Source organism: Dermatophilus congolensis (assembly GCF_900447215.1).
In the GTDB taxonomy this organism is placed as follows: domain Bacteria; phylum Actinomycetota; class Actinomycetes; order Actinomycetales; family Dermatophilaceae; genus Dermatophilus; species Dermatophilus congolensis_A.
On the sequence record NZ_UFYA01000001.1, the window covers coordinates 806,122 to 1,267,494 of the forward strand.

General features: G+C 59.6%; 373 protein-coding genes, 14 tRNA genes, 1 other RNA gene, 4 pseudogenes and 2 riboswitches (3 of these 394 running past the window's edge). Of the genes and pseudogenes, 230 read left to right on the forward strand and 162 right to left on the reverse strand.

The genetic code is table 11. The annotated features are described in order from the left end of the window. A protein-coding gene (locus DXZ77_RS12355; protein ID WP_258553304.1) for an iron chelate uptake ABC transporter family permease subunit crosses the window boundary here: on the forward strand, positions 1-10 show its 3' portion. Its footprint begins 251 nt before the window's first position; the window shows 10 of its 261 coding nt (coding positions 252-261); the start codon falls outside the window, past its left edge; its stop codon occupies positions 8-10. Then, positions 1-662, forward strand: partial view of a FecCD family ABC transporter permease gene (locus DXZ77_RS03495; protein ID WP_258553102.1) — the 3' portion only. The gene continues 46 nt to the left of window position 1, outside the view; the window shows 662 of its 708 coding nt (coding positions 47-708); its start codon lies off the left edge, out of view; it ends in the stop codon at positions 660-662. The genes DXZ77_RS12355 and DXZ77_RS03495 overlap by 56 nt, the downstream gene beginning before the upstream one ends. Continuing rightward, positions 659-1,444, forward strand: coding sequence for an ABC transporter ATP-binding protein (locus DXZ77_RS03500; protein ID WP_115029994.1), 786 nt, complete (start codon positions 659-661; stop codon positions 1,442-1,444). The genes DXZ77_RS03495 and DXZ77_RS03500 overlap by 4 nt, the downstream gene beginning before the upstream one ends. 214 nt (positions 1,445-1,658) lie before the next feature. Here the strand turns inward: DXZ77_RS03500 and DXZ77_RS12360 are convergent. Both DXZ77_RS12360 and DXZ77_RS03510 read right to left on the reverse strand, forming a co-directional pair. Beyond that, positions 1,659-2,867: pseudogene (locus tag DXZ77_RS12360) on the reverse strand (MFS transporter); the annotation flags it as partial. After that, positions 2,864-4,909, reverse strand: a complete 2,046-nt coding sequence (locus DXZ77_RS03510) for an alpha-amylase family glycosyl hydrolase (protein ID WP_181816014.1) — start codon at positions 4,907-4,909, stop codon at positions 2,864-2,866. The pseudogene DXZ77_RS12360 and the gene DXZ77_RS03510, both read right to left, overlap by 4 nt. A 130-nt stretch (positions 4,910-5,039) precedes the next feature. Between DXZ77_RS03510 and DXZ77_RS03515 the strand changes: the two genes are divergently transcribed. Then, positions 5,040-6,713: a threonine/serine exporter family protein gene (locus DXZ77_RS03515; RefSeq protein WP_147279184.1), complete on the forward strand. Its 1,674-nt coding sequence runs from the start codon at positions 5,040-5,042 to the stop codon at positions 6,711-6,713. A gap of 63 nt (positions 6,714-6,776) precedes the next feature. Here DXZ77_RS03515 and DXZ77_RS03520 read toward each other — a convergent pair whose 3' ends face one another. Beyond that, entirely contained in the window at positions 6,777-7,919 is a 1,143-nt protein-coding gene (locus DXZ77_RS03520) for a mechanosensitive ion channel family protein (RefSeq protein WP_243888658.1), read from the reverse strand. Positions 7,920-8,147: 228 nt separating this feature from the next. Between DXZ77_RS03520 and malQ the strand changes: the two genes are divergently transcribed. Continuing rightward, positions 8,148-10,343 (forward strand): 4-alpha-glucanotransferase, encoded by a 2,196-nt coding sequence (gene malQ / locus DXZ77_RS03525; RefSeq protein ID WP_115030000.1) that lies wholly within the window; start codon positions 8,148-8,150, stop codon positions 10,341-10,343. 89 nt (positions 10,344-10,432) lie between these two features. Here the strand turns inward: malQ and pepN are convergent, their stop codons facing one another. Continuing rightward, positions 10,433-13,000, reverse strand: coding sequence for an aminopeptidase N (pepN, locus tag DXZ77_RS03530; RefSeq protein ID WP_115030002.1), 2,568 nt, complete (start codon positions 12,998-13,000; stop codon positions 10,433-10,435). A gap of 289 nt (positions 13,001-13,289) precedes the next feature. Here pepN and DXZ77_RS03535 point away from each other — a divergent pair, with 289 nt between their 5' ends. Beyond that, positions 13,290-13,754 (forward strand): ribose-5-phosphate isomerase, encoded by a 465-nt coding sequence (locus tag DXZ77_RS03535; protein WP_115030004.1) that lies wholly within the window; start codon positions 13,290-13,292, stop codon positions 13,752-13,754. 63 nt (positions 13,755-13,817) lie between these two features. On the opposite strand, the gene DXZ77_RS03540 is transcribed toward DXZ77_RS03535, so the two are convergent. The 3 genes from DXZ77_RS03540 to DXZ77_RS03550 form a co-directional block, all read right to left on the reverse strand. Next, positions 13,818-13,891, reverse strand: a tRNA-Gly gene (locus DXZ77_RS03540). 188 nt (positions 13,892-14,079) lie between these two features. Then, positions 14,080-15,114 carry a methyl-accepting chemotaxis protein gene (locus DXZ77_RS03545; RefSeq protein ID WP_181816015.1) on the reverse strand — a complete coding sequence of 345 codons (1,035 nt, stop codon included), beginning with the start codon at positions 15,112-15,114 and terminating at the stop codon, positions 14,080-14,082. Between the two features lie 151 nt (positions 15,115-15,265). Next, positions 15,266-15,342, reverse strand: a tRNA-Pro gene (locus DXZ77_RS03550). 595 nt (positions 15,343-15,937) lie between these two features. Between DXZ77_RS03550 and tig the strand changes: the two genes are divergently transcribed. The 6 genes from tig (at position 15,938) to DXZ77_RS11710 (ending at position 21,405) form a co-directional block, all read left to right on the forward strand. After that, on the forward strand, positions 15,938-17,263 hold the full coding sequence (tig, locus tag DXZ77_RS03555; protein ID WP_115032497.1) for a trigger factor: 1,326 nt from the start codon (positions 15,938-15,940) through the stop codon (positions 17,261-17,263). A 48-nt stretch (positions 17,264-17,311) separates the two neighbouring features. Next, entirely contained in the window at positions 17,312-17,464 is a 153-nt protein-coding gene (locus DXZ77_RS12020) for a hypothetical protein (protein ID WP_181816016.1), read from the forward strand. Positions 17,465-17,667: 203 nt separating this feature from the next. Next, the gene (locus tag DXZ77_RS03560; protein WP_051277776.1) at positions 17,668-18,246 is read left to right on the forward strand and encodes an ATP-dependent Clp protease proteolytic subunit; all 579 of its coding nucleotides are present in this window, start codon (positions 17,668-17,670) and stop codon (positions 18,244-18,246) included. Positions 18,247-18,296: 50 nt separating this feature from the next. Then, positions 18,297-18,947, forward strand: a complete 651-nt coding sequence (locus tag DXZ77_RS03565; RefSeq protein ID WP_051277775.1) for an ATP-dependent Clp protease proteolytic subunit — start codon at positions 18,297-18,299, stop codon at positions 18,945-18,947. A gap of 418 nt (positions 18,948-19,365) precedes the next feature. After that, complete coding sequence (clpX, locus tag DXZ77_RS03570) at positions 19,366-20,646, forward strand: ATP-dependent Clp protease ATP-binding subunit ClpX (RefSeq protein WP_115030008.1); 1,281 nt, start codon at positions 19,366-19,368, stop codon at positions 20,644-20,646. Between the two features lie 15 nt (positions 20,647-20,661). Further along, a complete protein-coding gene (locus DXZ77_RS11710) occupies positions 20,662-21,405 on the forward strand; it encodes a hypothetical protein (RefSeq protein ID WP_147279185.1) in 744 nt (247 codons plus the stop codon). An 80-nt stretch (positions 21,406-21,485) separates the two neighbouring features. Here the strand turns inward: DXZ77_RS11710 and valS are convergent, their stop codons facing one another. Further along, positions 21,486-24,194: a valine--tRNA ligase gene (gene valS, locus DXZ77_RS03575; protein ID WP_115030010.1), complete on the reverse strand. Its 2,709-nt coding sequence runs from the start codon at positions 24,192-24,194 to the stop codon at positions 21,486-21,488. An 87-nt stretch (positions 24,195-24,281) separates the two neighbouring features. After that, entirely contained in the window at positions 24,282-25,934 is a 1,653-nt protein-coding gene (locus DXZ77_RS03580; RefSeq protein ID WP_115032499.1) for an aspartate:alanine exchanger family transporter, read from the reverse strand. A gap of 302 nt (positions 25,935-26,236) precedes the next feature. Here DXZ77_RS03580 and ileS point away from each other — a divergent pair, with 302 nt between their 5' ends. From ileS to DXZ77_RS03595, 3 genes are all read left to right on the forward strand, one after another. Beyond that, complete coding sequence (gene ileS / locus DXZ77_RS03585) at positions 26,237-29,509, forward strand: isoleucine--tRNA ligase (RefSeq protein ID WP_115030012.1); 3,273 nt, start codon at positions 26,237-26,239, stop codon at positions 29,507-29,509. Positions 29,510-29,608: 99 nt separating this feature from the next. After that, complete coding sequence (locus DXZ77_RS03590) at positions 29,609-31,180, forward strand: bifunctional folylpolyglutamate synthase/dihydrofolate synthase (protein WP_306746557.1); 1,572 nt, start codon at positions 29,609-29,611, stop codon at positions 31,178-31,180. Beyond that, positions 31,173-31,586 carry a DUF4233 domain-containing protein gene (locus DXZ77_RS03595; RefSeq protein WP_220181586.1) on the forward strand — a complete coding sequence of 138 codons (414 nt, stop codon included), beginning with the start codon at positions 31,173-31,175 and terminating at the stop codon, positions 31,584-31,586. Before DXZ77_RS03590 ends, DXZ77_RS03595 begins: the two co-directional genes overlap by 8 nt. Positions 31,587-31,600: 14 nt before the next feature. Here DXZ77_RS03595 and DXZ77_RS03600 read toward each other — a convergent pair whose 3' ends face one another. The 4 genes from DXZ77_RS03600 to DXZ77_RS12180 all read right to left on the reverse strand — a co-directional run bounded on the left by DXZ77_RS03600 (position 31,601) and on the right by DXZ77_RS12180 (position 33,825). Next, positions 31,601-32,095 (reverse strand): roadblock/LC7 domain-containing protein, encoded by a 495-nt coding sequence (locus DXZ77_RS03600; protein WP_115030016.1) that lies wholly within the window; start codon positions 32,093-32,095, stop codon positions 31,601-31,603. Beyond that, positions 32,092-32,667, reverse strand: a complete 576-nt coding sequence (locus DXZ77_RS03605; RefSeq protein ID WP_028327844.1) for a GTP-binding protein — start codon at positions 32,665-32,667, stop codon at positions 32,092-32,094. The genes DXZ77_RS03600 and DXZ77_RS03605 overlap by 4 nt, the downstream gene beginning before the upstream one ends. Before the next feature lie 41 nt (positions 32,668-32,708). After that, the gene (locus tag DXZ77_RS03610; protein WP_115030018.1) at positions 32,709-33,284 is read right to left on the reverse strand and encodes a hypothetical protein; all 576 of its coding nucleotides are present in this window, start codon (positions 33,282-33,284) and stop codon (positions 32,709-32,711) included. A gap of 175 nt (positions 33,285-33,459) precedes the next feature. Next, the gene (locus tag DXZ77_RS12180; protein ID WP_028327842.1) at positions 33,460-33,825 is read right to left on the reverse strand and encodes a roadblock/LC7 domain-containing protein; all 366 of its coding nucleotides are present in this window, start codon (positions 33,823-33,825) and stop codon (positions 33,460-33,462) included. A 323-nt stretch (positions 33,826-34,148) separates the two neighbouring features. Here DXZ77_RS12180 and ndk point away from each other — a divergent pair, with 323 nt between their 5' ends. After that, complete coding sequence (gene ndk, locus DXZ77_RS03620) at positions 34,149-34,568, forward strand: nucleoside-diphosphate kinase (RefSeq protein ID WP_115030022.1); 420 nt, start codon at positions 34,149-34,151, stop codon at positions 34,566-34,568. 29 nt (positions 34,569-34,597) lie between these two features. Here ndk and DXZ77_RS03625 read toward each other — a convergent pair whose 3' ends face one another. Continuing rightward, positions 34,598-35,551, reverse strand: a complete 954-nt coding sequence (locus DXZ77_RS03625) for a sugar-binding transcriptional regulator (RefSeq protein WP_181816018.1) — start codon at positions 35,549-35,551, stop codon at positions 34,598-34,600. A gap of 120 nt (positions 35,552-35,671) precedes the next feature. Here DXZ77_RS03625 and DXZ77_RS03630 point away from each other — a divergent pair, with 120 nt between their 5' ends. From DXZ77_RS03630 to ulaG, 5 genes are all read left to right on the forward strand, one after another. Next, the gene (locus DXZ77_RS03630) at positions 35,672-36,484 is read left to right on the forward strand and encodes an orotidine 5'-phosphate decarboxylase / HUMPS family protein (protein WP_258553103.1); all 813 of its coding nucleotides are present in this window, start codon (positions 35,672-35,674) and stop codon (positions 36,482-36,484) included. Further along, positions 36,481-38,067, forward strand: a complete 1,587-nt coding sequence (locus tag DXZ77_RS12365) for an L-ribulose-5-phosphate 3-epimerase (RefSeq protein ID WP_258553104.1) — start codon at positions 36,481-36,483, stop codon at positions 38,065-38,067. The genes DXZ77_RS03630 and DXZ77_RS12365 overlap by 4 nt, the downstream gene beginning before the upstream one ends. Beyond that, on the forward strand, positions 38,064-39,017 hold the full coding sequence (locus DXZ77_RS03640; protein WP_115030026.1) for a sugar kinase: 954 nt from the start codon (positions 38,064-38,066) through the stop codon (positions 39,015-39,017). The genes DXZ77_RS12365 and DXZ77_RS03640 overlap by 4 nt, the downstream gene beginning before the upstream one ends. A 63-nt stretch (positions 39,018-39,080) precedes the next feature. Beyond that, positions 39,081-40,445, forward strand: coding sequence for an MFS transporter (locus tag DXZ77_RS03645; protein WP_115030028.1), 1,365 nt, complete (start codon positions 39,081-39,083; stop codon positions 40,443-40,445). A 42-nt stretch (positions 40,446-40,487) separates the two neighbouring features. Continuing rightward, a complete protein-coding gene (ulaG, locus tag DXZ77_RS03650; RefSeq protein WP_115030030.1) occupies positions 40,488-41,543 on the forward strand; it encodes an L-ascorbate 6-phosphate lactonase in 1,056 nt (351 codons plus the stop codon). A gap of 77 nt (positions 41,544-41,620) precedes the next feature. On the opposite strand, the gene DXZ77_RS03655 is transcribed toward ulaG, so the two are convergent. Next, on the reverse strand, positions 41,621-43,969 hold the full coding sequence (locus DXZ77_RS03655; RefSeq protein WP_115030031.1) for a molybdopterin-dependent oxidoreductase: 2,349 nt from the start codon (positions 43,967-43,969) through the stop codon (positions 41,621-41,623). A gap of 208 nt (positions 43,970-44,177) precedes the next feature. Here DXZ77_RS03655 and rpsO point away from each other — a divergent pair, with 208 nt between their 5' ends. The 3 genes from rpsO (at position 44,178) to DXZ77_RS03670 (ending at position 49,018) form a co-directional block, all read left to right on the forward strand. Continuing rightward, positions 44,178-44,447, forward strand: coding sequence for a 30S ribosomal protein S15 (gene rpsO, locus DXZ77_RS03660; RefSeq protein WP_028327834.1), 270 nt, complete (start codon positions 44,178-44,180; stop codon positions 44,445-44,447). Between the two features lie 370 nt (positions 44,448-44,817). Next, positions 44,818-47,331, forward strand: a complete 2,514-nt coding sequence (locus DXZ77_RS03665) for a polyribonucleotide nucleotidyltransferase (protein WP_115030033.1) — start codon at positions 44,818-44,820, stop codon at positions 47,329-47,331. Positions 47,332-47,506: 175 nt separating this feature from the next. Beyond that, positions 47,507-49,018 (forward strand): APC family permease, encoded by a 1,512-nt coding sequence (locus tag DXZ77_RS03670; RefSeq protein ID WP_115030035.1) that lies wholly within the window; start codon positions 47,507-47,509, stop codon positions 49,016-49,018. A 172-nt stretch (positions 49,019-49,190) separates the two neighbouring features. Here DXZ77_RS03670 and DXZ77_RS03675 read toward each other — a convergent pair whose 3' ends face one another. The 4 genes from DXZ77_RS03675 to DXZ77_RS03690 form a co-directional block, all read right to left on the reverse strand. Next, positions 49,191-50,240, reverse strand: a complete 1,050-nt coding sequence (locus tag DXZ77_RS03675) for a homocysteine S-methyltransferase family protein (RefSeq protein ID WP_115030037.1) — start codon at positions 50,238-50,240, stop codon at positions 49,191-49,193. Between the two features lie 132 nt (positions 50,241-50,372). Beyond that, positions 50,373-50,561, reverse strand: a riboswitch (cobalamin riboswitch). 52 nt (positions 50,562-50,613) lie between these two features. Beyond that, on the reverse strand, positions 50,614-51,624 hold the full coding sequence (locus DXZ77_RS03680; protein WP_115030039.1) for a magnesium chelatase ATPase subunit I: 1,011 nt from the start codon (positions 51,622-51,624) through the stop codon (positions 50,614-50,616). A 22-nt stretch (positions 51,625-51,646) separates the two neighbouring features. After that, entirely contained in the window at positions 51,647-53,605 is a 1,959-nt protein-coding gene (locus tag DXZ77_RS03685) for a VWA domain-containing protein (RefSeq protein ID WP_115030041.1), read from the reverse strand. A gap of 22 nt (positions 53,606-53,627) precedes the next feature. Next, positions 53,628-54,887: an ABC transporter substrate-binding protein gene (locus DXZ77_RS03690; protein WP_115030043.1), complete on the reverse strand. Its 1,260-nt coding sequence runs from the start codon at positions 54,885-54,887 to the stop codon at positions 53,628-53,630. A 515-nt stretch (positions 54,888-55,402) separates the two neighbouring features. Between DXZ77_RS03690 and DXZ77_RS03695 the strand changes: the two genes are divergently transcribed. The 3 genes from DXZ77_RS03695 to DXZ77_RS03705 are packed head-to-tail and all read left to right on the forward strand — an operon-like array spanning position 55,403 to position 58,070. After that, the gene (locus DXZ77_RS03695) at positions 55,403-56,359 is read left to right on the forward strand and encodes a metal ABC transporter substrate-binding protein (protein WP_115030045.1); all 957 of its coding nucleotides are present in this window, start codon (positions 55,403-55,405) and stop codon (positions 56,357-56,359) included. Then, the gene (locus tag DXZ77_RS03700; RefSeq protein ID WP_115030047.1) at positions 56,356-57,090 is read left to right on the forward strand and encodes a metal ABC transporter ATP-binding protein; all 735 of its coding nucleotides are present in this window, start codon (positions 56,356-56,358) and stop codon (positions 57,088-57,090) included. Before DXZ77_RS03695 ends, DXZ77_RS03700 begins: the two co-directional genes overlap by 4 nt. Further along, positions 57,087-58,070 carry a metal ABC transporter permease gene (locus DXZ77_RS03705; protein WP_115030049.1) on the forward strand — a complete coding sequence of 328 codons (984 nt, stop codon included), beginning with the start codon at positions 57,087-57,089 and terminating at the stop codon, positions 58,068-58,070. Before DXZ77_RS03700 ends, DXZ77_RS03705 begins: the two co-directional genes overlap by 4 nt. Here the strand turns inward: DXZ77_RS03705 and DXZ77_RS03710 are convergent. Next, a pseudogene (locus DXZ77_RS03710) lies at positions 58,028-58,630 on the reverse strand (metal-dependent transcriptional regulator); the annotation flags it as partial. The gene DXZ77_RS03705 and the pseudogene DXZ77_RS03710 sit on opposite strands and share 43 nt — an antisense overlap. Positions 58,631-58,954: 324 nt before the next feature. On the opposite strand from DXZ77_RS03710, the gene DXZ77_RS12370 reads away from it, so the two are divergent. The 4 genes from DXZ77_RS12370 (at position 58,955) to rocD (ending at position 62,588) form a co-directional block, all read left to right on the forward strand. Further along, positions 58,955-59,101, forward strand: a complete 147-nt coding sequence (locus DXZ77_RS12370; protein ID WP_258553305.1) for an ATP-binding cassette domain-containing protein — start codon at positions 58,955-58,957, stop codon at positions 59,099-59,101. A 20-nt stretch (positions 59,102-59,121) separates the two neighbouring features. After that, the gene (locus DXZ77_RS03715; RefSeq protein WP_258553106.1) at positions 59,122-59,655 is read left to right on the forward strand and encodes an ABC transporter ATP-binding protein; all 534 of its coding nucleotides are present in this window, start codon (positions 59,122-59,124) and stop codon (positions 59,653-59,655) included. A 59-nt stretch (positions 59,656-59,714) separates the two neighbouring features. Continuing rightward, positions 59,715-61,043: an ABC transporter permease gene (locus tag DXZ77_RS03720; protein WP_258553107.1), complete on the forward strand. Its 1,329-nt coding sequence runs from the start codon at positions 59,715-59,717 to the stop codon at positions 61,041-61,043. 282 nt (positions 61,044-61,325) lie between these two features. Further along, entirely contained in the window at positions 61,326-62,588 is a 1,263-nt protein-coding gene (gene rocD, locus DXZ77_RS03730) for an ornithine--oxo-acid transaminase (protein ID WP_115030055.1), read from the forward strand. A gap of 20 nt (positions 62,589-62,608) precedes the next feature. Here rocD and DXZ77_RS03735 read toward each other — a convergent pair whose 3' ends face one another. Beyond that, the gene (locus tag DXZ77_RS03735; protein ID WP_181816019.1) at positions 62,609-63,895 is read right to left on the reverse strand and encodes a threonine/serine exporter family protein; all 1,287 of its coding nucleotides are present in this window, start codon (positions 63,893-63,895) and stop codon (positions 62,609-62,611) included. A 187-nt stretch (positions 63,896-64,082) separates the two neighbouring features. Beyond that, the gene (locus tag DXZ77_RS03740) at positions 64,083-65,651 is read right to left on the reverse strand and encodes a YfcC family protein (RefSeq protein ID WP_115030059.1); all 1,569 of its coding nucleotides are present in this window, start codon (positions 65,649-65,651) and stop codon (positions 64,083-64,085) included. An 84-nt stretch (positions 65,652-65,735) separates the two neighbouring features. Between DXZ77_RS03740 and DXZ77_RS12025 the strand changes: the two genes are divergently transcribed. Further along, positions 65,736-65,900 (forward strand): hypothetical protein, encoded by a 165-nt coding sequence (locus DXZ77_RS12025; protein WP_181816020.1) that lies wholly within the window; start codon positions 65,736-65,738, stop codon positions 65,898-65,900. A 463-nt stretch (positions 65,901-66,363) separates the two neighbouring features. Here DXZ77_RS12025 and DXZ77_RS03745 read toward each other — a convergent pair whose 3' ends face one another. Beyond that, positions 66,364-67,242 carry a CPBP family intramembrane glutamic endopeptidase gene (locus DXZ77_RS03745; protein ID WP_147279186.1) on the reverse strand — a complete coding sequence of 293 codons (879 nt, stop codon included), beginning with the start codon at positions 67,240-67,242 and terminating at the stop codon, positions 66,364-66,366. 463 nt (positions 67,243-67,705) lie between these two features. Continuing rightward, a riboswitch (cobalamin riboswitch) is annotated at positions 67,706-67,837 on the forward strand. A gap of 33 nt (positions 67,838-67,870) precedes the next feature. Here DXZ77_RS03745 and DXZ77_RS03750 point away from each other — a divergent pair. Next, positions 67,871-68,662 (forward strand): hypothetical protein, encoded by a 792-nt coding sequence (locus tag DXZ77_RS03750; RefSeq protein WP_147279187.1) that lies wholly within the window; start codon positions 67,871-67,873, stop codon positions 68,660-68,662. Positions 68,663-68,717: 55 nt separating this feature from the next. Here the strand turns inward: DXZ77_RS03750 and DXZ77_RS03755 are convergent, their stop codons facing one another. Next, entirely contained in the window at positions 68,718-69,398 is a 681-nt protein-coding gene (locus DXZ77_RS03755; protein ID WP_115030065.1) for an ABC transporter ATP-binding protein, read from the reverse strand. Positions 69,399-69,611: 213 nt separating this feature from the next. Between DXZ77_RS03755 and DXZ77_RS03760 the strand changes: the two genes are divergently transcribed. Beyond that, positions 69,612-70,994, forward strand: a complete 1,383-nt coding sequence (locus tag DXZ77_RS03760) for an amino acid permease (protein ID WP_258553108.1) — start codon at positions 69,612-69,614, stop codon at positions 70,992-70,994. 160 nt (positions 70,995-71,154) lie between these two features. After that, positions 71,155-72,561, forward strand: coding sequence for a DUF2252 domain-containing protein (locus DXZ77_RS03765; protein WP_115030069.1), 1,407 nt, complete (start codon positions 71,155-71,157; stop codon positions 72,559-72,561). A gap of 21 nt (positions 72,562-72,582) precedes the next feature. Here the strand turns inward: DXZ77_RS03765 and DXZ77_RS03770 are convergent, their stop codons facing one another. The 3 genes from DXZ77_RS03770 to DXZ77_RS12185 form a co-directional block, all read right to left on the reverse strand. After that, the gene (locus DXZ77_RS03770) at positions 72,583-73,470 is read right to left on the reverse strand and encodes a hypothetical protein (protein ID WP_147279188.1); all 888 of its coding nucleotides are present in this window, start codon (positions 73,468-73,470) and stop codon (positions 72,583-72,585) included. Positions 73,471-73,532: 62 nt separating this feature from the next. After that, positions 73,533-74,666, reverse strand: coding sequence for an ATP-binding cassette domain-containing protein (locus DXZ77_RS03775; RefSeq protein WP_220181587.1), 1,134 nt, complete (start codon positions 74,664-74,666; stop codon positions 73,533-73,535). Further along, positions 74,632-75,213 carry an ATP-binding cassette domain-containing protein gene (locus DXZ77_RS12185; RefSeq protein ID WP_115030075.1) on the reverse strand — a complete coding sequence of 194 codons (582 nt, stop codon included), beginning with the start codon at positions 75,211-75,213 and terminating at the stop codon, positions 74,632-74,634. Before DXZ77_RS12185 ends, DXZ77_RS03775 begins: the two co-directional genes overlap by 35 nt. Before the next feature lie 263 nt (positions 75,214-75,476). Here DXZ77_RS12185 and dapB point away from each other — a divergent pair, with 263 nt between their 5' ends. Then, positions 75,477-76,226 (forward strand): 4-hydroxy-tetrahydrodipicolinate reductase, encoded by a 750-nt coding sequence (gene dapB, locus DXZ77_RS03785; RefSeq protein ID WP_258553109.1) that lies wholly within the window; start codon positions 75,477-75,479, stop codon positions 76,224-76,226. Between the two features lie 65 nt (positions 76,227-76,291). On the opposite strand, the gene DXZ77_RS03790 is transcribed toward dapB, so the two are convergent. Together DXZ77_RS03790 and DXZ77_RS03795 are read right to left on the reverse strand one after the other, a co-directional pair. Beyond that, a complete protein-coding gene (locus tag DXZ77_RS03790; RefSeq protein WP_258553110.1) occupies positions 76,292-76,810 on the reverse strand; it encodes a dihydrofolate reductase in 519 nt (172 codons plus the stop codon). Between the two features lie 53 nt (positions 76,811-76,863). Beyond that, a complete protein-coding gene (locus DXZ77_RS03795) occupies positions 76,864-77,676 on the reverse strand; it encodes a thymidylate synthase (RefSeq protein WP_115030077.1) in 813 nt (270 codons plus the stop codon). 389 nt (positions 77,677-78,065) lie between these two features. Here DXZ77_RS03795 and dapA point away from each other — a divergent pair, with 389 nt between their 5' ends. The 8 genes from dapA (at position 78,066) to DXZ77_RS03835 (ending at position 87,685) form a co-directional block, all read left to right on the forward strand. After that, positions 78,066-78,959: a 4-hydroxy-tetrahydrodipicolinate synthase gene (gene dapA, locus DXZ77_RS03800; RefSeq protein WP_115030079.1), complete on the forward strand. Its 894-nt coding sequence runs from the start codon at positions 78,066-78,068 to the stop codon at positions 78,957-78,959. Then, entirely contained in the window at positions 78,956-80,638 is a 1,683-nt protein-coding gene (locus DXZ77_RS03805) for a ribonuclease J (RefSeq protein ID WP_115030081.1), read from the forward strand. The genes dapA and DXZ77_RS03805 overlap by 4 nt, the downstream gene beginning before the upstream one ends. Before the next feature lie 204 nt (positions 80,639-80,842). Beyond that, positions 80,843-83,554 (forward strand): FtsK/SpoIIIE family DNA translocase, encoded by a 2,712-nt coding sequence (locus DXZ77_RS03810; RefSeq protein WP_115030083.1) that lies wholly within the window; start codon positions 80,843-80,845, stop codon positions 83,552-83,554. A 140-nt stretch (positions 83,555-83,694) separates the two neighbouring features. Next, positions 83,695-84,531, forward strand: a complete 837-nt coding sequence (locus DXZ77_RS03815; protein ID WP_147279189.1) for a serine hydrolase — start codon at positions 83,695-83,697, stop codon at positions 84,529-84,531. A gap of 36 nt (positions 84,532-84,567) precedes the next feature. Next, positions 84,568-86,094, forward strand: coding sequence for a 30S ribosomal protein S12 methylthiotransferase RimO (rimO, locus tag DXZ77_RS03820; RefSeq protein ID WP_115032508.1), 1,527 nt, complete (start codon positions 84,568-84,570; stop codon positions 86,092-86,094). Continuing rightward, the gene (gene pgsA, locus DXZ77_RS03825; protein WP_115030088.1) at positions 86,091-86,681 is read left to right on the forward strand and encodes a CDP-diacylglycerol--glycerol-3-phosphate 3-phosphatidyltransferase; all 591 of its coding nucleotides are present in this window, start codon (positions 86,091-86,093) and stop codon (positions 86,679-86,681) included. Before rimO ends, pgsA (DXZ77_RS03825) begins: the two co-directional genes overlap by 4 nt. Beyond that, on the forward strand, positions 86,678-87,166 hold the full coding sequence (locus tag DXZ77_RS03830) for a CinA family protein (protein WP_258553111.1): 489 nt from the start codon (positions 86,678-86,680) through the stop codon (positions 87,164-87,166). The genes pgsA (DXZ77_RS03825) and DXZ77_RS03830 overlap by 4 nt, the downstream gene beginning before the upstream one ends. A 213-nt stretch (positions 87,167-87,379) precedes the next feature. After that, on the forward strand, positions 87,380-87,685 hold the full coding sequence (locus tag DXZ77_RS03835; RefSeq protein WP_028327681.1) for a helix-turn-helix domain-containing protein: 306 nt from the start codon (positions 87,380-87,382) through the stop codon (positions 87,683-87,685). A gap of 16 nt (positions 87,686-87,701) precedes the next feature. Here DXZ77_RS03835 and arfB read toward each other — a convergent pair whose 3' ends face one another. The 6 genes from arfB to DXZ77_RS03865 all read right to left on the reverse strand — a co-directional run bounded on the left by arfB (position 87,702) and on the right by DXZ77_RS03865 (position 96,575). Beyond that, positions 87,702-88,136 (reverse strand): alternative ribosome rescue aminoacyl-tRNA hydrolase ArfB, encoded by a 435-nt coding sequence (arfB, locus tag DXZ77_RS03840; RefSeq protein ID WP_220181589.1) that lies wholly within the window; start codon positions 88,134-88,136, stop codon positions 87,702-87,704. A gap of 1 nt (position 88,137) precedes the next feature. Then, positions 88,138-89,013: a DNA-formamidopyrimidine glycosylase family protein gene (locus tag DXZ77_RS03845; protein WP_115030090.1), complete on the reverse strand. Its 876-nt coding sequence runs from the start codon at positions 89,011-89,013 to the stop codon at positions 88,138-88,140. Continuing rightward, a complete protein-coding gene (locus DXZ77_RS03850) occupies positions 89,000-93,682 on the reverse strand; it encodes an ATP-dependent helicase (RefSeq protein WP_115030092.1) in 4,683 nt (1,560 codons plus the stop codon). Before DXZ77_RS03850 ends, DXZ77_RS03845 begins: the two co-directional genes overlap by 14 nt. Before the next feature lie 166 nt (positions 93,683-93,848). Further along, entirely contained in the window at positions 93,849-94,430 is a 582-nt protein-coding gene (locus DXZ77_RS03855) for a rhodanese-like domain-containing protein (RefSeq protein ID WP_115030094.1), read from the reverse strand. Between the two features lie 11 nt (positions 94,431-94,441). Beyond that, positions 94,442-95,203 carry a sulfite exporter TauE/SafE family protein gene (locus DXZ77_RS03860; RefSeq protein WP_115030096.1) on the reverse strand — a complete coding sequence of 254 codons (762 nt, stop codon included), beginning with the start codon at positions 95,201-95,203 and terminating at the stop codon, positions 94,442-94,444. A 1-nt stretch (position 95,204) separates the two neighbouring features. Continuing rightward, positions 95,205-96,575: an MBL fold metallo-hydrolase gene (locus DXZ77_RS03865; protein ID WP_115030098.1), complete on the reverse strand. Its 1,371-nt coding sequence runs from the start codon at positions 96,573-96,575 to the stop codon at positions 95,205-95,207. Between the two features lie 192 nt (positions 96,576-96,767). Between DXZ77_RS03865 and DXZ77_RS03875 the strand changes: the two genes are divergently transcribed. From DXZ77_RS03875 to dapF, 6 genes are all read left to right on the forward strand, one after another. Further along, the gene (locus DXZ77_RS03875) at positions 96,768-97,004 is read left to right on the forward strand and encodes a DUF3046 domain-containing protein (protein ID WP_115030102.1); all 237 of its coding nucleotides are present in this window, start codon (positions 96,768-96,770) and stop codon (positions 97,002-97,004) included. Positions 97,005-97,267: 263 nt separating this feature from the next. Then, positions 97,268-98,368 (forward strand): recombinase RecA, encoded by a 1,101-nt coding sequence (gene recA / locus DXZ77_RS03880; RefSeq protein ID WP_115030104.1) that lies wholly within the window; start codon positions 97,268-97,270, stop codon positions 98,366-98,368. After that, on the forward strand, positions 98,368-98,955 hold the full coding sequence (locus DXZ77_RS03885) for a regulatory protein RecX (protein WP_115030106.1): 588 nt from the start codon (positions 98,368-98,370) through the stop codon (positions 98,953-98,955). The genes recA and DXZ77_RS03885 overlap by 1 nt, the downstream gene beginning before the upstream one ends. Positions 98,956-99,115: 160 nt before the next feature. Then, on the forward strand, positions 99,116-100,645 hold the full coding sequence (miaB, locus tag DXZ77_RS03890) for a tRNA (N6-isopentenyl adenosine(37)-C2)-methylthiotransferase MiaB (protein WP_115030108.1): 1,530 nt from the start codon (positions 99,116-99,118) through the stop codon (positions 100,643-100,645). A gap of 94 nt (positions 100,646-100,739) precedes the next feature. Next, positions 100,740-101,678, forward strand: a complete 939-nt coding sequence (gene miaA, locus DXZ77_RS03895) for a tRNA (adenosine(37)-N6)-dimethylallyltransferase MiaA (protein ID WP_258553112.1) — start codon at positions 100,740-100,742, stop codon at positions 101,676-101,678. Positions 101,679-101,733: 55 nt separating this feature from the next. Continuing rightward, positions 101,734-102,612 (forward strand): diaminopimelate epimerase, encoded by an 879-nt coding sequence (gene dapF / locus DXZ77_RS03900; protein ID WP_258553113.1) that lies wholly within the window; start codon positions 101,734-101,736, stop codon positions 102,610-102,612. A 35-nt stretch (positions 102,613-102,647) separates the two neighbouring features. Here the strand turns inward: dapF and DXZ77_RS03905 are convergent, their stop codons facing one another. Continuing rightward, positions 102,648-103,286 carry a class I SAM-dependent methyltransferase gene (locus DXZ77_RS03905; RefSeq protein WP_115032514.1) on the reverse strand — a complete coding sequence of 213 codons (639 nt, stop codon included), beginning with the start codon at positions 103,284-103,286 and terminating at the stop codon, positions 102,648-102,650. A 162-nt stretch (positions 103,287-103,448) separates the two neighbouring features. Here DXZ77_RS03905 and hflX point away from each other — a divergent pair, with 162 nt between their 5' ends. The 8 genes from hflX (at position 103,449) to DXZ77_RS03945 (ending at position 116,446) form a co-directional block, all read left to right on the forward strand. Next, positions 103,449-104,978 carry a GTPase HflX gene (gene hflX, locus DXZ77_RS03910; RefSeq protein WP_115030114.1) on the forward strand — a complete coding sequence of 510 codons (1,530 nt, stop codon included), beginning with the start codon at positions 103,449-103,451 and terminating at the stop codon, positions 104,976-104,978. Between the two features lie 107 nt (positions 104,979-105,085). After that, positions 105,086-107,320 (forward strand): ATP-dependent DNA helicase, encoded by a 2,235-nt coding sequence (locus tag DXZ77_RS03915; protein WP_258553306.1) that lies wholly within the window; start codon positions 105,086-105,088, stop codon positions 107,318-107,320. Next, the gene (gene holA, locus DXZ77_RS03920) at positions 107,317-108,390 is read left to right on the forward strand and encodes a DNA polymerase III subunit delta (RefSeq protein ID WP_115030116.1); all 1,074 of its coding nucleotides are present in this window, start codon (positions 107,317-107,319) and stop codon (positions 108,388-108,390) included. Before DXZ77_RS03915 ends, holA begins: the two co-directional genes overlap by 4 nt. 210 nt (positions 108,391-108,600) lie before the next feature. Beyond that, the gene (rpsT, locus tag DXZ77_RS03925; protein WP_028327693.1) at positions 108,601-108,861 is read left to right on the forward strand and encodes a 30S ribosomal protein S20; all 261 of its coding nucleotides are present in this window, start codon (positions 108,601-108,603) and stop codon (positions 108,859-108,861) included. Between the two features lie 205 nt (positions 108,862-109,066). After that, entirely contained in the window at positions 109,067-111,973 is a 2,907-nt protein-coding gene (gene leuS / locus DXZ77_RS03930; RefSeq protein ID WP_115032518.1) for a leucine--tRNA ligase, read from the forward strand. Further along, positions 111,970-112,881, forward strand: a complete 912-nt coding sequence (locus DXZ77_RS03935; RefSeq protein WP_115030118.1) for a DegV family protein — start codon at positions 111,970-111,972, stop codon at positions 112,879-112,881. Before leuS ends, DXZ77_RS03935 begins: the two co-directional genes overlap by 4 nt. An 851-nt stretch (positions 112,882-113,732) precedes the next feature. Continuing rightward, entirely contained in the window at positions 113,733-114,158 is a 426-nt protein-coding gene (locus tag DXZ77_RS03940; protein WP_115032519.1) for a ComEA family DNA-binding protein, read from the forward strand. Next, on the forward strand, positions 114,155-116,446 hold the full coding sequence (locus tag DXZ77_RS03945) for a DNA internalization-related competence protein ComEC/Rec2 (RefSeq protein WP_115030120.1): 2,292 nt from the start codon (positions 114,155-114,157) through the stop codon (positions 116,444-116,446). Before DXZ77_RS03940 ends, DXZ77_RS03945 begins: the two co-directional genes overlap by 4 nt. Before the next feature lie 129 nt (positions 116,447-116,575). Here the strand turns inward: DXZ77_RS03945 and DXZ77_RS03950 are convergent, their stop codons facing one another. Beyond that, a complete protein-coding gene (locus DXZ77_RS03950) occupies positions 116,576-117,520 on the reverse strand; it encodes a LysR family transcriptional regulator (RefSeq protein ID WP_115032521.1) in 945 nt (314 codons plus the stop codon). A gap of 40 nt (positions 117,521-117,560) precedes the next feature. Beyond that, positions 117,561-118,274, reverse strand: a complete 714-nt coding sequence (gene lexA / locus DXZ77_RS03955; RefSeq protein WP_115032523.1) for a transcriptional repressor LexA — start codon at positions 118,272-118,274, stop codon at positions 117,561-117,563. A gap of 429 nt (positions 118,275-118,703) precedes the next feature. Here lexA and DXZ77_RS03960 point away from each other — a divergent pair, with 429 nt between their 5' ends. The 3 genes from DXZ77_RS03960 to DXZ77_RS03970 all read left to right on the forward strand — a co-directional run bounded on the left by DXZ77_RS03960 (position 118,704) and on the right by DXZ77_RS03970 (position 123,043). Next, a complete protein-coding gene (locus DXZ77_RS03960; RefSeq protein ID WP_147279190.1) occupies positions 118,704-119,141 on the forward strand; it encodes a LysM peptidoglycan-binding domain-containing protein in 438 nt (145 codons plus the stop codon). A 361-nt stretch (positions 119,142-119,502) separates the two neighbouring features. Further along, the gene (nrdR, locus tag DXZ77_RS03965; RefSeq protein WP_051277688.1) at positions 119,503-119,997 is read left to right on the forward strand and encodes a transcriptional regulator NrdR; all 495 of its coding nucleotides are present in this window, start codon (positions 119,503-119,505) and stop codon (positions 119,995-119,997) included. 202 nt (positions 119,998-120,199) lie between these two features. Beyond that, positions 120,200-123,043 (forward strand): vitamin B12-dependent ribonucleotide reductase, encoded by a 2,844-nt coding sequence (locus tag DXZ77_RS03970; protein WP_115030124.1) that lies wholly within the window; start codon positions 120,200-120,202, stop codon positions 123,041-123,043. 64 nt (positions 123,044-123,107) lie between these two features. On the opposite strand, the gene DXZ77_RS03975 is transcribed toward DXZ77_RS03970, so the two are convergent. After that, complete coding sequence (locus DXZ77_RS03975; RefSeq protein ID WP_258553117.1) at positions 123,108-124,634, reverse strand: sugar transferase; 1,527 nt, start codon at positions 124,632-124,634, stop codon at positions 123,108-123,110. Between the two features lie 582 nt (positions 124,635-125,216). Here DXZ77_RS03975 and DXZ77_RS03980 point away from each other — a divergent pair. From DXZ77_RS03980 to mnhG, 14 genes are all read left to right on the forward strand, one after another. Further along, positions 125,217-127,388, forward strand: a complete 2,172-nt coding sequence (locus DXZ77_RS03980) for a glycosyltransferase (protein WP_115030126.1) — start codon at positions 125,217-125,219, stop codon at positions 127,386-127,388. Positions 127,389-127,561: 173 nt separating this feature from the next. Then, positions 127,562-129,535 carry a malectin domain-containing carbohydrate-binding protein gene (locus DXZ77_RS03985; RefSeq protein ID WP_115030127.1) on the forward strand — a complete coding sequence of 658 codons (1,974 nt, stop codon included), beginning with the start codon at positions 127,562-127,564 and terminating at the stop codon, positions 129,533-129,535. Between the two features lie 26 nt (positions 129,536-129,561). Next, positions 129,562-130,836 carry a DUF445 domain-containing protein gene (locus DXZ77_RS03990; RefSeq protein ID WP_115030129.1) on the forward strand — a complete coding sequence of 425 codons (1,275 nt, stop codon included), beginning with the start codon at positions 129,562-129,564 and terminating at the stop codon, positions 130,834-130,836. Between the two features lie 143 nt (positions 130,837-130,979). After that, positions 130,980-132,476, forward strand: coding sequence for an ABC transporter substrate-binding protein (locus DXZ77_RS03995; protein WP_115030131.1), 1,497 nt, complete (start codon positions 130,980-130,982; stop codon positions 132,474-132,476). A gap of 27 nt (positions 132,477-132,503) precedes the next feature. Continuing rightward, complete coding sequence (locus DXZ77_RS04000) at positions 132,504-133,499, forward strand: ABC transporter permease (protein WP_115030133.1); 996 nt, start codon at positions 132,504-132,506, stop codon at positions 133,497-133,499. Further along, positions 133,496-134,326, forward strand: coding sequence for an ABC transporter permease (locus tag DXZ77_RS04005; RefSeq protein ID WP_115030135.1), 831 nt, complete (start codon positions 133,496-133,498; stop codon positions 134,324-134,326). Before DXZ77_RS04000 ends, DXZ77_RS04005 begins: the two co-directional genes overlap by 4 nt. Further along, on the forward strand, positions 134,323-135,966 hold the full coding sequence (locus tag DXZ77_RS04010; protein WP_115030137.1) for a dipeptide ABC transporter ATP-binding protein: 1,644 nt from the start codon (positions 134,323-134,325) through the stop codon (positions 135,964-135,966). Before DXZ77_RS04005 ends, DXZ77_RS04010 begins: the two co-directional genes overlap by 4 nt. Further along, a complete protein-coding gene (locus tag DXZ77_RS04015) occupies positions 135,963-136,610 on the forward strand; it encodes an IMPACT family protein (protein WP_115030139.1) in 648 nt (215 codons plus the stop codon). The genes DXZ77_RS04010 and DXZ77_RS04015 overlap by 4 nt, the downstream gene beginning before the upstream one ends. Positions 136,611-136,777: 167 nt before the next feature. Beyond that, positions 136,778-139,735 carry a Na+/H+ antiporter subunit A gene (locus DXZ77_RS04020; protein WP_115030141.1) on the forward strand — a complete coding sequence of 986 codons (2,958 nt, stop codon included), beginning with the start codon at positions 136,778-136,780 and terminating at the stop codon, positions 139,733-139,735. Continuing rightward, on the forward strand, positions 139,732-140,247 hold the full coding sequence (locus tag DXZ77_RS04025) for a Na(+)/H(+) antiporter subunit C (RefSeq protein WP_115030143.1): 516 nt from the start codon (positions 139,732-139,734) through the stop codon (positions 140,245-140,247). Before DXZ77_RS04020 ends, DXZ77_RS04025 begins: the two co-directional genes overlap by 4 nt. 5 nt (positions 140,248-140,252) lie before the next feature. Next, complete coding sequence (locus tag DXZ77_RS04030) at positions 140,253-141,944, forward strand: Na+/H+ antiporter subunit D (RefSeq protein WP_115032527.1); 1,692 nt, start codon at positions 140,253-140,255, stop codon at positions 141,942-141,944. Further along, the gene (locus DXZ77_RS04035; protein ID WP_181816021.1) at positions 141,928-142,542 is read left to right on the forward strand and encodes a Na+/H+ antiporter subunit E; all 615 of its coding nucleotides are present in this window, start codon (positions 141,928-141,930) and stop codon (positions 142,540-142,542) included. The genes DXZ77_RS04030 and DXZ77_RS04035 overlap by 17 nt, the downstream gene beginning before the upstream one ends. Next, a complete protein-coding gene (locus DXZ77_RS04040; RefSeq protein ID WP_258553118.1) occupies positions 142,539-142,919 on the forward strand; it encodes an MrpF/PhaF family protein in 381 nt (126 codons plus the stop codon). Before DXZ77_RS04035 ends, DXZ77_RS04040 begins: the two co-directional genes overlap by 4 nt. Next, positions 142,916-143,254, forward strand: coding sequence for a monovalent cation/H(+) antiporter subunit G (gene mnhG, locus DXZ77_RS04045; RefSeq protein WP_028327710.1), 339 nt, complete (start codon positions 142,916-142,918; stop codon positions 143,252-143,254). Before DXZ77_RS04040 ends, mnhG begins: the two co-directional genes overlap by 4 nt. 81 nt (positions 143,255-143,335) lie before the next feature. Here the strand turns inward: mnhG and DXZ77_RS04050 are convergent, their stop codons facing one another. Together DXZ77_RS04050 and DXZ77_RS04055 are read right to left on the reverse strand one after the other, a co-directional pair. Further along, the gene (locus DXZ77_RS04050; protein ID WP_115030147.1) at positions 143,336-143,656 is read right to left on the reverse strand and encodes a putative quinol monooxygenase; all 321 of its coding nucleotides are present in this window, start codon (positions 143,654-143,656) and stop codon (positions 143,336-143,338) included. 62 nt (positions 143,657-143,718) lie between these two features. Continuing rightward, the gene (locus DXZ77_RS04055) at positions 143,719-145,113 is read right to left on the reverse strand and encodes a uracil-xanthine permease family protein (protein WP_115032531.1); all 1,395 of its coding nucleotides are present in this window, start codon (positions 145,111-145,113) and stop codon (positions 143,719-143,721) included. A 337-nt stretch (positions 145,114-145,450) separates the two neighbouring features. Here DXZ77_RS04055 and hrpA point away from each other — a divergent pair, with 337 nt between their 5' ends. From hrpA to DXZ77_RS04065, 3 genes are all read left to right on the forward strand, one after another. Further along, complete coding sequence (hrpA, locus tag DXZ77_RS04060) at positions 145,451-149,335, forward strand: ATP-dependent RNA helicase HrpA (protein ID WP_371667488.1); 3,885 nt, start codon at positions 145,451-145,453, stop codon at positions 149,333-149,335. Positions 149,336-149,562: 227 nt separating this feature from the next. Next, positions 149,563-149,697 carry a hypothetical protein gene (locus DXZ77_RS12375; RefSeq protein WP_258553120.1) on the forward strand — a complete coding sequence of 45 codons (135 nt, stop codon included), beginning with the start codon at positions 149,563-149,565 and terminating at the stop codon, positions 149,695-149,697. A 9-nt stretch (positions 149,698-149,706) separates the two neighbouring features. After that, positions 149,707-151,371, forward strand: a complete 1,665-nt coding sequence (locus tag DXZ77_RS04065; RefSeq protein WP_115030151.1) for an RNA polymerase sigma factor — start codon at positions 149,707-149,709, stop codon at positions 151,369-151,371. Between the two features lie 72 nt (positions 151,372-151,443). On the opposite strand, the gene DXZ77_RS04070 is transcribed toward DXZ77_RS04065, so the two are convergent. After that, positions 151,444-151,815, reverse strand: a complete 372-nt coding sequence (locus DXZ77_RS04070; protein WP_306747283.1) for a type II toxin-antitoxin system PemK/MazF family toxin — start codon at positions 151,813-151,815, stop codon at positions 151,444-151,446. Next, positions 151,701-152,027: a hypothetical protein gene (locus tag DXZ77_RS12380; protein ID WP_258553121.1), complete on the reverse strand. Its 327-nt coding sequence runs from the start codon at positions 152,025-152,027 to the stop codon at positions 151,701-151,703. The genes DXZ77_RS04070 and DXZ77_RS12380 overlap by 115 nt, the downstream gene beginning before the upstream one ends. 177 nt (positions 152,028-152,204) lie before the next feature. Between DXZ77_RS12380 and lepA the strand changes: the two genes are divergently transcribed. The 3 genes from lepA to hemW are packed head-to-tail and all read left to right on the forward strand — an operon-like array spanning position 152,205 to position 156,165. Beyond that, positions 152,205-154,076, forward strand: coding sequence for a translation elongation factor 4 (gene lepA / locus DXZ77_RS04075; RefSeq protein WP_115030155.1), 1,872 nt, complete (start codon positions 152,205-152,207; stop codon positions 154,074-154,076). After that, the gene (gene trmB, locus DXZ77_RS04080) at positions 154,073-154,915 is read left to right on the forward strand and encodes a tRNA (guanosine(46)-N7)-methyltransferase TrmB (RefSeq protein ID WP_115030157.1); all 843 of its coding nucleotides are present in this window, start codon (positions 154,073-154,075) and stop codon (positions 154,913-154,915) included. The genes lepA and trmB overlap by 4 nt, the downstream gene beginning before the upstream one ends. Positions 154,916-154,917: 2 nt before the next feature. Continuing rightward, positions 154,918-156,165, forward strand: a complete 1,248-nt coding sequence (gene hemW / locus DXZ77_RS04085) for a radical SAM family heme chaperone HemW (protein ID WP_115030159.1) — start codon at positions 154,918-154,920, stop codon at positions 156,163-156,165. Between the two features lie 73 nt (positions 156,166-156,238). Here hemW and DXZ77_RS04090 read toward each other — a convergent pair whose 3' ends face one another. Continuing rightward, the gene (locus DXZ77_RS04090; RefSeq protein ID WP_115030161.1) at positions 156,239-157,936 is read right to left on the reverse strand and encodes an AMP-binding protein; all 1,698 of its coding nucleotides are present in this window, start codon (positions 157,934-157,936) and stop codon (positions 156,239-156,241) included. Between the two features lie 109 nt (positions 157,937-158,045). Beyond that, positions 158,046-158,885, reverse strand: coding sequence for a DUF3097 family protein (locus DXZ77_RS04095; RefSeq protein ID WP_115032533.1), 840 nt, complete (start codon positions 158,883-158,885; stop codon positions 158,046-158,048). 208 nt (positions 158,886-159,093) lie between these two features. Here DXZ77_RS04095 and hrcA point away from each other — a divergent pair, with 208 nt between their 5' ends. From hrcA to DXZ77_RS04115, 4 genes are all read left to right on the forward strand, one after another. Beyond that, positions 159,094-160,131, forward strand: coding sequence for a heat-inducible transcriptional repressor HrcA (gene hrcA, locus DXZ77_RS04100; RefSeq protein WP_115030163.1), 1,038 nt, complete (start codon positions 159,094-159,096; stop codon positions 160,129-160,131). 121 nt (positions 160,132-160,252) lie between these two features. Further along, complete coding sequence (gene dnaJ, locus DXZ77_RS04105) at positions 160,253-161,380, forward strand: molecular chaperone DnaJ (protein ID WP_115030165.1); 1,128 nt, start codon at positions 160,253-160,255, stop codon at positions 161,378-161,380. A gap of 67 nt (positions 161,381-161,447) precedes the next feature. Continuing rightward, entirely contained in the window at positions 161,448-162,212 is a 765-nt protein-coding gene (locus tag DXZ77_RS04110) for a 16S rRNA (uracil(1498)-N(3))-methyltransferase (protein ID WP_115030168.1), read from the forward strand. Positions 162,213-162,252: 40 nt separating this feature from the next. Beyond that, complete coding sequence (locus tag DXZ77_RS04115) at positions 162,253-163,260, forward strand: LLM class flavin-dependent oxidoreductase (RefSeq protein ID WP_258553123.1); 1,008 nt, start codon at positions 162,253-162,255, stop codon at positions 163,258-163,260. Here the strand turns inward: DXZ77_RS04115 and DXZ77_RS04120 are convergent. Next, complete coding sequence (locus DXZ77_RS04120) at positions 163,257-164,225, reverse strand: zinc-binding dehydrogenase (RefSeq protein WP_115030172.1); 969 nt, start codon at positions 164,223-164,225, stop codon at positions 163,257-163,259. The genes DXZ77_RS04115 and DXZ77_RS04120 overlap by 4 nt on opposite strands. A gap of 98 nt (positions 164,226-164,323) precedes the next feature. Here DXZ77_RS04120 and DXZ77_RS04125 point away from each other — a divergent pair, with 98 nt between their 5' ends. From DXZ77_RS04125 to argG, 10 genes are all read left to right on the forward strand, one after another. Next, entirely contained in the window at positions 164,324-165,472 is a 1,149-nt protein-coding gene (locus DXZ77_RS04125; RefSeq protein ID WP_115030174.1) for a PhoH family protein, read from the forward strand. Continuing rightward, positions 165,469-165,936, forward strand: a complete 468-nt coding sequence (gene ybeY / locus DXZ77_RS04130) for an rRNA maturation RNase YbeY (RefSeq protein ID WP_028327722.1) — start codon at positions 165,469-165,471, stop codon at positions 165,934-165,936. The genes DXZ77_RS04125 and ybeY overlap by 4 nt, the downstream gene beginning before the upstream one ends. 5 nt (positions 165,937-165,941) lie before the next feature. Further along, positions 165,942-167,276: a hemolysin family protein gene (locus DXZ77_RS04135; protein ID WP_243888679.1), complete on the forward strand. Its 1,335-nt coding sequence runs from the start codon at positions 165,942-165,944 to the stop codon at positions 167,274-167,276. After that, positions 167,276-168,208, forward strand: coding sequence for a GTPase Era (gene era, locus DXZ77_RS04140; protein ID WP_115030178.1), 933 nt, complete (start codon positions 167,276-167,278; stop codon positions 168,206-168,208). Before DXZ77_RS04135 ends, era begins: the two co-directional genes overlap by 1 nt. Before the next feature lie 95 nt (positions 168,209-168,303). Continuing rightward, a complete protein-coding gene (leuA, locus tag DXZ77_RS04145) occupies positions 168,304-170,025 on the forward strand; it encodes a 2-isopropylmalate synthase (protein WP_371667490.1) in 1,722 nt (573 codons plus the stop codon). A 40-nt stretch (positions 170,026-170,065) separates the two neighbouring features. Next, positions 170,066-171,409 carry a D-serine ammonia-lyase gene (gene dsdA, locus DXZ77_RS04150; RefSeq protein ID WP_115030180.1) on the forward strand — a complete coding sequence of 448 codons (1,344 nt, stop codon included), beginning with the start codon at positions 170,066-170,068 and terminating at the stop codon, positions 171,407-171,409. Between the two features lie 59 nt (positions 171,410-171,468). Beyond that, on the forward strand, positions 171,469-172,119 hold the full coding sequence (locus DXZ77_RS04155) for an LmeA family phospholipid-binding protein (RefSeq protein WP_115030182.1): 651 nt from the start codon (positions 171,469-171,471) through the stop codon (positions 172,117-172,119). A 79-nt stretch (positions 172,120-172,198) separates the two neighbouring features. Then, positions 172,199-172,930 carry a DNA repair protein RecO gene (gene recO, locus DXZ77_RS04160; protein WP_115030184.1) on the forward strand — a complete coding sequence of 244 codons (732 nt, stop codon included), beginning with the start codon at positions 172,199-172,201 and terminating at the stop codon, positions 172,928-172,930. 64 nt (positions 172,931-172,994) lie between these two features. Continuing rightward, complete coding sequence (locus tag DXZ77_RS04165; protein ID WP_258553124.1) at positions 172,995-173,777, forward strand: isoprenyl transferase; 783 nt, start codon at positions 172,995-172,997, stop codon at positions 173,775-173,777. A gap of 63 nt (positions 173,778-173,840) precedes the next feature. Beyond that, positions 173,841-175,220 carry an argininosuccinate synthase gene (argG, locus tag DXZ77_RS04170; RefSeq protein ID WP_115030188.1) on the forward strand — a complete coding sequence of 460 codons (1,380 nt, stop codon included), beginning with the start codon at positions 173,841-173,843 and terminating at the stop codon, positions 175,218-175,220. On the opposite strand, the gene DXZ77_RS11715 is transcribed toward argG, so the two are convergent. The 3 genes from DXZ77_RS11715 to DXZ77_RS04185 all read right to left on the reverse strand — a co-directional run bounded on the left by DXZ77_RS11715 (position 175,217) and on the right by DXZ77_RS04185 (position 179,149). Beyond that, the gene (locus DXZ77_RS11715; RefSeq protein WP_147279191.1) at positions 175,217-175,699 is read right to left on the reverse strand and encodes a hypothetical protein; all 483 of its coding nucleotides are present in this window, start codon (positions 175,697-175,699) and stop codon (positions 175,217-175,219) included. The two genes, argG and DXZ77_RS11715, sit on opposite strands and share 4 nt — an antisense overlap. 99 nt (positions 175,700-175,798) lie before the next feature. Beyond that, positions 175,799-177,865 (reverse strand): phosphate acetyltransferase, encoded by a 2,067-nt coding sequence (pta, locus tag DXZ77_RS04180; RefSeq protein ID WP_115030192.1) that lies wholly within the window; start codon positions 177,863-177,865, stop codon positions 175,799-175,801. Between the two features lie 93 nt (positions 177,866-177,958). Beyond that, positions 177,959-179,149, reverse strand: coding sequence for an acetate/propionate family kinase (locus tag DXZ77_RS04185; protein WP_115030194.1), 1,191 nt, complete (start codon positions 179,147-179,149; stop codon positions 177,959-177,961). A gap of 257 nt (positions 179,150-179,406) precedes the next feature. Between DXZ77_RS04185 and dusB the strand changes: the two genes are divergently transcribed. After that, on the forward strand, positions 179,407-180,588 hold the full coding sequence (dusB, locus tag DXZ77_RS04190; RefSeq protein ID WP_115030196.1) for a tRNA dihydrouridine synthase DusB: 1,182 nt from the start codon (positions 179,407-179,409) through the stop codon (positions 180,586-180,588). A gap of 9 nt (positions 180,589-180,597) precedes the next feature. On the opposite strand, the gene DXZ77_RS04195 is transcribed toward dusB, so the two are convergent. After that, entirely contained in the window at positions 180,598-181,497 is a 900-nt protein-coding gene (locus DXZ77_RS04195) for a sulfurtransferase (protein ID WP_115030198.1), read from the reverse strand. Between the two features lie 140 nt (positions 181,498-181,637). On the opposite strand from DXZ77_RS04195, the gene DXZ77_RS04200 reads away from it, so the two are divergent. The 6 genes from DXZ77_RS04200 to DXZ77_RS04225 all read left to right on the forward strand — a co-directional run bounded on the left by DXZ77_RS04200 (position 181,638) and on the right by DXZ77_RS04225 (position 187,721). After that, a complete protein-coding gene (locus DXZ77_RS04200; protein WP_306746611.1) occupies positions 181,638-182,945 on the forward strand; it encodes a deoxyguanosinetriphosphate triphosphohydrolase in 1,308 nt (435 codons plus the stop codon). 74 nt (positions 182,946-183,019) lie between these two features. After that, the gene (gene dnaG, locus DXZ77_RS04205) at positions 183,020-184,960 is read left to right on the forward strand and encodes a DNA primase (protein WP_115030200.1); all 1,941 of its coding nucleotides are present in this window, start codon (positions 183,020-183,022) and stop codon (positions 184,958-184,960) included. A 36-nt stretch (positions 184,961-184,996) separates the two neighbouring features. Next, positions 184,997-185,560, forward strand: a complete 564-nt coding sequence (locus DXZ77_RS04210) for a hypothetical protein (RefSeq protein ID WP_147279192.1) — start codon at positions 184,997-184,999, stop codon at positions 185,558-185,560. Between the two features lie 65 nt (positions 185,561-185,625). After that, positions 185,626-185,698 (forward strand) — tRNA-Asn (locus DXZ77_RS04215). 71 nt (positions 185,699-185,769) lie between these two features. Next, positions 185,770-185,843 (forward strand) — tRNA-Ile (locus tag DXZ77_RS04220). 174 nt (positions 185,844-186,017) lie between these two features. Beyond that, complete coding sequence (locus tag DXZ77_RS04225) at positions 186,018-187,721, forward strand: cellulase family glycosylhydrolase (RefSeq protein ID WP_115030235.1); 1,704 nt, start codon at positions 186,018-186,020, stop codon at positions 187,719-187,721. Between the two features lie 98 nt (positions 187,722-187,819). On the opposite strand, the gene DXZ77_RS04230 is transcribed toward DXZ77_RS04225, so the two are convergent. Next, on the reverse strand, positions 187,820-188,086 hold the full coding sequence (locus tag DXZ77_RS04230) for a hypothetical protein (protein WP_115030237.1): 267 nt from the start codon (positions 188,084-188,086) through the stop codon (positions 187,820-187,822). Positions 188,087-188,575: 489 nt separating this feature from the next. On the opposite strand from DXZ77_RS04230, the gene DXZ77_RS04235 reads away from it, so the two are divergent. Beyond that, positions 188,576-189,085: a DUF3145 domain-containing protein gene (locus tag DXZ77_RS04235; protein ID WP_115030238.1), complete on the forward strand. Its 510-nt coding sequence runs from the start codon at positions 188,576-188,578 to the stop codon at positions 189,083-189,085. 127 nt (positions 189,086-189,212) lie between these two features. Here DXZ77_RS04235 and DXZ77_RS04240 read toward each other — a convergent pair whose 3' ends face one another. From DXZ77_RS04240 to DXZ77_RS04265, 6 genes are all read right to left on the reverse strand, one after another. Continuing rightward, positions 189,213-190,676: an acyl-CoA carboxylase subunit beta gene (locus tag DXZ77_RS04240; RefSeq protein WP_258553125.1), complete on the reverse strand. Its 1,464-nt coding sequence runs from the start codon at positions 190,674-190,676 to the stop codon at positions 189,213-189,215. Beyond that, positions 190,673-191,923, reverse strand: coding sequence for a beta-ketoacyl-ACP synthase II (gene fabF, locus DXZ77_RS04245; RefSeq protein ID WP_115030239.1), 1,251 nt, complete (start codon positions 191,921-191,923; stop codon positions 190,673-190,675). The genes DXZ77_RS04240 and fabF overlap by 4 nt, the downstream gene beginning before the upstream one ends. Before the next feature lie 114 nt (positions 191,924-192,037). Then, entirely contained in the window at positions 192,038-192,289 is a 252-nt protein-coding gene (locus DXZ77_RS04250) for an acyl carrier protein (RefSeq protein ID WP_028327744.1), read from the reverse strand. A gap of 114 nt (positions 192,290-192,403) precedes the next feature. Then, positions 192,404-193,438, reverse strand: a complete 1,035-nt coding sequence (locus tag DXZ77_RS04255; RefSeq protein ID WP_115030240.1) for a beta-ketoacyl-ACP synthase III — start codon at positions 193,436-193,438, stop codon at positions 192,404-192,406. Positions 193,439-193,504: 66 nt separating this feature from the next. Continuing rightward, entirely contained in the window at positions 193,505-194,695 is a 1,191-nt protein-coding gene (locus DXZ77_RS04260; protein ID WP_115030241.1) for an acyltransferase domain-containing protein, read from the reverse strand. A 114-nt stretch (positions 194,696-194,809) separates the two neighbouring features. Then, the gene (locus DXZ77_RS04265) at positions 194,810-196,015 is read right to left on the reverse strand and encodes a PucR family transcriptional regulator (protein WP_115030242.1); all 1,206 of its coding nucleotides are present in this window, start codon (positions 196,013-196,015) and stop codon (positions 194,810-194,812) included. Between the two features lie 121 nt (positions 196,016-196,136). Between DXZ77_RS04265 and DXZ77_RS04270 the strand changes: the two genes are divergently transcribed. Continuing rightward, positions 196,137-197,273 (forward strand): glycerophosphodiester phosphodiesterase, encoded by a 1,137-nt coding sequence (locus tag DXZ77_RS04270; RefSeq protein ID WP_115030243.1) that lies wholly within the window; start codon positions 196,137-196,139, stop codon positions 197,271-197,273. 89 nt (positions 197,274-197,362) lie between these two features. Here the strand turns inward: DXZ77_RS04270 and aceE are convergent, their stop codons facing one another. After that, positions 197,363-200,134: a pyruvate dehydrogenase (acetyl-transferring), homodimeric type gene (gene aceE, locus DXZ77_RS04275; RefSeq protein ID WP_258553126.1), complete on the reverse strand. Its 2,772-nt coding sequence runs from the start codon at positions 200,132-200,134 to the stop codon at positions 197,363-197,365. 518 nt (positions 200,135-200,652) lie between these two features. Here aceE and DXZ77_RS04280 point away from each other — a divergent pair. From DXZ77_RS04280 to DXZ77_RS04305, 6 genes are all read left to right on the forward strand, one after another. Continuing rightward, entirely contained in the window at positions 200,653-201,072 is a 420-nt protein-coding gene (locus DXZ77_RS04280; protein ID WP_258553127.1) for a DUF3052 domain-containing protein, read from the forward strand. Positions 201,073-201,111: 39 nt separating this feature from the next. Beyond that, on the forward strand, positions 201,112-201,594 hold the full coding sequence (locus DXZ77_RS04285; protein ID WP_115030248.1) for a peroxiredoxin: 483 nt from the start codon (positions 201,112-201,114) through the stop codon (positions 201,592-201,594). A gap of 98 nt (positions 201,595-201,692) precedes the next feature. After that, a tRNA-Val gene (locus tag DXZ77_RS04290) sits at positions 201,693-201,765 on the forward strand. A gap of 1 nt (position 201,766) precedes the next feature. Beyond that, positions 201,767-202,627 (forward strand): Nif3-like dinuclear metal center hexameric protein, encoded by an 861-nt coding sequence (locus tag DXZ77_RS04295; protein ID WP_115030250.1) that lies wholly within the window; start codon positions 201,767-201,769, stop codon positions 202,625-202,627. A gap of 96 nt (positions 202,628-202,723) precedes the next feature. Next, positions 202,724-203,482: a zinc ribbon domain-containing protein gene (locus DXZ77_RS04300; RefSeq protein ID WP_258553128.1), complete on the forward strand. Its 759-nt coding sequence runs from the start codon at positions 202,724-202,726 to the stop codon at positions 203,480-203,482. A gap of 14 nt (positions 203,483-203,496) precedes the next feature. Then, entirely contained in the window at positions 203,497-204,141 is a 645-nt protein-coding gene (locus DXZ77_RS04305; protein WP_115030254.1) for a histidine phosphatase family protein, read from the forward strand. Between the two features lie 95 nt (positions 204,142-204,236). Here the strand turns inward: DXZ77_RS04305 and ptsP are convergent, their stop codons facing one another. The 7 genes from ptsP to DXZ77_RS04340 all read right to left on the reverse strand — a co-directional run bounded on the left by ptsP (position 204,237) and on the right by DXZ77_RS04340 (position 210,865). Continuing rightward, positions 204,237-205,922 carry a phosphoenolpyruvate--protein phosphotransferase gene (gene ptsP, locus DXZ77_RS04310; RefSeq protein WP_115030256.1) on the reverse strand — a complete coding sequence of 562 codons (1,686 nt, stop codon included), beginning with the start codon at positions 205,920-205,922 and terminating at the stop codon, positions 204,237-204,239. Between the two features lie 4 nt (positions 205,923-205,926). Next, entirely contained in the window at positions 205,927-206,196 is a 270-nt protein-coding gene (locus DXZ77_RS04315) for an HPr family phosphocarrier protein (protein ID WP_028327754.1), read from the reverse strand. Positions 206,197-206,259: 63 nt separating this feature from the next. Next, positions 206,260-207,786: a PTS fructose transporter subunit IIC gene (locus DXZ77_RS04320; protein ID WP_115030258.1), complete on the reverse strand. Its 1,527-nt coding sequence runs from the start codon at positions 207,784-207,786 to the stop codon at positions 206,260-206,262. Then, entirely contained in the window at positions 207,783-208,229 is a 447-nt protein-coding gene (locus DXZ77_RS04325; RefSeq protein ID WP_115030260.1) for a PTS sugar transporter subunit IIA, read from the reverse strand. Before DXZ77_RS04325 ends, DXZ77_RS04320 begins: the two co-directional genes overlap by 4 nt. A gap of 50 nt (positions 208,230-208,279) precedes the next feature. After that, positions 208,280-209,230, reverse strand: a complete 951-nt coding sequence (gene pfkB, locus DXZ77_RS04330) for a 1-phosphofructokinase (RefSeq protein WP_115030262.1) — start codon at positions 209,228-209,230, stop codon at positions 208,280-208,282. Then, positions 209,227-209,988: a DeoR/GlpR family DNA-binding transcription regulator gene (locus tag DXZ77_RS04335; protein WP_115030263.1), complete on the reverse strand. Its 762-nt coding sequence runs from the start codon at positions 209,986-209,988 to the stop codon at positions 209,227-209,229. Before DXZ77_RS04335 ends, pfkB begins: the two co-directional genes overlap by 4 nt. A gap of 226 nt (positions 209,989-210,214) precedes the next feature. Further along, on the reverse strand, positions 210,215-210,865 hold the full coding sequence (locus tag DXZ77_RS04340) for a TetR/AcrR family transcriptional regulator (protein WP_181816022.1): 651 nt from the start codon (positions 210,863-210,865) through the stop codon (positions 210,215-210,217). Between the two features lie 232 nt (positions 210,866-211,097). Between DXZ77_RS04340 and DXZ77_RS04345 the strand changes: the two genes are divergently transcribed. Then, entirely contained in the window at positions 211,098-214,103 is a 3,006-nt protein-coding gene (locus tag DXZ77_RS04345; RefSeq protein WP_115030265.1) for an MMPL family transporter, read from the forward strand. Continuing rightward, positions 214,103-216,628: a YhgE/Pip domain-containing protein gene (locus DXZ77_RS04350; protein ID WP_115030266.1), complete on the forward strand. Its 2,526-nt coding sequence runs from the start codon at positions 214,103-214,105 to the stop codon at positions 216,626-216,628. Before DXZ77_RS04345 ends, DXZ77_RS04350 begins: the two co-directional genes overlap by 1 nt. 23 nt (positions 216,629-216,651) lie before the next feature. Here DXZ77_RS04350 and DXZ77_RS04355 read toward each other — a convergent pair whose 3' ends face one another. From DXZ77_RS04355 to DXZ77_RS04365, 3 genes are all read right to left on the reverse strand, one after another. Next, positions 216,652-217,470 carry an SGNH/GDSL hydrolase family protein gene (locus DXZ77_RS04355; RefSeq protein ID WP_115030267.1) on the reverse strand — a complete coding sequence of 273 codons (819 nt, stop codon included), beginning with the start codon at positions 217,468-217,470 and terminating at the stop codon, positions 216,652-216,654. A gap of 563 nt (positions 217,471-218,033) precedes the next feature. Next, positions 218,034-219,812 carry an ABC transporter ATP-binding protein gene (locus tag DXZ77_RS04360; protein WP_181816023.1) on the reverse strand — a complete coding sequence of 593 codons (1,779 nt, stop codon included), beginning with the start codon at positions 219,810-219,812 and terminating at the stop codon, positions 218,034-218,036. Continuing rightward, positions 219,805-221,523 carry an ABC transporter ATP-binding protein gene (locus DXZ77_RS04365; RefSeq protein WP_220181590.1) on the reverse strand — a complete coding sequence of 573 codons (1,719 nt, stop codon included), beginning with the start codon at positions 221,521-221,523 and terminating at the stop codon, positions 219,805-219,807. Before DXZ77_RS04365 ends, DXZ77_RS04360 begins: the two co-directional genes overlap by 8 nt. Before the next feature lie 215 nt (positions 221,524-221,738). Between DXZ77_RS04365 and DXZ77_RS04370 the strand changes: the two genes are divergently transcribed. The 9 genes from DXZ77_RS04370 to DXZ77_RS04410 are packed head-to-tail and all read left to right on the forward strand — an operon-like array spanning position 221,739 to position 239,248. Next, the gene (locus tag DXZ77_RS04370; RefSeq protein ID WP_181816024.1) at positions 221,739-226,256 is read left to right on the forward strand and encodes an amino acid adenylation domain-containing protein; all 4,518 of its coding nucleotides are present in this window, start codon (positions 221,739-221,741) and stop codon (positions 226,254-226,256) included. Beyond that, positions 226,253-227,029 (forward strand): thioesterase II family protein, encoded by a 777-nt coding sequence (locus DXZ77_RS04375; RefSeq protein WP_181816025.1) that lies wholly within the window; start codon positions 226,253-226,255, stop codon positions 227,027-227,029. The genes DXZ77_RS04370 and DXZ77_RS04375 overlap by 4 nt, the downstream gene beginning before the upstream one ends. Then, positions 227,022-228,668, forward strand: a complete 1,647-nt coding sequence (locus tag DXZ77_RS04380) for a phosphopantetheine-binding protein (RefSeq protein WP_115030270.1) — start codon at positions 227,022-227,024, stop codon at positions 228,666-228,668. Before DXZ77_RS04375 ends, DXZ77_RS04380 begins: the two co-directional genes overlap by 8 nt. Next, a complete protein-coding gene (locus DXZ77_RS04385) occupies positions 228,665-229,768 on the forward strand; it encodes a saccharopine dehydrogenase NADP-binding domain-containing protein (RefSeq protein ID WP_181816026.1) in 1,104 nt (367 codons plus the stop codon). Before DXZ77_RS04380 ends, DXZ77_RS04385 begins: the two co-directional genes overlap by 4 nt. Then, positions 229,765-230,877 (forward strand): Gfo/Idh/MocA family oxidoreductase, encoded by a 1,113-nt coding sequence (locus DXZ77_RS04390; protein ID WP_147279193.1) that lies wholly within the window; start codon positions 229,765-229,767, stop codon positions 230,875-230,877. The genes DXZ77_RS04385 and DXZ77_RS04390 overlap by 4 nt, the downstream gene beginning before the upstream one ends. Continuing rightward, positions 230,874-236,312: an amino acid adenylation domain-containing protein gene (locus DXZ77_RS04395; protein ID WP_115030273.1), complete on the forward strand. Its 5,439-nt coding sequence runs from the start codon at positions 230,874-230,876 to the stop codon at positions 236,310-236,312. Before DXZ77_RS04390 ends, DXZ77_RS04395 begins: the two co-directional genes overlap by 4 nt. Positions 236,313-236,370: 58 nt before the next feature. Next, a complete protein-coding gene (locus tag DXZ77_RS04400) occupies positions 236,371-237,045 on the forward strand; it encodes an MptD family putative ECF transporter S component (RefSeq protein WP_181816027.1) in 675 nt (224 codons plus the stop codon). Continuing rightward, the gene (locus DXZ77_RS04405; protein WP_115030275.1) at positions 237,042-237,758 is read left to right on the forward strand and encodes an energy-coupling factor transporter transmembrane component T family protein; all 717 of its coding nucleotides are present in this window, start codon (positions 237,042-237,044) and stop codon (positions 237,756-237,758) included. The genes DXZ77_RS04400 and DXZ77_RS04405 overlap by 4 nt, the downstream gene beginning before the upstream one ends. Beyond that, positions 237,755-239,248 carry an ABC transporter ATP-binding protein gene (locus tag DXZ77_RS04410; RefSeq protein ID WP_115030276.1) on the forward strand — a complete coding sequence of 498 codons (1,494 nt, stop codon included), beginning with the start codon at positions 237,755-237,757 and terminating at the stop codon, positions 239,246-239,248. Before DXZ77_RS04405 ends, DXZ77_RS04410 begins: the two co-directional genes overlap by 4 nt. Positions 239,249-239,275: 27 nt before the next feature. Here DXZ77_RS04410 and DXZ77_RS04415 read toward each other — a convergent pair whose 3' ends face one another. Further along, positions 239,276-239,968: a TetR/AcrR family transcriptional regulator gene (locus tag DXZ77_RS04415; RefSeq protein WP_115030277.1), complete on the reverse strand. Its 693-nt coding sequence runs from the start codon at positions 239,966-239,968 to the stop codon at positions 239,276-239,278. A gap of 135 nt (positions 239,969-240,103) precedes the next feature. On the opposite strand from DXZ77_RS04415, the gene DXZ77_RS04420 reads away from it, so the two are divergent. From DXZ77_RS04420 to rnpB, 3 genes are all read left to right on the forward strand, one after another. Then, positions 240,104-241,345, forward strand: a complete 1,242-nt coding sequence (locus tag DXZ77_RS04420; RefSeq protein ID WP_115032545.1) for an MFS transporter — start codon at positions 240,104-240,106, stop codon at positions 241,343-241,345. A 270-nt stretch (positions 241,346-241,615) separates the two neighbouring features. Continuing rightward, entirely contained in the window at positions 241,616-242,071 is a 456-nt protein-coding gene (locus DXZ77_RS04425) for a PepSY domain-containing protein (RefSeq protein ID WP_115030278.1), read from the forward strand. 169 nt (positions 242,072-242,240) lie between these two features. Further along, an RNA gene (gene rnpB, locus DXZ77_RS04430) (RNase P RNA component class A) lies at positions 242,241-242,617 on the forward strand. A 28-nt stretch (positions 242,618-242,645) separates the two neighbouring features. On the opposite strand, the gene DXZ77_RS12385 is transcribed toward rnpB, so the two are convergent. From DXZ77_RS12385 to DXZ77_RS04440, 3 genes and pseudogenes are all read right to left on the reverse strand, one after another. Then, a complete protein-coding gene (locus tag DXZ77_RS12385) occupies positions 242,646-243,266 on the reverse strand; it encodes a site-specific integrase (RefSeq protein WP_258553308.1) in 621 nt (206 codons plus the stop codon). Positions 243,267-243,308: 42 nt separating this feature from the next. Continuing rightward, positions 243,309-243,770: pseudogene (locus DXZ77_RS12590) on the reverse strand (phage integrase central domain-containing protein); the annotation flags it as partial. Between the two features lie 274 nt (positions 243,771-244,044). After that, positions 244,045-245,502, reverse strand: coding sequence for a GuaB1 family IMP dehydrogenase-related protein (locus DXZ77_RS04440; protein ID WP_115030280.1), 1,458 nt, complete (start codon positions 245,500-245,502; stop codon positions 244,045-244,047). Between the two features lie 79 nt (positions 245,503-245,581). Between DXZ77_RS04440 and DXZ77_RS04445 the strand changes: the two genes are divergently transcribed. Next, positions 245,582-246,247 (forward strand): MBL fold metallo-hydrolase, encoded by a 666-nt coding sequence (locus DXZ77_RS04445; protein WP_181816028.1) that lies wholly within the window; start codon positions 245,582-245,584, stop codon positions 246,245-246,247. A gap of 77 nt (positions 246,248-246,324) precedes the next feature. Here the strand turns inward: DXZ77_RS04445 and ppgK are convergent, their stop codons facing one another. After that, on the reverse strand, positions 246,325-247,119 hold the full coding sequence (gene ppgK / locus DXZ77_RS04450) for a polyphosphate--glucose phosphotransferase (protein ID WP_115030282.1): 795 nt from the start codon (positions 247,117-247,119) through the stop codon (positions 246,325-246,327). Positions 247,120-247,255: 136 nt separating this feature from the next. Beyond that, the gene (gene map / locus DXZ77_RS04455; protein ID WP_115030283.1) at positions 247,256-248,119 is read right to left on the reverse strand and encodes a type I methionyl aminopeptidase; all 864 of its coding nucleotides are present in this window, start codon (positions 248,117-248,119) and stop codon (positions 247,256-247,258) included. Between the two features lie 163 nt (positions 248,120-248,282). On the opposite strand from map, the gene DXZ77_RS04460 reads away from it, so the two are divergent. Both DXZ77_RS04460 and dxs read left to right on the forward strand, forming a co-directional pair. After that, positions 248,283-248,882, forward strand: a complete 600-nt coding sequence (locus DXZ77_RS04460) for an isochorismatase family protein (RefSeq protein ID WP_115030284.1) — start codon at positions 248,283-248,285, stop codon at positions 248,880-248,882. A 114-nt stretch (positions 248,883-248,996) separates the two neighbouring features. Then, entirely contained in the window at positions 248,997-250,904 is a 1,908-nt protein-coding gene (gene dxs, locus DXZ77_RS04465; RefSeq protein WP_115030285.1) for a 1-deoxy-D-xylulose-5-phosphate synthase, read from the forward strand. Positions 250,905-250,982: 78 nt separating this feature from the next. On the opposite strand, the gene DXZ77_RS04470 is transcribed toward dxs, so the two are convergent. The 3 genes from DXZ77_RS04470 to DXZ77_RS04480 all read right to left on the reverse strand — a co-directional run bounded on the left by DXZ77_RS04470 (position 250,983) and on the right by DXZ77_RS04480 (position 254,702). Continuing rightward, a complete protein-coding gene (locus DXZ77_RS04470; protein WP_115030286.1) occupies positions 250,983-252,509 on the reverse strand; it encodes a UDP-N-acetylglucosamine 1-carboxyvinyltransferase in 1,527 nt (508 codons plus the stop codon). 199 nt (positions 252,510-252,708) lie between these two features. Continuing rightward, a complete protein-coding gene (locus DXZ77_RS04475; RefSeq protein WP_115030287.1) occupies positions 252,709-254,091 on the reverse strand; it encodes an HRDC domain-containing protein in 1,383 nt (460 codons plus the stop codon). 29 nt (positions 254,092-254,120) lie between these two features. After that, positions 254,121-254,702 carry a DUF3000 domain-containing protein gene (locus DXZ77_RS04480; protein WP_181816029.1) on the reverse strand — a complete coding sequence of 194 codons (582 nt, stop codon included), beginning with the start codon at positions 254,700-254,702 and terminating at the stop codon, positions 254,121-254,123. 125 nt (positions 254,703-254,827) lie between these two features. Here DXZ77_RS04480 and hemE point away from each other — a divergent pair, with 125 nt between their 5' ends. Together hemE and hemQ are read left to right on the forward strand one after the other, a co-directional pair. Beyond that, on the forward strand, positions 254,828-255,901 hold the full coding sequence (hemE, locus tag DXZ77_RS04485; RefSeq protein WP_115032547.1) for a uroporphyrinogen decarboxylase: 1,074 nt from the start codon (positions 254,828-254,830) through the stop codon (positions 255,899-255,901). Positions 255,902-255,991: 90 nt separating this feature from the next. Next, positions 255,992-256,705: a hydrogen peroxide-dependent heme synthase gene (hemQ, locus tag DXZ77_RS04490; RefSeq protein ID WP_115030289.1), complete on the forward strand. Its 714-nt coding sequence runs from the start codon at positions 255,992-255,994 to the stop codon at positions 256,703-256,705. Positions 256,706-256,781: 76 nt separating this feature from the next. Here the strand turns inward: hemQ and msrB are convergent, their stop codons facing one another. After that, positions 256,782-257,213: a peptide-methionine (R)-S-oxide reductase MsrB gene (gene msrB, locus DXZ77_RS04495; protein WP_115030290.1), complete on the reverse strand. Its 432-nt coding sequence runs from the start codon at positions 257,211-257,213 to the stop codon at positions 256,782-256,784. A 269-nt stretch (positions 257,214-257,482) separates the two neighbouring features. Here msrB and DXZ77_RS04500 point away from each other — a divergent pair, with 269 nt between their 5' ends. The 3 genes from DXZ77_RS04500 (at position 257,483) to DXZ77_RS04510 (ending at position 259,655) form a co-directional block, all read left to right on the forward strand. Then, on the forward strand, positions 257,483-257,827 hold the full coding sequence (locus DXZ77_RS04500) for a hypothetical protein (protein WP_115030291.1): 345 nt from the start codon (positions 257,483-257,485) through the stop codon (positions 257,825-257,827). Between the two features lie 2 nt (positions 257,828-257,829). Further along, positions 257,830-258,324 carry a hypothetical protein gene (locus DXZ77_RS04505; RefSeq protein ID WP_115030292.1) on the forward strand — a complete coding sequence of 165 codons (495 nt, stop codon included), beginning with the start codon at positions 257,830-257,832 and terminating at the stop codon, positions 258,322-258,324. A gap of 125 nt (positions 258,325-258,449) precedes the next feature. Next, the gene (locus tag DXZ77_RS04510) at positions 258,450-259,655 is read left to right on the forward strand and encodes an alpha/beta hydrolase family protein (protein ID WP_258553130.1); all 1,206 of its coding nucleotides are present in this window, start codon (positions 258,450-258,452) and stop codon (positions 259,653-259,655) included. 39 nt (positions 259,656-259,694) lie between these two features. On the opposite strand, the gene glgX is transcribed toward DXZ77_RS04510, so the two are convergent. Then, entirely contained in the window at positions 259,695-262,124 is a 2,430-nt protein-coding gene (glgX, locus tag DXZ77_RS04515; protein WP_115030294.1) for a glycogen debranching protein GlgX, read from the reverse strand. A gap of 225 nt (positions 262,125-262,349) precedes the next feature. Here glgX and DXZ77_RS04520 point away from each other — a divergent pair, with 225 nt between their 5' ends. The 10 genes from DXZ77_RS04520 (at position 262,350) to DXZ77_RS04560 (ending at position 267,470) form a co-directional block, all read left to right on the forward strand. After that, a complete protein-coding gene (locus tag DXZ77_RS04520; protein ID WP_115030295.1) occupies positions 262,350-263,084 on the forward strand; it encodes a recombinase family protein in 735 nt (244 codons plus the stop codon). A 137-nt stretch (positions 263,085-263,221) separates the two neighbouring features. Then, positions 263,222-263,294 (forward strand) — tRNA-Gly (locus DXZ77_RS04525). Between the two features lie 37 nt (positions 263,295-263,331). After that, positions 263,332-263,402, forward strand: a tRNA-Cys gene (locus DXZ77_RS04530). Between the two features lie 25 nt (positions 263,403-263,427). After that, positions 263,428-263,504 (forward strand) — tRNA-Val (locus DXZ77_RS04535). A gap of 141 nt (positions 263,505-263,645) precedes the next feature. Beyond that, positions 263,646-263,718, forward strand: a tRNA-Gly gene (locus DXZ77_RS04540). 37 nt (positions 263,719-263,755) lie between these two features. After that, positions 263,756-263,826 (forward strand) — tRNA-Cys (locus DXZ77_RS04545). Between the two features lie 25 nt (positions 263,827-263,851). Beyond that, a tRNA-Val gene (locus tag DXZ77_RS04550) sits at positions 263,852-263,928 on the forward strand. A gap of 267 nt (positions 263,929-264,195) precedes the next feature. After that, positions 264,196-266,475 (forward strand): Rossmann-fold NAD(P)-binding domain-containing protein, encoded by a 2,280-nt coding sequence (locus DXZ77_RS04555; protein WP_115030296.1) that lies wholly within the window; start codon positions 264,196-264,198, stop codon positions 266,473-266,475. Positions 266,476-266,704: 229 nt separating this feature from the next. Beyond that, positions 266,705-266,968, forward strand: a complete 264-nt coding sequence (locus DXZ77_RS11720) for a hypothetical protein (RefSeq protein ID WP_147279194.1) — start codon at positions 266,705-266,707, stop codon at positions 266,966-266,968. Positions 266,969-267,044: 76 nt separating this feature from the next. Continuing rightward, positions 267,045-267,470: a TIGR02611 family protein gene (locus tag DXZ77_RS04560; protein WP_115030297.1), complete on the forward strand. Its 426-nt coding sequence runs from the start codon at positions 267,045-267,047 to the stop codon at positions 267,468-267,470. Between the two features lie 23 nt (positions 267,471-267,493). Here the strand turns inward: DXZ77_RS04560 and DXZ77_RS04565 are convergent, their stop codons facing one another. Further along, positions 267,494-268,207, reverse strand: a complete 714-nt coding sequence (locus DXZ77_RS04565) for a metal-dependent hydrolase (protein WP_181816030.1) — start codon at positions 268,205-268,207, stop codon at positions 267,494-267,496. Between the two features lie 294 nt (positions 268,208-268,501). On the opposite strand from DXZ77_RS04565, the gene DXZ77_RS04570 reads away from it, so the two are divergent. From DXZ77_RS04570 to DXZ77_RS04590, 4 genes are all read left to right on the forward strand, one after another. Then, positions 268,502-268,578: transfer RNA gene (locus DXZ77_RS04570), tRNA-Val, on the forward strand. A gap of 763 nt (positions 268,579-269,341) precedes the next feature. After that, on the forward strand, positions 269,342-270,157 hold the full coding sequence (locus DXZ77_RS04580; RefSeq protein ID WP_115030300.1) for a CAMP factor family pore-forming toxin: 816 nt from the start codon (positions 269,342-269,344) through the stop codon (positions 270,155-270,157). Between the two features lie 135 nt (positions 270,158-270,292). Beyond that, the gene (locus DXZ77_RS04585; protein WP_115030301.1) at positions 270,293-271,558 is read left to right on the forward strand and encodes a CAP domain-containing protein; all 1,266 of its coding nucleotides are present in this window, start codon (positions 270,293-270,295) and stop codon (positions 271,556-271,558) included. A 214-nt stretch (positions 271,559-271,772) separates the two neighbouring features. Further along, entirely contained in the window at positions 271,773-272,450 is a 678-nt protein-coding gene (locus DXZ77_RS04590) for a GNAT family N-acetyltransferase (RefSeq protein ID WP_115030302.1), read from the forward strand. Here DXZ77_RS04590 and DXZ77_RS04595 read toward each other — a convergent pair. Next, positions 272,426-273,298, reverse strand: coding sequence for a putative RNA methyltransferase (locus tag DXZ77_RS04595; protein ID WP_220181591.1), 873 nt, complete (start codon positions 273,296-273,298; stop codon positions 272,426-272,428). The two genes, DXZ77_RS04590 and DXZ77_RS04595, sit on opposite strands and share 25 nt — an antisense overlap. Before the next feature lie 182 nt (positions 273,299-273,480). Between DXZ77_RS04595 and thrS the strand changes: the two genes are divergently transcribed. The 17 genes from thrS to DXZ77_RS04680 all read left to right on the forward strand — a co-directional run bounded on the left by thrS (position 273,481) and on the right by DXZ77_RS04680 (position 293,336). Next, a complete protein-coding gene (gene thrS / locus DXZ77_RS04600; protein WP_115030303.1) occupies positions 273,481-275,562 on the forward strand; it encodes a threonine--tRNA ligase in 2,082 nt (693 codons plus the stop codon). Between the two features lie 90 nt (positions 275,563-275,652). Further along, positions 275,653-276,231 (forward strand): HIT family protein, encoded by a 579-nt coding sequence (locus tag DXZ77_RS04605; protein ID WP_115030305.1) that lies wholly within the window; start codon positions 275,653-275,655, stop codon positions 276,229-276,231. 167 nt (positions 276,232-276,398) lie between these two features. Beyond that, on the forward strand, positions 276,399-277,040 hold the full coding sequence (gene pgsA, locus DXZ77_RS04610) for a phosphatidylinositol phosphate synthase (RefSeq protein ID WP_115032551.1): 642 nt from the start codon (positions 276,399-276,401) through the stop codon (positions 277,038-277,040). After that, positions 277,037-277,978: a phosphatidylinositol mannoside acyltransferase gene (locus DXZ77_RS04615; protein WP_181816031.1), complete on the forward strand. Its 942-nt coding sequence runs from the start codon at positions 277,037-277,039 to the stop codon at positions 277,976-277,978. The genes pgsA (DXZ77_RS04610) and DXZ77_RS04615 overlap by 4 nt, the downstream gene beginning before the upstream one ends. 1 nt (position 277,979) lies before the next feature. Next, on the forward strand, positions 277,980-279,152 hold the full coding sequence (locus DXZ77_RS04620) for a glycosyltransferase family 4 protein (RefSeq protein WP_115030309.1): 1,173 nt from the start codon (positions 277,980-277,982) through the stop codon (positions 279,150-279,152). Then, on the forward strand, positions 279,149-279,709 hold the full coding sequence (locus DXZ77_RS04625) for a hypothetical protein (protein WP_115030311.1): 561 nt from the start codon (positions 279,149-279,151) through the stop codon (positions 279,707-279,709). The genes DXZ77_RS04620 and DXZ77_RS04625 overlap by 4 nt, the downstream gene beginning before the upstream one ends. An 84-nt stretch (positions 279,710-279,793) precedes the next feature. Beyond that, positions 279,794-280,699, forward strand: a complete 906-nt coding sequence (gene pdxS, locus DXZ77_RS04630; protein WP_115030313.1) for a pyridoxal 5'-phosphate synthase lyase subunit PdxS — start codon at positions 279,794-279,796, stop codon at positions 280,697-280,699. 303 nt (positions 280,700-281,002) lie between these two features. Next, positions 281,003-282,502 carry an amino acid permease gene (locus DXZ77_RS04635; RefSeq protein ID WP_115030315.1) on the forward strand — a complete coding sequence of 500 codons (1,500 nt, stop codon included), beginning with the start codon at positions 281,003-281,005 and terminating at the stop codon, positions 282,500-282,502. Positions 282,503-282,602: 100 nt separating this feature from the next. After that, positions 282,603-283,223, forward strand: a complete 621-nt coding sequence (gene pdxT / locus DXZ77_RS04640) for a pyridoxal 5'-phosphate synthase glutaminase subunit PdxT (protein WP_115030317.1) — start codon at positions 282,603-282,605, stop codon at positions 283,221-283,223. A gap of 125 nt (positions 283,224-283,348) precedes the next feature. Next, on the forward strand, positions 283,349-284,119 hold the full coding sequence (locus DXZ77_RS04645) for a YebC/PmpR family DNA-binding transcriptional regulator (RefSeq protein WP_028326216.1): 771 nt from the start codon (positions 283,349-283,351) through the stop codon (positions 284,117-284,119). Between the two features lie 104 nt (positions 284,120-284,223). Further along, a complete protein-coding gene (gene ruvC / locus DXZ77_RS04650; protein ID WP_115030319.1) occupies positions 284,224-284,742 on the forward strand; it encodes a crossover junction endodeoxyribonuclease RuvC in 519 nt (172 codons plus the stop codon). A gap of 124 nt (positions 284,743-284,866) precedes the next feature. Beyond that, the gene (gene ruvA / locus DXZ77_RS04655; protein WP_115030320.1) at positions 284,867-285,478 is read left to right on the forward strand and encodes a Holliday junction branch migration protein RuvA; all 612 of its coding nucleotides are present in this window, start codon (positions 284,867-284,869) and stop codon (positions 285,476-285,478) included. After that, positions 285,475-286,632: a Holliday junction branch migration DNA helicase RuvB gene (ruvB, locus tag DXZ77_RS04660; protein ID WP_115030322.1), complete on the forward strand. Its 1,158-nt coding sequence runs from the start codon at positions 285,475-285,477 to the stop codon at positions 286,630-286,632. Before ruvA ends, ruvB begins: the two co-directional genes overlap by 4 nt. A 442-nt stretch (positions 286,633-287,074) precedes the next feature. After that, positions 287,075-289,021, forward strand: coding sequence for a protein translocase subunit SecD (secD, locus tag DXZ77_RS04665; protein WP_258553132.1), 1,947 nt, complete (start codon positions 287,075-287,077; stop codon positions 289,019-289,021). Then, positions 289,018-290,250, forward strand: a complete 1,233-nt coding sequence (gene secF / locus DXZ77_RS04670) for a protein translocase subunit SecF (protein WP_115030324.1) — start codon at positions 289,018-289,020, stop codon at positions 290,248-290,250. The genes secD and secF overlap by 4 nt, the downstream gene beginning before the upstream one ends. A 125-nt stretch (positions 290,251-290,375) precedes the next feature. Then, on the forward strand, positions 290,376-290,909 hold the full coding sequence (locus DXZ77_RS04675; protein ID WP_115030326.1) for an adenine phosphoribosyltransferase: 534 nt from the start codon (positions 290,376-290,378) through the stop codon (positions 290,907-290,909). A 153-nt stretch (positions 290,910-291,062) separates the two neighbouring features. Then, positions 291,063-293,336 (forward strand): RelA/SpoT family protein, encoded by a 2,274-nt coding sequence (locus tag DXZ77_RS04680; protein ID WP_115030328.1) that lies wholly within the window; start codon positions 291,063-291,065, stop codon positions 293,334-293,336. An 82-nt stretch (positions 293,337-293,418) separates the two neighbouring features. Here DXZ77_RS04680 and DXZ77_RS04685 read toward each other — a convergent pair whose 3' ends face one another. After that, entirely contained in the window at positions 293,419-294,921 is a 1,503-nt protein-coding gene (locus DXZ77_RS04685; RefSeq protein ID WP_258553134.1) for a DUF349 domain-containing protein, read from the reverse strand. Positions 294,922-295,084: 163 nt separating this feature from the next. Here DXZ77_RS04685 and DXZ77_RS04690 point away from each other — a divergent pair, with 163 nt between their 5' ends. The 7 genes from DXZ77_RS04690 to DXZ77_RS04720 all read left to right on the forward strand — a co-directional run bounded on the left by DXZ77_RS04690 (position 295,085) and on the right by DXZ77_RS04720 (position 301,884). Then, positions 295,085-295,789, forward strand: coding sequence for an MBL fold metallo-hydrolase (locus DXZ77_RS04690; RefSeq protein ID WP_115030330.1), 705 nt, complete (start codon positions 295,085-295,087; stop codon positions 295,787-295,789). Continuing rightward, the gene (gene hisS, locus DXZ77_RS04695) at positions 295,786-297,177 is read left to right on the forward strand and encodes a histidine--tRNA ligase (RefSeq protein ID WP_115030332.1); all 1,392 of its coding nucleotides are present in this window, start codon (positions 295,786-295,788) and stop codon (positions 297,175-297,177) included. The genes DXZ77_RS04690 and hisS overlap by 4 nt, the downstream gene beginning before the upstream one ends. Next, on the forward strand, positions 297,164-298,198 hold the full coding sequence (locus tag DXZ77_RS04700) for a site-specific tyrosine recombinase XerD (RefSeq protein ID WP_371667141.1): 1,035 nt from the start codon (positions 297,164-297,166) through the stop codon (positions 298,196-298,198). Before hisS ends, DXZ77_RS04700 begins: the two co-directional genes overlap by 14 nt. Positions 298,199-298,412: 214 nt before the next feature. Then, on the forward strand, positions 298,413-299,294 hold the full coding sequence (locus tag DXZ77_RS04705; RefSeq protein ID WP_243889099.1) for a ParA family protein: 882 nt from the start codon (positions 298,413-298,415) through the stop codon (positions 299,292-299,294). A 14-nt stretch (positions 299,295-299,308) separates the two neighbouring features. Further along, positions 299,309-300,199, forward strand: coding sequence for a segregation and condensation protein A (locus DXZ77_RS04710; protein WP_115030336.1), 891 nt, complete (start codon positions 299,309-299,311; stop codon positions 300,197-300,199). Then, on the forward strand, positions 300,196-300,840 hold the full coding sequence (gene scpB / locus DXZ77_RS04715; protein WP_258553135.1) for an SMC-Scp complex subunit ScpB: 645 nt from the start codon (positions 300,196-300,198) through the stop codon (positions 300,838-300,840). Before DXZ77_RS04710 ends, scpB begins: the two co-directional genes overlap by 4 nt. A 99-nt stretch (positions 300,841-300,939) precedes the next feature. Then, a complete protein-coding gene (locus tag DXZ77_RS04720; protein WP_115030338.1) occupies positions 300,940-301,884 on the forward strand; it encodes a pseudouridine synthase in 945 nt (314 codons plus the stop codon). A 62-nt stretch (positions 301,885-301,946) separates the two neighbouring features. Here the strand turns inward: DXZ77_RS04720 and DXZ77_RS04725 are convergent, their stop codons facing one another. Beyond that, on the reverse strand, positions 301,947-302,576 hold the full coding sequence (locus DXZ77_RS04725) for a DsbA family protein (protein WP_115030339.1): 630 nt from the start codon (positions 302,574-302,576) through the stop codon (positions 301,947-301,949). 140 nt (positions 302,577-302,716) lie between these two features. Between DXZ77_RS04725 and der the strand changes: the two genes are divergently transcribed. Further along, positions 302,717-305,005, forward strand: a complete 2,289-nt coding sequence (gene der / locus DXZ77_RS04730) for a bifunctional cytidylate kinase/GTPase Der (protein ID WP_115030341.1) — start codon at positions 302,717-302,719, stop codon at positions 305,003-305,005. A gap of 97 nt (positions 305,006-305,102) precedes the next feature. Beyond that, a tRNA-Pro gene (locus DXZ77_RS04735) sits at positions 305,103-305,176 on the forward strand. A 56-nt stretch (positions 305,177-305,232) separates the two neighbouring features. Here DXZ77_RS04735 and DXZ77_RS04740 read toward each other — a convergent pair. From DXZ77_RS04740 to DXZ77_RS04750, 3 genes are all read right to left on the reverse strand, one after another. Then, a complete protein-coding gene (locus DXZ77_RS04740; RefSeq protein WP_258553136.1) occupies positions 305,233-306,864 on the reverse strand; it encodes a methyl-accepting chemotaxis protein in 1,632 nt (543 codons plus the stop codon). A gap of 189 nt (positions 306,865-307,053) precedes the next feature. Further along, positions 307,054-307,911, reverse strand: coding sequence for a polyphosphate kinase 2 (gene ppk2 / locus DXZ77_RS04745; RefSeq protein ID WP_115030343.1), 858 nt, complete (start codon positions 307,909-307,911; stop codon positions 307,054-307,056). Between the two features lie 394 nt (positions 307,912-308,305). Further along, the gene (locus tag DXZ77_RS04750) at positions 308,306-308,965 is read right to left on the reverse strand and encodes a DNA-3-methyladenine glycosylase I (RefSeq protein ID WP_371667493.1); all 660 of its coding nucleotides are present in this window, start codon (positions 308,963-308,965) and stop codon (positions 308,306-308,308) included. 221 nt (positions 308,966-309,186) lie between these two features. Between DXZ77_RS04750 and gcvH the strand changes: the two genes are divergently transcribed. From gcvH to DXZ77_RS04800, 10 genes are all read left to right on the forward strand, one after another. After that, entirely contained in the window at positions 309,187-309,573 is a 387-nt protein-coding gene (gene gcvH / locus DXZ77_RS04755) for a glycine cleavage system protein GcvH (RefSeq protein WP_028326232.1), read from the forward strand. Positions 309,574-309,829: 256 nt separating this feature from the next. Further along, positions 309,830-310,276 carry an FHA domain-containing protein gene (locus tag DXZ77_RS04760; protein ID WP_371667145.1) on the forward strand — a complete coding sequence of 149 codons (447 nt, stop codon included), beginning with the start codon at positions 309,830-309,832 and terminating at the stop codon, positions 310,274-310,276. Between the two features lie 2 nt (positions 310,277-310,278). Continuing rightward, the gene (ftsR, locus tag DXZ77_RS04765) at positions 310,279-311,001 is read left to right on the forward strand and encodes a transcriptional regulator FtsR (RefSeq protein ID WP_115030347.1); all 723 of its coding nucleotides are present in this window, start codon (positions 310,279-310,281) and stop codon (positions 310,999-311,001) included. 79 nt (positions 311,002-311,080) lie between these two features. Continuing rightward, on the forward strand, positions 311,081-311,590 hold the full coding sequence (locus DXZ77_RS04770) for a bifunctional nuclease family protein (RefSeq protein ID WP_115030348.1): 510 nt from the start codon (positions 311,081-311,083) through the stop codon (positions 311,588-311,590). Positions 311,591-311,747: 157 nt separating this feature from the next. Next, positions 311,748-312,344 carry a MerR family transcriptional regulator gene (locus DXZ77_RS04775; RefSeq protein WP_115030350.1) on the forward strand — a complete coding sequence of 199 codons (597 nt, stop codon included), beginning with the start codon at positions 311,748-311,750 and terminating at the stop codon, positions 312,342-312,344. 252 nt (positions 312,345-312,596) lie between these two features. Next, a complete protein-coding gene (gcvP, locus tag DXZ77_RS04780; RefSeq protein WP_181816032.1) occupies positions 312,597-315,530 on the forward strand; it encodes an aminomethyl-transferring glycine dehydrogenase in 2,934 nt (977 codons plus the stop codon). A 403-nt stretch (positions 315,531-315,933) separates the two neighbouring features. Continuing rightward, a complete protein-coding gene (locus tag DXZ77_RS04785) occupies positions 315,934-317,421 on the forward strand; it encodes a glutamate-cysteine ligase family protein (protein WP_220181593.1) in 1,488 nt (495 codons plus the stop codon). A 56-nt stretch (positions 317,422-317,477) separates the two neighbouring features. Then, on the forward strand, positions 317,478-318,695 hold the full coding sequence (locus DXZ77_RS04790; protein WP_115030352.1) for a pyrophosphate--fructose-6-phosphate 1-phosphotransferase: 1,218 nt from the start codon (positions 317,478-317,480) through the stop codon (positions 318,693-318,695). 334 nt (positions 318,696-319,029) lie between these two features. Further along, positions 319,030-320,919, forward strand: a complete 1,890-nt coding sequence (locus DXZ77_RS04795; protein WP_181816033.1) for an FG-GAP-like repeat-containing protein — start codon at positions 319,030-319,032, stop codon at positions 320,917-320,919. 69 nt (positions 320,920-320,988) lie between these two features. After that, entirely contained in the window at positions 320,989-321,948 is a 960-nt protein-coding gene (locus tag DXZ77_RS04800; protein WP_115032568.1) for a cation diffusion facilitator family transporter, read from the forward strand. A gap of 31 nt (positions 321,949-321,979) precedes the next feature. Here the strand turns inward: DXZ77_RS04800 and DXZ77_RS04805 are convergent, their stop codons facing one another. Further along, positions 321,980-323,530 (reverse strand): Hsp70 family protein, encoded by a 1,551-nt coding sequence (locus DXZ77_RS04805; RefSeq protein WP_115030356.1) that lies wholly within the window; start codon positions 323,528-323,530, stop codon positions 321,980-321,982. Positions 323,531-323,618: 88 nt separating this feature from the next. On the opposite strand from DXZ77_RS04805, the gene DXZ77_RS04810 reads away from it, so the two are divergent. Continuing rightward, a complete protein-coding gene (locus tag DXZ77_RS04810) occupies positions 323,619-324,506 on the forward strand; it encodes an alpha/beta fold hydrolase (protein ID WP_115030358.1) in 888 nt (295 codons plus the stop codon). Positions 324,507-324,523: 17 nt separating this feature from the next. After that, entirely contained in the window at positions 324,524-326,293 is a 1,770-nt protein-coding gene (sppA, locus tag DXZ77_RS04815; protein WP_115030359.1) for a signal peptide peptidase SppA, read from the forward strand. A gap of 39 nt (positions 326,294-326,332) precedes the next feature. Here sppA and rlmD read toward each other — a convergent pair whose 3' ends face one another. Beyond that, on the reverse strand, positions 326,333-327,538 hold the full coding sequence (rlmD, locus tag DXZ77_RS04820) for a 23S rRNA (uracil(1939)-C(5))-methyltransferase RlmD (RefSeq protein WP_258553137.1): 1,206 nt from the start codon (positions 327,536-327,538) through the stop codon (positions 326,333-326,335). Positions 327,539-327,664: 126 nt separating this feature from the next. Here rlmD and DXZ77_RS04825 point away from each other — a divergent pair, with 126 nt between their 5' ends. Beyond that, complete coding sequence (locus DXZ77_RS04825; protein ID WP_115030361.1) at positions 327,665-328,276, forward strand: SRPBCC family protein; 612 nt, start codon at positions 327,665-327,667, stop codon at positions 328,274-328,276. 34 nt (positions 328,277-328,310) lie between these two features. On the opposite strand, the gene DXZ77_RS04830 is transcribed toward DXZ77_RS04825, so the two are convergent. Both DXZ77_RS04830 and DXZ77_RS04835 read right to left on the reverse strand, forming a co-directional pair. Beyond that, complete coding sequence (locus DXZ77_RS04830; protein WP_115030363.1) at positions 328,311-329,372, reverse strand: DUF2207 domain-containing protein; 1,062 nt, start codon at positions 329,370-329,372, stop codon at positions 328,311-328,313. A gap of 117 nt (positions 329,373-329,489) precedes the next feature. Then, the gene (locus DXZ77_RS04835; RefSeq protein WP_181816034.1) at positions 329,490-330,362 is read right to left on the reverse strand and encodes an ABC transporter ATP-binding protein; all 873 of its coding nucleotides are present in this window, start codon (positions 330,360-330,362) and stop codon (positions 329,490-329,492) included. Positions 330,363-330,482: 120 nt separating this feature from the next. Between DXZ77_RS04835 and DXZ77_RS04840 the strand changes: the two genes are divergently transcribed. The 4 genes from DXZ77_RS04840 to DXZ77_RS04855 all read left to right on the forward strand — a co-directional run bounded on the left by DXZ77_RS04840 (position 330,483) and on the right by DXZ77_RS04855 (position 333,170). After that, positions 330,483-330,869, forward strand: coding sequence for an MGMT family protein (locus DXZ77_RS04840; RefSeq protein ID WP_115030367.1), 387 nt, complete (start codon positions 330,483-330,485; stop codon positions 330,867-330,869). Positions 330,870-330,942: 73 nt separating this feature from the next. After that, the gene (locus DXZ77_RS04845; protein ID WP_147279196.1) at positions 330,943-331,131 is read left to right on the forward strand and encodes a hypothetical protein; all 189 of its coding nucleotides are present in this window, start codon (positions 330,943-330,945) and stop codon (positions 331,129-331,131) included. A 149-nt stretch (positions 331,132-331,280) separates the two neighbouring features. Beyond that, positions 331,281-331,922, forward strand: coding sequence for a recombinase family protein (locus tag DXZ77_RS04850; RefSeq protein ID WP_115030371.1), 642 nt, complete (start codon positions 331,281-331,283; stop codon positions 331,920-331,922). A 486-nt stretch (positions 331,923-332,408) separates the two neighbouring features. After that, on the forward strand, positions 332,409-333,170 hold the full coding sequence (locus DXZ77_RS04855) for a GTP pyrophosphokinase (RefSeq protein ID WP_243888697.1): 762 nt from the start codon (positions 332,409-332,411) through the stop codon (positions 333,168-333,170). Here DXZ77_RS04855 and DXZ77_RS04860 read toward each other — a convergent pair. After that, on the reverse strand, positions 333,167-335,548 hold the full coding sequence (locus tag DXZ77_RS04860; RefSeq protein ID WP_115030373.1) for an ATP-binding cassette domain-containing protein: 2,382 nt from the start codon (positions 335,546-335,548) through the stop codon (positions 333,167-333,169). The two genes, DXZ77_RS04855 and DXZ77_RS04860, sit on opposite strands and share 4 nt — an antisense overlap. A 458-nt stretch (positions 335,549-336,006) precedes the next feature. Continuing rightward, positions 336,007-336,180 (reverse strand): CsbD family protein, encoded by a 174-nt coding sequence (locus DXZ77_RS04865; protein ID WP_115030375.1) that lies wholly within the window; start codon positions 336,178-336,180, stop codon positions 336,007-336,009. 246 nt (positions 336,181-336,426) lie between these two features. Between DXZ77_RS04865 and trpS the strand changes: the two genes are divergently transcribed. The 3 genes from trpS to DXZ77_RS04880 all read left to right on the forward strand — a co-directional run bounded on the left by trpS (position 336,427) and on the right by DXZ77_RS04880 (position 339,558). Then, a complete protein-coding gene (trpS, locus tag DXZ77_RS04870) occupies positions 336,427-337,569 on the forward strand; it encodes a tryptophan--tRNA ligase (protein WP_442778414.1) in 1,143 nt (380 codons plus the stop codon). 193 nt (positions 337,570-337,762) lie between these two features. After that, positions 337,763-339,046: a M15 family metallopeptidase gene (locus tag DXZ77_RS04875; RefSeq protein ID WP_115030376.1), complete on the forward strand. Its 1,284-nt coding sequence runs from the start codon at positions 337,763-337,765 to the stop codon at positions 339,044-339,046. 155 nt (positions 339,047-339,201) lie between these two features. Next, entirely contained in the window at positions 339,202-339,558 is a 357-nt protein-coding gene (locus DXZ77_RS04880) for an RNA polymerase-binding protein RbpA (protein WP_028326251.1), read from the forward strand. Positions 339,559-339,644: 86 nt separating this feature from the next. Here DXZ77_RS04880 and DXZ77_RS04885 read toward each other — a convergent pair whose 3' ends face one another. Both DXZ77_RS04885 and lnt read right to left on the reverse strand, forming a co-directional pair. Further along, positions 339,645-340,454: a polyprenol monophosphomannose synthase gene (locus DXZ77_RS04885; RefSeq protein ID WP_115032576.1), complete on the reverse strand. Its 810-nt coding sequence runs from the start codon at positions 340,452-340,454 to the stop codon at positions 339,645-339,647. After that, positions 340,454-342,064, reverse strand: coding sequence for an apolipoprotein N-acyltransferase (gene lnt / locus DXZ77_RS04890; RefSeq protein WP_115030378.1), 1,611 nt, complete (start codon positions 342,062-342,064; stop codon positions 340,454-340,456). The genes DXZ77_RS04885 and lnt overlap by 1 nt, the downstream gene beginning before the upstream one ends. Before the next feature lie 366 nt (positions 342,065-342,430). Between lnt and DXZ77_RS04895 the strand changes: the two genes are divergently transcribed. Next, positions 342,431-343,414, forward strand: a complete 984-nt coding sequence (locus DXZ77_RS04895; RefSeq protein ID WP_115032578.1) for a 5'-3' exonuclease — start codon at positions 342,431-342,433, stop codon at positions 343,412-343,414. 10 nt (positions 343,415-343,424) lie between these two features. Here the strand turns inward: DXZ77_RS04895 and DXZ77_RS04900 are convergent, their stop codons facing one another. The 10 genes from DXZ77_RS04900 to dop form a co-directional block, all read right to left on the reverse strand. Then, on the reverse strand, positions 343,425-346,274 hold the full coding sequence (locus tag DXZ77_RS04900; protein ID WP_115030380.1) for a DEAD/DEAH box helicase: 2,850 nt from the start codon (positions 346,272-346,274) through the stop codon (positions 343,425-343,427). Positions 346,275-346,326: 52 nt separating this feature from the next. Continuing rightward, complete coding sequence (tatC, locus tag DXZ77_RS04905) at positions 346,327-347,199, reverse strand: twin-arginine translocase subunit TatC (RefSeq protein WP_258553138.1); 873 nt, start codon at positions 347,197-347,199, stop codon at positions 346,327-346,329. Next, positions 347,196-347,561, reverse strand: coding sequence for a Sec-independent protein translocase subunit TatA (tatA, locus tag DXZ77_RS04910; RefSeq protein WP_258553139.1), 366 nt, complete (start codon positions 347,559-347,561; stop codon positions 347,196-347,198). The genes tatC and tatA overlap by 4 nt, the downstream gene beginning before the upstream one ends. A 123-nt stretch (positions 347,562-347,684) precedes the next feature. After that, the gene (locus DXZ77_RS04915) at positions 347,685-348,677 is read right to left on the reverse strand and encodes a helix-turn-helix transcriptional regulator (protein WP_115030383.1); all 993 of its coding nucleotides are present in this window, start codon (positions 348,675-348,677) and stop codon (positions 347,685-347,687) included. Beyond that, complete coding sequence (locus DXZ77_RS04920; protein WP_115030385.1) at positions 348,674-349,726, reverse strand: helix-turn-helix transcriptional regulator; 1,053 nt, start codon at positions 349,724-349,726, stop codon at positions 348,674-348,676. Before DXZ77_RS04920 ends, DXZ77_RS04915 begins: the two co-directional genes overlap by 4 nt. Before the next feature lie 29 nt (positions 349,727-349,755). Next, positions 349,756-351,150 (reverse strand): Pup--protein ligase, encoded by a 1,395-nt coding sequence (gene pafA / locus DXZ77_RS04925; protein WP_115030387.1) that lies wholly within the window; start codon positions 351,148-351,150, stop codon positions 349,756-349,758. Beyond that, positions 351,147-351,875 (reverse strand): proteasome subunit alpha, encoded by a 729-nt coding sequence (gene prcA / locus DXZ77_RS04930; RefSeq protein ID WP_115030389.1) that lies wholly within the window; start codon positions 351,873-351,875, stop codon positions 351,147-351,149. Before prcA ends, pafA begins: the two co-directional genes overlap by 4 nt. Continuing rightward, positions 351,872-352,705 carry a proteasome subunit beta gene (prcB, locus tag DXZ77_RS04935; RefSeq protein ID WP_115030391.1) on the reverse strand — a complete coding sequence of 278 codons (834 nt, stop codon included), beginning with the start codon at positions 352,703-352,705 and terminating at the stop codon, positions 351,872-351,874. Before prcB ends, prcA begins: the two co-directional genes overlap by 4 nt. Then, the gene (locus DXZ77_RS04940) at positions 352,702-352,890 is read right to left on the reverse strand and encodes a ubiquitin-like protein Pup (RefSeq protein WP_115030393.1); all 189 of its coding nucleotides are present in this window, start codon (positions 352,888-352,890) and stop codon (positions 352,702-352,704) included. The genes prcB and DXZ77_RS04940 overlap by 4 nt, the downstream gene beginning before the upstream one ends. 33 nt (positions 352,891-352,923) lie before the next feature. Further along, entirely contained in the window at positions 352,924-354,516 is a 1,593-nt protein-coding gene (gene dop, locus DXZ77_RS04945; RefSeq protein ID WP_115030395.1) for a depupylase/deamidase Dop, read from the reverse strand. Between the two features lie 151 nt (positions 354,517-354,667). On the opposite strand from dop, the pseudogene DXZ77_RS04950 reads away from it, so the two are divergent. Together DXZ77_RS04950 and DXZ77_RS04955 are read left to right on the forward strand one after the other, a co-directional pair. Next, positions 354,668-355,667, forward strand: a pseudogene (locus tag DXZ77_RS04950) (ribose-phosphate diphosphokinase). Then, complete coding sequence (locus DXZ77_RS04955; RefSeq protein WP_115030397.1) at positions 355,668-356,063, forward strand: DUF3054 domain-containing protein; 396 nt, start codon at positions 355,668-355,670, stop codon at positions 356,061-356,063. A gap of 14 nt (positions 356,064-356,077) precedes the next feature. On the opposite strand, the gene DXZ77_RS04960 is transcribed toward DXZ77_RS04955, so the two are convergent. Genes DXZ77_RS04960 through DXZ77_RS04975 form a run of 4 tightly spaced genes read right to left on the reverse strand, consistent with a single transcriptional unit; the run spans position 356,078 to position 360,501 of the window. Continuing rightward, on the reverse strand, positions 356,078-356,509 hold the full coding sequence (locus DXZ77_RS04960; RefSeq protein ID WP_115030399.1) for an OsmC family protein: 432 nt from the start codon (positions 356,507-356,509) through the stop codon (positions 356,078-356,080). A 43-nt stretch (positions 356,510-356,552) separates the two neighbouring features. Next, on the reverse strand, positions 356,553-358,196 hold the full coding sequence (gene arc / locus DXZ77_RS04965; protein WP_115030401.1) for a proteasome ATPase: 1,644 nt from the start codon (positions 358,194-358,196) through the stop codon (positions 356,553-356,555). Further along, positions 358,177-359,271 carry a tRNA (adenine-N1)-methyltransferase gene (locus tag DXZ77_RS04970; RefSeq protein ID WP_258553140.1) on the reverse strand — a complete coding sequence of 365 codons (1,095 nt, stop codon included), beginning with the start codon at positions 359,269-359,271 and terminating at the stop codon, positions 358,177-358,179. The genes arc and DXZ77_RS04970 overlap by 20 nt, the downstream gene beginning before the upstream one ends. Before the next feature lie 27 nt (positions 359,272-359,298). Beyond that, positions 359,299-360,501: a site-2 protease family protein gene (locus tag DXZ77_RS04975; protein WP_147279197.1), complete on the reverse strand. Its 1,203-nt coding sequence runs from the start codon at positions 360,499-360,501 to the stop codon at positions 359,299-359,301. A gap of 158 nt (positions 360,502-360,659) precedes the next feature. Here DXZ77_RS04975 and DXZ77_RS04980 point away from each other — a divergent pair, with 158 nt between their 5' ends. Then, positions 360,660-361,532, forward strand: coding sequence for a RecB family exonuclease (locus DXZ77_RS04980; protein WP_115032583.1), 873 nt, complete (start codon positions 360,660-360,662; stop codon positions 361,530-361,532). 4 nt (positions 361,533-361,536) lie between these two features. Here DXZ77_RS04980 and DXZ77_RS04985 read toward each other — a convergent pair whose 3' ends face one another. Further along, a complete protein-coding gene (locus DXZ77_RS04985; RefSeq protein WP_115030404.1) occupies positions 361,537-362,103 on the reverse strand; it encodes a TetR family transcriptional regulator in 567 nt (188 codons plus the stop codon). A 122-nt stretch (positions 362,104-362,225) separates the two neighbouring features. Here DXZ77_RS04985 and bioB point away from each other — a divergent pair, with 122 nt between their 5' ends. The 5 genes from bioB to bioD are packed head-to-tail and all read left to right on the forward strand — an operon-like array spanning position 362,226 to position 367,841. Then, positions 362,226-363,347, forward strand: coding sequence for a biotin synthase BioB (gene bioB / locus DXZ77_RS04990; protein WP_115030406.1), 1,122 nt, complete (start codon positions 362,226-362,228; stop codon positions 363,345-363,347). Positions 363,348-363,356: 9 nt separating this feature from the next. After that, positions 363,357-364,775, forward strand: coding sequence for an adenosylmethionine--8-amino-7-oxononanoate transaminase (gene bioA, locus DXZ77_RS04995; RefSeq protein ID WP_258553141.1), 1,419 nt, complete (start codon positions 363,357-363,359; stop codon positions 364,773-364,775). 5 nt (positions 364,776-364,780) lie between these two features. Then, the gene (locus DXZ77_RS05000) at positions 364,781-365,938 is read left to right on the forward strand and encodes an 8-amino-7-oxononanoate synthase (protein WP_115030408.1); all 1,158 of its coding nucleotides are present in this window, start codon (positions 364,781-364,783) and stop codon (positions 365,936-365,938) included. Further along, entirely contained in the window at positions 365,935-367,134 is a 1,200-nt protein-coding gene (locus DXZ77_RS05005; protein ID WP_258553142.1) for a cytochrome P450, read from the forward strand. Before DXZ77_RS05000 ends, DXZ77_RS05005 begins: the two co-directional genes overlap by 4 nt. After that, entirely contained in the window at positions 367,131-367,841 is a 711-nt protein-coding gene (gene bioD / locus DXZ77_RS05010; RefSeq protein WP_181816035.1) for a dethiobiotin synthase, read from the forward strand. Before DXZ77_RS05005 ends, bioD begins: the two co-directional genes overlap by 4 nt. A gap of 91 nt (positions 367,842-367,932) precedes the next feature. On the opposite strand, the gene metH is transcribed toward bioD, so the two are convergent. Beyond that, positions 367,933-371,619, reverse strand: a complete 3,687-nt coding sequence (gene metH / locus DXZ77_RS05015) for a methionine synthase (RefSeq protein ID WP_371667496.1) — start codon at positions 371,617-371,619, stop codon at positions 367,933-367,935. A gap of 208 nt (positions 371,620-371,827) precedes the next feature. On the opposite strand from metH, the gene DXZ77_RS05020 reads away from it, so the two are divergent. Continuing rightward, the gene (locus DXZ77_RS05020; protein ID WP_115032590.1) at positions 371,828-372,679 is read left to right on the forward strand and encodes a PAC2 family protein; all 852 of its coding nucleotides are present in this window, start codon (positions 371,828-371,830) and stop codon (positions 372,677-372,679) included. Positions 372,680-372,756: 77 nt separating this feature from the next. Here the strand turns inward: DXZ77_RS05020 and mshC are convergent, their stop codons facing one another. The 5 genes from mshC to DXZ77_RS05045 all read right to left on the reverse strand — a co-directional run bounded on the left by mshC (position 372,757) and on the right by DXZ77_RS05045 (position 376,706). Continuing rightward, positions 372,757-374,016, reverse strand: coding sequence for a cysteine--1-D-myo-inosityl 2-amino-2-deoxy-alpha-D-glucopyranoside ligase (mshC, locus tag DXZ77_RS05025; RefSeq protein ID WP_115030412.1), 1,260 nt, complete (start codon positions 374,014-374,016; stop codon positions 372,757-372,759). 64 nt (positions 374,017-374,080) lie between these two features. After that, the gene (locus tag DXZ77_RS05030) at positions 374,081-374,899 is read right to left on the reverse strand and encodes an SCO1664 family protein (RefSeq protein WP_115030414.1); all 819 of its coding nucleotides are present in this window, start codon (positions 374,897-374,899) and stop codon (positions 374,081-374,083) included. Positions 374,900-374,905: 6 nt separating this feature from the next. Beyond that, positions 374,906-375,469, reverse strand: coding sequence for a DUF3090 domain-containing protein (locus DXZ77_RS05035; RefSeq protein WP_115032592.1), 564 nt, complete (start codon positions 375,467-375,469; stop codon positions 374,906-374,908). A gap of 91 nt (positions 375,470-375,560) precedes the next feature. Next, a complete protein-coding gene (locus DXZ77_RS05040) occupies positions 375,561-376,274 on the reverse strand; it encodes an MSMEG_4193 family putative phosphomutase (RefSeq protein ID WP_115030416.1) in 714 nt (237 codons plus the stop codon). Between the two features lie 75 nt (positions 376,275-376,349). Then, positions 376,350-376,706, reverse strand: coding sequence for a hypothetical protein (locus DXZ77_RS05045; protein ID WP_115030418.1), 357 nt, complete (start codon positions 376,704-376,706; stop codon positions 376,350-376,352). A 346-nt stretch (positions 376,707-377,052) separates the two neighbouring features. Between DXZ77_RS05045 and DXZ77_RS05050 the strand changes: the two genes are divergently transcribed. The 4 genes from DXZ77_RS05050 (at position 377,053) to DXZ77_RS05065 (ending at position 381,779) form a co-directional block, all read left to right on the forward strand. Continuing rightward, positions 377,053-377,137, forward strand: a tRNA-Leu gene (locus DXZ77_RS05050). 254 nt (positions 377,138-377,391) lie between these two features. Continuing rightward, positions 377,392-378,111 carry an ABC transporter ATP-binding protein gene (locus DXZ77_RS05055; protein WP_181816036.1) on the forward strand — a complete coding sequence of 240 codons (720 nt, stop codon included), beginning with the start codon at positions 377,392-377,394 and terminating at the stop codon, positions 378,109-378,111. Then, positions 378,108-380,006, forward strand: coding sequence for a permease-like cell division protein FtsX (locus DXZ77_RS05060; RefSeq protein ID WP_115030461.1), 1,899 nt, complete (start codon positions 378,108-378,110; stop codon positions 380,004-380,006). The genes DXZ77_RS05055 and DXZ77_RS05060 overlap by 4 nt, the downstream gene beginning before the upstream one ends. A 276-nt stretch (positions 380,007-380,282) precedes the next feature. Beyond that, complete coding sequence (locus tag DXZ77_RS05065) at positions 380,283-381,779, forward strand: peptide MFS transporter (protein ID WP_258553144.1); 1,497 nt, start codon at positions 380,283-380,285, stop codon at positions 381,777-381,779. A 92-nt stretch (positions 381,780-381,871) separates the two neighbouring features. On the opposite strand, the gene DXZ77_RS05070 is transcribed toward DXZ77_RS05065, so the two are convergent. Continuing rightward, entirely contained in the window at positions 381,872-382,108 is a 237-nt protein-coding gene (locus DXZ77_RS05070) for a hypothetical protein (RefSeq protein ID WP_115030465.1), read from the reverse strand. A gap of 36 nt (positions 382,109-382,144) precedes the next feature. After that, the gene (locus tag DXZ77_RS05075; protein ID WP_115030467.1) at positions 382,145-382,465 is read right to left on the reverse strand and encodes a DUF3263 domain-containing protein; all 321 of its coding nucleotides are present in this window, start codon (positions 382,463-382,465) and stop codon (positions 382,145-382,147) included. A 203-nt stretch (positions 382,466-382,668) separates the two neighbouring features. Here DXZ77_RS05075 and galE point away from each other — a divergent pair, with 203 nt between their 5' ends. Next, a complete protein-coding gene (galE, locus tag DXZ77_RS05080; RefSeq protein ID WP_115030469.1) occupies positions 382,669-383,622 on the forward strand; it encodes a UDP-glucose 4-epimerase GalE in 954 nt (317 codons plus the stop codon). Positions 383,623-383,646: 24 nt separating this feature from the next. On the opposite strand, the gene DXZ77_RS05085 is transcribed toward galE, so the two are convergent. Then, a complete protein-coding gene (locus DXZ77_RS05085; protein ID WP_115030471.1) occupies positions 383,647-385,776 on the reverse strand; it encodes a RecQ family ATP-dependent DNA helicase in 2,130 nt (709 codons plus the stop codon). Continuing rightward, the gene (locus DXZ77_RS05090; protein WP_115032594.1) at positions 385,773-386,552 is read right to left on the reverse strand and encodes a lysophospholipid acyltransferase family protein; all 780 of its coding nucleotides are present in this window, start codon (positions 386,550-386,552) and stop codon (positions 385,773-385,775) included. The genes DXZ77_RS05085 and DXZ77_RS05090 overlap by 4 nt, the downstream gene beginning before the upstream one ends. A 114-nt stretch (positions 386,553-386,666) precedes the next feature. Here DXZ77_RS05090 and DXZ77_RS05095 point away from each other — a divergent pair, with 114 nt between their 5' ends. After that, positions 386,667-387,209 (forward strand): YbhB/YbcL family Raf kinase inhibitor-like protein, encoded by a 543-nt coding sequence (locus DXZ77_RS05095; RefSeq protein WP_115030473.1) that lies wholly within the window; start codon positions 386,667-386,669, stop codon positions 387,207-387,209. A 131-nt stretch (positions 387,210-387,340) separates the two neighbouring features. On the opposite strand, the gene DXZ77_RS05100 is transcribed toward DXZ77_RS05095, so the two are convergent. From DXZ77_RS05100 to DXZ77_RS05115, 4 genes are all read right to left on the reverse strand, one after another. Continuing rightward, entirely contained in the window at positions 387,341-388,150 is an 810-nt protein-coding gene (locus DXZ77_RS05100; RefSeq protein WP_115030475.1) for a TrmH family RNA methyltransferase, read from the reverse strand. Between the two features lie 55 nt (positions 388,151-388,205). Further along, positions 388,206-389,264, reverse strand: coding sequence for an SPFH domain-containing protein (locus DXZ77_RS05105; protein WP_258553145.1), 1,059 nt, complete (start codon positions 389,262-389,264; stop codon positions 388,206-388,208). Positions 389,265-389,362: 98 nt separating this feature from the next. Continuing rightward, on the reverse strand, positions 389,363-389,860 hold the full coding sequence (locus tag DXZ77_RS05110; protein WP_115030478.1) for an NfeD family protein: 498 nt from the start codon (positions 389,858-389,860) through the stop codon (positions 389,363-389,365). A gap of 34 nt (positions 389,861-389,894) precedes the next feature. After that, complete coding sequence (locus tag DXZ77_RS05115; RefSeq protein ID WP_115030480.1) at positions 389,895-390,680, reverse strand: ABC transporter ATP-binding protein; 786 nt, start codon at positions 390,678-390,680, stop codon at positions 389,895-389,897. Positions 390,681-390,756: 76 nt separating this feature from the next. Here DXZ77_RS05115 and DXZ77_RS05120 point away from each other — a divergent pair, with 76 nt between their 5' ends. Continuing rightward, complete coding sequence (locus DXZ77_RS05120; protein WP_147279198.1) at positions 390,757-391,554, forward strand: Rv1486c family protein; 798 nt, start codon at positions 390,757-390,759, stop codon at positions 391,552-391,554. A 74-nt stretch (positions 391,555-391,628) separates the two neighbouring features. On the opposite strand, the gene glgA is transcribed toward DXZ77_RS05120, so the two are convergent. Continuing rightward, the gene (glgA, locus tag DXZ77_RS05125; RefSeq protein ID WP_115030484.1) at positions 391,629-392,828 is read right to left on the reverse strand and encodes a glycogen synthase; all 1,200 of its coding nucleotides are present in this window, start codon (positions 392,826-392,828) and stop codon (positions 391,629-391,631) included. Positions 392,829-393,014: 186 nt separating this feature from the next. Here glgA and glgC point away from each other — a divergent pair, with 186 nt between their 5' ends. Further along, positions 393,015-394,280 (forward strand): glucose-1-phosphate adenylyltransferase, encoded by a 1,266-nt coding sequence (glgC, locus tag DXZ77_RS05130; RefSeq protein ID WP_115030486.1) that lies wholly within the window; start codon positions 393,015-393,017, stop codon positions 394,278-394,280. 64 nt (positions 394,281-394,344) lie between these two features. On the opposite strand, the gene DXZ77_RS05135 is transcribed toward glgC, so the two are convergent. The 3 genes from DXZ77_RS05135 to fabG all read right to left on the reverse strand — a co-directional run bounded on the left by DXZ77_RS05135 (position 394,345) and on the right by fabG (position 396,761). After that, positions 394,345-395,064 (reverse strand): N-acetyltransferase, encoded by a 720-nt coding sequence (locus tag DXZ77_RS05135; protein WP_115030488.1) that lies wholly within the window; start codon positions 395,062-395,064, stop codon positions 394,345-394,347. Between the two features lie 177 nt (positions 395,065-395,241). After that, complete coding sequence (fabI, locus tag DXZ77_RS05140; protein ID WP_115030490.1) at positions 395,242-396,000, reverse strand: enoyl-ACP reductase FabI; 759 nt, start codon at positions 395,998-396,000, stop codon at positions 395,242-395,244. 47 nt (positions 396,001-396,047) lie between these two features. Beyond that, on the reverse strand, positions 396,048-396,761 hold the full coding sequence (gene fabG, locus DXZ77_RS05145) for a 3-oxoacyl-ACP reductase FabG (protein ID WP_115030491.1): 714 nt from the start codon (positions 396,759-396,761) through the stop codon (positions 396,048-396,050). 168 nt (positions 396,762-396,929) lie between these two features. On the opposite strand from fabG, the gene DXZ77_RS05150 reads away from it, so the two are divergent. Then, a complete protein-coding gene (locus tag DXZ77_RS05150; protein WP_181816038.1) occupies positions 396,930-397,334 on the forward strand; it encodes a DUF3099 domain-containing protein in 405 nt (134 codons plus the stop codon). A 20-nt stretch (positions 397,335-397,354) separates the two neighbouring features. On the opposite strand, the gene moaA is transcribed toward DXZ77_RS05150, so the two are convergent. Continuing rightward, positions 397,355-398,380 carry a GTP 3',8-cyclase MoaA gene (moaA, locus tag DXZ77_RS05155; protein WP_115030495.1) on the reverse strand — a complete coding sequence of 342 codons (1,026 nt, stop codon included), beginning with the start codon at positions 398,378-398,380 and terminating at the stop codon, positions 397,355-397,357. Between the two features lie 188 nt (positions 398,381-398,568). Here moaA and DXZ77_RS05160 point away from each other — a divergent pair, with 188 nt between their 5' ends. Beyond that, on the forward strand, positions 398,569-399,381 hold the full coding sequence (locus DXZ77_RS05160; RefSeq protein WP_115032596.1) for an SURF1 family cytochrome oxidase biogenesis protein: 813 nt from the start codon (positions 398,569-398,571) through the stop codon (positions 399,379-399,381). 63 nt (positions 399,382-399,444) lie between these two features. Here the strand turns inward: DXZ77_RS05160 and DXZ77_RS05165 are convergent, their stop codons facing one another. The 3 genes from DXZ77_RS05165 to fumC all read right to left on the reverse strand — a co-directional run bounded on the left by DXZ77_RS05165 (position 399,445) and on the right by fumC (position 402,897). Beyond that, the gene (locus tag DXZ77_RS05165) at positions 399,445-401,043 is read right to left on the reverse strand and encodes an ABC-F family ATP-binding cassette domain-containing protein (protein WP_115030497.1); all 1,599 of its coding nucleotides are present in this window, start codon (positions 401,041-401,043) and stop codon (positions 399,445-399,447) included. 179 nt (positions 401,044-401,222) lie between these two features. Next, entirely contained in the window at positions 401,223-401,477 is a 255-nt protein-coding gene (locus DXZ77_RS05170; RefSeq protein ID WP_115030499.1) for a DUF7218 family protein, read from the reverse strand. 1 nt (position 401,478) lies between these two features. Next, entirely contained in the window at positions 401,479-402,897 is a 1,419-nt protein-coding gene (gene fumC, locus DXZ77_RS05175; protein ID WP_115030502.1) for a class II fumarate hydratase, read from the reverse strand. 215 nt (positions 402,898-403,112) lie between these two features. Between fumC and DXZ77_RS12395 the strand changes: the two genes are divergently transcribed. The 4 genes from DXZ77_RS12395 to DXZ77_RS05200 all read left to right on the forward strand — a co-directional run bounded on the left by DXZ77_RS12395 (position 403,113) and on the right by DXZ77_RS05200 (position 408,451). Further along, the gene (locus DXZ77_RS12395; protein ID WP_258553311.1) at positions 403,113-403,652 is read left to right on the forward strand and encodes an ATP-dependent DNA ligase; all 540 of its coding nucleotides are present in this window, start codon (positions 403,113-403,115) and stop codon (positions 403,650-403,652) included. 46 nt (positions 403,653-403,698) lie between these two features. Next, the gene (ligD, locus tag DXZ77_RS05185) at positions 403,699-405,060 is read left to right on the forward strand and encodes a non-homologous end-joining DNA ligase (protein ID WP_306746664.1); all 1,362 of its coding nucleotides are present in this window, start codon (positions 403,699-403,701) and stop codon (positions 405,058-405,060) included. Between the two features lie 59 nt (positions 405,061-405,119). Next, positions 405,120-406,160 (forward strand): PHP domain-containing protein, encoded by a 1,041-nt coding sequence (locus tag DXZ77_RS05190; protein ID WP_115030504.1) that lies wholly within the window; start codon positions 405,120-405,122, stop codon positions 406,158-406,160. Positions 406,161-406,945: 785 nt separating this feature from the next. Next, the gene (locus DXZ77_RS05200) at positions 406,946-408,451 is read left to right on the forward strand and encodes an MFS transporter (RefSeq protein ID WP_115030505.1); all 1,506 of its coding nucleotides are present in this window, start codon (positions 406,946-406,948) and stop codon (positions 408,449-408,451) included. Positions 408,452-408,535: 84 nt separating this feature from the next. On the opposite strand, the gene DXZ77_RS05205 is transcribed toward DXZ77_RS05200, so the two are convergent. Together DXZ77_RS05205 and DXZ77_RS05210 are read right to left on the reverse strand one after the other, a co-directional pair. Continuing rightward, positions 408,536-410,242: an alpha-keto acid decarboxylase family protein gene (locus tag DXZ77_RS05205; RefSeq protein WP_258553146.1), complete on the reverse strand. Its 1,707-nt coding sequence runs from the start codon at positions 410,240-410,242 to the stop codon at positions 408,536-408,538. Between the two features lie 18 nt (positions 410,243-410,260). Then, the gene (locus DXZ77_RS05210) at positions 410,261-411,280 is read right to left on the reverse strand and encodes a DUF418 domain-containing protein (protein ID WP_115030506.1); all 1,020 of its coding nucleotides are present in this window, start codon (positions 411,278-411,280) and stop codon (positions 410,261-410,263) included. Positions 411,281-411,350: 70 nt separating this feature from the next. On the opposite strand from DXZ77_RS05210, the gene DXZ77_RS05215 reads away from it, so the two are divergent. Genes DXZ77_RS05215 through DXZ77_RS11725 form a run of 3 tightly spaced genes read left to right on the forward strand, consistent with a single transcriptional unit; the run spans position 411,351 to position 412,750 of the window. Continuing rightward, on the forward strand, positions 411,351-412,163 hold the full coding sequence (locus DXZ77_RS05215) for a potassium channel family protein (protein WP_115032602.1): 813 nt from the start codon (positions 411,351-411,353) through the stop codon (positions 412,161-412,163). A gap of 49 nt (positions 412,164-412,212) precedes the next feature. Further along, complete coding sequence (locus DXZ77_RS05220) at positions 412,213-412,452, forward strand: hypothetical protein (protein ID WP_115030507.1); 240 nt, start codon at positions 412,213-412,215, stop codon at positions 412,450-412,452. Next, positions 412,445-412,750, forward strand: coding sequence for a hypothetical protein (locus tag DXZ77_RS11725; RefSeq protein ID WP_147279199.1), 306 nt, complete (start codon positions 412,445-412,447; stop codon positions 412,748-412,750). Before DXZ77_RS05220 ends, DXZ77_RS11725 begins: the two co-directional genes overlap by 8 nt. A gap of 44 nt (positions 412,751-412,794) precedes the next feature. On the opposite strand, the gene ulaA is transcribed toward DXZ77_RS11725, so the two are convergent. From ulaA to DXZ77_RS05235, 3 genes are all read right to left on the reverse strand, one after another. Beyond that, positions 412,795-414,339 (reverse strand): PTS ascorbate transporter subunit IIC, encoded by a 1,545-nt coding sequence (ulaA, locus tag DXZ77_RS05225; RefSeq protein WP_115030508.1) that lies wholly within the window; start codon positions 414,337-414,339, stop codon positions 412,795-412,797. 12 nt (positions 414,340-414,351) lie between these two features. Then, a complete protein-coding gene (locus tag DXZ77_RS05230; protein ID WP_115030509.1) occupies positions 414,352-415,173 on the reverse strand; it encodes a PTS sugar transporter subunit IIAB in 822 nt (273 codons plus the stop codon). A 127-nt stretch (positions 415,174-415,300) separates the two neighbouring features. Beyond that, the gene (locus tag DXZ77_RS05235; protein ID WP_115030510.1) at positions 415,301-416,053 is read right to left on the reverse strand and encodes a DUF4184 family protein; all 753 of its coding nucleotides are present in this window, start codon (positions 416,051-416,053) and stop codon (positions 415,301-415,303) included. A gap of 1,009 nt (positions 416,054-417,062) precedes the next feature. Here DXZ77_RS05235 and DXZ77_RS05240 point away from each other — a divergent pair. Then, positions 417,063-417,557, forward strand: a complete 495-nt coding sequence (locus DXZ77_RS05240) for a C40 family peptidase (protein ID WP_258553147.1) — start codon at positions 417,063-417,065, stop codon at positions 417,555-417,557. A 93-nt stretch (positions 417,558-417,650) separates the two neighbouring features. Here DXZ77_RS05240 and alr read toward each other — a convergent pair whose 3' ends face one another. The 9 genes from alr to DXZ77_RS05285 form a co-directional block, all read right to left on the reverse strand. Beyond that, positions 417,651-418,874 carry an alanine racemase gene (gene alr, locus DXZ77_RS05245; protein WP_220181594.1) on the reverse strand — a complete coding sequence of 408 codons (1,224 nt, stop codon included), beginning with the start codon at positions 418,872-418,874 and terminating at the stop codon, positions 417,651-417,653. Positions 418,875-418,884: 10 nt separating this feature from the next. After that, the gene (locus tag DXZ77_RS05250) at positions 418,885-419,268 is read right to left on the reverse strand and encodes a metal-sulfur cluster assembly factor (RefSeq protein ID WP_084440804.1); all 384 of its coding nucleotides are present in this window, start codon (positions 419,266-419,268) and stop codon (positions 418,885-418,887) included. A 73-nt stretch (positions 419,269-419,341) separates the two neighbouring features. Further along, positions 419,342-419,797: a Fe-S cluster assembly sulfur transfer protein SufU gene (gene sufU, locus DXZ77_RS05255; protein ID WP_115030512.1), complete on the reverse strand. Its 456-nt coding sequence runs from the start codon at positions 419,795-419,797 to the stop codon at positions 419,342-419,344. Then, positions 419,797-421,098 (reverse strand): aminotransferase class V-fold PLP-dependent enzyme, encoded by a 1,302-nt coding sequence (locus DXZ77_RS05260; RefSeq protein ID WP_115030513.1) that lies wholly within the window; start codon positions 421,096-421,098, stop codon positions 419,797-419,799. Before DXZ77_RS05260 ends, sufU begins: the two co-directional genes overlap by 1 nt. A gap of 59 nt (positions 421,099-421,157) precedes the next feature. Then, positions 421,158-421,916: a Fe-S cluster assembly ATPase SufC gene (gene sufC, locus DXZ77_RS05265; protein ID WP_028326314.1), complete on the reverse strand. Its 759-nt coding sequence runs from the start codon at positions 421,914-421,916 to the stop codon at positions 421,158-421,160. 77 nt (positions 421,917-421,993) lie between these two features. Then, entirely contained in the window at positions 421,994-422,326 is a 333-nt protein-coding gene (locus DXZ77_RS05270; RefSeq protein ID WP_115030514.1) for a non-heme iron oxygenase ferredoxin subunit, read from the reverse strand. After that, positions 422,323-423,513 carry a Fe-S cluster assembly protein SufD gene (gene sufD / locus DXZ77_RS05275; RefSeq protein WP_115030515.1) on the reverse strand — a complete coding sequence of 397 codons (1,191 nt, stop codon included), beginning with the start codon at positions 423,511-423,513 and terminating at the stop codon, positions 422,323-422,325. Before sufD ends, DXZ77_RS05270 begins: the two co-directional genes overlap by 4 nt. After that, positions 423,513-424,934, reverse strand: a complete 1,422-nt coding sequence (gene sufB / locus DXZ77_RS05280; protein ID WP_028326316.1) for a Fe-S cluster assembly protein SufB — start codon at positions 424,932-424,934, stop codon at positions 423,513-423,515. The genes sufD and sufB overlap by 1 nt, the downstream gene beginning before the upstream one ends. After that, complete coding sequence (locus DXZ77_RS05285) at positions 424,931-425,776, reverse strand: helix-turn-helix transcriptional regulator (RefSeq protein ID WP_115032606.1); 846 nt, start codon at positions 425,774-425,776, stop codon at positions 424,931-424,933. Before DXZ77_RS05285 ends, sufB begins: the two co-directional genes overlap by 4 nt. A 163-nt stretch (positions 425,777-425,939) precedes the next feature. On the opposite strand from DXZ77_RS05285, the gene DXZ77_RS05290 reads away from it, so the two are divergent. The 3 genes from DXZ77_RS05290 (at position 425,940) to DXZ77_RS05300 (ending at position 428,929) form a co-directional block, all read left to right on the forward strand. After that, positions 425,940-426,707 (forward strand): ABC transporter ATP-binding protein, encoded by a 768-nt coding sequence (locus DXZ77_RS05290; protein ID WP_258553148.1) that lies wholly within the window; start codon positions 425,940-425,942, stop codon positions 426,705-426,707. Further along, positions 426,704-427,477: an ABC transporter permease gene (locus DXZ77_RS05295; RefSeq protein WP_115030516.1), complete on the forward strand. Its 774-nt coding sequence runs from the start codon at positions 426,704-426,706 to the stop codon at positions 427,475-427,477. Before DXZ77_RS05290 ends, DXZ77_RS05295 begins: the two co-directional genes overlap by 4 nt. A 489-nt stretch (positions 427,478-427,966) precedes the next feature. Then, complete coding sequence (locus DXZ77_RS05300) at positions 427,967-428,929, forward strand: COX15/CtaA family protein (RefSeq protein ID WP_258553149.1); 963 nt, start codon at positions 427,967-427,969, stop codon at positions 428,927-428,929. An 18-nt stretch (positions 428,930-428,947) separates the two neighbouring features. Here the strand turns inward: DXZ77_RS05300 and DXZ77_RS05305 are convergent, their stop codons facing one another. Then, complete coding sequence (locus tag DXZ77_RS05305; RefSeq protein ID WP_258553150.1) at positions 428,948-429,907, reverse strand: heme o synthase; 960 nt, start codon at positions 429,905-429,907, stop codon at positions 428,948-428,950. Between the two features lie 417 nt (positions 429,908-430,324). On the opposite strand from DXZ77_RS05305, the gene tkt reads away from it, so the two are divergent. Genes tkt through DXZ77_RS05325 form a run of 4 tightly spaced genes read left to right on the forward strand, consistent with a single transcriptional unit; the run spans position 430,325 to position 436,072 of the window. Then, positions 430,325-432,469 (forward strand): transketolase, encoded by a 2,145-nt coding sequence (tkt, locus tag DXZ77_RS05310; RefSeq protein WP_115030518.1) that lies wholly within the window; start codon positions 430,325-430,327, stop codon positions 432,467-432,469. Between the two features lie 5 nt (positions 432,470-432,474). Further along, on the forward strand, positions 432,475-433,590 hold the full coding sequence (tal, locus tag DXZ77_RS05315; RefSeq protein ID WP_115030519.1) for a transaldolase: 1,116 nt from the start codon (positions 432,475-432,477) through the stop codon (positions 433,588-433,590). Next, the gene (gene zwf / locus DXZ77_RS05320) at positions 433,587-435,128 is read left to right on the forward strand and encodes a glucose-6-phosphate dehydrogenase (RefSeq protein ID WP_115030520.1); all 1,542 of its coding nucleotides are present in this window, start codon (positions 433,587-433,589) and stop codon (positions 435,126-435,128) included. The genes tal and zwf overlap by 4 nt, the downstream gene beginning before the upstream one ends. Continuing rightward, positions 435,125-436,072, forward strand: a complete 948-nt coding sequence (locus DXZ77_RS05325; RefSeq protein WP_115030521.1) for a glucose-6-phosphate dehydrogenase assembly protein OpcA — start codon at positions 435,125-435,127, stop codon at positions 436,070-436,072. The genes zwf and DXZ77_RS05325 overlap by 4 nt, the downstream gene beginning before the upstream one ends. Positions 436,073-436,147: 75 nt before the next feature. Here the strand turns inward: DXZ77_RS05325 and secG are convergent, their stop codons facing one another. The 10 genes from secG to uvrA form a co-directional block, all read right to left on the reverse strand. Continuing rightward, positions 436,148-436,393: a preprotein translocase subunit SecG gene (gene secG / locus DXZ77_RS05330; protein WP_028326324.1), complete on the reverse strand. Its 246-nt coding sequence runs from the start codon at positions 436,391-436,393 to the stop codon at positions 436,148-436,150. Positions 436,394-436,549: 156 nt separating this feature from the next. Beyond that, entirely contained in the window at positions 436,550-437,338 is a 789-nt protein-coding gene (gene tpiA, locus DXZ77_RS05335) for a triose-phosphate isomerase (RefSeq protein WP_115030522.1), read from the reverse strand. 117 nt (positions 437,339-437,455) lie between these two features. Then, positions 437,456-438,664: a phosphoglycerate kinase gene (locus DXZ77_RS05340; protein WP_115030523.1), complete on the reverse strand. Its 1,209-nt coding sequence runs from the start codon at positions 438,662-438,664 to the stop codon at positions 437,456-437,458. Between the two features lie 230 nt (positions 438,665-438,894). Beyond that, positions 438,895-439,899 carry a type I glyceraldehyde-3-phosphate dehydrogenase gene (gap, locus tag DXZ77_RS05345; protein WP_115030524.1) on the reverse strand — a complete coding sequence of 335 codons (1,005 nt, stop codon included), beginning with the start codon at positions 439,897-439,899 and terminating at the stop codon, positions 438,895-438,897. 364 nt (positions 439,900-440,263) lie between these two features. Beyond that, positions 440,264-441,244 (reverse strand): DNA-binding protein WhiA, encoded by a 981-nt coding sequence (whiA, locus tag DXZ77_RS05350; protein ID WP_115032612.1) that lies wholly within the window; start codon positions 441,242-441,244, stop codon positions 440,264-440,266. Positions 441,245-441,326: 82 nt separating this feature from the next. Continuing rightward, positions 441,327-442,265, reverse strand: a complete 939-nt coding sequence (locus DXZ77_RS05355; protein WP_115032613.1) for a gluconeogenesis factor YvcK family protein — start codon at positions 442,263-442,265, stop codon at positions 441,327-441,329. Between the two features lie 2 nt (positions 442,266-442,267). Continuing rightward, on the reverse strand, positions 442,268-443,167 hold the full coding sequence (gene rapZ / locus DXZ77_RS05360) for an RNase adapter RapZ (protein WP_115032615.1): 900 nt from the start codon (positions 443,165-443,167) through the stop codon (positions 442,268-442,270). A 184-nt stretch (positions 443,168-443,351) separates the two neighbouring features. Then, positions 443,352-445,457, reverse strand: coding sequence for an excinuclease ABC subunit UvrC (uvrC, locus tag DXZ77_RS05365; protein WP_115030525.1), 2,106 nt, complete (start codon positions 445,455-445,457; stop codon positions 443,352-443,354). Then, positions 445,454-445,894, reverse strand: coding sequence for a Rieske (2Fe-2S) protein (locus tag DXZ77_RS05370; protein ID WP_181816039.1), 441 nt, complete (start codon positions 445,892-445,894; stop codon positions 445,454-445,456). Before DXZ77_RS05370 ends, uvrC begins: the two co-directional genes overlap by 4 nt. A gap of 58 nt (positions 445,895-445,952) precedes the next feature. Next, positions 445,953-449,102 (reverse strand): excinuclease ABC subunit UvrA, encoded by a 3,150-nt coding sequence (uvrA, locus tag DXZ77_RS05375; RefSeq protein WP_115030527.1) that lies wholly within the window; start codon positions 449,100-449,102, stop codon positions 445,953-445,955. A gap of 104 nt (positions 449,103-449,206) precedes the next feature. Here uvrA and DXZ77_RS05380 point away from each other — a divergent pair, with 104 nt between their 5' ends. After that, on the forward strand, positions 449,207-449,881 hold the full coding sequence (locus DXZ77_RS05380; RefSeq protein WP_115030529.1) for an MBL fold metallo-hydrolase: 675 nt from the start codon (positions 449,207-449,209) through the stop codon (positions 449,879-449,881). A gap of 281 nt (positions 449,882-450,162) precedes the next feature. Here DXZ77_RS05380 and DXZ77_RS05385 read toward each other — a convergent pair whose 3' ends face one another. Next, positions 450,163-450,441 (reverse strand): hypothetical protein, encoded by a 279-nt coding sequence (locus DXZ77_RS05385; protein WP_147279200.1) that lies wholly within the window; start codon positions 450,439-450,441, stop codon positions 450,163-450,165. Positions 450,442-450,687: 246 nt separating this feature from the next. Here DXZ77_RS05385 and scpC point away from each other — a divergent pair, with 246 nt between their 5' ends. Beyond that, a complete protein-coding gene (gene scpC, locus DXZ77_RS05390) occupies positions 450,688-452,205 on the forward strand; it encodes a succinyl-CoA:acetate CoA-transferase ScpC (protein WP_115030533.1) in 1,518 nt (505 codons plus the stop codon). 60 nt (positions 452,206-452,265) lie between these two features. On the opposite strand, the gene uvrB is transcribed toward scpC, so the two are convergent. From uvrB to rpsA, 3 genes are all read right to left on the reverse strand, one after another. Then, positions 452,266-454,371 carry an excinuclease ABC subunit UvrB gene (uvrB, locus tag DXZ77_RS05395; protein WP_115030535.1) on the reverse strand — a complete coding sequence of 702 codons (2,106 nt, stop codon included), beginning with the start codon at positions 454,369-454,371 and terminating at the stop codon, positions 452,266-452,268. 48 nt (positions 454,372-454,419) lie between these two features. Next, positions 454,420-455,613, reverse strand: coding sequence for a dephospho-CoA kinase (gene coaE, locus DXZ77_RS05400; RefSeq protein ID WP_115030537.1), 1,194 nt, complete (start codon positions 455,611-455,613; stop codon positions 454,420-454,422). A gap of 151 nt (positions 455,614-455,764) precedes the next feature. After that, positions 455,765-457,219 carry a 30S ribosomal protein S1 gene (rpsA, locus tag DXZ77_RS05405; protein ID WP_115030539.1) on the reverse strand — a complete coding sequence of 485 codons (1,455 nt, stop codon included), beginning with the start codon at positions 457,217-457,219 and terminating at the stop codon, positions 455,765-455,767. 360 nt (positions 457,220-457,579) lie between these two features. On the opposite strand from rpsA, the gene DXZ77_RS05415 reads away from it, so the two are divergent. Then, positions 457,580-458,386, forward strand: a complete 807-nt coding sequence (locus DXZ77_RS05415) for a class I SAM-dependent methyltransferase (RefSeq protein WP_115030542.1) — start codon at positions 457,580-457,582, stop codon at positions 458,384-458,386. 28 nt (positions 458,387-458,414) lie between these two features. Here the strand turns inward: DXZ77_RS05415 and polA are convergent, their stop codons facing one another. Together polA and DXZ77_RS05425 are read right to left on the reverse strand one after the other, a co-directional pair. Next, on the reverse strand, positions 458,415-461,114 hold the full coding sequence (gene polA / locus DXZ77_RS05420) for a DNA polymerase I (protein ID WP_115030544.1): 2,700 nt from the start codon (positions 461,112-461,114) through the stop codon (positions 458,415-458,417). A 111-nt stretch (positions 461,115-461,225) separates the two neighbouring features. After that, positions 461,226-461,373, reverse strand: partial view of an ANTAR domain-containing response regulator gene (locus DXZ77_RS05425; protein WP_115030546.1) — the final stretch only. 497 nt of this gene lie beyond the right edge of the window; the window shows 148 of its 645 coding nt (coding positions 498-645); its start codon lies beyond the right edge, outside the window — the gene reads right to left on this strand; the stop codon is at positions 461,226-461,228.

Genomic DNA, 461,373 nt, shown 5'->3' on the forward strand with positions numbered 1-461,373 from the left:
GGCCTTTTGAGGCGGTTCCAATGGCTGCTTTTGTGGGGGCGTTACTTGCGGTGGCGGGGTCGGTGGTGGTGGCGCGGGGGTCGTTTTTTGATCCTTCGACGTTGCTGTTGGCGGGGGTGGCGGTTTCCTCGTTGTGTTCGGCTACTCAGGCGTATCTTTTGCAGCAGCTTGATCAGACTCGGTCTCGTGAAGTGTTGAGTTGGATTTTTGGTCGGCTTGCTGGTGATGGGTGGACGCCGGTGGTGACGTTCTTGCCGTATTTCGTGGTGTCGGTGGTTGTTTTGTTGCCGCAGGCGCGGTGGCTAGATGTGTTGCGTCTTGGTGATGAGCAGGCTCGTTCTTTGGGGGTGAATGCGGCTCGGGTGCGGTGTGTTGTTATCGCTGCTGCGACTTTTTTGACGGCTGCGGCGGTGGCGGTCAGTGGGCTTATCGGGTTTGTTGGCCTGGTTGTTCCGCATGTGGTGCGTCTTGTCGCGAGTCATTCGTATCGGGCGATTTTGCCGTTGTCGGGTTTGTTTGGTGCGGGGTTTCTTCTTTTGGTTGATGTGGGGGCCCGGACTGTGTCTGCTCCGGCTGAGTTGCCTATTGGGGTGATTACGGCGTTTGTGGGGGCACCGTTTTTCGCTTTTATTCTTTGGCGCCGTAAGCGGGTGAGTGTATGAGTGGGTTTTCGTCGTCGCAGGTGGGGCTTGCGTTGCGGGTGGTGGATGTCGCGGTTGATGTGGGGCGGGCTGGTGGGCGTCGCCGGGTTTTGCATGACGTTTCGGTGGATTTTTTTGTGGGGGAGTTTGTCGCTGTTATTGGGCCTAATGGGTCGGGTAAGTCCACGTTGTTGCGGGCGTTGGCGGGGTTGGTGCCGCATGAGGGAGTGGTGCACACGGGGGTCGGTGGGTGTCCGGGGCCGTGCGATATCGCTTTGATGCCGCAGTCTGCGCAGTTACCGGAGGGGATGAGTGTTGCTGAGTATGTGTTGCTGGGCAGGACTCCGTATGTGCGCTTTTTTGAGCGTCATTCGTTTCGTGATCATGCCGTTGTTGCTGATGTGGTGGAGCGGTTGGGTCTTGGTGGTTTGGCGGGTAGGTCGGTGAGGGAGCTTTCTGGTGGTGAGGCGCAGCGGGTGATGTTGGCGCGGGTGTTGGCGCAGCAGGCGCCGGTGATTGTTTTGGATGAGCCGACGAGTTCTTTGGATATCGGTACGGCCCGGGATGTGCTCGATTTTGTTGATGAGCATCGGCGGGGGGAGGGGGTGACGGTTGTTGCTGCTATTCACGATTTGACGGTTGCTGCGCGTTACGCGGATCGGATTGTGTTGCTTGATCAGGGGCGGGTGCGTGCTGTGGGGGTTCCTGGGGAAGTGTTGTGTGCGGATGTGCTTTCGCAGGTGTATCGCTCACCGTTGGTGGTGCATCGTATTGGTGAGCAGTTTGTGGTGTTGCCGGCGTAGGGCCGGCAACAGTGGGTGGGGGGTATTGGGGCGTGGTGCGGTTTGCGGCGATAACTGCTCCGATGGCGGTGATGATGGCCATGGCCCAGATGAGCATGTAGGCGCCGGCGCCGAAGGTGGCGTTGCCGGTGTGGGGGCCGGTGGTGGGGGCGCCGAATTGGGTGGCTGTTGCGGTGGCGTAGATGGCGTTGGCGGTGGTTAGGCCGAGGGTGGCGCCGAGGACGTCGCTGAGTTGCAGTGAGGAGGAGATGGAGGCGTGTCGTTCTAGGGGGGTTAGGTGCAGGGCGAGGACGGACAGGGATGCGGTGGATAGGCCCATGCCGATTCCCGTGAGGGCGAGGGTGGGGATGAACCACCAGGTGTGCAGGTTGTGGTGGTAGGTCAGGACGGTGAAGAGTGCGTAGGAGCATAGGCAGGTGAGTGCGCCGATGCGTACGAGGCGGTGTTGTTGTCCGTGCATGAGGGGGTGGCCTTGGGTGGTGGATCCGAGGAACCAGCCGACGGAGGCGCAGGCCAGGATGGTTCCGGCGGTGGTGAGTGTCATGTTGCCGCGGTTGACGAGGTAGAGCGGCAGGTAGGCCATGGTGGCGTTGAAGGCGGCGGTGAGGAAGAACCGTGAGGAGATGACGCTGGGGATGCCGTGGTGAAGTCGGAGTGTGCCGGTGGGGAAGGTGTAGTGCAGTGCGGCGCCGAGGGTGAGGGCGCTCAGGATGATGGCGCTGATGGTCAGGGTGGTTGGTGGGATGAGGTGGGTGCCGCTGGCTTGGAGTGCTGCGGCGCTGGCCGCGATGGCTGCGCCGCAGGTGAGGAGGGCGAGGCGGGTGCGGTTGGTGGTGTGGGGGTCGATTCCGGCGGGGGAGATGGTGTGGTGGTGGCGGATGAGGAGGGGCAGGGCGATGACTACGGCGGGGATGACGATCCAGAAGGCCAGTCGCCAGGTGAAGGTTTGGGCTAGGAGTCCGGCCAGGAGGGGGCCGATGATGGAGGGCAGGACCCAGGCTGCGGAGATCCAGGCGAAGAGTCGGGGGCGTTGGGTGGGGTGGTAGAGGGCGCCGACGAGGACGTAGACGGTGACGGTGACTAGGCCTGACCCTAGTCCGGTGAGTGCGCGGCCGATGATGAATGGTGTTGCGGTGGTTGCGGCGCCGCAGGTTGCGGCGCCGAGGGCGAAGAGAAGTTGTCCAGTGATGAGGGGGGCTAGGGCGCCGCGGGTGGCGATCCAGGCTCCTGCGATGACGATGCCGAATAGTTCGGCGGTGTAGAGGGCCGAGAAGGTGAGTCCGTAGCCGCTGTGCAGGTTGAGTTCGTTGGCGGCGTTGGGCATGACTGTGCTGATCGCCATTGCTTCGAAGGCGACGATGGAGATGAGGGTGATGATGGTGGCGGCGGTGGTGCGTTGGTGGGGTTGTAGTTGTGTGTTCATGCGGTGGTGGTGTTTCGGGGGAGTCGGATCCAGGCGGCGCTGTTGCCGGGCAGTTGGTTGTTGTGGCAGGGGATGCTGGAGATGAGGAGTTCGCCGTGGGGTAGTGGGGTGGGGGTGCTGCTGGTGTTGAGCATGAGGACGATGCGTTCGACGGGGCCGTCGGCGTGGAAGACGACGAGGTGGTTGTTTTCGGGGCCCATGTCGACGTGGGCGAGGTCGGTTTCGCCGAGGCGGTATTGGCGGCGCAGGGATAGGAGGTTTCGGTAGAGCTGGAGGGTGGAGTTGGGGGTGTTTTCTTGGTGGTCGCGGGCGTATTGGCGGTAGGTGTCGGGTTGGGGTAGCCAGGTTTTGCCGGTGGTGTTGAAGCCGTAGGCGGGGGCGTCGGCGTTCCAGGGGAGGGGTACGCGGCATCCATCGCGGCCGATGATGGTGCCGTTGGAGCGGGTCCAGGTGGGGTCTTGCCGGTGGTGTGGGGGGATGGTGGTGGCTTCGGGTAGTCCGAGTTCTTCGCCTTGGTAGAGGTAGGCGGCGCCGGGGAGGCCGAGCATGAGGGTGGTGGCGGCGCGGGCGCGGGTGAGGCCGAGTTGGGTGTCGGGTTGGGGGTCGTTGGGGCCGATGCCTAGGCGGCTTGCGGTGAGGGTGGTGTCGTGGTGGCCGAGGCGGGAGGCGTGGCGGACGATGTCGTGGTTGGACAGGACCCAGGTGGAGATGGCGTTGACTGCGTTGTTGGCGGTGATGGTGTGGGTGATGGCTTGGGCGTCCCAGGCAGTGGTGAGGTATTCGAATCCGAAGCCGTGGTGCATTTCGTCGGGGCGTACGTATCGGGCGGCGCGTTCGAGGGGGGTGACCCAGGCTTCGGCGATGAGGATGCGGTCGTTGGTGGGGTTGTTGGTGGGGTTGTATTCGTTGAGGATGCGGCGCCAGCGGCGGTAGATGTCGTGGACGCCGTCTTGGTCGTACATGGGTTGGTGGTGGGTGGGGTCGTTGGGGGTGAGGGTGGGGTCGGTGTCGGGTAGGCCGTCGGCTTTGATGAGGCCGTGGGCGACGTCGATGCGGAAGCCGTCGATGCCGCGGTCGCACCAGTAGCGGAGGATGGATTCGAATTCGGCGTGGACGTGGGGGTTGTTCCAGTTGAGGTCTGGTTGGGCTGAGTCGAAGAGGTGGAGGTACCAGCTGCCGTCGTCGGTGCGGGTCCATGCTGGGCCGGAGAAGTTGGATTCCCAGTTGTTGGGTGGCAGTTCGCCGTTGGGGCCGCGGCCTTGGCGGAAGATGTAGCGGTCGCGTTCGGGGGAGTTGGGGGCGGCGTTGAGGGCTTGTTGGAACCAGGGGGGGCTGCTGGAGGTGTGGTTGGGGACGATGTCGATGATGATTTTGAGGCCGAGTTGGTGGGCACGGTTGATGAGGTTGTCGAGGTCCTCGAGGGTGCCGTAGGTGGGGTCGATGTTGCGGTAGTCGGCGACGTCGTATCCGGCGTCGGCCATGGGTGAGGGGTAGAAGGGGCTTATCCAGATGGCGTCGACGCCGAGTTCGGCGATGTGGTGGAGGTTGTTGGTGATTCCGGGGAGGTCGCCGATGCCGTCGCCGTTGGCGTCGGCGAAGCTGCGGGGGTAGATCTGGTAGACGACGGCGTTTTTCCACCAGGGGAGTGGTTGTGGTTCTGGGGTGTTGATGAGGGAGTCGGCTGCGCGTAGGAGGTAGGCGCGTAGGGCCGTGTCTTCGGGTTGGGGCAGGCCCATGGCGTCGACGCCTTTCATCATGTGGGTTACCCAGCGGTCGCGTTGGGTGGGTGTGATGGCGAAGGGCATGTGGCGCATGCGTAGGCGGGGGTGGCCGCGTTTTTCGGAGTAGGTGGTGGGGCCGCCCCAGTATTGCTCTATGAATTGCAGGAGTCGTTCTTCGGCGGGGCCGAGGTCTTCTTCGGGGTAGAGGGCGCGTAGTTCGGGGTCGTTGCGGACGCCGTCGTAGAAGGTGGAGATGAGTGTGGTGAAGGCTGCGTGGCCGCCCATGCGTTCGTAGGGGCTGGGGCTGGTTGGGTTAGCCATGGTTCCATGCTCGCTTATGTGTCGTGTGAGTTCGAGTGGGGGTGTTGTGATCTGGCTGTTGGTGGGGCGTGTTTTTGGTAGGCACAACGTCGCTTTGCGTGTGGGGTGAAGGTATTCCACAGTTGGTGTCGTGGCTGACAAGAGTGGCGGTTCTGTTTCTGGTGTTGGTGATGAGGGGCGTTCGGGTGTGCCTGAGGGGGATGAGCGTTCGTGGTTTGTGCCGGCGACGCGTGATGTGTCTTCGGTTGAGGGTGATGCTGGGGTGGAGGCTGTCGCGGCGGTGAGTAAGCCGGAGATGTATCCGGCGTTGGATGAGAACAGCGTGATCGCTGAAGACCCGGTGACCGGGACGTTGAAGGTTATTCCGCGGGATCAGTTGAAGCAGAGTGGGCTGTTCCGGGTTCGGAATGCGTTGCGGGGTTCTGCGCCGACGTGGGGGATGGATCTTCGGGAGATCAATGATGGGGTGGAGCATGCGCATTCGCGGTCGGTGATTGATTTGGCGATGCGGATGGCTGAGGTGTCGTTGGCGACGGGGGCTTCGGCGGCGGATGTGACTGCGGGCGTGTTGGCGGTCACGCGTGCCTATGGGTTGCGGTCGGTGCATGTGGATGTGACGTTTACGTCGATCGCGGTGACGCATCACCGGGGGTCGTTTCAGGATCCGGTGACGATGGTGCGCACGGTGAGTGTGCGGGTGCCTGATTATGAGCGGTTGTCGCGGTTGGAGGCGTTGAGCGCGGAGATTTCTGAGGGTGATTTGCCTTTGGATGAGGCCAGGGCGCGGTTTTTGGAGATCAATGAGAGTCCGCATGCGTATGCGCGGTGGGTGGTGACTGTTGCTTCGGGTGTGACGGGTTTGGGCGTGGGGATCCTGTTGGGTGGTACGCCGGCTGAGTTGGTGTTGGTGACGTTGGTGGTGATGTTGGTGGATCGCTCCTCGTTGTGGTCGGCGCGGCGTAAGTTGGCGGCGTTTTTCGCCCAAATTGTGGGTGGTGCGATTCCCACGGTGGTGATGTTGGGGTTGGTTGCTGGTGGCGCGTATGTGTCGGATTCGTTTTTGGCAGTGCGGCCTTCGTTGATTGTGACGTGTGGGATTGTTGTGGCGTTGGCTGGGTTGTCTGTGGTGGGGGCGGCGCAGGATGCGATTGACGCGTATTACGTCACGGCGGCGGCGCGTTCGTTTGAGGTGTTCATGATGACGTTGGGCATTTTGGTGGGGGTGATGGGTGTGTTGAGTATTGGTCAGCGGTTGGGGGTGCCGTCGTATTTGATTCCTCCACGAACGTTCGCTCCGATGTTGGGGTGGCAGATCACGGGGGTGGTGTTGGCTGCCTTTGGTGCGGCGTTGTCGTCGTATTCGGGGCCGGTGACGGTGGTGGTTGCTGCGGTGACAGGTGCGTTGAGTTGGTTGGTGTACACGTTGGTGGGGGTTGTCGGGTTTGATCCGATCGCGGCGACAGCGGCTGCGTGTTTGTGTGCGGGGTTGATGAGTCAGTTGATGGCTGGTTGGTTGAATGTTCCGCCGTTGGGTGTGGTTACGGGTGGGATTGTGGCGTTTTTGCCGGGTGGTTTGGTGTTTAGAGGGTTGTATTACTTGGTTGAGCCGGTGCCGGATCCGTCTGCGGCGATGGATGGTGGGACGTTGTTGTGGTCGGCGGCTGCGACGGGGTTGGCGATTGCTGGTGGTGTGTCGATGGGGACGTATTTGGGTCGTTTCTTGAGGCCGCGCTCGCGGATTGCGGGGAAGGCTGTTTCGCGTGCGTTGCGTCGTTCGTCGGTGAGTTCGGGGGCGGCGAGCTGAGTGTTGTGGGTGTGAAGAAGGCCCCGTGCGTTGGTGCGCAGGGGGCCTTCTTGTGGGGGGGGGTTATGACTTGGGTGGGGTGTTGTTGTCGGTGCCTTCTTTGGGTTTGGCGGCGTGGGGTGCCCAGGGCAGGTTGCTGGGCATGAGGAGGGGGCCGGCGATGCCGCGTGCGGAGAGGGCTTTTTTGCTGTGTTCGCGGATTTCTCGCATGACGCCCCATTGTTGGTCGGCGACGCATTTGGCGAAGATGCGGATGGTCATGGTGCCGCCTTCGAGGGATTCGACACCGGCGACGGTTGGTTCTTCGAGGAGGGATTTGCGCCAGCGGGGGTCGATGTAGACGTCGGCGACGACGCGTTTGAGGATGGAGATGACGCGGCCTGGGTCTTCTTCGATGGAGACGGGGATGTCGACGGCGCCGGTTTGGAAGCCTTGGGTGCGGTTGGCGATGCGGGTGATTTGGCCGTTGCGGACGTACCAGACGACGCCGGTGGCGTCGCGTAGTCGGGTGACGCGCAGGGTGACTTCTTCGACGGTGCCGATGGCTTCGCCGGTGTCGACGAGGTCACCGACGCCGTATTGGTCTTCGAACATCATGAACAGGCCGCTGATGAAGTCTTTGACGATGCTTTGTGCACCGAAGGCGATGGCGACACCACCGACTCCGGCGGAGGCGATGATCGGCGCCATGTTGATGCCGATTTCGGTACCGATCATGAGGGCGGCGGTGACCCAGACGAGGACGGAGACGATGCTTCGTAGGAGTGATCCGAGGGTGTCTAGGCGTTGGCCTTGACGGTCGGTGTTGACCAGTCCTGCTTGTTTGACGGCTCGGGCGGCTTTGCGGGCTCCGCGGCGCATGACGGGCAGTTGGGCGGTGGGCATGGGGTCGACCACGCCGATGCTGCCGGTGTCGCCGGTGGATCTGCGCCATTGGATGGTGCGGATGAGGGTGTTGATGCCGCGGTGTAGTAGCCAGCGGGCGAGGTAGGCGACGACGAGGATGAAGAGGATTTTTAGGGGGCGGTCTAGGAGCCAGTCGCCTAGGTCGCTCCATGTGAGGTCGCTGAGTTTGGATAGTGAGAAGGAGGTATTTCCGGTAGGTTCTTTGTCTGCGCCTGTCCCTGTTCGTCCGCTGGTGCCGGTGTGGATGGGATTACGGATGTCGAGCTTTGCCGTCATCATCATGAGGGTCGTGCCGATCATGTGATTGATTCTTACTGAGGTGGATCGGTACCAGCTGAAAGAGTGGGTTGGGATAAGGCGTTTTTGGTGGGTTTTGTGTGTCTTGTGTGAGCGGATAGGACTGTGCTGGTAGGCAGCCCATAGGATGCTCGTGGTTGTCGACGTTGTGCTTGTGGACGCACGCGTTGTTTTTCTTAATTTTTCTTTCCCATTTTCTTTTGTGAAGAAAGGCTTGAATCCTTGACTCAGATGGAGCACCCTTCGCAGGTCCTGGCGGACCTGGCTCGCGCTTATGGTGTCGCGACCGAGTACGACAACTGGAAGGGTGAACACGTCATTGTTAGCGCCGAGACGATTCGGGCGGTGTTGGGCGCGTTCGATGTGGATGCTTCGGATGATGCGGCGGCGTCGCGGGCGTTACGTGAGCGGGAGGATGAGCCGTGGTTACGAACTTTGCCGGCGTTTTCGTTAGTGCGGGCGGGGGAGGGCGGCCGTGTTGCGGTGCATGTTCCTCATGGTGAGCCGGTGCGGGTGTGGGTGGAGTTGGAGGATCGGGCAGGTGTGCGTGATCTGAGGCAGTTGGATGTGTGGGTGGATCCGCGCATGGTTAATGGTGCGTTGGTGGGTGAGGCGACGTTTGAGTTGCCGGGTGATTTGCCGTTGGGGTGGCATTCGTTGCATGCCGAGGTGTCGGGTTCTGTTGAGGGGGTTGGGCAGGGCACGCTTGTGGTGGTTCCGGCGGTGTTGGATGTGCCTGAGCCGGTAGCTTCTTCGGGTGCTCGTGGGGTGGCGACGCAGATTTATCAGGTGCGTACCCGTCGTTCTTGGGGGATGGGTGATTTCGCGGATCTGGGTGATACGTGTGTGTGGGCGGGGCGTGATTTGGGTGCCGATTTTGTGTTGGTGAACCCGGTGCATGCGTCTGCTCCTGTTCCTCCGATTGAGCCGTCGCCGTATTTGCCGACGTCGCGTCGGTTTGTGGATACGAGTTATATCCGGCCTGAGGATGTGCCTGAGTTGGCGTATGCCGATGAGGGGGTGCAGGCGTTGGTGGCTCGGTGTGCTGGTCAGGGTCGGGCGTTGAATGAGCGGGACAGTATTGAGCGCAATGTGTTGGTTCCGCTCAAGCGTGAGGCTTTGCGTGCGTTGTATGAGGTGCCGCGGTCGGTGCGTCGTCAGTTGGAGTTTGAGCAGTTCTGTCAGGAGCAGGGGCAGCCGCTGATTGATTTCGCGACGTGGTGTGCGTTGATCGCTGATGGTTCGGTTAGTGATGTGCAGTGGCGGGAGTTGTTTTTCTCGCCGCAGGCTCCTGCGGTGGAGCAGTTCCGGGATGAGCACGTCGAGGATGTCGGGTTCGAGATGTGGCTGCAGTGGGTTGCTGATGCGCAGTTGGCGCAGGTGCAGCGTTCAGCTGTGGATGCGGGCATGAGTGTTGGTGTTTTGAAGGATATGGCGGTGGGGGTGCACCCGGCGGGCGCGGATGCGTGGTCGTTGGGGTCGGTGTTGGCTCGTGGGGTGACGGTGGGGGCTCCGCCGGATGCGTACAGCCAGTTGGGTCAGGATTGGAGTCAGCCGCCGTGGCGTCCGGATCGTCTTGTGGAGACGGGGTATCGCCCGTTCCGGGACATGATTCGGGCGGCGTTGCGTCATTCGGGTGGGATGCGTATTGATCACATCATTGGGTTTTTCCGGTTGTGGTGGGTCCCTGCTGGGAAGAAACCGCTGGATGGGACGTATGTGCGTCTGGATCATGAGGCGATGATCGGCATTCTCGTGCTGGAGGCTCAGCGTGCTGGTGCTGTGATTGTTGGTGAGGATTTGGGCACGGTGGAGCCGTGGGTGCGTGACTACTTGAGTGGTCGAGGCATCTTGGGTACTTCGATTTTCTGGTTTGAGCAGGATGCCGATGGTTTCCGGCAGCCGGAGACGTATCGCCGGTTGTGTTTGTCGTCGGTGACGACGCATGATTTGCCGCCTACGGCTGGGTATTTGGAGGGTGAGCACGTCAAGGTTCGTGACCGGTTGGGCATGTTTACTCAGCAGGTTGAGAAGGAGTGGGAGGCCTTCCATGATGAGCGGCACCGGGTGCTGTGCCGTCTTTCGGAGCGGGGTCTTGTTGATGCGCCCAGTGGTGATGGTGTTGATGCTCGCACGATCGCGGCTGAGGATGATCTTGTTGCTCACCGAGCTGGGTCGGTGGTGGAGGCGCTGCATCGGTATGTGTCGTGGACGCCGTCGTTGTTGGTGTCGGTGGCGATGGCTGATTTGGCTGGGGATCGCCGGGGTGTGAACCAGCCTGGAACTAATGATGAGTACCCGAACTGGCGGGTTCCGTTGGCTGGCCCTGATGGTGTTCCCATGTTTTTGGAGGAGCTGGTGCAGTCTCGGCGGGCTAAAGCGTTGGCTGCGTGTATTGAGCGTGGTGTTCCACGTTGTGAAGCCTGATGCGTTAGCGCGGCTGTAAGTAAAACCTGTGGTGGCCTTGCCCCTCTTTCTTAGAAGGGGGCAAGGCCACCACAGGTTTTGGTGTGTCTTTAGCTTTGTGCGTCGCGTTCCTGGGCGGCTAGGGCGCGGGCGGCTACGTCGCGGCGTTCGTTCACTAGGCGTAGTAGCGCGTCGGGGGCATCGGTGTTGGCCTCTAGCCATGTTTGGGTGGCTTCGAGGAGTTCGCGTGAGGCTAGCACTGCGGGGTAGAACGATTCGATGATCGATTCGGTGATCGCGTGGGTGCGGGTGCGTTCGATGTCACGCAGCATCGCGTGGTAGCGCGGGATGTATGGCGTCAGTAGCGATAGGTCATTGACGCGCACGAAGCCTTGTGCGGTGGCTTCGATCATGGAGTTGGGCAGGCTGTCTTCTTCGATTGCTCGGGCCCAGGCTTGTTCTTTGGCTTCGGCGGTGGGTATGGATGCGCGGGCGCGGGCTCCGCGTTCGCGGCCGGTTGCGGTGCGGTCTTTTTCTTCTTCGGCGGCGATTTCTTCGACTGTGGCGCGTCCTCCTGCTGCTAGGGATGTGAGGAGTGTCCAGCGCATTTCTGTGTCGATGTCCAGGCCAGGCAGGGTTTGGGTGCCGTCTAGGAGTGCGCGGATGCGCTCTAGTTGGGTGTCGGTGGTGGCCCAGGTGGCTGCGGCGGTGACGAGTTGGAGTTGTGCGTCGGAGCCTGGTTGGGCGTTGTTGGCTAGTTCTGCGAGCTTGTCGCCTAGCTCGATGGTGGTGGTGTCGCGGGTCTGGGGTGCGACGTACATCTTGGCGGTGGTGGTGATTTGGGAGATGAGGCTGCGTCGCAGGGTTGAGTCGAGGTCGTCGGCGAGGAATTGCAGCCCGATGTTGATGAAGGTGCGAGCTGGTAGTGCGGCGTCGCGGGTCATGTCCCATAGGGAGCCCAGGACGACGGCGCGGGCGAGGCTGTCGACGATGGCGTGTGGATGGGCCATGACGGTGGCCAGGGATGTGTCGTCGAGTCGGACTTTGGCGTAGCCGAGGTCGTCGTCGTTGAGGAGGAGTAGGTCGGGGCGGCGTAGGCCAGCTAGTGCGGGGATTTCGGTGCTTTCTCCGTCGATTTCTGCGTGGATGAGGTCGCGTCGGGTCAGGACGGGGGTGGCGCCGGTTGTGTCGAGGTCGTAGAGCCCGATGCGGATGGTGTGGGGTCGCAGGGTGGGGTGGGTGGTGGTGGCGGTTTGGATGATCCGTACCGATTCCATGAGGGTGGTGTCGGTGTCTGCGGTGTTGATTTCGGCGTGGAGGGTGTTGGCGCCTGCGGTTTCGAGCCAGAGGCTGGACCATTGGCTGAGTTGGCGGCCGGAGGCTGCTTCGAGTTCGGCGAGCAGGTCGGTCAGGGTGGTGTTTCCGTAGGCGTAGGCGTTGAAGTAGTTGCGTAGCGCGGTGGTGAACGCTTCACGGCCGACGTAGGCGACGAGTTGTTTGAGGACGGAGGCGCCTTTGGCGTAGGTGATGCCGTCGAAGTTGACGACGACGTCTTCGAGGTCGCGGATGGGGGCGACGATGGGGTGGGTGGTGGAGCGTTGGTCTTGGTCGTAGGCCCATGCTTTTTCGCTGGCGGCGAAGGTGGTCCAAGCTTCTGTCCAGCGGGTGGCTTCTGCTTGGGCGGCGGTGCTTGCCCATTCGGCGAAGGATTCGTTGAGCCATAGATCGTTCCACCAGCGCATGGTGACGAGGTTTCCGAACCACATGTGGGCGAGTTCGTGGAGGATGGTGAGGGCGCGGCGTTCGATGATTGCTTCGGTGACGCGGCCGCGGAATACGTACATTTCGTTGAAGGTGACGGCGCCGACGTTTTCCATGGCGCCGAAGTTGTATTCGGGTGTGAAGATCTGGTCGTACTTATCGAACGGGTAGGCGAGATCGAATTCTTTCTCGTAGTAGTCGAATCCGCGTTTGGTGATGTCGAAGACGTTGTCGGTGTCTAGGTGGGGCATCAGGGAGCGGCGGGCTAGCAGGCGCAAGGGGATGGTGCGCCCGTCGCCGGTGGTGACGCTGTCGCTGACGGATGCATAGGGTCCGGCGATGACTGCGGTGACGTAGGGGGGAAGGATCGCAGTGGGCGGGAATGTCCAGGTGGTGTCGTCGCCATTTTCTTCGGTGGTGTCGACGTTTTGGGTGGAGATGACTTCCCATTCCCGTGGTGCGGTGACGGTGAATTGGAAGGTGGCTTTGAGGTCGGGTTGTTCGAATACGGGGAAGACACGGCGGGTGTCTGCGACTTCGAATTGGGTGTAGAGGTAGACCTGGTCGTCGGCGGGGTCGACGAAGCGGTGGAGGCCTTCACCACTGTTCATGTAGGCGCCTGTGGCGGTGATGTCGAGTTCGTTGTGTTCGGCCAGGTCGGTGAGCCGGATGCGTGAGTCGGCGAAGTGTTCTGCTGGATTGAGGGTGCGTCCGTTGAGGGTGACGGATTCGACGCTGGGGCCGATGAAGTCGATGAAGGTCTCGGCGCCGGGGGTGACGGCGTCGAAGCGGACGCGCGTGCGGGTGGAGAAGGTGGTGGGGCCGCCGTTGAGTGCGAGGGTGATGTTGTACTCGTGGACCTTCAGGAGTTCGGCTCGTTCGGCGGCTTCCTGACGTGTCAGGTTCTCGGCAGGCACGGGGTTCCTCCTGTGTTTTCTCGTGGCGGGGTGGGGCCGGTGGGGCTCATTGTCGTCACGATGTAGGCGTGTTTGGGGATCAGCATGGCATGGACGGCGCTGCGTCGGGGGGCTCTGAGGTCTCTAGGTAGGGGATTGGTGAGCGGGTTTCTCTTATGGCTGCTGTGAATGGGGCCTGGGGCGGGGGTTGTGCTGTGCGGGTGGCACACTGGGCGTGTGGTCGGCGTGTGGAGTCGGCTGGTTTTGTTCTCGGGCTGCGCGTGTGGCCGTTGTGTATGAGGAGTGTGTGATGCGGGTTCATTTTGGTTCGGACCATGCTGCGTTCGAGCTCAAGGGCGTGCTGATGGAGCATGTGCGTTCGCTGGGTCATGAGGTGGTGGATCATGGGCCGCTGGAGTATGACGCTTTGGATGACTACCCGGTGTTTGTTGTGCCCGCTGCTGAGGCGGTGCGTGAGGATGCTGGCTCCTTCGGTGTTGTTTTGGGTGGTTCTGGCAACGGTGAACAGATCGCGGCGAACAAGGTCAAGGGGGTGCGGTGCGCGTTGGGTCACAGTGTCCAGACGGCGCAGTTGGCGCGTGAGCACAACAACGCGCAGTGTTTGGCTATTGGGGCGCGTACGTCGTCGGTGGAGTTGGCCAAAGAGATGGTGACGGTGTTTTTGCAGACGCCGTTCTCTGGTGATGAGCGGCATGAGCGTCGGTTGGCGATGCTGGAGTCGTATGAGTCCACTGGTGAGAAGCCGCAGGCGTGATTGCTGCGTAGGTGCGAAAAAGGTGAAGCGGCGAGGTGTTTACCTCGCCGCTTCACTTGTGTGTGGAGCGGGTGACGAGAATCGAACTCGCGTAATCAGTTTGGAAGACTGAGGCTCTACCATTGAGCTACACCCGCACGTGAACGGCGTTAACGCCGATCACCCGGTGGTCCCGCCCAGGAGTACATCGTTCTTCATAAATGAAGATCTTTGTTCTCGCGGGTGACCTTCCGCTTGAGAAAAGTGTGCCACAGGGTGGCCCCGGTCGAAAAATGTAATGGTGAAAGCGGGAAAGAAGCGGTTTTTGTGTGGGTGACAGCGGCGCTCAGCGGCGGGTGGCGACGTGTCGTTGCTCCTCGACGACTTCACTAATGGCGCGTTGGTAGCTGTCCAGGTCGGTCATGATTGTGCTGATTTCTTCGATTCCTTGGACGGCGCTTTGGGCGTCGTTGCGGATTGTGTCGACTTGGGTGGCGATGTCGTGGGTGGCTTGTGAGGTTTCGTTAGCGAGTTCCTTGACCTCGTTGGCCACCACGGCGAAGCCTTTACCTGCTTCTCCGGCGCGGGCGGCTTCGATGGTGGCGTTGAGGGCCAGCAGGTTGGTTTGGGCGGCAATGCTGGTGATCAGCTCGACTACTTGACCGATCTTTGTGCTGCTCTCGTCGAGTTTTGCCATGCGGCTTGAAGAGGAGGTCACTGCCGAGACGGCTCGGTTTGCTGCGTCGGCTAGTTGCTCGCTGACTTTGGCGAGTTGCGCCGAGGAGTCGCGCAGTCGTTCGGCGGTTTCTTCGGCTTCGGCGATGAGCTGTTTGGTTTGGTGGATGTCATGCAGGGCCCCGGCTACGCGGATAGGTACGCCGTTTGATCCGCGCAGGGTTGCTCCTGAGGCACGGAACCATTTGTAGTCGCCGTTTTTGAGCTGTAGGCGGTATTCGATGTCGAAGGGTGTGCGGCCGGTGCGGTCGTTGAGGTGATCAGAGAATTTTTGAAGAGCCTGTTCCTTGTCTTCGGGGTGAAGGCGTGAGGCCCAGCTGTCGAGGACGTTGGGGAAGTCGCGCTCGTCGTTGAAGCCGAGCATGTGGCGGAATTCAGGGCTCCACCAGAAGGCATTGTTGGGGTTGATGGGGTCGCCTGCTTCGACGGTCATGTCCCATAGGCCGATGTCTGAGGCTTTAGTCATGAGGTCGAACCGCATTTTGACGAAGTCTGCTTCTTCTTTTGCGGCGGCGATTTTTCGGCGCAGTTCGTCGTTTTCTGCTTGGAGGGTTGCGTCTTCATCTGTGTATATGAAGGGCTGGTGGTTGTCGCCGAAGGGGGATGGGGTGGCGTTCGGCGCGGTGCCGCGTCGGAAAAGGGGCATATTCGACCTCCGTGAGTGCGTGGTCTTCTGATCGGCACCGGTGGAGGCAATGTGAGGTGCAGTTGGATGGGCCTGAGGGGCCATCAGTGTTTTTGGGGAGTTGTTTACAGAAGCAAAAAATCCCCTTCCGTGTGGAAGGGGATTTTTTAGGTGGTCGGGCTGACAGGATTCGAACCTGCGACATCGTGCTCCCAAAGCACGCGCGCTACCAAGCTGCGCCACAGCCCGCCTGCGGACCAATACTCCGCGGGTATCAGTGTAGGGCACAAATGGGGGTGTGGATGCCACGGGAGGGGGCGCTGTATCTGCGCCCCCTCCCGTGAATGAGGAGCCAGCTGCTCCTCGGTGGCCGCTCCTGGGTCGACTCATTCCCCCTGAGTCGTGAGCTGGCCTGCCCTCCCGCCCGGTCTTGAGGATCCGCTGAGCGGATTTGTTGGCGTCATCGGTTGGGTGCGATGGGGTGTTACATAAACCTGCAAGCATCTTGCAATGTGAGATGTAGGTGAGGTGCTGGAGGGGGGAGGTGAGAAGAGGGCCCCTCTTTTCTGTGGAGGATTTTTGCTCCTGGGGCCCTGCCTGGTTAGGCCTCTGGGGGCAACCCTGCCCCTTAATTGCCTGTTCGGTTACGGGGATGTGGGCGTGAGCGGTTAGCATGGCTGGAACGGGGCTTTTGTGTGCACTCATCATCCGTTTTGGCTCTTGCCGAGTCGGTCCGGCGGTCGCATGCAACCGATCACCGCGACGCACCTGAATAGTCAGGTCGCGCCAGTCGTGCACCTCCCCGATCTGTCCTTATTCCCCATGTGATTCTGGAGTGCCAGAAGTGAAGAGCTCCGTCGAGACCCTCAGCCAGACCCGGGTCAAGCTGACCGTCGAGGTCCCCTATGACGAGCTGAAGCCTCGACTGGATGCCGCAGTCAAGGCCATCAGCTCCCAGATCTCCGTCCCCGGTTTCCGTCCGGGCCACGTCCCCGCCCGCCTCGTTGAGCAGCGCGTCGGCAAGGGTGCGATCGTGCAGGAAGCCGTCAATGAGGCCCTGCCGGAGTTGTACACGCAGGCCATGGTCGAGAACGAGCTGCGCCCCCTGGGTCAGCCCGAGGTTGACATCACCTCCGTGCCGCTCGAGGACGAGTCTGACTTCGTGTTCACCGCCGAGGTTGACATCCGTCCGGCCATCGAGCTGCCCGAGTTCGAGAAGCTGTCGGTGTCCGTCGCGGATGTGACCGATTCCGCCATTGATGAGCAGACCGACAAGAATGTCGAGCAGCTCCGTGAGCGTTTCGGTTCCCTCGTTCCCGTTGACCGCGCGGCGGCTGAAGGTGACTTCGTCGTCATCGATCTCAAGGGCACCATCGGTGAGGAAGAGATCGACGCAGTCTCCGGTGTTTCCTACGAGGTTGGTTCCAAGACCATGCTTGAGGGCCTCGACGAGGCACTCATCGGCATGAAGGCCGAAGAGACCAAGACCTTCAAGGCTCCGCTGGCCGGTGGCGACCACGAAGGCGAAGATGCTGACATTGAGGTCACCCTCTCGGGCGTCAAGGTGCGCGAACTACCCGAGCTTGACGACGAGTTCGCTCAGATGGCTTCCGAGTTCGACACCTTCGAAGAGCTCAAGGCTGACTCCCGTAAGCAGGCCGAGCGTGAGCTCGTGCTCCAGCAGGGCATCGAAGCCCGCGACCAGCTTTTGGATCACCTTCTCGAAACCCTGGAAATCCCCGTCCCGGACAGCCTTGTCCAGGCCGAGGTTGACAGCCACTTGGCACGTGAAGGCCGCGAAAGCGACGACGAGCACCGCCAGGAGCTTGTTGAATCCACCGAAAAGAGCCTGCGTACCCAGCTTCTCCTCGACGAGATCGCTGAAAGCCGCGAGGTTCAGGTCAGCCAGGGTGAGCTCATCGAATACCTGATCATGACTGCTCAGCAGGCAGGCATTGATCCCGGTCAGCTCGCCCAGGTGATGGAAGACCAGAACCAGGTCGCCGCTATGGCTGGCGAGGTCGCCCGCCGTAAGGCATTGGCTTCTGTGCTTGAGCTCATCAAGGTCACCGACGCCTCCGGCAACGAGGTTGACCTCAGCGCCGATGTCGACGCCGAAGAAGGCGAAGAAGAGGCCGCTGCTGAGGCTGAGGAATCCGACAAGAAGTGACACAAACGCGCCCACAAGGCGTCGTGATGTGAGGGAGGTGTCCTGCCGATGCGTTCGGCAGGACACCTCCCTCACGCATCCACCCGCTTCGCGTGCAGCTTGTGCACGTCGGTGTCGTTCTCGGTGGATGCATCCGGTGATGATGGAAAAGAACAAATAAAACGACGAGTGCGCAACACCCCACAACTACGCATTAGCTGACACCAAGCATCACCAGCCCAATGCGGTTCAGGGGTCCAGAGACGGAATTACCTCGTGAGGTGGAGCGTTACTCTCGTGAAAGTGCCGGATCGTCAGCGGGGTTTACCCCCACGTACGCCGCTAGACGTCACATCCGGTGATCAAGCGAGTGAGGAGACCACGTGAGCCACAGCAGCGACATCGTTGCCGCAGGGCCGGGACCGATGGGTGGCCTGGACGATCACATCTACAACCGTCTGCTCAAAGAGCGGATTATCTTCCTGTCTTCTGAGGTGCGTGACGAGAACGCCAACGCTATCTGCGCGCAGCTGCTTCTCCTGGCCGCCGAAGACCCCGACAAAGACATTTGGCTGTACATCAACAGCCCCGGCGGGTCCATCTCGGCAGGTATGGCGATCTACGACACGATGAACTGGATCCCCAACGACGTAGCCACCGTGGCATTGGGCATGGCGGCCTCTATGGGACAGTTCCTGCTCACCGCAGGCGCGCCAGGTAAGCGATACGCCACCCCGCACAGCCGCATCCTCATGCACCAGCCTCTGGGTGGTATCGGCGGTAAAGCCACGGACATCAAAATCCAGGCTGAGCAGATGCTCTTCATCAAACGCCAGATGGCCGAACTTATTGCTCACCACACCGGACAGACCGTGGAGAAGATCACCGAAGACTCTGACCACGACCGCTGGTTCAGCGCCCAAGAGGCCAAAGAGTACGGCTTCGTTGACCACGTGTACGAGCACGCCAACCAAACCCCCGGTAAGGGAGGCACGAGCGACTGATGCACTTCCAGTACCCCATCGCATCGAGCCAGCCCGAGAACGGAACGTCCATGATGAACGAACAGCGCCGCCCCGCAGTGGCAATGCCGAGCAACCGCTACATCCTTCCGCAGTTCGAGGAGCGCACCTCCTACGGGATGAAGCGCACCGACCCGTACACGAAGATGTTCGAGGACCGCATCATTTTCCTCGGTGCGCAAGTCGATGATGCTTCTGCTGACGATGTCATCGCGCAGCTGATCGTGCTGGAGTCCCAAGACCCAGAACGCGACATCATCATGTACATCAACAGCCCTGGCGGCTCTTTCACCGCCATGACAGCCATCTACGACACGATGCAGTTCATCCGCCCCGACGTGCAGACGTTCGTCGTGGGACAGGCCGCTTCGGCCGCTGCGGTACTTCTCGCTGCTGGTGCCCCCGGTAAGCGTTTCGCCTTGCCTAACGCTCGCGTGCTCATTCACCAGCCCGCGTTGGCTGGGAGCGATTACGGCCAGGCCAGCGACATCGAAATCCAGGCCAACGAGGTCTTCCGGATGCGCACCTGGCTGGAAGAGACGCTGGCGCACCACTCGGGCCGCACGCCTGAGCAGGTCAACGCTGACATTGAACGCGACAAGATCCTCTCCGCTGAGGAAGCGCGCGAATACGGTCTCATCGACCAGGTTTTGGCAAGCCGTAAGGCATCGCGTCAGCGCTGATTGCTGAGGCATCGTCCGCAAGGACATATCTTGACAACGGAGTAGGTCGGGGCGATCACATGATCACCCCGACCTACTCCGTCTCCTCAGGAAAGCTTGTGTTTACGCCGAAAGGGTGAACACTGGGAAACCTCGTCACAATGCCGATGAGAGAATGAGATTCTGTCTTTGCGTGTGCTGTGTCATCAGCGAATTGAAGCTCCCCCGTGGGCGACACACGGATTCAATAACTGTGAGAACGTGTGTCTGCCGATAGGTTCGAGATCGGGTTTGAGGATGCAGCATCGAGGGATAGCCAGCCAAGGCCACAAGCCCCACGGCACAGGCCGCCGCTGTTGTTCGGCGGAGCTGGCTAGTCGGTTTTGTTCGTGTCGGATTCCCGTAATGGTCCGCCGAGGCGGGCGGGAAGGATGATTTCGTGGCACGTGTTGGTGATGGCGGAGATCTGCTGAAGTGTAACTTCTGCGGGAAGAGTCAGAAGCAGGTCAAAAAGCTCATCGCGGGCCCCGGCGTGTACATCTGTGACGAGTGCATCGATCTGTGTAACGAGATCATCGAGGAAGAACTCACTGACAGCAGCGACTTTGGCCCAGGTGAACTGCCAAAGCCGCGAGACATTTTCGCTTTCCTCGAGCAGTACGTCATTGGTCAGGACTCGGCCAAGCGGGCACTAGCGGTCGCGGTGTACAACCACTACAAGCGCATCCAAGCTGCGCCCCGCAAAGGTGATGAGCAGGTCGACATCGCCAAATCAAACATTTTGCTTATCGGTCCCACTGGGTGCGGAAAAACATATCTCGCGCAGTCTTTGGCGCGCATGCTCAACGTGCCGTTCGCTATCGCTGATGCAACCGCACTCACCGAGGCAGGGTATGTCGGTGAAGATGTCGAGAATATCCTGCTCAAACTCATCCAGGCTGCAGACTTCGATGTGAAGAAGGCCGAGACGGGCATCATCTACATCGACGAGGTCGACAAAATCGCTCGTAAATCAGAGAACCCCTCCATCACGCGGGATGTCTCCGGTGAAGGCGTACAGCAAGCTCTGTTGAAGATCCTCGAAGGCACGACTGCATCCGTTCCTCCGCAGGGCGGCCGTAAGCACCCGCATCAAGAATTCATCCAAATCGATACGACAAACGTGTTGTTCATCGTCGGTGGCGCATTCGCTGGACTAGACAAAATCATTGAGTCGCGTGCCGGTAAAAGCGGCCTAGGGTTTGGTGCGGACCTGCACCAGGCCAGCACCGAGCCAGAAGGCTACGGCGATGTTATGCCAGAAGACCTGATGAAGTTTGGTCTCATCCCCGAATTCATTGGGCGTCTTCCCGTGATCACGACTGTCTCTCCGCTGGGCCGGGACGCCCTGGTGCGGATTCTGCAGGAGCCACGCAACGCCCTGGTGAAGCAGTACAAGCGCATGTTCGAGATTGATGGTGTGGACTTGGAGTTCACCGAGGATGCGCTAGAAGCAATCGCTGACCAAGCACTCCTGCGTGGCACGGGAGCCCGTGGGCTGCGTGCCATCCTCGAAGAAGTCCTCTTGCCCGTCATGTTCGATGTGCCCAGTGATGACGAAATCGCTCAAGTTGTCATCAGCCGCGAGGTAGTGCTCGAAAACGTGCTGCCCACCATCGTGCGTCACAACCCCGATGAACTACGTTCACGCAAGAGGCTTGACCGTAAGGAATCCGCTTAGGTCACACTCGTTCTTATGCTCCGAGAACTCGAATCGGTGGGGCGTAAGGGGCCGGTTCAGGCAACCCCCACCAGTTGTGGCGCGGCAGCACTTGTGATGGCTCGTGCCTTAATCGACCCCCCATTTGCGGCGTGGCTGTCCGCTGATGACGTCTCTGGAGAAAAACCGCGCGTCGGTGCAGTGGGTGTTGAGACCCCTCAGGCAGCGCGCATGCGGGCCCAGACGGCCGCGAAACGGTGGGCTACCGCTGAATGCGAGGTACTCACCCGCACGAATGCAGTTACGCCGCGGCGAGGCACTCTGCAAGTGCCGTGGCCGACGTCCTTAGGTACTCCGCCCTGGGGTGCCAGGGCCGAGATCGAACGTTCTGGTTCTGTGCCAGGGGTGTCTTATGAAATCCGTCTTGTGAGGTTCGCTGATAAACGTCGGCGCGCTTCTCTTTTTGATGAAACGGTCGCACGGATCGGGGTAGGGCGCCCCGTTCTTGTCTACGTAGGCGGGACACACATGCCTCGGCATGTAGTGCTGTGGGCGCGTACCGAACCGGGAAAACCAGTACTGCAATACGACCCTGGCACAGGCGATGTGGACGCCCCACGGCGGGAAGGATTCCTCACTGACCGGTGTGCCTTATCTGGGTGGAATGTTCCGTGGCTGCTCGTACGCCCAGACCCAGTAACGATCGCGCGCGAGACCGGACGGCTGGCGCTATGGATGCCCCGGCCAAGCGCGCAGTCAAGCATTGCTATGCGTTCTTGAAACACAAAGTCGGGGTGCTCATCTTCGAGTTCGAAGGTGAGCACCCCGATCTATGTCACGGCTGCCTCAGCAGGGGTGTGTCACTTTTTCTTTTCGCGCGGGGGCGGAGGAATAAGCACTGCGTCACGAATGACAACTGGGTTCTCGGTGGTTTCTTCCTCGACGTAGGTGTGCGCGAGCACCCTACCGGTTGCCAGCAAGTCCGCCTCGACCTGTTTGAGCAGCGACAGCGTGGCAGCAGAGCCAGCAATCACGACTGTCTCGACCTCAGCACGCATACCGACCTTGGCATCGGACTTCGCCCGGCGGATACCAGCCAGCGCTTCACTGACAACACGCAGGACAGCCGGGTCTCCGGAGGTCGCGAGGGTGACGTCTTCGGGAACTGGCCACGCCTGGCGGTGAACAGAACCTGTCTCGGCGCGCCACCAGCTCCACACCTCTTCGGTGGCGTAGGGCAGGAACGGCGCAAACATGCGCAGCAGTGTCTCCAGGGCTAGCCGCAGCGCAGCCTGTGCCGAGGCAGCTCCTTCACCTTCGCTGTAGGCGCGATCTTTGACGAGCTCGAGGTAATCGTCACAGAACTCCCAGAAGAAGGTTTCCGTCACTTCGAGGGCACGGGTGTGGTCGTAAGCCTCGAAACCTGCGGTGGCCTTGCTGATCACCTCAGCCAAGGAGGCAAGCATGGAGGCATCCAGCGGGTGAGTCACCTGGGAGAGCAGGTGAGCGCGGTCAAACGACACTGGCGTGTCTGCGGCACCGAAGCCCAGAACAAACTTGCTCGCGTTGAGTACCTTGATTGCCAGGCGGCGCCCAACCTTCATCTGGCCGGTGTCGAAGGCGGCGTCGGTGCCTAGACGGGCCGATGCAGCCCAGTAACGGACCGCGTCCGAGCCGTGCTGCTGCAGTAGCCCCTCAGGGGTTTCGGCGTTGCCTTTGGACTTGCTCATCTTCTTGCGGTCCGGGTCAAGGATCCACCCGGAGATCGCTGCGTCAGTCCACGGCAGGGAGTTTTGTGCGTGGTGGGCACGCACAACGGTGCTGAACAGCCAGGTGCGGATGATGTCTTGGCCCTGGGGGCGTAGGTTCATCGGGAACAGTTTGGCGAACAGCTCGGGGTCGCCTTCACCCTCGGCCCATGGCCAACCAGTGGTGATCTGCGGGGTGAGGCTAGATGTTGCCCAGGTGTCGAGGATGTCGGTGTCGCCGATAAATCCGCCGGCTTGCCCGCGCTGTTCTTCGGTGTAGCCGCTGGGAACATCGGTGTAGGGGTCGATGGGTAGCTGCTCGGGTGCTGGGACGATGGGGGAGTCATAGTCGGGCTCGCCGTTTTCGCTGATGGGGTACCACAGCGGAATCGGCACACCAAAGAACCGCTGGCGGCTGACTAGCCAGTCGGTGTTCAAACCACGAACCCAGTTTTCGTAACGGACACGCATGAACTCGGGGTGGAAGGTGAGCTCTTCGCCGCGCTTAAGTAGCTCTTCGCGCAACTCTTCGCCGCGGCCACCGTTACGGATGTACCACTGGCGGCTAGTGACGATTTCGAGGGGCTTGTCGCCTTTCTCGAAGAAGTTGGTCATGCGCTGGGTTGGTTTGGGGTCGCCATCCATTTCCCCGGATGCGGCGAGGGCCTCGACGATGTTCTTGCGCGCGGTGAAGGGGGTCTTCGTGGCGACGTGTTCGGCGTAGAACTGGGCACCGGATCCGCATAGCCATTCGGGGGTGTCACCGGAAAGGCGGCCGTTGCGGGTGATGAGTGAACGGGTGGGCAGGTTGAGTTCGCGCCACCACACAACGTCGGTGAGGTCACCGAAGGTACAGCACATGGCGATACCTGCACCCTTGTCCATTTCGGCGGCGGGGTGGGCCAGCACGGGGATCTCGACCCCAAATAGGGGCGAAGCCACCTTGGTGCCGAATAGGTTTTGGTAGCGCTCGTCATCGGGGTGGGCGATGAGTGCCACACAGGCCGGGAGCAGCTCGGGGCGAGTGGTTTCGATGTAGACGTCTTGGCCTTCGATGCGGTTGCCCTGCTCGTCGAGGCGGTGGAAAGCGATCCGGTGGTAGGCGCCAGGGTATTCGCGGGCTTCGAGTTCAGCCTGGGCCACAGCGGTTTGGAAGGTGACGTCCCACAGGCCGGGGGCTTCGGCCTGGTAAGCCTGGCCTGCTTCGAGGTGGTCCAGGAAGGCCCGCTGGGACACTGCGCGGGAGTGATCGTCAATGGTTTGGTAGGTCTGGGCCCAGTCAACTGAGACACCGAGTCGGCGCCAAAGCGATTCGTAGGCTTTTTCGTCTTCGCGGGTGAGTTCGTAGCAAAGCTCGATGAAGTTAGCGCGGCTGATGGGCTGTTGGTCAGCCATCTTCACGGCTTTGCCGGACTTGTCGGCCATGCCGCGCTGTGGGGGTTCGTAGCTGTCGATGTAGGGCAGGGAGGCGTCTCCGCGCACACCGTAGTAGTTCTGGACGCGTCGCTCGGTGGGGAGGCCGTTGTCGTCCCAGCCCATGGGGTAGAACACCTCGAGGCCCTGCATGCGCTTGTATCGGGCGACAAGGTCAGTGTGGGTGTAGCTGAACACGTGCCCCACGTGCAGGGATCCGCTGGCAGTGGGCGGGGGAGTGTCGATGGAGTAGATCTGCTCGCGAGGAAGCTCCAAAGCGCGCTGGCGGTCGAAGTGGTAGGTGCCCTTTTCTTCCCATACTGGGCCCCACTTCTCTTCCAGGCCATCTACTGACGGTTTGTCCGGGATGTGGGCGTGATTGTGGTGGCCGGATATGGGGTTCGTCATGGGTCGATCTTCCCATCACCGCGCAAGTGGGGGCCAATCCAGAAGGCGGTCTTCAGCGTGGCGAAAGGCGATGGTGTTTCAAGCAGGTCACCAGGCAGATGCGATCAGGTAGGCGATGATGGTTTTCGCGACCATCCCGACCGCGAAGATTGTGCTGTACCCGGCTTCTACGCGCTCGTCAGCGACCCGGCTTTGCGCGTATGCCAGGAGTGCTGGTTGGCCAATGCTGCCGGCCACCAACCCGGCTGCTCGCCCAGTGGATAGACCAAGCAGAATCGCCGCGGCCCACATGAGTAACGCGATTGTGCCTGCGATCACCGCGGCCAGAGCGCCGACGGCGATACCGGTCAGGGAAAACGCGGTGCCGGCAAAGGCAGGGCCACTGGCCAGACCGACACAGGTCAGGAACATGGTCAGTCCCAGTTGTCGCAGGGTGAGGTTGGCGCTGTGGGGCAGTTCCCACACGAGGTTGCCGGTGCGGCGCACACGCCCTAGCAGCATGCCCATGACTAGGGGCCCGCCTGCTGCGCCCAGAGACAGCGACGCCGACCCCAGCGGCATAGCGATAGTGCCCAATCCGATCCCTAGAGCCATACCAATTCCCAATGAGAGCGGATCGATTTCAGAAATGCGGCGTTCGGAGTCACCGAAGATGCCAGCGGCGTGGTTGAGCCTGCCCGCAGGTAATACAACGAGGACGCGGTCACCCAGGGCCAGGCTGAGGTCGTCGTGGGCCAGGATTTGGGTGTCACCGCGGAACACGCGAGTGACGCGGCCACCAAACCGCCCTGGTAGGTCGATCTCAGCGAGGGTGCGGCCTGCTATCTCTGGGTTGGAGACGGTGACGCGGCGGTGATCGACATCTTGCCGGTTGTCAGTGAGTTCTACATCGGATTCGTGGCCTAGGAAGTCGATGGCAGGTTCCAAAGTGGCGGGGGTTCCGATGAGGAGGATGCGGTCACCAGGCATGAGGGTCGCGCCATCAGAGATGACACATCCGGCGCCATCACGGACGAAATATGATCCTTGGATCAGCTGCGCCTTCCAGCCAGGGACGTCCTCTAATGAGGTATGACGGGTTACTTCGACGCTGCGTGCGCATAGAGTGCCGCTGGTAACTGGTTCGGGGTCGCGGCGCGATGGCAGGGGCACGGCAGTGACGATGACGAGGGTGAGCATTGTGACGATGACGCCCACGGGGTAGCTGAGCGCATTGCCGACAGAGGGGATGGTGTTCCCGGCGGCCTGGGTTGCTGCGGCTAAGGCGGGGGAGGTGGTGGTGGCGCCAGCGTAGGCGCCAGCGACCATAGGCGCAGAAAGTCCCAGCAGGCGCCCGACCCCGACGCTGACGCCCACGGAAATTGCTAAAACGCCTGCACTGGCTAGCAGGATCCAGGCTTGTCGTTTCAGGGTTGTGAAAAATGTGTACCCCACAGCTAGGCCTACCGTGTACACGAACAGGGCCAGCCCGAACGTTTGTAGCTGATGTACGTTTTCGCTCAGGCGGGCATCCAGTGCCCCTACCGCCAGTCCCACGAACAGGCCGCCGGCCGAGCCGAGGCGTAGTGGGCCGAACGGGATTGCACCTACGAGTGTGCCGCACGCCACCACCCCGAAAACTGTCAACAGCGGGTTGGCGGCAAGGAAATCCAGGATGGCATTCACCTCATAACGGTATGACGAGGTAAACCAAGGGCTGTCATCGCAGGTCTGGCTAGGGCGACGTACCACCTCAGACATGGCTAGAATTGCATGCATAGGCGCAGACCCGGCCATCACCGGTGAGCCTTCGGAAGAACAGCCACGTATCCAGTGATGCGTGGCCTAGTAGAACCGAACGGGCGGGCCCGTCACAGCCCAGCAGAGAGGTTCCCGCCCCGGTGCATGTGCCCGGTGACGGTGAGCAAGCGAGGTGGTACCGCGGTTGACCGGTCGGAACCGGTGAGCCGTCCTCGTCGGGCGAGCCTTCGCCGTCCCACGCTCACCGCTAGGGAGGCAGAGGTCTGGACGCCCACCAACTCTCAACATCGAAGGCGACCAGCATGAGCTATCCCAAAGCACACACTTCCCACGCCGGTGAAGCACTCGGCGTTCCTTCCGCCCCGGATTTCCCTGCCCTTGAAGAACGCGTCCTGGCCTACTGGAAAGAAGACGACACCTTCCGGGCTTCTGTTCAAGCTCGCCCTGCCGGGCAAGACGGCGAGAACGAGTTCGTTTTCTACGACGGTCCGCCCTTCGCGAACGGTCTTCCCCACTACGGGCACCTGTTGACCGGATACGTTAAAGACGTCATCCCGCGTTACCAAACGATGCGCGGCAAGCACGTGGAACGCCGCTTCGGATGGGACACACACGGCCTGCCTGCCGAACTTGAAGCCCAACGCCTCCTGGGGATTTCTACGAAAAAAGAAATCGAGGAGATGGGTATCGGTGCGTTCAACGCCGAATGCCGCAGCTCGGTGCTCCGATACACCGACGAGTGGCGTAACTACGTCACCCGCCAAGCCCGTTGGGTCGATTTCGACAATGACTACAAAACGCTTAACCCCCAGTACATGGAGTCGGTGATCTGGGCGTTTAAGTCTCTCTACGACAAAGGCCTCGTCTACAAAGGACACAAAGTCCTCCCGTACTGCTGGAACGACGAAACCCCTTTGTCTAACCACGAACTACGCATGGATGACGAGGTGTACCAGCAACGGCAGGACCCTTCCGTTGCTGTCTGGGTTGCGCTGCCCAACGGTGACCGCCTCGTCGCCTGGACCACCACCCCGTGGACCCTTCCCACCAACCTGGCCATGGCAGTGGGTAACGATGTTGAATACGTTGCCGTGCGTGCCGCCGACGGCGAACGATACGTCGTCGCCCAAGCACGCTTGGGGCACTATGCCAAAGAATTCGTCGGCCCCGACGGTGACCCGAAAAACGTTGACGACTTGGTTGAAGAGACCTTCCTAGGTTCAGCCCTGGTCGGGCAGCGCTACACCCCGATCTTTGACTACTTCACCGACGTGGAGCGTTGGGGCACCCACAACGCCTTCCAAGTGATCCACTCCGACTCCGTCACCACTGAGGACGGTACCGGTGTCGTGCATATGGCCAGCGCCTACGGTGAAGTTGACCAGGCAGACACAGCCGCCCACGGCATTCCCACCATCCTTTCAGTCGATGATCGAGCCGAATTCACCTCTGTTGTGCCTGACTTCCAAGGCCTGCAGGTATTCGAAGCGAACCGCCCCATCATCAACAAGCTCAAAGAAAACGGGCAGCTGGTGCGCGAAGAAAGCTACGTGCACTCTTACCCGCACTGCTGGCGATGCCGTAAGCCCCTCATCTACAAGGCTGTTGGTAGCTGGTTCGTTGAAGTAACAAAAATCCGCGACCGCATGGTCGAAACCAACGAAGACATCACCTGGGTACCTGAACACGTCAAACACGGCCAGTTCGGTAAATGGCTTGAAGGCGCACGCGACTGGTCCATCTCACGTAACCGCTACTGGGGAAGCCCAATCCCGGTATGGGTCAGTGACGACCCCGAATATCCACGCACCGATGTCTACGGCAGCCTCGAAGAGATCGAAAAAGACTTCGGCCGCCTACCTCGCAACGCCGACGGTGAAGTCGACCTACACCGCCCCTTCATCGACGAACTCACCCGCCCCAACCCAGATGACCCCACCGGGCAGGCCACCATGCGCCGCGTACCGGAAGTTCTTGACTGCTGGTTTGACTCCGGCTCCATGCCTTACGCCCAGGTGCATTACCCATTCGAAAACGCCGACTGGTTCGAAAACCACTACCCGGGTGACTTCATCGTCGAATACATCGGGCAAACCCGCGGCTGGTTCTACACCATGCACATCCTGGCCACCGCCCTCTTTGACCGTCCCGCCTTCACCAGCGTGCTCAGCCACGGCATCGTTTTGGGCAACGACGGCCAAAAGATGAGCAAGTCACTGCGAAACTACCCCGACGTCAATGAAGTGTTCGCCCGTGACGGCGCCGACGCGATGCGCTGGTTCCTCATGTCCAGCCCAATCCTGCGCGGGGGAAACCTCATCGTCACTGAACAAGGCATCCGCGAAGGTGTCCGCGCCGGGCTGCTGCCCCTATGGAACGTCTGGTACTTCTTCAGCTTGTACGCCAACGCCGTCACCCGCGACGACGGCACCCAAGGCTATGAAGCCACCTGGCGCACCGACTCCACCGACGTACTCGACAAATACCTGCTCGCCAAGCTGCACGACCTCGTTACTGACGTCACCGCAGCACTAGAGGTTTACGACATCGCTGCCGCCTGCGAATCCGTCCGCGTGTTCTGCGACGTACTGACCAACTGGTACGTCCGTCGAAGCCGAGACCGTTTCTGGGACACCAGCGGCGCCGACGCCACCGTGGCTCGCGACGCCTTCGACACCCTGTACACCACGCTCGAAGTACTCACGCGCCTGACTGCTCCGCTGCTACCAATGGCAAGCGAAGAGATCTGGCGTGGCCTGACTGGTGAACGCTCCGTGCACCTGGCAGATTGGCCCAACAGTGACGACCTGCCCGCCAACCCAGCTCTCGTGCAAGCCATGGACCGCGCCCGCGAGGTCTGCTCTACCACCTCTAGCCTGCGCAAATCCAAAGGACTGCGTAACCGGCTCCCGCTAGCCGAACTCACCGTCGTCACCGACGACCCCGCAGCCCTAGAGCAATTCACCGCACTCATCAGCGACGAAGTCAACGTCAAGAAGGTCACCTTGCTGGCCACAGACCAGGCTTCGGCAGCCGACTTCGGAATTACTCAGCGGCTTACCGTGAATGCCCGCGCTGCCGGTCCCCGTCTGGGCAAACAGGTACAAGCCGTGATCAAGGGCTCCAAGACCGGAGACTGGACAGTCGAAGACAACACAGTGGTCTGCGCGGGTATCGAACTCGAAGAATCCGAATACACTCTCGAGACCGTTGTTGCGCAGACCGAAGGCAGCGCCAGTGCCTCAGCAATGCTTCCCCGTGGTGGATTCGTTGTGCTCGACACCACCATCACCGCAGAACTGGCCGCCGAAGGTGTCGCTCGTGACATCATTCGCGCAGTCCAGCAGGCACGTAAAGACGCTGGATTTGATGTCACTGACCGCATCAGCCTCACCATCACCGGTGAAGGCGACGTGTGGGAAGCAGTCAAGAGCTTCGGTGATCTCATCACCTCAGAGACACTGGCAACCCAGTTCGGCTCTGCGCCCACGCTCGAAGCACTTCCCGAAGAAGGCTCCGTCACCACCACAGTGGGCGACGGGCAACCAATCCGACTCCTTCTCAAAAAACTGTAAAAACGGGTAGCCACGAACTGGCAGCGCGGTGGAGCTTATGAGCCCCACCGCGCTGCGGCCCGCCTAACAACCACCACCTGAACACCGAGAAAGGGCACCGTGACCCGACGCAGCGACGACAACGAACCCAGCAATGACCCCACTAAAGCTTCCAACGCTGGCACCCCACTAGACCCCGCCTACCTCGATGACTTCGGTGATGAAACCAGCAGCGAAGCCCTCGAACTAGGCGCACTCACAAAAACCATCACATCCAGTGAAGCTCCCACGTCTAACGCAATGGGAGAGCGCACCGGATCTCGTGCACGCCGCCCGGCACCAGAAGACCCCGCTCTAAAGGAACGAGCGCGTGAAGTCGAGAAAAACATCATCGCGCGCAACCCCGAGCACATCATCGAGCCAACTCTGGATCGAATCCGCCACGTCATGAACCTGCTCGGTGACCCCCAACAGGCGATGCCGACCATTCACATCACCGGCACGAACGGCAAAACCACCACAGCACGCATGATCGAGCGGTTGCTGCGTGAACTAGGGCTACGCACCGGCCGTTTCACCTCACCACACCTACACGACATCCGCGAACGCATCGTTCTCTCCGGCGAACCCATCAGCACCCAACGGTTCCTCGACGCCTATGAAGACATCGTGCCGTTTGTTGAAATGGCCGACGCGGCAAGCCAAGAACAAGGCGGTCCACGCCTATCGTTCTTCGAGGTGCTCGTAGCGATGGCCTACGCCGCTTTCGCTGACGCCCCCGTCGAGGCAGGTGTCATCGAGGTCGGCATGGGCGGCACCTGGGACGCAACCAACGTCATTGACGCCACCGTCGCTGTTTTCGGCCCAATCTCGATGGATCACGAACGCTACCTCGGTAACGACATCGTCGAAATTGCACGCGAGAAAGCCGGCATTATCAAAGCTGGCTCCATCGTCATCTCGGCTGAACAAGACCCAGCGGTCAAAGAAATACTGACCGAAGCTGCTAACGCCGTAGACGCTCCCATCATCTTTATGGAAGAGAACATTGGCGTTGTTGCCCGCGAAGTTGCTGTCGGTGGGCAAATGGTCACTTTGCAGGGACTAGCTGGGGTCTACCCAGATATCTTCATCCCTCTGTTTGGAATGCACCAGGCGCACAACGCAGCCATCGCTCTAGCAGCAGTAGAAGCTTTCATCGGTGGCGGTCAGGAACAACTAGCACTCGAAGTTGTACAAGCAGCATTCGCTGACGTTACCTCCCCAGGCAGGGCCGAACTGGTACGTCGTTCACCAGCAGTCCTGGTAGACGGCGCCCATAACCCAGCAGCCATAGCATCACTGGTCGCCACGCTGGAGGACTCCTTCATGTTCACCCACACGGTGGGCCTGCTGGCGGTACTGGCAGATAAAGACGCTGAAGCCATGCTTGAACAGCTTCAGCCCATTTTCGATGAGATCGTCATCTCCCAAACCACCTCACCACGTCGCCGCAGCGCCGAAGAGCTCGGTGCGCTCGCGGTGGAGATTTTCGGTGAGAACAGAGTACGTATCGAGCCGAACCTGCCAACTGCTCTCGACACGGCAGTTGAGTTGGCTGATGCTGCTGGCATGGGTGCTGGAGTTGTTGCGACCGGTTCGGTATTCACCGCTGGTGAAGTTCGTTTGCTGCTTGGGGCCACAGATGCCTGAGCATGACACTCAGTCGGCAGATATGCCACAGTCGTCGCGTCGAGTGACGCGACGACTGTGCAGCATGGTGCTGTGGTCTCAGATGCTCGTGATGGGATTCGCTGCAGTGGTGGGGCGAGCCCTCACCGTCGCCTCGATGCCTCAGAACGCGGATGTGGTTCTCTGGATTGGTCTAGCAATCAGTGCAGCGTGCGTAGTTGCTGCGATTGCTGTGCGATTCCGCCGAGGTGAACTGGTCGGTTGGGCGGTTCAGGTAGCCACGTTCGCTTATGCCTTTGCGGTGCCCATGATGGTTCTTGTCGGGGCGATATTCACAGGCCTGTGGCTGGTAGCCGTCCGCAAGGGCGCCCAGATGGACGCCCTCACAGACAAATGGATCAAAAACAACGCCTCACCGCAGGCGTAGCTAGCTCACGCGCCTCAGAGATCTTCTATTTGCACGAGGCGCGTGAGCTCGCGGGCACTGATCTTTGCCTCCATGAGGAACTCACCCAGCGTGATCTCCTGCGCCCACATGCTCATGAGCAGGTACCCCAGCTGATCATGCTGGATGGGGTAAATCATGTATTGGCTGTCCCCGCTCTTGAGCGTTACTTGCTCCAGCGGGGTTGCTTCTTTGTCATCACTGGTGATGGCATCGATAGCGCCGTTACTCACGGAAAACATGGTGCTCGTCATCGCTGCGAGACGACCAACTTGGTAAGACTCCAGTCCGAGCGCGCACAGGTTGTATCCATCGGCCGTGCAAAGCATCGCGCCTTCCAGAGTGGGGAGCCGCTCTGCCAAGCTTTCGAGAATCGGCAGTGTTGCGGTGCCGATTTCTTCAAGCTTGGACACCGTTTCGGTGTCGGTCTCCATATCCCATTCGGAGGTCTCGGCCGCGGGTACGTTACCCGTGTGCATCAGGCTGGTCATGATCGAGCTTTCTTCTTCTTAGTCGAGGCCAGCGCGGTTTCGACCACACGGATCACCGAGTCGCGATCACGTGGATCTCCCGCAAGAAGGCGGATATCGGGACTGAATGAATCAAGCACGGGTCGGTAGTCTTCCAGCGCCGGGTGGTTCTCTCCCTCATCTAGGCGTGTGACAGCCACAGTGAGGCGAGACCAGGTCTGCTCGTTACCGAGAACCTTGATCCATTCTGCTGTTTCCTCGAGAGCGTATTCGTTTTGGCCGTACATCCACAGAACGACGGCTGAAGCTCGTCCGCGAGCGTGGTCACGGGTGGACTGAAAACGTGCTTGCCCGGGAGTACCAACGACAGCAACGGCACCATAGTTACTGCCCCACTCGCCATAATCGAGACCGACTGTAGTCATCCGGCGAGCTGCGCGGCCGCCGGGGCGGGCCATCGTGCTCATTACTTCGGTGTTGACAACGGGGATATCACTGAGGGAACGCACGGCGGTGGATTTGCCAACTCCATAGGGGCCGACGAATGTCACCTCACGGCGAGTGGTGTGTCCGATGACGGCTTTCTTCACCACAAGGGTCTCCTTGGTGGAAGGTGTGCGGGGGGAGTTCGCCGCTACTTTTCGCGACGAAGCTTGACGAGTTCCGCATCGAGCTCAAGGATTCGCGAGTCCCGCTCAGCGATCGCATTTTTCAAGCTGCCGATACGTTGTTCGCCAACCTGCAATTTGCGCTCCTGGGTACGTGACTTCTTTTTGATTTCCTCAAGAGACGTAGTCAGCTGCTTAATGCGAGCCTGATCTGCCTCGATGATCTCGTCGAGGGAACGCAACGCTGCTGCTTCCAGACGGCCGTACTCGACGGCGTCCTTACTGGAGCGGGCGTTGAGTTCCTCAGTGAGAGCTTCGATTCGTGCATTCGCCGCAGCGAGTGCAGTGGCGGTGTCTTCGGCGTACCGGTCGGGGATTACCGGCTCGATAACCTTCTCCTCGGAAGGCTCGGCTCCTGGGGGGGCAGTCGAGGCTTCCGAAGCGAGGTCGACACCGTCGAGGCTCTCATCGGTTGCGGGGGAGGGGTTAACCCGGCCGAGAGCTTTTGAACGCTCCGCCCAAAACCCAACAAAGAGTCCAATTAGAGCTGCTGGAAACATCCAGCCTAGGGATTGCAGGAACACGATCACCCAGTCGCTCATTGGGGTCTCCTTGAATGCTCACGGACGTGCCGCTCGGCCGGTGGGGCGAGTCGCCCGTTTACGGGCATTCTTCGAGTGTGTCAAAGGTACCCACACTGAAGCACATCGAGATATCCAGGTAGGGCCGTGCTCCGCCGACGCGAGCCCTCGACTGAACATCACAAAAGGGCGCTGATCAGTCGAGTAGAGCACCGATCTTAGCGCTGGCTGCGCGAGCTTCGATACGCATGAGACCAAGGTTGCTGTCCGAAGGACCAGCAAGGGCCAGCACAGCGTTCTCACCGGCGGGGTAAACGATGATGTACCCGTTGCGGCCACGGATAACCCCCTCAGCGAGCTCACCAAGAGTGGAGCGCTCCGAAATACGCTCACCAAGACCCAGGGCGGTGGCAGCCATGGCAGCCATGCGCTCAGCCTCGTTCTCGGGAAGGTCATGGGCGATGGCAAGGCCGTCGACCGAAGCGACCATGACGCTCTGCAGTTCGGGGATCGAAGCCCGGACATTGGCGATGATCAGGGAGAGTTCTTCTTGACGGCTCACTGTGGCTCCTGTTGGAAAAGAATGGATTCCGATGATGTTGACCTTATGCCGTACGCGCGGTTCTTTGCATCGCCGATATTGACTAAGGCACTGGTCACGTACGGTTTGATCAGCGTATGCAGGCTGTGGGGCCCACAACAACACACTCGTCCGGAACACTCGTCCGGTAGTGCTACCAATTACGTTGTGCCTGCAGGTAATGGGCCTTTCCGGAGCTGTATGTATGTGTTGCATACGTCAAGGGTGAACAGGCTATAACGAGGCTTTTTGGCCACATATAGCTATTCCATGATGAATGTAAACAGGGCCGATATTGTTCAGCTATGACTCAACGTTCTCTCGTTCTTGTGAAACCCGATGGCTATGCACGTGGACTCACAGGTGAGATATTGCGACGAATTGAAGCCAAGGGATACCGCCTCATTGCGCTGAAAGTAGCCGAACCACACCGCGAATTGCTCACCCGGCACTACGCCGAGCATATGGGCAAAGCATTCTTCGAGCCCCTCGTGGAATTCATGTCCTCCGGGCCACTGGTTGCCGCAGTGATCGAAGGAGAACGGTGCATCGAAGGATTCCGCACCCTCGCCGGAACCACCGACCCCACCGTGGCAGCAGCAGGAACCATCCGCGGAGACCTCGCCAGAGACTGGGGCACACCAGTGCAACAGAACATCGTTCACGGATCAGACAGCCCCGCCTCCGCAGAACGAGAAATCAGCATCTGGTTCCCCGAACTCTGACAGTCACCCGTGAGGGGCCGCATCGCCACTCACACCTGCCTCAACACCCGATGCGCAGTAGCAGCATCAGTCACAAAAACATTGATATATCCCCCCAACAGGGCACCACGGATCGCAGCAGTCTTCCCCTCACCAGCGGCCACACCAATAACCGTACGAACAGAACGCAACCGCTCCAACGGAACAGACAACACTCGCTCATATAGATCAGTCACCACCGGATGCCCCTGGGCATCAAAGTGATGCCCAGAAACATGCCCCACCGCACCCATCGCTAAAAGACGCCGCGACTCCGCATGCGAAATCCATCCATTAAAAATCGGCCCCGACGAGCCAGTCTCATCCATGGCCCCAATCCCCACCAACGCCACATCCGCATGCGAAGCCAACGCCAAAGCGTTCGCCACAGACTCCTCTTTCTTCAACTCCCGCGCCAACCGCGGCGTACCCACAATGAGTGGAGATGGCATCTGCCGATAATCCCCACCTAAACGCTCCGCTATCCGCCGCGTCACATCAGGTGAATCAACAAGCGGATTCGCTCGGCTCAACGCCCCAATCATCTGCACCACATGCAAATCCCGCAGCGACATTGCAGGCAACTCATATGCCACCTCACTGACCGTTGTCCCCGCAGAAACCGCTAACACCGTTGCCCGCTGCACTGCCTCCACCACCACCTCCGCACCCGCCCGAGCTGGACCCGGATCACCCTCAGCAGCACTGTCAGTCACCCGCGCCGAGCGCAACCCAAACCGCTCCACCAACGCCGACTCCAAGGCCATATGCCGCTCAACCGGATGCGATATATCGAACCGGACGATTCCCCGCTGCCGCGCCTGCGTCAACAACCTCGACACCGACGAACGTGAATACCCAATCCGCGAGGCAATCGTGCTCTGACTCAACTGATCCTCGTAATACCAACGCGAAACAGACAACAGCAGCTGGATGTGCTCACGGTGTTCGGCGATGGACTCCACCCATTTATTTTGCGCACTTGTGTGCAAATGTGGAGCGTTAGGTAAAGCTAACGCGTTCAAAAAAACACAGGTCAAAACATACATACACCTCGAATGTGACGTAGTCGTGCACACCTGTGCATGTGGTCGCTCGCCGTGGTCCACGCCAGAGATCTACGTTCTCCGCATCCCGGTAACGACGCCGGGAAGCAGGGCCGCCGCCTCGACGGCAGCCTCGACGAAGGAGACGACATGAGTCAGACCCGCGCTGAAGACACGTCGCACGACTGCAGCCCCCACCCCAGGCCCCGACTGCAAGTCGCACTCGACGTCCGCGACCTCCCCAGTGCCCTCGCACCTCTGCCGCGCGTCATCGCCCACATCGACATCATCGAATGCGGAACCGTCCTCATCCTGGCTGAAGGACTGCGCGCCGTCCGAGAAATACGAGCCCTCTTCCCCAACACAACAATCCTCGCCGACATCCGCATCGCAGAAGCCGGCTCCATCCTCTCCCGCATGGCCTTCGAAGCCGGAGCCAACCTCGTCTCCGTCGTCGCTGGCGCATCCATGACAACCGTCCGCCAGGTCTGTGCCGTCGCCGCAGAATTCAACGGAGAAGTCCAAGTCGAACTGGCCGACGAATGGTTCGACCCCGACCGCGCCCGCCAATGGCGCGACGCCGGCGTCCAACACATCATCGTCAAACGTTCCCGCGACCGCGAAGCCAGCGGCGACCTCTCCTGGAAACCCACCGACCTCGAACGCATCGACCAGCTCGCCGCCATGGGATTCACCGTCACCGTCACCGGCGGCATCACCGCCACCGACCTGACAACCTTCGCCGGACACCCCGTCGGCATCATCATCGCCGGACGCTCAATCACCACCGCCACCGACCCCGCAGCAGCCGCCGCCGAACTCAACCACGCAATCGGGCAGGTCTGGAAATGAACGCCACCCCCACCATCGAACACACCCGCACCACCACCGCCACCATCGGACTAGGCATCTACGAAAAAGCACTCAAATGGACTGGCACCTGGCCCAGCTTCTTCACCCAAGCAGCAACCGCAGGATTCTCCTTCGTTGACATATCCATCGACGAAACCCCAGAACGCCAAGCACGCCTGCATTGGAACAAAAAACAACGCGACGAAGTACGCCACGCCGCCCACAACGCCGGCATCAAACTCGGCGGACTGTGCCTATCCCTCCACCGCCGCGTCGCCCCCGGATCCAGCGACCCACACACCCGCGCCCAAGCCATCCAAGTCCTTATCGACGGCATCGACCTCGCCGCCGACCTTCACATCCCCGTCCTCCAACTCGCCGGATACTTCGCCTACTACGAAACACCCCACCCCCAAAACCGCCAGTGGTACGTCGAATGCCTACGCACCGGCGCAGCCCACGCAGCAACCCGCGGCATCCTCCTAGGCATCGAAAACGTCGACGGCACCGACATCACCTCCATCTCCACCGCAATGCACATCGTCAACGAAATCGATTCACCCTGGCTCCAGCTCTACCCCGACATCGGCAACATCGCCGAACAAGGCCTCAACATCACTAGCGAACTACGCCGCGGCCGCGGCCACATGCTCGCCCTCCACGCCAAAGACGTCCGCCCCGGCGAACCCCGACGCGTCCCCATGGGCACAGGCATCGTCAACTGGGACGAAGCCTTCACCGAACTCGCCGCCCAAAACTGGACCGGCCGCATGATGATCGAAATGTGGAACGACGAAGCAGACAACTCTGCCCAACTCGCCGCCACAGCACGCCAATACATCCACGACAAACTCACCCACGCAGGCATTACCGTCACCACCCCGCCCCCAACACCCACCACCGACCTACCCCACAGCCTCACCGAACTACGCAAAGAAGTCTGCCGCGGAAACCTCGCCCTCCCCGAAGCCGGACTCGTCGCCTGGACCGGCGGAAACCTCTCTGCCCGCGACCCCGAAACCGGCCACATCATCATCAAACCCTCCGGAATGCCCTACAACGTCATGACCCCCGAAGACATGGTCATCGTTGACATCAACGGCACAATCATCGCCGGAGAACACGGACCAAGCTCCGACACCGCATCTCACCTAGCCGTCTACCGCGCCCGCCCCGACGTGATGTCCATCATCCACACACACTCCCGCTACGCCACCGCCTTCGCCGCCGCAGGCCGACCCATCCCATGCGTCCTGACCGCCATCGCCGACGAATTCGGAGGCGAAGTACCCCTAGGGGACTATGCGCCCATCGGCGGTAACGCCATCGGCGAAGAAATAGTCCGATCCATCGGCACCTCACCAGCAATCCTGATGAAACAGCACGGCGTATTCACCATCGGCCCAACAATCGACAAAGCCCTCCAAGCCGCCATCATGGTCGAAGACATCGCCCACACGGTCCTCGTCGCAGAATCCCTCGGCACCCTCACCGAACTACCCCAAGAAGAAATCAACGCCAACTTCGACCGCTACCAAAACCGTTACGGCACCGACGCCGCAAGTGAAGGGCTACGCCGATGAGCACCTACGAACTAACCACCTTCGGCGAAGCCCAAATCCGACTCACCGTCCACCGCGGCGAACGCCTAGCAACCTGCAGCGACCTCCGGCTCACCCCAGCAGGCTCCGAAGCCAACGTCGCCGGCCTACTAGCCCAACTCGCCCGCAGAACCACCTACGCCACAGTACTACCCGGAGGAGACCTCGCCTGCCGATTCCTCTCCGAATACCGCGGCGCAGGCGTCGACCTTTCCCACGTCGTCCGTGTCCCAGAAGGCCGCATGGCCCTCTACTTCCTCGAACCAGGCGATCCACCCATGCCCGCCCGCGTCACCTACGACCGCCACCACACCGCCTTCCGCGACATCACCCCCAACACCTTCAACTGGGACGCACTGCTAGACACCGACGTCCTCTTCGTCACCGGCATCACCGCCGCACTCACCCCATCCACCGCCGCCACCGTCACCTACGCCGTCACCCAAGCCCACCGACGCGGCGTCCGCGTCGCCCTCGACGTCAACTACCGCAGCCTCCTGTGGACCCCAGCCCAAGCACGAGCAGTCCTCGAACCCCTCTTCGACAAAGTCGACATCCTCTTCTGCTCACGCTCAGACGCCCACAAACTCTTCGGCCTCGACGGAGACGGGCCCGCCATCAACGCCCAACTCCACGCCATGTACAACACCATCAACCACGTCATCTCCACAGACGGCATCAACGGCGTCTACTACAGCGGCATCGAAGGAAAATCCATCCACGCCGTCGAAACTGTCCCCATCACCGACCGCCCAGGAGCAGGCGACTCCTTCGTCGCCGCCACCCTCCACGGCTACCTCGGCAACAGCGTCAAAGACGGAATCATCTGGGGACTACGCACCTCAAAACTTGCCCTCACCCACCACGGCGACCTCACCCACGTCACCCCCGAAGAACTCGCCATACCCACCACAGCAGACATCCTGCGCTGAAAACCCACCCCACCACCTACCTACCCTCTAGCCGTTCAGCCGGCCCACCACCTAGGACTCGTCATGAGTGACATCGCTGTACCCTCAGCGCACCCAACAGCGCTACAACAAATCGACTCACGCCCACTCACCCGAAACCAAAAAAGCCTCATCGGCCTAGCCATCACCGGAAACATCTCCGAATTCTTCGACATGTTCCTCATCGGCTTCGCCGTAAACAGCCTGCTCAAAGACCCCAACTGGAACCTCAACGGCAACGAAATCGGCATCATCCTTGCCATGTCCGGCCTTGGCACCGTCATCGGCGCCATCCTCTGGGGACACCTCGCCGACCGCATCGGACGCAAAGTCAGCTTCTTCTGGTGCGTCCTGCTCTTCACCCTCTTCACCTTCATATCCGTCTTCACCCCCGACAACGCCTGGATCATGCTGGCCGCCCTGCGCGTCCTCGTCGGCGTCGGCGTCGGCGGACTCAACATCGTCTCCATCCCCTACATCCAAGAATTCGTCCCCGCTAAACAACGCGGCCTACTATCCGGACTCGCCTCCGTATTCATCCCCCTAGGCCTATTCCTCGGCAGCCTCGCCTCCAAAATGGTCGGCGACAACTGGAGACTGCTCATCGCCCTGGGAGCTGCGCCAATCTTCCTCCTCCTATGGCTACGAGCCGTGCCCGAATCACCCCGCTACCTACAAACCCAAGGCCGTACCGACGAGGCCCGAAAAGCCCTCGCCTGGGCACTAGAAATCCCTGTCAACAAACTCGGTGAACTACCTGCCCCCACCCACACCGAAGCAGCCTCATACTCCATTATCTTCAGCAACTACCTACGGCCACTAGTCATCATCACCCTCGGATCCTTCAGCTTCATCCTCGGATCCTCCGTCATCCAATCCTGGGGCCAAACCATCCTTGGCTCCGGCTACGCATTCGACACCGGCATGGTCGCCAACCTCTTCATGCTCGTCTCACTCGGTGACCTCCTCGGCCGCCTCACCTCCGCCTGGCTCGCCGACAAAATCGGCCGCAGATGGACCATGTTCAGTTTCGGACTCATCGGCGCCTGCGGACTACTCATCGCAGCTATCTCCACAACCACCGGTGATAGCGCCCACGCCGGATGGATCTTCTTCACCGGAATCCTCATCGCCATGACCTTCGGCGACGGAGCCTTCGGCATCCTCAATGCCTTCGGAGCTGAACAATTCCCCAACGAAGCCCGATCCACCGGACTCGGCCTCGGATACGGCATCGGAGCCACCGCCAAAATCTTCGGACCCGCACTCCTGGGCGCAATGTTCGGAGCAAAAGTCACCCTCGACTCCATCGCCCCAGCCTTCACCTTCTTCGCCGCACTCCTACTCCTCGGCGGTATCACCTACCTCTTCGCCACCGAAACCAAAGGCAAATCACTCGACACCATCTAACCCACCACCAACCACACAACACCAACCAACCGGAGACCAGACATGAGCAAAATCGACGAAATCACCCGCGAAAAATGGATCCTCGGAGCATTCCCCGAATGGGGAACCTGGCTCAACGAAGAAATCGACAACACTCACGTCGAACCAGGCACCGTCAGCATGTGGTGGATCGGCTGCACCGGTATCTGGCTCAAAACCGAAAACGGCACCAACATCGCCACCGACCTATGGTTCGGCAACGGCAAACGCACCCAAAAAGTCACCGAAATGAAGCCTTACCACCAGATGCGCAACATGACCGGTGGACGAGCACTCCAACCCAACCTGCGCGCAGCACCCATCGTCTACGACCCCTTCGCCGTAACCCAGGTCGACGCTGTCCTGGCCACCCACATCCACCAAGACCACATCGACCCCTTCTTCGCCGCAGCAGTCCTGAAAAACTGTTCGCCAGACGTCCCCTTCATCGGCCCACAAGGCTGCGCCGACCTCTGGATCTCATGGGGTGTCCCAGAAGAACGCATCACCGTCGTCAAACCCGGTGACACCGTACAAATCAAAGACGTCGAGATCGTCATGCTCGACTCCTTCGACCGCACCGTCCTGGTCACCTCCTCCGAAGACCTCGAAGGCACCGTCCCCACCATGGACGACAAAGCAGTCAACTACCTATTCAAAACCCCCGCCGGGAACATCTACCACAGCGGCGACTCGCACTACTCCATCCGCTACGCCAAACACGGAAAAGACCACCACATCGACGTCGCCCTAGGCTCCTACGGCGAAAACCCCATCGGCAACCAAGACAAGATGACCTCCGTGGACATCCTGCGCATGGCCGAAGCCCTCGGCACCAAAGTGGTCATTCCGTTCCACCACGACGTATGGACCAACTTCAAAGCCGACCCCATGGAAATCCTCATGCTGTGGCGCTACAAGAAAGACGTCCTGCAGTACCAGTTCAAACCATTCCTCTGGGAAGTCGGCGGCAAATTCACCTACCCCACTGACAAAGACAAAATCCAATACCACTACCGCCGCGGCTTTGAAGACTGCTTCACCGAAGAACAAAACGTCCCATTTCCCTCCATCCTCTAAGCGCCACGCCTATCACATGCGGGTGGCCCGCACACCATCACGGTGCGCGGGCCACCCGCATGCCCCAAAAAACTCAATCAACACGGAGCCTCATGCACACTCACCTCCGGAACCGGGCCATCCCAACGCACAACCTCCACCAAAACATGCTGACCAGTACACCCCTGCGACAAACCAGAGGTAGCAACATCAGCAGTCAACACATTCGGATTACCGTGCACACACGTCCCCACACGTAGCCCAGCCTGGCCAGCCTCTGGCCCATGCACCTGCGGGTCATACGGGTCAAACCATGCCCCCGTCGACAACTGCACAACGTTCTGGCGCACAGCATCACTCAAAATCGCCCCCGCCAGACAAGCCCCGCGATCATTGCTCACCAAAACGACATCTCCGGTATCAATACCCCGCGCCGCAGCATCCGCAGGATTCAAACGAATCGGCTCCCGACCAGCCACCTTCGAAGCCATCGATGTAGCACCGTCATCAAGCTGAGAATGCAGCCGCGAAGCAGGCTGATTAGCCAACAACAACAACGGGAATGTATTGGCATAGTTCGCACCCAAATACTCTGTAGGAGCCAGCCACGTTGGGTGCCCCGGGCAATCAGGCAACTCAAGCGCAGCAATCGTCTCGCTCGTCAGCTCAATGCGACCCGACGGAGTAGGCAACGGATTCTCATCAGGATCCGCCCGGAAATCCTCAAACGCCACAATGGAACCCAGCCGAGGCAGATCAATCCCCTCGCTATCCCAAAACTCCTCAAACGATGGCAGCTCCGGCACCTCCATCCCCGGCGGCGTGATACGGCCCTGAGCGACATCCTCCTCAAAAACTCCGTACAAGTGACGCAGCCACTCCTGCGCATCACGGTTCTCAGTGAAAACCTCACCCACCTCAAGCCGCTCGGCCAAAGCTGCGTAAATGTCGTAGTCATCACGAGCCTCGCAGTACCGAGAAACCAGCGCTCGCATCGGAGTTAGCCGCGCCCCCGAACGCGCCCCACCAATATCATCACGCTCAAAAGTAGTGGTGGAGGGAAGAACGATGTCTGCGTGACGTGCTGTAGACGTCCAGTAAGGATCAGAAACGATGATCGTGTCTGGACGGGTAAAAGCATTCGTCAGACGCCCCAGATCTTGATGGTGATGGAAGGGATTTCCTCCGGCCCACCACACCAGACGAATATCGGGATACGTGTAAGTGCCACCGTCATACGTGAACTCCTCACCCGGATGAAGAAGCAAATCACTGATCTTGGCAACCGGGATGAACTCACTAACTGGATTCTGCCCTTGAGGCAAAGCTGGGAACCGTAGCGGCGTAGAGGAACAGCCTGGCTTATTCATCGACCCATACCCGCTGGCAAACCCACCACCAGGAAGACCGATCTGCCCCAAATGAGCCGCAAGCGCCAACGCAGCCCACATGGGTTGTTCACCATGGCGAGCTCGCTGCAATGACCACGAAACAGTGACGAGTGTGCGCGTTTCAGCGGCCAAGCGCGCTAAGGCTTGAATCTCTTCAGCCTTAATCCCCGTAATCTCCTCCGCCCAGCGCGCGGATTTCGGCTCACCATCACTGCGGCCAAGGATGTAATCGGCATACGTGTCAGCACCCGAGCAGTACTTCTCCAGAAATTCGCTATCAGCGAGATTCTCTTCGAGCAGAACATGGGTCATCGCGAGCATGAGCGCCGTGTCCGTTCCAGGAGAAACAGGTACCCAGCGCGCTCCAGGTAGGTCATCGCGCAGCGGTGAAACAACCACAAGGTTCGCGCCACGGGAATGTAAAGCATCAAGCGCTCGCCCGGTGGGGTGATCACCTGCGCCTCCTGCATCAATTCCAGTGTTTTTTAAAGGAACTCCACCAAAAGCGATGAGCGTTTCTGTGTGCTCAGCGATGACGTCCCACGTGGTCGCGAACTGAGTCAGGGCGGACTCGTCCGTAAGGATGTGCGGGAAAAGAACTTCCGACGCTCCCGTTGAATATGTATTAACGCCCTGCGTATATCCGCCCAATGTGTTGAGAAAGCGGTGAAGTTGACTCTGCGCGTGATGAAAACGCCCTGCGCTTGCCCAGCCGTAGGAGCCCCCGAAAACTGCCTGCGCGCCATGGTCGTGGTAAACGCGACCTAGCTCATCGGCGAGACGGTCAAGCACCTCATCCCACCCTGGGGTGATCCAGTCTTGATTAGAGCCAGCGCGCCCGCGCTCGCGGTCAGGTCCTGGGCCGTGTTCCCACCAGCGGCGTCGTACAGCAGGGCGTTGTACACGTGAGGGGCGCGTGACCGCGCCTGGCACGTTATCCAGTAGGGCAGATGGTGCAGTGTCATCGGACCAGGGGGTGACAGATTCGATGTCGGTTCCATCGGGGGAACGGTGGGCGTCGTACACACCCCAGTGGGAGACATGGCGGGAACTCATGTACTCCAGGGTGCCCCACGCGTGGAGCTTGAACGTTCACGGAAGCGAAAAGTGAGAGAATATTTAAAGGCAGTGTCGCCACCGTGATTAGGGGAGTGGTGGGAAGCGCTGGTAAAGTGGCTTCTTGCCGTCAGAACGGCCGCGGATAAAGAGCGCCGGGTGGATAAGCCCCCGAGCACCGCGCAACGACAGATCGAGGAGTTGCCCAGTGTCGCTGGACGCCGAAACCAAGAAGCAGATCATGGAAGAGTACGCCACGCACGAGGGTGACACCGGTTCGCCTGAGGTGCAGATCGCGCTCTTGACCAAGCGCATCAATGACCTCACCCAGCACAGCCGTGAGCACAAGCACGACCACCACAGCCGTCGTGGCCTGCTCCTTCTGGTTGGTCGCCGTAAGCGCATGCTGCGTTACCTCGCAGACATCGACATCGAGCGCTACCGCTCACTCATCAAACGTCTTGGTCTGCGTCACTGAGTCTTCGCGTCAAGGGCGGTTCCTTTAGGAGCCGCCCTTGACGCGTATCCCGTATCACGCAGAGGACGACGTCTCTAGATACGGGTGCGCTTTTCTGAAAGCACATACACGTCCGGAAAAGTGCAACACGCCCCCCTAACGGGCCTCACGTCGTGAAAACTGTCCCAAAACAGGACAGCATGGAAGGAAATCTCGGCTGGGCTGCAATGCGCCCCTGAGAAACGAGCGCACGAACGCTCGTAACGTGCCCGGCCCCGAGGTCCACGGACACAGTGTCAAACACAGCCTGGACGCTGCCGCGCACGAGTTGGAACACCCGATGCACAACGACGATGCATTTGGTGAGTAGATGAAGAAAAGGAGGGCCCACATGGAGGGTCCAGAAATCACGTTCGCCGAAACCGTCATCGACAACGGAAAGTTCGGCAAGCGCACCATTCGGTTCGAAACCGGACGTCTCGCAAAGCAGGCCGCAGGCTCGGTCACTGCTTACATCTTTGAAGATGAGATGGACACCGGCACCGCTCTGCTGTCCACCACCACCGCGGGCAAGACACCCAAGGACCAGTTCGACTTCTTCCCGCTGACCGTTGACGTTGAAGAACGCCAGTACGCTGCGGGCAAAATTCCCGGTTCGTTCTTCCGCCGTGAAGGCCGCCCCGGCACCGACGCGATCCTGACCTGCCGCCTCATCGACCGCCCGTTGCGTCCCTCCTTTGTGAAGGGCCTGCGCAACGAGGTTCAGGTTGTCATCACCGTTCTCGCTAGCCACCCGGACTACCAGTACGACGTGCTGGCGATCAACGCAGCATCGGCATCCACGCAAATTTCCGGTCTGCCGTTCTCTGGCCCGGTCGGTGGCGTCCGTGTTTCTTTGATCGACGGACAGTGGGTTGCTTTCCCTGACTTCTCACACGCCGAGAAATCCACCTTCGACATGGTTGTTGCAGGCCGCATCGTTGGCCAGAACGCTGACGGCAGTGACGATGTTGCCATCATGATGGTGGAAGCTGAATCCACGGAATCCACGTGGCAGCTGGTGAAAAACGAAGGCAAGACCGCCCCGACCGAAGAGGTCGTTGCCGAGGGGCTCGAAGCCGCCAAGGTGTTCATCGCGCAGCTGTGTAAAGCCCAGTCCGAGCTGGCCGCTACCGCTGCCAAAGAGGTCCGCGAATTCCCGCTGTTCCTTGACTACCAGGACGATGTTTACGCCGCTGTTGAGGCAGCTTCTGGTGAGAAACTCCGCGAACTGCTCTCAGTAGCAGACAAGCAGGAACGCGAAGACGGCATCGATGATCTGAAAGAAGAACTCAAGTCTTCGCTCGCCGGAACTGAAGAAGAACCAGGCGAATTTGCTGGGCGGGAAAAAGAAATTTCCGCCGCCTACAAAGCCGTCCAAAAGAACCTGGTCCGCGAGCGCATTCTGCGTGAGCAGGTCCGCATCGATGGCCGTGGCTTGGCCGATATTCGGGCACTCTCGGCCGAAGTTGAGGTGCTTCCACGAGTTCACGGTTCGGCGATCTTCGAACGCGGTGAAACCCAGATTATGGGCGTGACCACCCTGAACATGCTCCGCATGGAGCAGCAAGTGGACTCGCTGAGCCCGCATACGCGCAAGCGGTACATGCACAACTACAACTTCCCGCCGTTCTCCACTGGCGAGACCGGGCGCGTTGGTTCGCCTAAGCGTCGCGAGATCGGTCACGGCATGCTGGCCGAACGCGCGCTCGTGCCTGTTCTTCCCAGCCGTGAAGAATTCCCATACGCAATCCGTCAGGTCTCTGAAGCCCTCGGATCTAACGGGTCGACCTCGATGGGGTCGGTCTGTGCATCGACGCTGTCACTGCTCAACGCCGGTGTGCCGTTGCGCGCCCCAGTTGCTGGTATCGCGATGGGTCTGGTCTCGGCCGAAATCGACGGCGAAATGAAGTACGCGGCGCTGACCGACATCCTTGGCGCCGAAGATGCCTTCGGTGACATGGACTTCAAGGTTGCCGGTACGCGCGAATTCGTTACCGCTATTCAGTTGGACACCAAGCTCGACGGCATCCCTGCCTCCGTGCTTGGCGGGGCTTTGAAGCAGGCCCGCGAAGCTCGCTTCCACATCCTCGACGTCATGCTCGAGGCCATCGACACCCCCGACGAGATGAGCCCCTTCGCGCCTCGCGTGATCTCGGTTCAGGTTCCCGTCGACAAGATCGGTGAAGTCATCGGCCCGAAGGGCAAGATGATCAACCAGATCCAGGAAGACACTGGTGCAGACATCTCGATCGAAGATGACGGCACCGTCTTCATTGGTGCTACTGACGGCCCCTCGGCCGAAGCAGCACGTGCCGCTGTCAACGCGATCGCTAACCCACAGATGCCAGAGGTTGGCGAACGCTTCCTTGGCACAGTGGTCAAGACCACCACGTTCGGTGCGTTTATCTCCCTGCTTCCGGGCAAAGACGGCCTCTTGCACATCTCTGAAGTGCGCAAACTGGTCGGTGGCAAGCGCATTGACGTGGTCGATGATGTTCTGGCAGTGGGTCAGAAAGTGCAGGTTGAGCTTAAAGAAATCGACCCGCGCGGAAAGCTGTCCCTTGCCGTTGTGCTGACCGAAGAGCAGCAGGCAGCAGCCGAGGCTGCAGCTTCCGAAGGAGCTAGCTCCAGCTCCAGTTCCGAAGGTGAAAGCGACTCCCGTCCGCGTCGCCGCGGCGGACGAGGTGACAACGGTGGGCGCCGCCCGCGTCGCGACGACGATGACGCCCCGCGTCCCCGCCGTCGCCGCCGGACGCACCACGATGACAATGTCGAATCCGGCACGAACACTCGCGAGGCCAAAGAGCTCGTCGACTCCGCTAAAGCTTCCGAGGGCGCAAGTAACTCCTCCGAAGAAGCCTGAGTGAGTCGCTAGCTCGCATCGTCAGAGCAAGCTGCCTGTGGGGCTCTTCCCGTCATCGGGAAGAGCCCCACAGAAGCATCCGGGGGTTCCTGGCCGCGCCGAATAGGAAACAATCCACAGCGGGCGTTGTCCCCAGAGCGCATGCGGCAGCAGAACACGCTTTACGCTGGCGAGCATGACTCAATCAACCCCAGAAGACCGAAAGCATCTCGGCATGCTCCGGTTAAAACCGGTGGAAGACATCCTCCATCAGCAGGACGATGAGTCCGCTGTCGCCGGTGAAACTGGCCAATTCGTCAAACGCCTCGGGTTGAAAGACCTCATCGGTTTCGGCGTAGGCATGATCATCGGCACCGGGATTTTCACCCTCACCGGGATCGAGGCCAAGAACCACGCAGGCCCAGCCGTGGTCTCGGCCTTTCTTATTGCCGGAGCAGTGAGCGGGTTGGCTGCGCTGTGCTACGCCGAGCTCGCTGCCGCTGTCCCGACTGCGGGATCGGCATACACCTACACATACGCCACCATTGGTGAGATCTTCGCGTGGATCATCGGGTGGGACCTGGTTCTGGAATTCGCGCTCGGTGCTGCCGTGGTATCGCGAGGATGGTCGGGATACATGCTGCACCTGTTCCCCTGGTTACCGAGTTCATTATTCGGTGAAGGATCAGTCATCAATCTCGGGGCTATCGGGATCGCCATCATTCTTGGGGTGGTTGCCACGATAGGGGTCCGTGAGAGCGCCTGGGTCACCAACCTGCTTGTGGCAGTCAAAGTTTCCATTTGTGTGTTCATCATTGCGCTCGGTGCCTTCTTCGTGAAAGCGCAGAACTGGCAGCCATTCATTCCACCGTCGCAGCCCAGTGCTGCCGACACCGCATCAGGATTGAAGCAGCCTCTTTCGCAGTGGGTGTTCGGTTTTGAGCCCGCAGCATTCGGGATTGGTGGAGTGCTTACCGCAACGGCAGTGGTTTTCTTCGCCTATTCCGGGTTCGAATCAGTAGCGAACATGGCTGAAGAATCCACGAACCCCGCCAAAGACATGCCTCGAGGACTGATCGGCGCGTTGGTACTGTGCATGATTTTGTACATGGGCGTCTCCGCTGTGATCACCGGAATGGTTCCCTACAACCGCATTGATGAAGGGGCTCCTTTGGCTGCAGCGTTCACCTCTGTCGGGTTGGGGTGGGCTGGAGTTCTGATCTCTATCGCTGCGATTTGTGGCCTGACTTCGGTGATTTTGGTGGACATCGTAGGGATGGGGCGGATCGGTTTCGCGATGGGCCGAGACAAACTTCTACCAGCGTGGATTGGTCGGTTGCATCCCAAGTACGGCACCCCCTCGAGGATGACGCTTTTGACGACGGCTTTTGTTGTCCTTCTTGGCGGCTTCGTTCCGTTGGCGGAACTGGCTGACATGGTCGCCATCGGAACACTGTTTGCGTTTGTCGTTGTCAGCGTGGCTGTGCCGGTGCTACGGCGAACTTGCCCAGACCTGAAACGGCCTTTCCGGGTCCCGTTCTCACCCGTTGTGCCAATAATTTCGGTGTTGGCATGCCTGTTTTTGATGACCAACTTGTCTTTGGAGACGTGGATTCGGTTCCTGGTGTGGTTTGGGATCGGTGTGGTTATTTACGTGACGTACAGCTACCGGCATGCCCGCGTTGGTAGTGAGAGCACGGCTGGTTGATAACTGATTTGTCTGCACTGTGCAGGTAAGCGGCGGTATCCGGCAGGGTGTCGGTTACCGCCGCTTACCTGTGTGCCTGGCGGTGATGTTCTGCTTTCGTGGATGCAGGAATTGGCCAGGATTACTGCAGGTGAGCCGTCGGTTGCAGTGGCTCGTTCAGCCCGTCACAGGGTCAGGCGTGCGACCCCAGTGCGACGATGTGCTCAGGTAGCCGGTCGTTGTTGCCGTACATGAAGTGGTTGCTCATGTTCTCTGAGAATCGGCTGGCCTCGGTGTATTTGCCAACGGCTTCAGCTACCTGACGTACCAGCATCGGGCTCGCGCCGCAGCACACGCCGAGGTAGTGGGCGCCGAGATCGAATGCTTCTTTGGCGAACGCCTCGATCTCGTACCGGTTGGTGTAGAGCGGGTCGAGGGCGGTGGGGAAAGCACGTCCGTGTGGCGAGGGAACGCTGGCAGAGACGTCGGAGAGGTTGAAGAAGGTGGGTTCTTCTTGGGAGGTGCGGTAGGGGATAGGTAGTGCCCCTACGTGGCAGGTCACTGCCTTTCGGATGGCGCGTAGCCAGGGCATCATCGTTTCTGGTCCGCGGAAGCAGTTCAGTCCTACTACGTCTGCGCCGCCTTGTTCTAAGCGGCAGGCTGTTTCGACAATGTCGACGCCGTCGGTCATTTCATTGGCGGCCATCGGTGCGATGGTGAGTACGACGGGCAGGCCGCTGCTTTTTGCTACTTCGAGGGCGGTGAGTGCTTCGCCTGCGTAGTAGAACGTTTCACCGATGATGAGGTCGGCGCCTTCGTCGACAGCCCAGCCCACCATTTCGGTGAACATGGCGCGTACTTCGGCTTGGGATGCGGGGTCTGCGGGGTCCCAGATATTGCTGTTGCTGATGTTGCCGGCCATGAGGTTGCCGGGGACGGCATCGGCGACGTTGCGGGCGATTTGCAGTGCGGCGCGGTTCAATGGTTCGAGTAGGTCTTCTTTACCGATGACGCGCATTTTTTCGCGGTGGCCGTTGTAGGTGAAGGCCTCGACGATGTCAGAGCCAGCGCGTTGGAAGTCCACGTGCAGGGCTCGTAGTGCGTCTGGATGTTCTAGGGCTACCTCAGGTACGAATTCGCCTGCGGTGAGGTATCCACGGCGTTCCAGTTCGAACAGGAATCCTTCTGCGCAGATCACGGGGCCTGCGTCGAGGCGTTCGACCAGGGTGGGCTGTTCACTCATTATTGCTCTCCTCGGCAATTTTGGAGCTTCACCACGAGGGAGCGGATGAGCCGCAGGTGTCGATGCGCGGGCGTGCCTGTTTGTGGGCATGCCTAAAGATGACGCCGCGGCCGTCCATCACTCGTGGATCGGCATATTGGTGACGGCGCAGGCGGTCTCCTGACTTTCAGGTCGAACGCTCTTCCTCAGCCTTCCCGGAGGGACTCCAGTGGCATGTGTGAGGTGGAGCTTCCTGATCACAGTGGCGAGGACCGTGCCGGTTTTTCACCGGCTTCCCGTTTCTGCGTCGTGTGCCCGGGAGTCTAAGCGTGACGCGGTTTTTCGTCTCATGCCCGACCGGATAACGGACAGGTGTGTACCGCGGCGAGAGGGGTTAGGAGTGTCTGGTGGTGGTCATGGGGACCTCGCCGATCGCTTCCAGTGGGCGGCGGCGCATGCGGTGGGGGAGGACGAGGTGGGCTGCTTCGTCGAGGTCGTTTTCGGTGATGGTTCCGCGTCCGTGCCAGGCTGCGAGTGCTTTGGCTGCGCGGAGCATCATGATGTCGGCGCGGTGTCCGTCAACACCTGCTTCCATGCAGGTTCGAGCTACGGTGTAGAGGTGTTCGCGGGGGACGGTGACGTCTTTGACGCGGTGCATTGCTCCGGCGATGCGGCGGGAGAGGCGGCGGGATTCTTCTTCCCAGCGGCAGACGAAGCCTGCGGGGTCGTCTTCGTAGGCTAGGCGGCGTTCGACGATTTGGATACGTTCGGCGATAGATGTTGACCCGTTGATGGTGACGCATAGGCCGAAGCGGTCGAGGAATTGTGGACGTAGTTCTCCTTCTTCGGGGTTCATGGTGCCGATGAGGGTGAACCGGGCGGGGTGGGAGAGGCTTACGCCTTCGCGTTCGACGGTGTTGACGCCCATTGCGGCTGAGTCCAGGAGTAGGTCGACGAGGTGGTCGTCGAGGAGGTTGACTTCGTCGACGTAGAGGATGCCGCGGTGTGCGGCGGCGAGCAGGCCTGGGTCGAGGCGGCGGGTTCCGTCTTTGAGGGCGTGTTCGAGGTTGAGGGTGCCGGTGATGCGGTCTTCGGTGGCGCCGATGGGTAGTTCGATGACGGGTACGCGGACGTTTTTGATGGGGGGTGTATCACCGAGGTTGGGTTCGAGATGTTCGCGTAGGTCGTGGTACTCCTCGGGGGAGAGGTGGAAGGGGGATCCGTCGATTTCGGGGTGGGTGGGGAGCAGTTCGGCTAGGGCGCGTACGGCAGTGGATTTGGCGGTGCCTTTTTCGCCGCGGATGAGTACGCCGGATAGTGCGGGGGAGATGACGGCTAGGAGGAGGGCTAGGCGCATTTCGTCTTGTCCGACGATGGCGGCGAAGGGGTATGGGGGGCGGTGCATGGGGTCTCCTGCGGGGGTGTGGTTAGTGGGGGATTTGGGTGCGGACGAGGTGGATGAGGTCGTCTGCGTGGAGTTCGTCGATGGTGTGGCAGGGGGCGTTGAGGGCGTGTGCGAGGGCGGCGGCGTGGCCGAGTCGGGCAGTGGTGGGGTTTTCGGTGTCGACGACTATCCAGCTGGTTCGGGGGTCTTTGCCGAGGTTGGTGGCGAGGCGGTGGGCTTGGTTGATTGCGCTGGGTGTGGGGTCGCCGTCGAGGTCGATGTTGGCGCAGCCGTCGCTGACGAGGATGAGTAGGGGGCGTAGTTCGGGGGTTTTGTGTAGGAGGTTGTGTAGGAGGCGGCTGGTGGTGGTTAGGGCGGTGGGTAGTGGGGTGGGGCCGCCGATGGGTAGGTCGGTCAGGAGGCGTCCGGCTAGTTCGATGGAGGAGGTGGGGGGTAGGAGGATGTGGGCGTTGCGGTGGTGGAAGGTGATGAGGGCGACGCGGTTGCGTTTTTGGTAGGCGTCGAGGAGGAGGGAGAGGATGGCGCCTTTGGCTGCGGTCATGCGGTTTTGGGCGCCCATGGAGCCGCTGGCGTCGACGATGAAGATGGTGCAGTTTCCGGGGTGGTGTTGGCGGATTTTTTCTTGCCAGTCGCTGCGTTTGATTTGGATGCGGCCGTGGGGGTTGTTGCGGGTGTGCTGGTGGGGTGCTGCGGCGCGGATGGTGGCGTCGAGGGCGAGTTCGCCGGTGGTGTTGGGGCGTGCTGGGCGGGAGCGGATGTAGCGGCCGCGGTGGGCGGTGGTGGGGGTGTTTTTGCGGCCGGGGGTGTGGGGGTTGGTGGTGTTGGTGGCCAGGGGGATGACGGGGAATGTGGTGCCGGGGAGGGGGATGAGGGAGCAGGTTGCGGGGGTATCGGTGTCGTTGTCGCTGGGGGTTGGGTCTGTGGTTGTGGGGGTGGGTTGGGGTGTGAGGGAGGTTCCTGTGGTGTTGTCGGGGTTGGTGGTGTGATTTTGTTTGTGGTTGGTGGTCGGTGGTGGGGATTGGTGGCTGGTGGGGTGGGTTTTGGGTGGGGTGTGGTGGGGGAGGTTGGGCAGTGAGGGTGAGGTGTGTGGGGTGGGTTGGGGTGTGTCGGTGGGGGTGGTGGGGTTAGGGGTGGTGTGGCTGCGGTGGGTGAGGACGAGGGAGGTGACGGCGTGGACGTCTTCGGTGGTGGCGTGGCGCCGTCCGTGCCAGGCGGCGTGGGCGCGAGTGGCTTGGGTGAGGACGATGTCGGCGCGGTGTCCGGCGACATGGTTGGTGGTGGTGATTGTGGTGATGAGGTTGTGGAGTTCGGGACAGAGGTTGATGTGGGGGAGTAGGTTGCGGGCGGCTTGTAGGTGGGTGGCGTGGTGGTGTTCGTGGGGTGCCCAGGTGTGGGCGAATGCGTGGGGGTTGTTTTCGTAGGCGAGGGTGCGTTCGAGTAGGAGGACGCGGGTGTCGAGGTCGGTGATGGAGGTGATGTCGACGCATAGCCCGAATCGGTCGAGGGTGTGATCGGGGAGGGGTCCTTCTTCGGGGTTCATGGTGCCGATGAGGGCGAATTGGGCGGGGTGGGTGCAGGAGATGCCTTCGCGTTCGATGCGGGCGGTGCCAGAGGCGGCGGCTTCGAGGACGAGGTTGAGAAGGTGTTCGTCTAGGAGGTTGATCTCGTCGATGTAGAGAGCGCCTTCGTGTACTTCGCTGAGGATGCCTGGTAGGGGGATAGGTGTTGCATGGGTGAGGGTGGCTTGGATATCGAGGGTTCCGGTGATGCGGTCTTCGGTGGCGCCTAGGGGAAGAGTGCGCATGATGCCGGTGGGTAGGTGGGCGGCGAAGGCGCGTGCGGCGGTGGATTTGGCGGTGCCTTTTTCGCCGCGGATGAGTACGCCGCCGATGTGGGGGTCGATGGCGAGGAGGGTGAGTGCGAGTTGGAGGTGTGGTTGTCCAACGATGGCGGTGAAGGGGTATGGGGGTGGGGGTTTCATGGGGTGGTTTGGGTGGTGGGGGTTATTGGGCGGGGACTTGGGTGTAGTAGGTGAATTGGTGGGATGGCATGAGGTCGGGGTGCAGGATGGCGATGAGGTCGGCTAGGACGAGGTCGGGGCGGACTGCTCCGCTTTGCCAGTAGTCGTTTCCGCCACCTTCGTTGATTCGTTTGGTGAATGTCCATACGTTGGCTTTTTTGACGGGGGGTAGGTTGGCGATGCGGGCGTCTTTGGAGATGGGGTCGTTGAGGGATTTCCATGGTGTGGTTGGTTCGGGGGCTAGCCAGGCTTCGGTTCCGGCTCCTCGGGTGAGGACCATTTCGAAGTCCATGGGGCGTGGTTCGGTGCCGTCGAGGTGTTCGAGGACGTATGTGCCGCCGGCGTCGAGGATTTCGTTAGCGACGTAGTTCTCGCGTCCGGGGGCTTGCCATTTTCCGTCGGTCATGGCGCCTAGCAGCACGGCGGGGCGATGTGGGACGTGGAGGGCTTTGGCGACGAGGGTGCGGTAGTCGGAGGCGATGCGTTCGAAGCGTGTGTTGGCTTCGGCTTCGGCATCGAGGAATAGGGCAGTGAATTTGGTCCATTCGGCTCGTCCGAGGGGGGTGCGTTCGAACCAGTCGGCGTAGGAGACGACGGGGATTTTTTCTTTGCGGAGTTTGGGGTTGGCGGGGTCGGTGGGTGTGGAGGAGATGAAGAGGTCGGGTTTGAGGGCGGTGATTTGGGCTGGGTCTGCGCCGGTGGCTGTTGGGGTGAGTTTGGTGATTTTTCCGGCTTTGATGGCGTCTTTGACTTTGCCGCCGCTGATTTTGTCGGCGTCGGTGACGCCGGCGAGGGCTTGGGATTGGTTGAGTAGTTGGAAGGGGGGCACGTGGCCGGTGGAGCCGGTGGCGGCTTTTTTGACTGGGATTGTCACTTTTTGGGCGGTGGCGAGGTCGCCGGTCAGTTTTGGTTCGGGGGCGCCGCATTGGGTGAGTACGTATTTTTGTGAGGGGCCGCCGGGTTTGGTGTGTCGTACGGTGACGACTTTGTAGGAGTTGAAGTATTCGACGTTGACGTTTTCTGCGTCGGAGAACTTCACCTTGTCGGGGAAGTAGTCCTTTGTGGGGTCGAATTTGTCGATGCAGGCTGCTTGGGCTGGTGGTGCCGATGGGGGGTCAGCTGGTGGTGTGGCGTTTTCTTGCGGTGTCGCGGCTGTGCCGTCCGGGCTGCTGCATCCGGTGAGTGCTCCTGTGAGGGCGAGGGTGAGTGCGAGCAGCGGGATTGAGGCGCGTAGACGTGACATCGCGTGCCTTCCTTGAAAGACCGTGGGGGCCGAGGAGGTACGTCGAGTTCCTAAGCGCGTCTGGGGCGCTGGTCGTGCGATGCACCAATCGTCCCTTCCATCGAGGGCGGATGCGAGAACTCGACGTGCCCCGAGATGGCCGGTGGTTTTCCCCGTAAAAATTAAGGGGGTCACCGTCGCGAGATGGTGCCGGTGGTACCTGGTAGCTCGAGGGTGTCGTGTTTTCGCGGCGGACGCCCCATGGTGGCATGAGGGGCTCAATGGAGTGGTGTTTCTAAAGGATCTGGAGACCGAGGTCTCAGGACGCTCTGCGCGAAAGTTCACTGCGTGTCTTCGTGACCTGCATGTTTGTGGAGTGTTGCGTCTGTTTAAAGTGTTTAGGTGCGTCGTAAAGTGGGACTACGGCATGGCGTACATAGCGGCGGGGTCGCCCCTAAACATCCCGGCCTCGCCGCCACGAAACACACAACCGCCGTAACGCACACATCAAAGAGGCGATAACGAAGGGAACACACATGCGGCGGCACCACAGCAGGAGACCCACGAGAAAAGCACCCCGATGGGTTATCGCCGCCGCTGCCGCGACCAGTGCCGCAGTGTTCCTGACTGCCTGCGCCCCCGGCTCATCCACCAATGGCAGCTCCACTAAAAAACCCGTGGTCTTGACTACGTTCACCGTGTTAGCTGACATCGCCAGCAATATCGCCGGGAACCACCTCGACGTACGCTCTATCACCAAACCTGGCGCTGAAATTCACGGCTATGAACCCACTCCCGGCGACATCGCTAAAGCATCTGAGGCTGACCTCATCCTTGATAACGGTCTCAACCTCGAACAGTGGTTCACCAAATTCGTTTCCACTGTGAAAACTCCCCACACCGTGGTCTCTGCAGGCGTCACCCCGATCAACATCACCGAAGACGCCTATGCCGGAAAACCCAACCCGCACGCGTGGATGAGCCCCAGCGCTGTCGAAACCTACGTGGACAATATGGTCACTGCCTTCAGCAAACTCGACCCCGCTCACGCCAACGATTACCGCGCAAACGGCGCCACCTACAAAAACGAACTCCGTAAAGTCCGCACCGATTTGACCACTACTTTGCACACTCTTCCCGAGAACCAACGCGCCCTGGTCACCTGCGAAGGAGCGTTCTCCTACCTCGCTAAAGACGCCGGGCTGACCGAAAAATACATTTGGCCCGTCAACGCTGAACAGCAAGCCACGCCCCAACAAATCACCTCGGTCATCGATTTCGTCCGCAGCAACAAGATTCCCGCCGTGTTCTGCGAATCCACCGTTTCAGACAAGCCCATGAAACAAGTCGTTGACGCAACGGAGACCACCTTCGGTGGCACTCTCTACGTCGACTCTCTTTCCGCCGCCGACGGGCCCGTCCCCACCTACCTCGACCTCATCCGCCACGATGCTAAAACCATCGCTGGCGCTCTTACGGGAAAAACACAATGACCCTTGCCGTTGACGTAACCAACGTTCACGTCCGCTACGGCGATATCACCGCTTTATCGGGCGCGACTTTGCACGTCATGCCCGGACGGATCTGCGGACTCATCGGAATGAACGGCTCGGGAAAATCCACACTTTTTAAAACCATCATGGGGATCACTTCCCACCATGAGGGCAGCATCAGTATCAACGGCTCCGACACCGCCACCGCCCGCCGTAATGGCTTGATCGGATATGTGCCCCAAAACGAAGACGTTGACTGGGCCTTCCCTATCAGTGTTCGCGACGTTGTCATGATGGGACGGTACGGGCATCAAGGATTCACCCGACGGCCACGCCCCACTGACCACGCCGCTGTTGATGAGGCTCTCGCCCGCGTCGACCTGACTGACCTCGCCCACCGCCAGATCGGTAACCTCTCCGGCGGTCAACGTAAACGAGCATTCGTTGCTCGTGGAATCGCGCAAGGAGCACGCATTCTCCTGTTGGATGAACCTTTCGCTGGCGTCGATAAACGTTCCGAAAAAACAATCGTGGACCTCCTCAAAAACCTTGCTGCCAGCGGCGTTACCGTCATCGTCTCTACCCACGACTTGCATGCCTTGCCTGATCTGGCTGATGAAGCCGCTCTCTTGCTGCGACGTACCCTCTTCCATGGTCCCGTCGCTGAGGCGTTACGGCCAGAAAACCTCACCCGCGCTTTTGGTCTCGACACCCTTCAAGAACAGTGGTGAACCTTGTGCTCAATTTCCTTCTTGAACCCCTTCACTACGAATTCCTTCTGCGTGCACTCGCTGCCACCACGATCGCTGCAGCGGTGAGTGGGTTTCTTTCTTGCTGGCTAGTTCTCATTGGCTGGTCCCTCATGGGGGATGCGGTCTCGCACGCTGTGCTACCTGGGGTGGTGTTGGCCTACATCCTGGGGATCCCGTTTGCGGTGGGAGCATTGGTGTTCGGGGTGTTAGCAGTAGCGCTGATCGGGGCGGTGCGTACCGGCAGCAGAGTGAAAGAAGACGCTGCTATCGGGATCGTGTTCACCACGTTGTTCGCTGCTGGGCTGGTATTGATCTCAGTCACCCCTAGCCACATGGACTTGCAGCATGTGGTTTTCGGGAACATCCTCGGCGTCGGTGACACAGACCTTATCCAGATTGGGTTACTGGCGGCGGTGGCTTTCGCTGTCTTGGTGCTTAAACGCCGTGACCTGATGCTGTTCGCGTTCGACCCGGTGCATGCTCAAGCAATCGGTCTGCGTCCTCGTGTCCTGTCCGGGATTTTGCTCACTTTGCTCGCATTCACTGCCGTGGTGGCGTTGCAAGTGGTGGGGGTGATCCTTGTGGTGGCGATGCTCGTGATTCCTGGGGCGACTGCTTATCTGCTCACAGACAGGTTTGAGCGGATGCTGCTACTTGCCCCGGCCACATCAGTGGCGTGCTCGGTGGTGGGGATTTACGTCAGTTTCTGGCTGGATGTTTCCTCTGGCGGCATCATCGTTGTGCTGCAAGGCTGCCTGTTTGGTGTGGTGATGCTGTTTGCGCCGCGGCACGGCGTGATATCGCGGTGGCTCATGAGAGGTAGAGCTGCTCACTCAGGTGCTGATGCCGCCTGTACTACCCAGACCGCGTCAGTTGCGGCGGCGCCCAGCACTAACGGGGCCTCATCATCATCGACGAAAACATTCACTGACCCCGAAAACGCAGCGCCCGGCACGTAGCGCACAACGGTTCCCACCCCGATACCGTGCCCGGCGAAAAATTGCAGCAGTTCTGGGTTTCTGTCACAGATCCGTACGACACGCAGATCCGTGGCTGCTGGAGCCTGGGTCAAAACAGTAGCGTCGGGGTGGGTGACGGCACCATCAGAACTCGGGATGGGGTCGCCGTGCGGATCATGGGTGGGGTTTCCCAGGTGTGCTGCTAGGCGCTCTACCAAAAGATCCGACACCGCATGCTCAAGGGATTCGGCTTCGGCATGTACTTCATCCCATTGGTACCCCAACGTCTGGACCAAAAACGTTTCGAGTAAGCGGTGGCGCCGCACCATCGCGACCGCATATGCACGCCCTGTGGGGGTGAGCGTCACCGCACCGTAGGGGGCATGTTCAACAAGCCCTTGGGCAGTGAGCTTACGCACTGCGTCAGAAGCGCTGGAGAGTTTCACGCCCACGCGCGAGGCTAACGCTGAAGCGGTGACAGGAGTGTTTGACCATTCCTGCAGACCCCAGATGGCTTTGAGGTAATTCTGTGAACTCGTCGACAGGGCGGAGACCGACATGTTGGCAGATTATCGGAACAGCAACAGTCGAAGTTAGAGCGCAGCGAGGTAGTCACTGACCCATCGGGGCTGATGCGACCGGTTGAGGTGTCCGTAAAAAATATGGGTATGCGAATACATCACTGTGATCAGCGTCACATTAAGGTATTTATATACCCGTATAGGAGTGACATGTAATACGTTGCTACGAAAGAAAAGTCTCCAGTGTAAAACTTACTAATTACTTATTTTTATCAGAATGAATTATTCAGCAACTAAAAACTGATGTGACCGAGAGAGATAGGTGGAGTGAGTACTCATCCTTGGATTCGCGCTGAAGGTGTCGTGAAGTTTTCCGATAGATGCACAGAGGGAAAACAGGCGCCGATTCTGGAAAATTGTTCCCTGGAAATAAAAGAGGGCGGATTAACGGCTATCGTTGGCCCAAGTGGCGCAGGTAAGACATCTCTCTTGTATTGCCTTGGGGGTTAGATAAGCCAAATAAGGGTACAGTGGTAATTAACGGCACTGATATATATGGCCTTAATGACGAGAAACGCACGCGCTTCCTGCGCGAAAATGTTAGTTTCGTCTTTCAAGATTATAATTTAATCGACTATTTAAGTGTTGAAGATAATATATGCCTCCCTCGTGAATTAGCAAAGAAGCACATCGACCCCGCCAGTGTGGATGATATCTTGCACCGTTTCGGCCTCCATGAAAGAAAAAACGCAAAAGTCAAGACTCTCTCCGGCGGTGAACAGCAGCGCGCGGCTCTATGTCACGCTATTCTCATGCGCCCATCTATTATTTTTGCTGACGAGCCAACGGGGGCACTTGATACTGCCAATACGAACACTGTTTTACATGTTCTCCAAGACATGGCAACGAAACACTGCTCGGTTGTCATGGTTACGCATGACATGGAATCCGCAGCATTGGCCGACAAAGTCGTTTTTATGCGTGACGGTTCCATTGAAAACATTACTGGCCCTACCAATGCTGGTGAAATAATGCGCGCTATGGTAAGACTTGAGGATAAATAAGAATGTACAAATATGCGCGCCGAGTACTAATGGCCAACTTTGGGGCTTGGGTGCCTGCTATGGCCACTATTGCAATAGTTACAGCGCTGGTCACCATGTGTTCGACACAGTTCTTTTGGACGCGAGACCCAAAATTCATCGACGCGGTAAATCAACAAAGATATTCATTATCTGAGTTTACAATTGTCGCCCAAACAATCTATATAGTTGTTCTTTTACTCGCATTTTTTTCTTTAACGGTTGTCGGAAAGTCAACAGTTGACTCGACTCGTCGAATATTCGCTCAGTGGCGCCTCATTGGAGCCACACCCCGCGATGTCCGTTTCGGCACCTACTCGATAATCGCCTTATGTTCACTTCTCGGGGCCGCCCCAGGGACTGTCCTGGGTACCGCACTTAGCTATGTCGTCGTTCCAGCTTTCAATCAACTCGCCGCATCGGGTTTTGATACACCTATCCTCCCGCCCTCATTGCTAGCAGTCGCAGCCTCATTCACTTTAAGTGTTTTTACGTGTTTTTTCGGAGCAATAGGGTCGGTGCGGATAGCTTCACGGGCAAGACCGATTGAGGTTTTCCGGAGCTCAGTCACTACTCAGAAAAGTAAGCAATGGTGGAAAATTCCTACTTTAGCTATATTGTTGCTGATAATCCTATCTATTTTGATCCTAGTTGGGGTTACCGATGGCATGAAGGTAGGCTTATCGTTCGTAGTGAACACTTCTCTGCATAATGGAATGATGGCTGTTATGTTTATTTTCCTTATGGGTAACAGTTCAGTCATATTCGTCTTGAAACTGTTAGGGAATCTCGCAGGGAAATCTGGCAGCGTTACGGGTCGACTAGCGGCACAAGCTGCATCTGAGCGCGCGGCATTCAGCGCGAATACAGTAGCGCCCCTGGCTGCCGGACTAGGAAGTATTGGGGTAATACTGGTTTCTATAGAATCTGCTGCCTCGATAATCAAAACTCTTGACAGCTCAAAAGCAGCAAACATGGTGGATACGCTAGTAATCGTGGCACTCATTGCTGTAGTGCTTCTCACTACTTCCGCAGCTGTTATTTCGCTCTCTTCAAGGCAAATGAGCCATGAGAGATCTTTGCTGAGAATCGCTGGGATGCCAAGAAAACAAATAACTATATGGTACCTCTGGCAAGGATTTTTGCTTTCTCTTACCGCAACGCTACGAGCGGCTTCCCCAATTTTAGTAGCCATGGTAACTGCAGCAATAAGTTCCGTTAGTTACGTTGGGCACCCAATCATCGTCTTCCCGTGGTTAGCAATAATCTTTGGTGTCGTTTCATGCTGGATAGTGCTCTTCCTTGTTCAATGGCTCCCCGCTCGCCGCTCACTATCCGAAGACATCGCCGTCGGCCTCCGATCAGAATAAAATCAACACAAGCCCCCGGAGATCTTGAAGGTTAAAGTCAACCAAAAGTTCTACTTTCTGTATTTTTTCCTTCCACAAAAGGGTTTCGTCGGGTACTTTCACCTGGTCACCTTCTTGGTGACACCGCACGTACAACACGGCCACACCCGCCCCACCGCAAGGAACACTCCGCGGGTGCGCCGACCACGCGCGGTCCACGATCCCCATAGGCGAGGGTCGGTGGCATCAGACCTGGTGCAGCCCGTACTCCGCCTCTGGGCAGAGCACGCGGAGGTACCCCGTATGACCCAGTCCATCGACATCTCAACGAGCCACGTAGGTGAACGCACCAACGTGCACCTCGCAGCGGCAGAAGCCGCCATCACACCGAATTACGCCCCTTTGCCGGTTGTGCTTGCCAGCGGAGAAGGCGCCTGGGTGACAGATGTGGATGGACGCCGCTACCTCGACGCGTTGGCAGGATACTCAGCCCTGAACTTCGGACACCGACACCCAGGACTCACCGCAGTCGCGCACGAACAGCTGGACACATTGACACTGACCAGCCGTGCCTTCCACTCCGACCGCCTCGCAGACTTCTGCACCGAACTAGCAGCACTGTGCGGTAAAGAAATGGTCCTGCCAATGAACACCGGCGCCGAAGCAGTCGAAAGCGGCATCAAAGTGGTCCGCCGCTGGGGATCACTGCGTAAAGGCGTCACACCCGAACACTCAAAAATCATCGTCATGGACGGCAACTTCCACGGCCGCACCACCACCATCGTCGGCTTCTCCACAGACCCCGACGCACGCGAGCACTTCGGCCCCTTTACCCCCGGATTCCAGGTAGTCCCTTACGGCGACGCCACCGCACTCGAAGCCGCGATCGATGAGCACACCGTGGCCGTACTAGTAGAACCAATCCAAGGCGAGGGCGGCGTGATCATCCCACCAGCCGACTTCCTCCCCACCGTGCGGCGCCTATGCACCGAACACCAAGTCTTGATGATCGCCGACGAAATCCAGTCAGGCCTAGGCCGCACCGGGCGCCTATTCGCATGCGACCACGTAGACGTAGTGCCCGACATGTACCTGCTGGGTAAAGCACTCGGTGGTGGAATCCTGCCCGTTTCAGCAGTCGTGGCCGACCGAGACGTGCTAGGTGTACTCACCCCCGGTTCGCACGGGTCAACCTTCGGCGGAAACCCATTCTCGGCAGCAGTGGGCCTAGCAGTGGTGCGCCTACTAGCAACCGGCGAATTCCAGAACCGCGCCAGCGAACTAGAACCAGTGATGCGAGAAGGACTCGACAAGCTCGTTGGACACGGCGTGGAAAACTACCGACTCGTGGGCTTGTGGGCCGGAGTCGACATCGACCCAGCCCTCATGACCGGTAAACAAGCCGCCAAACGTATGGCTCAAGAAGGCGTACTCGTCAAAGAAACCCACGGATCCACAATCAGGTTGGCTCCGCCGCTAGTTGTCACCGCCGAGGAAGTACGACTCATCACGGACACCCTGAAAAAGGTCCTCACCGACGCAGCAGTCACCTCCGAACAAAACTGACCCCCAGCAAGGCGGCCACCTCACTTCGCGGTGGCCGCCTGCGCTGGCCGGTGATCAAAAGTCCACGCCGGATCCGTACACAAACGCGCCAACCCCAACCCCGCACCAATAGAAATCAACAACAGCGCCACATGCGCTGTCTCACTGACACACTCGCTCATCGCACCCGCATTCAGGTGGTAAAGAGCCCGGTACATCAACGTCCCCGGCACCATAATGATCGCCGCCGGCACTGAAACCGTAATCCGCGGAACCTGCCCCAACTGGGCAGCCACCGCCGCCAACAACCCAATCACCAACCCAGCGGTGAAACACGCCGTCTGCGCAGGCACCGCGAAAAACACCAACACCATCCGAGTCAAGTTCGCTGCCGCACCAATCGCCCCAGCAAGAAACACGATACGTAACCGCGCATCGAACAACATCGCAAACGCAGCCACTCCAACAAAACCACCCACACCCCACAACAACACACTGGCCACTACCCCCAGTTCGTGCGGAGTCGGCACCGCTGGGGCCACACCCGTGATGGAAGCCAGAAACCACACCACACCCCCTGAAGTGACCACCACCGTCCCGGCATACAACAATCGTCCTGCCCCAGCCAGAAGATCCTGGTGAGCAAGATCAAGCAACCCCGTGTACAGCGGAAAACCAGGAACCAGATAAAGCACAGCAGTCACTAACCCAGCCCCCGGCGTAATCCCCTCCGCCCCCGTCAACGCAGCTAACCCGGTCGCCACCGCAAGGAACACCAGACACGACACAGCTGAACACGCCCCCACCACCCCCAACGGCGCCACATGACGACGCGTCAACGCCATCCGAACAGCTTGCCCCACCCCTGCCGACCCGATCACAGCCACCGCATCCCACACCCCAAAACCGTTCAGTAACGCGAACGCGGCGCACCCCACCCCTGCAGCCGCAGAGCGGGGAAACATTCCCCACCGGCGCACACCGCGCTGCACAGCCGTGATCCGTGCATCCACCTCCGCGGCCGTGACCCCTGGCCGTACTTGCGCCGCTACGCGCTCCAGCCCAGCGATCCGCCCCGCATCCACCCCCACGCTCGAAATCTCGCGCACCACGGTACGGAATTCCTCACCTCGCCGCGCTGTCAACGCAATAAACGTTGTTGTGATGCTGGCGTCCAGATGCTCAATACCTAAAACCGCCGCCACTTGCCGCATCGCTTGCCGCACGCGGTATGACCCTGTTCCTGCCGCAGCTAAATGACTGCCCAACCGCAACACGACCCGGACATCCTCACCGAGGGCATGCGCCGCATTAACCGGTTCACCCACCGAAAAACCTCTCGCCGAAACTTTTCGCCACGGCTTGCACGACGCCCGCCGCTCTCGTGGCAGACCGCGACCTCTCAGACTGTGCACCCCCAACCTACGACGCGAAGTTGAGAGCTACCCAGACCAGCCCACCCCAACCACACGAGTCATTCCTCACCCAATGGGCGAATAGAGAAGCTGATTGCGTTTACGTGGTGAGGAGTACCTGGGTGATGAGCAGCAGCCCACCAAAACTGAGCACGAAAACAACCATTGGCCACACGAACCGCACCCAGTGTGAGAACGAAATGTCAAGCATCTGCAAGGTGGCCATCACCAGCCCCGTTGGGGTGAGGAAAAGCATCGCGTACTGCCCCCACTGGTAGGCGCACACAATGATCCACCGGTCGATACCGACGGTGTCTCCCAGCGGCGCCATGATCGGCATCGCCAGCACTGCCAGCCCCGACGAAGAAGGCACCACAAACCCGAGAAAGAAAAACACGAACAGCATCGCCACGATAAAAAGTGGCCCATTCATGCCATGCACCAAATTCGATGCGGCATCGAGCATCGTGTCAGAGATGAGCCCGTTGTTCATGACGAGGTTGATACCCCGGGCCAGCCCAATAATGAGTGACACCCCCACCAGGCTGGAAGCCCCCGCAGTAAAGCTGTCAACGAGTTGTTTTTCAGTGAGTCGGTGCGGGCCGGTAGCAGCCAGAAACATGATGCCGATCGTGATGGCTAAGAAAGACGCCGCCATCTCTGGGAACCACCAGCCGCCCACCATCACGCCCCACACCATGAGCGGGAAAGGAACCACAAACAATACGAGAATGATTTTGCGGCGCCACTCAAAAACCACATGGCTACCGTCACCGGTTTCTAACTGCCAACGCGCCGCGAATTTTTCTCGGTCTGCGTACGTGTATGACGAGGTCGGGTCGGTTTTAATTTTGCGGGCGTACCACCATAGATAAGAAATCACAGCTACCGCACCAGCTGCGCATCCGAAAGCCCGCCACCAGATCCCCTCCGTGAATTGAGTTCCAGCGGCATTAGAGGCAATAACAACAGAGAACGGATTAATGGTAGAGAAAGTAGTTCCCATTGATCCAGCGAGAAAGATCGCGCCGACGCAGATGATGGCGTCATAGCCCATAGCGATAAAAATAGGTACGAGAATCGGGTAAAACGCGACAGCTTCTTCCTCAAGACCACACGACGTCCCACCCAACACCATCAAAACCGAAACTGTTGATACGAGAAGAAACTCACGCCCTTTGGTGCGTTGTGTGAGGGCGATCAGGCCAGCATCGAACGCTCCGGTTGCTTTCACTACGCCAATGAGACCACCGAGAATAAGGATGAACACGATGATGTCAGCTGCTTCGACGGTGCCATTAACCATGCTGGTTGTGATATCGGCGAGACTGGCTGGTTTTTGTTCTAGCCGTTCATAGGTGTGAGGGATGGAAACAGGTTTAGTGATCTCGCCGTCGGTGAATTTACTGACGTCAATTTTCACACCGAGCTTGTCAAGAGAGTTTTGGGTAGCAGGCAGGGATGTTTTTTGCCCTTGGGGTGAAGTGACAGCCAATGATTGGGATGGCTGATCGTATGTGAGCTTGGCGTAGGAGCCGGCGGGAACGATCCAGGTAGCAGCGACAGCCAAAAGCGTGAGCAGGAAAAGAATTGTGAAGGCAGATGGGAAAGACCATCGGCGCCCAGGCTTTGTGGTGGTCTGCGTGTCGTCTACTGCTGGGCTTGTCATCCTCGATCTCCCTACGTCGCACCCAAAGTTGCTACAGCCAGACTCAGCTTAGAGTGATCAAGAAGACCATGACAGGGAAATGTTGTGAGCGACATAGAATTCCAAGCTGTGTGTCGTTCTGGATGCGTTTTGTTGTTAGGGGTTCCGTGCGGGGTTGCTGGGCTTTTGTGTAGTGAAGTGGCGTATTACCTGACGGATTGGTTGAGCGGCATGGCTAGCCAGTTTGAGGTGTGGGGAGCGAAAGATTGAGTTACCCCTGTGGTGGTGCTGTATATGCTGGCAAGTCCTTTGGAATCTCTTGTGGCACAAGATGATTAGCTTCTAGTAATATTACTTTTAGGGAAAAAATTACCAACAAGGAAAAGTTGTGTGGAAATATTATTAGTTAATGTAGGTCTTCTATCTGCGCTTTTTATTCAATATTGCATCGGCAGGTTTTTGCCTGCCTTGCTTATATGGATTCTTCCTGCAACTTGTTTTGCCTGGGTTCTGTGGGCTCTTACACAGATTGCAGAGCCAACTTTATTCAACTACCTGGCACTAGTAGGCGGACCTCTTCTAGCTAGTTCTACAGGGCTTAAAGGCGTAAAGGCACGGAAAAAACAACCGACCTGCAGCGTCGCGGCTATCGAGAACTGAAAAGTGCGGCTCTCCTTCCCAGGGTAAGGGTAGGGGAGAGCCGCACTCGTGATAACTAATACACCTACCTAAATCAGGGGATAGCAGGGGTGGCATATGGCTCATGCGCCCGGTTGGCCACATCAGTGCTACGAGTTAAACGCAGCAAAATAACAACAGCCAACACGTTCATGGCGACAGAAACCAACGTGCCAACAAAAGACCCCGTTGTCGATTCAGTAACAACGCTCGCGCTGGCCGTTCCAGCTAAACCAGAGCCGATACCAACAATCATGTTGTTCACCGTGTGTAGTGCCACCGCCGCTTCCAAACCACCCGTACGCCACGTGAGATAAACGCAAGCAATCGCTGTTCCCCCAAGATCAACCAAAATCCAGAAATCTGTTGCTCCATGAGCTACGGCGAAAGTAACCGTGCTCACTGCTCCTGCAATAAACAAAGCCACCCGCGGATCCTTGAACCAAGAACCAACATTTTGCATCATCCACCCACGGAAGAAATACTCCTCGCCAGCTGCCTGAAGAGGCGTGATAAAAATCGCGATAAAAATAATTCCCAACAAATTCGGTTCAGGGTGGCTGCCCTCAGGGGCAGTTAAAAACTGCTCTACACCGATATAGACAACCCAAACCGGGAGGAGGGTAACAACGCAACGCAATGCCCACCTCCAACGGAACCGCCCGGCAACTGAATGAACCAAAGCAGCGCATCCCTTGTTTCCAAACCGTACGGAAATCAGAACACAAGGAATAAGTGCCGCAAGGACCAGATCAAATGAAATCATAGAGAAAAATGTGATCTCATTTGACCCGGGTTCCCATGTCTTCAGCTGTCTTTGAAGGCCCTCTGGTCCACCAGAAATCAACGCCAAAAGAAGAGAAAAAAGATAAGAGCGACAAAGCTTATAGTGATGGTTACTGTGATGATTGAAAAAGATACTAACGGTCGCCACCACTTATGGTTAGAGATATTCAATAAATGTTGATACTCCGCCCCAACGGGCGGGAGACGGTGAAGATCACCCTGCGGGACGCGGCCAGCGTTGACAGGTGAAGAAACACACGCACTGGACTGTGACGCAGAAGGCGTCGATGACTGCTTTCCATCTCTTAAGAATGCCTACCCACCAGACTGTTCTACGCTGGTCAAACCCAGTTTTTCACTCTCCGCTGATCATGAGATCCACCACGTGTCAAAACCATCTCCAGCCAGCCATGGCACTTACCCCACACAAACGAATCAGCAAGCAAGTTCCACAGTCACTCCCCAGAAAAAATGCCCACAGAATTCCACGAAAGAAAAGTTTTACCCAACGAAGCAAAACACGAACAGCCCGTGAAAACGTGCACGCATTTTTCACACACTTCTCCGACCAACCCGGGGGAGTAGCAGCAATATGAGAAATACAGCAGTCCCCTATGATGATCCGGATCGGTGACCACCCCAAGGCGGTCTGCAGGAACCCGGTGCGAACCCGGGGCTGACGCGCAACGGTATGGCGGACCACCCCGACCGAGCCCGATACTGTCCGATCTGTTTGTAGTTCCGCGCGATACAACGGACAACGAAGAGGACAAAGAGTGCCGCACACTCCCGTGAAAACCGCACCCAACACAGCCGAGACCACCCTCACCCATCTCCTGCAAAAAGCTGGGCACACTAACCCCGCCTGGACCTGGGGAGAATCCGTGAACGTCGCCTGCACACCCTCGCCAGAAACAGAGGCCCGCTCAGCAACCAGCATGACCGATCCGGATGTGGCACGAACCGTTATCGAAGAACACGCAGCTTCACGCGGTATTCCCCCCAACCGTCATGCCGCCTCTCTTGTTTTCCAGCGTTACTGCCACCGCTGGTGCGCAATCACTTCGTGGGCATGGGCACTAACCGGCTGCGTCCTAGACGTATCCGCAGAACGCTGCGCAACAACATTCGACAACGGCTCACCCGTAGCAATCTGGATTGGCCACCTACAAGGCGCAGAAACAGACAGCACAACGCTAGTCGATGTTGTTTTCGAACAGCACCTCATGCCCATCGCCTACACGTTCCGCGATGTCGCCCGGTTCTCGATAGCAAACGCCCGCGGAAACGCTGCCGCCTCACTCGCTGCCGGATTCCGGTTCGCCTCAACAACCCTTCCCGCTGAAAAAGTGCTCGACCTAGCCGAATCGGTGTTCACCCACCCCGCACTCCAACGCTCCGGGACCTTCCGGGTAATCAACGACAGCCTTAACAGTCGGGTGTTCTTCGACCGGAACACGTGCTGCCACTGGGACACCGTCCCCGACGGACAGCTGTGTTCATGGTGCTCCAAACGAACGCACGAAGACCGGACCGCGCAATTCACTGAAGCTCTCGCTGCGCAATAGCGCCCCCATAGCCTCTGCAGATCACCAGCGCTGCGCAATGCGCGCAATCAACACCTCAGGCACAAAGAGCGGCGAAGATGTCGGGAGCTGACCCCTCTGCAACTACCCGACCATGCGAGAGCACAACACCTCGGTCGGCGAACGCTTCAGCTTCAGAGAAGTCCGCTGCGGACGTGACGATCGCGGCGCCACAATCACGCAGCTCACAGAAAAACTGCCACATGTCACTGCAATCCTCGGAAGCTAAGCCACTGGTGGGCTCATCAAAAATAAGCAGGCTAGGGCGGCCGATACACGCCAGCGCTACGGCAAGGCGTCGCCGCCATTGCCCCGCAAGTTCCTCCACTGGGCAGTTTCGGTAGGGGCTTAGCCCCAACCGGTCGACGATCGTGGCTACCGATCCTGGGTCGCGGTAGAGAGCTTCAGCTGAGCGGATAACCTCTCGTACTTTCAGCCCTGTAGGTAGGCGTGATTTTTGTTGCTGTATTCCTACGTGGAGCCGAGCTTTGAAAGAAGTAGCGGGGATGTTGCCGTGGACGAGTGCTTGGCCGCAGTCTGGGCTGCGTAGTCCGGCCAGGATTTCCATAGTGGTTGTTTTGCCGGCACCGTTGGGGCCTACGAGCGTCAGGATTTCCCCTGGTGTCACATGCAGAGACAGATCATCGACTGCGATGACAGAGCCGTAAGTTTTGCGGATCGAGCGAAGCTCGCCGGCAGCTGTGGTGTTCGCTCTCATTTGCTCAGATTGACAGCAGTGTTGTTGAGCAGCAACTTCCCACGTCGTCTCGTGGTGGAGGCGCCTGTTAATGGTTGGTCACATTAGGGGGTGTCTGTGCGTGTTTGTGCAGCAGGAACCCACACCGTGTCCCGTTTGGTTTGCGTGTCCACCGTGCTGCGAGGCGTCTACGCTGCCCTTTAACGCATTCTCTTGCAGCAAAGGATTTCGCACATGTCTAGCGAACACCCCTCCACTGCGGCTTCACCGTCTGCTTCGGCTGGGACGATGAATAGCCGCCACCTCGTGATGATGAGTTTGGGGTCAGCTATCGGCGCAGGCCTTTTTGTTGGGTCGGGCGCCGGGATCACTGCGGCAGGCCCAGCGGTTCTTGTTTCTTATCTCGCGGCTGGGATTGTCGTCATGCTCATCATGCGGATGCTTGGCGAGATGGTGGCGGAGAACCCATCCAGTGGGGCGTTTTCTGTGTATGCCGAGCGGGCTTTAGGGCCAGCGGTGGGTTTCGCGATGGGGTGGCTGTGGTGGCTGCAGTTGGTTGTTGTGATCGCTGCGGAAGCGACAGCGGCAGCGCAGATCCTTGTCGGTATCTGGGGTGGGGTTCCGCAGTGGGCGTTGGCGTTGATTTTCATGGTGTTGTTCACGCTGATCAACCTGACCGGGGCGAAGAATTTCGGTGAGTTCGAGTTCTGGTTTGCTCTGGTGAAGGTGGGCGCTGTGATCGCCTTCTTGTTGATCGGGGTGGCATTGCTGGTGGGGTTGCTGCCGGTTCCTTCGCCCGGGCTGACTAATTTGACCGCGCATGGCGGGTTCGCTCCGCAAGGCTTGGGCGGTATCACTGCTGGTTTGTTGGTGGTGATTTTCGCGTTCGGTGGTATCGAGATCGTCGCGGTTGCTGCTGCGGACTCGGATGACCCTTCTGCCAACATTGCTCGCGCTATGCACACGATTTTGTGGCGGATCCTCGCGTTCTACATGGGGTCTGTGGCGATCATGGTGTTGGTGCTGCCGTGGAATAGCCCTGATTTGGCGGGCACACCGTTCGTAGCTGTTCTTGATCACGCTGGGCTTCCCGCGGCGGCTTTGATCATGGGTTTGATTGTTGTCATTGCACTGTTGAGTGCGTTGAACGCCAACCTTTATGGCGCTTCACGCATGATCCATTCGTTGGCTGAGCGCGGGTATGCCCCGAAGCGGTTGACACGGATTAACAACCGTGGCGTTCCGGTGGCTGCTGTGTTTGTGTCGGTGGCGTTCGGGTTCGTGGCCGTGTTCTTGAACTACGTGTGGGCAGAGAAGATCTTGTTGATTCTTCTCAACATCGTTGGTGCCACCATCATCGTCACGTGGGCCGTGACGATCTGCAGCCACATCGTGCTGCGCCGCCAACTGGAAAAAGAAGGCAAACGGCCACGGTTGCCGATGTGGTGTTTCCCGTGGCTGTCGTATGCGGCGTTGGTTGCATTGGCTGGGGTTGTGGTGTTGGGGATGTCGGCACCAGATGTGCGGGTGCAGTTCCTCGGCACTGCTGCGGCGATGGCCGTGCTGGTTGGGGTTGGGGTGGTGTTCACCCGCAACCGTGCCCGAGAAAACGCGTGAATCGCTGTCTCCTCTAGGGGTGGGGCAGTAAAAGCCCCGGGGGAGAGGTAAACGATGTGGCGGTGCCCAGTTGGGTGCCGCCACACCGCTATTACCTAGCTCAGGGGTACTCGGGTGCGGCAGGCACGGCGATGGCGCTGGGAGCACGTAATCTTTCCCCATGCAGGTGCAGCGTTTCCTCACTCCCGGATCTGACACCGAAACAGCCCTCGAGGCTGGGCGTGACATCCGTACTGTTCTTCGACGCGGGGAGCACGGCGAACTCGCTCTCCCGCCGCACCGGGACCCCATTGCCGTTATCGAAAAAACCCACTCCACTCGCATCGCTGACCTTATTGGCGTGCGTGTGGCGCGGATGACCCAATCTGTTTACGCATATTTCCGCGGCACAGTTGATGTCATGACCGGGGACCTTGCCGCAGGTCCACGCACTGGCGTGCACATCGTCATCGACGCCGACGCTCACCTGGGAAACTTCGGCCTCTACGCTTCCCCGGAGCGCCGAATTGTTTTCGACCTCAATGATTTCGACGAAGCAGGCGTAGGTCCGTGGGAATGGGACATTAAACGTCTAGCCACATCCCTGGCGCTGGTGCAGCGCTCCAAAGGCGTCCCTACCGAAATCATCAACGACGACATTGTGGCCCTTGTCACCACCTACGCAACCTACCTGCGCACCCTGGTCGAAGCTCGCGCCACCGATCGCTACTTCGCCTCCGTTGATGCCGGATGGTTCAGCTCCGGCGGTACACGCGTACTTAACAAAACCGTCGAGAAAGCCCGCCAACGCACCTCCGAGCAAGCCCTAGACCGCATCGGCATGCGGCACGAAGAATCGGGCCGCCTCGTCCTTAAAGCAGACCCGCCCCTGCTCATCCCGCGCAGCGAGAAAGGACTAGCCAACGCTGCCCGCCGTTTCGAGGACTACCGCTACACCCTGCTCACCGACCGGGCACTACTGCTTTCCCAATACCGCGTCAATGACGCCGCCCGCCGCGTAGTCGGTGTCTCCAGCGTGGGCACGCACTGCTCGATCGTGCTCCTGCAAGGCCCCAACGGCGAGCCGCTGATCCTCCAATCAAAAGAAGCACTGCCATCAGTGCTCGAAACCCAGGCAGGCATCACCCAAGCAGACATGCCAGGCGTGATCACCTGCGGTGCAGACACCGACCAGCGAGACCGCTACTGCCGCCGAGTCACCGAAGGGCAGCGGGTACTGCAAGCCACATCCGACCCGTTCCTTGGCCGTACCGTTGACCCAGATGGCCGTAACCATTACTGGCGGCAATTCCGTGACCACAAAGGCAGCGTCGATCTAGGAAAAGCAACACCGCACGAAGTGCGCATGTACAGCGCACTGTGTGCCCAGCTGCTAGCCCGCGCCCACGCGCAAAGCCCAGACGCAGCAGCCGCCTCAGGATATTTGGGTGGCTCGGGCGGCGGATTCACGCACGCAATAGCCGCGTGGGCTGCCGCCTACGCAGACGTCATCGAGGGTGACTTCCGCGTGTTCACTGAAGCGGTCAACGATGGCCAGTTCCCCCTCACGGAAGAAAACCCCGCCTAGGGTGTGTGCTCGCTGGCCGCGTCAGGCGTTCAAAGCCGCGCGGCGAGCGAACAACGCATCCATCGCCGTGCTCACAGCTTTCTCCGCGCGGCGGATGTCATCTGTTGCTTCGTTAACGGACTGATGCACAGACAAATCAGTAAAGATGTTGTCGAACCAGATATCCACCGCCCGATCAAACTGGGAAACCACGGCCCCATCCACCTCAGGAAGCCCCGCATCATCCAGATCCCGAGAGAAACGCTCACACGCCGAAGCCGCAACCCGCAGATGTGCCACAGTTTTATCGAGGGCATCGTGTTTAACCAGCGAAGAAACCATCCCGCCACCAGCGAAGGTGTCCCATGTAGACCAGTCCTGCGCCGCACTCAAAGAATCCCGAGCCCGCGCCAACGCCTCCTGCGCAACCTCCCCGGACTCCAATGCCTCATCAATTCCGCGGCACTCCCGCAACCGCACAAGTTCACGGGTCGCGCTCTCTGCCCGCGCAGCCACAGCCGAATCATTACGCCCAGCCTCCACCACCGCGGCAAGTGCTTTCTCATATGCAGCTTCAGAGTCACCAAGAGCTTCCAACTGACTCTTCACGGACTGCTCCTCACGCAACAACCGCCCCAACTCTTCCCGAGCAGCGTTGATGCGGTATCGGGCACGCTCAGCCTCAGCCTTTTCCTTACTCAGATCCGAAGCATGCGTACCCCGCAACGAAGAAATCACATGCGCAAACGAAACACGCTCTAACCGCTTCACAGCACGTTCCTCATCCTGCAGCTGCAGCCGCGCCGCGACAACATTCCCTTCCGCTTCGGTGATGCGCTCAGCTAACGCGCTACGCCGACGACGGAGCAGATCGCTCTCAGCCTTGGCAGCCACGGCCGCGTCCAACGATGCGAGGACGTCTGAGGTCATACACCCAGCATGCCTTCTCAAAGGCAGGCAGAAAAGGACAAACATGTACAGATACGCATCATTTACAACTCCAAACGCCGCCCACTCCACGAACGAGTAAGCCAACGGTCGTGACTAGCGATCACCACCGCGCCCGGATAGTCAGGAAGATGCCTCTCAATAGCGCTGGCCAACGCCAACGACAAAGGATTAGTCGGCTCATCCAGGACAAGCAGATCAGGCCGAGAAGCTAACACCACCGCTAAAGCCAAACGACGACGCTGCCCCACACTCAACGACCCCACCGGTCGTGAAAAGTCCCGCGGCTCCACAAGCCCGAAAGCACTCAACGGCGTAGCCTCAGCCCGCTCAACACCCACCATGGAGACGTAAAGCAACTCCACAGCACACCCCGGGTCAAGATCGACCTCCTGCGCCAAAACCCCAATCGTCACCGACCACGCAATCGTCACAGTTCCGCTATCTGGCTGCAGCTTGCCAGAAAGCAAACCCAACAACGTCGACTTACCAGCACCATTAGGGCCAGTAACCAACAAACGATCACTACGCCCCACACTGACAGACACCGGCCCCACCCGGTCACTAACCGCAGCCTCAGACAACGCCACCAACACCGAGGGAACAGGGTGCCCATCATGAGCCCCCACACTCAACCCCTGAAACTCAAGATCTACCGGAGGTTTACGCACCTGAGAGCGCTGCAACTGCTCAAACCGGCGAGAAAAATCATTAACCCGGCGAGAAACCACACTCGCATTACGGTCGGCATAAAACTTCTTCGCCGACCGCGCCTCAGTACGCGGACCAGCCCCAGCATGCCCAACCGTGCGATTGTCACGAACACTACGTTCCAGCTCTTTCAACTGAGCCTGTTCAGTCTCGTACTGTTTCTGCCACCGCTGGCGCTCATCCTGCCTGGCCTGAAGATAATCAGTGAACGTACCGCCATAACGCCTCACACCAATCCCGCTAGTCGGCCCATCCGCAGCGATCGAACTGACCAAAGCACTCGGCTGCGGGGCAGGATCCACATCAACAATCCCGGTAGCGACGGCATCCATAAAAGCCCGGTCATGGCTAGCGAAAAGCACCGGCCCAGGCCAATCAACCAACGACGAGACAAGAAACCCAATACCGCTTTCATCCAAATGATTCGTCGGCTCATCCAACAGCAAAATGTCCGGGCGGCTCAGCAACAGCCACGCCAACGAAAGCCGGGCACGCTGACCCCCCAGAAAGCTCACCGGCGCGGCGCCGCCAACTCACCCCCGCAAGCCCCACCCCATCAAGAACAACCTGGGCGCGATGATCCAGATTCCACACATCATGACCAGTGGCTGCCTCTAACGCCCGGTCATACCGTTCACTAGCGCCGTGCGGGTCGTGTTCAAGAGCAACCGTGGCCTCTTCGAACTCGCGCAAAATAGCCAAAGGAACAACACACGCCTGCTCAACCACCTGAGCCACAGTGTCACTCAAAGCGTAGGCAGGCTGCTGCCACAACAGCCCTACACGGCCCGGGGCCTGCACGGAGCCACAATCAGCAGGCTCAACCCCTGCAGCGATACGCAGCAGCGTCGACTTACCGGTGCCGTTCTCACCGATCAGCGCTAAACGTTCACCCTGACTAACCGTCAAAGTGATGTCAGTCAGAACACGACGATCGGGGTAAGACTTACTGACCCCATCAAGACGCAGATGTGCGCCGCGGGACAAAAACGCAGAGGGAGTAACAGATGGCATGCAGAAACCTCGAAGTCACAAAAGATGGATAGGACAACGGGTTTCACTGCTTCATGCCCCCAAACTAACAACACAGCACGGCCCTTGTCTGGGCATCAACAAAAATGACAAGAAAATAGTCACCGACCCCCACACCTCAAGCATCAGCCTCATCGCACACCAAACCTCAAAGCTAGGGTGGTGCCCAAACACGGCGCCACCAAGCACCCCTCAGTGCCCCAACCAACGCCACCACCCAACCCAACAAAGAAGGACACCACCACGTGAGCACCAACCCCATCAAAGTCGCCGTCGCTGGCGCCTCCGGACGCATGGGATCGACCGTCTGCGACGCAGTCACCGCTGCAACCGACATGGAACTCATCGCCCGCTACGACGCAGGCGACAGCCTCGACACCCTCCACAACGCCGACGTCCTCGTCGACTTCACCATCCCCGACGCATCCCCCAGCATCGTCCGCGCCGCCATCGACGCAGACGTCCACGTCGTTGTCGGCACCACCGGCTGGAGCGAAGAACGCCTCGACGCTGTCCGCACCCAACTCGCCGACCACCCCAACCTCGGCGTCCTCATCGCACCCAACTTCGCCATCGGCGCCGTACTCATGATGTCATTCGCCCAACAAGCCGCCCGCTTCTACGAATCCGTAGAGATCATCGAACTCCACCACCCCAACAAAGTTGACGCCCCCTCCGGCACCGCAGCCCGCACCGCCTCCCTCATCGGCGCAGCCCGCACTGACGCTGGACTCGGCCCCACCCCCGACGCCACTACACAAGACCCCGACGGCGCTCGCGGTGCCCTTGTTGACGGTGTGCGGGTGCACGCCGTGCGTCAACGTGGCCTCGTCGCCCACCAGGAGGTGCTTTTCGGAGGCGAAGGTGAAGGCCTAACGATCCGCCACGACTCCTATGACCGCATTAGCTTCATGCCCGGGGTTCTTGAAGGTGTACGCGGCGCGGTGAAAACTCCTGGCCTCACCGTCGGCCTGGAGAACTACCTCGGTCTGTAACCCTGCTTAAGAAAGCGTCCTGTCGGCGCCGACAACGCGCAACATGTCGGCGCCGACAGGACGCTTCACATCCGCCTGTAGGAAATGAACGTGCACCCTTGGCCCTCAGCACAGGCGATCTGACGCCACTGGGCTTCATCGATGGGTGGAAACCACGTGTCGCCCTGCGGGCGAGCATGCACCTGCGTCAGGTGCACAGTGTCCACAACGACAGGGGAGTCTGGCCCTAACGCTTGCGCATACACCTGCCCACCGCCGACCACCGTCACCCGATCTGAACCAGCAAGCTTTACCGCCTCAACCAGTGAACAGGCAGCTTCAGCGCCAGGGGCTGACCAAGAACTGTCCCGTGTGACCACAATGGAACGCCGGCCCGGCAACGCCCGCCCGATGCTTTCGAAAGTGCGCCGACCCATGACCATCGCGCTTCCGGTAGTGATGCGTTTGAAATGGGCCAAGTCCTCAGGCAGATGCCACGGCATAGCACCGTGTGCGCCGATCACCCAGTTTTCGGCGGCCGCGACCACCACACAGATACGCGAATCCGGGGCGATCGGGTCAGGTGCGGGCACAAATGAGGTCACGTAGTCACTCCTCAACAAAGAACAGCGGGGGCAGGAGGCTGGAGCGGCTAGGGCTAGACAGCGATAGGGGCTTTGATACCGGGGTGGGGGTCATAACCAATAAGTTCGATATCGCTGATCTGAAAAGCATCGATCTGGCGAACCTGTGGGTTCAGACGCAGGGTCGGTAGAGGCCGCGGCGTGCGGGAAAGCTGTTCACGGGTTTGTTGCATGTGGTTGCGGTACAGGTGCGCATCCCCAAGAGTGTGCACGAACTCGGCCGCCTTCAAACCAGTGACCTGCGCAACCATGTGTGTCAACAGCGCGTACGAGGCAATGTTGAACGGCACACCCAAAAACACGTCGGCGCTGCGCTGATACAACTGGCAAGACAAGTATTTCGGCTCACCGTCCTCGCCAGCAGAGACATAAAACTGGAACATGGTGTGACACGGAGGTAGCGCCATATCCTCAACCTCAGCGACATTCCACGCCGAAACAATGTGCCGACGGGACCACGGGTTCTGTTGAATCGAAGTGATCACGTTAGCGATCTGGTCGATCGGGCCCCCATCCAGAGAAGGCCAACTACGCCACTGATGCCCGTACACAGGCCCCAAATCACCGTTCTCATCGGCCCATTCATCCCAGATCGTGATGCCATTCTCATGCAGCCAGGTGATATTCGTATCGCCGCGCAGGAACCAGATCAGTTCACCGAAGATGGAACGCAAATGCAGCTTCTTGGTAGTTAATGCCGGAAACCCAGCACGAAGATCGAACCGCATCTGGTGACCGAAAACCGACAATGTTCCGGTTCCGGTGCGGTCACCCCGCTCATTCCCCTCAGCGAGAATCCGTTCCATGAGCTCCCTGTACTGCTGCATCCGGCTAGTCTCGCAGGCCCGCAGCGCCCCCACAGGTAACAGGTGGTTTCACGGGGTTGATGTGTCCACACCGTAAGCGAATTCACTAACGATTCGAAGCTGCCAGGCTCAGGGGCCATGCATGAAGTTCCCGTCTTGCACAAAAAATGTGTACACAAAGCTGTAACGCTGTCACTGCCGCTGCGATGAACCCCGAGAACGTTGCTTTACCCGGACCCCCGAGCGGGTAAAGCAACGTTCTTCCATGTATCCAGCCAAAGACAGCCGCACCCCACCTGCCCCCAAGACTCCTCGATCTGGCCGCCGCCCTGAAGAACCACGCCACCGCGTGAACACCAACCCCATGGGTCGAGCCGGCGCGCCCCCCTCGAAACCGATAACCTGCCCCTATGTCGTCTGCCATTGCACCCTTTGGTCGTGTTCTGACCGCGATCGTCACTCCGTTCACCGCCGACGGAGCCCTCGACCTCGAATCACTCCGGTCCCTGGCTATATATCTGGCTGACCGCCGCCACGACGGGCTCGTCGTCAACGGCACCACCGGAGAATCCGCAACCACCAGCGACGATGAAAAACGACTCATCCTGCAAACAGTCAAAGACGCCGTCGGAGACCGCATCAAAATCGTCGCCGGCGTAGGCACCAACGACACCGCCCACACCATCAGCCTCGCCCGACAAGCCGCCGAGATCGGTGTCGACGGCGCACTTGTTGTCACGCCCTACTACAACAAGCCACCCCAGGCAGGCATCCTCGCCCATTTCCGTGCCGTCGCCGAAGCCACCGACCTACCCATCATGGTGTACGACATCCCTGGTCGTGCCGGCGTCCCCATCACCACCGAAACCCACATCGCCCTGGCTGCCCACCCCAACATCGTCGCTGTCAAAGACGCCAAAGGCGACCTATGGGCCGCAAGCCACGTACAACGCGCCACCGACCTGGCCTGGTACTCCGGCGACGATGGCGCTAACCTGGCACACTTCGCCCAAGGTGCTCACGGTATTGTGGGAGTCACCAGCCACTTCGCGTCAATCGAATACGCCAACATGATCGACGCCCTCGACAACGGCAACCTCTCCCAAGCCATCGACATCCACCGCAAACTCATCCCCGCCGTCGACGCAATCATGGGCACCAGCCAAGGAGCCATCACCGTCAAAGCCGCACTGGCCGAAGCCGGCGTCATCGCCACCGACCACGTGCGCCTACCACTTGCACAACTGACCGATACCCAACGCGACATCGTGCGCCAAGGCCTAAAGGAGGCCCACCTCTCGTGAAATTTCCTATTGACCTGACAGAGCCACCAGCACTGCCCGAGGGAGGACTACGCATCGTCCCCCTCGGCGGGCTCGGCGACATCGGGCGCAACATGACCGTCCTCGAACACGCAGGACGTCTCCTCATCATCGACTGCGGAGTACTTTTCCCCGAAGACGCCCACCCCGGCGTCGACCTCATCCTGCCGGACTTCTCCTACATCGAAGACCGCCTCGACGACGTCGAAGCCATCATCCTCACCCACGGGCACGAGGACCACATCGGCGCAGTCCCATACCTGCTCCGCCTCAAAGAAGACATCCCCCTCATCGGATCCAACCTGACGCTGGCCCTCATCGAAGCCAAACTCAAAGAACACCGGATCACGCCCTACACGATGGACGTCACCGAAGGAGACATCGAAGACCTCGGACCCTTCGAATGCGAATTCATCGCCGTCAACCACTCCATCCCTGACGCCCTAGCCGTTGCAATACGCACCGACGCAGGCACACTCCTGCACACCGGCGACTTCAAGATGGACCAACTACCCCTCGACGGGCGCATCACCGACCTGCGCGCCATGGCCCGCATCGGCGAAGAAGGCATCGACATCGCCCTCGTCGACTCCACCAACGCAGAAGTGCCCGGATTCACGATGCCTGAAAAAGACATTTACCCCGCACTGGAAAACGTGTTCAGCAAAGCCCAACGCCGCATCATCGTCGCCTCCTTTGCCAGCCACGTCCACCGCGTGCAACAAGTCCTCGACGCCGCCGCCGAACACAACCGCAAGGTCGCCCTCATCGGACGGTCCATGGTCCGAAACATGGGCATCGCCGCCGAACTGGGCTACCTCAACGTGCCCGACGGTGTGATCGTCGACATGAAAAAAATCGAGGACTACCCCGAACACCAACAACTCCTCATGTGCACCGGTTCGCAGGGAGAACCGATGGCAGCGCTGTCCCGCATGGCCAACGACGAACACCGCATCAAAATCGGCGAAGGCGACACAGTCGTTCTCGCTAGCTCCCTCATCCCCGGCAACGAGAACGCCGTATTCCGGGTAGTTAACGGACTCATCAAACTCGGCGCCGAAGTAGTTCACAAAGGCAACGCCAAAGTGCACACCTCCGGCCACGCCAGCGCCGGAGAACTTCTCTACCTCTACAACATCCTGCGCCCCAAAAACGCCATGCCCGTCCATGGCGAATGGCGGCACCTCCTGGCCAATGGGCGCCTCGCCGCCGCGACCGGTGTCCCCGAAGAACGCGTCGTCCTCGCCGGCGATGGAATCATCGTCGACCTCATAGACGGCAAAGCTAGCGTTACCGGGAAAGTTGACTGCAACTACGTGTACGTCGACGGCTCCTCCGTCGGCGCCACCGACGAAGCACTCCTCAAAGACCGCCAAATCCTGCGCGACGAAGGTTTCATCTCCGCGATCGTCGTCATCGACTCGGCCACCGGGAAAGTCAGCACCGGCCCCGAAGTCATCACCCGAGGATTCGCCGAAGACAACGACGTCTTCAACAAAATCGTCCCCGAAATTTCTGAAGCGGTTGAAAGCGCCTGGGACCGCGGCACCAACGATGCCCACCAACTCCAGCAGGTGGTGCGCCGCACCATCGGCGGATTCGTGGGCGGAAAACTACGCCGCCGCCCAATGATCGTGCCGGTAGTAGTCATCGCCTAACCAGCACCGACCACACCACAGCACCTGTTGGGGCCCGCCCGTCCACACGACGAGCGGGCCCCAACACGCCACGCAACCGCCCCACACCGCCCACACCTCACCCCCGCCGCCACCAGCACAGCCCCACCACCGCGACGTATCGCTATGCGGCACGTCGCAACTGGCCGACCAGACCACCTCGGATCAATCGCCTAGTCTGCTTGGGTGGCAACTCGTAACACCCCAAACAAGCGGCGCACCGCCGCCAAAGGAAAACCTGTCCCCCGTAAAACTCCCCGGACCAAAAACGGTGCCGCCACACGCCGTACCCCCGCGGCCAAAACCCCCCGCGCGGGTAGTGGCACTCCCGGCCGCGGCGCCGGCTCTGCGTGGCGTGGAATCACTGGCCTGACCGGCGGCATGGCACGCCGCGTCAGCCGCACCGCAACAGGACTACCCGAAGAGCACCGACGCGACGGCCTGGGCCTATTCATCATCATCATCGCCGTGATCATTGCCGCCCGCGAATGGTGGGGACTACCCGGCCCACTCGGCGAATTCATCCACATCGTCGCCGCGGGAACCATCGGCTGGGGAGCACTGTTCCTGCCCCTAGCATTCGTCTGGTTCGGGCTACGCATCATGCGTAACCCCGTCGAAGATGCCGCCACCTCACGCATCGCCATCGGCGTCATCACCCTCACCGTCAGCCTCGCCGGTATCATCCACATCGCTCGAGGCAACCCCCGCATCTCCGGCGGCACCGAAGCGTTCCGTTCAGCTGGCGGAATGATCGGCTACCTCGTTGGCGCACCATTAGACGCCATGCTCACCGACTGGGGCGCCTATGTCGTACTCGCTATCGTCGCGTTCTTCGGTGTCCTAGTGATCACCGCAACCCCCTTCGTGGAAATCCCCGATCGACTCGCCGAACTTCACGACCGCCTCTTCGGCCTCGACGAATATGTCGACACCATCCCCATCCCCACAACCTCACGCCGCAAATCCCGCCGCAACCTCGAACTCGACCACCGCGACGGAGACGAAGCATTCGAACAAGCAGCAGAAGTTCACAAAGGCCGCAGCCGCAGACTCGCAGACCTCCCCAAGATCGCTGCCGAAGAAGCCGCGAACGCCCAACGCGACACAACCACCGCAGCCGACCGCGCAGCCACCCAAGCACTCGACCGCGTCAACACCCCCGGCGCATCCACAAACACCTCACCCAAACCTGGCCCCGTGCCAGCCACCACCCAAACCGAACTGGTCCCCCCACCCACCCAAGCCATCCCACAACGCACCGAACAACTCGCCCTCGCCGGCGACGTCACCTACACCCTTCCCCCCTCAGACCTGCTCGAACAAGGAGCCCCCCACAAAACCCGCTCCGAAGTTAACGACCACGTCGTTCAAGCTCTCACCGGCGTACTAGAACAGTTCAACATCAACGCCCAAGTCACAGGGTTCTCCCGAGGCCCCACAGTTACCCGCTACGAAGTTGAACTTGGCGCTGGCACCAAGGTCGAACGCGTCACCGCACTGAGCAAAAACATCGCCTACGCGGTAGCCAGCGCAGACGTACGCATCCTCTCGCCTATCCCCGGCAAATCAGCCATCGGGATCGAAATCCCCAACACAGACCGCGAAAAAGTCAGCCTCGGTGACGTGCTGCGCAGCCAAGTCGCCACCCGCAACCCCCACCCCATGGTGATGGGCGTCGGTAAAGACGTCGAAGGCGGATTCGTCATCGCCAACCTGGCGAAAATGCCACACCTCCTCGTGGCAGGTGCCACTGGATCGGGTAAATCCAGCTTCGTCAACTCGATGATCACCTCGATCCTCGTACGCTCAACCCCCGACGAAGTACGCCTGATTCTCGTAGACCCCAAACGAGTCGAGCTCACCGCCTACGAAGGCATCCCACACCTCATCACCCCCATCATCACCAACCCCAAAAAAGCCGCTGAAGCGCTGCAATGGGTGGTCAAAGAGATGGATGCCCGCTACGATGACCTCGCCGCATTCGGGTACAAACACATCGACGACTTCAACAAAGCCGTCCGCGCCGGAGACATCAAACTCCCGCCTGGATCACAACGTGTCGTCGAGCCCTACCCATACCTACTCGTTGTGGTCGACGAGCTCGCCGATCTGATGATGGTCGCTCCACGCGATGTGGAAGAGTCCATTGTTCGTATCACCCAGCTGGCTCGCGCCGCCGGTATCCACCTCGTTCTCGCTACGCAGCGTCCCAGCGTCGACGTAGTCACCGGCCTGATCAAAGCCAACGTGCCCAGCCGGATGGCATTCGCGACAAGCTCCCTAGCCGACTCCAGGGTCGTGCTGGACCAGCCAGGCGCTGAAAAGCTCATCGGTCAAGGTGATGCCCTCTTCCTGCCTATGGGGGCGAGTAAACCGATGCGTGTGCAAGGCGCCTGGGTACCGGAGTCAGAGGTCGCTGCGGTCGTCAAATTTGTCACTGACCAGCTCAAACCGAGCTACCGGGAAGACGTTGTTCCCGCCACCGAAAAGAAACAGATCGACGCCGACATCGGCGATGACTTGGATCTGCTCCTCGAAGCGACCAAACAGGTCGTTACCACTCAGTTCGGTTCGACTTCGATGTTGCAGCGCAAACTACGCGTTGGTTTCGCTAAAGCCGGACGACTCATGGACCTCATGGAATCTCGCGGCGTTGTCGGCCCTTCTGAAGGAAGTAAAGCGCGAGACGTGTTGATCCGCCCAGAAGATCTGCCTACCGTTCTGGCGCAGATGCAAGGACAAACCCCTCCGCCACCAGCGGAGGGTCAACAAGGCACGGCAGGGGGACAAGACCGATATGCCGACGTTGAAGTGCATGGCGAAGAAGTCGTGCACGAGGGGGACCTGGAGGATGAAGACGCGTGGCAACTGACACAACAGGGGCGCGGCAGGTAGTTGTCACTCGGCGGCGGCGGTTGAGCACTGCGTTCGTGTGCGCAGTGCTCTGTGCCGCCATGGCCGCATGTGGCAGCTCTGCATCATCACCAAAGGAGGAAGACTCACAAACCAGTACCGCAGCACCCACTGTGGCACCGATGCTGCCTTCGCGACCGCCAGCAGTGATCAGCACCCCGGCTCCACCTCCGCCTCCGGTGAAACCTGTACAAATCACCGACGCCAGTAAACTTGTTCAGGGGTTCAAGAAACTGCCCGGGCGGGATCAGCAGCTCACTATTGCGTGGGCGCCGGTTGGGCATCCGGAGCAAGTTCAGCAGTTGGGCACTACGGACACGATAGACGCGTGGTCGACGATCAAGGTCCCACTGGCTTTGGCAGCTATTCAGCAGCGCGGCGGTGATCTGCCTAAAGCTGTGGCTAACGACATTGAGATGTCGGTGCGCATCTCTGATAATGACGCCGCCCGGCGCTTGTGGGAGGGGCTGGAAAACTTCGGGATGAAGGCAGAGCTGGTCAACGAAGTTCTAGGCGACACAGGTGATAAACGCACCCGGGCTGCGCGTAATTCGGCGGGGGTGCGGGTGCCGTTCGGTTTGACTGCTTGGCGAGTTGGTGATGCGGCTAAGTTCGCTGCGACGCTGCCTTGTGTTCCGTACGGTGCCCAGATCATGCGGGACATGCGCTTCATTGACCACAGTCAGTCGTGGGGGATTGGGGCAGTCGCACGTGGAACCAACAAACGTGGTCTGAACGTCGATGATGTTGCATTCAAAGGCGGTTGGGGTCCCAGTACGAGTGGTTACCTGATGCGGCAGGTGGGAGTTTTGATCTTGCCGGGTGGCGGCGGTGTAGGAGTTGCGCTTCTTGTTCAACCGCATGGCGGTAACCACGAGGCAGGTGCCAAAATTTTGTCGCAAGCAGCTAGTTGGCTACGTGATTCGCTTGGTGCAACAGATGCGGGCAAGTGTGCGTGAGTTGGCACAGCCCGCATCAGCCCTAAAGTGGTTGTCATGACTTCGCCCACCGCTGCCGCAAGTGCGCCCGCACGTAACGATGCCACTCACGGCACGATTCACCTCACCAGTCTCGGTTGTTCACGCAATGACGTGGATTCTGAGGAGCTCGCAGGTCGCTTGGCTGCTGCGGGGTGGACTCTTGTTGATGACCCTTCTGGCGCTGACGTGAATGTTGTGAATACGTGTGGTTTTGTCGCAGAGGCTAAGAAAGATTCGATCGACACGATTCTTGATCTGGCTGACCTGAAAGAAAGTGGCGAGACTCGCGCAGTGGTTGCCGTGGGGTGTCTGGCGGAGCGCTATGGGCGTGAGCTGGCTGAGCAGATGCCTGAAGCTGATGGTGTTTTCGGGTTTGACTCCTACAAGGACATGTCCGACCACTTGAGTCGCATCTTGGCCGGGGAGCAGGTGCAGTCGCACGTCCCGCGGGATCGTCGTTCTCTGTTGCCGATTTCTCCGATTGCTCGTCAAGAAACGGCGCCGGGAATCGTGCTTCCAGGGCACGGGGATTTGGGGCCGGATGCCACTGCTGGTGAAACGTTCGTGCGGGCACGTTTGGATGGGGCGCCGTGGGCTCCTTTGAAGATCGCTTCGGGGTGTGACCGTCGTTGCGCTTTCTGTGCTATCCCCTCGTTTCGTGGTGCTTTTGTCTCTCGCCGTCCTAGTGATGTTCTTGCTGAGGCTCGTTGGCTGGGCAGTAATGGGGTGAAGGAAGCTTTCCTGGTTTCTGAGAACTCGACCTCGTATGGCAAGGATTTGGGCGATATCCGTCTGCTGGACACGTTGTTGCCTGATCTTGCTGAGGTGGAGGGGCTGGAACGTATCCGGGTTTCGTATTTGCAGCCGGCAGAGTTGCGTGATGATTTGGTGCGGGCGATTGTCGAGACGGAGAAGGTCGTGCCGTATTTCGATCTTTCGTTCCAGCATGTGTCTGCGAAGATTCTGCGTCGTATGCGTCGGTTTGGTGATCCGGAGTCGTTCTTGAGCTTGATCGAGAAGATTCGGTCTTTGGCGCCGGAGGCAGGGATCCGCTCTAACGTGATTGTTGGGTTCCCTGGCGAGACGGAGGAGGACTTCCAGATGCTCGTTGATTTCGTCACGGCTGCGCGTTTGGATGTGTGTGGCGTTTTTGGGTACTCCGATGAGGATGGCACTGAGGCCCAGGGGTATGAGGACAAGGTTGAGCAGGAAGTCATTGACGAACGCCTGGATATTCTTTCGACGATTACTGAGTCGGCGGGTGCTGAGCGTGCAGCTGAGCGGATTGGTTCGCAGGTGAGCGTCCTTGTTGAGTCCAATGCGCAGGCTCAGCCGTGGGATGAGGATCTGGGTGAGGGGTCGTTCTTCGAGGGGGACCGGATTGTGTTCGGTCGGGCTGAGCATCAAGGTCCGGAGGTTGATGGGTTGACGCGTCTTGTGCAAAGCAGTGACGGTGCGGTGCAGCTTCCTGAGGTTGGTCAGCTCATTTCGGCGCGGGTGGTTAGTTCTGAGGGTGCTGATTTGGTTGCGGTGATCTCATGATCAGTAGTGCGCCGCAGACGCAGCCGAGTTCGTGGAATGTGCCTAATGCGTTGACGGTGTTGCGGATTTTCATGGTCCCGGTCTTCGGGTGGATGTTGCTGGCTGGGGGTGGGCATGAGGTGTCCATGCGGTGGTGGGCGTTGCTGGTGTTTTTGCTGGCTATGGCGACAGATTCGCTGGATGGGTATATCGCTCGGTCGCGTAATTTGGTGACAAATTTCGGGAAGATAGCTGATCCGATTGCGGATAAAGCGCTTACCGGAATGGCGTTTATCGGGTTGAGTGTGATTGGTGACCTGTGGTGGTGGGTGACGATTCTCATTCTGCTGCGTGAGTGGGGGATCACGGTGTTGCGGTTGGTGGTGATTCGTTATGGCGTGATGCCTGCTTCTCGTGGCGGCAAGATTAAGACGGTGTTGCAGACGGTGGCGTTGGCGTTGCTGGTTGCTCCGGTGACGGGTGTGTTGTGGTGGATTGGTGTTGTTGCGGTGGCCGGTGCCTTGGTGGTGACTGTGGTGACGGGTGTTGAGTATGTTTTCCAGGCTGTGAGGTTGGTGCGTTCGTCGTCGCGGCAGGTGTCGGCGTGAGTGGTGAGGTGTTGGTTCCTGCTGCTGATGTTGTTGCTGCCTTGTTGGATGCGGGGCAGACGGTAGCGACGGCCGAGTCGTTGACGGGTGGTCTTGTTGTTGCTGGGTTGACTGCGGTGCCGGGGTCTTCTGCTGTGGTGCGTGGTGGGGTGTGTGCGTATAGCAGTGAGGTGAAGGCTCGTGTGGTGGGGGTTCCTCAGAGTGCTTTGGCTTCGGGGGCGGTGAACGCTGAGGTTGCTGGTGAGTTGGCTGTGGGGGCGGTGAGGTTGTTTGGTGCGCAGTGGGGGGTGGGGACCACGGGGGCTGCTGGGCCGGATCCTTCTGAGGATGCGCAGGTGGGTACGGTGTTTGTTGCCGTGCATGGGCCGCAGGGTGAAGTGGGGTGCCAGACGGTGGTGGAGCGACTCTCGTTAACGGGGGATCGTGGTGCGATTCGGTTCGCCACGGTGGAGGCAGCATTTAGACTGCTGCGACAACGGCTTTGAGGTTGTTCTTGGACCGGGGGCACGGGTCTGTTTTGGGTCTGTGTGCGTCTTGGATCAGCTTTTTCGGTGAGTACCGCATTATTCCTCGCGTTGAGGGCATGAATTGGGGGGCTCGTCCGTTGCATATAACAAGCCGGAGAGAGGTCCCCCTTATTTGGGGAGGGGACTGTCCACGGCGGTCGATCGCCAGGGGAATTGCGAGGAGAGGACAACATGGTGCTGCTGCGCAAGGAGATCGGTACGGTACTTCGTTCTCGACGTAAGTCGTTGGGACGTACTTTGCGTGATGTGTCGGCGCGTTCTGCGGTCTCGTTGGGGTATTTGTCGGAGATTGAGAGGGGGGAGAAGGAGGCGAGTTCGGAGTTGTTGGCTTCGATTTGTGGGGCTTTGGATTTGCCGGTGAGTCAGATGTTGCGTGATGTCGCTGATCAGGTTGCGTTGGGGGAAGCCGCTGGGGTTGTTCTGACGATGGGGTCTGGTGAGCGGGGCCGTTTGGCTGTGCCGCGTCCTGCTGCGTGAGCGTGGGTTTTGGGGGTTAGTCGAAGGGGCGTGATCTGTTTCGTTTGATTGCCGCGCGGTGTTTTTTGCTGGTGAGGCGGCGTTGAACGGAGTTGCGTGTGGGGCGAGTTTTCTTGCGTTGGGGCGTAGGGGGCGCAGCGGCTTCGCGTAGGAGTTGCGCGAGTCGTTGCCGGGCGATTTTTCGGTTTGCGAGTTGGCTGCGTTCGTCGGCTGCGGTGATGGTGAGTGTTCCGTTGCTGAGTCGGTGGGCGAGGCGATCGTGGAGTCGTTGTTTGAGGTGTTCGGGGATGGAGGGGCTGTTGGCGAGGTTGAAGGATAGTTCGACGCGGGTGTCGCTGGTGTTGACGTGCTGTCCACCGGGGCCGGTTGCGCGGTTGAAGCGTTCGTGGAGTTCTTTGGGTGGGATGGTCAGGGTTCGGGTGATGGGGAGGGGTTGATCGATGTGGGGCATGTCATCTTCCGTACCTGTTTTTTCGGGGGCTGTGGGGGCGTGGGTGTTGGGTGTAGCCCAGGGGTTTGATGGGGGTGCCTTTGTCGCCTGGTGCTAGGCCGTTTTGGCATGTTGGACAGTAGAACATGACGCGTTCGCGGGTGGGTGGGCCGATGGGGTGTACGCGGATGGTGGTGCCGCATCGGCGGCAGGGGTGTCCTGAGCGTGCGTGTACGTAGGTGTTGTGTCCGGGGCGGTGTGATCCGGTGCTTGATTGGACGGCGTGGTTGAGGGCGGCGGTCATGAGTTGGTGGGCTTTGGTAAGGATTTTGGTGATTTGTTGTGGGGTGAGGGTGGTGGTTGGTGTCCAGGGGTTGATGTGTTGGGTGAAGAGGGTTTCGCTGGCCCAGAGGGTTCCGATGCCGGCGAGGTTGCGTTGGTCGAGTAGGGCTGCGCCGATGGTGGTGGGGTTGGTCAGGAGGTTGGTGGTTGCTAGGTCGGTGTTCCAGTCGGGGCCGAGGATGTCGGGGCCGAGGTGTCCGGTGAGGGTGTGTTCGTCGCGGGTGGGGATGAGGTTGAGCATGCCGAGGGATAGGCCGAGGGCGGTCCATTCGTTGGTGCTCAGTAGGGCGCGGACGCGGTGTGAGTGGCGTTGGGGTTCGTTGGGGTGGATGATGCGCCAGCTGCCTTCCATGCGTAGGTGTGAGTGGAGAGTCCAGCCGTTGGAGAAGCGGTGGAGGATGTGTTTACCGTGGGGGATGACTTCAATGGTGGTGTGTCCGATGAGTCCGTTTCCTTCGCGGTTTCCCCATCTGAGTTCGGCTTCTTGGGTGGTGTGGCCTGCGAAGACGTGGTGGAGGCGTTGGCAGGTGCGTGCGACGGTGTCACCTTCTGGCATGGCGTTTTCTTAGTCCGTTGGGGGTGAGGTGGAATCCGTTGTTGAGTAGGTGGGTGTGGAGTGGGTGGTTTTGTGCTTGGAGGGCGGGGGTGCCGTCGATGGTGGTGATGGTGAGGTGGGGGAGGTGTCCGGTGTCGATGATGGTGCTTAGTGCGGTGGCGGTGGTGGGGGCGTGGGTGGTGGTGTCGCCGAAGGTGAGGAGGGTGCGTCCGCCTCGTTCGATGTAGGCGCAGAGGTTTCCGGCGTGGAGGATGACGAGGGCGCCTGCTTTGCGGCCGGGTCGGTGGGTGGTGTTTTTGTTGTTGTTGGTGGTGGGCCAGGGGAGGGCTGCGCCGTAGGGGTTGGCGGGGTCGGTGGCTGCGAGGATGAGTGCGGGGGGTTGTGGTGGGGTTGTGTCGATTCTGTTGTGTTCGTTGTGGGTGCGGAGTTGGTCGAGGGCGGCGTTGGTGGCGAATTGGGAGGCGCCAAGTCCTTCGATGAAGTAGCCGCGGCGGATGTTTCCTGTTTCTTCGGCGTGGGTGAGGATGCGGTAGATGGGGGTGAAGCCGCCGTCGGTGTTTTCGCTGGTGGCGGCTGCGCGGGTGAGGATGCCGTGGCGTTCGAGGAGTATGTCGGCGGTGATGAAGGTGCGGGTGGTGGGGTCTGTTTCGGTTGGTGGTAGGAGGGACCAGCGTCCTTGGAGTCGTGGTGGTGTTGGGTCGGGGGTGGTGGTGCGGGTGGGGGTGCGTAGGTTGCGTCGGGTCAGTCGTGTGGGGCGTGGTGGGCGGGGGCGTTGTTTGTGGGTGGTGCGGGTGCTGTTGAGTAGGGCGCGCATGGGGGTGAAGGTGTCGTTGACGATGTGTCCGTCCCAGACGAGGTCCCAGAGGGCGTCGCTGATGGTGTTGTTGTTTGGTGGTGGGGTGGTGGGGTTGGTGGTGGTGATGTGCTCGCGGACGGTGTTGGCCAGGGTGGGGAAGAAGAATCCGCCTCCGGTGGCGAGGATGGTCAGGATGGTGGCGTGGATGCTTTCTGGTGGTGGGGTTGTGGTGGGGGTGTGGAGGGTGTTTGGTGCGTCGTCGGTGAGGTGTAGGGAGATCCATCCGTCGTCGCCTGCGGTGGAGCCGTTTCCTTGCCAGGTGATTTCGCCGCGGGTGAGGAGGTCGTCGAGGAGCGTTGGGGTGTAGTTGGTGATGCGGGTGGGCAGGATGAGGGTTTCGAGGGCGCTGGCTGGTATGCGGTATCCGGCGAGTTGTTCGATGACGTGGAGGAGTCCTTCGGTTCCGTGTTCTTGGGGTTGGGGTGTGCCGGTTTCGGTGGTGATGCCGTGCCAGGTGGTGAGGTATTGGGCGTAGGTGGTGGGGGTGACGGGTTCGACTTGGGCGCGTAGTGCTGCGAGGCTGCGGCGGCGTAGGAGGCGCAGGATTTCGGGGTCGCAGTGGTCTTGTCCGGTGTTTCCGGGGCGTAGTTCGCCGGTGATGATGTTGCCGGTGTTTTCGAGGTGGTGGAGGTGGGTGCGGATGATGTGTTCGCCTAGTCCTAGTCGGGTGGCTAGGTCGGTGGTGGTGAAGGGTGCGTGGCAGCGGGCGTAGCGGATGATGAGGTCGGTGAGGGGGTTTTGGGGTGGGGTGAGGTGGGCGGAGGGGACCCATGATGGTGGGGTGATGCCGAGGGCGTCGAGGAGTCTTCCGGCGTCTTCGACGGGGGCCCAGCGTTGTTCGCCGGCCATGGTGATGGGCATGATGCGGCGGCGGTTGTGTAGTTCGTGGATCCAGGTGGTGGTGGTTGTGGCGTTTGTGTGGGGGTAGGTGCGGGTGGTGATTTCGGTGGTGGTGAGGGGGCCGATGCGGCGGATGAGGTCGAATGTTTCTTCGATGTTGCGTGGGCTGCGTTCGGGGTCGAGTGCTTGGAGTTGGGCTTCGGTGTGTTCGACGATGGTGGGGTCGAGCAGTTCGCGCATGCTGGTGGTGTGGGTGCCCAGGATGTCGGCGAGGAGTTCGGGGTCGACAGATAGGGCTGCTGCGCGGCGTTCGGCGAGGGGGGAGTCGCCTTCGTAGAGGAATTGGGCGATGTATCCGAATAGGAGGGTGCGTGCCATGGGTGAGGGGGTAGGGGTGTTGATGGCGTGGATGCGTGTTCGCCGGTTGGTGAGGTTGGTCATGAGGGTTTTGAGGGCGGGGACGTCGAAGATGTCTTGCATGCATTCGCGCAGTGTTTCGAGGACGATGGGGAATTCTTGGTAGCGGCTGGCGACTTCGAGCAGTTGGGCGGATCGGCGTCGTTGTTGCCAGAGGGCTTGGCGTGCGGCGGGGTTGCGTCGGGGTAGGAGGAGGGCGCGGGATGCGCATTCGCGGAATCGGGATGCGAAGAGGGCTGATCCACCGACTTCGTTGGTGATGATGTCGGTGATTTCGTCGGGGTCGATGGTGATGAGTTCGGCGATTTCGGTGAGGAGTTGGCTGGTGGTGGGGGTGTTGTCGTTGGTGGGTGTGGTTTCGGGTAGGCGCAGGATGATGCCGTCGTCGGCGTGCATGGGGTGGGGGTCGATGCCGAATTGTTGGCGTAGGCGGGCGGCGATGGCTAGGGACCAGGGTGCGTTGACGCGGGAGCCCCAGGGGGAGTGGATGACGATCTGGGTGTCGCCGAGTTCGTCGGGGAAGATTTCGAGGATGATGGTGTTTTGGCTGGGTACGGCGCCGGTGGCGGTTTTTTGTTCGTGGATGTAGGTGACGAGGTTGGTGGCGGCCCAGGTGTCTAGGCCTGCGGTGGTGGCGCGGTTGATGGCGGTGTCGTGGGGGAGTGTGGCGATTTCGTGCATGAAGGCGCCGATGGCGGCGCCGAGTTCGGCTTCGCGTCCTTCGGTGTCGCCGCGCCAGAAGGGGAGGCGTCCGGGGATGCCGGGGGCTGGGGTGACGAGTACTTGGTCGTGGGTGATTTCTTCGATTCGCCAGGATGAGGTGCCGAGGGTGAAGACGTCGCCGACGCGGGATTCGTAGACCATTTCTTCTTCGAGTTCGCCGACGCGGCGGCCGGGGCCTTCGCCGATGAGGAAGACGCCGAATTGGCCGCGGTCGGGGATTGTTCCGCCGCTGGTGACGGCGATGCGTTGGGAGCCGGGGCGGCCGGTGAGGGTGTCGGTGCTGCGGTCCCAGATGATGCGGGGGCGTAGTCCGGCGAAGTTTTCGTCGGGATAGCGCCCGGCGAGCATGTCGAGGACGGAGGTGAGGAGGGTGGTGGGGATGGTGGCGTAGGAGGCGGTGCGTTTGATGAGGTTGGTGAGTTCGGGGAGGGTCCAGTCGTCCATGGCGCACATGGCGACGATGTGTTGGGCGAGGACGTCTAGTGGGTTGGTGGGGATGTGGAGTGTTTCGATGAGTCCGGCGCGCATGCGTTCGCAGACGACGGTGGTGCGGATGAGGTCGGAGCGGTGGGTAGGTAGGAAGATGCCGTGGGATCGGGCTCCGACGTGGTGGCCGGCGCGGCCGACGCGTTGGAGCCCGGAGGCGACGCTGGGGGGCGCGTCGATGTGGGCGACGAGGTCGATTTCACCCATGTCGATGCCTAGTTCGAGGCTGCTAGTGGCGATGACTGCGGGGAGTTGGCCGCTTTTGAGGGATTCTTCGATGTGGGTTCGTTGTTCGCTGCTGACGGATCCGTGGTGGGCTCGGGCGAGGATGGGTGGTTCGGGTGGGGATGTGGTGGAGGTTTCGTTTGCGGGGGTATCGGCGGTGGTTTCGTTGGGGGTGTTGCGGGCGTCCCATTCTTCGTTGATGCGGGCGGTGAGGCGTTCGGCGACGCGGCGGGAGTTGACGAAGATGAGGGTGCTGCGGTGGGTGGTGATGAGGTCGAGGAGTCTGTTTTCGATGTGGGGCCAGATGGAGTGGCGTTCTTCGTTGCCGGATGCGGCTCCGGTGGGGTTTCCGGTGGGTTGTCCTGGTAGGGACATGTCTTCGATGGGGACGACGATGTCGAGGTCCCATTTTTTGTGTGCGGGGGGTTGGACGAGGGTGTAGGGCAGGCCTCCGGTGAGGTATTTGCCGACTTCGTCGAGGGGGCGGGCGGTGGCGGATAGGCCGATGCGTTGGGCGCGGTGTCCGGCGTATGCGTCGAGGCGTTCGAGGCTGAGGGCTAGGTGTGCTCCGCGTTTGGTGGGGGTGAGGGAGTGGATTTCGTCGATGATGACCATGTCGACGTTGCGCAGGATGGTGCGTGCTGCGGAGGTGAGGAGGAGGTAGAGGGACTCGGGGGTGGTGATGAGGATGTCGGGGGGCGTGGTTGCCATGGCTCGGCGGTCTTTGGCGCTGGTGTCACCGGTGCGGATGCCGACGGTGACGGTGTTTTGGGGTGTGTTGGTGCGGCGTGCGACGGCGGCGATGCCGCGTAGGGGGCGGGCGAGGTTGCGGTCGACGTCGGCGGCGAGGGCTTTGAGTGGGGAGATGTAGAGGACGCGTACGCCGGGGGGTGTTTCGGGGGTGGGGGTGGCGTGGGCGAGGCGGTCGATGGCGGTGAGGAAGGCGGCGAGGGTTTTTCCTGATCCGGTGGGTGCGACGACGAGGGTGTCGTTGCCGGTGTTGATGGCGTTCCAGGCGTGGTGTTGTGCGGGGGTGGGGGTGGGGAAGGTTTCGGTGAACCAGGTGCGGGTGGCTGGGTGGAAGGCGGCTAGGGGGTTGGTGTCGTCGCTGGGGGTGTTCATGTCACCTCGTTTCGTGGCTTGGGGTGTGCGTCATCCTGCCATTGGGATGGTGTTGCGGCGGTGAGCGGCGCTGGCGGGTTTTGGTGGGGTGGTTTTTGGTTGTTAAGCCCGTGGCCAGGTCGCTGGCCACGGGCTTGGTGTTGTGTTGTGGGTTTTGTGGCAGGGGTTAGTTTTTCTTTTGGGTCAGGGTGGTGATGATGGTTTCGGTGGTGGGGGTGTTGTTGACCTGGTTCCAGGGCATTTTGTCTAGGAGTTTTGCCATGGCGCAGGTGTCGGATAAGCCTGCGTAGAGCAACCCTGCGCCGATGCCTCCGGCGAGCCATTTGGCTTTGGGGGCGATGGTGCTTGCGGCGATGCTGCTTAGGGCGAGTGCGCCTGCGACGGTGCGGACTTGGCGGTCCATGGCCCAGGGGCCGCCTTTTCCGTTTTCTACGGGTCGGTGTTCTTTTTCCCATTGGGTCATGCCACCGACGAGGACGTGGATTTTCCCGCCCATGGTGGGGGCTAGGGCTTTGGCTGCGGCGTGGGCGCGGTTGTCGGTGCGGCAGATGAGGAGGACGTCGTTGGGGATGGCTGCGCCGATGCGGGCGGCGTCTTTTTCGATGAGGTCGATTGGTGCGTTGATGGATCTGGCGATGTGGGTGCTGGCGAATTCGGCTGGTGTGCGGACGTCGAGGAGGGTGGGGGCGTCGGGGCTGTGGATCCAGGCGTGTGCCTGTGCGGCGGTGATGTGTTCGGAGCGGGTCATGGAGGGTTTCCTTACTGGTTGATGAGTTCGGGCAGGTTTTGTGCAGCTAAGCCCAGGGCTAGGAGGATGAGTAGGGCGATGAATGCGAGGTTGAGGGCGCGTTGATTGATACGGGTGGTTAATCGTCCTCCTAGGAGAGTTCCGAAGGCTGTGAGTGCAGCGAATGGAAGAAGGGTGGCCCAGTCCAGGGGGAGTTCTTGGGTGGCGCGGGATGCTAGTGATGTAGATGAGTTGATCGCGATGACGAGCAGGGATGTGGCTACGGCGGCGGGCATTTCTAGGCCCATGATGAGGGTCAGGGCGGGGACGATGACGAATCCTCCTCCGACGCCGAAGAACCCAGTGAGTAGGCCAACGCCGGTTGCTGCGCCGATGCGGGCGATCCAGCCGCGGCGTGTTGTGCCAGTGATGGTGGTGCGGATCTGTTTGCGGATCATCGCTGCTGCGACAAGAAGCAGGAGTGCACAAAAAGCGACCATGAGCACCGGGCCGCGCACCGTGGCTGATAGGTGGGAGCCGATAAACGCGCCTGCTGATCCCAAGACACCGAAGGTGAGACCGTCGGCAATTTTGGCTCGCCCGGTTTTCAGGTGCGGGATGACGCCGATGAGAGCGGACAGACCCACGATGATGAGTGAGCCGGTGGTTGCTGCGCGCGGTGTTTGCCCTATCAGGGTGGTGAGGATAGGGACCGTGAGGATGGCCCCGCCTCCGCCGAGGGTGCCCATGAGGACACCGACGGCTAGGGCTATTGGGGGGATCCACCAGTCCATGTCAGTGCGCCGTTGAGTGTGCGTCGGCCCAGGCGTTGTAGCCGCCGATGAGGTCTGCGACGTGGGTGAATCCTTGGTGGCGTAGGTAGCTCGCGGCGACGTTGGATCGCCACCCTCCGGCGCAGGAGACGATCACTGGGCGGTTTTTGTCTAGTTCGTTGAGTCGTTGGGTTAGCTGCGGCAGGGGGATGTTGATGGTGTCGGGAATGGCGCCTTCTGCTGCTTCGCCGGGGCCACGTACGTCGAGTAGCTGTGTGTGTGGCGCAGCGTTGTCGAGTTCGTGAACTTCGAGACGGGTGGCCTGTTCGGCTTCCTCGGGGTGTTCGCTGAGGTGGCTGTCGAGGTGGGGGAAGTATCCGAGGACGTGGTCGTATCCGATGCGGCCAAGGCGCATGGTTGTTTCTTGTTCGAGTCCTTCGGGGGTGATGAGGATGATGCGTTGTTCGGGTTTGAGGAGCATGCCGACAGTTTCGGCGGTTCGCCCGTCGAAGGGAACGTTGATGGATCCGCGTAGATGCGCTGTGGTGAATTCTTCGGTTGTGCGTGTGTCGAGGATGATGGCGCCGTTGTTGAGGGCGTGTGCGAGTTCGGTGTTGTTCAGGGCTGGTGTGGTTGTGTTGCTCAGGGTGGGTCGGTGTTTTTTGTTGAGTGTGGCGTCGTAGGCGAAGTAGGCGGGAGGGGCTGGTTGGCCTGCGGTGACGATATCGACGAATTCTTGTTCGCTCATGGGGGTGCAGGCGTAGTTGGTGCGGCGTTGTTCACCGATTGTTGATTGTTTTTCGGTGGAGAGGTTTTTGCCGCAGGCTGATCCGGCGCCGTGCCCGGGGAAGACGCGGACTTCATCGGGTAGGGACATCAGCGTGTGCTGGATGGAGTGGTAGAGGTTGCGACCGAGTTCTTCGGCGGTGGTGCCGCTGGATGCTAGGAGGTCTGGTCGTCCGACGTCACCGATGAAGAGGGCGTCGCCGGTGAGTACGCCGTAGGGCACGTTGTCGTCTGTGTGTTCGTAGACGAGGACGCTGATTGATTCGGGAGTGTGGCCGGGGGTGGCCAGGATTTCGTGGGTGACTTCTCCGAGGCTGATGCGCTCGCCGTGTGTGAGTGGTCGGTAGGTGAAGTCGGGGGTGGCTTTTTCGCCGTATCCGATCCAGGCTCCGGTTTTTTCTGCCAGTTCGAGGTGTCCGGAGACGAAGTCGGCGCGGAAGTGGGTGTTGATGACTCCGATGATGTTCATGCCGTTTTCGGTGGCTTCGTTGAGGTAGTCGTCGGTGTCGCGTCGGGGGTCGATGATGAGGGCTTTCTTTGTTGTTTCGTCACCGATGACGTATGAGGCTTGTGAGAGGCAGTCGAGGTAGTGCTGGGTGAAGAGCATGGGGGTCCTCCCAGGAGTGTGTCGGGTGGTGGCAAACCCAGTTGAATATACCCCCGGGGGTATATTCAAGGGGTCGAGTATGTTCAACGTGTTCGATCGACCGCTTGTCTGGTTGCTGTCTTTGCTACGCATGATTTGCAGCAAGGAGGGAGTGCTGCCTGAGGGGATGGTGCGGGGTGGTTGACTTGAGGTATGCGTCTTAGTGAGTTTTGGCGGTTGATGGATGAGGAGTTCGGGACTGCGCGTGCACAGGTTCTGGCGTCACATCAGAGCGTGACGGCATTAGGTGGGGGCACTCCTGATGAGCTACTGGAGTCCGGTGTTGAGCCGCGGCGAGTATGGGAGGCGCTGGTGGAGCAGATGGGAGTACCGCCGGAGCGGCGACTGGGGCAAGTGGTCCCATTGCAGGAAAATCGCGATAAGTACTGAGTGGATGGCGTGTGTTGAGGTGGCTTATCGAACATTTGTTCGGTAGCTTGTGGGTGATGGGACTTTCTGCCGGTACTCGACCGGCGGGTCCGACTGCTCCACAACCTGGTTGGTTAGGGGGTGTGGTCCACAGTTGCCGTTGCGGTGGCGGGACCTTGTCGGTGGTTCCTTTTAACGTCTGACCCGAGTTGTTGGCCTGGTGGTCGCGCTTGAGGTCGCAGGTAGACGGCCGTTTCGAGTATTCGCAGAAAGCAAGGTGTGTCATGGCACGTTCTTCCAAGGCCTCGTCGGGGTCTCGTTCTTCTTCGTTGGATCCCAAGGCTGCTTCTCTGGACACAGTGATGGCCCAGATTGAAAAGGCTTACGGCAAGGGTGCTGTGATGCGTTTGGGTGATCAGGTGCGTCCGGCGTTGGGTGTTATTCCGACGGGGTCGATTGCGTTGGATGTGGCGTTGGGTGTGGGTGGCCTTCCTCGTGGTCGGGTGATTGAGATCTATGGCCCGGAGTCTTCGGGTAAGACGACTGTGGCGTTGCATGCGGTGGCGAGTGCGCAGAAAGCCGGGGGGATCGCGGCGTTCATCGATGCTGAGCACGCTTTGGATCCGGAGTATGCCCGGGCTTTGGGTGTGGATACTGATGCGCTGTTGGTTAGTCAGCCGGACACTGGCGAGCAGGCTCTTGAGATCACCGATATGTTGATCCGATCGGGGGCGATCGACATCATCGTCGTTGACTCAGTAGCGGCTTTGGTTCCGCGCGCTGAGATCGAAGGCGAGATGGGTGATTCGCATGTGGGGTTGCAGGCGCGGTTGATGAGCCAGGCGCTTCGTAAGATCACGGGTGCGTTGAACAGCACGGGCACGACGGCGATTTTCATTAACCAGCTTCGCGAGAAGATCGGCGTGATGTTCGGCAATCCGGAGACCACCACGGGTGGTAAGGCGTTGAAGTTCTATGCCTCGGTGCGTCTGGATATTCGCCGTATTGAGACGTTGAAGGACGGTAGCGAGCCGGTGGGTAACCGTACGCGCGCCAAAGTGGTGAAGAACAAGGTGTCTCCGCCGTTCAAGCAGGCCGAGTTCGACATTCTGTACGGACAGGGCATTTCGCGTGAGGGCAGCCTCATCGACATGGGTGTGGAGCACGGGATTATCCGTAAAGCCGGGGCGTGGTACACCTACGAGGGTGACCAGCTCGGTCAAGGCAAGGAGAACGTCCGTAACTTCCTCAAAGACAACCCAGAGTTGGCACAAGAGGTTGAGCGGCGCATCAAGGAGAAACTGGGCATCATTCCGGGTGCTGAGGCGCCTGCGGAAGCCGTAGAAGGTGGCGCGGGGGGCGATGAAGCGCCTGTGGCGTTCTGATGAGTGATGATGCGCGGTTGGCGCGCGCTCGTGAGGCGATGGCGCAGGCTGTAGTGCAGGCGAGTAGGTCTTCACAGTCTGCTGGGTCGGGTGCCTTGTCAGTGTCCGCTGAGTATGCGGAGGCTAAACGGATTGCGCTGCGTAAGTTAGCTGCAGCGCCACGGTCGCGGGCACAGCTTGCTGAGGCGATCGTGGCCAAAGACATTCCACGGGACACAGCTGATGAGGTCCTGGATCGTTTGGAAGATGTTGGCCTGGTTGATGATGCAGCTTACGCACAGATGTTGGTGCGCAGTTTGCGGGAGTCCAAGGGGCTGTCGAAACGGTCGCTGGAGATGGAGCTGACGAAACGGGGCGTGGAGGCCACGGTCGTTGAGGATGCTGTTGACCATCTTGACGTGGAGCGCGACAAAGAGGCTGCTCGTGCAGTTGTTGCTAAAAAGCTGCGGGCGATGAGTGGCCTGAACATTGAAACGAAGAAACGTCGTTTGCTGGGCTTACTTGGCAGACGAGGGTATTCGTCGAATATTGCATTTCCGGTAGTCGCTGAGGCTCTGGATGCTTTGCCTGAGCATGCTCGGGACTGACCTACAGCTGGTTAAATTGAGCAGCTTGGCGGGTAGCCGCTGGAGCTGTGATCGTCCGGTAGGGCGCAGGCCACCTCACCTGAGGTGGCCTGCGCTTGTCGCGTCGCGGGATCGGTGTCGGTTTCGTGGGAGCAGGGGTGAGGTTGGAGAATAGTTTGTGATGACGACTTATCAGGTGCGCACTCACGGGTGCCAGATGAATGTGCATGATTCCGAGCGGCTCGCGGGGCTCTTGGAAGCCGCGGGGTACGTGGATTACGAATCGGTTCCACCGACTGAACGTTCGGAAGAGCCAGACATTGTCGTGTTCAACACGTGCGCGGTGCGTGAGAACGCGGACAACAAGCTCTACGGCAACTTGGGGCAGTTGCGTCCAGCCAAGACGAAAAACCCCGACATGCAGATCGCTGTTGGTGGATGCATGGCGCAGAAAGATAAAGACCTCATCGTCGCCAAGGCGCCGTGGGTCGATGTCGTTTTCGGTACACACAACATCGGTTCATTGCCGGTGCTGTTGGAGCGGGCACGTCACAACAAGAAGGCCGAGGTGGAGATCCTCGAGTCTTTGGAAACGTTCCCCTCGACGTTGCCGACAAGGCGTGACTCGGCTTACGCCGGGTGGGTGTCGATTTCGGTGGGCTGTAACAACACCTGCACGTACTGCATCGTTCCGGCGCTGCGCGGTAAAGAACAGGACCGCCGACCGGGCGACATCCTCGCTGAGGTCAAAGCACTCGTGGCCGAGGGCGTCCTTGAAGTGACACTGCTTGGGCAGAACGTGAACACCTATGGGGTGGAGTTCGGGGACCGTGGCGCGTTCGCTAAGTTGCTGCGCGCCTGCGGTGACATCGACGGTCTGGAGCGTGTGCGTTTTACCAGCCCGCACCCGGCGGCGTTCACTGATGACGTCATCTCTGCTATGGCGGAGACACCGAACGTGATGCCCAGCCTGCACATGCCGTTGCAGTCTGGTTCGGATTCGGTGCTGCGCGCGATGCGCCGCTCGTACCGTAGCGAGAAATTCCTCGGCATCATTGAGCGAGTTCGGGAGCAGATCCCACACGCCGCGATTACCACGGACATCATTGTGGGATTCCCAGGCGAAACGGACCAGGATTTCGAAGACACCCTTGAAGTCGTTCGGGCCTCGCGGTTCTCCAGTGCATTCACGTTCCAGTACTCGATCCGCCCTGGCACCCCGGCAGCGACGATGGATAACCAGATCCCTAAAGAGGTTGTCCAGGAGCGCTTCAACCGGTTGGTCGCGTTGCAGGACGAGATCAGCTGGGAACAGAACCGTGCCCTTGAAGGCCAGACGGTTGAGGTGCTTGTCGCTCCGTTTGAGGGTCGTAAAGATGTAGAGACTGCGCGGATGTCTGGCCGGGCACGCGATAACCGCCTCGTGCACTTCTCATTGCCTGAAGAGCTACCTGAATCTGAACGTCCCCGACCAGGAGATCTTGTCAATGTGGCAGTCACCTATGGGGCCCCGCACCACTTGGTCGCTGACTCGGCAGTGGCCCAGAACCCAGACGAGCGGGTTTTCTCAGTGCGCCGCACCATCGGTGGTGACGCGTGGGAACGTCTAGAAGGTAACCCGGTTCCGCACAAACCAACGGTCAGCTTGGGGCTACCGACTATAGGTGCGCGGCCACAAACCGCATCGACCGGAGCCTGCGGAAGCTGCTGAGGCGCTCCCGGGCATCACCCGCATGCAGAGGCATCGTGATGCCCGGGAAAGCAGAAACTTTTCATCACTGGAAACGAAGACGGCGGGTGGGTTCGTGACCGAACAAGTGCCAGAAGTGGTTGCAGTTGTGGGCCCAACAGCGATAGGAAAAACCGCGCTAGCGGTGCGCCTGGCCGAGCAGTTGGGCGGAGAAATCGTTAACGCTGACGCGTTCGCGCTGTACACGGGCATGGATATCGGCACTGCTAAGCCAAGCATTGCCGAGCGGGGAAATATCCCCCACCACCAGATCGACGTTCTCGACATCACCGACGATGCGAGCGTGGCCGCCTACCAGCGGCACGTACGCACCGATATTGATGGAATCATCGCCCGCGGAAACCTCCCTGTCTTGGTAGGAGGATCCGGGCTGTACGTACGCGCAGCTATCGATGTGCTAGAAATCCCACCAACCGACCCCCGCGTCCGTGCACGGTGGGAGGCACACGCCGCAACAGAAGGCACTCCTGCCCTATACCAAAAGCTCACCGAACTAGACCCGCAGGCTGCTGCAGCTATCGAACCGCGCAACACTCGCCGTATCGTTCGCGCTTTAGAAGTCATCGAGCTTACTGGCCGCCCGTTCTCAGCAACCATGCCGCGCCGTGAATTCGTCCGCCCCACCGCGATGCTGGGCCTACATCTAGATCGAGACTTACTTGACACCCGTATCGAAACCCGGGTGCGGGGTATGTGGCGCGCTGGGCTGCTTGAGGAAGTCGCAGCGCTGGAACAGCGTGGACTGTCCCAGACCAGGACAGCTTCTCGCGCTGTGGGGTACCGCGAAGCCCTGGCACAGCTCAATGGAACCATAAGCGAAGAAGAAGCCATCGAGGCCACCACCATCGCCACTCGACGCCTGGCACGCAGGCAAATCAGCTGGTTCACCCCTGATCCACGCATCACGTGGATTGATGCCCACGATCCCAGCAGCGTCCTGCACGCCGCCCTGAGCACACTCCAGCAGCACGGTCTCAGCAGTCCTGCGCTGTGATAAACACCCAAACAAACACATAATCCACTCAGCACACCGCGGGAGAATGAATCACGTGAACGTAACAACCCCCGCCCCTGTCGCATACTCCTTCACCAAAGGCCACGGCACCCAGAACGACTTCGTGCTCATCCCTGACCTCGATGGCACGCGCGGCCTAGCCCCTGATCAGGTCCGTCGACTCGCGGACCGTCGCGCAGGCATAGGCGGCGACGGCGTAATCCGGGTTGTCCCCACCGCCTTATGTGGCGAACCTGAAATCGAGGCGCTCGCTGGTGATGCTGAATGGTTCATGGATTACCGCAACGCTGATGGCACCCCTGCAGAAATGTGCGGGAATGGGACACGGGTTTTCGCTGCCTATTTGCGGCGGGAGCGGTTGGTGACTGAGGACAGTTACACGATCGCTACCCGCGCGGGAATTAAACACATTGGTGTTCAAGGTGCGGTGTATTCGACGGGTCTGGGGCAGTACACCCTGACTATGGAGAGCGAGTTCAAGGCCCACGGCTTTGATGCGCGGGTATCGGTGCCCGGGTTTGAGGGGTTAGCGGGCGTGAGCGTCGATATGGGAAATCCACACACGGTGGTGATGCTTCCTGGTGAGGTTGATCTGCCTGCCGTGGATTTGAGCGCAGCCCCGGTGGTCAACCCGCTGCCTGAGCATGGAACCAATGTGGAGCTCGTGCAGGTTATTGGCCCAGGACATCTGCAGATGCGGGTATTTGAGCGCGGTGTGGGTGAAACGCGTTCGTGTGGCACGGGTGCTGCAGCTGCGGCGGTGGCGGCGATGCTGTGCATTGGTGAGGATGGGGCTAACCAGTGGCGGGTTGATGTGCCCGGGGGAAGCCTTCACGTCACTGTGGGTACGGACCGTCAGGTGACTCTTTCTGGCCCTGCTGACTTGGTCGCTGATGGTGTGACGCGGCTGTGAGGCAGCCTGCAGCTGACTGCCTGTAGCTGGTTCAGTTAGCTGTAGGCAGTGTCAGTTTCACTGTCGCGGTGCACGTGAAGAATCCGGAAACCTTTTGCTGTGGCTGCCCGGCGCACCGTGAAAGCATCGGGAAGGGTTGCTGTGAGCCAGGTCTGTAGTGAGTCGGCGCCGAGGTTTTTACTAACCACGAGGTAGGCGTCTGCGCCGGGGGAGAGCCGGGGAAGCCAGGTTAAGAGCAGGGCGTGTAACGCCGGTTTGCCGATCCGGATTGGCGGGTTGGACCAGATGAGGTCGAAGCGTGCTTCTTCAGGGACTTCTTCGGGGGCGAGGGCCTGTACGCGTGTGCAGCCCAACGCGGCTGCATTTGTTGCGGTGAGTTCTCGGGATCGTCGGTTGACGTCAACGGCGATGACGTCAGCTTCGGGGGAGAGCATCCCGAGGGTGCAGGCGATGGGACCCCAGCCACATCCGATATCGAGGAAGGTCCCGCCTGTGGGGGGGTGGGGTACTCCGCGCAGGAGGACGGATGTTCCTGGGTCGAGCCGATCACCAGAGAACACACCGTCAGCCGAGGTGATTTCGATGTCGCGGCCAGCGAGGTTGACGCGCAGGGTGCGAGTGTGGGCGGGGCCTGTGGGGTCGGAGTCGAAGTAGTGGCTGGTCGGGCTCGGCATGGGCATAGGTTACCGCCGGTGCGTGATGGTTGGATTGTCTGCCAAGGGCTTGGGCACTCATGGAGTATGGGGAACAGGAAGGTTGGCTGTTGCGTTGTTGCGGATACCGGTTCTTGAGCATTCCTGTTTCGAACCGGATGATCATGCGACCATGAGAGGGATATGACGAACAACGATCACGCAACTCACGCCTCCGACATCGAACAGACCGGTCACGGTGCGGCATTCGGTGGACTCCGTGACTCTGCCGAGTATGAAGATGTTTTCGCGCGTCGAGCTGCTGCCTTGTCTAACACCAGCGACACCGACGCCCATGCCACCTGGGATGGTGATCAGTTCGAGCGTGAGGAACGCGCGGCGATGCGCCGTGTTGACGGCCTCTCGACTGAGCTGGAAGACGTCACCGAAGTTGAATATCGCCAGCTACGTTTGGAGAACGTAGTGCTGGTAGGGGTGTGGAATTCTGGCTCGGTTGAGGATGCCGAGAACTCTCTGCGCGAATTGGCGGCGTTGGCTGAGACTGCTGGTTCGCGGGTGTTGGCGGGGGTGCTGCAGCGCCGCGCTAAACCAGATCCGGCTACCTATTTAGGGTCGGGCAAAGCCGCTGAGCTGGCCGAGGTCGTCGCCGCTGAGGGCGCTGACACAGTTATTGCTGACTGTGAGCTTGCCCCCAGTCAGCGGCGTGCCTTGGAAGATGTGGTGAAGGTGAAGGTCATTGACCGCACCGCGTTGATCCTCGACATTTTCGCTCAGCACGCTAAGTCTAAAGAGGGTAAGGCTCAGGTTGAGCTGGCGCAGCTGGAGTATTTGCTGCCGCGTCTGCGTGGCTGGGGTGAGTCGATGTCTCGGCAGGCTGGTGGGCAGGTTTCTGGTGGTGCGGGTATGGGGTCGCGTGGCCCTGGTGAGACAAAGATCGAGCTTGATCGTCGTCGTATCAATACACGGATGGCCAAGCTGCGTCGCGAGATCCGTGATATGAAGAAAATTCGGGTCACGAAGCGTTCGGGGCGCGCTGCTCACAGCGTTCCCAGTGTGGTCATTGTCGGGTACACCAACGCCGGTAAATCCAGCTTGTTGAACCGACTCACCGGAGCTGGGGTGATGGTGGAGAACGCTTTGTTCGCCACATTGGACACCACGGTTCGTCGTACGAACACCCCTGATGGCCGTGAGTACACCATCGCGGACACGGTCGGTTTTGTGCGTTCGTTGCCGCACCAGCTGGTGGAGGCTTTCCGGTCCACGTTGGAGGAGGCCGGGGATGCTGATTTGCTCTTGCATGTGGTTGATGGTTCGCACCCGGATCCAATTGGGCAGATTAAGGCAGTACGTGAAGTGCTTGCCGAGGTGCGTCCTGATGAGCTTCGTGAAGTAGTGGTGGTGAACAAAACCGATCTAGCTGAGGAAGAGACACTGGATCTTTTGCGTCGCTCTGAGGCTGACGCGGTGTTCGTTTCAGCACGCACGGGTGAGGGGATAGAACAGTTGCGTCAGCTCGTCGCTGATCATCTGCCGGTCCCGGATGTTCACCTGCGTGTTCTGATTCCTTATCAGCGTGGCGATTTGGTGTCGCTGTTGCATGGGCAGGGCGATATCCGTAGTGAGGAGCACACCCCTGAGGGCACGTTGATTGAAGGTTTTGTGCGGCACGAAAAAGCTAGTGAGTTCGCACCGTTCTTTGTGGAGTCGTGAGTTTTCTTCGCCACGTTCTTCCTCAACCCTCTGGGCGTTTTGGAAACTGCTTCCTTAGCAGTGGACAAGCAGTCCAGAGGGGTGGGTGAGGGGCATTAGGGTGGTGGATTGTGTCGTCGCCTTCTGTGAAAACCCTGCTTGAGGCCGCTGTTGCTGGAATTGGTGGTTCCCCGCGTGCCGGCCAGGTGTCGATGGCTGAGGCGATTAGCGCCGCTGTCGATTCTGGTGAGCATTTGCTGGTTCAGGCTGGCACCGGTACGGGTAAGTCGTTGGCGTATTTGGTGCCAGCTGCAGCACATGCGCAGGCGACGGGAACCCCGGTTGTGGTGGCTACGGCAACACTGGCGTTGCAGGGACAGATCGTTGACCGCGATCTTCCACGATTGGCTGAATCGCTGCGTGGGTATTTGCCTCAGCCGTTGACGTACGGGCTGGTCAAGGGGCGTCGTAACTACATATGTGTGCACAAAATTTCCGGTGGTATGCCTGAGGACGATGACGATGCTTTGTTCGGTGTCGGCCAGGTAGATGAGCAGGTCGGGCGCCTGGGGCAAGAGGTTTTGCGGCTACGGCAGTGGGCTCAGGAAACTGAATCTGGTGACCGTGATGATCTGGTTCCGGGGGTTTCTGAGCGCGCTTGGCGTCAGGTGTCGGTGTCGGCGCGGGAGTGCCTGGGGTCACGGTGCCCGATGCGTGAGGAGTGTTTTGTTGAGCAGGCGCGGGCAGCGGCTGCTGATGTTGACATCGTGGTTACGAACCATTCGTTTGCTTCCATTGATGCTTTTGAGGGGCGGCGTCTGCTGCCTGAGCATGATCTTCTTGTGGTCGATGAGGCCCATGAGCTTGTTGATCGGGTGACAGCGACGGTCACTGATGAGCTGGGCTCTAAATCGGTTGGTAGTGCTGCACGTAAAGCTGCCTCGCATGCTGATACCAATGAGTTCGCTTTGGCTGGTGATGGGTTGGCTGTCGCTTTGGAAGCAGTTCCTGAGGGCAGGGTGCAGACTGCTCCGGAAATGCTGGTTCAGGCTCTGGGGCGTGTGCATGAGGCTGCGCGTCTACTGTTGGGGTCATTGAAGGGCGAAGGCGGTGAATCTGTCGAAGGAGCAAAGAAAGTCGCTCGTGCCGCAGTTGAAGAGATTCACGCTTTCACTGAACGGGCTCTGGAAAACAGAGAACTCGATGTGCTCTGGGTGACTAAAGACGACCGTAGGGGAGCGGTGTTACGTATCGCTCCGATGAGTGTGGCGATGCAGCTGCGGGAAGCCATGTTCACCGAACGGACGGTTGTGTTGACCTCAGCCACCCTGGAATTGGGGGGATCTTTCGATCCTGTAGCTGGGCAGATGGGGTTGCGGGGGCAGGGGGCCCCAGCGTGGCGTTGCGTGGATGTGGGTAGCCCGTTCGACTATGCGCGGCAAGGGATCGCGTACGTGGCTGACTGGCTACCTACGCCTGGACGTGACGGTGCCGCGACGGAGGTTTTCGACGAGATCGAAGCGCTCATTCGTGCCGCTGGTGGCAGGGCACTGGGGTTGTTCAGTTCGATGCGTGCAGCTAAGACTGCTGCGGAGCAGATGCGGGAACGCTTCGGCGATGACCTGGACATTCTGTGCCAGGGAGATGATCAACTATCGACGTTGGTGAGGCAGTTCGCTTCGGATGCCAGTACTTGCCTGTTTGGGACGCTTTCGTTGTGGCAGGGCGTTGATGTGCCTGGCTCGGCGTGTCAGCTGGTCATTATTGACCGGATCCCGTTTCCCCGCCCGGATGACCCTCTTACTGAGGCGCGCACTCGCGCCATTGGCTCTATGGGGGGTAATGGGTTTATGGCGGTTTCGGCTACTGCTGCGGCTCTCAAACTTGCGCAGGGAGCTGGGCGTTTGATTCGCCGTGCTGATGACCGTGGAGTTGTTGCTTTTCTCGATCCGCGAATGAAGAAAGCCCGTTATGCTGGGTTTTTGCAGGCTTCGTTGCCTGATATGTGGCCCACTACTGACCGTGATGTTGTGTTGGGGGCTCTTCAGCGTCTTGATGCTGCGGCTGCGCCAGTGCTGCCGGTCGCGGCGCGCGGGGAGCGCGCGGTGATGAAACCTACGCCCGCTGCCAGTGCTCCACCGATGGAACCTGGAGAAACCGAGCATCCACCGCCGCGCGTAGAGCACACTGGCGCCGTGCGCTTGAGTCCGGCAGTGGCTGCGGGGCATAAGTGGGATGCCACTCTTGATGAAGAACTCCGCGATGGTCTCGATCTGGGGCTTGATATCTCTGAGCTTGCTGAACATCTTGAAATGCCACCTGAGTCGATCATTGCCCGGATGAAAGCACTGAAACTGTCATGACTGCACAACGGGCTGGACGTCGCCGCGCCCCGGAACCGAGCTCTGGATTCGGGGGCTTTGATGATGACGCCACCATCGCAGACACTCCCTCCGGGGGAGTGCCGCCTTTGGTTCTCGTGACTGGGCCAGAACGTGTCTTGGCTCAGCGCGCTTTGGATGCCACTGCTATCGCGCTGCGGGCTACTGACCCGCAGGTCGATATTGTCCGTTTTGACGCCGAAGGGTATGAGACTGGCTCCATCGCCATGGCTGCTAGTCCGTCTCTTTTTGGGGGCAGTACAGGCATTTTTGTGCGTGGCTTGGAGGCCGCTAATGACGCTTTGATTGAGGACCTTGTTCGCTACCTCAGTGCGCCTGAGGAGACGGTGACTCTTACCGTCTGGCATCGCAGTGGTAATCGTGGCAAAAAAGTCCTCGACATGATGAAAAAAGCTGGTGCGCGGGTTCTGGCTGCTCCAGCCATTAAGAGCGACCGGGACAAGTCTGAGTTTGTCAGCAGTGAGTTCCGTCGCGCTGGGCGCCGTATCGCTCCTGATGCTGTGAAGACTCTTGTCGAAGCAGTAGGTAAAAGTGTCGATGAGTTAGCTTCTGCGTGTAGTCAGCTCATCGCAGACACCACAGGGACGATCAACACCGGAACGGTCGAGACGTACTACGGCGGCCGTGTCGAAGCGAATGGGTTCAAAGTCGCCGATGCTGCTTTGGCGGGGAATACCGCTGAAGCGTTGGCGTTGGTGCGGCATGCGTTGGCTGTGGGGACTGATCCTGTGCCGATTGTGGCCGCGTTGGCGGTACAGGTTCGCCAGCTCATTAAGGTCACAGGGGTGCCCTCTGGGCCGGCGGGGCAGGTTGCTGGGGCGTTGGGAATGGCGCCCTGGCAGGTTGATCGGGCTCGTCGCACTGCGCGAGGGTGGAGTGAGGATGGGCTTGCTGTTGCGGTGGAGGCAATCGCGGCTGCTGATTTCGCGGTCAAAGGTGGGGGCCGGGATCCGCAGTTCGCGGTGGAGCGGTGTGTGTTGCAGGTGGCTCGGGCTCGGCATGCGCACACAGGTCGAGGCCGGGGTCGATAGCGGGGGGTGAGGTGCAGGGCTGCTTCGGTCGTGTTTGGCGCGCCTGTTAAGCTGGATATTCGCGTGCGCGCCCAGGTCGTGCGCAAGTCACGCGAAATTAGCCCTTCCTTGGCCGGGCCGACCACGACGACTTCAGTTGCGGTTCGGATGCGAGGGGGGCCTGCTTCATGCGTGTGTGTGGAGTAGTCCTTCGACCAGAAAGTCAGATTCGTGGCAAACATTAAGCAGCAGATCAAGCGCGTTAAGACCAACAACAAGCGGACCGAACGCAACAAGGCTTACAAGTCTGAGCTGCGTACTTTCATCCGTAAGTTCCGTGTTGCGGTCGAGGCTGGCAACAAGGACGAGGCAGCGGTGGCGCTGCGCGACGCGTCCCGCAAGCTGGACGTGGCCGTAAGCAAGGGCGTCATTCACAAGAACCAGGCCGCTAACAAGAAGTCGGCTATGGCGACGCGTTTCAACGCTCTCTGATCCAGTCCGTGACGCCGGGAGACCGGTGATCGGTGAGGCGGGGGTCGTCGGAGTTTCCAGGCGGCCCTCGCTTCGTATTTCTCAGGTTGCTGGTGGGACTGGTTCCTTTGGAGAGGTTCTGCTGCCCTGCGGTAGATTGGCGACGGCCCGGCGTGTCCAGTCGTGGCCCGTGACGTGGTGTATGACGAGACGAAGGACGATGTCGATGAGTGAATCAGCTTCCGGAGCCGGCTACCGATACACGGCCGAGGTAGCCGATCGCATCGAGCGCCATTGGCAAGATGTGTGGGAGGCCGAAGGCGCATATGCCGCCGCGAACCCAGCCGGCCCGTGGGCTGATTCGCAGGCCGCCAAGCGTGAGCCTCTTTACGTTCTGGACATGTTCCCTTACCCCTCTGGGGCGGGGCTGCATGTCGGGCACCCGCTGGGCTATATCGCCACGGATGCTTTCGCACGTTTCCAGCGCATGACAGGTAAGAACGTTCTGCACACCCTGGGGTATGACGCGTTTGGTTTGCCAGCTGAGCAGTACGCGATCCAGACTGGGCAACACCCGCGCGTCACCACCGAGAACAACATCGCGAACATGCGTCGCCAGCTGCGTCGCTTGGGGTTGGGTCATGACACGCGTCGTTCTGTGGCCACCACCGACGTTGAGTTCTACCGCTGGACGCAGTGGATTTTCTTGCAGCTGTTCAACGCCTGGTTTGATCCACAGGCCCCCAATACCAGCAACGGCAAAGGTAAAGCCCGCCCGATCTCGGAGCTGGAGGCAGAGTTCGCGGACGGAACTCGCCCCACGCCAGATGGCCGCCCGTGGGGTGAGTTAGCGCGGAACGAGCAGCGGGAAATTCTTGACCAGTACCGGTTGGCGTATGTCTCTTCTGCGCCGGTGAACTGGTGTCCTGGGTTGGGAACTGTTTTGGCGAATGAGGAAGTCACCGCTGAAGGCCGTTCCGATATCGGCAATTACCCGGTGTTTAAGCGCAACATGCGGCAGTGGATGATGCGCATCACCACATACGCCGATCGCCTTTTGGAAGATCTGGACCGGGTTGACTGGCCAGAGCCGGTCAAGTTGATGCAGCGTAACTGGATTGGTCGCTCTACTGGAGCGACGGTGCGCTTTGACGTCCCTGCAACAGAAGGGTCCACCGAACAGGTCGAGGTGTTCACTACCCGCCCAGACACGTTGTTTGGTGCCACATTCATGGTGCTTGCTCCGGAGCACCCGCTCGTCGAGAAGATTGTGCCCGCCACGTGGCCTGAAGACACTAAGCAGGCGTGGAAAGCTGGAGCGGCCACTCCTTCTGAGGGAGTTTCTGCCTATATCGCTGCGGCGGCGAGCAAAACCGAGATGGAGCGTCAGGCCGAAGGCAAAGAAAAAACGGGGGTCTTCACTGGGGCGTTCGCGATCAACCCGGTTGATGGGCGCGCTCTTCCTGTTTTCATCGCCGACTACGTTCTGATGGGCTACGGCACGGGAGCCATCATGGCCGTCCCTGCCGAAGATGAGCGTGATTTCGCATTCGCTTCTGCCTTTGACATCGACGTGATCCGCACCATCGAACCACCCGCAGGGCACCCTGAAGATCAGCCCTACACCGGTGATGGAGTGAAGATCAACAGCACCGGGGAGGGCATCGATCTCAACGGCATGTCGGTGCCGCAGGCTAAAGCCGCGATGATCACTCACCTGGAGGCACAGGGCATCGGTGAAGGGACCACCACCTACAAGCTGCGTGACTGGCTCTTCAGCCGCCAGCGGTACTGGGGTGAACCGTTCCCCATCGTGTACGACGAGTTCGACCAGCCGGTTGCAGTACCGGAGTCGATGCTTCCAGTGCAGCTGCCTGAGGTAGACGACTACTCGCCACAGAAGCTCGATCCCGAAGATGAAACTAGTCAGCCGGTGCCGCCGCTGGCTCGCGCCCAGGAATGGGCGAATGTACAGCTCGATCTTGGTGATGGCCCGAAGATGTACCGCCGTGAGCTCAACGTGATGCCCCAATGGGCTGGCTCATGCTGGTACGAGATGCGTTACCTCGACCCAGCCAACACAGAACGTTTTGTTGACCCGCAGGTCGAGCGGTACTGGATGGGCCCCCGCGCCACTCCTGTGGAGGGCGCACCGGCAGGTCTACCGGATGTTGGTGGTGTGGACCTGTACGTCGGTGGTGTGGAGCATGCCGTGCTGCACCTGCTGTATGCCCGGTTCTGGCACAAAGTGCTGTTCGATCTGGGGCACACCAGCAGTGCTGAGCCGTTCCGCCGGCTGTACAACCAGGGCTATATCCAGGCGTATGCGTTCCGTGACCAGCGCGGCCAGATCGTCCCTGCCGCCGAGATCACCGAGTCCGTGCAGCAGGACGGCACCACCGCCTACCTGTGGAACGGGCAGGAAGTCGTGCGTGAGTACGGCAAGATGGGCAAGTCGTTGAAGAACGTTGTCAGCCCTGACGAGATGTACGACCAGTACGGGGCCGACACATTCCGGGTGTACGAGATGAGCATGGGCCCGCTGGAGGCCTCCAAACCGTGGGAGACCCGCGCGGTCGTTGGTTCGCAGCGTTTCTTGCAGCGAGTGTGGCGCAATGTCATCGATGAAGAAACCGGCGAGGTCGTTGTTGTCGATGAGGCGATGGATGAGGACATAGCACGGGCGATGGCGCGTGCAGTGCAAGGTGTGCGCGCAGACTACGCCGGTTTGCGGTTCAACACAGCGATCGCCAAGTTGATCGAGTTCAACAACGTTCTCACCAAGCTGTCACATACTCCGCGTGAGGCTGCTGAAACGCTTGTAGTGATGTTGGCGCCAGTGGCTCCGCACATCGCTGAAGAGTTGTGGCATCGCCTGGGGCACAGTGATTCAGTGGTGCACGCGCAGTTCCCTGAAGCTGACGAGGCACTCCTGGCTGCGGCCTCGGTGACTGCGGTGATTCAGGTGCTGGGTAAGGTCCGTGCACGCATCGAGGTCGACCCCTCGATCTGTGAAGCTGACCTGGAGAAAGCAGCATTCGCCGAGCCTCGCATCGCTGAACTGATTGAGGGAAAAATAGTCCGCAAGGTCATTGTGCGTGCCCCGAACCTGGTCAACATCGTCGCTCAGTGACAGTTCGCAGCACTGACAGCCCAGTGGCCGGCGGCCGCAGCATTGCTGTGGTGACAGATTCCACTGCTGGGCTGTCTGCTGCTGAGCAGAGGCAGTTGGGTGTCGCAGTGGTCGGACTGCACGTCTTGGAAAACGGGCGTGAGATCACCGCAGACAGTGAAGGATCTTTCCCGGTGGTTGTGGCTGCAGCTAAAACCACCGGGACTTCACGTCCTTCACCGGGAGAGTTCCTCACTTGCTACGAGAATTTGGCTTCTCGTGGTGTGCAGGGCATCGTTTCGGTGCATTTGTCGGCCCAGCTATCTGGCACGCGTGACGCAGCGTTGTTGGCCGCGCGGTCGGCATCGGTGCCTGTGCACGTCATTGATAGCGCAATGGCTGGTGCCGGGTTGGGGAACGCGGTACGTCGTACAGCGCCGATTGTCGCTGGGCTATCGCCGCAGGAGGCTGGTGAGGTTGCTCGCGGTATTGTTCGCGCGGTCGCCGATACGACGTCCACATTTTTCTATGTGCATTCTTTGGAGAATCTGCGTAAGGGCGGGCGGATTGGTGCTGCTGCGGCGTTCCTTGGGACAGCGTTGTCAGTGAAACCGATTCTCCAGCTCGCAGACGGACACATCGAGCCCGTGGAGAAACTCAGAACTACTGGACGTGCTGTTTCGCGCCTGGTTGAGTTAGCGGTTTCGCGCGCCAGGCAGCTTCTAGACCCGGTCACGGTGACGGTGCAGCATGTTGATGCCACCGAGCGTGCCGACCTGTTGGCAGAAAAACTCACGCAAGCGTTGATAACGCAGAACATCCCTGTGACTTCGGTGTCGGTAGCGCCTGTGGATGAGGTGTTGGCGGTGCATGTTGGACCTGGGGCGGTTGGGGTATTTGTCACAGGAACGCCCGCAGAGCCCACCTAGGAGCGTCCACAACCTGTTGAGAGGGGGTTTGTTCTCCACATCAGCAGGTGCTGTCTGCATCTGAGTGTTCTGGTTCGGCATAGCTTCACCGCATGCCTCCTGCTGATCCGCTGCCCACCACACAAGCTGCCCACGCGGCCAGTCGCCGGCGTGGAGTCAATGCGCCGTGGCCGATCCGCCCTTCTCGCCCTCCTGCTCACCATGTTGTCGCTGCTTGCGAGCCCCGCTATGCCCCCGACTCTAGTGCCGGGTTCGTCTCCGATGTTGATGAGGAATTGGAGCTGGAGTGGGCACCAGGACATGAGCAGTGGAATTCACAAATCGACGACTGGGATCTAGCAGAGAAAGCTTCCGGTGCTGCAGCGACGTCGAGCAGCGGTGGCAGCAACTCGTCGCGAAAGCAGAATCAGAGAGCACTCGCAGCTACAACGAGCGCACACACCCAACACCAGGGATGGGTGACGTACAACCATACGCGCCACAGGTCAACAAAACTCCTCGACCAAATGTGCGCGCTCTGCTCGCCTCCCCAGCTGCGGAAAGTCACAACCAGCAACGGCGTTTGCCACCCCTAGAAGAGGAAGAACACACACACCACGGACACTCGTGCTCTGCTCGCTGTTCCGCAACGTCTCCAAACAGCCAGGAGCGTTCCCCCTACTCGCGCGATTATCGGAGCCTTGATCATTGGCGTGCTGGCATGTGCGGTGGTGTTCGCACGTTGGTGGTTTACCGAACGTCAAGCAGCAGAGCACACCGTTCCCGCTGCATCCACCCATGCCGCCGGGAAACCGTCCCCTTCAGGAACCGCTGGGACGGCTGATAAACACTCACAGACGACCCCAGCCGCCATCACGGTCCATGTCGCTGGGAAAGTGACCAAACCGGGGGTCGTCACCGTGCCTGCGGGATCCCGTGCAAGCCAAGCGATTGCGGCTGCAGGTGGTTTCGCACGTGGAAGCGATGCCCGCAGCATCAATATGGCCAAGCCACTCAGCGATGGTGAACAGATCATCGTCGCTGCCCTGGGTGAGGCAGCCCCCGCGGCCGCTGTAAGCAGCCCAGGTGCTTCTACTACCGCTGCAGGCAAAGTGAACCTCAACAGCGCTGACCAAACCACTTTGGAAACCTTGCCTGGTGTTGGCCCTGTGATGGCTGGAAAAATCATTAAATGGCGCACCGATAACGGGCGCTTCACGCGTGTGGAAGACCTTAACGAGGTCTCTGGCGTCGGTGAAAAAACCTTCGCTAAACTTGCCCAACTCGTCACGGTATGAGGGCGGTTGCCAGCCTGCTTCTTAACGCACTGCGTGATAAGCGCGAAAAAACCTCCTCGGCCACTGAACTTCCTGCTGACCTGCGCCTTTTTATCCCCGCAGTGATCGCGTGGAGCGTACTAGCTGCGGCTGGGCCGCATTGGAGTTTCACCATTGGGGCAGCACTGATCAGTGCGCTGCTCGCTTTGCCCGCTGCTGTATTTCTCTGCCGGCGCCCCACCCCCATCGCGCGCATCGGCACTTTGGCTCTCATTGCCACGTTTGTTCTGTGCGCCACCGCCACCGCGCATGATCTGCGTAGGCAAGCTGGCCCCATCCCCGATCTTGCAGTAACACACGCCACTGCCGCCCTGACTGGACGTATCACCGAAGAACCACGACAAGTCCCCTCCGCGAACGGCTCGGGAGCACTGTATGTCGCCTTAATGAACGTCGAAACAATCGAACATCATGCGCTGAGCACTCCGGTAGCTACACCGGTGCGGATTTTCGCTGATCACCGCCTCACTCACGCAAACTGGGGTGACACCATTACGGTGCGTGGAGCGCTACGGGCAGTCCCTGCGCCAGATAAAGCCGTCGCCACCGTGAGCCGCCCCAACGCACTACAGGTACACCCATCACCGAACCCGATCTTGGCCGTGGCCACGCACGTCCGAACTGGGCTCAGTCAGGCCACTCACGCTCTGCCTGACGATGCTCGCGGATTGGTTCCGGCGATGGTTCTAGGTGATCGTTCACAACAGTCTTCTTCTCTGGTCGAGGCGATGCGCGACACCGGCTTGACCCACTTGAGTGCAGTGTCGGGCACGAACGTGACGTATGTACTCCTTGGTGCTGCTTTCTTGATGCGGCTGATCGGAATGCCGCGGCGGGTCCGGCCTTTTCTTGGCGTGGCCGCAGTCGCTCTTTTCGTGGTTGTGGCTCGCCCAGATGCAAGTGTGCTGCGCGCGGCAACGATGGGGACTATTGGTCTGGTTGGTGTTAGCGCTTCACGTCGCGGTGCTGCGTTGCCTGCTTTGGCCGCCGCCATTCTGGTGCTTCTGGGTTTCGATCCGTGGTTGGCCCGTAGCTATGGGTTTGCGCTTTCGGTGTTGGCCACGGCGGGAATTGTCCTGTTTGCGCGCTCGTGGTCTGACGAGATCGCAGATGAGCTCCCGAGATTTTTGCGTTGGCTGGCTCCCCTTGTGGCTGTTCCGTTGGCTGCACAGGTGATGTGTGCTCCGGTGTTGCTTCTCCTGAGCCCAGGGATTCAGCTGATTTCTATCCCGGCCAACGTACTCACCGCTCCTTTGGTTGCCCCGGTCACTCTGGGTGGGATTTTCACGGCTGCTGCCTCGTTGGTGTTTCCGTCGCTGGCGGCATTGTGTGCGTGGTTCCCGGGGGTGTGCGCGTTGGCGATTGCGTTTGTGGCGCATGGGTTGGCGGTCGTTCCTGGTGGAACAGTGCCGTGGCCGGCAGGGGGGTGGGGAGCTGGTGTGTTTGCGGTGCTCACTGTGGTGGCGTTGTTCACGGCTCCGGCGTGGCGGCGACTTTTGGAGGTTGTGTGTCGTCATGGCGTTTTTGCTGGTGCAAGCTTGTTTGTTGCTTTGTTCGCGGTGTGTGTTCCGTTGCCTGGTGGGCAGGGGGCTCAAGGGTGGAAATTCGCTGCCTGTGATGTGGGGCAGGGGGATGCGTTGGTTGTGCGTGGTGATGATCATGCGTCAACTGTTTTGGTTGATACCGGTCGTGATCCGTGGTTGATTGATGCCTGTCTTGATGCGTTGGGTGTGCAGCATTTGGCGGCGGTGGTGTTGACCCATTACGACTCGGATCACGTTGCGGGGCTTTCGGGTGTGGTTGCTGGCCGGAAGGTGGAGCGGCTGGTTGTTTCTGCTGCGGCTGAGGCGCGGGGGCGTCCTGCTCAGATCACTCGGATCGCGCAAAGTGCGCAGATCCCGGTGGAGAAGTGGGTGATGGGTAGTGAGGGTGTGTGGGGTGGGCTTCGTTTGCGGACTGTGTGGCCGCGTAGTGAGCACAGCGCTAGTTCTAATGACGGCTCTTTGGTTCTTACTGCTGAAGCTGGTGGGATGCGGGTGTTGTTGTTGGGGGATGCTGAAGAGTTAGCTACTGCTGCTGTGCGTCGTGCTCTTGAGGGTAGTGGGCAGTTAGGCAGTTTTGATGTGGTGAAGGTGTCGCATCATGGGTCGGCGCATGTTGCTGCAGGGTTGTATAGCGATCTGCGGGCGGTAGTTGCGGTTATTAGTGTGGGGCGCAGAACACTTATGGGCATCCAGCTCCGTCGGTGATGATGGATTTGCAGCGTTCGGGGGCGAGTGTGTGGCGCACCGATGAGGCGGGGACGGTCTTGATGCATGTTTCGGGTGCTGGTGGTGGCCGGGGTGTTGTGGTTCGGGGATTGCGAACCAGGTGAGGTTTTAGATCATGAGAGTGGCGGGGATTTCTGGTGATGTGTGTGCGTGTTCTGCGCTGTCGGTGAGGGCGTGGAGGGTGGTGGCGACGGCGGGGACGCGGAAGAGATCGGGTGTGGTGACGGCGTAGACGGTGCGGTGACTTTGGGGGGTGATGTCGCGGATGGCTACGTCGGGGTGGATGGCTTTGGAGAGGTTCAGAGCGGGAATGAGGGCGGCGCCGAGCCCGGCGCCGACGAACCCGAGTACGGCCATGTAGTCCTCGGTTTCGTAGGTGACGCGGGGACGGAATCCGGCCAGGTTGCAAGAGTCCAGGAGGTGGCCGCGGCAGCGGGGGCAGCCGGCGATCCAGTCTTCATTGGTGAGGTCGGCGAGATTGACTACGGGATTGCTGGTGAGGGGGTGTTGGCGGGGGAGTGCGACGTGTACGGGGTCGTCGAATAGCTCGATGGCGTGGAGTGTTTCGAGGTTGTCCTCGGCTGCGGGTAGCCCGGCTCCGTCGTAGGCGAAGACTAAAGCGATGTCGCATTCACCGGCACGCAGGGCGGCTAATGCTTGCGGGGGTTCGCCTTCGGTGAAGGTGACTGTGATGCCGGGGTAGGTTTCGCGTAGTTGCGCTAGGGCGGCCGGGACAATGGCGGCCGATGCCGACGGGAAGGCCATGAGGCGTACTCGTCCTGATTCGAGTCCGGCGATGGCTGATATTTCGTCTTCGGCTTGTTCGAGTGCGGTGAGTATGGCTGTGGCGTGGCGGGCCAGGACTTCGCCTGCTTCGGTGAGTCGTACGGTGCGGCCTACACGTTCAACGAGGGTGGTTCCGGTGCGTTGTTCGAGTCGGCGCACCATTTGTGAGATCGCAGGTTGGGAGTAGCCCAGGGAGGCAGCGGCGGAGGTGAAGCTTCCGGCGTCGGCGATGGCGCGCATGACTCGGAAACCGGCGATATCGATCATGTTGCTGATCATAACGTCGCGTTACTGGTATCGCGGGTGGTCACAGGCGTCGGATGACTGCGGTGACTTTCCCGAGGATGGTGGCGCCGGTGGCGTCGATGGGGTTGTAAGCGGGGTTGTGCGGCATGAGCCAGCGGGAGCCGTCGGGGTTGATTTTTAGGGTTTTGACTGTTGCTTCGGAGTCGAGCATGGCTGCGATGATTTCGCCGTTGCTAGCGGTGGGTTGGCGGCGGACGACGACCCAGTCTTTGTCGCAGATGGCGGCGTCGACCATGGAGTCACCGAAGACTTGTAGGAGGAAAAGTTCTCCTTCACCGACGAGTTGGCGCGGTAGAGGAAAGACGTCTTCGAGTGCTTCTTCTGCGGGTATGGGGGTGCCAGCTGCGATACGGCCAAGGATGGGCACGTAGGTGGCTTCGGGGTGCAGATCGGTGCCACTTATTTCTGGCGTGGGGGGTTCTGTGGAGTCGGGACGGGACTCTTTGCGGTCGGGGAGGTCTAGGTCGGTGTCGATGAGTATTTCGATGGCGCGGGGGCGGTGGGGGTCGCGGCGTAGGTAGCCCTTGCGTTCGAGGGCGGAGAGCTGGTGGGAGACGCTGCTGGGTGAGGTCAGTCCTGCGGCATCGCCGATTTCGCGCAGGCTGGGCGGATATCCGCGGGATTCAACGCAGACGCGTATGACCTGGAGAACTTTACGTTGCCGTGCAGTGAGTCCGGGGCGTTGTTGAGCGGCGATTTCATGGATCTCGGACATGGGGATCCCTTTCTCTAGCATCGCCTGCCGACAAGGTGAGATCTCGCAGGGGGCGTGTGAACGGTGTCGGAGGGTGAGAGCAAGGTGGGTCTCACCTTGGGCTGGCTGGTTCCCGCTCATTTCGAGGCTCTGGATTGGGTGTGCACGTGAGCCCGATGAGAGTTGCGGGATGGGGCTGTTGTTCGAATTCTAGGCGGCGATGGGGGGTTTCCTCAAACAGATGTTCGGATTCTGTGTTGCGCAGCCCAGAAGGAGGAGGCTATTTGCAGGGTCACGTTGGTCAAGTTGAATTAGTTAAATCGAATATGTGTGCGAAATATCCTTGCTTTTTCTATCGAACTTTTGTTCGATAGAACATGTATTCGAATCATTGGCTCGCGTGCAGCAGGTACAGGTTTGATGTCTGGGTATGAAAAGAGGGAGTTCGTCATGACTGGTCGCAATATGTTGCATGCGGTATCACCTGGCGGGGATCAAGCTGACCTGCGGGGGCATGGTGAAGCCAGCGGTAGGGCCACAGTTGTAGGTGAGGGGTTGGCGACGGTCATTTCTTTCCCAGAATCGAGGCGGGGAGAAGTAAGCCCGGTGTGGTCGATATCTACAGGCCGTTTAATGGTGGCTTTGGGGGTGGTGTTTGTGGTGTCGCTTGTCGTCTTTATGGTGTGCGCCGGCCCTGATCAGGTGGGGATTGTGATGGATCGCATGGTGACCGTTACGGAGAACCAGTCGACGCTGGCAGATATTGCCCGGGAGCATCTGCCGCAGCTTCCCTCTGGTGATGCGGTGATGATCCTGCAGCAGATCAATGATTTGGCTGATGTGCATGTGAGTGTGGGGCAGCGTTTGTGGATTCCGCGCATGCTGTGAGATTCATTGGGGAACTAGCTTCGACACGCCGGTGGGGGAGTTGGGGTGCTGGGTTGAGGGGCGCGTGAGTGGGGGTGGCCTGTGTGTTTGCGAGCCTGGGGTAGGGAAAGTGACGTATCAAACGGTCTTCCAGCTTTTGTTTGGAGAAGCGGCACCCATAGGATCACTACATCTAGTGACGCCAGATGAAGCATTGTCCATATCTTGTGGATGGGTAAAAGGTTTTATATCGCTATTATTTCAGTGGGCCTTTGTCTACTGAAAGAACGTGAACCTGCGTTCCTAGACGTGCGGGGATCCACGCGATGTGGCCGTTCCTCACGGCAGCAACGACACTCAACACGCAAGGAAGGAAAGCGACGTGCACTGCCCATTTTGTCGTCACGACGACAGTCGAGTCATCGACAGTCGCGCGATTGACGACGGATCGGGCATCCGGCGCAGAAGAGAGTGCCCTTCCTGCGGCAGACGTTTCACAACCCTGGAAACCTCCGCACTAGCAGTACGGAAACGTTCCGGTGCAAGTGAGCCCTTCAGCCGCGGAAAAATTGTCACTGGGGTGCGCAAAGCATGCCAAGGTAGACCCGTCTCGGACGACGACCTGGCATTACTTGCCCAACACGTAGAAGAAAACATCAGGATGCGCGGCGCCGCTGAGGTCGACGCGCACGCCATCGGACTGGCAATCCTTGAACCACTACAAGCCCTCGACGTTGTCGCCTACCTAAGGTTCGCCAGCGTCTATCAAGATTTCGAGCGTCTCGAAGATTTCGAGGCTGCGATCGCCCGTCTGCGCCAACCTCAGGACGAGAACGGCGTCATTACCGACGACGGAGACCCACCCGGCAGCGGGTAAGCATCACCACGCTTTCATAGCGCGTTTTTCACATTTCTCACCATCAGCGGGCCAACAACTGGTGCCGCTATCACCCATGCCCGCATTCAGCGGGCGTCCGAGGCCCTACGCCACTGTGCCTGCGTCGTCGACATAGTCAAGCGTTCGGGGCGAGCAAACAGTAAAGCGGCTTCGCAAGAGCCGAGTCTGGGAGGAACGACGTATGAGCGAAACCACCGACACAATGGCTGAATCAGACAACGCAGGCAGGCAAGGAATCACCGTCGCGCGTATCTTCACCACCCCCGGCGTGCACCCCTACGAAGAGGTGACATGGGAAAAACGCGACGTTGTCCAAACAAACTGGAAAACCGGCGAAACAATCTTCGAACAACACGGAGTTGAATTCCCCGACTTCTGGTCAATGAACGCCAGCACCATCGTCACCACAAAATACTTCCGCGGCGCAGTAGGAACACCAACACGTGAATCCTCACTCAAAACACTGATTGACCGAGTCGTCATGACATACGTCACCGCAGGAAAAAAGCACGGCTACTTCGCCACGGATGAAGACGCCACAATCTTCGAACACGAACTCACCTACGCCCTGGTGCACCAAATCTTCAGCTTCAACTCACCAGTCTGGTTCAACGTCGGCACCGCCAGCCCCCAGCAGGTCAGCGCATGCTTCATCCTCTCCGTTGAAGACTCCATGGAATCAATCCTGAACTGGTATCGCGAAGAAGGATTCATTTTCAAAGGCGGCTCCGGCGCAGGACTGAACCTGTCCCGCATCCGCTCCAGCAAAGAACTTCTCTCCTCTGGAGGCACCGCATCAGGGCCAGTGAGCTTCATGCGTGGCGCCGACGCCTCGGCAGGAACTATCAAATCTGGCGGCGCTACCCGACGCGCAGCAAAAATGGTGGTCCTAGATGTCGACCACCCCGACATTGAAGAATTCATCCTCACCAAGGCACGCGAAGAAGATAAAGTCCGCGCCCTGCGCGACGCCGGATTCGACATGGATCTGGGCGGCAAAGACATCGTGTCCGTGCAGTACCAGAACGCCAATAACTCAGTACGCGTCGACGATGCCTTCATGGAAGCAGTCAAAAACCGCACCACCTACGGCCTCAAAGCCCGCATGAGCGGTGAAGTCATCGAAGAAGTTGACGCCAAATCCCTGTTCGACACCATCGCAAAAGCTGCCTGGGAATGCGCCGACCCCGGACTGCAATACGACACCACCATCAACCACTGGCACACCACCCCCGAATCTGGCCGCATCACTGCCTCAAACCCCTGCTCGGAGTACATGTCGCTAGACAACAGCTCCTGCAACCTGGCCTCACTGAACCTGCTGAAATTCCTCCGCGAGGACAACACCTTCGATGTAGAGAAATTCACTCACATCGTCGAACTCGTATTCACCGCGATGGACATCTCCATCTGCTTCGCAGACTTTCCCACCTTGGCTATCGCTGAAACCACACGCGACTTCCGTCAACTAGGCATCGGATACGCCAACCTCGGCGCACTCCTGATGGCCACCGGCCACGGATACGACTCCGATGGCGGAAGGGCACTCGCCGCTGCCATCACATCCCTGATGACGGGAACTGCTTACCGCCGCTCCGCCGAGCTAGCTGGCATCGTCGGTCCGTACAATGGCTACGCCCGCAACGCTGAGTCTCACCAACGCGTCATGCAGATGCACCGAGACGCCAGTTTCACTCTGCGCACCTTCGAGCCGATGGCACAAAGCATCCATACCGCCGCGAATCAAGCATGGGAGGACGTAGTGCGTATCGGCGGCGAATATGGTTACCGCAACGCACAAGCCTCAGTGCTGGCTCCCACCGGCACAATCGGTTTCATGATGGATTGCGACACCACCGGCATCGAACCAGACTTCTCACTGGTCAAATTCAAAAAACTTGTCGGTGGCGGATCAATGCAGATCGTCAACCACACTGTTCCCCGCGCCCTGCGCAGCCTGGGATACCAAGACGAGCAAGTAGAAGCCATCGTTGAATACATCGCCGAACACGGGCACGTGATCGACGCCCCCGGACTGAAACGAGAACACTACGAAGTGTTCGATTGCGCCATGGGGGCACGGGCAATCGCACCCATGGGCCACGTGCGCATGATGGCCGCGACGCAGCCTTTCCTGTCCGGAGCGATCAGCAAAACCGTGAACCTGCCCGAAAGTGCAACGATCCAAGACATCGCTGATGTGTACATGGCTGGCTGGGAACTTGGCCTCAAAGCCCTGGCTGTCTACCGCGATAACTGCAAAGTTGGCCAGCCACTGTCTGATGGTGGAGCGAAAAAAACCTCCACCACCACCGACCCTCAACCGCCTGCTGAACAGTCCGCGCCAGAAAAGATCGTGGAGTACCGGGCCAAACGCACCCGCCTGCCCAGGCGACGTCCCTCAACGACAACATCATTCGCGGTAGGGGGAGCCGAGGGATACCTGACAGCCTCTGCCTACGCAGACGGGCGGCCAGGAGAGGTGTTCCTCAAATTCGGTAAGCAAGGATCAACCTTGGCCGGAGTGATGGATGCTTTCTCAATCGCAGTCTCGATTGGGCTGCAGTACGGCGTTCCGTTGGAAACATTCGTGGAAAAGTTCTCCAACCTGCGCTTTGAACCAGCAGGCATGACAGACGACCCCGATATTCGCATGGCCCAATCGATCATGGACTATGTCGCGCGGCGCCTGGCACTGGACTACCTGGACTTCGACACTCGCTCGGCATACGGCATCTACTCCGCCGAAGAACGTGCCCGCCACCTAGAAACAGGCTCATACCTTGCCGAAAACAGCGACGAAGCCCAAGAAAGCGAACTCGAAAACTATTCACAGACACCGGTCTGGGGAGCTAAAGAACAACACCGCAACACCGCGCCGGTGCGCTCCTCAGCAGACCTAATGGAGTTACTTCAAGGCAAAATCGCTGACGCGCCCATGTGCATGACCTGCGGCACCAAGATGCGCCCAGCGGGCAGCTGCTACGCCTGCGAAGGATGCGGATCCACCAGCGGTTGCAGCTAACAGACGACTAAGGGGGGCACCCGATATCGGGTGCCCCCCTTAGATGTGCATCTACACAGGCTGGTTAGTACGCCCCAGAGCTGGCAAACACTGCCTTGAAAGTACGAACCAGAATTTTCAAGTCCACAATCGGGGACCAGTTGTCCACGTACTTCAAATCCAGACGAATCGACTGCTCCCAATCAAGGTCGCTGCGGCCACTGACTTGCCACAACCCCGTCATACCGGGCTTGACGTGTAGACGACGCATCGCATCGGGCTCATACTGCTCAACTTCGGCCTGGCTTTGCGGGCGTGGCCCCACCAACGACATCGTCCCGAACAACACATTGAACAACTGCGGCAACTCATCCACCGAGTACTTACGAATGAAGCTACCGATACCCGGAATAATCCGCGGATCCTTCTTCATCTTGAACTGGACTTCGTTGCCCTCGTTGTACTTCAACAAATCAGCAAGACGTTTTTCCGCATCAGGGACCATCGAACGGAACTTGTAAATCGTGAACAGCTCACCACGCTGCCCCACACGCTGCTGACGGAAAATCACCGGCCCCTCCGGTGAAATCACCTTAATCGCGACAGCAACACCTATAAGCAACGGAGAGAAAATAACAATCAACGCCGCCGCGATAGAGCGGTCCATGATGCTCTTCAAAATCTCTGACTGCCGTGTCGCCGCGGGACGCTCAATATGCAGCAGCGACATGTCCGAAGACTGGCGGATCGACAAACGCGGTCCGGCTACATCAAGAAGCCCGGTAGAAACCACCAGCTCCACATTGCGCTCCTCCAACGCCCAGGTCAGACGGCGCAAAGACTTACCCGCCAACTCCGGATGCGACGTCACCGCCACAACCTCGGCATCAAACAAATCCACAGCTGAAGTGGCCTCCGACGGGTTACCGAAAACCGGAACCCCCTCAATCGCGGAGGTGGCATTCCACGACGAATCCATCCCAGAAGTGCACACCGCAACCACATCGAAACCCTGGTCGGGAGAGCGCTTAATCTGCCGAATCAACTCGGCTGCAGCATCAGCACGACCAACAACCACAGTCCGCTGCATCAAACGACCATTGCGGCGGTTCTTGTGCAACCACCAACGCATAATCCGGCGGTTAACTAACGCCAGTACAAACAACGACACCAATAGCGTGATGATGTACGCCCGAGACCACTGCCCCTTAGTGAACATTCCTGCCACAGCCAGCAAACCCAGCATGCCAACCACCGCACGCCCCACCGTCCGATACTCCTCATCGGGCACGCCCAGATAACGGCGCTCATAAGCGTGGCACAAAGCAAGAATCCCCACCCACACCAACGGGATAGGGGCACTAGCCAGAATGTACCCACCGGCGATCTCATCCCGAGTAGGCCCAATTTTCAGTGCCAAAAAAAGACCCAGCACTGCCGAAATCACATCCAGCACAACAATCCGATGCAGGTACATGCGTGACCACGCGCCACGCGCAGCGCCGCGGACAGCGTCACCAGCAGATAACGAATCATTGCCCTGCTCATGCCCCAGAACTTCCACATCAGTGCGGTGTTGCACAGGCACAGACTCACGTTCGTGAATCGACAAAATAAACCTCCCCAAAATGTCGCCGCTGCAGCGGCCCCCCGCTGCCTAGCCGGCTCCGCTCCATCGCGCTCACGACCAAAACCACGCCCCCACGGCGTGGATCCCCTCTTCAACACGAGAACGTGTCCCCACGCTGGGCCACGGATAGCGCTCGTGCCGAGGCTCGGGCGGGAACGCCCTCTCAATCGATGAAGCACCGGCGCCCCCCTTCACGTAGGGGACGCAAGAGGCGACCAATCACACTCGAGAACGACATACCTAAAAAGGAGTGTGAGACGGGCGCCCGACCTGGACAACTGCCCACGAAGTCTAGCGGCACCCCCACACCGGTACGACTCGCGTGGTGAACACAAAACAACCCACACACCGGCCCACAACCGAACTCCACACGGCATGCGCACAGCCCGCCTTACCCCACAGCAATCAGCTCGGTAAGGTCGTCAAGAATCACAACGAGAATCTCGAGCACAACAAGTCCGCACACCCCACCACGGTCACGTGGCCGCCGCAACGGCCACCAACGCACCGGGGTGAGCCGCCGATCAAGCGAGGACGTGTTCGCCGGATCAGGGGAGAAGACACATGAGCACGAAGAATGACTTCGAGGTCGTCCTCGTCACCTACAAAAGCAGGGAACACGTAGAAGAGCTCGTCGCCGGATGGCCAGAAGAACTACCCATCGTCATCGTCGACAACGGACAAGGCATTGACGGCCTAGACCAATGGGCTCGAAAACACCCCAACGTGCGCTACCTCGACGGCGGCAACGTCGGCTTCGCCCGCGCCGCAAACAAAGGCGCATTCACCAGCACCGCCCCCTTCGTCGTCTTCGTCAACCCCGACTCGCGACCAACCATGAGCGACATGCAAGCCCTCGTCGATGGCCTAGCCGTTGACGTGCTCGCCGCCTCCCACGCCGCAACCATGGTCTCTACCGACGGAGTCGAAATAGGCGTCGGGGGATGGGAACCCACCGTCCCACGCACCATCGTTTACGCCGCCGGACTTCACAAACGCTTCCCCAAAGCCGGGGTCTACGCCAAACCCGAAATGGGCGAAAACGTCTCCGTCGAATGGACAACCGGCGCCTGCATGGCAGTACGCACCGAACAATTCCGCCGCCTAGAAGGATTCGACGAATCCTTCTACGTCTACTCCGAAGACATGTCCTTCGGCCGCCGCGCCCGTGAAGCAGGCCTAGCCGAAGTTCTCCGCTCAGACGTCATCGTCCCCCACGGCGCAGGCAAATCCGGAGCCCCCAGCAAAGAAATGCTCCGCCTACGCGGCGCCTCCTTCACCAACTACGTCAAGCGCTACCACACCGGCCCCGAAGCCAAAGTGATGCGCGGAGCCATGCTCGGCGGCTACGCCCTCCGAGCCGCCCGCGAACTAGCCCGCGGTGACCGACCCCTGGCTAAGCTCTACGTCGAATACGCCAAAGGAGTCGCCACCGGACGCGCCAACGTCGGCGGCCGTGAAGTAGCCCACTCCCGCTTCCTCGAAACCTCACCCACCGCCCGAGCAGCAGGCGTGCCCGGACTCCCATTCCTCTTCGTCACCAAAGAATTCGGCATCCCAGCAACCTCCGGAGGTATGCTGCGCACCCTAGCCATGGTGCGCTGGTTCGCCGAACGCGACGACGTCATCCTCGTCACCCCCCAAGGCGTCAAAAAAGCCAGCGGCAGCGGCGAGAACTTCACCGTCGAAGATCTCTTCACCCCCAAATCAGGGCCTTTCAGCCGCGTCGAAGACGCCACCAGCTTCATGCGATACCGCAGTCTAGGAGCCCTACGGCTTTGCGGTGACGCCGTCATCGAAGGAGTCCAGTACGCACTCGAGCAATACGGCCTCTTCCGCGGCTCGATCATCGACCACACCAGCCTCTTCGCAATCGCCGATATCCTCCCCGAAGGACTACCCGTCTGGCTGAGCACACACAACGTCGAATCCGACCTCATGGCCCAACGCGCCCACGCCGAAACCGGCGCCATGAAAGTCGCTGCCTACGCTGAAGCCGCCCTGCTCAAAACCCTCGAAAAAGGCACCGGGGCACGCCACCCCATGATCGTCTGCACCGAACACGACGCCCACCAAGCCCGCAAAGACGGCACCAGCACCGTAATCGTGGCCCGCAACGGCGTCACCCCACCACCACCGGAAAAACGACGCGGAGGCAGCCAAGCCGCCAAAATCGACTCCCTCGAGCTGCTCTTCACCGGAGCCCTCGACTGGCGCCCCAACATCAACGGCATCCTCTGGCTCATCGAATCACCCCAATGGGCAGACCTCATCTCCCGCCACCACGGACTCGTCCTAACCATCGCCGGACGTAACCCTTCCGAAGAATTCCGTGCCCGCGTCCAAGCAGCACCCGGAACCCGACTCGAAGCAAACGTGCCTAGCATGGCACCCCTACTCGAACGAGCACGACTAGGCATCGCACCCCTCCTCGAAGGCGGCGGATCCCGCATCAAACTGCTCGAATACATTGGATACGGCCTGCCTTCAGTCTCGACCCACGTCGGCGCATCCGGACTCGACGGACTCCCCGAAGGAGTCATCCGCACCACCTCCGAAGACCTCAGCCGCTTCTGCGAAGCAATCGAAATCGAACTCCTCCGCGGAGAAAAAATCCTGCCCCAAGACGCCGTCGACGCGATGCTGGCCGTCTACGGCTGGGACGCGGCCCTAGCACCCATCGAACAACTACTCGAAGCAGCAAAACCCGCACACACAGACACCACCACCGCCTAACACCACACCTGAACAGCTAACACCTAGGGGGCCGACGGGACACCATCGGCCCCCTAGGTATGCCCCTTGGCCCCCAAGGGGAGTAACACGCGCCTGAAGGAACACCTCAGAAAAGTCGCCACCACACCCGACAGGAAAGCGACTCCTTCTCCCCACCCGAAAGCGCCACACCCATGCGCCCACACCACACCACCGCCCGCGCCCTGGCTGCCACTCTCACCCTCCTCGCCCTCACCACGCCAACCAACGTCGCCCTCGCCGCCCCCACACCCACCAACACCATCCGCATCACCACCGCCCCCACACCAATCACCGACACCTACGGCCACACCTGGACCCCCACCAGCGGATTCGACACCGGAGACAACTCCACCTCCTACTGGGGAAACTACGACATCGCCGGAACCAGCGAAGACGAGCTCTACCGCTACGAACACGTCCGCATGAACTCCTGGACAACACCCCTACCCAACGGCACCTACACCATCACCCTCAAAATGCGCGAAGCCTGGTGGGACAAACCCGGCCAACGCGTCTTCTCCGTCACCGCCGAAGGAAACCCCGCCCTCACCAACATCGACATCATCAAAGCCGTCGGCAAAAACCATGCCTACGACCGCACCTTCACCACCACCATCACCGACGGCCACCTCAACCTCGGATTCACCGCCACCGCAGACAGCGCCCTCATCTCCGCCATCGACATCACCCCCACCACACCCCCCAGCAAACCCAAACCCCCACCCCAGCCCGCACCCACAACCAGCACCACAGTGCTGCGCATGACCACCTACACCAAACCCATCAAAGACGCCGCCGGCAACACCTACATCGCCCGCCGTGGCTTCACCGGCGGAGACCTCGTCGAGCCACTCCCACCAACCACCGACATCAAAGGCACCACCAGCGACACCCTCTACCGCCCTGAACTCATCCGCTGGAAAAACTGGTCCCAACCCCTACCCAACGGCACCTACACCATCACCCTCCACACCCGAGAAGCCTTCTGGAACAAACCCGGCCAACGCATCTTCGATATCAAAGCCGAAGGAACCACCAAACTCGCCAACATCGACATCTACAAAGCGGCAGGTAAAAACACCGCCCACGACCTACGGTTCACCACCACAGTCACCGACGGTCGACTCGACATCACCCCCATCAACAAAACCAACCTTGCACTCCTATCAGCCATCACCATCACCCGAATCGACAAAACCCCCACACCCCCCAGCAAACCCAAACCCCCTACTATGCCCCCCACCACAACCCAACGCCCCAGCGGCATGCCCTTCGACTCCGGCCTCTTCCCCATGCACCGCGCCGACATCGCCACCCAGTTCACCCAACACCGAGGACGAGCTGCCGACGTCATCACCGTCTTCCCCAGCCGAGAAAACTGGGCCGAAATGTCCAACGACTGGTTCATGGACAACCAACGCATCCCCACCCGCTACACCGGCACCCTCGACGTCGGCGTCCCCCTCTGGCCCGACGAAGGCAACCTCACCACCGCAAGCACCGGCGGCTACAACACCCAATGGGAAAACTTCGGCCGCATGGTCGCCGCAAAATACCCTACCGCCTACATCCGCCTCGGCTGGGAAATGAACCTCCCAGGATGGAAACACGCCGCCTACGCCCACAGCGCCACCCAATGGAAACAGGCCTACCGCCATGCCGTCACCGCACTACGCAAAGGCGGTCCACGCCTACGCATCGCCTGGGTAGTCAACGAAGGACCCGGACAAACCGACACCACCGACGCACGCACCTTCTACCCCGGCGATGACTACGTCGACTACATCGGCATGGATGCTTACGACTGGGACCCCGGTTACACAAACGACACCAACATCGCCCACCACCGCGAGGCCCCCTACGGCTGGAACTTCTGGCTCAACTTCGCCAAAACCCACAACAAAAAATTCGTCCTACCCGAATGGGGAATCGCCCCAGCAAACCCCAACAGCGGCGGCGACAACCCCCGCTACATCGCCTTCGTCTACGACTGGCTAACCCGCAACGCCCGCTGGATCGGATACGAGTCCTACTTCCACGAAAACGCCCCCTACATCCGCTCCAACCTCTTCACCGACAACCCCCGCGCCACAGCCGAATACCTCCACCGCATGAAACGCCCCTGACCCACCCCACACGCCACAATGAACCCATGGCGACCACACACCCAGCCACCCCCAGCCTCACCACACCGCAGGCCGCCGACGCCGAACGCGCCCGAGGCCTGCGCATCATGCGCACCGTCGCCACCGCCCTACTCATCATCGCCGCCATCGTCTACGCCCTCACCTTCGGCCACGACGGACCCTGGGGATACGTCAACGCCACCGCAGAAGCCGCCATGATCGGCGCCCTCGCCGACTGGTTCGCCGTCACCGCCATCTTCCGCCACCCCCTAGGCCTACCCATCCCACACACCGCCCTCATACCCCGCAAAAAAGACACCGTCGCCACCAGCCTCGAAGACTTCTTCCTCGGCTACTTCCTCACCCCCGACGCCGTCCGACAACGAGTCCAAACCATGAACATCGCCCAACGCACCGGACGATGGCTCACCGAAGACGACCACGCCGAACGCGTCGTCCACCGACTCGCCCCCATCGCCTCCCGCGCACTCAACAGCGTCGACGACAACGAAATCCGCGGCTTCATCAACCACACCCTCGTCCCCAAACTCACCCACGAACCCATCAGCCCCCTAGCCGGAGCCCTCCTGGACGAAATCGTCACCGACCGCATCCACACCGGCCTAGTCGACCTGCTCCTCGACGAAGCCCTCGCCTGGCTCCTAGACAACCCCGAACAATTCAGCACCCTCATCGCCGACCGAGCCCCCACCTGGACCCCCCACTGGCTCAACGGAATCGTCACCGACCGCGTCCACACCGAATGCATCAAATGGATCCAAGAAGTCCGATCCACCCCCCACCACCGCGTACGCCAAGCCATCGACGACCTCCTCACCGACCTAGCCCGCGACCTCCAAAACGACCCCACAGTCATGGAACGCACCGAAGCACTCAAAACACGACTGCTCACCCACCCCCAAACCACCGAAACAGCCATCCACCTCTGGGAAGCCCTCGTCAACGTCGGACAACGCGCCCTCACCGACACCGACAGCCACCTCATCAACCGCGCCACCGACGAACTACGCGCATTCGGACAACGACTCCTCACCGACCCACACCTAGCCCAAACCGTCACCAACCGCCTAGCAGCCTCCGCCGAAGCCCTCATTGCCACCTTCGGACGTGATATCGCCACCGTCATCTCCCAAGTCATCCGCTCCTGGGACGGCAAAGAAGCAGCCGAACGCATCGAACTACACGTCGGCAAAGACCTCCAATACATCCGCATCAACGGCACCATCGTCGGCGGCCTGGCCGGCCTACTCATCCACACCATCTCCCACCTACTACTGTGAGAGAACAACAAACAAAACCGCACGTCCTCCACAACCCACCCCACCCCTGACGTATGCTGCGACGGCACCGGAATCTTCCCCGCACCGACACCGTGGGCCCGCCACACCTGGTGCATCAATGCAGGTGGACAACAGGAGGACCGATGACCCGCCGCTTCGTCAAGACCCTCGCAAGCGCGCTCGCACTGGCCACGATCGCCGCATGCTCGGCCGGGTCCACTAACGAAGACCCATCCTCCGGAACCCGACTCACCGTCGGATTCACCGCCGAACCAGTCAGCCTCGACTTCACCAAAAACGACGGCGCCGCCATCCCCGAAGCCCTTCTCGGCAACGTCTACGAAGGCCTCGTCACCCTCGACGAACACGGCATGATCGTGCCCGCACTCGCCAGCTCCTGGACCGTCTCCAACGACCGCAAGGTCTACACCTTCAAACTCGTCGACGACGCCAAATTCGCCTCCGGAGCCCCTTTCACCGCCGAAGACGCCGTCTACTCCATCAACCGCGTCTCCACCGACTGGACCACCTCCGTCGCCGACTACATGGACGTCGTAGAAAAAGCCGAAGCCACCGCCCCCAACGAACTACGCGTCACCCTCGAACGACCCAGCAACGACTGGCTCTACCGCATGACCACCCGCGTCGGAGCCATGTTCAGCCGCAACGACAAAAGCGACCACGCCACCACCACCAACGGCACCGGCCCCTACACCGTCACCAACTGGAAACGCGGCGACTCACTCCAACTAGGCCCCAACCCACACTTCGCCGGAACCACCCCCCACTTCCGCAACGTCACCCTGCGCTACTTCAAAGACGGCAACGCACTCAACAACGCCCTCCTCTCTGGCGGCATCGACATCATCAGCAACCTCGCATCCCCCGAATCACTCAGCCAATTCAAAAATCGACCCGAATACAAAGTCACCGAAGGCACCACCACCAGCGAAGTCCTCCTAGCCTTCAACAACGCCAGCGGACCATTCACTGACGAACGCATCCGCCAAGCCGCCCGCACCGCCATCGACAAACCCAGCCTCCTCAAAACCTGCTGGGCAGGAAAAGGCACCCACATCGGCTCCATGGTTCCGCCCACCGACCCCTGGTACGAAGACACCACCCACAACCACCCCTACGACCAAGACAAAGCCAAAGCCCTCCTCGCCTCCGCCGGCACCCCAAACCCCACCATCCGGCTACGCCTACCCAACACGGCCTACGCCATCTCCTGCGGCCAAGTCGTCAAAAGCGACCTCGAAGCAGTCGGCTTCACCGTCCAACTCGACCAACTCGAATTCCCCGCCGCATGGCTCTCCCAAGTCATGAAAAGCAAGGACTACGACGCCACCATCATCGCCCACGTAGAACCCCGCGACATGGGCCGCGTCTTCTCACCTAACTACTACCTCGGCTACAACGACCCCGAATTCACCCGCCTCATCGAAGAAGCAGACCAAGGCACCCCCGCCCAAGAAATCGAAAACCTCAAAGCAGCAGCACAACGCATCTCCGAACACGCCGCCGCTGACTTCCTCTTCCTCATGCCCCACCTCGTCGTCCACAAAGCAGACCTCACCGGAATCAGAGCCAACGACACCTCCGAGTCCTTCGACCTGACCCGCATCGCCCGCAAATAAACACCACGACCGAGCGACACCACCCCCATGACTACACCCCCTCCAGAGGGCCCCATCCCCACCCGGCAACCACCACGGGCCACCACACCCCTACAACGAATAATCAACCTCGCGGCATCCCTCCTAGCCGCATCCATCCTCGTGTTCACATTCATGAACATCCTGCCCGGAGACCCCGCCCGCATCGCCCTAGGACTTAACGCCTCCGACGAAGCCGTCGCCGCGCTACGCACCCAATACGGCCTCGACCGCCCCCTAACCATCCAATACATCGACTGGGTCCACAGCCTCATCACCCTCGACCTAGGAAACAGCTACGTCACCGGCGCAGCCATCACCCCCCAAATCCTGGACCGCGCCGCCGTCACCTGCTGGCTCGTCGCCGCAGGACTGGCCATCGCCCTACTCATTGCCATCCCCGTAGGTATCCACGCCGCCCTACGCCACCGCCATGCCGACGGCATCGCCATCTCAACCCTCAGCCAAATCGGCGTATCCCTACCCTCCTTCCTCGTCGCCATCATTCTCGTCACCCTTCTATCCGTCCATGCCGGACTCCTCCCCAGCTCCGGATGGGCCGTCCCCGCCCACAACCCCACCAGCTTCCTCGCCCACCTCACCCTGCCAGCCCTGTCCCTCGGCCTCGTCCAAGGCGCCATCCTCACCCGCTACATCCGCGCCGCCGTACTCGAAACCTGGCAGCAAGACCACATCCGCACCGCCCGCTCAACAGGCATCAGCACCCCCCACCTCATCACCACCCACGTACTACGCAACACCGCCATCCCCGTCATCACCATCCTGGGCATCCAACTAGCCAGCATGCTCATCGGAGCCGTCATCATCGAACAAGTCTTCGCCATCCCTGGCCTCGGCTCCCTCCTGCTCGACGCCGTCGGCAACCGCGACCTACTCGTCATCCAAGACGTCGTCATGCTCCTAGTCATCGCCATCCTCATCCTCAACACCCTCGTCGACCTGCTCTACACCCTCCTCAACCCCCGAATCCGGGTCCACGCATGAACAAACACCGCCACCTGCCTGCCCTCCTCATCGCCGGAGCAGCCCTATCAAGCCTGGTCATCCTCGCCGCAGCCTGCTCCTTCATTTGGACCCCCTACGACCCCACCGCTATGTACCCAACCCAACGACTCCAAGGAATAACCGCACAACACTGGCTCGGAACAGACAAATTCGGCCGCGACGTATTCAGCCAAATTCTCGTCGGCGCGCGCACCACCCTCACCGTAGGCATCAGCTCCGTCGCCATATCCGCACTCGTCGGTGTCCCACTAGGCATCCTCGCAGCCATGGGCCCCCGCCCCATCAGCACCACCCTCCTACGCGCCGCCGACATCCTCCTAGCCTTCCCGGCACTCCTCCTGGCCATCATGCTCGGAGCCATCTTCGGCAGCAGCACCCTGACGGCCGTCACCGCCATCGGCCTCGCCGGAATCCCCACCTTCCTGCGCATCACCCGCGCCAACGCCCTACGCATCCTCACCAGCGACTACATCGCCGCCGCACAACTAGCCGGACGCAGCCCCTGGTCCATCGCCTACACCCACATCTGGCCAGGCATTCGCGGCACCATCATCATTCAATGCTCCGTCGCCTTCGCCATGGCCATCCTGGCCGAAGCAGCACTCAGCTTCCTCGGCCTAGGCACCCCACCACCCCAACCCTCCTGGGGCCGCATGCTCCAAGAAGGACAAGAATTCCTCTACTCCCACGCCGGACTCGCACTCATCCCAGGAACAGCCATCGCCACCGCCGTGCTCGGATTCAACCTCCTCGGAGACGGACTACGCGACCTCACCGACCCCCGACTACGAGGACGACACCGATGACTACCACCGCACCACCACTCATCGACGTCCACAACCTCCACATCAGCACCGGAGAAAAAACCCTCGTCAACAACATCAACCTCCACATAGCCCCCGGGGAAAGAGTCGGACTCATCGGAGAATCCGGCTCCGGAAAATCACTCACCGCAGCCGCCATCGCCGGACTCCTGCCCGAAAACCTCACCACCACCGGCACCATCAACCTCCATGGCAACAACCTCCTCAATACCCGACACCACACCCGCGCCGCCGCCGCCAACATCGGCTTCATCTTCCAAGAACCGATGACCGCACTCGACCCCACCATGCGCGTCGGCAACCAAATCATCGAAGCCCTCCAAGCCCGCGCCGCACTCAACCGCACCCACGCACGCACCGCCGCCATCGAACTCCTCGAAGAAATGCGGCTACCCAACCCCACCCACACCATGACCGCATACCCCCACCAACTCTCCGGGGGACAACGCCAACGCGTCGTCGCAGCCATCGCCATGGCAGGAAACCCCGACCTCCTCATCTGCGACGAACCCACAACCGCCCTGGACGTCACCGTCCAAGCATCCGTCCTTGAACGCATCGTCGCAGGCGCTACCCAACGCGGATCAGCAGTCCTATTCATCTCCCACGACATCGCCGTCGTCGGCACCGTCTGCGAACGCCTCCTCGTCATGAAAAACGGCACCCTCGTTGACCACGCCCCCACACACACCGCGCTAGCAGCACCCCAACACGAATACACTCGCCTACTCGTCAACGCCGCCGACCGCGCCACCACCCCCCGCGCCACCAGCCACCAGCCACCCCCCACCCGCCACGGCGCCCACGTAGAAGTTGACAACCTCACCCACACATTCGCCCCCCAACGCCGCTTCGGACGTCCTACCCGAGAAGCAGTCACCGCCCTACACAATGTCTCTTTCACCCTCCACCCCGGAGAACGACTCGGAATCGTCGGCGAATCCGGCTCCGGAAAGACCACCCTGCTGCGCTGCCTCGCTGGCTTACAAACCCCCACCAGCGGCACCATCCGCATCGACGGAGAACACATCACCGCACGCCCCGAACGAGAACTCGGATTCCTCCGAGACCGGCTCCAAATGGTGTTCCAAGACCCCGCAGGATCCCTCGATCCCCACCTGCGCGTTTGGCAAAGCATCGCCGAACCACTACGCGCCCGAAAACGCACCCTGCACCGCGAACGCGTATGGGAACTTCTCGAAGCCGTCGGCCTCGAACCCGACGCAGCCACCCGCTACCCCCACGAGTTCTCCGGCGGCCAACGACAACGCATCGCCATCGCCCGCGCCCTGGCACCCAACCCAACCCTCCTGCTCGCAGACGAAGCAGTCAGCGCCTTGGACGTCACCGTCCGCGGTCATATCCTCGACCTACTCACCTCCCTAGCAGACACCATCGGATTTACCCTCCTGTTCATCAGCCACGACCTATTCGTCGTCCAAGACCTCTGCGAACGCACCATTGTCATGCAATCAGGACACATCGTCGAAGACAGACCAAGCACAGACCTCTATCACGCCCCACAACACCCCTACACCCAACGCCTCATTGCCTCAGCCCCCACCATCACCGGCGCCCTTGCAGGAAAACAGGCCGCCGACCTTGCCACGGAGCCAACATGACCGGACGCTTCTACACCACGATCCGCCACGCAACTAGCGCAGAAATCGACGTAAAAAACTCCCGATTCCTCGCCCGCATCGAACCAGTCACCGACGAAACTGCAGCCCGCGCCATCATTGACACCACACGCCGCGAACACTGGGACGCGCGCCACCATTGCAGCGCCTTCATCCTCGGCAACACTCAACAAACCCGACGAAGTAACGACGATGGAGAACCCTCCGGCACCGCCGGAATGCCCATCCTCGAAACCATCGCAGGCCATGGACTCACCGACATCGTGGTCGTTGTAACACGATGGTTCGGAGGCACGCTGCTAGGCACAGGCGGCCTGGTACGCGCATACACTGAGGCAACCCTTGCCGCAATCAATACCGCCGAAAAAGTGACCTACGCAGAAGGTAAACGACTACGCGTAACTACCAACATGAACTCCGCAGGAAAACTCGAAAACGCACTCCGCGCTGCTGGTTGTGTATTCCACAATGTGGAATACACAACCAGCAGCGTCATCATGCATGTCGACATCCGCTGCGGCCGTGAAAAAGACATCCAAGAACTCGTCGCTGTCACATCATCTGGCCACGGAAGCACCACCATCACCGGCGCTACCTGGTCACCAATTGACATAAATCCGCACTAACCCGACCCACCACATCTGCCAGCCTTGCTTCTCACTGACGGACTGATCCTGCGAACCTGTCCCAAAACCCGGTAAATTGGTAATGCGGCCCGCCCATGAGTGCGTGCGCTGTCATGCCCCCGGCGTCAAGACTTGCTACAAAGCGAGCCTAAGAGGAGGTTCCCTCAGTGGTCGTTCTGCTCACCATCCACGCAGTGGCCGCTGTCTTATCTCCGTTCATCATAGAACGCTTTCGAGCGACGGGATTCGGTATCTTGGCGGTACCACCCGCCTTGACATTCGCTTGGGCCCTCATACAGGCACCTACAGTACTCAGCGGTGCCGTCGTCGAAACCTACCCATGGATCCCCACACTCGGTCTTAACCTCACCTTCCGGCTGGATGAGCTGTCCTGCCTGATGTGTCTGGTCGTCGGCGGCATAGGAACACTTGTCCTCACCTACTGCGCAAGCTACTTCTCTGACGAAGAACCTGGACTTGGTCGTTTTGCTGGAACTCTCGTTGCATTCGCCGGGGCAATGCTAGGGTTGGTCACCAGCGACGATGCATTCCTGCTTTACCTGTTCTGGGAGCTTACTACCGTCGGTTCCTACCTCCTCGTCGGGCACCGACCTGAAAGCAGATCCAGCCGAATCGCCGCCACGCAAGCCCTTGTTGTAACCGGCTTCGGCGGCCTAGCCATGCTCATCGGCATCGTTTTACTCGGTGAACAAGCTGGCACATACCGACTCTCGCAACTCATCAGCACCACCCCCCTCGATACCACAATCACTAACGCCGCTATCGCCCTCATCCTCACCGGCGCCCTGAGCAAATCCGCCCAAGTCCCCTTCCATTTCTGGCTACCGGGAGCCATGGCGGCCCCAACCCCGGTTAGCGCTTACCTCCACGCAGCGGCCATGGTAAAAGCGGGTATTTACCTCGTGGCCCGCCTAGCTCCATCTTTCGCTGATGCCCCCGTATGGCGCCCCCTTGTACTCACCATCGGTTGTACGACGATGCTCATCGGCGCCTACCGATCCCTGCGGCAATACGACCTAAAGCTTCTTCTTGCTTTCGGAACCGTTAGTCAACTCGGATTCCTTATCGTCCTTGTCGGGTCCGGCTACCCAAATACCGCTCTCGCCGGAGTTACTCTTCTCCTCGCTCACGCGCTTTACAAGGGAGCACTATTCCTCATTGTTGGTGCCATCGATCACTCCACCGGCACTCGAGATCTACGCCGTTTGTCTGGCTTGCGCCGCTGCATGCCAGGCTTGTTTATCGCCACCATCATTTCCGCTGCCAGCATGGCCGGACTGCCACCCCTGCTCGGTTTTGTTGGCAAAGAAGCAGCTTACGACGCCTACCTACACACCCCGCTGCCCTACGGGAAAATCGTTCTCGGGGTACTCGTCGTTGGGTCAGCTCTCACCCTGGCCTACAGCTGGCGATTCATCTGGGGCGCTTTCCGCAACGATCCAAAAATTGAAGACACTCCCATTCACACCCCCGGGATCTTGCTGACAGGAATTCCATTAATTCTTTCTAGCGGCACCGTCACACTTGGGCTTTTCTGCAGTTATCTTGAGCCGTTCCTCCGAGGCGCAAGCAACGCTCTTGGAGACAGTGCAGATCTGCACTTGGCTCTCTGGCACGGCCTTACCCCAGCCTTATTTTTGACGCTGCTTACCTGGACTCTCGGCACTGTTCTTGTCTTGTTCAGCACACAGGTCAACCAACTTCAGGACAGAGTTCCTCCCTTGTTGTCGGCTCAGCTTGTTTACCGGCTGTGCATGCACCGGCTTGATCGCCTTTCTTTAGAGACGACGGGTCTGCTGCAACGCGGCTCGCTGCCTTTGTCGCTGTCTCTTATCCTCCTTGTCTTTATTGCTGTTCCAGGCGGGACGCTTTTGGCTGTAGCTCAGGACTGGGATCGCATCCAGGTCGATAACATCTCAGCCTGGCCGCAAGCGGCGATTGCCCTAGTTCTATGTACTGCTGCCATCGCATCCGTGCGTTCCCAACGCCGCCTGCGTGCCGTTTTCATGGCGGGAACTACTGGGTATGGGTGCGCAATGATGTACCTGGTTTATGGGGCGCCGGATCTTGCCTTGACCCAAGCGCTTGCCGAGACTTTTTCCATTGTTGTATTTGTTCTTGTGCTGCGTCGGCTGCGAACTCGATTCGACATTACGGCACCTTCTAAGGTCCGAGTGAGGCGAGTAATTTTCGGAACTGTCGTGGGTGTTATATTCACTGCACTTACCATCTTGATGCCTGCTTTGCGTATTCACCGTCCAGCATCTGATGGGATGGCTGAACTTGCTTATCCCTTTGGTGGTGGAACGAATATCGTCAACATCATTCTTGTTGATATTCGCGCTTGGGACACCATGGGAGAAATTTCTGTCGCGCTGGCAGCGGCAACTGGAATCGCCAGTCTCATCTTCCTTCGTGAAGAAAATATGGAGCGGTTGCGTCCACGTTTATCTAGCGGTGCAAGTCGGCAAATGCAGCGGTCTCAACAGAATGTTCTTATCTCGCAGCCAGGTGTGCGTCAGTCTTGGCTTGTCTCGACTGCGAAGTTTGTCTCTGGTGAGCGTCGATCGGTGTTGATTGAGGTAGTTGCGCGGTTAGTTTTTCATCCGATTCTGCTGTGGTCCGTTTATCTTTTGTTCGCAGGTCACAATGCACCCGGGGGTGGTTTTGCGGCGGGAATGGTTGCTGGGCTCGCCCTGACAGTGCGTTATCTAGCAGGTGGAAGAGAGGAATTGCGCGCGGCAGCGCCAATTTTGCCGGGTGTTTTGCTAGGAACCGGATTGTTCCTGTCTGCAGGTTTTGGTGTCGTATCGATGCTGTGCGGAGGGCACGTTCTGCAGACATGGACATTCAACCCGCACTTGCCGTTGATCGGTGAAGTTCACTTTGTGACGTCAGTTTTGTTTGATGTGGGTGTCTATCTCGTAGTGATCGGCCTGGTGTTGGACATGCTTCGCAGCTTGGGTGCCGCTCTTGATCGCCAGATAGAGCAGGAACAGGCTGGGAGGAATGTAAACGTGTTGAGTTCTGGCTTGTTGTCGAATAGTGAGATTTCTAGTCAAGGAACGAGTGGAATTTTACCCACGGAAGGGAAGATGCAGTGATTTCTAACCTTCCTTTGGCTATTTCCGTAGGCGTAATGGCGTCATGTGGTGTTGTTCTCCTTTTGGAGCGAGGAATTGTTCGCTCGTTTATTGGCATCATTCTTATGGGAAATGCGGTGAACCTTTTGTTCCTCGCTGCTGGTGGCGCGGCGGGTAAATCCGCGATTGTGGGGATGTGGCCCGTTTCTGAGATGAGTGATCCACTACCTCAGGCCATGGTGCTTACCGCCATCGTTATCACGTTGGCTTTGACCGGTTTTGTTATGGCACTCGCTCATCGTGCGTGGCAGTTGTCTAGCAGCGACATCATTACGGATGACGATGAAGATGCGCGCATTGCTCGCCGTGCTGCGGAAAACGACATGTCTGAGAGCGATTACGCCGGTGATCTGGACGAACCTGATCAGGGAGATGATCCTGACCCAGGGGGACATCACCCTGCTAGAGGTGAGAATGTGCAGGCCATAACGGGGAGCAGCCCTGAGGATCAGCGTGATGGAGGGCCCCGATGAGTGTGATGGCTGTTCTGGATTTGCTTGCAGAGGGGAATGTGCCTTCACCTGCGGGTGAAGTGGATCCGTGGACGTGGCTGGTCCCCTTGCCCGTTACGTTGCCGTTGATCGGTGCTGGGTTGACTTTGGTGGCGGTGCGTAAGGAGAAAGTGCAGCGGATTATCACGATCTGTGTGTTTGTCAGTGTGTTGCTTGCTTCCTTCGTGATGCTGCAGCGGGCGGATATGTATGGCCCTCAGGTAATGCAGGCTGCTGGTTGGGCTGCGCCGATGGGAGTCACATTGATTGTGGATCGGTTGGCAGCATTAATGGTGCTGGTGTCCACGATTGTGACGTTCGCGGTCATGATGTATTCGATCGGTCAAGGGCGTTCTAGTGCTGATATGGGTGATGGTGAGGCGCCGTTGCCGATTTTTCACCCGACATTGCTGGTGCTGGCGGCTGGCGTTGGCACCACTTTCATTTCAGGTGATTTGTTCCACATTTATGTGGGTTTTGAAATGTTGTTGGTTGCCAGTTTCGTGTTGCTCACATTGGGGGGCACGGAGGAGCGGGTGCGTGCTGGTGTTAACTATGTTTTCGTGAATTTGCTAAGTTCACTATTTTTCTTAGCTGCGATTGCTTTTGTATATGCAGCTGCGGGGACAGTGAATTTGGCTCAGTTAGCAGTTCGTCTTCCTGAGTTGTCCTCCGCAGGTACGTTGACATTGTCAGCATTGCTGTTGATTGGGTTTGGTATTAAAGCTGCTTTGTTCCCGATGATGGGGTGGCTTCCTGACTCGTATCCGACGGCTCCGGCACCAGTGACGGCAGTATTTGCGGGTCTGCTCACTAAGGTTGGGGTGTATGCAATGTTGCGCACACAGACACTGCTGTTCCCTGATGGTCGGTTGAATGGGATGCTCATGTGGGCGGCGTTGCTCACTATGCTTTTTGGGATTTTGGGTGCTATTGCGCAGGATGACATTAAGCGTTTGTTGTCGTTTACGTTGATTAGTCACATCGGTTACTTGGTTTTTGGGTTAGCGGTCGGTAATCAGATGGGCTTGTCGGCGGCGGTTTTTTATATGTGTCATCACATTGTGGTGCAGACGAGTCTGTTTTTGGTGACGGGGCTTATTGAGCACCGGGCGGGGACGACGTCGTTGGCGGAGTTGGGTGGGTTGGCTCGTACAGCTCCGTTGATTGCGGTGTTGTTTTTTATTCCCGCGATTAATTTGGGTGGTATTCCACCGTTTTCGGGGTGGTTGGGGAAGATTGGTTTGTTGCATGCTGGTGCGCAGGCTGGTGGGGTAGTGGCGTATGCGCTGATGGCCGGTGCGGTGGTGACGAGTTTGTTGACGTTGTATGCGGTGTCAAGGGTGTGGTCCCGGGCGTTTTGGCGTCGACCGGTTACGGAACTTTCTGCTGAGGTGGAGGTTCCTGCGGGTGAGCGTGAGTTTGTGTCAGCTGAGTCGATTCCAGTGATTGAACCTGATCGTTTGCGTGAGTTGCAGGGGCAGGCAGATCAGCCGGTTCCTCGGGGATTGTTTATTCCTACGGCGTCGTTGGTAGCGGTGTCGTGTGCGTTCACTTTGGCTGCTGGTCCGCTGTATGGGGTGACAGATCGGGCGGCTTCTGATTTGTTGTCGCGGACGCCGTATGTGCATGCGGTATTCCCGGCAGGGTGTGGTGAGGGGAGTGCGTGTCGTGGTTGATTCGAGTTCTGCGCGGCGTCAGTTCAGAGCGGTGAGGCGGCGGGTGCAACCGTTGCCGTTGGTGTTGTTGGTGACGGTGTGGGTGATGTTGTGGGGGAGAGCGACGTGGTTGAACGTCATTGGTGGGGTGGTGTTGACGGTGGGAATTTTGGTGTTGCTTCCTTTGCCGCCGTTGATTTTGGGGGTGCGGCTGCGTTTGTGGGCGGTGGTGGTGTTGTTGATGCGTTTTGTGGTGGATTTGACGGTGGCGAGTTTTCAGGTTGCTGCGAGGGCGTTGCAGGTGGGGTGGCAGCCGCAGGGGCGTTTGCTGCGGGTTCCTTTGCGTTCGGATAACGAGTTGATTGCTGTGGTGAATGCCGAGATGAACGCGTTGGTTCCGGGGTCGGTGGTGGTGGACTTGTCTCCGAGTGAGGGGTGGATGCTGTTGCATATTTTTGATGCGCCTGATGAGGAGTCGTTGCGGGTGGCGTTACGGAAGGCGCAGTCGCAGGAGGAGAGGGTGATTTGGGCGTTGGCGGAGAATCCGCAGGCAGTGTTGCGTGGTCGGCGGCGTTGGCGGTCTGTGGCGTCTGGAGTTGAGGGGCAGGTGCAGCGGTGAACGTTCAGCTGTGGGTTATTGGTGCGTGCGTAGTGATGTTGTTGGTCTCTGCGTTGTTGTCGGTTTTTCGGATGGTGGTGGGGCCAACGGCAGTTGACCGGGCGATTGCTAACGAGGTGTTGGTGTCAACGGTCGTGTGTGTTCTTGGTTTGTATATTGCGGCCACGCGGGATGGGTCGACGGTGTCGATTCTTATTTCGTTGTCGTTGGTGGGGTTTGTGTCTTCGTTGGCGGTGGCGCGGTTTGCGGCGCATGCTGATGATGCGGTGCAGCCAAGGTCGTTGGCGCCGGTGGTGGATGGGCGGGTTTTGTTGGAGGGTGCGGGCGGCGGTTCTGGTGAGGGGCAGTTTTCTGCAGGGCAGGGGGATCGTCGGTGAGTGTTGTGGAGCAGGTTGCTGATTGGGTGGCGCTGGCGGCGTTGTTTGTGGGGTCGTTTTTGTGTTTGACAGCTGCTGTGGGGTTGGGGCGGTTTCGGGACTTTTTTAGTCGGGTGCATGCGGCTGCTAAGCCGCAGACTTTGGGGGTGTTGTTGGTGTTGTTGGCGGTGGGGTTGAGGTTGCCGTCGTGGATTGATTTAGGGATGTTGTTGTTGGTGGGTGTCTTTCAGATGATCACGGTGCCAACGTCGGGTCATATGACTGGGCGGGGGTATTACGCATTGGCGCGTTCGGATAAGGCTGATGAGGGTGAGGTTTCGGGACAGGGTGGGTAGTGCAGGTACACAAGTGCCTGGTAGCTGACTTGTTGTATGGGTCAGTTACCAGGCACTTGTGTTTTATCTGGGGTGGGGTGTTCAGGAGATGTTGAGTTCTCCCATGGGGCCCCATTGGCCGTTTTCGACCTGTTTGCTGATGATTTGGGGGGTTTGGGTGAGGTATTGGGGGAATTCTTTTTTCATTGTTTCGAAGTGTTTGCTGGAAACGTGGGGTTCAGCTCCTTCGTCGGTGAATGCTTCGAGGAGGATGTAGGTGTTGGGGTCTTCGATGCTGCGGGACCATTCGAACCAGAGGTTGCCTTCTTCGGATCGGGTCGCTTCGGTGAAGGGGCGGCTGATTTCTGGCCAGTTATCTGCGTGTTCGGGTTTGATGAAGAATTTGACGTTGATGAGGATCATGCGTTCACGCTAACGGAGGTTGGTGATCTTCGCCGGGTGAGTTGTGTGGTGGGGTGGGGTTGTCATTGTTGTGTGGGGGCGGGATTTGGTTTTTTGGTCAGTGGTGGGGTGGGGCGTTCGGCCCAGCGGTCGGGTGTGTGTTCGCCGGTGGTGGTTATTTCGGTTCCGGCGGGTGCAGATGCGGGGGAGGGGGCTTCGGCGGTGGTGCCGCGTAGGCGGGAGAGGGTGCGCATGAGGTGGTAGACGGTGAGGGCGGCGCCGGTTCCTAAGGCGATGCCGTTGAAGGTGAGTCCGCCGAGGACCCAGGTGAAGTCAGCGATGCCGATGACCAGGGCTAGGGCTGCGGTGTTGAGGTTGACGGGGTCGGAGAAGTCGACGCGGTTTTGTACCCAGATGCGTACGCCGAGCATGCCGATCATGCCGTAGAGGACGGTGGCTGCGCCGCCGAGGATTCCGCTGGGGATGGTGTTAATGAGTTCGCCGAATTTGGGGATCATGCTTAGTGCTAGTGCGAAGAGTCCGGCGACGACGTAGGCGGCGGTGGAGTAAACGCGGGTGGCGGCCATGACGCCGATGTTTTCGGCGTAGGTGGTGGTTCCGGATCCGCCTCCGGATCCGGCGAGCATGGTGGAGATGCCGTCGGCGAAGAGTGCGCGTCCGGTGATGTCGTCGAGGTTGCGTCCGGTCATGGCTGCGACGGATTTGACGTGTCCGATGTTTTCGGCGATGAGGACGACGACTACGGGGAGGAACATGGCAAGGACGGATGGTTCGAAGGTGGGGGTGTGGAAGGTGGGTAGGCCGATCCAGGATGCTTTGTTGACTTCGGTGAAAGTGACTTCGCCGCGGGTGAGGGCGGTGGCGTAGCCGATGAGTACGCCGATGAGGATGGATAGGCGTCCGATGAGTCCTTTGAACAGGACGGTGGTGAGGATGATTGCCAGGATGGTGACGGTGGCGGTGATGGGGGCTTCTTTGACGTTGTTCCAGGCGGCGGGGGCGAGGTTGAAGCCGATGAGAGCGACGATGGCGCCGGTGACGGTGGGGGGCATGATTGTGTCGATCCAGCGGGCGCCGGCGACGTGGACGATTGCTCCGATGAGTGCTAGGAGTGCGCCGACGGCGATGACGCCGCCGAGTGCGGAGCCGGCGCCGTGGGAGGCAGCGGCGGCGGTGATGGGTGCGATGAGGGCGAAGCTGGAGCCGAGGTAGCTGGGGAGTCGTCCGCCGGTGATTGCTAGGAAGAGGAGGGTGCCGATGGCGGAGAAGAAGAGGGTGGTGGAGGGTGGGAATCCGGTGAGTCGGGGGACGAGGAATGTTGCGCCGAACATGGCTACGACGTGTTGGGCACCGATGCTTATGGTGAATGGCCAGGAGAGGCGTTCTTCGGGGGCGACGACTGCCCCGGGTGTGATGGTTCGGCCATCTGAGTGAAGTTTCCACCCGAGTGAGGGCATGGTGTTCTCCTTGTTGCCGCGCCGTTGGTGGGCGTGGTGGCGGTGAGGTGAGGGGTTGGATGCCCCGGTTGATGTGGGGCGGTTGGTGCCGTCCGTGGCTGGGTTGCGCAATAGCGTAGCTGCAGGGGTGTTGGGCGTGGGTTGGGTTGCCCCGGTGGCTGGGGTGAGGGCGGTTGCTGGGTGGTGCGCCTTTATATTGGTGCGCGTGCCTGATGCGTTTGATTCCTCCCGTGGTCGTTCTGAGTCTGGTGTTGGTGGTGTGAGTGGGGGACGTTCTGGGGGTGGTCGTTCTTCTGGTCGGGGTCGTGGTCGGGGAGGCCGCGTGGCGCGGCGCCCGTTGACGCAGGCGGAGCGGGCGGCGCGGGCTAAGCGTCGTCAGGCGCGGTTGGCTGCGGTTCCGCAGGTGTCGTATCCGGAGCATTTGCCGGTGGCTGGGGTGCGGGATGAGATTCTTGCGGCGATTCGTGACAACCAGGTGGTGGTGATTGCTGGTGAGACGGGGTCGGGGAAGACCACGCAGATTCCGAAGATGTGTTTGGAGTTGGGGCGGGGTATTGATGGGCAGATTGGGCATACGCAGCCGCGGCGTATTGCTGCGCGTTCGGTGGCGGAGCGGTTGGCTGAGGAGTTGGGGGTTGAGATTGGGGGTGCGGTTGGGTATCAGGTGCGTTTTAACGATGCGTCGAGTCGGGACACCTTGGTGAAGGTGATGACGGATGGGGTTTTGCTGGCGGAGTTGCAGCGGGATCGTTATTTGCGTCGTTATGACACGATCATTATTGATGAGGCTCATGAGAGGAGCCTCAATATTGATTTTATTTTGGGGTATTTGCGTCAGTTATCGCCGAAGCGTCCTGATTTGAAGGTGATTGTCACTTCGGCGACGATTGATCCGGAAAAGTTTGCGAATCATTTTGCTGGCCCGGATGGTCGTCCTGCGCCGATTTTGGAGGTATCGGGGCGTACATATCCGGTAGAGATTCGTTATCGGCCGCTTGTGCGTGAGCAGGTTTCGCGTTCTGGTGAGCGGGTTGAGGTGGAGGTGGATCAGGTTTATGGGATTACTGAGGCGGTGGAGGAGTTATGGACTGAGAGCCGTGGGGATGGTGGTGATCAGGATGTTTTGGTGTTTTGTTCGGGGGAGCGGGAGATCCGTGATGCTGTTGATGCGTTGGAGGCGATGAAGCTTCCAGATACGCAGGTGTTGCCGTTGTATGGGCGTTTATCTGCGGCGGAGCAGCATCGGATTTTTGCGGGGCATTCGGGGCGGCGCATTGTTGTGTCGACGAATGTGGCGGAGACGTCGTTGACGGTTCCGGGTATTCGGTATGTGGTGGATACGGGGACGGCGCGTATTAGTCGCTTTAATCAGCGGACGAAGGTTCAGCGTTTGCCGATTGAGGCGATTAGTCAGGCAAGTGCTAATCAGCGTTCGGGCCGTTCTGGGCGTTTGTCTGATGGTGTGGCGATTCGTTTGTATAGCGAGGAAGATTTCGCTGGCCGTCCGGAGTTTACGGATCCGGAAATCATGCGGACCAATTTGGCGAGTGTGATTTTGCAGATGATTTCGTTGGGGTTGGGTGATATTTCAGGTTTTCCGTTTGTTGATCCGCCGGATCGTCGCCAGATTGCTGATGGTTTGCGGTTGTTGCAGGAGTTGGGGGCGATTGAGGCCGGGGAGAAGGGGCCCCATCGTTTGACGCGGTTGGGTCGGGATATTGCTCGTATTCCGGTTGATCCGCGGTTGGCGCGGATGTTGATTGCGGCGGATCGTAACGGGACGTTGCGTGAAGTGATTGTGATTGTTGCGGGGTTGAGTATTCAGGATGTGCGGGAGCGTCCTTCGGAGGGGGCTGATTCTGCTCGTGCTGATCAGGCTCATGCGCGTTTTAAGGTCGAGGGTTCGGACTTTATGACGTTGTTGGCTGTGTGGGATTACTTGTCTGAGCAGCAGCGTGTTTTGTCTGGTTCGGCGTTCCGTCGGTTGTGTCGAGATGAGTATTTGCATTTCTTGCGGTTTAGGGAATGGCAGGACTTGGTGTCGCAGTTGCGGGACACGGTCAAGGAGCTTGGTTTGCGGGTGGGGACGGGGACTTCTCCGGCTTCGGCGGTGCATCAGGCGTTGTTGACGGGTTTGTTGTCGCAGGTGGGGGCGTGGGATCAGGAAAAGCGGGAGTACGTGGGTGCACGGGGGGCGCGTTTTGCCATTGGGCATGGTTCGGTGCTGCGGCGGGTGAACCCGGAGTGGGTGATGAGTGCCGAGTTGGTGGAGACAACGCGGTTGTGGGCGCGGACGAATGCGGTGACGTCGGCGGTGGATGTTGAGCAGGCGGCGGCGCATGTGGTGAAGCGGTCGCATTCGGAGCCGCGGTGGAGTCGTGGGCGTGCTGCGGCTATCGCTGATGAGCGAGTGACGTTGTTTGGTGTGCCGTTGGTGATTGGGCGGCGGGTGGCGTTGGCGCCGATTGATCCGCATTTGGCGCGTGATTTGTTTATTCGGCATGCGTTGGTGGAGGGCGATTGGGATACGCCGCATCGGTTTTTCCATGACAACCGTAAGTTGTTGGATCGGTTGTCAGAGTTGGAGTCGCGGGCTCGTCGTCGTGATTTGCTTGTTGATGATTCGGATTTGGTTGCGTTTTATGACGAGCGGATTCCGGCGTCGGTGACTAGTGGTGCTGCGTTTGATGCGTGGTGGAAGGATGCGCGTCGTGCGGATCCGGATTTGTTGACGTTTACGCAGGATGTGTTGGTTGCGGATACGGCTAATGCTGGTGATGGCCCGTTGGATGAGGCGTTGCGGGCGAAGTATCCGCATGTGTGGCAGCAGGGGGAGCTGTCTTTCCGGTTGACGTATGAGTTTGACCCAGGTGGTGCTGCTGATGGTGTGACGTGCCATATTCCGCTGGCGGTGTTGAACCAGGTGGAGAACGTGGGGTTTGACTGGTTGGTGCCTGGTTTGCGTGAGGATCTTGCGATTGCGTTGGTGAAGTCGTTGCCTAAGGCGACGCGTAAGCAGTTTGTTCCTGCTCCGGATCGGGCGCGGGCGGCGTTGGCGGCGATCAGTGTCGAGGGTGAGCCGGAGCCGGGTTCAGGTCCTGGGTTGGGGTTGTCTTTTGCGGATGAGTTGGCGCGGGGGCTGTATATCGTTACGGGTAAGCGGGTGCCGGAGGGGGAGTGGGGTATTGCTTCTTTACCTGCGCATTTGCGGATGAGTTTCACTGTGGAGGATGACCGGCGGCGCGCTATTGCTGAGGGTAAGGATTTGGAGGCGTTGCAGGAGGAGCTGGCGCCGAAGGTACGTGGAACGATGAAGAAGGCCGCTGCTGATCTGGAGCGCAAAGCGGTGACGTCGTGGGATTTCGGTGAGCTTCCTAGTGAGTTTGAGGGTAAGCGTGGAAAGAACACGGTGAAGGGGTTCCCGGCGCTGGTCGATCATGGTGATTCGGTGGCGATTGAGGTATTGGGGACGCGTCGGCAGCAGGAGACGGCTACGCATGATGGTTTGCGTCGGCTGGTTTTGTTGAATTCGACGGCGCCGTGGCAGCGCATTTTGACGTTGTTGAGTAATTCTCAACGGTTGGCGTTGGGTAATAACCCGCATGGTGGCATTGATGCGCTGCTAGAGGATGTGTTGGCGGCAGCGGTGGATGCGATTATTGCTGAGCAGGAGTCGGGGATGTCGGCGCGGATCCGTACTGCTGAGGCGTTTGATCAGGTGTTGGCTGCGGTCAAGCGGGAGGTTGTGCCGCATGTGATGGACATTGTTGACATGGTGGTTCCGGTGTTGGAGCGGTCGTTGAAGGTGCGGTTGGCGCTGGATGCGATGCATGCGGATCGGGTTAAGCAGATGCGTGTTGATCTGGAGCAGCAGCTTGTGGGGTTGGTGTATCCGGGGTTTGTTGCTGCGACGGGTATGAAGCAGTTGGCGCATGTGGCGCGGTATTTGCAGGCCATGTTGGTTCGGATAGAGAAGGGGCCGTTGGACCTGCGTAAGGATGCAGCTGCGGCTGAGGTTGTGGCGCGGGTGGAGCAGGAGAGGTTGGCGGTTGTAGCGAAGTTGCCTGTGACTGAGCATGGTGCGGCTGATGTTGTGCAGTTGCGCTGGCTCGTGGAGGAGTTGCGGGTGAGTTTGTTCGCGCAGCGATTGGGGACGGCTGTTCCTGTGTCTGAGAAGCGGATTTATGCGGCGATGGATCGGGTGGAGGATGCTCGTGATTAGAGGGTTGTTGGGGTAGTCGACTTGTGGTGCCGATGGGGTGTGTAGGAAGCCGTCGTTGGCGCGGCCTGCTGCGTGTTTTCGGTTTTTTGGGTCTTGTGCTCAAGTGGCGGAATTATTGCGGCCGGTGTTGCGTTGGCATTCCTGCGTTGACTGAGTTGCTTTCGCATGGCGGGCCACGGCCTGCGGTTTTGCGTGTGTGACGAGGGAGATGTGTGCAAGAAGTTATAATGGTGCAAGTCATTTTTGCCTGCGATTCGGCACTTGAACACCCCGGCTCCGTAATGTCCCGCGAGATGAGCGGTGAGACACGAGCCGCGCTAGCCGTCCGAGCAGGAATGCGACTGACCTACCAACCTACGTGAAAGGTGTCGGTGCAGCACGTGGCGAACGCCTCCGCAGAAGCCCCAACCGGTAAGAATGGAACCAAGCCTCTTCCGGCCGAGTTCTCGCACCCGGCCATCGCCGAGCTGCTGGCGGCTGGTGCCGCCACAGGAACCGTCGACAGTGTTTCCGTTCAGCGCGCATTGGTCGCGGCTGAATTAACTTTGGCGCGTCAGAAGGCGGTGTTGCGTGCTCTTGAGATGAGTGGCATCACGGTCACTCTTGATGCGAATCACGCAGCGCAGGCTGTCGCTGAAGGTCTTGGTGACAAGCCGCGTAAGCGTACGCCGCGGCGTAAGTCGACTAAGGCTGCTGGTACTACGACGCGGCGTACTAGCCGGGCCACGACGAAGAAGGTCGCGCCTGCGGCTGACGCGGCGGAGGGATCGGAAGAGGCTGCGGATAAGCCAGCGCCGCGTAAGCGCGCGACTCGTTCGACGGCGAAGTCGGCGGCTGCGAAAACTACGCGTACTCGTAAGGCCGCGAAGGAAGATCCGGAGCTCGAGGACGATCTCGATGTCGTGTCTGAGGAATTCGATGAGCCTATTGTCGATGATCTTGTTGACACCGACCATGATCTCGTTGATGACGATCCTGAAGATGATGACGGTGAAGAGGTCACTCCTCGGGGCAGGCGTTCACGCAAGTCTAAGAAAGACGACAAGAACGATGGCTCTGAAGAGTCAGGCTTTGTTCTGCGTGACGATGATGAGGAAGATGCTCCGGCACAGCAGGTTGTCACTGCCGGGGCTACGGCCGACCCGGTCAAGGACTACTTGAAGCAGATCGGTAAGGTCGCTCTCCTTAACGCTGAGCAAGAGGTTGACCTTGCTAAGCGTATTGAGGCGGGTTTGTTCGCCGAGAAAATTCTTGAGCGTGAAGAGTTCGATCCGATGCTGACCCGCGATTTGCGTTGGGTGATCATGGATGGCCGTAACGCGAAGAATCACTTGCTGGAGGCCAACCTTCGTCTGGTGGTTTCGCTGGCTAAGCGGTACACAGGGCGCGGAATGTTGTTCCTGGACTTGATCCAGGAGGGCAACCTCGGTCTGATTCGTGCAGTTGAGAAGTTCGACTACACGAAGGGCTTCAAGTTCTCGACGTATGCGACGTGGTGGATTCGTCAGGCCATCACTCGCGCTATGGCTGACCAGGCTCGCACTATTCGTATTCCGGTGCACATGGTTGAGGTCATCAACAAGTTGGCTCGGGTGCAGCGTCAGATGCTGCAGGATTTGGGTCGCGAACCCACGCCGGAGGAGCTGGCCAAGGAGCTCGACATGACGCCGGAGCGCGTTGTCGAGGTGCAGAAGTATGGGCGTGAGCCAATTTCTTTGCACACTCCGCTGGGTGAGGATGGCGACAGCGAGTTTGGTGACCTCATTGAGGACTCTGAGGCTGTGGTTCCTGCTGACGCGGTGAGCTTTACGTTGTTGCAGGAGCAGTTGCACTCGGTGCTTGACACGCTTTCTGAGCGTGAGGCGGGCGTGGTGTCGATGCGTTTCGGTTTGACCGATGGTCAGCCGAAGACTCTCGATGAGATCGGCAAGGTGTATGGCGTGACGCGTGAGCGTATCCGTCAGATCGAGTCGAAGACGATGAGTAAGCTGCGTCACCCGTCGCGTTCTCAGGTGTTGCGCGACTACCTGGACTGATCGCGGTGAAGCGGCGGGGACGTCACACATATGTGTGACGTCCCCGCCGCTTTATGCGTGGGTGGGGTGGTGTTAGTGGCGGTATTTCGCTGAGGCTGCGACGACAGATTCGAAGATGTCGCGGTCCAGGGCGGCTCCTTCGCGGCGGATGCTGTCGGCTGGCAGGGTTAAAAGGCGGTTGAGGCGTACTTCGCTGGGGCGTCCTTGACGGTCCCAGGCTCCGGTGCCGATGTCCATCCAAAATCGTCCGGCGCGTGCCTCTTGTGCGGCGTCTCGGTCGTGGTCTTTGCTGGTGAGTTGGAGGGCGTGGACGGTGTCGCCTTCGATGCTCAGAACCAGGACGGGTCGGTCTTTTCCTTGGGATGCGTCTTCTTCGAAGGGAACCCAGGCCCAGACGACTTCGCCGGGGTCTGGGCGACCATTGCGGTTGGGGGAGTAGGTGATGTTCTCTGGTGCGCCGCTGTTGGTGGTGGGTGTGCGGTGGCTGGCTGGGGGTGTGGGGTTGGGGGTGCTTCTGCTGGTGTGGGGACGGTGGTGGTGTGTTGTGTTTTCTTCTCTGGGGTGGTGTTTTCGGTGCGGCGCTGGAGTTCTTCTCCAGCGAATCGCAGGAGGAAACGGAGCAGTTCACGTCCAAGACGTTGGAAGTTGAATGACACGCCGGAAGCGTAACGGGTGGCGGTGGCGTGGAGCGTGCCCCAAGGTGCGGTTGAAGTCGTGGGAGAATGGAGGGTGATTGTGCCGTTGGTGCTGTGCAGGCAGCTGTTTGATCAGTCCTGTAGACCGGGCGCCTGGCACCTGACCCCCGTCCGCTCTACCACTATCGAGGTCACCTAGTGTCACCGAAGGCTGCTTCGGCGCTGCCTCCCGCAGCGACCCCTGCCGAGCTGATTCGTAACTTTTGCATCATTGCCCACATTGACCACGGCAAGTCCACGCTTGCGGACCGGATGCTGCAGTCAACGGGCATTGTGCCTGAGCGGGAGATGCGTGCGCAGTATTTGGACCGGATGGACATTGAGCGTGAGCGTGGCATCACGATCAAGTCGCAGGCGGTGCGGATGCCGTGGTCGTTGGCTGATGAGGAGGGGCAGAACACTTACTGCCTCAACATGATTGATACTCCTGGGCACGTGGACTTTACCTATGAGGTGTCGCGTTCTCTTGCTGCGTGTGAGGGAGCGGTGCTGCTGGTGGATGCTGCCCAGGGGATTGAGGCCCAGACGCTGGCGAACCTTTACCTGGCGATGGAGAACGATCTGACCATCATCCCAGTGCTGAATAAAATTGATCTTCCTGCGGCGCAGCCGGAAAAGTATGCCGAAGAGTTGGCAGGCTTGATTGGTTGTGAGCCCGAAGATGTGCTGAAAGTGTCGGGGAAGACCGGTGAGGGAGTTGAGGAGCTTCTCGATCAGATCGTCCGGCAGATTCCCCCGCCGGCGGGTGTGGCTGATGCACCGACGCGGGCGATGATTTTCGACTCTGTCTATGACACGTACCGTGGCGTGGTCACGTATGTGCGAGTGGTGGATGGGATGCTCAAACCGCGAGAGCGGATTTCGATGATGTCTACCGGTGCCACGCATGAGCTGCTGGAGATTGGGGTGATCTCGCCAGAGCCGCTGCCGAGCAATGGGCTGGGCGTGGGGGAAACTGGCTACCTGATCACGGGGGTCAAGGACGTGCGCCAGTCTCGGGTGGGTGACACGGTGACGTTGTCCTCGGCGCCTGCCAAGGAGCCGGTGGGTGGTTACAAGGACCCGCGCCCGATGGTGTTCTCGGGTCTTTACCCGATTGATGGGTCGGATTACCCGGCGTTGCGGGACGCGTTGGACAAACTCAAGCTCAACGATGCGGCGCTGGTGTATGAGCCGGAAACGTCGGTGGCGTTGGGGTTTGGTTTCCGTGTCGGGTTCCTGGGGATGCTGCACTTGGAGATCGTGCGGGAGCGCCTCGAACGTGAGTTCAACCTCGATCTCATCTCGACTCTGCCTAACGTGGAGTATGAGGTTGTAATGGAAGACAAATCCGTTGTGCGGGTGACGAACCCAAGCGAATTCCCGGCTGGAAAAGTTAAAGAGGTGCGGGAACCGGTGGTGCGCTCGACCATCCTGGCACCGAGCGAATTCATCGGGGCGATCATGGAATTGTGCCAGTCGCGGCGCGGGTCGTTGCGCGGCATGGATTACTTGTCCCCTGAGCGGGTGGAGATGCGGTACACACTGCCACTGGCTGAGATCGTGTTCGATTTTTTTGACGCGTTGAAATCCAAGACGCGTGGCTACGCATCTTTTGAGTACGAGCCTGATGGTGAGCAAACCGCTGACTTGGTTCGGGTCGATATCTTGCTGCAGGGCGAGGAAGTCGATGCGTTCAGCTCGATCGTGCACAAGGACAAGGCCTACGCCTATGGTGTCGCGATGGCGGGCAAGCTGCGGGAGTTGATTCCTAGGCAGCAGTTTGAGGTGCCGATCCAGGCTGCGATTGGTTCGCGTGTGATTGCTCGGGAAAATATCCGAGCTATCCGCAAGGACGTGCTTTCCAAGTGTTACGGCGGTGACATCTCCCGTAAGCGCAAGCTGCTTGAGAAGCAGAAAGAGGGCAAGAAGCGCATGAAGATGGTGGGGCGCGTAGAGGTGCCGCAGGAGGCCTTCATTGCTGCGCTCTCCAGTGATGGTGGCGGCGAAGCCAAGGGCGGTAAGAAATGACGCTGAACTCCAATAATGGAGCTGACGCAGCGGTTGAGAACGTGCCCGAAGAACGTGTTCTCATTCCTCGTGAAGTGTTGTCATTTGCGCGTCGGGATGGGCGCTATTCCACGCGCAACGCTAAGGCATGGACCCCGCAAATGCAGGGTTGGTTCGTCACTCCAGAGCGTGACCTGCGGTTGACCAGCATCGCCCCGCAGTGGCGCTTTGACGCTCAGGCGGTGTTCGGTAGGTCGGCGCCGCTGATCGCTGAGGTGGGCTCTGGTACTGGTGATGCGGTTCTGGCGCACGCTGAGGCTTTCCCTGACGCTGACCATGTGGCGTTGGAGGTGTATCGGCCTGGTTTGGCTCGCACCGTGGTGCAGGCTGAAGCGCGAGGGCTGAGTAACCTGCGGGTTTTGGAGGGTGATGGACGGGCCCTGATCGCCAATAACGTAGAGCCCGGAACCTTTTCGGAAATTCACGTGTGGTTCCCGGATCCGTGGCCGAAAACCAAACATCACAAGCGCCGTCTTGTAGACGTCCGGTTTTTTGAGGATGTGGCGCGTGTTCTGGTTGCCGGGGGAGTGGTCCGGCTAGCCACAGACTGGGCCTCCTATGCCGTGGTGATGAGTGAGGCAGCCGCGCAGGTGCCGGCACTTTCTCCGATTCCGGGTGCGGTGACTGCCGTGACTGACCCGCAGGCACATGAGGACCCGACTGCTGCGGTGTCTACTCGGTCGCTGTATGGCCAAAGCGAGCGGTATGCGGTGCGGCCATTGACGCGATTTGAGAGCAAAGGTCGTGCCTTGGGTAGGCCCATCGCTGACCTTGCCTACGTGGTCACATCGACGGCCTGACCGTGCCCTCTCTTCCTCTTGGCGGTCCGGCTCCTGCCGATGGTGCACTTCCGCCTGCAGCGGTAGCGGCGCTACAAGGGCCTGAACCGTTTGGTTATTACGTGCATGTGCCGTTCTGCTACCGCAGATGCGGTTACTGCGACTTCAACACCTACGTTCCATCTGCTGGTGTCGATGGCCAGGAGCAGATGCGCCGTTACGTTGCCGCCGCAGCTACCGAGATTGACTTGTCTGCGCGGGTTCTTGCTGGACCAGACAAAGCTTTGCGGCCAGTGGACACAGTCTTTTTCGGCGGGGGCACTCCCACGATGCTCGCTGCTGAGGACATCGTGACGCTGCTCGATGCGATCCGGTCCAGGTTTGGGCTAGTTGATGGCGCAGAAGTAACGGTCGAGGCCAACCCAGACACAACGAGCGCGGAATCGTTAGCGCGGTTGGCTGATGCGGGGGTGACCCGTATCAGTGTGGGGATGCAGTCGGCAGTTGGGCATGTTCTAGAAACTCTTGACCGTACCCACACTCCCGACAATGTTGAGGCAACTATCGTCGCAGCCAAGGAAGCGGGTTTGGTTACCAGCCTTGACCTGATTTACGGCACGCCGGGGGAGAGCCTGGCGGATTGGCAGGTGTCGCTGCATGCGGCGATCGCCCTGGAACCGGATCACATTTCTGCTTATGGACTGGTGATCGAAGAGGGCACTGCGATGGGCGCGGCATTGCGCCGCGGTGCAGTTGCCCCGACCGATGATGACGATGAGGCAGCTAAATATGAGATGGCAGACCGGGTGCTCGCTGCTGCTGGGTACCGCTGGTATGAGGTGAGCAACTGGGCCCGTAATGAGGTGGGGCGCGGTCGCCACAACGAGGGCTACTGGCATGATGGGCACTGGTGGGGAGTGGGGCCAGGAGCGCACAGCCATATTGGTGGTGTGCGGTGGTGGAATGTTAAATACCCGGCCGCGTATGCAGCTGCGTTAGAGGAGGGGCGTTCGCCGGCTGCGGCGCGCGAGGTGCTGGATGAAGAAGCCCGTGTTACCGAAAAAATCATGCTTGGTATTCGCCTGGCTGAAGGGTTGCCGCTGTCGGTGCTGGATTCTGGGTTCACTGCTGGGCCGCAGGTGGCTAGGCAGTTGTCTCAGGAGGGGCTGCTGCGTGGGGATGCGTTAGCTGATGCTGAGCCCAGGGCAGTGCTCACTGACCGGGGGCGTTTGCTAGCCGACTTGGTTTTGCGGCGGATGCTTGGTTATTAGTGCAGGTGTTTTAAGAAGCGTGTGTGGCGCCCCACCCGAAGCAGGGTAGGGCGCCACACACGCTTCTAGGTAGTCAGGCTTTTGTGTTTTCGGCTTCGGTGCGTTGGATGAGTGCAACAACCTCGGTGCGCACGACTTTACGCATGGCGTTGGTGGGTAGCTCTTCGACGGAAACGAACCTGCGCGGGACTTTGTAGGCAGCTAGGTGCTGTTTGGCCCAAGCGCGGAGTTCTTCGTTGCTGGGCAGTTCTCCCTCGGGAACGATCGCGGCGACGACGTCTTCGCCACGTCGTGTGCCTGGGATCCCGATGACGGAGATGTCTCGGATACGAGGGTGGCGTCGCAGCGCATCCTCGACTTCAAGCGGAGAAACGTTGAAGCCGCCAGTGATGATGATGTCTTTGAGCCGGCCGGTGAGAACGATGAATCCGTCGGTGACGCGTGCGAGGTCGCCGGTGCGGAACCAGTCGTCAATGAAGGCTTCAGCGGTTTCTAGTGGTTTGTTGAGGTAGCCGGAGAACACTTGTGGCCCGCGGACGATCAGCTCGCCTTCTTCGCCTTCGAGGACGTCATTCTGTGGGTTTTTGGGATCAACGATCCGCACATCGGTGTCGGGGAAGGGGATGCCGATACTTCCTGCGCGGCGTCGAGAATCGAGGGGGTTGCCGACTATCACAGGTGAAGTTTCGGTCAGTCCGTATCCTTCGATGAGCATCCCGCCGGTGGTTTTTTCCCACTTCGCGACGAACTCTGGTGGCAGTGACATGGCGCCGCACAACGTGGTGCGCAGTGACTGCAAGCGCACGTGGCGTTCTTTGGCTTTTGTCAGGAAGGCATCCAGCAGTGGGGGTACCCCTACGAGAAAGGTTGCTGGGCGTCGTTTCATAGCTGCGACCATCAGGCTCGGGTCGGGGCTAGGAAGGGTGACAACAGTGGCGCCTGCGCACAAACCAGCGAAAGACCCCAGCGTGAGACCGAACGCGTGGAACATGGGTAACACAGACAGGAACGTTTCGGTTCCCAAGGCTAGTCCGGTCCACTCCAATCCCTGCTTGCAGTTAGCTAGCAGGTTGGCGTGAGTCAAAGGAACGCCTTTAGGGCGTCCGGTGGTGCCTGAGGTGTACATGATCACGGCGGTGGCATCTGAGGCGGGGTAGCTGTGTGTGGAGGGCAGCGCTCCGTGCCGGAACAACGATTCCCAGGAGGCGCATCCGCACATGAGTCCGCCGGCAGTTAACTGCGAGCGCATGTTGCGGGTCTTTGCCAGAGGTAGGCGTAGGGCTAGGCGTTTAGGTAGGGGCAGGGAGCGGGTGATGTCGACCCCGAAGATGTGTTCAACGCCGGTGCGTTGACGTAGTGGCATGACGGCGGGTAGGGAGTTGTCCCAGGCGACGACGACGCGGGCGCCGTGGTCGAGGAACATGGGTTCGAGTTCGTCGGTGGGGTAGAGGGGGTTGTGTTGCACAACGGCCAGGCCGATGCGTTGGGCTGCCAGGGTGGCGATGATGTTTTCGGGGCAGTTGGGTAGCAAGATGGCGATGCGTTCGCCGCTGCGCAGGCCGAGTTTGAGTAGGCCCGCGGCTACGCGGGAGACGTGTTCGCTGAGTTTTTCGTAGGTGAGCGCGGTGCCCATGAAGTCGATGCAGACGCGTTCGGGAAGTTTGGCCGCGGTGGCTTCGATTTTGGCGGGAATGGAGGTGTCCCAGTAGGTGAGGTGTCTGGCGACGGTGCCGGACTCTAAGGAGTCGGTGGCGAGTTGCTTTCCGATCATGTAGGCCTCCAGGTTTGCACTCGGGTACCGACTGAAGCTGCGGCTACGTAACCGTAACCTGTGTGGTTACGTAGGGCGCGGCTTTGCTAGGAGCCGGGGCCTGAGGGTTTCAGTTTTCGGTGTCGGTTGGGGCGGTCACGAAGTCGATGAGTTCTTCTACTCGTCCAAGGAATTGCGGTTCGAGATCCTCGTAATTGCGTACCGTAGCCAGGATTGCTTGCCAGCCGCGGGCAATGTCGGCTTGGTCACTGTTGGGCAGACCTAGAGCTGCCAGGATTCCGCGTTTCCAGTCGGTGCCGCGTTCGATGGTGGGCCATGCGCGCAGGCCGACACGAGTGGGTTTGACTGATTGCCATACGTCGACGAATGGGTGGCCGACGATGTGGACATGGTTGGCCCAGGGCTGGAGGGTGCGGGCTTTTTCTACGAGTCGGTATTCCTTGCTGCCGGGGACGAGGTGGTCCACGAGGATGCCTAGGCGTCGCTGCGCGGTGGGGGCGAAGTCGGTGATGATGCCGTTGAGGTCGTCGATTCCGCCGACGTATTCAACGACGACTCCTTCGACGCGTAGGTCATCTCCCCACACTTTTTCGACCAGTTCGGCGTCGTGTCGTCCTTCGACGAAGATGCGCGAGCCCAGCGCAACGCGGGCGCGAGCTTGAGCGACGGCGCGGCTGCCGCTAGCTGTGTATGTGCGGCTGCGTTCAGGGGTACTGCGGGGGGCGGTGAGAGTGACGGGTGAGCCATCGATGAGGAATCCTGGGCCAAGGGGGAAAGCTTTGATGCGGCCTCGGCGGTCTTCTAGGTCTACGACCTGCATGCCGCCTGCTTTTTGTACCCGTGTGATAGCTCCGACCCAGCCGGAGGCTACTTCTTCGACGACTAGACCAATTTCTGCGGGTGTCTGTATGGATCTTCCTCGCGGGGGAGTGTGTTTGTGCGCGAGGATGTCACCGGAATATCGTCCCCAGCCCGCGGCGGCGGGGGCGGAAGGTTTGTGGGGGGAACGGGTTCGGGGGAATTCGCGCACGCGACCATCGTAGGGGCGCACCGAGTTGGCACTCGACCGATCAGAGTGCCAACATCAAAGGGAATCATTGATTGGCGGCCCCGCCCATACGACGGTTACCCGTCGGACTGTTTCAGGAGGTGAGTGGATGAACACCGATCGCAGGTTGACGGTCTTGTCAGCCATCATCGAGGACTATGTGGCCACCTCCGAACCGGTCGGCAGCAAATCCCTTCTCGATCGACACGCCCTGGGCGTGTCGGCTGCAACTATCCGTAACGACATGGCAGTTCTAGAAGAGCAAGGCCTCATCGCCGCGCCCCACACCAGCGCAGGGCGTATCCCCACCGATGCGGGATACCGCCTCTTCGTAGATCGTCTAGCTCAGACCCGTTCGCTTTCCTCGGCGCAAAAAAACGCCATCGCCGGATTCCTGGAAGGCGCCGTGGACCTGGATGACGTAGTGGAACGCACGACACGCCTTCTCGCTTCCTTGACCCGCCAGGTCGCGGCCATGCAGTACCCCTCGCTCACTCGCTCTCGCGTCCAGCACATCGAACTCCTACCCCTAGGAGTCGAGCGCGTCATGCTCGTGCTCATCCTCGACTCTGGCCGCGTCGAGCAGCGACGCATCGACCTGCCCGAGGACATCGACCACACCTGGAACGCAGAAAACCTCAGCCATCTACGAGACCGCATCAACGCTGCCTCGGTCGGCTGCCTCCTGCCGGAAGCAGCCGTGGCGCTGCGTGCACACTTTGAAGAAAACATCGGTCCCGAACACACCCTGGTCGAGGTGCTGCTACGTGTCCTTAATGAGGCAGTCGTCGAAGAGAGCGAAGAACGTGTGCTTCTGGTCGGGACAGGAAACCTTGCCCGCTTCGGAACAGACTTTCCTTTAAGCGTAGGCCCCGTTCTCGAAGCGCTCGAAGAACACATGGTGCTACTGCGGCTCTTCGGATCCCTCGCCGAAGGCGCCCCCGCTGGCGCGGTGGGCGTCAGTATTGGCCAAGAAAATCCACACGAAGGACTCGCATCAACATCCGTGGTCGGCACGGGATACGGCGTCGGTACCGATACTCTCGGAGGACTGGCTGTCATCGGCCCTACCCGCATGGATTACCCGGGCACCATGGCTGCGGTCCGCGCGGTCGCCAACTATGTCTCACGAATGCTCGGGTCATGAGACCCGAACCCTCTTCCCACGCCACCGTGCACAGAGGACACAAACATGGCGAGAACGCCACAAGCGCTCGCCCCAGCGACGTGAAAACCGATATGTCCCCCAGGACAAGAAGGGCTGATTGGTGAACGACTACTACGCCGACCTCGGGGTCGAGCGCGGAGCCTCCGACGAAGAAATTAAGAAGGCCTACCGGCGCAAAGCACGCAAACTTCACCCAGACGTCAACCCTGGCCCCGACGCTGAAGAACAGTTCAAAAAAATCAGCCAGGCCTACGACGTCCTCGGCGACCCAAGCAAACGCAAAGCCTACGATGCTGGCGCCGACCCCTACGCCTCCGGCGGCGACGGCTACGCAGGCAACTTCAGCTTCAGCGACATCATGGACGCCTTCTTCGGCGGCGCCACCGGCGCCACCCGCGGGCCACGCTCGCGAGTGCAACGCGGCCAAGACGCTCTCGTCCGCCTCGACATTGACCTCGCCACTGCCGTGTTCGGCGGCGAGCAAGAAATCGTCGTCGACACAGCCGAAAAATGCGGCACCTGCCACGGCGAAGGAACCGCCAACGGCACCAAACCCGTCATCTGTGACGCCTGTGGCGGAGCCGGCGAAGTGCAGCAAGTACAACGCTCCTTCCTCGGCCAAGTGATGACCAGCCGCCCCTGCACCAAATGCCAGGGATACGGAACACTCATCACCAACCCCTGCTTCGAATGCTCCGGCGAAGGACGAGTACGCACCCGCCGCACCCTGAACCTCAAAGTCCCCGCAGGCGTCGACACCGGCACCCGTATCCAGCTCTCCGGTCAAGGCGAAGTCGGCATCGGTGGCGGCCCCGCAGCAGACCTATACATCGAAATCGCTGTGCGCGCCCACCCCACCTTCCGCCGCCGCAACGACGATCTACACTGCCAGCTCCACGTACCCATGACAGCCGCAGCCCTGGGAACCACCATTTCCCTAGAAACCCTGGACGGCAACCTCGACGTACGAATCGAACCAGGAACCCAAAGCGGAGACGTACAAACTCTGCGCGGCTACGGCGTCACCCACCTGCGTGGCCAAGGGCGCGGCGACCTACTCATCCAAACAATCGTGGACACCCCCACCCGCCTAGACGCCGAACAAACCGACCTGCTCTGGCGCCTAGCAGCACTGCGCGGAGAAGAACAGCCCCAAGGAAAAGTCGGAGCCATCCAAGAAAACCACGGCCTCTTCGGCAAACTCCGAGACGCGTTCCGCGGTAAATGACCCACCTGTTCTGCCCTCTGCATCCACCCGATGCAGAGGGCAGAACACTGCTTGAGAGGAAACCGACATGACCGCGGCGATGTACCGACTCCCCACCGGATCCCTCACCCACACCGCCCCCGGAGACACCCTCACCCTGACCGGAGACGAAAAACACCACGCCGTCACCGTCAAACGCACCACGGCAGGGGAAACCATTCTCCTGGCAGACGGATCAGGCCTAGTCGCCCACGCCGAAGTCACCACCATCACCGACACCGAACTATCCGCCCGCGTCACCACCATCAACAACGACAGCTACCCAGGCCCCCGCTTCACCCTCATCCAAGCGCTCGCCAAAGGTGACCGGGACCTCCAAGCGATTGAAGCCGCCACCGAGCTAGGCGTCGACGAAATCATTCCGTGGCAATCACGCCGCGCCATCGTCCAATGGAAAGGCCCACGAGCCGAAAAAGCACTGCGCAAATGGCAATCCCAAGTAGAAGCCGCCGCTAAGCAAAGCCGACGCCCACATGCCCCCACCGTGCAACCCCACATAAGTAGCACCAGTAACCACCTCGGCAACATCGTCCGCCACGCCGACCTTGCCCTGGTTCTGCACGAAGAAGCAACCACCCCCATCACCACCATCCACCTGCCAACCAGCGGAAACATTGCCCTGTTCGTTGGTCCAGAGGGTGGCATCAGCCCCGAAGAAATCGACATCCTCACTGATGCCGGAGCCACCCCAGTCCACATGGGACGCTATGTTCTACGCGCATCCAGCGCCGGACCAGCGGCCATCGCTGCACTCTCGTGCCAACAACGCTGGAACACCCCACCAACCATGTGACCCACCCCGAGCACACAACCAACCAGAAAGACCCCACCCGGTGCCACGCATCCCACTATCCCTGGTTGACTTCTGCACCATCGGCGCCGCCGAACGCCCAGCAGATGCCATCGCCCGGTCTGTCACCATCGCCCGCACCGCAGAAACACTCGGATACCACCGCATCTGGTACGCCGAACATCACAACTTCCACAGCATCGCCTCCTCAGCACCAGCAGTGCTGATCGCGCACATCGCCGCCCACACCAACCACATCCGCCTAGGGGCCGGGGGCATCATGCTGCCCAACCACACCCCATACACAATCGCTGAACAATTCGGCACCCTGGCCGAAATGCACCCCGGACGCATCGACCTGGGCCTAGGCCGCGCCCCCGGAACCGACCCACTCACCCTGCAAGCACTGCGCCGCGATCCACGAGCAGCCGACAACTTCCCCAACGACGTACAAGAACTCATCGGATTCCTCAGCGACACCACCCCCACCCACGGCGTAAAAGCCATCCCTGGCCACGGGACACACGTACCCCTATACATCCTCGGCTCCTCCCTATTCGGTGCCGAACTAGCCGCCGCGCTGGGGCTGCCCTTCGCATTCGCCTCCCACTTCGCGCCCGCAGCACTCACCGATGCGCTCCACACGTACCGAACCCAGTTCCGCCCCAGCGCCACCACACCTCACCCCTACGTGATCGTCGCAGTCAATGCCACCGCCGCCGACACCTCCACCCAAGCCCACGCCATCGCCCACCACGCAATAGGCAGACAAACAGCCGCGATGGCCTTCAAAACCCGCGACGTCACCCCTGAACAGATCAACGCCGCCATGAACAGCCCACTAGGGCAGCGCGCACAAGCCATGATGTCCATCCATGCCATCGGCACCGGCGAACACGTCGCCGAATACCTCACCGATCTTGCGACCCGTGTCACCGCCGACGAACTCATAGTGGCAACACGGGCCAGCAACACCGAGACTTACCTACGATCCCTGGAAATCCTCGCCTCCGCGTGGGGACTAGAACCCCCAGAAAACCTGCCGGGCTAGACCGTCACCGCAATCTTTCCGCACACATCACCAGCATCCAGACGCGCAAACGCATCCCGCACATCCTCCAACGGCACTACCGCATCTACAACAGGGCGCACCCCAGTGGCCTCCATCATCGACAGCAACCCACGCAACTCAGCAGGAGTGCAGCCCGTAGAACCAATCACCGACAACTGGCGGTAAAAAATGTGCGTCATCAACGCAGGCGAAGGATCCCCGCTCGTGTTGCCACACGTCACGATCGTCCCGCCTGCCTCCACAGACATCACAGAGTGCTTCCACGTCGCAGCACCCACCGTATCCACCACCACATCGACCCGCTCAGGCAAACGCGCACCACTTTCAAACACCCCATGAGCCCCCAGCGACGCCGCGAACTCACGCTTGTGCGTAGTACGCCCCGTGGCATACACCTTGCAGCCAGCTGCCACCGCTAAAGCAATCGCCGCTGAAGACACACCTCCAGAAGACCCCTGCACCAAAACCCGCTGCCCCGGGCGAAGACGCGCTCGCGTGAAAAGCATCCGATAAGCCGTTCCCCACGCCACCGCCAATACACCGGCCTGTTCGAAAGACAACCAGTCAGGCTTGTCGATGAGATTTTCCGAAGGGACAGCGACCTTCTGGGCAAGCCCACCGTCAACACGTTCAGACAAAATATGGCGCTGCGGATCCATCGTCACGTCACCGCCACCGGCATCAGCATCACCCATCACCGGGGCCAGGAGAACTTCCCGTCCCTGCGAGGTGACACCAGCAGCCTCACAGCCCAGAGTCATTGGCACCCGATCAGCAGGATGGCCCACCCCACGCAACGTCCACAGGTCATGCGGATTGACCGAACTTGCACGCACATCAACGCTCACCCACCCAGGACGAGGTTCAGGGGCAGGAACATCAACTATTTCCAAACCATCGAGAGGAGATTCAGGATTCTGGGACATCACTCGTGCTGCTCGCATATACCCCACTGTGCACCCCCAAAGCCGCTACGTCCTGTGTATGAGGTAAGTAGTGGCGAACGCCTCGTTGACTTCAAATGCGTAGACTTGCAGGCACGATGAGCGATCAACCACCTATCGATGACTACCCAAGCGATGCAGGAGCAGACACGGCTCAGCCAAGCTCGGCACGCCTCGACACAGCCCTCGAAGCCATCCCCTCTGGCCACGAGCACAACCCGGACAGCCACAAACTTGCCATAGTGGTGCCCGAAAATCTTTCAATGGCAGCTCTGCTCGGTGCCCACGACACAGTTCTACGTGCTATCGAACGAGCCTTCCCTCACGTCGACATTTACGTCCGCGGCAACGAACTGACTGCCGAGGGCAGCAGCGACGAACTCGCCATCCTAGAAAAACTCATCAACGAACTCCTCCACATCTTCCACGCCGGAAGACACCTGGACAAAGACGCCGTTGAGCGCTCCGTGCGCATGCTGCGCGAAAACACCAAAGAACGCCCCGCCGACGTCCTGACCACCAACATCATCTCCAGTCGCGGCACCACCATCCGCCCCAAAACACTGGGCCAAAAACGCTACGTCGACGCCATCGACACCCACACCGTCAACTTCGGTATCGGCCCGGCAGGAACTGGCAAAACCTACCTCGCCATGGCCAAAGCAGTGCAAGCGCTGCAAGCCAAACAAGTCAACCGCATCATCCTCACCCGACCAGCGGTCGAAGCAGGCGAAAAACTCGGCTTCCTCCCCGGCACCCTCACCGACAAAATCGACCCCTACCTGCGCCCGCTCTACGACGCACTCCACGACATGGTCGACCCTGACTCCATCCCACGACTCATGGCCACCGGAACCATCGAAGTCGCACCACTAGCATTCATGCGCGGGCGCACCATCAACGACGCCTTCATCATTCTCGACGAGGCGCAAAACACCACCCCAGAACAGATGAAGATGTTCCTCACCCGCCTCGGATTTGGCAGCAAGATCGTTGTCACCGGCGACATCACCCAAGTCGACCTACCCGGCGGAACCCAATCTGGCCTGCGTGTGGTCCACAACATCCTGGCCAATATCGAAGACATCCACTTCTCCTACCTCACCGCCGAAGATGTCGTCCGACACCGGCTCGTCGGAGAAATCGTCGAAGCCTACGGCCGCTGGGACGCTACCCACCAACAACCCCAGACACGCCGCCACAACCCCCACACCACCACCGAACACCCCGCGCAGGAGCACCAGTGAGCATTGAAATCCTCAACGAGACCGACATCAAGGTCGACGAGGTAGAGCTCGTCGCCTGCGCCCGCTACGTCATGGAAGAAATGCGCGTGCACCCCCGCGCTGAACTCTCCATCCGACTTGTCGATGAAGACGCCATGAGTACCCTCCACGTGCGCTGGATGGACCTCGAAGGCCCCACCGACGTCATGAGCTTTCCCATGGACGAACTCACCCCCGCCCCCGAAGGCGAAACCCCCATCGAAGGAGTCCTCGGCGACATCGTTATCTGCCCCTCCATCGCCGAACGCCAAGCCAACGAAGCAGGACACAGCACCATCGAAGAAATCCTGCTGCTACTCACCCACGGCATCCTCCACCTCCTGGGCTACGACCACGCAGAACCAGAAGAAGAAAAAGAAATGTTCGAGCTGCAGCGCACCCTCCTACTGACCTTCCTGGCCACACGCCGCCCCGAGACCAACTGATGTGGATGCTTGTCGGGGGCGTCATCCTCGCCCTCGTCTTCTCATATCTGCTCAAAGCGGCCGAAATGGCCTTCCGACGTATGTCCCCCTCACACGTCAAGGCCCTCCTTGACGACGAACGACACGGCGCCGAACAACTACGACGCATCACCGAAGACTCCGCCGCCTACCTGTCAGTCACCTCGTTCTGCCGCACCACGCTAGAAATGACCGCAGCAGTCCTAGCCACCATGGGATTCGCGACTATATACGGCGCCGCATGGCAAACCTACGCGTACTCCATCCTCGTCATGGTGGTGGCATCCTTCGTCATCGTCGGCGTCTCACCAGCCACCATCGGGATACAACACGCAGAAACCATCTCCCTATGGTCCGCCCCATGGGTAGTGCGGCTACGGCGCCTGCTAGCACCCGTATCACGCCTACTCATCGCCTTCGGTAACGCTGTCACCCCCGGCAAGGGATACGTCGACGGACCTTTTGAATCCGAAGCCGAACTGCGTGACCTCGTCGACCTCGCTGGTGAATCATCCATCATCGCCGAAGGCGAACGCTCCATGCTTCACTCAGTCATCGACCTCGGCGACACCGTAGTCCGCGAAGTCATGGTGCCTCGTACCGACATGATCACCATCGCCCGCACCAAAAACCTTTCCCAAGCCATGAGCCTGTTCCTGCGCAGCGGCTTCTCCCGCGTACCCGTCATCGGAGAAAACAGCGACGACCCCCTGGGCCTGCTCTACTTCAAAGACGTAGCTGGACGCATCCACATGGACCACGAAGCCAACTGGCTCCCCGTCACCGACCTCATGCGCCCAGTGCCCTTCGTCCCCGAAAGCAAATCCGCAGACCTCCTCCTGCAAGAAATGCAACGCGACCAAACCCACATGGCACTAGTCGTCGACGAATACGGCGGCACAGCTGGCCTTGTCACCATCGAAGACATCATCGAAGAAATCGTCGGCGAAATCTCCGACGAACACGATCCAGAAGAACGCCGCGTCGAAGACCTCGGCGAAGGACGCAAACGCATCCCCGCTGAACTACCCATCGACGACCTCGAAACCCTCTACGACATCACCCTGGACCCAGAAGAAATCGACGACGTTGACACCGTCGGTGGCCTACTGGGCAAAGCTCTAGGCCGTGTCCCTATCCTCGGGTCCAGCGCAACCATCGGCGGCCTCGAACTCACCGCCGACCGAATGAGCGGAAGAAAACACCGCATCGACACCCTCATCGTCGCCCCCGCACCACCGGTCGACACTACCAACGAAACACCCACAGATAACGCCCCCGCACCAGCAGGAAGCGTTGACCAGAACAAGGAGCACCACTGATGACCGCACGCGAACCCGACACCACGAACTACCGAGCCGGATTCGCCTGCCTCGTAGGACGACCCAACGCAGGTAAATCCACACTCACCAACGCCATCGTCGGCGACAAAGTCGCCATCACCTCCAACAAACCCCAAACCACCCGCCACACCATCCGCGGCGTCCACACCACCACCACCGCCCAACTCATCCTCGTCGACACCCCCGGACTACACAAACCCCGCACCCTCCTCGGCGAACGCCTCAACGACCTCGTCCGCGAAACCCTCCTCGACGTAGACGTCGTCGGCTTCTGCCTACCCGCCGACCAACGCGTCGGCCCCGGCGACCAATTCATCGCACGCGAACTAGCCGACCTACGCCGCGTCAAGAAAAAACCCGTCGTCGCCATCGCCACTAAAGCCGACCTCGTCGACCGCGAACGCCTAGCTCAACACCTCATCGACATCGACCAACTAGGCGACTGGAGCGACATCGTTCCCTGCTCAGCCACCACCGGCAAACAGGTCGATGACGTCATCGACATCATCTCCACACACCTACCAGCCTCACCACAGCTGTACCCCACCGGCATGCTCTCCGACGAATCCGACGACGTCATGGTCGCCGAACTCATCCGCGAAGCAGCACTAGAAGGAGTTCGCGACGAACTCCCACACAGTCTCGCCGTCGTCGTCGAAGAAATGGTTCCCCGCGAAAACCGCCCCGCCCACGCACCACTGATGGACGTACGCGTCAACGTGTACGTCGAACGCGACAGCCAAAAAGCCATCATCATCGGCCGCGGCGGCGCCCGACTACGCGAAGTAGGCACCCGCGCCCGCACCCAAATCGAACAACGCCTCGGCCAAAAGATCTACCTCGACCTGCACGTCAAAGTCGCCAAAGACTGGCAACGCGACCCACGCCAACTCCGCAAACTCGGCTTCTAACCCACACCGGGGACGGCACACAGCCGTCCCCGGAACCACACTACCTACGTAAGAAAACAACCGTGGCCATAGAAAACACCCAAAAACCCAGCGGCATGCCTACCAGCAAATACACGCCCTTCCACGAACACATCACCGTGGACCTGCCCGAGCGCACCTGGCCATCTGCGCGCATCACCAAAGCCCCCCGATGGGCCTCAGTCGACCTACGCGACGGCAACCAAGCACTCATCGAACCCATGGACGCCGAACGCAAACTCCGCTTCTTCCAGCTCCTGGTCGACATCGGCTACAAAGAAATCGAAATCGGCTTCCCCTCCGCCAGCCAAACCGAATTCGACTTCTGCCGCCGCCTCATCGAAGAAAACCACATCCCCGACGACGTCACCATCCAAGTGCTTACCCAAGCACGCGACCACCTCGTCCACCGCACCTACGACGCCATCAACGGCGCCAAAAAAGCCATCATCCACTTCTACAACCCCACCTCCATCCTCCAACGACGCGTCGTCTTCAACACAGACGTCGAAGGCATCACCGCCTTAGCAGTCAACACCGCCAAGCTATGCCGCCAACTCGAAGCCCTCATCCCCAACACCACCATCACCTACGAATACAGCCCCGAATCCTTTACCGGAACCGAACTCGACGTCGCACTCCACGTCTGCAACGCTGTCATCGCCGAATTCGACCCCACCCCACAGCGGCCCATGATCATCAACCTACCCGCCACGGTCGAAACAGCCACCCCCAACGTCTACGCCGACGCCGTCGAATACATGCACCGCAACCTGGACCGCAGAGAATCCATCATCCTCTCCCTACATCCCCATAACGACCGCGGAACCAGCATCGCCGCAGCCGAACTCGGATACATGGCCGGCGCAGACCGCATCGAAGGATGCCTCTTCGGCAACGGCGAACGCACCGGAAACGTCGACCTCGTCACCCTCGGCCTCAACCTCTTCAGCCAAGGCATCGACCCCCAGATCGACTTCTCCGACATCGACCGCATCCGCTCCACCGTCGAATACTGCAACCAACTACCCGTCCACCAACGCCACCCCTATGGCGGCGAACTCGTCTTCACCGCCTTCTCCGGATCACACCAAGACGCCATCAAAAAAGGCTTCGAAAACATGGCCGCACACGCAGCCAACACCGGCAAAAACACCGGCGAACTGACCTGGAGCGTCCCCTACCTACCCATCGACCCCCACGACATAGGCCGCTCCTACGAAGCCATCGTCCGCGTCAACAGCCAATCAGGAAAAGGCGGCATCGCCTACCTTCTCGCCACCCAGTACGCCCTCGAACTACCACGACGCCTCCAAATCGAAATCCAACGCGTCGTACAACACCACACCGACACACACGGCGGAGAAATGACCGCCCCCCACATCTGGAAAATCTTCAGCAACGAATACCTCCCCGGAACAAGCACCGGACAAGACACCTGGGGACGCTTCATATCCCGATCCGTTCACCTAGACTCCGACCGACTCGGCGCCAACAATGTCACCGCCACCCTCACCGACAACGGCCGAACCATCCACCTCGAAGGCCACGGAAACGGCCCCATCAACGCCTTCACCGCAGCCCTAGCCAACTACGGCATCGACGTCCGTGTCCTGGACTACGCCGAACACGCTATGTCAGCAGGCGGAGACGCCCGCGCCGCCGCCTACGTCGAATGCGCCGTCGCCGGCCGCGTCCTGTGGGGCGTAGGCATCCACAACTCCATCGTTACCGCCTCCATCCAAGCCATCCTCTCCGCCGTCAACCGAGCAGAACGCGACGGAGACCTCACCACCTAAACCCCAACCACCACACCCACCGTCTGGCACAGTGAACAGCATGGACGTACTCGGCATGCCGCTGCAGACCTGGGTCAACAAAACCCCCGTCATCGCAGACCTGATCAACCTGCGAGAAACGGCATGGTTCAACCCCGCCCGCACTAACACCCACACTGCCCTAGCCGACGTAGGGCTCACCCTCGCAGACATCGACGACGCCGCCACCCGACTCCAACGATTCGCCCCCTACCTCGCCGCAGCCTTCCCCGCCCTCGAAGCCACCAACGGCATCATCGAATCGCCCATCACACCAGCCCCACAACTCCAAAACACCCTCAACCACACATACCAAACCCCACTACCCGGACAGCTCTGGCTCAAACGCGACGACTGCCTACCCGTCAGCGGATCCATCAAAGCCCGCGGCGGCATCCACGAAGTACTCCAACACGCCGAACATCTTGCCCACACCGCCGGACTGCTTGACTACTCCTGCGACTACCGCGTTTTGGCAACCCCACCAGCCCGCAACCTATTCAGCCAACACACCATCGCCGTAGGGTCTACCGGCAACCTCGGCCTATCCATCGGAATCATGGCCGCCACACTCGGCTTCAACACTATCGTCCACATGTCCGCCGACGCCAGGCAATGGAAAAAAGACCTCCTTACCGCACAAGGAGTAGACGTCCGCGAATACGAAGCCGACTACTCCGTAGCCGTCGCCGCCGGACGCGCTGAAGCAGCAAACGACCCATTCGCCCACTTCATCGACGACGAAAACTCCACCAAACTATTTTGCGGCTACGCCGTAGCCGCACGACGCGTAGCGGCCCAACTACGCGCCGCGAATGTACGCGTCGACACCGAACACCCACTGTTCGTCTACCTGCCCTGCGGAGTCGGAGGAGGCCCAGGAGGCGTCGCCTTCGGACTACTCACCGAATTCGGCGACGCAGTGCACCCCATCTTCGCCGAACCCACCCACTCACCATGCATGCTCCTAGGCGTCGCTACCGGCCAACACGACGCCATCTGCGTCGGTGATTTCGGCATCGACAACCGCACCGCCGCCGACGGACTGGCCGTAGGTCGCCCCTCCGGATTCGTCGGACGCGCCATGCAGCGCCTCCTCGACGGCTTCTACACCATCGAAGACAACCACCTATTCACACTCCTAACCCTCCTGCACGAAACCGAAAACATCGCCGCCGAACCCTCCGCCGCCGCAAGCCTGCCCGGCCCCTGGCACGTCGCCACAGCCACCGAATACCGCGAACGCCTAGGAATCACCGACACCCACATGAACAACGCAACCCACCTCGCCTGGCTCACCGGCGGAGCCATGGTTCCCCCAGAGATCATGAACACCTACCTCTCCCACAACCACTCACCCCAGTAACCCCAGCACACACCGCCGCGCCACTACGCAGATACCCACCACCCTGAAACACTGGAGCAATGAAGATCGCCACACGCGTGCTCGCCGCTCTAGGACTTCTTTTCATCGCTTTAACCATCGCGGCAGTGGTCGCCTTCATGACCTGGTCCAGACCAGCAACATCGGCAACAACCACCCCCACCGCACCGGCTACTCCCTCTCACCTAGCCCAAGGCGAATACAGCGCCAACAACCTCACCTTCGCCACACCACAACTCGACACCTCCTCAGGCACCATCACCGACGTCCACCTCACCGCTGGTAACTTCGTCAACACCAGCAAGGGAAAACGCATTGACAACTTCAAAGCAAACGCCCTGGTCCCCTTCACCACCGTCCAAAACAAAATCGGTAACGGTGTCACCATCACCCCCACCGGAGATGGAAAAATCACCACCCGCACAACCTTCGAAATCCTCGGCCGACAACTGACCCTCACCGGAACAGGAACCATGACCGTCGACGCCGGACGCCTCGTCTTCAACCCCTCTGCCATCGGGTTCCACGAAGGCCCCCCAGGACTGAACGTCCCCGAATGGGCTGCCGGACGCCTCCGCTTCGCCATCCCCGTCCCTGCCCTACCTGAAAACGCCACCATCACAAACATCACCACCGAAAACACCGGATTCCGCATCCACCTGGCCGGTAGCCAACTACAACTACCCTCCTAAACCACACGCGAGCACCGCAGACACATCGAGGCGACAGCCACACACGGGGCACCCAACACGACTACGACAGAATGATCAGGTGCCCCTCTACCGCGAAGCCGCCATCGTGCTCAGAACCACCAAGCTCGCAGAGGCCGACCGCATCATCACCCTCCTCGGCCGCGAACGAGGACTCATCCGCGCCGTTGGCAAAGGAATCCGCAAGACACGCAGCCGCTTCGGAGCCCGCCTTGAACCCGGACTCGTTATCGACGCGCAGTTCTACGAAGGACGCAATCTCGACACCGTCACCCAAGTCGAAGTTCTCGCCCCCTACGGAGAACGAATCACCCGCGACTACGACGCCTGGACCGCCATGATCGCCATGCTCGAAGCCGCTGAACGATTCGGCCAAGAAACCACCAACTCCAGAAACCAATTCACCCTTCTAGCAGGCGCACTCGCCTCCATAGCGGCCGGGGAGCACGACATCTCAATGACCCTCGATGCCTACCTCCTACGCTCAGTCGCCCTCGCAGGCTGGGCACCAAGCTTCCACGACTGCGCAAAATGTGGAGCAACTGGCCCCCACAAAGCCTTCAACCTCACCGCCGGCGGAACCCTCTGCCCCCACTGCCGCATCCCCGGATCAGCTACCCCCGCCCTGGCCACCCTCACCATGCTCGGCGCCCTCCTCGAAGGAGACTGGGATACAGCCGAACAAATAGCTGAACCGCGATACCGCCGCGAAGGATCTGGCCTCGTACGCGCCTACGTGCAATGGCACCTAGAACGAGGAGTCCGCGCCCTGAAATACGTCGAACGCAACTAACCCAGCCCACACCCCAACCTCCAGCAGTTGCCCTCCATTGGCCCGGAGCGGGATGATCACACCCATGAGCAGCGAATACGCCCGCCCCTACCCGCACCCAAGTGGAGCAACTGCCCCCCAGATCCCCGCCAAATTCCTCCCCAAACACGTCGCCATCGTCATGGATGGCAACGGACGCTGGGCCAACCAGCGCGGACTCTCACGCACCAAAGGACATGAAGCAGGCGAGGCAGCGCTGCTGGACGTCGTCGCCGGCGCCATCGAAGCCAATATCACCCACCTGTCGGCATACGCCTTCTCCACCGAAAACTGGAAGCGCTCACCTGAAGAAGTGGCCTTCCTCATGGGGTTCAACCGCGACGTCATCCGCCGCCGCCGCGACCAACTCAACGAATGGGGAGTACGGATGCGCTGGGTTGGCCGCCGCCCCCGACTATGGAAATCCGTCATCAGCGAGCTAGAGATCGCCCAAGAGATGACCAAAGACAACACTGGCCTGACCCTCTACTTCTGCGTCAACTACGGCGGCCGCGCTGAGCTAGGCGACGCAGCACGGGAAATTGCTCGCAAGGTCGCGGCAGGACAGCTCAACCCAAACAAAGTCGATGAGCGCACCATCGCTGCTCACCTCACTGAACCAGACATGCCTGACGTTGACCTGTTCGTGCGAAGCTCTGGCGAACAGCGCACCAGTAACTTCCTCCTCTGGCAAAGCGCCTACGCAGAGATGGTGTTCCAAGACACCCTGTGGCCCGACTACGACAGGACAACGCTGTGGAATGCCATCGAGCAATACGCCAGGCGCGACCGTCGCTATGGGGGAGCGGTCGACACTCCCGCCGTATGAGAACTAACTCATACCCACAGCAAAAGTGAATATTAATGCGCACCTATGCATATAGTTAGGTGTATGTCCACAGTTCTAACAAAACTCCCGGTCGGCAAAAACATCGGCTTAGCCTTCTCTGGCGGCCTCGACACCTCCGTCGCCGTGGCCTGGATGCGTGAGAACGGCGCCGTCCCCTGCACGTACACCGCGAACATCGGGCAATACGATGAACCCGACATCGCCTCACTACCAGGACGTGCACGGGACTACGGCGCCGACATCGCACGCCTCATCGACTGCCGTGAAACACTCGTCGAAGAAGGCATCACCGCCATCGCCACCGGCGCATTCCACATCCGTTCTGGCGGGCGCACCTACTTCAACACCACTCCCATCAGCCGCGCAGTCACCGGCACCATGCTTGTACGCGCCATGAAAGAAGATGGCATCGACATCTGGGGCGACGGATCAACATACAAAGGCAACGACATCGAGCGGTTCTACCGCTATGGCCTTCTTGCCAACCCCCACCTGACCATCTACAAACCCTGGCTCGATGAAGAGTTCGTCACCCAACTCGGCGGACGCCACGAAATGAGCCAATGGCTCACCGAACGCGACTTGCCCTACAGGGAAACCCAAGAAAAGGCCTACTCCACCGACGCCAACATTTGGGGAGCCACCCACGAAGCTAAAACCCTCGAACACCTCAACACCAGCCTCGAAACCATCAGCCCCATCATGGGAGTCCGCTTCTGGGACCCCGAGGTTGACATCCCCACCGAAGACATCTGCATCACCTTCGAACAGGGACGCCCCACCGCCATCAACGACACGGTCTACCCCAACCCAGTTGACCTAGTCATCGAAGCAAATGCCATTGGCGGACGCCACGGCCTGGGAATGAGCGACCAGATCGAAAACCGCATCATCGAAGCAAAATCCCGTGGCATTTATGAAGCTCCCGGAATGGCTCTGCTGCACATCGCCTACGAACGCCTCGTCAACGCCATCCATAACGAAGACACCATCACTGCGTATCACACGCAGGGACGCGCACTCGGGCGCCTGATGTACGAAGGGCGCTGGCTCGACCCGCAATCCCTCATGCTGCGTGAATCACTCCAGCGGTGGGTCGGGTCAGCTATTTCCGGCACCGTGACACTGCGCCTGCGCCGCGGTGAGGATTACTCCATCCTCGATACCGTCGGTGAAAAACTCAGCTACCACCCCGACAAACTCTCCATGGAGCGTGTCGAAAACGCAGCTTTCGGGCCAACCGACCGTATCGGGCAACTCACGATGCGTAACCTCGACATCGCTGACTCACGGTTGCGGCTAGAGGCATACGCTGAACAAGGAATTCTTCCCAATACTGAAGAACAGAACGGTTCCACACGGGCGCTGACAGCTATGCATAGCGCAAGCAGCCATCACACTCCTGTGCATGCAGGTTCCTAGAGGGGCATAAACCGGATAAGAGCAATTCCCAGGGCAAACACCGCGACTGCGGCTCGTACGGCACGTCCAGGAACTGGTAGGTACTTCCAGCTGACAATGCCGAGAAGGACAAACAGTGCGAACCCAGTGCCAAAAAGAACCATTCCGATGCTGCCTGCAATAACAAGTCCGGAGGCAACAAGCAGACTTACCGCGGCAGCCCACATCCACGCCGGTACTTTGACCAGCACTGCAGCGGCCCTGTCAGTGCCCTTCAAAGCAGGTTTGGATGCCGATGCAGCAGAGCAGCCAGCTGGAACGGTAGGTGGGGTAGCGCAACTGGAAGATTGACCGGATGCTGCAGCAACGCCACCCGAGCCACATCCTCCATCTGTAGAGCGAGAGCACCCGCCACAGCCAACGGCTGCGCCGCTGGCGGGGTTGGCTGCGTCCTCGTGAAGACCGTTATCGGTGCCGGGGCGCTGCGCAGGTGAGGTCATATCTTGATCCTATGCCAATGGCCACCGACTGACATCTTGTCGGTGGCCATTGGCTGCTGTGTAGCTCGCCGCTGCGCGGCAGGTACGCGTGGACTTATATCACTGGGCGTCAGCCTGGATAGAGGTCAACGCGATGGTGTAGACGATGTCCTCGACGAGGGCGCCGCGCGACAGGTCGTTGACGGGCTTGGCGATGCCCTGCAGCATCGGGCCGATGCTGATAACGCTGGCGGAGCGCTGTACAGCCTTGTACGTGGTGTTACCTGTGTTGAGGTCGGGGAACACGAACACGTTTGCCTGGCCAGCCACGGGAGATTCGGGGGCTTTGCTCTGAGCAACCGATGTGGTGGTGGCGGCGTCGTACTGCAGGGGGCCATCAACGAGGATGTCTGGGCGCAGTTCGTGGATGCGTTCTGTGGCTGCTTTGACCTTTTCGATGTCGGCGCCAGAGCCAGAAGAGCCAGTGGAGAAGCTAATCATGGCTACGCGTGGGTCAAGACCGAATGCCTTAGCGGAGTCCGCGGACTGGATCGCAATGTCGGCAAGCTGGTCGGCGTTGGGGTCGGGGTTGACTGCGCAGTCACCGTAAACGAGGACCTCGTCGGGCAGCCCCATGAAGAACACCGACGAAACAAGCGATGCGCCGGGCTTGGTGCCTAGAATCTGCAGGGCCGGGCGGATGGTGTTAGCGGTGGTGTGCACTGCGCCAGAGACGAGGCCATCAACCTCATCAAGGTGAAGCATCATGGTGCCGAGCACGACTGTGTCACCGAGGGCGTCTTTGGCCATCGCTTCTGTCATGCCCTTGTGCTTGCGGCGTTCGACTAGAGCATCCACATACCGTTTTGCTGGTTCGGCTGGGTCGATGATTTCGATGTCTTCTGGCAGGGTGCGGCCCAGGGAGGCGGCAACGGCTTCGACCTCGCTGCGAGGGGCCAGCAGAACACAACGCGCGATGCCTTTTTCGTGGCATGTGATGGCGGCGTCGACAGTGCGAGGCTCGGAGCCTTCGGGCAGGACGATGCGTTTGTTGGCGCGTGCTGCCAGTGTGGTGAGCTGGCGACGGAACGCCGCAGGAGAGAGCCTGTTGTGGCTGGTGCTCTGCGTGATGGCGTCGATCCAGCTCTGCTCCAGTCGGGAGGAGACAGATTCCATGACGCGGCGGACTCGTACCTCGTCATCGGTGGGGATGCTGTCACTGAGGTGGGTGATGGCGTACGAGGTTTCGTACGTGGGCGCGTTGTTCATGTAGATGGGCAAGCCATTGCTCATGGCGGTGCCGCAGAGGGTGGCAACGGCAGGGTCGATTCCTATGCCGGCGGAGAGCACGATGCCAGCGAGTTTGGTGCCGTTGAGTTCGGCCAGGCAGGCAGCCATGAGGATGTCGTGACGGTCGCCGGGGGCAATGAGAACGTGGCCCTCTTTGAGGTGGGGGAGGGCGCCGGGGATTGCTTGTGCTCCGATAACGAAGCCCTTGACCCGTCGGTCGGAGTCTCCGGGGTTAACGGATTCGAGGCCGAGCTGGTCTGCCACGTCTTTCATGCGTGGTTCGGCCAGGGTTGGGTCTTGGGTGATGGTGGCGATGACGCGCAGTTCGCGGGCCTCGACGGCGTCGGTGTAGGGCTTGGTTGCCTCGGAGGTGGAAGAGGGCAGGCGGTTGAGGACGACACCGACGACGCGGCTGCTTTCCCCGATTTGGTAGTGGGGGAGGGCGACGCCCAAGCGCTCTGCGACGTGTTCTGGGGTGCGATCCGACCCGTTGACGACGAGGACGACTTCAGCGTCGAGGGTGCGGGCCAGGGCGGCGTTGAGGTCGTCGGCCCAGGGTGCTTCGTCTTCTTGGGCGAGGCCTTCGATGATGACGACTTCATGGTCGCTGAGGACGGGTTCGGCGAGTTCGACGACTTCTTCCATGAGAGAGTCGACGAGGTTGCGGGACATGAGGGCGTCGATGTGGGCCCCGGGGATGGGTGTGGGGGGCTGGAGGGCGGTGACTAGGGAGACGAGTTGGGCGGAGGTATCGGTGCCGTGGCTGTCGGGTCCTGCGAGGGGCTTGATGTAGCCGACTTCGACGCCACGTTCGTCGAGGGCGTGGAGTAGGCCGTGGCAGACGGCTTTGACGCCTGCGGCGTGGTTGGCGGGGACGACGAGAATTCGTCGGGACATGCGGTGACTCCTTCGAGCGCCTGCAGCGGTGCTGGCTCGGTGTGTAGTTGGGTAGGTGGTGGGCCCGGTGGTGTGCCGGGCCCCACGTGGGTGTTAGCGGCTGAGGCGGTATGCGTCGCGTGCGATGACGAGTTCTTCGTCGGTGGGGATAACCCAGGCGGCGACGTCGCCGTCTTTGGTGATTCGGGCGGTTTTGCCGCGCAATCCGTTGTTGGCGCTGGGGTCGATTTCCAGGCCGAGGAAGCCGAGTTGCTTGATGATGTCTGCGCGGGTGACGTCGGAGTTTTCGCCGATGCCGCCGGTGAAGACGAGCAGGTCTAGGCCGCCGAGTGCGACGCAGTAGGAGGCGATGTATTTTGCTACGCGGTAGTGGAAGGCATCCAAAGCTAGAGCTGCTGCTTTGTTGCCTTTGGCAGCGGCTTCTTCGACGGTGCGCATGTCGTTGGAGACGCCGGATAGGCCTAGGAGGCCGGACTCTTTGTTGAGTTTGGTGTCGATGGCGGCGGCGTCGCTGGAGGTGGCTTTGCTGATGTAGCTGATCACGCCGGGGTCGATGTCGCCGGAGCGGGTGCCCATGATGAGGCCTTCGAGGGGGGTGAGTCCCATGGAGGTGTCGACGGATTTTCCGTCTTTGATGGCGGTGATGGAGCAACCGTTGCCCAGGTGGGCGGTGATGATGCGGAGGTTTTCGATGGGGCGGCCGTCGGCTTCGGCGGCTTTGCCGGCTACGTATTGGTGGCTGGTGCCGTGGAAGCCGTAGCGGCGGACGCCGTGTTCGTCGTACCAGTTTTGGGGGACGGCGTAGCGGTAGGCCTTTTCGGGCATGCTCTGGTGGAAGGCGGTGTCGAAGACGCCGACCTGGGCCACATTGGGCATAACGGCGGTGACGGCTTCGATGCCGGCGATGTTGGCGGGGTTGTGCAGGGGTGCCAGGGGCACGGTGTCGCGGATGGCGTCGAGGGCTGTTTGGTCGAGGAGGACGGAGCTGGCAAATTTTTCGCCGCCGTGGACGACGCGGTGGCCGACGGCAGCGATTTCGATGTTGTGGGCTTTGGTGAAGTCTTCGACGCGGGCGAGGACTTTGCTGATGATGCCTTGGTGGCTGGTGTCGTCTAGACCATCAACGGTGGTGCGTTCTCCGCTGATGTCGAAGCGGATGGAGGCTTCGGGGGTGCCGACGCGTTCGGCTAGGCCTGTGAACTCGCGGTTTCCGGACTCGGGTTCGATGAGTGCGAATTTAAGGGAGGATGAGCCGCAGTTAAGGACGAGGACGGCAGAGGTCACTTTTCACCTTCTCGGTATGGGGGTGCGGGTTGTTTGGCACCGCTTCGGGGTCGTGTCGGTGTGTTCGAGCCGGTCACGTTGTTGGGGTCGGCTGGGTGGCTCGACCCGCGGTGTGACATGGTATTTCACTTGTTGTAGAGGGTGTGGGTCGCGTTCTCTTTCAGAGTATCGCGGGGGTTGGTGGGGGTCCCATTCGGGTGTGGCCATGTTGGGTACGTGTGTTGGGGTGGGGTGTGGCGGGTCATACTGGTGGTGAGATGACTGCTGCACATGTACTTCCTCCGTTGATGATCGGTTCTTTGTCGATCCCTACTCCTGTCGTTCTTGCACCGATGGCGGGGGTGACGAATCGTGCCTTCCGTCGTTTGTGTCGGAGTTTCGCTGCTGAAGGGCTTCCTGATGGGGGGAGTTGTTTGTATGTGAGCGAGATGATTACTTCGCGGGCGTTGGTGGAGCGTTCGCCGGAGACGATGAAGTTGATTGAGTTTGATGCTGACGAGTTTCCGCGGTCGATGCAGCTGTATAGCGTGGATCCGGTGACGATGGGGCGGGCTGCGCGGATGGTGGTGGATGAGGGGCTGGCGGATCATATTGATCTGAATTTTGGGTGTCCGGTGCCGAAGGTGACGCGTAAGGGTGGGGGGTCGGCGTTGCCGTGGAAGCTGGATTTGTTCACGGACATTGTTTCGATGGCGGTGCGAGAGGCTTCTCGTGGTGGGATTCCGGTGACGGTGAAGATGCGGATGGGGATTGATGCTGATCACCTGACGTATTTGGATGCTGGTCGGCGTGCTGTGGATGTGGGGGCTGCGGCGATTACGTTGCATGGGCGTACGACGGCGCAGGCGTATAGCGGTCATGCGGATTTGGATGCGATTGCGCGGTTGAAGGAGGCTGTTCCGCAGGTTCCTGTGTTGGGTAATGGGGACATTTGGTCGGCTGAGGATGCGTTGCGGATGGTGGAGCGCACTGGCTGCGATGGGGTGGTTGTTGGTCGTGGATGTTTGGGGCGTCCGTGGTTGTTTGCTGATCTTGCTGCGGCGTTTAACGGTAGTGATATGAGGATGCGCCCGAATTTGGGGCAGGTGGTGGATGCGCTGCGTGCTCATGCTGAGTATTTGGTTGAGTTTTATGGTGATGAGCAGCGGGGGGCGCGTGATATCCGTAAGCACATCGCCTGGTATTTGAAGGGTTTCCCGGCGGGGTCGTATGTGCGGCATAACTTGGCGTTGGTGAAGGATTTGGCCGCGTTGGATGCGTTGTTGGGTGAGTTGGATCGGGATCATCCGTGGCCAGGTGTTCCTGCTGAGGGTGCGCGGGGGCGTCAGGGAACTCCGCGGCGGGTTGCGTTGCCTGAGGGGTGGTTGGATAGCCGTTCGGTGGATGCTTCGGCGGGTGCGTGTCTTGCTGAAGCGGAGGTGGATGCTTCGGGTGGGTGAGGCTGGGGGTTAGGCGTGTTGGTCGGGGTGGGTGCCGGTGTCGTCGGTGGGGGTTTGCTGTGCAGGGCCGGTGGCGATGGGGCGTTCGGGGTTGCTGATCCAGTCTGACCATGCGCCGATGTAGACGGGGATTTGTCCGCCGAGGCCTGCTGCGCCTGCGGCGAGGGCGATGAAGCTAGCGACGACGCCGGATCCGCAGGTGGTTGCGATGGGTGTTTCGGTGGTGGCTCCGACGGCGGCGAAGCGTTCGAGGAGTTCGTCTGGGGGGAGGAGTTTGCCTTCATCGTTGATGAGGTCGGTTGCGGGTAGGTTGACGGTTCCGGGGATGTGGCCGGCGGCGGTGTCGACGGGTTCGGTGCGTCCTTCGAATCGTTCGGGGGCGCGGCCGTCGATGAGGATGCCGTCGCGGGCGTAGAGCTCGGCTGTTTCGGCAGTGAGGTAGGAAAGGGTGCTGCGGCGTACGGAGAAGTCGCCTTCGTCGATGAGTCGGATGCCTGCTTCTGTGGGGAGGCGTTCGTTGCGCCAGGCGCTGAGTCCGCCGTCGAGGACGTAGACGTCCATTTTTCCGAAGTGGCGTAGGAGCCACCAGGCGCGGGCTGCGGCGAAGGATGTGAAGTCGTCGTAGACGACGACGGGTCGGTCGTTGTCTACGCCGCATTCGGCCATGTCGATTTCGAAGTCGTCGATGCGTGGCATGGGGTGGCGGCCGGTGTCGGGGGCAGGGGTTCCGGATAGGTCGCGTTCGAGGTCGACAAAGATGGCACCGGGGATGTGGGCTTGGAGGTAGGAGTCGTAGCCGTCGTCTGCGCCCAGTTGCCAGCGGACATCGAGGACCAGGGGTCGCTCGGCGGCGCCGCGGTGGAACTTTTCGGCGAGTTCGCTAGCTGTGATGAGGGGGTACCGGTGCATGGGAGGAAGCCTAATCGGTGTCGTAGTCAGGAGCGGGGTGGACAGGGTTGGATGCAGTAGGTGGCGTGCTGGGGTGGTGGTTTGTGTGGGGTGTGTGTTTGTTAGGCGTGTTTGTCGGTGGTTGTTTTTAGGGTGGTGGGGTGAGTGATTTTTTGGGTGATGTTGTGGGGGGTTACTCGTCGGGAAGTGGGGACGGGGGGCGTTATGGTGCGCGGGATCGGGCGCGGTGGGTGCAGGAGCCGGCGGCACGCAAGTTGGCTACTCGTGATGATTTTGCGCGGGATCGGGCGCGGATTTTGCATTCGGCGGGTTTTCGTCGGTTGGCGTCGAAGACGCAGGTAGTTGCGCCGTATTTGGGTGATTTTGCGCGGAATCGGTTGACGCATTCGTTGGAGGTGGCGCAGATCGGACGGGAGATTGCCTCGTTTTTGGGATGTCATGCGGATCTGGTGGATGCGGCGTGTTTGGCGCACGATTTGGGGCATCCGCCGTTTGGGCATAACGGTGAGCGTGAGTTGAATCGGGTGGCTGAGCAGGTGGGGGGGTTTGAGGGGAATGCGCAGACGTTGCGGGTGTTGACGAGGTTGGAGCCGAAACGGTTTCACGCTGATGGGCGTCCGGCTGGGTTGAATTTGACGCGGGCTGCGTTGGATGCGGCGTGTAAGTATCCCTGGGGTTCTGGTCAGGGGCCGGCGGGGTCGGGGAAGTTTGGTTTTTATGCCGATGATGAGCCGGTGTTTACCTGGGTGCGTGATGGGGCGCCTTCTCGTGGTGCTGGTGGGGTGACGCCGGTGGAGGCGCAGGTGATGGATTGGTCTGATGATGTGGCGTATTCGGTGCATGACGTGGAGGATGCGGTGGCTTCGGGGCGGGTGGATTTGCGGGTGTTGTCTTCGGTGTCGGCGTTGCGGGATGTGGCGGTGGTGGCGCAGCGGTATTACGAGCCGTCGTTGGAGGTAGAGGCGTTGGTGGAGGCGGGGCAGCGGTTGCATGCTGCTGATGAGGTGGTGGATGAGTTTGATGGGTCGCGGGCTGGGTTGGCTGCATTGAAGGACATGACTAGTGGGTTGGTGGGGCGTTTTGTTCGTCAGGTGCAGTCTGCGACGCGGCAGGTGCATGGTCCGGTGCGGTTGGCGCGGTACGAGGGTTCATTGGTGGTGCCGGTGCAGGCGCGGGCGGAGTGCGCGATGTTGAAGGCGGTGGCGGCGGCTTTTGTGATGCAGACGCCGGGGCATGCAGCGGTGATGGAGCGTGAGCGTGAGGTGGTGCGGGGGTTGGTGGAGACGTATTTGGAGTGTCCTGAGGAGAGGCTGGATCGTGACTTGGTGGTGGATTGGGGGTCGGCTTCTTCGGATGAGGAGCGGTTGCGGGTGGTGGTGGATCAGGTGGCGTCGTTGACTGATACGCGTGCGTTGGCGTTGCATGCTCGTTGGTGTGGGAGCGCGTGATGGGTGGGGTGGTGTTGGGCTCGTAGACTGCCGTGTGCGCTTTGTTGGCGTGTGAGTGTGATTGGTGAGGTGGGATGGCGGGTCTGCTGCGTGAGGAAGACGTCGCTCTCGTTAAGGAGAGAGTGAATCTTGAGGATGTGGTGCGTGAGCATGTGACGTTGACGCGTTCTGGGTCGGACAGTTTGAAGGGGTTGTGTCCGTTTCACGATGAGCGTTCGCCGTCGTTTCATGTGCGTCCTGCGCATGGTCATTGGTATTGCTTTGGGTGTGGTGCCGGGGGTGATGTGATCGCGTTTGTTCAGGAGATTGAGCACCTGGGGTTTGTTGAGACTGTTGAGCGGTTGGCGGCTCGGGTGGGGGTGGAGCTGCAGCGTGATGAGTCTTCGGTTGCGGAGTCAGGTAGGGCGCGTCGAACGCGGTTGATGGAGGCGCATCGGGTTGCTGAGGAGTTTTATGCCGAGGCGTTGATTGGGGCGCGTGAGGCTAGGCCTGCTCGGGATTTTTTGCGGGGTCGTGGGTTTGATTCCAAGGCTGCGCAGATGTTTGGGGTGGGGTATTCCCCGCGTGGTGGTGATGTGCTGACGAGGTTGTTGTTGGATCGGGGGTTTACGGAAGAGGAGTTAACTCTTGGTGGGTTGACTGGGCGTTCTTCGCGGGGGCTGTATGACAGGTTCCGGGGCCGGGTGATGTGGCCGATTCGTGATGTGACGGGTGCGACGGTGGGTTTTGGTGCGCGGCGCATTTTGGATGATGACCGGATTGATGCGAAGTATCTGAATACCTCTGAGACGCCGATTTATAAGAAGACTCATGTGCTGTATGGGTTGGATTTGGCGAAGAAGACGATTGCTTCGCAGCGTCGTGCTGTGGTGGTGGAGGGGTATACGGATGTGATGGCGATGCACCTGTCGGGGGTGCGGGGGGCTGTGGCTACGTGTGGCACTTCGTTTGGTGCTGAGCATGTGAAGGTGTTGCGGCGGTTGTTGCGTGATGATGGTGATGGGAAGGTCATTTTCACGTTTGATGGTGATGCTGCTGGTCAGAAGGCTGCTATGCGGGCTTATGAGTTGGATGATCAGTGGGTTTCGCAGAGTTTTGTTGCGGTGGCTCGTAATGGGATGGATCCGTGTGATTTGCGCTTGGCTGAGGGTGAGGCTGCGGTTGAGCATTTGATCGAGAAGCCGACGCCGATGTTTGAGTTCGCGGCGCGGACAACGATCGGGCGTTTTGATTTGCACACCAGGGAGGGGCAGGCTCACGCGATTGAGGCGGTAGCGCCGATTTTGGCTGGTATTGATGGCGAGGCGTTGTCGCGGATGTATGTCGATGATGCTGCGACGTGGATTGGTGTGCCGGTTGATCTGGTGGCTGGTGCTGTTGAGCGTGCGCGTGTGGGGGGTCGGCGTCCGGATGCGCAGGTGCATGGTGGGCGTCAGCGTGTAGTTGCCTCTGGGGGAGAGGTTTCGTCGGTGCGTTCGGATTCTGGCCCGGATGCTGATGGTGAGTCTGCGCCGTTGGTGTTTCCGCGTCCGGATTTACGTAATCGTGTGGTGCATTTGGAGTTTCAGGTGCTGCAGGTGTTGTTGCAGTATCCGGGGGCTCTTGATGACAGCGAAATTATGCCGTTGGTGCGGGCGCAGTTTACGGATCCGGGTTTGGCTTCGGTGTTGTTAGCAGTGTTGACGCATTGGGGTGAGCACACCTCGGTGAGTGCGTCTGCGTGGGTGGAGTTGGTGCGGGCGCAGGCTGGTGATCAGGTGGGGCCGACTGTGAGTTCTTTGGTGGTGACTCCGTTGTTGACTCGGTTGGATCCGCAGACGGGGTTGCCCAGTAAGCGTTTTGTGCAGTCGTTGCTTGTGGCTGTGCAGGAGGAGACGTTGCGGTCGCGTATTGCGGCTGCGGCGGGTGATTTGCGTCGTGCTGAGGCGATGGATCCGCAGCGAGCTAGGTATGTGGCGCAGGAGTTGAGTGTGTTGCAGGGGCAGTTGGCGGCGTTGAGACACACGGAAGATTGATGTGATTTGACTAGGGGGTGGGTGAGGATGGGTGTCATGCGTTTTTTGTGGAGGAAGTCCTCTTCGGTGTTGCCGCAGGTTGTGAGGGATGCGGTGACGGGGCGGGGCGAGCGTGTGTTGGCGTGGGCGGGTGAGAAGTATGCCGGGGCGTTCATTGTGGCTACGACTGCGCGGTTGGTGGTGGTCGATGCTCAGGGTGAGGTGATGGATGTTGGTAGATGGGGTGAGGTGGATAGTGCTGTGTGGGAGCCGGGGACGGCGACGTTGTCTGTGGCGTGGGTGGATGGGCGTCGTGGGAGTCAGTGGACGGCTGTGGGGTCTGCGACGCGGTTGGCTGAGAGTGTGCATGAGCGGGTGAGTCGTTCGGTAGTGGTGGCGGTTGATCTTGAGCGTGATGGTGCGCGGATTGGGCGGGCGGCGATTCGTCGTGATCCGCAGACACAGGAGTTATTTGCGCAGTTGGTGTGGGCTCGGGGGCAGCGTCCGCGCGATGAGGAGCGGGCTGCCTATGGGGAGGCGGTGTTGGTGAATTTGTGTGAGCAGGTGGGGTTGCCTGAGTCGGTTGGGCGGGCGGCGAGTAAGGCTGGGATGGGGTCGTGAGAGGCGGCCGCACACGCGATTTCGTTTTCTCGGCAGACCTTTGCTAATGTTCTTTTCAGCAGCGATCCCCTGTAGCTCAACTGGCAGAGCATTCGGCTGTTAACCGAAGGGTTGTTGGTTCGAGTCCAACCGGGGGAGCAAAGCAGATTATGCCCCGTCCTGAACTCAGGGCGGGGCATAATCCATATTCACTCGCAGCAGCGAGCCACGGGCCAGTAGCTCAGCCGGTCAGAGCAGCGGACTCATAATCCGTCGGTCGTGGGTTCAAGCCCCACCTGGCCTACCGATACGCGGTAGAGAAAAATTTCTTTCCGCGCGCCCTCATCCCCAAAACACCACACAAGGCATCCAAGCGTGCCATGAAACACGTTTAACCCGAGCGTCTTTGACGCGCGACCTAAGAACCCTCCCAGCAGGGTCGATCAGCTGTTCGACCCTCTACCCCTGGGAGATCTCCATGCGTCGTATGTGCTCGGTGGCCACATGGTCGCTCACTCTCATGCTCGTCACGTTCAGCGCAATGAACGGCCAAGCCGCACCCGCCTCAGCAGCTTCCACCACCACCTGGTCTCAGAAATCCGGCATGGCCATCCCCGGCACCCGCCTCGCCTGGGGGCCCCCCGGACAACTCGAACACGATCTAGATCGCGTCGCTGCCAGCGGCGTCAAATGGCTACGCTTCGACGTCCCCTGGAGCCAAATTTCTTGGGAACCCGGACAAGCAGACTGGGCACGCTTCGACCGCATCGTCGAAGGCGCCCGCGCCCGCGGACTGCGCCCCTTAGGCGTATTAAGCACAATGGCGCCCTACGCCCGCCCCGCAGGCACTGACTACCGATACGCACCTCGCACCGCCTCAGAACGCAAAGCCTTCGCCGGGTTCGCTAAACAAGCCGCCGCCCGCTACAAAGGCAAAATCAACCACTGGGAAATCTGGAACGAACCCAACCTCGACCAAGCCTGGTCACCCACACCCAGCCCAGCGGCATACGTAGAGCTCCTCCGCACCACCACCCCAGCTATCAAATCAGTCAACCCCGCCGCCATCACTATCGCCGGCGGAACGGGCGGAGCCACCGGCGCGCCCGACATCACCCCCATCGACTGGTACACCGGCTTCTACGCCCAAAAACCCCAAGGCCTCTTCGACGCCCTAGCCGTACACCCCTACTCAGACCTGCGCTACGGCTGGGGAGGGGAAATGTCCACCGCCCCCATCATCCGCACCATCATGGACAAAAACGGCGACGCCAACAAAGAGATCTGGGCAACCGAAGCTGGATTCCCCACCGGCGGGCAATACCGCACCACCGAAAACGACGCCGCACGCATGATGCGCGAAAGTCACACAGCATGGACCCAAATCCGTAAACACGGCCCTCTGTTCTGGTACACCCTCACCGACACTAGCGATGCCACCAGCGAAGGACACTTCGGCTTCTACCGCCTAAATGGCACCGCCAAACCAGCCCTAGCGGTTCTTACTGCTCTCAACGCCCAACCCCTGCCTGGAGGTACCACCACCCCGGCGCCACCGGCCACAAAGCCAGGAACCGGATACGTCGTAGCACCTGCAGCTAACCTCACTACAAACGGAAAAACCACCACAGCTTCCTTCACCCTCTACACCACCGGAACTGTCCCCATCCGCTCCCTCATCATGGCCGTCCGCGACTCCTCTGGACGCAACTTTGACATCCCTGTCACTGCCACAACGACCTTTCGAGGATCCCAAACCTTCACCGCCACCCGTGCAGCGCTACCTGCGGGCACCTACACTTACGCCCCAGCTTGGCAAACCACCAACGGAAAATGGAACGGCCCCACGCGCGAAGGTAAACACACCGTCGGAGCCGCCCCCAATAGCCTCAGCACCGCTCACGCAACTATCAACAACACTGCTCGAGGTGCCACCGCAGACATCGTCACTAGCGTTGACGGAAAACTAGCCGTCAAAGCCCTCATCGTCGCCATGAGGGACTCCTCAGGAGCTAACTGGGATATCTGGACGGCCAAAAACACTACCTTGACCGGACTGCAACGTCACCACGGCACCAAACAGCCCCTGCCCGCTGGCACTTACACCTACACCGTCGCCTACCAAAGCTCCGACGGCAACTGGCACGAACAAGCAGGCAAAAAAACTCTGACCGTTCATTAACGCCACCTGTGACGATAGTGGGGGCCACTGCACCTAGGTGCAGTGGCCCCCACTATCGTCACAGCAATACCAGCGCTTCAGGACACTGGCGTCAACGATCAAGCATCCGCAAGCGTCAACCCAATCGTGGACAGCAACTCATACGGAGGAATATTGGTCCCGCCAGAAGCAATCGCCAACAATGCTGATGCAAGAGAAGCCATCGCAGAAGTCAGAATCAACGGATCCTGATCCGCCATCTCCTCACGCAAGATGTTGACGTACTCGTTGACGGTGCAACCGCCATCCATACTTTGCAGCCGAGCGGTAAGAATGGCCATGGCGCTCTGCATTCCCGGTGCGGGTGCAACAGGTGCGTCCGTCATGAATTTCCCCCTTGTAGAGACATGTCGTGGTCCGCCGGAGTCTCCGTCGGCCCCCGCCGCGGTGCACCCCCATGCGAACCACGGCGTGGAAGAAGCTCCGTTCTTCCGCGATCACTCCATAAGTGAAGCGCACGTCTTGATCGAGTGTCCAGTAGCCACAGACGTAAGAGACCTCCCATTGTCGACAAGCCACAGCGCGCTCATTCCACACTCGGCAACACACTTGAGGCACAATGTTCTTCGATCGATCGAACTAAAAATCTTCAATCGGACAACCGATCAAAACGTTCACCACGAACGACGCAAATCGCCCCGAACGAGGAAGCCACCGTCGCGCAGGGGTGCGCGGCACGCACACAGCTCGATCGACCGCGGGCCCTACAGCTGGGGAGTTGGACGGCCCACACAACCACATACACATAAACCGGCCACACGGGTGCCAGCTATGGGCGTTGGGGAAGACGTCCCACACACACCCAGGAGGACCGGATGTCTGCAAAGCCCACGGGCAACACAACACGCGGAGCCGTGTACATCCACTCGGCCCCAGCAGCGCTATGCCCACACATCAGTTGGGCGCTCGAATCAGTGCTCGGCGGCGAGGTCGACCTCGACTGGTCACCCCAACCCCTCGGGCGCTCACTCATGCGTGCCGACCTCACCTGGTACGGCGAACCTGGAACCGGCGCCGCCATCGCCAGCGCTATGCGCGGATGGGAAAACCTGCGCTACGAAGTAACCGAAGAACCCAGCCCAGGCCTCGACGGATCACGCTGGTCCCACACCCCCTCACTAGGAATCCACCACACCTGGATCTCCGCCTCTGGGGATGCCGTCATCAACGAAGACCGCATCCGAGCAGCCATGCGCCACGGAAACGCCACCGCCCTGCGCCACGAACTCGACCAAGCCCTCGGCACCGCTTGGGACGTCGAACTCGACAACTTCCGCCACGCCGGCGATGGCCGCCCCGAACGCTGGCTCTACCGCGTGAGCTAAGCGGACACACCGCACCCGTGCGGCAGCACCACTATGCCCGCACACACAACTCCTGGGACCACGCATGGCTGTGGGGCAGCCCCGTTGATGGGCTGCCCCACAGCCATGGGCAATTACGCCGCCAACCTCACAGCGGAATGTTCCCGTGATCACCGCGACGCGCCGGAGCAGCCGCGATCGCCGCCGCGATCACACCACGCGTCAAACCCGGCTCGACAATCTCATCCACGACACCGATATCAACAGCGCGCGGCAACCCACCAGAGAGCCTCTCATGTTCTACTGCGAGCTCACTCTCCACACGCTCGACATCCTCGGCAGGGACTTGCGCCAACTTCCGCCGATGCAAAATCCGCACCGCAGCGACAGAACCCATCACCGCGACCTCGGCATCGGGCCACGCGAACACCTTCGTAGCACCCAGAGCGCGACTGTTCATCGCCAAATAGGCGCCGCCATACGTTTTACGCGTTACCAGCGTGACTCGCGGAACCACCGCCTCAGCGAACGCGTGCAATAGCTTGGCACCACGACGCACCACCCCGTCCCACTCTTGGCCCACGCCCGGCAGATACCCCGGCACATCCACCACCACAATCAGTGGAATACCGAACGCATCGCACATCCGCACAAACCGAGAGGCTTTCTCTGCACTCGTGGCATCCAAACATCCACCCAGACGCAGCGAGTTGTTTGCGATAACTCCCACCGTGCGCCCACCCAGACGCCCCAGAGTGGTGACGATGTTCGGCGCCCACTTCGGATGCAGCTCAACCGCTGTGGTTTCAGCGTCAAGCAGATCCTCGACTAACGGGTGAACATCGAAAGCACGCTTAGCCGAATCCGGTAAGAAGCGTGCCAAATCCCGATCCTGCACCGACGCAGGGTCCAACGCCCCTTGGCTATTGGCGCCAAGCAGATCACACAGTTGGCGACCACGCTCGTAGGCTTCCTCGTCAGAATCGGTCACTACATGCACCACACCAGAACGACGACCATGCGGCTCAGGGCCACCCAGCCGCAGCGCATCAACCTGTTCCCCAGTCACCGAACGCACCACATCGGGACCTGTGACAAAAATGCGCCCCAGCGGCCCCAACACGACAACATCGGTCAACGCCGGACCATACGCCGCGCCACCAGCAGCAGGCCCCAACACAACAGAGATCTGCGGAATCTTGCCGCTGGCTTTGGTCATGATCGCGAAGATCAACCCCACGCCGTGCAGCGAGAACACGCCCTCAGCTAGCCGTGCACCACCGGAATGCCACAACCCCACTACGGGGCAGCTCTCGGCTAGAGCCCGCTCGTAGGCGGCAACGACAGCGCGGCACCCGTCACCGCCCATTGCTCCGCCTTGCACTGTCGGGTCGGCAGCGAAGGCGACCGCTGTGTTGCCCTGCACCTGACCGATACCGGCCAACATTCCCGACAAGTCATCATCAGAGATAACAGTGAGCGTGCCCTCGTCAAAAAAACGCTCCAACCGACGCCGCGGGTGGCGGGGGTCTTCCTCGCGCGGAACCTTAGTTCGCTCTCGAACAGCCTGTGCAGCCTGCGTAGCAGCCACGCTTGGTGTCCGGGAAGTCACGAGACGCTCCGGAACGCCAAAGTCACGTTGTGCCCTCCGAAACCAAACGAGTTATTCAGCGCAACCACATCACCAGCAGGCAAGGCCCGGTTCTGGCCACGAACGATATCCAGGTCAATCTGGGGGTCGAGGTTCTCCAAGTTCTGAGTGGCTGGCACGAGGCGATCACGCAACGCAAGGATCGTGAAAACCGACTCCAATGCACCCGCTGCACCAAGCAGATGTCCCGTCATGGATTTCGTGGCGGTCAAACATGCGTGGTCGGCGTGGGGCCCCAAACCGGCGCGAATAGCTTTGGCTTCTGCGCCATCACCAGCTGGAGTGGAGGTGGCGTGTGCGTTCACATGCACGACCGATGCTGGGTCGATATCGCCTTCGCTCAGTGCCCGCTGGATTGATAGTGCGGCCCCGGCGCCTTCAGGTTCAGGGGCGGCTACGTGGTAGGCATCACTGGATAGGCCTGCGGCGACAAGCTCTGCGTAGATGTGGGCACCGCGTGCAACGGCGTGCTCGTATTCCTCCAGCACAAGGATTGCCGAGCCCTCACCCATGACAAAACCATCACGGTCGATGTCATACGGGCGTGAAGCGCTCTGAGGGTCTTCGTTACGTGTCGATAGCGCGTGCATCGCAGAGAAGCCACCGATCGTCAGTGGGTGAATGGCCCCTTCGGTGCCTCCGGCCACGACGATGTCGGCTTTGTCACTGCGGATCAATTCAAGTCCATCAGCGATGGACTCAGCCCCGGAAGCACACGCACTCACAGGGGCATGAGCGCCAGCGGTGGCTTTCAGTTCTAAGGACACAGTTGCTGAGGGGCTGTTCACGAGCAGCATCGGCACCGACAGCGGGAAAATACGACGGGGGCCCTTCGTGCGCAGCGTTTCCCAGGCGTCAACGAGGGTGTGCACGCCACCGATACCGGTTCCTACGCTCACGGCCAGCCGGTTGGATTCGATGTCGGGTGAGCCAGCATCGCGCCATGCTTGACGTGCCGCGATGAGGGCGTACTGGGTGGCGGGGTCTTGCCGGCGTATCTCTACTTTGGTGAGGACCTCAGATGCAGGCTGGGCAAGTTGTCCAGCAAAAGTGACAGGCATGTCGTACTGCTGAACCCACGGGGCCTCGATGTGTCGGATGCCAGAAGTTCCGGCAAGAGCGGCCTGCCAGGTGCTTTCGGCATCGGCACCGAGTGGATTGGTCGTCCCCATACCTGTGACGACGACACGCTTGAGCGTGGTGGACATGAGTGAACTCCTCGGTCATGGGGCCGTCGGAGCTGGCTCGGCTCGACGACTGGGCTAGGGGCCGCGGGTGCCCAGAGGTTGTAAGCCCCTGCGACACCCGCGCTATGACTGCGATCAGGCGCTCTGGGCGATCTTGATGAAGTCCACTGCGTCCTGAACAGTCATGAGGTTCTTCACTTCCTCATCAGGGATACGCACATCGAATTTCTCTTCAGCGTTGACGACGATCGTCATCATCGAGAGGGAGTCGATGTCCAGATCGTTGGTGAAGGATTTTTGCGGCTCGACCTCGGAGGTCTCGACGCCGGTCTCCTCGTTGACGATCTCGGCGAGGCCCGCGAGGATCTCCTGCTCGGTCGCTGCCATGGTGTTTTCCTTTCGTTATGCCTGCTCACGCACCATGAGGGCGCCGTGAGTGGGTGTTATGTCTGCCACGAGTGCGTGGCAGGGCCCGATTACCCGTCGGGCCTGGCGGGTCGTTCACGGGAGGCGGACCACCTGAGCTGCCCAGGTCAATCCGGCTCCGAAACCCATCTGCAAAGCGAGCATGCCGCTGCGGATGCGTCCTTCTCGGTAGAGCCGAGCCGTGGCCAAGGGTATGGAAGCAGCGGAGGTGTTCGCCATTTCTGCGATGTCTTCGCGTGCCACGATGACGTGACTAGGCAGTTCGAGCTTCTTAGCCATGGCCTCGATGATGCGGACGTTGGCTTGGTGAGGGATAAAAACATCGATGTCATTGACGGTGACCCCAGCGGCAGTGAGAGCTTGGCGGGCTACATCGAGGATCGTGTATGACGCCCACCGGAAAACGGATGGTCCCTGCATCCCGATCCAGGGCCAACGTCGTTCTTCATCAGTGGCGTTGGGGTTTTCGACGCGGCGACGATATTCAAGCCAGTTTGGTTCTTGGGCGATGAAATCGCTGTGCTTACCGTCGGCTCCCCAAATGGTTTGGGCGATACCGGCAACGGGAGAGGGGCCAACGAGAGCCGCGCCAGCGCCGTCACCGAAGATGAATGCTGTTCCGCGATCGGTGGGGTTACGGAAATCAGAGAACTTCTCCACACCGATCACGAGGGTGCAAGTAGATAGACCAGTGCGGATAGCAGAATCGGCTGCAGCGATGCCGTAGGTGTAGCCCGAGCAGGCAGCGCTGAGGTCGTAGGCAGCGGCACCGGTGATACCCAGTTCGGTGGCAACTAGTGGTGCTGCTGCCGGAGTCAAAGTCGGGTAGGTCACGCTGGCGAGAATGACCTGGTCAACTTTCTCAGCAGCTATGTCTGCGTGGTCCAGGGCTGCTTGAGCGGCCTTGGCGGCCATGTAAACGATAGTTTCGTTTTCGTTGGCGACGCGGCGTTCGGCGATGCCGGAACGGTCGCGGATCCACTCATCGCTGGAGTCGATCGCTTCGACGATGTCGGCGTTGGGCACTACCCGGGATGGGCGGTAGTCACCGATGCCGAGGATGCTGGATCCTGGTGCCCCCGTAGTGGTCTGAAGTCGCAGCTCACTCATGATGTCTCCTACCTACACTGCATGCTGTTGCGATCAGGGTCTCGCATCTGCGCTGCCGTGGGTCGTTCACTCGGCGGCAGGGAAGAGGCGCAACAGCGGCATTCCCGGGGAGACAGGGTCGCCATCAGCGACAAGCCATTCGATGACACGGGATTCGCTAGAGGCGATCACGGGGGCAGTTTCACGTAGTGAGCTGATGGTGGCGAGGGTTTGACCTGCTTCAAGGTGATCACCTTCTTCCGTGCCGACACCTTCAGCAAATGTGATCGTCCCCTTCATTGGGGAGACGATGAGCCGCCAGTCGGGGGCACTACCGGCGTAGCACTCGCTGCTGCCGTGTTCTTCGATCATGCGTTTGGCGGCGGGGATGTCTTCGGGGGTGTTCAGCGCCAGACGCTCAACACCTTTCATCGCTCGTTTGGCTAGTCCGGTCAGGGTTCCAGCTGGGGGGATTTCGATGATGCCTGTGACTCCCATCGCCAGCATGGTTTCCATGGTGAGGTCCCAGCGGACTGGTCGGGTCACCTGGTCGACCATCGCGTCTAGGAAAGCGCGCCCGTTGGTCATGACAGAGCCGTCGCGGTTGGTGATGAGGGGCACCCGGGCATCGTGGGTGCTCATGGCGCGGGCGTATCCAGAAAGCACTGAGGAGGCTGACTCCATGTGGTGGGTGTGGAACGCGCCAGCAACTTTCAAGGGCATAACCCGAGTTTTGGTCGGTGGTTGCGCTGCAAGAGCGGCGAGTTGCTCGAGTGTTCCCGCGGCGACGATCTGGCCAGCACCGTTGCAGTTCGCTGCGGTCAGCCCTAGAGACTGCAGGTGTGTCAGGACTTCTTCGCGCTCACCTCCCAGGACTGCTGACATTCCTGTGGGGGTGAACGCGCTTGCCGTGGCCATTGCTTTACCCCGTTCGCGAACGAACACCATGGCCTGTTCGGCGGTGATAACGCCGGTGGCGGCTGCTGCAGTGATTTCGCCGACGGAGTGGCCAGCACCGACACCGATGGCACGGAATCCGTCTGCCGGGTGTTCGAAGAGAGACAACAGCGACAGCAGCCCGGCAGCAACGATGAGGGGCTGGGCGATGGCGGTGTCTTTGATGGTTTCTTCGTCGGAGACCGTGCCGTGGGTGATGAGGTCAAGGTCTGCGGCGGCAGAGAGCCATGCGAGACGGTCCCGGAAGCCGGGAAGCTCTAGCCATGGAGAGAGGAAGCCGGGTTTTTGGGACCCCTGTCCGGGGCTGACGATCGCAAGCACACGTTCACCTTTCCGTGATGTCCGGTAACTCCGCAGGGGGAAACCTGTTGAAGTACCCGCGAGTATTTTGTGTGATTCCTACAAATTTTCTTCATTGAGCCTCAGTGGAAGAAGTTACTGACGAGTTGCCCCATCATCTGCACGGCTTGCTGCCGCAGCCTCGAGGCGTCCCACGGTCAGGGCTACTTCCACGACATACGCCTCACGCGGGTTAGTGAGGTCGTAGCCAATGTGTTCTTCAATACGAGAAAGCCGGTACCGGACCGTATTGGCGTGGACGAACAATGAGCGCGCAGTGGCCTCCACGCTGCGGCCGCAGCGCAAATAACTGTCGGCTGTTTCCAACAGCCCGTTACCTAAGGCATCTAGGGGGGTAAAAACATGGTCAACCAGATGCCTGCGCGCCGTGACATCACCATCAAGGATCCGCTCGGGCAACAACTCCTCGGCAGCTACTGGTCGAGGTGCATTCACCCACCCTGGGCATGCACGGCTTCCTGCGAGCGCGGCATGGGCAGATTTGTTTGCTGTCATCAGGTGCGCAACGCTCGGCCCGTACACCAGTGGTCCTGGCCCGAAGCAGTGCGAGAGTTCGCTGACGGTTTTTCCAGGGTTCTCGGCGCCGCCGATCATCAAAACCAGTCGGCGTCCTTGTACAGAAAAAAGAGAATCTATTCGTTGCCGTCGTAGGTGGGAGCGCATCTGGTCAACGGCTTCGTCAGCAGCGTGGGGGGTTTCTCCCACGACAACGAACACGCTGTGTCGGTCGTGCCAGCCGATCGTGGCTGCCCGTGAGACGACATCATCGTCGTATTCGCCGCGCATAACCGCATCCACGACGAGGGATTCCATTCGGGCATCCCAGGCTCCGCGGGATTCGGCTGCGACGGCGTAGGCGCGGGCGGCTGAGAATGCGACTTCGCGAGAGAATGTTGCTACGGCTGCACGTACCGCATCGATTTCATCTGCGGCTGCCAGCGCCATCACGTGTTCTTCCACGACTGAGACCACGGTGCGGGTGAGCTCTACGGTTTGGCTCAGGCTGATGGATCGGGTGAGTTCTCGCGGTGCTAGCGAGAACACTGAGGCAAATGATTCACCTTCGCGTTGTCCGGCTCGGTACCAGGCAATGAACGCACGAATAGCGGACTGGGCAAGAATCCCCACCCATGAGCGGGTATCTGCGGGTAAACGCGAGTACCACGCGAGCCGCTCTTCTAGACAGCTGCGCACTGCGGCCGTGATGTGGTCTGTTGAGGCAGTAATGGCATCGAGGGTGTTGGTTCGGATCTGCGTCGGGCGTGATTGATCCGGCGACATGCTCGGAGTGTAGGCCGCCTTGCCTGTAGTAGACCGTCAGGTGAACGCACACCGTTCGCGCTCAAGCGATTTAGCTGACCACAGCCTTGACCCCGGGGAGCGTTTTCGCTGGGATGACCTCATGAAACGCACCTGCGCACGTATTTTCGCCACTGCGGCGGCTGTTGGCCTTCTCACTGCTACGGCCACCGTTGCCCACGCTTTTCAGCCGGGGGAGTACCACTCTCCTGAGTCAGAAGGCACCGCAATGCGCTCACCTTTGGTGATTGCTCACCGTGGTGCCTCTGGGTACCGTCCCGAACACACGCTGGCCGCCTACGAGCTAGCTGTTCAGTACGGCGCCGACTATATCGAGCCTGATCTTGTTTCCACCAAAGATGGTGTGTTGGTTGATCGGCATGAGCCTGAGATCAGCGGAACCACCGATGTTGCTCAACGTCCTGAATTCGCCCAGCGTAAGAAAACCGTCACGATCGACGGCGAAAAAATGACCGGCTGGTTCACTGAAGACTTCACACTCGCGGAGCTGAAAACTCTCCGCGCTAAAGAACGACTTCCGTACCGTCACCGTTCGGCGCGGTACAACGGCCGCTATCAGGTGCCTACGTACCGTGAAGTGCTTGAACTGCGTGCACGGTTGAGCGCGAAGTACAAACGCCCTATTGGTGTTATCCCCGAAATTAAGCATTCCACGTATCACCGTCAGATCGGGTTGCCGTTGGAGAAAAAGGTTGTGGCCGAGACAACTCGCTTCGGCCTGAACCGTCCGGGGGCTCCTATGTGGATTCAGTCTTTTGAGTTGACGAATCTGCGCGATTTGAAGAGCAAGTATGGTTACCGCGCCAACACCACTTTCCTCACTGCCTCTAAGGGCGGCCCAGCTGACCTTGCTGCGCGCGGAACCACCTACACCGAGCTACTCAAGCCTGCCTCACTAGCACGTCTTGCCCGTAGTGTTGATGGCATCAGTCCTGAGAAGGTGCAGATTATTCCGCGTACTTCTGCAGGTACCTTGGGCAAACCGACTTCTTTGGTTGCTGATGCGCACAAAGCACGCCTGAAAGTCATCCCATGGACGTTCCGCAATGAGAACACGTTCTTGCCTAAGGAGTACCGCGTCGGCACGAAGGACAGCCAGTACGGCCGCGGACGCGACGAAATCGTCACCTACCTCAAAACCGGTATCGATGGGTTCTTCACCGACCAGCCTGACACCGGCTACCAGGCACGTGAGCAGCTTCGGCGCAGCAAAAGTTGATTGATGTAATGCAGTAACAATGACAGGGGGGCTCCGGTCAATTGACCGGAGCCCCCCTGCGTGTGTTCGGGTAGGTATTACCCGTTAGCTCAGGCGTCGCCGCCAGCGTTACCGGAAGATCCGGCGGAGGGGTCGTCGAGCTTGTACTCGCGTGCTGCGGTCACGGGGACGTCAGCGCCGACCTTGCCTTCTTCAGCCAAGGCGATGAGCGCCTGGACTGCCATGGAAGGACCGTCGATGTTGAAGAAGCGGCGAGCGGCTGCACGGGTGTCGGAGAAACCGAATCCGTCTGCGCCCAGCGCGTAGTACTTCTGCGGCACCCATGGGCCGATCTGGTCCTGCACCTGGCGCATGTAGTCGCTGGTTGCGATGACCGGGCCGGGAGCTTCGGCGAGGCACTGCGTGATGTAGGGCGTGCGGCGTTCCTTGCCCGGGTCGCGCAGCTGCTCGTTGTCGCATTCCAGAGCTTCGCGGCGCAGCTCGGTCCACGAGGTGACCGACCAGACGTCAGCGTTGACTCCCCAGTCTTCGCGGAGGAGTTCCTGGGCCTCGAGCGCCCACGGAACACCAACACCGGAAGCCAGCAGCTGCACACGAGGTGCGTCTTCTTTGGCGCCTGCGTCGGTGCCGGACTTAAGCAGGTACATACCGCGCAGGATGCCGTCGACGTCGACGTTCTCCGGCTCCTTGGGTTGCACGATGGGCTCGTTGTAGACGGTCAGGTAGTAGATGACGTCTTCGCCGGCGTCGCCTTCTTCGCCGAACATGCGACGCATACCGTCCTGGACGATGTGTGCGATCTCGTAGCCGTATGCCGGGTCATAGGAGACGACGCCCGGGTTCGTGGCTGCGAACAGCGGGCTGTGGCCGTCCATGTGCTGCAGGCCTTCACCGGTGAGGGTGGTCCGTCCTGCGGTGGCGCCGATAAGGAAGCCTCGGCTCAACTGGTCGGCAGCTGCCCAGATAGCGTCAGCCGTTCGCTGGAAGCCGAACATCGAGTAGAAGATGTAGATCGGCAACATGGGCTCACCGTGCGTGGAGTACGACGAACCTGCGGCGGTGAACGCGGCCAACGAACCGGCCTCGTTGATACCCAGGTGTAGGAGCTGACCCTGTGGGGACTCCTTGTAAGCCAGCATCAGCTCAGCGTCCACCGAGGTGTAGTTCTGGCCGTGCGGGTTGTAGATCTTCGCGGTCGGGAAGAACGAGTCCATACCGAACGTGCGGGCCTCGTCGGGGATGATCGGCACAACACGTTTGCCGAATTCTTTGTCCCGCATGAGGTCCTTGAGCAAGCGAACGAATGCCATGGTGGTGGCAACCTGCTGCTTACCTGAACCCTTCTTAGCGACCTTGTATGCCGCGTCGTCGGGCAGGTGCACCGGGGTGTGCTTGCTGCGGCGCTCCGGAACGAAACCACCGAGCTGACGGCGACGTTCGAGGGCGTACTGCACGCGCTCATCGTCCGGGCCGGGGTTGTAGTACGGAGGCAGGTAGGGGTCTTTCTCCAGCTGCTCGTCCGTGAACGGGATGTGCAGGGTGTCGCGCAGCGCCTTCAGGTCATCAAGCGCGAGTTTCTTCATCTGGTGCGTAGCGTTACGGCCCGCGAAGTGAGAACCGAGCGTGTAGCCCTTAATGGTGTGGGCGAGAATGACGGTCGGTTGGCCGGTGTGCTTCATCGCACGGTCGTAGGCGGCGTAGATCTTGCGGTAGTCGTGGCCACCACGCTTGAGCTTCCACCAGATGTCTTCGTCAGACCAGTTCTCGACCATCTTCAGGGTGCGCGGGTCGCGCCCGAAGAAGTGGTCACGTACGTACTTACCGTCGTTGGCGCGGAAGGTCTGGAAGTCACCGTCGAGAGTGGTGTTCATAACCTCGCGCAGCGCACCCTGGCTGTCGGCAGCGAGGAGCTCATCCCAGCCACGACCCCAAATCAGCTTGATGACGTTCCAGCCTGCGCCGGCGAAGTAGGACTCCAGCTCCTGGATGATCTTGCCGTTACCGCGCACCGGTCCGTCTAGGCGCTGCAGGTTGCAGTTGACGACAAAGGTGAGGTTGTCGAGCTCTTCACCCGCTGCCCACTGCAGGGCACCACGGCTTTCGACCTCGTCCATTTCACCGTCACCGAGGAACGCCCACACGTGCTGCTGGGAGGTGTCCTTGATGCCGCGGTTGTGCAGGTAGCGGTTGAACTGTGCCTGGTAGATCGCGTTGATCGGTCCCAGACCCATCGACACGGTCGGGAACTGCCAGAAATCGCCCATGCTGCGCGGGTGCGGGTACGAGGGGATTGCCTCGATGTTGCCGCTGACGATGTGGCTCTTCTCCTGACGGAAGCCGTCAAGACGGTCTTCGCCCAGGCGTCCTTCGAGGAAGGCACGGGCGTACATGCCCGGGGAAGCGTGACCCTGGAAGAAGATCTGATCACCACCGCCGGGGTGGTCCTGGCCGCGGAAGAAGTGGTTGAGACCGACCTCGTACAGCGAAGCTGCCGATGCGTAGGTGGAGATGTGTCCGCCAACGCCGATTCCGGGACGCTGCGCCCGGTGTACCAGCACAGCTGCGTTCCAGCGCACGAGGCGACGGAATGCCCGCTCCATGTCCTCGTCGCCGGGGAACCACGGCTCTTGCTCGATCGGAATCGTGTTCACGTAGTCGGTGGTGCGCGTGGTGGGCACACCAACCTCGTTTTCGCGGGCGTGCTGCATCATCCGCAGCATCAGGTAACGAGCCCGCTGGGTGCCTCCATTACGGAGCACCGCATCCATCGACTCGAGCCATTCGGCGGTCTCCTCCGGATCTACATCCGGGAGTCGACTGGGCAGACCGTTGATGATCGGTCCTGATTCTTCGGAAGACACGAAGATTCCTTTCTGCGGGGCAGCCGGGGGTCGAGACGCGGCATCTGCGCGTCCCGGTTGACGCGGCATAACAACGCCACGTACTCGCTTGGGGGGTGGTTGCGCCGAATGTGACGCAGCCCTATGTCTCCATCCTGGCATTGATGGGCATTGATGACATCAGATGATGTGCCCACGCCAGCGGACTTAGGTTCATAGTATGAGACGTCGCGCGGTTCGTTTCTCACGGTCATTTCCTCGGTCGTTGACGCGAAATGTGTGAAGGACCGGGCAATGGCCGATAAGGACCTCGGCGTCGATATGAGGATTTCACGCCTCGTATACGACAATCGACGTGAGCGCGCCCGGTTGCGCTCGCTCCGGAGGCGGACCGCACGCGCCGCAAAACTCACAGAGCGAGCCGCGAGTGCCGCACACACATGAATCACGATGGCCAAAGATGAGGTGTACCGCAGGGCCCTCGTCGGCCGGACGCGATGATCCATTCCAGGACTCGCATAACGAGGAAGGTGCACAGAGTGGCAACGTCCGCACAGAACGGACATCTGAGCAAGCTTGGCTTCGGCAATGGCGACATCGTCATGGAGTTCGGCTACGACGACGACGTCGATGACAACCTCCGCATGGAGATCGAGGACCTCATTGATGGTGACCTCGAAGACGAAGACTTCGAGGAGGTTGTTGACGCGGTTCTCGTTTGGTGGCGCGATGGCGACGGCGACCTGACAGACAACCTCGTCGATGCCGTATCAGCTTTGGGGCCTAACGGATTCATTGTGTTGCTCTCTCCGAAGGTGGGCAGAGATGGTGAAGTCGACCCCGTCGAGATTGCTGAAGCGGCTGAAACTGCCGGGCTCAATGCCTCAGTGAGCACCAACCTGACCCCTCAGTGGTCCGCTACGCGCCTGGTTGCCCCCAAGAACGCAGCTAAACGCTGATCTCGGGCTCGTTCACCAGCACGGGAAGGCAAAGCCCCTATGTGCGATAAAACGCAGATACCTGAGATCGGTGAATACATCGCCGATTTCACTGCGCATGATCAGCATGGTGCCGTCGTCTCACTTGAGCGGTTGCGACGCCAGACCGCAGTTCTCGTTGTGTTCATTCCGTACGCCTTCTCTGGGATATGTCAGGGCGAACTAGACGAAATCCGTGACAATTACGAGCAGTTCCGATCCGAGCATGTGCAGACGGTTGTCGTCTCAACGGATTCGATGTTTACGCTGCGAGCTTGGGGTTACCAGAACGGATTCGAGTTTCCGCTCCTGTCAGATTTCTGGCCTCACGGGGGGATAGCTAAAGCTTTCGGGGTGTTTGATGAGTCTGCAGGCACGGCTATCCGAGGGACCTTCCTCATTGATCCCAGTGGCGTTTTGCAGTGGAAAATGATCACCCCGGCAGGGCAGCGACGAGACTTTTCTGCCTACAGGCAGGCGTTAGGGGTCCTCATCGGTGAGTAACGCGAACGGGTGAGCGCAAAATTTTCGCCCACCCGTTCGCGTTATTGCCCGCACATAGGGCAGACTGTGAAACCGCGCTCTCCAGTAAGCGAGAGCAAGGACCTGTAGCTCAGTTGGTAGAGCACCGCGTTTACACCGCGGGTGTCGTCGGTTCGAGCCCGGCCGGGTCCACATGAGCGTTGCCACCCTGGCTGACGTGCTGACCATCCTCGAAAACTCCTACCCAGCCCACACTGCTCAGTCGTGGGACAAGGTTGGGCTCGTTGCCGGGGACCATGGTCAGCCGATTCAACGAATCCACTTCGCTGTTGATCCCACGCTCGACGTGGTTCGTGAAGCAGTCACCGCTGGCGCCGACCTTCTTGTGACACATCACCCGTTGCTGCTACGCGGAATCCATTCCGTAGCCACAACAACTGCCAAAGGCACCATCCTCACCGAAGCAATTGTCGCTGACCTGGCTCTTTTCTGCGCTCACACGAACGCCGACTCGGCATTCCCAGGCGTGAACACTGCTCTGGCAGCTGCGTGTGGTCTGGACCCAGAGGCCACCAGCCCCTTAAGCATCGAAGAAGGATCGCCACTAGGGCTAGTCGGTGACCTACCCACACCGATTCGCTTCGATGAATTCGTCACGCGGTTAGCTGAACAACTTCCACGCACCGCGGTGGGAGTGCGAGCCTCTGGGCCAGCGCACGGACAAGTGCAACGCGTGGCCCTGCTCGGCGGAGCTGGAGATTCCCTCTTTAACGAGGTCCGAGCCGCCAAAGCGGATGTATACGTCACCTCCGACCTACGCCATCACCCGGCAAGCGAAGCCCGCGAAGAAGCCTTCGGCGCCACGCCCTACCTCGTCGATGCTGGTCATTACGCCACCGAACACCTTTGGCTCGCAGAAGCAGCCGAAACTTTGCGATCCAACCTCCACACACACGGCCACGTTGTCGACGTGTACGTTAGTGAGCTTGTCACCGACCCGTGGAGCTTCGTTATTGGTGCCCACGGGCCGTGCGAAAATCCTGAGCGCATGTGACCAGAGCAGCACCACGACGCACATTCCGCTACCGTGCGGAAGGAACCTCAACGGCCACGGGCTGCCAGAACATGCCACGTCGCCCAGCAGGACAAAGTGAACACAGATAGGACCACGATGAAGGCCGACCCCGGTCAGCAATGGAAACTGCTCGACCTCGCCTCGCTGGACACGCGCACTGCGCAGATAGCCCACCGACGCGCCAACCTGCCCGAGGCCGAAGCCGCCGCGGCCGCCCTGCGCACCCTGGAAGATCTCGAAGCCGAACTGGTGCGCGCACGCACAGACCTCAGTGACACTGAGCGCGAAGCAACCAAAGCCGCCGCTGATGTCCAAATCGTCATCGACCGCATCAAACGCACCACCGCTCGCCTTGACGATGGCTCTGCCTCTGCCCGCGAACTGCAGAACCTGCAGTCCGAACTCGAATCCCTCGAACGGCGCCGTTCTGTCCTGGAAAGCGAACGAACCGTAGTAGACAAACGTGCACGAGTACTACGCGAACGTGTCACCGACCTGGAACCACGCGAAGCCGAAGCCAGCGCAGCTCTGACCCAGGCCCGCGCCGCGGAAAAGAAAGCCCGCAACGACCTCGACGATGCTGAGCACACCATCTCGCGCTCACGTCAAGACTTCGCAGAAGGGGTCCAGAGCGACCTGCTGTCCCTCTACGAAAAAATCCGGACAAGCACAGGCATGGGAGCCGCAGCGCTGACACAACGCCGCTGCGGTGGATGCAACCTGGAACTGCTTGGCCGTGACCTGCAACGCGTGGCCACTGCGCCTTTGAACGAGGTTGTCCGCTGCGAAAACTGCAGTCGCATCATTGTTCGCACCAGCGACTCCGGCCTGTGACATAGGCGCACCAGATGCACACAGCCCCTGACCTTGATGCACCCACCCGACTATGGCTTGTACGTCATGGCACAACCGCACACACGATGTGTGGCCGCATCTCAGGCAGGGGTGGCATCGACCCCGATCTTGACGCCAACGGAGCAGACCAAGCCGCACGCGTCGCAGCAGCATTACACCGCGAAATAAAAGAACCCGACGTACAGGTTGTGAGCAGTTCACTGCGGCGTGCACACACAACAGCCCACGTGATCGCCGCAGCAGCCAACACAGACGTTGTCTGCCGCCCTGCGTGGGATGAACAAGACATGGGCGACTGGGATGGCCTCACCTGGTCTGAGATCAAGGCTCGCGGAGCAGACGCAGCAGCCGTCCGATGCGGGAACACCCAAAGCGCCCCCGGTGGAGAAAATTTCGCGCAGCTGTGCACACGCGTACACCAGGACTGGGAAGACATCATCACTACAGCCCGGTCTCTGGTCATCATCACGCACCGCGGCCCCTTAGATGCCCTCCTGGTCAAGCTGCTCGGAATCGACCGCAGCACCGCGGCACTCTTTGACATCGCACCGTGCTCAATCACCCGGATCCGCGCGTGGCGTGATGGAGGCGTAGCAATCGACACAATCGGCGAAAAAGCACACCTGCTCAACCACTGAAAGCCGGGCGAACCCCGACGCGTGTGCTTTGCATTAACGCCACACCATGCATCAGGGGGAGGTTACCGGTAACCTCCCCCTGAGCTATAGACAGATCAGAGCAAATCGTGCAGCGCGGGCGAGACAAGCTCCAGCACAGCCTGACGCGCCTCAGCGGCGCTACGGGCCTGCAAAGCCGACTCAGCCATGTGACGGCACTCGTGCAGCTGATGCATGCGCAGCGCAGCCCGCACGGCCTTCACCCGGCCCGGGGCCATCGACAAGCTCGTGACACCAAGCCCAACCAAAACCAAAGCCATCAACGGGTCACCGCCGGCCTCACCACAAACACCTGTCTTCTTACCGCTTGCCAAACCGGCTTCACAGGTGCGCGCCACCAGTTCCAGCAATGCTGGCTGCCACGGGTCAAGAAGAGAAGAAAGCTCTCCCTGCATGCGGTCAGCGGCAAGGGTGTACTGCGACAAGTCGTTGGTGCCGATACTGACAAAGTCGACAACCTCAAACATGTGGCGAGCCCGAAGAGCAGCCGCAGGAATTTCAACCATGATGCCAACGCTGGGCAACCCATGAGCTCGTGCCCGCTTGGCGAACCATTCAGCCTCATCCACCGTGGCCACCATGGGAGCCATGACATGCACGTCAGCCCCGGTAGCGCGGTGAGCGGCAGCCAAAGCCTGCAACTGTGTTTCCAGCAGGTCCACACGCGCCATCGACAACCGCAGACCTCGCCGACCTAGCGCAGGGTTCTCTTCTTCACCGAGGTCAGCAAACGCAAGCGGCTTGTCTGCGCCCGCGTCGAGCGTGCGGACCACAACACGGCGGTCACCGAAAGCGGTGAACACATCGGTGTACGTAGCGGTCTGCTCCTCCAATGTGGGAGCGCAGTCACGCTCAAGGAACAAGAACTCCGTACGGAAAAGGCCAGAGCCCTCAAGGTCCTGCTCCGCGGCAGAACGTGCGTCCTCGATCGTGCCGATGTTGGCGAGAAGGGCAACTTTATGGTCATCCATCGTTGCGCCCGGGCCTCGGGAGCCCTCCAGAGCTCGTGCACGGCGGGTAGCGCGCTCAGCGAGCTGGGTCTGCTCCTCCAACGTGGGGGAGATGATGACTTCTCCTACTCCACCATCGAGGGCGATTTCCGTGCCGTCACTGACATCCAACACGCCTTTGACCTGCACTACGGCAGGGATGCCCAGCTGCGCAGCCAAGATCGCTGTGTGGCTGGTCGGGCCGCCCTCAGAAGTGACAATCCCCAACACAGTTCCGGGGGTGAGGGTGGCGGTTTCGGCAGGAGCCAAATCTGCGGCAACAAGTATGCAGGGGCGAACCAGCTCGGGAATACCAGGTTCGTTTAAACCGCGCAGCCGGCAGATCACCCGATCCCGAACATCACGCAAGTCTGAGGTGCGCTCTGCCATGTAGCCGCCCAGGCTTTCGAACATGGTGATGTAGTCGGCCACAGCGTCGTGAACAGCGCGAGTAAGGCCACTACCAGTTGCGAGCTTGCCCTCGATACCGGCGGCCAGGCCAGGGTCGCGGGCCATCATCGCCGTAGCTTCCAGGACAGGGCGGGCGCTTTCAGCGGCGTGGGCTACGCGTGCTTCCAACCCAGCTGCTGTTGCTTCGAGTGCTTCCCGCACTGCGCGAGTGGCTTCAGCAACGTCAGTGGTGGGAGGCTCATCGGCATCAAAACCGGGGGCCGGTCGTACGGTGACGACCGGCCCCGAGGCGGTTCCTGCCGACACGCCGATCCCGGTAAGGATGCGGTGTGTCTCAGTCATTGATTCACTCCGCGTCCAGGTCGCGGGCCAGGAGCGCGACGAGTTCGTCGAGCTTGGCCTCAGCGTCGGCGCCTTCGGCAGACAAGGTGACCTGCTCGCCGTGCTTGGCGCCCAGAGCCATCACGGCCAGGATGCTGCGAGCGTCGACGGGTTGGCCGCCCTCTTTAGCGATTGTCACGGGCAAGCCCGTAGCGGTAGCCGCCTGAACGAACAGGGAGGCGGGGCGTGCATGCAGCCCTACTGAAGAGGCGATCTCTACGGTGCGGGTGGCCATGTTTTGACTCCTTCGATGGTGCTTTCCGTCCAAGCCGGTTGGCCCGGGCAGTGTATGGAATGCCTAGAGGGCAGGTGTTGCAGCAGAGACTGTGGGGCGCGCTGCGTGGCTTTTAAGGAGAACCACGAGGGCGCCGGTGACAATCATGCCGACAACAACGGCAAGGACAAACATGAGTGCGTTACCGATAAGAGGTGTGACCCACACACCGCCGTGCGGAGCGCGTAATGTGCATCCAAATGCCATGACGAGGGCGCCGGTAACTGCAGAACCCGCCATCGAAGAAGCGATAACGCGGATCGGGTCAGCCGCGGCGAACGGGATGGCCCCTTCGGAAATAAACGAAAAACCGAGAAGCCATGCAGCTCTACCGTTTTCACGCTCAGGTTCGGTGAACAGTCCGGGGCGTATCGAGGTGGCCAATGCAAGCCCAAGAGGTGCAACCATCCCTGCAGCCATCGTGGCAGCCATGATGACCAGTTGAGGGGCTTGCATGTTGGTTCCAGCAGCCGCCAGACCAGTTGTTGCGAAAGTGTAGGCCGCTTTATTTACTGGGCCACCAAGATCGAAGCCCATCATCAGTCCAAGGATCGCGCCCAGCAGGATCGCGCTAGAACCGGTCATGCCGTTAAGTGCGCCGGTGAGACCATCCATGAGGGCCTTAATAGGACGCCCGAGAACAAGAATCATCGCCGCGGCGGTGATCAGCGTCGACAACAGCGGGATGACAACAACAGGCATGACACCGCGCACACCCTTGTGAACTTTCCAACTGCTAATCCAACGTGCAATGAACCCACCGATGAAACCGGTGATGATGCCACCGATGAAGCCAGCGCCGAGAGTAACGGCAATAGATCCGCCGACGATCCCCGGGACCAGGCCTGGGCGGTCGGCGATGCCGTAGGCGATGTACCCGGACAGGATTGGCACAAGGAACCCGAACGAAGCTGCGCCAATGAGGAAAAGCAGTGCTGCCCAGTGCATGCCATTGGCCGGGTTGAAATCGGCCATGAGGTTAACAGTGTCGGGCTTGCTTTCAAGAGCAAAGTTTTTGGTGACGTCGATAGCGCCGGTTTGTCCGCCGAAAACCTGCGCGAGCATGAATCCTAGGGCGATGAGGATGCCACCCGCAGCGACGAACGGAATCATGTGGGATACGCCAGTCATGAGCCATTGACGAACCTTGGTGCCTGCACCAACTCGCTCAGGTTCTGCCGATGGGGTTGCAGGCTGATTCGTGGAGGTCTCTGGGGTGGTCGATGCAGGGGCAGCAGTGCTGTTCTGCTCGGCTTTGGCTGCAGCTGCGGCGATGAGAGCCTCGGCGTCGCTAATACCTTTTTTGACGCCCACGTCGATGGTGGGTTTACCCGCGAAACGTGCGATGTCTTTCACTTCGAGGTCGTGGGCGAAAATGACAGCGTCTGCTTCGGCGATTTGTTCTGCAGTGAGGGGTTCAGAGCCCGCTGACCCTTGGGTTTCCACGAGCATGGTGTGACCAGCTGCTTTAGCGGCTTGTTCAAGGGCCTCAGCGGCCATGTAGGTGTGGGCGATGCCGGTGGGGCAGGAGGTCACTCCGACGAATTTCATGCGGTCACCGCCGCGGTAATGACCTCGACGACCTGCTCGGTACTGCTGGCCTCGCGGAGGTTGTTTTTGAACTCGTTGTTCATGAGTTTGCGGGCAAGTTTGGCCAGGATGGCCATGTGGGCGTCATCGCCGCCGTCGGGGGCTGCGATGAGGAAAATGAGGTGGGCAGGGCCGTCTTCGGCGCCCCAGTCGATCCCCTCGGCACAGCGACCGAAGGCAAGGGAGGGCTCGGAGACGGTGTTGCTGCGGCAGTGCGGGATTCCGATACCGCCGGGAAGACCGGTAGCCATTTGAGCCTCTCGAGCTTCAACGTCGGTGATGAATTGCTCGAGGTCGCTGACGCGTCCGGTGGAGACGAGTGTTTCAGCCAGGGTGCGGGTGGCGGTGGCGCGGTCGGTGGCGGGTAGGTCGAGGATGACGTGTTCGGTGCGAATGATGGACAAGACGAACTCCTTTGGTCGCTTTTTCGTACCCGATGTTGTCGGGTGTGTTGTCAGTCTGTAAGGGGAAGGGATAGGTCGGGACTGTCGGTCAAGACGGCCTGGATTGCCGCGACCTGCTCGGGGGTAGGTACTTCGCTACCTGGAAGCGCAACCGCAGCTGCGCCGAAGGCAACAGCACGTAGTAAAGCTTCTGGTCCGGGCAGGCCTTCACTTGTGGCGAGGAGGAACCCGGCAAGGGTGCAGTCACCAGCAGCGACCGTGGACACAGGGTGCTCAATATGGGCGCTGGCGTGGGTAAGGCTGTTGGCGGTGATGTATGCGGCGCCGTCTTTGCCCAGAGAAACAAGCACTGAACCGACACCGGAGTGAATGAGGCTACGGGCTGCAGTGACGACACTACCCAGATCGGGAAGGTCTTTGCCGATGAGCTCGCTGAGTTCTATTCGGTTGGGTTTGATGAGGTCAGGGCCAGCGTTGATGGCGGAAGCCAGAGCAGGGCCAGAGGAGTCAATCGCGATTTTCCCCCCTTTGGCATGGATGCGGTCGGTGAGCTGAGCGTAGATGTCTTCGGGCATTCCTGGTGGAAGGCTGCCGCAGGCTGCTACCCAGGTAACGCTGTGGTCATATGCGTTTTCGACGGTGGTTAAGAGTTCTTCGAGTTCGTGGTCGCTCAGGTGCGGGCCTGTTTCGTTGATTTTGGTGGTGCTGCCGTCTGGCTCCGCCAGGGCGATATTGGCTCGGATGCCTTCGCTGATGGGGACGGTGGCTACGGGGCATCGGGCCTCGGCGAGGAGGTCGGCCATGATTTTTCCGTAGGGGCCACCCAGGGGAAGGACTGCGCAGGTGGGTGCGCCGTGGGCCGAAACAGCGCGCGAGACGTTCAGCCCTTTGCCGCCAGGGTCCATGCGAGTTCCAGTGGCACGGTGGACTGTTCCGTGGCCGAGGTAGTCCACGGAAATAGTGCGGTCGACACTGGGGTTAGGGGTCAGGGTGAGGATCATGCGACGAGAACCTCTGGTCCTAGTGAGCGGATTTCGTTGGCCATGTCAGCGTCGATGCCGCCGTCAGTGATGATGGTGTCGACGTCGGAGAAGTCGGCGAATTTGGAGAAGTGAGCGTCGCCGAATTTGCTGCTGTCGGCCAGAACGATAACCCGCCCTGCCGCGGCGATCATGGCTCGTTTCATCGCTGCTTCGGATTGGTCTGGAGTGGTGAAGCCTGTTTCGACGGAGATGCCGTTGGTTCCCATGAAGGCGACATCGACGTGTACTTCTTCCAGTGCGCGTAGCCCCCAGGTGCCGATGCTCGCGTCGGTGCGGGAGCGGACAGCGCCGCCAAGAATATGTAGTTGCAGGTCGTGACGTCGGGCGATGACTTCAGCGACAGGTAGAGAGTTAGTGAGGACGTTGAGGTCCAGGCCACGGGGGATGTCGTGAGCGATGCCGATGGTGGTGGTTCCGGCGTCGAGGAGGATGGATCCAGCGTTGGGGATACAGGAGAGCGCGGCAGCTGCGATACGGCGTTTTTCGGGTGCGTGTTGCTCGAGTCGGACTGCTGAAGAAGGCTCAAAGTCGAGTTTTTCCACGGCGACGGCGCCGCCGTGGACACGACGGATGAGTCCCTTGCGTTCGAGTTGTGTGAGGTCTCTTCGTACTGTTTCTGGAGTGACTCCGAGTTGTTCGGCCAGGGCAGTGACCTCTACCCGTGTGGCTTGACGTGCGCTTTCAACGATTTGCGCATGGCGCTCGAACTGATGCATCGACTCTCCCGACGTTGGATGGTCGCAACATTAGCGGAGCAAAACAGACATAAACAAGCCGTTTCGCAGGCCCGGTTAAAGCATGAACACGGATGCGTTTTCCTTGCATCTCTCTGAGATGAGACTTATTTCTGCAGCTTAGAGAGGATTCGGGGTAGTTTTTCCGGTTTTCCATCTCTGCTGTGGGCTGATGCCCGCTTGCCTGTAGCTGTTTCTGTTATGCAACTCACTCGGCGTAAGTGGGTTCGGGAGTTTGGGTCGTGGATGGCAAGGCCTCAACGGGGCGGGTCATGTGCGTCAAGGTGGTGACCAGTAAGCGCCGGAGCATGTTGGGTGGGGCACCGCGCAGCAGTGAAGCACGGATGGCGCGTTCAAAGACGCCGCTGAGTACTTCGGTGAGGTCACTGGGGTCAATGAGAGGTTCACGGCCAAGACTGGCTAACCCTTGCGACACCAATCGCGCTGTGCGCTCGTTAAAATCAGTGCTCCAGCGGCCAAATGTGCCGCCGGGATCTCCGCGGCGGATAGCAAGTAAAGCTAATTCGTTCATCATCGTGAAATATTCCGGGCCCATCGGATGAGAGGCCAAGAAAGCGTCGACAACGCCGCTGAAATCGGCAGTGGGGCAAACGGTGGCATTCTCGATTGCCTGAGCGATCGATTCGCTGCGGGCAATGAGCACTTCAACGATCAGCTCATCTTTGTCGGAAAAGTTGGAGTAGAAAGCTCCGCGCGTGAACCCGGCCTCCTCGGCGATTTGCTCAACAGTGGTAGCGATGACGCCGTTGCGAACAAAAAGAGTGGTGGCCGCCTCGACGAGGCGCGCGCGGGTGCGGGCACGACGAGGCGAGATTGTCATGCCGTGCGAGTTATTCATGCGGTTGTCTCCTGGGTCGATGGGGGAGCGGGGGTGCATCGACAAGGATGGGCGAATGTGAGCTGAAGGTGCACACCAGTGGCATTGCCGACACCCCACCTAAAGGATACATTCATGTATTGAGTACATTTGTGTATCGAACTGTGAGGTGGGCAGTGACCTACCTCACCGCGGCCCCACACATCACGCCCGCACCCCGCTGACCATCACACCCTCAGGAGAGTGACTGCCTGTGTCATCAGCCCTCTACACGCTCGGACGCTGGTGCCACCAACACCGCCGCCACGTCCTCGCCACCTGGCTGCTAGCACTCACCCTCATCGCATCCCTCGCCGTTGCGATAGGAACAGGCACCAAAGAGGAATACCGCGTACCTAACAGCGAATCCCAAGAAGCACTCGACTACATCAAAGGCACCTTCCCCGAAATCTCCGGCACCTCTGCCCAAATCATTGTCATCGCACCCAACGGGCGCACCATCACCGACCGCGCCATTCGCACCGACATCGAAAACAGCATCAAACGCATCGAAAACATCGACAGCGTCAAAGCCGTTACCAACCCCTACGACAAGAACGTCTCCGGCTCACTATCCGCAGACAACCGCGCCGCCCTCATCAACATCCAATTCACCGGCGACTTCTTCTCCATCACCGACACCACCCGCGACACCCTCACTAACGAAGCAAACACCCTCACCCACAACGGCACCCGCGCCGTCGCCGGCGGAGCCATCTACAACAACGCCGTCCCCACCATGAGCTGGACCGAAGGCATCGGGCTCATCCTGTCCTCACTAGTCCTACTCATCTTCTTCCGCGCCATCCGCGCCACTGCCGCCCCCATCGTGTCTGCACTCCTAGGTGCAGGCGTCTCCCTCGCCCTCCTCTTCCTCGCTACCAGCATCACCGTCCTGACCGGCACCACCCCCATGCTCGCCCTCATGATCGGCATGGCCGTCGGCATCGACTACTCCCTGTTCCTCCTAGCACGCCACCGCGAAAACCTCCTAGAAGGCATCGACCCGGCCGAATCCGCAGCCCGCGCCACCGCCACCGCCGGATCCGCTGTCCTCTTCGCCGGATTCACTGTCATCACCGCCCTGGCAGGACTTAGCGTCGTAGGCCTACCCTTCCTCACCACCATGGGTATCGGCTCAGCCATCGCCGTAGCCATCGCCGTAGCCGCCGCCCTAACCATCAGCCCAGCCCTCATGTCACTACTGGGCCGAAACATCCTCGCCCACCGTCAGCGCACCAACCCGCCCAGACACGCCACCACCGGCCCCCGATGGGCACACATCTGGATCCGCACCGTCACCCGCTTCCCCCTCCTGACCATCATCGTCCTCACCAGCTCACTCATCTTTGCCTCTATCCCCGCCCGCCACCTCGAACTCGCCCTACCTGACGCCGGCACCACCAACCCCGGCACCAACGCCCGACTCGCCTACGACCTCACCGCTGAGCACTTCGGCCCTGGCGCCAACGGCCCCCTCCTCGTCGTCGCCGACATCGTCAAATCAGAACGCCCCCGCGAACTCATGGACGACCTCAAAAAAGAAGTCGCCTCCATTCCCGGCATCCACCACGTCTCCCTGGCCACACCCAACCGCAACGCCGACACCGGCGTCGTCATCGCCATCCCCACCACCGCCCCCAGCGACCCCGCCACCACCCAACTCGTCCACGAAATCCGCAACCGCGCCACCACCTGGGAAAAACGCTACGACACCACCCTGTCTGTCACCGGCGCCACCGCAGCACAAATCGACATCTCCGAAATGCTCGGAAAAGCACTCATCCCATTCGCCCTCGTCGTCATGGGGCTGTGCCTACTCCTACTGCTCATCGTCTTCCGCTCCGTCCTGGTCCCCCTGACCGCCACCCTCGGATTTCTCCTATCCGTCTTGACCGCCTTCGGCGCCGTAGCCGCCGTCTACTCCTGGGGCTGGCTCGCCGAACCCCTCTCCGTCAGCCGCCTAGGCCCAGTTATCAGCTTCATGCCCATCATCCTGATGGGTGTCCTATTCGGACTCGCCATGGACTACCAGATGTTCATCGTGTCCCGCATGCACGAGCACTACAGCCACAACGGTGACCCCGACAGCGCCGTCGAAAACGGATTCGCTGCAGCAGCCCCCGTTGTCACCGCAGCAGCAGTCATCATGGTCGGCATCTTCGCCGCCTTCGTCCCCCACGGGAGCGCCACTATCAAACCCATCGCACTGGGCCTAGCCGTCGGCGTCTTCGTCGACGCCTTCATCGTCCGCATGGCCATCGTCCCCGCCGCACTCAAACTCTTCGGACACGGAGCCTGGTGGCTCCCCACCAAACTCGCCACCCACCTACCTGCCATCGACGTAGAAGGCACCGGAGTTATGCGCCAGATCTCAGCCCAAAAAACCGCCAACCGCCACCCACAACGCATCGTCCACGCCACAGAACTCGCCGTTACAGGAGCACGAGGCACCGTCTTCTCCCACCTCGACCTCACCCTCAACGACGGACAACTCGCCATCCTAGCCGGCCCCGAAGGATCCGGAAAAACAACCGCTCTACTCACCCTCGCTGGCCGCATCTACCCCAGCTACGGAGACCTCACCGTCGGCGGGCACGTCATGCCCGAACACTCCGGCACCATCCAACACCTCGCATCCCTGGCCGAAATAAGCGGCGTCAACCCCCTCGAAAATGACCTCAGCGTCAAACAAAACATTGCCGAAACACTTTCCACTCGCACCCTCATGCCATGGGCTCGACGCCGTGACATCGACATCGTCATCGACAGCCTCAACCACCTCATTACGTACGCCCTCGACACCGCCGATCTACCCCTAGAGCCCAGAGCAGGAAGCAGTTATCTCGTCCACCGCGACACACTCGTCCGCGACCTTCCACGCCTGAGCCGCATGCTCCTGGGTATCGTCCTAGCCACCATCGGACGGCCACCATTCATCCTCATTGACGACATTGACACCCTCCGCACCATCGCCGAACGCCGCGGAGCCTGGGCTGCTATCGGCCTGCTCCTGCGCGAACGCGACACCCCCCTAGCTATCCTCACCGCCTGCCAAGACCCATTCCCGACCAACGAACTCACCACACTCACCGGCCTATCCGAAACCGATATCACCCACATCGACATCGCCCACCCCATCCACCAAACAGACACACCCACCACCTCCGAAGAAACAGTTACCCAGCAGCCGGCCACCGCATCGAAAGCACACAACTGATGGCATTACTTCCCACCCTCAGCAGCTCAGAACTGCGCCGCATCTCCCGAGGATGGTTCGGCAAACTCGTCGTTATCGCACTCCTTCTCATCCCATCCCTCTACGCCGGTCTGCTCACCTACAGCAACATCGACGCCACCAACCGCCTCGACAACGTACCGGCCGCTATCGTCAACAAAGACGAACCTGCCACCGTCACCGACGCCAACGGCAAAAAACAGGTAGTCCCCCTCGGCCGGGTTGTTAGTGGAAAACTCACCGGAAGTGACGCCACCAACAACCTCAAGTGGAAACTCACCGACGAAAACGACGCCAACGATGGCCTCGCTAACGGCCGTTATTACGCCGTCCTCACCATCCCCAAAGACTTTTCCACCCAAGCCACCTCTTCCTCCGACCCGAAAAAAGCCACAAACGCCCGCCTAGAACTCAACACCAATGACGCAACCAGCTACCTGGCAGGAAACATTGCCGGAACAGTCGCCACCCGCATCACTGACAGCACTGGCGACGAGCTGACCAAAAAATATCTCGACCGCGTCTTCCTCGGCTTCAATGGAATATCCGAACAAATGGGCAAAGCCGCCGACGGAGCCAAAAAACTCCAAGACGGATCTCAACAACTTGTTAACGGCGTCACCTCCGCCCATAAAGGATCCGGAACCCTTGACTCCGGTATGGGACAGCTCGTCACCGGTAGCCAGAACCTCGCCTCCGGGAACAAACAGCTCGCCGACGGGGCCGGCAAACTTTCTGACGGGGCCGGCAAACTTTCTGACGGGGCCGGCAAACTTGCCACTGGTCTCAACACCGCTAAAGAAAAAACAGCTCAACTACCTGAACAAAGCAAACAACTCGCTGACGGTTCTAAAAAACTTGCCGACGGTATCGGGGCTGTTGATACTGGCGCCAAAAAACTTGCTGAAGGAACTAACTCCCTGGCCAAAGCCACCACCGCGCTACCAGAACAGGTAGGACAACTCGCTCAAGGGGCCACTGCCTTCGCTGACGGTTCTAAAAAACTTGCCGACGGAGCTACCCGCTTGGGCGCTGGAGCCCAAACTGTCGCCACCGGCGGCACCGCGCTGGCTAAAGGGACCACTCTTCTGGCTGGTGGGGCTTCCCGACTCAAAACCGGTGTGGACCGCTACACCGGCGGCGTTGACCAACTTGCTTCCCAATGCGCAGCTTCCGGCGCGAGCGAAGCTTTCTGCGCCCAACTGAACGCAGTCAGTGACCAAAGCGGCTCTATCCGCAGTGGTGCAGGGCGATTGGCTGTCGGAGCAGCGCCACTAGCGTTGGGAGCAGAACGACTTCAAGCAGGTGCTACTCGTCTTGCTGACGGTGCTGCCAAATACAACCAAAGTGTTCAGCAAGCTGCTCCCGCCGCTGCTCGTCTGGCCGATGGTCTGAAGAAATTTGCCACGTCCGTTCCAGCTCTCGCCACGGGGGTACAACGTCTCCAGGACGGCGCCAACAAATTGGCGCAAGGGACAGGTCCTCTGCAAGCCGGAGCCGACAAGCTCGCCGGTGGGCTAGGCCAGCTAGCGGCAAGCACACCCGCTTTAACGAAAGGCATCGCTGATGCCGCTAACGGAGCCACGGCACTGTCCACAGGAGCCACTAATCTGCGCGGCGGTGCAGACAAACTCTCTACAGGAGCCACGAGTGCCGCTGCCGGGGCCACCAAACTCGCTGAAGGAAACGCTAAAGCTGCTCAAGGTGTTCACGACCTGCACACCGGACTGGGCAAACTTGATGACGGTGCCGGCAAACTCTTGCACGGATCAACAGATCTGGCTAAAGGTTTAGCGACCGGCGCAAAGAAGGTTCCTACGTACGATTCGGACGAGCGTAATAAGCTCAGCGCGGTCGTGGCTAAACCAGTTGATGGGGAAAATGTTCGCCTTAACCGTGTCGCTAACTACGGTGCTGGACTTGCGCCATACTTCTCCGCTTTAGGGCTGTGGGTCGGCGGCATGGGCCTGTTCTTCATGCTGCGTCCGCTGCCAAAGCGTGCCATGGCCTCTACAGCATCACCATGGCGAGTGGCTTTGGCTGGGTTCGCGCCTGCGGCGGTGATTGGCGTGGGGCAGTCAGTGTTACTTTTTGCGGTCATGCACTGGGCTCTGGGAATCACCATCAGTAACCCTGGACTGTTTATTGGGTTCGCTGCGTTGGCTTCGTGTGCTTTCATGGCGATCAACCAGGCCTTGGTGGCTGGATTGGGCCCAGCTGGCAGGTTTATTGGGCTTCTGCTTGTTGTGGTGCAGCTGTCTTCAGCAGGAGCTACTTATCCCATCGAGACTGCTCCTGGATTCTTCCAGTTCATGCACCCGTTGTTGCCGATCACATACACGGTGCAGGCGTTCCGTTCACTCATTGCTGGAGGGACTTTGCACTTGGCACCTGCCGCTTTGGTGATGTTGTTGTGGCTGATCGCGGCTCTTGGATTAACAGTGTTTACGGCAGCGCGGGGCAGGATGTGGACTGTTTCGCGGTTGCGGGACGGAGCGATTGCATGAACCTGATTAGGTAGTCCAGCTCGCTATAGGTTTGTGGAGGTGATGGTGTCGAGAATCATCGATGCCATCACCTTCACTCCTTCTGGGGAAGGGTGCACCCCATCGGGAACGAGGCTGGTGCGGGTGGCGTCGTTGGCGGCACGGATTTTGTCAGCCCAGGGGACGAGGTGGAGGTTGGGGTGCCGGGTGGCAGCTTCGGTGAGCATGCTGTGGAGTCGAGTAGAGGCGTTTTCGTCTGCGGTGGGATTGGCGGCGCGGCGGACGAGAGGAGTGACCCAGTAGATGTGGCGCTCTGGGCCTGCGGTGCGCATGATGCGTTCGATTTGTACGGGAAAAAGTGCTGGTTCGAAGATGTCGTTTTCGCCCGAGACGATGACCAGTGTGCGAGGTTGTGCGTTGGCGGCGTCGATGGCTACGAGGGCGTCTGCGGCTGCGTGGGTGGGGCGGCCGTTCCAGTGATCGAAGGTCATGGGGTGTTGGTGTTCTTCGAGGGTGCTGGCCAGGGCAGAGTGTAGGCGGGCGGCTACGGAGTCCCCAAGCAGGAGTACGCCGTGGGGGTTGTCGGCGACTTTTTTCATGGCGGGGATGGGGTCGTTTTTGTGTCCGTAGTGTTGCCAGGGGCCGATGGGGCCTGAGCCGCTGAGAGGTTCCGCAGTGGGGGTGGGTTGGGTGTGGGGGGCGGTGGCGCGGCCGATGAGGCAGCCGCCGGTAAGGCCTGCGCAGAGGGCGACAATTGTCACTGCGGTGAGGATGCGGTGAGGCAGGGCAGGGCGAGGCGAGGTGTTGGTGACAGTCGCAGTGATGTCGGTGCTCGTAGCCTCGATGGTGGGGGAGGGGTTCATGACGTCTACCGAATCGGCTGGGCGGTAACGCTTTTGAGTGTTTTGTGGAGGTTGTTGGGGGAGCGATCTCGATCGTGTCGTTGAGGTTAAATTTTTGGAAGTTCCGTCTATTGAATTAATTAACGCCATGTTCTTCTGCATAGAAGAGCGGGATAGAGCTATTTCTCTCTGGAATTAACGCCCCGGGTGATGGTGGTACTTGATGTCGGCAACCCCAGCGAGAAATAAGAGCTAATGCGATTCCCTCCACGGAACGGGTGGATGTGTCGATGTCGATATTGCCGACACTAGTCAGAGAAGAGATGAGAGCGGGCTTGAGGGACTCCGGGAGTGGGATCCCTCGGAAACCACTGTGGCATGACTTGTCACGCACGTGAGGCTTCTGGGTGCCGTATGGGTGTCGAGACCTTGGGCTTGGAGCTTACGCGCGGTCTCTCGGACAGGCAGAGAAAATCCTGCAAAATATGTGGAGGCGGGAAAGAAGTCACATATCAACCATGCAAGATGGTTGCTCGGCATGGTTGAAGTGCTGCCCGCCCCCACAGTGAGGTGAGAAGCGCTTTTCAGCAGGTAGTGGATGAGGTCAGTTGCCAACCGTGTGCAGCTCGTCTGCGGTCCCAGAAGCGGCGGTAGGTTCCTGATGCTGCGTGCAGCTGTGCATGTGTCCCAATCTCCTCAATGCGCCCTTCCTGGTTGAGCACGACGATTTGATCAGCGTCCTCAATGGTTTCCAGTTTGTGGGCGATGACGATCAACGTAGAGGAAGCCCGTAGCCGTGCAACTGCCGCCATGACGTTGCCTTCGTTCTCTGCATCGAGGGCAGAGGTTGCTTCATCGAAGAGAACGATGGGGGCGTTTTTGAGCAGGGCTCGTGCGATGGAGACGCGTTGGCGTTCACCGCCGGATAGACGTCGTCCACCTTCACCCACGGCAGCGTCCCAGCCGAGCCGGTCAGCGATTGATGTGACTCCAGCCAAGTCGCTGACCTCACGGATTTCATCGTCGGTGGCTTCAGGGCGAGCTACTCGAATGTTCTCCATCAGGGTGTCGTCAAACAAGTACACGTCTTGGAACACCATCGACATTCGTGCCATCAGGTCTTCGGTGCGCATCTGGCGAATATCGACGTCATCGACGCGGATTTCTCCAGCGTCAACATCCCAAAAGCGCGCGATAAGTCGTGCGAGCGTTGTTTTACCGGAGCCTGAAGGGCCCACGATGGCTGTCATCGTGTGTGGCGCAACAGTGAAAGAAACATCACGTATGACAGGGCGTTCGGGGTCATATCCGAATCGCACGTTCTGTAGCGCTATTTCGTGGCCGTCTGTGTGGTTAACAGGCTGGGCTGATTGGGTGGGTTCGCTCAACAGGGGAGCGTTGACGATTTGTCCAAGGTGTTGGAGAGGTTTGCGTAGCACCCCAAGGTTGAGCATCAGTTGGCCGAGTTGTTCGAGGTTGCGTGCGTAGCGCAGCAGTACCCCGATGAACACCACCGTGGTGATGGGGTCCAGCTGTGTATGGATGATGACGGTGATTGTTACGACAACGACAGATTGAAGCACCATGCCGTTGAACAAGATCGGCAAGAGGCTGAGCCATAGTTCTTTGCGTTGCGCGCGTTCATTTTCTGCGGCGGCTTGTCGTAGAGGTTCGTAGTTGATGCTGCGCCCGGTTGCGCGCAGCATGGGTTGGCAGGAAGCGAACTCAACGAGCCGGTGGGCTACTTCGTTTTCGCTGGCGGCGGATGCGCGGCGAAGACGGTTCAGTAGCGATTGGGACCACATCAATGTGATGGCGATGAAAGGTGCCAGGACAGCCAATGTCCAGCCCACGCGAGGCTGCCAGACGGTGGCACCGCCGATAATCGTCAGCAGACCAGCGGCATTGCGAACGATCTGCCCGGTGTATTGGGCACTGTTCTCAGCAACGAGGACCGTGTCACGTGCGATGAAGCGCGATAGCACGGCTGTGCGGGCGGGGGTGAACCAGCCCATGGGTAGGCGTGCAAGGGTGCGGCCTAGCCGGTCATTGGAGTTGTTGAGGTAATCGATGACTGCGGCGTATCCGAAACGGGCCGAGGTGTATTGCCAAATTGCGCCAATGAGGGCTAGCGCGCCGATGGTGGCGATCCATGGTGTGGCTGGATTCCCCTGTGCCAGGGCTGATGCTAGGGGCATCAGCAGGGACACGGCTAGACCATCGAGAGCACCGCCAACAGCATTCATGAACAGGAAGATGCGTTGCCGTCGTTGCCCTTCGGTGCCCAAGTAGGGGCGCAGTGCGTTGATCAGTAGCGGATCGCGCCAGGCGGAGAGCGCGCGAGTAGCGGATTGCTCAGACATGGACAGCTCCCAACAGCGTGGAGAGTTCGGCGTGCGTGGGGTTGGACTGCACTGCCGCGATCTGACCGTCGCGAAGAGCCACTACTTGATCGACGCCGATGACTGAGGTGGCGGTGTGGGCGATCACGATGACGGTGCGTCCGATGGCCAGGTGGCTCAGGGCCGCCTGGACTTCGGCTTCGACCTCGGGGTCGGTGGCGGTTGTTGCTTCGTCGAGGATGACGATCGGGCGGTCGGCTAGGAGTGCCTGTGCGATGGCTAGGCGTTGGCGCTGTCCTCCGGAAAGGTTGGCTCGGGAGTCCAGGCCATTTGGCAGGGCTGCGATTTCGTCCCAGATGTGGGCTCCGATGGCGGCTTGGCGTACCTGTTCTTCGGTTGCTTCTGGTTTGGCTAGGCGGATGATTTCCCGCAGTGGAAGGTCGGGAAGGTGTGGGGTTTGTAAGACGAATGCCACATGTTCGTAGAGGTTGTCGATGTCGCGGATATCGACTCCGCCGATGCGTATGACGCCGCTGGTGGGGTCGTTAAATCGGGCGATCATGGTGGCGAGGGTGGATTTTCCTGACCCGGAGGGTCCTACCAGGGCGGTGGTTGAACCGGCGGGAATGGTTACTGACACGTTGCGTAGTGCCGTGGTGCCTTCGTTGTAGGAGAAGGTGACGTTTTCGAATTGCACGGATGCGTCGGCGGGGGTGTGTTTCTGATCGGTGGGGTTGTGGGTGGTCAGTGTTGGGGTGTCTATCAGATCGCGGATGCGCACGGCGGCGCTTCCGGCTAGCTGGTAGGACCACATCGACCCACCGAGGACGACCACTGCTCCGGGGATGACTAGCGAGATCAGTGTGGTGGTGAGTAGGTCGACGACTCCGACATGCCCGGCTTGGACGAGTAGAGCGCCGATAGCGGTGTTGACGAACAGCAGCACTGAGGTGCTGACGACTGCTTCGGATAGGGCGCTAATACGCAGCAGTGGTTTGATCCAGTCGAGGAAGAAATCGACGAAGCGCGTTGATGCTTGTGTGAATCGTGAGTGGGCTTCGTTGGTGCGTCCGAATGCTCGGACGACTTCGATGCCGTCGCAAAATTCGACCACCGTGGCTGATGCCTGCTCCAGGAGGTGGTTCATTTGTGCGGTTTTTTCGCCCATGCCGCGCATGCTGAATAGCTGCAGCAGCACGTATAGCGGCAGCGTCGCGATAGATAGCAGGCCTAGGCGCCAGTTGACGACGAAGGCGTAAGCCACCAGGCATATGGGGGAGACGATCGCAAAAGTGGTTTCGACTGGGGCGTGGGCGATGAGTTGGTGCAGGGTTTTGGTGTCGTCTTGCACGGCTTTGCGGACGCGACTTGAGTTGGTTGAGGTGAACCATGACAGGGGTGCTTGGGCCAGGTGGGTGATGAGTTCTCGGCGGATGTGTCCGGCGAGTTTCAGGTCGGCGAAATGGCAGACGGTCAGTGCGAGAAAGTGCACGAACAATTGACCAAGAAATGTGGCGATGAGGATATATGTGACATTTCGCACATTGTTCGCGTCAGGGGCGTTGCTGAGTAGTAATCGTCCGAGTTCAACGAGGGCTACGTAGGGGGCGATGGAGAGCAGCCCGGAGAGCCCGCCCAGTATTCGTGCAGTGAGTAGAAGGCTGCGAACAGGGGTGAGCAGAGCTTCTAAGGCTGCTTGACCTGCTTGATTGTCGGGTGAGTCGGTATCCAATTTTCCTCCTCGGCGATGTCCCGCAGCTCGCGAGGCGGGAGCTCCCTGTGGGTAGGTAAAGCTACCCTAAGTGAGCGATTGAGGGGTTCTATTTCCGTATAGTTAATGATAATGGTTCTAAATATGAACGTTATTTCTCGATACTCGGCGCGCCCATGACAGGCAATAGTTCCGAACCCCTCACGCCACCCCCCGAGCACACAACCCAGGAGCCAATGAGTTCGCTGCAACGGGCCTACATGGTTGGCCGACTGCACGACCTACCCCTTGGCGGACAAGAATGCCTGGTCTACATCGAATTCCGAGGAGGTGAAATCGCTCAACAAACTCTTCAGCACGCCGTCGATGTCGTGCATGGTCACGCGGCGCTACGAGCCCGCTATAACCCCGAGCACATGATCATGGTGGACACCAACGTGCCCCCTCCACAGGTGAGGGAATACACGATCGGGTCGCAGATCTCACACCGCGCCGACGTGCGCCGGATACTGATGCAAGAAACCATCAACATCGAAAAAGGACGCAACTGGTCAGCGGCCATCAGCAGCGGGCCTGACCACGAACAAGTCATCCACCTCGTTTTTTCCCTTGCCGCAGTCGACCTGGCCGCAGTTGGAGTCGTCCACGAACATCTGGCTCGCGTGTGCCGTGAACCGGACTACACACCAGCCATGCCAACAACAATCGCGCAGGTATACCAACAACACCGCGAGCGCACCTGCCCCCGGCCGCGTACGCAGCAAGCCGATAAGCCCGCCATGTTGGATGGCCCCAAAATTGACGGCCTTATCTCCCCGACACAGGCTGCGACAGACATGACCACGCTGCGTCACTATCTCTCGCAAGAGCAGTGGCAACAGCTGGAGCAGCGAGCCGACGAACACGGCGTTACTACTGCTGCGCTGGTGTTGACTCTGTATGAACGCGTGATTCGACGTTGGTCACACAACCTAGATTTCTGCGTCACCATCGCCGCGCTCAATGTGCGGGGAACTGAAGACATGGTCGTGGACCGCACCTGTGCCTACGCCCACCGTGCTTACGACGGTGAAACTTTCGCAGAAGAACTTGCTTGCGTCTCAGCTGAACTGCGTCGCTGCTTAACGGAGCAGTGCGATGCCATGGCCGAAATGCGCCAGGCTCAAGTGCTTGACCAGCCAGTGGAACCAAGCCGATTTGTGTTTACTTTTGCGCCGGCAACAAACTTGTTTCCGCCGCACGCAGTCCGCACACTAGGGACCCCAACCACCTGGGCACAGACACCCCAAACTGCTTTCGATTTACGCATCGCCAGGGTTGATCACGACACGATTGAAGTAGCCGCCGATGTGCGGGATGTGGCCCTTCCTGCAGATGTGAGCGAGGGTATCTTCACGCTGCTGCTCGAACAGATCGACGACGTGATCACTCACGGGTCCCCACGTGCCCAGGTTCCTCGCGAACAGGCTCGACAGCGCGCTGCAGCGAACGCGAGCCAGCCGTGTACACCCCAGCTCCTGCATGGGGGCGTGCGCGCGCATGCTCAGCACACCCCACACGCGGTGGCGCTCGTTGGGCCCGATGGAGAAACCGTCACCTATGCACAGTTGGATGCGCGAGCGCGGTCAATAGGGGCGAAGATTGCCGCAGTGGCTGCCCCAGGCAGCTTGGTGGCCGTTCAGATGCCTCGCAGCGTTGAACAGATCGTGGCTCTCGTGGGCGTGCTGTACGCCGGATGCGCCTACTTGCCGGTGAGTATTGAGGCTCCACAAGCTCGCGTAGAACGGATTCGTGAACGCTCAGGTTGGGCGGCTTTGATCACAGCCGATGGCGGAGACCTTGCTGGTGTGGATGCTGCGCCCCTGGAAGAGCCGGTGCCTGTTGATCCAGAGTCATTGGCGTATGTGATCTTCACCTCCGGGTCCACCGGGGAACCCAAAGGGGTTTCGATTAGTCACCGAGGGGCCCGAAACACTATCGATAGCCTGCGCCAGCGGCACAACATCGGCACCGGCGACACGCTACTTGGCACTTCCGGTGTCGATTTTGACCTCAGTGTTCACGATGTGTTCGGTGCTTTCGCTGCCGGGGCGCGGCTAATCGTTGTTGATGAAGCCGACGCCCGGGACCCTTTCACCTGGGCCGAGCTGGTGAAAACACACGGCGTGACTATCTGGAACAGCGTTCCCATGCTGTTGGAGATGCTGGTAGCTACCGGTGAGCAGTTACCCACGCTGCGCCTGTTCCTTGTTTCCGGGGACTGGATTCCCCTGGACTTGCCGTCCCGGTCACGGGCGATGTCGCCAGGATCGACGTTCGTGGCAATGGGTGGAGCAACCGAAGCCAGCATCTGGTCTAACGAATACGTCATTACCGGTGAGATACCGAAGCATTGGCCATCAATTCCCTATGGGCTGCCCTTGGATGGGCAGCAGTACCGGGTCGTTGATGCCCGTGATCGTGATGTGCCTGATGGGTGCGTCGGTGACTTGCTTATTGGTGGAGCTGGGGTAGCCAACGGCTACTACAACGACCCAGAGCGCACCGAGGCATCGTTCTTGACTGATCAGGACGGTGTGCGCTGGTATCGCACTGGCGATCTGGGCTTGTGGGCTGAAGGACTCGTGTTCTTCGCTGGGCGGCGAGACACCCAGGTAAAGGTTCGCGGGCACCGCATCGAGTGCGCTGAAATCGAAGTGTGCCTGAGCAACCTGCCAGGTATCGGCCGTGCTGTTGTGGTCCCGATCCGGAATCGTTCTGCCCTGGGAGCTGCGCTGGTGCCTCACGAACAGGCACAGGTCGACGTGCCCGCGGCACTAGCGCACGTTGCCCAGCAGCTTCCGCATTACATGGTTCCAGCCAGCGCCATCATCGTCGATGACCTGCCGGTTACGTCGAACGGGAAAGTGGATCGGGCTAGTCTCATCGACTGGATCGAGCGAGGTTCTGACCTGCAGGCTGTTGAAACGGTTGATGCCGACGATGACTTGGCGCTGGTGTTGAAAGTCTGGGCTGATGTGCTCGGCGTGCCGGTGCCAGCTGCAGGTAACTTTTTCGAGCTCGGTGGTGATTCGCTCACCGCTACCCGGATGTGTGCGCAGCTACGCAGCCACGGGTTTGAGGCTCAGCTGACGTCTTTGTTCCGGTACCCGAACGCTGCTGCCTTCACTGCCGCGTGCCAGCAGCACATCGAAGGCACCGCCACTGACGGTAAAGCTGAATCAGCCCAGCAGCGCGGAGAAGACCACGCGCACAGTTGGCAAGAGCTTGCCGCTGCGCAGGAAGTCAGCCTTGACACGCTCGGGCTAGGGCAGTGGTGTCGCTGGATGTGGAGCCATGTGCTGGCCGATGTGGCTGGCAACGAGATCGAAACAGTCGTGGAAGATGACAGTGACTTTTTTGAGCTCGGCGGTGATTCCCTCAAAGCGGCGCGGCTGTGCGCTGACCTGCGCATGTCCGGAGTGAGCGTGACTGTGGCAGATGTGTTCCGCCATCCACGGTTCGCTGATTTTGTTACCCGCTGCACCCTACTGGAAACGGACCACGTGGAGCAGAGTGCCACCACGGTTGGCTCCGTAGAGCAAGCGTTCCCGCTGACACCGCTGCAATTGGCCTACGCGCTGGGAGCAGACGGTATTCCTGGAGTGATTCGCACCGATCCATGCGTTGCCGTGATCGTCTCGAGCACAGACACAGCGGTGCAACGACGTTGGCGTATGGCGCTGGAAGCTGTGGTCGCACGCCACGACATCTTGAACCTGGTGCGCTCGGGTGATTTTGAGCAGCGTGTGGCTCCCCGCAGCGCACCAGAATTCGTCGAATTGTCACTGCCGATGACCGACGAACAGTTCCGTGCGCTGCTGCAGCAAATGGATGTAAACATGCAGGCCAGCCCGGCAGTGCGAGGGGTGGTGCGCACAGACCGGCCCGATGAGCTGGGGTTGGTGTTCAACTATCTGGCACTGGACTCTTCCAGTGTGGCGATTATTTTGCGTGACTTCGCCCAGATCGCCGCAGGAGCAGACCCAGGCACAAGCACAGTCTCGATCGATGCTTTCCGCGCCTACGTGGACCAACCCCCGGCGCCGACACAGGCTGCTCTTCCACCACCGCCGCAGATCCCGGTCGGTGCGGTGCCTACTGAGCCAGTCACCTTCGTATCAACAGGCCAGGTACTGACCGCGGATGTGGTCCAGGCATTGCAGCTGCGCGCCCGCGAACACGCCGTCACCGTCAACAGCATCGTCCTGAACTGCCTAGCGCAAGCCGTGACATCGGTGAACGGACAACAGTGCGTGACGATCAACATTCCCACTGCGCACCGTCCTGTCAACGCCGACAACGCTGTGGGGCAGTTCAGCCAGCTGGCGCTATGCACGATCGAGCAGAACATGGGGTGGGAACAAACCCATGCCGAGCTTGGCCGGGCCGTAGCCACAGCAGGCCAGCTCAACGTGCAACGCACCACCGGACGACAACGCTACCCACTGGTGTTCACCAGCCTGTTGGGCAGCGCATTGAGCCAACCGTTAGCTGACGGCCTCGTCCACACAGTTTGGACACACACCCGCACCCCTGCGGTCTTGATCGACTGCCAGGTAACACCGATGCCTGGTGGGCAGATTGAACTGCGCTGGGACATGCCCGCAGGCGTGGTAGATGCACAGTTCACGGACGCCGCGTTCAGCACATTCGTGTCCTTGGTCAAGCAAAGCGCCGAGGCAGAACCAACCTCAGTGGAGGAAGCCTCGTGAGCCTCATCACTGCCCTGGGCGCCTCGGCAACCAACAACAGCACTACCCGAGTAGTGCTGTTTCCACACGCCGGTGGCACCCCCCGCTCTTATCGGCACATCGCCGCAGCCCTACCGAACATGCGCATAGACGCAGTGACCTACCCCGGCCGGGATCACTTGCTAGACCGCCAACCTGCTTCCAGTGTCGAAGCGATCGTTGCCGAAGTAACCCAGGAGCTCAGTAGCCACACCGATAACACCGAGCGGCTCATTCTGGTTGGGCACTCCCTGGGCGCATTCATCGCTTACGAAACCACCGCAGCACTGGAAGAACTACACCGACCGCAACGAGTCGTTTTGGTTGCCTCCGGTCAAAACCCGCCGCTGCCACGCAGCAGCACCGCCACTACACCCACCCCAACGGAAGACGAAGACATCATCGCCGACATCGTCAGACAGAACCCCGCAACAGCTCAGGTGTGGGCCGACCCGCATCTTCGCGAGTTCTTCCTACCTGCCGTGCGCGCCGACTATCAGCTGTTGCACAGCTACGTCCCCTCTGGACGTCTCGTCGAGCAAATCCACGTGGTCGCCCCCCGCGACGACGAAGAAATCGACCATGGGCTCATCGACCAGTGGCAGCGATTCTCACGCCATGAGGTGTCCATGACTGAAGTTCCCGGCGGACACATGTACCTGGAGAACAATGGTGACCTCTTAGCCGAGGTGATCCTGGCGGCCAGCAACAACAGCACCGCTGACGAACACACGAAGGCGGCCCACCATGCATGAGCTCGATCTGTTCACCCCACAGCAAGCCCAGAGCATCGATGCCATCCTCACCGGCACCGGCCGACGAGCAGTCGATGCCGCCGCAGTGCTCCTGCTCGAAGCAGCACAACAAACCTGCGCAGAAACGCTCACAGCGCCAGTTGGCGCCGCCGCATCAACCGGATCGGTGATCTCTCGCGTACTGGCATTTACCCTGCGCACTGACACCGGGGTGCAGCTAGCGGCAGCCGACGGCACCCCCTGCTGGCGAGTGGAAACAACCAGTTCCGGGTCAGTGCGAATCGAACGGGCCCCCCAGGGGCCAACCGTTATCGGACTCAACACAGCGGTACTCCAAACCACCCGCGACCTAGCACGTTGGCTCCTCGAAACAGACCCCCAGCGGTGGATGCAGCAGCTGCCTTACCCGCGTGAAAATGCGTGGCGGCGCCGTCTCGAGGGCGAAGCGATCACAGCCGAACACCTGCTGTGGCAGTGGCTGCACCTTGACAGCCTTCCTGATGCCGGTGTCAGCGCAGCTGCGTGGTGGGAACACCTGGGATACAGCGGTGATCTGGGGCTTCTGCGCGAGATCTGGATTGATTGGTTGCTCAACACAGGCACCCTGATCCTTGACGAAGACCGCCTACGGCCAGGAACACGTAAAGGCACGTTTTCACAGGTCAGTGACCCCGCTGTGGTGTCACTGACCTGTTCTTTTGAGGCCCACCATGACCTCATTACGCGCATACTCACCGGGCAGGCTTCAGGCTTGGCCCTCCTTGACATCCCCGAACTACGACCCGCCAGCATCGCTGCTACAGACCCACCCCTGAGACCTGTGTGGGATGACATCGCAGCCATGGTTCAGCGCGCAACCTCCCAGGCACCGGAATCCACACTCACAGTCGCTGATGTTGGGGGATCTCTTACCGACAATCAGCAACTGCGCGAACAACTCCTACAAGCAGGAGCCCACATCGTGGCCGTACCAGCCGGGCGCCCTACCCAGGAGAACGTCGAAGCCGACATCGCTCTCGCAGTGCAGACGCTGCATCGCTGGGCAGACCCAGCCCAAGCAGTCCAGGACGTGGCACGCAGCATGAAACCCGCAGGGCACCTTCTCGCCGTGGAAACCACAACAACCGGACCTCTTGGCCTGCTCATAGCAGGCCTGATCGAGGGTGGATTCATCGATGCGCACGGCGCCCGCCGTAACACCCCCGCACATGATCGCCACACGTGGCTTAAAGAGCTGGAACGCGAAGGAATGAGGTGCATGTGGGCTACAACTGGCTCAAACCCCACCGTGGTCATCACTGCGCTATCCACCCAGCAACCCACCGCAACAAAGACCCCCACACCTGCAACGCGGCAGGCCAGCCCGCCCAGCACTCCCACAGAGATCGAACTTGCCCAGATATGGGCGGAGTTGCTGAAAACACCACCAACCAGCATCGAAGACTCCTTCTTCGAATTAGGCGGCGACAGCCTGCTAGCAACCCGTCTGGTTTCCACAGTGCGGCACCGATTCAACATCACGCTGCCTATGCGAGAGCTCTTCGCCGACCCCCGGCTAGCAGGCGTTGCCCAGCGAATCGACGAACACGCCACCAACGGACTGGATGCAGATACGACTATCGACGAGGGAGTCTTGTGACCAGACGAGCAGTAGGAGTTATTGGAGCTTCTGGTGATATTGGCCAGCGAGCAGTTGAGGCGTTACTGCGGCTGGGAGCACTCACCATTTCAGATCTGACACTCGCAGGACGTCGAGTAGAAAACATTCCGGCCCAACTACATGGACAGGCAACGCAACGCCGAGCCCTAGATGTCACAGACACCGCCGAACTAGCGCGATTCGCCACCGACCATGACGTCGTGCTGGACGTGACCGGACCAGCTCACCAACGCGCCCTGAACAGCGCCGCCGTGATAAGCGAACACGGCACTCACGTGGTCGCTGTCGGCGGCCCAGCAGATGCCCGATCCGTGCAAAACCTGCACATCCCGAAAAAAACAACAGCGTTGTTCTACGCCGGCGCGATCCCTGGGGCCTCCGGCATTATCCCGCGGGCACTGCTGCAGCAGTGCCCCACCGCCAGGACCTTGGAGGTCTTGGCTGGCGGGGTAGGGGCCTTCACACTTGCTGGTGCTGAGGATTACCTTGCCGGGTTAGCACACGGAGATGTCGAGCCCATGGCTGCCTGGCGTGAAGGGGCAGTTCGTTCCGGGGCAGCCACTCGTATCGAACAGGTACGGCTTGCGGAGTTCACCGACCCCGTATCGCTGTTCCCATACTGCGACCTGGAGGGGCAAGTAGTTGCACAAGAACACCACCTGACAGAAGCCACCTGGTACAGCGTCATGTCCGGTGAGGGAATCGCCGAAGTGCTACAGGTCGCCGCTGGCATGGGCATTGGTGCAGGGGCGCAACGGCTACGGGACGCCAGCATGGCTTTGGCTGCGGGGCGCCGCGTGCACGTCATGATGCGTGCACGAACTGAGGATCAGCAGCTGGTGCTCCGTGCGCCAGGGGAAGCAGTGTTGGCCGGATGTGTGGCTGCGGTGGCAGTCAACGAAATCCTGGCTGGTCAGGTCGGCGCGGGTGCTGCCATAGCCGCTCACGCTCTGGACCCGCAACGCGTCGTAGCGGCGCTATCGATAGCTGATCAGCGCGTAACAGTTACCCGAAGCTGCGTGGACTTCGGGGCAACAGCAGAGGGCACCGGCGTTGATATGGATGAGGGAGAGCTGTGAACCGACAACGACGTGTAGTGATTGCTGGCTCCACGTTTGGGGCCATGTACGCGCGCGCGGTGAGCACGATGCCGCATGTAGATCTTGTGGGCATCCTGGGGCGGGGGAGCCAGCGTTCAACGGCTCTGGCCCAGCAGTGCGAGGTGCCGCTGTTCACCTCACCAGCGCAGATACCTGACGATGTGGATTTGGTGTGTGTCGTCGTCCGTTCCGGTGGGGTCGGGGGATCAGGAACACAATTGGCGACCAGTCTGCTTGAACGTGGCATCTCAGTTTTGCATGAACTGCCTGTTGGCCAAGCCGACGCCCGCACGCTGGTTCGCGCGGCCCGTGCCGGTGGAGCGTCAATAACGATCGCTGATCTGTACCGCTGGTTGCCCGCGGTACGGGCATTCCGCAACGCCGCGCACGAACTCCTGGCCCACGAGGACGCCCTAGCCATCGAGGCGTCGCTGTCTATCCAACCTGCCCAAACTCTGGCGCGCATGCTCTTGGATTTGGGGATCAACTCCAGACCAGTCGATATGACCGTCACCGGGTCATTGGTCAGCGGCACTCTCGGATCGACACCGGTGACGGTGCGGTACGCGACAGTGCTCGATGACCGCGACACCGACAACAACGTGCGTTTCCCCTCGATGTCGATCCACACCGGCAGCGGCACCCTCTGCCTGCGAGACGTTCACGGCCCGGTCCTGTGGACCCCCACGCTGCATCTACCGGAGGGGCTGTGCAGCGACCCCCAGATGAGCGCCGCCGACACGATGATCGACTCCACAACTATGGCGCTGTACGAACAGCCAACAACAACCGGGGCAGCTCTGCGTGACCTGTGGCCGGTAGCCATCGCACAACAAATTGACCAGGCCCTGACACAGGCAACCCATGGCGGTATGACCGCTACGCACGCCCAGCAGGTACTCGCTGTTGCCTCCTTGTGGACGGCGTTGTCCAGTGGCCTAGCTTTCCCTCCTTCGGTCCCTGCGGTCGACCTTCAGGCTCGCCGCGCGCTCGCTGAGCGCATGTCTGCCGCTGCGCGCCAGGGGAGTACCGATGAAACAGAACCGTATTCGTTGACCGCAGCTTCTGAGAGGGGCGTTCGCCTGTGATCCCTACCCGTAACCTCATCGATGTGTGGCGTGCCCAAGGAATTGATCTGTGGGACGACGATGGCCGGCTTCGGTACCGCGCACCGCGCGGAGTTGTCACTGCCGAAACGCTCCAGGAACTGAAGGCACGTAAGGACGAAATCTTGACGGTGTTGCGCGCTGACCGCGGCCCGAGCGCAGATAGTGAACACCGCTACGACCCATTCCCGTTGACGGATGTGCAGAGCGCCTACTTGATGGGCCGTTCGGGAGCTTTTGACCATAGTGGCGTGGCCTGCCACCTCTACTGTGAGGTGGAGTATCCCCGGCTGCAGATGGAGCGTGCCTGCACTGCGTGGCAAGAGCTTGTCCGTCGCCATGACATGCTGCGTGTGCGTATTGACCCAGCTGGCTATCAGCAGGTGCTTGCTGATGTTCCGCCACTACCGATCACCGTGTCTAAGCTGTCTGACGCACAAGAATCGACTCGGGTCGAGCACGTGCAGCAGGTTCGTGCAGCGATGTCGCACGCAGTGCACCCAGTGGGGCAGTGGCCGATGTTCGCGGTGGCTTTCACGCAACCGCATGAGGACGATCCCGATAGCACCACGCTCATGCATGTCTCGTATGACTTCCTGATGGGAGACTGGGCGAGTTTGCTTAGCCTGCTTCGCCAGTGGGAGGAGCTGTACAACGGTGCAGAAGGTGCACAGCGCTCGCCGGTGCAGTTCCGGGATTTCGTGGTGTGGGAACGTGGGCAGCGGGAAAAAGCTCCTTACCGTCTAGCCCGCGACTACTGGCTGCAGCGAATTGATGAGCTGCCTGCCGCTCCCCAGATTTCTTTGAGCGAGCGTGAAAGTGATTCGGCTTGTTGGTCAGGCATTGAGGCCCTGATCGCCCCCGAAGCATGGAGCACGATCCGTTCACGGGCGCAGGCAGTGGGGTTGACACCTACGGCGGTGGTGCTGACGTGTTACGCCGATGTGTTGGCGCAGTGGGCGCAGGATCGGCATTTCTGTTTGAACTTGACGGTGCTTGATCGTCCCGCTGAGGTTCCAGGCGTTGATGAGATCATCGGCGACTTCACGACGGTCACTTTGCTGGAGGTGGGGGGCACAGCTGGCTCGTTCACTGAACGTGCCACGCAGGTGATGCACCAGCTTCTTGAGGATCTAGATCATCGCGCATTCAGTGGCGTGGAGGTGATGCGGGAGATTGCGCGTAGGCGTGGCCGGCAAGCCGCAGCGATGCCGTACGTGTTCACAAGCGCTATCGGCGTGGGCAGCCAAGATTCGGCTGAGAGGCAGCGGGGCAAGATTGTTCACAGCATCAGCCAAACTCCGCAGGCGGTGTTGGACTGCCAGGTGATGGACGATGCTGATGGGTTGCACATCCACCTGGATGGGCGAGTTGGTGCGCTGCAGGAAGCAGTACGCAACGACATGGCCGAGGTGCTAGTTGCCGCGTTGGAGAAGCTGGCCAGCGATGAGGGCGCATGGGATGCGTTTTCGCCGGTGGGGCTTGCCCAATGGCAGCAAGTTGAACGCGATCACGCCAACAACACTGCCCGGCATCAGGTGGAGGGCACTTTGCATGGTGCTCTTGCGCGTGCGGCTGCAGGTGCTCCGAACGCTCCTGCGGTTATCAGTGATCAGGTGTGCTGGAGTCACGCCCAGTTGCAGCAGTACGCGCTGACTGTCAGTGCGGCGTTGCGGCAACGTGGCGTGCAGCCAGGAGATCGGGTTGCGGTGTGTGTGCCGCGCTCGCCTGAGCAGATCGCAGCAGTTCTTGGGGTTCTTGCGCTGGGGGCTGCGTATGTGCCGATTGATGTACGCCATCCTTCGGGGCGTCGGAGCATGATTGCGCGCAGCGCCGAAGTTCGGGTGTTTATTCATGACGCCTCGACTGCGCCGGAGCCGTTGGATGGTGTTACGGCGGTTGAGTTGGCTTCGTTGCTCACCGGTGAGGCTGGTCAGGCTGCGACGTGGGTCGCCGATGTGGGGGACCCGGATGATCTTGCGTACGTGATTTTCACTTCGGGTTCGACGGGTACCCCTAAGGGGGTGCGGATGAGTCACCGTGCTGTGCTCAACACGATCGAGGACGTGAACCGTCGGTGCGGTGTTGATGCTGCAAGCCGGAGCATCGCGATTGCTGATCTGAGTTTCGATCTGTCGGTGTACGACATTTTTGGGCCGTTGAGTCAAGGGGGCGCGGTGGTGTTGCCGCCGGCGGAGGCCGTACCTAATCCTGCTGCGTGGTTGGCTGCTGCTGCGGACAATGGCGTCACCATTTTCAACACTGTCCCGGCTGTGGCGCAGATGATGTTGAGTGCGGTTGAGGGTGGCGCGTTGCCTCCGGCGGGGGTTCGTACGTGGATCCTTTCTGGTGACCGGATTCCGCGGGATTTGGTGCGGCGGTTGCATGAGGTGTTCCCGGGCACGGTTTTTGAGGCTATGGGTGGCGCTACTGAGGCTGCTATCTGGTCGATTGCGCACCGTATTGACCTTGAGTGTGTTTCCGGTGAGGTGCCTTATGGCACTCCGTTGGCGAATCAACGCTTCGCGGTGATTGATCAGGCTGGTCAGGATCGGCCAGTGGGGGTCAGTGGGGAGATTGTCATCCTGGGTGCGGGTTTGGCGCAGGGGTATGAGGATTGCGCGCAGACCGAGCGGGCTTTCGTTGATGATCCGGTGCGGGGTCGGTTCTATCGCACTGGTGACGCGGGCCGGTATTTGCCTGGCGGCGAGATTGAGATTGAGGGTCGTTTGGATGACCAGGTGAAGATCCGTGGGCACCGGATCGAGCTTGGTGAGGTTGAGAGTGTGCTGGTCGCTGACCCGTCGGTGCGTCAGGCGGCGGTCGTGGTTGCTGGTGAAGGAGCCCAGCGGGCGTTGCATGGCTTCATCGTTGCTGAGCCGGGCAGTTCTGATGCTGCTGGTGAGCCAGTCGTGCAAGCCATGGAGGAGGCTGCGGCGCTGGCTGCAGATGTGGTTGATTGCACCGACGCTGAGGGGATCGCTGCGTATGCCACGGCGATGGAGAAAGCGTGCGTTGCTTCCATTGTTGAGGTGCTTAGCCGTGTTGATGCTGGTTTGCCCGTGGCGGCAGCGCATCAGTGGATTGTTGATATGTGGCGGCAGACGTTGGCTGTATGGCATCCGCATCTGTTGGGCGGCGGTAACCAGGCGGCAGTGAATCCTGGCGCGACTGTCGGCGCGGCTGAGGTGCAGCGGTTGTGGGAGGAGGTGGAGCAGCTCAGCCCGCGGGGCGCGGATTATCGCGGTGTGACTGCGTATGTGCGCCGGTGCGCTGATGTTTTGCCGCAGTTGCTTAGCGGGGAGCAGCGTCCTTCAGATTTGTTGTTCACCGACGGTGTGGATGACAGTTCTGCGCAGGTGTATCGCAAACGGTTGAGCATGCGTTGGGGAACTGAGACTGTCGCTCATCTAGTGGAGCGGGTGGTTGAGGAGGATCCGCAGCGCCCGTTGCGTGTTCTTGAGATTGGAGCGGGCACGGGTAGTACTACTGATGCTGTGCGGCGCGGCTTGGGGGATCGGCCGTATGAGTACGTTTTCAGTGATCGTGCATCGTTCTTCCTTGATGCTGCCCAGCAGCGCTGGGCGGGTGATCGGCGGATGACGTTCACGGTGTTTGATCTGGATAAGGATCCGGTTGAGCAGGGAATTGAGCTTGGATCATTTGATCTTGTGTGTGCTTTTGGGGTGCTTGAGAATGCTCGGCATATCCCGCGGGCTCTGGATCGGGTGGCTGCGTTGGCTCGCCCCGGTGGGGTGGTCGTTATTTCTGAACCGGTCGGGGTGCAGTGGTGGATCATGGTTTCGCAGATCTTCATGATGACGCGCCCGGAGCCGTCGAGCCGCCCTGAGGGAGTCCTTTTCCCTGATGGCGCCTGGTGGTCTGCTCATATTGGGGCAAGCACGGGCAGTGATGTGGCACTCACACCTGCGGCGGATAGTGTGCTGGCCCCTGAGGGGTTTGGTTTGTTTGCTTCCCGTGTGGGGTGTGCTGCGGTGGATTGTCAGGTGCAGGATCAGTCCATTTTGGCCGAGGCGCGCCAGCAGCTGCCTGAGGTGATGGTTCCGGTGAGTCTTCGCCGGTTGCCTCAGCTGCCGTTGACTCCCAATGGCAAGGTTGACCGGCGGGCGCTGGTTGATCTGACAAGAGCTCAGGAGGCGGGGCGGCCTGTACAGCCACAGCCGCAAGAGAATTTTACGTGTGATCTCACGGAAGCAGCCGCTACGTGGGCGCAGCTGCTTACGCAGCTGTGGAAGGAGCACCTCGGCTCAGACAGTGAGCTGAGCTGGGCGGTGAATCCGTATGATCTCGGTGCGAATTCGGTCTCGGCGGCGGCGGTGTCTACCCAGGTTCGGGACCGGTTGGGCGATGGGGTTTCTTTCGAAGCAGTGTTGCGGATTTTGTTGACTGCTCCAGATATTGCTGCAACAGCAACCGCCCTGGAGCGTTTGGAAGCAAACTCTGATTCCACGAGTGAGTCGGCTTTGGCAGAGGCTGGTCAAGGTCAAGAGCCGGTGCAAGTGATAACGCTGGGTGAGTCGACTGCTGCGCCAGCGGTGACCACTGTGGTGTTCTCCGACTCATTGGCCTCGGCGGATTCGATGCGGCCGTTGCTGCGCAGACTGTGGCAGCACCCTGATGCCCAGGAGCTGTTCGGCGCTGACAGTGATGTGCGCCTGGTTGAGGTGCCTGATGATGAGTGGTTCTGCTCTGTGCCAGCTGCAAGCGCGATCCAGCAGATAGCAGCCAATGTAGCGGCTTCTCTCGAGCAGACAGGTGCTCAGGAGTACTGCTTGATTGGGTATAGCTTTGGCTCGCTCGTGGCTATTGAGGTGGCACGTCATCTGATCGAGAATGGTCATACGGTTCGGCCTCTGGGGCTGATCGATCCTCATGTTGTTCCAGCGGGTATTCACGATCGCCTAGCTGAGGTGATGTTTATTACTTCGCTGGGGGCGCAGACGCAGATGTTGTTCCCCGATGCGCCCCCGTTGGTGGCTTTGCTTGATTCGGTGGTTTCGGATCCTGCTGCTCATCCAGATGCTGCAGCGTTCTTCGCTTCATTGGATGCGTTGTCTGAGCAGGATCGGTGGGAGCTGTACGCAGCGGCGGTCTCTACTTCGCATCGGCGAGCAGTCTGTGACCTGCAACGTATGTGGCGACGTTATCGACACACAATGAACTCCGCTATGGAAGAGCCTGCGGATCTTGTGGTCGATGCGGTGATCATCCAGCCGTGCGATCACCTCGGTTTCCGCCCTGGGGCGCACGACGAATTCTTTGCTGTGTGGCAGGAACGCTTCATCGGTGATATTCACCGTGAACACGTACCAGGTAACCATTTCACCCTCGTCACTGGTGAATTCGCATCTACTACGGCGCAGGCTTTAACTGCTGGTTATCGAGCTCTTGTGTAAAAAATGTCAGTCAATTCTGATGCTTTAACCCGTGAAAACCCCTCGAAAGGATTTTTCTGTGACCAATCAGTCCACCTCCGACTCTGCCTCAGCGCCGAGCAGTCAAGCCCTCGTTCCTGACTCCCAGGGCAGCGCCTCGGCAGTGAAGAAGCCGTGGTTCACCGCCCGCGATTTGATCACCGTGGGTATTTTTGGGGCGATCTATGCGGTGCTGAATTACGCGTTCGGCATGCTTGGCATGTTTGGCCCATTGGTGTGGCTGCTCAGTGTTCCCCCAGCGATCATCATCAATGGCATCACGTTTGTGTTGTTCTACAAGCGGGTACGTAAACCCGGCATGATCTTCCTGTTCTCGCTGATCCTGTCGATCGTTTTCGTTCTTCACGGTGGTGCTCTGTTGGGGGCGATTGCCACCCCGATCGTCGCTTTCATTGTTGAGTTCGTTGCTCGTGCTGGTGACTACCGCACGAGGGCTTCAGCGATCGCGTCGTACACCTTGTTCGGTCTGACCGCGTTCACACCGTTTGTTCCGATTCTTCTCAATGCCGACACCTACTTCCAGACTCCTGCTTGGCAGGCCATGGGCCCAGAATTCATCGCCGCGGCGCAGCAGGTGTTCACCGTGCCGATGCTGCTGGGGCTGGCAGTGGCTTGCCCAGTATCTGGTTTCCTCGGTGGGCTGCTTGGAACAGCAGTGGTGCGTAAGCATTTCCAGCGCGCTGGCCTGGCATGAGAACGAGCGAGCCTGAGAGCTTGCGTGAGCGTTTAGCGCTTGACCCACGGACCACAATGCTGCTTGTTGCTGGCGTCAGCGCGGCAGCATTGGGTCCGTATGGTCAGCACTTCATCGTTCCCGGTGTTGCTTTAGCGGTGCTGTTGGCGCTGTCAGTCAATGAGTGGCGGCGTGCTGTAGGGGTGAGCGTGATCGCGCTTGGTGCGTGGCTGGCTGCGCGGCTGCTACTGCCGATCTCCTCTCCTGCAGTGGCAGCTTCGGTTGTCGTGCCGTTGGATTACGTGGCCCGGTACTCCGCTGCTGTAGGGGTGGCGATTCATTTGTTCGCCACCACATCACCGACAGTGCTGCACGCGGCACTTCGGGCGCTGCGTTTGCCGCGTTCGATCGCTGTGACTCTTGTGGTGATGATCCGGTTCCTTCCGGTGGTATTGACCGAGGCGTGCGCGGTTCTTGATGCCATGCGGCTGCAAGGTTTGACACGTCCGTCGGCACTGTTTCGTCACCCCATATTGGTGATTGAGAGGTTTACTGTGCCGATGATCGCCTCCAGCTTGCGGGCCGGGGATGATTTGTCGTCGGCGGCGTTGCTGCGTGGGTTAGGGTCACCGACGCCTCCGAGCGTGCTTCATCCGCCACGGTTTCGGGCGATTGATGCCGTCTGGGTCCTGATTGCAGTCGTTCTCTTCGTTGCGGGGTGGTACTGGACGTGATCGATCTGAGCAATGTGAGCTGGAAGTACCCGCACGCTGAACACCACACACTCACCAGCGTTGATCTGCATATCAATGCTGGTGAGTGTGTGGTGTTGTGCGGCGCCAGCGGAAGCGGTAAGTCGACGTTGCTACGTCTGATTAATGGTCTGGTTCCGCACTTTTATGACGAGGGTGATTTGCGTGGTCGTGTGATTGTTGAAGGTGTAGTGACCAGCCAGGCTGATCTGGAGACCATTGGGCGTCGCACGGGCACTGTGCAGCAGCATCCGCGTCGGCAGTTCTTCACAAACACGGTGAGTGAGGAACTGGCTTTTGCCATGGAAAATTTCGCTCTACCCGTCCCGCAGATCGCTGAACAGGTCAGCGCTGACCTGCAGATTTTGGGTCAAAACATGGACGTGTCGGTGCCGTTGACATCGCTATCGGGAGGGCAGCAGCAACAGGTTGCGCTGGCCTCTTCGACAGCGCATCGTCCGCGCATCTTGTTGCTGGATGAGCCCAGCTCTAACCTGTCCACCGAAGCTATTGCTGCTTTGCGTGCGACGTTGGAACGTCACCGCGCTGCAGGTATGACGATCGTTATCGCCGAACACCGCCTGAGCTACCTGAACGGCCTAGTCGATCGTGTCGTGATCATGGATTCTGGTGAGATCTCAGCGATATGGGACGCCGAACGTTTCGCCGCAACTGATGATGCTGAGCTGGAAAGCCTGGGTTTGCGTGGTGAGGTTTGTGCGGCACAGCTGGCCACGAGGCCAGCTGTTGGGCCCAGCATCGCTGATGCCAGCGAGGCCTGTGATGTTCCTGAGGGAGCGTTAGAGCTACGCAATATTGAATGTCGGGCTGGACGACGCACGATTGTGGCTATCGATCGGCTAACGCTGCCACGCGCAACGGTGACTGCGTTGCGTGGCAGTAACGGTGCAGGTAAGTCAACGCTGGCTCGTGTTATTGCTGGCCTGCGTCGGGCACGTGGTGAGATCCGTTTGGATGGGCGCAAGCTCAGTCGTGGTGCTAGACAGCGGGCTAGTGCTCTGGTGATGCAGGACGTGCAGCGGCAACTCTTCACTGACACGGTGGAGGCAGAAATCGAGTTGGCTGGGCGTGATGCGGCAGGAACTGTGGTTGTGACTGATCTGCTCCAGGCTTTCGATTTAAGCAAACTCACTGGACGTCATCCGCTGTCTTTGTCTGGGGGTGAGCAGCAACGCCTGGTCATTGCAGGTTCTCGGTTGGCAGGGCGACCCATCGTTATTTTCGATGAGCCAAGCTCTGGTGTGGATCGGCGTCACCTAGAGTCGATTGCCGCGCATATCCGCTCTGTGGCTGCAGATGGCGCAGTGGTGATCCTGATTAGTCATGACGAGGATCTTTTGGCGCGTGCCGCTGACCAGCAAATTACGCTGCGCCCATTGCATCAGGTTGGGCAGCCTGCGGGAGAGCGTGCATCTACAGCTGTCTCTTCAGGTGCTCACGTGGCACTGTGACGGCGTGTTTTGGAAGTTCTTGCGCCTTTATGAGTGCTGGGGCATGAGTTCTTGCTCGATTCCCGTCAGGAGGGAACGGATAAGAAGGCGAAAGTAGCGTTCGCTGATCCGTTCCCCTGACGGGGTGGGCAGGTGAGCGAGATAGTCATCGCGCATCATTGCTAGTGCTGGCGATTCTTTGGCCAGTGGTTCTAGCTTGTTGACCATGGCGGTGATGTCGTGGTGGTTGGAAGATAGGGGAGATTGGCGGTCGTGGTGCTCGATGGCGTCGAGTGCGACGTTAACGATCATCGTGTAAGCCGGGATGGCGTTTTCTTCTAGGCCTGCTTCGGTGAGTTTGACTATCGCCGTTTCGAAGAATGGTATGAGTGGCCGTGGTGGGAGACCGTGCTCTAGAGAGTCCATGACGTGGCGTGTCAGACCGGTGTAGCGCAGCAGGATGTCGCGTAGTGCAGTGAGCGCTTGAGTGAACCACTCCTGCCAGTTGAGGTGTGTATCGGGCAGCGTGAGTTCAGCGCATATCTGGTCGCGGATTTGGTCATGGATCTGCGTTTTGGTGGGGAAGTAGTGGTAGATCACGGAGGGCACTACGTCTAGTGCGGTGGCTAGGTCTCTGATGGTCCAGTTTTGCAGTCCGTGTTCTCTCGTGAGTGTGCAGGCGCAGTCGATCACGCGTTCGTGGGTCAGGCCCGCGCGTCGTGAGGTGTCCTTGCCAACCATGCCTGTGAGTGTAACGACACATTGCCAGCACTAGAACGCTGATCTAGTGTTGTTGACAACGGTTCTCAATGGATAGGAGTGGTCACTGTGCCAGCGGAATCTCATTCGGACTCACAGGCAAAGCTGTTACTCACGATGGTTCTGCTCGCCTTCATGGGGCAGATGATGCTCAACCCTGTCATTGCGCCACTTTCGCGAGCCATGGGACTAGCTGAATGGCAAATCGGCGCTACTATTTCCGCCGCAGCGCTGGCTCTAGTACTACTCAGTCAGTTCTGGGGGCGCCGCTCTCAGCGTTTGGGTGTCAAACGCACTTTGGTGACTGCCATGGTGATTGCCCTGTGCGGTTTAGGCGGTTTCACCGCCGTGGCCTGGCTTGGCGTACGCGGAGTACTGACTGACGGGCCGCTGTTTGTCATGACTTTGCTGACGCGAGGCCTTATTTATGGCGGTGCAATCGCGGCTATCGCACCAACCGTGCAGGCCCATCTGGTTACGCACGCCGCTACTGAATCCGAGCGAGTCAAAGCGGTCGGCGCCTTAGGGGCAGCTCAAGGCGCCGCTTCCATCCTGGGTGCCGTTGCAGGCGGTGTGCTGGCAGCTGCAGGTGGCTTGCTTTTTCCGGTCAGCACGATGCCGGTAGTGATGCTGATTGGGATCGTCATCCTCGTCGTTCGATTCCACGAGCAGTCACCAGATCGGCTTGTCGAAAAGCCAGCCAGTGTTTCTTTCCGTGATCGGCGCATATTTCCCTATCTCGTGACCGGTTTTTTGCTGTTCTTGGGCTTTTCCACTGTGGCCACTCTTGTCGGATTCGCTGTCCAGGATCGGTTCCATTTCACTTCTAATGGCACCGCCGCGATCACAGCAGGAATACTGCTGGGGCTCTCACTCGTGATGGCCTTTGTGCAAGGGGGAGTAGTACGCCGCCTTGGCTGGCCTGCACACCGGCTATTACGGGTGGGATTCGCCGTAATGACGGTCTCAGGTGTTTTGCTCTTTATCGATGCGCCGGTGTGGGTGTTTGGGGCAGGGTGCCTTCTTCTTGGCGCCGGTAGTGGTTTGGCAATGCCTGGGTACACGGCAGGGCCAACACTGGGTATGGACCGTGAATCCCAAGGTGGCCTGGCTGGTCTCATCAATGCAAATAATGGCTTGACGTATGTCATTGCCCCGATTGGTTCTACTGCGCTCTACGGCATTCATCACACGGCACCGTTCTTAGCCGTTCTTGCTCTTTTTACTGTGGGTCTGGTGTTCACTTTTGTGCACCCGTTGTTCAGGAATGAGGGTGCTGTGAAGCAGTCTGGCAACGACGCTGCTGACAGTGAGGGTCAGGAAGCTACCGTGCCCAAGGTGGATCAGCCTGTGGGGTGAGAGTTGACGTGAATCCAGCTCGGCACGGCTGATTATCGCGAGACGTTCGTCCTGTCTTTTGTGTCGCTGCTGGCCTAACCAGTTTGATCTGGTGGAATTTCAGCAGGTGCCGCGCCTGATAGGTCCGCTTTCGGTGGTGGGTGAGTGCATGTTCAACGCATCTCTCAGAGTCTTTTAAGGTTCCCATCCCAGGGTGGAATTGTCGGAACGGACCAGTTCTGTTGGCCCCCGGTCTGCGGACCGGGCTTCTCGAAGAAGGAGCGTGGAAGAATGACGAAGCCCCTGAAAACTGTTGTCGCCGGAGCCGGTGTCACTGCTCTTGCGTCTCTGGCCATTGCTGCAAGCACGGTTGCCGGTGGGGCTGCGAATGCTGCCCCTGCTGTGAGTGCAGGTCAGTCCGTCACGTCCACCGCCGTGGTGCGTGACGTTGCAGATCACCCGATTCGTGGGTCCATTAAGGCTCCCGCGGATCGAGGACAGAGTGATGCAGCCGAGCAAGCTCAGCTGCAAAAGCTCGCAAAGATCAGTCTTGATCAGGCACGCAAGATTGCCGTGAAGGCTGTGCCCGGCAAAGTCGTCAAAGCTGAGTTGGATGAAGAGGACGGCTGGGTCGTCTACAAGGTCGAGGTGAGAAGCTCTCAGGGCGTAGAGACTGACGTCATTGTCGATGCTGGCAATGGTCGGATTCTCGCTCAGGAGACTGACACCCCTGATGACGACGACTGAAAACATAAATTGACGGGCTGCAGCTGTCTGTCACATAAGGCTTAGGCAAGTGCCCCTGCTTGGTTCTCTATATCCGAGCAGGGGCACTGTCATGTGTGTGATGTCTATGCAGTGAGCCAGTGGGGTGTTGGTGGGCCGAGCCAAGGGTGCGTTTAGACTTATGTGCGGATGAGTCGGCCAGGCGGTCGCGTCGAACGGTAGTTCCACTGTTGGTGGTTTCCCGTTCGCCGAGGAACGTCCGGGCTCCACAGAGCAGGGTGGTGGCTAACGGCCACCCGGGGTGACCCGCGGGACAGTGCCACAGAAAACAGACCGCCTGTGCATGCAAGTGCACAGGTAAGGGTGAAACGGTGCGTGTAAGAGACCACCAGCATCCTTGGTGACAAGGATGGCTAGGTAAACCCCACCCGGAGCAAGACCAGACAGTGTGTGTTTGAGGGCTGCTCGCCTGAGCACACGGGTAGGTCGCTGGAGCTGCACAGCAATGTGCAGCCTAGATGGATGGCCGCTCAATGACAGAACCCGGCGTATCGGCCGACTCATCCGTTTCAATGGTTCTGATCTGCGGTTTTTATTACATGCTTGCCGGGGCAGTCCGCACTGAGTCCGCAACAGCGGATGCTCCCAGAACGGAATCTACGGCCGCTCGTGTTCTTTCATCGGAGTCTGGCCACATGTGTGCGTAGGTTTTCCAGGTTTCCATGGCGGTTTTGTGGCCCAGCATGGCCCGTACTGTCTCAGCGCTTTCGCCGTGGCGGATGAGCAGTGAAGCGTAGTAGTGGCGCAGGTCATGGAAGGTGAATCCATGTACGTCGGCATCTTGGCAGGCCCGCCGCCAGGTGGCGCCGAAGTTGGAGCGGCGTAGCGGAGCTCCGTAGGTATTAGTGAATACAAGTCCGTCCGGTCCGGTCGCGTATTTCTGCAGGTGAACAGCTAATGCTTGAGCTACAACGGCGGGCAGAGGGATGATGCGATCACTGTCTTCGGTTTTTGGCGGACCGAATTCAGGCTCACGTCCGGCCAGTCCGATGAGTTGCCTGTCGACGGTGATTTGTTGGCGAAGAAAATTGATGCGATCAATGGTGAGGCCAAATAGTTCGCCTTGGCGCATGCCGGTGCCGGCTGCGGTGACGATCAGTGCAGCGTATCGATCTGGCACAGCTTCGCGTAGGGCTGTGACTTGCTCGGTGAGCATGACGGCCACTTTTGTTTTCTTGGGTTTAGGTCCTCTGACTTTGCGGCAGGGTGAATCAACGATTCTTTTATCTTCTACTGCTGCGCGAAAAATTGTTCCAACATATCTCCAGATAACTGATGCCGTGTTTGTGGAGAGATTTTCATCGAGTGTTTTCGCGAGGGCCTGCATATCGGTGTGCCGGAGCGTATCGAGTCGACGGTCACCGATGCTGGGATAAACATGGTTTCGCAGGTGTCTTTCTACCTGCTCAACGGTTGAAGGGCGATGTGTTTGCTTTGTTCGCCAATATTCTGCGTACTGTTTGAAAGTTATTTTTCCGGCGTCTGGAGCTACGTAGGCACCGGTGGTCATTGCTGCAGTAATTTCATTCAGCCAGTGCGCGGCGGCTTTTTTTGTTGTGAAGTGGCGGGCATGTTCTTTTCCGGCCCCATCGCGATATCTAGCACGCCATCTTCCGTTTGGGCGTTTTGCGATATTTCCGGTCATTGGCCTTTTGGACATGATCCCCCGCGATGCGTATTAACACATTTACCGGCACCTACTAGGTGCCGGACGGTCAGTTATCCCTTGTGTGCCGGAGACCCCTACTGGTGAGGGATCTCCAGCACACAAGGCTTTTCGGGGTCAATCATATTCTCACTGCGACAGGTGGATTCAACTTCGGGTGAGCAGAGTCCGTACAGCGAACAGCCGGGGCTTCTTGTGCACCTCGCATGTTTTTCATGTTTTCCGCGTGACGAAGAAGTAAGTAATTACTGAGTGCTATCTACCCTAATTACCAACTTGTGTGACGCGGTCTTCCTTCGTCATATCCGGCTGCGGATTGGATCCCAACGACGGCATTCTCATGGAATTCAGAGATTGTTCTAGCTCCGGCGTATGTGAAGGAACTACGAACGCCGGAAATGATTCGATCGAGAAGATCTTCGACGCCAGGTCGTTCTGGATCGAGATACATTTTCCCGCTGCTAATTCCTTCTTCAAAAAGTTCGGAGCGGGCTCGCTGATACGCAGATTGCCCTTTGGTGCGATTTTTTACTGCACGCGCGGATGCCATTCCGAAGCTTTCTTTATATAGGCGCCCATCGGTATCTCGCATAAGGTCACTGGGGCTTTCATAGGTTCCTGCAAACCATGAGCCAATCATCACACTGGAAGCCCCTGCAGCTAAAGCGAGGGCAACATCGCGTGGATGTTTTACGCCGCCGTCTGCCCATACTGCGACGTTCTCTTCGCGGGCAGCAGCGGAGCAGTCGAGGACAGCAGAGAATTGGGGGCGCCCCACTCCGGTCATCATGCGGGTGGTGCACATGGCGCCGGGGCCGACTCCAACTTTGATGATGTCGGCTCCAGCCCGGGCGAGATCGCGTGCTCCAGAAGCGGTAACGACATTCCCTGCCGCGATGGGAACACGTCGCCCCGTCACTTCTGCGTGTCTATTTCGTTCTGAGTGAATTAGTTTGAGTGCATCAATCATTTTTTCTTGGTGACCATGAGCGGTGTCCACGATAAGAACATCGACGTTTCCCGCCAAGAGTGTGGCGGCTTTGTGAGAAACATCACCATTGATGCCGATTGCTGCCCCTATCGCTAGGCGCCGGTGCTCATCAAGGTTGGGCGTGTAGATAGCTGAGCGGAGAATTCCTCGTTTAGTCAGCAGCCCAAGGAGAAGGTCATCACGCAAGACCGGGATGGCTTTGATGTGTCGTCGTTCAAGGAGCTCAAAAACGTCGGCGAGGTCGTCGTGTTCGGTGACGGTAGGGAAGTCAGTAGTCATCGCCTCGGCGACACTGCTGAATCTATCGACTTCGAGGATGTCGTGTTCGGTAACGATCCCGACGGGTCGCTCGTTGTCGGTGACAACAGCTAGGCGGTGAGAGCGTTTGCCGAGGATAGCTATGACGTGCGCAACTGGATCGGTGGGGGAGACGACGATGGGGGTTTCGTATACGGGGTGTGCGTTCTTAACTTTAGCGATGGTGGAGTTTGCGATGTCGAGAGGAATGTCTTGGGGAAGTATCGCGATTCCGCCACGACGGGCGAGGGTTTCAGCCATGCGTTTGCCGCTGACGGCTGTCATGTTCGCGGCAGTGATGGGGATGGTCGCGTTGGTGCCATCACCTGCGGTGAGGTCAACGTCTAGACGTGAGGTTACTGCTGAGCGTGAGGGCGTCATGAAGACGTCGTTATATGTCAGGTCGTGTGGGGGAATGCGATCGTCGATGAACTTCACTGCAAACATTTTATGTGGCAGTCAGGCTGTATGTAAGTGTTGCGCATCGCAGTGACAATGCATGTGTTTACGCTGGTTTATGCGGATCACACGTTTTGGTCATTCCTGTGTGTTGTTCGAATCGCAAGGGGCACGGATTTTGGTCGACCCGGGCGTATTTTCTTGCGGGTTTGAAGACGTGCGTGACCTTGATGCGGTGGTGGTGACGCATGAGCATCCAGATCATGTCGATGTGGATCGTCTTGCGGGGTTGATGGAGGCTAATCCGCAAGCGCAGCTGTTCTCCGAGGCTGGGTTGGTGCGTCGGCTGCGTGCTGAGTGTGGCGTGGAAACGGTGGATATGGCGCCGGGTGAGTTGTTTTCTGTGGGGACGGTGATGGTGGAGCCGGTAGGGAATATGCATGCGGTGATTTATCGCACGATGGAGCGGGTGCGTAATACCGGGTTGGTGCTCCGTGAGCAGGGCGGTGCGGTTGCATATCACCCGGGGGATGCCTTGGATGTGGTTCCTGATGCGGTGGATGTGTTGTGTGTACCGATCGCGGCGCCGTGGAGCGCAATGAAGGAAACGATTGATTGGGTGGCTAGGTGTGGTGCTCGTCGCTTAGTACCTATTCACGATGGGATTTTGTCTGCTGGTGGGCGGGAAATTTTCATGCGTCAGATCGCGAATTTGTCGGTGGATGTGAATGACGATCCGCGGGAGTGGATTGTTGATGCCATGCAAGAACCGGTCACGGTGTGACCGGTTGGGGCAGAGAATTCCTGCCCCTGCACCGGTCAGTGTGGTGAGGTTGCCAAGATGGCACTGCGGGGGAGTGGTTAGCCAGCGTATTGCGGGTTGTGGCGGGGGTGGGTGGCGTCTACTGCTTCGTGGGCTGCGCCGATGATGCCTGCGTCGTTGAACAGGGCCGCGGGAACTGTGGGGGTGCGCAGGTCGAGCAGTGGCAAAAATTTTTCGGCGCGTTTGGAGACTCCTCCGCCGATGACGATGAGGTCAGGCCAGATGAGGTTTTCCAGGTGGGTGAAGTAACGCTGCAGTCGCGCTGCCCATTCTTCCCAGGTGAGGTTTTCACGTTTGCGGATTGAGCTTGCGGCGCGTGTTTCGGCGTCGTGCCCATCGATTTCGAGGTGTCCGAATTCGGTGTTGGGGACCAGGCGTCCGTCAACGAGAACGGCTGAGCCGATACCGGTCCCTAGGGTTGCTACTAGTACTGTTCCAGCGATGTTTTTTGCTGCACCGTAGGCGAGTTCGGCTACGCCTGCGGCGTCAGCGTCGTTAAGAACAGTGACTGGGCGACCCAGCCGTTCATGCAGCGTGGTGGAGATGTCGTAATTAATCCACGTGTTGTCGATGTTGGCGGCGGAGCGGACAACGCCGTGGGTGACCACTCCGGGGATGGTGACGCCAATGGGGCTTTGGCCTGTGTGTGGCTCGAATTGGTTGGCGATGTGGGCGACGACGTCGATGACGTCTTCTGGTTTGGCTCCGGCGGGGGTGTCGATGCGGAGGCGTTCTTCGGTGAAGGATCCAACGGTGAGGTCAACGGGGGCGCCTTTGATGCCGCTGCCACCGATGTCGATGCCGAGGGGGAGCGCGTTGGGGGCGTGGGTCATGAGTGAACAGCGTACTGGTGCTGCACGCTGGTCGTCAGGACGAACGTGGGGCGGGCGGGTTGAGTTAGATGGAACAGATTCATCCGTACTTCTGCTGGGGGTGAAGGTATTCCCAGCAGAAGTACGGATGAATGGTTCAGGGAAGGGTCAGGATTTCGGCTCCGGTGTCGGTGATAAGCAAGGTGTGCTCAAATTGCGCAGTGTTGCGCAAGTCGCAGGTGGTGGTGGTCCAGTCATCATCCCAGGTCTGTCCTTCAGGGGATCCTAGGGTCAGCATGGGCTCGATGGTGAACGTCATTCCTGGCTCGATGACGTCGTCATACATGGGCGCCGAGTCGTAGTGCGGGATAACCAGTCCGGTATGGAAGGCGGGTCCAACGCCGTGGCCAGTGAAATCTTGGACTACGCCAAGACCGTGCCGTTTGGCGTAAGTTTCGATGACGCGACCGATGACATTAACTGCACGTCCGGGTTTGGCTGCTTTGATGGCACGGTTGAACGCTTCACGTGTGTGCTCGACGAGAGCTTTGGTTTCTTGATCGACGTCACCAACGAGGAAAGTTGCATTGGTGTCGCCGTGCACACCGCCGATATAGGCAGTGACATCGATGTTGACGATGTCCCCATCCGCCAGAGGGCGGTCATCAGGGATGCCGTGGCAAATGACTTCGTTGACGGAAGTGCAGCAAGATTTCGGGAATCCTCGGTATCCGAGAGTGGAGGGGTAGGCGCCGTGATCAATCATGTATTGGTGCGCGATGGCGTCCAGTTCGTCGGTGGTAACGCCTGGGGCTACGGCCTCACCAGCAGCGGCGAGCGCGCGGGCTGCGATGGTCGAGGCATGTCTGATTGCTTCGATCATTTCTGGTGGACGAACTTCAGAGCCGGTGAACGGCCTAGGTTCTTCCCTGCCCACATATTCGGGGCGTTCGATGCTGTGCGGCACTGCGCGCGTAGGCCCAATGCGGCCGGGTTTGACCGATCCGTACGTCACTGACATGGGGCAGAGTCTAGGCCGGTTGCTGTGGGGATCTTATTTCGGTGGCACGAGGTGATTAGATACGCGTCGGGTGCCCGGGGATCGGTGCCAACAGGCACGAGATTGGAAGGTAGCCATGAGGTCACGACCATTTGGTGAGAGAACAACGTTCCCGGGAACCGTGATGTCCGATAGGGCCGGGTGCGCCCTTGTTGTTGTTGATGTGCAGAGGGATTTTTGCGAGGGCGGCTCATTGGCTGTCACTGGTGGCGCTGGGGTCGCCGCAGCGATCACGCGATACATCGGCTCTGGCCATGAATATGACCTTGTGGTCGCTACCCGTGATGCGCATGAAGATCCGGGAACGCATTTTTCTGCGACTCCGGATTTTGTTGATTCGTGGCCAGCTCACTGTGTGCAGGGCACTCCTGGGGCGGATTTCCACCCGGCACTGGAGTTCCGTGACTTTGATGCACAGTTCACTAAAGGTGCGTTTGCGGCCGCGTATTCGGGTTTTGAGGGAGCCACGGCTGCCGGAGTCACTTTGGCGTCGTATCTGCATTCACACGGCATTGAGACGGTGCACATTGCAGGTATCGCTACGGATTACTGTGTCTCGGTTACAGCGTTGGATTCTATGAGTAGAGGGTTCGCTACAACGGTTTTGGTTGATTTGACTGCTCCGGTCAACCCGCAGGCTCTTACTGCGGTGTTTAACAAATGGCGCCGCGCCGGAATTACGGTGGCAACTTCCAGCGCGAGCAGTGACGTCGTCGCTGGCTGATCTTTGTCTCTACCACTCCAGCACTTATGGGATCTCACCACGTAGGTGGTTCCCCACCTACGTCAAAGGTATGGTCGGACGGTTGCGGGGCAACACCGCACAGAGGGAGGAACAGTGTCACTGCTGGAGCAGGTCAGCGGCCCGGAAGTGGTCCGCTCCATGACGACGCACGAACTTGACACGCTGGCGGGGGAGATCAGGTCTTTCCTCGTCGACTCGGTCTCACGCACCGGAGGGCATCTTGGCCCTAACTTGGGAGTCGTGGAGCTGACCCTAGCGATCCACCGTGTGTTCGAGTCCCCGAAAGACTCCATTGTTTTTGATACTGGCCACATCAGCTACGTGCATAAGCTGCTTACCGGCCGTCAAGATTTCACGAATCTGCGTAAGCGTGGCGGGCTGTCGGGTTACCCCTCCCGTGCTGAATCTGTTCACGACATTGTGGAGAACTCTCACGCTTCTGGTTCGCTGAGCTGGGCGAGTGGTATCGCACGTGCCCGCAAGCTCGCGAAAGAAACTGGCCCCCACACTGTGGCTGTCATTGGTGATGGTGCCCTCACAGGCGGGATGGCGTGGGAAGCCCTCAATGAAATCGCCGCGGACGACTCTTTGCCCTTGGTCATCGTCGTTAATGACAACGAACGTTCTTATGCCCCCACCACCGGTGGCCTTGCTCAGCATTTGGCGATGTTGCGCACTGAACCTGGCTATGAAGAAATGCTCAGTTGGGGCCGGCGCACCCTGAACACCCACCCGGTTGGCCGCACCGTCTACGAGACTCTGCACGGGGTCAAAAAGGGTCTTAAAGATATCGTTGCTCCCCAGGTCATGTTCGAAGACCTTGGCCTTAAATATGTCGGACCTATCGACGGTCACGATGTCGAGGCTATTAGCCGCGCTTTGCGGCATGCTCGCGATTTCGGTGGTCCTGTTCTTGTGCACGCCATCACCGAAAAAGGACATGGCTACGAACCGGCGCTGGCTGATACCGATGATGCTTTCCATGCGGTGGGTGTGATTAACCCAGAGACAGGGTTGCCGCTGGAAATTTCTGGGCGTAGCTGGACGGACAATTTCGCTGAAGAGCTCGTCAAGGTGGGACAGGAGCGTAAGGACGTCGTAGCGATTACGGCGGCCATGCTCATTCCAGTGGGGTTGCGTGAGTTCGCTGCGGCGCACCCGGATCGGGTTTTCGATGTAGGTATTGCCGAGCAGCATGCGATAGCGAATGCTTCAGGTCTTGCCTTTGGTGGAATGCACCCGGTGGTCGCGATCTATTCGACTTTCTTGAATCGTGCTTTCGATCAAGTGTTGATGGATGCGGCGTTGCATAAAGCCGGTATGACGATCGTTTTGGATCGCGCGGGCGCTACCGGCAGTGACGGCGCTTCGCATAACGGCATGTGGGATTTGTCTGCGCTGTCGATTATTCCGGGAATGCGGGTGGCGGCACCGCGCGATGGGGCAACTCTTCGTGCTGAGTTCCGGGAGTCGGTGGCGATCAGTGATGGTCCGAGCGCGATTCGTTTCCCCAAAGGCAGTGAGCCCGCTGAAGTACCTGCCGTGGGGCGTTTGGGAGATATGGATGTGCTGTTTGCTTCGAGCGAGCAGCTCACCACCCAGGACACCCCGGTGGATCTTGTCATTGTTTCTGTAGGGGCGATGGCTCCGGTAGCTATCGAAGCTGGCCGCCGCTTGTCTCAAGAGGGCCTGTCGGTCATCGTGGTGGACCCGCGGTGGGTGCTTCCGGTCAGTCAAGACGTGGTGGCGTTGTGCGCGCGTTCTACGCGAGTGGCAGTAATTGAGGATGGCTTGGCCGCTACCGGAATCGGAGCCGCTGTGGCTGCTGCACTGCATGATGCGGATCTGGAAATCCCGGTGACCCGTTTTGGTCTTCCGAAGGAGTTCTTGGAACATGCCAGCCGCGGTGAGGTTCTCGCTGACGCTGGGTTGACGGTGGAGGCTGTGGTGGAGCGGCTGCACAAACGCTGCGTCGTTGTGTGCCCTGATCGCAGCGCTTAATCGTAGGTAATAGCTCAGAGGGCTTTACCCCCGGTAAGGGGGGTAAAGCCCTCTGAGCTATTACCTTGTTTTCTGCGTTTAGATGTCGCGGAAAATTTCGATGTTGGCGCCCAGGGAGTTCAACCGGTCGGCGAGGTCTTGGTAGCCGCGGTTGATGACGTACACGTTACGTAGGTAGGAAGTCCCCGGGGCAGCCAGCATGGCGATGAGAACAACGACTGCCGGTCGCAGTGCTGGGGGGCATACAACTTCCGCTGGACGCCAACGGGTGGGCCCTTGAACGGCGACGCGGTGCGGGTCCAGGAGCTCCACCGAGGCGTTGAGGCGAGTGAGCTCAGTCAGGTAGATGGCGCGGTTCTCGTAGACCCAGTCGTGGATCATAGTGCGCCCTTCGGCAACTGCGCCGATGAGAGCGAAGAACGGTAGGTTGTCGATGTTCAACCCGGGGAATGGCATCGGGTGAATTTTGTCGATCGGTGCCTTGAGTTCTCCGGGCTTGGTGGTCAGATCAACCAAGCGAGTGCGCCCGTTTGCCGAGGCGTACTCCTCAGTAAGCTCATATTTGAGCCCCATCTCCGAGAGCACCGCGAGTTCGATTTCCATGAACTCGATCGGAACACGCTTGATGGTGATTTCGGAGTCGGTAACCACCGCGGCGGCCAGCAGGCTCATCGCTTCGATGGGGTCTTCGGAGGGGAAGTATTCGACATCGACGTCGATGTGGCTCTTACCAGTCACTTTAAGTGTGGTGGTGCCGATACCTTCGATCTGCACGCCAAGCTTTTCTAGGTAGAAGCACAGGTCTTGAACCATGTAGTTCGGGCTGGCGTTGCGGATGATGGTGGTTGTTTCCCGCATGGCTGCCGCCATGAGGGCATTTTCGGTCACGGTGTCACCGCGCTCAGTGAGCACGATTGATCCGGTGGGGGCGGCCGGGGTAACTGTGGCGCGGTAAAGGCCTGTGGTTGCTTCCACTTCGAGACCGAAGGCCCGTAGTGCCGTCATATGGGGCTCGATCGTGCGGGCTCCCAGGTTGCAGCCACCTGCGTAAGGCAGGTCGAAGGAGTCAAGCTGGTTCATCAACGGCCCGAAGAACATGATGATGGAGCGGGTTCGGCGTGCCGCCTCAGCGTCCAGCCTGCTCAGGTCGAAGGTGGCTGGGGGAGTGATTTGCAGGTCATTGGAGTCTTCGAACCAGGTGCATTTAACGCCAATGGAAGTCAGGACCTCGATGAGACGATTGACCTCTTCAATGCGGGCCATGCGGCGCAAGGTGGTGGTGCCTTTGTTGATCAGGGAGGCACATAGCAGCGCCACGGCTGCGTTTTTACTGGTGTTGATGTCGATACTGCCAGATAGTTTGTGCCCACCATCGATTTTGAGGTGTTGTGGTCCGGTGGTCCCCAGGGAGACAAACTCGGAGTTCAGGTTTTGCCCAAGCCTGGAAAGCATTTCGAGGCTGAGATTTTGTTTTCCTTGCTCGATGCGGGCGACTGCACTTTGGCTCGTATTGAGCAGTTCGGCGAGATCAGATTGCGTGAGTCCGCGTTCCTTGCGGGCTTCTCGCACGAGGTCACCGATGCGAGCGAGGTAATTCTCCGACATGACACCTACTAACTCATATATGAGATATTCAGTCAAGTGCGCTGTGCGCGAGGTATGTTCCGATAGATAGACAATGTGATCACAAGAAGGTCACAGCCAAGAAAAGCTCCAGACAAGGCACAAATACCCTGCGAGCTTTTGAACACCCGTCTCACTATTTCACGTGTTCGCGACGAGCCATAACGCAGTGGTAGCGCTTTCACTCCTCACAGACGGCCGGAGTGGTGGGCGCCTGCGCTATTAACGGGGCAACTGCCTGAATCTGCCACGGGCGAGCCCCCGCCTGTACCAGTCGATCTGTGACCTGCGCATCATTTTCAACAGCGTCTTCCATGGCCCAAATCACACCCCTGAGCAAAGACGGAGAAATAACATTCTCAGGTGGCACATTGTTTGCCTCAGCAAAACGGGCAATCCCATCCTTAGCGAAAGCCAACCGCTCAAACGCAGCCGGGCGGCGATCCTTCCACGCTTTCATCGGCGGCGGGGCATCACTGCGCACATTCAAAACAGGCAATTCTGAATCCGCCAGTGCTGACACCTCATCCACAGCAGCACGCCACGCAGACAGGTACCGACGAATCCCTTTATGAGCCCCAGCACGCCCTAAATCCTGGCGCTGCGTTGCGGCAACAGCAAGATCAACAAGAATCTGATCAGGTAAAACGCGCCCCGGAGCTAAATCCTTTTCGGCAGCGATGCGATCACGGGCGTGCCACAAAGCACGCAGAAAACCCGCTCCACGACGATTACGGATCTTCTGAAAACCATGTGTCCGACGCCATGGGTCAGTACGCGAAGGCGGCCCAGTGAAATGAGTTAACGCCTCGAACTCCTGCTCAGCCCACTCAAACTTGCCCGCCGCGCGCAGGTCCTTGGCAACTGCTTCCCGCAAATCAGCCAACAACTCGACATCAAGAGCGGCATACACCAACCAGTCCCGCGGAAGCGGACGCGTAGACCAGTCCACCGCAGAGTGCTCTTTAGCCAATCGCACACCCAAATAGTGCTCAATAACCGTGCCCAACCCCACCCGGGGAAGCCCCAGCAAACGACAACCCAGCTCAGTGTCAAACAAACGACTGGGAGACAAGCCAATCTCGGTCAAGCATGGAAGATCCTGCGTCGCAGCATGCAGAATCCACTCAACATCACGCGTAGCTTCTTGAATAGGCGACAAATCAGCACACGCCACCGGATCGATAAGAACGATCCCTGCACCCTGACGTTTGAGCTGAATCAAGTATGCGCGCTGCCCATACCGATACCCAGAGGCACGCTCAGCATCAACCGCAAGCGGGCCGCTACCGGCAGCAATCTCTTCCGCCGCGCGAGCCAAATCACGCCCATCAGTAATAACTTCCGGAATACCACCAGCAGGCGCCCGCAAAAGCGGCGCAGAAGCTTCCTCAGCGGCATCCTCGGAAACAACATCTGGTTTCTTCGACCGCACGGGAGCCGGCGAAGCCTGAAGAAACACCAAAGAAGTAGACCCGGCTGGAGGCGCACTGGCCTGCCCTTGCTCTCCTGATGCGCTGAAGGGCTTCCCATCCGAGGGGTCATTAACGTGCTGTGCTGCCATCAATCTATGAGCTTACGCGCCACGGTGGGTCACGAACCTTCAGCGGAGCGCATCCAGCACTGTGATGTCATTTCGCGCCGGCGGCAACCCCCCATGTACGCCAACAAATCACCAAAAGCGCGGAACTGCCCAGCCACATGCCGATCCACCGGCGACCAACTCGCCCTCACCTCCACCGCATTGGATGCACGCTCACCCTCCAACGCACCAAAACCACGCGAGGATGTACGCGTCACTGTCCCACCCAAACGCTGATAATCCACCCCCTCAGCAGTCAACGAATCCGTCAACCACGACCACGTCGCCTCAGCAAGCAGCTGATCCTCAGCCACCTCCGGCTCCACATCCGCCTGCGCGAAAATCACCACCCGCCACACCCCGCCCCACTCCTCATGACCAGCAGGGTCATGCAACAAAACAAAACGCCCCGTCGCCGTAGCATCCCCACCCCGGGCAGGCCACACATGCACCGCATACGCAACCGCATACGGAGCAATCCGCTTCGGTGCAGGCAGCGGCTCAATCTCCACATGCCGACGGAACCGGACGCTCTCCAACTCCCCAACCGCCTGAACAAACACAACAGGAGGGCCGACGGTGCCGTAATTCACCCTATGAACATAACGATGTGGGTCGATCTCATGTCGGCCCATCCCTATGACACGCCGATCAGTTGCGTCCCACCCGTTCATGCCAGGATCAGACTGTGACAATTTCGCCGCGACCCGCGTCCGCCCTGGAGACCTACCACCCCGACTATCTGGACTCGGTAATCGAGCGCGTACCCTTGCTGGTCCGCGCCGCACTCCGACACCCCGGACCACGACCACCCGTATGGTTCATGCGCCAAGCCGGCCGATCCCTACCCGAATACCGCCGCGTACGCGGCGAAGGATCCATGCTGCGCGCCTGCCGCAACCCCGAAATGGTCGCCGAAATCACCATGCAACCCGTCCGCCGCCACGGCGTCGACGCAGCCATCTTCTTCAGCGACATCGTCGTCCCCGTATCCGCCGTAGGCATCGACATCGACATCGTCCCAGGCACCGGCCCCGTCGTCACCGACCCCTTTACAAAATGGAGCGACCTAGACCGCCTCGAACCACTCACCCGCGAACACATCCCCGACATCGACGAAGCAGTCCGACTCACCATCAGCCAACTAGGCACAACCCCACTCATCGGATTCGCTGGCGCACCCTTCACCCTCGCCTCCTACCTCATCGAAGGAGGACCCAGCAAAACTCACGCACGCACCAAAGCCCTCATGCATGGCGACCCAGACCTCTGGCACCAACTCGCCGCACGTCTAGCCCAAATCTCAGCAGCTTTCCTCGAAGTTCAAATCACTGCAGGCGCGCAAATGGTCCAACTCTTCGACTCCTGGGCCGGAGCGCTGTGCCGCGCCGACTATGAACGCTTCGTCCAACCCCACTCAGCAGCTGTCCTGGACCACGTACACGAACTCGGCGTCCCCGCCATCCACTTTGGAGTCGGCACCGCAGAACTACTCGGCTCCATGGCCAACGCAGGATCAGACGTCGTCGGAGTGGATTTCCGCACCAACCTGGCCGAAGCTAGCACCCGCCTAGGCAACCGGTACGCCGTACAAGGCAACCTCGACCCCGCCCTACTAAGCGCACCCTGGCCAGTCATCGAAAACGAAGTACGCCGCATCATCACCGAAGGACGCAGCACCCCCGGACATATCTTCAACCTCGGACACGGCGTCCCCGCCGACACAGACCCAGACGTACTCACCCGCATCGTCGCCCTCATCAAGAGCTGCACAGACACACCCAACTCCTAACTCCAGCCAACGGCCGGGGCCCACCACGCCCCGGCCGCCACACCGGTCGGCACTACCCCCACCACGCACCCGTTCGATAGGTTCACAGCTATGAGTGGTAACCAACGCGCCGCCCGCATCCGCGAACTCAACGACACCATCCGCTACGCCATGTGGTCTGTCTTCGCCGTAACTTCACCCCTGCCCCGCGAGGACGACATCCGCGCCGAAATGACCCAAGAAGTCGAAACCGTCCTGACCGGCCTGGCCGAAACCGCAGGCCTGGTCGTACGAGGCAGCTACGACATCTCCGGAATGCGCGCAGACGCCGACATCATGTTCTGGTGGCACGCACCCACCATCGAAACCGCCCAAGCTGCCTACAAAGCCATCCGCCGCACTCGCCTAGGCTCCCACCTAGAACCAGTTTGGTCCGCCGGAGCATTGCACCGCCCCGCCGAATTCAACAAGAGCCACATACCCGCATTCCTCTACGACGACCACGCACGCGATTACGTTTGCGTCTACCCCTTCGTCCGCTCCTACGACTGGTACGTCCTTGACGACGAAGAACGACGCGACATGCTTCGCGAACACGGCCAAATGGCCCGCGACTACCCTGACGTGCGCGCCAACACCATCGCCTCATTCGCCCTCAACGACTACGAATGGATCCTCGCCTTCGAAGCCGACGAACTCCACCGCATCGTCGACCTCATGCGTGAACTACGCGCCAGCCGCGCCCGCATGCACGTTCGTGAAGAAATCCCCTTCTTCACCGGCCCTCGCAGAGACATCGCCACACTTATCAATGAACTTCCCTAACCACCGAGGGAACCGTGATGGGGGCGAAGTCAACAAGACTTCGCCCCCATCACATCAGTTACCGACGAACACCAGATCAGTCCCCCGACTTCTGTGCCGGCTCCAACGTCAAACTGATGGAATTAATGCAATAACGCAAATCCGTTGGGGTTCCATACCCTTCACCCTCAAAAACATGCCCCATGTGCGAGCCACACTGAGCACAGCGCACCTCAACCCGCCGCATCCCCAACGAATAATCCTCGACATACTCCACACGGTCCTCAGCCAACGGCGCATAAAATGACGGCCAACCGCAATGACTCGCAAACTTAGTTGAACTGCGAAACAACTCAGAGCCACAGCCGCGACACCGATAAATACCCTCAACAGTGGTGTCCGTGTACTCACCAACAAACGGTCTTTCTGTACCAGCCTGCCGCAACACCTGATATTCAGCCGCAGAAAGCACCTCCCGCCACTGAGCGTCGGTGCGGGTCACAGGATAAGAAGACTCAGACGCCGCCATATACACCCCAACACACAAACTCCCCACAACGTTCCCGCACCCAGTACACCCTCACACCAAATCACTGAAAACCCTTGTCCGACACTGCCGTCCCAGACAACCCCCTAGATGCAACCTGACCAAGCAATGACCTGCACCAACGCCCTGCCGACCGCAAGGGCCACCGCAATGCACACATACACATGCCACACCTGACCCCAAGCAGGTTTTACCTACTGGTGACCCCACCCTTTTGTGGGGGACACCCATCCTGGCCAAGGAGACCTGCCATGCCCAAAACCGCCACCATCCTCAGTAAAGCCCTCGCTGCTGCCGCCCTATCTACCTCTGCCTTCCTGCTGACCCCCGCCCCAGCAACCTTCGCAGCCGAAGAGCCCCCCACAAACGTCGAAATTTCCGCCGCAACAGACACATTCGTCACCTGGACCAGCGCAACCAGCCCTCGCGATTGCTCCTCAAAACACTTCGCCGACCTCACCCAAACCCCACAATGCGGCCGCGGCATGGCCTTTACCTACCCACAGCAACTCGCTGAACAGCAACCCCGCACCGCAGGAGAACTACGCGCCTACCTCAAAACCCTGCAACTCAGCCTGGCCCCGGACAGCAAATAACAGTGCAATTCGACCGATACATCGGATCCCAAGACGAAGTCGCAGCCGTCATCGCAGACAAACGACTCACCGCAGGCGAAGACGCCCGTATCGCAAAAGAATGGCACGTAGTTGTCCTCACCGGCGCAGAAAAACTCGACCACTGGGTAACCTGGATCGCCCCCTACCGCCCTACTGACTGCTCCGCAGAAGACTTCGCCCAATACGCCACCGGACCCCTGTGCGGAAACGGTCTCGCCCACGCCTACCCACAGCCCCTCGCCCCCGAACAACCCAAGTCCCCCAAAGAACTGCCCGCCTACCTCGAAAAAATCAAAGAACACCTCGCTCCCGGACAGAAAGTCACAGTCCAAATGGACCACTACTCCGGCGATGCCCAAGCAGCACGCAAAATCCTCGCCGACGGTGTTCTACGCATCGGCGAAAACAGCTCCTTCATCGAGACCTGGCGCGTAGTCGTCCTCCAAGGCGAGTTAATCCCCACAACACCCCAATAAACTCTCCACAGGGCCCCAAGGATCTGTTTCTACTCCCTCATAAGAAACCACTCATTCACCCAGCATTCGCCGGTGAAAACGGTTCGGGGGTGGAATCACCCAAGGGGCCCTGACACGATGGCGGAGTGAAAAAAGCGACAGGTGAACAAGCAAAGTCATGGGGACTGATACGCCCACTGGCCTTAGCAGGAGGCGCCGCAGGCCTGAGCGCTTTAGCAGCCTCAGCAGGATGGGTCGGCGCCGGAGCATACTTAGCCCGCATGCTGCTCACCCCGGTGTACGACAAACCAGACAACGTCCGCGTCTGCGCAATCGACCGCAAAAACGAAACAGTCACACTCATCGCATCCGCAGACACCATCGTCCCGGGAAGATACGGCGTATGGCTGAACCGAGGCGGCTCACACATCCGCATCGGCCATATCGTCGACCGCGACGACAAAGCAGGAACAATCATCCGACGCCTCGAAGGCATCGACTTCGGCGAACCTGAACCCGGCGGCGGCCGCTGGGACAGCTACTACTGGGCAGTCGGCCCCGAACGTGCCTTCGGATTGCCCTACGAAGACGTCTTCATCCCCTCAGAAGTCGGCCCCCTACCCGCGTGGTTAGTGCGAGCAGAAGAAGTAGGGCGCTCGCGACGCTGTGCTGTTCTTGTGCATGGTCGCGGAGCAACTCGGCACGAAACGTTGCGATCAATTCCTGTGTTGCATCGCCTTGGTTGGGATGTATTGGTGCCTTCATATCGAAATGCTCCTGGGGCGCCCTCAAGCGCGGACGGCCTGTACAACTTGGGCCTGTCAGAGTGGCGCGACGTAGAAGCGAGCGTGGATTTCGCTGGCCGGGGCGGCGCTTCAGAAGTTGCGCTTTTCGGGTGGTCGATGGGCGGGGCAGTAGTGCTGCAAATGCTGGACTTATCGCCCCTGTCTTCGCTGGTGACACGGGTGGTTTTGGATAGCCCTGTGGTCGATTGGGTGGATGTGATCGCTGAGCAGGGGCGGCGCCGGCATATTCCTCCGCAGCTGGGCACTTTGGCGCAGTCGATGATTGGTGCGCGATGGTCACGACGGCTTGTGGGCGTGCGTGAGCCGTTGGATGTGGCGCGAACGAGTTGGCAGCACAGATCGGGGGAGTTGGCGCATCCGATGCTGCTGATCCACTCGGTGGATGACGAGGTGGTGCCGGTGGGGCCTTCGCGCGAGTTAGCTCAGTTGCGACCAGATTTGGTTCGGTACGAGGAGTGGGAGGTTGCGCGGCACGTGAAGGAATGGAACACCGATCCGCAGCGCTGGGAGGCCGTCGTAGCGAACTATCTACAGAACGGGGTGTAGGTGGCTAGTTGAGGGGCCTAAACGGGCCCCTCAACTGTTTTAGTCTTCGTCGTCGTGGCTGTGGCCAGTGGTGGTTTTTGCCGCCCAGGCTGGGATTTCTTCTTCATCCCAGGGGCAGAGTTCCTCGAGGGTGTTTTCTGTGGTTGGGTCTGGTTCGGTGGTGGGGGCGGGTTCTTGCGTTTGGGTGGTTTCGTCAGTGGGGGAGGGGGGCTCTTCGCTTGGTGTCGGTGTTTTGGTGGCGTCGTCGAGGGCTGCGTAGGCGGCTGCGGCGGCGGCTGATGAGGCGGTGTAGTCGTTTTCGGTGGTGGGGGCGGGTTCTTGCGTTTGGGTGGTTTCGTCAGTGGGGGAGGGGGGCTCTTCGCTGCGCAGGATGATCACTGAGCGGCTGTGCACGGTGATGGTGGCTCCGGGGAGGTGGCTGGTGGGTTCGTGGGGGGAGCCGGTTTCGTAGTAGGTGTTGATTTCTTCGACCCAGTGGACGTTGCTTAGTTCGGTGGGGACGGTGAATTCGACTGGGGCGCTGTGGGCGTTAAACATGAGGATGAAGTCGTCGTCGTAGACGGGGCGGCCGCGTTCGTCTGGTGCTGCGATGGCGTTGCCGTTGAGGAAGACGGTCAGGGTGCGGGCGTAGCCGGTGCTCCAGTCGTCGTCGGCCATTTCGGTGCCGTCGACGCGTAGCCACAGGATGTCGCGCAGGGGGGAGGTTCCTCCGTGGTTGGCGTTTCCTGCGAAGAAGCGGCGGCGTCGGAAGACGGGGTGTTCGCTTCGTAGTTTGATGATTCGGGTGGCGAAGTCGAGAAGTGTGGTTTGGTCTTCGTTGAGTTCCCAGTTGATCCAGGATGTTTCGTTGTCTTGGCAGTAGACGTTGTTATTGCCGTTTTGGGTGCGTCCAAGTTCGTCGCCGTGGGCGAGCATAGGGACGCCTTGGCTGACCATGAGGGTGGTGAGGAAGTTGCGGGTTTGTCGTAGGCGTAGGGCGGTGATGTCGGGGTCGTTGGTGGGGCCTTCGGTGCCGCAGTTCCAGGAACTGTTGTGGCTTTCACCGTCGTTGCCGTTTTCACCGTTGGGGAGGTTGTGTTTTTCGTTGTAGCTGACGAGGTCGCGCAGGGTGAATCCGTCGTGGGCGACGATGAAGTTGATGGAGGCGATGGGGCGGCGTCCGGATTGGGCGTAGAGGTCGGATGATCCGGATAGGCGGGAGGCGAATTCGGAGAGGGCTGCTGCTTCTCCGCGCCAGTAGTCTCGAACGGTGTCGCGGTATTTGCCGTTCCATTCGGTCCATAGTGGTGGGAAGTTTCCGACTTGGTATCCACCGTCACCTAGGTCCCAGGGTTCGGCGATGAGTTTGACCTGGCTGATGACTGGGTCTTGTTGGATGATGTCGAAGAATGCGGAGAGTTTGTCGACTTCGTGGAATTGGCGTGCCAGGGTGGCGGCTAGGTCGAAGCGGAATCCGTCGACGTGCATTTCGGTGACCCAGTAGCGCAGTGAGTCCATGATGAGTTGTAGGACGTGGGGGTTGCGCATGAGCAGGCTGTTTCCGGTGCCTGTGGTGTCGTAGTAGTGGGCCTCGTCGCCTTCGACCAGGCGGTAGTAGGCCTGGTTGTCGATTCCTCTGAAGGACAGGGTGGGGCCTTTGTCGTTGCCTTCGGCGGTGTGGTTGTAGACGACGTCGAGGATGACTTCGATGTCGGCTTCGTGGAGGGCTTTGACCATGGATTTGAATTCAGTGACTTGTTGTCCGCGTTCCCCGGAGGCTGAGTATTCGTTGTGGGGTGCGAGGAATCCGATGGTGTTGTATCCCCAGTAGTTGCGTAGTCCTTTGTCGATGAGGTGGAAATCTTGGACGAATTGATGGACGGGAAGGAGTTCGACTGCGGTAACGCCTAGGCGTTTGAGGTGGTCGATGGTGGCGGGGTGGGCGAGGGCTGCGTAGGAGCCGCGTAGTTCTGGAGGGATGTCGGGGTGTGTTTGGGTCAGTCCTTTGACGTGTGTTTCGTAGATGACGCTGTCGTGGTATTCGTGCCTGGGTGGGCGGTCGTGTCCCCAGTCGAAGAAGGGGTTGATGACTACGGAGAGCATTGTGTGACCGAGGGAGTCGGTGTCGTTGTAGCTGGTGGGGTTGTCGAATGCGTAGGAGAAGAGTGCTTCGTCGCCGCTGCCTAGCCCTTCGATGGCTTTGGCGTAGGGGTCGAGGAGGAGTTTGTTGGGGTTGCAGCGGTGACCTGAGGCGGGGTCGTAGGGGCCGTGGACGCGGTAGCCGTAGCGTTGTCCGGGTTGGATTCCGGGGATGTAGGCGTGCCAGACGTAGCCGTCGACTTCGGTAATTTCGAGGCGTTTTTCGTTGCCTTCGTCGTCGATGAGGCAGAGTTCTACGCGTTCGGCCACTTCGGAGAAGAGGGCGAAGTTGACGCCGGATCCGTCGTAGGTGGCGCCGAGGGGGTAGGCGTTTCCGGGCCAGAGCTGCATGTTGCCTTCCTTGTGCACGTAGTGGGGCGGTACTGGTTGCGGTTGGGGTGTGCACGTTGTGACGTGGCGGCTTCGGGCCGCGTTGTGAGCGAGTTTCGCTGTGTGGCAAGAGCTTAGTCAGGGTGACAGTGGGGTTGGGTGAGTTGGTCGGCGTGGCGTCGGTTCTGGGGGTGTGGTGGGGGCGTGGACTCGATACCAGGGTGGTGATGCAGGCAGGATGACGGGGTGAAGAATGGGACGTCCGACGATTTGTTCTCTGTTGCGACGGAAGGCCTGGTTGAGGATTCCGAGCATTTGTTCGGTCTTGGTGGGCATATTCGCCGTCCGTTGACGTGGGGGTATGTGAGGGTGGCGGAGACGGTGCCTGATGCTGCTCCGGCGGATCAACCGGGGGTGCGTGAGCAGCAGGTGTTGTTGCGGCGGGCGGGGGTGAAATCGCAGCGGATTGTTGTGGAGGTGGCTTCGAGTGCGCGCCAGCGGCGTCCTCGTTTGGATTCATTGATTCGGGTAGCGCATCCGGGAGACACGATTGTGGTGACTGCTTTGGATCGGCTGGCGCGCAGCACGTCGCATTTGTTGCGGACTATCGCCACGATCGCTGATGAGCGAATTATGTTGCGCTCGTTGGAGGAGGGATTGGATACGGGCACGCCTGAGGGGCGGGTGGCTCTGAATGTGATTACGGCGTTGGCTGGGGTGGATTCGGCACTTATTAAGGAGCGTACGGAGGTGGGGATGGCGCGTGCCCGTAAGGAGGGACGCAAGCCTGGGCGTCCCTCGCGAGTGACGCGTGAGCAGTATCAGCATGTGTGGCGGATGAGTGCTGATGGGGCCTCGCATCGGACCATTGCGCGGAGCACGGGGGTGAGTCGGAGTGTGGTGGGGCGGATCCTTCGGCATGAGTTGCCGACATTGGAGGAGCGGTATGAGTTGACTACGGAGGGGGAGTTGCCGCTGTGATCTGTGCGTTGTTCGGGTGGATTTGGTTCTGCCCGAGAGTTCGGGTTAACGTTTCTGAGCACGCAGCGATCGGGACAAGTTCCCGGAGTTAATGCGGAAATTCGGTTGAGTTTATCGCGGAAACTGCTGCATGTCGTGCGGATGTGGCTCAGTTGGTAGAGCATCACCTTGCCAAGGTGAGGGTCGCGGGTTCGAGTCCCGTCATCCGCTCTGGAGGGGACAATCATCTCCTGTTTCTCCCCTTTTTGGTGGAGTGGCCGAGAGGCGAGGCAACGGCCTGCAAAGCCGTCTACACGGGTTCAAATCCCGTCTCCACCTCGCATAGGTACACCATCAAGACCCCGGGCGATTGGCGCAGTTGGCTAGCGCGCTTCCCTGACACGGAAGAGGTCACAGGTTCAAGTCCTGTATCGCCCACCATGTATTGAGTGTCATTTGATGCTCTTTCATGCCGCGTAAATTGGCTGTGAGCACGAGTTTTTCCTGCTGGTAGGTGGTTTGATAACCAGGTAGCCAGGAGCGATGGACTCGGCGAGTGTGCTAGGGTACGTGGAGCATCGTGCGGATGTGGCTCAGTTGGTAGAGCATCACCTTGCCAAGGTGAGGGTCGCGGGTTCGAGTCCCGTCATCCGCTCTGGAGGGGACAATCATCTCCTGTTTCTCCCCTTTTTGGTGGAGTGGCCGAGAGGCGAGGCAACGGCCTGCAAAGCCGTCTACACGGGTTCAAATCCCGTCTCCACCTCGCATAGGTACACCATCAAGACCCCGGGCGATTGGCGCAGTTGGCTAGCGCGCTTCCCTGACACGGAAGAGGTCACAGGTTCAAGTCCTGTATCGCCCACCATGTATTTTGGGCCCCGGATCTAGATCCGGGGCCCAAAGTTTTTATGCGTGACTTTGTCACCGAAAAATTTTTTCACTCAGGCGAGTTGACCGAAAAAGCACGTTCTACACCTACGAACCAGGTACGTAGCACCTTCCACGCTCATTGCAGACAGAGCCGCCCTACCCTGGCAGTCAAACACTCAGGTAATGTCCTTTCGACGCATACCCGCCACGCACCACCATCACGACACCACTAGTCACGGAAGACGGGTCGGAGATAGCCCGAGTGAGAAACTCACGCAGAAACAGCACGACAGCCAAACGCACCGTCAGACATCTCAAAGAAGTCGTCCGCTTCGGAGCTCCTTCTCCCAACCTTGATGGCCGCACTATCGCCATCCTCGGCATCGGTGATGCCACCGCCAGCGCAATCATCTCAGCTCTGCACGCTGAAGGCGCCAAAACTGTGCGGATCGAGGGAAACATCCCTACCGAAATTCACAGCGACCGTGATGAAGCTGCTGCTGCGCTCCGCCGCGCACTCACGCCCCACGGCACCACCGTCGACGGCATCATCGATCTTGGCCTGGGCATCTTGACCCTCCCCAAAATCCGCGATTCGTGGATCGCCCAATACCGTCAAACAATCATGGCCCTGGAAATCGTGGGCCCGGAATGGTCTCGCGCTGGAGACGCCAACCGTTACTTCTACATAGCCCTAACCCGAACTGGGGGAGAACTAGCCACCCCCGCAGCCCCAGAAAACCCGCACGCAGGCCTATGGGCCGGACTAGCCAAAGCGCTCCCGCTGCACTACGAATGCGTCAACACTCGCGTTGTGGACTTTCCCACCTACATCGACACGCAAACCCTTGCCTACGGCCTGATCCGTGAGCTTTACCGCTGGGGAAGCTTCGAAATAGGGCTACTCGATGGAGTGCGCTATCGCCCCGTCTCCGTAGTCGAACCCACCCCAGCCCCCATACTCACCCTCACCGACCACGACACCGCCCTCGTTACCGGTAGCCACATCCCCGTTGTCTGTGCCCTTTCGCGCCGCCTCATTGACACCGGAACACGTGTTGTAGCCGCAGTTGCGCCCAGTGCGCCACGTAGCCAACGCTCCTATCTTTTGCGCTCAGGGATCGAACCCCGAACCTGCGACATCACCCAACAAAATGAAGTCAACGCCCTCATTACTGAACTAGGGCCCCACCTGAGCGCCGTCATCCACGCCGAAGGAGCCGACCTTACTGTTGAAGAAAGAAACGACCCCCTCGACAGCGCGAACAGGCTACTGGAACGACGCATCAAAGGGTTCCTCCACCTGCTAGATGCAGTGAAAAACAATGCTGATCCAGCCGTGATCTCCGTGCTCACCAGCACAACCCGCCCAGCCCTTGCTGGTGCGCACAACATCCACGCTGGCGCCATCGCTGAACTTCTCTCATATGTAGCCAGGTGGGCCACGCAAGAAATCCCTCCACGCACCGCCGTGCAAACCCTGACCGCAGGCATCACCGACAAATCCGAAACCGCTGTCTACGCACACGCCTGGGCCAACGAAATTCTGGCCACCTCCGAAGGAGCAGTCGACCTCGGTGACCGTATCGAAGTCACCACAGGGCCAATGCTTGCTCGCGGATACCTCGCTCATAGCGACGTTCCTGGAACCCGCGAAACCCGCACCGCCCTGGCACGAATCGGACGCCCAGAGCACTACATCAGTGACAAAAGCATCGCCATCCGCGTAGACCTAGCCCCAGCAGGAGACAACGCCAACCTTGATGTGCGCCTCGAAGGCAACCCTTGCGTACCGATCAGTGTTCTCGTTGACCAGATGGTCGCCACAGCAGCTTGGCTAACCAACGACATCCGGCAACGCGTGATCGAAATACGTCACCTGACGGTCAACCTGCGCGGTCTAGCTGAGGCAACGATGCACCTCGTTCGTGTCGCAGCCAATCTCACCCACGCCTCAAACAACACCATGCACGCTCGTCATATCGAAGTCACTGCCAGCTGCATGGGCAGACAAGTCGCCCACGCCGTCATCACCTTCGCCGGAAGCTACCCATCACGGCTACACACACCCGCCATCGAAACCACCGAGAACATCGCATACCAGCACCCCATCGGCCCCCAAGAAGCACCCGTCACCATGGTGTGGACCGGGTTGGCCTTCGACCGCATCGGTGAACGCGATGAAAACTCCGGAAACACGCGATACACCGTGCGACCTGACCGGCTCACCGACCAGTTCTCCCCAGGATTCGTTCCAGCACCACGCATCGGCTATAACCTCATCGAGAACTTAGCGGCACGGAGTTATCCCAACAGCCCCGCAACCGCATTCACGATCGATAGGCTCATCATCCACGCACCCTCCGTCACTCGCGGAAAGCTCTTCCTCGAACCGGCAACAACCGAAGGTGGCGCACGAACAGCGTGGAAAGCTAGCACTACCGGGGGAGATGTCATTCTCGAGGCACGAGGGGTGGCCTACAACAGCGGTACTGCATGCAGCGCACCTGCATGCTCCGCTGAAGAAATTCACATCCAATAAAAGTAAGAAACAAGGGGGAGTCATCAGCTATGCCAGCGAGATATCAAGTCGGTGACAAATTGGCGCCGACCATGTCTCAAGTCCTACTCACCAGCGCCGATCACAACAACTGAATGGAATCGATCCGGTTCGACAAGGGCCCCCTTGCTGCGTGTCCTGCCAGCGTTGACAGCACACGACGTGCAACCGCACCAGCCCACCGTCGACCTGATGCCACGGAAAGGCAATAATGAACCTGGATATTGCGTCGCGCCGATACGCGGTGACGTTGGCGCACCGGTGCGAACTCGGGACCTCTAACACTCGTGAAATCTCAGCCAGAAGCCTCACTGAACTTCTTCGCGTGCTACATGAGGGCGAAAACAACTACCAATCCTGCAGCTACTGCGGAGAGGCAGGGATGGCGATCTCTTCCATCTCCGTAGTTCTCGAAGAAGAAGCCCTTACCGAACGACTCGGAGCCTACGCAGACGAACTCTTCGCCGCGGTCTGAACAGGAACCGCAGCCGCAGCACACACGTTGAATTCCTCGGGGATAGGCCACACGTAGCTGCGATGCAGGAGGAGACATGGACGACGGGGGAGCCAAACTTTTCCATCCGGGGCAGTGGCAATGGCATCAGCGGCTTCAAGCTAACGCAAACGCATATCGGCTGTACCGACTCGGCGTCGCAGTTGCGGGATTCCTGATCGTGACAGCGGGGCTGATCATGGTCCCCTTGCCCGGGCCCGGGTGGCTCGTCGTCTTTATCGGTGTGGCGTTATGGGCATCTGAATTCACCTGGGCCCATCGCCTCCACCAATGGGGATGGGCCAAAGTTCGCGCCTGGACTATATGGATTGGTGCCCAATCGCTAGCCATACGCGGGGCAGTAGCACTAGGGACGTGCCTGATCGTATGGGCTGCGCTATGGATCTCGGCTTGGAGCACCGGAATCGCCGACCGGCTTCCGCAACCGATCGGCGATTTCATGCACACCTATCTTTTTCTCTGATGCACTAGCGCGCGCTTACCGCATCACGAAATGAATAGCTGCCGTAGCGGAGAAGCCGCCGCCCCAATCGAATAGACAAACCAGTAACCAATCGCCCCGCACAAGAGAACAAATACAATCGACTCCCCGCGGGTGCCGTTAGAGAAAAGCCCAAGACCCCACCGGCCGCCACCAATACGAGGCGCTTTCGCTGTCGTCAGTGAATCTCCGATGATGTGCACTGCCACTCCCACTGCTGCCGCCAAAGGCATCCACCACGGATACCAGCTGAAGTGATAAGCAAGCGCCCCAGCAATTGCAGACAAGGTCAGGTTTGTGCCTGGGTGCGAGGTATCACCAGGAAGCACATCGTCCAATCCAGTCAATGCCAATCCGGTAACCCAAGCAACAACCAGGGCCGCAGCCAGGGGATACATACCTGCCAGCAGAACCAAACCAGCCATCGCCAACGACGACAACACCAGATAGTGAGTCTGTTTACGGTGCTTAACGACCTTGCGCAGTGGCCACGTCAAAGTTGCCGATAGCCGTCCCCACACTCGCGTTGCCTTCGATCGGGGGGTGTCTAAGTCCGAAGCGATCGCCCACCCGGCCGCAACAGCTGCGAACAGCAACGCATCACGATCGGACAAGACATGAAGACCTGGCAGCGATGTCCCAGAAACCAGCTCGTTCCATGGACCAACCGCCATCCGTGACCACGTCGCCACCCATAGCCCTCCGGCGAAACCACTCACTGCATGTGTTGTGCCCTGCACTGACGTACCCCCTTTAATAACGTCCTTGTCCAATAACGACCAATCCGTGGCCACATGATGAGGCGAGGTCTTCTGTGACCAGAAGGCACACCACGCGCAGCGCTACACCGTGAACTGCGCATCCCACAAAGTCGTGCCGCGATCATCGCACTGACGCGAAAACCACAGGAAAATAAGCCTGCTCGCACCAGAGAAACCACTAATTCCATCCCCGATTTGGGTGATCGGGGAACCATTGGATACAGTTGCGAAGCACTTGGGCATACAGCTCACGGACGTGTAGCTCAGCTGGTTAGAGCGTTCGCTTCACACGCGAAAGGTCAGGGGTTCGAGTCCCTTCACGTCCACCACCAAACAAGGCCCGAACCGAAATCCTGGTTAATTTCGGTTCGGGCCTTGTTGCTATGTATGAGCCTCATTAAAGGCAGCGGCGCCTGAAGAGGAAATGCCGAATTACCTGTTGGGCCTCACTTGAGCTCTCACCCACCCCTCACCCAGACTCACATCAATAACCTGTATCTACGCTGAGAATTTTATTCAGGCGTGACGCATCATTCATCTGACTCACAGGTAAAAAGCAGGAAAGCCTCTCAGTGGCACGCAAACTTGACAGCCACATCGCCCGCCATACAGTTCACCACTCACTCTTCTTCCCCTTCTCACCAGGAAAAACCGTGAAATCCTCGGCAGGAGCCAATCAGCCACCTGCCCGCGGAGCACATGCGCTGACTCCACGCAAAAACAGCTGCCCACACATCCCCGCACACCCCCTGTGGGTGCCCACACATGCTGCAAATAAAGGCAAATCCCCATATACACATATGTGTGACCTGCAGATGCTGTGGGTCACCTTGTGGCCAGGTGGGTCCCATCTGCATGGGTAGCGTTCTCCTCGTTGGCCGCGAGCCAACCTGTTTCAAGGCGCCACGCCGCGAAACAACACCCGATGTCGCACCGATGACGGCACGTGGACGGATGAACAGCGAGTCCCCTCGAACGACCACGCACCCACTCGAGCACGTCGAAACTCGACACCGCCCTGAAGCGGAGCGTCAAAAGAACAAAACTCCCCAGCCCGGCTCAGCCGGGTTCTTACCACCCTGAGGAAAACTTATGTTCAGCTCACGCAAGGCAGTTGCGGGCCTGGCCGCCTGCGCCCTGTCAATCTCCCCTTTCATCTACTCCGTGCCGAGCCACGCTGCTCCTCTCACCACGCAGACCAGCTTCTCAGCTCAGTCTCACGTCTCCGCAGAGGCCATCGCTGCCTACCGCGCTGAGGCCAAGAATGACCTGAACAAGATCAACAACTCCATCAACGAGCTGCAGACCGCCAAGGAAATCGCTCCTGACACGAACTACCTCAAGGAGATCAAGCAGCTCCTGAAGACCGCTTTCGAACTGCGTGGCACCATCACCGCCATCGCCTCTGGGCAGCCTCCGGCATTCGACCCCGCCACCATCAAAGCCCGCGTCGAGGTCGTTCGCCAGATCGCTATCACCATCCACTACTCCCACAAACACCTGCGTAACAAAGTTACCCAGGCACACGCCGAGCTCGGCTTCGCAGTCACCAAAGCCATCATCCGCGTCTGCAACCCCACCTCCACGATGGAGCAGCTGAACGCTTCCCGCGATGAGCTCATCCAGGATCTTGAGAAGGTCAAGAACTACCCCGACCTCAAGCCGACCGACCGCGCCACCATTTACGTCAAGGCCGGCCTGAACCGCAAGATCTGGGAGATCCGCTGGGGCCGCGACACCAAGATCCTCGGCAAGGCCGAGCGCGGTGTTTACAAAGAGCTCAACAAGAACATCACACACGCTGTCGGCGTCTGGGCCAAGATCAACGTCACCGTTGCCGACGTCGACAAAGAAATTGCCGCGCTCGACGCCGCCTACAAGAAGGCGTTGGGCACGCTCAAGAAGTGATTCACCCCCGGTGAACACGCGTCCCGCTCCTTGCACAAGGGGCGGGACGCCCCCCCCCCAAAAAAGCAGGGATACACAGGGGCGCACCTCCACGGCCCCAATGCCCTTCGACAAGGCATAAATACAGGAGAAAGTATGCAGAAAAAGCTCAGCAAGCGCGCCTCCCGGATGATTGCGGCTACCGCCGCATGCGGCCTGGCCTCCTCATTGGTGGTCGGCGGGACTGCTTTCGCAGTAGACGGGAAGCACGACCAGTCGAGCCACAAGCCGGCAGCTACCTCCGGTGACAAGAAAGCCGGTGACAAGGACAAGAAGGCCAAGACCCCCGAAAAGGCCAACCTGGTCAACCCCATTCCCTTCGCTCTCTCAAGCGAAGAGTTCAAAGAGCTTTTCGACGACGTCATCAACGACCGCACGAGCGGAGCCGACCGCGTTCGTTCCTTCGTGAACAAGTTCACCGGCGGTGCCATCAAGGATGGCTTCTACCGCAACTGCCCGTGGATTGACTTCCAGGACCGCAACCCGAACCAGCCTGGCGACAAGGGCTACGGCGACGACCCCACCAACCCCAACCCCACGCACCCCGGTGACAAAACCCCCGGTGGCGACCAGACTCCTGGTGGCGACAAGACCCCGGGTATGCCTGGCACCCCTGGTGGTGACAAGACTCCTGGTGGTGACAAGACTCCTGGTGGTGACAAGACTCCTGGTGGTGACAAGACCCCCGGTGGCGACCACGGTAAGAAGCCTGGCGATGGCACAGGCGTAGGCAACATCGGTGGCGACAAGCCTTCTCGACCTGGTCAGCCTGGTGACCCGTCGCACCCCGGCAAGCCTGGTCAGCCTGGTCAGCCTGGTGACCCGTCGCACCCCGGCAAGCCTGGTCAGCCTGGTCAGCCTGGTGACCCGTCGCACCCCGGCAAGCCTGGTCAGCCTGGTCAGCCTGGTGACCCGTCGCACCCCGGCAAGCCTGGTCAGCCTGGTCAGCCTGGTGACCCGTCGCACCCCGGCAAGCCCGGTCAGCCCGGCGAAGGATCCAAAGACGCTCAGCTCGACCAGATCGAGCGCGCGATCTTCGACAAGATCAACCAGACCCGCCAGCAGGCTGGCGTTGCACCACTGAAGTGGGACCAGCGCCTAGCCAACGACTCCCGTGCATGGTCGAAGCACCAGGCTGACCTGAACACCATGGTTCACGACAAGTCCAGCTTCTACTACAACAACTACGGGGAAATCTTGGCCGCTGGCCCGGACCCGGCGAAGACGGCAGTCAACCAGTGGATCAACTCCCAGCCGCACTACCTGCCCATGGTCTTCAAGGGCCACACCATCGGTGGCGTGGGCGTGTACAAGCACCCCACCTGGGGCTACATGGTTACCGCTCGCATGGGCGCCAAGTGACCCAGCACCTCCTCTGATCACCAGTAGAGCACTACCTGCTCACTGATGATCTGAGCACATCGCAACACCGTTGGGGTGTCACGGATATATCCGTGACACCCCAACTCTTTATTTGCTCCACGCATTTGCTGCACTTTTACTCCATGCGCAGAACCATCCCGCAATAACCACCCATTCACTCCCAGCTTTCCTGAAAATAAATAAAATTAAACACATGACCACTCAAAGGGGAGTAGCCATGCCCAACTGCAACCTCACAATCGTTCCCGGCTCTAAATCAGACCGCGACACATGCGCTGAGGTACTCGCACAAGCCTTCGCCGACGACGAATACACCCTCGGTCTCATTCCAGCCCGCGACCACCAACGACTCCCAACGCTCTTCCGCCGCATCATCACCGAAGTAATCACCGCCAACGGCTACGTGTACCTCGCCCGCGACACCACCAACGGCCAAGCACTCGGATGCGCGCTCTGGGGCGTCCCCAACGAACACGTCACCCTCCTCCAACAGCTCAAAGGCCTACCCACATACCTCTCCATCTTCGGTAAACGATTCCACCACGCCCTACTCACCCAAAACGAAATCCGATCACACCTACCCACCATTCCCCACTGGTACCTCAAAGCCGTAGGAACCATCCCCTCCGCTCGTGGCCGTGGCGCCGGAAGCGCTCTCATCCAACAAGGCCTCCACCACGCAGACAAAGCAGGACAAGCTGCCTACCTCGAATCATCCAAAATCTCGAACATCCCCTTCTACGAAAAATTCGGATTCAACCAGATATCAACAGTTCCCGGACACGGCACCATCGACTCGGTCGGCATGTGGCGACCAGCCTCCACATGCCCCCAAACAATCACACCTCACCCCACCCCAACTGGCCGATAAACCCCTACCCGCACCGCCAACGTCACCTCAGAGGGCAACACCAATCCATCAACATCTCCCGCATGATGCGCCCCAGGACCCATCCCCACCAAAAGACGACCCTGCGCAGCCTCCACAGGCACCCGACTCTCCACACACCGCTGCGAAACCACATCAAACCCCTCCATCGAAGCCGCAAGCCTCTCTTCCTTACGCGGATCCACCCTCACCCGCATAGCCCCCGATAACTCCGCCAAATGATGAGACAACGGAGTCACCACCACAACCACACCATCCGGACGCAACACCCGCCCCAGCTCCGCGCCATGACGAGGCGCGAAAACCACCAACGCAACTTGAACGCTCCCATCCCGAATCGGAAAACGCTCCCACGTATCAGCCACCACCGACACCAACCCCGCATGCGCCTTAGCCGCCCTACGCGCCGCATACACCGACAAATCCATACCCACCCCAAAACCCAACGGCGTCTGCGACAAAACCCCTGCCGCGTAATAGCCAGTCCCACCACCACAATCCAAAACCCCACCCAACTCCACCCCACCAGCAGGCAACACCCCGCCCTCAAGTACAGCCTGCACCACACCATCCAAAATAGGGCGATACAACCCCGAAGACTGCACCTCAAACCGCGCCGCCACCATCGCCGCATCATCAGCAACAAGACCATGCCGACCCCGACCACCCAACAACGTCACATGCCCCTGACGAGCTCGATCAAAACGATGACCCGCCCCACAACCAAAACACCGAACCTGTACATCAGGCTCTAAATCCCCACCACACACCGGACAAGCCAACATCATCCAACCCGACGCAGCCACGCCCCGCACCTGCTCCGAACTCACCGCTCAACCCCCTTTTTCCGCACCGACAACACAACACACATAGCCCTGCGCACAGCTCATTAGGCGATCATGCGCACCCCTCGATTGCTACCAGGGTGGGTACCAGGACGTAGCATCATTGCGCGAGCGTTATACAACGCCGCATGTACATCAACACCACGTAACTAATCGAGGAGACCATCGTGCCCACGCAGATCACCGTGACCGTAGCCGGAGAGCAACGAACGGTCGAGCAGGGCACGACTGCCGCTGACCTGTTCGCCGACAACAAGCGCATCGTCGCTGCCCGCCTCACCAACAACGACAGCAGCCGCGTTGTCGACCTCGCCCACCCCCTGTCCGACGGCGACACTATCGACAGCGTCGACATCGGCAGCGAAGACGGCCTCAACGTACTCCGCCACTCTGCCACCCACGTCATGGCCCAAGCCGTACAACGCATGCGTCCCAACGCTAAACTCGGCATCGGCCCCGTGATCACCGACGGCTTCTACTACGACTTCGACGTCGAAGAACCCTTCACCCCTGAAGACCTGAAAAAACTCGAAAAAACGATGCAGCGCATCGTCAACGAAGGGCAAACCTTCCGCCGCCGCGTCATCACCCAAGCCGAAGCCGAAGCCGAACTAGCCAACGAACCCTACAAACTCGAACTCATCAGCCTCGCTGGAGGCCCCGGATCTGGTAAGAACGCTGATGACATCGACGCCGCAGCAGAAGGGGCGTCCATGGAAGTCGGCGGCGACGAACTCACCATCTACGAAAACGTCGATCGCAAAGGCGAAGTCGTTTGGCGCGACCTATGCCGCGGCCCCCACGTACCCACCACCAAAATGCTCGCCAACGGCTTCAAACTCATGCGCTGCTCCGCCGCATACTGGCGCGGCGACCAACGCAACGCCGGCATGCAACGCCTCTACGGCACCGCATGGCCCACCAAAGACGAAATGCGTGCCTACCTCGACCGCATCGCCGAAGCCGAAAAGCGCGACCACCGTCGCCTCGGCAACCAGATGGACCTGTTCAGCTTCCCAGACGAAATCGGCTCCGGACTAGCCGTATTCCACCCCAAAGGCGCCATCATGCGCATGGAAATGGAGGAATACTCCCGCCAACGCCACATCGCCGCCGGATACAGCTTCGTCAACACCCCACACATCACTAAAGGAAACCTGTTCGAAGTCTCCGGACACCTCGACTGGTACCGCGACGGCATGTACCCCGCCATGCAAATGGATGAGGAACGCGACAGCGAAGGCAACATCACCAAACCCGGCCAGGACTACTACCTCAAGCCGATGAACTGCCCCATGCACAACCTCATCTTCCGCTCCCGCGGACGCAGCTACCGCGAACTACCACTACGACTCTTCGAATTTGGAACCGTCTACCGCAACGAAAAATCCGGCGTTGTTCACGGCCTCACCCGCGCCCGCGGATTCACCCAAGACGACGCCCACATCTACTGCACCCGCGACCAAATGCGCGGCGAACTCACCCGACTGCTCACCTTCGTCCTAGACCTACTCAAGGACTACGGACTCGACGACTTCTACCTCGAACTCTCCACCAAAAACCCAGAAAAATTCGTCGGCGATGACGCCACCTGGGAAGAAGCCACCGAAACACTGCGCCAAGTCGCCACCGACTCCGGCCTAGACCTCGTCCCCGACCCCGGCGGCGCCGCGTTCTACGGCCCCAAAATCTCCGTACAAGCCAAAGACGCCATCGGCCGCACCTGGCAAATGAGCACCATTCAGCTCGACTTCAACCTGCCAGAACGATTCGAACTCGAATACCAAGCCGCAGACGGAACCCGTCAACGCCCCGTCATGATCCACCGCGCGCTATTCGGTTCCATCGAACGATTCTTCGGCGTTCTCGTCGAACACTACGCAGGATCATTCCCCGCCTGGCTCGCCCCCGTGCAAGTCACCGGAATCCCCGTCGCAGAAGAACATGGCGAATACCTCGAAGAAATCGCAGCACGCCTACGCGAACACGGCGTTCGCATCGAAATCGACCACAGCGACGACCGCTTCCCCAAGAAAATCCGCAACGCATCCACCTCCAAAGTCCCTTTCACACTCATCGCCGGTGAAGAAGACCGCAGCAACAACGCCGTCAGCTTCCGCTTCCGCGACGGCAGCCAAGAAAACAAAGTCCCTGTCGACGTAGCAATCGAACGGATCCTCACCACCATCCGCAGCCGCGACAACAACGACCCTGTCGCCTCCACCCACACACCCGAAGAAACCGAGTAACAAAAGCACAAACCACACCTGTCAGGGGTGGCACGGACACACACCGTGCCACCCCTGACTCACCCCACCACCAGACCTAAAATCAGGCCCATGACCCAACCGCCCCGGATCGACCCAGCCACGCAATTTGCCGGTGAACACGACGGCTTCGAACGCCTCTGGACCCCGCACCGCATGGCCTACATCCAGGGCAATTCCGAAACAAAAAACACATCACAACCACACACGGCAAAAGAAAACGACTGCCCCTTCTGCACAGGCCCCACCAAAACCGACGAAGAAGCACTTATCATCCACCGCGGAAAACACTGCTTCGCCATCCTCAACCTCTTCCCCTACAACCCCGGCCACCTCCTCATCTGCCCCTACCGCCACATCCCCATGTACATCGACCTCAACGACGAAGAACTCGACGAATTCACATCAATGACCCGCCAAGCAATCCGCATGATGCAGCGCGTCAACGCCCCACACGGCTTCAACATCGGAATGAATCAAGGCGCAGTAGCAGGCGCTGGCGTAGCAGCCCACCTACACCAACACATCGTTCCCCGGTGGTCCGGCGACGCTAACTTCTTCCCCATCATCGGCCGCACCAAAGCCCTACCCGTCCTCCTCGATGACACCCGACGCATGTTCACTCAAGGATGGACAGACACCACCCAATAAGCAGCACCACCAACCGACAAGAAAAGCCACCCCGTCACATAGGGTGGGCTAATCATGAGCACACCGGCATTCGCAGCGCCTACCCGACACCACACACCCACCCACGACAGCGAATGCCCACCACCACAACGGCGGCCCCCACACACCAACAACCACGAAGGGGCCCCATGCTGAACAAATTCGCCCGATCATTCGCCACCAAAATCGCCACTCCCATCGCCAAAATCCTCCTGCGCATAGGCCTCAACGCTGACGCAGTCACCACCATCGGGGCACTAGGCGTATGCGCAGGCGCACTCTGGTTCTTCCCCCGAGGAGAATTCGCACCCGGAGTCCTATTCATCACATTCTTTGTCCTATTCGACCTCCTCGACGGCACCATGGCACGCCTATCAGGAACCACCAGCACCTGGGGAGCCTTCCTCGACTCAACCCTCGACCGCCTCGCCGACGGAGCTGTATTCGGCGGCCTCCTGCTCTTCTATGCCCGCCAACCCCACGAAACCTCCGCCACCTGGGCCTCACTGTTCTGCCTCGTCTTCGCTTTCGTCACCAGCTACGCCCGAGCCCGCGCCGAAGGCCTAGGCATGACCGGAGCAAACACCGGCATCGCCGAACGCGCCGACAGACTCCTCATCACCCTCGCCGGAGCATTCATCGTCGACATCGCCAACCTGCCCAGCGACACCCTCGGCTACATCCTGTGGGCCCTAGCTGCCGCGAGCGCCCTAACCGTATGGCAACGAATGCACGCAGTCGCAAAAGAAATCGAGAAAAAACGCACCGACCACACCCATCCCATGCCATGAAAAACCCCACACACACCTGGCGTAAACGCATCAGCAACAAGCTCACAACCAGCGCATTCGCCACAGCATGGCAGGTTATTCCACGGCTACCGCAACGCCTGACCTTCGCTCTGTTCGACCTCGCCGCCCACCTGACCTATATCGCTAACGGGCAAGGCGTACGCACCCTGCGCGAAAACTACCGACACCTGCACCCACACCTACCGCATCCTCGCCCACTGGAAACTCTCGTCCGTGACGGAGTTCGCTCCTACCTGCGCTACTGGTGCGAACTATTCCGGCTACCAGCAATGACCCCCGAGGACATCCGAAACTGCACCCGAATAGAAGGACTGCATCACATCCGTGCAGCCATGGGATCACCTGAGCAGCCCCGTGCCGTTGCCTGTTTCCTTTCCCACAGCGGAAACTGGGACCTCGCAGGAGCATGGGCCCAACTCGACTTGGGCCCCGTCGTCACAGTCGCCGAACGCCTCCAACCAGAAAGCGTCTTCACCCTTTTCCGCGCTACTCGCCACGCCCTAGGCATGCGCATCATCGCCCTCACCGGCGAAGGAAACGTACTGCGCACCCTCCACAGCGCAACCAACAAACCCGTCATCATCCCCTTACTGGCCGATCGAGACCTCACCGGCGGGGGAGTGGCTACCACCTTCCCCGGCGGTCACATCAACGCCAGCGTCGGCCCAGCTGCCCTGGCCATCACCGCAGGAATAGCAGTCCTACCCGTCACCATCCACTACGAATCCACCCCCGAGACCACCAGTTACCGCACCGTCATCCAATTCCACCCACCTGCCCCCCCCACCAGCGGGACAACCCACCAACGCGTCCGCGACACCACCCAATACTGCGTTGACATCATCGCCAACAACATCCTCAACCACCCCCAAGACTGGCACATGATGCAACCCATCTACATACCCCAAGGCACCTAAGATGCGCATCGGAATCGTCTGCCCCTACAGCTTCGATGTCGCAGGCGGCGTGCAAAACCACACCCGCGACCTCGCCCACCAACTCCACACCCGAGGACACCACGTCGCCGTACTCGCCCCGGCAGCCGAAACCACCCCCCATACCCGCAACTTCACCAGCGCCGGAAGCTCACGCGCCATCCCCTACAACGGCTCCATCGCGCGCCTAGCCTTCGGCCCAGCCGTAGCCAACCGTGTCACCACCTGGCTAGAAAACGGCCGCTTCGACATCCTCCACATCCACGAACCTCTCGTACCTAGCACATCCATCCTCGCCCTACGCGCCGCACGAACCCCCATCGTGGCGACCTTCCACACCAACCTCGAACGCTCCCTCGCTATCCAAGCGGTATCCCCGCTAGTCCGCTCATCCCTAGAAAAAATCCACGGCCGCATAGCCGTCTCCCAAGCCGCCCGACAAACCGCCCTCAACCACATGGGCATCGATAGCGTCATCATCCCCAACGGCGTCGATACGCACACCTTCGCTACCGCCACCCCCAACCCCACCTGGACCGGAACCCCCAACCACCCCACCATCGCCTTCCTAGGCCGTATCGACGAACCCCGCAAAGGTCTGCCCGTCCTGGCCGATGCCCTCCCACACCTACTCAAACACCACCCAGGCCTACGCCTACTCATCGCCGGCCACGGAGACATCCCCACCGCCCGCAACCTCATCCCCACCTCAGCCCGCCACGCCGCTCACTTCCTGGGAGCAATCCCCGAAACAGACAAAGCCGCACTCCTACGCTCCGTCGACGCCTACATTGCCCCCCACACCGGAGGCGAAAGCTTTGGCATCGTCCTAGTAGAAGCCATGAGCGCCGGGGCACCAGTCATCGCCTCCAACCTCACCCCCTTCACCCACGTTCTTGGCGACGCCGGAATCACCTTCCCCACAGGAAACTCACACGCCCTCGCCCAAGCCCTCACCAACCTCCTCCACAACCCCAAACTACGCGAAAAGCTGCACCTAGCAGGCCTTGCCCGCGCCGCCACCTACGATTGGCGCCACGTCAGCGACGACATCCTCGCCGTTTACGAAACAGTCCTCGAAGGAACCCGCGCCACACCCCTGACCAACACCGCAACAGCCCTCTGGGCCACCCTCAAAGCGACCCTTACCCCATGAACACCACCTGGATCCTCACTACCCTGCTCATCCTCGCCCTATTCGCTTGGCACCTTTCCTACACAGCAGCGCGACTACACCGCCTCCATACCCGCGCCGAAGGAGCCCTTGCCGCCCTCGACGCCTACCTCATCCGCCGCGCAGAAGCAGCTACCGCCCTGGCAAACTCCGGCCTCCTAGACCCCGCCAGCTCACTCATACTCGCCTCCGCCAGCGCCGAATCCATTCATAGCGACTACAGCCTCCTTACCCTCGACTGGGCTGAAGGAAAACTGGCCCTACGCGAACTCACCGAAACAGCCCTCACCGTCGCACTCCGCGAAACCCTGCCCACCTCCACCCCCACGAACAGCAACTCACCCGAATCTGACCCAATCGCCCACACCATCGCCACACACCGCCGTGTCCAGCTAGCCCGCCAGTTCTACAACAACACCGTCAGCGACGTCCGCCGCCTGCGGCACACACCCCTGGTACGCATCGCCCACCTCGCTGGACACGCCACCACGCCCCGTCCCATCGAATTCGATGACGACCTCACCGCGTCACCCACCTAACCCACACCCATCCAGACCAGCCACAACGGTGCTGCGCGTATCGTCTACCCAGGCATCATTCATTAGGAACGCAAGGGAGCACCCATGACCGAACAGTCATCCGCCCAGTCCGCTGTAGGCACCACCCGCGTCAAACGCGGCATGGCCGAAATGCTCAAAGGTGGCGTGATCATGGACGTCGTCACCCCAGAACAGGCCAAAATCGCTGAAGACGCAGGCGCCGTCGCAGTCATGGCCCTCGAACGCGTCCCTGCCGACATCCGCGCCCAAGGCGGCGTCTCACGCATGAGCGACCCCGACATGATCGACGGCATCATCAACGCCGTCTCCATCCCCGTCATGGCCAAAGCACGCATCGGCCACTTCGTCGAAGCACAGGTACTGCAATCTCTGGGCGTGGACTACATCGACGAATCCGAAGTACTCACCCCCGCCGACTACAGCAACCACATCGACAAATGGGCCTTCACCGTCCCCTTTGTTTGCGGCGCCACCAACCTCGGCGAAGCCCTACGCCGCATCACCGAAGGCGCAGCGATGATCCGTTCCAAAGGAGAAGCCGGTACCGGCGATGTCTCCAACGCCACCACGCACATGCGCAAAATGCGCGATCAAATCCGTTGGCTCACCTCGCTCCCCGAAGACGAACTCTACGTAGCCGCAAAAGAACTCCAAGCCCCCTACGACCTAGTCAAAGAAGTAGCAACCAACGGCAAACTCCCCGTCGTACTCTTCACCGCTGGCGGTATCGCCACCCCCGCCGACGCCGCCATGATGATGCAGCTGGGCGCCGAAGGCGTCTTCGTTGGCTCAGGCATCTTCAAGTCCGGAAACCCCGCCCAACGTGCTGAAGCCATCGTCAAAGCCACCACCTTCTACGACGACCCCGACACCATCGCCAAAGTCTCCCGAGGCCTGGGCGAAGCAATGGTCGGAATCAACGTCGACGACATCCCCGTACCCCACCGCCTCGCTGAGCGCGGCTGGTGACCTCTGAACTGCGCCTGCCACTGAAATACACATAAACAAACACAGCCGTGGGCAGCGGTGCGACATAAAACACGTTCTCGCACCGCTGCCCACAAACACATAGGGAAGTAACCACAAATCTCTACACCACTGCCTCGCAAGACACACCAGAACCGCAAAGAATCTTTTTCAGACTAATTTCAGTGCGATATTCACAAATTCCCAGCTAGTTGGCCATGTGCAGACAACAGCCACCACAGCCGCCTAGGCGCTTGCCGACACCACAAGTTCCTGCAGGCCACCCCACGGCCTCACTGTTAGGGCATGACATCATCACAACCTGGTGAGCAACGAAGCTCATCAACGAGCTCGCCCCCTGCACAGCCAGCCGAAAACGCCTCCCTCCACCTCGAAGACGCAGGCGACACCGGCTACCACAAATCGCTCACCAACCGTCAGGTCCAGATGATCGCCCTCGGCGGCGCCATCGGAGTCGGCCTCTTCCTCGGTGCAGGACGCCGCCTGGCCATCGCAGGGCCTTCACTTATCCTCTCCTACGCCTTCTGCGGCGTCATCGCTTTCTTCCTTATGCGTGCCCTAGGCGAACTCGTCATGCACCGTCGCAGCTCCGGATCCTTTGTCTCCTACGCACGTGAATTCTTCGGAGACCGCGCCGCCTACATGGCCGGCTGGATGTACATGCTCAACTGGATGACTACAGGCGTCGCCGAAATCACCGCCATTGCCGTGTACATCAGCAAATGGCTACCCGACACCCCTCAATGGATCAGCGCACTCGTAGCCCTAGCCCTCGTACTAGCTATCAATCTCTCCAGTGCAAAAGCCTTCGGAGAGCTCGAATTCTGGGCCGCCCTACTCAAAGTGCTCGCCCTATCGGCCTTCCTCATCGTCGGCACCGTCATGGTCATCATCGGTTTCAAGTTCAATAGCAACCCCGCCGGACTACATAACCTGAACTCACCCGATGGATTCTTCCCCAACGGCAACACCCTCGCCTTCGTCATGCTCATGCAAGGCGTCGTCTTTGCCTACGCCACCATCGAACTCGTCGGCACCGCAGCCGGGGAAACCCACGACGCCGAACATGTCATCCCCAAAGCAGTCCGCGCTGTCATCTACCGGATCGCCCTGTTCTATGTCGGCAGCGTGTTCCTGCTGTCCTGCCTGCTGCCCTACACCACCTACAAAGCTGGCGAAAGCCCCTTCGTCACCGCTTTCGGATCCATGCTTCCCTGGATCGGTGACCTCATGAACGTCATCGTCATCACCGCAGCGCTCTCCTCATGTAACTCCGGCCTCTACTCCACCGGCCGCATCCTGCGCTCCCTGGCAGCATCCGGCGAAGCCCCCCGCTTCACAGCCAAACTCAACAAAACCGGCGTACCCGCAGGCGGCATTCTCCTCACCGCATTCGTGTACTTCCTGGGAGTCATCCTCAACGTGTTCATGCCCGGAGAAGCATTCGACATCGCCGTCGAAACCGCCGCAGTCGGCATCGTATGGACATGGGTGACTATCTTCGCCTGCCAAATGGCCCTACGGAAACGCATCAACAAAGGCCTAGTCGAACCCACCTCATTCCCCATGCCCGGAGCCCCCTACACCGGCTGGTTCGGCATCATCTGTCTGGTGGGCATCATCGTTATCATGCTCATCGACACCTCAAACGAGTTCTTCAACTGGAAGGTGCTCGGCGCAGCAGCCCTATTCACAGCCACCGTGTGGTTCCTATGGCCGCTAGTCAAACGCAACAAAGAACGTCACCCCGAATTCCAAAAAGCCACCGAACTCACCTTTGAATAAACCCCAAGAAACACAGCGGCGGACAGAAGCCCACAAGCACATCTGCCCGCCGCTGCTATTTGCCTAACCCACCGCACCGCACAACGTAGCCTTTTATGACGTGACATCGCCCACCATCGGAATTCTTGCGCTCCAAGGCGACGTGCATGAACACGCCACCGCCATCACCGCCTGCGGCGCCACCGCAGTGCCCATTCGCCGCCCCGAAGAGCTCCACACCGTGCACGGCATCGTCCTACCCGGGGGCGAATCCACTGTGATCGACCGGCTCCTACGAACCTTTGACCTCCAAGACCCTCTCAAAGAACGACTTCGCAATGGCATGCCCGCCTACGGCTCCTGCGCCGGAATGATCCTGCTAGCCAACTCAATCCTCGACGGCGAAAAAAGCCAACAAACCCTCGGAGGCCTCGACATCGTCGTGCGACGCAACGCATTCGGACGCCAAATCGCCTCCTTCGAAACAGACCTACCCGTAGCTGGCATCACCACTACCGACACCCCCATGCGCGCCGTCTTCATCCGGGCTCCATGGGTAGAAACCACCGGCCCTGAGGTTGAAATACTCGCTTCAGTCACCACCGAAACACCCACCGGTCACAGCACGCCCCGCCCCGTAGTCGTCGCCCAAGGAAACCTCTTAGCCTCCGCATTCCACCCCGAGATAACCGGCGACCACCGCATGCACCAGCACTTCGTCAACCTCGTTCGAGCAAGCTAAACAGCCCACCCCACTCTGAAGGCGCAGGCCACTACACGACAGATGGGTACGATGGTTCGGATCTGGATGCGATCGATACCGACAAATCCGCGGGCACTCCGTTCCGATTTTCGAGGAGACAACGTATGAGCGGTCACTCCAAGTGGGCGACTACCAAACACAAGAAAGCGGCCATCGATGCCAAGCGCGGCAAGCTGTTCGCCAAGCTGATCAAAAACATTGAGGTCGCGGCACGTACTGGCGGCGGTGACCCAGCCGGTAACCCGACACTGTTCGACGCCATCCAGAAGGCCAAGAAGAGCTCGGTCCCCAACGACAACATCGACCGCGCCGTCAAACGCGGATCCGGTGCAGAAGCAGGCGGCGCCGACTGGCAGACCATCATGTACGAGGGCTACGCTCCCGGCGGTGTCGCAGTCCTGATCGAGTGCCTGACTGATAACCGCAACCGCGCCGCCACCGAAGTGCGCGTGGCCCTGACCCGCAACGGTGGCTCCCTAGCTGACCCCGGTTCGGTCGCCTACAACTTCGAACGCAAAGGCGTCGTCATCGTCCCCAAGGCGCAAAAAGACGGCGAAGCAACCGAAGACTCCCTGCTGGAAGTCGTCCTCGAAGCTGGTGCTGACGAGGTCGAAGACTTCGGTGATAGCTTCCGCATCATTTCCGAAGCTAGTGACTTCGTTGCCGTCCGCACAGCCCTGCAAGAGGCTGGTGTGGACTACGACTCTGCTGAAGCAGAATTCGTCCCGAACCTGCAGGTTCCGCTCGATCTCGAAGGTGCACGCAAAATGTTGCGTGTCGTTGACGCCCTCGAAGACAGCGACGACGTGCAGAACGTCTTCGTTAACGGCGACATCTCACCTGAGGTGGCCGCCCAGCTCGAAGACGAAGACTGAGCACACTTTCTGCGCACACGCGTGAATGTGTGAGAGCGCCAGGTGACTCAATAAGACCTCCTGGCGCTCTCACACATATAAAGAACAAACGAAGAGGAGCAGCGGTGCGAGTTCTGGGAGTAGATCCAGGATTGACCCGATGTGGTGTAGGCGTAGTCGACGGTGCTCCTGGAAGACAACTGCGCATGGTTGCGGTAGGTGTAATCCGAACCCCCACTGGCGATCCAATTCACGAACGGCTCAATTCTTTGGCCGGTCAACTCGATGAGTGGCTCGATCAATACCAGCCTGAATCAATTGCCGTGGAGCGGGTTTTCGCCCGCAATGACGTGAGTACGATCATGGGCACTGCGCAAGCTAGCGCAATCCCTATGTTGGCTGCAGCCCGACGGGAAGTGCCGTTAGCGCTTCATACACCCAGTGAGGTTAAAGCTGCGGTTACAGGCAATGGGCGGGCCGATAAAGCGCAGGTGACAACTATGATCACCCGGATTTTGGCTCTGAATGCTCCTCCTAAACCCGCTGATGCGGCAGATGCCTTAGCGCTAGCGGTGTGTCACGTGTGGCGTGGGGGAGCGGCAGCACGTATCGAGCAGGCAACAAAGCGGGCGCAAGGGCGCTGAGAGGCAACGTTTTACCTTCGATGGAATGCGGTAGCGTTGCAGGCGAACACATGTCCGAATATGTGCCTTGCGTTCTCCGGTGGCGTGAGGTGCCCAACGCAAATCAGCATGGTTTAGGAGAAGCATGATCGCCTCGATCAGCGGCACGGTCATCAGTGCAGGGCTAGATCAGGCTGTGATTGTGGTTGGGGGTGTGGGGCTACAGGTGCGTCTCACTCCTGCCACCGCGGCCTCACTGCGAGTTGGAGAACAGGCAGAGCTGGCCACGAGCCTGGTGGTTCGTGAAGATGCGTGGACTTTGTACGGATTCGCTGATGCGCAGGAGAAAGAAATTTTCGAGGTTGCGCAAAGCGTCAGTGGAGTGGGCCCCAGGATGGCGTTGGCCATGCTCGCGGTGTTCACGCCTGCCCGGCTGGCGACAGCGATCTCTGCAGGAGAAGTCGCTGCTTTGGTGAAAGTTCCTGGCATCGGTAAGAAAAGCGCGGAACGGATCATTTTGGAGCTGCGCGAAAAGATGACGGCACTCGGCCTTGACGAAAACCCCCACCATGAAGAGCTCGCTGCCAGTAGCAGTGATGAACCGGTCTGGAATGATTCAGTAACTGAAGCTCTCATGAGTCTGGGGTGGTCTGCCAAACAAGCCGAGGCAGCCCTAGGACGGGTAGCGAAAACCGTGGATGCTGATGCTCCCGTGGGTGTCGCATTGAAAGCTGCGCTGCAGGAGCTCAGCCGATGAGCCCTTTGGGAGAGCACTCAGCCGACACGTGGGACGACGGCTCGTATGACGCATCACCACGCATCGTTGACCCTAGCGCGCACGTTGATGAATCCGGTGACGAACGTCAGATCGAAGCTGCACTACGCCCGAAACGGCTTGCTGAGTTCCCTGGTCAGCGTCGCGTCCGTGACCAGCTTGGCCTTGTTCTTGAAGCTGCTAAGCGTCGTGCTTCCAGCCCGGACCACATTCTTTTATCTGGGCCGCCGGGACTGGGTAAAACCACGCTAGCCATGATTGTGGCCTCTGAGCTTGGGGCTCCTATTCGTATTACGAGCGGGCCAGCTATCCAGCATGCTGGGGACTTGGCTTCCATCCTGTCGTCGCTGACCGAAGGGGAAGTGCTTTTCCTCGACGAAATTCACCGTATGGCCCGCCCCGCTGAGGAGATGCTCTATCTAGCGATGGAGGACTTCCGTGTCGACATCATCGTGGGCAAAGGTCCAGGCGCTACGGCAATCCCGTTGGAGCTGGCGCCTTTCACTGTGGTGGGGGCTACCACGCGGGCTGGTTTGCTGCCCGCTCCTTTGCGTGATCGTTTCGGGTTTACTGGGCATCTTGATTTTTATGACAGTGGTGAGCTCCTTGCCATTGTTCGCAGATCAGCGAATCTTCTTGATGTCGAGGCCACTGATGAAGGTCTTGCTCAGATAGCTGACCGCTCACGTGGCACCCCTCGGATCGCTAATCGGCTTTTGCGGCGGGTGCGTGACTGGGCTCAGGTGCATGGAAGTGGTGTGCTCGATGCTGATGCTGCTTGTGCGGCGCTGGAGTTGTTTGACGTTGACAGTCGCGGGTTGGATCGTCTTGACCGTGCCGTGCTGGATGCGTTGTGTCGTCGTTTTGGAGGTGGACCTGTTGGGGTCGCGACATTAGCTGTCGCGGTGGGGGAAGAACCAGACACTGTTGAGACCGTTGCAGAACCATTCCTGGTACGTGAGGGGCTCATGCTGCGTACAGCGCGTGGCCGGATTGCTGCTTCAGCGGCCTTTGAGCATTTAGGAATCCCTGTTCCTGACAATCCGGCCCTGTCTATGCCCGGTGCGCAACGGAACTCAGGATCGGATTCAACCGTCGAGAATGATCAAGGCGGCTCAGGTACAGGACGGCTATAGGAGACTGACACACACCCCCACGAGTCGCGCGCTTGGACACATCGACGCGTCACCTAGACTCGGAGGGCGCAAAGGCGCTCTCACCGTGCGCAACCGGACACTCCACGACCGTGGCGCGACCCCGGGGGAACGGTCATCGTGACTCCGTAGAAGTGCAGGTGTGGTGAGTCCGTCCATGTGTACGGTGCAGCACCGCACGACAGTGTGCACCGCTCGGTGCGTGCCATCCGTGGAGGCGTATCCGCTGATTCGCTTGGTCGGCGTCGATGCTCGTCTCAGCCTGACCGGCTCGTACGGCTGGCCAGCGAACGCATAACTCCACCAGAACAACGAGGACGATTCATGCATAGGATCCGGAACCGTCGGGCCCGCCCGGCGCCGTGGACGCGCGACTCGCTCGATCACTCGAGTGATCGCAGCAACTCGGTGAGCAGGGGGCGTCGTGGCGAGTGAGGGATCAAACGTCGGGGTAGAAAGCGGAGCGCGCCGCCCCAACACCCGACCAGCACACAAACGCGCTACCTCTGACCTGGTGATATGTACTTTCATATCGCTTGGTTTGGTGGTACTGCTTGCTTTGTCCGCCACGATGTGGGGTGGGCAGTGGGCCCCCAAACTGGGCCTGGACCTTGAAGGCGGTACGCAGATGATTCTGCAGCCGCAAACACAAAACGGGCAGACCGTCGATCAACAGCAGCTTGATCAGGCTGTTGACATCATCCGTGCCCGTGTTGACGGGCAAGGTGTGGCTGAAGCTGAAGTCTCTACGCTCGGAAACAACGTTGTTGTCTCTGTTCCGGGCCGGATGGCTAAGCAACAGGAAGATGGCCTGCGTGCCAGTTCGCAGATGGCGTTCCGTCCAGTACTGGGCATGATTCCTGTCCAGCCACCGGGTGCTACCCCCTCGCCGACACAGAGCCCCGCTCCCAGCGGTTCTGCGAGCAGTCCACCGGCAGCCAAGCCTGGTACGACTCCCGCCCCATCGGGGTCACCATCAGCTGCTGCGACTCCCTCGGCGTCCACTCCCGCTGGTCGCCCCAAGGCAGCTGCGGCTCCTGCTCCAGCACCGAAGCCGACTACACCGGCGCCTACGACACCTGCTCCTACGGGTAGTGCATCTCCTACTGCAGCTCCGACGGGTAAGCCCACTGGTGCTCCCGCCGCTAAGCCGACGGCACCGGCGGCGCCTCCTACGATCACTGCAGATGTGCGTAAGGACCCAACCAAGCTGATCGAGGCAGCTACCTCAGAGGGGTGGCTTACCCCCGAGCTCCAAGGTGAGCTGAAGCAGATCAACTGCCAGAAACAAGACGTGACTAAGCGTCCTGACCCGAACAAGGCCACCGTTGCTTGCGCTAGCGATGGTCAGAGCTTGTATGTTCTGGGCCCGACAGTGATGGACGGTAACAACATTGCTGATGCTTCTTCAGGTATGGCCACGAACCCGCAGACGGGCCAGCCCACCGGTGGTTACGAAGTCCAGCTGAAGACGCACGATGACTACGTCCAGGCGTACGCGACGATTTCTGGATACATGGTCAAGCTGGGGCAGCCGCGCAACCAGTTGGCAGCTGTCCTTGACAACCGGGTTATCTCGGCACCGTATTTCTCTTCTGCTATCACCGGTGGTCAGGCTTCGATTTCCGGTAATTTCACTGCTGATCAGGCCAAGCTGCTTGCAGACCAGTTGAAATTTGGTGCGCTTCCGATGTCTTTTGAGGTGCAAAGCACCGATAACGTCTCTCCGACCGTGGGTGGCGACCAGCTGCGCAACGGTCTGCTTGCCGGTCTGCTCGGTCTGATTCTCGTTTTCGTGTACTTCCTGTGGCAGTACCGCGTCACCGGTTTGGTTGTGGTCTCTTCTGTGCTGCTCGTGGCGGCCTTGACCTACATCATCTTGACCTTGCTTGGTTGGGGGTACAACCTGCGCCTCACAATGGCTGGGGTGACGGGTGCGATTGTTGCGATTGGTACTACTGCCGACTCGTTCATTGTGTATTTCGAACGTGTTCGTGATGAGGCTCGAGAAGGTAAACGCTTGGCAGCAGCGGTTGAGTCTGGGTGGATTCGGGCACGGCGCACGATCCTCATCTCGGACAGCGTGAACCTCATCGCGGCTGTTGTTTTGTACTTGCTCGCAGCGGCGAACGTGCGTGGATTCGCGTTCATGCTGATCGTGACGACACTGCTGGATCTTTTCGTGACGTTCCTCTTTACACATCCGCTACTGACATTGCTGGCTCGTACGAAGTTCTTCTCTTCTGGTCACAAGTTGTCCGGCTTCGACCCGAAAACTCTTGGCACGGGTGCTGGATATAAGGGTGCTGGACGATTCGTGCCGGGTCCGACCGCGGGCGCTGCCCGCCCGACCGGAGGTAGCCACGCATGAGTAAGCTCACCGACTTCGGAAATGACCTGTACACGGGTCAACGTTCAATCCCGTTTGTGGGGAAACTGAAGCTTTGGCTTTCCATCTCAGCGGTTTTGATGGTGATCGTGGCGTTGGGTGTGGGACTTCGTGGCCTTAATCCCGGTATCGAGTTCACTGGAGGGTCGGACTTCCGGGTTTCTGGTGTTGCCGACACGCAGAGCTACGACACGAAAGCTCAGGCTGCAGTTAAGGGTGCCTCTGGCGTCGATGTTGCTTCTTCCACGGTGATCAGTGGGAACACGGTCCGTATCCAAACGGAGCGGATGAAAGATGACTCAGTTCGGCAGGTCAGTGCCGCGCTTGCGAAGACCTTCGGCGTTCCCGTCGAGAATGTGAACTCTTCGGTTGTGGGTCCTTCGTGGGGTGAGTCAGTTTCAAAACAGGCAATTCAGGCCCTAGTAGTCTTCCTCGTCATTGTTTCGTTGGTGCTGGCTTTGTACTTCCGTACGTGGAAGATGTCGTTGGCTGCGCTGATTGCTTTGGCGCACGACATGATCGTGACGGTCGGTATTTATGCCTTGGCCGGTTTTGAGATCACGCCAGCTTCGACTATCGGGTTCCTCACTGTTCTCGGATATTCGATTTATGACACGGTAGTTGTGTTCGACAAAGTTCGTGAGAACACTGCGGAGGTGGCAAAGACGGGGCGTCAGACGTATTCAGAGGCCGCAAACTTGGCGGTAAACCAGACGCTCATCCGTTCGATTAACACCACGATCGTGGCTTTGCTGCCGATTCTTGCGGTGTTGGTGATGGGCTTTACGGTGATCGGTCCGGGAACGTTGCTGGACTTGTCGTTGTCGCTGTTTGTCGGTGTCAGCGTGGGTGTATACAGCTCCATCTGTATTGCGACGCCGTTGTTGGCGCATTGGCGTGAGAAAGAGCCTGCTATGCGTGAGTTGTCGGTGCGTGCTCGCAAGCGGCGTGAGCAGCTTGAGCAGCAGGGTGTGCGCGTGGATGCTCGCGGCTATATCGAGCAGTCTGTGATGGCGGATCAGTCAGCTGGGGATGCCTCAGCTCCTGAGCCGGTTCCGGCGCGTACGGGTGCGTTTGAGCGTCCGGTGCCTTTGGCTTCAGATCAGGAAGTTGGTCCGCAAACGATGACTGGCCGTCTGATTCACCCGTCGATGTTGCAGGAAGACTCGAAGGGTAAAAAGAAAAAGAGGTTTGGTCGCAAGTCTCGCTGATGTGAGTAGGTGAGGTGGCGTGAGGGGCACACCGTTTGGTGTGCCCCTCACGCCACCTCACGGAGTTGTTGAGCAAGTGATGGGGGTGGGGGTGGGGGTGGGGTTGATGGTTTAGGCTCACGTTCGTGTCGCAACGCACTGATTTGGCTCACCTTGTTTCTTCCCGTCTGGTTGATGTGGAGGATTTCCCTTCTCCGGGTGTTCTTTTTAAGGACTTCACCCCTGTGTTAGCTGACCCTGAGGTAATGCGCGCTGTGGTGGATGATGTCGTTGCGCGTTTTTCGGGTGAAGTGGATGCGGTTGCGGGGGTGGAGGCGCGTGGCTTCATGTTGGGCGCTGCCTGTGCTGTAGCGATGGGTGTGGGTTTTGTTCCGATCCGTAAGGCGGGCAAGCTTCCGCGGGCTACGTTCAGTGCGGAGTATTCGCTTGAGTATGGTTCGGCAACGTTGGAAGTTCATCAGGATGCCTTTTCCCGTGGAGACCGGGTGTTGGTGATGGATGATGTGTTGGCTACGGGTGGTACTGCGTTTGCTGCGTGTTCGTTGGTTCGGCGTACGGGTGCCAGTGTTGTTGCTTTCGACACAGTGGTAGAGATCGCCGCGCTTGGGGGGCGGCAGCGGCTAGTTGATGAGCAGGTTCACAGCCTTCTCGTGGTGTGAGGGGCGCAGAGCGAACACGGTGTGCGGTAGTGAAAAAAGGCGACGGTCAGTTAGGGGCACTATTATTTCTTCATGAACGACACTCCGGCCCGAACGCAGCAGACGCCGCCTGAAACTCATTCGGTTGTGTCCTCCTCGTCCGCGGGTGGGTGGATGCGGGCACGTTTGGCGTGGTGGAGCACGCCGCGTGGTTCTGTGACTCCAGCGATTGAGCCGTTGGTTCGTGCGGTGCGTCAGGCGCACCCGAAGGATGATATTGCGTTGATTGAGCGCGCTTATGAGGTGGCTGAGCGGGTTCACAGTGGGCAGTTCCGTAAGAACGGGGATCCGTACATCACACATCCGATTGCGGTGGCGAGCATTCTTGCTGAGTTAGGGATGACGTCGACCACGATCGCGGCTGCTTTGCTTCATGACACGGTTGAGGACACTGATTACAGCCTTGAGGAAGCTCGAAGCGATTTCGGGGAAGAGATCGCGATGCTTGTTGACGGCGTGACGAAGCTGGACAAGGTCACGTACGGCGATGCTGCGAAGGCTGAGACGGTACGAAAAATGGTCATCGCGATGTCGAAAGACATCCGGGTGTTGGTGATCAAGCTGGCTGACCGGTTGCATAACGCGCGTACGTGGAAGTACGTCCCTGCCCAGAAGGCGCAGCCTAAGGCGAAAGAGACTTTGGAGATTTATGCGCCTTTGGCTCATCGCCTTGGGATGAACACGATTAAGTGGGAGTTGGAAGATCTTTCTTTCGCGACGCTGTATCCGAAGGTGTATGACGAGATTGTTCGGATGGTAGGGGAGCGGGCACCTGCACGGGAGGAATATCTGGCGAAGGTGAAGGAGCAGGTGGGCTCTGATCTGAAGAAGGCGGGGATGGATGCCACGGTGACGGGGCGTCCGAAGCACTACTACTCCGTGTATCAGAAGATGATTGTGCGGGGTCGTGATTTTGATGAGATCTACGACTTGGTGGCTGTGCGGGTGTTGGTGGACACGATTCGTGATTGTTATGCGGCTGTGGGTGCGGTGCATGCGCGGTGGACGCCGATGCCGGGGCGTTTTAAGGATTACATTGCGATGCCGAAGTTCAATCTGTATCAGTCGTTGCATACGACTGTGGTGGGGCCGCAGGGAAAGCCTGTGGAGATCCAGATTCGTACGCATCAGATGCACCAGCGGGCTGAGTATGGGGTCGCGGCGCATTGGAAGTACAAGGAGAAGTCCGGTGGGGTGCCGAGCAATATGGCTCAGCCGGTGGAGAACGGTCATACGGATTTGGATTGGTTGCGTCAGGTTCTGGATTGGCAGAAGGAGACGCGTGATCCTGGCGAGTTTTTGGATTCGTTGCGGTTTGAGATCAATAGCCGTGAGGTGTACGTGTTTACGCCTCGGGGTGAGGTGATTGGTCTTCCGACGGGGGCCACTCCTGTGGATTTTGCGTATGCGGTGCATACCGAGGTGGGGCATCACACGATTGGGGCTCGGGTTAATGGTCGTTTGGTGCCGTTGGAGAGCCGTTTGGAGAACGGTGATGTCGTTGAGGTTTTGACGAGCAAGGTTGACGGGCATGGCCCTTCGCGAGACTGGATTGATTTTGTTAAGTCGCCTCGGGCACGGAACAAGATTCGTGCGTGGTTCACCAAGGAGCGTCGTGAGGAGTCGATTGAGCGCGGCAAGGATGAGATCACGAAGGTGATGCGTAAGCGTCATCTTCCGTTGCAGCGGTTGATGACGGCGCAGATGCTGGAGTCTATTGCTACGGGGTTGGGGCAAAAGGACATCAGTGGTTTGTATGCCTCGGTGGGGGAGAGGAATATCTCTGCCGAGTCGGTGGTGGATCGTATTGTTCGCTCGCTTGGCGGTGAGGAAGGCGCTTCGGAGGATCTTGCTGAGGCAACGATTCCGGGGGCGCGTAACACTGGTCCTGCTGATGCGGGGGGCACGGATTCGGGTGTCACTGTTGTTGGTGTCTCGGATGTGTGGACGAAGCTGGCGCGTTGTTGTAGCCCGGTTCCTGGTGACGACATCATCGGGTTTGTGACGCGGGGTAAGGGGATTTCGGTGCATCGCCGGGATTGTCCGAATGCTGATTCTTTGTTGGCGCAGCCGGAGCGGATTCGTCAGGTGCAGTGGGCTCCGAGTTCGGCGAGTGTGTTCCGGGCGCAGATTGAGATTGAGGCGATTGATCGGCAGGGGTTGTTAGCGGAGATCACGAGTGTGATCACGGATCAACGTATCGGCATTGTGGAGTCCAGTGCGCGGTCAACGAAGAACGATCACATGGCGTATATGAAGTTCACGTTCGAGATGGGAGATGCGAGCCATCTGGACCATATAGTGCGTAATTTGCGTCGGATTGATGGGGTGTATGACGTGCGTCGAGCGTTGGGGTCCCAGGCTAGGGGGCTCGGTCAGCGGCGGTGATTCGGCTGTGTTGTAAGTAGTGCGGGTTATCTCCACTGGAGATAACCCGCACTACTTACATATATGTGGTTGTTTCAGTTGATCAGCGTCCGAATTCAGCGAGTCCGGCTTGTGCTTGTTTCAGCCATTGTTCGCGTGCTTCGAGGGCTTCGCGTGCCTTGGCGATTTTGGCAGCGTCGCCGCTTTCCTCTGCGCGGGCAAGGGCCTTGCGGTATTTCGCGAGTTGTTCTTCTGCCTGGGCTGCGAGGCTGGCTGCGCGGGCGGCGACCTCGGGGTTACTGGATGCCCATTTCTTGTCTCCGGCTTCGCGGATGGCTTGTTCTACGCGGCGCATGCCTTTTTCCATGCGGTCGATGTCGGCGCGTGGAACTTTGCCTGCGGCGTCCCATTTGTCTTGCAGGAGGCGTAGTGCAGCTTTGGCTTTCTCGACATTTTTGACCGGCAGAAGCTTGTTGGCTTCTTCGAGGAGTTGTTCTTTGACCACGAGGTTGGCTTTGAACTGTTCTTCTTCGGCGGCGCTGACGGCGTCTTTGGCGTCGAAGAATGCGTCCTGGGCTGCTTTGAAGCGCTTCCACAGGGCGTCGTCATCGGAGCGGGAAGCCCGGCCGGCTTGGCGCCAGCGGTCCATGAGGCGTTTGTAGGCACCTGCAGTGGCTCCCCAGTCTGTGCTGTCTTTGAGCTTTTCAGCTTCGGTGACGAGCTCTTCTTTGCGTGCTTTGGCTGCGGCTTGTTCTTGCCCTAGCTGGGCGAAGTGGACGCGGCGCATCTTGTCGAAAGAGTTGCGTGAGGAGGATAGGCGCTGCCAGAGACCTTGTTCGGTTTCACGGTCAATGCGGGTGCCTTGCCGCTGCGCTGTTTTCCATTCGTCGAGCAGTTCGCGCATGCGGGCGCTGGACTGCTTCCACTGGATTTTGTTTTCGGGCTGGGCGGCGATCTTTTCGGCCTCGGTGACGATTTCTTCGCGGCGGGCGATGGCTTCGGCGCGGGCGATGGCTCGTTGTTCGTTTTCGACGGTTTTGCGCGCTTCGATCGCGGTTGCGATGGTTTCGATGCGGTTGTCGAGGGCGACGAGGTCACCGACGGCGTGCAGGTCTTTGACGGCTTGGCGAAGGTGGTTGAGGCCTTCTTGGGCTTCTTTGGCGGCGAGGTCGGTTTGGGTGACTCGCTGGTAGAGCAGGTCTGCTACTGCTGCGACTTCGTCGAATTTGCGGGCGAAGTAGGCGATTGCTTCTTCTGCGGTGGCGCCGGGGTAGGAGCCCACGGGGCGTTCGCCTTCGGGGGTGCGGACGTAGACGGTGCCGTCTTCGTCGACGCGGCCAAAGGAGGCGGCATCGCCGGTGGATAGTGTGGTCGGCATGCCCTCGATCCCGGGCTGGAGTGCTGGGGAGGTGGCCGCGGTGGCGGGGGTTGCCACTTCTTCGGGTGCGGTTTCCTTCGGCGCTTCAGGCGAGGGGGTGGGGGTTTGCGCTGCCTCGTTGGTGTTTTCCGAGACAGCTGTTTCCGCTGTGGTGTTCTCGGACTGCTCGGTAGCGGGAGCGCTCTTGTCGATGTCGGACACGGCGATGGCCTCATTCTTCGTAGACACCGGCTTGATGCCGGTTCGATGGAAACGTCGCCTACCACGATACGCACGGTTTGCTGTGGAGCGGTCATCTGGTTGGGGCCCAGTGGGGGTTATGGGGGGTGTGTCACGGGGGATGGGTGGGGCGGGCTGCTGCGTATTGGCTGGAGGGGGCTAGGGTGATGGGGTGTTTGTTGTGGGTTTTTCTGCGCAGGCTTTTGGTACTAATTGTTTTGTTGTTGCGCCGGATAAGGGTGAGGAGTGTCTCGTTATTGACCCTGGTTTTGGGGTTGAGGGTCAGTTGCGTGAGGTTGTGGATCGGTATCGGTTGCGTCCGGTGGGGTTGTTAGCCACGCATGGGCATTTGGATCACACGTATTCGTTGCCGGTGTTGTCGCAGCAGGTGGGGATGCCGGTGCGGATTCATGGGGCGGATCGGTACCGGTTGGCGGATCCGGCGTTAGCGTTGAGTGCGGATTTGTTGTCGATGGTGGAGCAGCAGTTGGGGTTTGGGGTGCAGTGGGTGCAGCCACAGGATGTGGTTGAGGTCGACGGTGGGCAGGTGGTGTCGTTGGCTGGGTTGGAGTTTGAGGTTGTGCATGCTCCGGGGCATACAGAGGGGTCGGTATTGTTTCGTTTTTCTGGGGTGCCGCAGGGGGTGGCGGCTGATGTTGAGGTGGATCACACAATTTTTAGTGGTGATGTGTTGTTTGCTGGGAGTATTGGCCGCACTGATTTGCCTGGTGGTGATGGCCAGCTGATGCAGCGGACGCTGCGTGAGGTTGTGTTGGCGCAGTCTGATTCTGGGCTTGTGTTGCCTGGTCATGGTCCAGCGACGACGATCGGGCATGAGAGATTGACTAACCCCTACCTGCAAGGACTGCACTCATGAGTATGAAGGTGACGCCGATTAGCGGCTTTCCAGAGTTTCTTCCTGCTGACCGTTTGGTTGAGCAGCATGTGTTGTCTGTGATCGCTGAGACGTTTCAGTTGCATGGTTTCGCGAATATTGAGACGCGTGCGGTGGAGCCGGTGTCACGGCTGCTTGGTAAGGGTGGTGATGCAGATAAAGAGATTTATGGTGTTTCGCGGTTAAGTGCTGATCCTGGTGATGCCGATGAGGTGGATCCATCTCGCCGGTTGGGTTTGCATTTTGATTTGACGGTTCCGTTTTCGCGGTATGTGTTGGAGAATGCGGGCAAGTTGCAGTTCCCGTTCCGTCGGTATCAGATTCAGAAGGTGTGGCGGGGTGAGCGGCCGCAGGATGGCCGGTTCCGTGAGTTTGTGCAGGCGGATATTGATGTGGTGGGGGCAGGGGAGCTGCCGTTCCACTATGAGGCGGAGATGCCTCTGGTGATTGTTGATGCGTTTAGTAAGTTGCCGATGGGGCCGTTCCGGGTTCAGGTCAATAACCGGAAGATTCCTGAGGGTTTTTATTTGGGGTTGGGGATTGCTGCTGAGCAGGTGGTGACGGTGCTTCGGATTGTCGACAAGATCGATAAGGTGGGGCCTGAGGCGATGGTGGCGATGCTGGTGGAGGCTGGGCTGTCTGCGGAGCAGGCGGATAAGTGTTTGGCGTTGGCTCAGATCAGTTCGACGGATTTGTCGTTTGTGGATCGGGTGCGTGAGTTGGGTGTGGAGCATCCGACTTTGGATAGTGGGCTTGCGGAGTTGGCTGCGGTGGTGGAGGTTGCTGCGCAGCAAGCTCCGGGTGTGGTGGCTGCGGATCTGCGTATTGCGCGGGGCTTGGATTACTACACGGGTACTGTGTATGAAACGCAGTTGATTGGGCATGAGTCGTATGGGTCGATTTGTTCTGGTGGCCGGTACGACTCGTTGGTTTCTGATGGTCGGACTGCGTATCCGGGTGTGGGTATTTCGATTGGTGTTTCGCGGTTGGTTGCGAAGCTACTTGCTGATGGCGATGTGGTGGTTTCGCGTCCGACGGCGACGTGTGTGTTGATTGCGCTGAATCAGGATGAGGATCGTTCGCGGGCGATGGGTGTTGCGGCGGCGTTGCGGTCGCGGGGGATCGCGTGTGAGGTTGCGCCGAAGGCCGCGAAGTTCGGTAAGCAGATCAAATACGCGGATCGTCGAGGGATTCCGTTTGTGTGGTTCTTGGGTGCGGAGGGCGAAGATGGCGTAGTTGCGCCGGATTCGGTGAAGGACATTCGCAGTGGGGAACAGGTGCAAGCGCAGGCGCAGTCGTGGTCTCCGTCGGCGCAGGATGTGCGTCCGATTGTGTCTGCCCGGGTTGCGGCCGTGGTTGAGGGGGCCTGACCTGCAAACGGGGCCTGTTGAGCGTTCTGGGGAGGGGGATGGGTATGTCCTCCTCCCCGGGCGTGTGCCGTCGGTAGAGCGGTCGGTGCGGGTGTGGCTGGATCATTTGCGGGTTGAACGGGGGTTGGCGTCGAATACGTTGACTGCGTATCGGCGGGATTTGGGTAAGTACGTGGAGTTTTTGGGTGGGCGTGGGGTGCAGTTGCTGCGGGATGTTCGCACCGCGGATGTGGTTGATTTTGTGTCTGCGTTGCGGCAGGGCGAGTTGGGGCGGGTGTTTTCACTGGCTTCGACGGGGCGGATTCTTGCGGCGGTGCGTGGTTTGCATGCGTATGGGGCGGCTGAGGGGTGGTGTGTGGATGATCCGGCGGCGGTGGTGCAGCCTCCTGCGCCGCCGGCGCGGTTGCCGAAGGCGTTGTCGGTGGATGAGGTGGCGCGGTTATTGCAGGCTGTTGAGGTTTTGGGTGATGGTTCGGTGGCGGATGTTGCGTTGGGGTTGCGTGACCGTGCTTTGTTGGAGTTTTTGTATGGCACTGGGGCGCGTGTATCTGAGGCAACTGGGTTGGATGTGGATGGGGTGGATTTTGAGGAGGGGTCTGTTCGGCTTCGGGGTAAGGGCGATAAGGAGCGGATAGTTCCGTTGGGACGGTATGCGGTTGAGGCGTTGGAGGCGTATGTGAGGCGTGGTCGTCCTGTGCTGGTGGGGGCGGGGGCGCGTGGGGGTCGTGGTCCTGGTGCGGCTTTGTTTCTTAATAGTCGGGGCAAGCGTCTTTCTCGGCAGTTAGCGTGGGGGGTGATTACGGGTGCTGCGCAGCGGGCGGGGTTGCCTGAGGGGATTGGCCCGCATACGTTGCGGCATTCGTTTGCGACGCATTTGCTTGATGGGGGTGCTGATTTGCGTGTGGTTCAGGAGTTGCTTGGGCATTCGAGTGTGACGACGACGCAGATTTACACGAAGGTGTCGATGGCGCGGTTGCAGGAGGTGTATGCGGGGGCGCATCCGCGGGCGCGTTTTTCCTGATGAGGTGTTTAGGCGGTGATGCTGGGTGAGTTATTCGGGGCGTGTGCTCAATTCGCTTGTTCAGGTGCCGGGTGCGGGGTGAATTGCCCTGGTAGGGTCGTGGCGAAACGCTATCGATGGTGGTGGCCGTGATGCCGTGTCGAAGGAGGGCGAACGGATGAGTTCCCCAGCTGGTTCCGATTTCCTCAGTCGGTCGGATGCGCCGGAGGCCGTGATGGATGAGCCGCTGCCCGGCAGTGAGTGTGTGGGGGTGGGCACGGTTGATCTGACTGGTCGTGTCTTGCCAGATTTTGGTACGCCTGCGGTTTTGGACCGGCATGGTCCGGCGCGGATTATCGCGGTGTGTAATCAGAAGGGTGGGGTTGGGAAGACGACAACGTCGATTAATCTGGGTGCGGCGTTAGCTGAGTTGGGTCGGCGTGTGTTGTTGGTGGATTTTGATCCGCAGGGTGCGTTGTCGGTGGGGTTGGGTGTGCCGACACATGATCTTGATATGACGATTTATAACCTTCTCATTGAGAAGGGGCACGATGTGCGTGATGTCGTGCAGTCGACGAGTAATCCGAATATGGATTTGGTTCCGGCGAATATTGATTTGTCGGCGGCTGAGGTTCAGCTCGTTGGTGAGGTGGCGCGGGAGATGGTTCTTTCGCGGATTTTGCGTCCGATTGTGGATGACTATGACGTGGTTCTTATTGATTGTCAGCCGTCGTTGGGGCTGTTGACGGTGAATGCGCTGACGGCAGCGCATGGTGTGATTATTCCGTTGGAGACGGAGTTTTTCGCGATGCGCGGTGTGGCTTTGTTGGTGGACACGATTGACAAGGTTGCCGATCGGTTGAATCCGCGTCTGAAGATTGATGGGATTTTGGCGACGATGTATGACGGTCGCACGCTGCATAGTCGTGAAGTGGTCCGTAGTGTGGTGGGGCATTTTGACGAGAAGGTTTTTCACACGGTTATTGCACGGACGGTGAAGTTCCCTGATGCAACGTTGGCTGCGGAGCCTATTACGGCGTATGCGCCTTCGCATGGTGGCAGTGAGGCTTACCGCCAGCTGGCGCGTGAGCTGATTTGGCGTGGAGATGCCCCCTGAGCGGCGTATCGGGCATGGGGGGTAGTTCTCGCGTACCCCGTGAGGGTGTGAATTCAGGGCAGCAGGCTCCTGGTGGCGTGCTTACGCGGCGTGACCGCCCGTCTTTTGAGGTGCATTTGGATGTTTTTAATGGGCCTTTTGATTTGTTGTTGGGGTTGATTAGTAAGCACAAGCTGGATATCACTGAGATCGCCCTTGCGAGCGTGACGGATGAGTTTATTGCTCATATTCGAGCGATGCAGGCGGCTGATCCTAATTGGGATGTTGATGTCGCTTCGGAGTTTCTTTTAGTCGCGGCGACTTTGCTTGATATTAAGGCGTCGCGTTTGTTGCCGACCCCTGAGGTTGAGGATGAGGAGGATTTCGCGCTGATTGAGGCGCGGGATTTGTTGTTTGCGCGTTTGTTGCAGTATCGGGCGTATCAGGAGATGTCGGAGTGGATTGCTGAGCGGATGGGTGCTGAGGGTCGTGCTGAGCCTCGGCGTCCGGGTGTAGATCCGTTGGTTTCTGATTTGGTGCCTGAGCTTGTGTTGGGGATTTCGGCGGAACGTTTCGCGGCAGTGGCTGCCGGGGCGATGACGCCTAAAGCTGCGCCGGTGGTGGCGACGGAGCATTTGCATCAGCCGTCGGTGTCGGTGGCTGAGCAGGCTGCGATTGTGGCTGAGCGGGTTCGGGATGGGGGTGAGGTGTCGTTTGATGATTTGGTTGTCGATGCGGAGTCGACTTTGGTGGTGGTGGCGAGGTTTTTGTCGTTGTTGGAGTTGTTCCGCTCGGCGTCGGTGGATTTTGTGCAGGATGCGGCGTTGGGGGTGTTGCGGGTTCGCTGGACGGGTGAGGCGGAGGATGTCTGTGCTGATGGGGTGGTTTTGTCGTCGTTTGATGGGTTTGAGGAGGAGTGCGCGTGAGTGTTGAGGCTGTTGAGGGGGTTGGGGGCAAGGATGTTGAGGGTGAGGATTTTGTTGTTGATGAGTTACCGGGTGGTTTGAAGGCTGCGTTGGAGGCAGTTGTCATGGTGGTGGAGGAGCCGGTGACGGTGGAGCAGTTGTCTTCGGCGTTGTCAGTGTCTTCGCAGCGTGTGGAGGCGACGCTGGAGGAGTTGCGGGATGAATATGACTCGCAGGGGCGTGGGTTTTCTTTGCGGTGCACGGAGATTGGGTGGCGTATTTATTCTCGGGCGGAGTTGGGGCCTGCGGTTGAGAAGTTTGTTTTGGAAGGGGCTAGGGCGCGGTTGACGAAGGCTGCGTTGGAGACGTTGGCGATCATTGCGTATCGGCAACCTGTTTCCCGGGCCCGCATTAGCGCTGTGCGTGGTGTGAACGTCGATGGTGTTGTGCGTACTCTTTTATCTAAAGGGTTGATCACCGAGATGGGTTTGGATCCGGAGCACGGCGCGGTGCTGTATGGGACGACGCCATATTTTTTGGATCGGTTGGGGGTTGGATCGTTGGATGATTTGCCTCCTTTGGCGCCGTATCTTCCGGAGGTCGAGGAGGTCACTGATCGTCTCGATGTGGCGTTGGATGTGGAGTCTGCCGCGGATCGGTGAGTTTGTGCGGCGCAGTGAGTACTGCGTCTTTGTTTGTCAGTGCCGTCCCGTTTACGTCGGGGTGCGGTTGTTTGTTGTCGATGGAGTAGGGATTTCAGGATGAGTGGGCGCAGCGGCAGTGGAGCACGGCGTAGTGGTGGGTCGGCTGGACCTAAGCGTGGCTCCGGCTACCCGAAGAAGAGTTCTGGTGGGGGGCGTGCTGCGTCTGCGAAGGCTGGCCGCAAGGCAGTGAGGCAGCCGCGTCGGGGTCGTGGTGATTTGCGTCCGGATCAGTTGGCTCCGCGGGAGAATCGCGCTCCGGCGGTGGATGTTCACGATCCGGATGGGGTGCGTTTGCAGAAGTTGTTGGCCAGCGCGGGAGTGGGATCGCGTCGGGCGTGTGAGGCGTTGATTGAGCAGGGTCGGGTGGAGGTTGATGACCAGGTTGTTACGGAGCTGGGTATTCGGATCGATCCGTTGGCTCGGCGTGTGCGGGTGGATGGTCAGTACATCAATTTGGATTCCTCGCGCTCGTACTACGCGTTGAATAAGCCTGTTGGTGTGGTGTCGTCGATGGATGATGAGTTCGGGCGTCCGGATATTTCGTACATGTTGTTTAACCGGCAGGAGCGGTTATTCCATGTTGGTCGTTTGGACGCTGACACCAGTGGCTTGTTGTTGTTGACCAATGATGGTGAGTTGGCGCATCGGTTGCAGCACCCGAGTTACGAGGTGGCTAAGACGTATGTGGCTTCGGTGCCGGGGCCGATTCCTCGGGATTTGGGGCGCCGTTTGCGTGAGGGCGTGGAGCTAGAGGAGGGCCTGATTCAGGTTGATTCGTTTAAGTTGATTGACTCGACTCCGGGTAAGGCTTTGGTTGAGGTTGTGCTTCATGAAGGCAAGAAGCACGTGGTGCGTCGTTTGTTGGATGCGGTGGGCCACCCAGTGTTGACGTTGACGCGTATTGCGGTGGGTCCGATTCGTTTGGGTGACCAAAAGAGTGGCCGGTTGCGTGAGTTGAATGGTAAGGAGATCGCTGACCTGTACGCGGCGGCGGGTTTGTAAGACGTTTTCATCTTGTTGGTATGTGGTCACCCCCGCGAGAGATCTCGCGGGGGTGATTGGTTTTATTCCCAGCTGGGTAGCTGCGGGGTTTGGGTACGGGCGCGTTTCATTTCGAAGAAGAATGGGAAGGCTGCGATGGCGTTGAAGGCGTCGTAGATTTTTCCGGCTTCTTCGCCGCCAGGGTTGTCGGTAATGACGGGTCCGAAGAAGGCTCGCGTATCTGCGAATTGGACGATGGGGCAGCCGCTGTTTTCTCCGACGGCGTCCATGGCTTCGTTGTGAAGTTTTTCGAGAATGGGGACGTAGGTGTCGTTGTTGGCAGCTTCAGCGAGGGTGGGGTCGAGCTGGGCGTTAGACAGGGCTTGGCGGATGACGTTGTCGTAGGCGCCGTAGCCTTCTTTGTTATTTTCGCCGTTGATGTGGATGAGGGTACCCATCGCGGTGTAAAGCTCGTCGATTTTGTCTGGCTGGGTGTGGTGCACGGCAGCGAAGACGCGGGCGGGACCAGAGTTGGCCTGCATTTTTCGTGCGTATTCTTCGTCGATGTCGTTGGTGCTGTTGAGGATAGCTAGGGACATGGGGCGAAAAGTGAGGGTGATGTCTCGTACTTTTTGTACGTCTTTGAGCCATCGTGAGGTCATCCAGGCGTAGGGGCAGGCGACGTCGAACCACATAGTTACGTTGTTGGTCATGGGTGTAGATCTTTCGTCGTGAGCTCACGTCGAGGCTCTGTGGGTGGTTAACTGGCCCCCACAATATCGAGGGGTGCGTGGGTGGACTCTGGGTTCGGGCTGGGTCGTGGCTTAAGGTGCGGGGCCGTTAGGCTGTAGTAATGAGTAAGAACGAGCCCCTGGTCATCGCTATCGACGGCCCTTCCGGAACCGGTAAGTCCAGCGTGTCCCGTGAGGTGGCCGCCATGTTCGGTATCGATTATCTGGACACGGGGGCGATGTATCGGTCGTTGGCTTGGTTCTGCCTGGATAAGGGCATTGATTTTGAGGATGTTGCTGCGGTGGGTGCGGCGGCTCGGGATTTGCCTTTGGAGATTGTGACTGATCCGGGTGCGCCGGCGGTGTTTGTTGATGGTGTTGATGTTTCGCAGGAGATTCGTTCTTCTCGGGTCTCTGGTGTGGTTTCGAAGGTGGCGGCTGTTCCTGCGGTGCGGGAGGAGTTGATTGCTCGTCAGCGCGCGATTATGGCTGAATGCGCTGCTGATGGGGGAGTGGTAGCTGAGGGGCGGGACATCACTACGGTGGTTGCTCCGGATGCGACGGTGCGGATTTTGCTTACTGCTAGTGAGCAGGCGCGCCTGCAGCGTCGGGCAACGCAGGAGGCGGAGCTTTCTGGCGGCGATTCGGTGGTGACGGACCGTACGCGTGCGGAGGTTGTTGGTCGGGATGCGCAGGATTCGGCAGTGACGTCGTTCGTTGACCCTGCTCCTGGGGTGACGTTGTTGGACACCACCGACCTTGATTACGAGGGTTCGGTGCGTGCGGTGGTGGCGATTGTTGCTTCTGAGGCTGATTTCATCGGTGATAGTGATGATGACGGCATCTATGAGTTTGATGCTGCGGGTGCTGATGATGTGGCGCAGGATGCTGATTCTTCTGGTGTGGAGGTTGTGTACGTACCTGAGGGCGCTTCAGGTTCGTTACCTCGGGGTGGGGACACTGATGAGGATGCGGGTGTAGCGCGCGCCCTTCGTGCTGGTCTGGAAGAGTTCGATCTTGATGATGCTGATTTGGCTTTGGTTGATGGTCAGTTTGACCCGGATGCGCAGGAAGATGGTGAAGGTGCCGCGCCGGTGGTGGCGGTGATTGGGCGCCCAAATGTGGGTAAGTCCACGTTGGTGAACCGCATCATTGGACGCCGTGAGGCGGTTGTGGAGGATGTTCCTGGGGTGACGCGTGACCGTGTCGCTTATGACGCGGAGTGGGCGGGGACGAAGTTCACTTTGGTGGATACCGGTGGCTGGGAGGTTGATGCCACGGGGATTCATCTGCGGGTGGCTGAGCAGGCCGAGATTGCGGTTGGCTTGTGTGACGCAGTGCTGTTTGTGGTTGATGCCACGGTGGGGGCCACGGACACCGATGAGGCGGTTGTGCGGTTGTTACGTCGTTCGGGTAAGCCGGTGGTTCTTGTGGCGAACAAGGTTGATGACATGCGTGGTGAGGCTGATGCTGCCGCGTTGTGGTCGTTGGGCTTGGGGCAGCCGTGGCCTGTTTCGGCGTTGCATGGCCGGGGGACTGGTGATGCGTTGGAGGCGCTGATGGGGGTGCTTCCGCAGGAATCTCAGGTTGAGGGTGCGTATCGGCGTGGGGGGCCGCGCCGTGTGGCGTTGTTGGGGCGCCCGAATGTGGGTAAGTCGAGTTTGTTGAACCGTTTGGCTGGTGAGGAGCGTGTGGTCGTCGATAACGTGGCGGGCACGACGCGTGATCCGGTGGATGAGTTCATTGAGTTGGGCGGGACGACGTGGCGTTTCGTTGATACTGCTGGTATTCGTCGTCGTGTTCATCTGACTCGTGGTGCGGATTTTTATGCGTCGTTGCGTACGCGTACGGCCTTGGAAAAGGCCGAGGTCGCGGTGGTGTTGATTGATGCGCATGAGCCCATCAGTGAGCAGGATATTCGGATTGTTCAGCAGGTTGTTGATGCCGGCCGTGCTGTGGTGATCGCTTATAACAAGTGGGATCTCATTGATGAGGAGCGTCGCTACTACTTGGAGCGGGAGATTGAGCGGGAGCTAGTGCAGATCGCATGGGCTCCGCGGGTAAATGCTTCGGCGTTGACGGGGCGGCATGTGCAGAAGTTGGTTCCTGCGTTGGAGCAGTCGTTGGCTTCGTGGGATACGCGGGTGCCGACGGGTCGATTGAATGCGTTGTTGGGCGAGATTGTTGCTGCGCATCCGCACCCGGTTCGTGGCGGTAAGCAGCCGCGTATTTTGTTCGCGACGCAGGCTTCGACGCGTCCGCCGCGTTTTGTGTTGTTTGCTAATGGTTTTATCGAGGCGGGGTATCGCCGTTTCTTGGAGCGCAGGCTGCGTGAGGAGTTCGGCTTTGTGGGAAGCCCGATTGAGATTTCGGTTCGGGTGAAGGAGAAACGTCGCCGTAAAGAGAAGTGATGGGGCGCCGGGTCCGCTGCTCCGGATGGCGCGCGTAGGCGCGTGAGCAGCGGATTCGGTACTCGCGGCGAGGATGGGGTAATGTTTTTCCTGTTCACGGGACGTGGCGCAGCTTGGTAGCGCACTTGACTGGGGGTCAAGGGGTCGCAGGTTCAAATCCTGTCGTCCCGACGTGAATGAAATCGGACCTGAAAATCAGGTCCGGTTTCTTGTGTTTTGGTGAGTTTTTAGACGTGGAAGTGACTAACAAGTTCGCGCAGGTTGGCACTGCCATTGGCTAGTCGTGCGATTTCTTCAGATATCCGTTCTGTGGTGCTAGAGGTGCTACGGGATGACTGGGCGGTGCGTTCGACGTTCTGTGCGATGCTTCCGGCTCCGCGAGCAGCGTCGTTGACGCTGCGGCTCATTTCGTTGGTGGTGGCGGTTTGTTCTTCGACGGCGGAGGCAATGGTGCCTTGCGAGTCGTGGATCTGGGCGATGATGCTTGCGATTTCGTTGATGGCGTTCACAGCGGCATGGGTGTCGTTTTGGATGGTTTCGACGCGCAGTCCGATATTTTCGGTGGCTTGGCTGGTTTCTCGGGCGAGATCTTTGACTTCATTGGCCACCACGGCGAAGCCTTTACCTGATTCTCCGGCGCGGGCGGCTTCGATGGTGGCATTGAGGGCCAGTAGGTTGGTTTGTTCCGCGATACCGGTGATTGTTTTGACAACTTCGCCGATTTCGGCGGAGCTCGTTCCGAGTTGGGTTACAGCGGCGTTTGCGGTTTCGGCAGCGTGCACGGCTTGAGTGGCGATAGCGGCGGCGGCGTTGGTGGATTTGGCGATCTCGCGAATTGATGCGGTCATTTCTTCGGTGCCAGCTGCGACGGTTTGGATGTTTTTGTCGACGTTGCTGGCTTCGCGGGCGGTGGAGTCAAGTTCGGAGAAGCTGTTGACGGCAGCGGTACCGACGTTTTGGGAGAGCGCGGTGAGGTTCTGGGCATTGTCGGCGACGTCTTGGGCTGCTTCCATGACGCGGGTAATGATGCCGATCATCGCGGTACGGGATTGTTCGAGTGCTTGGGCAGTTTCACCGACTTCGTCATGGGTCGTGATATCAGCTGGCACGGTGAGGTTGTTGTGTGACATGGCAATGAGCGAGTCGCGGACTGAGTGCAGTGATCGTGCGATAGGCAGGGCGATCATGCGAGCGGTGAGAGCAATCAGTCCAGCTAGGACAATGGTGATGGCGATGATCACCCAGGGCACGAAGGCGATCACGGAATTTTTTTGTTCACTCAACGCTGTAGCGCGAGTGGTTGCTGAGGCAGCAAGCGCATCGGAGGCGTCAGCAATTTTTGTGAAGGCTTGTCCGGTTTTGCCGCCGTTGATTTCGCCAGCGGCTTGGTCAATTTTTGCTCTGTTTTCGGTGGCGTACAGCGTGCGTACTTCGGCTTCGGCGTCAAAGAACTCTTTGTAGCCTGCTTCGACGGTGTCGAGCTGTTTTCGTTCATCGTTGGTGATGTCGGCTCGAGGGAAGGCTTTGAGGTCTGCTTCAAGAGAGGCGCGGGCTTTGTCGAATCCTTTGGCGTTGTAAGCATCCTCGCCGCTGAGTGCTCGTTTGGCGCCGAGGCGGTAAACATCACCGAGAACGCCGAGTTGCCAGCCAGAAATGTCCAGGTTGTGGGTTTGCATACCCAGGGCAGCTTTTTCGACACGCAGCGCTATGTTTTGTTCGTCGTTGACGTTGCTGATCTGACGGATTGCCAACAGGGCGCCGCCGCCGATAAGGAGGGCCCCAATGAGTCCAACGAGTCCAACGAGCGCGATCTTGACGGTGATGCTGATGGGTTTTTTACCGGTTGCTTCCGTGGTCAAGTGTGCGTTGGTGGACAAGGCGAGGCTCCGATTCGTGGCATGGGGTGCGCTGCATGGGCGGCTTCTGTGTTGCGGCGTACCTGGGCGACCACCTGTGCAAGGTGGTGCCTTCCTCATCGGCCTGTGGAGCCAGATTGTGAGTGCGCCTATGGCCCAGCCCTGCCGCGAAAACGGGATTGAGCCAGGGATTTAGTGGTTTTTGGGGTGGCGTTCGAGGCTGGCGGCGATGTCGGGGGCGTAGAGAAAGGTGGAGCGGTCTGGGCGAGTGTAGTTCTTGCTTGTGGCTGCGGGGCGGGGCGGGATGGTGATCCCGTGGTCTGGGAGACGTTTCCAGGGGATGCGGGTGAGGATGTCGTTGATCACGTTGATGCGGGAGCGCTTTTTGTCTTCGCTTTCGATGGTGATCCAGCGGGCTCCTGGTAGGTCAGTAGCTGCGAACATGGCGTCTTTTGCGCGGGAGTATTCTTCCCATCGGTTGATGGATTCGACGTCCATAGGGGAGAGTTTCCAGCGGCGCATGGGATCGGTAGCGCGGGATCGGAAGCGAGCTTGTTGTTCTTCATCGGAGACGGAGAACCAATATTTGAGCAGGCGTATGCCATCTTCAACGAGCATGCGTTCAAAGTCTGGGGTTTGGTGGAGGAAGCGCTGATATTCGACGTCGGTGCAGAATCCCATGACGCGTTCCACTCCGGCGCGGTTGTACCAGGACCTGTCGAAAATGACTATTTCGCCCGCCGCAGGCAAGTGGGTGACGTACCGCTGGAAGTACCACTGTGTCTTCTCGCGTTCGGTGGGGGCAGGCAAGGCTACGACGCGGGCGTGACGGGGGTTGAGGTGTTCAGTGATGCGTTTGATGGCGCTGCCTTTGCCCGCGGCATCGCGACCTTCAAAGATGAGGAGTGCGCGTTCGCCGCTTTCTATTACCCATTGTTGAAATGCGACGAGTTCGGTTTGCAGGCGGCGTAGTTCTTTTTCGTAGGCTTTTTTATTGAGCTTGGCAGGTTTGTTTCGGTTCGTTTGTGTGGTTCCCTCATTCGTCGACATAGAGGGACTGTACCTAGGGTCGTAAGTGCTTACGCCCGCAGAATGGGGACGCCTGCGTGATCGGCGGTACGCGGACGCCCCCACTGGGGGAGCGCTCGGTTCATTCCCCTACCGTGAAATCGGGAAAACTGCGGAGATGGTGACGGTTACCTGGATGCTGTTAGTGCACATCATTGGCCCCCGAACTCAGGTGTCGTCACGTTCTCCTGTGTGCTTAAGCCACAGCGGCACAATGGCCAGCAGGGCGATAAGCGCAATCCCGACAAGCACGATTGCTTGTACGAGCAATTGAGTGATCTGCATATGAGAAGAATGGCTGACGTATCTGTCGCAATTCCGTGTTTGCCCTAGAGATTTCCTGTATTTAAGGTCACGATTTCTATACGATTTTCGTTCACGATCTCCATACCCCGGAGGCGCCGCGGCGATGGGAACCCACCAGGTGGGTATCGACGATGCCGACTGCTTCCATGAGGGCGTACATGGATGTAGGACCAACGAACACGAATCCGTTTTTCTTCAGCACAGCCGACAGAGCTGCTGATTCGTTTGATGCGGAGGGGATTTCGCTAAGGCGGAAGGGTTCGGGGGTTATCTGTGGCTGGTAGGACCACACCAGTTCGGCTAGTCCTTGCCCTCCTTCGATTGGCTCGGGGGCAACTGTGGCTGGTTGTGTTTCATGAATAAGCACTCGTCCGCGTAGTGCGCAGGTGGCACGGGCATTGGTAAGCGTGGCCATGATTTTTCCGCGATGCCGCACGATTGCAGGGTCGTTCACCAAGCGTTCGACGTCGACGTCATCGAATGCGCAGACTGAGTCTGGGGAAAAGTTATCGAATGCGCGGCGGAATGCTTCACGTTTGCGAAGGATGGTTTCCCAGGAAAGTCCTGCTTGGAAAACTTCTAGAGATAGCCGCTCAAACATGCCTCTTTCGTCGCGTACAGGCATTCCCCATTCAGTGTCGTAGTACGTCAGTAGTGCTTCGCTGCCGTAAGCCCAGGGCGTCCGTGCCAGTCCGTCTTCTCCGGTGACAAGGTCGGGACTGGGAGTGATGGGAACGTATCGACGGACAGTCAGCCCATCGTGGGTATCAGCTGCCATGCTCCCTAACTTTAGGCAATGTTGCTTTCTTACTGGCGTGGGCTCTGTATGTGGAAGCTTTTTATCTCCTCGCGCGACCGGTACGAAAGCAGCGGCAGATCCGTATACCTTGGTGTCACCCGAAACCCCACCTACGTGGACGCACCGGCGTTCACGGCGTCAAAGGGAGAGTCATGAGCGATCTCGTCTACCCCGAGAACCTGCAGTACACCACGGACCACGAGTGGGTCAGCATCACTGATGGTGTCGCCCGCGTCGGCATTACTTCGTTCGCCCAGGATGCTCTTGGTGACATCGTCTACGTATCCGTCCCCAACATTGGTGACGAGGTCGAGGTCGATGGCGCAGCCGCTGAGGTTGAGTCCACCAAGTCGGTCAGTGACGTCAACAGCCCTGTGGGTGGTGAAGTCACGGCAGTGAACGAGAAGCTAGACGAGAGCCCGGAGCTACTTAACTCCGACCCGTACGGAGAGGGCTGGATCTTTGAGGTAAAGCTTGCTTCTGCGGATGCCACGGCTGACCTTCTCGATGCAGCGGCATACAAGGAGATGCTCGACTGATTCGGGTGGGATCTACCCTCGGGGACTATCCCCGAGGGGTGCGGTCCCTTCCCCTTTCTCACAGTCTTCTGAACTTTTCTTGTGAGGCCGGGGTGGGCACGTGGCCCTTCTTCCACCCGAACCTCGATTCATGCTCTAGGGTTTGTAGTTCCGGTGGGGCACACAGTGATGTGTTCATCGGGCAGCGGCTTTCACACCGCGACTTGACCAGAGAACAGAGCCCGCACATGCGGGCCGGACGCGAACGGAGCATGTCGTGAGCGACAGCACCCCGCAGAATTTCGGAGCCCCACGCACCGACCCTGCGACCATGCAGTTCACCGGCATAAATATCCCGGAAAGCGCCGACGTCGACTACGGCCTCCGAGACGAAGACCGCACCACTGCCGAGGCTCTCCGTCCAGGAACTGCCCTGCTCATCGTCTTGCGCGGCCCTAACCGCGGAGCACGTTTCCTGCTCGACTCTGCCGTGACAACTGTGGGGCGCCACACAGACAGTGACATCTTTCTCGATGACGTCACTGTTTCTCGACGGCACGCAATTTTCGAGTACAAGGACGGCTTCTTCCACGTTCGTGACGTCGCTTCTCTCAACGGGACCTACGTGAACCAAGAAATGACCGACTCGGCGGTCTTGCGCAGCGGCGACCAGGTTCAGGTCGGTAAGTTCCGTCTTCTTTTCCTCGCCAAGGATGAGATCTGACCGTGTCCGGTGCAGAGCACGAGGAAACGACTAAAGGAGAATCGTTCACGATCGGCGCGGTTGTTGATCTGCTATCCGAGGAATTCCCGGATCTCACGATCAGCAAAATCCGGTTTTTGGAGTCCAAGCAGCTGGTAACCCCTGCCCGTTCTCCTTCCGGATATCGACACTTCCGCACATCTGATGTGGAACGCATCCGGTACATCCTGCGTGCTCAACGCGACAATTTTTGGCCACTGAAGGTCATCAGGGAAGCCCTCGATGCAATGGATCGAGGGCTGGAACCTGCCCTCACACTCGGCTCGACTCCCACCGCTCCAGCTGTGGAGCCCCCCTCCGTTCCCGGTGCAGCAGAACTCCTCACCCCACCAAACAAACTGCGCATCACTCTGGCTGAGTTAGCTCGATCTGCGCACACCTCAGAGGCCTACATCGAATCTCTTGTCGGATACGGCCTCATCGTCCCTGACGAGGCTGGACACGTCGATGGTTACGCCATCCCTGTTGCTACTTCAGCAGCAGTACTGGCCTCTTACGGGCTTGAGCCTCGCCACTTGCGGACATTCCGCACCGCTGCTGAACGTGAAGTAGGACTAGCGCAACAGCTCAACCCCCGCCACGACGATGACAGCGGCGCAGAACGTCTCGGAGAGATGCTGCACGAATTCCTCACCCTCCACGCCGCATTAGTGCAGGCAGGAGTGGCGCGCTCACGTCACCCCTGAAGGTCCCCTTGGCCCGAACGGGAGAAACATCGATGCTTGCCCTGGCCATCTTGGGAGCGAATCGCGATAGGTTGGAGGAGTGCGTGACCTCGATGTGCTTGGCGTAAGAGTGGAAACCCCTACCAATCAACCCATCGTTCTCCTGCGTGAACGTGAGGGGGACCGTTACTTACCTGTCTGGATTGGTGCTGCAGAAGCTGCCGCGATCGCTTTCGCTCAACAAGGCGTTGAACCACCCCGCCCTTTAACCCATGACCTGTTGCGAGATGTCATCACTGGCCTTGGCGTTCTTCTTAACGAGGTGCAAATCGTCAAGCTCGAAGACAAGGTTTTTTATGCCGACCTCATCTTCAGCAATGGCGTGCGAGTGAGCTCACGCACCTCTGATGCGATCGCTTTAGCGTTGCGAACAGAATCACCGATCCGCGTGGTCGATGAAGTGATGGATGAGGCGGGAGTCATCGTCGATGACGACCGTGACGACGAGGTCGAAAAATTCAGGGAGTTCCTCGATAACGTCTCTCCCGAAGATTTCGACACTGAAGGTGGCCCTGAAGAACCCGCAGGGGATGACCTGAACCCGAAGTAGAACACCGCCGTTTGCATGCATTAAACCGCGACACGTGCCGTTGACGAGCATCGTTATCGTTGACCCTCGCTGGAGGTGTCCGTACTTTCGAAGAGTCGGCCCGGCGCGAAGCACTCCAGCGAAGCATCATCTGGGCCACCATTAACCAGGAGGCCCTATGGGTAAGGACAATGAAATGCCGGGCACTGAACCGGCTCTCACCCTTCCCTCGGCCTCACCTCCAGAACAGGTTTCTGCCGAGGACCCGCAGGCGCTTCCTACAGATGCTGGGTTCCGTGGACCTGTCGCCTGCAAAGCTGTAGGAATCACCTACCGGCAGTTGGATTACTGGGCACGCACTGGTTTGGTAGAGCCTTCAGTGCGTAGCGCTGCCGGATCTGGCAGTCAGCGTCTTTATAGCTTCAGCGATGTCCTCGTCCTCAAAGTAGTGAAAAGGCTGCTAGACACGGGGGTTTCGCTCCAGCAAATCCGAAACGCTGTCGATGCTCTTCGCCAACGCGGTATTCATGATCTTGAGCAAGTCACCCTTATGAGTGATGGGGCCACCGTGTACGAATGCACCAGTAACGATGAGGTTATTGACCTTCTCCAAGGCGGTCAGGGTGTGTTCGGTATCGCTATTGGGCGAGTGTGGCGTGAAGTCGAGGGTGACCTTGCTGAACTGCCGGCCGAGCGCCTCGGTGAACCGGCTGCACCAACCGAACCAGCCATTGATGAGCTCTCTGCCCGCCGCGAGGCCCGCAAAACCGGTTGACGCTGAGGGGCGCACGTCACTTGTGATGCAGGTAACGTGGCCTTGTGTCCATCCGCGTCTGGATCCGCAGGTGGAGACGCCAATGTTAGTGTCAAAAAATCCCAGGGTGATCGTGGGGGCCTCGCAGGTGAGCACACGCCGTCGGTATTTGCCGATAACTCACCCACCGGTGTTCCAACGACCCGATATCGACAAACGGAGCACCGGCGCCAGTGACCGTCGGTGCACGAGTCAGAAGGCAGGAGAATTGCCTTGAGCACCGATTCCAACCGCACCGGCGAGCTTTCGGCTTTCGTTGGACGCCACATCGGCCCCACGAGCACTGACGTGGAGCAGATGCTCCAGACGATCGGGGTTAGCGACCTCGATGCGCTCGTCAATGCAACGATGCCCTCACAGATCCGGTTTAACGACGTCCTTAACATCCCGGCCGCCTCGTCTGAGAACGCTGTTCTTGCCGAGCTGGCCGAGAAAGCCGCCCGTAACACGGTCAAGGATTCGATGATCGGCCTGGGCTATTACGGCACGATCATGCCTAGCGTGATCCGCCGCCGAGTGCTGGAAAACCCTGCCTGGTACACGGCGTACACGCCCTACCAGCCAGAGATCTCTCAGGGCCGTCTGGAGGCACTGCTGAACTTCCAGACGATGTGCAGTGATCTCACCGGCATCGACATCGCGAACGCATCCCTGCTTGATGAAGGAACCGCCGCAGGTGAAGCCGTGACGTTGATGCGTCGGGCCAGCAAAGCTGCCAAAGACGCGGTTGTTGTTGTCGATGCGGACCTGTTCCCGCAAACCAAGTCGGTTATCAAAACGCGTAGCTGGCCGGTAGGAATCACTGTCGTTGAGGCTGATCTCAGTGGTGTCACTGATGCTGCCTCTTTGAAGGAAGCTGCCGGCGGGCACGAGGTATTCGGTGTCATCGTCCAGTACCCCGGCGCTAGTGGCCAGATCCGTGACTACGCTGCTTTGGCTGAGGCTGTCCACGAAGGTAAAGGCCTTGTGGCTGCGGCAGCAGACCTGTTGGCGCTGACGCTGCTGACGCCCCCCGGTGAGTGGGGCGCAGACATCGCGGTAGGTACCTCGCAGCGTTTCGGTGTGCCCATGCAGTTTGGTGGACCTCACGCCGGTTACATGGTGGTACGTAAAGGCCTGGAGCGAAACATGCCTGGCCGCCTGGTCGGCACCAGTGTGGACGCTGATGGCAACCCAGCGAACCGTTTGGCTCTCCAAACTCGTGAACAGCACATCCGCCGCGAGAAAGCCACCAGCAACATCTGTACCGCGCAGGCTTTGCTGGCCATCCTTGCCTCCATGTACGCGGTTTACCACGGCCCTGCTGGGCTGAAGAAGATCGCTACCACAGTGCATGCCCACGCCCGTGTCATTGCCGACAAACTCACTGCGGCTGGCGTGAACGTCATCACTGACCGTTTCTTCGACACCTTGACCGTTTTGGTCCCCGGTGGCGCCGGAGACATCCTGCTCAAGGCTGTGGCACACGGCATCAACGTCTGGCGGGCCAACGACGACACGATCCTGCTCAGTTGTGATGAAACTACCGACAGCGACACTGTTTCGCGGTTGCTGTCTGCGTTCGGGGTCAAGATCAGCGCCGAAGAAGTCGACGAGCTCGTCTCAGGACTGCTGCCTGAGGGGAAAGAACTGACCGCTGCATTGAGTCAGGAATGGGGTCAGGCTTTTGCCCGTACCTCGGCTTTCCTGACAGCGGAGGCCTTCAATACTGTCCACTCGGAGTCTCAGATGCTGCGCTATCAGCGCAAACTTTCCGACAAGGACTATGCACTGGACCGCGGCATGATCCCGCTGGGTTCGTGCACGATGAAGCTTAATGCGGCCACGGAAATGGAAGCCGTCACCTGGCCCGAATTCGCTAACCTGCACCCGTTCGCCCCTGCGGACCAGACGCAAGGTATCCGTGAAATCATCACCGACCTGCAGCGCTGGCTGGTAGAAATCACTGGATACGACGCATTCACCCTCCAGCCGAACTCTGGTGCTGCCGGGGAGCTAGCTGCCCTTACTGCCATCCGTGACTACCACACCTCTCGCGGTGAAGGTGAGCGCGATATCTGCCTCATTCCCTCCAGTGCACATGGCACCAACGCTGCGAGCGCGGGTATGGCCGGATTCAAGGTGGTTGTGGTCAAGAGCACCGAGGGCGGTGAGATCGACCTTGAGGATTTGCGGTCCAAGCTGGATAAGCATGCGGGCAAGGTCGCGGCGATCATGATTACGTACCCCTCGACGCATGGTGTCTACGAGGACACGGTGACGACGCTGACGGAGTTGGTGCACGCCGAGGGTGGGCAGGTCTACATCGATGGGGCGAACATGAACGCTCTTGTCGGTGTAGCTAAGCCTGGCCAGTTCGGTGGAGATGCGAGCCACTTGAACTTGCACAAGACGTTCGCGATTCCGCACGGTGGCGGCGGTCCTGGCGTTGGCCCGGTGGGCGTGAAGTCGCATCTGGCGCCGTTCTTGCCTAACCACCCGTTGGATCCGAGCGCAGGTCCGCAGACGGGTTCTGGCCCGTGTGCTTCGGCGCCTTTTGGTTCAGCTGGTGTGCTGCCGATTACGTGGGCTTACATTCGCCTCATGGGTGGCCGGGGGTTGAAGCAGTCCACCTACAGTGCAGTGCTCAACGCTAACTACATTGCGGCGCGGCTGCGGGATTCATACCCAGTGTTGTACAGCAATGACGGGATCGTGGCTCACGAGTGCATTCTCGACCTGCGCAAGCTCACGCATGACAGTGGAGTGACGGTCGACGATGTGGCCAAGCGTCTTATCGACTATGGCTTCCACGCTCCGACGATGTCGTTCCCGGTGGCGGGAACACTGATGGTGGAGCCGACTGAGTCCGAGGACAAGGAAGAGCTCGACCGTTTCTGTGACGCGATGATTGCTATTCGTGCAGAGATTCAGCAGGTTCAAGATGGTGAGGTTGCTGTGCAGGAGAGCGTGCTGCGTAACGCTCCGCACACGGCGGCCAGTATCGCGGGGGAGTGGAACCACCCGTATAGCCGTGAGATGGCTGTGTTCCCGGGCAATGTGGATCCGGCTTCGAAGTATTGGCCTCCGGTGCGTCGTATTGATGGCGCGTTCGGTGACCGGAACTTGGTGTGCACGTGCCCGCCGATGGAGTCTTACGAGGACTGAGGTTGAGGTGGCGTGGTGGAGGTTGAGAAACCTCCACCACCGATCCTGTCTCATTTTTTGAGACGCATGTATGGGGTTTGGCCCGAGCGTTCTTATTGACGCTCCTGCCAAGCCCCATGTGCGTTGTGCGTACCAGGGATGCGTGCGCACGCTCACAGGTGGTAGGCGCAGAATGCATGCGCGCCCATGGGTGCGCCGTAGCGATAACAGCAGGTGATGCCGGTAGCGTGCGGTGTGTCTGTGTCACCCCCCGCTGGAGGAGGCTCTGAGCCGTATGGGTCGTGAGATTACGTCACCGGAGTGGGACTTTTCTTTACCGGGCAGGTTTCGTTCCAAAGTGCAGCTTGACCTGGATGTTTTCGAAAAACTTTTATCCGGAACAGATTTCGCTGAGGAGACCCCCATGACTGGGGTTGAGCTCGAACTGGACCTCATTGACGCCAATGGTCAAGCCGTGTTTGACAACCTCGCTGTCATCGATGCCTCTGAGGGGATCGATGTCGTGCCTGAGCTAGCCCGGTTCAATGTGGAGGTCAATGCCGAGCCCCGCCTGTTAGATGGGGATGCGCTCCACCGGCTCCGGGCCGAGCTGCGGGCCTCCATGGGTGAGGTGAACCGGGCTGCAGCCACGATAGGTGCCAGTGTGCTGCCCATCGGTCTGCTTCCTACGTTAACTACCGAGGAGTTAGCGGGGGAGTGGATGACCGAATCTAGCCGGTTCCAGGCGTTGAATGATGCGATCATCCGCGCCCGAGGCGAAGACGTAGTTTTGGACATCACAGGTCCTTCCCGCGAGCGCCTGCATATGGGGTGGCCCACTGTTGCTCCCGAAGGGGCATGCACGTCGTTTCAGTTGCATACTCAGGTGACGCCGCGTGACTTCGCACGGGCGTGGAACTCAGCGCAGGCGATTGCTGGTGCTCAGGTGGCGATTGGGGCGAATTCGCCGTATTTTTTCGGCACGGAGATCTGGCAAGAGGGTCGGGTTCCTGTTTTCACTCAGGCGGTAGATACACGGCCGGCAGAGTTAGTGAATCAGGGGGTGCATCCGCGGGTGCACTTTGGGGATAACTGGATTACCTCGATCTTTGATCTACTTGAGGCGAATGTGCGTTATTTTCCGCCGTTGCTGCCAGAGATGAGTGATGAGGATCCAGAAGCGGTGTTGGCTGCTGGGGGAGTTCCGCAGTTGGAGGAGTTGATGCTCCACAACGGCACTATTTATCGCTGGAACCGCCCCATTTATGACACTGCTGGGGGAGTTCCGCATTTGCGTGTGGAGAATCGGGTGCTGCCGGCTGGGCCGACTGCTGCTGACATGGTCGCTAATGCTGCGTTTTTCTTCGGGGCTACCCGGTTTTTCTCTCGGCAGACTCGTCCTATTTGGAGCAAGTTGTCTTTCACTGCCGCGGAGACGAATTTTTTGCGCGGTGCGCGGGATGGTTTTGATGCGCAGATGTTTTGGCCAGGTGTTGGGCGGGTAACACCTGATCAGCTTGTTCTTGATGTGCTGCTGCCTGTCGCGGAGGCGGGTCTGCGCAGCTTGGGAGCAGATCAGGATGCTATCGACCTGTACTTAGGGGTGATTGAGGGGCGTTGTTTGTCGCGCACCAATGGGGCGGTGTGGCAGGTGCAAGCAGTGAAGGCTTTTGAGTCTCGTGGACAGTCCCGTGCTGAAGCGTTGCGATCTATGACGTTGCAGTATCAGGCCAATGCGCGCACGGGTGAACCAGTGCATACGTGGGATATCCCTCACAGTGGGGGAGTGTTGCCGCCGATGGATAGCCTGACCGATCAGGGTGCTGAAATGCCCAGTTCCGGTGGGAGCAGCCGGCGCAGGGAAGGTCCGGTTGTCGCGCATGCTGTGCCTGGGCCGGTAAAACCGGAGTGATTGGCGTACTAGGCTCGAGTTGACCGACGTCCATCAAGCCCGAAAGTGGTTCGTTCATGTCAGACACCGCTGCGTCCGTGAAACGTGTGGCTCTGCTCACCGCCGGGGGATTTGCTCCCTGCCTGTCGTCCGCTGTCGGTGGCCTCATCGAGAAGTACTCGAAGGTGGCTCCCGATGTTGAGATCATCGCGTACAAGCACGGCTACCAGGGCCTGCTCAGTGGTGACTTCTACACCATCACTGACCAGGTGCGTCAGAACGCACACCTGCTGCACGGTTTCGGTGGTTCCCCGATCGGAAACTCTCGTGTGAAGCTGACCAACACTGCTGACCTCGTCAAGCGTGGGCTGGTCCCTGAGGGTGTGGATCCGCTGGACTTCGCAGCCAAGCGCCTGACTGAAGATGGCGTGGATGTGCTGCACACCATTGGTGGCGACGACACCAACACCACGGCAGCGGACTTGGCTGCTCACCTGGCCTCTAATAACTACCCGCTGACAGTAGTGGGCCTGCCGAAAACAATCGACAACGACATCGTCCCGGTTCGCCAGTCCCTGGGGGCTGACACTGCAGCACAGTACGGCGCTCAGTTCGCTGCCAATGTTGTTGGTGAACACAACGCTAACGCACGCATGCTCATCATTCACGAAGTGATGGGGCGTAACTGTGGCTGGCTAACCGGCGCGACTGCACGCAAATACCGTGATTGGCTCGACACGCGCCAGTGGCTTCCTGAAATTGGTTTGGACCGCCGTGCATGGGACATTCACGGCATCTACGTGCCGGAAGCTCATATCGACATCGAGGCAGAAGCGAACCGCCTTAAAGCCGTTATGGATGAGGTGGGCTGCGTTAACTTGTTCATCTCTGAAGGCGCCGGCGTTGAGGACATCGTGGCCCGTATGGAAGCTGAAGGGGCAGATGTGCCTCGGGACGCATTCGGTCACGTGCGCCTAGCTGAAATCAACCCAGGGGCATGGTTTGGTAAGCAGTTCGCTGCGCTACTGGGTGCAGAAAAGGTCCTCGTTCAAAAGTCAGGTTATTTTGCGCGCTCCGCTGCCGCGAACGAATATGACCTCAACCTCATTGCTTCTATGACCGATCTCGCTGTCGACAAGGCTTTGGCTGGCGTTCCCGGAGTTGTTGGCCATGACGAAGAGAAAAATGACGAATTGCGGGCAATTGAATTTGACCGCATCAAGGGACACAAAGCTTTCGACGTCACTCAGGAGTGGTACGTAGAAATGCTTGACCAAATTGGCCAGAAGCACTGATATTTAATCTTTTTCGTGCTGAACCCCACCTCGCGAAGCGAGGTGGGGTTCACTGCTGCATCGACCCTATTTGCGTAACAAGCAGGGGTTTTATGACACGAAATGATTACATGCTCACCTCAGATGCAGGCAGATGCGGACGACTGGTAGGCGGACCCGCCAAGATCCAAAGCCTTTTCCAGCACGGCCGCACGATCGGCTGTGAAACGCACACTGAGGAGAATCCATCGTGCGAATCCGGCACCTATCTGTCGCAACCGCTATAGCTTTACTGGCCCCCATGGTGACAGTGGTATCGCCTGGCATTTTTGATGCTTCCGCTGATCCAATTCCCGTGTCTACAGAAAAAACTGAAGTTGCTCTTCAAGCCCCCGAGGCCACCGCGGGTACCGGAAAAGCATTGACCGCCCGCGATAAAAAGCTGGCCCAAGAACAAGCCGCAACGGCAGAGCTATCCCCAGCAGCAAAGAAAAACCCACACGTGCTGGAAATCTCCCCGGAACAGAAAGTTCCCGCACCTCTGACAGTTATGGGTGTGACATGGAAAGCCGGAACCGGCACCGATGTTGTCGTCCAATACCGACTGCGCACCGCAGCAGGGTGGGGCGAGTGGAAAGCTGTTGAAGCAGAATCCGGTGAAGAAAAAGCCGACCCCAATGCTTCATCGACCCGTGCTGGGAGTGACCCCATCGTGGTCACTGAAGCCACCCACGCCCAAGTTCGCACCCTCGGCCCTGTCGGACAAGACACGGTAGACGCCAAACTCAGCCTCATCGACCCCAACGAATCACCGGCCGACTCCACCGTCGGAACTGTGGCTCCTGGCAGCGCAGCAGCCGCAGTGAACCGCCCCTGGATCAACTCCCGTGCCGCCTGGGGGGCTGACGAATCGTTGCGCCGTAATGCACCCAGTTACGGCGTCGTCCGCGGAGCAGTGATACACCACACGGAAGGGACTAACAACTACAGCCAATCCCAGGTACCTGCCATCCTGCGCGGAATCTATGCCTTCCACGTCAAAGACCGTGGCTGGAGCGACATTGGCTACAACTTCCTTGTCGACAAATGGGGACGTATTTGGGAAGGCCGTGCTGGCGGCACCAACAGCGCTGTTGTCGGTGCACACGCATACGGCACTAACAGCGTCACCACCGGCGTCTCCGTGATGGGTAACCACAGCCAAGCGCCCATCTCTAACGCAGCCGTTAACGCCGTTGAGCGAGTTATCGCCTGGAAAGCATCTATCCACGGTTTCAACCCGCAAGGCACCCAAACCATCTACGGGCGCACCTACCCAGCAATCGTTGGACACCGTGACGTCGGCGCCACCGAATGCCCCGGGGACTACTTCTACTCACGGCTACCGCAAATCCGCCGAGATGTTGCCCGAATGGTGCGCAATGGAAACGGCAGCAACGGAGTTCCCGGAGGTGTCTCTCGCCCTCCGGCACCGGCTCCGGCGCCAGCCCCCAAACCGCCGGTGTCAACCCCTGGTAACCAACTTGTAGGCGCAGCTGATGTGATCATGCGCGGCACCTCAAACGCCCTGTTTGCCTCCGCCTACACCGGCAATGACCTGGCCTTCGCCCGCAAGATCCACAGCGGCAACTTCGCCTCCTATGGCAGCGTCGTTGCCGCTGGAGACCTCAACCGCGACGGTCGCGGTGATGTCCTGGGCGTAGACCACAAAGGGCGGATGTACCTGTTCACCGGAAAAAACGACGGCACCTTGGCCAACGGCCGCCAGGTCGGGCACGGGTGGGCCGCAATGCGCTCACTAACCGCCGGAGCCGATTTCACCGGCGATCGCATCCCCGACATGCTCGCCACCAACCGCAGTGGACGGCTCTACCTCTACCCCGGTAAAGGCAACGGCACCTTCCACCGTGCCCGACCAATCGGATCAGGCTGGCACACGTTCAAACAAATCATGAACATGGGTGACTGGAGCGGTGATGGAAAAACAGATGTCATCGGCGTCCGCAACGACGGACGTGCCTTCCTGTACACCGGCAGCGGCACCGGCAAGTTCAGCAGCAAAGCCATCCCACTCGATGGCTACTACGGGGCCATGCGTTCCCTGACCCCCTTGGTCGGCAAGGCAGCTTTCGTGGGAGTAGACAAAGACGGCATCGGTTTCCTCATCAAGAAGAACGGCGCCAGAGGAACCACCATCAACATCACTACCCCCAACTTCATTGGACTAACCGTCTACAGCGGCTAGTCGCGACACGAACTCCGGTACGCCTCACCTTCCTTGCAGGGCCGAACGCATGAGCCGAACATGTTTTTCATGAACAGCTCCGCGTCCGGCCCTGCCCCACACTCAGGAACAGTCGTGGATCTGACAAAATACGCATGGTTATCCATCGCCGCCGCGCTGGGAACTATGGCACTCAAAATCTTGGCTTGGTGGATGACCGGCTCAGTCGGTCTGCTCTCCGACGCACTCGAATCGTCCGTCAACCTTGTCGCCGCGATCATTGCGCTCATCAGCTTGCGCGCAGCCGCGATGCCCGCCGACGCCAACCACCACTACGGCCACAGCAAAGCTGAATACTTCTCCGCCGCTGTCGAAGGCATCATGATCTTCGTCGCCGCCACAGCTATCTGCTTCACCGCCACCCAACGCCTACTTGATCCCAAACCCCTGGACAACATCGGCCCCGCCCTAGCTATCTCCCTGGTGGCAGGAGCAATCAACGGTGCCGTGGCTCTCATCCTTATCCGCGCCGGTAAAACTCACCGATCACTCACTCTCACCGCTGACGGCCGCCACCTCATGACCGACGTGTGGACCTCCGTGGGGGTTGTCGTCGGCGTAGCTCTAGTACTTGTCACCGACTGGGAAATCCTTGACCCGATCGTGGCCCTCGCCGTCGGCATCAACATCATCATCACCGGATGGAAACTCATTAAAGAATCCATCGACGGCCTCATGGACGTCTCCTGGCCCAAAGAAGAAAACACCCGTCTAGCCGAAATCGTCGCCGCCCTCACCCCAGCACCCACCGCTGCCCACGCCCTACGCACCCGAGAAAGCGGACAGCAACGCTTCACCTCCATGCACCTACTCGTTCCCGGCACCTGGACTGTGAAACGCTCACACGACCTCGCCGAAGAAATTGAAAAAGCGATCCGCGCCGAGTTCGGTGAAGTGACCATTTCTATCCATATTGAACCCAGCGAAGACCCCCGCTCATACGACGACTACGAACACGAAGTCACCATTCCCACAGAGCCGATGCCCTGACCGGTTACACACCGGCCAGGGCATCTAGCCACTACACCTGCGTAGCAGTCTTCTCACCTTTGAGCTCATACGTGCGCGAAAAACCCGTGTCTTGATCGCTCAACGTCACCGACACAATGCCGTGACGGTCAATGGTGTACCGCTCCTCAATGAGCGGCCCGATCTCCGTACGCTCAACCGGCACCGCAGCAACACTGCCAGGAGATTCATTCTCCATAGCTTGCAACGCCGCATCGAAGGGAAAAACCACTTCCGCGAACGGCACGATCTGCCCACGCGGCCCGCCGAACTCATCCAACGTCCCGTACTCAACGAAACGGAACCAACCGGCGTTATGCGCGGCCCGATAGGTACGGCTCACCGACACATCACTGTGCCGATCGACCAACACACTGCGATCTACCAGAGGATCAAAGGACACCTGACGGCCACCATCACCTTCACGGAACACGCCAAAGCCACGCGAAAGACGATCCGACAGCGAATACCCCGCGCCCTCGTCGGCAGCAATCGCCAACCCAATAGCAGTCGAGGCTGCCGGGTAAGGGGAACGGAACACACGCCGACCAAACTGCGCTTTGACCAGCCTGGGCACCAGTGGCAACCCACTAGCACCGCCTACCAAATAAATGCCAGCAACTTCTGAATCGGTCAACGCTTCATGGTCAAGGCCACCGACCAGTGGCGCCATAGCCTGGATTGTTTTCTTCACCAACGGGGCAACCTCTTCATAGAAATCCGCCACCGTCACTGTGACCGCAGCGCCATCAACCTCAAGAGGGATCCGTTTGCTCTGCGGAGACAAATGCTCCTTGGCGTCCCGACAGTCCTCCAGCAGCTGGGCATACACCTTGGCTCCCAATTCTTCACGGGTACGACCAGCAGCACGCATTGCGCAACGAGCCAATCCCGCATCGAAATCGTCACCACCGACGGTGTTCAATCCCGTCGAGTCCATCACCTGATGGTCGGTGCCATCAGCATTGACCAATGAAGCATCAAACGTCCCACCTCCCAGGTCGTACACCACCACCCGGGAACGGCGCGAGTTCAACGTGCGGCTTTGCCCGTGCGTGAACTCAAAACCAGCAGCTGAAGGCTCATTGATCATTCCTGTCACTGTGAAGCCAGCCGCACGGAAAGCCTCCAAGGTCAGGTAACGCTGTGGGCCGTGTGCGTGCGCCGGAACAGCCAACACGGTGTCCAACATTCCAGGGCCACCTGCTGACACATCTGCTGCAATCGAAGACTTCGTCGCCAATGCTTCCCGCAATGCCTGCGCATAGCCCGTCAATACGTCAATGAGAGGGACCTCGCGGTCACCAATACACACCGGCGTCGCTGCAAACACATCAGGGCTAGCCAAAAGGCGCTTAAAAGAACGCGTCAAACGTGCACCATCCGCTGCTGCCTCCAATGCAGCAAACCCATACACCAAACCATCCGACGTATCAGCCACCACTGACGGGAAATGACAGTGCGGCTCATCATCAGCATCGAAGAAAGAGACGACCGGGTAGTTCCCTCGGTCCGCGTAAGCAACAATTGTTCGAGTAGTTCCAAAATCGATGCCAAGAGTCATGCCAGGAGCTTAACGACGCAGGCCACACACCCACTCTCCCGGCCCTGCCACCAATCAACTACAACAACAGGGGAGTAGCGTTCATCACATGACCGGAGCACCACGACGCCCCCGAGACAGAATCAGCAACGCGCTCCGCAACCGAAACCGCGTCGCCCCCATCAGCCTGCGCGTTATCGGCAACGGCCCCACCGTCTTGCTCGCCACCGGCCTAGGCCTAGCAGCCCACACCTTCAACGACCTCACCAGACAACTCACCAAAGACCACACCGTCATCACCTTCGACCGTCCCGGCCTCGGACACCTATCCGACATGCCCCGCCACGACCCGCCCACCCTCAACGACGAGATCAACCGTGTCGTCACCGCTCTGGAAATGGCCGAACGACGAGGAGCGCCTCTACCTGCCACCATCGTCGGCCACTCTTGGGCGGGATTCATCGTTGAAGCCGTGGCCCGTACCCACCCGGATCTGGTCGCTGGCGTCGTCATCCTCGACGGCAGTATCGAACCCGACCTACCCGTCCCCGCGCGCAGGCGCCGCATGCTCCTACGCCTAGGCAGATTCCTCATCCGCTACTCCGTGCCACACAGCCCACTACGCCGCTTCGGTGCAGCCTGCATCGAAGATGCCGCCTACCTGGATTTAGCCACCGAACTGCACCGCCTCCGCGCCGAAAAATCTCTCCCCGCCATCCCCGTACATCTCCTCGTCGCGGTGTGGCACAGACTCCTGCCACACAACCGCAACTGGATTAAGCAGCAACGCGACCTCGCTGAAACCCTCAACACCGAAAACCCCCGCCACAACCTCGTCACCGTCCAAGTTGTCCAATGGGCCGGACACCACCTCGCAGGCTGGGCCCCCACAACCGTCGCCGAGGCTATCCGCAACGTTGAAAGCACCCACAACACCGAAAAACAAGCAACACAGCAATTCCGCCTCGAACGGAACGAGATGCCCCCACAGCGATAGTCACTTACCGTCGAACTATGGCCTCACTGCGACAGCTCCTCGACAAACTCCCCATTGACGACGCACTCCTGCGCCGCATCCCTATCCCAGGCACTTCTGGCAACGTCATCCTTGAAATAGACGCTGCTCGTGGTCTGACCGAAACTGCACCCACCAACCCCCTGGAAATCCTTTCCCAACGCACCACGCCCCGCCTATGGGAAATCATCTGCGGTCTGCGCGACGCAGCCCATGACGATAAGGTCGTTGCCCTTGTCGTCCACGCTGCAGGTGTCTCCATGAACATGGAGCTTGCCGACGAACTCACCCGCGCCATCCGCCGCTTCCGCGAAAGCGGAAAACCCACCCTCGCCTGGGCGGAGGCAATGGGCGAAAACAACTCATCCCTCACCGAGCTACTCATCGCATCCGCCTGTGAACACATCTGGCTCCAACCCAGCGGCCTCATCTCACCAGTAGGCACCTCGTTGACCAGCCCATTCTTCAATGACGCCCTCAACCGAATCGACGCTAAACCCGAATTCGATGGCCGTAAAGAATACAAGAGCGCCGCTGACGCCCTCACTGAACGCCGCTTCACCGACGCTGACCGCGAGCAATACCAAGCCATCCTCGACAGCGGCATCGATGCCGCCTTCGAAGAAATCGCCGCCGGTCGCGGTATCGAATTAGATTCTGCCCGCAGCATCCTCGACGCTGGGTTCCTCACCCCCGAACAAGCCAAAGAAATCGGCCTGATCGACCACATCGGATACCGCGACGAGGCCTACAGCTGGCTATACGAGCGCTTGGAAGACCCCCAGCGGGAGCGCACCACCACCCGATATGTTGAACGCTACGACCACTCGGCTATCCGCAACGCTCTCCAACGCAAACGCGGCAAACGTAACGTGGCGCTCATCACCGCGCACGGCCCCATTCACCTAGGCCGTTCCAACCCTGGCCCTCGCGGTCACAGCATCGGATCCGATGACCTCGGCGCTGCCCTGCGCCACGCAGTCAATGAAAAAGTTGAAGCCGTGGTGCTGCGCATCAACTCCGGTGGAGGATCCGCTACCGCCTCAGACACCATCCGCCGCGAAGTAATGCAGGTCCGCGAAGCCGGGATCCCTGTCATTATCTCCATGGGGCAAGCAGCTGCATCTGGTGGCTACTATATTTCCTCAGCTGGCACCGAAATCGTGGCTGACCCGCACACACTCACTGGCTCCATCGGCGTGATCGCTGGGAAAACCAGTGTCGGTAAAAGCCTGGAACGTATCGGCGTCACCCACGACTCCATAACCCGAGGCCGGCACGCGACCTTCCTGTCCGTTTTTGACGCTTTCGACAAGGATTCCCGCCAAGAACTGGGCCGTCTTTTGGACATTGTGTATGACGACTTCATCAGTAAAGTCGCTGAAGGGCGAAACATGCCAGTCGATGAAGTCGAAAAACTCGCCCGCGGCCGCGTGTGGTCTGGCCGGGATGCACACACCCACGGACTCGTCGATCACCTTGGTGGTTTGGACGAAGCTGTCGATCGAGTCGCTTTCCGACTCGGTGTCACACGTGCAGAGATCGATGTGACGCCTATGCCAAAGACCGGTCCGTTCGACCGATTCTTCCCCACAGACAACATGGACACCCCTGTGGCAGCGAACGCGTCTTTGCTTGGGACTGCACTAGCACAGGATCTTCGCGGTGTTATCGGCAGCGGGGGAGAGACACTCTTGTCTCAGGCGGTTGAACTGCTCGGCCTGAACTCTGAAGGGCTACTACGCGCTTCCTTGCCGCAAATCCGATAACTAACCACACCCTGGTGCCTCCTGCCGGAGGCACCAGGGTTAATCGGTCATCTCTGTTCTGGTCAGCAGTACCATCACTTCACAATGATCTGACTGCGGGAACATGTCGAAAATGCGGGCTCGCTCAATCCGCCACGAAGTCATCACAGCCAGGTCTTCTGCCAGCGTGGCTGCCTGGCAACTCGAATACAGCACTCGTTGCGCACCAGAGCCTTCCAGTACGCGTGCCAACTCTGACCCCAACCCACGGCGAGGCGGGTTCACCACAACTAGGTCAGGAACGCAATCCTGTTGCCCCACCCACTGCCGTGCATCTGCCGCCACAAAAGCGACACCGCTCAACCCAGTGTCCTGTGCCGTTCGTTTTGCCGCTGCGACCGCTTCGGCAGAGACTTCGACGCCCACTACTGATTCCACAACGGCGGTAAGCGCTAACGCGAACCCACCAACTCCGCAATACAAATCCCAGGCGTGTTTAGCGCCGATATCGTGAGCCCACCGCACGGCTTGCTGATACATGTCAGCAGCGATCTCGCTGTTAGTTTGGAAGAAACTTTTCACCCCTAGCTCTAGGGTGAGTCCAGGTAGGCGCATCGGTAAGGTGGATTCGGGGGTGAGGATCCATTCCTGCTCTCCCTCGAGGACCGCTTTATGTTCCGGTAGAACATTCACGGATACCACACGCACATGGGGGAGTTGTTCGGTAAGTACGGGAAGCGCTGCACGCAGAGCAGATACGGACCTCTCGGAGCGCACCACGAAACGCACCATCAGTTCACCGTCAGGATTAACGGTGATGAGCACATTCTTCAGTTCGCCTGAACGTTTCGGAACGTCGTAGGGGGCCAGGCCACAGGCTGTGATCATCGCGGTCACTGCCCCGAAAGCATTTTCGATACGGGGGTCAATCAGTGCGCAATGACGCAGGTCAACAGGGCGGCGATCACGGTCCAAGATACCGAGCGTGGGGGCGTGAGTAGTGCCTCCAACAACCATCTTGGCTTTATTTCGAAATCCGCTGGGGGAGTGGTAGACGGGTTCCTCCCAAGCATATCCCTCCGGGGCAGTATATGGGGCTAGCAGTGCCTGGATGCGCGCCTGCTTGCTTGCTATCTGGTCTCGATGCGGTATCCCCAGCATGGTGCAGGAACGGCATTCGGCTGCGGTGTAGTAGTCGCATGAGAGGGGGTCCAGATCGCGCTTGGCTTGGCGCAAGAGGATTGAGGCAGGGTCGGGTCGGGTCACCCCGAGATTCTACGGAGCGCCCCAGCGAATCTCACCTATCGCGACAAGGCCTAGAATAGAAGGGAATTCGGTTCATGACTGTGTATGAGTGGCAGTGGTGCCGGGTCACCAGAGAAGGGACTCTCTATGCATTCGCAGGCAACGAGTCGCCTCGTCGCCGAACATATGCCCGGCCTTGGACAACATGTGCACCGCTATGACCCGGCATTTCTTATCGTGGCCTGTGAGCGTTCGTTCGCGGTGTCTGCGGAGCAGGCGTGGAAGGCCCTTACTGATGATTCGGCAGCTCCACAGTGGATTGGCCCTCGCAGCACGAACAACAACACTGGCCGTGTTGACATTCTTCTCACGCAGGAGAACCCCTCACCATGGCTGACGTTTACCATCAAGGATGCTCAGCCTGGGCGCAGTATCACGCTGGCGCTGGATGCATCCAAAGGTGAGCGTGTTTCTCCTCATCACATCACGTTTACTCTTGATTCGGATCCTCGTGATGTTGTTCCTGGATGCACGATCACAGTGATGCAGTCATATACGTGCGCGCAGACGCTTGAGCAGCGGGGCCCGTTGTGGGAGTTCTATCTCGATCGTTTGGCGTGCGTAATAGAGGGGGGCGATGCAAGCCAGGTGAGGCTGCATCCGTATTACCTTCCGGGGTTGGTGCCGCACTATCGAGGCATTCTTCGACAGGCTATTCGCAATGGTGGTGACCGCATAAAAAACCGCGACCTCCCCTAGGTGGAGTGGTCGCGGCGTGGTGGCGTGTGGCTGTTTAGAGGTTGTCGTCGTCGAAGAGCCCTCCGAAGACTCCTGAGTCTGTGTCGTCTTCGAAGATGCCACCGAAGCGGGTGAAGGGGTCTTCATCAAAGAGTTCGCTACCGAAGCTGAGCATGTCGGAGGCGAAATCTTCGATGCCTTCGCTGAGTTCACCGATTGCTTCGCCTAGCCCGTCGAACATGCCGGGGTTAAGGAGCATGGCCATTCCGGTCCACCAGGCTAGGTCGGCGGCCCAGGCTGCCATGAGGGCGTCTCCGTAGCCCTCTGCTTCAGCTTGGGCGGCAATGTCGGCGAAGTGGCCGGACCATTCTTTCGCTACGCCGAGCCCGACAGCCCAGGGGAGGAAGCGACTGAAGATGCCTGCGGCTTCTTCGTATTGGAGTTGTTTCTGTTCGGCGCGACCGAGGTATTCCTGGAATCCGGCGGTTTGGGCTGCTAGGGCTGATCCGACGGCGGTGCGGCTTGCCCCACCAGCGGTGTACCAACCTTTGGTGATAGCGCCGGTGTTGATTTCTTGTTGGAGGGTTAGTGCTGCGCCGCGCATATTTGCTTTGGCTGCTTCGAGGGCGACGGTGTCGCCGGTGGCGAAGATGGACTCGTAGAGGTTTCGGCGTAGTGGTTCGAGGTCGTCTGGAGATTTGTCGGTGCGGGTGATGATCCAGTTGTCTTTGGTGTTTTTGGCGGGTTTGGTTGTGCTGGCTGTTCCGGTGTCGGTGGTTTCAGGGGTGTCGCCGGCACGGTTTTCGATGCGGTAATAGCCTTCAACGGTCATGGCGACGAAGGCTGCGGCAACGTCAGAGCCGCTAGTGTTGCGGTCGCGGATGATGCCGGTTTCTTCAGGGCGCATGCGTTCGGGGGCTTCGAAGCGGACGGCGACGGGTAGTTTGCGGTCGGCGGCGGTGATTTGCCGGGTGGGCGCTTCGGTTTCGGAGGCGGGGATGATTCCGGGTGCGACGCCTTCGAATACTTCGTCGTGGGCGTCGTCGCTGCCGCCGAATAGGCGTGAGAGCACGGCTACGCCGAGGACGACGGCCAGGATGAGAAAGATGAACCCCACGAATGACTCCTTGCCGGGTGGGTGCGGCCTTGGGCCGATGGATTGTGTGTGTAAGAAATTACGGTGTTCTTGGGTGAGAACTGTGCGGTGGGTGTTGGGTGGCCGGTGGGCTTGTCTTTATAGGGTGGCCAGTTCTGTGACGGCGTCAGTGCATGCAGCGAGGAAGTCGTGAGTGCGGCTGGTGATGAGGATGCCTGTGCCGTTGCTGGCGAGGTGTTGGGTGATGCTGCCCAGGAGTTCGGTGGTGGCTTCGTCGGTGGTGGCTTCGTCGCAGATGAGGTAGGCGGGGTGGGCCAGGAGGAGGCGTGCGAATGCGGCGCGGCGCAGGTCGGCTAGGCAGACTTCTTCAGGGTGTGCGTGCAGTGCGGTGGTGGTGAGTTTGACGAAGTCGGCAGCGTTGCGGACTTCGTCGGTAGTGGTGAGGTGATTGAGGTCAGCTGCGTGGGCTGCGTGCGATTCGCGGCTCCATACGTAGCGGATGGCGTCGTGGGAGTGCGCGGTGGTTTCGGTGCCGTCAGTTGCTGAGCGTAGGACGGCGGTGTTTTCGATGGGCGGTAATGATTGGGCGGTTGAGGTCAAGAGTGGTTCGGCGATGAATTGGGCCAGGGTGCGTTGTGGGTCGACCTGCTGACGTGGCGATGAGGTGAGGAGGTGGATATCGCTGTGGGGCGCCCCTTTTCGCGCGGCTACGGGTGTGCCATTGCAGGTTACGTGGCCTGAGAGGGGTTCGATGTGGCCGGCAAGAACGCGGGCGAGGGTGGTTTTTCCGCTGTTGGGGTCTGCGCGTAGGCCAATTCGGGTGCCGGTGGGAATGGTGATGCTGATGTTGTCCAGGACGAGTGTTCCTCCGGGGCGGGAGGGGCTGTCGAGCCATCCTCGCCATCTGCTTCGGCCTGCGCGGCCGAGGGCATATCCGGCGCAGATGTTGTCGGCTCGCAGTTCGTATATGGGGTCGGCGGGATCCTCGGTGGTGGGGATCCGATTGTTCATGCCGTTGTCCTCCCGTTGCCTGCGGTTGCCGTGAGGCACCATTGTCGTTCATGCGTGGTGCGCAGGCGTGAACGGTGTTTGGTTGTTGTGTTGTGGTTGTTGTGTGTAGGGGAGTGGGTTGTGAGTGAGTTGTTTGCCGATCAGGCGTATGAGGTTGTTCGGTTGGTTCCTGCTGGTCAGGTGGTGACGTATGGGGATTTGGGGGAGTTGTTTGGTAGGTCGCCGCGGCATGTGGGGCGGGTGATGTCTGGGTGTGGTGGCAGGCAGGTGCCGTGGTGGCGGGTGGTGAATGCTTCTGGGCGGTTGCCGGGGTTTCTTTTGGTGGAGGCGGCGGCGCGGTGGCGGGCTGAGGGGATGGTGTTGCGTGATGATGGCTGTGGTGTGGTGTTGCGGCTGTGCCGGGCAGATTTGGTTGCCCTCGGTGATGTTATTGAGGCCAGTGTGGGGGAGTTGCCTGGGTTGAGGCGGGGGAGTGGTGGTGGTTTTTCCTCTGGTGATGGGTGGTGAAGGTGGCGCCACGCGGGGTTTGGGGTTCTTGTGTTCCCCTGGCGAGTGGGGTGCTCACGTTACCCTGAGCGCCATGACGAGCCAGGAGCGGACCCGGTCGGGTCAGGGTGATGATCGTGATCCCATGGCGACCGCGCGTGCTCTGGATGATCTTGTTCGCTCGATTGATGCTGGGGAGGTGGGGGCGTCTTCTTCGGAGCGGGCGTATTTGATTGGGGCGGCGGAGGCGTTGCGTCGGTTGGTGGATTCTGGGGCGATGTGACATACCTTTTGCTGTACGCATTAGCGGTTTTTTGGCTTGTTTCTTCTGCTCAGAACTTTTGCTGTACATGATGACTATTTGATGTACACAAAAGGACCGTTTGTTGTACTCTCTGGGGGAGAGGCACCTATCTCATAGGGGAGAGCAGTATGCGCGCTATCGGATACACCCGCGTTTCCACCGCAGACCAAGCAATAAATGGCATCAGCTTGGACACTCAGCGAGCCACGCTCACTAGTGCCGCACAGGCGCGCGGATGGAGCATTGAGATTGCCTGCGATGAGGCGGTTTCCGGCACCCAAGATCGCCGAACCGGCCTCGATGACGCCCTGACCAGGCTTGATGCAGGCGAAGCAGACGTTTTGATGGTCACTCGACTTGATCGCCTCACGCGATCTGTGGCTGGCCTAGCCGACATTCTCACCCGTGCAGATAAGGGCTCCTGGGGGCTAGTTGTCCTCAGTCCAGCCATTGACACCACTGACCCTGCAGGGCGTTTCACCACCACAATCCTGGCCTGCGCAGCCCAATATGAACGCGATCTCATCGCTCAGCGCACCCGCGAAGCTTTGGCGCACAAAAAAGCCACGGGCGCAACACTAGGCCGCCGTAGAAACGTTGACCCAGACATCGTGGCTCGAATTCACCGTCAACGCAGCGAGAAAAAATCTCTACGTGCCATCGCCGAGCAACTCAACACCGAAGGAATCCCAACAGCACAAGGCGGCGCGAAATGGCATGCCTCGACAGTCAGCGCGGTACTGAAGCTGTATCCGTTGACAACGGAGTGAAAAACGGTCGCAACAAGCGCATTGGGGGGAGCTGTACAGAACCCCTCTCAGGTGCCGTTCTCCAGCTATTTTGACATAATGTTGATTATCGGCGTTATATGGAAAGTGGTGAGAACAACTCAAACGCTCGGCTGCAAACCCAACAATGCGCCAACTCACCGCCATGTGCACCGCAGCACCGCAGGGAACTACATCGACGTAACCCGTGCAGCCACCTAGTCTGCTGCTCCACGCGGTCAGTCACACCGCAGCACCCCCGTAGCCCACGCACACCAAAATCAGCTGACCCCAGATTTTCGCCACCCATTGACTTCAGCCAATATCGCCCACAACCACGGCAGTCCTTTTCATGGCCACCGCGCCCCCAGAACAGGCTTCACCTGCACATACTCCCCCGGCGCCCCTTCAGTCAAAATCGCCAATCATCGATATACGTCGACGATAGGTCTGCCGCAGTCATCTATCAGTGAGGTAGTTTCCATAGATATGGCGGACACAGCCCCCGACCCACGGACGCACAACGTCGGCGTCACCGACGTGATGCTGGCAGTTAACGCCGGCCGCATCGACTCCGCCTCGTTTTCCCACGAGTCCGTCGAAGCCCTCGTGGCATTCCGTGATCGCTACAAATACGCCCTCGATGAAGTACTTACCAAGATCCGTATCCTGCGCGAAGAGTTCGACAACGGCATCTGTCACAGCCCGATCATGCACGTCAAACACCGTTTGAAAAGCTACGACAGCTTGATCGCCAAAATGCAGCGACTCGACTGCCTCTATGACCTCACCGCAGCAGCCACCGTCGTACGAGACATCGCCGGGGTGCGCATCACTTGCCCCTACGTCGCTGATGTCTACGACATTTGCAACATCCTGCAACGACAACCCGACCTCGAACTACTCCAAATCAAGGACTACATCGCCACACCCAAACCCAACGGATACCGCTCACTGCACCTCATCGTGTCCGTACCGGTATTTCTTGCCCACCAAACCCTGCATCTGCCTGTCGAAATCCAAATCCGCACCATCGCGATGGACTTCTGGGCCAGCGTGGAACACGAAATCCGATACAAGTACCAAGCGACTATCCCCCCGCACGTCGAGCGCACCTTACTGGATGTGGCTGCCACAGCAACTGCCCTCGACGCACAAATGGCGGCCTTACGTGATGAAGTGCAGAATTGCCAATCCTCCGCCACCGCAGTCGACACCTCTCCCCCATCAGCACTAGGCCACAACCGTTAAACACGTACATCTGCATTACGAGCCAGGAACCTCCCTGTTATGCCAGCCCCGCTGGCAATCATCTGGGCAGGAGTTCCCGTGAAAACAACACGTCCCCCGTCTCTACCCGCCCCAGGACCAAGATCAATGACCCAATCTGCATGTGCAATGACCTCCTGACGATGCTCGATCGCCACAACCGTGGAACCTGCGTCAACAAGTCGATCAAAAAGCCCCAGCAGCCGCGCCACATCAACCTCATGCAAACCAGTAGTGGGCTCATCGAGCACAAGCAGGGCAGCCGCTTCACCCATGCGCGCAGCAAGTCGCAAGCGTTGCCGCTCGCCTCCAGAAAGCGTTGTTAATGACTGCCCTAAAGTCAGGTACCCGAGGCCAACAGCACAGATTCGGTCAAGAATCTTCACCACGGCAGGGATGCACCCATTCCCTTGCCCGAAGAAAAGCCGTGCACTATCCACCGACATTGCTAAAACCTGCGCGATATTGCACCCATCGCTGTTTTTCCCCTCACCAAAGCTGTACTCCAAAACGTGGGATTGAAACCCCACTCCCCCGCACACCTCACACGGAGCACTCACAGTTTCCATAAAACCCAAATCCGTATATATAACCCCGATGCCTTTGCAGTTGGGGCACGCCCCTTGCGAATTTGCGCTGAACAACCCCGGCTTAACCCCATTAGCCTTTGCAAACGCTTTCCGTATCGGATCAAACACACCTGTATATGTAGCGACGCTAGAACGACGCGAACCTTTAATAGGCGACTGATCTATCAACACCACCCCTTCCCCCACGATCGACCCATGCACCAAAGAACTCTTACCTGACCCAGCCACCCCCGTAACCGCCACCAAGACTCCCAACGGCACATCTACATCCACTCCCACCAGATTGTGCGAATTAGCCCCCCGAATCGGGAAAACGCCCACAGGTGCACGCACCGTAGATTTACATTTCACCCCCGCACCCAAAAGACCAGCACTCACCTCACCACTGCCCCACTGATCAACCCCACCCGCAAAACACACCATCCCGCCTTCTGGCCCGGCACCTGGCCCCATCTGCACCACATGATCAGCAATCCCAATCACCGCAGGATTGTGCTCGACCACCAAAACGGTGTTTCCCTTATCCCTCAACCGCAACAACACCGCATTCAGCCGCTCAACATCATGCGGATGCAGCCCAGCACTAGGCTCATCAAACACGTACGTCACATCCGTCAACGACGATCCGAGGTGACGGATCATCTTTGTACGTTGCGCCTCTCCACCGGAGAGACTTCCTGAAGAGCGACTAAGGGACAAATACCCCAACCCAATCTCAACAAAAGAATCAAGCAGCCCGCATAAGCCATCCAACAGCGGCACCGCTGCTGGAATATCCAGCTCACGGAGCCATGCCGCAAGATCTGTCACCTGCATGGCACAGGCATCTGCGATGTTCTTCCCGTCGATGCGGCATTCCAAAGCGTGCGGAGCCAAACGCGTCCCCGCACACTGCGGGCACTGGCGAAACACGATCGCGCGATCAACAAAAGCACGAATGTGCGGCTGCATCGCTTCACGATCTTTGGACAACATTGATGTGCGGATACGGGACACCACTCCCTCAAACGTAAGGTTCAATCCATCCGCCGTGAACTTCGTCGGCTCTTTATATAAAAGATCCTCGATCTGTGTAGGTGTGAAATCTTTCAGCGGAATATCCATCGGGAATCCAAATCCAGCAAAAATGCGCCCAAACCACCCATCCATCGAGTAGCCCGGAACAAGAAGCGCCCCTGCAGCTAATGACTTGTCCTCGTCATAAACAGCACTCACATCCACATCCGAAACTGACCCTGTCCCTTCACACTGCGGGCACATCCCACCAGTCACTGAAAAAGAGCGCTTCTCTTTGACAACTTTCCCTTTTCCTCGAGAAACCGTGACTGCACCAGCCCCACTCATCGATGGCACATTGAACGCGAACGCCTGCGGTGACCCCACATGCGGACTCCCATACCGCGAAAACAACATCCGCAAGTAAGTATTTGCCTCTGTCACCGTGCCGACAGTTGAGCGAACATTTGCGCTCATCCGCTCTTGGTCAACAACAATCGCCGTGGTCAAACCACCCAAATAGTCAACATCTGGCCTGGGCGGAGAAGGGAGAAAACCCTGCATAAACGCCGGATATGTCTCATCGATCAGCCGACGACTCTCAGCGGCGATTGTCCCGAAAACTAAAGAGCTCTTCCCTGAACCGGACACCCCCGTCACCACGGTCAGCTTCCGTTTCGGTAGGTCAACATATACATCACGGAGATTATTGACTCGGGCACCCCGCACTCGAATCACATCATGTGCATCACTACAACATTGCTGTACAGACATGACTGCCTCTTTCAACCAGTTCCCCAGATAAAAACAATCGGAACAACTGGAAACGAAATAAGCAGCAACCACCCTGACCCAAAACCAACGTCAATGACCCAAAGCGCGACGCGGTCCTCTGACGAGGCGCGGACTGCACGGGCCGTTGCCCCTCTTCGCCATAAAAATCTTCAGGACGCGGCGGGAACCATCATGCGCATTTTTCACGGTCAGCAACCAGTAGTTTCGCCAGCTCAGGAGCATCTTTGCGTTCGATCAACCGGATCGAGATATCACTGCCAAAAATCACACTTTCTCCCGCCATGGTGCCGACAATGATGGACTGAAAAGCTCTTTTTACTCAGGCAACAGATTGAAGCCAAAGACACCAACAAGACAGACTCAGCAGTTACCTCCCACATAAAACAGGTGTGGGGCCCACCTAAAGTAGACCCCACAACCCACCGGCAAGCCCGGTATCAGTTCTTAAACGCATCCTTCACGTGCTCGCCAGCCTTCTTCAGATCAGCTTCTGCCTGATCAGCGCGGCCAGCAGCCTCCTGCTTGCCATCACCGGTGACCTTCCCTACGGCTTCTTTCACCTTGCCCTGAAGATCCGTCGCGGCGTTCTTGACCTTGTCCTCAAAACCCATGCTTGCTCCTTTCTGACCAGCGCTCAGCGCCAATCCGACACACAGCTGTGTCTTAACGGAACTGCTCCAGGCGCCACCACACAGACAGCAGCACCCACCGCGACCTTAACCGCCAGCTGCCCACCCGTGCCCGGTTAAACACCTCTTCGGCATGTCCCCACAACGCAGGCCAGCACTTACTTTTCTGCACTCCATACGCTGCACAACCACGCTGGCCTCCGGCAGTGGGCAGATAGAGTTTCCCGCGTGACCGCCAACGAGACCCCGCAGAACCTGAACGACCACGACGACGCCGGCGAAACACTCGCACGCTCCACATCAGAAGCCTCATACAAAGCAGCACAAGAGCGCAGCGCCGCAGTCGAAGCCGCCATCGCCGAGGACGCCTCCCGCTTCCGCGTCCTCACTGGCGACCGCCCCACCGGAAACCTGCACCTCGGCCACTACTTCGGATCCCTACGCAACCGGGTCCGCCTCCATGACTCTGGCGTCGACACCTGGCTCGTCGTCGCCGACTACCAAGTCATCGCCGACCGCGACGGCGTAGGCGCCATCGCCGAACGCGTCCGCTCCCTCGTCACCGACTACATCGCCGTGGGCATCGACCCCGAAAAAGCAACCATCTTCCCTCACTCAGCCATCCCCGCCCTCAACCAGCTCATGCTGCCCTTCCTGTCCCTGGTCACAGACGCAGAACTGCGCCGCAACCCCACGGTCAAAGCCGAATCCGACGCCACCAACGGCCGCCCCATGTCCGGCCTCCTACTCACCTACCCCGTCCACCAAGCCGCAGACATCCTCTTCTGCAAAGCCAACCTTGTCCCCGTCGGCAAAGATCAACTCCCCCACCTCGAACAAACCCGCCTCATCGCCCAACGCTTCGACAAACGCTACGGCCGCGCCGGCGAGGGAAAAACTCCCGTCTTCCGCCGCGCTGATGCCCTCCTATCCGAAGCACCCAGCGTGCTAGGCACCGACGGACAAAAAATGAGCAAGTCCCGCGGCAACACCGTCGAACTGCGTATGAGCGCCGACGAAACAGCCAAAGTCCTCAAAAAAGCCGTCACCGACTCCGAACGCCACATCACCTTCGACCCAGAAAACCGCCCAGAGGTCTCCAACCTCGTCCAACTCGCCGCGCTCGCCACCAACCGCGCCCCCCTGAAAATCGCCGAAGAAATCGGCGATGGCGGCTCCGGGCAACTCAAAAAACTCGTCATTGAATCGGTCAACGACATGCTCGCCCCCATCCGCGCACGCCGCGCCGAAGTTGAAGCCGACCCCGCCATCATCGAAAACACCCTGCGTCGCGGCATCGAACGAGCCAACGACGTCGCTAACGACACCCTTAACGAAGTCCGCCAAGCAATGCGGATGCACTACCTGTAAAACCCATCGCTTCATCCTTAGCCAGGCCGCCCACCCCACCAGCGGGATGGGCGGCCTGACCTATCCCCGACTGCTGTGTCACACTCCCCCACACGCAAACCCCATGCATACAAACAGGCACGTCGCGACCAGACTTCTCGACCTCCGAGTGAAACAATCCATACGGGGACCAATCGAGGACAGGTGGAACTCAGTGACACACTCGTCGCGCACACACGCCACAGGAACTCACAGCCGAGCCCATGCCACAACCTGGGCACAACGCATCACCACCTCTGTCGCGCTGGCCATCCTCGCCGCCAGCGCCGCCCCAGCACCAGCCACGGCAGAGATCACCACCCCACAAACAGCACAAACCGGCACACCCGGCGCAGACGAACGCGGCCCCCTCAACAAAAACGAAGTCGCCGCCCAACTCGCCCAAGCCGAAAAACTACGCACCCAACTCGCACAGCAAAACGCACAGCTAGCAGCCGCCTCACAACGTCTCGACGCCGCCGCAGCGGCAGCCACCGCAGCGATGGAAAAATACGCCGACGCCAAACGTGCCCTTGAAGCCGCCATCGCCACTGAAAAAACTGAACGCGAAAAACTACGCCAACTCAGCCAACACGTCACTGACGCCAAACGAGACGTCGAAGCCATGGCCATCGACGCCTACACCAACGGCAACGGCTCCCTGGCAGATCTAGCCGCCATCATCAAAGTCGCCACCGGCACCCGCGACCAACTCTCCGCAGCTACCCTGTCCGCATACCTAGCCGACACCCGCAACTCCCAACGAGAGCACTACACCTCCCTGGCACAGCGACAACAAACTGCAGCTACAGCCGCAGCCAACGCCCGCCTCACCCGCGAAAAAGCCACCACCGCCGCCGCAACAGCCAAAGCAGCCGCCGACGCCACCGTTGCCACCCATCAAGCCGCAGCCAACGCCCTGGCCGCCCAAGTCGCCGCCACCCGCGGAAAAATCGCCGCCACCGAAAACATCCCCAGCGACGCTGCAGCAGCAGCCGCTCTGGCCCAACGCGAAGCCGCCGACGCCCTCAGTAACGGCACCAGCTGCTCCACCGACAACGCCACCTACCCCAACGGTCTCTTCCCCGACTCAGCACTGTGCCGCCTCGTCACCGCACCAGGACACAAACTGCGCCCTAGCGCAGCCAGCGCCTTCGACCGCATGAGCACCGCTTACCGGAAAGAAGCCGGAAACTACCTGTGCGTCTCCGACTCCTACCGGTCACTAGCCGAACAAGTCGACATCCGCCGCCGCAAACCCGACCTCGCCGCAGTACCTGGCCAAAGCCACCACGGCCTAGGCATCGCCATTGACCTGTGCGGAGGAATCGAAAACTTCGGCACCATCGCCTACCAGTGGATGAAACAAAACGCACCCCTCTACGGCTTCTACCACCCCACATGGGCAGAACCAACCGGCAGCAAACCTGAACCCTGGCACTGGGAATACGCCAACTAACCTCACAACGGCTCATCCAGCCACACGGGAATGCATCACCCACGCGCATAGTTGAGAGACAATGACACGTCGCGCCCATAACGGCACGACCGACACGGCACCGGCTCAACAACAGCCAGCAAGCCACTTACCGCTCATCGTCCAGGAGGCCATACATGGCAGAACGTTCGCTTCGAGGAACCAACCTCAGTGCCCTGAGCATGGAAACCGATGAGAACGTCGTCCTCAGTGAGCGCCGCATCTCCAAGTACGAGTGCCCCAACGGGCACATCAGTGAGCTGCCCTTCTCCATCGAGGCCGACATTCCCCCGATCTGGGAGTGCCGCTGCGGCCAAGAAGCCAAACTGGCCGACGGCCCCGACCCCGAACACAAACCGGGCAAACACGTCCGCACCCACTGGGACATGCTTCTCGAACGTCGCAGCGAAGAAGAACTCGCCGAAGTACTCATCGAACGCGTCAACGTCGTCCGAGCCCGCCGCGGCGAAGAACCACTGACCTCACTGAGGTAAAACTCTCCACACATGCGTGAGGCGAAGCCCCCACGCCGGTCCCACCGGCAACAAGGAAGCCTCGCCTCACGCATGCTCACACGCAGTTACGAACGCGAACGCTTCACCGCACCCACCAACCGTGAAGCAAGCCCCGCGACCTGGCCACACCGATACTTAACCCCCCACACCGTCACATTCCGCAACGCCTCCACGATGATGTCCGAGCTCATCTTGGAAGTGCCCTCCTCACGCTCAACAAACGCGATCGGCACCTCAATAATCTTCAACCGCTTCTTCACAGCACGCCACGTCAAATCGATCTGGAAACAGTAGCCATGCGACTGCACCCCATCGAGCCCCATCGTCTCCAACGCACTCACCCGATATACCCGGAATCCAGCCGTAGCATCATGCACCGGCATCCCCAACAGCACCCGCGTATACGTGTTCGCTCCCACCGACAAAACCTTGCGATGCAGCGGCCAATTCACCACCGAACCACCAGGAATCCACCGCGACCCAATCGAGACATCCGCGCCATCAATCGCCGCAACAACAGCCGGCAAATCAGCAACCCGATGCGAACCATCCGCATCCATCTCAACCACAGCGTCATAGCCTCGCTCGGCAGCCCAAGCAAAACCATCCAGATAGGCCTTCCCTAGCCCCTCTTTACCCGCACGATGCCGCACAAACACGTGCTCATCCTCAGCCGCCAATGCATCAGCGATCTGCCCCGTACCATCCGGAGAGGCATCATCGAGCACCAACACATCCGCAGCAGGCAGCGCCTCACGCACCCCCCGCACCGCACGCTCCACGTTCTCCTTCTCGTTGTACGTCGGGATGAGAACAACCGGCCGCTGAACCGGCTCATACGTCTGACGGGACTGGGGCTCGGAGAAGTGATCGATCACCCGGCGAGTCTAGCCGGGCCACCCCGACGAGCGCGGACAGCCTGAACAAACAGAAAAAGCATCGTAATGACGCTGGTCACGACCCCCGGCCACACTGACAGATAAGCCGCAGGTGTGAGATTTTCGCGCAACGGCAACCGGCCAGCAACCACAGCCTGCGTGTACAAATCCGTGCGCTGATGCGCCGCCCCATCAGGGGTAATCAACGCACTGACACCCACCGTCGAGACATGCACAACAGAACGGCCAAACTCCACCGCCCGGATACGCGAAATCGCAAGCTGCTGCACCGACTCGTCAGTGAACCCAAACGTCGCATTATTCGTCGGCACCGCAAGCAGATTCGCCCCAGCCAGCACCCCCGAACTCACCGCCGTATCAATCGCCACCTCAAAACAAATAGGCGTGGCCACTCGCACCTGCCCATCCCGCAGCGAAAACACCACATCCCGCGCACCCTTAACGAAATCCCACGGAAGCAACTGGTCAACCAACGGAGTGACGTGACGCAACACCGACCGGAACGGAATGTACTCAGCAAACGGAACCGGATGCCTCTTGTCATAGCGATCCACAATCCCGCGACCGGGCAGAAACAGCAGCATCGCATTCGTCACCTGCGGCGCAGGCTCAGCCAAAACAGCCCCCACAAACAACGGCGCTCCCACCGCCTGCACTGCCGACTTAATCACCGCACCAGCATCTGAATTACGTATCGGATCAATATCCGAGGAGTTCTCCGGCCACACCACAAGATCCGGGCGCGGCATTTTACCCAGCGTGATCTTACGCGCAGCCTCCTTCGTGGCATCAGCATGGTTATCAGTCACCGCGCGCCGCTCAGCATTGAAATCCAACCCTGCCCTAGGCACATTCCCCTGCACCCCAAGAACCTGCACCGACCCCGCATCATCGCCCAGCTGCCGCGGAAGCACCGCAGCGCCACCAACCACCAGCAACGCAACTACCGCCGCAGCACAAGCAGACCACAGGCTCTTACGCCCTTGCGGTGAACGCCAGGCACGCAGCAGCCCCCGCGCCCCACACGCCAGCAACGCCCCCACCAACGCCACCAAAAACGTCAACCCGGTTGCCCCTACATACGGAACAGCCGACAACATCGGTGAATCCGCCTGCGAAAACGCCAACCTCCCCCACGCAAACCCGCCAAAGGGAGTCACCGAACGCAACCATTCCGTCCCCGTCCACACCACCGCAGCTGACACAGCCACCGGCAATCGCCACCCCGGCACCGGGCGCTGCACAGCAGCCAACGCCACCCCCGCCAACGCCATATACAGCGACTCTAGCGTCAACAACGCGAAAATTGGCAGCGACCAACCCAAAAACACCGCCGTCCACTGCAACAGCGGCGCAAAGAAACACACACCACACACAAACCCCAACACCGCGCCACCACGTAGACCAACCCCACCGGTAGCCACCACAAACAACGCCACACCCAACGGCGCCGCCCACCACAGGTCATACGAGGGAAAAGCCAGATAAAGAACCCCACCAGCCAGCGCGGCAATCACACACCGCACCCACCACACCCAAGACTTCCCCCAGTCCCCCACAACAAACCGCGACACCACAGCCGGCATCCCAGCCCCCTCACTTCGTGACACGGCACGAACGGAAGCCACATCAGCAGAAACCGAACAGTGCCTTGCAGGGACGGGACCCGTCACCTTTGGGGCCGCCTCGCAATACGAGGACGTTTTCTACTCGGTGAACGGGTCCCGTCATCGCCGACCGAACTACCGACCGATAGCAGTCGATGCAACGACCGACCGGGTCGGCGCCCTGAAGACGAATTCCAAACTACCGAAAACGTCAGGTCGGTCAACTCAAGCAACGCTACCCTTGACCAGCACCAACACCGTAAACGCGCAGGTCAGAAAACTATTCACCGCGTGTTTCGCGGATACCGAAAAGATCTACTAAAACACCCCCACACACCCACATACATGCAGGCAAGAAGGCTACCCACCCAACACGCCAGTATCGTCACCCCTGTGACTGGTGTTCTTCTTCTCGATGCCTCCTCCCTCTACTTCCGTGCTTTCTACGGCGTTCCAGAACGCCCCAGCAACCCCCAAACACCACCCACCAACGCCATTCGTGGCTTCCTCGACATGATCTCCTCACTCATCACCCACTACACCCCTGAGGGGCTTGTCGTGTGCTGGGACGAAGACTGGCGCCCCGCCTTCCGCGTCAACGCCCTCCCCAGCTACAAAGCCCAACGCGTACGCATCACCACCGAAGGCATCCACGAAGAAGACACCCCCCACAACCTCACCACCCAAGTCCCCATCATCATCCAGGCACTACGCGCCCTAGGAATACCCCGCATCGGCGCCAGCGGATACGAAGCAGACGACGTCATCGCTACCCTCGCCCACCGCTGGGCAACCACCCCACAACACCCCATCCACGTCGTCACCGGCGACCGGGACCTATTCCAACTCGTCGACGACACAAAAGGAATCGACGTCCTCTACACCGCCAGAACCGGCGTACGCGCACCCGAACTCATCAACGAAACCTACCTACACACCACCTACGGAATACGCGGCGGCCGCGGCTACCTCGACTTCGCCACCCTACGCGGAGACCCCAGCGACGGCCTACCCGGCGTACGCGGCATCGGAGAAAAAACCGCCCGCACCCTCCTCGAAAAACACGGCAGCCTCGCTGCACTGCGCGCCGCCGCCACCGACCCCAACTCCGAACTGACCGCAACACAACGTACACGCATCACCAACGCCTCGGACTACCTCGACACCGCCGCCACCGTCGTAGCAACCGCCACCGACGCACCCATCGGCGACGTCAACCCAGCACTACCACGCCATATCGCCGACCTACGCCTGCTATCTGACCTCGCCGCGCGCTACCGCCTAGCCAACACCTTCGACCGCCTCCTAGCCGCATGCGCCATCGCATAACCCATCCACATCACCCCATCCGATCCGCAGCCACCACACCACGCATCACCGCATCCACCGCACTACGGGCCGTACGACTCAACTGCGTAGTAGGAGCAACCGCCATGATCTGATCCAACAAATCCACAACCTGCTTACACCGGCGCACAAAATCACCCGCCGCCAAGTCCGTCTCAGCCAAAACCGCCTCAAGCGAACGTCCTTTGGCCCACGCATACACCAAATGCGCAATCCCAGGGTCCGGGTACGCCGTCACCGACACACCCCCATCAGACTCAGCATCCTCAAGCCCACTCCACACCTGAACCATCTCGTCATGGGCACGCATCAACGCCGCCCCACCACCACGCGGTGAGGGCTCCCGCTCCTCCTTACGCGGCTCATTCACCAAACACGACACCGCAGCAGCCAACTGCGGAGCATCCAACTCATCCCACACCCCAGCTCGCAAACACTCTGCAGTAAGCAAATCCCGCTCTGTATAGATACGACTCAGCAGTCCCCCTCGCTCAGTGACCGACTCACCCCCTTGCGCCAAATACCCGAAACGCTCCAACACCGTGCACGTACGATCAAACACCCGCGCCACCGAATTCGTACGACTCTCCACCCGACGCCGCAACGCCTGCGTCTCACGCTCCAACCTCCACCACCGCTCCGCCCACCGCGCATGCTGCTCACGATCAGCGCACCCATGACACGGATGCGAACGGATCTTCTTACGCAACTCAGTAACCCGACCCTCAATAGCCTCGTCTTTTCCACCCTTAGTCGACTTACGAGACGCAAAATCCGGCGGCACATCCGGCACCCGATCCCGCATCAAAGCCGCCACATCCTTACGCACCTTCGGATTGCGGTAGTTCACCTTGCGAGGCAACCGCACATGCCCAACCGGCACCAACGGCTCATCCATCTGCGCAGGATCCACCGTGAACAAACGCCCCTCCTGCGTACACACAACCACCTCACGAGCATGCCCAACCGGCACCACCACACCCCGCTGCTGACGCCTACCCACACGCACAAAAACAACATCCCCCCACCGCAAATCTTCCAACGAAGCCCGCGCAATAGAACGCTGCCGAGCCGAACGCGCCTTAACCGCGTCCTTCTCCAAACGCCCCAACTCATGACGCAACGCCGAATACTCACGGAAATCACCCATATGGCACGTCATCGCATCGCCATACCCAGCCAACGCTTCCTCATGCTCAGACAGCTGCTTAGCCATCCCCACCACCGACCGATCAGCCTGGAACTGAGCGAACGATGTCTCCAAAATCTCTCGCGCCCGACCCCGACCGAACGTACCAACCAAATTCACCGCCATGTTGTACGTCGGGCGGAAACTACTACGCAACGGATACGTCCGCGTCGAAGCCAACCCACCCACCGCCAACGGATCCAGCCGCGGGTTCCACAACACCACCGCGTGACCCTCAATATCGATCCCACGCCTACCGGCTCGACCAGTCAACTGCGTGTACTCAGCCGGAGTGATGTCAGCGTGCGTCTCCCCATTAAACTTCACCAACTTTTCCAACACCACCGTACGTGCAGGCATATTCACCCCCAACGCCAACGTCTCAGTGGCAAACACCGCCCGCACATACCCGGCAAGAAACAACTCCTCCACAATCTCCCGGAACGCCGGCAACATCCCCGCGTGATGCGCCGCGAACCCCCTCGAAGCAGCCTCAACAAACTCCCAATAGTGCAAAACCGACAAATCCTCAGCCGCCAAGCCAGCCACCCGCGACTCAACAATCCGGCGGATCTCCTCGGCCTCAGCAGTGCTAGTCAGCCTCGTCCCATGACTCAACAGCTGCGTCACTGCCGCATCACACCCCACACGACTAAAAATGAACGTAATCGCAGGCAACAGCCCCGCCCGGTCAAGACGGTCAATGACCTGGGCCCGGCTTGGCACCCCCGCCGAGCCACGACCACCACCCAGCCCTTGAGCACCACCGGCATGCCAACGATCCACACCCCGGCCACGCACCTGCCGTCCACGGCGCCCCCGCGGCGCACCCCGATCTTCCAACCGACCACGCCGATCCGTATTCGAACGCGAACTACGAATCGCCTCAATCAAATCCGGATTAACAAGCGCACTTTCCTGGCGCGCCGCACCAGGACGACCCGCGCCACGGGTATCAGCACGATCAGGCTCAGCATCAACAAACAAGTCATAAATCGTTGTCCCCACCATCATGTGCTGCCACAACGGAACCGGGCGATGCTCCTCCACCACCACCTCGGTGTCACCCCGCACCGCCCCCAACCAATCTCCAAACTCCTCAGCATTACTGACCGTCGCAGACAACGCCGCCACCTGAACATCACCAGGAAGGTGAATAATCACCTCTTCCCACACCGCACCACGCGCACGATCTGCCAAGTAATGGACCTCATCCATCACCACAAACGCCAAACCACGCAACGTACCGGACCCCGCATACATCATGTTGCGCAGCACCTCCGTGGTCATCACCACCACCGGCGCCTCACCGTTGATCGAGGAATCCCCCGTCAACAACCCCACATTCTCAGCGCCATACCGCGCCACCAGATCGTGATACTTCTGGTTCGACAACGCCTTAATCGGCGTGGTGTAAAAAGCTTTCTGCCCCCTCGCCAACGCCAAATGCACCGCAAACTCACCCACGATCGTCTTACCCGCGCCCGTGGGAGCAGCCACCAACACCCCCCTGCCATCTTCCAACGCAGCACACGCCCGCTCTTGAAAATCATCAAGCGGAAAATCAAGCAGGTCACAAAACTGCACCAGCCGACGATGGCGGGCAACACCTTTAGCTCGCGACCGGGCATAACGCTCTGCAGGAGACGACATGTGGCCCAGGCTACGTCAGAGAACCCCTGACGACCCCAGGCCACCGCACTAGTTACAACGGACTGGCCTGATCATCACTGAGATTCGACCACTCAGGACGTTTACGCGCTTTACTTCGCTCCAACAGCGAAGCCACAGCCCACGCTGCGAAATACAAAACAGTCATCGGGATGGCCAAACCAAACATCGTCCACGGATCCGGCGTGGGGGTGATAAACGCAGCAAACACAAACAACCCCACCACCGCGAAACGCCACCCGCGCAACATAGCCGCAGCGGGGAAAACCCCAATCATGTTCAACCCCACCAAGAACACCGGCAGCAAAAACGCACACCCAAACGCCACAATGAACCTGGTCACGAACGTCAAATACTCATCCGCGGGCACAATATTGACACCCTGCGACGGCGTGAAACCAATCAAAATGACAATTGCCTTCGGCAACGTCACATACGCCAACCAACAACCCGACACAAACAACGGGATCGCCGTCAGCATGAACGCCAACGCCGTCCACTTCTCCCTACGACGCAGCCCCGGCACGATAAACGCCCACACCTGATAAATCCACACCGGGCTGGACAAAATAAGCGCCACAAACAGCGCCACCTGAATCTGCACCGCCAACGGCGAGGTCAGCGTCGCATAGTTCACATCTCCCCGCCGCATACGCAGCGGCGAAGTCAAATCGTTCAAGATTGGCTCGTACCACATCCACCCAGGCACAGCAGCCACAACCAACGCCAGCAGCGCAACCAAAAAACGGTTTTTCAACTCCCGCAGGTGCTCCGCGAGAGGCATACGCCCCTCCGGATCCCTACGACGATGCTTCAACCGCGGACGACGAACCTGCCTGTGCACCGAACTTCCGGCAACACCGGGACCGTCAACATCGGTCACCTCATGCCCCCCAGAGGCACTCACGCGCGGTACTGCGCGTTACCCGAACCATCATTAAAAGGACGTTTCTCCTGCACCGCAGACGGAGTTTCCTGCCCAGCCTGCGCCGAAGGACGCTGCTCCGGCTCACGCGGCGCCGCCTGCTGAGGCTGCTGAGGCGCAGTAGTCGAAGGAGAAGCAACATCACCATGCACCGTGTCCTGCGAAGCAGCACTACGGTGATCACGCTTCAACTCATCAACCTCAGACTTAAAAATCCTCATCGAACGCCCCAAACTACGCGCAGCATCAGGCAACTTCTTCCACCCGAACAACACAACGATGACCACAATGATCACCAGCGCTTCAGGACCACCAAGCCAACTCGGCATGACCAGGCCTTTCATCAGAAAACATTCATTGTCAACCCCGACATCACACACCTACCGGAGCCCTGGCCAGTCTAAGCGCGCAAACTCACCTGCGCCTGCGAGGCAACCTGCACATCCCTTCAGGTTCCATACCCAACCTCACTCGTAATAATCCAACGCACGCTGCACACCACGCGAGACCTCAACCGCTACATGCGCCGGCTCAACCACCCGCACCGACCCACCAGACCTCCACACCAAACGCCTCACCCACGAGGGATCCTTCACCAACAAACGCACCAACTGATCCGGCTCATCAGCCCCACTAGCAGACCCCTGCACGTCCTCCACCGACACCACCGGGTAATACTCACCAATCCACCGCGACTGCGGCCCCACCCGAAGAACCACCTCAATAGAAGCATCCAGCGGCCCCTGCGCAGGCGCCGCAACATCCTCAAACGCCCCCCGCGGAGGCACACTCTCCACCTCCAACACCTCCAACGACACAATCCGATCCAACCGGAACGTACGCACCCCCTGCGCCCGATGGCACCAACCCCGCAAATACCAATGCGCCCCCGAATGCTCTAACCGCACCGGATCAACATCCCGATCCGTCACCTCATCCCGCGCAACATTCAAATAGCGCAACTGCACCCGCCGGTTATCACGCAACGCCTGCCGCACCTGACCAACCCACCGCGCAGCGTCCTCATCAACAAGATCCACCCCCATGCGCCGCGCCAACTCCACTGCATCATCTCCACCAACATGCCCTGTAGCCTCCACCAACTTCTCCAACGCCGAAGCAACCACCGCCGGATCAGCAAGACCAGGAACCGACCCCAACGCCTCCAACCCCACGATCAACGACAACGCCTCATCAGGAGCCAACCGCAACGGCCGCGAAATCTCATCCGCATTACGAATAAACACCTCCCCGGACTCCCAATCCGCCTCAATCAACACATCAGGAGTAATCCCAGGCGTACCGCACAAAAAAATCACCGCCAAATCCTTCTCCACCTGCGCAGCAGTGACCCCAAACACCTTCGCCACCTCCTCCACCGACTCCCCCGGATGCTCCAACACCCACGGCACCATCGTGAGAAGACGCTCCAAACGCCGCTTCGCCGGTTCCATACTCATCGCTGCCCCTCCTCAAACCCAGCCGCCGCAACACCCTTCAACAAACCCACCACCCGCACCCGCAACTCCTGCGGAGCAACCACCACCACATCAGGCCCATACGACGCCAACTCCCCCGCCATACGGTCCAGATCATCAAAATCCACCACCAACGAATCAAAGCCTGGCATCGAAAAATCAACCACTGACACATGGTCAGCAGCATCACCGCCAACCTGTTCCGCCGCCCGCAACCGCAACGCCGCACCCGCACGCCGCGCCACCAACAACTCAGCGCGACCCCCCGCTCCCGGATCCACACTGCGACGAATCATCCTCATCGGATCATGCCCTGCAGGAATCTCGTACGCACCCGCCCGCCCCACCGGCTTAACCTCCGAAACAATCCGATCAAGCCGGAACAACCGCTCCGCCCCCCGAACCACATCAAACCCCGTCACATACCAACGCCCATGCCACGCCTGCAACCGCCACGGCTGCACCTGCCGCGATGAAACCTCACCACCAGAACGCCGATATTCAAACTTCACCGCACGCCGCGACATCACCGCACGCCGCAACACCTCAAAAGAAGGCACCGACGTCGAAACCATGAACTGATCAACCTCATCAACCACCCCATCAGCCACACCTGTCAGCAATGCCGACTCCCCCGACTCAGCACCAGCCGCCGACAACTTACGAATCGCCGACGCAGCAGTAGGCGCCAACGAACTCGACGACCAAATCCGAGCAGCCAACCGCAACGCCTCCACCTCACCAGCGCTGAACCGAATCGGCGGCAAAGCATACGCACGACGATCAATCCGATAACCGACCTCGTCATCAAAAAACGGATCCACCGGCTGCGTCAAAAGCGGAATCCCCAACTCACGCAACTCATCCTTATCGCGCTCAAACATGCGATCAAAGAGCTCATCACTGAACTGCTCATACTGCCGCACCTGCCGCCGCAACGTCTCCTTAGGTAGCGGACGACGCGTAGCCAAAAGCGCGAGAACAAGATTGAGCAGACGCTCAATCTTGGCGTCACCGTTCGAAGATCCCATGCGGCGAAATCTAGTCCACCCAACCCCACTCACCGCAGCGAAACCACACCGCCATCCCCACGCATGCTGACAAGCAACTGCTCAACCCGCTCATCATGCGTAGCAAACGGATCCAACAACTCCACCTCCCGATCCACCCCACCACCAACCTGCACCCGCGCCCAATCCACCGAACACGGCAAACCAGCCTGCCTCGCCGCCACCACAACAGCCCCACGCAACACCGCCCGCGTCCTGGGCGGAACCGTCATCGCCTCCCGCGCCCGCGCATCAGAAATAAACACATCCACCTCACCAGCACGCTCCAACGCAGCAAAAAGTCCCTGCCCCGGACGCACATCATGAAACAGCAAATCCAAAGCAGCCACCCGCGCATCCTGCAAATCCGTGCCATGACGCTCCATAAACCGATCAAGAACACGCCTCTTGACCGCCCAATCAACCTGCCGCGACAACACCGCCCAATCCCGCGACTCCACCGCCGTAAGCACCCCATCCCACAACTGCAACACCCGCTCATCAGCAGGCCCCAGCACACCCACCCGATCCACGTAATCGACCACCGCCGCATAAAACGCGCGCTGCACCTCAACCGCACGCACCCGCTTGCCATCAGCAAGAGAAACCACCGACCACGGATCCCTACTGATCGCACGAATAGCACGCGCATTCGACATCAAACCCACAACCGGCGCAGACGCACCACTTTCCAACACCCGCAACACCAGCTCCGTGGTACCCACCTTCAACAACGTGCTGGTCTGCGTCATCGTCGAATCACCCACAATGATGTGCAAACGGCGGTACATATCCGCATCAGCATGAGGCTCATCGCGGGCATTAATCATCGGACGCGAACGCGTAGTGGCATGCGAAACCCCCTCCCACACCACCTCCGCACGCTGCGAAATATCAAACCGAACCGGCTCATCCACACCCCGCTGCGGACGAACAACCCGCCCCGCGCCACAAAAAATTTGCCGCGTCACCAAAAACGGAGCAAGCAACTCCGATAAAGCCTCAACACCCCCACCACGACGCACTAAATAATTCTCATGACAGCCATACGAATTACCAACAGAATCAAGATTGTTCTTCAACACCCTGAACGTGCCCTCGATACCGTCCTGGGCCAACCTACGAACAGCACCACCAGCCAGCTCATCCATGATGAGCTCACCAGCACGATCATGAGCAACAAGATCAAACACATCCGTGCACTCAGCAGTGGCGTACTCAGGATGATTCCCCACATCCAGATACAACCGAGCACCACTATCGGTAAAAACATTAGACGTGCGATGACGGCCAATAATGTCCCGAAACATCGCCCGCGCAGCCTCATCCCCCGACAGGCGCCTCCTACCCTCATACGTGAAGGAGACGCCGTACTCGGTTTCCACCCCCATGACGCGAGAAGTCACGCCTGACCTTCCAGCACGCCCCCACTCTCACCAGCACCATCACACGAACGCAACCACTCCTGCACCCGCGCCACCGGAACCCGACGGAAAGAACGACGCGCACAACCCCGCTCCAAAACAGCGACCTCCAACTGGCTACTGCGCTCAGCGGCATCCCCACGAGGCAACAGCGCAGCAGCCGCCTGCCTCACTGCGTGCGCGCAGCTCATTCCCACATCCCAAGAGTGGCGCAAAGTCGCACTCAACGCCTCTCCATCACCACCCATCGCAACAAAACCTTCCTCGTCTCCGACGCTGCCATCAAAACGCAACCGGAACAACGAATCCTCAGCCGCAGTGGCACCAACCTCAGCCACAACAAGCTCAACCTCATACGGCTTAGGACCAGCCGTGAACGCCACTCCCAACGACTGCGAATACGCGTTAGCCAAAGCCCTAGCCGTGACATCCTCACGCGCATAGGCATAACCACGCCCATCGGCATAACGAATCCCCGCCACCCGCAAGCTCTCAAACTCGTGATACTTACCAACCGCGGCGAAAGCGATCCGATCATAAATTTCGGAAATCTTATGCAACGAAGTCGACGGGTTCTCAGCAACAAGAACCACCCCATCAGCACAGCTACCCACCACAACCGACCTGCCACGCGCTATACCTTTACGCGCGAACTCAACCCGATCCTTAACAAGCTGCTCTGGTGAAACATAAAACGACGTACTCATGCCCGGCCCTCCTGCCGCTGGCGACGCGCAGCCAATAACTCAGTCACGATGCCCTCCAACTTCTGCGGGCTCACCTCTTCAGCCCCATCAGGAGTAACCACCGCACACGTAGGCCAAATACCTCGAGCAAGATCAGGGCCACCAGTTGCACTGTCATCATCAGCGGCATCCACAAGCGCTTCAATAAGCACACGCACAGCCTCATCAGCGCCAAGCCCAGGCCGCCACGTTTTCTTCAACGAGCCACGCGCAAACATCGCACCAGACCCAATCGAATGAAAATCGTGCTCCTCATAACACCCACCCGTGACGTCATAGGTGAAAATCCGCCCCGGCGAAGCAGAACGCGCCACACGCCGATCACCAGCCGGATGCGAAGCAACGAACAAAGGCAACACCGGCAACCCACGCATCGCCATCGTCATCTGGGCACGCAACATCGTTGCCAACCGATTGGCTTTGCCATCAACCGACAAGGGCACACCCTCAATCTTGGCGAAATGCTCAAGTTCCACACCAAAAAGTTTGACCAGTTCAACCGCTAAGCCAGCGGTACCAGCAATCCCCACCGCCGAATGCTCATCCGTAACAAACACCTTCGTGATGTCATGGCTAGCGATAAGACTGCCCGCTGTCGCCCGACGATCACCAGCAATCACCACACCCTGACCAAACGTAGCCGCAGCAATAGTGGTCCCATGCGGAGCAGAGGCATGCCACCCCGACTCCCCCACACCCTGCACAGCACAATCACCATGCCCCGGCAACAAATACGGCGCCGAATCAGCGAGATACTGACTAAAGGACGAATCCTGCAGTGGCCCGATCACTGTCCACCCTTCTGTACAAAGTTCGCAACAAACTCTTCAGCATGAGTCTCCAGAACAGCATCGATATCATCCAAAACCGCATCAAGATCAGCATGCACACCAGCAGCCCGACCAGACTCCGCTACCTGCTCAACACACACATCATCTTCTTCATAACCATCGGAAACACGTTTTTGCCCCGCCATCACAACCTCCTACATCTAAGTTCAAATCTGTTTTCAATCTAACCGGCCATCCACCAGAAAATCGCACCCGCTCACCGCCCCAAACGCCGCTCCCACATACGAAAACAGATCACCCCGACACTGCCCAACCGGATCATCACCAACCTGATCACGCGCACCCAAAGCAGGATCAACACACCACAGCCGCGACACACCAGCTTCCTCAAGCACGAGAGTTTCCCACGACGCGGCAACCACATTCACACCCCCATCAACGCAACGCCCCCGCAACCACGCCCGCGTATGCGCCGGCGGCAACCACATAGCCGCCGCGACCTCATCCTCCGAAACAAGCCGACGCAGCCGCCCCGCCCGTTCAAGCACACGCGCCACCCCCACACCAGGGCGAGTATCAGCCCACTGAATATCCACCGCACGCAACTTCGGACTATCCCACGAGCCCCCCTCACGCGCCCGATAACGCTCCACCACTGCCCACTTAGCAGCCCAATCAAGCAAATGCGACACCGCCTCCGGCCCATCCGCCAAGCGCGTCAACACCTCATCCCACCAATACAAAACCTCATACGTATCCGGGTCACTCTCAGCAGTCACACCAGCATGCTCAGCCGCCGCCTGCCAATAAACACGCAACATCTCCACAGCGCTGATACGCCTACCATCAACAAGACGAAGACGATGCCGACCCCGCACATCACGAGAAACAGCAATAAGCTCAGCCAGCGGATCAGCCAACTCAAACCGAGGGCACACACCACCCTCGATCAGACCAAGCACCAACGACGTTGACCCCACCTTCAGCAACGCCGAAATATCCGCCAAATTCGCGTCACCGATAATCACATGAAGCCGCCGAAAACGCCCCGGATCAGCATGCGGCTCATCACGAGTATTAATAATGGGACGACGAAAAGTCGTCTCCAACCCAACAATGGCCTCCATAAAATCGCTACGCGCCCCAATCTGAAAACCACCCACCTGAGAACGCTGCCCGAGACCAACCCGCCCCGCCCCGGCAAGCACCTGACGAACAACAAAAAACGGAATCAACAACTCAGCAATCCGCTCAAACGCAACTCCACGGTCAACGAGATAATTCTCGTGACTGCCGTACGAAGCGCCCTTACCATCCGTGTTGTTCTTGTACAGCACAAGGCGCTCGCCACCGTTACCAGCTGCCGCGATATCACTACCGGTAAGCATCGCCGCCGCATCCGTGAACGCAATCTCCCCCGCGCGATCCCACATCACTGCTTGCCGCGGAGTAATACACTCAGGACCGCTGTACTCCGGATGAGCATGATCAACGTAAACACGTGCACCATTAGGGGCAGCAAGGCTCGCCAAACGAAGATCCTCACCCACCTCATCAGTACGCATCGCCCCCTCGGCACAGCTGTGATCAAGAGTCCACCCGCGCGCATCCACCAACGGACTTTCACCCGCATAATCCCACCGTGCAACCCGATGCCCCCTCGCCGCAGCCAACACATCATACGCATGCACAAGAAGCCCCGAGGCGGTCATCGGATTAGCGTGAGGGTCGCCCGCGACGGTAATACCGAACTCAGTCTCGAGCCCCACAACTCGATGAACACCAGTACAACCACGGGTGACAGAAACCATGCAACGACTCTACGCATCACCAACAACGGGTTCACAAGAGCACCTAGGCTACTGAGGTGTGCATCCCCGCACACCACTAGTGACATAGCCTGACGATGGTGCTGCCCTAAGCAACACCAGGTAAAAGACCCAAAACCTGTGAGGATCAGCTGTGCGCGACGTGATCGTGTTCTCTGGCAGTGCCCATCGTGGGCTCGCCGAGAACATCTGCCGACACCTGGGTGTCCCCCTGTCCCCCACCGAGATTCAACGCTTCAGCAACGACTGTTTACAGGCCCAGTTGCTCGCAAACTGCCGCCAACGAGACGTATACATCGTCCAACCACTCGTGCCCCCCACACAGGATCACCTCATGGAACTACTCATGATGATCAACGCGGCACGAGGGGCATCCGCCGCACAAATCACTGCAGTAATCCCCCACTACTCCTACGCCCGCTCCGACAAAAAAAGACGCCTCACGCATCTCCCTGGGCGGACGCCTGGTCGCCGACCTCATCCACACCGCCGGAGCAGACCGCGTACTCACCATGGAGCTGCACGCCCCCCAGGTACATGGATTCTTCTCCGTACCTGTCGACCACCTCTCAGCAATCGGTGTACTTGCCGACCACTTCCGCGGACGAGACCTCAACAACTCCGTCGTCGTCTCTCCCGACCTCGGCAACACCAAAACCGCTTCCCTCTTCGCCCGACTGCTATCCCTACCCGTCGCCGCAGGCAGCAAAATCCGACACGGCGACGACAACATCGAAATCGAATCAATCGTCGGTGACGTAACCGGTAAACGCGCCATCATCCTCGACGACGAAATCGCCACCGGCGGATCAATGATCGGCCTGCTCGACCGTCTCGCCGAAGCTGGCTGCCCCGGCGCATCCGTCGTATGCACCCACGGCCTGTTCGCAGGCAAAGCAGTCGAAAAACTCACACAACACCCTCTCGTCGACGAAGTCGTCACAACAGACACCGTCCCCTCCCCCACCGGATGGGACAAACTCACCGTCGTATCGATCGCTTCACTCTTCGCCGAAGCCATCGCCCGCATCCACCAAGGCGAATCAGTCAGCCGCCTCTTCGATGGAATCGACCCACGCCACGCCTCACCACAACTTGGCTTCGACCTCGATTTCGGCACCCAGGAGTCCTAAATGAGCACCACATCCCCTCTGCCCCACTCAACGCGTCTAGTCCGCCTCCCCGCAGCAGCTATCGCCGCGATCGACGTTGTCTGCATTGTCGCTTTCGCAGCAATAGGACGCGGCAACCACGGAGAATCACTCGGACTGGCTGCGATCCTCGGCGTCGCAACCCCCTTCCTTATCGGTCTAGCCGCAGCCTGGGCAGTTACCTACGCCTCAAAACACGCCGCGCCCCGCACTATTCGCCAAGGCGTACTCGTATGGATCGTCACTCTCGCTGGCGGAATGTCCGTGCGATCCATGAGCGGCGGAGGCACCGCTGTTGCCTTCGTAATTGTTTCCGCGATCTTTTTGTCCTTGACACTCATCGGGTGGCGAGCCGTAGCAGCACGACGCTCCGCCTAATCACCCATCACTTTTCACGGCTCGACCTGGACGTCCAGGTCGAGCCGTGGCGTATGCGTAAGCGTGCGTTCCACCCGGCAAGCACTGTGCACCACTCGGTGAGCGCTTTGTTCCACACGAGCACGCTGCCTGGAATCAAGGTTTTCGCCAGTAATAAAGACCGAAGTCGAAAAAGAGTCATACCGACGCTGCGCGCAGTCGTACTTCCCCCTCACCGTGACTGTTTCTTCAGCACCCTCCCCCAGGTGCCGATCTATCAACGGTTCCAGCGACAATGCGGCACAACCAGCCAACGCCGCCTGAAGCAGCTCCGTAGGGGTCCACGTATCTACATCCCCTGCCGTAGCGAGACGAATAACGCCACCGCGACCGTTGTGGGCAACGAAAACGCCGTCAGTCTCTTTGTAGACGCTGACCGCTTCATCTGATTCGTTCGCTTCACTCATGGCCTGAACCTTTCCGGTATGCGCGAATCTTGGTGATGCCGCTTTACCGCACTGGTGGAATCACATCCACAACTCGTTCACCTCTGGTGTCCAGCACACGCCACCATTCATCTGCGCTAGCTACACCGGGAACGTTGCCGCTCTCACGGAATTCGGCTGCACATGCTTGCCGCAAATGCTCACCCGTGAGTCCTTTGTCTCCCCCGGCTAGGACTTGCTTAATCGCTAAACGTTTAGCGCGGTCAACAATGTTGGCGATCATCGCGCCAGAGACAATGTCAGCGAAATAAACTTCTTCCTTACGTCCGGAAGCGAATAGAAGCGAACACAAGCGATGTTCCTCGCTGCGCTCGTACAGGAAATCCACCACCGTGTCGATGAGATGCGCGACTGCTACCTGTCGGTTCCCGTCAGCCTCAGCGAGCACCTCTGCTCCCAAAGGCAGCGAGGGCACCACGTATTTGCTGAAGATTTCCCGTGCTGCCGTGGCATCAGGGCGACCAATCCGGATCTTTGTGTCCAACCGACCGGGCCGCATCACTGCAGGGTCGAGCATGTCTTCACGGTTGCTTGCTCCGATGATGATCACGTTGTTTAGCTGTTCTACACCGTCGATCTCAGCGAGCAGCTGGGGAACAATCGTGGTTTCCACATCGGATGAAATTCCCGAGCCCCGCGCGCGGAATAGTGCTTCCATCTCATCAAAGAACACAACCACGGGGATCCCGTCACTGGCGTGTTCTTTAGCTTTGGTGAAAACTACTCGGATTTGTCGTTCAGTTTCTCCGACAAACTTATTGAGCAGCTCAGGCCCTTTGACGTTGAGGAAGTAGCTGCCTGGCGTGCCAGATGCGCCCGTGGTTGTTGTATCGCGTTGAGCGCTTTGACGTGCCAAAGAAGCAGCAACTGCTTTGGCGATCAGGGTTTTCCCTGTTCCGGGAGGACCGTAGAGCAGTACGCCTTTAGGTGGGCGTAGTTGATGGTCTCGGTATAGCTCTGGATGCAGGTAGGGCAGTTCGATGGCGTCCCGGATTTGATCGATTTCCTCAGAGAGCCCACCGATGTCGTCATAGGAGACGTCAGGAACTTCTTCGAGGGTGAGATCTTCGACTTCGAGTACGGGTACTGGTTCGAGGGCAAGAGCAGCACGGCTGTCGATGAGGACTGGGTCGCCCGGTTTGAGTGGTACGCCTTGTAATTGGTGGGCTCGGCGCACAACGCGTCGATCTTCGCCACGTGCGGTGACAACGAGTCGGTCTGTGTCCCATAGTTCGTGCACGATCATCACGTCTCCGTGGCGTGCAGGACTCTCGTCGGGGTCGATGCGGGCTACAACGGTGAGTTCTTCGTTGAGGAGCACTTCATCGCCGGGGTGGAGTCGGTCTTCTAGCCCTGGAGCTAGACATGCCCGTATGGGCCGACCGTTGCTGACAAGGTCGGCCCATACGTCGCGGGCGAAGGTGACCACGGCGTGGGTTTGCGGAGGTGAGTCGAGCGCGGCGACTCGTTCTCGCAGTGTTGCTAGTGCATCCCGTGCTGAATTGAGGGCCTCGACGAGTTGTTCGTTGCGGCGCGCCAGTTGAGCGTTTGCGTGTTCCAGGCGCTTGGGGTGGCCGCTGTGTTCGTGTGCCGTGGCTGGTGTTGGTTGGGTTCGTGGTCTTCCTGGGTCAGGAGTTGGTCCGGTCATCTGCGGCCTCCGGGGGTGGCTCGGAGCCTTCTGGTAAGGCCCCGGTTGTCCGTTCGGTCATGTGTGCAGCGTTTGTAGTGGCTTCGCGTGCTGTGCGGCGCAGTTTTTTGTCTGAGAGGGGGCGTTCGCCTGCGTCGGCGGGGGTCCATTCTCCTGCACCGAAGGGCATGACTGTTTCGCCGTGTGCCCCTTTTGCTGGGCGGCGTTTGCGTAGTGGTGGGGCGGTGTTGGGGGCTAGACGGCGTGCGGTGATGAGGAATCCGGTGTGGCCGTGCATGCGGTGTTCGGGGCGTACTGCTAGTCCTTCGAGGTGCCATCCGCGCACGAGTGATTCCCAGGCGGCTGGTTCGGCGAAGCCGCCGTGGTCGCGCATTGCTTCGGCAGTGCGGGAGAGCTGGGTGGCTGTAGCTACATAGCAGATGAGAACTCCGCCGGGCATGAGTGCCTCGGCGACGGCTTCGAGGCATTCCCAGGGTGCGAGCATGTCGAGGACGACGCGGTCAATAGTGCCTGGTTCGCAGGTGGCTGATAGGGCTTCTACGAGGTCACCGACGGTGACGGTCCAAGCGGGGTGTTCCATTCCGAAGAATGCTTCGACGTTACCGCGGGCGATCTGGGCGAATTCTTCTCGGCGTTCGAAGCTGTAAAGGTGTCCGTTGTCACCGACGGCTCGTAGGAGTGACATGGATAGTGCTCCGGAGCCGACGCCTGCTTCGACGACACGTGCGCCGGGGAAGATGTCGGCCATTGCGACGATTTGTCCGGAGTCTTTGGGGTAGACCACTTGGGCGCCTCGTGGCATGGACATGACGTAGTCAGATAGCAGTGGCCGTAGCGCGAGGTACTCGATGCCGGCGGTGTTCTTCACTGTTGATCCGTCGGGTGCGCCGATGAGGTCGTCGTGTTCGACGCTGCCGCGGTGGGTGAAGAATTGGCCTTTGGGTTGGAGCGTTACCGTGTGGAGTCGCCCTTTAGGGTCGGTTAGCTGTACGCGTTCCCCGGCTTGGAAGGGGCCACGTCGCAGGGAAGCTCCGGTGGGTTCGGCCGAGTGGTTTTGCTTGCTTGCGTTGGTCACTCATCCAGTCTAGGGCGGATTGGCTGGTCAGCTTTGCGTGCTGTGTGAGGGGTTGTTGAGGGCGGAGGCGATAAGGCCCGCTTCAGCGACGGCGAAGGGGGTGCCGTTTTCGACGAGGACGACGATGGGTGAGTCCATTTCGTTCATTGCGATGACGATGGTTTCGGCGTCGAGGTTGTGTTGGTGGGTTTCGAGGGCCCAGTTGTTGGTAGGGAGTTTCATGCCAGCGGAGGCGGGGGTGTTTGGTCCGCTGTGTTCGAGGGCCATGCGGACGGTTTCTGGATCGAGGTATCCGCGAGGGGTTCCGTCTGTATCGGTGACGATGACGACGGCGGGTAGGTTTCCGTTTTCGTTAGGTCCGCGTCCGGGGATCTCGCTGAGGGGGGCGTCGATGGGCATGATGCGGACGGGGTGCAGCAGGGTGGTGATGTCGACGTTTTCGAGTTGGGTGAGGAGTTTGGAGGTTTTGAGGGTTTGGGTGGCTGCGGTCCATAGGTACGCGGAGAGGACGACGGCGACGGCGATGTTCCAGAGTGATCCCCATGGGCTTGCGGTCCATATGCCGTAGGCGAGGGCTGCGATGCCGGCAAGGACGAGGAGGCGTCCGGCGTGGGCAGCTACGCGTGTGCCGGTGGTGCGTTTTCCGGTGGCTTTCCAGACGAGGGCGGAGACGATGTGTCCGCCGTCGAGTGGGATTCCGGGCAGGAGGTTGAAGATTGCGACGAATGCGTTGGTCCAGGTGACTGCGCCGGTCAGGACGAGGGCGAGGGGGTCGGTGACGATGTTTTCGAGTGCTATTCCGCAGAGGGCGATGACGCCGTTTGCTAGTGGTCCGACGGCGGCGATGGCGGCTTGTTTGCCGGGGGTGATGTTTTCGGCGTCGTATGCGGTGTGTCCGCCCATGAGGTCGGCCATGACGCGGTCGACTCGAAATCCGAATCGCAGTGCGAGGAGTGCGTGTGCGAATTCGTGGACCATGACGGAGGCGAGCAGCAGGAGGGAGTACAGGAGGGCGGCTGCGTAGGAGGCCCAGCCAATGCCGGGTACGAGGCGCGCGAATTGTGGTCCGAGTGTGGTGATGAGGAGGGCGGCAATGAGGAACCAGCTGATTCCCACGTAGATGGGGGTTCCGATCATGGTGCCGACGAAGATGGCACCGGAGGGGCGCTGGTGCGGTGCCGTGGCGGGACGGGACGGGGTGGGTCCGCTGGTGTCCGTGGGGCGGGGCATGGTCATGACAGTACTTCAATGGCGGGGGTGGCCTGAACGTCGGCATGGGGTGTGCTGATGACAAACTGGGTTTGCAGGGTGGCGGTTTCGGGGGTGTTTTTGGGTGGCGTGGGGGTTGGTTGGGTTGGTTGTCGGTGGGCGTGTTTAGGGTTGAGGGCATGCCAGCGCTTTCTCCGTCCCGAGCTTCTGATTTCATGCAGTGTCCGTTGCTGTATCGCTTTCGTGTGATTGATAAGTTGCCTGAGCCTCCGACGGCTGCGATGGCGCGGGGCACGCTGGTGCATGACGTGTTGGAGCATCTTTTTGATGTGCCGGCGGCGGAGCGGACGCAGGAGTTGGCGGTGTCGATGGTGGCGCCGACGTGGGAGCGGATGCTGCAGGATCGTCCGGAGCTGGCTGGTGTGGTGGATGCGCAGGATGAGGTTGCGGTGCGGGGGTGGCATCGGGAGGCTACGGCGTTGTTGCAGCGATGGTTCACGTTGGAGAATCCGCAGTGGCTGGAGCCTGCCGAGCGTGAGTTGTATGTGGAGACGGATCTGGATGGGTTAACGCTGCGGGGGTATGTGGATCGGCTGGATGTGGCTGCTGATGGCCGGATGCGTGTGGTGGATTACAAGACGGGGCGTTCGCCTGGGGTGGGGTTTGAGAGTAAGGCGTTGTTCCAGATGAAGTTTTATGGCTTGGTGTTGTGGCGGATGCGGGGGCAGGTTCCGGCGCGGTTGCAGTTGGTGTATTTAGGGAATGGGGACATTATTCGTTTTGATCCGGTGGAGCAGGATTTGTTGGGGTTGGCGCGCAAGGTGCGTGCGTTGTGGGATGCGATTACTGCTGCGGCTGAGGTGGGTGAATTCTTGCCCTCGAAGAGCAAGTTGTGTTCGTGGTGTCATTTTCAGCAGGTATGTCCGGCCTGGGGTGGGACTGCTCCGGCTATTCCTGAGGGTGCGATTGAGCGGGCTTTGGATCCGACGGCGGGTACGGCTGCTTCGGATTCGCGGGAGGCTGCGCAGCAGGGGGCTTCGTGTGTGTCGTGAGGTTTTAGGTGGGGTTGCTGTGTAGTGATCCGCGCAGGATGGCCTCAACTCCGAAGGTGAATGCGGCCTCGGTGGGTTGAGTTGGTGGGGTGGGTTGGGTGAGGCCTGCGCGGGTGAGTTCGCTGCGGTTTTGTTCTTCGGCGACGTATCCGAGGATGAAGTGGACGAGTGTGCGGGCGGTCCATTCTGCGTGGTGTGCGTGGGGGTGGTGGTGGCGGATGGCGTGGGTGATGGGGGTGATGGGGGTGGGGCCCTCTGGGTGGAGGGCGCGGGCGAAGGAGACGATTTCGGCTCCGTCGCGTACTGCTAGTAGGCAGGTTCGTAGGTCGTTGGCGAGGGTGGCAGGTGTGCGTGTGTCAGGGGTGGGTGTGGTGGGGGTGAATGGGGGGCTGGTGAGGATGGTGTCGGCCAGGAGTGCGAGGAGTTCTTGTTTGTTGTCGACGTGCCAGTAGAGGGCGCCTGGGGCAACACCGAGGTGGGTGGCTAGGCCTTTCATTGATAGGGATGGCAGTCCTGCTTGTTGGATGAGGGTGAGGGCGGCTTGGCCGATGGTGTCGCGGGTGAGCGTCACGGGGGCTCCTGTCGGGCGTGGTGTGAGGTTTTGAGGGTAGGTGGTGGGGGCGGGGTGAGGTTGGGGCGTGGATCATGTTCATTCTTGAACATTGTTCAAGGGTTCCTGCTTACTCTTGAACGGTGTTCACTAACTATGCAGATTTAGCTGACCGTTGCCTTGCTGGCGAACCGTTAACGCGTGAGGATGCCCTGGCGATTTTGGGTTCCCCTGAGGCGGACCTGTTGGATCTTGTGGCTGCGGCTGGGCGGCTCCGGCGGGCGTATTTCGGTAACACGGTGAAAGCGAACTACCTGGTTAATTTGAAGTCTGGGTTGTGCCCTGAGGATTGCAACTACTGCAGTCAGCGTCTGGGTTCGACCGCCCCGATTGAAAAATATTCGTGGTTGAAGCCGGAGCAGGCGTTGGAGCAGGCGCAGCACGGTATCGGCGCTGGGGCGACGCGGGTGTGTTTGGTTTCCAGTGGGCGTGGCCCAAGTAACCGGGATGTGGAGCGGGTCGGGGACATTGTTTCTCGATTGAAGGAGGAGAACCCGAACTTGGAGGTATGTGCCTGTTTGGGGTTTTTGAAGGATGGGCAGGCTGAGCGGCTGCATGAATGCGGCGTGGACGCCTATAACCACAACGTCAATACGGCTGAGTCTCGTTATGACCAGGTGTGCTCTACGCATACGTACGCCGATCGGGTGGATACGGTCACGAAGGCCAAGAATGCTGGTCTATCTGCGTGTTCGGGACTGATTGTGGGGATGGGTGAGAGCGATGAGCAGATCGTTGAGGCGTTGTTTGCACTGGTGGAGTTGAAGTCTGATTCGATTCCGGTGAATTTCTTGATGCCGTTTGAGGGAACGCCTTTTTCCCAGGAGTGGTCGTTGACGCCGTCGCGGTGTTTGCGAGTGTTGGCGCTGGCACGGTTCGCTGCTCCTACGGCGGAGTTGCGTATTGCTGGTGGTCGGGAGATGCATTTGCGGTCGTTGCAGCCGTTGGCGTTGCATGTCGCGAATTCGATTTTCTTGGGTGATTACCTCACGAGTGAGGGGCAAGCGACTCAGGATGATGTGGCGATGATCCACGATGGGGGTTTCGTGATTGTCGGCTCTGCTGAGCATGCTGCTCAGCAGTGTGTGGATGAGTTGTCGCAGGTATGTCCGGGCTCGCCTTCGGCTGAGGATGCTCGCGGTGGGCATGTGCACGCAACGGTGCGGCATCGCGGTGCGGGTACATCGTTGGCTCCGAATGCGTGAGGTGTGATCGTGTCGCGTTCTGTTGACGGCGCTGGCGCTGCCCTGGAGCGGGCGGCTGGTGGTGTGGATGTGATCAGCCGAGATCGTGGCTTGGTGTGGCATCCGTATGCACCGTTGGATGGTCCTGCGCCGTACGCGGTGCGTGCGGCGCAGGACACACGGTTGTCGGTTGAGGCTGCCGATGGTGCCTGTTTTGAGGCTGTTGATGCGATGAGTTCGTGGTGGAGTGCGGTGCATGGGTATCGCAACCCTGCGTTGGATGATGCGGTGCGTGAGCAGGTGGGGCGGTTTTCGCATGTGATGTTTGGTGGTTTGACGCATGCGCCGGCGGTGGAGTTGGCGGAGCAGTTGCGGGAGTTGGCGCCGGGTATGGCGCATGTGTTTTTTGCGGATTCAGGGTCGGTATCGATGGAGGTGGCGTTGAAGCTAGCTGTGCAATATCAGGCTGCGCAGGGGCGCCCGCAGCGGGGTGGTTTTGTGGCGTTGCGGGGTGGGTATCACGGGGACACGTTGGGTGCGATGAGTGTGTGTGATCCGGTGGATGGGATGCATGCGGCTTTTCCGGCGTTGTTGCCTCGGCATGTGTTTTTGCCGCGTCCACCGGTGGCGCGGTTGGTGAATGCGAGTGAGGTTGATGGTGGGCTGGAGGGGCCGTGTTCGGCTGCGGGTCGGGTATTGGTCTCTGATGAGGCTCAGGTGCAGGCGTGGGTAGCTCAGCTTGAGGAGGTGGTGGCTGAGCATGCTGATCATGTAGCGGCGTTGGTGGCTGAGCCAGTGTTGCAGGGGGCTGGGGGCATGTATGTGTGGGCACCTGAGGCGTTGCGGGCGATGCGGCGGGTTGCTGATGAGCATGGGTTGTTGTTGCTGTTGGATGAGATTGCGACGGGGTTTGGGCGTACTGGGCAGCTGTTTGCTTCGCAGTGGGCGGGGGTGTGTCCGGATGTGATGTGTGTGGGTAAGGCGTTGACGGGTGGGTATATGACGCTGGCGGCGGTGCTGTGTTCGGCCAAGGTGGGTGAGGTGATTACGCGCTCGCAGTTTCGGGCATTGTTGCATGGGCCGACGTTTATGGCTAATCCGTTGGCGTGTGCGGTGGCTGGGGCGTCGGTGGGGTTGGTGCGGGAGCGGTGGGGTGGGCAGGTGGCGATGTTGGAGTCGGAGTTGTTGCGGGGTTTGGAGGCGGCGTGGGGGTTGCCGTCGGTGGTGGATGTGAGGGTGCTTGGTGGTGTGGGGGTGGTGGAGTTGTGTGAGGAGGTGGATGTGCCTGCGGTGACTCGGGCGGCGTTGGAGGCGGGTGTGTGGGTGCGTCCGTTCCGGCGGTTGGTGTACACGATGCCGCCGTATGTGGCTTCGGTTCAGGATGTGGCGCGGGTCGCTGCGGGGATTGTCTCGGCGGTGGGTGCGGTGTATGGGGTGGGGTCGCGGTGAGTTCGATGTGGGATTGGGTTCAGGGGCGTCGTTTGGCTCGGCAGCGGCGTGGTTGGGTGCGTGCTGCGGGGCCTGCTGCGGTGGTGCGGACGGATTTGTCGAGTAATGACTATTTGGGGTTGTCGCGTGATCCTCGGGTGTGTGCGGCGGCGCGGGATGCGGTGGAGAGGTTTGGGGCCGGGGCGCGGGCTAGTCGAGTGGTTTCGGGTACGTCTTTGGCTCATGTGGAGTGTGAGCAGGCGGTGGGTGAGCTGGTGGGGCAGCCGTCGGTGTTGCTTTTTTCGTCGGGGTATACGGCGAATTTGGGGGTGGTGTCGGCGTTGGCGGGGCCGGGGACGTTGTTGGTGCTGGATGAGCATGTGCATGCGTCGGTGGTGGATGCGGCTCGGTTGGGTCGGGCTGAGCTGGTGGTGACGCCGCATGGTGATGTGGGGGCGGTGGCGCGGGTGTTGCGGGAGCGGAAGGTTCGGCGTGCGTTGGTTGTGGTGGAGTCGGTGTATTCGGTGTTGGGTGATGCGGCTGATGTGGTGGGGTTGGCGCAGGTGTGTGATCGGTATGACGCGTTGTTGGTGGTGGATGAGGCTCATGGTGTGGGTGTGTTGGGTCAGGGGCGGGGTGGGGTGGTTGCTGCGGGGTTGGCTGGGGTGGGGCATGTGGTGGTGACGGGAACGTGTTCGAAGGCGTTGGGGTCTCAGGGTGGTTTTGTGGCTGGTCCGGAGGTATTGCGGGATCACGTAGTGAACACGGCTAGGTCGTTCATTTTTGATACGGGGTTGGCGCCGGCGTGTGCTGCTGCGGCGGCGCAGGCGGCGCGGATTGTGGCGGGGTCGCCGGAATTGGTGGCGGGGTTGCATGTGCGTGCGGATGCGGTGGCGCGGATTTGTGGTGTGGGGCGGGCGCCGGGGGCGGTGCAGTCGGTGCCGGTGGGTGATGCGTCGGTGGCGGTGGAGTTGGCTGGGCGGTTGGCTGAGCGTGGTGTGGGGGTGGGGTGTTTTCGGCCTCCGAGTGTGCCTGATGGGGTTTCGCGGTTGCGGTTGAGTGTGGATGGCAGTGTTCCGTTGGTGCAGGTGCAGGAGGCTGCGCGGGTGGTGCGTGAGGTTGTGGATGGGGTGGGTGTCGGGCGGGGTTTTTCGTCGTCGGTTGTGGATGGGAGTTCGCTGTGACTGTGACTGGTGCTGTTGGCGTCTCGTTGGGTGAGGTGGGGTGTCCGATGCATGCGTATTTGGATGCGCATGTGCCTGGTGGGGGGCCGGGGTTGGGTGGTTTTGTGCGGGTGAGTGATCCGGTGTTGGTGCGTGAGGTTTTGGGGCGGGCGGATGATTTTGGTCCAGAGAATGCGTTGACGGCGATGGTGCCGTTGTGTCCGGAGGCGTTGCGGGTATTGGCGGGGGTGGGGTTTGCGTTGCCTCCGGTGTTGGCTTCGGCTAGTGGTGCGGCGCATCGGTTGGTGCGTGGGGTGGTTGCTGGGTTTGTGTCTCCACGGCGGGTGGATGGGGTGGTGCCGCGGGCAGAGGCGTTGGCTGATGAGGCGTTGGGTGGAGTGCGTGAGGTGGTGGATTCGGGTGCGGTGGTGGATTTGAGTGTGGCGCTTACGCGTCGGGTGGCGGCGCCGGTGTTTACGAAGTTGACGGGGATGCCGATGCCTGAGTCGGTGTCGTTGCGGCGGTGGAGTCAGGATTCGTTGGAGTTGTTTTGGGGGTTTCCGGATCGGGAGCGTCAAGTTGAGTTGGCGGTGAGCGCGGCGGAGTTGTTTGCGTGGTTGCGGGATGCGATTGAGGTTCGCGCGGGGTCTTGGACGGTGTTTGATGCGTTGCGGGAGGCGGGGGTGGATGCGCGCCGTCGGGCGTCGTTGGCGTTTTTTCTTGTGATTGGTGGTCAGGAGACGACGGCGATGTTGGGTGATATTGCGTTGTATTCGGCGCTGCGTTCTGGTGGTTTATGGGCGAGGTTGGGGGGTTCTGATGAGGTGGTGGCGCAGGCTGCGGCTCGGGAGCATGTGCGCTCGTTGTTGGCGACGACGTCTTCGGTGGCTGCGTGGCGGCGACAGGCGGTGCGGGATACGACGCTTGCTGGCAGGCGTATCCCGGCTGGGACGCAGTTGTTGGTGGAGTTGAGTGGTCATCATGTGGATGTGCAGGCGGCGGTGCGGGGTACGGGGTACGGGTTGGCGTTTGGTTTTGGGGTGCATCGGTGTTTGGGTGCGCGGCTGGCTGAGGTGGAGGCGTCGTTGATTGTGCGGCGTGCTGCTGTGGCGTTGCCTGATGTTGTGCCGGTGGGGCCGGCTGCGCGGTGGTGGCGGTTGAGTTCGTTTCAGGCGCCGGATGCGGTGCGTGTGGGTGTTTCGGGGGTGGGGTTGTGAGTCGCGTTGTGGTTATTACTGGCACGGACACTGATGTGGGTAAGACGGTGGTTACTGCTGCGTTGGTGGCCAGTGTGCGGGCCTGTGGTGGGCGGGTTGCTGTTGATAAGCCGACGCAGACGGGGGTGGAGCCTGGGCAGGAGGGTGATGTGCAGGTGGTGGCGCGTCTGTCGGGGGTTGAGTGTTTGAGTGAGGGGGTTCGGTTGGTTGCGCCGATGGCGCCGGTGCAGGCTGCGGCGCGGGAGGGGGTGTGTTTGCCGTCGTTGGCTGCGCATGTGGAGCGGATTGCTGCGTTGGCTGCGCAGTGTGATGTGGTTTTTGTTGAGGGTGCTGGTGGGTTGTTGGTGGAGTTGGATGGGGAGCATGGCACGGTTGCTGATTTGGTGTGTGCGTTGGGTGAGTCGTGTCCTGATGTGGAGTGTGAGGTGGTTGTGGTTGCGCGGGCGGATTTGGGCACGCTTAATCACACGGAGTTGACGTTGGAGGCGTTGTTGGCGCGGGGTATTCGTGTGCGTGGGGTGGTGATTGGGGCGTGGCCGGATGATCCGGGCCCTATAGCTGAAGATAACCGGCGTCATCTTGCGGGGTTGGGTGATTCGCATCGGTATGGGGTGCCATTGTTGGGTGTGGTGCCGGTGGGGGTTGGCGCGTGGGAGCGGGAGCGTTTTTGTGCTGCTGCTCCTGCATGGTTTGGGTGTTCGTTGTGAACTTTTGAGAGGGTTTGTGCCGCTCATATATGTCTGGGGGCAACCACATGGCGTGGTTGCCCCCAGACATATATGAGTTTGTTGTGGTGTATCAGACCTTGAAGTACTTGGCTTCTGGATGGTGGACGACCATCGCGTCAGTGGATTGTTCGGGGTGGAGCTGGAACTCTTCGGAAAGTTCTACGCCGATTCGCTCGGGTTCGAGTAGTTCGACTAGCCCAGCTCGGTCTTCGATTTCGGGGCAGGCGGGGTAGCCGAATGAGTATCGGCATCCGCGGAATTTCACGTCGAGGACGTCGCCGAGGTCCAGGTCGGCGCTATCGGTGAAGCCGAGTTCGTCACGTACGCGGCAGTGCCAGTATTCGGCTAGCGCTTCGGTGAGCTGAACGGATAGGCCGTGCAGTTCGAGGTAGTCGCGGTAGGCGTTTTCTTGGTAGAGCCCTGCTGTGACTGTTGATACGTGCGCGCCCATTGTGACGAGCTGGAATGCGATCACGTCAGGGGTGCCGTCGGCGTCGTATTTCTCTTTGGAGCGGAAGAAGTCTGCGAGGTTGAGCCTGCGGTCGCGGCGCTGCCGTGGGAAGGAGAACCGGATGCGTTCTTCACCGGCGGTGTGCTCGACCATGGTGGCGGTTTCTTCGCTGCCGGGTGCGGGTTGGGTGCGTGCGGTGCCTTCGACGTGCTGGCCATCGCTGTCCCAGAGTACGACGAGGTCGTTGCCTTCGCTGTAGCAGGGGAAGTACCCGTAAACGACTGCGGGTTGCATGATTTCTTCGGCGAGGATCCGGTCGAGCCACATGCGTAGGCGTGGGCGTCCTTCGGTCTCGACGAGTTCTTCGTAGTCGCGTGCGGGGATAGAGGTGAGCTCTTCTTCGGCGTTTTGTGAGGCGTTGCGGGTGGGTTTGAGTCCCCACTGTCCTAGGAAGGTGGCGCGTTCGTCGAGGTATGCGGAGTATTTGGCTAGGGGGATGCCCTTGACCAGTTGTGTTCCCCAGAACGGTGGGGTGGGTATTTCGTTGTCTTCGGTGACGTCTGAACGTGTGGTGTCGTCGGTGGATGCGCCTTCGATGTTCGGGGAGGCCACGTTGCTGCGAACTCGGCGTTCCCGGCGGGCGGGGAACACTTCGCCGACGGGGATGCCTTTCTTTTTCGCTTCGGCGACGTTTTCCATCAGGCGTAGGCCTTCGAAGGCGTCTTTGGCGTAGCGGACTTCGCCGCCGTACAGCTCGGCGAGGTCTTGTTCAACAAATGCGCGGGTGAGGGCAGCGCCTCCTAGAAGGACGGGGAATCGTTCGGCGATGTTGCGTTCGTTGAATTCGAGCAGGTTGTCTTTCATGACAACGGTCGATTTAACGAGCAGTCCGCTCATGCCGATGGCGTCGGCGTCGTGTTCCAGGGCGGCGGCGATGATGTCGTTTACGGGTTGTTTGATTCCGATGTTGACTACGTCGAAGCCGTTGTTAGACAGGATGATGTCGACGAGGTTTTTACCGATGTCGTGGACATCGCCTTTGACTGTGGCGAGCACGATTTTGGCTTTGGCGCGGCTGCCGGTGTTGCCTGCTTCGGCTTCTTGGGCCTCGATGGTGGGTTCGAGGTGGGCGACAGCAGCTTTCATCGTTTCGGCGGATTGGAGTACGAAGGGTAGCTGCATCCGTCCGGATCCGAAGAGGTCACCGACGACTTTCATGCCTTCGAGTAGGTCATCGTTGATGATGTCGAGGGCTTTACGGCCTTCGGCAATGGCTTCGTCCAGGTCTGCTTCTAGGCCGTTGCGTTCGCCATCGATGATGCGGCGTTGGAGTCGTTCCCCTAGAGGTAGCGCGGCCATTTCGGCGGCGCGTTCTTGTTTGAGGGATGCGGAGTCCACGCCTTCGAACATTTCGAGCATGGTGGCGAGCGGGTCGTAGGTGCATTCGCCGTTTTCGTCGAATTCGCGCCGGTCGTAGATCATGTCGAGCGCGACTTTGACCTGTTCTTCCGGGATGCGGGAGGTGGGGATGATTTTGGCGGAGTTGACGATGGCGCAGGTGAGTCCGTTTTTGACGGCTTCATCGAGGAAGACGGAGTTCAGGACGATACGCGCGGCGGGTTTAAGGCCGAAGGAGACGTTGGATACGCCCAGGGTGCTGGAAATGCCGGGGTAGAGCTCGTTGATGCGGCGGATTGCTTCGAGGGTTTCGATGCCGTCGCGGCGGGTTTCTTCTTGGCCGGTGGCGATGGGGAAGGTGAGGCAGTCGACGATGATGTCTTCGACCCGCATTCCCCATTCGGGTCCGGTCATGGCGTCGACAAGGCGTTGAGCGATGCGGACTTTGTCGTCGGCGGTGCGTGCTTGTCCGTTTTCGTCGATGGTTAGGGCGACAACGGCCGCTCCGTGTTCTTTGGCGAGTTCGAGGACGCGGGTGTAGCGGGAGGTAGGGCCGTCGCCGTCTTCGTAGTTGACGGAGTTGACGATGGCGCGGCCGCCGAGGCGTTCGAGGCCTGCCTGGATAACGGCTGGTTCTGTGGAGTCCAGCACGAGTGGCAGGGTGCTGGATGTGGCGAGTTTGGCGGCGAGGGTGGACATGTCGTCTACGCCGTCGCGGCCGACGTAGTCGATGCAGACGTCGAGGACGTGTGCGCCGTCGCGGGTTTGGGTTTTGGCGATTTCTAGGCAGGTGTCCCAGTCTCCGGCGAGCATTGCTTCGCGGAATGCTTTGGAGCCGTTGGCGTTGGTCCGCTCCCCCATGGAGAGGAAGCTGAGGTCTTGCCGTAGGGGTACGGCGGTGTAGAGAGAGGAGACGGTGGCTTGGGTTTCGGGGATGCGGGGGGTGGCTGGTTTACCACCGACGGCTTGGACAACGGCGGCTAGGTGTGCGGGGCTGGTTCCGCAGCAGCCACCGACGATGGAGACGCCGTATTGAGTGGTGAAGCGTTCGTGAGCTTCGGCGAGTTCTTCTGGGGATAGGGGGTAGTAGGCGCCGTCTTTGCCGAGTTCGGGAAGGCCAGCGTTGGGCATAACTGATAGTGGGACCTGGCTGTGGTCGGCCAGGTAGCGCAAGTGTTCGCTCATTTCGGCTGGGCCGGTGGCGCAGTTGAGGCCGATGGCGTCGATGCCTAGTGCTTGGAGTGCGGTGAGGGCGGCACCGATTTCGGATCCCATGAGCATGGTTCCGGTGGTTTCGATGGTGACCTGGGCGATGATCGGCACGTCGGTGCCTGCTGCGGTGTTGGCGCGTTTAGCGCCGACGACGGCTGCTTTGGCCTGGAGTAGGTCTTGGGTGGTTTCGATGAGGAGGAGGTCGGCGCCGCCGTCGATGAGTCCGCGGGCGCATTCCTGGTAGGAGTCGCGCAAGGTGGCGTAGGTGGCGTGTTCCAGGGAGGGAAGTTTGGTTCCGGGGCCGATGGATCCCAGAACGAATCGGGGTTTTTCGGGGGTTTCGTATTCGGCGGCGACTTCAGCGGCGATACGTGCCCCGGCTTCGGCGAGTTCGTAGGTGCGTTCGACGATTTCGTATTCGCCTAGGTTGCCGAAGTTGGCGCCGAAGGTGTTGGTCTCGATCATGTCGACGCCGACGTCGAGGTAGGCGCGGTGCACCGAGGAGACGATGTCGGGTCGGGTGACGTTGAGGATTTCGTTGCAGCCCTCGTAGTCCTGGAAGTCTTCCATGGTGGGGTCTGCTGCTTGCAGCATTGTTCCCATGGCGCCGTCAGCGACGAGTACGCGTTCTTTGAGAAGGCTACGTACCAATGCGGAACGCTCGGCTGTTTGTTCTACGGAGCGGCTGCTCACAATCTGGACCCTTCGTTTCGACACAGAGGAGGGCGGCGTGCCTAAGCGCGCCGGATCCATACTACGAGGCTGTAGGTGGTGCTTTCTCAGCGATGCGGCGCTGCGGAGGGACAGCGCCTACCTCTAGTGTTGTCTGAGTCGTTCCTCTCAGTAGCATCCCGAGGTCGACATCGGGCCTTCCCGATTACCGCACAGAACAGGAGATGTTGTGATGCTCATCGAGACCCAGGAGAACGGCCCCCTTAGGGACCCCGTCTTCATTGCGGCCTTCGAGGGGTGGAACGACGCCGGAGAGGCCGCGACGGGCGCCAGTCACCATTTGGCGAATGTGTGGGATGCCGAGGAGATGGCCACCTTGGATCCGGAGGATTACTACGACTTTCAGGTGACTCGACCAACGGTGACTGGTACGGGGGCTGATCGGATGATCAATTGGCCTAGTACTCGTTTCGCGGTGGCTCGGGGGGTGTTGTCTGAGCGGGATGTGGTGTTGGTGCGTGGCCCTGAGCCGTCGTTTCGGTGGCCCTCTTTTGTTGAGGATGTGGTGGGTTTTGCTGAGGACTGCGGGGCTTCCATGTTTGTGACGATTGGGGCGTTGCTGGCTGATACTCCGCATACGCGGCCAACTCCGGTGGGGGTGTATGCCGAGGATGAGTCGTTGCGGCGGGAGTTGGGGCTTGAGGCGCCCGCGTATGAGGGGCCGACGGGGATCACGGGGATCATCAGTTCTGGGGCTGGGGATGTCGGGATTCCGAGTGTTTCGGTGTGGGCGTCGGTTCCGCACTATGCGGCTTCGTCGCCGTCTCCCAAGGCGGTGTTGGCGATCATTGCGCGCCTGGAGAGTTTGTTGTCGGTGGATATTCCGCGGCGGGATTTGATCGATTTGGCGACTGCGTGGGAGCAGGGGGTGGATGAGTTGATGGCGGCTGATGCGGAGATCGCGGAGTACGTGCAGTCGCTTGAGAAGGCCAAGGACACGGTGGAATCGCCGGAAGCCTCAGGTGAGGCTATTGCTCGGGAGTTTGAGCGGTATTTGCGTGGCCGTGATGGTGAAGAAATGTGACCTTCTGGCCCTGGCCACCCCCTGGCCACTCCCCCGGCCTGTGGTGGCCAGGGGGTTTAGCCAGGGGTTTTGTGTGTTTAGAGGGTGATGCCTAGGAGGGCGTCGATGATGCGGGCGGCAAGGTTGTCCGCATCGGCGGGGGCGTCTGCGGGTGTGTGTCCGGCCAGGATCGCATCGATCGCGGCAAGTGCTCCGGGTGCGTCGAGATCGTCGGCGATTCGCTCACGTACGTGGTGCACGATGGCGTTTTGGGCTTCGATGGGTAGGACAGGAATGTGGGTGCGCCAGCGGCTGAGGCGTTCTTTGGCGGTGTGGAGGACCTCATCGGTCCATTCCCAGGGGCTGGCGTAGTGGTGGGCGAGGATGGCCAGGCGGATGGCCATGGGGTCTTCACCAGCTGCGCGGAGTTTGGAGACGAAGATGAGGTTGCCTTTCGACTTGCTCATTTTTTCTCCGTCGAGTCCCACCATTTCTTGATGGAGGTAGAGACGCGCGAAGGAGCCTTCTCCAGCCAGAGCGTCGGCTTGGACAGCGCTCATCTCGTGGTGGGGGAAGATGAGGTCGACTCCGCCGGCTTGGACATCGAAACCGGGGCCGAGGTGGTCCAGGGCGATGCAGGTGCATTCGATGTGCCATCCGGGCCGCCCGGATGGTAGGCCTTCAACGTCCCAGGAGGGTTCGCCTATTCGGGCTGCGCGCCATAGGAGTGGGTCAAGCTGGTCGCGTTTGCCTTCGCGGTCGGGGTCGCCGCCACGATCAGCGAAGACCTCCATCATGCGATTGCGGGACCATGTGGAGGAGTTACCGAAAGTGGGTTGGGTAGATAGGTCGAGGTAGATGTCGTGTGCTGTGTCACTGACAGCGGTTCCGTCGGTGATAGGCACGGTGTAGGCCGCTGCGTTGTCCAGGAGTTTGGTGACTCCAGCTGCAATGGGTTTGATGTATTCACTTACCCCGATGAAGTGGTTGGGGGGCAGGACGCGTAAGGCGGTCATGTCGTCGCGGAAGAGGTCTGTTTGTTCGGCGGCGAGGTCTTGCCAGTTCACGCCGTCGCGTTCGGCGCGTTCAAGGAGTGGCTCGTCTACGTCGGTGACGTTCTCGCAATATGTCACTTCGTGGCCTGCGTCCAGGAGTGCTCGGTGTAGGAGATCGAACATGACGTAGGTGGCGGCGTGACCCATGTGTGTGGCGTCGTATGGGGTGATTCCGCAGATATAGAGCCGCGCGGTTGGTGGAGCGTCGACGGGTTTGCGTTCGCCGCTGCTGCTGTCGGTGATGGTCGGCTCGATTCCCATACCGGTGACGGTGGGGATGTGTGGTGATGCCCAGGTTCGCACTCGCCAAGGGTACCGACTGCGGTGTTGGGGATTGGGTGGGGGCTTGTGTCTTTGGTGCCGGTTTTTATAGGGCAGGCCAGGGCAGGCAGGGCCAGTCTTGGGCGGGGCGGGGGTGGTGTTGTGTGTGTTGTAGTGCGGTGATGCGCTGGTGCAGGGCTGTGATTTCGGTGGGGGTGAGGAGTTCTTTGAGGGTTTTTCCTGGCGCGCTTTCGAGTGTGTGCTGCAGGGTAGTGAGTTTTTCAATGTCGTTTATGGGTAGGGGTCTGCCTGCCCAACCCCATAGAACTGTTCGTAGTTTGGGTGTTTCGGATAGGCATAGACCGTTGTCGATGCCCCATATGTGCTTGTTCCAGAGCAGGATGTGGCTGCCTTTGCGGTCAGCGTTGTTGAGCACTGCATCCAGTGTGGCTAGGGAACGTAGTTGGGGGTGGTCGGCGGTGGCCAGGGTGAGGGGGGTGCCGTTGTGGTCGGTGCCGCGGGCGATGGGGATCCAGTCTGGGGGTAGGTCTGTTGGGGGTAGGAGGTTGATGAGTGGGGTGGATGTGGGTCGGTGGTGTAGCTGTCCGGTTTGTTCTGGGGTGGGGCCGATCCATTCTTGTACTGATCCTGGCCCGAGGGGGCCTTCACGCAGCACGGTGGTGGGGATGAGGTCCCATCCTCCGGCGGAGGAGATGAGGTAGGCCGCGGCTTCGCGTGCTGCGAGTGTTCCATGGGGGAAGTCCCATAGGGGTGTTTCGCCGCTGATGGGTTTGTAAACGACGGGGTGTCCTGCTGTGTGTGCCAGGTATACGTCGTTGGATGCTTCGGTGAGGCGGCCGATGAGGGTGATGTCGTCGGTGTGGAGTTGTTCGGGTTTAAGGGGTGTGTGGGGTTGGGGTGTCATGCCGGGTTAGCGTTTGAATCCGTTTGCGCGGGGGCACATGTGGCCTTGGGGATTGAGGGGTTCGCCGCAGAAGGGGCAGGTTGGCCGCCCGGCTGCGACGACGTTGTGGGCGCGGTGGGCAAAGGCTCGGGCGGTGGCGGCGGAGATGACTACGCGTAGGACGAGTTGGGTGGGGTCTTCGTCGGGATCGGGTTCGTGTCCTTGGAGCAGGTGTGTCAGTGTTTCTGGGGGGTTGTATGCCTCGTCGAGGGCATGACATTCGACGATGATGCGGTCGCGTTCTGCGTCCCATGCCAGGGCGAGGGTGGCGGCGTTGAAGTCCTCGGCCAGTGGCATGTCTAGAGGGGCGTTGTCGATGAGTAGTTCGGCGGCGTGGTCGAATTCGTTACCGACGACTGTGTCGAGGAGGTCGTCGATGCGTTGGGCTAGTGCAGCTACCTGGGCTTTTTCGATGGTGACGGTGGTGATGCGTCGTCCCTGGGTGACTTGTAGGAAGAATTGACGCGCGCCGGGTTGGCCTACGGTTCCTACGATGAACCTTTCCGGGGGGTCGTACTCGATAACCGCCATGTCGGTCACCCTAGTCTCATCGAGGGTTGATGGCTGTCATGACGGGCTTATCGGTGCAGGTTGTGATGTTTTGTTGGCGGGTGGAGGGGTGTCATGCTCCCCCGCCGATGGTGCCGTCGCCGGTGGGTACGTGGGTAGGAGCGGTGTGGATGCGGCGCAAGGTTTCGGCAACGCCGGAGGGGGGAATGTTGATGGCATGTAGGAGTGGTTTGGAGTCTGTGTATTGCACGAGTGAGGTTGAGGTTGGGGTGACGTGCAGGCGCTGGAAGGTGTCGAGGTGGGCTCCGGCGGCGTCGGCTAGGACTGCTTTGACTGGGTCGCCGTGACTGACCACAACGGTGATGCTTTCGGGGCCGTTGGTGGTGTGGTTGATGTGGTCGATGTGGCGTACTGCTGCGATGACACGGGCGGACATGTGCGCTAGTCCCTCTCCTGCGAAGGTGTCGCTATGGGGAAAGGTCACTGCGCTTGGTTGTTGCTGTATTTGCTGCCATAGGGGCAGTTTGGTCAGTTCGTTGATGGGTTTGCCTGTCCATTGTCCGTAGTGGCATTCGCCGAGTTGTTCGTCGGTGTCGATTGCGAGGTGGGGCCAGGCTGTGGTGGCGATGATTTTGGCGGTCTGTTGGCAGCGTTGCAGGGGGCTGGCCACTATCTGGGTTACGGGGGTGTTGGTTAGGGCTTGGCCGAGTGCTGTTGCTGCGGTTTCACCATCGTGGTCTAGTCGTATGTTTGGGGTCCATCCGGCGAGTATGCCGTTGGCGTTTGCGGTGGTGCGTCCGTGGCGGATGAGCAGCACGTATCCCATTTGTTGATGGTACGGAAAACGCCCGCCGTGTCACGAGGGCGCGGGCGGGCGTTTTCTGTTGGTTACGGGCGATGTTTAGTCGTCTTCGTCCGTGTCGTCGTCCTCATCGGAGTCCTCGTCGTAGTCTTCGTCGTCGAGGCCGAGGTATTGGGCGCGGAAGTCTTGTTCGTCGAGGTCGTCGTCGAGGCTGTCCTCATCGTCGTCGTCATCGTCGTAGTCGTCATCCTCCTCGTCTCTGAACACCACGAGGGGCGTGACCTCGTCGAACGCTTCTTCGAGTGCTTCTTCGTAGCGTTCGAATGCGTTCTCGAGTGCGTCGTAGGCAGCACGCACTGTGTGGTCGTTGTCTCCATGGCTGGAGGCAGCAGCTTCGAGGTGTCGTTCCAGCGCTGCTACGAGGGCGTCGAGCGCTACGCGGGGGTTGACGGTCATGCATCGAAAGTACCTCTTTCGTGGGTGCTCCACAGACCATTGCGCAGCGTGATGCATGGCATGAATCTCCGCGGGGGCTGGAGAGATACATTGAGAAGCTTTCTTTTCAGATGGCACCGGGGCACGGGGTCTGGGGCTCGAGGTGGGGCTTGTCGCTTTTGGGGCATTGATAGGCGGTTTTCGCGCTGGGTGTGGCGGCGTGCTAGTGTTCCATCCCGTTGTGAGACGCGCTCACTGGAACTGGCTGGTCATCTTGGCTCAGAAACAAAAGAGCGTTGAACGCAGCGGTGAGAATCTCGATTCGACGGAACGCGAGAGTTTCACGTAGGATAAACGCAGTTCACCTGTCCGGGTGGCGGAATGGCAGACGCGCTAGCTTGAGGTGCTAGTGTCCTTTATCGGACGTGGGGGTTCAAGTCCCCCTCCGGACACTCTAGTTTCTTAGCGAAACCCAGTATTTTCTAGAAAAGGCTGGCATCCGAAATGGATGTCGGCCTTTTCTTTATGTGTTTTGGAATTCGGTTTTTTGTGAGGCCGCAGCTATGAACTGAGTACCCCCTCACAGATTCGGCTGCGCGCTTTATCTCCCTGCCGGGCAAAAGCTTTCGACTACTTTTCTCTTAACTATTTCCCTCACCATGAAGTTTCTGCGCCTTGGCAGATGCCCCACAGACTGGAGTTCAGCGTGCTTCACCTTTCTGATCTTGTCGTTCGCTTTGGTAAGGCAGAGACAGATCGGAACGTACTTAATGGTGTTTCGGTAACTTTCGCTCCCGGATCTAGCACCGCGATCATGGGAGCTTCGGGGTCAGGGAAGTCAACGCTGCTCAATTGCGCGGCCGGGCTGCTTGCCCCGACTTCTGGGCGGGTACTGCTGGATGACTTAGATCTAGGAAGCAGCGACCAGGCCACCAGAGACCGGGTGCGCCGCGAAAACTTCGGCTACATCTACCAGGAGTACAACCTGATAGATGCTCTCTCAGTCATCCAAAACGTTCAGCTACCAACATTCTTCACGCAAGGGAAGCTGACTGAGCAAGAGGCGCTCGCGTCATTGGAGTCAGTGGGAATGCAAGAGTTCTCCCGGCGGCTGCCTGCGTCCTTATCTGGTGGACAACGCCAGCGTGTGGCGATCGCTCGCGCCCTAGCGGTCCCCCGACGTGTGGTTTTCGCTGATGAACCCACCGGAGCTCTAGACAGTCGCACCAGTCGGGACGTGGTTCACGAGTTGACGAAATTGACACAACTGGGCACAGCGCTGGTGTTGGTCACTCACGATGCCGTGGTTGCCTCGGCCATGGATCGAATCCTCATCTTGCAGGATGGTCACATAGTTAGAGATCTTCCCGGAGGCGACCCGTTCGCTGCTTCCCAGGCGTTCACCGAGATCACGGCCGCAGCATGAGGGGTATCGCAGGGGTATCGAAAGTTTCGCTACGCCTATTGGGGTTCCACCGCCGTACCTACATGGGGTTGGCGCTGGTTGTTCTAGTGGTCACAGCTATGGCCGGGGCGATGTTGCTGCTTATGCAGGGATTGCGCGGCGGGCATGTCATTGCCGCTGCAGGAACCTCCGCCGAAGAACTAGCTCAAATGCGCCTTGACCTGCAGGCAATAGGGCTGTTGTTGCAGATCATTCTGGTTCTCACGGTGTCCATCGCGATGGTTTTGGTGGCCGGCTCGGTGCGGACAGTTATTCATGTGCGCTCCCAAGAACTGAGGATGTTGCGGCTTAACGGCACTACTGCCCACCAACTGCAGGCCATGGTCGCCGTGGAGACAGCTGCGCTGACTGCGATGGTGGGAGTCGTTGGCGGGGTCACCGCGGTGTTCCTGACGCATCCGCTCTTTGCGGCCTATCAAGCCATCGGGTCCATCGGGCGGCACATAATGTGGGCAGGACACCTCGATTTAGGCGCTTTAACGTTATTCGTCCTCACTGAGATGGCCTTGGTGGCTCTGATCGGGTTCGTTCTCACCGGCCGGTTAGCAAAAGACGTGGAGAGTACACCAACGCGGCACGCATCCCGGCGCCGGAGCGTGGTAGGCCTGCTTATTCGTTTGACGTTAGTGGGTGTTTCTGTCGCTGTGTTGTTCGGTGCCACAAACACCACCCCGCAGGCAGGACAACTTGCGGTGCTGCTGCCGGTCTTCGTCACAACAGCGATTGGTGCGTTGACTCCCTGGGCCATCACTTGGGTTGCAGCGGTGGCCGCCCGTGCGGGAGGCCGATTCGCTCCGGGAGTGTTCACTTTGACCGCAGCCCGGACTTGGAGTGACCGGCGGCGGCTATCATCGGTCGCTCTGCCGATGGTGATCGCTGTGGGGCTGCTTGGTGGGTTTCTATTCAGCTCGGCAGCAGACGGGCGACTGCAGTTAGAGCGAGCAGCCCGCCAATACCAGTACGCAAGCGCCCTCGATGGGGTCTCCCCCACGGGGGCGGTGGATGCAGCGAATTCGCTGCAAACCCGTAACTTCCACGCGATTGCACTCACCTCAACCTCGCAGGCATTCATAGGCGCAACCCGGACCCGGGTAGCAGGGGTGAGCGACCCGGCGGGGTACGTTTCGATGCTCGGTGGGTCATTGACTGGTCGACTACCTCACGACGCTGGTTCAACAGCGCAAATCCCTGTGCTAGCTAGTACACGTGGGGCTGCTCTGGGCAGAGAGGTCGATCTGACTCTTCTCGACGGTTCTCGGGTAAGGGGGCGGGTTGTCATGACAGCAACTGGTTTGCCTGACGAGGCCTACTACCTACCGATATCTGAGGCTGCGCGCCACGGACAGTTCCCCTCCGCGCAGGTTCTCACTACCGCAACACCGCACCAGCTACAGCAATTCATTAGTGGCGTCGCTGGTGCGGGAGCCGTGAAGTCGAAGGAGGAGCTACTCGCACAAGCCCAGAAAACCCGGATGCAAAGCAGCTTGAGCGGCAACCTGTCCATCTTCGGGATGATCTATGTGATGGCATTGGTCTCATTGATACAGACAACAACGCTGACTACACGGTCACGGGCGCGGGAGTTCACGCTGCTGCGCCGGATAGGTTTAAGCGGCGGCAACATATTTGCTGTCACCGTTGCCGAAGCTGTCGTCGTTGGGCTCGCTGTGACGGCCTTGCTCTTCGCATCCTTCATGGTTGTGGCCCTGAAGTTCGCCCACGACCTTCACGTAGACCTGTGGGCAAGCGTCATTCCCGTGCTTATCCCCGTGGCGTTAGTGCTCCTAGCAGTGGTGGGTATGTATGTCGCGTTGGTCGCAACCTGTACGCACATACTGCTGCGATCAAAGACATGATCCCACCCACACCAGCAGCAGAAGAGAACTCCCCTGCCGCTGGCAGGGGAGTTCTCTTCTGCTGTGTCGTTCCTGAAGACGCGCGCTATTGATCAACTACTCCCGTAAAGGTCCCTTATCTCTTTAGGGTTACCGGTGAGCCTCCCGTTGCAGGTTCATTAACCGTTGTCGCGCCACAGTCGCGACACGACCCGAGTGAAAAGGACATCCACCGTGGACCCCAGCTCCTCTTCCCCCTCTTCTCCAGCAACGCATTCACGTTGGCGCCCCGAGAGCGTGCGCACTGGACCATCCAGCGACGACGTTGGTTTATTCGGACAGCCCCGAGGGTTGCCGTGGATGCTCCAGGTCGAGATGTGGGAACGGTTCAGCTGGTTCGGGATGCGGGCCATTCTGCTGTACTTCATCACCGATACCTTCGCCAACGGCGGTCTGGGTCTGGACAAAAACACCGGCCAAGTCGTCATGGCCACCTATCAGGCATCTGTGCTGTTCCTGACCATCCCTGGTGGTATTTTCGCTGACCGTGTGATCGGCCCATGGCGATCAACCCTGTACGGCGGGGTAGTCATCATGCTCGGCCAGTTACTTCTTGTCGTGCCAATCCCCCTTACTTCCTGGATCGGGTTGTTCCTCATCGCCTTCGGTACCGGGTTCATCAAACCGAACCTGTCCACCATGGTCGGCGGCCTCTACGACGAGAAAGATCCGCGCCGCGAAGCTGGGTTCCAGCTGTTCTATATGTCAATTAACGTGGGGTCGCTGATCTCCCCGCTTATCACCAGCTTCCTCAAAAACCACTACGGCTACCACGTCGGTTTCATGGCAGCAGGTATCGGCATGGCCTTCGGCCTGGTCGCATTCGTGTACGGACGAGGCAAACTGTCTCAGTTCGCCTTCGATGTCCCCACCCCTCTCAAGCCCGGCGAAGGCAAAAAGCTGGCTCTCTACACCGTCCTCTTCTTGGCCACGGTGCTGCTGCTGACATGGCTCTACACCCCCATCTTCGGTGGCCTGGCCCAGGGCATCGCCTACGTTGTGTTCACGGTCGCCGTCGCGGCCTCAGCGTTCTACTTCATCACCATGTTCCGCAGCCCGCAGGTCACCCCCCACGAACGGGAACATCTGTGGGCGTTCCTGCCGCTGTGGGTGGGCAGCATGCTGTTCACGATGATCTTCGAGCAGGCCTCCGGAAAGATGGCCAGCTTCGCCAAGGACAACACTGACGGTGTGATCGCCGGCTCCTTCGGCCTATCGGCGGAGGCCTACCAGTCAATCAACCCCGCAGCAGTGCTCATTCTGGCGCCCATTCTGGGCTGGGTGTTCACCCGCCGGGCAGGTAAATTCCCCACAACGGCGATGAAGTTCGCCATCGCCTTGGCGATCATCGGTTTCAGCGCCCTCATGATGGGCTGGGGCTTCGACAAGTTCCCCGGTGGCGCCAACCTCGCACCATGGTGGTTCCTAGGCCTGGTGTTCCTTGTACAGACCGTGGCCGAACTGTTCATGAACCCCGTCGGCCTCGCCGCCACAACATCGTTGGCGCCCAAACAGTACGCATCCCAAACGATGACGCTGTGGCTCCTGGCTGCCGCCGCAGGACAGGGCACTGCCGCCGTCGTCATCGACCAAACCAGAGACCTCGGCGACGTGACGTTCTATTACGGCCTAGGAATCGTGACAATCATCGTCGCGGTCGCCATGGCCTTGCTCTCCCCCTGGACTCAGTCGAAGATGTCTGACATCGGCACTGGAAGTAACCCAGCTGAATAAGCCCGCACCGCTGAATCACACATAGCCCCTGGCCTAAGGTTCCCCAAGGTCAGGGGCTATCTACATCTTTGAGGGCTGTGAGCCGCTCGTCACTAGGCCGCGACAGCCTCCACCCATAGCGCGACGATGTGCGCGCGCGTGAAACTTACCGTCGCCGGAGCGAAAAAAGTACGCTCAGCGGTTCCTTCCACCACGATCTCGTAACTGTCAATGTGCTCATCGTGAATAAGGCGCTGCAGGTGATCATTCGGGTCACCCTCAAACGGTTTCGTCACCCACTCCGTGCCATCGATCGTCCGTAACCGCACTTGCCACTGTTGTCCAGCCATTCCCAACCTCACCTTGTTCCTCAAACGCAAGCCTTGTTATCGACTCCGGTAGCTCTGACCGGGATACGGAACCTCATCGCCGCCACGGGCAAACAGCCCATCACCCCCAGAGCGCGAATCACGCACCGCGCGCACCGCCTCAATCGTCTCCGGGTCATGTGCATACGCAATCGGATCCTCAAGCAAGGCGCGCAACACCAATGCATACCCCGGCCCGTCCAACCCCAAAGTACGCTGTGCTTCGGCGAGCTTCTCCACCTGAGCACTTGGACCTGAACCCCACTTACGCTCCAGCTCCAAGACCCGACGATCCCGGTCCGAAAGGCTCGGCGGACGCTTCCGGCGAGATTCCTGCATCGTGTTTCCCCTCCTACTCACACATCTGGTGATGTGATCCGTCGAGGACTCATCGGCCACAACGAGCCCTGACTGAGCACCACGCCATCCAGAGGCTCACCGTCGTCTGTACAGTGACCAGAAGTGACAAACACATGCCCAGCAACGCAGCGCAGTCACTGAAAATAACGACCGCGGCGACCACCGCCAGGAGAGGATCAGGTATGAAACTCGTGGTGACAGGAGGAGCTGGCTACATCGGCTCTGTTGTGACATCGCAGTTACTCGAAGCCGGGCACGACGTCACCGTGGTGGATGACCTCTCCACAGGACACGCCGACGCAGTCCCCGACGGCGCAGCGTTCGTCCAAGCCCGCATCCACGACATCCACGACATCCTTGCCGACGTGCGCCCCGATGGGCTTTTGCACTTCGCCGCGAAATCCCTCGTCGGTGAATCGGTCGAAAAGCCCGAACTGTATTGGGAAAACAACGTTGTCGGCACCTTCCGCCTCCTCGAAGCGGTGCGACAAAACAACGTTCCCCGCATGGTTTTCTCCTCCACAGCAGCGGTCTACGGGGAGCCTTCAACCCCTCTGATTACCGAGGATCTAACCCCTAACCCCATCAACGCCTACGGTCGTTCCAAACTCGCCATTGACATGGCTCTGACCGATTACGCCAAAGCACACGGACTGGCTGCCACCTCACTGCGCTACTTCAACGTCGGAGGAGCCCGCGGTAAATACGGCGAACGCCACGCTATCGAGACACACCTCATCCCCAACATCCTCAAAGTGCCCGCCGGGGAACGCGACCACGTTTACCTCTTTGGCCAGGACTACCCCACCCCCGACGGCACCTGTGTACGCGACTACCTACACGTCGTCGACCTGGGCCGCGCACACCTACTCGCCCTGGACACCAGCGAACCCGGAACCCACCGTGTCTTCAACCTCGGCTCTGGCACCGGGTTCTCTGTCAAAGAAGTCCTCGAAGCCGCCCGCGCAGTCACCGGCCACCCCATCCCCGCCGAAGTGAAAGACCGCCGCCCCGGCGACCCAGCCACCCTCGTGGCCAGCTCCGCCAAAGCAAAAGAAATCCTCGGCTGGGAACCGGAGTACGAAATCAACCGGATCGTCTCCGATGCGTGGGAGTTCATCCAATCCCGCATGTGAGACCAGCGAACCCAACCAGGTGAATCATGGGCACCGGTGCAGCAGAAGAGGCTGCACCGACCCAGCTCCCCATCGGCGAAGCGCCGCACCAGCCAACGTAATCGGCCATCCAGAAGCGCTGCGATCAACAACAAGCAGCACCTCCCGGCCAGCGACACCGCCCCCACCAGATAGCTGCGGGGGCGGCGCGGATGCGATCGCTTCCTGCCACAACGCGGCCTCCACGCCACCAGCAGGGCGCTCCCCCTTCTCACTCACAGGGGGCCTGACCAGCCAGTTCCCCACTTCGGTCCGCCCCGCCGCGCCCAGATACGACGCGACCTGCCCCGCCACCGGATACGGGCCCTGCGGGTGCGTTAACGTCGCCAACGAGCAGATAAGACTTGGACGTTGCGGCCACGAAGCGCTCCACCGCCGAAGCACCCCCACCGCCGCTTCACACAACTCACGCGGAGCATCACCCGGAGCTTGCAGGCACGACTCGATCACCTCACACCACTGCGGGGCATCCATGTCAATAACAACGCGCCCCTCAAGGACCATCTCCCCCGCCGGGATTCGCCCACGCCGCCCGAATTGTCCACCCGGCCACATTTTTCGAGCAGGCAGCCGATGATCAATGCTCCGTAGCTGCTCAGCCACCACCGCCACCACCGCCGGATCGGCGGCCGGCACCAACGGGCCAGGTAACCCACCCAGACACACCGAACACTGCCCACACGGCCCACCCTGCGGATCATCCAGGCTGGCGCGCAGCAACTCCATCAAACACGACCGGCCCTGCACATAGTCACGCATGATCGCTGCTTCACGTTCACGCACCCGCACAATGGCGGCGTAATGGTCAGCGTCATACCGCCACGGCGTACCCGTGGCCACCCACCCCTGCGGGGTTCGTTCAGTCACGTGGTCAACCGCTAACTGTTTAAGCAGCAACTCCACACGTCCCCGACGCAACCCGGTTACCGCCTCCAACGCAGGCACTGACTGCGGCTCACCAGTGTCAAGAGCATCAAGAACCCGGCGCGCCATGCCTTCATCAGGCAACGTCGCCGTCGCGAAATGACGCCACACCGGCTCATCAGCCGCGCTGGGCAACAAGGCGACAAGAGCATGCTCAATACCACGCCCCGCGCGCCCAACCTGCTGGTAGTACGACACCGGAGACGGCGGCGCCCCCATATGAACAACAAACCCCAAATCCGGTTTGTCATACCCCATCCCTAACGCACTCGTAGCGATAAGAGCTTTGACTTCATTACGGCGCAGCTTGTCCTCAAGTAACGCACGCTCAGCCGCCTCAAGCTGCCCCGTATACATCGCCACCGGATAATCCACTCCATGCACAGCTTGAACCGCGCAGGTAGCGCGCTGCGCATCAGCAACCGTCAACGCATACACAATCCCCGACCCCGGCAACACCGGCAGCATCTGCGCCACCCACGCGTACCGCTGCAACGCAGACATCGGTGGAACCACCGCCAACTGGAGACTGTCCCGCCCCAACGGACCCCGCAAAACCGTTGTCGCCTCACCCAGTTGGGATGCAACATCCTGCGTGACACGCGCATTGGCTGTCGCCGTGGTCGCAAGCACCGGAACCTGGGCATCCAACCGCGCCAACATCTGCGCGATACGGCGATAATCTGGGCGGAAATCATGCCCCCAGTCAGAGACAGCATGTGCCTCATCGATGACGAGCAACCCCATGTTCCCCATCAACGCCGACAACACCCGCCGACCAAACGTCGGATGAGCTAGCCGCTCCGGCGAGATGAGCAACACATCCACCTCACCGGCAGCTAACTGTCCCTCCACCGCAGACCACTCATCCACGTTCGAACTGTTCAACGTCACCGCGTTCAACCCAGCACGACGGGCCGCCTCAATCTGGTCACGCATCAACGCCAACAGCGGAGACAACACCAACGTGGCACCACCCCCGGCGGCGCGACGCGCAGCTGTAGCGCACCAATACACCGCCGACTTACCCCAACCCGTTGCCTGCACCACCAACACCCGCGCCCCATCACAAGACAACGCAGCAACAGCCTCGGCCTGGTCATCACGCAGCCGCGCACCCGGCCCAGCCAGGCGACAAATCACCTCACTGGCAGGGCCCTGCCACGGGATTGACCGGGCCGCCCCGCTCACGCCGCGCTGTCCGTGCCGGGGTTCTTCTGCGCCGCAGCAGCGCGACGCCGCTCACGATCCAGGCGGTCCATTTCATTTGCCTCCGCCAACGTAGGAGCCGTGCCACCCAGGCGCGCCGGCAAAAACTTCAAATCATCACCCTCAAGGCGAGGATATTCGGCCTGCGCGTGGTCAAGTAGCAGCTGCATCTCGGCGCGCAATGTGGCAGAAACCTCATCGGCCGGTGCCTGCTTCGGCGCACTAATCGCTTTGCCCACCGTCAACGAAATCGGAGTACGGCTATAACCCAAACGACGAGGATGCCCCTTCGTCCAAATCCGCTGCGTACCCCATAACACAATCGGAATGATCGGCACCCCTGTGGCCTGCGCCATCCGGATCGCACCAGTCTTGAACTCTTTCAACTCATACGAGCGAGAGATCGTTGCTTCAGGGAACACCCCAACCAGCTCGCCAGCTTTCAGCGCTTTCACCGCATCCCGAAACGCTTGACTGCCGTTCTCACGATCCACCGGTATGTGCTTCATCCCCGACATCAACGGCCCAGCAATCGGGTGATCCCACACCGATTTTTTGCACATAAACCGGATCAACCTGCGGCTGGGGCGAGCCGCCAAACCCGCATACGCAAAATCCATGTACGAAAGGTGGTTCATCACGATCACCGCACCACCCTCTGTGGGGATGTTCTCCGAACCCGTCACTCTGAAACGGATACCTTGGGCAGCGAAAAGTGTGCGGGCAACAGCGACGACCGAGTTGTAAACGGGCTCCATGGCGTACAAAACTACCGCCTCCAACAGGCAGAACACGATCTGCCTGGATGCCCTTACTCGCCGAAAGACACTTCAACACTGACGCAGCCGCAACTCACCCCCTAGGGTGAAGATATGAGCCTCGAACGCCCTATCCCACCCGACCCCTACAGCATGCTTCCCGTCGTGCCGCCATTCGCGTTGACCAGCGTCGACTTCAAAGACGGCAGCGACCTACCCAAATCCGCGGACTTCAGCACCGATAACCTCTCCCCCGAACTTTCCTGGCACGACGCCCCCGCGGGCACCAAATCATTCATGATCACCTGTTTCGACCCTGACGCCCCCACCCCCTCAGGGTTCTGGCACTGGGTTGCCGTAGGTATTCCCGGAAACGCCACTTGCTTGCACGCCAACGCTGGCGCCGAAGGCGGCGAAGAACTCCCCGCTGGCGCCTTCCACCTCAACAACGACTACGGATACGCCGGCTTCGGAGGAGCAGCTCCCCCCGCGGGCGACCGCCCGCACCGATACTTTTTTGCCGTCACAGCCCTGGACGCCACCGCCGAAGAAATCGGGATCACCGCTGACTTCTCCCCCGCCAAGGCCCACTTCTTCGCACTCACACACGTTGTGGGACGCGCAGTACTCACCGGCACATACGCCATCCCCGCCTAACCGCACCACTAACAAAAACCAGGCTGTACGGAACAGCGAGCTCATGCCCCTGCTCTCACCAACATGAACCAGCGGCAAGCCTGAAGACAGCCCGCCCGATTCAGGCTTGCCGCCAATCTTTTACGAGACGTTCAACGCACCCGCAACGCCCACATAGCCACCGCTGAAGCCGCAGCCACATTCAACGAATCAACACCATGCCCCATCGGGATACGCACCACCACGTCACTCTTAGCCAACGTGCGCTGCTGCAGCCCATCCCCCTCAGTGCCCAGCACCAGCGCCAACCGCTCCGGCGGATCAGCAGCCAACTCATCCAGCGTCACCGAATCATCCGACAACGCAAACGACGCCACCGACACCCCCCACTGCCGTAAACAATCCGCCCCAGCAGGCCACTGCTCAATCCGCGTCCACGGCACATTCAACACATTCCCCATCGACACCCGCACGCTCCGGCGGTACAGAGGATCAGCGCACCTAGGCGTCACCAACACGCCATCGACACCCAACGCCGCAGCGGACCGGAAAATCGCCCCCACATTCGTGTGATCAACAATGTCTTCCAACACCACCAACCGCCGCGCACCCCGGACAACATCCTCAACCGAGGGCAACTGCGGGCGGTGCATCGCCGCCAACACACCCCGATGTAGATGGAATCCTGTCATCGCCTCGATGACCTCATGCTCCCCCACAAACACCGGCACTGACTCGCCCTCGAATTGAGCCACGAGATCAGACAGCTCATTCACCCACCGCGGAGCTAACAGCAGCGAGCGAGGGCGATGCCCCACCGCCAACGCCCTCCGCAACACCTTCTCGCTCTCGGCCATATACAAACCGCCTGCAGGCTCAAGAGCACGGCGCAGGTTCACATCAGTCAAAGAAAAATAGTCGCGGACCCGTTCATCGGCGGGATCAGTGATAGTGATCGGCACGAACGGACCTTATCGACCCACACCGCGCCCCGCCGAAACGTTCCCTGGCCTCACCTCACGGTCGCTGCCCACGCATGCGGGCCTCACTGTCGTGCACCTCTGCCTCTGAACGCTGAACTTCCTCACGAGCCCGGCGTAGCGCCTCCCGCGGATCCTCCAAATCCGTATCCACGAACGGATTGTCCTCTGGTACGTCATCGGTGTACTTCGGCGTGTTGCCGCTACTCGCAGCAGGGAACGTCGGGCCGTTCTTCCCGCCGAAAGCCCCCGCGAACCCGCGCAACGCCTCAGTGAACTCACCTGGAACAACCCACATTTTGTTGGAGTCACCCTGCGCGATCTGCGGTAACACTTCCAAATACTTGTACGCCAACAACTGCTGATCAGGTTTACCGCGGTGAATCGCATCAAACACCTGCTGGATTGCTCGTGCCTGCCCCTGAGCTTCCAACACCTTCGACTGGGCATCACCCTCGGCCTTCAAAATGGCCGCCTGCTTTTCACCCTCGGCCTTCAAAATCGCTGACTGCTTCACACCCTCAGCCGTCAAAATCGCTGCCCGCCGATCCCGCTCAGCACGCATCTGCTTCTCCATCGAGTCCTGCACCGACGCGGGCGGTTCAATGCTCTTCAGCTCCACCCGGGCCACACGGATCCCCCACTTACCGGTCGCCTCATCCAAAACACCACGCAACTGGCCATTGATCTGATCACGGCTAGTCAACGTCTGTTCCAAATCCATCGCACCGATCACGTTCCGCAACGTCGTGACCGTCAACTGCTCAATACCCTGAATGAAATTCGCGATCCCATAAATCGCGCTTTTAGGGTCAATCACCGAGTAATAAATCACCGTGTCAATGTTGACCACCAGGTTGTCTGAGGTGATCACCGGCTGAGGCGGGAACGAAACCACCTGCTCACGCAAGTCAATCCCCGCCCGAACTGTGTCCACAAACGGCACCAAGACGTAAATACCGCCATCCAGCGTCCGTGAATACCGCCCCAACCGTTCAATGATCAGCGACGTCTGCTGCGGAACAATCTTGATCGACTTCACGACCAAAAGAACCGCCACCGCTAAAAACAGCAACAAAATAATGGTAGCTACCACGCCAAAATCCTTCCCCGAAAACATCTACAACTAGCTACCAAGCACAATTGCACTCAACATCCACCGCCAGTGACGGCAAACAAAAACAACACACAAAATCAGTCACCCACGCCAGAAACCGCGTCCTGTGGCCCCACATGCGGAACCACCAGCAGCGTCACCCCATCAACCCCCGACACTTGCACCCAAGCTCCCACTGCGCCAGGTAACACCCTCGCGCCTTCAGCCCACCGCGCCGACCACACCTCACCATCAACCTTCACCTGGCCCCCACAGTCAGTGACCTCTTCCACCACCACCCCACGGCGCCCCACATACGCCTCCTTACCCGAGGCGAACTGCGGCAACGACGCTAAAAACCGCTGCTTCAGCACCGGCCGCACCGTGAAAATCAACGACACCGCCACCACAGCGAAAACCACTACCTGGCCCGGCGCACCCACCACAAAAGCAGTCATGCTGGCGGCGAAAGCACCCGCCGCCAGCATGAGAAACACAAAATCAGCGCTCGCCAGCTCCACCCCCGCAAGGATTAACGCAGCACCAAGCCACGCCGCCCACGCGTTGTGAACCAACCACTCTGGAAGATTCTCCACAGCGCCCTCCTACGGGTAGGGCTGGCTCGGCTCCTTAACTGTTCGCGTAAGCCGTCCAGCGGTCACCGCGACGCTCCACCGTCAACGACAGCCCGAACGCCTCCGACAAGTTCTCGTTCGTCAACACCGATTCCAGCGGACCTGCCGCCACGATGCTGCCTTCCTTCAACAGCAAAGCATCTGTGAAGCCCGGTGGGATCTCTTCCACGTGGTGTGTCACCATCACCATCGCCGGAGCGGTCACATCATGGGCAAACGCACTCAACCGGGCGATCAAATCTTCACGGCCGCCCAAATCCAAACCAGAAGTGGGCTCGTCAAGAAGCAACAACTCCGGGTTAGTCATCAACGATCGTGCGATTTGCACTCGCTTACGCTCACCGTCAGACAATTTGCCGTAGGGACGGTCAGCAAAATGGGACATCCCCAATGCCTCCAGCAACCGTTCCGCGCGACCGGTGTCAACACCCTCGTACTGCTCATGCCAACGCCCGACACGGTTGTATGAAGCAGTCCGCACAACATCCAAAGCCGTCTCTCGAGCTGGAATCCGCTCAGACACAGAAGAACTCGCCAAACCGATACGGCCGCGCAGCTCAAACACATCCACCGCGCCCAACACCTCGTCCAACACCCCAGCAACACCAGAACTGGGGTGCAGACGCCCCGCAGCAATCTGCAACAACGTGGACTTCCCTGCCCCATTGGGGCCAAGCATGATCCACCTCTCGCCTTCCTCCACCGACCACGTAATGTCACGAAGGATCGTGGTGGCGCCCCGCACCACACCCACCTCGGAAAAGTCCAGAACATCGCTCATGCGAAAAACCATATGCGAGATGGTGGTCCGCTCGCGCACACTTGGGCCCCTCCTCAACCACCCCTACCATGACCACGTGCCACCCATCCCCGCCTCCATCAGACTCGCCCTATGGGGAACCCGCGTCCTCACTGGCCACCTACCCTCCGCAGCCCTAGACCGGCTCATCGCCCCCGACATCGACACCACAGAACCCATACGATCCCATATCGAAACCTGGGCAGACCTAGGCGAACGTGTCGTCCTGGCGGCGCTCCCCCACCCCGGTCACCCCACCCTCTGCCCTCACGGCTCCTCCGCCTTACTCTCAGCAGCAACCACAGCTAACGAATGCGTCTTTGCCCCCACCCTCGGAAACGCGCTCGTCCCCTTCGGATGGGATAACCAACCCGGCATCCCCGACGCCCAACGCCCCCGCCCCGAAACCTCCACCGGACCGACAGTCCACTGGAAGATCTACGAAACGAACGCCACCCCCACCTGGCAACTCGAAGCACTCTCCCTACGTGACACTCGCCACACCCTAGCCAGCGAACGCGAAAACGCCTTAGCTCTCCTCGCCGAAGCACACTTGCCCTGGCAGTCACGCGGCCTACGCGACCTAGCTGAGGCCACACTGGACACCGGCAACTCCTACCTGCCTGATACACTACCCGAAAGCCACCGCGCCGTTATTGATGAAGCCGCCACACTCGGACATATGGCACGCCTTGGACTAGCGATGCCTGACGACGGCGCTCTCGAGCAAGTAAACCGCCGCGCCGAAGCACTCCGCAGGCTCACCATCGCCGCCGACACCGCACTCGCTTCAGCTACCTGCATCGCCGCCCTCACCCTTGCCGGGCTGCGCAATAACCACCCCGAAGACGACTAGGCCCTGTCCCTGCGGGAGTCAGAAAAGAACCAAACCATCTCCGCTCCCACAAGAACAACAGCAGTACCACTCACCTACACGAGCACAGATTCATACACCTGCATCGTCTTATCGCCGATGGAGTCCCACGAGAACTGTTCCACCGCCCGCGCTCGACCAGCAGCACCTCGACGCCGCGCCTCCTGCGGGTCAGCGACAGCCTCATTCAAAGCATTGCCCAAATCGTGAACCCAAGCATCCTCATCAACTGGAGTTCCTGATCCATCATCGACCTGCTCGATATCGACCAGCCACCCGGTCTGGCCATCAACAACAACCTCCGGGATGCCGCCAGTTGCGGTGGCCACCACGGCCGCTTCGCATGCCATCGCCTCCAAGTTCACGATTCCCAGCGGTTCATAAATCGAGGGGCATGCGAACACGGTGGCGTTCGTTTCCAACGCAATCACCTTGTGACGTGGAAGATGCTCAGGGATGTACACCACGCCTTGGCGCGTATCCTGCAGTTCTTTCATCAAAGCAGCGATCTCGGCCCCGATTTCGGGAGTGTCAGGGGCGCCAGCGCACAAAACCAGCTGCACATCTGGTGGCAACGACTTCGCCGCACGCAGCATGTACGGCAACCCTTTCTGACGGGTTTGGCGGCCCACAAACACGATTGAGCGAGCATCGGGGTTCACCCCTAGAGAGCGAACAAGGTCTTTGCCTGCATCTGAGTGATCCGGGGCCCATTTGTGCGCGTCAATACCGTTGTGCACCACCTTGACTTTGTCTGGGTCTAGGCCGGGGTAGCACTTAAGGATGTCGGCGCGCATGCCGTGGCTGACTGCGATCACGGCCGCGGCGGCTTCGTAGGCTGTTTTCTCGATCCAGCTAGAAACACGATAGCCGCCGCCGAGCTGCTCTGCTTTCCATGGCCGTAATGGCTCCAGGCTGTGTGCTGACACTACGTGCGGAATCCCTGCCAGCACAGATCCGAGATGGCCAGCCATGTTCGCGTACCACGTGTGGCTATGAACAAGGTCAGCGCCAACAACGTCAGCTGCTATCGCAAGGTCCTGGCCTAGGGTTCGGATAGCGCCGTTTGCCTGCGCTAGTTCGGGCAGTTCGGGGTAGCCGCTGGTTCCTGGTTCATCGACGGGGTCACCGAATGCACGAACTCGCACATCGATATCACCCCGTGCCCGCAAAGCCTTAACTAGTTCTTCGACATGGACACCGGCTCCGCCGTACACATTCGGCGGGTATTCCTTGGACAAAATATCTGCTCGCACACGGTGACCTTATGCGCCTGTTGCCCTTGGTCGCAGCTAGCTGTCAGAGCTGACTCGTTCGTGAGTGAACTCGTAGAACGTCTCTGCACCCCGGCTCCATTCCCGCTGTGCCACAGCGTGATCACTGAGGTGTTCGCATTTGTCCACGCGGAACACCAGCGGGCGGAATATCACTAGATTCGAGGCATGCCCACGACCAAGAAACGCAACCCCAACGTTTTGGCTATCGTCCTGGCTGGCGGTGAAGGCAAACGACTCATGCCGCTCACTGCTGATCGGGCAAAACCTGCGGTCCCCTTTGGGGGCGTATATCGCCTCATCGACTTTGCTCTCAGTAACGTCGTGAACTCCGGCTACCTGAAGGTGGTCGTGCTCACACAATACAAATCTCATTCCCTTGACCGGCACATTTCGCGCACGTGGCGGATGTCAAACATGCTCGGTAACTATGTGGCTCCTATCCCTGCGCAGCAGCGCAAGGGGAAGCAGTGGTACATGGGCAGCGCTGATGCGATTTATCAGAGCTTGAACACTCTGGACGATGAGCGGCCTGACATCGTTGTGGTGGTTGGCGCTGATCACGTCTACCGCATGGATTTCAGCCAGATGGTTGAGCAACACGTCGAGACGGGTGCGGGCATCACCGTCGCGGCGATTCGTCAGCCGATTGCGTTGGGTGACCAGTTCGGTGTGATCGAGGTCGATGAGGCCGATAACTGCAAGATTGGCGCATGGCGGGAAAAACCAACGGATGCTAAGGGTTTGCCTGACTCTCCGGAGGAAGTTCTCGCCTCAATGGGCAACTATGTTTTCGACGCTGACGTGCTGCGCGATGTGATTATGCAAGACGCGGAGAATGAGGACAGCGACCACGACATGGGCGGGGACATCGTTCCTCATTTCGTTGACCGTGGTGAGGGGTTCGTTTACGACTTCAACAACAACGAGATCCCTGGCGCTACCGATCGAGACCGGGCGTATTGGCGTGATGTGGGCACGATCGACTCGTACTACGAGGCAAACATGGATCTGATCCAGATAGAGCCGATCTTCAACCTGTACAACTACGACTGGCCGTTGTTTACGAGCATGTCGGTGCCGTACCCGCCGGCGAAGTTCGTGCATAACGAGGAGGGGCGTCGTGGGGAGGCGCTGAACTCGGTCACTTCCCACGGGACGATCATTTCTGGTGGCAAAGTCAATGGGTCGGTGATCTCACCGAATGTGCTGGTAAACAGCTACAGCGAGGTGGATCATTCGGTGTTGTTGGACAACGTGAAGGTGGGGCGTAAGGCAACTATTCGCCGCGCGATCCTCGATAAAAACGTGGTGGTTGAACCCGGCGCCACGGTGGGTGTGGATCCTGAGGTGGATCGTGCGGCGGGCTGGCATGTCAGCGATGGCGGTGTGGTGGTGGTTCCTAAGGGTGCGGTTGTGCGCGCGCAGGAGTGAGTGATGTGGTGAGCGGGGTTGGCTGTTGTGGTTGTTTCACTGCTGCTGGCCCCGCTGCTGCTGGTTAGCGTCGTTCGGGGCGTGAGCTGAAGTATTGGATGCTGCCGATGTGGGTGAACCCTTCGGCCATGAACGCTGCTGCCATGGCGGCGTCACCGGCGAAAACTGCTGAGGCGATGACTTCGTTTTCTGGGATGCTGGCTAAGGCGCGGTGGAGCAGGTCGGGGCCGTGTCCTTGGCCTCGCCGTTCGGGGGCGATTTCGACAGCGATGCCGCGTAGGCCTCCAACGCCGTTACCGATGACGACGACGTCGTGTTCTTCGGGGTTGGGGTGGCCGAGTACTTGCACTTCGGTCATGGTGCGGCGGGCGATTTCGACGGTGGGTCGCTGGTTGAGGTCGGGGCGGCTGACGAGGGGTTCGGAGTCGCCGTTTTCGTTTCCGGTGCCGGCGGCAAGCATGAGCATGTTGGGTGCACCGATCCAGCCTGTGGGGCCGGCGAGGTGGTTGAGCACGCGGGCGCTGGTGGCTTCTGGGCCGCCGTTGACTCCTATTTCTTCGAGCTGGTTGTCGGTGAAGTCGTAGGAGACGGCCAGGATTGAGTGGGTGCCGAAGCAGAGTATGGCTTGGATGTTTGGCCCCCAGGGGGTGACTCGGGTCCAGGCGCCGTCGTTAGGGATGGGTTCTCCGGCGGCGAGTCCGCGCAGAAATCGTGCGAGGGGGTGACGGGCGGCTGTCCATACGTCACGGCCGAGGGCGTGGTGAGGGTTTGCGGTCGTGGTCATGATCTTCAACCTTGCTGTGTTCCAGCCCGTGAGACTGTGTGGGCGTGTCGCCGGATTCATCGGCGTCACAAGACAGTTCCTGAGATACGTGACGGTTGGATAGATGCATCAGTGGCGTGAGCAGAGGTTTTGTTCGCTGCTCACGCCACTGTGTGTTCCTCTTTGTGGTGTGTTGGTTTAGCCGCCCAGAGAGTGGAATCCGCCGTCGACATGGACAATTTCACCGGTGGTGGCGGGGAACCAGTCTGACAACAGGGCGATGCATCCTTTGGCTGCCGGCACGGGGTCACTGATGTCCCATCCCAGCGGGGAGTGTTCGCCCCATTCAGCGAAGCGGGAGAATTGTGGGATGGATGTTGCTGCGGTGGTGCTGATGGGGCCGGCTGCGATGAGGTTGCAGCGGATGCCTTTGGGTCCCATGTCGCGGGCTACGTAGCGTGAGGTTGATTCGAAGGCGGCTTTAGCTACACCCATCCAGTCGTATCCGTTCCAGGCAACAGATGCATCGAGGGTGAGCCCGACGATGGCGCTGCCGGGGCGCATGAGTGGTTCGGCGGCGACGGCGAGTGCTTTGAGGGAGTAGGCGGAGATGTGTAGTGCGGGGGCTACGTCTTCCCAGGTGGCGTCGATGAAGTCGAATGCGGGCTTGGGCGCGAATCCGATGGAGTGCAGTACGCCGTCGAGGTGGTCGCTGTGTTCGCCGATGCGGTCAGCGAAGGCTTCGAAGTCTTCGGGTTTAGATGCGTCGAGTTCGATGACGGGGGCGGTGCTGGGCAGTCGGCGGGCGATGGCGCTGGTGATTTTCATCGTGCGACCGAAGGAGGTGAGGATGACGTTTGCGCCCTGTTCTTGGGCGAGTTTGGCGACGTGGAACGCGATTGAGGATTCGGTGAGGACGCCGGTGATGGCGATGGTTTTGCCTTCGAGGATCGGCATTGTGTGTGGGGTTTCCTTTCAGATGTGAGGGGATAAGGCGTGGTTGGTTAGCTTCCCATCGCGAATCCGCCGTCGACGGGTAGGACGACGCCGTTGACGTAGGAGGCGCCGGGTGAGACGAGGAACTCTACGGCGTTGGCGACTTCGGTTGCTTCTCCCATGCGGCCGAGGGGGATTTCTTTGCGGTAGCTCTCTTTGAGGTCTTCGGGGAGTTCGTCGGTCATGTCGGTGGCGATGAAGCCGGGCATGATCACGTTGGAGGTAATGGATCGGGGGCCGAGTTCGCGGGCGAGGGAGCGGGATGCGCCGATGAGTCCGGCTTTGCTGGCGGCGTAGTTAACTTGCCCTGGGGATCCTTTGGTGCCAACGATGCTGGAGATGAAGACGATGCGTCCTTTTTTGAGGCGGAGCATTCCTTTGGCGGCACGGCGGGCGCAGCGGATGGCTCCGACGAGGTTGGTGTCTAGGACGTCGTTGATGTCTTCGTCTTTCATGCGCATGAGGAGCATGTCTCGGGTGATTCCTGCGTTGGCGACGAGGATTTCGATGGGGCTGCCGAGGAGTTCTTCGGCGGCAGTGAAACCGTCATTGACGCTGTCGGTGTCGGAGACATCGAGGGTGACTACGTCGAGGCCTTCGGGGGCTTGGCCGGAGCGTGAGCCGACCACGACGCGGTAGCCAGCTTCTTGCAGTCGCAGAGCGGTGGCTAGGCCGATGCCGCGGTTTCCTCCGGTGATGAGGGCGGTTCGCGCGTCTGTCATGGGGTCTCCGTTCTGGGTATTTCCGTCGTGGGACGGTGTTGGATTCTGTTCTATGTGGCTCGGACGAGACTGGGAGTAGTTCGTGAGCGAGGCGAGCCTGTGTCTATGGCTGTGAAGGCCGTTGAGGTGAGGGTATCGGTGACTCGCGGGTAGGAGTAGCGTGGAGTGGTGACACGTAGCGAACAGGATGGCCCGATCGTTTATTCGATTTCGGATGCTCCGGTATCTGCGAGGGTGGACCATGACCGGCGTGTGCGTGGCTATTTGATTTCGATGGGGATTCGTACGGCTTCGTTTGTGTTGGCGTATGTGTTTTGGTTTGTTTTTGAGTTGCAGTGGGTGGCGTGGGTTTTTGTTGCATTGGCGGTGGTGTTGCCGTATCCGGCGGTGATGTTGGCGAATATGCAGGAGAAACGTTCTTCGCGTGGAAGTTTTGAGCGTCCGACGCGGGCTATCGGTCCTGGTTCTTCGGGAGGCGCTGGGGGGTCACAGGTCGCTGTTCGTGATGCTGGGTCTTCTACTGAGGGCTCGCAAGTGCCGCCGGCGTCGGGGCGTTCGTGGTGGGTTGGGTGAGGTGTTGACGGTGGGGTGTTTTAGCCGCCAATGGAGGACATTGGCCTGGCTGGTTGGGTGAAGTCGGGTTCGCCGATGCCGTGTCCGCGGAGTTTGCGCCACATTTCCCCGCGGATGAGGGAGAGGAGTTCTCGGTCGGTGGCGCCCTCGCGTAGGGGGGTGCGTAGGTCCATTTCTCCGCGGGCGAAGAGGCAGTTGCGCACCATGCCGTCGGCGGTGAGGCGGACGCGGTCGCAGGCGTGGCAGAACGGCGCGGTGACTGAGGCGATGATGCCAACGGTGGCGGGGCCTTCGTTGACGAGGTAGTGCTCTGCGGGTGAGCTTCCGCGGTTTTCGTTCAGAGGGGTGAGGGTAAAGCGGGTTTGGAGTTCTTTGCGTAGTTCTTCGGCGGTGATCATGTCTTCGCGGACCCAGCCGTGTTGGGCATCGAGGGGCATTTGTTCGATAAATCGCAGCTGATAGCCGCGTTCGATGCACCAGGCGAGGAGATCGGTGACGCCGTGGTCGTTGATTCCGCGCATGGCGACGGCATTGATTTTGATGGGGGTTAGGCCTGCTTCAGCGGCAGCTTCAAGGCCTTCGATGACATCGGTAAGGCGGTTGCGTCGGGTGAGGCGGTGGAAGATGTCGGGGTCGATGGTGTCAAGGCTGACGTTGACGCGGTCTAGGCCTGCTTCAGCCAGTGCGGTGGCGTGTTTTTTAAGGAAGACGGCGTTGGTGGTCATGGCTACGTCGGGGCGGGGGGTGAGTTGGGTGAAGGCACGCACGAGGTCGGGTACGCCTGGTCGTAGGAGCGGTTCTCCTCCGGTGAGGCGGATTTTGGTGACTCCTGCTTCAACGAAGATCGCAACGACGCGGGTGAGTTCTTCATCGGTGAGCATTTGTGCGCGGGTCATCCATTGGAGCCCTTCGGCGGGCATGCAGTAGGTGCAGCGTAGGTTGCAGTGGTCAGTGAGGGAGACGCGTAGGTCGCGTGCCGTTCTGCCGAATCTGTCGCCGAGGGGCCCGGTGCTGGTCGACGTGGTGGCGGGGGTGCCGTTGGCCATGGGGTTCGTCTCCTCCGGTGGTGGTTACGGCCGGTGAGTGGGGTGCCCGGTTCTCGGTCGTTGAAGGATCATGTCATGGAGGTTCCTTTTGTTGCCATGGTGGCGGACCTCAGAAGTGCTGAAGAGGCGGGGCGGGGTTGCAGGGGGTTCGAGCGAGTAACGTGCTGCGGGTGGGACGTGCGGTTGTGATGAGGTGGCTGACGCCGCGGTGGCTGGGGGCTACTGCGGTGGCGTTGGCGTTTTTTGTGTTGTGTCAGTTTTTAGGGCAGTGGCAGTGGGGTAGGTATGAGGACAAGCTGGCTAATCGGGAGCGGGTGGAGTCGTTTTATTCAGCTCCAGTGAGGCCGTTGTCGCAGGTGGTTCCTGCGACAACGGCGCATCCAGGTGGTGCGGTGGGTAAGGACCAGGAGTGGCGTCATGTGCAGATGCGGGGTGAGTACGTTCCTGGTGCGCGTTTCATGGTGCGTAATCGTCCGCAGGATCGTTCATATGGGTATGAGGTTTTGGTGCCGTTGCGTTTAGAGGATGGCACTGCGGTGATGGTAGATCGTGGGTGGGTGGCTAATGGAGAGCGCGCGGATGTGTTGCCCTCGGTTCCGGCGCCACCGTCGGGGCCGGTGAGTGTGTCTGGCTGGGTGCGCCCGGGGGAACCTGCGTTTAACGAGAACACTCCCGCGGGGCAGTTGGGTTCGATTGATGTGGAGCGGATGCGTCGGGAAAGTGGGCTGCCGCTGCGGGGGGCTTACGTGGTGTTGGAACGTGAGCAGGATGGTTCTGGGGTGTCTCCGGCGCGCCCTGACCCGTTGTTGCCGCCGCAGACGGGGTTGGGGCCCCATTTTGCGTATGCGTTGCAGTGGTGGGTGGGGTCGTTGGCGGGGTTTGTCATTGTGTTTGTCTATGTGCGGCGGGAGGTGCGGGATGAGTTGATTTTGTCTGGTCACCTCACCCCGAAGGCCCCTAAACCGAAGAAAACGCGTATTTGGGATGAGGAGGACGCCTAGGGCCTGATTTTGGCGCTCGCTTCACTGTTCGGTGGTGTGTAGTGAAGCGAGCGGGTGGGGTTGTTAGGCCAGTTCGATGAGGTCTTTGTAGTCCGGACCCCAGAAGTCTTCGACTCCATCCGGTAGGAGGAGTACGCGTTCGGGGTTGAGGGCTTCGACTGCGCCAGCGTCGTGGCTGACGAGAACGACTGCGCCTTTGTAGTTGCTCAGGGCGGCGAGGATTTCTTTGCGGCTGGCTGGGTCGAGGTTGTTGGTGGGTTCGTCTAGCAGGAGCACGTTGGCTCCAGAGACGACAAGGGTGGCCAGTGAGAGGCGCGTTTTTTCACCACCGGAGAGCACTCCGGCGGGTTTGTCGACGGCTTCGCCGGAGAAAAGGAAGGAGCCGAGGATTTTTCGGCATTCTGTTTCGGTGAGGTCAGGAGCGGAGGCGACCATGTTTTGCAAAACGGTGGCCTCGCCGTCGAGGTTTTCATGTTCCTGTGCGTAGTAGCCCAGGCGTAGCCCGTAGCCGGGTTCGACTTGCCCGGTGTCGGGGGTGTCTTTGCCGGAGAGGATTTTCAGCAGGGTGGTTTTACCGGCACCGTTGAGCCCAAGGACAACAACGCGGCTTCCTTTATCGATGGCGAGGTCGACATCGGTGAATACTTCTTGGGAGCCGTAGGCCCTGGAGAGCCCGCTTGCGCGCAGCGGTGTTTTTCCGCAGTGCACTGGGTCAGGGAAGCGGAGTTTGGCCACTTTGTCGTGTACTTGCACTTCTTCAAGTGATGACACGATTTTTTCGGCGCGTTTGAGCATTTGCTGGGCAGCGACTGCTTTGGTTGCTTTGGCGCGCATTTTTTCAGCTTGAGCGTTGAGTGCGGCGGCTTTCTTCTCGGCGTTTTGACGCTCGCGGCGTCGTCGTTTTTCGTCTGTTTCGCGTTGCTGGAGGTAGGTTTTCCAGCCGACGTTGTATTGGTCGAGAACTTGTCGGTTGGCGTCGAGGTAGTAGACCTTGTTGACGACGGCGTCGAGGAGTTCAACGTCGTGGGAGATGACGATGAGGCCGCCTGCGTAGTTGCGTAGGTATTCGCGTAGCCACACGATCGAGTCGGCGTCGAGGTGGTTGGTGGGTTCGTCGAGAAGCAGGGTGTGGGCTTGAGAGAAGAGGATTCGGGAGAGTTCGACTCGTCTGCGTTGTCCGCCGGAGAGGGTGCCGACAGGCCGGGTGAGTTCTTTTTCGCTCAGACCAAGGGCGGAGGCGATGGCAGCGGCTTCGGATTCGGCGGCGTATCCGCCTGCGGCTTCGAAGCGTGCTTGGAGTTTGGGGTAGCGTTCCATGGCTGCTTCGGCGGTTTCGGGGACCGCTGATGCCATTTGTCCTTCGGTTTCGCGCATGCGTTGTGCGAGGTCGCCGAGGCCGCGGGCGGACAGGATGCGGGCGCGGGCGATTTCTTCCAGGTCGCCGTCGCGGGGGTCTTGGGGTAGGTATCCGAAGTCTGCTGCGCCTGAGATGCGGCCGCTGTCTGGGCTACGCCATCCGGCGAGGGTTTTCATGAGTGTGGTTTTTCCTGCGCCGTTGCGCCCTACCAGCCCGATGCGGTCTCCGGCTGCGACGCGGAAGGTTGCGCCGCGTAGCAGTAGTTGAGCGCCTGCGCGCAGTTCGATGTCGGAGGCGGTGAGCATGGGTGTGGTAACTCCTGAGGAAACGGGGTCGGGGCCAGGCGTGCGTGCGCCACCGCCCAGTCTAGGTCTACGGGGTGGCTGGGTGTTGGTCAGGTATGTGTGCAGGGGCCCGCGGCGCTGCGGCGCCACCCCTGGCTTTGTCCTCAGGTGTTTGTTTGTGGCGAGGTGATGCCCGCGGGTTAGTGGTTTCGCAGTGCGTTGATGAGCTCGTTTTTGTTCATTGTTGAGCGTCCGCGGATATTGAGTTCGGTGGCTCGTTTGCGTAGTTCTGCCACAGTCCAGTCGTCGTAGGAGCCTGATTTTCCGCCTTTGCTGCCAATTTTTTCGCGAGAGGAGGCCGCTGCTGCGTTGGCGATAGCGGCGGCTTTGCTTTTGCTGTTGCCTTCTTCGCGGAGTTTTTCGTAGAGGTCGGGGTCTTTGATTGAGTCGGCCATGTCAGTTTTTTCTCGCCTCGCGGGGGTGGGTCATGTCGATGGGAACAACCCAGGCGTCGAATTCTTCTGCGGTGAGGTAGCCGAGGTTAAGGGCTGCGGCTTTGAGGGTGGTTCCTTCTTTGTGGGCTTTTTTGGCGATGCTGGCTGCTTTGTCGTAGCCGATGTGGGGGTTGAGGGCGGTTACTTGCATGAGGTTGAGCTCTAGGGCCGCGGCGATGCGTTCCTGGTTGGGTTCGATTCCGGTGGCGCAGTGGTCGGTGAATGCTGCGCATGCATCGCCGAGGAGGCGGATGCTTTCGAGTACGGCGTGTGCCATGACGGGTTTGTAGACGTTGAGTTGGAAGTTTCCTTGGCTTCCAGCGAATCCGACGGTGGCATCGTTACCGAAGACGCGGGTGGCGACCATGGTTATGGCTTCGCATTGGGTGGGGTTGACTTTGCCGGGCATGATCGAGCTGCCGGGTTCGTTTTCGGGGATGCGTATCTCACCGATGCCGTTGCGGGGTCCGGAGGCGAGCCAGCGGACGTCGTTGGCGATTTTCATCAAGGCCATGGCCAGGCCACGTAGGGCGGAGCTGAGGGCTACGAGGGCGTCATGGGCGGATAGGGAGGCGAATAAGTTGCTGGATTGGCGGAATGGGTGTCCGGTTTGTTCAGCGATTTTTGTTGCGGCGAGTTCGCCGAATTGTGGGTGTGCGTTCAGGCCGGTGCCCACGGCTGTGCCGCCGATGGCCAGGTCGAGGATGTCGTTTTCAGCGTGGTGGATATTGGCGAGGGCAAGGTCGAGTTGGGCTACCCAGCCGCTGATTTCTTGACCGAGTGTGATGGGGGTGGCGTCTTGCAGGTGGGTGCGTCCGACTTTGACGACGTCGGTGAATTGTTCGCTTTTGGTGGCGAGGGTGTCGCGTAGGTTGCTGGCCTGTTGGTAGAGGAATTCGTGCAGGTCTAGGACAACGGCGATGTGCATGGCCGTGGGGAAGGTGTCGTTGCTGCTTTGGCCGCGGTTGACGTGGTCGTTGGGGTGGATGGGGGTTTTGGTGCCCATGTGACCGCCGAGGATATCGATGGCGCGGTTGGAGATTACTTCGTTGGCGTTCATGTTGGATTGGGTGCCGCTGCCTGTTTGAAAAACAACGAGGGGGAAGTCGTTGTCGAGGTGGCCGTCGATGACTTCGCGGGCGGCTTGTTCGAGTGCGTCGAGGGCAGCGTTGTCCAGGGCGGCTAGTTCGCCGAGTTCGCGGTTGGCGCGGGCGGCTGCGAGTTTGAGGTGGCCTAGGGCGCGGATCATTGACCGTCCCCAGATGAAGGTGTCGCGGCCGATGGGGAAGTTGTTGATGCTGCGTTGTGTTTGGGCTCCCCAGTAGTGGTCGGCAGGAACCTCGACGGTCCCCATGCTGTCGGTTTCGTGTCGAGTGTTCATACAGTCACTCTAGGTGGCAAGATTCCCTAGCGGGAGAGCAGTTCCGGTGAGTACCAGCACATTTGGCGAGTCGCCTTTCTTCGCTGACTTTACAGAGTGTGACCTCACCCAGCATCCACGCTCTTCGCGCCGCTCCCACACTCGAATGGATACCTCACATGGCGTGAATGGCAATCAAACTCACGCCAAAGGGCCACTATCGAAGAGTGAAACCAATGCTGGCAACCTCCACTACCGCTGTCCCTACGAGCGCTGATTGGGTCCACGAAGTGAAGTGGGATGGCATGCGCGTCCTGGCAGACGTTCATCACAGCCACGCCTGTCTTCACACACGTAACGAAACGGATGCCAGCACCCGGTTCCCCGAAATCGTGACTGCTTTAACTGGGCAGAGCACACCAGCAGATGTGCTCCTCGATGGTGAAGTTGTGCTTTTCGATGAGGCAGGCAGCCCGTCGTTCAAGAAACTACAAAACCGCATCTTCGTAAGGAGAGCAGACACTGCTCAGCGCTTGGCGGCCACCGCACCAGTAACTTTCATGGTCTTTGATCTGCTCCGGTTCAACGACCGCGACCTCACAGACGAGCCGTGGACGGTGCGGCGCCAGCTGTTGGAGACACTCACCTGGAACAGCGACCGCATCACAGTGACACCCACTTTTCCTGATGGTGAATCCCTCCTAGAAGCAACCCAGGAGCAGGGGCTAGAGGGAATCATCAGCAAACGTATCGATGCCCCCTACTTCCCCCGGTAAACGCAGCAAAGCATGGCGTAAATTGCCCCACCGGCCCACACATTCGATGGTGATCGGCGGTTGGCGGTCTGAAACTGGCTCAGAAAACCGGGTGGGTTCTTTCCTTGTTGGCCTACCAGAAAGCTCAGCTGGTGAAGCTACCCGGCTATGTTTCCTTGGCCGTGTCGGTAGCGGCGTGGCTGGTTCGGTACAGGAAACGCTGGTGCCTTTGCTACGCGAGCATGCCGCGAAAGAATCCCCCTTCGCTGCGGACCTTCCCGATGCAGACGTTGCGGGGGTGCACTGGGTTCATCCTCGTCTTGTTATCGATGTTCGCGCGCTGGGCGGTATTCCAAAACCGGGCTACCGGCTACGTCAACCTTCATTCCAGGGGTTGCGTCCTGACCTGACCCCTACTGATCTGGTCTCTGAAACCACCAGATCAGCAACTTCTGAGGCCACCATGTCACTCACCGACGCAAGCAAAGAAGCCGAGTCTTTGCCGCAGCAGTCCCAGGCCGTGAACGCAGATATCGAGGGCCGCCGTGTTCCGTTGACCAACCTTGAGAAGGTTCTCTACCCCGATTCAGGCACCACTAAATCCGAGATCATCAGCTACCTGGCGGAGGTTTCGGCTGCGCTTCTGCCTGCGTTGGCAGCCCGTCCAGTCACCAGGGTGCGTTGGCCGCATGGGGTACAGGGCCCATCGTTTTTCGAGAAAAACGCCCCGAAGAATACTCCTGAGTGGGTGCGGACCGTCATCCTCCACTCCCCCGGTTCGCGCCGCGAATCTTCCCAGGTCACATACCCTCTGGTCGATGACTTGTCGACACTGATGTGGCTGGGAAACCTCGCTGCACTCGAACTGCATGTGCCGCAGTGGCGCATCGACAGCCAGGGCGCGCCGTGTGCCCCGGATCGTCTAGTTATTGACCTTGATCCTGGGGAACCTGCAGGGCTTACTGAATGCGCACGCGTTGCCCTTATCGTGCGCGATGCCCTGCTGGAGCAGGGGGCGGAAATTATCGTCCCGGTAACCAGCGGCAGCAAAGGCATCCAGTTGTATGCCCCTGTTGCCGGTGACCCTGATGATCGTGACGCCACTCGTTCTCGCGCTCAACAGTTAGCGAAAGCTCTTGAGCAGAGCCACTCTGAAATGGTGGTTGCGACGATGAGGAAGACAAAACGACCAGGCAAGGTCTTGCTCGACTGGAGCCAAAACACACGCTCTAAAACCACGATTTGTCCTTATTCGCCGCGTGGTAAACATCGCCATATCACGGTCGCTGCACCGCGTACCTGGGATGAAGTAGAGGCCGCCGCTACCGGTACACCGGCGCATACGCTGACTCAACTCGGCCCGCGCGAAGTGCTCGATCGGCTGGAGAAAATCGGCGATCTTTTTGCCCCTGTGCATATGTCGACCTGACACGCAGATAACCGCAGGTACCCCTGTATCAAGGCAACAGCACTTTTAGGCTGAGCAGCATGTCTGCTGCCGATTCACTCAAACCTATCGACGCCTTGCGTCGAATTGCGTTCCTACTGGAGCGCTCGCGCAGTCAGACTCACCGGGTTGAAGCTTTCCGCCGCGCAGCAACAACGATTCTGCGTACACCTGAGGAGGAAATCCGTGCCCGTACCGCGGCAGGGACACTTACTGAGCTGCCTACTATCGGGAAAAGCACAGCAGCTGTCATCGCGGACTGTTTGGCTGGCCGGCGTCCTGCATATCTCACGAGCCTAGAGGAAACTGCCACTGGGCCACTCATTGAAGGTGGCGAAGACCTTCTGGCAGCTATGCGCGGTGACCTGCATTGTCATTCGAATTGGTCCGATGGTGGGGCCCCTATCGAGGAAATGGCCGCGACAGCGATAGAGCTCGGTCGTGAATACATCGCTCTTACTGATCATTCGCGCAATCTGCGGATTGCGCATGGTCTTTCCGAGCAGCGGCTGCGTGAACAGCTCGATGTGGTTGCGGCGATTAGCCAGGCCTTGCCGCGTGATGATTTTCGGCTACTGGCGGGGATTGAGGTCGACATCTTAGATGATGGAGATCTTGATCAAGACCCTGAGCTTCTCGATCAGGTCGATGTGGCTGTCGCCTCGGTTCATTCCAAGTTGCGCATGAATGCTGAATCGATGACGCAGCGAATGATGAAGGCCGTGAGAAATCCGCGAACGAGCATTCTTGGTCACTGCACGGGGCGGCTCGTGGCTGGTGGGCGGGGTCAGCGCCCGCCAAGTGTTTTTGACGCCGAAGCTGTGTTTTCTGCCTGTGTTGACCATGGGGTGGCTGTTGAAATTAATAGTCGCCTTGAACGGCAGGACCCTCCTGATGAGCTGATCGCGATGGCTCTTGATATGGGGTGTTTGTTCTCGATTAACACTGATGCTCATGCGCCTGGTCAGTTGGATTTTTTGGCTTATGGCTGTGAACGGGCGCAGCGGCTAGGGGTCCCTGCCGAGCGAATTGTGACGACGTGGAATGTGGATCAGTTGCTGGCGTGGCTAAGGCGAAATTGACTGTTTTTGTGTGCTGCCCATTGGGCTGCCAGCTGCAGTGGAGGCGGCTGACGGCGTTGAGAGTGGCGTCAATGACTTGATCGGCTGGTATGCCGCGGTCGAGGAGGTGAAACCCTGCATCCACCATGCTCCGGGTAAGTTCGGCGCCAATCTGTGCCTGGGTTTCATCTGCAGTGAGGTGTTGCCATGCGGCCAAGAGCATGTCTTGGGTGTTGCGGTGGGCATGGGTTACGGCCTGACGTGTTCTGTCGGCGAGGGGTGTGTTTTTAGTGATGTTCATGAGCCAGCCGTAACCGGTGAGGGCGGCTTGTTCGAGGTTGCTACGGCACCAGGCATCGATCTGTTCAGCGGGGGTGTGAGCACAAGTGACTGCTTCGTTGACGGCGTTGAGCCAGCTAGGCAGGTGACGTTCGAGTACGAGTGTGCGCAGGTCGTCGACGGAGTCGACGTAGCGGTAGATGCTGTTGCGGGCGATTCCTGCTGCTGAAGTGACGGCTCCGGCGGTGAGGGCTTGAGGGCCGTCGGTGCGCATGATGTGTTCGGCTGTGTCGATGAGGGTGGCGCGGATGTGTGCGCGGTGTTCACGCATGGTTGAGGCAGTGATGCGTGGCATGACTCCTCCTGGGGATGGTGCCGCGTGGTGAGGGGGGTGGTGGTTGATGTGTTTAATCAGTGTGCCTGATGAATTGTTTTAGCGACACCCTGTCTCTAACCTCAAAGAAGACATATCGCCACCGTGACCCGACTACTCGCCGGGCCATTGCCTCGTTTTCAGGAGTTCTCGGATGTCACCTACTCCCCCACTAGCCTCACCTGAGCCCCGCGATCACCGCTGGGCGGCGTTGGGTGTGTTGGCAGCTGGCCTGTCGATGATTGTGCTTGATGGGACCATCGTTGGTGTCGCTCTGCCTCAGATCATCACTAGCCTTCGCCTCGATCTCACTGAGGCGCAGTGGGTCAACAGTTTGTACGCCGTTGTTTTCGCTGCGCTCTTGTTGTCTTTTGGGCGGTTGGGTGACGCCTATGGGCGGCGCAGGCTTTTCCTTGCTGGTGTCACACTTTTCACGGTGAGCAGCGTGACTGCTGGGTTCGCTAGCACTTCCGGGGCGCTTATTGCTTCTCGTGCTGTACAAGGGGTCGGTGGCGCCATGATTTTGCCTACCACCTTGTCCACGGTGAATGCCCTTTTTCGTGGGCGGGAGCGGGCGGCTGCGTTCGGGGTGTGGGGGGCTGTGATGTCCGGGATGGCTGCGATTGGGCCGTTGCTGGGTGGTGTTTTGACTGAGTATGTGTCGTGGCGGTGGATTTTCTTCGTGAATATCCCCATCGGGGCGGCGATCATTATGGCTGGGGTGCGCTGTGTTCCAGAGACGCGCGGGGAGCCTGGTACAGGTGGGGCTGATTTTTTTGGTGGACTGTCCAGCGCTTTGGGGTTCGGGTTGATTGTGTTCGGGCTGATTGAATCGCAAAATTTGGGTTGGTGGTCTCCTAAGAGTGCTCTGCAGATTGGTGATCTGTCGTGGCCTGCTACGGCACCGGTTTCGGCAGCGCCGGTGGCGATCGGTGTGGGTGTCCTTCTACTGGGTGTTTTTTATGTCGTGGAGCGCGGGCGTGCTCGTGCTGGCCACACGGGGATTATCGATCTTTCTTTGTTCGCGATTCCTAGTTTCCGGTGGGGAAATGTTGCGGCGGCGGCGGTTGCGGTGGGTGAGTTCGCTTTGGTGTTTGTGCTTCCGCTGTATCTAGTAATGGTGTTACACGAGTCGGTTCTCACCTCAGGTTTGGTGTTGGCCGCGATGGCGCTTGGTGCTTTTGCGGCTGGGGCCCAGGCGCGTCACGTCGCGGCGCGCTTGGGGGCTCCGAAGGTTGTGTTGCTTGGGTTGGGGCTTGAGGTGGTGGGATCCGCTACAACTGCGCTGATTCTTGGTCCACAGACGTCGGCGTGGTTGATTGCGGCGACGCTGGTGGTTTATGGCGTTGGTTTGGGGTTTGCTTCTGCGCAGTTGACTTCTACGGTGCTGCTGGATGTGCCGACTGCGCGTTCTGGTACTGGGTCGGCGGTGCAGAGCACGGTGCGGCAGGTTGGGTCGGCGCTAGGAACAGCGCTGGCGGGGTCCATGCTTGCTGTTGGGTTGGGCAATCGTGGTTTTGGGGCTGATCCGCAGACATTTTCGACGGCTGCGGGATGGTCTATTGCTGTCGCGGCCGCGTTTTTGTTGTGTGGTTTTGTAGCGGCTTTGCGGGTTGCCGCAGTGGCCAGTGTGGAGGATGGCCAGGCAGCAGCTGCGTAAGACCGCTTCCCTGATCGGGTTGTGTTCTGGGAACGCACAGGGTGGGGGGATACAGATGTCTGTATCCCCCCACCCTGTGGGTTTTTAAAGGGCTGCTGCGATTTTGTGTAGTAGCTGTGGGGCATCTTGAGTGTCTGTGATGGCTTCGATGAGTACGAGTGAGTTGGGGTTGGCTGCTGCTTTTTCTAGTGCTTGCTGCATCTGAATGCCGGTGCGTGCGGTGATGGTCATGGAGTGCTTTGGGTCGGCGCCGAAGAATTGCAGTGCGTGGGTCCATCTCCATGCGGGGATGTCGTTGTAGGCGGCTGTTTTGCCGTGGATCATCCGTTCGACTGTGTATCCGTTGTTGTTGACGAGGACGATCACGGCGGGCACGTGTTCGCGGATAATTTGTCCGAGTTCTTGGATGGTGAGTTGGGCGGCGCCGTCTCCAATCAGGAGTACTGGTCGGCGGTTACGGTTGGCGAGTCCGGCGCCGAGCATGGCTGGCAGTGTGTAGCCGATGGATCCCCACATGGGTTGTCCGATGAATGTGACTCCTTGGGGTAGTCGCATTCCGGACATGCCGAAGAAGCTGGTGCCTTGGTCGGCCAGGACGATGTTTCCTTCGGTGAGTGAATTGGCGACGAGTGTCCAGAGTGTGTCTTGGGTGAGGGGGTCGTCGGTAGGTTCGGCGGTGATCGATTCGCTTGGGCGTTCTAGGGGCATGCCTTGCGGTTGGATGTCGGTAAGCACGTTGGTGAGGATGCCGATGGCGCGTTCCATGGATAGTGGTGTGAAGAGTTCTTGCCCTATGCGGCTTATTGATCGTCGTATTTCGAGTTGTCTTGATGTGTCGATGTTTCCGCTGAATCCTGCGGTGGTGTTGTCGGTGAAGTCGACACCGATGGTGATGAGGGCTTGGGCGTCTTCAATGGTGGAGCGTACTGGTTCTTCGGAAGCGGAGCCGACGTAGATACCAGCGAAGTTGGGTGCGGATTCGTCTACGAGTGTTTTTCCCCAGCTCAGAGTGGCTACAGGTAGTCCGGTGGCGGCGAGGAGGTTATTGAGGGCTTCGGTGGCGCCGAGGCGTTGGACGGCGATGTCGGCTAGTACTGCTGTTTTCTTGTCGGTGAGGAAGGCTCGTGCTGCTTTGTCGAATGCGTTTTCTGCTGCTGTGGTTGAGGCTTGGGTGATGAGTTTGAGGGGGGCTGTTGGGGGTTCGGTGGGGGTTGCTGCTACGTCTGCGGCAAGGAGGAGGAATCCGGGTTTTTTCTCGAAGATGGCGGTGCGCAGTACATGGTCGATTTCCCATGTTGCGCTGGGGGCTTCGAGGTTGGCGGTGGCGCAGCTGATTTCGTTGGCCATGCGGAGGAAGTGTTGGAAGTCTCCGGTTCCGAGTGAGTGGTGGAGTTTTTGGTGTGCTGCTTGGATTTCTTTGCGGGGGGCTCCGACGATGTGGATGACTGGTACTGATTCGGCGTAGGAGCCGGCGAGGGCGTTGGCGGCGGAGAGTTCACCGACGCCGTAGGTGGTCAGGAGTGCGCCGGCGCCGCGGATGCGGGCATATCCGTCGGCGGCGTATCCGGCGTTGAGTTCGTTTCCGGAGCCGACCCAGCGGATGTGGTTGTGTGCGAGTACGTGGTCGAGGAAGCGGAGGTTGTAGTCGCCGGGTACGCCGAAGAGGTCGGTGATGCCGAGTTCTACTAGGCGGTCTAGGAGGTAGTCGCCAATGGTGTAGGTGGGGTTCATGGAGCCTTCTTTGCTGGTTGGTGGGAGGCTGCCGGTGGAGGGGGACACCCGGCGCTTCATTGGCCCCATCTAAGCAATTTAGTTGTCGCTTACCAATTTTCTAGACTCTGTTTGGTGTACGTGGCTTGCCTGTGGAGTTGGCCCCCACCAGGTGATGCGGCGCCATATCCACTCAAGGGGGCCGTAAGAGAATCGCAGAAACCACACTCGGAGCAGGCAGTACTGCGCTACGAGGATTGCGATAGCTACAGCGATGACAAGCCATAGGTTCGTGCTTCGCGGAAGATCGAGCATGTGGCCGGCGGCTAGCATCATGGGTGTGGCGGTGAGGTAGCAGGTGAAGGCGGCGCGGCCGAGTGGTTCGAACATGCCGCGTAGTAGTCGGCGCAGGGGGGGTTGCCACAGTAGCGCCAGGGTGAGGATGTATAGCACTGCCATGATGGCGCCAGCGACGCCGCCTGCGGTGGTGAAACGCGGGTCACCAGGGTTGTGCCATTGCCAGTAGAGCGCGGCGGCTGAAGCGAGGGCGGACACCGCAGCCAGAATTGCGATGCGGCGGTCTGCGTGTTCTAGCCGGGCTGGTATGCCGTATCGGGCGGCGGCGGCACCGAGGAGGACCACTCCGGGGATGGCGGGTACTCCCCCACCGGCAGCGAAAGCTGCGATTGCTGCGATGAGCCCGAGCATGAGTAGTACCTGCTTTTTAGCAAGGAGTACCAGTGGTAGAACGAGCAGTCCTCCTAAGGCGTAGAGGAAGAGCACTTCTCCTGAGTAGAGGATTTGGTGGACCACCCCAAAGAGCAGCATGGCAGTGAGGCGTCTGCCGAGCACAACTTTTGGAGACCGGCCGCGACGGATCGCGGAGTCGGCGATGAATACTAGAGACATGCCGAAGAGGAACATGAAGATGGGGATGAATCGGCCGGTGATGATTGTGTGAAATGCGGGGACTATGTTTTCGGGCTCGAGGTTGATGGGGGCGTCTACGTCTTGCCAGAGGGAGGTGATATCGGGGATGTTAGCTACGAGAATGCCCGCGATGGCGAATCCCCGGAGGGTATCAAGGAAGGGGTAGCGATGGCTGGCCGGTGAGGTCATAGGGTCAACCGTAAAAGCCGCAGTGGCGTGGGCGGGTTCAGCCCTGTGGGCACTTGATGATAATCCGTGTATGGATTGCAGCGCGGAGTCGCGGCGGCGTGCTTGGGAGAGATTGACGGGGCCCTGGATGACGGGGGTGGCGCTGCTGTTTTTGGTTGCGTTTGCGTGGCCAATTTTAGATCCGGGGATCTCGCGACAGTGGCATGAGATTTCCGCGGTGGTAATGGATGTGACGTGGGGATTGTTTGCTCTGGACTACGGGGTGCGGTTGTGTTTATCGCGGCAGCGTTATCGGTTTTTGTTACACAGTCCGATTGAGTTGTTAGTGGTTTTACTGCCGATGCTGCGCCCATTGCGGTTGTTGCGGTTGTTAACGGTGCTGGTGGTGGTGCATCGCACATCTGCAGCCATGCTGCGGGGCCGGGTTGTGGTGTACATCGTGGGTGGGGCGTTGTTTTTAGCGTTTGTTGGGGCGTTGGCGATGTTGGATGCCGAGCGGGGCGCACCAGGTGCACATATTGATACGTATGGGGATGCGGTGTGGTGGGCTTTGGCGACGATGACGACGGTTGGGTATGGGGATGCGTACCCGGTCACTATGCATGGGCGTTTGATTGCCGCAGGCATGATGATTGGCGGTATTGCGTTGTTGGGTTCGGTAACTGCGTCGTTGGCGTCGTGGCTGACGGACCGGTTGGCGGTTCCTGATGAGGGTGCGGTCTCGGCAGAGTCGGTGGCAGTTGCTGAGTTGACGGCGCGGGTTACTGAGTTGACGGCGCAGCTGGAGAGGCTGACGGAGATGATTGAGCAGCAGAAGGATGCGGGGCCTGCTGCTGGGGAGGTTTGTTCATCGGTATTGTCGCAGTCGCGCACTGACGCGTAAGATCGACACATATTCGCATCAAAATGATGCGTTTGTGAGGAGGGTCAGAATGGAATCGCTTAACGTCGCTCGCAAGGGAAACACTGTTCGCCGTATTACTGCGAACCTGCGCGACCGTGACTCCAAAAACCTGGACATGATTGCGCAGACACAGGGACTGAACCCCAATGACGCGATCCGACAGGCTTTGGCCACGCAGGCGTTTCTTCAAGATGCTTTGAAGAAGGGTGGGGCGATTTTGGTGCGTGAAGCCGATGGCGCTATCCGTGAGGTTCAGTTCGTTGGGTGAAGAGGCTGAACTTCCAGTAGAGGAATATCCACCCCAGAACGACTCGGTCAGTGAAGGCCCCTCCTTAGGCCCGGTGGAAAGAAGCCGGGAACGCAAACGGTCATGGATCGTCGGGGTTGCGTTGTGTTTATTTATCGTCGTGACCGTACTGCCGATGGTTGCGGTGATTTTTGGGTGGCGTTCGTGGGCTGAGATTAAAGATGTATCGGCTTTGGTGGTGCCGGTTGTCGTGTCGGTGGTGGGATCGATTACTGGTTTTTATTTCGGTTCTCAGCACTCATTATGGGTGAAAAGGTAGGGGCCTGACTCGCGTTGAGTCAGGCCCCTACCTTTTGTTCTTTTTTACTGGATTGCTGGTGGTGGTGTAGGGGCACCTTCGGGAGGGAGTACTTTCGGGTAGCTGATGACGGTGGGGCCGCTGGCCGCTGATGGGGTGGCAGTCTGTGGGGTATTTCCTCGGGCTGGGGCGGGGTCCCAGTGGGTGTCGACAAGTTTGCGCTGCACGATGATTGCTGCAGTGAGTAGCGCCAGCGCTAGGAGCGCGGCGACGATGATTCCACTGGCGGTGCCTGGGCGGGAGCCGTAACCGATGATGAGGCCGAACCAGCCGAAGTCGGTGTCGCCGAATGTGGTGTTCGCGGTGCCAAGGTCACCGAGTACTTTCATGAGCAGGGCGGGCAGAAAGGTGATGAGCAGTCCGTTGACGAATGCGCCGGCGACTGCGCCTCGGCGTCCGCCGGTTGCGTTTCCGTATACGCCTGCTGCGCCGCCAGTGAAGAAGTGGGGCACGAGGCCGGGAAGGATGAGTGCTAGGCCGAAGGTGGGGCCGAACCACAGTCCTAGGGATAGGAGCGCGAGGAGTCCTCCGGTGAAGCTCGCAATGAAGCCGATGAGAACGGCGTTTTGGGCGTAGGGGAAGACGATTGGGCAGTCGAGTGCAGGGATTGCTCCGGGGACGACTTTATCTGCGATGCCTTGGAAGGCGGGGATGAGTTCTCCCAGGATAGTACGCACGCCGAAGAGGATGACTGCGACGGAAATACCGAATTGTAGGCCTTGGGTGACTGAGTGCATGAGGTAGTTGCCGACGTTGGTTGCGCCGCCTTCGAAGGCGGTGAAGGCAGTTTTTTCGCCGGTGCGCAGCAGGAAGGCTACGGCGACGACGAGGTACATGATCACCATGGATAGCGCGGTGGCGACCATGGAGTCGCGGAGGAATCGGAGTGATTCTGGGACTTTGACATCTTCGGTGGAGGGGCTTTTTCCTGAGCCGTTGACTGCGCGGCCTACTGCGCCAGAGGCGATGTAGCCCAGGGTGCCGAAGTGTCCGATTGCTACTGAGTCATCGCCGGTGATTTTGCGGGTCCAGGGGTGTGCGAGGGCGGGGAGGGAGACCATGAGGACGCCCAGGAGGGTTGCGCCGAGGGCGACGACGATGGGGGCGGGGGTTCCTGAGGACATCATGACGACGGTGATGAGTGTCGACATGAAGAGCAGGTGGTGTCCGGTGAGGAATACGTAGCGCAGAGGTGTCAGGCGTGCCAGCAGGAGCGCTACGACGAATCCGAGGATCATGATCCAGGAGACGTGGGCGCCGAATTTTTTCTGTGCAATACCGACGATTGCTTCGTTGGTGGGGACTACTCCGTGGGCACCGAGTGCGCCTTGGATCATGATGCCGAGGGGTTCTAGGGAGTTGACGACGAGGTTAGCTCCGGCGCCGATGAGGAGGAATCCGAGAGTGGCCTTGAGGGCACCGGCGATGATTTGTCCTGTGGACTTTTTCATCGCGATGAGTCCTACGGCGGTGATGATGCCGATGAGGAATGCAGGGACGGCGAGGATTTCGTTGACGATGAATTGTGCTGTGGCGGCGATGATGTTCATGTCTGTTCCCGTTCAGACTGCGTAGACGTGGCGCAGGGCGGCGTCGATTTGGGGGGCTGAGGTGAAGTCGTCAATGACGACGACGGGTACTCCCACTTCGCCGAGTGCTGCGGCGATGGCTCCTGAGGTGAGGAGCACGTCGGCTTCTTTGGCTCGGCCTCGGGCGGAGATGGTGTCGGTTGCTTCTACGCGTATGTATTTGTCCCATCCCCAGGCAGTGAGGACGCTTTCGAGTGTGTTTTTGAGAAACAGGCTGGTTCCGAGGCCGTTTCCGCAGACGGTGAGGATGAATCCTTTGCTGGGGATGGCGTTTTCATGTGTGGTTGGGGTTTCGGTCTTGGTGGTGACGGGGGTGGATGGGGTTGCTGTAGCTGGCTGACTGGTGGGGTCTGTGGTGAGTGCGGCGTGTAGTTCGGTGGTGGTTGTTGCTGCGTCGATTGCTGCGCGGCGGGCCGGGTCGGATAGGAGTCCGGCCAGCTCTGCGAGAGCTTGCTGGTGGGCGTCGCTGTCGGTGGCGGCCAGGGCAACGATGAGGGTGACGGGGTCGTTATCGGGGTTGCCGAATTCGACGGGGTGGGTGAGGCGGATGGCCGACATGCCGGTGTGATGGACGCTGCTATCTGGGCGGGCATGGGCGAATGCGAAGCCGGGTGCGATGACGATGTAGGGGCCGTGAGTGTCGACGGTGGCGATCATGGCGTCGGTATAGGCCGGGTCTGCGGTGCCGGTGGCACTGAGGAGTGCGCCAGCTTCACTTATGGCGGCGCGCCAGTCAGGTGCGGTGATATTGACGTTGACCGCTTCGATGGGGAGGAGTTCTTTCAAGCGTGACATGAGGGGGTCTCCATCCGGTGAGGGATTTGCGGTTTCAGCCTACGAATCGGGCTGTTGGGGTGCGAATACTGGTGGGGGTTTATGTGAGAAGAGGAACATATGTGGCTCAGGTCTCCGATTGGTGCTGTTAAGGCACGGTGGTGGCGTGGCGGTTTTTCTTGACGGCGAGGTGCCATGCGGCTGAGGCGGCAATAAGGGCGATTGTTGCGGCGAGGGCTGAGCGTGTGATGGCGCCATAGAGCAAGTCGCGCAGTTCACCTCCGGCGGCAAGGACGGGGAGGGCAGTTAGGGTTGTTGCGGTGGCTGCAGCTAGTAGAGGAAGAGTGAGTACGAGTAGTGCCGTACGTGGGTGGCGGCGGGGTGTGGCGGGACTGGCGGGTGCGCGCAGTGTGAGGACAACGGCAGTGATGGCCAGGGCCGTGAGACCACCAATACCGCTGATGTATTGGGCCCATTTATACCCAGGGAGTCCAGCGTGAGTGGTGGCAAGGAGAGGAATTGTTGTCGCTCCCCATCGGCCGGCGTGTGTGAATTCGTCCCAGATGACATGGGTGGCCGCACCGATGGCTGCCCCCAGGGCGACTAGGGGTAAAGGTGGGCGTTGTTGAGTGAGGGTGATTCGCCTTCGTAGCGGGGCGGGGGCTGCATCGAGCAGGGGGTGGCGTATGAGGTTCCACCAGGCGTACCAGAGCGCACTGGCTGCGATGAGGTCAAAGGTGAGAATGCCGGTGAGTGTGTGGGTGGCGTCGTATGTGATGGGTATCCAGGGCATAAAGAGAGGGGTGTCGGGAATCATTGCGCCGATACTCAGGGCAGCGAAGGGGATAGGGGTGCGTAGCAGTGGCAGTACGGCGGCGGGGTGAGCGAAGGTTACTGGCATAGCCGCAGGGTAAAAGGCGTTGTGGTGTGGTTGTTGTTGGGGCGCCTGAGGGTTGGGTGGCGTGAGAGTTTATTGAAAATGGTTGGTGGGCTTGGTTTTGCGTGAGGGATGTACACATGCCTGCTTTTATCTGCTGTGGCTACTTAGATACTTTTTCCGTACTTCTTTTGACGAGTTTTATGTTCATGCGCTGCGCTTTCCCTCCCTTGTGAGCTAGGGCGTATTAATGAATTCACGGAAGGGGTTTGTGTTCGCTGCTAGCGGGCACGGAAAAGGGTCATTTCTGCGCGTAGCGATGTTTTGTTGCGATCGAGGAGTTTGCGGTTCCTCTCGGCACGGTGGGTCACGGTTTGGCGTCATTGATTGGTGGCCCACAACGTCAAGGGCCGTCTCATGTAAGGGGCAGGGATGTTCTCAGCTACCGCCCACCTAGCCAGGAACACAGCTGCAGCTCATCGCAATACAGATAAAGAGTGTCTATATGTCTATAGGTGGATAACTATTCGCATATCCGCAGGTGAGCTCCACAGCTCCGACAGATAGCACGCGACAGTCAGCCTTTTCCCAGCCCCTTCACAGTTGACATAAACAGCGCTAAAAAACGACTGCGGTAGCGGGAAATCGATTGTGTGAAAGTTTTTGCGCAACCCTGTTACACAAGCTGCAAAACAGAAACAGGCAGGTCACGATCTCGTAACGATGTGACCGGCATCACAATCGACACGCATCGACAGATAACGGATTGGTTTCAATCCGGGCATGGTCTAGCTTTCTTTCTGGCCGCCACCCCTGAGGCGGTCGCCGGAGAATGACGCTGAGTCCTACCACCATTCCCCGGCAGTACCTACACAGAAATGTGTTGGTGGTAGGAGCGGAGCACCCAATCTTGTGGACTTCCTAGAGAAGTCCTAGGGGTGAAGTGATCGGTAAACACGATCACCGGGAACCAGTGATATCCCGAACCCGACAGGTCATGCTTCGTAAGCGCCTCCTGGAAAACACCACGAAAATGAACAAGAATTTTGCCCCTGCGCGAATTGCCATCTCCGGACTTCTAGCTCTCGGACTTTCTGGCGGTGTAGCCGCCACGACCGCGTCGTCGCAAGCTTCCGCAGCAACTCCAGTTCCCAGCCGCGTCAAAGCCGCTGGATTCTCCGCCCGCATGGGCGCCCAGGCCGTCAACGTCGCTGCCACCAAGCGTGGCACCCCCTACCGCTACGGAGCCGCTGGCCCCCGCGCATTTGACTGCTCAGGCCTCGTCCAGTGGACCTACGCCCGCGTGGGTAAAAAGATGCCCCGCACCGCCCAAGACCAGTACCGGGCCACCAAGCGCATCGCCCGCAGCACCGCACGCCCCGGCGACCTCGTCTTCTACGGCAGCTCCCAGAAGTACCACGTCGGCATCTACGCCGGTAACGGAAAAATGTGGCACGCCCCCCGCACCGGCCAGAACGTCAAACTAGTCAACGTGTACGGGTCTCCCTCGTACGGCCGCGTCCGCTGATAACAGCAACACTGCCCTACCGACAGCTCAGGAGCGCACCGATACAACCGGTGCGCTCCTGAGCTGTACCTACCGCATTAAAAACTCACGAAACTACTCCCCCACATACGTGCGCTGAACCCGCCGACCAATCCCGGTAAGAACTTCATACGAAATTGTCCCCAGCGCCTGCGCCATATCATCAGCGCCAAAACATCCATCACCTGCACCACCCAGCAACACCACCTCAGTACCCATCGACTCAACCGCACCTTGCCCCAGATCAAGCAACAACTGATCCATACACACACGCCCAACCACCGGCACCGACCGCCCAGCCACACACGCACGCGCCACATTCGACAGCCCCCGCCGGTACCCATCGGCGTACCCGACCGGAACAGTCGCAATCACTGTTTCTCTTGGTGTCGTCCACGTCCGCCCATACGAGACCGTCTCCCCCGCTGCCACAGTCTTCACCACAGAAATAGGTGCACGCCACTGCAACACCGGCTCCACCTGCACCGAACGCACTGTCCTGGCATCCGGGTAATACCCATACGCCAAAATTCCCGGCCGCACCATAGACCCCCAAGACTGCGGATACGCCAGCACACCTCCGGAATTCGCTGCATGCACCAGCTCAGGGAAATACCCCAACGCCTCCGCAACCTGCGGAACAGCCTCACCAAACCGCACGATCTGTTCCTCAGTAAACGCCACACACCCAGGGTCTGGATCATCTGCAACAGCGAAATGTGTGAACACACCCTGCACCCGAAGATCAGGACACCTCGCAGCAACATGCGCAGCCAACAGCCCCGCATGCGTAAACTCCACCCCTACCCGACGCATCCCCGTATCGATTTTCAACTGCACCAGCACCGGACCATCCCAATACGGCTGCTGCCCAGCCTGCCGCAACGCCGCCACCGCTGCCTGGACAGCATCCGCCTCTGCAGCTGACTGAACTGACAACACCACCCCTGCTCGCAACCCCACCTCAAGCTCGCAATGAAGCGCCGGAGACATTTTGAGAATCGGTAGCTCCACACCAGCCTTGCGCAGCTCCAACCCTTCCGCGACCGTCGCCACCCCAAGCCAATCCACCAGCTTGCGTTCCTGGACGAAACGCGACACCGCCACCGCGCCGTGACCATACGCATCGGCCTTCACCGGCAACAAAACACCTCGCCCCGACCCCACGTGCGAACGAATCGCACGCAAGTTCGAAGCGAGGCGATCTAGCCGAACCACAGCCCACGAAGGGCCGCTCTGCCCCTCCTCCACCACGTCGGACAGAGAAAAAGACAATGCATGTTCGGTCGAGGTATTCACCCCGGAATCATCACACGTTGAACCCTAGAGCGCGCAGTTGCTCCCGACCATCCTCGGTGATCTTGTCCGGGCCCCACGGCGGCATCCACACCCAGTTAATACGGTGATCATCAACAATTCCGCTCAGCGCCATAGCAGTTTGCTCTTCAATGACATCCGTAAGCGGGCATGCCGCACTCGTCAACGTCATATCAATCGTGGCTCGACGCTCACCATCAACAACAACGCCATACACCAAGCCAAGATCAACCACATTGATACCCAGCTCAGGGTCAACCACATCACGCATGGCTTCTTCTACATCAGCCGATGTTGGTAGCGAAGTCACCGCAGGCTTGTCCTCATACGGATTCGCGTCTGTGGTCTCATCACCAGATGGGCTGGTTTCACTCATATATGTCTCCTGATAGGACGACGCTCAACGCGCCAGTAACGCCTGTGTCTATTTCACAGCCCGAAGCTGCCGGTCAGCAATCGATAGATCCACCGGCACGAGCAACAGCATCAGTGAACGCCGACCACGACAAAAGGGCACACTTCACTCGCGCCGGATACTGAGAAACCCCAGCGAACGCGACACCATCACCGATGGTCTCCTCGTCCCCTGCATCTTTGCCCCGGCTGGTCAGCATCGCCTTCATCGCCTCATAGGTGTGCATCGCCTCACCCAACGGGTGCCCAATAATCTCCTGCGCCAACACAGAAGCCGACGCCACCGAAATCGAACACCCCTGCGCGTCATAAGACACGTCCTGCACCATAGCTTCGGTGCCCTTCTCCGCGTTCAACAAGTGAACCCGCAGCGTGATCTCATCGCCACAGCTGGTGTTGACGTGATGCACCTCCGCACCAAACGGAGCACGCAACCCCGCATGCTGTGGATGTTTGCTGTGATCAAGGATCAATTCCTGATACATGTCCATTACAGGCTCACCCCGAAAATCGACGGGATCCGATCCAAAGCCGCCGCCCAGGCATCAATCTCGTCATGAGTGGTGTACACAGAAAAACTGGCCCGCGTGCTAGCAGTAACACCCAGCTTGCGGTGTAGCGGCCCTGCACAGTGGTGACCGCTGCGCACAGCGACACCGGAATCATCAAGAATCTGCGCCACGTCATGCGGATGCACATCTTTAACCGTAAAAGCCAACGCGCCAACACGATCAGAAGCCTCCAACGGCCCCAACACCGTCATCCACGGACGCTGCGCCGCAACCTCAAGCGCATGCTCCATCAACTCCTGATCATGGGCCTCAACCTTGTCCATGCCCAGATCACAGAGATAACGAGCAGCAGCCGCCAGTGCAATGCTCTGCGATACCACTGGCGTTCCTGCTTCAAAGCGGGTCGGCGGGGGGAGGTAGGTTGTCTTCTCCATCCGCACGAGCTCGATCATTGACCCGCCCGTGGTGTATGGCGGCATCGCAGCCAACAGCTCACGCCTACCCCACAGCACGCCGATCCCAAGCGGGCCAAGCATTTTGTGACCGGTGAAAGCAACGAAGTCCGCGCCCAGAGAGCGCACATCGACCGCCATATGTGGCACCGACTGCGCCGCATCCACAAGCACCAACGCTCCCACGGCATGTGCCTTAGCCGCTACCGCAGCGACGTCATTACGGGTAGCCAGCACGTTCGACACCTGGGTCAAGGAAACCAGTTTGGTCCTCTCACTGAGCACCTCGCCCCAGGCTTCATCAGGGATTCTTCCGGAATCATCGAACGTCACCCACCGCAGTGTCGCCCCTGTGCGGCGACACAACTCCTGCCATGGGACAAGGTTCGCGTGATGTTCCATCTCGGTGATGACGATTTCGTCCCCAGGGCCCACACACAACCGTGCAGCCAATGACTCCTCGACACCATCAAGGGCTCCAGGCGCAACCGCGTTCGACAACGCATACGCAACGAGATTGATCGACTCTGTCGCATTCCGCGTGAAAACAATCTCGTCGACCTCAGCGCCCACGAAACCTGCGATCGTTGCGCGTGCCTGCTCATAGGCCTCTGTTGCCTCTTCAGCGATAGCGTGCGCCCCGCGATGCACCGCGGCATGGTAGTGCGCGTAGTAATCGCTTTCGGCGTCGATAACGACCTGAGGCTTAAGCGACGTCGCTCCCGAGTCCAGGTACACCAGCTGGCGGCCACCGCGGACTGTCCGCGCCAATTCCGGAAAATCAGCTCGGATACGCACAAGATCATCCTGCGTGAACGTGCTGGTCATGTCACCTCCGTGAGGAATTGGTACCGGCAAGGCGTGCCGTACCGGTACAGGAAAAGCGATCAGGCGTTCGCGTTAACGAAACGGTCGTAGCCGTTCGCTTCCAGCTCCTCCGCCAGTTCCGGGCCGCCGTGCTCAACAAAACGTCCTTTGACGAATACGTGCACATAGTCCGGCTTGATGTACCGCAAAATGCGGGTGTAGTGCGTGATGAGCAACGTGCCCATCTCATTAGCCTCAGCGGCACGGTTCACGCCTTCAGAAACGATGCGCAGCGCGTCAATATCCAAGCCTGAGTCAGTCTCGTCAAGAATGGCCATCTTCGGCTTCAACAATTCAAGCTGCAGGATCTCGTGACGCTTCTTTTCACCGCCGGAGAACCCGGAGTTGATGTCACGCTCAGCGAAGGCCGGGTCCATCTGCAACCGCGCCATCGCCTCCTTGACCTCTTTAACCCAGGTGCGCAGCTTCGGTGCCTGACCGTCAATAGCGGTCTTGGAGGTACGCAGGAAGTTACTCACCGAGACACCTGGCACCTCGACCGGGTACTGCATCGCAAGGAAAACGCCCGCCTTAGCGCGCTCGTCAACACTCATCGCCAGCACGTCTTCGCCATCGAGAGTGACCGACCCGCCGATCACGTTGTATTTCGGGTGCCCGGCCAGCGAGTACGCCAACGTGGACTTTCCGGAACCGTTCGGTCCCATCACGGCGTGCGTCTCACCAGAGTTGATAGTGAGGTCAACGCCTTTAAGGATCTCTTTGGGGCCGCTCTCGGTGTCAACCGAGACGCGCAATCCTTCAATTTTGAGAGTGGACATTTCGCGGGTCTCTCCTCGCGTGTGCAAGTTCGGAAGTTCAAAAGGTGCGTCCCCGCATGTGCTGGGGAACGCAGAAATCAAGCGTTGATGCGGCGGGTGGGGTCGACGTACACGTTCTCGTCCATCACCCGAACCGCATACACGCCCACCGGCGCGAACGCGGGAGGGCACTGCGGCTGGCCCGAGCGCAGATCGAAGCGGGCACCGTGAAGCCAGCACTCGACCTCACAGCCTTCAACATCACCCTCAGCGAGACTGACCGCACCGTGCGTGCACAGCTCATCAATCGCATGTACCTGGCCGTCTTCATCGCGGACGATTGCCATGCGTATGTCACCGACAACTGCCGGTGCGCCACCGACTTCGGGTAGGTCCGCCACTGAGCAGACAAGTTCGAACGCCTCGCTCATGCCTGTGACTCCTGCTCAGCTTTGATGCGCGCAGATGCCTCCAGCTCAACCTCAATTGCTGCGGTGAGTCGATCCACGACCTCATCGATACCGATCTTCTTGATGACCTCAGCAAAGAAGGCATGGACAATCATGCGGCGTGCTTCGTCTTCTGCGATGCCGCGGCTCATCAGGTAGAAGAGTTGTTCATCATCGAAACGTCCGGTTGTGGAAGCATGCCCGGCACCGACGATTTCACCGGTCTCGATCTCCAAGTTGGGAACGGAGTCCGCGCGCGGCCCATCAGTAAGAACAAGGTTGCGGTTCATCTCGTACGTCTCGGTGCCTTCAGCTGCGGCGCGGATGAGCACATCCCCCACCCACACAGTGTGGGCTTCCTCGCCCTGCAGGGCGCCTTTGTACTCCACGTTGGAGTAGCAGTGCGGCTCAGAGTGGTCGACGTAAAGACGGTGTTCGAGGTGTTGACCGGCATCAGCGAAATACACGCCCAAGCCTTCAAAACGGCCACCGGTTCCGGCGTACGTGGCGTTCGTGTTGACCCGCACGATCTTGCCGGACAAGCTCACCGCGATGTGCCGCACCGAGGCATCACGCCCCACGACCACGTCGTGCTGTGCAAGGTGAACGGCGTCGTCATCCCATTCCTGCAGTGACACCACTGACAGGTCGGCGCCATCGCCAGTAACAATTGACACCAAAGAGCCCAAACGTGCCGAGCCGGTGTGCCGCAGCACAAGACGAGCACGCGAATGCCGTCCCGCCGTGACGAGCAGGTGCGAGAACACTGCCTGACCCTGCCCCACGGTGGGCACACGGATCGGCTCAGTGACATCAACATCAGCGGGGATGTCGATGCGCAGCACTGCGCCAGCTCGGGATGCGGTGACCGCGGCAGCACGGTCTCCACCAGGCTGGGCGCCCAGCTCACGCGCCTCTTCCAGGGTCACAATCGAGGCAGTGACACCCTCAGGAAGGTCAGTGGGCACCTGGGGTGGTACGCATGCTTCACCTTCGGCGAAGAAATCACCGAGGCGATCAACCGGGGTGAAGCGCCAGTCTTCTTCACGCCCATGCGGAACGGAGAAGTCAGACGGAGCAAACGAACGTGTGCGCTCAGCGCGGGACTGCTCCGGAACAAAGCCTTGCCCCGTGGAGGGCGTTACGGTTTCTGGGGTGACGAGCGGCATCAGCCGACGGCTCCTTCCATCTGCAGCTCGATGAGACGGTTCAGCTCAAGGGCGTACTCCATGGGCAGCTCACGCGCGATGGGCTCAACGAACCCGCGCACAATCACGGCCATGGCTTCGTCCTCGGTCAGGCCTCGGGACATGAGGTAGAACAACTGGTCTTCGCTGACCTTGGAAACAGTCGCTTCGTGCCCCATCTGGACATCGTCTTCACGGATGTCGACGTACGGATAGGTGTCCGAGCGGCTGATGAGGTCAACCAGCAAGGCGTCACACTTGACGGTCGATTTAGAGCCGTGCGCGCCCTCATCCACCTGGACGAGACCTCGGTACGAAGCGCGACCACCGCCACGGGCAACGGATTTGCTGATGATGTTGCTTGAGGTGTTCGGGGCGGCGTGCACCATCTTGGAACCGGTGTCTTGGTGTTGGCCTTCGCCAGCGAACGCGATCGACAATGTCTCGCCTTGGGCGTGCTCACCGAGCAGCCACACAGCCGGGTATTTCATCGTCACTTTGGAGCCGATGTTCCCGTCGACCCATTCCATCGTGGCGCCTGCTTCACAGGTGGCGCGTTTGGTGACGAGGTTGTAGACGTTGTTGGACCAGTTCTGGATGGTCGTGTAGCGCACACGCGCATCCTTTTTGACAACGATCTCGACCACCGCGGAGTGCAGCGAATCAGTCTTGTAGATCGGGGCGGTGCAGCCCTCGACATAGTGCACGTAAGAGCCCTCGTCAGCAATGATCAGCGTGCGCTCAAACTGGCCCATGTTTTCCGTGTTGATGCGGAAGTACGCCTGCAGCGGGATATCCACGTGCACACCCGGGGGCACGTAGATAAACGATCCACCGGACCACACGGCCGTGTTCAGTGCCGCGAACTTGTTGTCACCGGCAGGAATGACCGAGCCGAAGTACTCCTTGAAAAGTTCTTCGTGCTCACGCAAGCCGGTGTCCGTGTCGACGAAGATGACACCTTTTTCTTCAAGGTCTTCACGAATCTGGTGGTAGACAACCTCAGATTCATACTGCGCGGCTACACCTGCCACCAGACGCTGCTTCTCCGCCTCCGGGATGCCCAGCTTGTCGTAGGTAGCTTTGATGTCTTCAGGCAGATCGTCCCACGTGGTGGCCTGCTTCTCCGTTGATTTAACGAAGTACTTGATGTTCTGGAAGTCGATACCTGTCAGGTCAGCACCCCACGCAGGCATGGGTTTCTTATCGAACAGGCGTAGCGCCTTCAGACGCAGTTTTTCCATCCATGCAGGCTCGTTCTTGCGTTTCGAGATGTCAGTGACGACATCTTCATTCAAGCCCCGTCGAGCACTTGCCCCGGCTGCGTCGCTGTCGGCCCAGCCGAACTCATACCGGCCAAGATCCTTCAGGCCCGGATTGAGCTCTTCGATGTTGGTGCTCATCGCGGAGTCCTTTCATCATCTTTTATCTCGTGATTGCTGCGTGTCTGCGACCCGTGAGCTCGCACTGCGCGCGGTGTAGAAGTGCGGCACACATCTGCGCCGGAAGAACGATGCACCCTGATTGCAGGGACAAATGTGGTGCACACGTGGCCACCACCAGCCAGCGTGGAAAGGCGCTGCACGTGAACGCCCAAAAGATCAGCGAATGCCGCTGCTTCGGCATCACACAACGACTGATACTCGGCCGCAACCGTTTGCACCGGGCAGTGCCCCTGGCACAATTGCACCCCCGCTGTGGCGATATCGTCGCTCGTTGACCCTGCAGGCACCGGGCCTTGCACAGAGCGGGCAGTTGCAGCGAACCCAGCGTCCGTCAGTGCCTCCGCCAATGCCACGGCGCGGCTAATCGGGTCCGGGCCGGCTTTCTCTACCTGCGGCGCTAGCGTGGCAACAAGATCCGCTGCTCGCTGAGCAGCGAACTCCTCCACCGCTTCAGGGCCCAAGCGGGTGCTTAAAAATCGCAAGGCTGCTCGTGCGATGTCGTCGTAGGCGGCGTCAAGGCTGCGGTGTGCCGCGTCCGTCACCACATATACGCGGGCTGGTCGACCTCGACCTCGCCCAGAGATGTTGGTTTCACTGCCCGCAATGAACTGCTCTTCTTCCAGGGCAGTCAGGTGACGGCGCACCGCTGCCGGAGTGAGCTGTAGGTCTTCAGCGATCTGTGCTGCGGTAATAGGGCCGTTTTCAACGATGCGGCGTAATACCTGTTCGCGGGTACCCGCGCCTGTTGCGCGAGCAGTTTCCGCCCGGGCAGCAGGACGAGACGTGGATGCTTCATCCATAGCCATAACCCCCTGACGGATCGGAACTGTCGAGACACCCCAGCGATAAACGCAACATCATTCTTGCTTAATTCTGGAAACCAGCAAAGAAGGGTCACCTAACCCGCATGCAACAGGCCGCAACAACCGACCCTCAGTACGCCCCGCAGATAGACTCCGGCACGTGTCACGTCCAGCCGTGCTCGTACAGCACCTCGTCAAACAATTCGGAACAACCACAGCCGTAGTCGACGCCACCTGGTCAGCAAACCCCGGAGCCATCACCACCGTCCTAGGCCCTAACGGCTCCGGAAAAACCACCACCATGGAATGCCTCGAAGGCCTCCAAACCCCCACCTCCGGAACCGTCCGCGTCCTGGAAACCAACCCCCTCACCGCCGACCCCGAACACCGCGCCCGCGTAGGCGTCATGCTCCAAGACGGCGGCCTACCCAACACCGTCACCAGCGGCAGACTCCTACGCCACCTCGCCAACCTCTACCGCAACCCCATCCCCCCGGCCGAACTCGCCGACCGTCTCGACCTAACCAGCTTCGAAAAAACCACCGTCCGACGTCTCTCCGGCGGACAACGCCGACGCCTGGCCCTGGCCGCCGCCATCATCGGCCGCCCCCGCGTCCTCTTCCTCGACGAACCCGCGGCCGGCCTAGATCCCCACGCCCGCCTCGACGTCTGGGACTTAGTCACCGAGCTACGCAACGCAGGCGTGTGCGTCATCATCACCACCCACTCCTTCGAAGAAGCCGAACGCCTCGCCGACCACGTCGTCGTCATGAACGAAGGCACCGTCGTCGCCGACGGAACTGTCCAGCACATCGCCGGAAACGACACCCTCGAAAACGCCTTCTTCAACCTCACCCCACGCCAGCACCGCAGCTTCACATCCCAGCAATGGATCAACGCCCCCACAACCACGGAAGACTCCGCATGAGCGTCACAACCACCACTCCCTGCGGCCCTGCGCCCCGCCGCACCATCATCCTTTCTCACGCACGCTTCGAACTAGGCACCCTGCTACGCAACGGCGAACAGCTCCTCGTCTCACTCATCCTTCCCCTGCTGGCCCTAGCTGCGTTCACCTACATCAACCTGCCCACCTCGCACGCCACCAACCACACCCCCATCAACCTCATCACCCCCGGCGTACTCGCCCTAGCCATCACCTCCACCGCCTTCACCGGCCAAGCAATCTCCACCGGATTCGACAGACGCAATGGCGTACTGCGCTACCTGGGCGTCACTCCCCTGGGCCGCACTGGACTCATCTGGGCCAAAGCTATCGCCGTACTCACCCTGGAAATCATCCAACTCCTCATCATCTCCGCAGCCGCTCTCGCGCTGGGCTGGCGCCCTGAACCACTCAGCTTTCTCCTTTTCGTGCCAACCTGGATCCTCGGCACCTGGTGCTTCGTTGCCTTCGCCCTCCTGCTGGCCGGAACCCTGCGCGCCGAAGCCGTGCTCGCCCTGGCCAACCTCATTTGGGTGCTCCTCGTTGGCCTCGGTGGCGTCCTGTTCCCACCCGCCCTCCTTCCTACATGGCTCGCCCCTGTCATCTCCTGGCTACCCGCTGCAGCCCTGGGCGAAAGCAGTCGCGCAGCCCTCCTCAACAACATGACAGACCCCACCGCACTCATCCTGCTCGCCGCATGGGCCACACTGGCCACATGGGCAGCCGCGCACTTCTTCCGCTGGTCCGACTAACCAGCCGGACCAGCACAACTGTTGCGGCAGCAAGCACTACAACACCCGCATATGAAACTGGTCGCCGCCTACAGACACGTCCGTGACACAGACACTAAGCTCGCCTCATCAATAAGCGCTCAAGCTGCACCACCGTCACAACCATTAATGTCAGCCGCTAAATCGAGGGAAATATCGACTCTACGCGAAACCCAACTACCGCAATTAAGGAGCTGCGCTCTAGGGAGCCTGCTCTCAAACTCAAAACTACGGTGTACATGGTGAAAAAATCAGCGCAGCCTGATCCTTTTCACCAAGAAAGCGTGGAGGACACCTGGGTACCTCCACACTTTCTTGCACAGTCATAAGAACAGAGACCAGGGCCAGGGACTGCCCATTGGGACCGCAGCTGCAAACGCACCCAAGAGCGCAGTTTCAGCGCAGTAATCACTCCCGACCCGCGCAACACGCCACATACTCCACCTGAACCCACCCCGTAGAGTCTGCAGCGTGACCCAGACACACAACTCCCCCACACCCCCAGCAGCCAGCACCGACCCCCGCTGGATATTTCCCCTCCTCATCGCCAACCTCATCGCCGAGATGGGCATCGTCGTCACTGGAGGGCTGGTCCGCCTCACCAAATCAGGACTGGGATGCTCCACCTGGCCCCAATGCACCCCTGGCTCATTCGTGCCCACCGCCACCCAACCCGAAGGCTTCCACAAATACATTGAATTCGGGAACCGCACACTGACCTTCGTGCTCTCTGCCCTGGCTGTCGCCGTCGTCGTCGCAGCCTACAAATACCTCCGCGGACGCGGCTACCTCGCCCCAGCCACGGTTATCCTTCTCGGCGTCCTCGCCCAAGCCATCGTCGGTGGAATCACTGTCCTGACTGGCCTGAATCCAGCCACCGTGGCATTCCACTTCCTCGCCTCGATGATTCTCGTTACCGCAGCCACCCTGCTCGTTGTCCGATACGTCAACGAAAACCGCCCCAGCAGCACCTTCCCCCGCCCCGTTACCATCCTCGGACGCGCCATCATCGCCATCTACACCGTCGTACTCATCCTCGGAACCGTTGTCACCGGGTCAGGGCCCCACTCCGGCGACGCAGCCACACCTGCCCGCCTCAACTTCGACATTCGGGCAGTCTCGTGGTTGCACGCCGACTTCGTGACCGCATTCCTGGGCCTCGTGATCGGCATGCTCGTCGCGGTGTACCTCTGCAGCCCTGACCACGGCCCCCGCCGCGCCTGGAGCGCCGTCCTGGCCGTGACCATCCTGCAAGGCCTGCTCGGATACACCCAATACCTCCTGGCCGTACCCGAAGGTCTCGTGCTGGCTCACATGACCCTCGCAGCGGTCTTGACCGCCTCAGTCACCTGGGCATACATGACACTGCGACCCCACCCCGCAGCAATAAAAACGTCCGCTACCCCACCCCAGGCAGCGGACGTCACGAAGTGACCTAGATGCCGCTGGCCTTCACAGGCCAAGCGGCACAAAAATCAGCGGATCTACAGCCACACCAACAAACAGCAACGTCAAATAGCTAATCGAAAAATGGAACAACCGCATCGGTTTCAACGCAGCCAACGTGGTGTTCTCTGGATCCTTCGCCCGCTTCAACAGCATGTGCGATTCCCGGATGAACAACGCCCCTGAAGCCACCGCCGTCACTGAATACACCCACCCCATCGGGGCCACCGGGATTAGCGCCAACGAAACAGCAACAGTCGCCCAGGCGTACACAACCACCTGACGCGCCACTGACACATCTCGCGCCACCACCGGCAACATCGGAACACCCGCCGCTGCGTAATCGTCTTTAAAACGCATCGACAACGGCCAGTAATGCGGCGGCGTCCAGAAAAACACCACCAAGAAAAGAATGATTGGAACCCAGCCAATAGAGTTCGTCACCGCAGCCCAGGCAATCAGTACCGGCATGCACCCAGCAGCGCCACCCCACACAATGTTCTGCGCCGTCCGACGCTTCAACACCATCGTGTAAAACACCACATACAAAAAAAGCGCAGTCAACGCCAGCGCCGCCGACAACACATTGACGAACCACACCAACGTCACTACCGCAGCCACGCCCAACAACACCGCGAAAACAAGCGCGCCACGCTCCGAAACCGCACCCGTAGCCAACGGGCGATTCTCAGTACGATGCATCAAACGATCGATGTCGCGATCCAAATAACAGTTGAAAACGTTCGACGACGCCGCCGCCAGCGTTCCCCCCACCAAAGTCGCCGCGATCAAACCGACAGACGGCACCCCCCGCTCAGCAAGGAACATCACGGGAAACGTCGTCACAAGCAGCAGCTCGATAATGCGCGGCTTCGTCAACGAGACATAGTCACGCAGAACCTGCCGCCACGACCGCGAGGTATCCCCTCCGGGAGCCGAATTCGCTCGAGGTTGTATAGCAGTCACGGTGTCCTTCAATGTGAGAAACAGGGCGGCGCCAAAGGCAAAGGCACGAAGCCTCGCACAGACCATTCACGGCGGCTTTCTACTTTGCCGCACGTGATGAGGATCACTCCACCCAAGGGCCGGATCAACGGCCAGCATACGCGGCTCAGATCACATCGAGGCCCCAGACCCCCCAACCTCGTCGCCAACACCCCACACCTTGTGTACTAAAGCCCACAAAGTCACCTCGGTGCCGCGAACAACACACGACAATGTGAAGAGCGCTGCGACACGCGCCGATAGGGTCAAAGAGGAAACCCGCAAGGCACCCGCCCCGGGAACAACCGTGTCTCATCCGGTGTTGCAGAAGGTCCGCGCCACCAACCCGCTGACCACGCCTCACCTGCATCAACGATTTGGATCAGGAGCACCTTGAATATGAGTGAAAACTCCACGGCTACAACACGCGACGCCTCGTTGCAGCCGCTGAAAGCTGACGCCCTCGGCTGGAACAACACCGACCGCCGTGCCGTCGACACAGCAAAAATCCTCGCCGCCGACGCGGTACAGCACAAAGGAGACGGCCACCCGGGCTCAGCCGTCTCACTGGCACCGGTCGCATACCTGCTCTACCACGACATCATGAACTACGACCCGTCCGATACTCACTGGCTCGGACGCGACCGATTCGTTCTCTCCGCAGGACACTCCAGCCTCACCCAGTACATCGCCCTCTACCAGGCAGGCATCGGCCTGGAACTCGAAGACATCAAAGCCCTACGCACCTGGGGCTCCAAAACCCCCGGCCACCCCGAGTTCCACCACACCGACGGCGTTGAAGTAACCACCGGCCCCCTCGGCTCAGGCCTAGCCACCGCCGTCGGAATGGCCTTCGAACAACGCCGCCTCCGCGGCCTGCTCGACCCCGACGCTCCCGAAGGAACCAGCCCCTTCGACCACCACATCTACGTCCTCGCCGGAGACGGATGTCTACAAGAAGGCGTCGCCAGCGAAGCCTGCTCCCTGGCCGGAACCCAACAACTGGGCAACCTCACCCTCATCTACGACCAAAACCTCATCTCAATTGAGGACCGCACCGACATCTCCTTCACCGAAGACGTCGCCCAACGCTACGAGTCCTACGGCTGGGATGTCCGCCACGTCGACTGGCGCGGAGAAAACATCTCCTCCGAATACGTCGAAGATGTCGACGCCCTCGCCGCAGCTATCAACGACGGCAAAAAAGTCACCGACAAACCCACCATCGTCATCCTGCGCACAATCATCTCCTGGCCCGCACCAACCAAGCAGGACACTGGCGCATCACACGGCTCCGCACTCGGCGCCGACGAAATCGCCAACATGAAGAAACTGCTCGGCTTCGACCCTGAAAAAACCTTCGAAGTCGACAACGACGTCATCACCCACACCCGCGAATCCTTCGCCACCAAAGGCGCCAAAGCCCGCGAAGAATGGCAAGGACGCTACGACGCCTGGAAAACAGCCAACCCCGAACGCGCCGCATTCCTCCAGCGCCTCATCGACCACAAACTCCCCGATGGATTCGCCGAAGCATTCCCCGTCTTCGAAGCATCCGAAAAAGGCCTCGCCACCCGCGCAGCCTCCGGGAAAATCCTTTCCGCACTCGCCGACGTGATGCCCGAACTATGGGGCGGATCAGCCGACCTAGCCGGATCCAACAACACCACCATGGACGGCCAACCCAGCTTCATCCCCGCCGAACACTCCACCAGCAAATTCTCCGGCACCAAATACGGCCGCACCCTCCACTTCGGCATCCGTGAAAACGGTATGGGCATGATCCTCAACGGCATCGCCTTGTCCGGACTCACCCGCCCCTACGGCGGCACCTTCCTGACCTTCTCGGACTACATGCGCCCTGCTGTTCGCCTGGCCGCGCTGCAAGACATCCCCGCCACCTTCGTCTGGACCCACGACTCCATCGGGCTCGGCGAAGACGGCCCCACCCACCAACCCATCGAACACCTCCCCTCACTACGCCTCATTCCTCAACTAGACGTAGTCCGCCCCGGCGACGCCAACGAAACCGCCATCGCCTGGCGCACAATCCTCGAAAACCGACGCGCCACCGGCATCGTCCTATCCCGTCAAGCAATGCCCACCCTGGACCGCACTCGCTTCGCCTCCGCCGAAGGAGTCGCCAAGGGCGCATACGTCCTCGCTGACACCGACGGCACCCCCGACGTGGTCATCATCGGCACCGGCTCCGAACTGCATCTAGCAGTCCAAGCAGCCGAACAGCTCTCCGCTGAAGGCATCAAAGCACGCATCGTCTCTGCCCCCTGCCTCGAATGGTTCGAAGCACAAGAGAAGTCCTACCGCGAAAGCGTCATCCCCACCGACGTAAAAGCACGCGTCGCCGTCGAAGCCGCACACCCAGCCCTGTGGCGCACCATCGTCGGAGACGCCGGACGCATCATCGGCATCGACCACTTCGGCGCATCCGCCGACAGCGCCACGCTCTACCGCGAGTTCGGCATCACTACCGAAGCAGTCGTTGCGGCTGCCAAAGAGTCCATCGCTGCAGTAGAAGGAAACTGATTCACATGACCATCAACAGCAACATCAAAGCCCTCGCCGACGCCGGCGTCTCCGTCTGGCTCGATGACCTCTCCCGCACCCTCATCTCCAGCGGAAACCTGCAAAAACTCATCGACGAATCTGGCGTAGTAGGCGTAACCACCAACCCCACAATCTTCGCCACCGCACTATCCAACGGCGAAGCCTACGCCGACCAGGTAGCACAACTGGCCGCCGCCAACACCCCCGTTGACGATGCCGTCTTCGCCATCACCACAGACGACGTCCGCAACGCCTGCGACGTCCTCAAACCCATCTACGACGCCACCGGCGGCAAAGACGGACGCGTCTCCATCGAGGTCGACCCACGCCTGGCCCACGAAACTGACGCCACCGTCGACATGGCCAAAAAGCTCTACGCCACCGTCGACCGCGAAAACGTGATGATCAAAATCCCCGCCACCACAGCGGGCCTACCAGCCATCACAGCCGTCCTTGCCGAAGGCATCTCCGTCAACGTCACCCTTATCTTCTCTCTCGACCAATACCGCGGAGTCCTGGCAGCCTTCATCGAAGGCATCGAGAAAGCCAAGGAGGCAGGCAAAGACATCAGCAAGATCCACTCCGTGGCATCTTTCTTCGTCAGCCGCGTCGACACCGAAATCGACCCTCGACTCGAAAAGATCGGCACCGACGAAGCACTCGCTCTGCGCGGAAAAGCAGCAATCGCCAACGCACGCCTGGCCTACCAAGTTTTCGAAGAAGCCTTCGCCACCAGCCGCTGGGACGTCCTCGAAGCAGCAGGCGCAAACAAACAACGCGCACTGTGGGCATCCACCGGTGTGAAAAATCCCGAATACGACGACACCATGTACGTGGTCGACCTCGCCGCACCACACACGGTCAACACCATGCCCGGCAAAACCCTCGAAGCTGTCGCCGACCACGGCAAGGTCCGCGCCAACGCCATCGCTGGCAGCTACGAAGACTCCCAAGCCACCCTCGACAAGCTCGCCGCCCTCGGAATCTCCTACGACGAGGTCGTCACCAAGCTCGAAAAGGAAGGCGTCGAAAAATTCGAGAAGTCCTGGACCGAACTCCTGGACTCCCTCACCAGTGAACTGGAGGCCAAGAGCAAGTGAGTTCAGCGCGAGAGCCTGCAGCGGGGAATCCCCTCCGCGACCCTCGAGATAAACGACTCCCCCGCATCGCTGGGCCCTGCAGCCTAGTCATGTTCGGAGTCACCGGAGACCTATCCCGCAAAAAACTCCTACCAGCCATCTACGACCTGGCAAACCGCGGCCTCCTACCCGCCGGATTCAGCCTGATCGGATTTGGCCGCCGCGACTGGGACGACAACCAATTCGCCCAATTCGTGAAGGAGTCAGTGCAGGCCCACTCGCGCACTCCCTTCCGGTCAGAAACCTGGGACCAACTCGTCGGCGGTTTCCGGTTCGTCACCGGCGCCTTCGACGACGAAGAATCCTTCCACCGACTCAGTGAGGTCGTGGTTGCTGCCGATACCGAACGCGGCACCGGCGGCAACCACGCCTTCTACCTATCCATCCCACCCAACGCATTCGCAAAAGTCTGCGGACTCCTGCACAAAACCGGCCTCGCCGACGACAGCGACGGCTGGCGCCGCGTCGTCATCGAAAAACCCTTCGGCCACGACCTCGAATCCGCACGCGAACTCGACCGCGTTATATCCGACGTCTTCCCACCAGACTCGATCTTCCGCATCGACCACTACCTCGGCAAAGAAACCGTACAAAACATCCTGGCGCTTCGATTCGCGAACCAAATGTTCGAACCCATCTGGAACGCCCACTACGTCGACCACGTCCAAATCACCATGGCCGAAGACATCGGCATCGGCGGGCGCGCCGGCTACTACGACGGAATCGGTGCCGCCCGCGACGTCATCCAAAACCACCTCCTCCAGCTCCTGGCCCTCACCGCCATGGAAGAGCCCATCGCCTTCGACGCCGACCACCTACGCACCGAAAAAGAAAAAGCCCTAGCCAGCGTCATCATCCCCGGCCCCATCGAAGAATGCACCGCACGAGGCCAATACGCAGCCGGGTGGCAAGGTTCCGAACACGTCGCGGCATACCTCGATGAAGAAGGCGTCAACCCCTCCTCCCACACCGAAACATTCGCTGCCGTCAAACTCGAAGTCGCTACCCGCCGCTGGGCCGGTGTGCCCTTCTACCTGCGCACCGGAAAACGCCTCGCCAAACGCGTCACCGAAGTCGCAGTCGTTTTCCGCAAAGCACCGCATCTGCCCTTCGACCAAACCGCCACCGGAGAACTCGGCGCCAACGCCATCGTCATCCGCGTCCAACCCGACGAAGGCATCACCTTGCGATTCGGCGCCAAAGTACCCGGAGATCAAATGGAAGTCCGCGACGTCACCATGGACTTCGGATACGGGCGCGCCTTCACCGAGTCCAGTCCCGAAGCGTACGAACGCCTCATCCTCGACGCCCTTATCGGCGACCCACCCCTGTTCCCTCGCCACGAAGAAGTCGAGCTCTCCTGGAAAATTCTCGATCCCATCACCACACACTGGGAAAACAGCACCACTCGTCCAGAGCAATACACCCCCGGGGCATGGGGGCCCAAGAGCGCACATGAGCTGCTCGAACGCGACGGCCGTCAGTGGAGGATGCCATGATCATCGAACTGCCCGACACCTCTATCCCCGCCGTTGCTAAACGCATCATCTCCGTACGCGAAAACAACGGTGCCATGGCGTTAGGCCGGGTTATGACCCTCGTGGTCATCACCGAAGAAGAAACACTCGAACCCGTACTCCACGAAGCCCAAAACGCCACCCGCCAACACCCCAGCCGCATCATCGTGGTGGTTTCAGGAAACCCGAACAGCCGAAACAAAGTTGACGCCGAAGTGCGCATCGGCGGAGACGCCGGAGCAAGCGAAATCGTTGTTTTGAAGCTTTACGGCGAACTCACCGAACACGGCTCAGCTGTCGTCCTTCCCCTCCTATTAGCCGACTCCCCCATCGTGGCCTGGTGGCCCCGCACCGCCCCTCATAACGTCGCTGCCGACCCCATCGGTGTCCTAGCGCAACGGCGCATCACCGACGCTCAAGCACAAAAAGAATCCATCAGCTCCATGCATCACCGCGCCGAGCACTACCACCCCGGCGACACTGACCTCGCCTGGACCCGCACCACCAGATGGCGCGGAGTACTCGCCTCACTGATGGAACAACCACCACACGAAAACGTCACCGCAGCAACAGTCACCGGCAACCCTGACTCAGCCTCTGCACACCTACTCGCCGCGTGGCTCCAAGTACGGCTACAAGTGCCGGTGCAGCTGCTCACCACCACAGATCAAGAAGGAATCTACGGAGTAACCCTCGAACGCCCATCCGGAACCACCCAACTCCTCCGCCCCGACGGTGCCACCGGATACATCACCCACCCCGGTGAACCCGAACGCTGTATCTCCCTGCCTCGGCGAAACGACGACGAGAGCCTCGCTGACGAGCTCTCCCGACTCGATGCCGACGAACCCTACGCCGAAGCACTCCGACTCGGCCTGCCCGAAGTCACCATCACCCCGCAGCAGCACAGACACTCCCCCGTCTAACAGCAGCAAAATAGGGTGGGGCCCAACCTTCAAGGCTGGGCCCCACCCTATGTGTTACAGCTGGGCGAAAACCACCTAACCGGCGAAACGTGTAATAAGCCCAAGCCCAACGATCGATGCCAGCCACACCAACGCAATAAGAATCGTGTAGCGGTTGAGGTTACGTTCAGCCACCGACGAGCCACCCACAGTTGCGTGCATGGCACCACCGAACATCTCGGAGACGCCGCCACCCTGCCCCTTGTGCATGAGGATCAGAACGGTGAGGAACAAACTCGTGATGACCAGCACAACCTTGAGAACGATCGAGAGAATGTCCATGCGGTACTCCTGACCTGCCAAGCTTGACGGTACAGCGGGCACGGCGGTGCCCAATCCACTCATGAGTGTAGGCGATCACGTCGCTGCAGACGCAGCACAACCTGCGCTTGCAGCGACGAGGCCGCTCAGAAACGCTTAACCTCAAACAGTTCAGGCTCAGTTGCCAGACTGCTGGTAGGTGCAAATCGGTGTGAAATCCTCTGCCTTCAACGAAGCGCCACCAACAAGCGCGCCATCAACATCGGGCTGCGCCATGATCTCCACGACATTACCGGCCTTGACCGAACCGCCGTACAAAACACGTACAGCTTCAGCAGTCTGCTGGTCGTACAGCTCCGCGAGCTTGCCACGGATCGCTGCGCAGACCTCCTGAGCATCGGCTGGTGTAGCAACCTCGCCAGTACCAATAGCCCAAATGGGTTCGTAAGCAATAACAATGCTCTTAACCTGCTCCACCGGGATACCGGCCAGGTCCGCTTCAATCTGGCCCAGAACATGCTCGACCTGACGGTTCTCTTTACGAACCTCAAGAGCCTCACCGCAGCACAAAATAGGCGTAAGGCCGTGACGGTAGACCGCCTTCACCTTACGGTTCAGCAGCTCATCACTCTCGTGGTGGTATTCGCGACGCTCGCTGTGCCCAACCAGAACGTACGTGCATCCCAGCGCTTTGAGCATGTCACCTGAGATTTCACCGGTGTAGGCGCCACCATCGTGCTCAGAGATGTCCTGCGCACCATAAGCCAGCTTCATGTTGTCGCCCTCAACGAGGGTCTGGACTGTGCGGATGTCAGTGAAAGGCGGCACAACTGCGACCTCTACCGCCTCAAAGTCGTGCTTGGCGTCCTTCAACGCCCAGTCAAGCTTCTGTACCAAGTGGGCGCCCTGCTGGTGGTCCAGGTTCATCTTCCAGTTGCCCGCCATCAGGGGCGTACGGTTGCTCATCTCTCTCCTCGAACACGACTCTGTTACAACGAAAAAAGGGGGTATTGCTGCCCAGGGAACCGGGGCGTCTTTGTGCGGTGGCCACCAATCGGGGCCACCGCACAAAGAGGAAGCTACTTACTTAGAAAGAATCTCGATACCCGGCAGCGCCTTACCTTCGAGGTACTCGAGGCTGGCGCCACCACCGGTAGAAATGTGACCGAAGTCGTTGTCAGAGAAGCCCAGGCTCCGCACAGCAGCAGCCGAATCACCACCACCGACAACCGTCAACGCGCCACTCTTGGTCGTCTCAACAAGCGCAGCTGCAACGGCTTTGGTGCCACCAGCGAACGACCCCATCTCGAAGGCACCCATCGGCCCATTCCAGAAAATGGTTTTGCAGTCCTCGAGCTTGGAAGCAAACAACTTCTCCGTCTCAGGACCAATATCAAGACCCATCTGATCGGCAGGGATTTCCTCAGAAGAAACCACCGAAATCGGTCCATCCTCACCGAACTCCGGAGCGATCCGCGTGTCAACCGGCAACACCAGCTCGACACCGTTGGCCTCGGCAGCCTCGATGAAGCCCTTACACGCCTCGATCTTCTCTGGGTCGAGCAGGCTCTTACCCACCTCGAAACCACGAGCAGCCTGGAACGTGTACGCCATACCGCCACCGATGATCAGACGATCCGCGGTCTTCATCAGTTTCTCAATGACGGCCAGCTTGTCGGCAACCTTTGCGCCACCCAACACCACTGCGTACGGACGCGCAGGCTCCTCGGTCAAGCGCTTAAGCACCTCAACCTCAGAACGCACCAACCCACCGGCGTACGCAGGAAGTCGCGTCGCAATGTCATACACCGAGGCCTGCTTACGGTGAACCACACCGAAGCCATCAGAAACATATGCGTCAGCCAACGCGGCAAGCTTGTCGGCGAATGCTCCTCGCTCAGCCTCGTCTTTGCTTGTCTCACCAGCGTTGAAACGCAGGTTCTCCAACAACGCGACCTGGCCATCCTGCAATCCAGCAACAACGCTGGCAGCAGAGTCACCCACCGTGTCCTCAGCGAACGCGACATCCAAACCAAGCAGCTCACTCAAACGCCCCACTACCGGCTTAAGCGAGTACTTTTCCTCTGGCGTGCCCTTTGGACGCCCCAAGTGAGCCACCACAATAACCCGCGCACCCGCATCAGCCAGCGCCTTAATCGTGGGGATCGATGCCCGCACACGACCGTCATCAGTGATGTTGCGGGATTCATCCAGCGGCACGTTCAAGTCGCTACGAACCAGCACGCGCTTACCGCTCACACCCGAGTTAATGAGCTCCTCGGTGGTCTTCATACGCATTCACTCCTTCAGAGCCCGACCACATGGACAACACCACGAGCCAGACGATGCAAAGTTCAGGTAGATCAAGCCCGCATCCACACCGGAACGAGCCCAGACAACGACGCGTGCGCCGGGCGACCGGGATTCCGGCCACCCGGCGCACGCGCGAAGTCAATGCGAAGCGACGGAGACGATGACGTGATCAGCCACTCCGTGCCACGCCACATCGATGAGAATCGACGTCAGAGCGACTTGCCGACCAGCGTGGTTAGGTCCACGAGACGGTTCGAGTAACCCCACTCATTGTCGTACCAGCCGACAACCTTCACCTGGTTGCCGATAACCTTGGTCAAACCAGCGTCGAAGATGCAGGAGTGCGGGTCGGTCTCAATGTCCTTGGAAACGATCGGGTCCTCGGTGTAGGACAGGATGCCCTTGAGCGGGCCCTCCGCGGCAGCCTTGACCGCAGCGTTGATCTCCTCAACCGTGGTTTCCTTGCCAGCCTCGAAGGTGAGGTCGGTGGCCGAACCCGTCGGTGTGGGAACACGCAGGGCGTAGCCGTCGAACTTGCCCTTCAGCTCCGGCAGAACCAGCGCCACCGCAGAAGCGGCACCCGTCTTGGTCGGGACAATGTTCAGGGCTGCAGCGCGGGAACGACGCAGGTCGCTGTGCGGGCCGTCCTGCAGGTTCTGGTCGGCGGTGTATGCGTGCACCGTCGTCATCAGACCCTTCTCGATACCTACGGCCTCGTTGAGGACCTTGGCCATCGGGGCCAGGCAGTTCGTCGTGCACGAAGCGTTCGAGATGATGGTGTGCTTGGCAGCGTCGTAGTCACCGTCGTTAACACCCATGACGATGGTGATGTCTTCGTTCTTCGCCGGAGCGGAGATGATGACCTTCTTCGCACCACCGGTGAGGTGCTTCTTAGCGTCCTCAGCCTTGGTGAAACGACCCGTGGACTCGATCACGATGTCCGCGCCAACAGAAGCCCAGTCCAGATTGGCCGGGTCGCGCTCTTCGAAAACCTTGATGGTCTTACCGCCAACGGTGATCGAGGACTCGTCGTAGGTGACGTCCTGCGGGAAACGCCCCAGGATCGAGTCGTACTTGAGCAGGTGGGCGAGCGTCTTGTTGTCGGTGAGGTCGTTGACCGCAACGATCTCGACATCGGCGCCAGATGCGGCGACAGCACGGAAGAAGTTGCGGCCAATACGGCCAAATCCGTTGATACCTACGCGAACAGTCACAGGTGAACCTTCCTGGAAGCGTTGTCTATGAACGGTGCGGGCACGTCATCAGCGTGGACCCGAAACGGGCGACCACTGTGAGAAAACCTTCCGGCGCACCCCTCACAGTGTTCAACGCGTATATCTCCCCACTGTTCCTTACAGAGCAGTGAAATTCACCGAAATATGCGTAGAGCAAGCCATACGGCCCGTCGCACGCACACTCGATGGGAGATTCCGTTCGAGTCGCACACCTGCGTGCGACACTCCGAGCCTATGCCATGAGCACGTCGCCCAAAATCCTTACCTGCGAGATAGAGACTTTCGTCTCTCTCCTTTTCGCAACAATTTGCGCCTGAGCTGCAAAATCAGATGAGATTCCCGATCAGGAATCAACTGTCTCCTCATTCAAAGCAGACTCGGTATTCGGTATACCCAACGACGCAGCCCTCTTATCCGCCATCGCCAACAACCGCCGAATACGGCCAGCGACAGCATCCTTGGTCATCGGAGGCTGAGCCAAACCACCCAGCTCCTCCAAACTCGCCTGCTTATGCGCCAACCGCAGCTCCCCAGCAGCCTTCAGATGATCCGGAACGTCATCGCCCAAAATTTCCAACGCACGACGCACCCGCGCCCCCGCAGCCACCGCCGCCCGCGCGGATCTGCGCAAATTCGCGTCATCAAAATTAGCCAACCGGTTCGCTGTGGCCCGAACTTCCCGACGCACCCGCCGCTCTTCCCACGCCAAGACAGCATCATGGGCACCCATCCGCGTCAACATCGCCCCAATAGCGTCACCATCACGGATCACTACCCGATCCACACCGCGCACCTCACGGGCCTTGACCGCGATACCCAGCCGGCGGGCCGCACCCACCATCGCCAACGCAACTTCTGGCCCCGGACTGGTGATCTCCAACGAACTCGACCGCCCCGGCTCCGTCAGCGACCCATGCGCCAAAAACGCGCCCCGCCAAGCAGCCTCCGCATCACACGTCGACCCATTCACCACCCGCGGCGGCAACCCCCGCACCGGGCGGCCCCGCACATCAATCAACCCTGTCTGCCGCGCAACCGCCGCACCACCCTCATGCACCTGCACCACATACCGCGTAGAACGATGCAAACCACCGGCAGCAACCACCATGAACCGCGACTGCACCCCATACAACTCACCCAACACCGCATGCAGCCGCCGGGCACTAGCTGCCGTATCCACCTCAGCCTCAATCACCACCTGCCCCGAGACGAGATGTAACCCCCCTGTGAACCTCAACAAAGCACTCACCTCTGCCTTTCGGCAGCACGGCTTAGTCACGTTCAGCCGACTCAACTCGTCCTTCACCTTCGCGGTCATCGCCATGTCGACAATCCTGCCACCCGGGTCAAGCACCCCTTAGAGCACGCAGAAGCACCCCAAACACGCAAAACCCAACAAAACCCACTCAGGCAAACAAGTCCCGATACGCCGCAGCCAACCGCAACGTGTCATGCACCTCAGCAGACTCACTGGAGGCCAACCGCGTCAACACCACCGTGGCTCCCAGCTCAGCCGCCGCGTCCCGCAGCGCTTCCTCGTCATCAACCGCAGCTGGATCCGCCAACACCGCATCCACCCGGAACCCCGGCGCATAGGCCGCCAGCGACTCAATATGCCGCGCAGCCGTATACCCACTCGTCTCGCCCGTGCCCGGCGACAAATTCAACGTCAACACACGTTTAGCCGAAGTTTGACACAGCGCAGCCCGCAACTGCGGCACCAACATGTGCGGCATCACCGACGTAAACCACGAACCAGGCCCAAGAATCACCCAATCTGCCTGATCAATCGCAGCCAACGCCTCTGGGCACGCCGGAGGATCCGCCGGATCAAGACGCACCGAAGCCACCTGACCGCTCGTCTTCGCTACGGACACCTGCCCCCGCAGCAACACCGACGCCTGCGGATCTTCAGGCACCAAATCAGTCACATCGGCCTCAATCACCAACGGCACCCCCGCCATTGGCAAAACTCGTCCACGAGCATCAACCAGACGCACCAACGCATCCAGCCCCGCAACTGGGTCATCCAGCAGATCCCACAACGTCAGGATGAGCAAATTCCCCGCCGCATGGCCCTCTAATGCACCGCCAGCCCCATACCGATGCTGCAGCACCTGACGCCACCGACGTCCCTCCGCCGTGTCATCACACAATGCAGCAACCGCCATCCGCAGATCACCCGGCGGTAACACTTCATACTCACGCCGCAAACGACCACTGGAGCCGCCATCATCAGCAACCGTCACCACTGCCGTGATCTCATCGGTCACATGGCGCAACGCCCCCAACGATGCAGCCAACCCATGGCCACCCCCCAACGCCACAACGCGTGGATCCCCAATGCTCACTCGCGCCCCAGATCGCGATGAAACGTCATCACAGACACCTCCGCCGTCCCGATACGGTCACTCAACGCCTGAGCCACCGCCACTGAACGGTGCTTACCGCCCGTACAGCCAATGGCGACAGTGACATACCGGCGCCCTTCAGACAAATACCCCTCAATCATGACCTGCAGCACACTGTCCAACCGCTCCAAGAACTCCACCGCCCCTGGACGAGACAACACATACTCCGACACCGGTGCATCAAGCCCATTGAACGGGCGCAACTCCGGAATCCAGAACGGATTGGGTAAAAAGCGCATATCAAATACCACGTCCGCATCCAACGGAACCCCGTACTTGAACCCGAAAGACACCACTGCCATACGCAGCCGCACCTGCGTGGCCTCGGCAATCATCGACCGCACCTTGGCCGACAACTGATGCACATTCAAACCAGAGGTGTCCACAACCAGATCTGATACAGACCGCAAATCCGCCAGTCGAGCCCGCTCCGCCTGGATACCGTCAAGCAGCCGCCCCTCCCCCTGCAACGGGTGCGGACGACGCACACTCTCAAAACGCCTCACCAACGATTCATCATCAGCATCAAAGAAAATAATCCGAGGATTGATGCCTGCCTCACGCAGCCGCATCAGAGCCGAGAACAATGCATCGAAAAACTCCATCGACCGCACGTCGGCAACAACTGCGAGCCTACGCACCGTGCTCGATGGGCGAGCCATAAGGCGCCCCAGCTCAGAAAGCATCTCTGGCGGAAGGTTGTCCACTACGTACCAGCCGAGATCTTCCATGCTCCGGGCCGCAGTGCTACGGCCTGCCCCGCTCATACCGGTCAAGATGACAAACGGCATGCCTTCATCCAGGGCGTTCTCTCCCGGTGGGTGTCCTTCCCCCATAAACGTTGGTTCAGAACTCATGATTTCCCCCATCCTTGACGCACTGCCATTTTCCCTCGACACCACCGTATGAGCCCCCGCACTCATGAATCGGCCGCATCAGCATCATTTGCAGCAATGATGCACTCCCCCTTCAACCTTGACACACACCACCACTCGCGGCGAGAACTGTGCTGGGTCTATTTCAGGAAACTTCGCCGGTCACGGTATTGATGCTGGGATCCGGTGTGTTCGCTGCAAGCGCGGTGACAATCACCTCTGCCAGCTTGGGGCCAATTCCTTTCACCGCTGTCAGCTCTTCAGGGGTTGCTTCACGTATGCGTTTCACCGAACCGAAATGCGACAGAAGCGCCTTACGCTTACTTTCTCCCAAACCAGGGATGCCATCCAGGGCGCTACGCGTCATCGCTGTACTGCGCCGTTGCCGATGGAATGTGATTGCGAATCGGTGCGCTTCATCACGCAAGCGCTGCAGCAGAAACAGCCCTTCACTCGTGCGCGGTAACACGATCGGAAAATCATCGTCGGGTAGCCAGATCTCTTCCAGTCGTTTCGCCAGGCCGACAACGACGACATCATCAACGCCGATTTCATCAAGAGCTTCTTGCGCCGCCCGCACCTGAGGCAGCCCCCCGTCAACCACTACAAGCTGAGGGCTGTAGGCGAACTTCGTTGGCGCCGAGGCACAAGCAGCTGTCCCAGCTCCTGCTATCGGTCTACCGCACCGGTCAAGTGTGAGTTCATCTCGTGTGTCAAAGTTCACGGCCTCTGCCGCCGAAGCGGTAGGCGTCAATGCTTGTTCGTCGATAGATGGGGCTCGTGCGGCGCGTTCCCGCTCACGGCGGGTGAAACGCCGTTGCAGAACTTCCCGCATCGCAGCAGTGTCATCATTACCCACCTCAGGGCCCAACCCCGCCACAGGAGTGGGGCCAGAAGCGTTGGAATCCACGGGGGTTGGGTTTCGCCCTGTGCCACGAATAACGAATCGTCGGTATTCCGACTTGCGGGGAAGGCCATCTTCGAAAACGACCATTGAGCCCACCACATTCGTCCCTTGGATGTGGGAGATGTCGTAGCACTCGATGCGCAGCGGAGCCTCATCCAGACCGATGGCATCTTGGAGTTCCTGCAATGCGCGACTGCGGTTAGTGAGGTCACCTGCGCGGGTGAGTTTGTGCCGGGCTAGAGCCTGCTCGGCATTGCGCGTTACCGTCTCTAGGAGGGCTTTTTTGTCGCCGCGTTGGGGGATGCGCAGAGCCACGTTGGCGCCGCGCCGCTCCCCCATCCAGGCGCGGAGCACTTCATCGTCAGCAGGAAGTGCCGGGACCAATACTTCGTGGGGTACTACTTCTCCAGCTTCACCGCCATAGATGCGTTGGAGTAGGTGCTCCACGATACGGCCATCGTCTTCGTCTTGCCGTTCGGCAACCCAGCCTCGTTGCCCTTTTATTCGACCACCTCGAACATGGAACACCTGGACTGACACTTCTAGGTCATCGCCTGCCAGGCCGAATACGTCAGCATCTGTCGCGTCTCCCAACACCACAGCGGTTTTCGCTAGTGCTGTTTTGAGTGCGGCGACATGGTCTCGCAGGCGGGCTGCCTGTTCGAAGTCAAGATCGGCGGCCGCGGCACGCATTTTTTTCTCTAGCCGGGTGACGAACTTGTCCGAGTTTCCTTCGAGGAAGTCACACAGGTCTTCGGCCAGCTCACGATGTGATTCTTCGTTGACTCGCCCAACGCACGGTGCTGCGCATTTGTCGATGTACCCGAATAGGCATGGCCGCCCTGATGCTTCGGCCCGGCGAAAAACCCCCGCACTGCAGGTACGCACTGGAAACACACGTAGGAGGAGATCGAGAGTTTCCCGGATCGCCCAGGCGTGGGTGTACGGCCCGAAGTAGCGGTTGCCTTTTTTCTTGTTTCCGCGCATAACCAGGGCGCGCGGGAATTTCTCAGCCATCGTGACCGCGAGATAGGGGTAGGACTTGTCATCGCGGTATTTGACGTTGAATCGTGGATCGAACTCTTTGATCCACGAGTATTCAAGTTGGAGCGCCTCGACCTCATTGGATACCACCGTCCACTCGACACGGCTGGCTGTTGTCACCATCGTGCGGGTGCGCGGGTGTAGCTGTGTCAGGTCTTGGAAGTAACTCGACAGGCGAGGCCGCAGCGATTTTGCTTTGCCGACATAAATGACCCTTCCCTCGGGGTCACGGAACCGGTAAACGCCCGGATCTGTGGGGATTTCTCCAGGGCGGGGCCGGTAGTGGGTTGGGTCACTCACGCGACCGGTACGTCGAATTTCTGCAGTGCTGCAGGCGCGGGGCCAGCAACTGGCTGTCCGGTAGCTGGGTCATATTGCGCACCGTGCTTGGGGCAGACCAGCTTTCCATCATCGGACATTTGGTCAATGATGCCCCCGTCATGCGTGCAGACGCTCGAGAACACCATGTAGCTACCCTTTTTGGGTTGGGTCACCACAAGAGCGGGCTCTTCGATGAAAGCTGCCCCACCAACGGGGGCTTTTCCTTCAGAAACAGCTTTTTTAACGGCAGCGATCACCGCGGCCTGGTCCACTTTCGGCGCGGCAGGCTGGCCAGCGCCACACGCAGCGAGAATGGTGATTGTGGCGGCAGAAACGCCCAGGCCAGTAATGCCGCGCAAGACGGTACGGCGGTCCATGTCACGGTTTCCTGCCGGTTGGCGTTGTTCGACGGTCATGTCGGTTCCTTCCTGCTGGTGGCGACGTGGGGTGCACACGTCTGGACACATTCTCGCGTCAGGACTTCAATGCTTTGGCCTTGCGGCGTGTAGAGGCACTTACGCCACTGCTCTTGGCCGTTGTTTTCGCATTTTTCCCGGTTGTTGTCTTTTTCGCAGCACTGGTTTTTTTCGTGCTGCTTTTAGCTGCCGTCGAGGCTGTTGCCGTTTTCCCCGAAGCCGTGGATGGTTTCACGATCGTGGGCGTAACGCCGGAGCGTTCCAACAGGGGCGCCAGGTAAGTTCCGGTGTGGCTTCCTTCAGTACGGGCGATGTCTTCTGGGGTTCCTTCAGCGACAACAGTTCCGCCGCCAGCGCCTCCCTCAGGCCCCATGTCGATGATCCAGTCTGCTGACTTGATGACATCCAGGTTGTGTTCGATCACGACAACCGTGTTGGACTTGTCCACCAGCCCCTGCAGCACAAGAAGGAGTTTGCGGACGTCTTCGAAATGCAGTCCTGTGGTGGGTTCATCAAGGACATAGATCGTTTTTCCTGTGCTGCGGCGTTGAAGTTCAGTGGCAAGTTTGACGCGTTGGGCCTCACCGCCAGAGAGAGTGGTAGCTGGCTGCCCTAAGCGCACATATCCCAGACCGACTTGGGTGAGTGTTTCTAGGTAGCGGACAATCCCAGTCATGGCGCCGAAAAATTCGGCAGCTTCAGCGATGGGCATGTCGAGAACTTCGGCGATGGATTTGCCTTTGAACTTCACTTCGAGGGTTTCGCGGTTGTAGCGGGCTCCGTGGCACACCTCGCAGGGCACGTACACGTCAGGAAGGAAGTTCATTTCAATTTTTAGGGTGCCGTCACCGTGGCAGGCTTCGCATCTGCCGCCTTTGACGTTGAAAGAGAACCGTCCGGCGGTGTAGCCGCGCATCTTTGCCTCGTTGGTTTCGGCGAAGAGTTTACGGATCTTATCGAAAACACCTGTGTAGGTGGCTGGGTTGGATCGTGGAGTTCGCCCGATTGGACTCTGATCAACGTGAACAACTTTGTCGAGTTGTTCGGTGCCCTGAACTTGCCGGTGACGGCCGGGGACGTGACGGGCCCGGTTAAGCCGGTTGGCGAGCACGTTATAAAGGATGTCGTTGACGAGGGTGGATTTCCCAGATCCGGAAACACCAGTGACGGCGACGAAGCAGCCTAACGGCACAGTGACGTCAATGTTTTTCAGGTTGTTTTGTTTTGCACCTAGGACGCGCAGGGTGCGGTTTTTGTCGATGCCTCGGCGGGTAGCGGGGACGCTGATTTCTTTGCGGCCAGACAGGTACGCCCCGGTGACGGATCGGTCAACTGTTTTGATGCCCTCCACGGGGCCGGAGTAGACAACTTCACCGCCGTTTTCGCCCGCCCCAGGGCCGATGTCAACCAGCCAGTCCGCAGAATCGATGGTGTCTTCATCATGCTCAACCACGATGAGTGTGTTGCCGAGGTCGCGCAGGCGTTTCAACGTGCCGATGAGGCGGTCGTTGTCGCGTTGGTGTAGCCCAATGGAAGGTTCATCGAGAACGTAGAGCACGCCAACAAGGCCTGAACCGATTTGGGTGGCAAGGCGGATGCGTTGTGCCTCGCCACCGGAGAGAGTGGATGCGGGCCGAGACAGGGACAGGTAGTCCAGGCCAACGTCAAGGAGGAATCCGAGTCGGGCACCGACTTCACGCATCACTGCGTCAGCGACTTGTTTTTCTCGGTCGGTGAATTCGACGGAGGACAAGAAGTCCAGACATTCCTGAATGGCTAGGTCGGACACTTCGGCGATGTTGCGTCCACCGATGGTCACAGCGAGAACTTCGGGTTTCAGGCGCGCTCCGTGACAGGACGGGCACGGGATTTCCCGCATGTAACCTTCGTAGCGTTCCCGTGATGATTCGGATTCGGTTTCTTTGTAGCGGCGATTCACGGTGGCGATCGCGCCTTCGAATCCGGTGGTGTAGGCCCGTTCTCGGCCCCACCGGTTTCGATATTTGACGTGGACTTTGTAGTTCTTTCCGTGCAGGAGTGCTTCTTTGGCTTCGCTGGACAGCGAACGCCACGGCTGGTCCAGGGTGAAGTGCAGCTCTTGAGCTAGCGCGCTGACTACTTTTTCGTAATAGTCGGCGAGTTTTCCGGCTTGAGACCAGGGCTGAATGGCGCCTTCCCTGATAGACAGTTCTTCGTCTGGGACGATGAGTTCGGGGTCTACTTCTTTTTCGGTGCCGATGCCGGTGCAGGTAGGGCAGGCACCGAAAGGGCTGTTAAACGAGAAGGTGCGAGGTTCGAAAGCTTCGACGTTGATTTCATGCTCGTTGGGGCAGGCCAGGTTTTCGGAGAATCGTCGCCGCGCTGGTAGGTCACTGTCACTGTTGTCAGTGACATCAACGAAGTCGATGAGCACGATCCCTGCGGCCAGGCGTAGCGCTGTTTCGACTGAGTCAGTGAGACGTTGACGGTTGGTGTCTTGTCCTGGCCCTTTAGCGACGAGGCGATCGATGATCACCTCGATGGTGTGTTTCTTTTGTTTTTCTAGGGCGGGTGGGTCGGTGAGCTCATAGCGCTGCCCATCGATCAGCGCCCGCGAGTATCCCTGTTGTTGCAGGTCTTTCAACAGTTCAATGTGTTCGCCTTTACGGCCGCGCACCACCGGCGCTAACACCTGGAATCGGGTGCGCTCAGGAAGTTCCATCAGCTGGTCAACGATTTGCTGCGGTGTTTGTCGTGTGATGGCTTCGCCACACACCGGGCAGTGGGCTCGGCCAGCGCGAGAGAACAACAGTCGCAGGTGGTCATGTACCTCTGTGATGGTTCCCACCGTGGATCGGGGGTTGCGGTTGGTGCCTTTTTGATCGATAGACACCGCCGGGGACAGGCCCTCGATCATGTCGACGTCGGGTTTGTCCATCTGCCCAAGGAACATGCGTGCATATGAGGACAGGGACTCAACGTAGCGTCGTTGCCCTTCAGCGAAAATCGTGTCGAAAGCCAAGGAGGATTTCCCTGACCCGGATAAGCCGGTGAATACGACCAGCGAGTCACGGGGGATGTCGATCCCGGCATTCTTCAGGTTATGTTCCCTGGCCCCGCGTACGACGATACGACCAGAGCTACCCTCGGCCGTCCCCGATCGACGCGCTACGGATGATGAAGAAGCTTCGACTGGCACACATGTCACTCTAGGGGCAGGGGGCGACATCGTTCGCGCCAGCGGCATGGGCGATTCATTCATCAACGTTGTTACATAAGGCCCGCCTGATCATTCTTAAACACCACTGCGCCAGCGATCTACCAGGAGAGAGCATGCAGGACACCCACAGTCACTACACCGGCGAGGTCGTCAGCGGAGGCCCCAGCGACGTACGTGACCTCGGCACGCTCACTATCCGTAAAGCCAGCGTCGGCCCGATGAACAACAACGTCTATCTACTTACGCCTAGCGACGGCAGTGGATCTCTGCTGATCGATGCCGCCACCGATGCAGCACGGGTCAACGGCTTGATCGCTGAGAGCGCAGCACCTGTAGCCACGATCGTGACTACGCACCGACACCCCGACCACACCGGAGCTCTGGTTGAGATCGCAGATGCCACGGGGGCTGAAACCATCGCAGGGGTACGTGACGCCGCCGCTCTTCCTCTGCCAGCGCATCGGACTGTGGATCACGGAGACACCATCACCGTTGGGGAACACACTGTGGACGTCATCGCGCTGCGGGGACACACTCCTGGCGCGATTGCATTGGCCTGGACCGCCCCCGATGGCAGCGCGCACCTTTTCACTGGGGACTCGCTTTTTCCTGGCGGCGTAGGAAAAACAGACAGCCCTGAAGATTTTGTTTCACTCATCGATGACGTCGAGCAGCGCCTTTTCGACGTATATGACGATGATGCCTGGGTTTACCCCGGGCACGGCTCGGACACCACCATCGGCACCGAACGCCCCAGCCTTCCTGAATGGCGCCAGCGGGGCTGGTAGCCCCACTGGCGGTGAGGCCGTAACAAGCTGGGAGTCGCGGTCTTTTCGCCGTACAGGGCCAGGACACGCTCGGAGGCAGCGCTCTAGACGATCATGTTCTCGGGGCTGCGACGGACTCGCTCAGGCAAATAACGACCACCGGGACCGATGGCAAGAAACGTGACACGCCGTAGCTAAGTTTCATGTTCTTGTGCACGTACCCGCTATTCACTGCGGCGGCACCGACAAGGCCACCGATGCCGCACTCAAGGCGACTTGCTCAGCACTGAACTGTAGAACTTTCACGCAAAAAGACGCCCCACCTTCCCCGAGCGCATACGCAAACCATGAGCAACAAGTATCGAAAACCGGCCGCCATAAATATCGACTCGCGCACCTACAAGAAATCCAGCAATCACGGCAGCCGCAGACTCAATAGAATTCAAAACTTTCATATGAAACGAATCAACATTTAAAGAAATAACAGCAAACAGCGGAATCACAAATGCAGCGATCTGCGTAGCGAAAGCCCCCAGCATCTCAGACGTCGCCAATAACGAAAGCACCGCCCTATCTCTCAATCGCAGGAACGATGTACCTCTATCCCCCAAAAAATTACCGGACCCGCACAGGCCGGTTCATCTGTCACCTAATACCGACACGGCATGACCAACCCCTGCCCACCAAACAGCGCCAACTTAGGTAAGAGTAAGTAAGCATCCTCACCCACCCATCAAGCAGTGTGGCATTCATGACTGCGTAATAGGACACGTTCACCCCCTTTGCGACCTACGATCAATCCTGAACCCCCAGCATCAGGAGGAATCATGGCCCACCGCATCGCCAACGAATCCCTACGCCGCAAAATCACCACTGCTGAAGACGCAGCCGAACTAATCAAAGATGGTGACAACGTAGGCTTCGCCGGCTTCACCGGCGCCGGATATCCAAAAGCTCTCCCCGTCGCCCTGGCCGAAAAAATGCGCCGTACCCACGCCGAAGGCAACGAATTCCGCATTGGGGCATGGACTGGAGCTTCTACCGCCCCCGAACTCGATGGTTCCCTCGCCGAAGCCAACGGCATCTCATTACGCACCCCCTACCAGTCCGACCCCGCCACCCGAGCCCGCATCAACGCCGGCGACATGGACTACGTAGACATCCACCTGTCCCACGTCGCCCCCCTGGTGTGGGAAGGGTTTCTCGGTAACCTCGACGTCGCCGTCATCGAAGTCGCCGGGATCACCGAAGACGGACATCTCATCCCCAGCTCCTCCGTCGGCAACAACAAAACCTACCTAGACCGCGCCGACCGCATCATTCTCGAAGTCAACAGCTGGCAAAGCGCCGACCTCGAAGGAATGCACGACATCTACTACGGCACCGCATTGCCCCCTAACCGGGTACCGATCCCCCTTGTGGCCCCCGGAGACCGCATCGGTGAAAAGTACTACCGCGTCGACCCCGATCGCATCGTCGCCGTGATCGAAACCGACCAAGCCGACCGCAACACCCCCTTCAAGCCACTCGACGACACTTCCCGAGCCATCGCTAACCACCTCTTGGACTTCCTCGACTACGAGGTCGAGCAGGGCAGAGTCCCCAAAGAACTTCTCCCTCTGCAGTCGGGAGTCGGCAACATCGCCAACGCTGTCCTGGCCGGCCTGCTCGACCGGCCCTACCGTGACCTCACCTCCTACACCGAGGTGATCCAAGATGGAATGCTCGATCTCATCGACTCCGGCAAAATCGCTGTCGCCTCAGCAACCGCGTTCTCGCTATCTCCTGACGCTGCCGAAAAGATGAACCGTGACGCCTCGCACTACCGCAAACACATCATTCTGCGGCCCCAGGAGATCTCGAACCACCCTGAACTCATTCGGCGTCTCGGTGTCATCTCCATGAACGGGCTCATCGAAGCTGACATTTACGGCAATGTGAACTCGACACACATCATGGGTTCGAAGATGCAAAACGGTATCGGTGGGTCGGGGGATTTCTCCCGCAACGCCTACATTTCCACGTTCGTCACACCCTCAACCGCTAAAGGCGGCGCAATCTCGGCGATCGTCCCGTTCGTTTCACACGTGGACCACACTGAACATGACGTTGACGTGATCGTCACCGAACAAGGACTAGCCGACCTGCGTGGACTGGCTCCCCGCAAACGCGCCGAACGCATCATCAACAACTGCGCCCACCCCGACTTCCGCCCCATGCTGCGTGACTACTACGAGCAGGCCCGCAAAGTCGCCAACGGCCAGCACACCCCGCACGACCTAGAAATCGCGCACTCGTGGCACCAGCGGTTCCTGCGCACTGGATCCATGAAACCGGAAGCCTAACCTTCCCCGTCATAGGTTGGGGCGGGGCGACTGTCGCCCCGCCCCAACCTATGACCCTTTTCACTCTGTAGCGCGAATCATTCCCCGCAGCTCTTTCTTCAAGTCTGAGATTTCATCACGCAACCGCGCCGCCAACTCAAACTGAAGCTCTTCAGCAGCACGATGCATTTGCTCAGTCAGTTGCTGCACCAAATCAGCCAACTCAGCCTGCGGCATCCCTGCGGTATCCAGGCGAGAGGCCTCAAACTCCATGCCTGCCGACTTTCCACGCTCGGATGCACGTTTGCCTCGCGAGGCAGCCCGAGCACTACCTATCAACTCCTCGGTGTCTTCATCCTCACGATGCAACATGTCCGTGATATCTGCGATCTTCTTCCGCAGCGGGGTGGGATCGATACCGTGCTCAGCGTTATAAGCCAGCTGTTTTTCCCGACGCCGCAGCGTCTCATCAATGGCTTGTTGCATCGAGGACGTAATGGTGTCGGCATACATGTGCACCTGCCCCGAAACGTTACGAGCAGCACGGCCAATCGTCTGAATCAAGCTGCGAGTAGAGCGCAAAAACCCTTCCTTATCGGCGTCGAGAATCGACACGAGCGACACCTCAGGAAGATCCAAACCTTCACGTAGCAAGTTGATACCAACCAGCACGTCAAATACCCCGACCCGCAACTCACGAAGCAGCTCCACGCGACGAAGAGTGTCTACCTCAGAGTGCAAATAACGGACCCGTACACCCTTATCCAGCAGATACTCCGTGAGATCTTCAGCCATCTTCTTCGTGAGCGTGGTAACCAGCACCCGCTCCTGTTTGGCTACCCGCTCATTGATCTGCGCAAGCAAGTCATCGATCTGTCCCTTAGTTGGCTTCACCACGATCTCGGGATCAATCAGCCCAGTGGGCCGGATAATCTGCTCCACAAACCCATCAGACTTAGCCAACTCGTAATCACCAGGTGTGGCAGACAAATACACCGTCTGCCCAATACGCTCCAGGAATTCTTCCCACTTCAACGGCCGGTTATCCATCGCGCTAGGCAGCCGAAAACCATGCTCTACCAACACCCGTTTACGTGACATGTCGCCCTCATACATGGCACCGATCTGCGGCACTGTCACGTGCGACTCATCAATAACGAGAAGGAAATCCTCCGGGAAATAGTCGAGCAAACAGTTCGGTGCGCTGCCCCGTTCTCGCCCATCGATATGCATCGAATAGTTCTCAATACCCGAACATGCGCCCATTTCTCGCATCATCTCGATGTCATAGGTAGTGCGCATCCGCAACCGTTGCGCCTCGAGAAGTTTCCCCTCTCGCTCGAATTTTTTCAGCTGCTCAGCCAGCTCAGCTTCAATACCGGCAATAGCGCGCTCCATACGCTCCGGACCTGCCACATAGTGCGACGCCGGGAACACATACAGTTCGTTTTCTTCACGAACTACCTCACCCGTCAGTGGATGCAAGGTCTGGAGACGCTCAATCTCATCACCGAAAAATTCGATACGAATCGCTAGTTCTTCGTACTGCGGAATGATTTCAACCGTGTCACCCCGCACCCGGAAAGTCCCTCGTTCGAACGCGAAATCGTTACGGCTGTACTGCATCTGAACAAACTGACGCAGTAAGTCGTCACGTTCCATCTGCATCCCCACTCGCAGCCGCTGCATCCGGTCGACATACTCCTGCGGAGTACCTAATCCGTAAATGCACGAAACTGAAGCAACCACCACCACATCACGACGCGTCAAAAGCGAGTTAGTCGCCGAGTGCCGTAGCCGCTCAACCTCATCATTGATCGAGCTATCTTTCTCGATGTACGTGTCCGTAGATGGCACGTAAGCCTCGGGTTGGTAATAGTCGTAGTAGCTGACGAAGTACTCGACCGCGTTGTTCGGCAGCAACTCCCGAAATTCGTTAGCCAACTGAGCAGCAAGAGTTTTATTCGGTGCCATCACCAACGTTGGACGCTGTACCTGCTCAATCATCCACGCTGTCGTGGCTGACTTACCCGTACCCGTAGCACCCAGCAGAACCACATCCTGCTCACCCGCATTGATACGGCGGGTCAACTCTGCGATGGCGGCCGGCTGATCACCACTAGGCGAATAGTCCGAAACAACCTCGATAGGGGCGACCGTGCGCTGCAGATCGGTGATAGGACGCATGCCTTACACCGTAAACCTGCCTGCCAACTAACAGAGCCCCTGACAGCTTCAGCCCTGCCATCCTTCTTTACGCGCCCAGGCTTGAATGCGCGGCCACACTTCGTTGAACCACGGCGCTTTCGAACGGCGATACTCCTCAACAGAGCTGCTCTGCGCGTCAACAGTTGCCTTCACTTCCACGTACTCCTCAGCAGCTCCCGGATCTCCCCGCAGCCAATCCCGGAACAGCAACGCGTACTGCCAGCCAGCGCTACCAATCTCACGCACATGCAAATGAACTACCTGCCCTGGGTCACTTGAACCGTGAAAACGCTTAATCCACAACGAAGGGTCCGGTAAATCATCAGTAGGGTGATCCAAGCGGTACTCCTCAACGCGGGGATACCCCAGATCAGTCAAAATCCGCACAAACTCAGGATCATCAGCTTCATGTAGATCCCGAACCCCGACCTGGATATCAATCGCGTTTTTGCCCTCCATACCAGGCACTGCAGTAGAACCAACGTGCTCAAATTCGGGGGCTTTATCTCCCAGTGCTGCAGACAACCGGTCGATAATCCGTGCCGCCTGGGCAGGCCACTGCTCGTCATAATCCACCAGCACCGACGAGTTTTCGGGCCGGTAAATCCGCCCAGCGATGAGATTGTCGCGGAACGGGATAATCCGTTCTTCCCACACTTTTTCTACCTGGGCGAGAAGCTCTTCCTCTGTCCCAGAATTATCCAGCCACACATCTGCTGCTGCCCGACGCGCATCATCGTCAGCTTGATGTGACATCCGTGCCATCGCGTCAGCGTGGCTCATTCCACGCTTTTCCACCAATCGCCGTGCGCGCTCTTCAGCTGGGGCGTGCACCACCAAGACGAGGTGATACTGCCTACCCATATGCTTCTCCACCAGCAATGGGACATCGTGAACAATGATCGAATCTTCGGGCGCGGCTGCCACTATTTCTGTGGTGCGAACAGCCACCAGAGGGTGCACGATCGCCTCGAGGTCGTTTCGCGCCTCTGCGTTCTGGAAAACAGTCGCCGCCAGCGCAGCCCGATCGATCGCGCCGTCTTCACCTACTACTTCGTCACCAAAACGGTCTACCACCGCACGAACAGCGCCACCGCCTGGCCCTAACAAATCTCTCACTATGGCGTCTGCGTCAACAACTACAGCTCCTCGCGCGCGCAGCGCGGTCGCCACTGTGGACTTTCCCGATCCGATGCCGCCCGTCAAGCCGATGTTCACCATGACGCCATGGTAGGCCTCCTGGCCCCGTTACGGCGGGAAAACGCCACGTGAGAAAGGCCCTGTCCACCTGGGGTGGACAGGGCCTTTCTCACGCTCTGAAAATCACCTGCGGAGCAGCAGCTCCAGCGTGATCATCGCTGCGTCACACTGATCAGGCGCTGCCGGTCAGCTTCTCACGAAGAGCCGCGAGGGCTTCGTCGGAAGCGAGCGTGCCTTCAGCAGCGGACACCTGTGTGGTGGTAGCGCCAGAGGAGTAGGACGTCGCCTCGGCGGCGCCAGCCTCTGCAGCCTCGGCCTCGGCCTCGGAAGCGGCCTCGACCTGAGTGCGGTGCTGCTCCCACAGGCTCTGAGCCGTGGCGTACTCGCGCTCCCAAGCCTCGCGCTCGGCGTCGTGACCGGGCAGCCATTCGTTGGCCTCCGGGTCGAAGCCGTCGGGGTACTTGTAGTTGCCAGCCTCGTCGTACTCGGCCGCCATACCGTACAGCGTGGGGTCGAACTCGGCGCCAGCCAAGGCGATGTCGTTGGCCTGCTTGAGCGACAGAGAGATGCGGCGGCGGTCCAGGTCGATGTCGATGACCTTGACGAAGATTTCCTGACCAACCTGCACAACCTGCTCCGGCAGCTCCACGTGGCGCTCGGCCAGCTCGGAGATGTGCACCAGGCCCTCGATGCCGTCCTCGACACGCACGAAGGCACCGAACGGAACCAGCTTGGTGACCTTACCGGGCACGATCTGGCCGATGGCGTGCGTACGGGCGAAGGTCTGCCACGGGTCTTCCTGCGTAGCCTTCAGCGACAAGGAGACGCGCTCGCGGTCCATGTCGACGTCGAGAACCTCGACCGTGACTTCCTGGCCAACCTCGACAACCTCGGAGGGGTGGTCGATGTGCTTCCACGACAGCTCCGAGACGTGCACGAGACCGTCGACGCCACCCAAGTCCACGAACGCACCGAAGTTGACGATCGAGGAAACCTGGCCGGAACGAACTTGGCCGCGCTGCAAGTCGTGGAGGAACTTGGAACGAACCTCGGACTGCGTCTGCTCGAGCCATGCGCGGCGCGACAGGACCACGTTGTTGCGGTTCTTGTCGAGCTCGATGATCTTGGCCTCGATCTCCTTGCCGACGTACGGCTGAAGGTCGCGGACACGGCGCATCTCCACGAGAGAAGCGGGGAGGAAGCCACGCAGGCCGATGTCGAGGATGAGACCACCCTTGACGACCTCGATGACGGTACCGGTGACGACGCCGTCTTCTTCCTTGATCTTCTCGATGGTGCCCCAAGCGCGCTCGTACTGTGCACGCTTCTTGGACAGGAGGAGGCGGCCTTCTTTGTCTTCCTTCTGGAGGACAAGAGCTTCGACCTCGTCGCCGACGGTGACGACCTCAGAAGGGTCAACGTCGTGCTTGATGGACAACTCACGCGAAGGGATAACACCTTCGGTCTTGTAACCGATGTCGAGGAGGACCTCGTCGCGATCGACCTTGACGATCACGCCTTCAACAATGTCACCGTCGTTGAAGTTCTTAATGGTGGCATCGATTGCGGCGAGCAGCTCTTCACTCGAGCCGATGTCATTGATCGCGATCTCGGGGGTGGAAGTCATGTAGTTGGGGCTCCGTAGGTGGACAGAAAATCGGGAGACGACACATGGGTGCCGGCTCTTGGACAAATTCTTTCTTCGCCTCTGCGCCGGACCTCATGATCCGGGAAGCACTTCCATTCGACGGTGACATCCGTTTCACCGCGTCACAGGGACCGTGCGTCAAACAAATCGTCAGGCGCGCATTTAATTACCGATCCATCAGACAATGGTTGTATGCAGAGACCGACTAATCCTACCGTTCACAACTGTTTCGAGCAAAGGGCGATAGGCGTGTTCAGCACCGATACCCAGCAACGATTTTGAAATCAGCCACCAACATCCACCACCAACCAGCCAACCTTCCCGAGAAAAGAATCTGTCATGACAGACCCCACCCAAGAACCACGCACTGCCGGACGCGGAACAACACACGCCGAAGCCACCGAAACACACCGAGGCAACCGAAACTGGTGGAGCACAGAAGCAAACACTTATTACGCCGAACACGGTGACTTCCTCGGCGACGCTGAACTGGTCTGGGGCCCAGAAGGAATCCGAGAAAGCGAACTACACCTCCTAGGAGACCTCACCAACAAACGCGTTCTCGAATTCGGCTCCGGCGCCGCACAAGGCAGCAGATACATAGCAGCATGCGGCGGCACAGCCATCGCATCAGACATTGCAGAAGGAATGCTCGACGTAGCCAAACACCTCAACGCCAAAACCAATAACGCCGTACCACTCGTTCAAGCCGACGCCGTCGCCCTACCCTTCGCCGACGCCAGCTTCGACATCGCCTTCAGTGCATACGGCGCAACACCATTCATCGCCGACCTCAACGCAATGCTCCACGAATGCGCACGCGTCCTCGCCCACGGCGGCCTCCTCGCATACTCAACCACCCACCCCATCCGCTGGGCCTTCCCCGACGCCCCCGATGCCCTCCACGCATCCATGAACTACTTCGACCGCTCGCCGTACATCGAACGCAGCGGCGAGCGCATCGACTACGCCGAATACCACCGCACCATCGGCGATCACGTACGTGCACTGGCAACCAGCGGATTCACTCTGCTCGACATCGTCGAACCAGAATGGCCCAGCTGGAACACACAAACATGGGGAGGGTGGAGCCCCCAACGCGGCGCTCACATTCCCGGGACCGCGATCTTCGTGGCGCGCAAGTAACTACACATACTTGCGCGCCACGCACTGATCAGTGAGCGGCTGTCTGCCAGTTATCGCCAACACCGATATTGACAACAAGCGGGACAGACAAATCGATCGCGCCGCCCATCTCACGTTGAATCAAGCGCGCCACCTGATCTTTTTCCCCCGGCGCTACCTCCACCACCAATTCGTCATGCACCTGGAGCAAAACGCGTGAGGCGATTCCCGCCTCATCAATCGCTTTCTCTACACGCAGCATGGCGATCTTGATGATGTCGGCGGCAGAACCTTGGATAGGTGCGTTCAACGCCATTCGTTCAGCCATGTCACGACGCTGCCGGTTCGATGAGGTCAAATCAGGCAAATAGCGGCGCCGTCCCAACATCGTTTCGGTGTACCCCTGCTTACGCGCAATCTCGACTACCTCAGCCAGGTAATCCCGAACGCCACCGAAGCGTTCAAAGTATCCCTCCATCAGGGTATTCGCTTCGGCGGTAGAGATTTTCAATTGCCGTGACAAACCGAAAGCTGACAGACCATACGCCAAGCCATACGACATCGCTTTCACTTTGCTGCGCATAGCAGGCGTGACGTCTTCAGGGGAAACCTCAAACACACGCGACCCGACAAAACGGTGCAAGTCCTCACCGCTGCGGAAAGCCTCAATAAGCCCCTCATCACCAGACAAGTGAGCCATGATGCGCATTTCGATCTGGCTGTAGTCCGCAGAAAGGACGGACTCGTATGCCACCGAACCCTGGCCGCCGGTTGCTTGGCCTGGCACAAAAACACTACGGATACGGCGACCAGAGTCAGTACGGATCGGGATGTTCTGCAAGTTTGGGTCTGTGGAAGACAATCGCCCTGTAGCCGCAATTGTCTGCTGATATGTGGTGTGAATTCGCCCGTCGTCAGCGATGGCTTTAATGAGGCCTTCCACCGTTGAACGCAGTTTCGAGGCGTCGCGGTGGCGCAGCAGCGCTGCAAGGAAAGGGTGCCCCGTACGTTCGAACAAGCTGTTCAGCGCATCAGCATCCGTGGTGTAACCCGTTTTCGTTTTCTTCGTCTTCGGTAGATCCAACTCCTCGAACAGCACAACCTGAAGCTGCTTAGGAGAAGAAAGATTCACCTCATGCCCGATAGCGCCGTACGCCTCTTGCGCAGCATCGGCGAGGGCGTCAGCGAAATGCTGCTCCAGCTCGTTCAGCCGAGCACGATCCACAGCGATACCTCGACGCTCCATCAGAGCCAGAGCTGCCACCAACGGAAGTTCAATATCCCGATACAGCGTCATCTCGCCGCTGCTATCCACCAACGCCTCGAGCGCATCAGCAAGATCCAGCACCGCGCGAGCGCGTGCCATCGCATCACTGGCTGCAGCGTGGTCATCACCGCCACCGATATCCAGCATGCCTTGGCCATTACTGCTTCCATGCGCCAGCTCGCGATGCAAATGCCTCATCACGAGATCGCCAAGATCATAGGAACGCTGATCTGGGTGAACCAAATAGGCGGCGATAGAGGAATCGCCCGAAAGCCCTGCGGGGGCGTACCCCCGAGCGGTTAACGCTTGCAAAGGGCCTTTCGCATCATGCAAAACCATCTGTCGTTGCGAATCGGCAAGCCAAGCAGCGAAAGCTTTCTCGTCTGTACCCGTCAACGATTCCAGATCGATATAGGCAGCAGCGTTATCAGGGGCAGCGATAGCAACAGCCCACGCATCCCCAGTACCGCGTGCCCATTGCCCTTCAACCATGACGCCAACGCGTTCACCGGCACGAGTATGTGCATCCAGCCACGCTCCAAGCTCACCAGGAGCCATCACTGTTTCTTCCAGTTCGACAGTGCTTTGCGTGCTTTGGCCGCCGCTGTCGTGGCCAATTACTTCAAAGAATCGGTCCCGCAGCACCCGGAATTCCAGCGCGTCAAATACCGCATGCACAGCCTCTCGGTCAGGGCCCTGCCACTGCACATCATCGATAGTGACGGGAAGGTCAAGATCGGACGTCAACTGGTTAAGCCGCCGGTTACGCAGCACTGATTCCAGGTTGTCCCGCAGATTCTGGCCTGCTTTGCCTTTAATTTCGTCAGCGTGAGCGACGATGCCAGCCAGGTCGCCATACAGGTTCAGCCATTTAGCTGCTGTTTTCGCCCCGACGCCTGGCACCCCAGGGAGGTTGTCTGCCTTCTCCCCCACGAGCGCAGCCAGGTCACTATACCGCTCCGGGCGCACCAGGTAACGTTCTTCAACACCCGCAGGATCCAGGCGAGCCAGCTCAGAAGTGCCACGCAACGGGTACAAGACTGTGACATGGTCCGTGACCATTTGCATGGAATCCCGGTCACCAGAGACCACAAGCACCTCGTGCCCGGATTCCTCCCCACGAGCAGCCAGTGTCGCGATTACATCATCGGCCTCATACTGCTCGACCGCAGTGTGCCGGATCCCCATCGCATCCAGAACCTCGATGATCAGCGGGATCTGGCTAGTGAACTCTTCTGGTGTTTTAGCTCGGCCAGCTTTGTACTCCGGATACTCCGCCAAACGCAGCGTTGGTTTGAAAAGGTCGAACCCCACTGCCACGTGTGTTGGCTGTTCATCCCGCAACAGGTTGATCAGCATTGAGGTGAACCCGAATACAGCGTTCGTTGTTTGTCCCGTAGCTGTCGCGAAATTCTCCGCAGGCAGGGCAAAAAAGGCCCGGTAGGCGAGGGAGTGTCCGTCAAGAAGAAGTAGTCGACCCACACACCCAGCCTAGGTGCTCGGGGCACGACTACGCGCCCACCTCACAATGCAAAAAGAGGAGGGAGCACCTCTAGGTATTCCTCTCCTCTTTCTTGCCGCGCAGAAACGCGCTTACTTCTTCTTACCTGGCAGGCCCGCAATCACTGCCTCAGAAACCTGACGCATCGACAGTCGTCGGTCCATCGCGGTTTTTTGGATCCACCGGAACGCGTCAGATTCGCTCAGCTTGAGCTGAGTCATCAACACACCCTTAGCGCGA

Coding starts and splice junctions, on each gene's coding strand:
- DXZ77_RS03500 (WP_115029994.1), top strand. CDS start 659: ATGAGTGGGTTTTCGTCGTCGCAGGTGGGGCTTGCGTTGCGGGTGGTG.
- DXZ77_RS03510 (WP_181816014.1), bottom strand. CDS start 4,909: ATGGCTAACCCAACCAGCCCCAGCCCCTACGAACGCATGGGCGGCCAC.
- DXZ77_RS03520 (WP_243888658.1), bottom strand. CDS start 7,919: ATGATCGGCACGACCCTCATGATGATGACGGCAAAGCTCGACATCCGT.
- malQ (WP_115030000.1), top strand. CDS start 8,148: ATGGAGCACCCTTCGCAGGTCCTGGCGGACCTGGCTCGCGCTTATGGT.
- DXZ77_RS03535 (WP_115030004.1), top strand. CDS start 13,290: ATGCGGGTTCATTTTGGTTCGGACCATGCTGCGTTCGAGCTCAAGGGC.
- DXZ77_RS03545 (WP_181816015.1), bottom strand. CDS start 15,114: ATGCCCCTTTTCCGACGCGGCACCGCGCCGAACGCCACCCCATCCCCC.
- DXZ77_RS12020 (WP_181816016.1), top strand. CDS start 17,312: ATGCGTTCGGCAGGACACCTCCCTCACGCATCCACCCGCTTCGCGTGC.
- DXZ77_RS03560 (WP_051277776.1), top strand. CDS start 17,668: ATGGGTGGCCTGGACGATCACATCTACAACCGTCTGCTCAAAGAGCGG.
- DXZ77_RS03565 (WP_051277775.1), top strand. CDS start 18,297: ATGATGAACGAACAGCGCCGCCCCGCAGTGGCAATGCCGAGCAACCGC.
- DXZ77_RS11710 (WP_147279185.1), top strand. CDS start 20,662: ATGCTCCGAGAACTCGAATCGGTGGGGCGTAAGGGGCCGGTTCAGGCA.
- valS (WP_115030010.1), bottom strand. CDS start 24,194: ATGACGAACCCCATATCCGGCCACCACAATCACGCCCACATCCCGGAC.
- DXZ77_RS03580 (WP_115032499.1), bottom strand. CDS start 25,934: ATGTCTGAGGTGGTACGTCGCCCTAGCCAGACCTGCGATGACAGCCCT.
- ileS (WP_115030012.1), top strand. CDS start 26,237: ATGAGCTATCCCAAAGCACACACTTCCCACGCCGGTGAAGCACTCGGC.
- DXZ77_RS03595 (WP_220181586.1), top strand. CDS start 31,173: ATGCCTGAGCATGACACTCAGTCGGCAGATATGCCACAGTCGTCGCGT.
- DXZ77_RS03600 (WP_115030016.1), bottom strand. CDS start 32,095: ATGACCAGCCTGATGCACACGGGTAACGTACCCGCGGCCGAGACCTCC.
- DXZ77_RS03610 (WP_115030018.1), bottom strand. CDS start 33,284: ATGAGCGACTGGGTGATCGTGTTCCTGCAATCCCTAGGCTGGATGTTT.
- ndk (WP_115030022.1), top strand. CDS start 34,149: ATGACTCAACGTTCTCTCGTTCTTGTGAAACCCGATGGCTATGCACGT.
- DXZ77_RS03630 (WP_258553103.1), top strand. CDS start 35,672: ATGTGGTCGCTCGCCGTGGTCCACGCCAGAGATCTACGTTCTCCGCAT.
- DXZ77_RS12365 (WP_258553104.1), top strand. CDS start 36,481: ATGAACGCCACCCCCACCATCGAACACACCCGCACCACCACCGCCACC.
- DXZ77_RS03640 (WP_115030026.1), top strand. CDS start 38,064: ATGAGCACCTACGAACTAACCACCTTCGGCGAAGCCCAAATCCGACTC.
- DXZ77_RS03645 (WP_115030028.1), top strand. CDS start 39,081: ATGAGTGACATCGCTGTACCCTCAGCGCACCCAACAGCGCTACAACAA.
- ulaG (WP_115030030.1), top strand. CDS start 40,488: ATGAGCAAAATCGACGAAATCACCCGCGAAAAATGGATCCTCGGAGCA.
- DXZ77_RS03655 (WP_115030031.1), bottom strand. CDS start 43,969: ATGAGTTCCCGCCATGTCTCCCACTGGGGTGTGTACGACGCCCACCGT.
- DXZ77_RS03665 (WP_115030033.1), top strand. CDS start 44,818: ATGGAGGGTCCAGAAATCACGTTCGCCGAAACCGTCATCGACAACGGA.
- DXZ77_RS03670 (WP_115030035.1), top strand. CDS start 47,507: ATGACTCAATCAACCCCAGAAGACCGAAAGCATCTCGGCATGCTCCGG.
- DXZ77_RS03675 (WP_115030037.1), bottom strand. CDS start 50,240: ATGAGTGAACAGCCCACCCTGGTCGAACGCCTCGACGCAGGCCCCGTG.
- DXZ77_RS03680 (WP_115030039.1), bottom strand. CDS start 51,624: ATGCACCGCCCCCCATACCCCTTCGCCGCCATCGTCGGACAAGACGAA.
- DXZ77_RS03685 (WP_115030041.1), bottom strand. CDS start 53,605: ATGAAACCCCCACCCCCATACCCCTTCACCGCCATCGTTGGACAACCA.
- DXZ77_RS03690 (WP_115030043.1), bottom strand. CDS start 54,887: ATGTCACGTCTACGCGCCTCAATCCCGCTGCTCGCACTCACCCTCGCC.
- DXZ77_RS03695 (WP_115030045.1), top strand. CDS start 55,403: ATGCGGCGGCACCACAGCAGGAGACCCACGAGAAAAGCACCCCGATGG.
- DXZ77_RS03700 (WP_115030047.1), top strand. CDS start 56,356: ATGACCCTTGCCGTTGACGTAACCAACGTTCACGTCCGCTACGGCGAT.
- DXZ77_RS03720 (WP_258553107.1), top strand. CDS start 59,715: ATGGCCACTATTGCAATAGTTACAGCGCTGGTCACCATGTGTTCGACA.
- rocD (WP_115030055.1), top strand. CDS start 61,326: ATGACCCAGTCCATCGACATCTCAACGAGCCACGTAGGTGAACGCACC.
- DXZ77_RS03740 (WP_115030059.1), bottom strand. CDS start 65,651: ATGACAAGCCCAGCAGTAGACGACACGCAGACCACCACAAAGCCTGGG.
- DXZ77_RS03755 (WP_115030065.1), bottom strand. CDS start 69,398: ATGAGAGCGAACACCACAGCTGCCGGCGAGCTTCGCTCGATCCGCAAA.
- DXZ77_RS03760 (WP_258553108.1), top strand. CDS start 69,612: ATGTCTAGCGAACACCCCTCCACTGCGGCTTCACCGTCTGCTTCGGCT.
- DXZ77_RS03765 (WP_115030069.1), top strand. CDS start 71,155: ATGCAGGTGCAGCGTTTCCTCACTCCCGGATCTGACACCGAAACAGCC.
- DXZ77_RS03770 (WP_147279188.1), bottom strand. CDS start 73,470: ATGACCTCAGACGTCCTCGCATCGTTGGACGCGGCCGTGGCTGCCAAG.
- DXZ77_RS12185 (WP_115030075.1), bottom strand. CDS start 75,213: ATGCCATCTGTTACTCCCTCTGCGTTTTTGTCCCGCGGCGCACATCTG.
- DXZ77_RS03795 (WP_115030077.1), bottom strand. CDS start 77,676: ATGCAGCAGTACAGGGAGCTCATGGAACGGATTCTCGCTGAGGGGAAT.
- dapA (WP_115030079.1), top strand. CDS start 78,066: ATGTCGTCTGCCATTGCACCCTTTGGTCGTGTTCTGACCGCGATCGTC.
- DXZ77_RS03815 (WP_147279189.1), top strand. CDS start 83,695: ATGCTGCCTTCGCGACCGCCAGCAGTGATCAGCACCCCGGCTCCACCT.
- rimO (WP_115032508.1), top strand. CDS start 84,568: ATGACTTCGCCCACCGCTGCCGCAAGTGCGCCCGCACGTAACGATGCC.
- pgsA (WP_115030088.1), top strand. CDS start 86,091: ATGATCAGTAGTGCGCCGCAGACGCAGCCGAGTTCGTGGAATGTGCCT.
- DXZ77_RS03835 (WP_028327681.1), top strand. CDS start 87,380: ATGGTGCTGCTGCGCAAGGAGATCGGTACGGTACTTCGTTCTCGACGT.
- arfB (WP_220181589.1), bottom strand. CDS start 88,136: ATGCCCCACATCGATCAACCCCTCCCCATCACCCGAACCCTGACCATC.
- DXZ77_RS03845 (WP_115030090.1), bottom strand. CDS start 89,013: ATGCCAGAAGGTGACACCGTCGCACGCACCTGCCAACGCCTCCACCAC.
- DXZ77_RS03850 (WP_115030092.1), bottom strand. CDS start 93,682: ATGAACACCCCCAGCGACGACACCAACCCCCTAGCCGCCTTCCACCCA.
- DXZ77_RS03855 (WP_115030094.1), bottom strand. CDS start 94,430: ATGACCCGCTCCGAACACATCACCGCCGCACAGGCACACGCCTGGATC.
- DXZ77_RS03860 (WP_115030096.1), bottom strand. CDS start 95,203: ATGGACTGGTGGATCCCCCCAATAGCCCTAGCCGTCGGTGTCCTCATG.
- DXZ77_RS03865 (WP_115030098.1), bottom strand. CDS start 96,575: ATGCTCTTCACCCAGCACTACCTCGACTGCCTCTCACAAGCCTCATAC.
- DXZ77_RS03875 (WP_115030102.1), top strand. CDS start 96,768: ATGCGTCTTAGTGAGTTTTGGCGGTTGATGGATGAGGAGTTCGGGACT.
- recA (WP_115030104.1), top strand. CDS start 97,268: ATGGCACGTTCTTCCAAGGCCTCGTCGGGGTCTCGTTCTTCTTCGTTG.
- DXZ77_RS03885 (WP_115030106.1), top strand. CDS start 98,368: ATGAGTGATGATGCGCGGTTGGCGCGCGCTCGTGAGGCGATGGCGCAG.
- miaB (WP_115030108.1), top strand. CDS start 99,116: ATGACGACTTATCAGGTGCGCACTCACGGGTGCCAGATGAATGTGCAT.
- DXZ77_RS03905 (WP_115032514.1), bottom strand. CDS start 103,286: ATGCCGAGCCCGACCAGCCACTACTTCGACTCCGACCCCACAGGCCCC.
- hflX (WP_115030114.1), top strand. CDS start 103,449: ATGACGAACAACGATCACGCAACTCACGCCTCCGACATCGAACAGACC.
- holA (WP_115030116.1), top strand. CDS start 107,317: ATGACTGCACAACGGGCTGGACGTCGCCGCGCCCCGGAACCGAGCTCT.
- leuS (WP_115032518.1), top strand. CDS start 109,067: ATGAGTGAATCAGCTTCCGGAGCCGGCTACCGATACACGGCCGAGGTA.
- DXZ77_RS03945 (WP_115030120.1), top strand. CDS start 114,155: ATGAGGGCGGTTGCCAGCCTGCTTCTTAACGCACTGCGTGATAAGCGC.
- DXZ77_RS03950 (WP_115032521.1), bottom strand. CDS start 117,520: ATGATCGATATCGCCGGTTTCCGAGTCATGCGCGCCATCGCCGACGCC.
- lexA (WP_115032523.1), bottom strand. CDS start 118,274: ATGTCCGAGATCCATGAAATCGCCGCTCAACAACGCCCCGGACTCACT.
- DXZ77_RS03960 (WP_147279190.1), top strand. CDS start 118,704: ATGACTGGTCGCAATATGTTGCATGCGGTATCACCTGGCGGGGATCAA.
- DXZ77_RS03970 (WP_115030124.1), top strand. CDS start 120,200: ATGAGCGAAACCACCGACACAATGGCTGAATCAGACAACGCAGGCAGG.
- DXZ77_RS03980 (WP_115030126.1), top strand. CDS start 125,217: ATGAGCACGAAGAATGACTTCGAGGTCGTCCTCGTCACCTACAAAAGC.
- DXZ77_RS03985 (WP_115030127.1), top strand. CDS start 127,562: ATGCGCCCACACCACACCACCGCCCGCGCCCTGGCTGCCACTCTCACC.
- DXZ77_RS03990 (WP_115030129.1), top strand. CDS start 129,562: ATGGCGACCACACACCCAGCCACCCCCAGCCTCACCACACCGCAGGCC.
- DXZ77_RS03995 (WP_115030131.1), top strand. CDS start 130,980: ATGACCCGCCGCTTCGTCAAGACCCTCGCAAGCGCGCTCGCACTGGCC.
- DXZ77_RS04000 (WP_115030133.1), top strand. CDS start 132,504: ATGACTACACCCCCTCCAGAGGGCCCCATCCCCACCCGGCAACCACCA.
- DXZ77_RS04005 (WP_115030135.1), top strand. CDS start 133,496: ATGAACAAACACCGCCACCTGCCTGCCCTCCTCATCGCCGGAGCAGCC.
- DXZ77_RS04010 (WP_115030137.1), top strand. CDS start 134,323: ATGACTACCACCGCACCACCACTCATCGACGTCCACAACCTCCACATC.
- DXZ77_RS04015 (WP_115030139.1), top strand. CDS start 135,963: ATGACCGGACGCTTCTACACCACGATCCGCCACGCAACTAGCGCAGAA.
- DXZ77_RS04030 (WP_115032527.1), top strand. CDS start 140,253: ATGGCTGTTCTGGATTTGCTTGCAGAGGGGAATGTGCCTTCACCTGCG.
- DXZ77_RS04050 (WP_115030147.1), bottom strand. CDS start 143,656: ATGATCCTCATCAACGTCAAATTCTTCATCAAACCCGAACACGCAGAT.
- DXZ77_RS04055 (WP_115032531.1), bottom strand. CDS start 145,113: ATGCCCTCACTCGGGTGGAAACTTCACTCAGATGGCCGAACCATCACA.
- DXZ77_RS12375 (WP_258553120.1), top strand. CDS start 149,563: ATGGTGCAAGTCATTTTTGCCTGCGATTCGGCACTTGAACACCCCGGC.
- trmB (WP_115030157.1), top strand. CDS start 154,073: ATGACGCTGAACTCCAATAATGGAGCTGACGCAGCGGTTGAGAACGTG.
- DXZ77_RS04090 (WP_115030161.1), bottom strand. CDS start 157,936: ATGATCGGAAAGCAACTCGCCACCGACTCCTTAGAGTCCGGCACCGTC.
- hrcA (WP_115030163.1), top strand. CDS start 159,094: ATGAACACCGATCGCAGGTTGACGGTCTTGTCAGCCATCATCGAGGAC.
- DXZ77_RS04110 (WP_115030168.1), top strand. CDS start 161,448: ATGACCGCGGCGATGTACCGACTCCCCACCGGATCCCTCACCCACACC.
- DXZ77_RS04120 (WP_115030172.1), bottom strand. CDS start 164,225: ATGCGAGCAGCACGAGTGATGTCCCAGAATCCTGAATCTCCTCTCGAT.
- DXZ77_RS04125 (WP_115030174.1), top strand. CDS start 164,324: ATGAGCGATCAACCACCTATCGATGACTACCCAAGCGATGCAGGAGCA.
- DXZ77_RS04135 (WP_243888679.1), top strand. CDS start 165,942: ATGCTTGTCGGGGGCGTCATCCTCGCCCTCGTCTTCTCATATCTGCTC.
- era (WP_115030178.1), top strand. CDS start 167,276: ATGACCGCACGCGAACCCGACACCACGAACTACCGAGCCGGATTCGCC.
- leuA (WP_371667490.1), top strand. CDS start 168,304: ATGCCTACCAGCAAATACACGCCCTTCCACGAACACATCACCGTGGAC.
- dsdA (WP_115030180.1), top strand. CDS start 170,066: ATGGACGTACTCGGCATGCCGCTGCAGACCTGGGTCAACAAAACCCCC.
- DXZ77_RS04155 (WP_115030182.1), top strand. CDS start 171,469: ATGAAGATCGCCACACGCGTGCTCGCCGCTCTAGGACTTCTTTTCATC.
- DXZ77_RS04165 (WP_258553124.1), top strand. CDS start 172,995: ATGAGCAGCGAATACGCCCGCCCCTACCCGCACCCAAGTGGAGCAACT.
- argG (WP_115030188.1), top strand. CDS start 173,841: ATGTCCACAGTTCTAACAAAACTCCCGGTCGGCAAAAACATCGGCTTA.
- DXZ77_RS11715 (WP_147279191.1), bottom strand. CDS start 175,699: ATGACCTCACCTGCGCAGCGCCCCGGCACCGATAACGGTCTTCACGAG.
- pta (WP_115030192.1), bottom strand. CDS start 177,865: ATGTCCCGACGAATTCTCGTCGTCCCCGCCAACCACGCCGCAGGCGTC.
- dusB (WP_115030196.1), top strand. CDS start 179,407: ATGACTGCTGCACATGTACTTCCTCCGTTGATGATCGGTTCTTTGTCG.
- DXZ77_RS04195 (WP_115030198.1), bottom strand. CDS start 181,497: ATGCACCGGTACCCCCTCATCACAGCTAGCGAACTCGCCGAAAAGTTC.
- dnaG (WP_115030200.1), top strand. CDS start 183,020: ATGGCGGGTCTGCTGCGTGAGGAAGACGTCGCTCTCGTTAAGGAGAGA.
- DXZ77_RS04210 (WP_147279192.1), top strand. CDS start 184,997: ATGCGTTTTTTGTGGAGGAAGTCCTCTTCGGTGTTGCCGCAGGTTGTG.
- DXZ77_RS04225 (WP_115030235.1), top strand. CDS start 186,018: ATGCGTCGTATGTGCTCGGTGGCCACATGGTCGCTCACTCTCATGCTC.
- DXZ77_RS04230 (WP_115030237.1), bottom strand. CDS start 188,086: ATGACGGACGCACCTGTTGCACCCGCACCGGGAATGCAGAGCGCCATG.
- DXZ77_RS04235 (WP_115030238.1), top strand. CDS start 188,576: ATGTCTGCAAAGCCCACGGGCAACACAACACGCGGAGCCGTGTACATC.
- fabF (WP_115030239.1), bottom strand. CDS start 191,923: ATGTCCACCACGCTCAAGCGTGTCGTCGTCACAGGTATGGGGACGACC.
- DXZ77_RS04250 (WP_028327744.1), bottom strand. CDS start 192,289: ATGGCAGCGACCGAGCAGGAGATCCTCGCGGGCCTCGCCGAGATCGTC.
- DXZ77_RS04255 (WP_115030240.1), bottom strand. CDS start 193,438: ATGAGTGAGCTGCGACTTCAGACCACTACGGGGGCACCAGGATCCAGC.
- DXZ77_RS04265 (WP_115030242.1), bottom strand. CDS start 196,015: ATGTCGCCGGATCAATCACGCCCGACGCAGATCCGAACCAACACCCTC.
- DXZ77_RS04270 (WP_115030243.1), top strand. CDS start 196,137: ATGAAACGCACCTGCGCACGTATTTTCGCCACTGCGGCGGCTGTTGGC.
- DXZ77_RS04285 (WP_115030248.1), top strand. CDS start 201,112: ATGTGCGATAAAACGCAGATACCTGAGATCGGTGAATACATCGCCGAT.
- DXZ77_RS04295 (WP_115030250.1), top strand. CDS start 201,767: ATGAGCGTTGCCACCCTGGCTGACGTGCTGACCATCCTCGAAAACTCC.
- DXZ77_RS04305 (WP_115030254.1), top strand. CDS start 203,497: ATGCACACAGCCCCTGACCTTGATGCACCCACCCGACTATGGCTTGTA.
- ptsP (WP_115030256.1), bottom strand. CDS start 205,922: ATGACTGAGACACACCGCATCCTTACCGGGATCGGCGTGTCGGCAGGA.
- DXZ77_RS04315 (WP_028327754.1), bottom strand. CDS start 206,196: ATGGCCACCCGCACCGTAGAGATCGCCTCTTCAGTAGGGCTGCATGCA.
- DXZ77_RS04320 (WP_115030258.1), bottom strand. CDS start 207,786: ATGAAATTCGTCGGAGTGACCTCCTGCCCCACCGGCATCGCCCACACC.
- pfkB (WP_115030262.1), bottom strand. CDS start 209,230: ATGATCCTCACCCTGACCCCTAACCCCAGTGTCGACCGCACTATTTCC.
- DXZ77_RS04335 (WP_115030263.1), bottom strand. CDS start 209,988: ATGCATCAGTTCGAGCGCCATGCGCAAATCGTTGAAAGCGCACGTCAA.
- DXZ77_RS04340 (WP_181816022.1), bottom strand. CDS start 210,865: ATGAATAACTCGCACGGCATGACAATCTCGCCTCGTCGTGCCCGCACC.
- DXZ77_RS04350 (WP_115030266.1), top strand. CDS start 214,103: ATGGCATTACTTCCCACCCTCAGCAGCTCAGAACTGCGCCGCATCTCC.
- DXZ77_RS04355 (WP_115030267.1), bottom strand. CDS start 217,470: ATGAACCCCTCCCCCACCATCGAGGCTACGAGCACCGACATCACTGCG.
- DXZ77_RS04360 (WP_181816023.1), bottom strand. CDS start 219,812: ATGTCTGAGCAATCCGCTACTCGCGCGCTCTCCGCCTGGCGCGATCCG.
- DXZ77_RS04370 (WP_181816024.1), top strand. CDS start 221,739: ATGAGTTCGCTGCAACGGGCCTACATGGTTGGCCGACTGCACGACCTA.
- DXZ77_RS04380 (WP_115030270.1), top strand. CDS start 227,022: ATGCATGAGCTCGATCTGTTCACCCCACAGCAAGCCCAGAGCATCGAT.
- DXZ77_RS04405 (WP_115030275.1), top strand. CDS start 237,042: ATGAGAACGAGCGAGCCTGAGAGCTTGCGTGAGCGTTTAGCGCTTGAC.
- DXZ77_RS04415 (WP_115030277.1), bottom strand. CDS start 239,968: ATGGTTGGCAAGGACACCTCACGACGCGCGGGCCTGACCCACGAACGC.
- DXZ77_RS04420 (WP_115032545.1), top strand. CDS start 240,104: ATGGTTCTGCTCGCCTTCATGGGGCAGATGATGCTCAACCCTGTCATT.
- DXZ77_RS04425 (WP_115030278.1), top strand. CDS start 241,616: ATGACGAAGCCCCTGAAAACTGTTGTCGCCGGAGCCGGTGTCACTGCT.
- DXZ77_RS12385 (WP_258553308.1), bottom strand. CDS start 243,266: ATGCTCACCGAGCAAGTCACAGCCCTACGCGAAGCTGTGCCAGATCGA.
- DXZ77_RS04445 (WP_181816028.1), top strand. CDS start 245,582: ATGCGGATCACACGTTTTGGTCATTCCTGTGTGTTGTTCGAATCGCAA.
- ppgK (WP_115030282.1), bottom strand. CDS start 247,119: ATGACCCACGCCCCCAACGCGCTCCCCCTCGGCATCGACATCGGTGGC.
- map (WP_115030283.1), bottom strand. CDS start 248,119: ATGTCAGTGACGTACGGATCGGTCAAACCCGGCCGCATTGGGCCTACG.
- DXZ77_RS04460 (WP_115030284.1), top strand. CDS start 248,283: ATGTCCGATAGGGCCGGGTGCGCCCTTGTTGTTGTTGATGTGCAGAGG.
- DXZ77_RS04470 (WP_115030286.1), bottom strand. CDS start 252,509: ATGTCGGAGAATTACCTCGCTCGCATCGGTGACCTCGTGCGAGAAGCC.
- DXZ77_RS04475 (WP_115030287.1), bottom strand. CDS start 254,091: ATGGCAGCACAGCACGTTAATGACCCCTCGGATGGGAAGCCCTTCAGC.
- hemQ (WP_115030289.1), top strand. CDS start 255,992: ATGAGTGGTAACCAACGCGCCGCCCGCATCCGCGAACTCAACGACACC.
- msrB (WP_115030290.1), bottom strand. CDS start 257,213: ATGGCGGCGTCTGAGTCTTCTTATCCTGTGACCCGCACCGACGCTCAG.
- DXZ77_RS04500 (WP_115030291.1), top strand. CDS start 257,483: ATGCCCAAAACCGCCACCATCCTCAGTAAAGCCCTCGCTGCTGCCGCC.
- glgX (WP_115030294.1), bottom strand. CDS start 262,124: ATGCAGCTCTGGCCCGGAAACGCCTACCCCCTCGGCGCCACCTACGAC.
- DXZ77_RS11720 (WP_147279194.1), top strand. CDS start 266,705: ATGAACCTGGATATTGCGTCGCGCCGATACGCGGTGACGTTGGCGCAC.
- DXZ77_RS04560 (WP_115030297.1), top strand. CDS start 267,045: ATGGACGACGGGGGAGCCAAACTTTTCCATCCGGGGCAGTGGCAATGG.
- DXZ77_RS04580 (WP_115030300.1), top strand. CDS start 269,342: ATGTTCAGCTCACGCAAGGCAGTTGCGGGCCTGGCCGCCTGCGCCCTG.
- DXZ77_RS04585 (WP_115030301.1), top strand. CDS start 270,293: ATGCAGAAAAAGCTCAGCAAGCGCGCCTCCCGGATGATTGCGGCTACC.
- DXZ77_RS04590 (WP_115030302.1), top strand. CDS start 271,773: ATGACCACTCAAAGGGGAGTAGCCATGCCCAACTGCAACCTCACAATC.
- DXZ77_RS04605 (WP_115030305.1), top strand. CDS start 275,653: ATGACCCAACCGCCCCGGATCGACCCAGCCACGCAATTTGCCGGTGAA.
- pgsA (WP_115032551.1), top strand. CDS start 276,399: ATGCTGAACAAATTCGCCCGATCATTCGCCACCAAAATCGCCACTCCC.
- DXZ77_RS04615 (WP_181816031.1), top strand. CDS start 277,037: ATGAAAAACCCCACACACACCTGGCGTAAACGCATCAGCAACAAGCTC.
- DXZ77_RS04620 (WP_115030309.1), top strand. CDS start 277,980: ATGCGCATCGGAATCGTCTGCCCCTACAGCTTCGATGTCGCAGGCGGC.
- DXZ77_RS04625 (WP_115030311.1), top strand. CDS start 279,149: ATGAACACCACCTGGATCCTCACTACCCTGCTCATCCTCGCCCTATTC.
- pdxS (WP_115030313.1), top strand. CDS start 279,794: ATGACCGAACAGTCATCCGCCCAGTCCGCTGTAGGCACCACCCGCGTC.
- DXZ77_RS04635 (WP_115030315.1), top strand. CDS start 281,003: ATGACATCATCACAACCTGGTGAGCAACGAAGCTCATCAACGAGCTCG.
- DXZ77_RS04645 (WP_028326216.1), top strand. CDS start 283,349: ATGAGCGGTCACTCCAAGTGGGCGACTACCAAACACAAGAAAGCGGCC.
- ruvA (WP_115030320.1), top strand. CDS start 284,867: ATGATCGCCTCGATCAGCGGCACGGTCATCAGTGCAGGGCTAGATCAG.
- ruvB (WP_115030322.1), top strand. CDS start 285,475: ATGAGCCCTTTGGGAGAGCACTCAGCCGACACGTGGGACGACGGCTCG.
- secF (WP_115030324.1), top strand. CDS start 289,018: ATGAGTAAGCTCACCGACTTCGGAAATGACCTGTACACGGGTCAACGT.
- DXZ77_RS04680 (WP_115030328.1), top strand. CDS start 291,063: ATGCGGGCACGTTTGGCGTGGTGGAGCACGCCGCGTGGTTCTGTGACT.
- hisS (WP_115030332.1), top strand. CDS start 295,786: ATGAGTATGAAGGTGACGCCGATTAGCGGCTTTCCAGAGTTTCTTCCT.
- DXZ77_RS04705 (WP_243889099.1), top strand. CDS start 298,413: ATGGATGAGCCGCTGCCCGGCAGTGAGTGTGTGGGGGTGGGCACGGTT.
- DXZ77_RS04710 (WP_115030336.1), top strand. CDS start 299,309: ATGGGGGGTAGTTCTCGCGTACCCCGTGAGGGTGTGAATTCAGGGCAG.
- DXZ77_RS04720 (WP_115030338.1), top strand. CDS start 300,940: ATGAGTGGGCGCAGCGGCAGTGGAGCACGGCGTAGTGGTGGGTCGGCT.
- DXZ77_RS04725 (WP_115030339.1), bottom strand. CDS start 302,576: ATGACCAACAACGTAACTATGTGGTTCGACGTCGCCTGCCCCTACGCC.
- der (WP_115030341.1), top strand. CDS start 302,717: ATGAGTAAGAACGAGCCCCTGGTCATCGCTATCGACGGCCCTTCCGGA.
- ppk2 (WP_115030343.1), bottom strand. CDS start 307,911: ATGTCGACGAATGAGGGAACCACACAAACGAACCGAAACAAACCTGCC.
- gcvH (WP_028326232.1), top strand. CDS start 309,187: ATGAGCGATCTCGTCTACCCCGAGAACCTGCAGTACACCACGGACCAC.
- DXZ77_RS04775 (WP_115030350.1), top strand. CDS start 311,748: ATGGGTAAGGACAATGAAATGCCGGGCACTGAACCGGCTCTCACCCTT.
- DXZ77_RS04785 (WP_220181593.1), top strand. CDS start 315,934: ATGACTGGGGTTGAGCTCGAACTGGACCTCATTGACGCCAATGGTCAA.
- DXZ77_RS04790 (WP_115030352.1), top strand. CDS start 317,478: ATGTCAGACACCGCTGCGTCCGTGAAACGTGTGGCTCTGCTCACCGCC.
- DXZ77_RS04800 (WP_115032568.1), top strand. CDS start 320,989: ATGAACAGCTCCGCGTCCGGCCCTGCCCCACACTCAGGAACAGTCGTG.
- DXZ77_RS04805 (WP_115030356.1), bottom strand. CDS start 323,530: ATGACTCTTGGCATCGATTTTGGAACTACTCGAACAATTGTTGCTTAC.
- DXZ77_RS04810 (WP_115030358.1), top strand. CDS start 323,619: ATGACCGGAGCACCACGACGCCCCCGAGACAGAATCAGCAACGCGCTC.
- sppA (WP_115030359.1), top strand. CDS start 324,524: ATGGCCTCACTGCGACAGCTCCTCGACAAACTCCCCATTGACGACGCA.
- DXZ77_RS04825 (WP_115030361.1), top strand. CDS start 327,665: ATGCATTCGCAGGCAACGAGTCGCCTCGTCGCCGAACATATGCCCGGC.
- DXZ77_RS04835 (WP_181816034.1), bottom strand. CDS start 330,362: ATGAACAATCGGATCCCCACCACCGAGGATCCCGCCGACCCCATATAC.
- DXZ77_RS04845 (WP_147279196.1), top strand. CDS start 330,943: ATGACGAGCCAGGAGCGGACCCGGTCGGGTCAGGGTGATGATCGTGAT.
- DXZ77_RS04850 (WP_115030371.1), top strand. CDS start 331,281: ATGCGCGCTATCGGATACACCCGCGTTTCCACCGCAGACCAAGCAATA.
- DXZ77_RS04855 (WP_243888697.1), top strand. CDS start 332,409: ATGGCGGACACAGCCCCCGACCCACGGACGCACAACGTCGGCGTCACC.
- DXZ77_RS04860 (WP_115030373.1), bottom strand. CDS start 335,548: ATGTCTGTACAGCAATGTTGTAGTGATGCACATGATGTGATTCGAGTG.
- DXZ77_RS04865 (WP_115030375.1), bottom strand. CDS start 336,180: ATGGGTTTTGAGGACAAGGTCAAGAACGCCGCGACGGATCTTCAGGGC.
- DXZ77_RS04880 (WP_028326251.1), top strand. CDS start 339,202: ATGGCAGAACGTTCGCTTCGAGGAACCAACCTCAGTGCCCTGAGCATG.
- lnt (WP_115030378.1), bottom strand. CDS start 342,064: ATGCCGGCTGTGGTGTCGCGGTTTGTTGTGGGGGACTGGGGGAAGTCT.
- DXZ77_RS04895 (WP_115032578.1), top strand. CDS start 342,431: ATGCAGGCAAGAAGGCTACCCACCCAACACGCCAGTATCGTCACCCCT.
- DXZ77_RS04900 (WP_115030380.1), bottom strand. CDS start 346,274: ATGTCGTCTCCTGCAGAGCGTTATGCCCGGTCGCGAGCTAAAGGTGTT.
- tatA (WP_258553139.1), bottom strand. CDS start 347,561: ATGAAAGGCCTGGTCATGCCGAGTTGGCTTGGTGGTCCTGAAGCGCTG.
- DXZ77_RS04915 (WP_115030383.1), bottom strand. CDS start 348,677: ATGAGTATGGAACCGGCGAAGCGGCGTTTGGAGCGTCTTCTCACGATG.
- DXZ77_RS04920 (WP_115030385.1), bottom strand. CDS start 349,726: ATGGGATCTTCGAACGGTGACGCCAAGATTGAGCGTCTGCTCAATCTT.
- prcA (WP_115030389.1), bottom strand. CDS start 351,875: ATGAGTACGTCGTTTTATGTTTCACCAGAGCAGCTTGTTAAGGATCGG.
- DXZ77_RS04940 (WP_115030393.1), bottom strand. CDS start 352,890: ATGGCGGGGCAAAAACGTGTTTCCGATGGTTATGAAGAAGATGATGTG.
- dop (WP_115030395.1), bottom strand. CDS start 354,516: ATGGTTTCTGTCACCCGTGGTTGTACTGGTGTTCATCGAGTTGTGGGG.
- DXZ77_RS04955 (WP_115030397.1), top strand. CDS start 355,668: ATGAGCACCACATCCCCTCTGCCCCACTCAACGCGTCTAGTCCGCCTC.
- DXZ77_RS04960 (WP_115030399.1), bottom strand. CDS start 356,509: ATGAGTGAAGCGAACGAATCAGATGAAGCGGTCAGCGTCTACAAAGAG.
- arc (WP_115030401.1), bottom strand. CDS start 358,196: ATGACCGGACCAACTCCTGACCCAGGAAGACCACGAACCCAACCAACA.
- DXZ77_RS04975 (WP_147279197.1), bottom strand. CDS start 360,501: ATGCCCCGCCCCACGGACACCAGCGGACCCACCCCGTCCCGTCCCGCC.
- DXZ77_RS04980 (WP_115032583.1), top strand. CDS start 360,660: ATGCCAGCGCTTTCTCCGTCCCGAGCTTCTGATTTCATGCAGTGTCCG.
- DXZ77_RS05000 (WP_115030408.1), top strand. CDS start 364,781: ATGTGGGATTGGGTTCAGGGGCGTCGTTTGGCTCGGCAGCGGCGTGGT.
- DXZ77_RS05020 (WP_115032590.1), top strand. CDS start 371,828: ATGCTCATCGAGACCCAGGAGAACGGCCCCCTTAGGGACCCCGTCTTC.
- DXZ77_RS05030 (WP_115030414.1), bottom strand. CDS start 374,899: ATGACACCCCAACCCCACACACCCCTTAAACCCGAACAACTCCACACC.
- DXZ77_RS05035 (WP_115032592.1), bottom strand. CDS start 375,469: ATGGCGGTTATCGAGTACGACCCCCCGGAAAGGTTCATCGTAGGAACC.
- DXZ77_RS05040 (WP_115030416.1), bottom strand. CDS start 376,274: ATGGGATACGTGCTGCTCATCCGCCACGGACGCACCACCGCAAACGCC.
- DXZ77_RS05045 (WP_115030418.1), bottom strand. CDS start 376,706: ATGACCGTCAACCCCCGCGTAGCGCTCGACGCCCTCGTAGCAGCGCTG.
- DXZ77_RS05060 (WP_115030461.1), top strand. CDS start 378,108: ATGAGGGGTATCGCAGGGGTATCGAAAGTTTCGCTACGCCTATTGGGG.
- DXZ77_RS05070 (WP_115030465.1), bottom strand. CDS start 382,108: ATGGCTGGACAACAGTGGCAAGTGCGGTTACGGACGATCGATGGCACG.
- DXZ77_RS05075 (WP_115030467.1), bottom strand. CDS start 382,465: ATGCAGGAATCTCGCCGGAAGCGTCCGCCGAGCCTTTCGGACCGGGAT.
- galE (WP_115030469.1), top strand. CDS start 382,669: ATGAAACTCGTGGTGACAGGAGGAGCTGGCTACATCGGCTCTGTTGTG.
- DXZ77_RS05090 (WP_115032594.1), bottom strand. CDS start 386,552: ATGGAGCCCGTTTACAACTCGGTCGTCGCTGTTGCCCGCACACTTTTC.
- DXZ77_RS05095 (WP_115030473.1), top strand. CDS start 386,667: ATGAGCCTCGAACGCCCTATCCCACCCGACCCCTACAGCATGCTTCCC.
- DXZ77_RS05115 (WP_115030480.1), bottom strand. CDS start 390,680: ATGAGCGATGTTCTGGACTTTTCCGAGGTGGGTGTGGTGCGGGGCGCC.
- glgC (WP_115030486.1), top strand. CDS start 393,015: ATGCCCACGACCAAGAAACGCAACCCCAACGTTTTGGCTATCGTCCTG.
- DXZ77_RS05135 (WP_115030488.1), bottom strand. CDS start 395,064: ATGACCACGACCGCAAACCCTCACCACGCCCTCGGCCGTGACGTATGG.
- fabI (WP_115030490.1), bottom strand. CDS start 396,000: ATGCCGATCCTCGAAGGCAAAACCATCGCCATCACCGGCGTCCTCACC.
- fabG (WP_115030491.1), bottom strand. CDS start 396,761: ATGACAGACGCGCGAACCGCCCTCATCACCGGAGGAAACCGCGGCATC.
- moaA (WP_115030495.1), bottom strand. CDS start 398,380: ATGGCCAACGGCACCCCCGCCACCACGTCGACCAGCACCGGGCCCCTC.
- DXZ77_RS05160 (WP_115032596.1), top strand. CDS start 398,569: ATGAGGTGGCTGACGCCGCGGTGGCTGGGGGCTACTGCGGTGGCGTTG.
- DXZ77_RS05165 (WP_115030497.1), bottom strand. CDS start 401,043: ATGCTCACCGCCTCCGACATCGAACTGCGCGCAGGCGCTCAACTACTG.
- DXZ77_RS05170 (WP_115030499.1), bottom strand. CDS start 401,477: ATGGCCGACTCAATCAAAGACCCCGACCTCTACGAAAAACTCCGCGAA.
- fumC (WP_115030502.1), bottom strand. CDS start 402,897: ATGAACACTCGACACGAAACCGACAGCATGGGGACCGTCGAGGTTCCT.
- DXZ77_RS12395 (WP_258553311.1), top strand. CDS start 403,113: ATGCTGGCAACCTCCACTACCGCTGTCCCTACGAGCGCTGATTGGGTC.
- ligD (WP_306746664.1), top strand. CDS start 403,699: ATGGTGATCGGCGGTTGGCGGTCTGAAACTGGCTCAGAAAACCGGGTG.
- DXZ77_RS05190 (WP_115030504.1), top strand. CDS start 405,120: ATGTCTGCTGCCGATTCACTCAAACCTATCGACGCCTTGCGTCGAATT.
- DXZ77_RS05200 (WP_115030505.1), top strand. CDS start 406,946: ATGTCACCTACTCCCCCACTAGCCTCACCTGAGCCCCGCGATCACCGC.
- DXZ77_RS05205 (WP_258553146.1), bottom strand. CDS start 410,242: ATGAAGCGCCGGGTGTCCCCCTCCACCGGCAGCCTCCCACCAACCAGC.
- DXZ77_RS05210 (WP_115030506.1), bottom strand. CDS start 411,280: ATGACCTCACCGGCCAGCCATCGCTACCCCTTCCTTGATACCCTCCGG.
- DXZ77_RS05215 (WP_115032602.1), top strand. CDS start 411,351: ATGGATTGCAGCGCGGAGTCGCGGCGGCGTGCTTGGGAGAGATTGACG.
- DXZ77_RS05220 (WP_115030507.1), top strand. CDS start 412,213: ATGGAATCGCTTAACGTCGCTCGCAAGGGAAACACTGTTCGCCGTATT.
- ulaA (WP_115030508.1), bottom strand. CDS start 414,339: ATGAACATCATCGCCGCCACAGCACAATTCATCGTCAACGAAATCCTC.
- DXZ77_RS05230 (WP_115030509.1), bottom strand. CDS start 415,173: ATGTCACGCTTGAAAGAACTCCTCCCCATCGAAGCGGTCAACGTCAAT.
- DXZ77_RS05235 (WP_115030510.1), bottom strand. CDS start 416,053: ATGCCAGTAACCTTCGCTCACCCCGCCGCCGTACTGCCACTGCTACGC.
- DXZ77_RS05240 (WP_258553147.1), top strand. CDS start 417,063: ATGAACAAGAATTTTGCCCCTGCGCGAATTGCCATCTCCGGACTTCTA.
- DXZ77_RS05250 (WP_084440804.1), bottom strand. CDS start 419,268: ATGAGTGAAACCAGCCCATCTGGTGATGAGACCACAGACGCGAATCCG.
- sufU (WP_115030512.1), bottom strand. CDS start 419,797: ATGGACATGTATCAGGAATTGATCCTTGATCACAGCAAACATCCACAG.
- DXZ77_RS05260 (WP_115030513.1), bottom strand. CDS start 421,098: ATGACCAGCACGTTCACGCAGGATGATCTTGTGCGTATCCGAGCTGAT.
- sufC (WP_028326314.1), bottom strand. CDS start 421,916: ATGTCCACTCTCAAAATTGAAGGATTGCGCGTCTCGGTTGACACCGAG.
- DXZ77_RS05270 (WP_115030514.1), bottom strand. CDS start 422,326: ATGAGCGAGGCGTTCGAACTTGTCTGCTCAGTGGCGGACCTACCCGAA.
- sufD (WP_115030515.1), bottom strand. CDS start 423,513: ATGCCGCTCGTCACCCCAGAAACCGTAACGCCCTCCACGGGGCAAGGC.
- sufB (WP_028326316.1), bottom strand. CDS start 424,934: ATGAGCACCAACATCGAAGAGCTCAATCCGGGCCTGAAGGATCTTGGC.
- DXZ77_RS05285 (WP_115032606.1), bottom strand. CDS start 425,776: ATGGATGAAGCATCCACGTCTCGTCCTGCTGCCCGGGCGGAAACTGCT.
- DXZ77_RS05295 (WP_115030516.1), top strand. CDS start 426,704: ATGAGCGTCACAACCACCACTCCCTGCGGCCCTGCGCCCCGCCGCACC.
- tkt (WP_115030518.1), top strand. CDS start 430,325: ATGAGTGAAAACTCCACGGCTACAACACGCGACGCCTCGTTGCAGCCG.
- tal (WP_115030519.1), top strand. CDS start 432,475: ATGACCATCAACAGCAACATCAAAGCCCTCGCCGACGCCGGCGTCTCC.
- DXZ77_RS05325 (WP_115030521.1), top strand. CDS start 435,125: ATGATCATCGAACTGCCCGACACCTCTATCCCCGCCGTTGCTAAACGC.
- secG (WP_028326324.1), bottom strand. CDS start 436,393: ATGGACATTCTCTCGATCGTTCTCAAGGTTGTGCTGGTCATCACGAGT.
- tpiA (WP_115030522.1), bottom strand. CDS start 437,338: ATGAGCAACCGTACGCCCCTGATGGCGGGCAACTGGAAGATGAACCTG.
- DXZ77_RS05340 (WP_115030523.1), bottom strand. CDS start 438,664: ATGAAGACCACCGAGGAGCTCATTAACTCGGGTGTGAGCGGTAAGCGC.
- whiA (WP_115032612.1), bottom strand. CDS start 441,244: ATGGCGATGACCGCGAAGGTGAAGGACGAGTTGAGTCGGCTGAACGTG.
- rapZ (WP_115032615.1), bottom strand. CDS start 443,167: ATGGGGGAAGGACACCCACCGGGAGAGAACGCCCTGGATGAAGGCATG.
- DXZ77_RS05370 (WP_181816039.1), bottom strand. CDS start 445,894: ATGACCGTCGAACAACGCCAACCGGCAGGAAACCGTGACATGGACCGC.
- uvrA (WP_115030527.1), bottom strand. CDS start 449,102: ATGTCGCCCCCTGCCCCTAGAGTGACATGTGTGCCAGTCGAAGCTTCT.
- DXZ77_RS05380 (WP_115030529.1), top strand. CDS start 449,207: ATGCAGGACACCCACAGTCACTACACCGGCGAGGTCGTCAGCGGAGGC.
- scpC (WP_115030533.1), top strand. CDS start 450,688: ATGGCCCACCGCATCGCCAACGAATCCCTACGCCGCAAAATCACCACT.
- uvrB (WP_115030535.1), bottom strand. CDS start 454,371: ATGCGTCCTATCACCGATCTGCAGCGCACGGTCGCCCCTATCGAGGTT.
- coaE (WP_115030537.1), bottom strand. CDS start 455,613: ATGGTGAACATCGGCTTGACGGGCGGCATCGGATCGGGAAAGTCCACA.
- rpsA (WP_115030539.1), bottom strand. CDS start 457,219: ATGACTTCCACCCCCGAGATCGCGATCAATGACATCGGCTCGAGTGAA.
- DXZ77_RS05415 (WP_115030542.1), top strand. CDS start 457,580: ATGACAGACCCCACCCAAGAACCACGCACTGCCGGACGCGGAACAACA.